We start from the raw sequence: 447,595 nt of genomic DNA, 5'->3' as shown, positions 1-447,595 counted from the left end.
GTCGCGGGATCAGCCACATCGATGCGAAGGAGGCAAAGGTGGTGAGCGCGACACTTTTGCGGCCCGCGCTCTGGCGGATCTGCCGCACCGCGCCGTCTATGCGCTCCAGCGAAGGTGTGACGGCACGCAGCAACAGACCGCCCGCGCCTGTGAGTTCGACCGAGCGGGTGTGGCGGTGAAACAGGCTCAGGCCCACCTCTTCCTCCAGGGTCTGGATTTGCCGGCTCACGGCCGACTGGGTCAGGGCCAGCTCTTCGGAGGCGGCGCGAAAGTTCAGGTGTCGGGCGACCGCCTCGAAGGCACGCAACTGGCCGGCTGAAATCGGACGGGAGCGCAAATGGGTTTGGGAGTGCTGCATCGCCGGGGTTTCCGATTCATGCGTTTATGGAATGAATAGCGTAGCGCGATTTCATTGGACTGCCAAGCCCGGGACAACGATCATGCATAGCCTCCCAACGGATTTTTGATGGAGAAAAGCCATGAACCCCCTGAACAAGCACAGCTCGCAATCGTTGACCGGCACAGACGCGGTGGCGGGCTGCTGGAAGCTGGGCGATGGCCGGGCGCTGACCCTGCGGCCGACCGAGTCCGGTGTGTTGCGTATTGCGCATGGCCGGGTGTGGATCACCTATAACCACGCGCAGCAGGACGACGGCGTGCGCGGCGGTGACCACTTCCTGGGCGCGGGCGACGATCTCAAGCTCCTGCCTGGTCAGGTGCTGGTGATGGAGTCCTGGGGCGCGGCCAAAAACTCGGCCGCTTATTTCAGCTGGGACCCCTTGCCCGCCAGCGCAGGCATGGCCATCAGCCCCGCAACGCGCCGCGTCCTGGCCGTCAGCGGCGTGGCTCAGCCGCTGCGTGACTTGCGTGAGGCCCTGGGTTTGGCGACCACGGCGTCGGGCCGCCTGGTCTTGGGGCTGGCCGGTTTGGCCGGGGCCGCCTTGTCGGTGCTGGTCCCCCGGTTTGCTATTGATTTTGTAGCTGGTCGTGGCCGTACTACCTTGGCTACACGTGTTTTCAAGGCACAAGCCAGCGACAGCCGGGCCCACTGCGCCATCAACTGAGGCGACTCCATCGCGTCTTCGGGCGCGCTGTAGTAGTTGAGCCGCATTGGTTTGTTTTTGGCCATATACACAAAAGGCGCGCAGCCCGCCGCTTCAAACAAATGGCGGGTGTCCTCGCTGGCCTTGAGCCAGAGCAGCTGGCCCTGGCCCAGGTCGGCGATCAGCGCAATCGTCAAGCCCTCCGTGCTGATGCCGGCGCCGCCAAACATGCGGCGCGCCGTGCACGGCCCCACGCTGGCAAGCAGTTCGCAGCAGTAGCTGGTAAAAGAAGGATCCGCAGGCATGGCGCTACTTTAGCGTGCGGCGGCCGTGCTTCACAATAGCGCATGGCCAGACCCAAATCCGCGACCCACGAACTGCAACGTGAAGCCATTCTTGATGTGGCCGCCCAATGTTTTGCGCAGCGCAGTTATATGGCTGCCAGCATGAACGACATCGCCGCGGCCTGCGGTACCTCCAAGGCCAGGCTCTACCACTACTACGGCAGCAAGGAAGCCATTTTGTTTGACCTGCTGGACCGCTACACCCAGCGCCTGCTGGCCACCATAGGCCAGACCGAAGCCAGCGCCCAACGCAAAAACCTGGACGACCGCGCCACCTTGCATGAGTTGATCCGCAACTTCCTGGATGAATACGAAACGTCGGCCACACGCCACAGCGCGTTGCTGGGCGACACCAAGTTTCTCGGCGATGTGCAGCGCGAGCTGATCCTGGACCGCCAGCGCGACGTGGTGTCGGCCATGACCCGCTTTCTGCAACGTGCCTATCCGCAACGCATCACCGCGGCCAACCAGACGGCGGTGACCATGATGTTGTTCGGCATGATCAACTGGACCTTCACCTGGATGCGGCCCGATGGGCCCATGAGTTACCGCGCCTTCTCCGAAGAGGTGATTGCCATGCTCGAGCGCGGGCTCGCCAGCTGAGTGGTACTGATTTAACTATTCGTAATAAGTTACGTATAGTAGAATTATTCGACCTAACCACGATTCAAGGCCGACGCTTGTTCGGTCAACTACGGAGACCCCATGTCCAAAGCTTTCGCCTCGCAGTCCGACCTGACGGACAAAATAATCACGTTTGAGCAACTCAGCGCCCACTGCTGGGCCTACACCGCCGAGGGTGACCCGAACTCCGGCGTGATCATTGGTGACAAGTTCATCATGGTCAGCGATGCCACGGCCACACCGGCGATGGCGCAGGATTTGATTGCCCGCATCCGCACGGTCAGCGACAAACCCATCAAATACGTGTTGCTGACCCACTACCACGCGGTGCGTGTGTTGGGCGCCAGCGCCTACATCGCCGAAGGCGCGACCGAAGTGATCGCCAGCCAGGGCACCCACGAACTGATCATTGAACGCGGCGCCGAAGATATGCAAAGCGAAATGGAGCGTTTCCCGCGCCTGTTCCGCAATGCCGAAAGTGTGCCCGGCCTGACCTGGCCCACGATGGTGATTGCCGGCGGCGACCCGGTCCAAGGCGAAGTGCCCGGCAAGCTGGTGGTGGATTTGGGCGGCGTCCGGGTGCAGATCTGGCATCCCGGCCCGGGCCACACCCGCGGCGACACCATTGCCTGGGTCGAAGAAGAAAAAGTGCTGTTCTCCGGCGACCTGGTCGAATACAACGCCGGTGTATACACCGGTGATGCCCAGCTCGAAGAGTGGCCGGCCACGCTGGAAGCGCTGCGTGCACTCAAGGCCGAGGCCATCGTGCCCGGCCGCGGCGAAGCCATGAAAGGCGCGGCCGAAGTGAACAAGGCGATTGATTACACCAAACAGTGGGTGGAGACCTTGTACCGCTGCGGCCAGGAAGCCGCTGCCGCCAAGATGGACCTGAAAACCGCCATGGCGCATACCCGCAAAAGCATGGACCCGATTTTTGGCCAGGTTTTTATTTACGAACACTGCCTGCCGTTTGACGTGAGCCGTGCTTACGACGAAGCCAGCGGCATCAAAAATCCGCGCATCTGGACGGCCGCGCGTGACCAGGAAATGTGGGCGGCGCTGCAGGCCTGAGTGAACTGATGGGGCCTTACAAACGCTGGCCGGCCAGCGTTTTGACGTCCTGCTCATAACCCTTCAGGGTTTGAACCGCCTGGGCACGTTGCATGGCGCTGGTGCTGTTGTGTAGGGCTGCAAACATCTTGCAGGTGTCGCGTGTCAGTCGGTCCTGGTAGCTGCGGAAGGCCGGATCGGGCGAGTTCAGTGATCTTTCAAAATAGGCCCGGATCGCCGGCTGGGCTTGTTGGGTCGTGGACGGGCTGGCGACCAACGGCGCCAGTGTCTGCAAGGCGTCCTGCTGGCGGCGCTGGTGTTCGGCCAGCGACAGCTTGGCATCAAACACCGATTGCGCAATGTAGCTGCGGATCACCGCCAGCTGTTTGACTTCCAGCGGGCCGTACAAGGTCTCCGCGCGGCTGACGGTCTTTTTCACACGTTTGTCGAGCAGGGCTTGCGGAGAACCCTCCAGAAAGTCGCGCCTGTAGGCGGTGTTGAGCTTGGAGAATTTGCGTTTCAGGTGGTCCAGCTGTTCCGGCGCCAGGGTGGGGGCCAGCTCGCTCACCACCGCTTCGCTGCGCTCCGAAATCGCCAGCAGTTTGCCGCGCACGTCCTCGACCAGGCTGCAGACCTGGGTTTCATCCAAGTCACCCGGCAGCAAGGCCTGCCATTTTTTCAAGGCCTCGATGTAGGTCGGCAACTGGGTGTTGCGGTGCCACTGGTGCACCTGGACCAGTTCTTCCCGGACCCGGGTGGTTTGTGTTTCGCTGAAATCAAAATAGCCGTCGAGTTGCCAATACGCCAACTCATGGGCCTGGTTGTAGGCGATTTTTACCGCGCTGCAGGCTTGCAGCAGAAACAGCAGCGCCAGCAGGCCGATAATTCGCCAGGGTTTTCCAAATCGCGCAGCGCGCGCTCCCCCGAAAAAATGCACAGGAAATTTCATGGCAATTTCAGTTCCAGTTGATGTCGTCATCATGGCCGCCGGCAAAGGCACGCGGATGAAAAGCAAACTGCCCAAAGTGTTACACCGTTTGGGCGGCCGTGCGCTGCTCCAGCATGTTCTGGATTGTGTGGTGCAACTGTCGCCGCGCCAAGCGGTGGTGGTGACCGGCCATGGCGCGCCGCAGGTGGAGGCCGGGGTGTCTCCAGGTGCGGGTGCGCTGGCCCTGTCGTTTGTGCGCCAGGAGCCGCAACTGGGCACCGGCCACGCCGCGCAGCAGGCCGTGCCCTGCCTGCCTGACGACGGCATTACCTTGATTCTGAACGGCGATGTGCCCTTGATCGAAGCGACCACCTTGCGCGGCCTGCTGGCCGACTGCGGCGGCACACGCCTGGCGCTGTTGACCGTGGATATGCCAGACCCGAGCGGTTACGGCCGCATTATTCGCCAGGGCGAGGCGGTGCAAAGCATTGTGGAGCACAAGGACGCGTCGGCGCAGCAACACGAGATCCGCGAGATTTACACCGGCGTCATGGCCGTGCCGAATTCACGTCTGAAAAGCTGGCTGTCCCGTCTGGGCAATGACAACAGCCAGGGCGAGTATTACCTGACCGACATCGTCAAGCTGGCCGTGTTGGACGGCGCCGAGGTGGTGGCCACACGTATCGGCGACAAGGTGCAGGTCGACGGCGTCAACAGCCCGCTGCAACTGGCCGAGCTGGAGCGTGCGTTCCAACTGCGGTTGGCGACCCGGCTGATGGAGCAGGGCGTGCGTATCAGCGACCCGGCTCGTTTCGACGTGCGCGGCACATTGGTCTGCGGCCAGGACGTGGAGATTGATGTCAATTGCGTGTTTGAAGGCCAGGTCACATTGGGCGACGACGTGCGGATTGGCGCCAACTGCTGCATCGCCAACGCCACCATCGCCGCCGGCGCGGTGATTCATCCCTTCACCCATATCGACGGCGAAAAGCTCGGTGTGTCTGTCGGCGAAGGCGCGCTGATTGGCCCGTTCGCCAGGTTGCGCCCGGGCGCGCAACTGGGTGCCGAGGTACACATCGGCAACTTTGTCGAAGTCAAAAACGCCACTCTGGCCAAAGGCGCCAAGGCCAACCACCTGGCCTATCTGGGCGACGCCACCGTGGGTGAGCGTGTCAACTACGGGGCCGGCAGCATCACCGCCAACTACGACGGCGCCAACAAACACCGCACGGTGATCGAGGCCGACGTGCACATAGGCAGCAACTGCGTGCTGGTGGCGCCGGTGACCATAGGCGCGGGCGGCACCGTGGGCGGCGGCTCCACCATCACCAAAGACACGCCGCCGGGCGCCCTGAGCGTGGCACGCGGCAAGCAGGTGAGCCTGGCCAATTGGACACGGCCGGTCAAGAAAAAAAAGTAGCCGTGCTCGGCAGCGCCTGCGGGTGTTGCTTGGGTTGCTATTAAATATATAGCTGTTTATGCCCGTTCCTATTGGGCTAGAGGCAGATTTGGCTCAAATTTTGAGCGTTTGACGCTGAAAAACGCCTTCACGTTGCGCACGTTGGCGTCACTGGTGAACAGGCGCTGCGCCAGCGCCAGGTAAGCCGGCATGTCGCGCACATGCACCACCAGCACAAAGTCCGGCCCGGGCGAGACGCGGTAACACTGCTGCACCGCCGCGTCTTGCACGGCGCGGGTTTCAAAGGCTTCGAGCTGCTCGGCGCCCTGGCGGTCCAGCGTGATCTCGGTGATGGCCGTCAGCCCGTGGCCCAGGGTGGCGGCCATTTTTTCCAGCGACAACACGGCGATTTGCCGCTCAATCAAGCCCGCCTCCTGCAGGCGTTTGATACGCCGCAAACAAGTGGGCGGCGAGACATGCACCAGCGCGGCCAGCGCCTGGTTGGACAGCGAGGCGTCACGCTGCAACTGGTCCAGGATGCGCAGGTCGGCGATATCCAGCACCAGGCCGGGTGGGGCAGTTTGTGAATTCATTCGCGATTTGTTGGATGAATATGAAATATATCTATATTGATGATAATTTATGAAATTAAATTACAAAAATAAAACAATTTAGATTATTTATTTTTCATAAGCCTCATTACCATCGGCATTCGTTTTCAATAAAGGCTCATCATGTGTGGCATCGTCGCTTCAGTTTCCACCCGCAATATTGTTCCCATCCTGGTGCAAGGCCTGCAAAGGCTGGAGTACCGCGGTTATGACTCCTGCGGCGTCGCGGTGTATGCCGACGGCCTGAAACGTGCGCGCAGCACCTCGCGTGTGGCGGAGTTGATGGCGCAGGTGAGCGCAGACAAACTTGAAAGCGGCACCGGCATTGCCCACACCCGCTGGGCCACCCACGGCGCGCCGGCGGTGCACAATGCCCATCCTCACTTCAGCCACGGTGCCGGCGACGCCGCCCTCAAGCCCGGCAAGGTGGCGCTGGTGCACAACGGCATCATTGAAAACCACGACGAATTGCGCGCCGCCTTGCAGGCCAAAGGGTATGTGTTCGTCAGCCAGACCGACACCGAAGTGATCGTGCACCTGATGGACAGCCTGTACGACGGCGATTTGTTCGAAGCGCTCAAGGCCACCACGCGCCAGTTGCATGGCGCTTACGCGATTGCCGCGTTTTGCAAAGACGAGCCGCACCGCGTGGTGGGCGCGCGTGCAGGTTCCCCGCTGATCCTGGGTGTGGGCAAGGAGGGCGGTGAAAACTTTCTGGCCAGCGACGCGATGGCGTTGGCCGGCGTGACCGACCAGATCCTGTATCTGGAAGAGGGCGACCTGGTGGACATGCAGCTCGGCAAATACTGGGTCATAGACCGCGAGCACAAGGCGGTGCAGCGCGAGGTCAAAACCGTGCAGGCGCACAGTGGCGCCGCCGAACTCGGCCCCTACCGCCACTACATGCAGAAAGAAATTTTCGAGCAACCGCGCGCCATCGGCGACACGCTCGAAGGCATCAAAGGCATTGTTCCGGAGCTGTTTGGCGACGACGCTTACCGCGTCTTCAAGGACATCGACTCGGTGCTCATCCTGGCTTGCGGCACCAGTTATTACAGCGGTTGCGCGGCCAAGTACTGGCTCGAATCGATTGCCGGTATCCCGACCCAGGTGGAAGTCGCCAGCGAATACCGTTACCGCACCTCGGTGCCTAATCCGAAATCGCTGGTGGTCACCATCACACAGAGTGGTGAAACGGCCGACACACTCGCTGCGCTGCGCCACGCCCAGTCGCTGGGCATGAAACACACGCTGACGATTTGCAACGTGGCGACCTCCGCCATGGTGCGTGAGTGCAAGCTGGCCTACATCACGCGTGCTGGCGTCGAGATTGGTGTGGCATCCACCAAGGCCTTCACGACACAACTGGCGGGCCTGTTTTTACTGACGCTGGCGCTGGCGCAAAGCAAGGGCCGGCTCAGCGAGGACGAAGAAGCCGCTCACCTCAAAGCCATGCGCCACCTGCCGGCGGCCCTGCAAGCCGTGCTGGCCCTGGAGCCGCAAGTCATCAGTTGGGCCGAAGACTTTGCCAGGATGGAAAACGCGCTTTTCCTGGGCCGTGGCCTGCATTACCCCATCGCCCTCGAAGGTGCGCTCAAGCTCAAGGAAATCAGCTACATCCACGCCGAGGCCTACCCGGCCGGCGAACTCAAACACGGCCCGCTGGCGCTGGTCACCAGCGCCATGCCGGTGGTCACGGTGGCGCCCAATGATGCGCTGTTGGAAAAGCTCAAGAGCAACATGCAGGAAGTCCGCGCCCGCGGCGGTGTGTTGTACGTGCTGGCCGACGCCGACACCAAAATTGAAAGCAGTGAAGGCATCCACGTGATTCGCATGCCTGAACACTACGGTGCACTGAGCCCGCTGTTGCACGTGGTGCCGCTGCAATTGCTGGCTTATCACACAGCAGTTGCGCGGGGCACCGATGTTGATAAGCCGCGAAATTTGGCGAAATCGGTGACAGTGGAGTGAGTGGTTTTTCGCGGTCTATTTCTTGTTCTGCGCAATTAAAGTCGTAAACAGGTTATTAAAGTCGTAAACACGGCTCTAGCATCCATGCGGGTTTGCGGGGCGTTGGATTTTGGAGACGATTTCCTAAAATCGTAAACACACGGGGCAAGAGAGCAATGCGAACGGCTTCTGTGCAGCGATAGAACCAATTCGCTCTGTCGTGCTCGAGCCGTGTGCGTCACCACTCCACATGGTCAACATCAGAATTTTTGGGGTTGCTGGTCAACGATTACCGGCACGGATGGTCAACTAGGCCGGAATACGCAGGAGTGATCGGTAAAGCCTTCGTGCTTCTTCCACTTGTAGCCCGTCTGCCAGTGATTCCGTGAGCACAAGGTCAGCACCGATGCAGGCCCTTCAACTGCGCATCAGGATGGCGGCGAGAACAAAGCCTGCCATCCACAACGTTTCGACCAGCAGCAGCACAAAGGGCCGCCAGCCGGCGCGGGCCAGTTGCCTGAAGGACGTCTTCACGCCCAGCGCCGCAATGGCAACGACCAAACAGGCGCGCGAGACGTCGTTGAGGCCAGTTTGCACCGCCGCGGGGACACCGCCCACGGAGTTGATGATGACCAGGGCCACGAACACCCACAGAAACCACGGCACCAGGGCCTGCTTGGCGTCGGCGGACGAACTCTCGCTCGCCTCGCGCTGCCGCTTGAACAGGCTGGACACCACGACCACCACCACAGCCAGCATGGAGACGCGGAACAGCTTGACGATGGTGGCGTAGTCGCCGGTCTCCGGGCTCAGCATGTACCCGGCGCCGACGACCTGGGCTACGTCATGAATGGTGCCACCCAGAAACAAGCCAGCCAGCTCGGGCGGCAGATGCAGCAGCTTGGCAATCAGGGGGTAAATCACCATGGCCAGGGTAGACAGCACGGTCACGGTCACCACCACCATCAGGGTGAAGCGCTCACTCTCCTTGTTGCGCGGCAACACCGCCGAGATCGCCAGCGCGGCCGACGCGCCGCAGATGGCAACCGCACCGCCGGACAACACCGCTTGCGCACGGTTCAGGCCCAGACGACGTCCCAGCAGCACCCCGCACAGCAATGTGGTCACGACGGCGGCGATGACGATGGCCGCCGTGCTCCAGCCCAGGCCTGCAATTTGACTTGCCGTGATACGCGCACCGAGCAGGCCGACGCCCAGTCGCAACACGGTGCGCGAACAAAATTCGATACCTGGCCTGGTGTGGGCGTCATGGCTGAGGTAATGAAAAGCCACACCAAAGAACAGCGCATACAGGAACTGGGGGCCGCCGTGTAGCGTGGACACCAGGGTGGCGGCCATGGCAATCACCCCGGACAAGGCGGTGCCCGGGAGAAGTTGCAGCAGGTGCGGCGGCATCCAAGCGGGGTGGGCGGTATCGGCGGCCGACGTTGACGACTGGAAATTAAACACAGGCAAATCTCTTTCGAACTGCGCATGTGGCGTGCGCGTGGGAGGATGAAGGCCCTCAATGAATTAGATAATAGGTAAAAGTCATGAAGATAAAAAGCGGATAATATTGTTCAGAATGATCGATAAATCAGATCAGTATTCATTCCAGCGTCTGCGCCTTAACCTGCGTCAGCTCGAAGTTTTTCTGGCCACGGCGCGCGGCGGCAGCACACGTGCGGCGGCCGACCGGATCGCACGTTCACAATCTGCGGCCAGCACCTCGTTGGCCGAACTCGAGGCCGCGCTCGGTGTCGAACTGTTCGACCGCATCGGCCGACGCCTGCTGCTCAACGAGAACGGTCGCGCGCTGTTGCCCAAGGCCCAGGCGCTGCTCGAACAGGCGGCCGAAGTGCAAGCCCTGTTCACGGACGAACACGCCGCACCTTTGCGCGTGGCGGCCAGCTTCACGATCGGCGAATACCTGTTGCCAAGCCTGGTGGCGCAATGGACGCAGTTGCACCCCAAGAGCCAGATCCATCTGCGCATAGGCAATACCCGCGAAGTGATCGCTGCGGTGGTGGGTCTAGACGTCGACATCGGCTTCGTCGAAGGGTCGCAGACACATTCCGACTTGGTCGTGCGCCCCTGGCTGGATGACGAAATGGTGATCCTCGCTGCTCCTGGCCATCCGCTGGCGGATCGCTGCGCGACGGCCCGCCAGTTGGCCGAGGCCACCTGGGTACTGCGGGAACATGGTTCCGGCACGCGTCAGATCGCGGATGAATGGCTGCTGAAAAACCTGGGGCAGGTCCGCGTCGGCTTCGAACTTGGCAGCACGGAGGCGATCAAGCGCGTGGTGGCGGCGAGCGACGGACTGGGCTGCCTTTCGCGCTACGCGGTGGCGCAAAGCGTGGCAGACGGGCACTTGATCGAACTGCAGACCCGCCTGCCCAAGGCAAATCGCAAACTCGCCATTGTGCTGCACCGCGAAAAGCGGCTGGGCCGCGCGACCACAGACTTCCTGGCGCACTGCCGCGCCGCCGAGCAAGAGGGCACCGGCTGAGGTACAAGCTGGAACCGAAGCCGCTTGCTGGGTTGCGGTGGTGGCCTCGCGCGTGGCCACCGTCAAGTAGTCGTGCTGATGGCCGACCGCAGCCACATGCCTGGATCTTCCAGGATTCCCGGACTGCTGTGCGACGAAGACCTGCTCGACGGTCAAACCGATGTTGGCCAATGAGCCTGCTAGCCATCGCCAGTCCTTATGGCAACAGAACCCCTAGAGCCCTTGGGTTCTGCTGCAACGTATCTGTATTGGAGCAGGCCAGTTGTCGCGCTCGTTCTCCTATTGAGCACAGCAATTCGAGCGCTCTATCCGCAGCTTTCGCACCTCCGTCCATGTCTCCACGGACGAACAGCGGACGAAGCTCCTCAATTTCTTCCAGTTGCGCGATCAACTCAGGCTCCGCAAGCTTGTACTTGCGAAGGATGCTGACCATGCACATGGATGCATGCACCATGTCTTCTGACACCTGATTTACGCCGAGTTTATGCAGGACAAAGTTGACCCAGTGTGTACCTGCCAGCATGGCTGCCTCAATCCGAATTTCCCAGTCCGAGTCAGTGAGCTTGGCAAGCGATTGTTCAATTCGTTCGGCTTTGTCGCGGTGATTTTCTGGGCTCATGGATGTCTCTCTTGGCGGACCAATGCTTCGTAGACGGTGATTGCTTGCAATAGCGCCAGATTGCAGTCATCGACAATCGTTGGAGTGGGCGTGCGGTCGCCGCGCAAGCAAGGATCACGGTGCTCTTCCAGTGCATGTAATGCTGCTTCCAGGCGCTGGATGGGCTCTGGCATGTCGCCAGGAATGGCGGGCCAGCCGACATGACTGACATCACCCGGACCGCGCAGTTCCCTGCGGTAGCTTCCGTCACTCTGCGGTACGACGTGGACACCGGGGATCGTGGAAAAAACGCGATCTTCACTGGTCAATCCTGTCGCATGCAGCGAAGCGTTCCAGATGTTGGTTCCCGTTGTCAGACAGGTCCAGTACCAGAGTTCAAAGTCTTGCAGAGGGTCGAGTCGATCGCGGAGTTGCAGAAGGCGACCGATCTTGTCAACGTGAGAGGTAATCTTCATGGGCGCTCACTCTGGCTTGATATTTCCGTCTACGACGACCTTCCGCCAGGCAGCCAGGTCATTCGTTATCAATTGCGTGAATGCTTGACGGCTCACAGGCGTTGCAGGCGGGATATTCAGCTCGCGAAGTGATTCCGCGAACTCTGGCTGTACCAACTCATGGTTGATGGCTGCATGCAGACGCTCAAGCAACTCCGTTGGCGTATTCTTTGGTGCAAAAACACCTTGCCAACCCGTGGCGGTAAATGGATAGCCCTGCTCGGAAAGTGTTTTGACCTCAGGCAATTTAGGGCTGCGAGCTGTTCCCGACAATGCGATGCCGCGCAGCTTCCCTTGCGCAATAAAGCCCAACGGCGAAACGACGTCAATCCAGCCGATAGGAATCACGCCGGCGATGATATCCGTCAGCAACGCTGGCGATGATTTATAGGGGACATGATTGATGGTCAGACCGGTTCGTTGCTTGAGCCACTCCATCGTCAGGTGTCCATTCGAACCGATTCCCCAACTTCCATACGATTGATATTTTTTCGGGATCGCTTCGCAGCAGGGCAACCAGTTCAGGGAGCGTCTTCGCAGGCACAGAAGAGTGCACTGCAAGCAGCACGCCACCAACTGCAGAGAGTGCCACGGGCTCCAGGTCGCGCAAGGTTTTAACCGAAAGGTCTGGACTCAGTGCCTCAGACATCACCATTGACGATGCCGTGCTATGCAAAATCGTATAGCCATCCGGTGCTGCAGTTTTAACCGCGAGGCTACCAATCAATCCATTCGCGCCCGTGCGATTGTCTATGACAAATGGCTGGCCCAGTGTTTTTCCAAGGTTGGTGTAGAGCTTGCGCGCCATCGCGTCCAGCAGCCCGCCGGCGCCACCTGGCACGATGACTTTAATGGGACGTGACGGCCAGCTGTTGCCAGCCTGAGCACCAGCCCAATTGCTCACCAGGGATGCGGCCGCTCCGAGGACGAGCGCTCTACGGTTCAGTGATGTCATCATCTATTCCTTCCTTGATCAATGCACATGGGTACGCATCTCCCCGGATGCACCTATTTGACTTTGATGCCCCTGGTACCAGGGCTGCTTGCGTGGAAGTCGAATTCCCGCGCTTGCTGGGTGTAGCTGCATCCGGCTTGTGTCCGCCCAGCAAATGCTGGGCGATCCATACAGCATGTGATGCCAATGCCCCCAGGGGCTTCAGTCCGGCTTGCGCAGGAAGCCCTGGTTGCCTCCCTTGCGATTGGGCGCAAAGCCATTTTCCTGAAGCGTCTGGTCCGCCGTTTCGTAGAAGACACCGATCTTCAGAATCTCGCGAGCCTGCTGTCCTGTCGCAATCGGACGACCAAATTCGCCGGCGATACGCACCAATTGCTTGATCTGATCGACGGAGCTGGCCTTGCCCGTGCGGGTCTGGTTCCAAAGCACGTCCTCAATGCCGCAACGCACGTGCAGGCCCAGGGCCATGCCGATCATGTTGATGGGCAGCACATTAAGCACCGAGCTTTCCACCGTGATCACGGCGTTATCGGGCGCAGCGCGCAGGAAGTTGGCCAGGTTGTAGATATTGGCCTGATCCATGCCGCCGCTGATGGCCACCCAGTTCATCACCAGTGGGCCCTTGTAGACGCCGCGGCGAATCATCCGCTCAATCGTTTCGAAGCTGTTGATGTTGTAGCACTGGAAGGCGCTCTGGATGCCTGCTTTACTCAGACGCCGGATGTGCTCTTCGGCCCAGCTGGGGTTCGAGGGCACGATCATGTCCTTGTAGGTGGCATAGAGGTTCGGGAATCCGCGCGAAACGCCACGGAAATCATCTTCGCCCGCATGCTCGGTCACATTCATCTGTGTGGTGTTGACGGTGACCGTCACCTGGTCGGGCGTAGGCGTGAGTTCGGCCAGCATGTGGCGTGTGTCGTCGCTCAGCCACTTGGCGGCCGAGCCATCATCTTCGGGTGCGAAGCTGATGGAGCCACCCACCTGGATCACCATGTCGGGCACCGCCTTGCGCACCCCGGCGATCAGCTCATTGAACATGGACAGACGCTTGCTGCCCTTGCCATCGGCTTCACGCACGTGCAAGTGCAGCACGGTGGCACCGGCTTCGTAGCAATCCACCGCCTTCTGGATCTGCTCTTCCATGGTGATGGGGATGTCTTCCGGAAAGTCCGAGGGAATCCAGCCCGGCGCATAGGGCGCGGCGGTGATGATCAGGGGCTGCTGGTTCTCAGGATACAGGTGGCCGTCAAGGAAGTTCATGGTGCTGGGTCTCCAAGTGGAAAGGTGAAGGTCGAGAATCTCGAACTGGATGAAAGCTTTGGGATTAATTTGTAGCGAGGAAATTAATCATCTGACTTTGCACCGTGCTTCACTTAACTTTTCATGTCTTTGACTTTGCATTTCATGACAGAAAAGTCTGAAAAAAAAAGCACGCCATCAACAGCTGGCAGGCCTGAATGAAGCCTGAAGCTGTCTGGCTTGGCCGAGCGCTATTGCGCGCCAGTCATGCGGTTTGGACCACTGGGGTAATCTTTTGTGAGGCGGGGGATGCCAGCACGCGGGTCAAGCTCAAGCCGGTGGCGATGCGCTTGCCGGTGATTCCGTTGGCGGCCTGACTGGCACACCGCTAAAAGTTGGCCCAGGGTGAGGCCGACAAGGGCTAACGCACGCCGCAGCTGCGGTAGTTTGCGAAGGCCTTTGCACTGCAAGCTTAGAAATTAGCGTGTGAGAGTTCGTGAATGAAGTCTTCTGCCTGTGGCCACGCGCCATAACCTGAAGCTGGATTCAAATGTCCGACGGCACCGAGTTCGACGAAGCGACTTCCCCATGCTTGTGCAAAGTCGCGGGCCCGTTCGAGACGAGTGAGATGATCGTTGCTGCTCGCTGCAACGATACTGGGGAACGGCAATGCGGCGCGAGGTATCGGTAGCCAGCCATGGCTCTTCAGTTCGTCGTTCGTTGGATAACCCGCCGGCATGGGCGTCTCGAGATCTGCAGGCGCTGCCAGCAGCGCGCCACGGACCCTGCGTGTGGCGCGCTGGCTTGCCCAATGGGCAACCATCATTGCGCCTGCGCTGTGTGCCACGATGATCACTGGCCCATCAATGGCGGCCAAAGTGCTGTCTATGGCATCGACGCGAGCAGCGCAGCTAAGTTTTTCATGCTCGAGTGGCGCGACACTGCGCACCTTAGGCAGCTTTGCTGCAAGCAGCGTCTGCCAGTGGTTAGCTACATATTCACGCAGTCCAGGGACAATCAGAATCGTTGGTGTGATTGAGTTCATGTTGGTTAGGTGTGCAAGAGATCATCCATGATGGACGTCTGTTTTTTTGGACTACGGCGATGTGGCTCACGGAAGGCCCCGGTCTTTGAAAGAAACGACGTGACACCTCAGCGTCAAGATGCGGATTTCCATTGCCTGCGACGAGTTCCTGGAAACCGCGCCTGAGGTGACGTCACTGAGTTTTTTCTTGAGTGCGCAAGTGACTAGTTTTTCCTGGATGGTGTTGCTCCATCGAAATTTAGAGAACCACCGCGGGCGTTGCGTGGAAGTCCTGGATCATGGTTGCGAATCCCTCATCGCAGCGTGGCTCGACGGGCCAAGTGTCATGACAATGAACTGTGTATGCTTGACAATACATGACAAGCAATTTGCATTTCGCGTCAATTTCTCTATGCCAATGTCTTCCCTTGTTCGTGCTGCGTGCCTGACCAACTACAGCGCGGTCGCTCGTGCCTCGGGCTTAACGCCGGCCCGCATGCTCCTGGATGCGGGGCTCAGCCCGAGCGTGCTTGAGCAACCGGATCTCATGATCCCCGTGGACCGTTTCGGGCAACTGTTACAAGCTTCTGCCACCCAGTCCGGGAACGAAAGTTTCGGACTCTGCATGGCCGAGTCACGCTTGTTGTCCAATCTTGGTGCGGTAGGACTCCTGATCCGCGACCAGGCAACCTTGCGCGACTCGCTTGATGTGCTGATGCGTTACCAGGTGATGCTGAATGGCGCCCTTGCGCTGACCATCGAAGAGCGTGACGGCGTGGTCATTATTCGCGAGGAGCTCATGGCTGGCCGCATGCATCAGCCCACACGCCAAAGGGTTGAACTGGCATTGGGGGTCATGGTGCAGTTGATACGCCAGTTTCTGGGCGCCAACTGGCAGCCGCGGCGCGTGTGCTTCATGCACTCTGCGCCGCGCGACCTGGGTGCGCATACACGCTTGTTTGGCCGTTGCGTCGAATTCGACTACGAATTCAACTGCATCGTCTGCGCGAAGGCCGATCTTGATTCTCGCAACCCGTCTGCCGATCCTGCGATGGCGCGTTACGCGCAGCAGTTGATAGATTCTTCAGGGCCCTCGCAGGCGGCGTCTATGCTGGACGATGTTAGACGCACCATCGTGCTGTTATTGCCGAGCGGCCGTTGCAGCATTGAAAATGTGACGGAGCACTTGGGTGTTTTGTGCCGTACTGTCCAGCGACGCCTCGCGGAACAGGAGCAGAGCTTTTCTTCAATCGTTAACGACATCCGCAAGGAACTTGCCGTACGTTATGTCCTTGAGAGCGAACGGCCATTAACAGAAGTGGCCGCGCTGCTGGGGTTCTCTGCGCCGAGCACCTTCTCGCGCTGGTACAAAACACAGTTCGGCAGTAGTGCGAAAGAGAGCCGGGCGGCCCTCGCTGTCGCTCGTCGGCGAGCGGAGCCGCCACGGTCCCGTACGTGACAATTTTCGAGGTTGCACCTGTCGTCTTGAAGGGTTAGCTGATTTAGGCATCTACGCTTTGGAAGCGGTTCGGAATTTTTGCAGACTCATCGAACTTGGCTGGGGATAAAAAAATCCACCCCTGACATTGGCCAAGAGACGTTTGCCGATATGGCGCCGCGGTTGCGCGGCCTGCGTATTCCGCCTGTGCGATGCCGGCCGCGGTGAAGTACTGCCGGCGCATTGAATAAAGATTTTTCTTGTTGAGTGACGCATCGTGCTTCGCGGTGGGCACGGTCTGATGACCGCGCTGTCAGCGCATGGCCATGACAAGAAGGCCTTGATCAACGGTTTCTAAGCTGCTCCCCGTCCTCGGTTCCAGCAAGCCTGTCGATTCCCAGCCAGAGGAACCCACCAAGCTCGGACATTCCCAGTTAAATCCAACCTCAGCACAAACCCTAGTTCACTGCTTACCCAAGTCTTTCTGTCATGAAATGCAAAGTTGAAGACGTGGAAAGCTAAGTCAAATGTGTAGGACGACCAGATGATGCATTTGACGCTTTCAGGCATCAATTGCTTAAAGGAGATAGGTATGCATTTTATGAACGGCGCTCTGCTCTCTGAAAACCAGGCGCCTCTGGTCATTCAATCCGTGGCCTACGGACCGCCATGGCTGTCAGGTGATTCCGACCATATTCCCGTGACGACGACAGTGATTTATCTGGCCATGAGGGCAGGCCGATAAATAGTGAGATCAATCAGCGTTATGCGCTGGATAGAGCGACTCAGGGGTATCGTGATCTTGAAGACCGTGAAAAGAACTGAGTCATTGAAATTTTGAGCGGTAAATTCCATTTTTAAGGTGAATCATCATGATCTTTCATTCATTGAAGCTAAGGATATTTGCGATAGCTATGTTGTCCTTTGTTGCGGCGCTATCACCAGCACAGGCGCAAAAGTGGCCTGACAAGCCCATTCGATTGATTGTCCCTGCGCCGGCTGGCGGCATTGCCGATGCAGTCGCGCGTCTGCTTGCTGAACAATTGCGTGTCAATTCCGGGCAAATTGTTTTGGTGGACAACAAGCCCGGTGGCTCGGCTGTCGTGGCTGAGCGTGCACTCATGAGTGCACCTGCTGACGGCCACACCCTGATGGTCGGGCCATCAAGCATGATGACTGATATACCACTTGCCGTTAAAAAACCATACGATCCAACCAAGAGTTTTACTTACGTCGCGGAAGCTGCTGGCATGGTCCATGTCTTGGTGAAAAACACCAGTTTTCCACCCAACAATATCCCGGAATTGTTGGAATATGCCAAGCTCAAACCCCAGTCAGTCAGCATCGCGAGCCTTAGCCCCGGGAACCGGTCCGATTTTTTGAGCGAAATTCTTCGGGAGAAAAGCAACAACTCTATGGTCGTCGCACCATATAAGGGGTCGGCTCCGGCGTTGACCGACTTGATGGGCAATCACGTCCAGCTGACTTTTGATGTTGTGACGAACGTTGTGCCATTTATCCAAAGTGGAAAACTGAGTGCGCTGGCCGTTGCGTCAGCCACACGCTCCCCCCATCTGCCCAATGTGCCCAGCTTTGGCGAGTTAGGACTGCCTGATCTGGTCATGCCTGATGCTGGCGTTGGCGTGTTTATGCTGAGCAGCACACCCAAGCCGCTTGGCGATCAAATACAGAATGAATTGCAAAAGGTCATAAATTCATCGAAATTTCGTGAAGCTCTGACGGCTCAAGGTTTGGACTATCCTAAAAATGCCTCGATAGAGCAGCTTCGGCAGAGACTGGAAGCGACCACGAACCACAATAAAAAAATCATCGAAAAACTCAAACTGAAGATCAGTCCCAATTGATTCTTCTGTAGGGGTTCTGTGGCGGTTCAGAGATTTGGAATATTTACTGGGAAGCCCTGTCAGAGACAGGAGCCCGGTGGCAGAAAAAGCCGGGTGAATGAATTTGCTCCAGTCATGCAGAAAGCCTCACGCATCTGAGTGAAACGCTGTTCAGTTCAGGACAGAAGGATTCCGTTGAGCCTCCTAGTCTTGAAGTCGCGTGGGGCGGTGCAGTTTTTCATCTGCACGGGCTGTCGTGGCCTTGTCCAGAACAAAGTCAATAAATGCACGCGCCGCACGGGTCTGGTGACGATCAGGCATATACAACATGAACATCTGGGTCCCGAAAATGCTGAGCCGGTATTCGTCCAGCACCGTCAGGACTTCTCCGGACTGTACCGTGTCCAGCACCACGTAATCAGGCACCAGCCCAACCCCCAGCCCGGCCAGAATGGCTTGGCGCAGGAAGGGGAAATGTTCCGAGATCAGCGTGGGCTCCAGCGTGATTTCCTGGCGTTCGTTGCCGAGGTAGGCGGAGACGCGTAATTGCCGGCCAATCACACCGGCGGTGATCAGTGGTGCGGTGCGCAACTGCTCCAGCCGCGTGGGCAGGCCGTGTTCGGCCGCATAAGCACGCGATGCACAAGCCAGGTAACGCACGGCGCCCAGTTCACGCGCCACCAGGGTAGGTGGCGGCTCCGGCATCACCCGGATGGCGATGTCCACCTCGTCGCGCATCAGGTCATCGACGCGATTCTCGAACAACACATCCAGCACGATGCCGGGATAAAGACGCTTGAACTCAATCAGCCAGTCCGACATGACCATCTGGCCATAACCGCTGGGCACGCTCAGGCGCACGCGGCCCTGCAGGCCCTGCCCCAGGGTCGACACCGTTTCCTGGGCGGCAAGCAATTCATTCCGGATACTGAGGCCGTGTTGGTACAGGCGCAAACCGACCTCGGTCGGCTCCACCCGGCGTGTGGTGCGACGCACCAATTGCAGGCCAACCGATCGCTCCAGCTGTGTCAGGTGGTAGCTGACATTGGCCCGGGTCATTTTCAGTTTGCGTGCTGCCTGGCTCAGGTTGCCGGCATCAAGAATCTCGACCAGCAGGGTTAAAGCGGAGGGTTCCATGATTCATATATGTCAAAAGTTATTTGACAGATTGTCAATGATCTATGTAATTGTCAAGAATGATTGATCGAATAACAATCTCTGACTACTTACGTTCTCATCGTGGTTCAAGATCAGGAGACTCATCACATGGCTTTCGATGCCCTTTCTGAAGTTGTCAAAACCGAGCGCCAGGGCGGCGTTCTGGTGGTGACCATCAACAATCCGCCGGTCAACGCGCTGGGTGTGGCTGTGCGTCGCGGCTTGGCCGCGGCCATGGATGTGGCCGAAGCCGACAGTGCTGTGGCTGCGGTGTTGATCGTCGGCGCCGGCCGCAATTTCATCGCTGGCGCGGATATCCGCGAGTTCGGCAAGCCGCCGCAGCCGCCTTCGCTGCCCGAGGTCTGCAGCCGCATCGAAAACTGCGCCAAGCCGGTGGTCGCCGCGATCCATGGCGCGGCGCTGGGCGGCGGGCTGGAGGTTGCGCTGTCGGCCCACTACCGGCTGGCCGTGTCTTCCGCCAAGCTGGGCCTGCCCGAGGTGCTGCTCGGGCTACTCCCCGGCTCCGGTGGCACGCAGCGCGGGCCGCGCCTGATAGGCGCCAAGGCCGCGCTTGATCTCATCCTCAGCGGTCGCCACGCCAGTGCCAAGGAGGCGTTCGCACTGGGGCTGATAGACCGCCTGGGCGAAGGCCAGGACGCCTTGGCCGAGGGCCTGGCTTATGCCCAGGAACTGGTTGCCGGCCAGGCCCCCGTGCGACGCACGCGCGACGCAGCGGCACTGGCTGACACCGAAGCCAGCCGTGCCGCCGTCGACGCCGCACGCGCCGACACGGCGAAGAAGAGCCGCGGCCTGTTCTCGCCGATGAAGATCATCGAAGCCGTCGAGGCGGCACTCGCACTGCCTTTTGACGAAGGCATGGCGCTGGAGCGCAAGCTGTTTTTGCAATGTATCGACAGCCCGCAACGTGCGGGCTTGATCCATGCTTTCTTCGCCGAACGCGAGGTGCTGAAGGCGCCGGAGACCAAGGCGGCCAAACCGCGTCAACTTGACTCCGCAGGCATCGTCGGCGGCGGCACCATGGGTGCGGGCATCGCCGTGGCCATGCTGGACGCAGGCATGCCCGTGACCATGATTGAGCGCGACGAGCCCAGCCTCGCGCGCGGCCGTGCCCACGTCGAGAAGGTGTACGATGGCTTGATCAAGAAGGGCCGCATGACACCCGAGGCCAAGGCCGCCCTGATGGCGCGTTTCTCGGGTGCCATGTCTTACGACGCACTCGCGCAGGTCGACATTGTGGTTGAAGCCGTGTTCGAAGACTTGGCGGTCAAAAAGGCCGTCTTCGCTGAGCTTGACCGTGTGTGCAAGCCCGGTGCCGTGCTGGCGACCAACACCTCCTACCTAGACATCGACGAGATTGCTGCCAGCACCTCGCGCCCCGGCGACGTGGTAGGCCTGCACTTCTTCTCGCCAGCCAACATCATGAAGCTGCTGGAGATCGTGGTGCCGGCCAAGGTCAGCGCCGACGTGGTCGCGACCGGCTTCGAGCTGGCGAAAAAACTCAAGAAGGTTCCGGTGCGCGCCGGTGTGTGCGACGGTTTTATCGGCAACCGCATTCTCGCGGTGTACCGCCAGGCGGCTGACCACATGATGGAAGACGGCGCCTCACCCTACGACATCGACGCGGCCGTGCGCAACTTCGGTTACCCCATGGGTCCGTTCCAGGTGTCCGATCTGGCCGGCGGCGACATCGGCTGGGCCACGCGCAAGCGCAAGGCCACCACACGTGACCCGAAGGCGCGCTACGTGCAGATCACCGACCGCCTCTGCGAACGCGGCTGGTTCGGCCAGAAGACGCAGCGCGGCTATTACCTCTACCCCGAAGGTGCCCGCACCGGCCAGCCCGATCCCGAGGTGCTGGCGATCATAGAGACCGAGCGCGAACGCGCGGGCATCAAGCCGCGAGCCTTCACGGAAGATGAGATCATGCGCCGCTACATGGCCGCCATGGTGAACGAAGGCGCCAACGTCGTGCACCAGGGCATCGCGTTGCGCCCGCTCGACGTCGACGTGACCTTTCTCTACGGCTACGGTTTTCCGCGCCATCGCGGCGGCCCTATGAAATACGCCGACACCGTGGGCCTGCCCCAGGTGCTGGCCGATATCCGCGAATTCGCCAAACAAGACCCGCTGTTCTGGCAGCCTTCGCCGTTGCTGGTGGCGCTGGTCGAACGCGGCGCTGATTTCGCCAGCCTCAATCAATCCGAATAAGGAGATACCTCATGCGTGAAGCCGTCATCGTTTCCACCGCCCGCACCCCGCTCACCAAGGCGCACCGCGGCGAATTCAACATCACCTCCGGTGCCACGCTGGCGGCCTTCGCGGTGCGTGCCGCGGTGGAGCGTTCGGGCCTGGATCCCGCGCTGATCGAAGACGCGATCCTGGGGTGCGGCTACCCCGAAGGCACGACTGGCCGCAACATTGCGCGTCAGAGCATCATCCGCGCCGGCCTGCCTATCAGCATCGCCGGCACCACGGTGAACCGCTTTTGCGCCTCGGGCCTGCAGGCCATCGCGATGGCGGCGGGCCGCATTGTGGTCGAAGGCGCACCGGCCATGATTGCGGGCGGTGTCGAAAGCATCTCGCAGATCCGTGGCCGCAGCGCCACCGACAATGGTGACAACGGCATGGACCCGTGGATCGTCGAGCACAAACCCGCGTTGTACATGGCGATGATCGAGACCGCCGACATCGTGGCCAAGCGTTACAACATCAGCCGCGAGGCGCAGGACCGTTTCTCGGCCGAGAGCCAGCGCAAGACCGAGGAAGCGCAACTGGCTGGTTGCTACAAGGACGAGATCGTGGCCTGCACCACCACCATGGCGGTGACCGACAAGGACACCAAGGAAGTCAGCTACCGCGAAGTCACCGCCACGGAAGACAACTGCAACCGCCGCGGCACCACCTATGAGGCGCTGGCCAAGCTGAAGCCGGTGATGGGCGAGGACAAGTTCATCACCGCGGGTAACGCCTCGCAACTCTCCGACGGCGCCTCGGCCTGTGTGCTGATGGAAGCCAAGGACGCAGAACGCGCCAACCTGCAGCCCTTGGGCGTGTTCCGTGGCCTGGCGGTGGCCGGCTGCGAGCCCGACGAGATGGGCATAGGTCCGGTCTTCGCCGTGCCCAAGCTGCTCGCGCGCCACGGCCTCAAAGTCGAGGACATCGACCTGTGGGAACTCAACGAAGCTTTTGCCTCGCAGTCCATCTACTGTCAGGACAAACTGGGCATTCCGTCGGAGCGCCTCAACGTGAACGGCGGCGCGATCTCCATCGGCCACCCCTTTGGCATGACAGGTGCGCGGCTCACAGGCCATGTGTTGATCGAAGGCAAGCGCCGCGGCGCCAAGTACGCCGTGGTGACGATGTGTATCGCCGGTGGCATGGGCGCTGCCGGCCTGTTCGAGATTTATTATTAAGGAGTCCGCCATGGACCTGAACTTCACCCCCGAAGAAGAAGCCTTCCGCACCGAAGTGCGTGCCTTTCTGGCCGACAAGTTGCCTGCACGCCTCTCGGCCAAGGTCAGCGGCGGCCAGATACTCACCAAGGCCGACATGCAGGAATGGCACGCCATCCTGAACACGCGCGGCTGGCTCGCCAACCACTGGCCCGAGCAATACGGCGGACCGGGCTGGACGGCCATCGAGAAGTTCATTTTCGAGAACGAATGTGCGCTGGCGCATGCGCCGCGCATCGTGCCTTTTGGCGTGAACATGCTGGGGCCGGTGCTGATCAAATACGGCAACGAGGCGCAGAAGCGCCACTGGCTGCCGCGTATTCTTGATGGCGCTGACTGGTGGTGTCAGGGTTATTCGGAGCCCGGCGCGGGCTCCGACCTGGCAGCGGTCAAGACCTCAGCTGTGCGTGGCACCGATGCGCAAGGCGAGCACTACATCGTCAATGGTCAGAAGACCTGGACCACCTTGGGTCAACATGCCAACATGATCTTCTGCCTGGTGCGCACCAACCACGAAGCCAAGAAGCAGGAAGGCATCAGCTTTTTATTGATCGACATGACGGCGCCCGGTGTGGTGGTGCGTCCCATCATCACGCTGGATGGTGAACACGAAGTCAACGAGGTGTTCTTTTCCGATGTGCGTGTGCCGGTCGAGAACCTGGTCGGCGAAGAAGACAAGGGCTGGACCTGTGCCAAATACCTGCTGACCTACGAACGCACCAACATCGCAGGTGTGGGTTTCTCGGTCGCCGCGCTGGCGCAGCTCAAGGCCATTGCCACCAAGCAGACCAGGAACGGTCGCCCGCTGGCTGAAGATCCGGCTTTTGCCGCACGCCTGGCGCGTGTCGAGATCGACCTCGAAAACATGAAAACCACCAACTTGCGCGTGATTGCCGCGGTGGCCGGCGGCGGTGTGCCGGGTGCCGAAAGCTCCATGCTCAAGATACGCGGTACCGAAATCCGCCAGGAGATCTCGTCGCTCGCGCGCCGCGCGATGGGTGTCTACGGCCGCCCCTTCGTGGCCGAAGCGCTGCAGGACGGTTTTGACGGCGAGACCTTTGGCCCGGCCTACGCGAAGGCAGCCGCTGCGCGCTATTTCAACAACCGCAAGCTGTCGATTTTCGGCGGCTCCAACGAAATCCAGAAGAACATCATCTCCAAGATGATTCTTGGCCTGTAAGGAAAAAACGCCATGAACTTCGAACACAGCGAAGACCGGCGCATGCTCGCCGACAGCCTGAACCGTTTCATTGCCGAGCAATACGCTTTTGAGAAACGGGATCACATCGCCAAATCGGCCCATGGTTTCAGCCCCGAGATCTGGCAGCAGTTCGCCGAACTGGGCGTGATAGGCGCTTTGTTCAGCGAAACCGACGGTGGCTTCGGCGGCGCCGGTTTCGACATTGCCGTGGTTTTTGAGGCACTGGGCCGTGGCTTGGTGGTTGAACCGCTGCTGGGTGCGGTGATGGCCGGCGAGGCGATCAGCGCCGCCGGTAATGAAGCACAGAAGGCCCTGCTGGCCGCGATCATCGACGGCTCCGTCATCGCCGCCTTTGCGCACGATGAACCGGAATCACATTACGAACAGACGTCTGTGCAGACGCGCGCCGAGCGTATCGGCGACGGCTGGGTGCTGACCGGTGCCAAGGCGGTTGTGCCGCAGGGTGAACAGGCGGACCTGTTTGTGGTCTCGGCCCGCACCTCGGGTGCGGTGGACGACGAGGCGGGCATCTCGCTGTTCCTGGTGCCCGCCAAGACGCCGGGCCTGTCGGTGCGCAGCTGTCCCGCCATCGATGGTGGCCGCGTCGCCGAACTCACGTTCGACGGCGTGAAGTTGGGTGCCGAGGCCTTGCTCGGCACCGAAGGCCAGGGGCACGCGACGCTGGAGCGCGCCATAGGCCGTGGCGTGTTGGCGCTCTGCGCCGAAGCGCTGGGCGCGATGGAAGCCGCCAAGACCGCGACGCTGGACTATCTGCGCACGCGCAAGCAGTTCGGCATCTTGATTGGCAGCTTCCAGGCGCTGCAGCACCGCATGGCGGACCTGCTGCTGGAGATCGAACAGGCCCGCTCCGCGGTGATCAACGCCGCCGCCGCCATCGATGGCGCGGACCGCGTGACACGCGAGCGGGCCTTGTCGGCCGCCAAGTTCAGCATAGGCCGTATCGGCACGCTGGTGGCGGAAGAAAGCATACAGATGCACGGCGGCATAGGCATGACCTGGGAACTGCCCTTGGCCCACTATGCCAAACGCCTGGTCATGATTGATCACCAGTTGGGCGACGAAGACCATCATCTGCAGCGTTTCATCGCGCTCGGCCAGCAGCAGGTTGCCGCATGAGTGCGATCCGGGCCGGCGCGCCCTTCCGTCCTTCGCATCCGATCCGCAGCATTGAAGATGTGCGAAAGCTGGAGCAGACCCCTTTGGACGAGGCGCTCACCGTTCGCAGCACCTATGAAATCTTCCGCAATGCCGGGGCGGCCTTTGGCCACAAGACGGCATTGACCTTTTTGCGCACGGCCGACCCGGCTGACGCGCCCATACGCTGGTCCTATGCCGATCTGCTGGCCGGCATTCACCAGACGGCCAATGCCTTGTATACCCTGGGCGTGGGGCCCGGGGATGCGGTGGCCGTGTTGCTGCCGGGCTGCCTGGAGTACCACCTGGCGCTGTGGGGCGGCGAGGCCGCCGGCATCGTGCAGCCGCTTAACCCCCTGTTGAGCGACGAGAAGCTGGTGTCGCTGATGATCGCGGGTCGGGCCAAGGTCTTGATCGCTTACGGCTCGGACGATGAGTCCGGCATTTGGTCCAAGGCGATGCGTCTGCGTGGCCAGGTGCCTACCCTCACCACGGTGTTGCGTGTGGCACCACACGACGAAGCTGCGGGCAGCGCGGGTGGCCTGCCCGAGGGTGTGGCCGACTTCGCCGCCTTGCGCGCACGCGAACCGGCCGATCGTCTGGTCAGTGGCCGTGACATCGCCCCCTCCGACATCGCGGCTTACTTCCACACCGGCGGTACCACCGGTGCGCCCAAGCTGGCGCGCCACAGCCACGGGGCGCAAGTCTTCACGGCCTGGGCCAGCGTGAAGCTGCAAGGCATGAAAGACACGGACATTTCGATCAACGGGTATCCGCTGTTCCATGTGGCGGGTGTGTTGCCGGCCTCCTTGTCGTCCTTGTCGGCGGGCGTGGAAGTGATCATTCCGACCACGGCGCTATTGCGCAACAAGGCCGTACTGGCCAACTACTGGCGCCTGGTCGAGGCCTACCGGCCCACCTCCCTGTCGGCGGTGCCCACGGTGCTGGCTGCGTTGGCCAATGTGCCGCTGGCCGGCGCCGATATTTCCTCTATCCGTTATTGCCGTACGGGCGCGGCCGTGCTGGCGCCTGAACTGGCCGCACGTTTCAAACGCCTGTTTGGCCTGCATGTGCACGAGAGCCTGGGCATGACCGAAATGGCCGGCATCTCGACCATCACGCCGCCCGGCGTCGAAGGGCCGGCCGGCTGTGTCGGGTTTCCGCTGCCGTATTCGCAATTACGCATCGTCGCGCTTGACGACCATGGCAACGCGTCCGACCGTGACCTGCCCATCGGCGAGCAGGGCATGGTCTTGTTCAAATCCCCCAATCTGTTTTCGGGTTTTCTCGACCCGGCCGACACCGCCAAGGCCTTCACGGCCGACGGCTGGCTGGCCACCGGCGACCTGGGCTGGCTGGATGCGCAGGGCCGGCTCAACCTCAGCGGCCGCTCCAAAGATTTGATCATTCGCAGTGGCCACAACATCGATCCCAAGGTGATAGAGGACGCGCTGGGCGCCCATCCTGCGGTGCAGCTGTGCGCCGCCGTGGGGGCGCCTGATGCCTATGCCGGCGAGCTGCCTGTGATTTTTGCGACGCTGGTGCCCGGTGCCTCGGTGAGCGAGGCCGAACTGCTGGTTTTCACCGCCGAGCGGGTTGACGAGGCGCCGGCCAGGCCCAAGTCGGTGACGGTGATTGAACACATGCCTATGACCAATGTCGGCAAGATTTACAAGCCTGAACTTCGCAGCCTGGCCGCCTGCCGGGTGGCCGATAGCTTGGTGGACGAGGCCTGTGCCAGCCTGGGTCTGGCTGCCGCGGCACGACCGCAGGTACAGGCCGATGGCGACAACGCGCTCAAGGTGCTCATTGATGCCACCGCGGCGGGTGCGCTGGCCGCGCCACTGCAGGCGCAATTGCAGCAGGTGCTGGGGCGTTTGCCGCTCAAGACACAAGTGGTCTTGGTTTAAGCCTGTTGGTTATCTCATTTCTTTCACGCATTTCATTTCAAACCTGAACCCGGGGCATACCATGATTCTGAATTTTCTGAACCGCCGCGCCTGGCTCTGTGCCACGACCTCGGCCTTGTTGTGTGTGGGCATAACCGCCCAGGCCCAGACCTATCCCACCAAGCCTATCCGCATGGTCGTGCCTTTTGCCCCCGGCGGCGCGACCGATGTGTTGGCGCGTGTGCTGGGTGAAAAAATGGCAGCCGGCCTGGGTCAGCCCGTCATCATCGACAACAAGGCGGGTGCGGCCGGCATCATAGGCACCGATGCGGTGGCCAAGGCGCCGCCGGACGGCCACACCATTGTGCTGTCGCTGAGCAACTCGCTCATGACCAACGAGTTTCTCTACACCAAGCTGCCTTATGACACGCAGCGCGACCTGACGCTGGTCTACCAGATCGCCACGGCGCCGCTGGTGCTGGTGGTGCACCCCAGCGTGCCGGCCAGGACCGGTCCCGAACTCCTCAAATACGTGAGCGCCAACAAGGGCAAGCTGGCTTATGGCTCCTACGGCGTGGGCGCTTATCCCCACCTGGCGGGCGCCCACATGAGCTTGACGCAGAACGCCGACATGAACCACGTCGCCTACAAAGGCGAGGCGCCTATGATGCAAGACCTGATAGGCGGCCAGATCCAGATGGCCTTCGCCAGCGCGCTGGTGGCCAAGCCGCACATCGAGGCCGGCAAGGTCAAGGCCATCGGTGTGTCCGGCGAGCGCCGCATGGCCACCTTGCCCAACGTGCCCACCTTGTTCGAGCAGGGGCTGAAAGACGAGGCCTACCGCGTGACCGGCTGGCTGGCCGTGGCGGCGCCTGCGGGCACGCCCAAGGCCGTGGTGCAGCGTCTGGCCGACGAGGTGCGCAAGGCCACCCAGCAGCCGGACGTGCAGCAACGTGTGGCGACCATGGGTTTCGAGCTCAAGGACAGTTCCCCCGAGGCTTTTGCCGCCGCCTATAAGGCAGAACGCCCGGTCTGGGAGCGCCTGATCAAACAGTCGGGCGCCAAGCTCGAATGAGCCTGGGCTGACCGCAACGTTTTGGAGAAACCATGAAAACCCGTATCACCGAATTGCTGGGCATTCGTTACCCCATCATCCAGGGCGGCATGCAATGGGTGGGACTGGCGGAACTGGCCTCGGCGGTGTCCAACGCCGGCGGCCTGGGCCTGCTGACGGCGCTGACGCAACCTACGCCCGACGCCTTGCGGCGCGAGATAACACGCACACGCGCCTTGACCGACAAGCCTTTTGGCGTGAACCTGACCATCCTGCCGGCGGTCAAGCCGCCGCCTTACGCCGACTACGTGCAGGCCATCATCGACAGCGGCATCAAAATTGTCGAAACCGCGGGCAACAGCCCGCGCGATTTCATCGACCAGTTCAAGGCCCATGGTGTGAAGATCGTGCACAAATGCACCACGGTGCGCCACGCCTTGTCGGCCGAACGCAATGGGGTGGATGCGGTCTCCATTGACGGTTTTGAATGTGCCGGTCACCCCGGCGAAGACGATGTGCCGGGGCTGGTGTTGATTCCCATCGCGGCACGTGCGCTCACGATTCCCATCATTGCCTCGGGCGGCATCGCCGACGGGCGTGGCATGGCGGCCGCGCTGGCCCTGGGCGCCGAGGGGGTCAACATGGGTACGCGTTTTTGTGTCACCCAGGAAGCCCCTATCCACTACAACATCAAGCAGGCACTGGTTGCGGCCTCCGAGCGCGACACCAAGCTGATGTTTCGCACCATGAAAAACACCGCACGCGTTTTCAAGAACGCCATTTCGGAAGAAGTGGTGGCCATGGAGAACCGGCCGGGCGGTTGCCAGTTCGAGGACATACGCCCACTGGTGATGGGCGCGCGCGGACGGGCCGCGCTGGAGGCGGGCGAGATCAACAATGGCGTGATTTCCGCCGGCCTGTGTATCGGTCTGATCGACGACGTGCCGACCTGCGCCGATTTGCTGGAGCGCATGGTGCGCGAGTGCCGCGAACATCTGGACCGAGCCCGTGCCTGGTGTGACTGAAGAGGTGCCTGCGTCGCTTCGTTATCATTGAACAGCGGGCGCCTCGCGCTGGGGCGCCCCGTTTCGGAGTTCATCATGAAATTGGCCGCTAGCCCTTATCGTACGGGCGCAAGCAGCTATCATTTTTGATGGTTTTGGCTGACACCTTTCTTTACGTAATTTCAATGATCAGGCTGCTCCCATGAACCTCGTCCCGATATCGCCAGAGTCGCCTTTTATCACCATGGCTGCACTGATTCGGGCACATGCCCAGCACCAGCCGCAGCGGCCTGCCTTGTGTGACGATCAGCATGAACTGAGTTACGCACAACTTGATGCCCTCATGGACCGTGTTGCTGCGGCGCTGCAGCGCGAGGGTGTTTTGCCGGGTCAGGTGATCGCGATTTGCGCCTTGTCTTCGGTGTCTTATGCCGCGCTGTTTCTCGGGGCCTTGCGCGCCGGCGTGGTGGTGGCACCGCTGGCGCCATCGTCCACGCCTGACAGCCTGCGGGCCATGTTGCGGGACGCCGAGGCGCAATGGCTGTTTCTCGACAAGGCGGCGCAGGCGTTGGTGCCGACGGACATGGCGGGCTTGCGCTGCGTGTCGCTGGATGCTGAGGCGGCTGGCCTTGGCTTTGAAGACTGGCTCGCACCCGAAGGGACACCGCCGCAAGCGGTGGACATCACACCGGGCGCGCCATTCAACATCATTTATTCATCCGGCACCACAGGCACACCCAAGGGCATTGTGCAGTCGCACGGCATGCGCTGGGCCCATGTGCGACGGGGCGATGCCTACAACTACAGCCCGGACGGCCGGACCTTGCTGGCGACACCCTTGTATTCGAACACCACGCTGGTGGTGTTTTTCCCCACGCTGGCTTTTGGCGGTTGTGTGCAATTGATGGCCAAGTTTGATGCGGCGCGTTATCTGCAACTGGCCGAGAAACACGGTGTGACACACACCATGCTGGTGCCGGTGCAGTACCAGCGCATCATGGCCTTACCTCAGTTCGGTGATCACAAACTGTCGGCGTTCCGCTTCAAGTTCTGCACCAGCGCCCCGTTCAGCGCGGCGCTCAAGGCCGACGTGCTCGCGCGCTGGCCGGGCGGCTTGGTCGAGTTTTACGGCATGACCGAAGGCGGCGGCAGTTGTATCCTCGCCGCGCATGAACACCCCGACAAGTTACACACCGTCGGCCGGCCCGCGGAAGGCCACGACATCCGCCTGATTGACGAGGAGGGGCGGGAGGTGACCGATGACGAAGCCGGCGAGGTGGTGGGCCATTCGGCGGGCATGATGACCGCCTACCACGGCCAGCCCGAAAAAACCCGCGAGGCCGAATGGTTTGATACGCAGGGCAAACGTTTCATACGCACCGGTGATGTGGGCCGCTTCGATACCGATGGTTTCCTGACCTTGATCGACAGGCGCAAGGACATGGTGATCAGCGGTGGTTTCAACATTTATCCCAGCGATCTGGAGGCACAATTGCGTGGTCACCCGGCGGTGGAGGACGTCGCCGTGGTGGGTGTTCCTTCTCAGCAATGGGGTGAAACGCCGGTGGCTTTTGTGGTGCCGCGTGCGGGGGCGGCGGGCGAGGCGCAAGACATTCTGGTCTGGTACAACCAGCGCGCGGGGAAAACCCAGCGGCTGGCGGACCTCTATTTCATCGAGGAGCTGCCGCGCAGTGCGATTGGCAAAGTTCTCAAACGTGAACTGCGTGATCGTTACGAGGCCGACCATCGCTAACCCTCTCAGATAGCTCTCTATTTTTTCTTCCTGAGGCGCATGAAGATGCTGCGCCAGCTTGATTCAACATTCGAAAGTTCTTTATGAAAATTATGGTCCCGGTCAAACGCGTCGTCGATTACAACGTGAAGGTGCGCGTCAAGAGTGATGGCAGCGGCGTGGATATCGCCAACGTCAAGATGAGCATGAACCCCTTTGACGAGATTGCCGTCGAGGAAGCCACGCGCTTGAGAGAAAAAGGCCTGGCGACTGAAGTGATTGCCGTCAGCTGCGGCGTCGCCCAATGCCAGGAAACCCTGCGCACCGCCATGGCCATAGGCGCCGACCGCGCCATCCTGGTCGAGACGGCCGAAGAGCTGCAACCCCTGGCCGTGGCCAAACTGCTCAAGGCCCTGGTCGAGAAAGAACAACCCCAGCTGGTGATCCTGGGCAAACAGGCGATCGACGACGACTGCAACCAGACCGGCCAGATGCTCGCCGCCCTGCTGGGCTGGCCCCAGGCCACCTTTGCCTCCAAGGTCGACATCATTGACGGCCAGGCCGTGGTCATGCGCGAAGTCGACGGCGGCATGGAAACCCTGTCGCTCACGCTGCCCGCCATCATCACCACCGACCTGCGCCTGAACGAGCCGCGTTACGTCACCTTGCCCAACATCATGAAGGCCAAGAAAAAGCAGCTCGACAACTTCAAGCCCGAAGACCTGGGTGTCGATGTCAAACCCCGCCTGAAGACCCTCAAGGTCAGCGAGCCGCCCAAACGCAGCGCCGGCATCAAGGTCGCCGACGTCGCCACCCTGGTCGACAAACTCCGCAACGAAGCCAAAGTCATCTAAGGAACCGACGACATGACCGCACTTGTTATTGCAGAACACGACAACGCCAGCATCAAGCCGGCGACTCTGAACACCGTCACCGCCGCCGCCCAATGTGGTGGCGAGGTGCATGTGCTGGTGGCCGGCCTGAACGCCGCCGCCGCCGCCCAGGCCGCCAGCCAGATCACCGGCGTGGCCAAGGTGATCCACGCCGATGCCGCCCACTTCGAACACGGCCTGGCCGAAAACATGGCCGCCCAGGTGCTGGCCCTGGCCGGCAGCTACAGCCACATCCTGTTCCCGGCCACCGCCTCCGGCAAAAACATCGCCCCCCGCGTCGCCGCCTTGCTGGATGTGGGTCAGATCTCCGACATCACCAAGGTCGATGCGGTGGACACCTTCGAGCGCCCGATTTACGCCGGCAACGCCATTGCCATCGTGCAAAGCCTGGACGCCACCAAAGTCATCACCGTGCGCACCACCGGCTTTGACGCCGCCCCCGCCAGCGGCGGCGCGGCAGCCATTGAAACGGTGAGCGGCGTGGCCGACAGCGGCAAGTCCCGCTTTGTGGGCAGCGAAATTGCCAAAAACGACAGGCCAGAGCTGACCGCCGCCAAAATCATCGTCTCCGGTGGCCGCGCCCTGGGCAGCGCCGAGAAGTTCAACGAAGTCATGATGCCGCTGGCCGACAAGCTGGGTGCCGCCCTGGGCGCCTCCCGCGCTGCGGTGGACGCGGGTTACGCGCCCAACGACTGGCAGGTCGGCCAGACCGGCAAGATCGTCGCGCCGCAGCTGTATATCGCGGCCGGTATCAGCGGCGCGATCCAGCATCTGGCCGGCATGAAAGACAGCAAGGTGATTGTGGCGATCAACAAAGACCCGGAGGCTCCTATCTTCTCGGTGGCTGACTATGGCCTGGAAGCCGATCTGTTCACGGCCGTGCCTGAGCTGGTGGCGGCGCTGTAAAACGGCGTTCGACAGCGCTTTGTGCTTGCCCTCCCGTCAGACCGGCGGCGAGGGTTGATCGCTATTTATTTGATAGCTGATTGCGCAGGTAGGTAAAGGGCTAGAGGCCTATTTTTCTTAAACTTTTACCCAAAGCACAGCTCTGCCTGGCTGCGGCGGCCACGAGGTGGATCGCAAGATGGCCGCTGAAAGCCTGCTGCCTGAACAAAGTCTGAGTCGCATCCGGCCGAATCCTGTGCCGATCCAGCCGGGTGTTTTCGTTTCTTATTCCAGCTTGATGTTGGCTTCGCGGATCAGCTCGGCCCAGAGTTTGGTGTCGGCGGCCATCATGTCCGCCAGTTTTTTGGGCATGCTACCGAACACTTCATAACCCTGGCCGGCCAGTTTGGCGCTGATGGCGGGGTCTTTCAGGATGGTGACGATCAGCTTGCTGAGTTTCTGGACAATCTCGGGCGGCGTTTTGGCCGGTGCCAGGACACCGAACCAGGAGGTGACGTCGTAACCGGGCACACCGCTGCTGGCAATGGTGGGCACCTGGGGCGCCAGAGGGTTCTTGTCCAGGCCGGTGGTGCCCAGCAGTTTGATGTTGCCGGCGCGGGCGTGGGGCAGCGTGGTGGCCGGGAGGTCGAACATCATTGAAATGTTTCCGCCCATCACATCCGTCATCGCCGCCGCATTGCCTTTGTAGGGCACATGCATGAGGTCAATACCCGCCATCTTTTTCAGCAGCTCGCCCGCCAGATGGTTGGAGGTACCGTTGCCGGCCGAACCAAAGGAAAGTTTGCCGGGGTTGCGTTTGGCATAAGTAATCAACTCGCCAACGGAGTTGAACGGCAGCTTGGGATTGACGGCCAGAAACATGGTGTAGGAGCCGGCACTCGAGACCGGCGCAAAGTCCTTGGCCTGGTAAGGCAGCTTGGTATTCAGGGAGGGGTTGACGACCAGGGCCGCGCTGGCGGTAAACAGCAAGGTGTAGCCGTCGGCCGGCGACTTGGCGACATAGTCCACACCCAGAATGCTGCCGGCACCCGGCTTGTTTTCAATGATGACAGGCTGGCCCAGGCTTTCCTGCATACGCTGGCCCAGTGAGCGCGCCAGTTGGTCGGTCGGGCCACCGCTGGCATAAGGCACGACCAGCCGGATCACGCGGTTGGGGTAGGTGTCGGTCTGTGCGTGGGCGAAAGGCAGCGCGAGTGCGGCCAGGCTGCTCACGCACAAGAATCGGCGAATTTTGCGAAATGTCAGAGGTGTCATCAGTGTCTCCATGAAGGATTGTTGTCGTCATCTGCGCGCTTGCGCGGCGCTCAGCTAAGCAGGGACTGGGCCAGTGCCAGCGGCACGGGATCGGATTGCAGCAACAGCATCTCGATTTGATTGTCGCGTTGGACATTCTTTTCGCCACTTTGCAGGCGGTGGCGCAAGACTTGGCGGCTGATCAACAGGCGGCGTGCGTCGCCGCCTTGTTGGCCAACACGGGCGCCTTCGCCCGCCAGCAGGGCGGCGGTGACGGCGTGGTACATGCGCGAGGCGGCCTCGCGGCTGTCCACTTCCCCTTCCAGCGTCGCCGCGCTCTGGTCCATCAAGACCCGCGCCTCTTCGATGGCGGTGCTGAGGCGGTCCAGCAGCGGGGCCGGGATGCCGGGTGACAGCCGCAACCAGTCGGCCATGGACTCGGCGAGGGCATTGTGCGCACCTTCCTTGCCGGCGGCGCGTTGCACCGCGTCAAGGGCATTGATGTTGCTCGTGCCTTCCCACAACACGCCGATATGCGCGTCGCGAATCAGGCGTTCGTTGACAAAATCTTCGATGTAACCGTTGCCGCCGCGAACCTCCATCGCGCCGGTCGCCACCTTCACGTTGTCCCGGCAGGCGCGGAACTTGAACAGCGGCGTGAGCATGCGCAGTTCCAGTTGTGCGCGCAGGTCGCCGCTGTCGGCGCGTTGCATGACGTCGGCGGCGTGCACAAACATGGACAAGGCCTGCTCCGTGGGCAGCAGCAGTTTCATCAACTGGCGGCGATGCAGGGGGTGATCGATGAGGCGGCGGCGAAAGGCAATGCGGTAGTTGGACACCACCATGGCCTCGTTCCAGCAGCGGCGCATCATGGCCGCGGCACGCACACCATGTGACAAACGCGACAGGTTGACCTGGTCCAGCATTTGTTTGAGGCCCTGGTGGATGTCGCCGACCAGGTAGGCCACGGCGCCTTCAAACAACACTTCGCCGCTGGGCATGGAACGTGTGCCCATCTTGTCTTTCAGGCGTGCAATGCGGTAGGTGTTGCGGCTGCCATCGTCGAGACGGCGCGGCACGGCAAACAGCGCCAGTCCCTTGGTGCCGTCCGGACCATCCGCCGGCCTGGCCAATACCAGCGCCACGTCAGCATCGACCGCCGAGCAAAACCACTTGTCGCCCGTCAGGCGCCAGTGCTGGCCGTCATGCACTGCCTGCAGGCGGTTGGTGCCTATGTCCGAGCCGCCGGTGCGCTCCGTCATGAACTGCGTGCCCTTGAGGAGCTTGCTGGGGTCGGTGCTGGTCATGCCCGGCAGGAAACGCGCCTTGAGTTCCTCGTCGCCATAACGTTCGATCAGAAAGGTCGAACTGTCGGTCACGCTGATCGGGCACATCAGGCCAAATTCGGCCTGCACAAACAAATACTGGAAGGCGTATTTCGCCAGCGGCAGGTAACGTGTCGGCCAGCCCAGCACGCCTTTGGCGCGTGACATGGCATGGATGCCGAAATCGGTGTAGCCGATTTTTTCCATCTCGCGGTAAGACGGGTGGTAGTCAATCCAGTCCTCGTCGGCGCCAAAACGGGTACGGGTGCGGAGCACGGGTTTGTTCTTGTCGGCGGCCATGGCCAGTTCGTCCAGCCGGCTGCCAGCGACTTGCCCCAGTTGGTGCAGATGGGGCGTGATGAAGTCCAGCACCTCGGCAGGCAAACGCAGTGCCAGCAGATCGGAGAAGGCCGGATCTATCGTGTGGAAGTTCAAGCCGCGGCAGTCCGGGGCGACCAGTTTTTCCGCGGGCACCGTGCCGGCCTGATCGAGCGCTGGCGCGTTGGGGGTACTAAATGCAGAGGTCACTTCGTTGTCCTTTTCCAGGGTCAGTGTGGTGGAGTTGGCTTCAGGGCCAGCGGCCAAAAAACCTGTTGGGAGCCAGTCTAGGCAGGCTGCCTGAAAGCGCAAGCAGCGTTCCGCACAGCGGAATGGGGCGTTGATTTTCCAGGCGCTGCACGCGCACAATGAGCGGACTTATTCCCTCAACTTTTAACGAAGCCGACCATGCAAGGTGCTCTTTCTCATATTCGTGTCCTCGACCTGACCCGTATCCTGGCGGGGCCGTGGTGCACGCAAAATCTGGCGGATCTAGGCGCCGAGGTGATCAAGGTGGAGCGCCCCGGTGTGGGCGACGACACGCGGACCTGGGGGCCACCCTGGCTGGCGGACGGCCAAGGCGGCAATCTGCCGGACTCCACTTATTTTTCCTCGGCCAACCGCGGAAAAAAATCCATCACCGTCGACATCGCGACAGACGCCGGCCAGCAGCTGATTCGCACCTTGGCCGAGAGCTGCGACGTGGTGGTTGAAAACTACAAGGTCGGTGATTTGAAGCGTTACGGCCTGGATTACGAAAGCCTGAAAAAGATCAATCCCGCCCTGATTTATTGCTCCGTCACAGGTTTTGGCCAGGACGGACCGTATTCCCATCGCCCCGGCTACGATTTTGTGTTTCAGGGCATGGGCGGCCTGATGAGTATCACCGGCGAGAAAGATGAATTACCGGGTGGGGGGCCGCAGAAGGTCGGTATTGCTGTTGCTGACATCACCACCGGCATGTACGCCACAGTCGCCGTTCTGGGGGCGCTGGTGCACCGGGCTGAAACCGGTGTGGGCCAATACATCGATACCGCGCTGCTCGATTGCATCGTCGCCTTCGGGTCTAACCAGATCGCGGGATTTTTCGCCACGGGCAAGGTGCCGCAGCGTTATGGCAACGCCCATGCCAATGCCGTGCCTTACGGCGTGTTTGCCACCAGCGACGGGCAGATCATTCTGGCGATTGCCAACGACGGTCAGTGGCAAAAATTCTGCCGTGCAATGAACTTGCCGGAGTTGGGGCGTGATGAATCCTTCCTGACCACACCGCAGCGCCTGATCCATCGTGAACGGCTGATTCCCCAGGTTGCCCAGGCGTTGGCGGGCCGCAAGCGGGATGAGTTGCTGGTCTTGCTGGAGGAGCATGGCGTGTCCTGCGCACCGATCAATGACTACTCGCAAGTGTTTGCCGATCCGCAAGTCCAGGCCCGCCAACTGAAGACCGATATCGCCCATCCGGACGGTCATGTGGTGTCGACAGTCACCAGCCCGATCCGCCTGTCCGAGACACCGGTGCGCACAGACATGGCCCCGCCGCGATTGGGTCAACACACCGACGAAGTGTTGGGCGCGTTGCTCGGCTTGACGCCGGAATCTCTGGTAACCTTGCGCGAGAAAAAAATCATTTAGCGATCATCGTCGCTGAGATATGAATGACTCGGCACCCGTAAGCTCCCCTGATCGTCAACTTGTCAACGCGCTGTCACGCGGGCTCTTGATCCTCGCCTGCTTTCGGGTCAGCCGGCCGTTGCTGACCAATGGCCAGCTCGCGGAGTACAGCGAGCTGCCGCGCTCTTCGGTGTCGCGCCTGACCCATACACTGGTCAAGCTGGGTTATCTCGAATACGACAGCCGCCATGCGGCTTATCGCCTGGGCGCGAAAGTGTTGTCGCTGAGTTATGCCATGTTGGGTGGCATGGCGATGCGCCCGCTGATTCTCCCGCACATGACCGAACTGGCGGAACGCGCCAACAGCCTGGTGGCGCTGGCGGCCTGTGAGGACTACAGCATGTTGATTGTGGAGGCGGTGATGGGCCGTAACACCCTGGCCAAGCCGCTGGAGGTGGGTTCACATCTGGCCCTGGACACCACGGCCATGGGCCGGGCCTACCTGGCCTCCTGCAGCGCCTCGGAACAGAAAAAAATCATCCAGCACCTGAGCAAAAGCAAGAAGCGTGATGCACAAGAGCTGGGTGTGGCCGCGACCAAAGCGACGGAAGAATACCGCGAGCAGGGATATTGCACGTCCATCCATGAATGGCGTGAAGGTGTCACCGGTGTCGCGGTTCCGCTTTACTTGAAGGATTTTGGCCGCACCATGGTCCTGACCTGCGGCGGCTCGGCCAAACAGCTGACGCCCAAACACATCACCGAAACCATCGCGCCGCTGTTGATCAAGACGGCGGGCGAAATCGAACAGGCTTTCAAGGATTCCGGCACCATGAACCTGCTGGGGCGAAGCCGGAAACGCTGAGTGATTTTTTAAGGCGCCGCGGACTGTGTGCCGCATAGGCGCCTCTTGTCCAGTTTATTCCTGCTCGACTTTGGCCTTGATCGCAATGCGTTTCCACAGCGCGATTTCGGCAGCCTGGAATTTGCGCATTTCATCGGCACCGCCATTCATGACTTCGGCACCCAGGCGTTCATAAAACTCCTTGGTTTCCGGCAGGCGTTCGATCTGTGACAGCAGGGCCGCAAGTTTGTCGGTTTCGGCTTTCGGCGTTTTGGCGGAAACCATGGCGCCTACCCAGACATAGGCGGTGAAGCCTGGGACACCGGCTTCGCCAAAATAGGGCACGGACGGCAGTGTGGGGGAGCGGCGGTCCGAAGCAACGGCCAGGGCGCGTAATTTGCCACCCTTGACCAGCTCGTAAGCGGCGGTGATGTCGGAAAACGCCATGTCCACGCTACCCGAGGCGATGGCGATCAAGGCTTCGGACGCGCCTTTGAAGGGCACGTTGCGGATATCCAGGTGAGCGCTGTCGTTGAGCGCCTCAGACATCAGCTGGTAACCGGCGGAGCCCGCCGCGTAGTTGAACTTGCCGGGTTGCGCCTTGGCGGCGCTGATCAGCTCGGCCAGCGTTTTGTAGGGGGAGTTGGGTGGCACCACAAGTACCGTAGGCGCGCGCATCATCATGGTCAAGGGCGCCATGTCGGTTTGCGGGTCGTAGGGCAGCTTCTTGAACAAGGCCACGTTGACGGCCAGCGACGAGTTGCTGCCGACAAAAACGGTATAACCGTCGGCGGGCGCGCTGAGCAAGGCCTTGGCCGCGATAAAGCCGTTGGCCCCCGGGCGGTTCTCCACTACCACGGGCTGACCGGTCATCTCGCCGAGTTTTTTGCCGAAGTAACGGGCCGAGGTGTCGGTGCCGCTACCGGGCGGGAAAGGCACAATGAACTTGATGGGTTTGGAGGGAAACTCCTGCGCCCAGGCCTGGCCGGTGGGCAGCAGCAAGGCCGCGCTGCACAAAGAGACCAGTGCCAGAACCGGAGCCATCCGGGATTTGATGTTTTTGAAGTTCATGTTGTCTCTTTGTGATGAAAATTTAAATCGTGCGGACGAAGTCTGACAGAGACAGCTCGCTGGCGAGCACTTGTTGGCCGACCAGCGTGTTCCAGTAAGCCTCCGATCCGTGCGCCATGCGCCACTCATGCAGGCGACGGGTCAACAACTGCAGGTCGTATTCTTCCGTCACCCCGATGGCCCCATGCAAGGCGTGGGCGGTTGCGGCGACGAGCACGGCCGCTTCGCTGGTGCGTGACTTGGCGATGGCACTGGCCAGCAGCGACGGTGTTTTTTCCTCGCCCTGAAAGGCCGCTTCGGCCGCGATGGAGGCCGCCGCCGTGTGCTCCGCCATCACGCTCAACTGGTGTTGCACGGCCTGAAATTTACCGAGTGACTTTCCAAACTGGACGCGGTCGTTGCAGTACTGCAGCGTCATGTCGAAAACGCGGTTCATCGCACCGCTGAGCAAGGCGGCATGTAAGGCGGCCCCGAAAGCAGCCAGCATGTTGCCGCCACGTGGCGCGCGCATCGTACTGCTGGCATCGGACCAGGTCAATGTTGCCGTGAGGTTGTGTTTGACGCCCGTGCCTTGACGCTGTGCCGCTGCGCAAGGCAGCAGCAACAGGGCATCGCCGTCGCTGGCGAGCACGAAGTCGGCCAGCATGCCGTAGGGCGTCAATGCGCAAGTGATGGCGCCATCCACCTCGCGGCGAAAGGCGGCGGCCAGCGTGATCATGCCGGCGGGCACAGGTACCTGGGCATCCAGCAGTGCCCGCGCCACAATCGTTTGCGCCAGCGGCACCGGGACCGTGTAACGCCCCAAACAGCTCAGAATCGGAAACAGCTCGGCCAGGGACAGGGCCGCACCGCCGTCGGCTTCTGCCGCCAGCAGCTCCAGAAATCCGGCATCTGCGACGGCTTCCCACAAGGGCACGGGTGAACCGCCGCCTTCGATGGCGCGCACCACGGCCGGCGTGCACTGGTTTTTGAGAATGTCTTCTATGGCTTCTGCAAACATGGTTTTTCTTTCTTAGCGCAAGCCCAGACCACGCGCGATCATGCCGCGCAGGATCTCGCGCGTGCCGCCGCGCAGTGAATACGTCGGTGCAATCTGGCTTACATAGGCTACCGCGCGGTACAAGTCGGCGTCCACAGGCGCAGCCGGGTCCATGGCGATGGCAGCTTCCAGGATGGCCGGGATGCTTTGTTCAAACTCCGTGCCTATGTCCTTGATCAGCGCCGCTTCAACGATGGGGCTTTCGCCGTTGACCAGTTTGCTGGTGACGGCGATGGACATATTGCGCAAGGTGGTCAGGTGTGTGGCGAAACGCCCGATGGTGGCAGCGTGCACCGCGGCGCCTGGCATGCGGCGCAGGCAACTGATCCAGTGTTCCAGCAGCACGATGCTGGAGTAGATACGTTCCGGGCCGCTGCGCTCGAAGGCCAATTCGGCATTGACCTGGGTCCAGCCGCTGCCTTCCTGGCCGATCAAGGCACCGTCGGCCAGCAACACGTCGTCAAAAAAGACTTCGGAGAAATGGGCATCACCCGCCAGGTCATGGATGGGGCGCACCGTCACACCTGGCAAGCTCAGGTCGACAATAAATTGGGACAAACCTTGTTGCCTGTCCTGCGCTTCGCCGGAGGAACGCACCAGCGCAATCATGTAGTGGCAATGCTGCGCATTGGTCGTCCAGATCTTGCGGCCGTTCAAACGCCAGCCGCCTTCGCAGCGGGTGGCGCGGGTGCCGACGCTGGCGAGGTCCGAGCCGGCGTTGGGTTCACTCATGCCTATGCAAAAGAAAGCTTCCGCGGCGCAGATTTTGGGCAGATAAAACTGGCGCTGTGCTTCCGTGCCGAACTTGAGGATCAGGGGCCCGCTCTGGCGGTCGGCGATCCAGTGGGCGGACACCGGTGCGCCGGCGGCCAGCAGTTCTTCCACCAGCACAAAGCGCGAGTAGGCATCCAGGCTGGCGCCGCCGTAGGCGGCGGGCAGGGTCACGCCTACCCAGCCGCGTGCCGCCAGCTTCTTGCTGAAGGCGGCATCAAACCCCAGCCAGGAACGCGCCCGGATGTCCGGTGGCGTGGCCGCAAAACTGGACGCAAGAAACGCTTTCACCTCGGCGCGAAACGCCTCAGCAGCGGCAGGGAGAGTGGCGAGTCGGAACGCCGATAACAGGTTGCTCAAGGAATTCTCCTGCAGGGATCAGACGCCGATGGTGTAACCACCATTGGCCGACAGATGTTGGCCGGTGATGTAAGACGCTGCATCCGACAGCAGGAAACAGACCGGACGGGCCACTTCCACCGCTTCGGCCCAGCGGCCCAGCGGGATTTGTGCGAGGTAGGTATCGGCGAACTTTTCGCTGCGTATGGTTTCGGTCATGGGGGTTTCCACCACACCAAAACCCACGGTGTTCACACGCACGTTGTATTTGGCCCACTCGCGGGCGGCACACATGGTCAGGCCCAGCAGGCCGGCCTTGGCCGCGCCGTAATTGATCTGGCCTATGGTGCCGCGCCGGCCGGCGTCGGAGGAGATGTTGATGATGGAGCCTGCAGCCTTGTCACCAGCGCGCGAGCGCGCCAGCATGTGGCGGCCCGCGGCCTGCAAAAAGTAGAAGGAGCCCGACAGATGGACGTCGACGACCTGTTGCCAGTCTTCGGCCTTCATTTTTTCGATCATGGCGGGCCGGGTGATGCCGGCGTTGTTGACCAGACCATGGACGGCGCCGAACTTGGCGACGGCTTCGTCCACGGTGCGTTGTGCAAATTCAATATCGGCGACACTGCCGACCATGGGCAACATGCGGTCCTTGCCGGCTTCGTCGCGGAAGGCTTCCAGCGCACCAGCGTTCAGGTCCACAGCGGTCACCGTGGCGCCCAGCTTCAAGGCCAGGTCGGCAATGGCACGCCCAATACCCTGGGCGGCACCGGTCACCACAATGCTTTTGTTTTTCAGCGAGAGGGATTCGTCATTCATGGCTGTTCTTTCTTAAAGTGTTTCTTCGGTGCCCAGGACCAGCGTGGCCTGGCTTGAGAGTTCGCCGCCGTTGCCGTGGGCCACGGCCAGTTGTGCGTCTTTCACCTGGCGCTCGCCAGCTTGCCCCATCAGTTGCTGCGTGGCCTCGACCATGGTGAACAGTCCGTACATGCCTGGATGGACGCAGGACAGGCCGCCGCCATTGGTGTTCACGGGCAGGGCGCCGCCCGGGGCGATGCGACCGTTTTCCACAAAGGCGCCGCCTTCGCCCTTCTTGCAAAAGCCCAGGTCTTCCAGGAACAGGATGGTGTTGATGGTGAAGGCGTCGTAGACCTCAACCACATCAATATCGGCCGGTTTGACCCCCGCCTGGGCAAAAGCCCGCGCACCGGAGGAGACCGCCGCCGTGGTGGTCAGGTCGGGCATGGACGTGATGTCGCGGTGGTCGGTGGCGGCGGCGGCGCCCAGCAGGTAGACCGGCCGCCTGGCCAGGTGTCTGGCGCGTTCCGCACTCACCATGACCACGGCCGCCGCGCCGTCGGTGACCAGGCAGCAGTCGCGCACGCTGATGGGGTCCGACACCAGACGTGCCTTGAGGTAGTCTTCCATCGTGAGCGGGTCACGCATGAAGGCATCGGGATTGAGCTGGGCCCAGCGGCGTGCGGCCAGGGCGACCTCGCCGAGTTGCTCGCGTTTCAGGCCATATTCGTGCATGTAGCGCGAGGTCGCCAGCGCATAGGCGCCGACCGGGCGTCCCAGTTTGTAGGGCGCTTCATAGGCCGACGGCCGCATGGCGCTGACCAGTCCGCCCGCAGCCGTGCGCTGGTTGCTGCCGTAGGCAATCAGGGCCACGTCGCATTGTCCGGCCTCGATGGCCAGCGCCGCCCACATGGCATGTGTCAGAAAGGCCGAGCCGCCGGTGCGGTTGTTTTCAGTCAGCCGGGGCTGGATGCCCAGGTATTCGGCAAAGGTCAGGCCCGACAGGAAATCGTCGGGCAGACCGATGAACAGACCGTCGACATCGGAAGGTTTGAGGCCAACCTGATCGAGCGCGCCCAAACTGGCCGACACCGCGAGGTCCATGGAACTGCGGCCCGGGGACTCGCCCATGCCATAGGTGGCGGCAGCCACGATGGCCGATTTGCCGCGCGGGAATTTGTCTTGTGTCATCACTTGTTTCCTGTGTCTGTGGCCGCGTCGAACAGCAGGAGAGGGCGTTCATCCTGCGACCCGATGCGGGCTTGCACCTTCATGCCGATGTACACCGCGTCGGGCGCCAGACCTTCGACACGGCTCATCACGCGTGGGCCTTCCTCCAGGTCTACCAGCACCACGTTGTAAGGCTGCTGCGGTGGTTTGACACGCACCACGGTGGTGGCATGAACGGTGCCCCGGCCCGAGGCCTCCACCCATTCGAGGTCGCGTGCGCCCGTGACGGGTTCTGCCACACGGGGGTAAAAAAAGCACTTGCCGCTGCTGCGTGAACGCTGGAGCATGAATTTTCCTTGCGCCAGGTGGGCGAAAAATTCCTGCTCGGGTCGGATCTCAGTCATGAATAGTCTCCTCCATCAAATCAGGGTTTGGCATCAGGCCATTGGTACAAAGGGGCTTCCTTGGCCAGGAAGCGACGCACGGCTTCTTCGTGGAAATCGCTTTCGCGGCACATGGCTTGTGCCATGGATTCCTGTGCATAAACCGTTTTCCGGTCGGATTCGAAAGCGTGGTTCATCACGCTTTTGGCGATACCCAGCGCCCCGGTCGGCGCGCTGTGGAAACGTTCTGCAAAGTCCAGCGCCGATTGCAGCAAGTCTTGTTCGCAAATGGTCTGCACCAGGCCCATCTCTTTGGCCTCCTGGACACCGACCACACGGCCGGTAAAAACCATGTCCTTGGCGCGTGACAGGCCGATGGCGCGCGGCAGCAGGTACATCGCGCCCGTGTCCGGGATATAACCCAGCCGCGCAAACACGCTGCAAAACTTGGCGCGTGGCGAGGCCAGCACGAAGTCGGCACACAGGGCCAGCGACAGACCGGCACCAAAGGCCACACCATCCACAGCGGCAATCACGGGTTTTTCCAGATCCACCAGTTCGTCAAACCAGCGGTGGATTTTGCGGATACGTTCACGACCTTCGAAAATGTCGCGTTTTCCTTGCTGCTCGCCCATGGTCTTGATGTCGCCGCCGGCGCAAAAGTGGCCGCCGGCGCCTGTGAGCACAATCGCGCGCACCGACTCGTCGTCGCGCACCTCCGCCACCGCGGCGGCGAAGTCTTCCCGCATGGCGAAGTCCAGCGCATTGCGCTGATCAGGCCGGTTCATGGTCAGAACCGCGGTTGCATCCACCCGTTTAATCTCTATGGCAGCCATGGTGTGGGTTCTCCAGTCGTTCAGTAGCGAATTTGCATGAGCCAGGTGGCGACCATCACGGGCCGTTCGGCGCCTTCAATGTGGATTTCCACATGCCAGAAACAGCGCACTTCATCCGGCTTGATGTCATCCACCCGCTCCAGCTGGAAGCGGCCTACCAGTTTCGAGCCGCTGGGCACGGGGCCGGTGAAGCGCACCTTGTCGAAGCCGTAGTTCAGCGCCATCTTGCGATTCGGAAAGGCAAAGCAGCGGTGGTACCAGCCCGTGACCAGCGACAGCGTCAGCAGGCCGTGAGCAATGGTGCTCTTGAAGGGGGACTCGGTCGCGGCGCGCTCGGGATCGGTGTGTATCCATTGCTTGTCCTGCGTCACACCGGCGAACACGTTGATCATGTCCTGGTCCACCGTGATCGCGCCGCCGCTCACGGCGGGTTGACCGACAAAGGCCTTGATGGCCTCAATAGAGTCGAAACTTTTTTGCATGGTGTCAGTCCGCTTTCACGCCCAGCGACTTGGCCAGTGGAATCCAGCGTGCACGTTCGTCGGCAATGAATTTGCCAAATACTTCTGGTGAGCCGGGCATGGGCTGGGCGCCGATGGCGCGCAGTTTTTCGAGCAACTCGGGTTTCTTGAGTGCTTCGTTGATAGCCTTGTTCATCTCGTTGATGATGGCTGGCGAGGTGCGTGCCGGTGCAACCACGCCAAACCAGGCGCTGGCCTCGGCGTTCGGGTAGCCGGCTTCTTTCAGGGTGGGGATGTTCGGCAGTTGCGGAAAACGCGTGTTGTCGAGAATCGCCAGGGCGTGGATCTTGCCGGCCTTGACCTGTTGCATGGAGGATGGCAAGGCATCAAACATGATGTCGACGTTGTTGCCCATCATGCTCATGATGGCGGGGGCGCTGCCGGCGAAAGGCACATGGGTGACCTTGAAGCCCATCAGCGTGCTGGCGTATTCACCCGCGAGGTGGGTGATGTTGCCGCTGCTGGCCGAGCCCATGGTCAGCTTGCCCGGGTCTTTTTTGCCCAGCGCGATCAAGTCGTTGACGGTGTTGACCTTCAACTCCTTGCGGGTGACCAGCAGCAGGGGCGACTTGCCCATGCCGGCCACGGGAAGAAAGGCTTTTTCCGGGTCATACGGCATCTTGGCGTACAGCGCGGAATTGATGACCAGCGGTGCGTTGGAGCCGACGAAAAATGTCTTGCCGTCGGGCTCGGCACGTGCCACGGCCTCACCGGCGATCATGCCGGCTGCACCGGCTTTGTTGTCGATGATGATGGGCCGACCCAGAATGAGGGAGGCGTCCTGGGCGACCAGGCGTGAGATCTGGTCGGCAGCGCCGCCGGCGGGGTAGGGCACGACAAAACGGATAGGTCCGTCTTGCTGTGCCTGGGCGCTGAAGCCGCCAAAGGCCAGGAAAAGGGAGGCAGCGGCAACGGCGCGGCGAGTGAATCGAATGCTCATGGTTTAGTCTCCGGTGGGTTGTTGTCGGGTGGGGATGAGGGCGTTCAGACGACGCCGCGGGCTTGCAGCTCGGCCAGACGTTCGTCGGACAGACCGAGCCGATCGCGCAGGATGGCCTGGTTGTGCTCGCCCAAGGTGGGTGCCGAACGTTCATAACGGATAGGCGTGGCGGACAGGCGGATCGGGTTGGCGACGCTGGGCGCATGCACACCGGTGTTGTGCGGCAAGGACAGCTGCATGTCGCGATGGGTGACCTGCGGGTCTTCGAACACCTGTTTCATGTTGTTGATGGGGCCGCAGGGCACGTTGTTGGCCTCCAGCAGGGTGATCCACTCTTCCATGGTGCGTGCCAGCATGGCTTCGGCGATCAGGGGGATCAGGGTGGTGCGGTTGCGGTTGCGTTGCGCGCTGCTGGTGTACAGCGGATCGGTCGCCAGCAGCGGGCGCTCAATCACCTTGCAGAAGGCCGCGTACTGGCCGTCGTTGCCGACGGCAATGATGATGTCGCCTTCTTTGCAGCGGAACACCTGGTAAGGCACCATGTTGGAGTGGGCATTGCCCATGCGTTGCGGGATCTTGCCCGACAGAAAGTAGTTGATCGCCTGGTAGGAGTTGATCGAGACGATGCAGTCCAGCAGGGACATATCTATGTACTGGCCTTCACCGCTTTCGCGCCGGTGTTCAATGGCGGCCAGGATGGCGGTGGTGGCGTACATGCCGGTCAGCAGGTCGCTGATGGCGATGCCGCTTTTCATAGGGGCCGCGCCGGGTTCACCGTCGGGGATGCCGGTGATGCTCATCAGGCCGCCCATGCCCTGAAACACATAGTCGTAACCCGGCAGCGCCGCATAAGGGCCGCTCTGGCCGAAGCCGGTGACCGAACAGTAGACCAGGCGAGGGTTGATCTTGCGCAGGTCCTCGTAGGCCAGGCCGTAACGCGCCAAAGTGCCGACCTTGTAGTTTTCGACCAGGATGTCGGCGTCGCGCACCAACTGGCGAATGATTTCCTGGCCGTCCGGGCTGGCCAGATCGACGGTCACCGATTGTTTGCCGCGGTTGGCGCTCAGGAAATAAGAGGAGTCGCGGGTTTCCCGGCCATCGGCGTCTTTCAGGAAAGGAGGGCCCCAGTAGCGGGTGTCATCGCCCACGCCGGGTCGCTCGATCTTGATGACTTCCGCCCCCATGTCTGCCAGGTTTTGCGTGGCCCACGGGCCGGCAAGGATGCGGGTCAAATCGAGCACCTTGAGGTGCCCTAACGCCGTTTTCATGGGGAACTCCTGTCTATTTCGATGAGGCAAGAATAGAAGGAGTGGCTGATACCGTCCAATATTTAATAATTGGTTATTGATATTGTTTGAGTATCAATTTTTGAGAGATCGCTTTGATATTCAAAAAATCAGATTCATTGACCCATACGTGTTTGGTATCAATATTTTGACTAACGATATTGGACTGTGCGCGGTAAATCCTCTACGCTGGAGGTCTATGACACAGCCTGAGGAGGCCCATCCCATGCCCGACTTTCTTTTGTACGAACAGCAAGGCCACGTGGTCACGCTGACCATGAACGAGCCCGAGCGCCGCAATCCGCTGACCGGCAATTCGGCCGTGCCGGACTTTCTGGCCGCGATAGACCGCATTCACAACGACCGCAGCGTGCGCGCCGTCATCCTGACCGGCGCCGGCACGGCGTTCTCCTCCGGCGGCGACATCCGCGACATGGAACGGCAGGCTTCTGGTGAGGTCAGCGGCATGCAGATTCGCCAGGAATACCGCACTGGCATCCAGCGCCTGCCGCTGGCCTTGTTCAACCTCGAAGTTCCGGTCATCGCTGCGGTTAATGGTGCCGCCATTGGCGCGGGCCTGGACCTCGCCTGCATGTGCGATATCCGCATTGCCTCGGAACATGCCAAATTTGCCGAAAGTTTTGTCAAGCTGGGGATCATTCCGGGCGACGGCGGCGCCTGGCTGCTGCCCCGCATCATCGGCATGTCGCGTGCGTCCGAGATCTCCTTCACGGGGGAGGTCATCGGGCCGGACCTGGCGGCGAGTTGGGGCCTGGTGTCGCGCGTGGTGCCTGCCGATCAGTTGCTGGCCACGGCGAACGAGCTGGCTTCGCGTATCGCGGCGAATCCGCCCATGCCGTGCGCCTGACCAAACGGCTGTTGCGGGAAGCCATGCACACACGTCTGGACACCTTGCTGGAAATGGCCTCGGCCTTTCAGGCGATGTCGCACCAGACGGATGACCACAAGGAAGCGGTCGCTGCCTTTCTGGCCAAGCGCCCCCCTGTTTTCAAGGGTTGAGGTGCGCGCAGGCCGGGTGCTGGCGGCGGCGGGACGCTCAGTTATGCTTGGCGGCAACGATACCGCCAAACCCATGGACCTGCGACGCATACGCCACTTCGTCATCCTTGCCGAGACGCTTAATTTCCGTCGTGCGGCAGAACGCCTGCACATGGCGCAGCCGCCGCTGACGGTTTCGATCCAGAAGCTGGAAGCGGAGCTGGGCGTCAAATTGTTCGCCCGCGAATCCACCGGTGTTACGCTGACGGCCAGCGGGCGGGCGGTGCTGGTGGAAGCCAAGCGGCTGCTGTTCCACGGCAACCAGCTTCGCGAAACGGCAAAAAGCACGATAGAGGGAACCGGCGGCACCTTGCAGATCGGTTTTGTCGGCTCGACCACCTATGGCATGCTGCAAAAACTGCTGCCGCTGTTTCGCGCCGAATACCCCGGCGTGGAGTTGATCCTGCGTGAAGCCACCTCGGTGGACATCATGCAGCAGCTGGAAGACAACGCCCTGGATATTGGCCTGGTGCGTGTGCCGCTGCTGCAGGCCTCCAGGGCCACGCTGGTCCAGCTGGAGCACGATGAATACATTGCAGCGCTGCCCCGCGGCAACGCCCTGGCTGACAAGGGGCTGCTCAAGCTGTTGGACATGGCGGGCGAGTCCTTCATCATGTACGCCCCCACCTATGCCTCCGGCCTGCACAGCACAGCCATGCTGGCTTGTCAGCAGGCCGGCTTCATCCCCCGCGTGACACAACAAGCCATTCAGATTCAGACTGTGCTGGCGCTGGTGGAAAGCGGCTTGGGCGTGGCCCTCGTGCCCTCGGTGATGCAGCGTTTTGTCAGTGACAAGATTGTTTACCGGCCCGTGGTGGACGTGCCGCCGGCGGCCGCCATCGGGCTGGCGCTGGCCTACCTGGCCGAGACCGAGAGCCCGGCCGCCGCCCGCTTTCGCGCGCTGGCCACGCGCGAGTTTGTGCCGGACAAGCGGCGCTAGCGCACCCTTGCCCGCGAGGTCTTAGTGGTGGTGGCCGTGTTCGCCATGCACGTGGCGGTGTGCAATTTCTTCTTCGCTGGCGGCACGCACCTCGGTCACGGACAGGGTAAAACGCAAGGCCTTGCCCGCCATCGGGTGGTTGCCATCCAGCAGCACGGTGTCGCCCTTGATTTTCATCACGGTGAAAGCCTGGGGCTGGCCGTCGTCGCGCCGGCCTTCGAGTTGACCGCCGACCTTCACGCCCGGTGGGAACTGGCTTTTTGGGATGGATTGCACCAGGTTTTCATCGCGCAGGCCGAAGGCGTCTTGCGGCTCCAGCGCCAAGGTGGTCTGGTAGCCCGGCATTTTGCCTTCCAGCGCTTCTTCAATTTTGGGCAAGGTGTTGCCATAACCCCCATGCAGATAAACCATGGGTTCGCGGCTTTCTTCCAGGAGTTTGCCCTGGGCATCCGCCACTTTGTAACGCAAGGTGACGGCGGTGTCTTTTTCGATTTTCATAAATGGGATGGTTTGGGCGTGTGAGAAACAGGCCGCCATTTTCGCGCCAAAACGCCAACATCCGCGGGGCGGGCTGTTAAGGACCGTTTTTTTGCCTGATCCGTGCTTGTGAGGAGCCTGGGGCGGCCGCGTGGCATTTCGGCTGATTTTTCAAAGAAGGCTGTTCATTTGCGGCCGGCTCCTCCAGACTAACGGGCATGAAAATCATCGTTTTGGGCGCCGGAATTATTGGCGTGAGCACGGCCTGGCACCTGGCCAACCGTGGGCATGCGGTCACGGTGGTCGAGCGTCAGCCCGGCGCAGCCCTCGAAACCAGCTTTGCCAACGCCGCGCAAATCTCCGTCAGTTATTGCGAGCCTTGGGCCAACCGGGATGCGCCGGCCAAGTTGCTGAAGTGGATGTTTCGCCGTGACGCGCCTTTGCTGTTCCGGCCCCAGCTGGACTGGCGTCAGTGGCGCTGGGGCCTGCAGTTTCTGGGCCAGTGCAACGACGCTGCGTTTGAGCGCAATGTGGCGCAGATTGTGGCGCTGGGCGCCTACAGTCATGAAGCCTTGAAAGACGTCGTGGCGGTCACCGGCATCGATTACCACCGGCTGGAGCGCGGCATTGCGCACTATTTCACCGACCAGCCATCGCTGGACGCAGCGGCCGATGCGGCGGCCTTGATGCAGAAATTTGGGGTGCAGCGCCAGGTCATCAGCCGTGAGGAGCTGCTGGCCATAGAGCCGGCCTACAGCGCCTTCGCTTCCCATATCGTCGGCGCCACTTATACCGCCAGCGACGAAAGCGGCGACGCGCGGGTGTTCACGCAGGCGCTGGCGCGCCAGTGCGAAACCCTGGGTGTGCAGTTTTTGTATGACCACGACATCCTGCGGCTGGAGACGGCGGGTGGCGCCGTGAGTTCGGTCAAGGTCAAAAACCGCCATACCGGTGTTTCGTTGTCCAAGCAGGCCGATGCGTTTGTCGCTGCCTGCGGCTCCTACACCGCGCCTTTGTTGCGGACCGCCGGGGTGGACCTGCCGATTTACCCGGCAAGGGTTACAGCGCCACCTTTCGCCTGCTCAAGCCTGAACAGGCGCCCTGGGGTCAGCACCATCGATGATGAATTCAAGTGTGCGATCAGCCGTCTGGGTGACCACTTGCGTGTGGCCGGAACGATTGAATTGGCCGGTTATGACCTGTCACTCGAGAGCTCGTTGGCCCAGGCCCGCTGCCAGATGCTGGCCGACCGGGTCGAACAGGTGCTGCCCGGTGTCTGTGACACCCGCTCCGTGGCGCAGGGCGGGCAGCCGCATTTCTGGGCCGGCCTGCGGCCGGCGACACCGACCAACATTCCTTTTATCGGTAAAACCCGGGTGGACAAACTCTGGGTCAACGCCGGCCATGGCACCTTGGGCTGGACCCACGGGGCCGGCTCGGGCAAAGCCATGGCCGAGTTGCTGGACGGACAACGCCCCGCGTTACCGTTCAAGTTTTTCGGCGTTTCCTGACGATCGCCCTGCTGCCCACGCGGTATGGGCGCGGGGCACAATAGGCTTTTTCCCAACGTTTTCTTTCGCATGCACACCACCGCCCTTGTTCTGTTTTCGGGGGGCCAGGACTCCACCACCTGCCTGGCCCAGGCGCTCTCCAAATACGAACGTGTGGAAACCGTGGCCTTTGATTACGGCCAGCGGCACAGCGTGGAGTTGCAGGCGCGGCTGAACGTGCTGCGCGAGATCCGGGCGCAATTTCCGCAATGGGCGCCCAGGCTGGGCGATGACCATTTGCTGGACCTGTCGGTGTTGGGCCAGGTCAGCGAAACCTCGCTGACACGCGACATGGCCTTCAAGATGGAAAGTTCGGGCCTGCCCAACACCTTTGTGCCCGGGCGCAACCTGCTGTTTTTGACCCTGGCCGCCGCGCTGGCCTACCGGCGCGGCCTGCAGGTGCTGGTGACCGGCGTTTGCGAGACCGACTTTTCAGGCTACCCCGATTGCCGCGACGACACCATGAAAGCCATGCAACTGGCCTTGTCCTTAGGCATGGACAAACGGTTTCTGATCGAAACACCGCTGATGTGGATAGACAAGGCCGCCACCTGGGCGCTGGCCGAGGTACTGGGCGGCCAGCCGCTGGTGGACTTGATTGTTGAACACACCCACACCTGTTACTTGGGCGACCGCGAACACCGCCAAGCCTGGGGTTATGGCTGCGGCCAGTGCCCGGCCTGCGAGCTGCGTGCGCGCGGCCATACGTCCTATTCGGCGGCTTTGCCCAAGCCCTAAGTTCACGGCCTCTTGGGCAGTGCTCAGATACGGGTTTGCTTGAGCTGGTAAAGCGCTGGCGAGCCTTCGGGCAGTTTTTCCATTTCCCACTGCCGGCCGTGAAAAGCCGCAACCGCAGGCCGATGCGCGATCGACACCATCGCGCCGCCAGCCTTCTGGATCCGGGCCAGCAGCCGCTCGTACAGGGTTTTTTCGGCCGCCTCGTCGAGCGCGCTGGTGGCTTCGTCGGCAAACAGCCAGGTCGGATTTTTCAGGAACACGCGGGCAATCGCCAGACGCTGCTGCTCGCCGCCCGACAGCTTTTGGCTCCAGGCATCCTCCTCGTCGAGCAGGTCCGCCAGTTGCGGCAATAGAGCGTCGGTCAACGCCTGGCGCAAGGCCTCGTCGCTGTAGGTCGTGGCGGGCTGCGGGTAGGCCAGTGCGTCGCGCAAACGACCGTCCGGGAAGTAGGGGCGCTGCGGAATAAACATGGTATTGCCCGGCAAGCTGGTGCGGCCGCGGCTGAAAGGCCAGATGCCGGCAAAAGCGCGGAACAGCGTGGATTTGCCGCTGCCTGACGGGCCTTTCAAGAGCACGTTGTCGCCGGCGTCGGCGTGCAGGGACACATTCGCCAGCAAGACCGTGCCGGTCGGCAAGGCCAGGGTCAGGTCCTGCGTCGCCAGTGCAGATGTGGCGTCGCCAGTTGCTACTGTATTGATAGCTGATTGCGCCCGTTCGGACTGGGCTAGCGCCTTAAAACTCTCTTCAAAACTGGTCAAACGGTCGGTGGTGGCGCGCCAGGCAGCCAAGCTGGCGTAGTTGTCGACGAACCAGCTCAGCGAATCCTGCACCCGGCCGAAAGCCGAGGCAATCTGCATCAACTGGCCGAGCTGGATGGCGCCGCTGAAAAAGCGCGGCGCGGCCACAATGAAGGGAAACACCACGGCGGCCTGGCCGAAAAAGTTGGTGAACCAGCTCAGGTTTTTCTGCTTTTTGATCAGGCTCAGGTAGTTGCCCAGCACCGCTGAAAAACGCGTGTCCAGTTGCGTGCGTTCGACGGCTTCGCCTTTGTCCAGCGCAATCGATTCGCTGTATTCGCGCACCCGCACCAGATGGTGGCGAAAGTCGGCCTCGTAACGCTGTTGCATGAAATTGAGCTTGATCTGCGGCCGGCCTATGTAATGCGTGATGACGCTGCCGACCACGCAATACAACACCGCCATCCAGACCATGAAACCGGGAATGTTGAAGCTGCTGCCGCCCAGGCTGAAGGCAAACGGTCCCGACAAGCTCCAGAGGATGCCGACAAAACTCAGCAGCGTGACCACCGCATTGAGCAAGCCCATGCTCAGCGACAGGGTGTAACCAGTGAACAGGTTCAAGTCCTCCTGCAGACGCTGGTCGGGGTTGTCTGGCGTGGCCGGATGGCTGCCCGACTCGGCGTAACGCGCCAGCTCCATCTTGTAAAAAGCATGGTTGGCCAGCCAGCGCTGCAGGTAATGCGCGGTCATCCAGGCGCGCCAGCGGATTTGCAGCAGTTGCGTGAGGTAGGAGCGGTAGACCGCGATGATGATGAAGGCAAACGCCAGGTAGGTGAAACGCCCGAGCTGCACCCAGAACACCGGCTGGTTTTTTTCCTGCACGGCGTCGTAGAACACGCGGTTCCAATCGTTGAGCAGCACCAGCATGTAGACCGCGCCCAGGTTGAGCAGCACGATGGCCAGCAGCAGGCCGCGCGCCTTCCATTTGTCCTCGGACCGGAAGTAGGGCGCGGTCAGCGCCCAGGCTTTGCCGCAGAAGTCCTTGAAGGCGCTGAACTTGCCGGCTACGGCGGGTAACGAAGGCGTCGAAGGCATGGGTCTCGTCCTTGAAAGCGGAAATGAAAGCCAGTGTAGTGCCCAGCCTGTCGCCGGGGCGATGCGGCGCGGCCGGGGATGCCGCTAGGATGAGCGCATGAACACCTCCACCTCTCCTTCTCCCGAAGGCAGCATCGACTGCACGGTGCGCGGCCCCTTGCTGCTGATCGCCATCAACCGGCCGGCCAAACGCAACGGCTTCACGCCCAAGATGTTTCGCGAGCTGGGCCAGGCTTATACCCGGCTGGACGACGACCCGGCGCTGCGGGTCGGGGTGTTACATGCGCTGGGCGATCACTTCACGGCCGGCCTGGACCTGCCGACCATTGCACCGCTGATGCAACGCGGCGAAAAAGCCGTGCCGCTGGGGCTGGTGGATCCGCTGGATCTGGGCATGGAGGGTTACCGCCGTCGCAGCAAACCCATGGTGGTGGCGGTGCAGGGCATCACCTACACGCTGGGCATCGAGCTGATGCTGGCGGCCGACATCGTGGTGGCGGCGGAGGACTGCCGATTTTCCCAGCTGGAGGTCAAACGCGGCATCATGGCCACCGGCGGCGCCACCTTGCGTATGGCCGAGCGGGCTGGCCTGGGCAATGCCTTGCTGCATTTGCTGACGGGGGATGAGTTTGGCAGTGCCGAGGCCTTGAGGCTGAACTTTGTGCAGAAGGTGGTGCCGCGCGGGCAAGTATTGGACGAAGCACTGCGGATCGCCGGGCTGATTGCCGAGCAGGCGCCGCTGGCCGTGATCGCCACGCGGAAAAATGCGCTGAAAGCGGTGGAGCATGGCGCCACCCTGGCGATGCAGGACTTCATGGCGGTGCAGCAGGGCTTGTCGCGCAGCGACGATGCCGCCGAAGGCCTGCGTTCCTTCATCGAAAAACGCCAGGCCCGCTTTCAGGGCAAATAAGCGCTCAGGGGTTGGACACGCCGCTGGCCACATGGCCGGCGGGCACATGTTGGGCGGCGGCGTCGACGTGGCCGGTCTGGTCGTCAAAAAAGAAGTCGGGTTCGAACTCGCGCAAAAACTCCGATTTCGCCAAACCGCCCAGAAACATGGCTTCATCGACCTCGATGTTCCAGTCCATCAAGGTGCGTATCGCGCGGTCGGCGGTGGCCAGGCCGCGCGCTGTCACCAGGGCTGTGCGGATGCGGATATGCGGCGTGCCGGCCTGCTGCAGCCGGTGCAGCGCCTTCAGCAAGGGCATGAAGGGGCCGGGGGGCAGCGGTTTGCTGGCCAGCTTGCGTTCGTGTTTCTGGAAGGCGTCCAGCCCGTCTTTTTGAAACACGCGCTCGGCCTGGTCGGAAAACAACACGGCGTCGCCGTCAAAGGCAATACGCACTTCGTTGGGATAGGTGTTTTTGGCGTGCACCGCATGCGTGGCCACCGTGGCGGCCGCAAAACCGGCGTTGAGTGCGGCGCGTACGTCTTGCGGGTTGGCCGATAAAAACAAGTTGGCCTGCAGCGAACGCAGGTAGTCGTAAGGCGCACGGCCCTTGGTGAACACACCGCGCTCCAGCGGCAGTTTGTTGACCTCGGCCGAGCGGAAAATCCGCAGGCCGGAAACCGGGTCGTTGCGCGACAACATGACCACTTCCACACGTTTGACATCGGTGTTGAAGGCCAGCAGCTTTTTGACCAGCGAAAAAGCCACGCCGGGTTTGGCGGGATGCTCCAGCCGGTCCAGTTGCAGCTTCATGTAGGCGCGGTCGTCGGCCTGCTCGAAAACGCGGTTTTCTTCTTCAAGGTCAAACAGGGCGCGCGATGAAATCGCCACCACCAGTTGTCCGTCCAGATTGGCTGCCATGGGTTTACCTGTTCACGTTGGATGCGTTGACTGTAACGCCGGCGTCGTGGGCGCCAGGGTTAAGGTGCGCCATTGCCCGCAGGCGACACCTTCCTGCGGCCACTGGTCGGCGCGTGTCACCTGCCGTATGCCCTGGGCCAGCAGTTGGGTGGCGCGGATGATACCGGCGTGGGTGATCCAGACCACATCCGGGGTGCTTGCGGCCGGCAACTCGTCAAAAGCCTGGGCCACCCGCGCCATCACGGCGCTCACGCTTTCACCGTGGCCGCCGACCACGTGGTCTGCAAATCGGGCGGTCCAGGCGTCCAGCGCGGGCTGGCCGAGTTCGGCCCAAGGTTGACCTTCCCAGGCGCCGAAGTTCATTTCCTGCAGGCGGGCGTCATTTTTAAGGGTCAAATCGGGCCGCAGCCCAAGCAGAATCAGCGCAAGCTGCTCACATCTTTGTAGCGGCGAGGTGCTGACGGCCGCACCCTGCGGCAACACCGCGGCCAGGGCCACCGCGCATTGCCGGGTGGCGTCGGGGTCGGCGGCCACATCCAGTGCGCCGTAACAGGTGCCGGGCGCCAGCAGCACCTGCGCATGGCGCACCAGCCAGAGCGTCATGACAAACTGACCGCCAAGCCTAGGTAAAACGCAATCTCGCAAACCTGTTGCGCCGCGCCCAGGCAGTCACCGGTAAAACCCTGCAGCCGATGCCAGAACAGCCGGCCCATCCACAACAGGGCGAGCATGGCCAGGCTGCAGGCGACTATCAAACTTGTAGCGTCCAGCACATAGCTGGCCAGGGCCAGTGCCAGAAAACACCAGATAAAGGCGGCGCCCAGGGCGGGCAAGGTGATCTGGTCGGCCAGGGGTTTGGATTTGGAGCTGGCGGCATCACCCACATGCGGCAACAGGCGGATCAGCAGCAGCGGCAGGCCGCGCGAGACCACGTGGGCGGTAAACAGCCCGCCGGCCACCAGCCAGCCCTGAATCAGTTCTTCGGCCTCGTCGGCGCCGGACAGGTCGCTTTCGGCGGCGCCCAGCAGGGCCAGCAAAGCCAGTTTGCAGGCCAACACCAGCACCAGCGCCAGCGCACCGAAGGCGCCTACACGTGAGTCTTTCATGATCTCCAGGGCGCGCTGCGGGTCCTGGCTGCCGCCCAGACCGTCGGCCACGTCGGCCAGGCCGTCTTCATGAAAAGCACCGGTCAGCAAGACCGAGGTGACGGTGGACAAGGTGGCGGCCACCAGCGGCGTGAACACCGTGGACGGCAGCAGCGCCAGCAGCAAGAGATAAACTCCCGCCGCCGCTGCTCCAACCAGCCAGCCTATGCCGGGGAAATGTGCAGCGCTGGCGCGCAACATGGTCGGGCTGTAACCGACCCAGTTGGCGAGTCGGCCGGTGACTGGAATACGGGTGAAAAACTGGACCGCCAGCAGGTAGTGACGCAGGAACTGGCTCATGCGGGTGTTGCCCCGGTTTTGCCACTGACCCCGGCCGAATCAAAACTGGCCATCTCTGCCATGAACAGCGCCGCCGACTGCAGCAGCGGCCAGGCCAGCAGGGCGCCCGTGCCTTCGCCCAGGCGCATGTCCAGGTCCAACAGCGCCTTGGCCTGCAACTGGGCCAGCAGCAAATGGTGGCCGCGTTCGGCCGAGCGGTGGCAAAACACCATGTAGTCCTTGGCGGCCGGCACCAGGGCGTGGGCCACCAGAGCCGCTGCGCCGGCAATAAACCCGTCCACCAGCAGCACGCGGCGTTCGCTGGCGGCCTGCAGCATGGCGCCTGTCATCATGGCGATTTCAAAGCCGCCTAACGCAGCCAGCACGGGCAGGGGCTGGTGCACATCCGCATGGCGGACCAGGGCGCGGGCCAAGACGGCTTGTTTGTGTTTCAGTTGCGCATCGTCCAGGCCGGTGCCGCGCCCGACCACGTCGGCGATCGACAGGCCAGAGAGCCGGGCCAGCAGCAGGGCCGCTGGCGAGGTGTTGGCAATGCCCATTTCTCCGAAAGCCACGATGTTGCCGGGCAGGTTTTGCACGATGGCTATGCCGGCCTGCAGTGCCGCCTCGGCTTGCACCAGCGACATGGCCGGGCCTTCGCAGAGGTTGTGGGTGCCGAGTGCGATTTTTCGTTTCAGCAGTTGCGGGTGGTCGGCCAGGTCAGCGGCCACACCGGCGTCCACCACCTGCAGGGCAAAACCGTGCTGGCGGGCGAACACATTGATGGCGGCACCGCCGGCCAGCATATTGCCCACCATCTGTACCGTCACACCTTGCGGAAAAGCCGACACACCTTCGCTGGCAATGCCGTGGTCGGCGGCAAACACCACCATTTGCGGCGACTGGAAAGCCAGGGTCTCGCTGCGCTGGATCAAGCCAATTTGCAGCGCCAGGGTTTCGAGCTGGCCGAGGGCGCCCAGTGGTTTCGTCTTGTGGTCTATCTTGTGCTGCAGCCGGGCTTGCAAGGCGGCGTTGGCGGTGGGTTCAATCGTGGGCAGGAAGGCGGGATGTTGCATCGGCAATGAGTTTTTGTTGCAGGCAGACGGGGCAATAGCAGGAAGCTGGTGCGGCGTTGCGGCTGGAGGCAGGTCTGGCGGCGGGCACCGGCATCACGTGGGGCAGCTTGACACACCAGCACTTGGCATCACCGGCCACCATGCCGCAGCGGAAGGCGGTGCCGCATCCTGGACAAACGGAGGAGGCAAGTGGGGTGGTCATAGTCTTAAGCTTGCAGGAACAGCCGGTAAACCGGGTTGTCGGTTTCTTCGACGTGCGGGTAACCCAGCGTGTCGAGGAAGGTCTTGAAGGCCTTGTTGTCGGCCTTGGGCACCTGCAACCCGACCAGGATGCGGCCGTAGTCCGCGCCCTGGTTGCGGTAGTGGAACAGGGAGATGTTCCAGCCGGGCTTCATGGTCGACAAAAACTTCATCAGCGCGCCTGGCCGCTCGGGAAACACAAAACGCAGCAGACGTTCGTCTTTGGAGAGCGCCGTGTGCCCGCCCACCATGTGGCGGATATGTTCCTTGGCCAGGTCGTCATGGGTCAAATCCAGCGACTTGAAGCCATGCTTGCTGAAGTTGTTGGCGATCTTGCTACTTTCGCCCTTGCCGTGGGTGGTCAGGCCGACAAACACATGGGCTTGGGCTGCGTCGCTGATGCGGTAGTTGAACTCGGTCACGCTGCGCGGGCCGCCCGGCAACTCGCCAATCAGCTCGCAAAAACGCCTGAAGCTGCCGCGCTCCTCGGGAATCGTCACGGCAAACAGCGCTTCGCGCTCTTCGCCCACTTCAGCGCGTTCGGCGACAAAACGCAGGCGGTCAAAATTCATGTTCGCGCCGCACAAAATGGCGGCGTAGGTCTCGCCCTTGGTTTTGTGCGTGGCGACGTATTGCTTGATGGCGGCCACACTCATCGCGCCGGAGGGCTCGACAATGCTGCGCGTGTCGATAAACACGTCCTTGATGGCGGCGCAGACGGCGTCGGTGTCCACCGTGATGAATTCATCGACCAGCTCACGGGCGATGCGAAAGGTTTCTTCGCCGACCAGCTTGACGGCGGTGCCGTCGGCAAACAGGCCGACATCGGGCAGCGTCACGCGTTTGCCAGCGCCGACGGACTGCAACATCGCGTTCGAGTCGCTCATTTGCACACCGATGACCTTGACCTCGGGTCGCACCGCCTTGATGTAGTTGGCCACGCCGGAAATCAGGCCGCCGCCGCCTATGGCCACAAACACCGCGTCCAGCGAACCTTTGCCTATGGTCTGGATTTGCCGCAGGATTTCCATGGCAATCGTGCCCTGGCCGGCGATCACGTCCGGGTCGTCAAACGGGTGCACAAAAGTCAGGCCGTTTTTTTTCTCCAGCGCGACCGCATGTCCATGGGCATCCGAATAACTGTCGCCATGCAGGATCACCTCGCCACCCAGCGCCTTGACCGCGTCGACCTTGACCTGCGGTGTGGTCACCGGCATCACGATCACCGCGCGGGTGCCCAGCTTGTGTGCACCCAGCGCCACACCTTGCGCATGGTTGCCGGCCGAGGCACAAATCACGCCTTTTTTGAGCTGGGCGGGGCTCAGGTGCGCCATCTTGTTGTAGGCGCCGCGCAGCTTGAAACTGAACACCGGCTGCTGGTCTTCGCGCTTGAGCAAGACGGTGTTGTGCACACGCCGGCTCAGGTTTTTCGCGGGTTCCAGGCCGGACTCCACGGCAACGTCATAAACACGGGCCGTCAGAATTTTCTTGAGGTAGTCGGCCGGGCTGAGGTCGGCTGCCTTGGGCGAGGATTTTTTTTGGGGGGTGGATGTCATGGTTCGCTCTTTCACTGGATCATTGTAGGGTTTCGCCCTTTCCTCAGTCCGGGTGGCCGTTGGATGCGCATGCCGTCGTCTGCAAACCTGTGTTTGCTCGCATCACTTTTGAAAAGAGGTCTGCCCCGCTTTTTTTTTCAAGTGGGCCGACATAAAAAAAGCCACCCGTCCGGAGGAGAGGTGGCTGTAAAAACCTTGGAGACAAAACTAAAGCTGGCTTACGCCAGCCTGGGATCAGAAAGCGTGGCGAATGCCCACATACAGCTGACTGGCATCCTGACCAACGCCGTTGTTAGGTGTGCCATTGGCGGAACCTTGACCATACAGCGCGTAGCCGGCGTTGGCCTTGTTGTTCAGCTTGGCGTAAGACACACCCACCGAGGTGCGCTTGGACAGCGAATAATCGTAGCCCAGGGACCACAGCGAAGAGCTGGAGTCAGCAAGGGTCGTACCGTTAACCTTGAGATCGCTGGCTTTGGTGTAGGTGAACAGGAAAGTGCCTGCGCCCAGTGGCACGGTCACAGGGATAGACCAGACGTTGCGCTTGGTTTCCGATTCAGCAGCAGTCATCAGGCCAGCAATCAGCTTCGACTGGTCATAGGTCAGGCCAACCGTGGCCACGCCAAAGTCGTAGTCGCCAAACAGCGTGTAGGCTTTTTGGTCGCCACGAGTGGCGGTAGCACGACGGTCTTCCGACTTGGCATCCCACACGGAGAAGCCAGCCTTGATCGGGCCATTGCCGTAGAGCAGTTTGGCAGACACCGCTTTACCTTTGCCTGCATCGCCCAAAGCACCTTCGGAACCATTGAAGGCGGTGCTGTAGTTCAACTCGCCCTTGAAGCCGGAGAAGGTCGGTGTCGTGTAGCGAATCGTGTTGGTGGCGCGGCTGGCATTGGCGATGGATTGAGCGGAGGAGCCACCATTCACATAACCGAGCAAGGCGCAACTGCTGGCCTGGAAGGCGGTGGCACGTGAACCGTGCGAGTCCTGGCCCAGGCAGTAGTGCGTGTCCAGCTTGCCGAGCTGGATCATGCCAAGGCCACCGCTCAGGCCGACGAAGGTGTTACCCGTAGCGATGGGGCTGGAAGTGGGTGCGGCACCATTGTCGTCCACGCGGAAACGCGTGTCGATCTGGAACACAGCCTTCAGGCCGCCGCCGAGGTCTTCGGCGCCGCTGATGATGAAGCGCGAAGAACCGTCAGCAACGCTCAGGCCGCTGCCATTGGTGGTGCCGGCTGGGCCGTTCGAGTATTTGGTCTGTGCCACGCCGCCTTTGATGATGCCGGACAGGGTGACGGAGGATTGAGCGAAGGCGCTGACAGCGGCAAAGGCTGCCAGAGCAATAAGGGATTTTTTCATTGCAAGAGTTTCTCTAAAGTTAAACATGACATCCCAGAACTTGTGATCTTTGGGCTGACTTTCATTGCGAAAGACGTACTAATTAGAGCAAAGAGGTGCGAACTTTTTGATGACAAATGCGTGACAGTTGCCTTCCTGAGACAGCTGTAGTTGAGATTCTTTTTGGCGTTGACAGGGGTACTTTTTTGCACGCACCTCCAAGGCGGCTTATCGCCATATGAACGATTGGGTGAATTCTTTTGATGGCATTCATCCTCGTGACTTGCAAGCACGGTATATGGTTTTTTTGTGCTTCATGGTTTTGCCTTTCATTGCAAGTCGTCTTGAGGCCGCGACGTCATCGAATTGAAAGCTAGACTGACAACCGCAGGGTGGAGAGATTCTTTGCAGGAGCAACGCACCGAATCGAGGGCGTGGTTTTTGACAATGCTTCGAAAACAAAAAAAAGCCGCCAAGTCGTGAAACTTGGCGGCTTTGAGCTTTGAATCTCAAGCTGGCTTAAGCCAGCGAGGGATTAGAAAGCGTGGCGAATGCCCAGGTACAACTGGCTGGCGTCCTGGCCAACAGCGTTGTTAGGCGTGCCGTTCAGGGAAGCTTGGGTGTACAGCGCGTAACCGGCGTTGGCCTTGTTGTTCAGACGAGCGTAAGAGACACCCACCGAAGTGCGCTTGGACAAGGAGTAGTCGTAGCCGACGGAGATCAGCGAAGCGCCGGTATCCGCAGCGGTCGTGCCGTTGTTCTTGATGTCGCTGGCTTTCGTGTAGGTGAACAGGAAAGTACCTGCGCCCAGTGGCACGGTCACAGGGATGGACCAGGCGCTACGCTTGGCTTTGGCATCAGCGCCGGCAACCAAACCGCTGTTGATTTCCGAGTTGTCATAAGTCAGGCCAACGGTGGCAACGCCAAAGTTGTAGTCGCCAAACAAGGTGTAAGCCTTCTGGTCAGCACGGGCAACACCAGCAATGCGGCTTTCCGACTTGGCATCCCAGATGGACAGGCCGGCCTTGATCGGGCCATTGCCGTAGTTCAGGCCAGCATTGACCGCACGGCCTTTGCCTGCGTCGCCGGGGATGCCTTCAGGACCATTGAAGCTGGTGCTGTAGTTCAACTGGCCCTGGAAGCCGGAGAAGTTAGGTGTGGTGTAACGGATGGTGTTGGTCGAGCGGCTAGCGTTGGCGATGGCTGCGCCAGCATTGCCGACGTAACCGAGGATGCCGCAGCTGGATGCCTGCATGGCGGTAGCGCGCGAACCGTGCTGGTCAGAGCCCAGGCAGTAATGGGTGTCCATCTTGCCCAGTTGGATCGTGCCGAGGCCGCCGCTCAGACCGACGAAGGTGTTGCCGGAACCCAGGGGGCTGGAAGTGGGGGCGCCACCGTTGTCGTCAACGCGGAAACGGGTGTCGATCTGGAACACAGCCTTCAGGCCGCCGCCGAGGTCTTCGGTGCCGCCGATGATGAAACGCGAAGAACCGTCAGCAACGCTCAGGCCGCTGCCGTTGGTCGTGCCGGCTGGGCCGTTCGAATATTTGGTCTGGGCAACGCCGCCCTTGATGGTGCCGGACAAAGTCACGGAAGACTGGGCGAAAGCGCTAACAGCGGCGAATGCTGCCAAGGCAACGAGAGATTTTTTCATTACGAGAGTTTTTGAAGTTAATTGAAAAACTAGGGTTTGCACCCTTGTATTGACCTTGGCTTTCAAGGTCTTCCCGATTAAACCAGCAGTTTGGAGGTATTTTTGTGCCAAACCCGTTTAAATTGCTTTTATGGAGCTCTTGGCGGGTATTTTTTTTGTGGTAGGGCGTTTTGCTTGGATTTCATGAGTCACATGCAGGGCAAGTATTGGGTTGCGCTTGGCGCTCTTGCCTGGTTGTGCAAGCTCGTCTTGCGCAGGAGGGTTTGAAGCTCTTTCGCTCGTACCTGTGTAAAAGGCTAGAGTGGCAGCGCTGTCGGTGGCTTGGAAACAAAAAAGCCGCCAAGTCGTGAAACTTGGCGGCTTTGAGCTTTGAATCTCAAGCTGGCTTAAGCCAGCGAGGGATTAGAAAGCGTGGCGAATGCCCAGGTACAACTGGCTGGCGTCCTGGCCAACAGCGTTGTTAGGCGTGCCGTTCAGGGAAGCCTGGGTGTACAGCGCGTAACCGGCGTTGGCCTTGTTGTTCAGACGAGCGTAAGAGACACCCACCGAAGTGCGCTTGGACAGGGAGTAGTCGTAGCCGACGGAGAACAGCGAAGCGCCGGAGTCAGCAACGGTGGTGCCGTTGTTCTTGATGTTGCTGGCCTTGGTGTAGGTAGCGAGGAAAGTACCTGCACCCATGGGCACGGTCACAGGGATGGACCAGGCGCTACGCTTGTTTTTGGAGTCAGCAGCGCCGATCAGGCCGCTGTTGATTTCCGAATTGTCATAAGTCAGGCCGACGGTGGCAACGCCAAAGTTGTAGTCGCCAAACAAGGTGTAAGCCTTCTGGTCAGCACGGGCAACACCGGCAATGCGGCTTTCCGACTTGGCATCCCAGATGGAGACACCGGCCTTGATCGGGCCATTGCCGTAGTTCAGGCCAGCATTGGCTGCACGGCCTTTGCCTGCGTCGCCGGGGATGCCTTCAGGACCATTGAAGCTGGTGCTGTAGTTCAACTGGCCCTGGAAGCCGGAGAAGCTAGGCGTCGTGTAGCGGATCGTGTTGGTCGAGCGGCTGGCGTTGGCGATGGCTGCGCCAGCATTGCCGACAAAACCGAGGATGCCGCAGCTGGAGGCCTGCTGTGCGGTAGCGCGCGAGCCGTGCTGGTCAGAGCCCAGGCAGTAATGGGTGTCCATCTTGCCCAGTTGGATCGTGCCGAGGCCGCCGCTCAGGCCGACGAAGGTGTTGCCGCTGGCCAGGGGGCTGGAAGTGGGTGCGCCGCCGTTGTCGTCAACGCGGAAACGGGTGTCGATCTGGAACACGGCTTTCAGGCCGCCGCCGAGGTCTTCGGTGCCGCCGATGATGAAACGCGAAGAACCGTCAGCAACGCTCAGGCCGCTGCCATTGGTCGTGCCGGCTGGGCCGTTCGAATATTTGGTCTGGGCGACGCCGCCCTTGATGGTGCCGGACAAAGTCACGGAAGACTGGGCGAAAGCGCTAACAGCGGCGAATGCAGCCAGAGCAGCTACCGTCCACGTCAAAAAAATAGAACTTTCTGTTGGAGACAAACTCATATGAATGGTGATTTTCATGAAGACAACATGTTGTGCATCGTGCAAAAAATTCACGCCAACTACACTGTCAGCCTTTCCGAGCTTCGGAACCCCAGTGCCAGCCTGTCAGGGTTGGTGAAAAGTTCCGGGCCTGTGGCTGTCATGGAGCACGACAAGGCCCTGTTTTATGTGGTTTCTCGTGACTGGCTGCATCGCCTGCACGAAAGTGGCGGGGACGCTGGCCGCAATCTGTCCCCGGCCACGCCGATAGAAATTGCCCCGCCCACCAGCTCCTCCCTGACGTTTGCCGAGGTGGCGCAAAAAATGGTGTTGCTGGAGGCCAGCCGGGCGTTGCGCGGAGCCTACAGTTCTGAATCGGTGGCGATTATCAAAGGCCGGCTGAATGCCACCATCTTGCCGGTGCTGGGTCATGTGCTGATTGGGGAGGTGCAGGCCGAGCAGCTTCAGGCCCTGATCAACCGCATGGCCGCACTGGAGCGCTCGGCGACCACCATGAGCCAGCACCTGGTGATTGTGCGCAAGGTGCTCAAGCTGGCCTGGTCCCGCAAATGGATCTCTGAAATCCCGGAAATACCGAAAATCACCATTCAGAACCAGCCGCGCTCCACTTTCAGCGTGAGCCAGTACAAACAAATGCTGCGTACCGCCAAACAGCTGGTGCGCCAGGGGGCGCTCGCCCCCTGCGTCAAGGAAAGCGTCAGCGGCCGGGAGCGTTTCTGGGTGACTCCCAAGTTCCGGACCATGCCGCAGGACATGTACTGGCTGATCGGCTTCATGGTCAACAGCTTTGTGCGGCCCAGCGACATCAAGCTGATGCAGCACAAACATATTGAAGTCATCCGGGGTGAGCGGGTGTACCTCCGGCTGACCCTGCCGACCACCAAAAAACATGACAAACCGGTGGTGACGCTGCGGCCTGCGGTCCGGATTTATGAATCCTTGCTGGCCAAGGCGCGCAGCGATGGTTATGCCGGCCCGGATGACTACCTGTTTTTACCCAAGGAAAAAAATCGCGAACATGTGCTGGCGGTGATGAATTTCTGGCTCAAGTGGATTTTGCGGGAGGCCGGCATGGCCCTGTCCGACAACCGCGGGCAGGCCCGCACCTTGTATTGCCTGCGCCACACGGCCATTACCTTCAGGTTGCTGTATGGCCAGGGCATTGACATGTTGACCCTGGCCCGCAATGCGCGCACCTCAGTCGACATGATCGAGAATTTTTATGCCTCCACGCTGGAAGGCGAGATGAACGTGGGCATGCTGCAAAGCCGGCGTGTCATGCGGCAAAAATAAGCGGCATCACGGCGGGTTGCGTCTGGCGAGCGCAGCGCAAAGTAGTGCGGGCAAGAAAAAGGCCCAGACCTTGCGGTCTGGGCCTGTAAATCCACCCTTGGAGGGATGGAGGAGACAACCATTGCACGAAAACACTTGCGTGTTCGTGCGATGATTTCAGTATAACGGAGACGTGTTGCAGCGCAGCAATAATCTGTTGTGAAAAATAAACTTTTTTAGCTTTTATCCAAATATTTCTCGTTTTAAAGGGTGGTGATTCATGGAATGCACAGTGAGCTGGACCGGTGGGAGCACTTCTGGCGCAAACACAAAGACTTCAGGTTCGGCCATGGGGTTTTTGGCCGTGACCGGCAGCGGCCACACATTGGAGATGGACGGCGCTCCTGACGCTCTCAAGCCGGAAAACGGCGGCGCCAATCTGGCGCCCCGACCCATGGAAACCGTGCTCGCCGGCACCGGCGGCTGTACGGCGTATGACGTCGTCCTGATTCTCAAGCGGGGCCGCCATGATGTGCGCGGCTGCACGGTCAAACTCACGTCCGAACGGGCCGAAACCGATCCCAAGGTGTTCACCAAAATTCACATGCATTTTGTGGTGACGGGACACGGTATCGCGGCCAGTGTGGTGGAGCGCGCCATAGCGATGAGCCATGACAAATACTGCTCCGCCACCATCATGCTCGGCAAAACGGCCGACATCACCACCAGTTTTGAGCTGCAGGAAGCTTGAAATTTAGGAGAAATATGGCTCTAGACCTTGTCTGGAAAGCGTAAGTAGCTATTAAAAAAGTAGCGACTTAAATGTAGTGCGCGGTCGCGGTCATGACTTTGGCCGAAGCTCGCATCAGCGCCTTGACGGGCTGGGGCAATTCAAACGCCCCCGCACCTTGCGCATCTTGCGCATGGCGCGCTTCGTCGTCTTTCATCTGCGCCACGATGGCGCGTGACGCATGGTCGCCTTCCGGCAGACGATCCAGGTGGCTGGCCAGATGAGCTTCCACCTGGCGCTCGGTCTCCATCACAAAGCCCAGGCTGATCTTGTCGCCTAGTCGCCCGGCGAGCAAGCCTAAGCCAAACGCACCGGCGTACCACAAGGGATTGAGCAGCGAAGGTTGGGTGCCCAGTTCGTCCAGCCGCTCACGGGTCCAGGCCAGGTGGTCGCCTTCTTCCTTGCTGGCGGCTATGAAATGCTGGCGCAAGGCCGGGTTTCGGGTGCTCAGGGCCTGCGAGGCGTAAAGCGCCTGGGCGCAGACCTCGCCGACATGGTTGACCCGCATCAACGCCCCGGCCAGCGCCTTGTCGGGCATGCTCAACTCGGTCGCCTGGCCGGGCACGGTAGGGCAGCTTCGGGCCGCATGCGGCTTGGAAAACAGGGTGCGCAGGGCGCTATCGGCGGCATTGAGCAGGACATCCATGGCGTATTACTTTGTATCGGTGGTGGGGAGCGCAGAGGCCAGTTTATCCAGCCGCGTCTCAAGCTGCATCACACGTTCATCCAGAGATGCGCTCGTCGTGGCGCTTGCAGCTGGGGCCTTGTTCGCAAGGGCGGAGGCGGGCGAGGGTGTCAGGCGTGCCACTTCGTGGCCGCGCCGTGTGATGCAAAAAGCCTCACCGCGCTCCACTGCAGCGATGAGCCGGGAAAAGTTCTGATTGGCTTCCCGCAGGGAGATGTACTGATATTTCATTTGGTAAGGCGATTCTGACCAAAATCGCCAGTTTTCTTAATCAGATCAATGGAATGTAGTACAAATTGTAGTACAAGTCGGTTTGGTTAGACTGTCTCATCAAGGGCGAGTGGTGATCGCCTTGCCAAGTGGTCGACATGTGTTGCAGAGCTGCAACGAAATTGGATTTAACCGGCTAATTCCTTTGCGAAAGCCTTCGGCCTCTGGTGCAATACATACAACTTCCTAATTGGAGGTTGGCCCGGGGATCCGAAATCCTGGAGCCCTATGTTTAACCTTGGAGAAACTCGCAATGAAAAAATCCCTAGTTGCTCTGGCTACACTGTCCGTTATGGGCGCAGCCTTTGCTCAGTCTACCGTGACCTTGTCCGGTATTATCAAGGGCGGCGTTGCCCAGACCAAATATTCGAACGGCCCAGCCGGCGCCGTGACTGGCAGCGGCCTGAGCGTTTCTGACGGTTCTTCGCGCTTCATCATCGGCGGCACCGAAGACCTCGGCGGCGGCCTGAAAGCCGTGTTCCAGATCGACACCCGTTTCCGCGTTGACGACAACGGTGCCGCACCCACTTCCAGCCCCCTGGCTGGTGGTAACACCTTTGTCGGCCTGAGCGGCGGCTTGGGCATGATCCAAATCGGCAAGATGGATACCCATTACTGCCTGGGCTCTGACCAGCATGGCTCGCGTTCCACCGCTCTGCAGGCTTCCAGCTGCGCACTGCTCGGTTTTGTCAATGGTGGTGGTGCTGCTCAAGCCATTGCCAACGCCAGCCGTTCGCAAAACGTGATCCGTTACACGACGCCTAACTTCTCCGGTTTCCAGGGTCAGCTGAACTACAGCACCAATTTCCAAGGCTCTGAAGGCACCGTTGGCGACGCAGGCAAAGGCCGTGCGTACAATCTTGGCCTGAACTACGGCAATGGCCCGATCAAGGCTGGCCTGTCTATCTGGGACGCCAAGCAGGAAAACCAGCTCGCTGGCGCTGCTGGTACCGGCGGCACGCAAAAGGCTTACACGCTGTTTGGTGACTACAACTTTGGCGTCGCCACCGTTGGCCTGACCTATGACAACTCGGAACTCAACACCGGTACCATCGGTGGTGCTGATGCCAAAGCCAAGCGTAACGTCTGGTCCATCCCTGTGACCGTGCCACTGGGTGCAGGTACTTTCTTGGCCACCTACACCAAGGCCAGCAACATCAAGAACAACGGCACGACCCTTGCTGATAGCGGTGCTTCGCTGTTCTCCCTTGGCTACGACTACGCTTTGTCCAAGCGCACTTCGGTGGGCGTGTCTTACGCTCGTCTGAACAACAAGGCTGCTGCTAGTTACGCCCTGTACACCCAAGGTTCGCTGAACGGCACGCCTAACAACACTGTTGGCCAGACCGCCAGCCAGTTGTACCTGGGTATCCGCCACGCTTTCTAATCCCTCGCTGGCTTAAGCCAGCTTGAGATTCAAAGCTCAAAGCCGCCAAGTTTCACGACTTGGCGGCTTTTTTACTTTTATGGCAATTGGCGGAGTTCTTTGGCTGCTTTGATTCAGTTAGGGCGTGGGAACTTTGTTCAGCGGGTGTGGGCTGCGAGGTCGGCCGCTCTTACACTTCGAGCATCATTGAAATGGAACGCAAACCTATGCTTCGTATCGCAGGGCAAGTTATTGGACTTTGGATTTTGTTGCAACTGGCGGCCTGCTCGTCTTTGTCTGGCGGTTCCGCAGCAGTGGATGGGCGCTTGCCCCCAACGCCGTGGACATTGGCCTCTGGCGGTAACGGTGATGCGTTGGCGTGGCAACACTACAAGTTGCCGGGCAAGCAGCCCAGCAAGTTCAGCTACGTCCGCAAGGACGGCCGCGATGCGATGGCGGTTCATGCCCAATCTTCGGCCAGCATGGTGCGCCAGGCGGTTCGGATTGAGCCTGCCGAGCTGGACAGCCTCCGCTTCTCATGGAAAGTGCCTGACCTGATCGCTCAGGCTGACATGGCGCTGCGCGATGCGGACGATTCTCCGGTTCGTATTGTTCTGGCATTCGAGGGTGATCGCAGCAAGTTCTCCGGCAAAAATGCCATGCTCTCCGAGCTTGCGCGCGCCCTGACCGGTGAGGAAATGCCCTACGCCACCTTGATGTATGTGTGGTGCAACTCGCGCCCGCCAGGCAGTGTGATTGTCAACCCACGCACCGACAGGATACGCAAGCTGGTGGTCGAATCTGGCGAGGGCCGGTTGCGCCAGTGGGTGGATTACGAGCGCAATATACGCGCGGACTATGAAAAGGCCTTCGGTGAGGCGCCGGGTGCGCTGGTGGGCATAGGCATCATGACGGACAGCGACAACACGCGTTCGACGACCCAGGCCTGGTATGGGCCTGTCACGCTTGGGACCGCTGCGCGCGCGAATTAAACATCGTCCTGCACCTTGCCGCCAAGGGGGGAGGTGACATCGCGGCCCCGGGCCTGATCAACCTGGAGGTGGCGCGTCCATGGGGTGCAGAGCACCTCGCCCATGACCTTCATGGGTGTTTGATCACGCCTGATTTTTAGTAAGCGTCAGCGCTGAAAAGCGCTGGGATTTTCCCTGTTTTCGCTCCTTGAAGCCTAAGGAAATCCCGGTGTCGGCACGGCGCTTGCTCTGCTAGCATCGGCTCTCGATCCAACCTTCACCCGATGCTCGCATTCATACTCCGCCGTCTGTTTCAGTCCGTCATCGTGATGGTCACCGTCGCCTTTCTGGCGTTCATGCTTTTCCAGTATGTAGGTGATCCGGTGGTGTTTCTTCTCGGGCAGGATGCCAGGCCCGATCAAATCAATCAGCTGCGCGCCGATCTGGGGCTGGACAAGCCCTTTTTTGTGCAGTTTGCCCACTTTCTGACCAATGCCGTGCAGGGTGAGTTTGGCTTGAGCCTGCGCCAGGGCGCCAAGGTCTCACGCCTGATTGCCGAACGTCTTCCCGCCACCATGGAGCTCGCACTGGTCGCGGCTGTGCTGGCGCTGGTGGTCGGTATTCCCATGGGTGTGTATGCGGCCTTGCGACGCGGCAGCTTCATGAGCCAGGTGCTGATGACCATCTCGCTGCTGGGGGTGTCGCTGCCGACCTTTCTGATCGGCATTTTGCTGATCCTGTTTTTCTCGGTGGGCCTGGGCTGGTTTCCCAGCTTCGGACGCGGCGAGGTGGTGCAACTGGGTTGGTGGAGCAGCGGCCTGCTGACCGTTGATGGCTGGTACCACATCGTGTTGCCGGCGATCACGCTGGCGATTTTTCAGCTGACCTTGATCATGCGGCTGGTTCGGGCGGAAATGCTCGAAGTGCTGCGCACCGACTACATCAAGTTTGCGCGCGCACGCGGCCTCTCCAACCGCGCCATCCATTTTGGCCATGCGCTGAAAAATACCCTGGTGCCGGTGATGACCATCACTGGTTTGCAATTGGGCGGGTTGATCGCCTTTGCCATCATCACCGAAACCGTGTTCCAGTGGCCAGGCATGGGTTTGCTGTTTATCCAGGCCGTGACCTTTGCCGACATCCCCGTGATGGCTGCCTATCTGTGCCTGATTGCCCTGATCTTTGTGGTGATCAACCTGGTGGTCGATATGTTGTATTTCGCCGTCGATCCGCGCTTGCGCGTAAGCAACGCGGGAGGCCATTGATGCAAGCGTCTCGCCCTACCCCCACCCTGAAAGCCAATGGCCGGGCCTTTGCCCAGATCAGCGCCTTCCACCCGGAACTGACGGCTTTCAGGCGCGATCTGCATGCGCATCCCGAGCTCGGTTTTGAAGAGCTGTATACCGGTGCGCGGGTCAAGGAAGCCCTGCAGCGCTGCGGCGTGGACGAGATCCACACCGGCATTGGCAAGACCGGCCTGGTGGCCGTCATCAAGGGGCAACGCAGCAACAGCGGCAAGATGATCGGTCTGCGCGCCGACATGGACGCATTGCCCATGACGGAGCACAACGAGTTCGCCTGGAAGTCTTCCAAATCCGGCCTGATGCACGGTTGCGGCCATGACGGTCACGTCGCCATGCTGGTCGGTGCCGCACGTTATCTGGCCGCCACACGCAACTTTGACGGCACCGCCGTGCTGATTTTCCAGCCGGGTGAAGAAGGTTTTGCCGGTGCCCGCATCATGATCGAGGACGGCCTGTTTGACCGTTTTCCGGTGCAGGCGGTGTACGGCATGCACAACTGGCCGGCCATGCGGCCGGGCACGGTGGGCATACGGCCGGGACCGATGATGGCTGCGGCGGACCGCATCACCATCGACATCACCGGCCGCGGCGGCCATGGCGCCCATGCCTACATGACGGTGGACCCGGTGCTGGTGGCGGCGCACATCATCACCGCGGCACAAAGCATTGTGTCGCGCAATGCCAACCCGATCGATAGCGCCGTGCTCAGCATTTGTGCGATGCAGGCCGGCGACCTGGGCGCCATGAGTGTGGTGCCCGGCAAGGCCACGCTGGTTGGTACCGTGCGCACCTTCAGTTCAGAGGTGCAGGACATGGTCGAACGCCGGCTGAGCGAGTTGTGCAGCGCCGTGGCGCTGGGTTTTGGCGCCACGGCCAGCGTTCATTACGAACGTATTTATCCTGCCACCATCAACTCGCACGACGAGACCCGGTTCGCCACCCATGTGGTCGAAACCCTGGTGGGCACCGACCACGTGGTGCGGGACATGGCGCCCAGCATGGGAGCGGAAGACTTTTCTTTCATGTTGCAGGTCAAGCCCGGTGCCTACATGCGTATCGGCCAGGGCGCCGAGAACGGCGTCGGCAGCTGCTTTCTGCACAACACCCGTTACGACTTCAATGACGACATCTTGCCGCTGGGCGCTGCTTTGCATGCGGGCCTGGTGGAGCAGTCCATGCCTTTGTCCACTTAGCGCCAGCCTTATCCATTTCAACAGGAGAACCTCATGAATTTCAAGAAAAAAGCAGCTCTATCCCTGATGGGGACTGCGCTGACAGCTACAAGTTTGGTAGCGTCGGCGGTTACCTTGCGGGTTGGCAACCAGGGCGACGCCTTGTCGATGGACCCGCATTCGCTCAACGAGTCGCTGCAGATCAGCGTCAACGAAAACGTCTACGAACCGCTGGTCACACGGGGCCGTGACTACAAACTCGCCCCCTCGCTGGCGACCAGCTGGAAGCAGACCTCGCCCACGGTCTGGCGGTTTGAGCTGCGCAAGGGTGTGCAGTTTCACGATGGCACGCCGTTCACCGCCGATGACGTGATCTTCAGCTACGAGCGTGCCAAGAGCGATGGCTCCGACATGAAAACTTATGTCGGCCAGATCAAGGAGATCAAAAAGCTCAACGATCACTCCATCGACATCGTCACCATCGCGCCTTTTCCCATCCTGCCGGAGTTGTTCACACACTTCAACATCATGAGCAAGAAGTGGTGCGAAACCAACCAGGCGACCAAGCCGGTGGACCGCCGCAAAGGCATTGAAAACGCGGCCTCCTTCCGCGCCAACGGCACCGGCCCATTTCGCCTGCGTGAACGCCAGCCGAATGTGCGCACCACCTATGTGCGCAACGGCAACTACTGGGGCAAGATCGAAGGCAATGTCGATGAAGTCATCTTCAACGTGATTGGCAACGACGCCACCCGCGTCGCTGCGCTGATCTCCGGCGAGATCGACGCGATGGAGCCGATTCCGGTGCAAGACGTGGGTCGCGTCAAGGCCGCCTCCAACCTCAAGGTCTTGCAAGGCCCCGAGCTGCGCGTGATTTTCCTGGGCATGGACCAGAAGCGCGATGAACTGCTGTTCTCGAATGTCAAAGGCAAAAACCCCTTCAAGGACAAACGTGTGCGCCAGGCCTTTTACCAGGCCATCGATATCGAAGGTATCAAGCGCACAGTGATGCGGGGCGCGTCCATGCCGATTGCCCAGATGTTCCCGGCGCAGGTCAACGGTTATGCGCCTGACCTGGAAAAACGCCTGCCTTATGACCCGGAGGCTTCCAAGAAGCTGCTGGCCGAAGCCGGTTACCCGAACGGTTTTGAAGTCACCATGAACTGCCCGAATGACCGTTACGTCAATGACGGCGCCATCTGCCAGGCGGTGGCCGCCAACATGGCGCGTGTCGGTGTGAAGATCAAGCTTGAGGTCGAAACCAAGGGCACGTATTTCCCCAAGATTTTGCGCCGCGACACCAGCTTCTACATGCTGGGCTGGACTTCCAGCACCGTGGATGCCCACAACGTCTTGTACGCCATCATGTCCACGCCAGGTGACGGTGGCCGCGGCCAGTTCAACCTGGGTGCCTACAGCAATCCCAAGTTCGATGAACTGACCGACAAGATTGCCTCGGAAACCGATATCAAAAAACGCAACGACATGATTCATGAGGCCATCAAGATCCATCAGGACGACGTCGGCCATTTGCCACTGCATGCGCAAACCCTGAACTGGGGTGCCAAGAAAAACGTGGATCTGGTCCAGTGGCCGGATAACGGCATGATGTGGAGATACGTGACGGTCAAGTGATGACAAGCCTGACTGGAAACTGGGCCCACCGGGCCTGGCAAAGCGATATCGGCTACAGCTTTCGCACCTCCCCGATGGCGGTGGTGGCGGCGGTGATCGCTTTTGTCTGTGTCTTCTGTGCGGTGTTTGCCGGTTGGGTGGCGCCGCACAATCCGATGGACCTGGCCACGCTGGAGCTGTCGGATGCCTTTTGCCGCCGTCCTGGATGGACGGCGGTAATCCCAAATACTGGCTGGGCACCGACGACCAAGGCCGCGACATTCTGTCGGCCCTGATGTACGGTGCGCGCATTTCGCTGCTGGTGGGGTTTGCCTCGGTGGCCTTGTCGGTGGCGGCGGGAGTGTCGCTGGGCCTGCTGGCCGGCTTTCGGGGTGGCTGGATAGACGCCGCCCTGATGCGTATCTGCGATGTCATGTCGTCCTTCCCGCCCATTCTGGTGGCCTTGCTGATTGCCGGTGTGGGCAAGGCGGTGTTTCCGGATGCGGGCCATTGGGTGGCGCTGGGTGTGCTGGTGTTATCGATTTCCATGGGCCAGTCCGGCTGGGTGCAATATGCGCGCACGGTGCGCGGCGTGACCCTGGTCGAGCGCAACAAGGAATATGTGCAGGCCGCACGCGTCACCGGTGTGTCGCCCAGGCACATCATGCGCCGCCATGTGTTGCCCAATGTGATGGGGCCAGTCATGGTGCTGGCCACCATCCAGGTGGCCACGGCCATCATCACCGAAGCAACACTGTCTTTTCTGGGCGTGGGCGTGCCGCCGACTTCGCCTTCACTGGGCACCCTGATCCAGGTTGGCAACAAGTTTCTTTTTTCCGGCAACTGGTGGATCACTGTGTTTCCCGGTCTGGTCCTGGTGTTGATTGCCTTGTCGGTCAACCTGCTGGGCGACTGGCTGCGTGATGCGCTGAACCCCCGGCTGCGCTAAAGAGATATGACCCCCACGCTTGTCACTGCGTGTACTGCGCTGCCCCCCGAGGGGGCTGGCCTTGCTCGGGGCGGCCCTTCGCTGCGGCCGATGACCCCCACGCTTGTCGCTTCGCGTACTACGCTGCCCTCTGAAGGGGGGCATTTTTCCTTGGGGCGGCCCGGCGGAAAAACCTGGCTTCACGTTTCCGCTTCGGTGATTGAGATATTCCAATGAGTCTTTTGCAAGTCAAGAACCTGGTGGTTGAGTTTCCAGGCCGGCACGGCACGCTGCGTGCGCTGGACGACATTTCCTTCGAGATCGCGCCGGGTGAAATTCTCGGCGTGGTGGGTGAATCCGGGGCTGGCAAGTCGCTGACCGGCGCCGCCATCATCGGCTTGCTGGAACCACCCGGGCGTATAGGCAGTGGCCAGATATTGTTGGAAGGCCAGCGTATCGATAACTTGCCTTACGAGCAGATGCGCCACATCCGCGGGCGCAAGATAGGCGCGATTTTCCAGGACCCACTGACCTCGCTGAATCCGCTGTACACGGTGGGCCGGCAACTGATCGAGACGATACAAACCCATTTGCCGGTCGGTGCGGCGGAAGCCCGCCAGCGTGCCATTTCGCTGTTGCAGGACACCGGCATTCCGGCGGCCGAGCAACGCATCGAGCATTACCCGCACCAGTTTTCGGGCGGCATGCGCCAGCGTGTGGTGATCGCCCTGGCGCTGGCCGCCGAGCCCAAGCTGATTGTTGCCGACGAGCCGACCACCGCGTTGGATGTGTCCATCCAGGCGCAAATCATCACCCTGCTCAAAAGCATTTGTAAAAAACACGGCGCCGCCGTGATGCTGATCACCCACGACATGGGGGTGATTGCCGAAACCTGTGACCGCGTTGCGGTGATGTATGCCGGACGGATTGCCGAGATCGGCCCGGTGCATGAAGTGATCAACCGCCCGTCCCATCCCTACACCGAAGGCCTGATGGCGGCGATTCCCGACATCACGCTGGACCGCGAGCGACTCAACCAGATTGACGGTGCCATGCCCCGCCTGAATGCCATCCCCGCCGGTTGTGCCTACAACCCGCGTTGTCCCAAGGTGTTTGACCGCTGCAAGCAGGAGCGGCCAGACCTGCTGCCGGCCGGCGCGACACGTGCCGCCTGCTGGCTGCATGCCGGGAGTGCGCTATGAGCATGACCAAGGATATGGCCGGAAGCGGCGCGACAGGAGCCTTGGTTCAGGCCCGTGATCTGGCCAAGACTTTTGATGTGTCGCCACCCTGGCTGAACCGCGTGATCGAACGCAAGCCCAAACTCATGCTCAAGGCCGTGGACGGTGTCAGTTTTGAGATTGAAAAAGGCAAAACGCTGGCGCTGGTCGGCGAGTCGGGTTGCGGCAAAAGCACGGTCGCCAAATTGCTGGTGGGTTTGTACGAGCCCACCCACGGCGGGATGAACTTCGACGGCCAGGACGCGCATGCCGCGTTCAAGACGCCGGAAGGCCGGCAATTGCGGCGCCGCATTCAGATGATTTTCCAGGACCCGTATGCCAGCCTGAACCCGCGCTGGATTGTCGAGGACATTGTCGGTGAGCCGCTGAAGGAACACGGCCTGATCACCGACGAGGAAGAACTCAAAACCCGCGTGGGCGAACTGCTCAAGTCGGTGGGTCTGTCCCCGCTGGACATGTTGAAGTACCCGCACCAGTTCTCGGGCGGGCAGCGCCAGCGCATCTCGATTGCGCGCGCACTGGCCACCGAGCCGGAGTTTCTGGTGTGTGACGAGCCCACCTCGGCGCTGGACGTGAGTGTGCAGGCCCAGGTGCTCAACATCATGAAAGACCTGCAGCGCGAGCGCGGTCTGACTTATTTGTTCATCTCGCACAACCTGGCCGTGGTGCGCCACGTCAGCGACCAGGTCGGCGTGATGTACCTGGGGCGACTGGTGGAACTGGCCGACAAACAAACCCTGTTCGCCAGCCCGCGCCATCCCTACACTCGCATGTTGCTCGACGCGATTCCGAAGATGCACGACACCGGCAAGGCGCGCACGCCGGTGCAAGGCGAAGTGCCCAACCCGCTGAACCCGCCGTCCGGCTGCACCTTCCACCCGCGCTGCCCGCATGTCAACGATCGCTGCCGCAACGAGCGACCGCAGCTCCTGAGCATCCGGGGCGTGAAGATTGCTTGCCATGCGGTGGAAGAGGGGCGTATTTAGTTGTTATTGTTTTTATAGCTGCTTATGTTCGTCCTGTAAGGGCTGGAGGCCTATTTTTATTAAGAGATTTGGTTTTTTGGCATCACGCTGCTTTGCAGTTTGCTTGGGGCAGTAGGACGGACTCCCCACTCCCACCCCTAACCCCTCCCTCGCCCCGCTGGGCGATGGAGGGGGACTTCATTTGGCCTTGTGTGCTGCAAACGCGTGCATGAATGACGGTCTCTTGACCGACGAGGGCGCGCTAAGCGCCTTCGTCTCCCCGGATTTGTTCCCGCTCCCACCCCCCTTCTGTCTGCGCCGAGGAGCGCAGGGCGAGTCGGATCAGGGCGAGCGATTGTCTGAGCGTAGCGAGTTCGAGCTCGACCCCGGCTGGACCGAGCACCGCAGGTTGCCCCTGAGCGTCAGCGAAGGGGACGCAGACAGCGGGGTCGCCTTTTCTTTGCTTACTTTCTTTTGGCGAAGCAAAAGAAAGTGAGTAGCTGCCGGGCTACCCCCGGCTTGTAGGCACACCACAAACAACCCGTGTCAAAGACGGTTTTGAATGGCGAGGGCCTCAAGCGTACCGCTTGCTACGCAAATTGTTCTTCATTTCCTTGAGCATAGGCTGCAGCCTGTCACCACCAATCCGCAAGGCCACACAGGTCGCCAGAATGTCGATGATCATCAGATGCAGCAGGCGCGACACCATGGGGCTGTAGCGGTCATAACCTTCCGGGTGGTCGGCCGCCAGGTGGATGTGACCGGCGGCGGCCAGTGGCGAGCCGCTGGCGGTGATCACAATCGTGGTCGCGCCATTTTTCCGGGCGATGCCTTCGGCATCCATCAGGTCGCGCGTGCGGCCCGAGTTCGAGATGATCACCACACAGTCGCCCGGCCGCAGCAGCGAGGCGCTCATCACCTGCAGGTGGCCGTCGCTGTAGGCAATCGAATGCACGCCCAGACGGAAAAACTTGTGCTGCGCGTCCTGCGCCACGATGCCGGAATTGCCAACGCCGAAAAACTCGATACGCTGGCCGGTCTGGTAAGTGGCGGCCAGCACATGGGCGGCTTTTTCAATTGCCACCGAGCTGGCGTCGTTGCGGTATTTCAAAAAAGCCGCCACGGTGTTGTCGATGACCTTGACCAGCACATCGCTGGTCTTGTCGTCCACATCCACACTGCGGTGGATAAAAGGCACGCCTTCGCTGACACTGCCGGCCAGCTTGAGCTTGAAGTCGGACAGGCCGTCGTAACCCACACTGCGGCAAAAACGAATCACCGTCGGCTTGCTCACATGCGCGCGCGACGCCAGCTCCGTCACCGGCAGATTGGCAAACGCACGTGGGTCGCTCAGCACCAGGTGCGCAACCCGCTGTTCGGCCGGCGCCAGGGACGGCAAGGAGGCCTTGATCCGGTCAAGCACTGGAGAGGCCCCCAAAGTCGCGCACGGCGTGCAGGATTGGCTGTTGCCAGCCAGGGCCGCGGAACCGGCTTTGCCGGGCCGCAGGCGCAACGGCCCCCTCGGGGGGCAGGGAGTTACGCGAAGCGAACGACCGTGGGGGCCACATTCTTAACATTCCTCACTCCAGCAATAGTTGTCCCGGGCGATCATCGCGCTGGACGCACTCGGTCCCCAGGTGCCGGCAGCGTAGGGGCGCGGGCCGGCCGTGTCTTGTTGCCAGGCGTCCAGAATCGGTTCGACCCAGCGCCAGGCTTCTTCCTGCTCGTCGCTGCGCACAAACAGGTTCAGGCGGCCGTTGATCACGTCGAGCAGCAGGCGTTCATAAGCGCCCACGCGTTCGGTGCCAAACCGTTTGTCAAAGTCCAGGTCCAGTTGTACCGGCGCCAGGGTCTGGCTGGCAACACGGGCGCCCAGGCGGTTGTCCTGGCCTTGTGCCAGCAGGTGCAACTCCAGCCCGTCCTTGGGCTGCAGATTGATCACCAGCCGGTTGCCTGCACCTTGCGGCGATTTGAAAATCGCATGTGGCGTGGGCCGGAAGTTCACCTCAATATGGGCGTCACGCTCGGCCAGGCGTTTGCCGGTGCGTATATAAAACGGCACGCCGGCCCAACGCCAGTTGGCAATTTCGGTGCGCAGCGCCACAAAGGTTTCGGTCCGGCTGTCCGGGTTGACGCCGCTTTCCTGCCGGTAGCCGGACACGGCCGCGCCGTTGATGCTGCCGGCGACATATTGGCCGCGCACCACGTGTTGCTTCAGTGTCTCCGGCGTCCAGGGTTTGAGCGAACGCAAGACCTTCAGCTTTTCGTCTCGGATGGCGTCGGCATGGGCGTTGATGGGCGGCTCCATGCCAATCGCGCAAAGCAGTTGCAGCGCGTGGTTTTGCACCATGTCGCGCAGGGCGCCGGTGTTGTCGTAAAAGGCGCCGCGTTTTTCCACGCCCAGTTCTTCGGCAATCGTGATCTGGATGTTAGCAATGGTTTCGCGGCGCCACAGCGGCTCGAACAGCGAGTTGCCAAAACGCATTGCAAACAGGTTTTGGACCGAAGGTTTGCCCAGGTAGTGGTCGATGCGGAAGATTTGCTTTTCCGGCAACACACGCAACACGGCTTCGTTGATCGCGCGGTTGGATGCCAGGTCGTGGCCCAGCGGTTTTTCCAGCACCACCCGGGTCTGCGGCCCGTTGAGTCCGACGGCCGCCATGTTTTCACAAATCCCCGTGAACAGCGCCGGCGCGGTGGCCAAATACATCACCACGGTGTCGGCCTGGCGCGACTGCAAGGTGTCGGCCAGCAGCGCATAGTCGGCGGGCTGTGACAAATCCATGCGCACATAGTGCAGCAGGGCGGCAAACCGCTCGAACTCGTCGGCGCTGGGCCGTTTGGCCAGATCCACGCTGTCAAAACGCGACTGGATCAGCGCGCGGTATTGCGCATCGGTCAGGGCGTCGCGGCCCACACCCAAAATACGCCCGTCTTTGGGCAGCGAGCCATGCCGGAAAGCCTGAAACAGCGCGGGCATCAATTTGCGCCAGGTGAGGTCGCCCGTACCGCCAAACAGGACCAGATCAAAGCTCATTGTTGCCAACCTTCCAGTGCGTAATGTAATAAAGTTTCATATGATGTGGTCATAATCGTAACTCAATCGGGCAGTTTCCTGACGCGGTTTCTGCAGTTGCCCAACTACACTTTGACCATGAACCAACTCGAAGCCCTCAAACAGTTCACCACCGTGGTCGCCGACACCGGCGACTTCAAGCAGCTCGATGCCTTCAAGCCGCAGGACGCGACCACGAATCCGTCGCTGATCCTCAAGGCGGTGCAAAAGCCTGACTACCAGCCGCTGCTGCTTGAGACGATGGCGAAGTTCCGCGGCCGGGCGCTGGACGAAACCATGGACCGCCTCCTGGTGCGTTTTGGCTGCGAAATCTTGTCGCTGATTCCCGGCCGCGTGTCGACCGAAATTGATGCACGCCTGAGTTTTGATAGCAACGCCACCTTCACACGCGGCGAACGCATCATCGAGTTGTACGAGGCCGAGGGCATTCACATCGACCGCGTGCTGATCAAGGTGGCGGCCACCTGGGAAGGCATAGAGGCCGCGCGCCGGCTCGAAGACCGCGGCATCCATACCAACCTGACCCTGCTGTTTTCCTTCTGCCAGGCGGTGGCCTGCGGTCAGGCCAGGGTGCAGCTGATTTCCCCCTTTGTCGGGCGCATTTACGACTGGTACAAAAAGTCCGCCGGCGTCGCCTGGAACGAAGCCGAGAAGGCCGGTGCCAACGATCCCGGCGTGAGATCGGTGCGCGAGATCTACAACCACTACAAACATTTCGGCATAAGCACCGAAGTCATGGGTGCGAGTTTTCGCAACGTCGGGCAAATCACCGCGCTGGCCGGTTGCGACCTGCTGACCATCAGCCCCGATCTGCTGGCCCAGTTGGCCGCCAGCGAGGCGCCGCTGCAACGCGCCCTGGACGCCCAAGCCGCCCAGGCGCTGGACCTGCCGGCCGTCAATTTTGATGAAGTGACTTTCCGCTACGCCCTCAACGAAGACGCCATGGCCACCGAGAAGCTGGCCGAAGGCATACGTGCGTTTGCCGCCGATGCGCTCAAGCTGGAACAGTTGATGCTTGCCGCATGAGCATGCCCACCACCACCCGTTGCGACCAGACCCCGGCCTGGGCCTCGCTGCAAGCGCGTTTTGACGCGTCCGGAAAAAAGTTCGACCTGCGTGCTGCTTTTACCGCCAATCCCCAACGCTTTGCAGAGTTCAGCCAGGACGCGCCTTATGTGTTTGCCGACCTGTCCAAAAACCTGATCGATACGTCTACCCAGGCCTTGCTGCTGGACCTGGCGCGCCAGTGTGGCGTCGAGCAATACCGCGACGCCCTGTTTGCCGGCGAGAAGGTCAATTGCACCGAAAACCGTGCGGCCATGCATTTCTTGTTAAGAAATCCGGCTCCAGCCCAGGAAGGACGGGCGCAGGAAGCTATTGAAAACATAGCGAAAGAGCAGGCTCAGGCGCAGGAGACGCGCAATGCCATGCTGGCCTACGCGGAGCAGGTGCGCGGAGACGAGGCCATCACCGACATCGTCAACATCGGCATAGGCGGCTCCGACCTCGGCCCGCAAATGGCGGTGCTGGCGCTGGAGGCCTTCCGGTTGCCGGGCAAACGGTTTCACTTTGTCTCCAACGTCGATGGCGAGGAACTGGCTGGGGTGCTGGATCAGCTCAGACCGCAGAACACCTTGTTCCTGGTGGCGTCTAAGACGTTCACCACGCCTGAAACCATGACCAACGCCTTGTCGGCGAAACACTGGTTTGAAGCGCAGGGCGGCCAGGACATCACGCGCCATTTCGCCGCGCTGACGACCAACGTGGCAGCGGCCCAGGTTTTCGGCATCCACACCACCTTCGGCTTCTGGGACTGGGTGGGCGGGCGTTATTCGCTGTGGTCGGCTATCGGCCTGCCGCTGGCGATCGCCATAGGTGCGCAGGGTTTCAAGGATTTTCTGGCCGGCGCCCACGCGATGGACGAACATTTCCAGACCGCGCCGCTGGCGCAAAACCTGCCGGTGCGCCTGGGCCTGCTCGATGTCTGGTACCGCAATTTTTATGGCTTTACCAGCCGCAGCATCGCGCCCTACAGCAGCGCCTTGCGCCGCCTGCCGGCGTATTTGCAGCAGCTGGAAATGGAGAGCAACGGCAAACGTGTGGACAAGCATGGCCGGACCCTGCCTTTTGCCACCGCGCCTGTGCTTTGGGGCGAACCCGGGACCAACGGCCAGCACGCGTATTTCCAGATGTTGCACCAGGGGACCGATGTGGTGCCGGTCGAATTTGTGGCCGTGGCCCAGGCCCGCCATGGCCTGCCCGGCCACCATGACAAGCTGCTGGCCAATGTGCTGGCGCAAGCCCAAGCCTTGATGCAGGGTCAAGACGATGTGGGCGGTCACAAACATTTCCCCGGCAACCGGCCCAGCACCTTCTTGTTGCTTGATGAACTCACGCCTGCCAGCCTGGGTGCGTTGATCGCGCTGCAGGAACATCGCGTGTTCACCAGCGGCGCGATCTGGGGCATCAACAGTTTCGATCAGTGGGGGGTGGAGCTTGGCAAGGTGCTGGCTCGGGATATAGAAGCCAGGCTGGCGACGGGTGATGCCACGGGATTGGACGGATCGACCTCGGGGCTGTTGCGAAGAATCAATTCGGCCTGATTGCCTGGCGGCGGTGTGCAGTATTTCGTTGCGGGACCGTGGCGCTTCATGGTCAACTCTTGGCATTGATCTGACAACCTTCTTTCCGCACCATGCCTCAACCCGTTTCTGCCTTCCGCGGTCTCCGCTTTTTTAATTCAAGCCAAACCACGCTCCCGGCACGCTGTTTTAAAGGCCTTGCCGTGGTGTGGCTGACCATCAGTCTTGTGTCCGGGTGCGCTACACATCAGGGGCAGGAGGCCGACGCAGACACCGAGGAGCCGGTTTCGCAGGGCGGAACGCTGGGACCGGCGCTGGATGTGAGCGGTACCACCTGGGCCGAGCTGAGTGTCCCTGCGAAAACCGGTGGGCTGAACGCGGATGACCTGGTATGGGAGATTTTTCGGGTTCCGGGCAAACAGTCCACACGCTACAGCTATATGCGGCACGAAGGCCGCGATGCCGTGCGCGCCACGGCCGATGCGACGGGCAGCATTTTGCGGCGCCGCCAGCGCATTGAACCCGCTGACCTGGGTCGCATCAGTTTTTCGTGGAACGTGCCGCCGCCCGGCGCTGACGCCAACGCTTCACTCGCCGAACTGGAAGACGTGCCTGTGCGCGTGGTTCTGGCCTTCGACGGCGATCGGTCGCGCTTTTCGATCAAGAACTCCCTGCTGTCGGAGTTAAGCCTCATGCTGACCGGCGAAGAGCTGCCCTTTGCCACGCTGATTTATGCCTGGTCGCGCGTTAACAAGCCGGGTGATGTCGTGATGCATGACCGTACCGACCGCATTCGCAAGCTCGTTGTGGATTCGGGCGACCAGGGCTACAACCAATGGCTGAGTTATGAGCGGGACATCCGCGCGGACTACCGCAAGGCTTTTGGCGAAGATCCCGGTGCCTTGCTGAGTTTTGCGGTTTTTACCGAGGGGGAAAGAAACGAGGGCCAGCTCCAGGCTTTTTACGGCCCGCTGAAACTGTTGCCTGCTGTTGCCGCGGCCAAAAAATAGGACGACGGTTTTCGTGTCGCGCGTATGGTCCTGGTTTGCGCCATCGTCCGGCTGAGTCTGCGCCTTCGCTGCTGGCGTCGCTGGCGCTGCTGTTGCCCGCGCTCGCCGTGGGCACGCGGCGCCTGCATGACATCGGCAAAAACGGCTGTTGGCAATTACTCATGCTGACGGTGATCGGCTTTTTTGTGCTGATGTACTGGTGGGCTCAGCCCGAACGGGAAGGGGCGGTTGCCTACGAGGCTTGAGTTGTTCCCAGTCGCGGGTCATCCCCGTGAGTCCTTGCAAAAAAGCCGCCTACGCGGCTTTTTTCGTTGGAGCATGGCAGGTGATGCCGGACTCAGGCCCCCTTGCCGACCAGCACCGGTGCCGCACGGTAGCGATCGGGGAACAGTCGCTTGAGGTTGTCGATTTTCGGCAAGTCGTTGTAAACGATGTAGGAGGCCTTGGGGTGTAGCACCAGGTAGTCCTGGTGATAGGCCTCGGCCGGGAAGAAGGGTTTTTGCATTTCCGTGGTGGTGACAATCGGTGCGCCAAAGCTCCCGGCCTTGTTGAGTTGGGCGATATAGGCTTTGGCGATACGCGCTTGTGTGGCGTCTTGCGCGAAGATGGTGGATCGGTATTGCGGCCCACGGTCCGGCCCCTGGCGGTTCAGCTCGGTCGGGTTGTGCGCGACCGAAAAGTAAATCTGCAGGATGCGCCCATAACTGATTTGCCTGGGGTCATAGGTGATCTGCACGGCCTCCGCGTGGCCGGTGCGGCCTGAACCCACGGCCTCGTAACGTGCCGAGGACGCCTCGCCGCCGGCATAACCCGAGACAGCATTGCGCACGCCATTGACGTGCTGGAACACCCCTTGCACACCCCAGAAACAGCCGCCGGCGAGCACCGCGGTTTCGAGGGCGGCGGCAGGTGTTGCCACCAGATCATCAGCAGGCGCCGGGATGTTCACCGCGGCTTCGGCCGCCAGCGAAGGGTGGACCTGCCAGAGTACCGCCCCGGCAACACAGGCGATGAGCAAGGTGTTTAGCAGCGCGCGTCGTTTCAGGCGTGAATGCGGGGTGGTGGGCTGAGGGTGGGTGTTGGATGGTGTGTTCATGACGGTTTCACGGTAGTTCTGGCTTCTTCCAGAAGTTGCTGGATGACTTGTTCCGACTTGTCGTATTCACCTTCGCCGAAGTGATGAAAGCGGATGCGGCCCTGCGCATCGACGAAGTAGTGCGCCGGCCAATAGTTGTTGTTGAACGCGCGCCAGATGCTGAAGTTGTTGTCGATCACCACCGGAAACTCGATGCCCAGATCGCCCACGGCGCGTTTCGCATTGTTGATGTTTTTCTCGTAAGCGAACTCGGGCGCATGTACACCTATCACCACCAGTCCCTGGTCCTTGTACTTGCGGCTCCAGGCGCGCACATAAGGCAGCGCGTTGCGGCAGTTGATGCAGCCGAAGGTCCAGAAATCGACCAGCACGACTTTTCCGCGCAACTCGCTGGCGCTGAGCGGCGGCGAGTTCAGCCATTCGACGCCACCTGCCAGCGGCGGCATGTTGCCTTCAATGGGCAGTGTGGCCAGCCGGGGCAAGCTCGGGCGTGCCTGCACCTTGAGGAAATGGCCGGGATTCAACACGCTTGAACGAATCGCTGCGCGTTCCGCCGGTGGCGGGTTCAACCGCCGAAACAGGGTGTTTTCCAGGGAAGCCCCCTCGCCTGACGACAACTGTGTGAGCAATCCGATGTCCAGCCCGAGCGCGACGGCTGTGACACCAGCGAGTACCGCCACCCCCAGTCCCTTGCGGAACCACTCGCCCAGGCCGAGCCAGCGTTTGAGGATGGCAAACACCCGGCCGCCGGCCAGCAACACCAGGGCCAGCGAACTCACGGCGCCGGCCGCATAAGCGAGCAGCAGCAGGGAGGTGCGCACGCTGGGCCCTTCGAGGGCCGCCCCGGTGAGGATCAGGCCCAGGATGGGGCCCGCACAGGGTGCCCACAGCAGCCCGGTGGCCATGCCCAGAAAAAAGGAAGACCAGGCCGGGTGGCCTGTGCTGCCCGCCGGTCTGGCCGCGGCGCTGGAAAGACGCGAGCCCAAGGCCACCAGGGGGCGTGTCAGGCGTTCGGCCCAACGGGGCGCGACCAAGGTCATGCCCATGACGGCGAGCAAAACCATGGCGCCGATTCGGCCATAGTCGTTGGCCGCCACGGCCCAGTTGCCCGCAACGGCGCCCAGTGTCCCGACCGCCGCAAAGGTCAGCGCCATGCCCGCCAGCAAGGGCAGGCCGCTTTTGGCGAAGGGCTGGTCAATGCGTGCGAAGACAAAAGGCACCACCGGCAGGATGCAGGGCGCGAGTATGGTCAGCGCTCCGCCAAGATACGACAGGATGAAAAAAAACATGAGGACCTCCGGCTGAGCGTGCTGGCCGCCTGGTTTATTTCTTCATGGCGTCGTCTTTGCCCATCGCATCCTTGGACATGGCATCTTTGCCCATCGTGTCCTTCTTCATGCCGTCCTTGGCCATTGAGCCTTTGGCCATCGAGTCCTTTTTCTTCATGCTGTCTTTGCCCATGGCATCCTTGGACATCGAATCTTTGGCCATCGAGTCCTTGCTCATGGCATCGTTTTTCATCTCGTCCGCGGCAAAGGCCGAGACAGAAGCGATGGCCATGCTGGTGGCCAGGAGGGTTGCGGAGAGTTTGTTCATTTGGATGTCCTTGTCGAGTCAGTTTGAAATGGCACGGTTCGGGATGAGCACGTGCCGCAAGTTTCAACAACGTTGAGCCTTGAGGGCGCTCAACTGCCGCCGAACCAGTTGTAGCCCTGGTCTTCCCAATAGCCGCCAGGGTAGGTGTTGGTGACGAAGATCGCCTGAATGTGTTTCGGGTTTTTGTAGCCCAGCTTGGTGGGCATGCGCAGCTTCATGGGGAAGCCATATTTCGGCGGCAGGGGCTGGCCGTCGTAGCTCAGCGTCAGCAAGGTCTGCGGGTGTAACGCGGTCGCCATGTCGATGCTGGTGTAGTAGTCGTCCGCGCACTTGAAGCCGATGTATTTGGCGCTGGTGTCGGCACCCACGCGTTTCAGGAAGTCCGCGAAATACACACCACCCCATTTGCCAATGGCGCTCCAGCCCTCGACGCAGATGTGGCGGGTGACCTGATCCTGCTGCGGCAGGGCACGCAATTCGGCCAGGGTCCAGCGGTGTTTGTCGGCCACCAGACCGGTGACTTCGAGTTGGTAGCCGGCTTCGTCCACCTCGCGGATTTCGTCTTCACCATAGTAGGCGTTGAACGGAAAGGGCCGCGTGATCATGGATTCCGGGTAGGTCGGGGCGAGTCGTTTGGGGTCGAAAATCCAGCCCTGCACCGTGTCGTTGAAGCGCGAGATGTGGGTCAGCGCTGCTTCGACGCCACTGTTGTTGCTGATGCTGCAGCCGCTCAGCAGCGACAGGCCGCCCAGCGTCAGCGAACGCTGCAGGAAGGCGCGGCGTGCCGGCTGTTCGATGCGGCGACCAATAAGCTTGCGTGCCTCGGCGAGCACGGCATCGCCGTCGACACCAAGACCGGACAGGGGGGGGCGCTGGAGGATTTTCATACGGATTTTCCTGTGCGGTCACGCAACATGGTGAGCAGGGTGCGCGGCACCAGCGCGACCATCACCAGATGCACGGCCACGAAAAGCCACCAATGCGGCCATGGCAAAAAAGTGAATGCGACGCGCAAATTCGTAGCCGCCCAGCAGGTCGCGCAGCACACCGAACTGGACCGACTTCCACAACACGAGACCAGACAGCACCAACAGCACGATGTCCAGCATCACGAAGAGGTAGGCCAAACGTTGAACGTGGTTGTAGCGCCGTGGGTCGGCGTGGGAGAGTTGTCCGCGCAGCGCCGCCAACATGTCGTGCTTGATGCCGGAGAGTGACAGCGGAAAGAATTTCCGGAAAAACCGGCCACTTGCCAGGTTGAGGGACAGATAGATCAGCCCGTTGATGGCCAGCAGCCACATCGCGGCAAAGTGCCACTGCAACGCACCGCCCAGCCAGCCGCCCAGGGTGATGGCGGCCGGAAAGTGAAACGGAAACAGTGGCGAGGCGTCATAAATGCGCCAGCCGCTGGTGACCAGCACCAGCACGGCCAGGGCGTTGAGCCAGTGGGTGATGCGCATCCACCGCGGGTGGATGGGCGCACTGCCTTGGCGGGTGGTTTTGTGCTTCATGGGGCGGATTATTGGGCGCACCCCATGGCCGATTCATCACGGAAAGTTCAATTAATTGTGATAACTCCCCAAGAGGGATCGCGTGATAATCCTTGGTCATGGACCCCGTCAAACGCGTGCTGATCGTCGAAGATGATCCCCATATCGCAGAGTTGCTGCGCATGCACCTGCACGATGAGGGTTTTGCGGTGGTGCATGCGGCGGATGGCCATGCGGGCGTGCGTGAACTGGAGCGCGGTCACTGGGACGCGCTGGTGCTTGACCTGATGCTTCCCGGGGTGGATGGCCTCGAAATCTGTCGCCGTGCCCGCGCCATGGCGCGTTACACGCCCATCATCATCATCAGCGCCCGCTCCAGTGAAGTGCATCGCATCCTCGGGCTGGAACTCGGTGCCGACGACTACCTGGCCAAACCTTTCTCGGTGCTGGAACTGGTGGCGCGTGTGCGTGCGCTGCTGCGGCGCACCGAGGCCATGGCGCGTGATGCACGTGTGGACTCCGGCCGGCTGGAACTGGGCAACCTGTGCATAGACCCGCTGGAGCGCGAGGTACAGGTGGATGGAAAACGCATCGAATTGACGCCACGCGAATTTGACTTGCTGTATTTTTTCGCGCGCCATCCCGGGCGTGTTTTTTCGCGGCTCGACTTGCTCAACCAGGTCTGGGGTTACCAGCACGATGGGTATGAGCACACGGTCAACACCCACATCAACCGCCTGCGCATCAAGGTGGAAGCCAATGCGGCAGAACCCCGCCGCATCCTCACGGTGTGGGGACGCGGCTACAAACTGGTGGTGTCTGCGGAAGAGGCTGAGGTATGAGTTTTAGCCGGCTTTCCCTGTCACAACGTCTTTCGCTGGTGTTTGCGGTCTTGCTGCTGGCTTGTTGCGGCGCATCCGTTTGGCTGCAGACGAAAGCCAATGGAGTGCATGAGCAGGAGGTGGCGCAGCGCCTCTCCATGGGGCTGGCCGCTCACATCGCCGACAACTCGGCCTTGATGGAAGCTGGGGGATTCAATGAGGTGGCGGTACATGAGCTGTTCGACAAATTGATGGCCGTCAACCCCAGTGTGGAGGTTTATCTGCTCGGTCCGGATGGACGTATTCAGGCGCAGGCGGCCCCGCCTGGGCATCTGAAACGCAACAGGGTGGACCTGGCGCCTGTCCGGCAGTTGCTGGCAGGCGCACCCTTGCCCATCTTCGGCGACGATCCGCGCAGCATTGACTCGCGCAAAGTATTCAGCGCTGCCCCGCTGAAAGTGGACGGGCGTGATGCCGGCTACGTCTACGTGGTCCTGTTTGGTGAGGCCCGTGACACTCTGGCGGCGAATTTTTCGGCCGACAGTGTGTTGCGTTCCACGCTCTGGTCCATGGCGCTGGTGGCCTTGTTGGGCCTGATCGCGGGGCTGGCGGCTTTTCACCTGATCACGCGGCCGCTGCGCCAGCTCACCGTGGCGGTACGCCACTTCGAGGCGGATGGACTGGTGGCGCTGGACAAGGCCGCGCCCGAGTTGGAACTAGCTTCCAAGGGTGGTGGAGAGATCGCCGCGCTGGGTCAGGCCTTTTCGCGCATGACACAACGTCTCGCCGAACAGTGGCGTGAACTGACCTTGCGGGACCAACAGCGGCGCGAACTGTTCGCCAACATTTCACACGACTTGCGCACGCCGCTGACGTCTTTGCACGGTTATCTGGAAACCCTGCTGGTGAAGGCCGATAGCTTGAGTGCGGCCGAGCAACGCCGCTACCTTGAAATTGCACTTGGCCAGAGCCGCAAGGTCGGGCGTCTGGCCCAGGAGTTGTTCGAGTTGGCCCGTCTCGAATACGGCGTGGTCAAACCCGAGCTGGAAAGCTTCGCGCTGGCCGATCTGGTGCAGGATGTTTTCCAGAAGTTCGAGTTGGCTGCCGAGGCGCGCAGCCAGCGCCTGGTCCCGGACATCGTGCCGGGCCTGCCCGTCGTCACGGCGGATCTGGGCATGATCGAACGGGTCTTGACCAATTTGCTGGACAACGCGATCAGCCACACCCCCGAAGGCGGCGAAATCGTGGTGCAACTGCGGCCCGAAGCCGCGGGGGTGCGTGTCGAGATCAGCGACACCGGACCGGGTATCCCGGGGGCGTTGCGCAAAGGTCTTTTTGTGCGCCCGGTTTTTTCATCTGTGGGCGGGCGTGCCGGCGGGCTGGGGCTGGTCATCGTGAAACGCATTCTGCAACTGCACGGGAGCGACATCCGCCTGCTGCAGCGCGAGGACAAGGGCGCTGTGTTTTCTTTTTTGCTCACGTGAAAAAGGGCCGCAGTGCTTGACGCACTGCGGCCCTTTTGGCTGGGGGCAGCAAAAACGGGGGTCTGCGTCCGGGTCTCTGTTGAAAGACCCGGCATCCGTCCCCGCGATTTTTATTACATGCCCATGCCGCCCATGCCGCCCATGTCACCCATGCCGCCAGGCATGCCGCCGCCAGCGCCGGACTCGTCTTTCGGAGCCTCGGCAACCATGCATTCGGTTGTCAGCATCAGCGACGACACGGAAGCTGCGTTTTGCAGGGCCGTACGTGTCACTTTGGTGGGGTCCAGGATACCCATGTCGATCATGTCGCCATACTGGCCGTTTTGGGCGTTGTAGCCGTAGTTGCCTTTACCAGCCAACACCGCGTTCACGACAACGCTTGGCTCTTCGCCGGCGTTGGAGACGATGATGCGCAATGGCTCTTCGATGGCGCGCAGGATCAGCTTGATACCGGCGTCCTGGTCAGCGTTGTCACCCTTGATGGCGCCAGCGGATTGCTTGGCACGCAGCAGAGCCACGCCGCCACCAGCCACGATGCCTTCTTCCACAGCAGCGCGGGTAGCGTGCAGGGCGTCTTCCACGCGGGCTTTTTTCTCTTTCATTTCGACTTCGGTGGCTGCGCCAACCTTGATCACGGCAACACCGCCGGCCAGCTTGGCCACGCGCTCTTGCAGTTTTTCACGGTCGTAGTCGGACGTGGCTTCTTCGATCTGGACACGAACCTGCTTGACGCGGGCTTCGATGTCAGCAGCAGCGCCAGCACCGTCGATGATGATGGTGTTTTCCTTGCCGACTTCGATGCGTTTGGCTTGGCCGAGGTCAGCCAGCGTCACTTTTTCGAGGGTCAGGCCGACTTCTTCAGCGATGACCTTGCCGCCGGTCAGGGTGGCGATGTCTTCCAGCATGGCTTTGCGGCGATCGCCGAAACCAGGAGCCTTGACAGCCACAACCTTCAGGATGCCACGGATGGTGTTGACCACCAGCGTTGCCAGGGCTTCGCCTTCGACATCTTCGGAGATGATCAGCAAAGGACGGCTGGACTTGGCGACTTGTTCCAGGGTAGGCAGCAGATCACGGATGTTGCTGATTTTCTTGTCGTACAAGAGCACGAAAGGGTTGTCCAGGATGGCGGACTGCTTTTCGGGGTTGTTGATGAAGTACGGGCTCAGGTAGCCGCGGTCAAACTGCATGCCTTCAACCACGTCGAGTTCGCTGTTCAGCGACTTGCCGTCTTCAACCGTGATAACGCCTTCTTTACCGACTTTGTCCATCGCTTCAGCGATGATCTTGCCGACTTCTTCGTCGCTGTTGGCGGAGATGGTACCGACCTGGGCAATTTCCTTGCTGGTGGTGGTGGGCTTGGAAGCTTTTTTCAGCTCTTCGACCAGGGCTGTGACAGCCTTGTCGATGCCGCGCTTCAAATCCATCGGGTTCATGCCGGCGGCGACATATTTCATGCCTTCGCGAACAATGGCTTGAGCCAGAACGGTAGCGGTCGTGGTGCCGTCACCAGCGATGTCGGAGGTCTTGGAAGCAACTTCCTTGACCATCTGCGCGCCCATGTTCTGCAGCTTGTCTTTGAGTTCGATTTCTTTGGCGACGGACACACCGTCCTTGGTCACCGTAGGCGCGCCGAAAGAGCGCTCGAGCACCACGTTACGGCCTTTAGGGCCCAGGGTAACCTTGACCGCGTTGGCCAGGATGTTCACACCCTCGACCATGCGTGCGCGGGCTTCGCCGCCGAAAATGACGTCTTTTGCTGCCATGTTTAATTCTCCAGATTCAATTGATTAAGGGATGTGTGAAAGCCGAGAAATTACTTCTCAACGACTGCAAACAGATCGTCTTCTTTCATGACCAGCAATTCGTCGCCATCGACCTTGACGGTCTGGCCGCTGTACTTGCCGAACAACACACGGTCGCCGACCTTGACAGCCATGGCGCTGATTTCGCCCTTGTCGTTCTTCTTGCCAGGACCCACAGCCAGCACTTCGCCTTGATCAGGCTTTTCAGCAGCGCTGTCAGGGATGACGATGCCAGAGGCGGTTTTGGTTTCGTTTTCAACACGTTTGACGATCACGCGATCGTGCAGGGGACGAAGTTTCATAGGAGCTCCTGGGTTTGAAACAATGGTTTTGGAATCAAAAAACACCCGTGGGAAACGGGTGTTTGTGAACGGACTGGCTTGAAACGCTGGTTGTTAGCACTCCATACCATCGAGTGCTAATGATAAGGCCGTTTTGTGGCAGTTTCAAGTCCGTGGGGGTCGAACTGTCGGGTTTCAGCCAATTGTTGATGCTCAAATAATTGCGAATTATTCGCATCTAACCCTGAGCCTCAAATGCGTGAGGCGTTCTTGTAAGTCATTGATTTACATTGGATTTGATGAGAGAAACTGCATGGCGCTGGACTTTTGAGTACCGCCGGAAGTTCTTAAAGCCGCTGTCAGCTGTTCAATCCAATCAAACCCAATAGCGGCCCCGGCTGCCCAGGAAGATCGCTGTTCTTGGGTCGCTCCGACCTCTTCTGCCCAGCGTTCGGGGTTCGCCAGTAGCCAGGTTTACCCCGGAAATATCGGCTCCCCCAGATTCAGCATCAGACGATTGGCCCAGGCAAAAATCGCCACCGCGTGCACCAGGTCCAGCACTTCCAGATTCGATAAGCCGGCCGCGCGCACGGCTTGCAACTGGACCGCGCCAAACTGGGCCGGATGGGTGGTGAGGGCGATCGAGAGCTGCACGATGGCGCGTTCGCGGGCTGTGGTGCCGGCGCCCTGCGGCTCGGTGAACACCTGGTAAATCACGTCGTTGCGCTTGGTGAGCTGCTCGAAGCGCTGGGCGTGCACCGAGGCGCAGTAGACGCAGCCGTTGACGCGCGAGACCACGGCGCTGGCGAGTTCACGCTCGGCGCGCGAGAGGCCACCGGGGGCGTACATGATGGCATTGAAGACGATGGATCGCTCTTCCAGAATGCGCGGCTGGTGCGCCAGCACGCGGTAGTAGTCGCTGGTTTTGGCTTTGGGGTGGCTGCTCTCGAGCACGGCCAGTTGCGCCGGCGTGGCCTGGTCCAGGGCCAGCACCGGCAGCCAGGCCTTCCAGTCCAGGGTTTCGCTGGTGTAGCCGTTCACGCGCACCGGCTCGCCGGGTTTGGGCAGGTCAGCGGGATGCACGAACGGGGCCTCCGCCGCCGCTGCTGCGGCCGGCGTGCTGTGGATGTCATCGCCCAGTTCGACCAGCGCCTGCAGGCCGGCCACCACACGCAACTGGTAGGCGACGAAGGCGATCAGCTGCGCCAGGGCGACCACCTCGGGCGTGGTGAGGCCGGCGGCGGGCAACTGAAGCAACGCGGCCTGGTCGCCTTCCACCGGGCGTTCGGTCAGCGTACGCGTGAAGCCCAGAATGGCTTGCAGGCGCGGGTCGCCGTTGGGGGGCTGGCCGCCCTGCGCGGCCTGCTGCGCCGACGTGAGCGGCAGGGTCTGCAGGCGCTCGCGGTAGTGGGCCTGCAAGACCGCGCTGCCGGCCAGACGCGCGATGTCGTGGGCCGCCAGCAGGCGTTCGGCCAGGGATGGAGCGCCGCTCAGCGCGGGGTCAAAAATGCTGTCGTAGCTGCCTTGCGTGGCGGCCACCACCTTGTCGCGCTGGTGGCGCACGGCAAACACAGCGCTGCCGGCCGGCAAGGCGGCCAAGGTGTCGATCAGATCAGCGACGGGAAGGGATGAGGACATGGCGGACTCCTGAAATATTCAATTTTTAAGTGTTTTAGGCCTGTAGCCCAGGTGGGGTCTGCGTAGCGTGCTCTAAAAAGAGGAGCGTGCCAGCCCATGACGCTTCATCGGCATGGGCGTTGATGGCCGGCGAGCCACCGGTGGTGCTGAGCCGACCCGACACCGGGTGGGCATAGACCAACTGCGTGGTGGGCACGTAAGGAAAGACGATGGAGTGCCCGCCGCCCTCGAAATCGAGCTGCTCGACCGCGTAGGGGTGCTGGAACTGCGCCAGCCGCTCGGTGACCATTCGGCCGTACAGGCTGGACGGCCAGGAGCCGTCGTCGCTGGCCGACAGCAGCAGTACCGGGCCGCGTATGTTTTCCACCCGGATGCGGGCGCGCTCCACGGCCTCCGGGTCTTGCAGCGCGGTCAGCAGCGCGTTGGCATGGCGGCGCGGCTCGGGCCCCTTGTCCCAGGCGTCCCAGCTGGCGCTGCGGTTGTTTTGCCACAGGTGGGGCAGGGGCTGGCCGCGAAAGGTCCAGGCCGGCCCTTCGCGTCCCGTGGCCGGGTCGCAGGCGTTTTGCGCGCTGTGCACCACGGCGCCGGGCACATAGCCAATGACGGCGGACACCAGTTCCGGGAACAGCGAGCCCAGCAGCAGCACCAGCTCGCCGCCGCGCGACTGGCCGCTGAGCGCGACGAAGCCGTTCAAGGGGCGCAGCTCGCGGTGCAGCCAGTGCAGCGCGGTCTCGAAAATTTCGAGCGGCGTGTTGGAGATGTAGTCGGACAAGCCCGGCGCCTTGAAATAACCCAGTGCCAGCGCCGCGTAGCCATGTGAGGCGTACAAGGCGGCGCGCGGCTCGTTGATGCCGCCGCCCGAGCCGTTGAGCACCAGCACCGCGGGGTGTGGCCCGGGTCCGGCGGGCGTGAACAGGGTGCCGACCAAGCCTTCTTCGCGCAGCTCGCGCCGGCTCACGCCGGCGCCTTGCAAGCGCTGCACCAGGCGCGCCTGCAGGGCGGGCGCGCCGTGGCGCTGCAGCGTTACTTCGGTGGCCAGTGCGGATGCGGGCTCGGCCGCGAACACCTCGCGTGATGCACCTTCCTGCTCGGGCGCCTGCGACCACAGCAGCCCCATGGTCGACAAGCCGCTGTAGCTGCCGGCCAGCGGGGCGTCGCGCTGCAGGTCCACCACGCCGTGGGCATCGGCGCGGAAGCTGGCGTGGGCGCGCCACACCACGCCCGGCCCGCGCAACGTGTGGGTGCTCAGCGTGACTTCTTCACCGGGCGCCAGGCCGTTCACCGCGATGCGGCGCGGCACGTCGATCAAGGCGTCTTCGGGGCTGACGGTCAGGGTGGCGGACGACATGCGACCTTCCTTATTGGGCGACGGGGCTGACCTGCATCGATGTGGTGCGGTCGCTCAGCAGCGGCACCACTTTCAGGCCTTTTTTGGCGGCCCAGATGTTCTGGTAATGGAACAGTGGGATGTTGCCGACGTCGTCGCTGACCAGCTTGACCGAGTGGCGAAAGATGGCTTCGCGGCGCTTGGCGTCGAACTCCACGGTGGCGGCGTCCAGCGCCTTGTCCACGGCCTCGTTGCTGTAACGGCCCCAGTTGTTGGAGCCGCGCCCGCGCTTGGCGTCGTTGCTGGCCAGGGTCTGCAGCAGGCCATAGCCGGCTTCGCCCGTGCCATTGCCCCAGGCGATCACACTCACGGCGTATTCGTTCTTGCCGGCGCGGCCGGCGTACACGCTCCAGGGCACAACCTCGACCTTGGTCTTGACGCCCGCGCGGGTCCAGAACTGGGCCACGGCCTGCACGGTCTCGGGTGCCTGCGGGTAACGGTCGCCCGGCACGTGGATGGTGATCTGGAAGCCTTGCGGAAAACCGGCCTCGGCCAGCAGCTTTTTGGCCTGCTCGACGTTGTAGGCGATGTCCTTGACCTCGGGGTTGTAGCCAAAGGTGTTCTTGGGCATCCACTGGTTGGCTTCGGTCACCGTGCCCTGCAGGATGCGGTCGGCGATGGCCTTGCGGTTGATGGCGACGGACAGCGCCTGGCGCACCTTCACCTCCTGCAAGGGGTTCTTGTCGAGCGGCTTGCCGGCGTTGTCTGTGATGAACTCGTTGGGGCCGGGGCGGAAGCTCGGCTGCAGCAGCAGCACGCGCAAGCCGGGATAGGTGTAGACGCTGACGGACGGCGTCTTCTTCAGCTTGGCCACGTCGGTCACGGCCACCTTGTCGATCACGTCCACGTCGCCGGCCAGCAGCGCGGCGGTGCGTGCCGCGCCGTTGTTGATGTAGCGGTAGTTGACCTTGTCCCAGAGCGGCTTGGGCCCGTAATAGCCGGGGTTGCGTTCGAACACGGTGCGGTCGCCGGGGCTGTAGGAGATGAACTTGTAGGGTCCGGTGCCGATCACGGCGCGGCCTGCGTTGTAGTCCTCGGTCTTGGACTTTTCACCCACATGTTTGCTCACGATGTAGATCGACGCAATGTCCAGCGGCAGCATGGGGTTGGGCGTGTTGGTCTTGACGATGACGGTGTGCGGGTCTTTCGCGGTGGTCGACTCCACCGTGCGCAGTGCACCCGTGTACGAGGCCACGGTGCCGGGCACGTTGCGTGCGCGCTGGAACGAGTACACGATGTCGTCGGCGCTGAAGGGCTTGCCATCCTGCCATTTGATGTCGCTGCGCAGCTTGAACTCCCAGGTCTTGTCGTCCAGCGCTTTCCAGCTGGATGCGAGAGCGGGTTCGAGCTTGCCGCCGTCGCGCGAGTTGATGATGGAGTCCCAGAAATGCAGCGCCAGCGAGCGGTCGCCGGCGTGGTTGTTGAGCTGCGGGTCGACCGACGACACCGGGTCGGCAAAACCGATGGACAGGGTCTGGGCAGATACGGCGGCGCTGGCGGCCAGCACGGCCGCGGCGATGAGGGAAAGCTTGCGGGAGTTCATGGCGGGTCCTTTCAGGATTAACACTTGGATCAAACAGGGCGGTCGTTGAGATGGCAGGCGCTGGCGTGGTGGATGGCGATGCCGCGCAGCGTCGGCACTTCGACGCTGCAGCGCGGCATGGCCTGCGGACAGCGTGGGTGAAAGTGGCAACCACTGGGCGGTGTGATCGGGCTCGGGATTTCGCCACGAATGGCACTGAAGCGGGTGCGGCGCACGTCGATGCGCGGAATCTCGGCCAGTAAGGCCTGGGTGTAGGGGTGATTCGGTCGGGCGAACAGCTCTTCGACCGGCGCGCTTTCCACCACGCGGCCCAAATACATCACGGCCACGCGGTCGCAGACATGTTCGACCACGCCCAGGTCGTGGCTGATGAACAGATAGGCCAGGCCGAGCTGGTCGCGCAGGTCCATGAACAGGTTCAGGATTTGCGCCTGGATCGACACGTCGAGCGCGGCCACGGCTTCGTCGCAGACCAGCATGGCGGGCTGCACCGCCAGCGCCCGTGCAATGCCTATGCGCTGGCGCTGGCCGCCGCTGAACTGGTGCGGGTAGCGGTGGCGCAGGCTGGGGTCGAGACCGGCGCGTTGCAGCTGGGCGGCGACGTAGTCGTCTTCCCCTGCCGCATCGGTCAGGCCGTGCAGGCGCGCGGCTTCACCGACGATGCGCGAAACACGCAGGCGCGGGTTCAGGCTGGCGAACGGGTCCTGGAACACCATTTGCACACGCAGCCGGGCGGCCAGGCGTTGCCTGGCATCAAGACCTTCGAGCGCTGCGCCATTCACGTGCACCGCGCCTTCTGTGGGCGACAGCAGGCCGGCGGCGATGCGGCCCAGCGTGGACTTGCCGCAGCCGGATTCCCCGACCAGACCGACCACTTCGCCGGGGCGCACGGCCAGGTCCACGCCGTCGACGGCATGCGTCACTACCGGCGGCTTGGACCAGCCCATGCGCCACAGCGCCGTGCCGAATTTGCCGGGCGCAGGCTGCGCGCCAAAGCGTTTTGTCACGCCTTGCATGTCAACCAGCGGCATATCATTTTTGATGTTCATGCCATGGCCTCGGTGCTGACCGGCGCAGTGCCGGGATGGAAGCAGCGTACCGCGTGGTCCGGCGTGTCGGGGCGCGGTTGCGTCATCTCCGGCAGGGTCTCGCACACTACGCTGGCGCGGGCGCAACGCGGTGCAAACGCGCAGCCCGTGGGCATGTGCAGCAGATTGGGCGCCATGCCGGGAATCTGCTTGAGCCGCGCGCCGCGCCGGTTGGCGCTGGGCAGGCTGCCGATCAGGCCCTGGGTATAGGGGTGTTGCGGATGGTCGAGCACCTGGTCCACCGTGCCGTGTTCGACAATGCGCCCGGCGTACATCACCGCGATGTCATCGGCCAGGCCGGCCACCACCGACAGGTCGTGGCTGATCCAGATCAGCGCCGTGCCGGTCTCGCGTACCAGCTTTTGCATCTCGGACAGGATTTGCGCCTGGATGGTCACGTCGAGTGCGGTGGTGGGTTCGTCGGCAATGATCAGGTCGGGGCCGTGCAGCAGCGCGATGGCAATCGCCACGCGCTGGCGCATGCCACCCGAGAGCTGGTGCGGGTAGGCGCGCAACCTGTCCTCGGGACTCGGTATACCCATCAGCGCCAGCGCGTTTGCGGCCTGCTGGCGCGCCTCGGCATTCGATACCTTGCGGTGGGCGTGCACGGCTTCCATCATCTGCGTATCAACGCGCAGCACCGGGTTCAGCGTGGCCATGGGGTCCTGGAAGATCATGGCGATGCGGTTGCCGCGCAAGGCACGGCGTTCGGCTGGCTTGAGTTGCGTCAGATCCTTGCCCTGGAACAAGACCTGGCCGCCTTCGACCCGGCCCGGCGGATCGACCAGGCCCATGATGGAAAAGCCGGTGACCGATTTGCCCGAACCGGATTCACCGACCAGGCCGAGCACCTTGCCGCGCTGCAAGGTGAAGGACACGCCGTTGACCACCGGCAACACACCGCCCCGCGTGTGAAAGCGGGTTTGCAGATTCCGCACGTCCAGGGTTGGAACTTCTGAATTCATTTCTGCAGCCTCGGGTTCAGCACGTCGCGCAACTGGTCGCCGACCAGATTGATCGCCACGATGGTGGCGAGCAAGGCCACGCCGGGAAAGAAGCTGATCCAGTACTCGTTGGACAGCAGGTATTGGTAGCCGTTGGAAATCAAGAGCCCCAGCGAGGGTTCTGTGATGGGCACGCCCAGGCCCAGGAAGGACAAGGTGGCCTCCAGCGTGATGGCGCGGGCGATCTGCAGCGCACCGATCACCAGCAGCGGCGGCAGGCAATTGGGCAGGATGTGGCCGGTGAGGATACGCCAGCGCGGAATGCCTTGTCCGCGTGCGGCCTCGACGTATTCGCGCTGGGTTTCCACCAGCGCCTGGCCGCGCGCGGTGCGGGCGTAATAAGCCCACTCCAGCAGCACCAGCGTCAGGATCACGTTGCCTACGCCCTTGCCCACATAGGCCAGGATCATCAGCGCCATCAGTATGGTCGGGAAGGACAGCAGCAGGTCCACCAGGCGCATCAGTACCGCGTCGACCTTGCCGCCGGCGTAGGCCGCGAGCAGGCCGACCAGGGTGCCTATCACCGCCGCGATGGCCGCCGAGCCCACGCCCACCAGCAGGCTGATGCGCAGGCCGTAGATGATGGCCGAGTAGAGGTCGCGGCCCTGGCCGTCGGTGCCCAGCCAGTAGGTGTAGCCGGCGGCGCTGCTGGGCGTGCCGGGGTGCAGGCGTGCGTCCATCACGTCGAGCTGCATCAGGTCGTAGGGGTTTTGCGGCGTGATCCAGGGTGCGCAGAGCGCGGCCAGCACCACCAGAGCGAGGATGACGAGCCCGGCGACAGCGACGCGCGAGTGCAGAAAGTCGGCGCCTACGCGCCACCAGATCGAGTGTTCGTCAAAGCTGCGGGAGGTCTTCATTTCGCAGCCTCCAGGCGCACGCGCGGGTCCAGCAATTTATAGAGCAAATCCACCACCAGATTCAGCGTGACGAAGATCACCACCACCACCATCAAATAGGCGACCACCACCGGCCGGTCCAGCGCGTTGATGCTGTCCAGGATCAGCTTGCCGGCGCCTGGCCAGGCAAAGATGGTTTCGGTCACCACCGCGTAGGCGATGGTGGCGCCCAGCTCCAGCCCGAGCACCGTGACCAGGGGGATCAGCGTGTTGCGCAAGACATGCATGACCATCACCCGCGTGGGTGACAGGCCTTTGGCGCGCGCAAATTTTACGAAGTCTTGCGGCAGCACCTCGCGCACGCCGGCGCGCGTCAGGCGCAGCACCAGCGAAATCTTGAACAGCGCCAGGTTGAAGGCCGGCAGAATCAAATGCTGCAGCCCGTCTAGCGTGAGCCACGACCATTCCACGCCGAACAGGGCGCGGGTTTCGCCGCGCCCGCTGGCCGGCAGCCAGCCGAGTTGCACGCTGAACACCATGATCAGCATCAGCGCGACCCAGAAGGCCGGCAATGAAAAACCGACGATGCTGCCGGCCATCAGCGTGTGTGACACCGGGTGGTCCGGCTTCATGCCGGCAAACAGGCCTAGCGGCACGCCGATGACGATGGCCAGCAGCAGGGCGCTGATGGCCAGTTCCATGGTGGCGGGTAGGCGATGCAGGATCAGGCGGATCGCATCTTCCTGGTAGACGAAACTTTTGCCCAGGTTGCCCTGCAGCGCGCCTTCGACGAAGGCCAGGTACTGGCGCCACAGCGGCTGGTCCAGGCCCAGGCGGGCGATGGCTGCCAGCCGTTCGGCCTGGTTCATGTCGTCGCCGATCAGGATGTCCACCGGGTTGCCGATGGCGTGCAGGCCAATGAAGACAATCAGCGTCATCACCACCACCACCAGAGCCGCCTGGGCAACGCGGCGCAGCAGCCAGCCGGTCATGGGCGCTCCCCGTCGGGGTAGGCGGGGAAGGTCGCGGGCGTCCATTCATCGCCGTCCAGTTCGGGTTCGGCGTAACGCTCCATGGCCGCGAAGTGTTGCGCCACGTCTTCGGTGAACAGCTGGCCGGCCAGGCCCTGGCCCAGGCGTTTGGCGCCGTCGCTGATCTGCGGAATGTCGCCGGCCACGGCGCCATGCGACAGCGCCGATGGGTAACAAAAGCAGTGCACGCGCGCCAGCCCGGGGCAAGCGCCAGGTGTTTTTTCCTGGAATTCGAGTAACGGCCCGAGGTCGGGCGACTGCGCCAGCTCGTCGTCGTCCTGGCCGGGCTCGGGCTGGTAACGGTCCTGCCACAGCCGCACCTGGGGCGCGAAGGCGGCGAACTCGGGGCGCAGGCGCCAGTCGAGGCGAAAGCCGGTGCAGAAGATCACGAAATCCGCGGCCAGCGGCCCTTTGGCGGTGTCCAGGCGCAACGCGCCGTCGCCACGCAGCGTGGCGGTGTGTACCGGTGTGCCCAGGTGAAAGTGAGCGTTCGCATGGCGCGACACGCGCAGCGTGCTGCCATGCGGCGGCGGCACCTGCTGCACGTTGATGTAGTGGCGAAAGCGCCATTTCCAGTCGTCGGGTAAGGCCTTGAAGCCGTGTGCCACGCCCGGGCTGCCAGCGCCCTTGCCCTTGTTGACGCGCGGCAATTCGGCGCGGCGCACCAGCAGGTCGACGCGGGCCGCGCCGGCCTCCAGCGCGGTGGCGGCGCTGTCCATTGCCGAGGCGCCGCCGCCTATCACCACCACGCGTTTGCCGGCCAGCAGGGCGGGGTCCCAGTTGTCGGCCGAATGCGCCCAGCGATCGCGCGGCAGGGCCAGCGCCCAGTCAGGCACCCAGGGGCCGCCCAAGCCATCGCGGCCGGTGGCCAGCACCACGTGGCGGGCCAGCACCTGGTAAGGCCGGGCGTCCTGGCTGTCATCGGCCAGATCCAGCTGCACCAGGCCATCGGCGCGGGGCACCACGGCCAGCACACGCTGCTGGTTGCGCAGGTCCAGCGCCAGCACGCGGCGGTACCAGCGCAGGTAGTCCATCCATTGCAGGCGCGGGATTTTGTCCAGCGCCTCCCAGGCGGCCAGACCGAATTGCGCCTCGAACCAGGCGCGGAAGGTGAGGGCGCCAAAACCCAGCGCCGGACCGGTCAGCTCCTTGGGTGAACGCAGGGTTTCCATGCGCGCGGTGGTGGCCCAGGGGCCTTCGAAGCCCTCGGGCGCGCGGTCGAAGATGCGCGTCTGCACACCCAGGTGGGTGAGTGAGGCGGCCAGCGCCAGGCCGGCCATGCCGCCACCGACGATGGCGGTGTCCAGCACCTCGGCGCCGTCCGCCTGGCGCGGTGGCACCCAGCGTCGTGCGGGCAGGCACAGCCATTGCAAATCCTGGCGCAACCGTGCTTCCAGGGTTTCCAGGCCAAAGCCGGCGGGGGTGTTCATAACGCAAGGTTTCATGGGGGACTTCATCACGGACGTTTTCGCGGCATCGCGCCAGGACTGGTTGTTGCATCGTCGGCATGGGCCGATTGCAGCAGCGTGGCGTGGTCGGCCACGTCGTGCTGCACAAAACCCGGCAGCGCTGCGGCGGCTTCCAGCAGTGCGTCGGCCAAAGCGCGCACGGGGGCGGTCAGTGGCCGGGATTGGGGCGTGATCACGCCAAAGAAAAAAGGAATGTCGGTATCGATCGGACGCACGACCACGCCGGCCAGCGGCGCGCCGTGGGCCGTGAGCGGCTCCAGCACGGCCACGCCCAGTCCGGCGCGCACCAAGGCCTGGGCATTGATGGAAGAATTGGTTTCGATCAGCGCGCCATGCTGCCCCGGCGCGCGCCCGGCCCCGGCCAGCACGGCATCCAGCCGGTGCCGCAAGCGAAAGGGGTTGCTCATGGTGATGAGCCGGCGTTGTGCCAGGGCTGCGAGTGGCACTTTTTCGAAAGCGGCTAGCGGGTCGTGTTGCGGCAATACGGCGACGCAGGCCAATTGGGCAATCCAGTGCACCTGCAGGCCGCGGTGCTCCAGCGGCAGGCTGCTGGCGCCCAATTGCACGGCGCCAGTCAACACCGCATGCACCACTTGTTCGGGTGATGCGGTGCGCAACTGGACCGGTGTGGCGCCGGTTTGGGCCTCCACGCGTTTCAACGCCTGGGGCAGCAGGCCGACGGCCAGCGCCGACGTTGTCGCCAGCAACAGGGGTTGGGCCTCCCCGCGCGCGATTTCGACGGCCCGTTCGTGGATCCGGCGCAGGCCCGCCAAAACGCGCTCTGCCTCCTCGTACAGCAGGAAACCCTGCTCGGTCGGCGTCACCCGTGGGCCGTTGCGTGTAAACAGCGCATAACCGATTTCGGCTTCCAACTCTTGCACCAGGCGCGTGATGGCCGGCTGCGAGCGGCTCAACAACCTGGCCGCACCCGTGACGCTGCCGACCGACATGACGGCGGCAAACGCTTCGAGTTGACGGAGTTCCATGCGTTTAAGTATCCAAAATATGGATCATGACGCATTGAGTATATAAGTGGCAAATAATAAATCCACATGTGCTTATGCGACCACAGGAGCCCAAAAGCTGAATTTTCGGGAAGACCCAAGAGCGCGGATGTCGGCGTGCTGGCCGGTGGGTAGGCTGCCGTATGTCCATGGCTCCCAGGCGCATGGGCTCAAGTGTCGTGTTTGTCCGAGGTTTTTGTCGACTGAGGTGCGGTGTCAATAATGAGGTGAACTGCTGCTAAAAACTCTGGGTGCTACCATCCACGCAGCTAACAAGCATTTCATTTCTACCCATGCATTCCGTTTTCCCCTCCCTTTGCGCAGGCGCCATGAGCTGCCTGTCTGTGGGGAGGTGCGCCGCAGTGTGCGAGATCTGGCCATACAAGCCAGTCGCACATTCCTCAGCCCGGCGATAACTTTTCCTCTCTTCTGCGCAAACCTTCCATCGCTGGGCCCCTGTTCAGCGCGATTGCGGCCGTCTGTTGAGATCAGACCGGTCGCACCAAATGCGTCACATGACCCATGCACAAGGTGCATGGGCCCTGCGCATGGTGATTGGATTGAAGACGATGGAATTCACAAAGAAATTTCTCAGGGCCAAAAGTCCCTGTGCCGACGGCTTTCGTTGGTTTGTCCGCAACGTCGAAGACGGTAGCGGTTACCAGGAGGCATTGGACACGCTGGTCAGTGCCGGGCGTGTCGAGGACGCATGCTGGTTGTTGACACAGTTTGGCCCCACCAACGAGGTCCTGAGCGTCGATTCACTGGACGCCGAGGCCATTGTTTTTGCGGGCACCCTGGAGGTTCGCGGCGGTATTGATGTCGACACCGTCGTTCAGGCCGGGCGATCGATTCGGGCGGGTGGCGGCATACGTGCGGGTCAGGCCATTGTGGCCGGCGAGGACATCCGGGTGGCGGGCAATATCCACAGCCAGGGCAAGCTCCAGGCCGGCGGTGACGTGCGGGCCGATTGGGGTATGGATGTGCAGGAACTCATTCTTTGCGGTGGCGATATGCGCGCTGCCTGGGATTTGATCTGCCACGGAAAACTGTCACTGACAGGCAGCGCTTTCGTCGGGCAGGACCTGATCGTCCACGGGGGGCTCGAATGCGGCAAGAGTCTGAACGTTGGCGGCGCCATTGTCGGCGCGGACAGTATTCGGGTCGGACAGGGCATTCTGGCCGGCGGGGCCATCCGCAGCGGCATGCATCTGGAAGCGGGCTGGGGGATCAAATCCGGCGAATCGATTCACGCGGAGGGCTCGATCAAGGCCGGCGAGAGTTTGTCGGCGGGCGATGAAATCCGCGCAGGCGCTGGTTATGGCGTTTACGCCGGCCTGAGCGTCCAGGTCGACTCCTGGGATTCCAGTGCGGCTGTGAACGCGCAAAGAAAGCCGGAAGGCCTGATGAGTGGCTGCTGGGCAGGCGCACGCGTTCTGTGAGGGCTGTCTGGCGGGTGTCCTACGCCACTTTCGTCGACATCTGACAAGCGACCCCGTTTCGCCCGCCTACGCTCGAACCGAGTGTGCCGGTCAAGCTGGGACAAGCCCATCCTTCAGGAGAAAATCATGAGTCTGTTCAGCATAGAGTTGGGTTCCAGCCAAGCCAGACGTCGGCCCGTTGAATCGGTGACCGCGAATGGCAAGGACGTGGTCACGGGTAGACGGAGCAACCCGGCACGTCCGGCCTGGCCTTTTCTGGTGACGTCCCCGCCTGCGCCTGAAAGCCAAGCAGCGTCGCCAGAGCGTCGAGGTCCGTCGAGTTTTACCAGTTGACGTTCGTTTAGACGCCAAGAAAAAAGCCACCTGAGCAGGTGGCTTTTTTGCTGTCCGACTGACGCGGATGGCTTACAGGCCGGCTGAAGCGCGCAGCGCGGCTACCTTGTCCGTTTTTTCCCAGGTGAATTCTGGTTCGTCGCGGCCGAAGTGACCGTAAGCGGCGGTTTTTTCATAGATGGGGCGCAGCAGGTCCAGCATCTGGATGATGCCTTTGGGACGCAGGTCAAAGTGTTCGTTGACCAAGGCCGAGAGCTTTTCGTCCGACATCACGCCCGTGCCTTCGGTGTAGACCGTCACGTTCATCGGATGCGCCACGCCGATGGCGTAAGCCACCTGGATCTGGCACTGCCGGGCCAGGCCGGCAGCCACGATGTTTTTTGCCACATAACGCGCGGCGTAAGCAGCCGAGCGGTCGACCTTGGACGGGTCCTTGCCGCTGAAGGCGCCGCCGCCGTGCGGGCAGGCACCGCCGTAGGTATCCACGATAATCTTGCGGCCGGTCAGTCCGCAATCGCCCTGTGGGCCACCAATGACAAAACGGCCGGTCGGGTTGATCAGGTACTTGGTGTCTTTCAGCCACTCTTTGGGCAGCACCGGCTTGATGATTTCTTCAATGATGGCTTCGGTGAACGAGGCCTTCATTTTGTGCTGGGTTTCGCTCTGGTCGGGGCTGTGCTGGGTGGACAGCACCACGGTGTCAATGCTGTGCGGCTTGCCGTCCACGTAACGCATGGTGACCTGGCTCTTGGCATCGGGACGCAGGAAGGGCAGGCGGCCATCTTTGCGCAGTTGGGCTTGACGCTCGACCAGGCGGTGGGCGAAATAAATCGGCGCGGGCATCAGTTCGGGCGTTTCGTCGCAGGCGTAGCCGAACATCAGGCCCTGGTCGCCGGCACCAATGTTCAGGTGGTCGTCGGACGCGTGGTCCACACCCTGGGCGATGTCGTTGCTCTGCTTGTCATAGCAGACCATGACCGCACAGCCCTTGTAGTCGATGCCGTATTCGGTGTTGTCGTAACCGATGCGCTTGATGGTGTCACGTGCGACCTGGATGTAGTCCACATGCGCGTTGGTGGTGATTTCACCGGCCAGCACCACCAGACCGGTATTGGTCAGGGTTTCGGCGGCAACGCGCGAACGCGGGTCTTGTTTGAAAATGGCATCCAGGATGGCATCGGAAATCTGGTCGGCGACCTTGTCGGGATGACCTTCGGAGACGGATTCGGAAGTGAAGAGAAAATCGTTCGCCATTGCGTACACTCCATGAAGTTTGTCGGCGCGTTGCCGGCTGGGGTGCCTCGGCGAACGCTTTAGCAGTTTGGTTTAATGTCGCCCTGCAAGTTGTTCAGTAACTCGGCGACAGTTGCCATTATAGCTTTTTACCCCTATTTTCTTCTTGCTCAGACTGCCCGCCGCCCACTCCCTTTTCATGGTTTATCTGTTTCGATTTTTCTCTTTCTGGCCGCTGCGCGCCCTGCATGCCGCAGGTGCGGGCCTGGGCTGGCTGGTTTGGGCGCTGAGCCCGGCTTACCGCCGGCAGTTTCGGGCCAATGTGGCGCAGGCCGGGTTGGCTTTCGACGCGGTGCGGCCGGCGATTGCCGAGACCGGCCGTTTTGTTGCCGAGCTGCCCAAGCTGTGGATGCGTCCGCCCACGGCCTCTTGCCTGGGCAATGTGCGCATCGAGGGCCAGACCCATGTCAGTGAGGCTTTCACGCGTGGCAAAGGGATTATTTTTTTCGGCCCGCATTGCGGCAGTTTCGAGCTGGGCCCGCAGGCGCTGGCCGAGCTGTATGGGCCGATCACCGCGATTTACCGGCCGGCACGCAAGCCCTGGCTGGCCCGGCTGGAACATATCGCCCGCAGCCGGCCCGGGCTTTCCGTGGTGCCGGCCAGCCTCAGCGGCATCCGGCAAATGTTTCGCACGCTCAAAAACAACCAGGCCGTGGCCTTGCTGACCGACCAGGTTCCGCCCGAGGGTCAGGGGCTGTGGGCGCCGTTTTTTGGCAAATCCGCTTACACCATGACCCTGGCCGCACGGCTGGCCTTGCAGAGCGGCGCGGTGGTGTTGCCTGTCAGTTGTGAGCGCCTGCCGCGCGGCCAGGGTTATTTCCTGAAAATCTGGCCGCCACTCGCCGCGCTGGAGCATTTGCCCAAAACCGACATGTTGGCTGCGGTGACGATCATCAACCAGGCGATCGAAGCGATTGTGCTGAGCCAGCCGGGCCAGTACCTGTGGGGCTATGCACGTTACAAACATCCGCGTCAGCAGCCTGCCGACAAGGAGGCTTCTTGAAAACGCCGGGCCAACTGATGAGCGCGCTGTTCACCCGTGGCGGCATTGTGTTCATGCAAGTGCTGGCGACCCTGCCGCTGGCTGTTGTGCGTGGTCTGGGTGTGGCGCTGGGCGGGCTGTTGTATGTCGTTGCCGTGCCGAGGCGGCGCGTGGTGCAGACCAATTTGCGCCTGTGTTTTCCGGAGCGCACCGAGCAGGAGCGGGAAGCGCTGACGCGGCAGACCTTTGTATTTTTTGCCCAGGCCTGGCTGGATCGCAGCTGGCTCTGGCATGGCCACCCGGACAAACTCAAGCAGCGCCTGTGGCTGACAGGCGCGCTGGCCGAGCTGGATGGCGAGCAGCCGACGGTCTTGTTCGCACCGCATTTTGTCGGGCTGGATGCGGGCTGGGCCGCCTTGACGCAACAGGTGCAACGTTCCTTCACCACGATTTACACCGACCAGGCCAACAAGCTGCTGGACCGCTGGATATTGCGCGGCCGCCAGCGCTTTGGCCATACACGCCTGTTCGGTCGGGCCGAAGGGGTGCAACCCATCATCAGCGCGCTGCGTGCAGGCCGGCCGCTGTACTTGTTGCCCGACATGAACTTCGGGCCGGAAGAGTCGGTGTTTGTGCCGTTTTATGGCGTGACGGCTGCCACCGTGCCTTCGCTCTCGCGTTTTGCCAAACTCGGGCGCGCCAAGGTGGTGCCGGTGGTGACCCGCCTGACGGCCACGGGTTATGAGGTCGAGGTGATGCCAGCCTGGACCGACGTGCCCTCCGCCGACTTTGTTGCCGACACGGTCGTGATGAATACACGCCTTCAGGGCTACATCAACACCATGCCGGCGCAGTATTACTGGGTGCACAAACGTTTCAAAACCCGGCCCGAAGGTGAAGATTCGGTCTACTGAGCCGGTTTCTTAAGCTTTTTAGGCCTCCAGCCCATAGCGAGCGGGCGCAAGTAGCTATTAAAAACAGAGCGTTTCAGGTCTGGCCCAGAAAGCCTTGAATGGCGCTGGCTACAAGGTCGGGCTGCTCGTGCACGATCCAGTGCGAGGCACCCGCCACACGTTGCAACTGCATTTTCGGCACATAGGCCTCCAGGCCATCCAGCAAGGCCGGCGGCAGGGCGAAATCGTTCAGCGCCCACAACACCAGCGTCGGCAGCAAGACCGTCAGCATCTCGGGCGGCAAGGTGACGGCGGCAGCGGCCGGGTCGTTGTGCGGTGGCCCCGGGCGCGGCGGGCGCAGCGGCGAGGCACGGTAAAGGTTGCAGCCGCCAGTCAGCCCCATGCCCCAGACCGCCCGGTACTGGTTTTTGACGTCTTCAGTGAGCCAGGCCGGCGTTGTGCCCGCCGCCTGCTGCTCGCCGGTGTTGGTTAAAAACTGCCAGAGCCGGCGGAAGTCGTCTTCGGCAAGCAAGGCCTCGGCGTCGGGGCGGATCAGGAAGTTCATATAAGCACTGGCCGCCTGCTGGGCCGGCGAGTGTTGCAGCTCGCGCAAAAACGTGCCGGGGTGCGGCGAGTTGATGATGACCAGCTTGTTCATCAGCTGCGGCATCGTTGCGGCCAAACTCCAGGCCACGGCGCCGCCCCAGTCATGGGCGACCAAACTTGCGAGTTGGCCCTTGTGGGCCGTACAGGTTTGGGCGATCAGCGCGGAAATGTCCTGCACTAGGTGTTTGGCGCGATAGGCGGCGGCATCCGGCGGGGCGCTGGACTGCTCAAAGCCACGTAAATTGGGTGCGATGCAGTAGTAGCCGCCGTTTTCCGGCTTGGCGAAATGTGCCAGCAAGTCATCCCAGACAAAGGCCGCTTCCGGGAAGCCGTGCAAAAACATCAGCACCGGCCGGCCCGGCTCACCCGCCATGCGGCAGGACAGGGTGATGCCGTGCGGCAGGGGGATCAAACGGGTTTGAATCATGTCGCTATGCATTTGGTAGCTGCTTGCGCCCGTCTTGAAAGGGCGGAAGGCAGATTTAACTTAAAAATGCAAAAGCGGCGAGCTTCCCGCCCGGTTTTCAGGATTCGCCGGGTTCTTCTTCAGCCGGCGGGGTGGCCGCGGCTGTTTTGTCGGCCTTGACTGCTTTTTCGGTCGGGTGTGCCCATTGCCACAGATGTTGGGCCACTTCTTCCACGCCTTGCCGCTTGAGCGCCGAGAACAGTTTGACATCGCCGCCGCCGGCCTGCAGTCGCACAATGGACAGCGCCTTGGCCGCCTCGGTCTTGTTCAGCTTGTCGGACTTGGTCAGCAGCACCAGAAACTTCAGGCCTTCCTCGACCCGGGGCCGGATCACGTCGAGCAAAATTTCGTCAAGTTCGGTCAGGCCCAGGCGTGGGTCGCACAGCAGCACCACACCTTTCAGGGTCTCGCGGGTTTGCAGGTAGTTGCCCATGACCTGTTGCCAGCGGAATTTGGCCGCCTTGGGCACGGCGGCGTAGCCATAACCCGGCAAATCGGCCAGCACCGCGTCCATCAGGCCTTGTTTGCCCAGCGAAAACAGGTTGATGCTTTGTGTGCGTCCCGGCGTCTTGGAGGCAAAGGCCAGGCGGTTGACTTGGGTCAGGGTGTTGATGCAGGTGGATTTGCCGGCATTGGAGCGGCCGACAAAGGCGATCTCCGGCACGTCGAGCTCTGGCAGGTGCTTGAGCTCGGGGGCGGTGGTCAAAAACTTGGCCGTGTGCAGCCAGCCCATGGCGATCTTGGCCTCGGCAGACTGGGGCGGCTGGGCCGCCAGAGCCGCCGCCATTCTGGCCGCCGCCACTTGGGGCGTCGGCCGCTTGGCGCTAGGCTTCTGGGTTTTGACGGGGGTAGATCGGGGAGATATGGTCATATTTGGGATTGTCCCTCAAGCCATTGTAAAATCAGGGGGTTTTGCATTAAGTTGCTGTCCCAGCGGGGCTTTAGGCAGCTTGAAGCCTGCGCTGATTGTCCAGTCCACCTTAGAGTCAACTATTAAACCCCCGATATGAAGCTTGTTTCCACATCGTTGATTTCCTGTTTATTTGCCGCCCTGCTGGCTGTGCCTGCGATTTCGCAGGCGGCTGGTGAAGCAGCCCCGGCCAAGGTCGCCAAGCCCGACCTGGTCAAGGGTGAGGCAAGTTTTACCGCGGTTTGTGTGGCTTGCCACGCGGCGGACGGCAATTCGGCGATTGCAGCCAACCCGAAACTGGCCCAGCAACACCCGGAATACCTGATCAAGCAGTTGCAGGATTTCAAATCCGGCAAGCGCAAAAACCCCGTCATGCAGGGTTTTGCCGCGGCCTTGTCGGATGACGACATGAAAAACATCTCCTACTGGGTGACTTCCAAGAAGATCAAGCCCGGTTTTGCCAAGGACAAGGAACTGGTGGCCCTGGGCGAACGTATCTACCGCGGTGGTATTTCCGACCGCCAGGTGCCCGCCTGCGCCGGTTGCCACAACCCGACCGGCGCCGGCATTCCATCGCAGTACCCGCGTCTGGGCGGCCAGCACGCCGAATACACCGCCACGCAACTGACGGCTTTCCGCGACAACGGACGCACCAACAACCTGCTGATGAACCAGGTGGCTAACAAATTGAACGACCGCGAAATCCGCGCCGTCGCCGATTACATCGCCGGCTTGCGCTGAATCCCCCGAAAAAACACAGTGTATGGACGGGGCTGGGCAACAGGCCAGCACCCTTTTGGGGAAAATACCGCCAGTCCGCCCGGTTTGTATTGAACCCCGGTTGAAATAAGCACTCCATACCAAGGCGGGTCTTTTGATGAAGGCCCGCCTTTTTTTGTTCCAGCCCATTTAGCCTATTCAAACGCACGCATGACAGTTTCCACTCACGGCCTACGGCTCAAGTCCCGCTCGCACGCCTTGCGTTCCAGTGTGGAGCTGCTGTCGTCGATGCGGTTTTCCATCGCGCTATTGACTGTTATTTGTATCGCCTCGGTGATAGGGACGGTGCTCAAGCAGCACGAGCCGCTCGGCAACTACGTCAACCAGTTTGGGCCCTTCTGGGCCCAGGTGTTTGGCGCGGTCAACCTCTACACCGTCTACAGCGCCTGGTGGTTCATGTTGATCCTGGCCTTTCTGGTCATCAGCACCAGCCTGTGTATCAGCCGCAACACGCCCAAGATTCTGGCCGACCTGAACCAAGTCAAGGAAAACATCCGCGAGCAAAGCCTCAAGGCTTTTGGCCAGCGCGCCGAAGCCGCTCTGGGCGAAACGCCTGAAACCGCGGCGCGACGTATCGGGCAAACCCTGGTGCAGGGCGGCTGGAAGGTCAAACTGCAGCAACGCGACACGCCAGGCGGCAGCGGCTGGATGGTGGCCGCCAAGGCGGGCGCGGCCAACAAGCTGGGTTATATCGCGGCCCATAGCGCCATTGTGCTGGTCTGTGTCGGCGGCCTGCTCGACGGTGATTTGGTGGTGCGGGCGCAAATGTGGCTGAACAACAAGGCCATTTACACCGGCGGCGGGCTGATTGCCGATGTCCCGGCGCAACACCGCCTGGGCGAAGGCAACCCCACGTTCCGGGCCAATTTGCTGGTGGCCGAAGGCACACAGTCCAGCACCGCCATCCTGAACCAGCCCGGCGGCGTGTTGCTGCAGGACCTGCCTTTTGCGGTGGAACTGAAAAAATTCATCGTTGAGTATTACTCCACAGGCATGCCCAAGCTGTTTGCCAGCGATATCGTGATTCACGACAAGGAAACCGGCGAAAAAACGGCGGCCCGCGTTGAGGTCAACCATCCGGCCCACTACAAGGGCATAGAAATTTTCCAGTCCAGCTTTGACGATGGCGGCTCCAGCGTCACGCTCAAGGCGGTGCCTATCGCCACCGGTACCCAGGTCTCCAGCAAGCCGTTTGAAATCCAGGGCACGATTGGCGGCTCCAGCAGCCTGACCAATGGCAGCGAAAAAATGACGCTGGAGTACAGCGCCTTGCGTGTCATCAACGTCGAGAACTTCGGCGGCGCGGGCAACCTGGATGGCGGCTCGGGCGCCGATGTACGCAAGGTCGATTTGCGCCAGTCCATAGACGCACGCCTGGGCGCCGCCAACAAGACCAAAGAGCAAAAAGAACTGCGCAATGTCGGCCCCAGCGTGACCTATAAATTGCGCGATGCCTCTGGTCAGGCACGCGAGTTCCATAACTACATGCTGCCGGTCAAGATGGACACGGCAGAGGCTAGCCCGGCGGTGTTTTTGCTGGGTGTGCGCGACACCCTCAATGGCGCTTTCCAGTACCTGCGTATCCCGGCCGACGAGTTGGGCAGCATGGACAGCTTTTTGCGGCTGCGCCAGGCGCTGGCCGATCCGGTCCAGCGCGAGCGTGCGGTCCAGCGTTATGTGCGCCAGGCGATTGCCGCTGACCGGCCCGAGCTGGCCCAGCAACTGACGGCGTCCGCATCGCGGGCGCTGGCCCTGTTTGCCGGTCCGGACCAGCCGGCCGAGGCCACCCAGCCCAAAGCGCTGGCCGGCTTGCAGGCGATTTCCGCTTTCATGGAAGCCAATGTGCCGGAAGACGAACGCAACCGCGCCGGCGAGGTGCTGGTGCGTATCCTCAACGGCGTGTTGTTCGAATTGGCCCAACTCACTCGCGAGCAAAACGGCCTCAAGCCCATGCCGCTCGACGACAAGACCCAGGCTTACATGGCGCAGGCCGTGTTGTCGCTCAGCGACGCCCACCACTACCCCGCGCCCATGGCGTTTGAGCTCAAAGACTTCACACAGGTGCAGGCCAGCGTGTTCCAGGTCACACGGACGCCCGGTAAAAACATTGTTTACCTGGGCTGTGCCTTTCTGATCCTGGGTATTTTTGCCATGTTGTATGTACGTGAGCGCCGGCTCTGGGTCTGGCTGGCACCAGCGGACACCACCGCGGCGGAAAAAGGGCCAGAATCAGGCACAGGCAGTCTGGCGACCATGGCCATGTCGAGCAACCGCCAGACCCTGGACGGTGGCAAGGAATTCGAAATGCTGAAAACAAAACTTTTACAGGTGCCACGATGAACACCACCACCCTGAACTCGCGCGGCACAAACGCGACGACCATCAGCCTGCAGGAAGGCTATTTTGCGAAACGCAATCTGCTGGACTGGCTTTTTGCCGTCGTGGCACTGGTGGGCGGGTTATATGCCTTTGCCCGCTACAACGCCTACATGGACGTCTACGAAAAAGGCATTTTGCTGGGCACCATTCCCGCCGTGATTGCGATGGGCTGGTTCTGGCGGCCACTGCGTTTGTTGATGTTGTTGGTGGCGGGTTTTTCCTTGCTGGGCATCCTGTCTTACCAGAGTGATCTGGCGCGGGCCGAACAGGTTTTCTGGCTCAAGTATTTCCTCTCCAGCCAATCCGCCATCCTCTGGATGAGTGTGCTGTTTTTCATGAGCACGGTGTTTTACTGGCTGGGCATGTTCGCCAAGGGACAAAACGATACGCTGGAATCGCTGGGCAGCAAAATTGCCTGGGTGGCTGTGGGCATGGCACTGGTGGGCACCATGGTGCGCTGGTATGAAAGTTATCTGCTGGGCGCCGATATCGGCCACATCCCGGTGAGCAATCTGTACGAAGTGTTTGTGCTGTTTTGCTGGATGACTGCCGCGTTTTACCTGTATTTTGAAGCGCAATACAACACCCGTGCCATGGGCGCGTTTGTGATGCTGGTGGTCAGTGCCGCCGTGGGTTTTTTGCTGTGGTACACGGTGGTGCGCGAGGCGCATGAAATCCAGCCGCTGGTGCCCGCGCTGAAAAGTTGGTGGATGAAATTACATGTGCCGGCCAACTTCATTGGTTACGGCATGTTCTCGCTGGCAGCCATGGTGGCGCTGGCTTACCTGATCAAGCAACAGGCCAGCGAGACCCGCTGGTACAAACTCACGCCGCTGTGGTTGTTAGGCGTGGTTTTGTGTTTTGTGCCGATTGTGTTTCGCAAATCGCCGGCCGATGTGGGCGGCAGCAATTACTGGGTGGGTTACCTGCTGGTCTCCGGCCTGATCGCCGCCGGCATTTTGCTGGGGCGCCAGCGGATTGCCGCGCGTTTGCCGGCAGCCGAGGTGCTGGATGATGTGATGTACAAGGCGATTGCCGTGGGTTTTGCCTTTTTCACCATAGCCACCGTGCTGGGCGCCTTGTGGGCGGCCGAGGCTTGGGGTGGTTACTGGAGCTGGGATCCCAAAGAGACTTGGGCGCTGATTGTCTGGCTCAACTACGCGGCCTGGCTGCATATGCGGCTGGTCAAGGGCTTGCGCGGTACCGTGGCGTCCTGGTGGGCGCTGGTGGGGCTGGCCGTGACCACCTTTGCCTTCCTGGGCGTGAACATGTTCCTCTCCGGTCTGCACAGTTACGGAACCTTGTAAACGCAGCTTGAATCCTTGTTGGAAGTCGCTGCGTATACAGACTGAGGTTAACCCCGCCCTGAATCGACAAACTGCAAGGAAACAAGATGCTGATCAACACCGGTCACCGTGGCTTTATTCACCCCGCTTCCAGCGAGATCACGTCGCCAGCCATCTACCAGCAACGGCGTGAGCTGATCCGGTTGATGGCCACGGGCGCTGCGGGGGCGGCCCTGGCCGGCTGGGCCGGGCGGGAGGCGTTGGCACAAACCCTGGCCAAACCCGGCAAGCTGGCCGCCTTGCCCGGCGCCCGCTCTGGCGTGCCTGGTGCTGTGACCATGGAAAAAGTCACTGACTACAAAGACGCGACGACCTACAACAACTTCTACGAGTTCGGCACCGACAAGTCGGACCCGGCCAGGAACGCCCACACCCTGGTCACCAAACCCTGGACGGTGGCGATAGAAGGCCTGGTCAAACAGCCCAAAACCTGGGCCATCGAAGACCTGATCAAACTCAGCGCCCAGGAAGAGCGTATTTACCGCCTGCGCTGTGTGGAAGGCTGGTCCATGGTGATTCCCTGGGTCGGTTATTCCCTGGCCGACCTGATCAAGAAGGTGGAGCCGCTGGGCAATGCCAAATACGTCGAGTTCATCACCCAGGCCGACCCGAAAACCATGCCTTTTGTTGGTTCGCGTGTGCTCGACTGGCCTTATGTCGAAGCCTTGCGCATGGACGAAGCCATGAACCCGCTGACCTTGCTGGCTTTTGGCATGTATGGCGAGGTTTTGCCGAACCAGAGCGGCGCGCCGGTGCGCCTGGTGGTGCCCTGGAAATACGGTTTCAAAAGCGGCAAAAGTATTGTCAAAATCCGTTTCACCGACAAAGAGCCCAAGACCGCCTGGAACAAGGCGGCCGCCAACGAATACGGGTTTTATTCCAATGTGAACCCGAACGTGGATCACCCGCGCTGGAGCCAGGCGACGGAACGTCGTATCGGGGAAGACGGCCTGTTTGCCAAAAAACGCAAAACCTTGCTGTTCAACGGCTACGAGGCCCAGGTCGGCCAGCTTTACGCGGGCATGGACCTCAAAAAGAACTTCTGATGAAGGCCGCGAAAGCGCTGCTTTTGCACCCGGCCGCCAAGCCGCTGGTGTTTGTCGCCGCCTTGTTGCCTTTTGCCTGGCTGTTTTACGGCGCCTTGACCAACAATCTGGGCGCCAATCCGGCCGAATATTTGATCCGTGCGACCGGCGACTGGACCTTGCGCTTCTTGTGCATGGTGCTGGCCGTGACGCCGCTGCGGGTGATCACCGGCACGCCGGCGCTGGCGCGGTTCAGGCGCATGTTGGGCCTTTTCGTCTACTTTTATGTGGTGGTTCACCTGCTGAGTTACAGCTGGTTTGACATGGGTTTTGACGTGGCCGACATTGCCAAGGACATTGCCAAGCGGCCCTTTATCCTGGTCGGCTTTTCCGCCTTTTTATTGCTGACCCCGCTGGCGGCCACCTCGTTCAATGCGGCCATCAAGTACCTGGGGGCCAAACGCTGGCAGTTATTGCACAAGCTGGTGTACCTGATCACGGGACTGGGCTTGCTGCATTTTTTCTGGATGCGTGCCGGCAAAAACAACTTTGCCGAAGTGTTTGTGTATGCCGTGATCGTGGCGCTGCTGCTGGGCTGGCGTTTGCAGCAATATTCAAGGAAAAAGAGGCTGCAGCCCATGATTGGCGGGCGCAGGCAGCTATCGGAATAGTAGCGACTGAGCTACCCCCGGCAGAGGTCAACATTCAGCCGGGGATCAGTTGCTCATGGCGCATCTGGTCGGCGGTGTTTTCCCGGCGACGGATCACATGCACCTGGGCGCCATCGACCAGCAACTCGGCGGCACGGCCACGCGTGTTGTAGTTGCTGGCCATGCTCATGCAATAAGCCCCGGCGGAAAGAACCGCCAGGCAGTCGCCGCTATGCACCGCCAGCGCGCGGTCGCGGCCTATCCAGTCGCCGCTTTCGCAGACCGGGCCCACCACGTCGTAGGTCGTCGCCGGCAAGTCCTGGCGTGGCGTGAGCGGCACGATGGCATGAAAGGCCTGGTACATGGCTGGGCGCGGCAAGTCGTTCATCGCGGCATCAATCACGCAGAAGTTTTTCTGCTCGCCGGGCTTGAGGTAGATCACCTCGGTCAGGCAGACACCGGCATTGCCGACCAAGGAACGGCCGGGCTCAATCATCAGTTTTTTTCCGCCGTAGCCACGCGCATCAATCTTGGCCAGCAGTTCCCGCCACAAGGCATCGGCCGCGGGGGGCGCATCCTGGTTGTAGTTGATGCCCAGGCCGCCGCCAAAATCTATGTGGTCAAGGGTGATGCCCGCCGCTTCTATGCTGGCCACCAGGTCCAGTATCCGGTCCATGGCGTCCAGGTAAGGCGTGGTTTCGGTGATTTGCGAGCCAATGTGGCAGTCAATACCGACGATCTTCAAACCCGGGAGGGCGGCCGCATGCTGATAAATCCGCAAAGCGTCTTCGTGCGCTACGCCAAACTTGTTGCCCTTGAGGCCGGTCGAAATGTAGGGGTGGGTTTTCGGATCGACGTTGGGGTTGACGCGAATGCTGATCGGAGCGACCCGTTGCATGGCCAGCGCCACCTCGGACAACACGTCCAGCTCGGCTTCACTTTCGACGTTGAAGCAGCCGATGCCGGCGGCCAGTGCCCGCCGCATTTCGGCGCGGGTTTTGCCCACGCCCGAGAAAATGACTTGGCGCACATCGGCGCCCGCCGCCAGCACACGTTCGAGTTCGCCGCCGGACACGATGTCAAAGCCGCAGCCCGCCTGGGCAAACACCTGCAACACGCCTAGCGAGGAGTTGGCCTTCATGGCATAACAAATCTGCGCGTTGCGTCCGGCAAAGCCTTGCTGGTAAGCCGCCAGCGCGGCCAGCATGGACGCTTTGGAGTACACAAACAATGGCGTGCCGTGTTCACGGGCCAATTGGTCGAGACGAGCTGCTTCCAGATGCAGTTGGCCTTCCCGGTAGGCAAGGTGTGGCGCGCCTGGCAGGGCGGGCTGGGCAGAGGAAGTGATCAAGCTCATTGCGGTTTGGGGGTGTAGGTAGGCGGACTGGCTTCCGGGGCCTCTGGGAGGTCTGTCGTGGGCGCGGGTGTGGCAGGGGTGCTGGCCGGGGCGGTTGGTGTAACGCCCGCCGCAGGAATCGCCTTGGGTGGAAGCGGCATAAAGAGCCGGCCTTTTTGGCCGCAAGCACTCAGGCTGGCCGCAGCGGCGAGGGCAAGTATCAGGGGGCAAAGGCCATGACTCCAGGAGAGGACACGCCGGCAACCTAAAATTTGAGCTCGAATGTGAAATCTTGCAAACATGATGGGATTGTAATGACGGACCTTGATTATCTGGACCATGCCGAAGCTGCGCTCAAGGCGATTGAAATGGCGTGTGACCGCATCAACGATGAGACGGAGGCCGACATCGACAACCAGCGGACGGGCGGCATGATCACGCTCACGTTTGCCAATCGCAGCCAGATTGTGATCAATCTGCAAAAACCGCTGCAAGAAATCTGGATGGCGGCTCGTGCCGGCGGTTTCCACTACAAGCTCATCAACGGCCAATGGACGGACACCAAGGACGCCAGCGAATTGTTTGCCCGGCTGTCACGGCATGCGAGCGAACAGGCCGGCCAGGCGCTGGTGTTCAGTGCCGCGCCGTAGCGCAAAAGTGGTGGCAACGAACGCGGTGAAGGGCCACCCCCGAGCCAGTTAAGCCCCTCGGGGGCAGCTTGGCACACGCAGTGGCAACCGTGGGGGCAGCGAACGCAGCGAAGGGCCGCCCCGAGCAAGTTCAGCCCCCTTGGGGGGCAGCGCAGCACACGCAGTGGCAAGCGTGGGGGCAATATCTTTAGTTCTTGAACAAGTCCAGAATCCGTTTTCTTTCGTCTCCGGGCGGTGGCGACTGGATGGCCGTGCCCGGCGGCACAGGTTGACCGCTGACCGGGCTGTCGGTGCTGGCCCCTGGCGCGGCCTTGTCGGCCAGGCCGACACTGCTGATGCCTGAGCCTTTGGCGTATTCGTCATAAAACCATTCACCGCCCATGTTGAGCACGCCTTGGGGCGGCGAATACTCGGTGACGGGCACACCTTTGAGCGCGTATTCCATAAAGTTGATCCAGATCGGCAAACTCAGGCCGCCGCCGGTTTCCCGGTCACCCAGTTTTTTCGGTGTGTCGTAGCCCATCCAGACGGCCGCTGTCAGCGTCGGCTGGTAGCCGACAAACCATGTGTCGATCGAGTCATTGGTGGTGCCGGTTTTGCCAAACAGGTCAGGCCGTTTCAGGGTGGCTTGCGCCTTGGCGGCGGTGCCGCTACGGGCGACTTCCTGCAGCAGGTTGGACATGACGAAGGCATTGCGCGCATCGATGCCACGCACCGATTCATCCAGCACGGGCACCGGGCTTTCAACCAGCACCTTGCCTTTCTGATCTGTGATTTTGGTGATCAGGTAGGGGTTGACGCGGTAACCGCCGTTGGCAAACACCGAGTAACCAATGGCCATTTGCATTGGCGTGACGGAGCCGGCACCCAGTGCCATGGTCAGGTAAGCCGGGTGTTTGTCGGCATCAAAGCCAAAATGCGTCACCCATTCCTGCCCATATTTGGGACCAATCGCCTGCAAGATCCGGATGGAGATCATGTTTTTTGACCTCGCCAAGCCGCGTCGCAGGCTCATGGGGCCTTCAAACGTTCCGTCGTAGTTTTTGGGTTCCCAGGGCTGGCCACCGGTGACGCCGGCATCAAAAAACAGTGGTGCATCGTTGACGACGGTGGCCGGCGTGAAGCCTTTTTCGAGGGCGGCTGAATAGATAAAAGGCTTGAAGCTGGAGCCCGGCTGGCGCCAGGCCTGGGTCACATGGTTGAACTTGTTTTTGGCATAGTCAAAACCGCCAACCAGGGCCTTGATCGCCCCGTTGCGTGGGTCCAATGCGACAAAAGCGCCTTCGACTTCGGGCAGTTGTGTGATTTCCCAGGTGTTTTTCGGCGTTTTAGCGACGCGTATCAGGGCGCCGCGACGAATCTTGATATTGGGCGCGGCCTTGTCGGACAAGCCGGACTGGGCCGGCTTGAGGCCGTCGCCGGTGATTTCTATGGTTTCGCTGTTCTGGCGAACTGCCACGATTTTCTTCGGGCCAGCTTCCAGGACGATGGCTGACATCACATCGTCGTTGTCCGGACTGTCGACCAGGGCATCATCAATCGCCTCTTCGATGTCCTGGGGGTCTTTGGGCAGTTCGATGAACTTCTCCGGGCCGCGGTAAATCTGTCGCCGCTCATAGTCCATGATGCCTTTGCGCAAGGCTTTGTAGGCCACGGTCTGGTCGGCGGCGTTCAGGGTGGTGAACACATTGAGGCCGCGGGTGTAGGTCTCATCACCATACTGGTTGAACACCAGCTGGCGCACGGTTTCCGCGACAAATTCAGCGTGCACCCGGCCCGCATTGGGGCCGGATTTGATCGTGAGTTGCTCGTTTTTGGCCGCCTCCGCCTGTTCCGGCGTGATAAAGCCGTTTTCCAGCATGCGGTCAATGATGTAGAGCTGACGCGTTTTGGCCCGCTTCGGGTTGCTCACCGGGTTGTAGGCGGAGGGTGCTTTGGGCAGGCCCGCCAGCATGGCGGCTTCGGCAATGCTGATGTCTTTCAGCGGCTTGCCGAAATAGGTTTCCGAGGCGGCGGCAAAACCATAGGCGCGCTGGCCCAGGAAGATCTGGTTCATGTAGATCTCAAGAATCTGGTCCTTGCTAAGCGTGTGCTCCAGCTTGAAGGTCAGCAAAATCTCGTAAATCTTGCGGGTATAACTTTTTTCCGTGGACAGGTAGACATTGCGGGCCACCTGCATGGTGATGGTGGACGCCCCCTGGCTCTTGGCGCGGCCCACATTGGCCAGGCCGGCGCGTATCACGCCTATATAGTCCACACCGCCATGTGAGAAAAAACGTGCATCCTCAATGGCCAGCACCGCGTCTTTCATCACTTTGGGAATGTCGCCGATCGGGGTGAGGTTGCGGCGCTCCTCACCAAACTCGCCGATCAGCACGGCATCGGACGAATAAATGCGCAGCGGCAGCTTGGGCCGGTAATCCAGCAAGTCGGACACATCCGGCAGGTTGGGGTAGGCCACAGCCAGCGCGACAGCCACCACCATCAGCAGCGAAATAAAGCCAGCCAGCGCCAAGCCCAGGCCCCAGGCAGAAATTTTCAGCACCACCCGCATCCACTGCGGGCGGTTGGCGGGAGTTGAGCGGGATTCGGACGGCGAGGAGTTTGATGACATGAGGTTCCGCGTAAGTGCGCGTCAACATTATAAAAAAATGCCTGCGAGGGACGATTTGAGGGGTTGTTAATGGTCTCTCATTTCGCGTATGGATGTAGATCCTCGTTCTCGCATCAATTCAGCCAAAGCCGCGAAAAGCGTCTACTTTTGACAACGGTGATGGTAAGCCAAAACCGGAAAATCCTTTGTTGTACAAGGACCTTACTGATAGCATTCAAGTGATTTCTTAAGTTAGCAGGGCTACACATTAGCCATCATCTGGGGACCGTCTTGATCTCTTTGGGATCCTTATTTAGCCGTCAATCGTCAGCCTTGCTGGGTTTGGACATCAGTTCATCCAGCGTCAAGCTGGTGGAGTTGAGCCGCGACAAGGCTGGCAACCTGGTGCTGGATCGATGCGCGATTGAGCCCCTGGAAAGAGGCTGGATCACCGACGGCAACGTGGAAAAGTTCGACGAAGTGGCTGAGGCAGTACGCCGCCTGGTCAAAAAAAGCGGAACCCGCACCCGCAATGTGGCCATGGCCCTGCCGGCATCGGCTGTGATCACCAAAAAAATCATCCTGCCAGGCGGACTGTCCGAGCAGGAGCTCGAAATCCAGGTTGAGGCCGAGGCCAACCAGTACATCCCATTTTCGCTGGATGAAGTCAGTCTGGACTTTTGTGTGATCGGTCCCAGCGCCAGTTCGGCGGGCGATGTGGAGGTGTTGATCGCCGCCTCCCGCAAGGAAAAAGTCAATGACAGGCAAGGCCTGGCTGAAGCGGCCGGGCTCAAACCCGTGGTGGTGGATGTGGAGTCTTATGCATCGCGCCTGGCCACGGCCCGCCTGATAGAAAACCTGCCCAACAAGGGCCTGGACACCATGGTGGCCCTGTTTGAGGTGGGCGCCTTGACGACCAGCATGCAGGTGATCAAGAACGACGAGGTGTTGTACGAACGTGACCAGGCCTTTGGCGGAGCCCAACTGACCCAGCTGATCGTGCGCCAATACGGCTTTTCCCCGGAAGAGGCCGAAAGCAAAAAACGCAGCGGCGATCTCCCGGACGATTATGAATCCAGTGTGCTCAGGCCTTTTGTCGACAGCATGGCGCAGGAAATAGGCCGTGCGTTGCAGTTCTTTTTTACCAGCACGCCTCACAACAAGGTTGACTACGTGATGCTGGCGGGGGGCTCGTCGGCCTTGCCTGGCCTGACCGAGGCTGTCACACAGCAAACTTCCTTTTCCTGCATGGTGGCCAATCCCTTTGAGGGCATGACCCTGGGCAACAATATCCGGGAGAAAAAGATGAAGCGTGAAGCCTCGTCTTACCTCACCTCGTGCGGGCTGGCTTTGCGGAGGTTTTTCCAGTGATTCTGGTCAATTTACTTCCTCACCGCGAAGCTGCGCGCAAGCGCAGGCGCGAAGCTTTTTTTGTGGCCTTGGGTATTGCGGCGCTGGCCGGCGGCCTGATCTGCGGCGCAGTGTATTCCTGGTATCAGGCCCAGATTTCGGGGCAACAGGATCAAAACACCTATCTGAAGACCGAAATCACCCGTCTGGACAATCAGATCAAGGAAATTGCCGGTTTGCAGCAGGAAATTGCTGCGCTGCGCGCGCGGCAAAATGCCGTGGAAGATTTGCAGGGCAATCGCAACCTGCCGGTTTATCTGCTGGATGAACTGGTCAAACAATTGCCCGATGGCGTCTACCTGACCAGCATGAAGCAGGAAAATCAAGTGGTCTTGCTGGCTGGCGTGGCCCAGTCCAACGAACGGGTCTCCGAGTTGCTGCGCAATCTGGGCAACAACAGCCCGTGGCTGACCCGGCCCGAACTGATTGAAATCACGGGCAGGAGCCTTGCGCTCGGGGCGCGTGATCAGCGCCGTGTGGCCAATTTTTCGATGCGGGTGGCGCTCAAGCGAGCGACCGACGTACAGAAAGCGACACCGGCCACCCCGTCGGGTACCACTGGCCCCGCAACGATCAAACCCGCGCAGGCCAGCCCTGTCGCGGCCAGGATCTGACAAACCGGCTCGGAACAAGCACTGAATATGGCAAGTATTCCTAAAGTCAACATAGATTTTGCGGCACTCCAGGACGGCCTGAAGGCGCAATTTGCAGGCCTTAATCCTAACGACCCGTCCTCCTGGCCCGCCTTCCCCCGCTACCTTTTGTGCGTGTTTGTCACCGTGGTGGTGATGGTCGCCTTGTGGTTTGTGTGGCTCAGCGCCTCCGACGAGGAACTCCAGGCCGAACAGGCCAAAGAAGTCCAATTGCGGGAAGATTTCAAGAAGAAGCTGACACAAGCCGTGAATCTGGACGCCCTGAAAAAGCAGCGAGAGCAGGTCCAGCAGTATGTGACCCAACTTGAAAAGCAGTTGCCAAGCAAAGCGGAAATGGACGCGCTCTTGTCGGACATCAATCAAGCCGGGTTGGGCCGCAGTTTGCAGTTCGAGCTGTTCAGGCCGGGACAGGTCAGTGTCAAGGACTATTACGCAGAACTGCCGATCGCGATCAAGGTGACGGGGCGGTATCACGATGTTGGTGCTTTTGCGGCGGACATTGCCAACCTGTCGCGCATCGTGACACTGAACAACATCACGATTGCTCCGGTCAAGGACGGCCTGATGAGCATGGACAGCACGGCCAAGACCTTCCGTTACCTGGATCCCGATGAGGTCGCTTTGCAGCGTAAAACGGCGGCGGCCGCGAAAGGCCCGAAAAAATGAAAACAACGCGCATTAAAAAAGCGGTGTTGCTGGCATTCGCGTTGGGCTCAGGTGTGGGCCTGACGGCTTGCAGTTCGTCAGAGCAGGAAGAGTTGCAGCAATGGATGGCCGAACAGCGCAGCCAGACCCGGCCGAAAATCGAGCCCTTGCCGGAGCCGACAAAATTCTCGCCGCAGGCGTATACCCAGGAGGCGGCGATTGAGCCTTTCAGCAATCAGAAACTGATGCAAGCGCTCAAGCGCGACTCCAATCAGGCGACCGCCAACGCCGCGCTCATCGCGCCCGAGCTGAACCGGCGCAAGGAGCCGCTGGAAGCCATGCCCCTGGACAGCGTGGCGATGGTGGGCAGTCTCGTCAAGCTGGGGCAGCCTGTGGCCTTGGTGCGGGTGGACAACTTGCTGTATCAGGTTCGGATTGGCAACTATTTAGGTCAGAACTATGGCCGTATCACGAAAATTTCTGAAACCGAGCTGGCCCTGCGTGAAATTGTGCAGGACGCCGCAGGGGAGTGGATGGAGCGGATGGCCAATTTACAGCTTCAAGAGGGATCAAAATGAATAAGAAGGCGTGGACGATGCAGGCGAGTATTTTGCAGGGCACATGGTCACGGATCTCCGCTCGCTTTGTCATCGGTACAGCATTGTTGGCGGCTTCGTTGTCGACATCGCTTTGGGCGCAAGCCCAGAATGCCATTCAATCTGTGTCGGGTTCTGTCCAGGGCGGTTCTGAGGTGATTCGTATCGACCTTGCGGAAGCCTTGACGGCGGTGCCCACGGGTTTCACGATTCAAACACCGGCCCGGATTGCGCTGGATTTCCCCGGGGTCAGCAACTCGATGGGGCGTTCGGCGGTTGATTTGAATCTGGGGAATTTGCGTTCGGCCAATGTGGTGCAAGCAGGCGAGCGGACCCGTGTTGTTTTGAATCTGAAGGCGTCCACGGCCTATACCGCGCAAATTCAAGGCAAGTCACTGCTGATCACGCTCAAGCCAGTGACTGTCGCCGAGCCATCAGCGCTTGCGGCTCCCATTTTTGCGGAAAACCGCAATCGCGATACCTTGCCTTTGAAGGACATTGATTTCCGACGCGGTGCTGACGCTTCAGGGCGGATTGTGGTGGATCTGGCCAACAACCAGGTGGGTGTGGACATCCGCCAGCAGGGCCAAACCCTGGTTGTGGAATTCCTGAAAACCGCCTTGCCCGAGGGGCTGCGCCGTCGCCTGGATGTGTCGGACTTTGGCACACCGGTTCAGAGTGTGACGACTTCCCAGGTGGGGGACAAGGTGCGCATGGTGGTGGAGCCCAAAGGCTTGTGGGAGCACAGTGCTTACCAAAGCGACAACCAGTTTGTGGTGGAAGTGCATCCGCAGAAAGTGGATGCCTCCAAGCTCTCCCAAGGACCCGGTTACACCGGCGAAAAACTGTCGCTGAATTTTCAGAACATTGAAACCCGCTCCTTGCTGCAAGTCATTGCCGATTTCACCAACTTCAACATCGTGACCTCCGACAGTGTCACGGGCGCTGTGACCTTGCGCCTGAAAGATGTGCCCTGGGATCAGGCGCTGGACATCATTTTGCAGGCCAAAGGTCTGGGCATGCGAAAAACCGGCAATGTATTGCTGATTGCGCCCAAGGATGAGCTGGCGGCGAAAGACAAGCTCGATCTGGAGTCGCGCAACGCCATTCAAAACCTGGAGCAGGTGCGTACCCAGGACTTCAGGCTGAACTATGCCAAGGCGGCGGACATTGCCAGGGGACTGATAGGAACCGGGGTGGTGGGGGCCACCAGGATATTGTCCCCTCGAGGCAGTGTGATTTCAGAGGTGCGGACCAATCAGCTGTTTGTGACCGATATTCCTTCCAAGCTGGATCAGGTGCAAAGCCTGATTGCCAAGCTGGACATTCCTGTGCGCCAAGTCTTGATTGAGGCGCGTATTGTGGAAGCCTCAGATACCTTTGGTAAATCCATCGGTGTCCGGCTTGGCGGCCGGCCATTCACCCTGAATGGAAGCCAGAACACACAATTCGGTGCAACCTACATCACGCCAAATATTCCGCCTGGTACCGCCCCGGCGTTGGGAAGTAACTTCGGAACCACCGCCGGAGACTTTGTCAATTTGCCAGGCGTCGGTCAAAACGGGTTCCCTGCGGCAACCTTTGCGGTCTCCCTGTTTAATTCCTCACTGACAAGGCTTTTGAATCTAGAAATCTCGGCGATGGAAGCCGACGGCAAAGGCAAAATTGTGTCCAGCCCCAGGATTGTGACCGCCGACCAGGTCAAAGCCTTGATTGAGCAGGGAACCGAGTTGCCTTATCAGCAGGCGACCTCCAGCGGGGCCACCTCCATTGCCTTCCGCAAAGCCAACCTGAAGCTGGAAGTGACACCGCAAATCACCCCTGAAGGCAACATCATTCTGCAGGTGGATGTGAACAAGGACAGCGTGGGCCGCTCAACGACCAATGGTTTTGCGATTGACACCAAACATATCCAGACCCAGGTCTTGGTGGAAAACGGCGGCACCGTGGTGATTGGCGGCATTTTTGAACAGAACGAGCGTGAGGATGAAACCAAGGTTCCCTTGCTGGGCGATCTGCCAGGGGTGGGCAATTTGTTCAAAACGAGAACACGTACCGCCAACAAGTCCGAGTTGCTGGTCTTTATTTCGCCCAAAATGATATCTGGCGCTGCCTTGCGCTGAGACCGGGCTGTGTCTTGACGTCGGGCCTGAGCCCGGCGTGTGATTTATAGGCCTGCTGGACAGCAGGCCTTTCATTTTTCCGTATCGGTATGTGCTCAGCGTGTTTTACTCAATCCTTTGCCTTTTGACGATGACTTTTGAGAGGAGTGTCCGGTGACCTCTCTTTCCCATATCGCCCTTGTCGGCCTGCCGGGTTCCGGCAAATCCACGGTGGGTCGCCAACTGGCCAAACGTCTGGGCCTGCCGTTCCTGGACAGTGACCACGTCATTGAGGCGCGCCTCGGCTTGACGATCCGCGAGTTTTTCGAGCGCGATGGCGAAGCGCCATTTCGCGACCTGGAACAGACGGTCATTGATGAGTTGACGCTGGCTGGCGAAGCCTGCGTGCTGGCCACTGGTGGTGGCGCGGTCTTGCGGTCGGCCAATCGTGGCCATTTGATGCAGCGTACCCAGGTTGTGTATTTGCACTCGTCCCCGGAAGAAATTTTTCGCCGCCTGCGCCATGACCAGAATCGGCCGCTGCTGCAGGTGCCGGACCCGTTGGGGCGCTTGCGCGAGTTGTATACGCTGCGCGACCCCCTGTACCGTGAAAGCGCCCGTTTTGTGGTGGAGACCGGGCGGCCTTCGGTGGCGGCGCTGGTCAACACCATCGTGGCGCAGCTGGAGGCAGCGGGGTTTCTGCCGCCCCCGCCTGCCTGAGCGTGATTTTTCTGGGGCGCGTCCGCGGCTGAAACAAGGCTCTCCACAGAGCCTCTACACTTGAGTCATGCAAGCAAATTTCCCTCCGGCGACGCAGCAGGTACACATCGACTTGGGCGAGCGCAGTTACCCCATCCTCATTGGCGCCGGCCTGTTGGGCGAGCCCGCCACCTACCAGAACCTGCCAGCCGCCAGCACGGCCCTGATCGTGTCGAATAACACCGTCGCGCCGCTGTACGCCCCAGCCCTGCAGAAGGCGCTGCAGGCGCACTACAAAAGAGTGTTGTTGGTGACTCTGCCGGATGGCGAGGCGCACAAGGACTGGGCGACCTTGCAACTGATTTTTGATGCCTTGCTGGGCAATGGGTGTGATCGCAAAACCGTGTTGTTTGCGTTGGGCGGCGGTGTGGTTGGCGACATGACGGGTTTTGCCGCGGCCTGCTACATGCGCGGCGTGCCTTTTGTGCAGGTGCCCACCACCTTGCTGGCGCAGGTGGATTCCTCGGTCGGTGGCAAAACGGCCATCAACCACCCCTTGGGTAAAAACATGGTGGGTGCGTTTTACCAGCCCGAGCGCGTGATTTGTGACCTGGATGTGTTGCAGACCCTGCCGCCGCGCGAGTTGAGCGCCGGCCTGGCCGAGATCATCAAATACGGGCCGATTGCCGACATGGCATTTCTGGACTGGATCGAGACCAACATCGACGCGCTGCTGGCGCGCGAGCCGGCAGCGCTGGCTTATGCGATCCAGCGCAGCTGCGAGATCAAGGCCGCTGTGGTGGGCCAGGACGAACGCGAAGCCGGCCTGCGCGCCATTCTGAACTTTGGCCACACCTTTGGCCATGCGATCGAGTCGGGTCTGGGTTACGGCCAGTGGTTACATGGTGAAGGTGTGGGCTGCGGCATGGTGATGGCGGCCCGTTTGTCGCAGCGCCTGGGCCTGGTCGATGCCGCTTTTGTGGATCGCTTGCGCACCTTGATTCAGCGGGCTGGGCTACCGGTTGTGGGTCCCAGCCTGTCGCCTGACGACAGCGCTGGGCGCTACCTGGAACTCATGCGTGTCGACAAAAAAGCCGAAGCCGGCGAAATCCGCTTTGTGGTGATTGATGCGCCCGGCAGCGCCGCAGTACGCAGTGCGCCGGATGCGCTGGTGCGCGAAGTGATTGACGTCAGTTGCGTTTGATTTATTCAATCGCTACAAAAACAGTAGCTGCTTGCGTCCGTCTACAAAGGGCTGGAGCCCGATTTAATGCATAAAAAATGACAAGCTTGGCCTCTTACGCCTGCGACCCGGCGCATTCGCTGGGCCGCCGCCACCCCGAACCCGCTGCTCCTACACGTTCGGCCTTTCAGCGTGACCGTGACCGGATTGTGCATTCCACGGCGTTTCGCCGGCTGGTGTACAAGACCCAGGTGTTTTTGAACCACGAGGGTGACTTGTTTCGCACCCGCCTGACCCATTCGCTGGAAGTGGCGCAGCTTGGCCGCTCGATCGCCCGCACCTTGCGCCTGAACGAAGACCTGGTCGAAGCCATCGCCCTGGCCCACGACTTGGGCCACAGCACCGTTTGGCCACGCCGGGCAGGACGCGCTGAATGCCTGCCTGAAAAGCCACAACCCGGACAGCGCCGGCTTTGAGCACAACCTGCAAAGCCTGCGTGTGGTGGACACGCTGGAAGAGCGTTACCCCGACTATGACGGCTTGAACCTGTCGTTTGAAACCCGCGAAGGCATTCTCAAACATTGCTCGCGCCGCAACGCCAGACGTATCGAAGCGCGCGAACCTGGGGGCGTGGCGCAACGTTTTCTCGCATCAACGGATGCGCATGCGCAAGTCATGCAGCCCAGCCTGGAAGCCCAGCTCGCCAACCTGGCCGATGAAATCGCCTACAACGCCCATGACATTGACGACGGTGTGCGTTCCGGCCTGCTCAGCCTGGAGCAGCTCGGGGAAGTGGCGCTGTTCGATCAATACAGCCGCGAAACGCTGGTGCAACATCCCGGTTTGCAGGGGCGGCGTCTGCTGTTCGAAACCATACGCCGCATGCTCAGCGCGCAGGTTTACGACGTGATGGACGCCACCCGCGCGGCCCTGCGTGCCGCTGCAGTGGGCAACGTGCAGGCCGTGCGCCAAAACCCGCCACTGGTTTGTTTTAGCGAAGAAATGGCCTTGAAGTCCGCGTCCCTCAAGCGTTTTTTGCTACAAAATTTATATCGCCATCCGCAGGTGGTGGACACCACGCAAACCGCGCAGCAGGTGGTGCGTGAGTTGTTTGCCGCCTACATGGCCGATCCGGCACAAATGCCGCAAGCCCACACCGACCGTTTTGACCAGCTGGACAACAGCCTGCCGGTCAGTGCCAAATACCCCGCCAAGCCCGAACGGGTGGTGGCCGACTACATTGCCGGCATGACCGATCGTTTTGCCGCCAAGGAACACGAACGCCTGCACGGTCGCGTGGCGTTCTCGGTTTGAAAGCCCTGCACCCTGCCAGTTGCGTGATTGCCGCCGGGGTAGTGGCTGCGCTGCATGTGGCCAAGCTGCCGCCGGCGCTGCCGGTGTTGCAGCAAACCATAGGTGTGTCGCTGCTGCAGGCCGGTTTTTTGTTGTCGCTGGTTCAACTGGCCGGCATGACCTTGGGCTTGCCGGCGGGCCTGCTGATTCAGCGCTGGGGTCCGCGGCGCAGTCTGCTGGTCGGCTTGTTGCTTCTGAGTCTGGCGAGTGTGTGGGGTGGAGCTGCGCAGACGGCGACCGTGTTGCTGCTGACCCGCGCGCTCGAAGGTCTGGGTTTTTTGTGTGTGGTGCTGCCCGCGCCCGGCTTGCTGCGCGCGCTGGTGCCGCCTGAGCGCCTGAGCCGCATGTTGGGCACCTGGGGCGCTTACATGCCGCTGGGCGCCGCGCTGGCCTTGCTGCTGGGCCCATCGGTGATGGCGCTGGCCGATGCCGCCTGGGGCTGGCGGCTCTGGTGGTGGGGCTTGTCGGCCTTGTCCGTTTTGCTGGCGGGACTGGTGTTTTGGCGCGTGCCGGTTGATGCGGCGCCCTTGTCGCCACCAAAGTCGGTGGCGGCCCCGGATTGGCGCGCCTTGCTGCGGCTCACCTTGCGCTCGCGCGGCGCCTGGCTGGTGGCCTTGAGTTTTGCGATGTATTCGGGCCAATGGCTGGCCGTGGTGGGTTTTTTGCCCTCGATTTACGCGCAGGCCGGCCTGGCGCCTGGCACCACGGCTTGGCTCACTGCCTTGGCGGCGGGCGTCAACATCATTGGCAACCTGGCGGCCGGCCGGCTGCTGCACCGGGGTGTTGCCCCGGTTACCTTGCTGGCGGTGGGTTTTGTCGCCATGGGACTGGGCGCTGTGTTGGCTTTTGGCGTCACGGGCATGCCCTGGCTGCAATACATCGCCGTGCTGGTTTTTTCCATGTTGGGCGGGTTGATTCCCGGCACCTTGTTCAGCCTGGCCGTCCAGTTGGCGCCGGGCGCGCCGGCCGTGCCCACCACGGTGGGCTGGATGCAGCAGTGGTCGGCGCTGGGCCAGTTCTGCGGACCACCGCTGGTGGCCTGGGTTGCCGGTCAAGCCGGCCACTGGCAATTGACCTGGACCGTCACCGGTACCTGTTCGCTGGTGGGGCTCTTTCTGGCCTGGCAAATTCAGGCTTTGTTGAAGCCGGCACATCCCTGACAGCTTGGGGCGGGCGGGTGGCCCACGCATAGCCTTATGACGTGTTGGCATTCACCCGCTTGCCTTCTGGGGCCTGAAAGGGCTAACCTGCGGGGTGCTTGTTCAATTTGTTACGAATTGACGATGTGTGTCGGTCAGCCGCCCGGGCATCCATCTTTCGTGACCCTCCGGCATTTCAACAAAGGTGTGGCATGAGACTTAATCGACGTGTACTCATTGTGGGCGGGATGTCAGCGGGTGCCGCTGTCCTCAGCCCGGCGGTCTGGTCGCAGGCCGGCAAGGGTGGTCGTAAGCTGCTGGTGGGGCAATCGGTGCCTCTGACCGGCGCGGCAGACCAGATCGGCCTGGCCTATCTCAACGGGGCCAAGCTTTATTTCGATGCCATCAACGCCAAAAACGGGGCGGCCGGTTACAGGATCGAGGTCAAGGCGCTCGATGACGGCTACAACCCGCAAAAAGCCGCGGCCAACGCCAGGCAGTTGATGGACGAAGGCGTGGATGCCTTGTTTGGTTTTGTCGGCACGGCCAGCTGCGATGCGGCTTTTGCCGTCGCCCAGCCCGCCAACACCTTGTTTTTTGCGCCTTTTGCAGCATCGGATGCGCTGCGCGATGCTTCTCTGGCCAATGCCTTTCACATACGTCCGGCCTTGGCCGACGAGGCCTACAAAATGGTGCGCCATTGCGCCACGCTGAACCAGGACCGTATCGCCGTGTTTGGCGAAGACGACGCCATGGGCCGCGCCGGCCTGGCCGCGGTCAACCAGGCCCTCATCGACCTGAAACGCCCGGCGCTGGTCGCCAGCGCCTTTGCCCCCGTCAACAGCAACAAAGTAGAGGCGGCGGTGGCGCAGCTGGCCAAGGCGCAACCCCAGGCCATCATCCAGGTCAGTCTGTTCAACACCTCGGCCGCGTTTATCCGCGCCATGCGCAAGACCGGGTTCGCCGGCCAGTTTCTGAATTTTTCGGTGGTTGGGATAGATCCTTTGTTCACGGCCCTCGGCAAAGAGATAGGCGGCGTGGTGATTTCGCAGGTGGTGCCTTCACCGCGCAGTGCCGGGACACCCATCATCAAGGAGTACCTGGATGCGGTGAACCAGACCGACCAGAACCCCAGTTACGAAAGCGTGGAGGGTTACATCGCGGCACGGGCCTTTGCCGAAGGTGTGCGGCGCAGTGCCGCAGGCGCTGGCAAGGCCGACCGGGCCGGCCTGCAAAAAGCCTTTGAGGCCATGACCGACTACGACGTGGGCGGTTTTCGCATCAACCTGCGCGCCAAAAAATACGAATCGGTGCGCCTGGTGGATTTGGTGACCATCACGCCGGATGGCAAAGTGGTTCGTTAGCTGCCCAGTAATTGGGGTCAGGTTGGATTTATGATGGGGCAGAACCACCACGCAGTTTGTCATGGCCCGTCTTTCCCGTCTCAGTCTTCCCGGCTACCCGCACCACGTCATCCAGCGTGGCAACAACCGGCAAGCCATTTTTTCGTCGGCAGTCGACTACCAGACCTTGCTGGGCCTGATCGACGAAAACGCCAAAAAGTTTGGTGTAGCGGTTCATGCCTATGTGTTGATGGGCAACCACTTTCATCTCCTGGCCACCCCGGAGTCAAGCGATGCCCTGCCCAAAATGATGCAAGCCGTGGGCCGGCGTTACGTACGGTATTTCAATGACAGCCAGGGCCGCTCCGGAACTTTGTGGGAAGGCCGTTACCGTTCCACCGTGATCCAGACCGAGTCGTATTTGTTGGCCTGTATGGCCTACATGGACCTCAACCCGGTGCGCGCCGGTCTGGTGGCTGAGGCGCGCGACTACCCCTGGTCCAGCCATGCTCACTATATTGGCTTGCGCAGCGACAAGCTGGTGACACCTCCGCCCTTGTTCTGGACGCTGGGCAACACCCCTTTTGCCCGGGAGGCGGCTTACGCCGATTTGGTGCATGCGGGGGGTGTCGGACCAGCAGCAACTCGCGCTGACGCAGTCCGTGCTCAGCGGCTGGGCCTTGGGTGATGCCGACTTCGTCGCGGACTTACAAAAAAAAACGCCACGTCGAGTCAGTAAAACGCAGGCAGGTCGCCCCATCCGTAAATCGGTTGTCGCGCCGTAGACGCTTCTAGTTCTTTGATTTGCATGGGATTTTTAAATCAACTTTAATATGTCCCTAATTAAAAGTTGATGAAATTTATGGGTAATTAATTAGATTCTGACCCTAATTATTCTGCTTGGCATTGTTGTTGCACTGCACTATGCTCCTTATCCCTGCGACATATTACGAAACCTGGCTGGACAGCTCCGCGCGTACCTCACGCGCCGGCATGTCCCCCAACCGACTAGGAGTGCGCCATGACAACGGCTGCTGAAATCAAACATTTTGAACAAAACGGTCTTTACAGCCCGGCCAACGAACATGACGCCTGCGGTGTCGGTTTTGTGGCGCATATCAAGGGTCACAAAAGCCACGCCATCGTGCAGCAGGGCCTGAAGATTCTGGAAAACCTGGACCATCGGGGTGCGGTGGGTGCCGATAAATTGATGGGTGATGGTGCAGGTATCCTGATCCAGCTGCCTGACGCGCTTTACCGCGAAGAAATGGCCAAGCAGGGCGTGACTCTGCCGCCGCCTGGCGAATACGGTGTGGGCATGGTGTTTTTGCCCAAAGAACATGCTTCCCGTCTGGCCTGCGAGCAGGCGCTTGAACGCGCCGTGCGTCTGGAAGGCCAGGTTTTGCTGGGCTGGCGTGATGTGCCGGTGAACCGCGACATGCCGATGTCGCCGACGGTACGCAAAAAAGAACCCATCCTGCGCCAGATTTTTATTGGCCGTGGCAATGATGTGATCGTGCAGGACGCGCTGGAGCGCAAGCTGTATGTGATCCGTAAAACCGCCAGCGCCGCGATTCAGGACCTGCGCCTGACGCACAGCAAGGAATATTACGTGCCCAGCATGTCCAGCCGCACCGTGGTCTACAAAGGCCTGTTGCTGGCGGATCAGGTCGGCACCTATTTCATGGACCTGACCGACCCGCGCTGTGTGTCGGCCCTGGGGCTGGTGCACCAGCGTTTCTCCACCAACACTTTCCCCGAATGGCCGTTGGCCCACCCTTATCGCTACGTCGCCCACAACGGCGAGATCAACACGGTCAAGGGCAATTACAACTGGATGAAGGCGCGCGAAGGCGTGATGTCTTCGCCGGTGCTGGGCACCGACCTGCAAAAGCTGTATCCGATCAGCTTTGCCGACCAGTCTGATACCGCAACCTTTGACAACTGCCTGGAACTGCTGACCATGGCGGGCTACCCGATCAGCCAGGCCGTGATGATGATGATTCCCGAGCCCTGGGAACAGCACACCACCATGGACGAACGCCGCAAGGCTTTTTACGAATACCACGCCGCCATGCTGGAGCCGTGGGACGGCCCGGCTTCCATCGTGTTCACCGACGGCCGCCAGATCGGCGCCACGCTGGACCGCAACGGCTTGCGCCCCTCGCGTTACTGCGTGACCGATGACGACCTGGTCATCATGGCGTCCGAATCCGGCGTGTTGCCGATTCCCGAAAACAAGATCGTGCGCAAATGGCGTTTGCAGCCCGGCAAGATGTTCCTGATCGATCTGGAACAGGGCCGCATGGTCGACGACGAAGAGATCAAGGCCACGCTGGCCCACAGCAAACCTTACAAGCAGTGGATTGAGAACCTGCGTATCCGCCTCGACGACGTGCAGGCCACCAATGTGCCGGCACCAACCGATGGCACAAAGATGGGCTCCGACGAAGCCAGCGCGACGTCTTCTTCCAGCTCCGGCCTCAACGAATCCCCGTCGCTGCTGGACCGCCAGCAGGCCTTTGGTTACACCCAGGAAGACATCAAGTTCCTGATGTCGCCTATGGCCGTCAATGGCGAAGAGGGCACGGGCTCCATGGGTAACGACAGCCCCCTGGCCGTGTTGTCGAACAAGAACAAGCCGCTGTACAACTACTTCAAGCAGCTGTTTGCGCAGGTGACGAATCCGCCGATTGACCCGATTCGTGAAGCGATTGTGATGTCGCTGGTGTCCTTTGTCGGTCCCAAGCCTAACCTGCTGGACATCAACCAGGTGAACCCGCCCATGCGGCTGGAGGTCAGCCAGCCGGTGCTCAATGTCGCCGACATGAAAAAGCTGCGTGATATTGAAACGCATACCCAGGGCAAATTCAGAAGTTACACGCTGGACATCACCTACCCGCTGGTCTGGGGCCACGAAGGTGTGGAAGCCAAACTGGCGTCGCTGTGCGCGGAAGCGGTGGACGCGATCAAGAGTGGCAAGAACATCCTGATTGTCAGCGACCGGGCCATCAGCCCGACACAGGTCGCTATTCCGGCTGTGCTGGCGCTGTCGGCGATTCACCAGCACCTGGTCAAGGAAGGTTTGCGCACCACGGCCGGTCTGGTGGTGGAGACCGGCTCCGCCCGGGAGGTGCATCATTTTGCCGTGCTGGCGGGTTATGGCGCCGAAGCCGTGCACCCCTACCTGGCGATGGAAACACTCGCCGAACTGTCCAAAAACCTGCCGGGTGACCTGAGCACGGACAAAGCGGTTTACAACTACGTCAAGGCCATTGGCAAGGGTCTGTCCAAGATCATGTCCAAGATGGGTGTGTCGACTTACATGAGTTATTGCGGCGCGCAGTTGTTCGAGGCCATTGGCCTGAACCGCGCCACCATTGACAAGTTTTTCACCGGCACGGCCAGCCAGGTCGAAGGCATGGGTGTGTTCGAAATCGCCGAAGAAGCGCTGCGTATGCACAAGGCCGCGTTTGGCAACGACCCGGTGCTGGCCAACATGCTGGACGCCGGCGGTGAATACGCCTGGCGCGCGCGTGGCGAAGACCACATGTGGACGCCAGACGCGATTGCCAAGCTGCAGCATGCCTCGCGTGCGAACAACTGGAACACCTACAAGGAATACGCCCAGCTGATCAACGACCAGAACCGCCGTCACATGACCTTGCGCGGTCTGTTCGAGTTCCGGATCGATCCGTCCAAAGCCATTCCGATCGACGAGGTCGAGCCGGCCAAGGAAATTGTCAAACGTTTTGCCACCGGCGCGATGTCGCTGGGTTCCATTAGCACCGAAGCCCATGCCCACCTTGGCCGTGGCCATGAACCGCATTGGCGGCAAAAGCAACACGGGCGAGGGCGGTGAAGACCCGGCACGTTACCGCCAGGAACTCAAAGGCATCCCGATCAAGCAGGGTGAAACACTGAAAAGTGTGATTGGCGACAGCGTGGTCGAAGTCGACCTGCCGCTGCAGGACGGCGACTCGCTGCGTTCGAAAATCAAACAAGTGGCTTCCGGCCGTTTTGGCGTGACGGCCGAATACCTGGTGTCGGCCGACCAGATCCAGATCAAGATGGCCCAGGGCGCCAAGCCCGGCGAGGGCGGCCAGTTGCCGGGCGGCAAGGTCAGTGAATACATTGGCGCCTTGCGTTATTCGGTGCCTGGCGTCGGCCTGATTTCGCCACCACCGCACCACGACATTTATTCCATCGAAGATTTGGCGCAACTGATTCATGACCTGAAAAACGTGAATCCACGCGCCAGCATCAGCGTCAAGCTGGTCAGCGAAGTGGGTGTCGGCACAATTGCCGCCGGCGTGGCCAAGGCCAAGTCCGACCACGTGGTGATTGCCGGCCATGACGGCGGCACCGGTGCTTCGCCCTGGTCGTCGATCAAACATGCGGGCTCGCCCTGGGAAATCGGCCTGGCCGAAACCCAGCAGACGCTGGTGCTGAACCGCCTGCGCGGCCGCATCCGTGTGCAGGCCGACGGCCAGATGAAAACCGGCCGCGACGTGGTGATTGGTGCGTTGCTGGGCGCCGACGAGTTCGGTTTCGCCACCGCGCCGCTGGTGGTCGAAGGCTGCATCATGATGCGCAAATGCCACTTGAACACCTGCCCGGTCGGTGTCGCCACGCAAGACCCGGTGCTGCGCCAGAAATTCAGCGGCAAGCCCGAACATGTCGTTAACTATTTCTTCTTTGTCGCCGAGGAAGCGCGCCAGTTGATGGCGCAACTCGGTGTGCGCAAGTTTGACGAACTGATAGGCCGCGCCGACCTGCTCGACACCCAGAAGGGCATTGAACACTGGAAGGCCGATGGCCTCGATTTCTCGCGCCTGTTCTACCAGCCCAATGTGCCGGCCGATGTGCCGCGCCTGCATGTGATGGAACAAGACCATGCGCTGGAAAAAGCGCTGGATGTGCGCCTGATCGAAAAATCAAAAGCGGCGCTGGAAAAAGGCGAAAAAGTCCAGTTCATTGAAATTGCACGCAACGTCAATCGCACCGTGGGTGCGATGTTGTCGGGTGAATTGACGCGCCGTCATCCTGAAGGCTTGCCTGACGACACCCTGCGTATCCAGCTGGAAGGCACGGGCGGTCAGTCGTTTGGCGCCTTCCTGGCCAAAGGCATCACCATGTATTTGATTGGTGACGCCAACGACTACACCGGCAAGGGCCTTTCCGGCGGCCGCATTGTGGTGCGCCCCAGCATTGACTTCCGCGGTGAGTCGCATAAAAACACCATCGTTGGCAACACCGTGCTTTACGGTGCCACCACGGGCGAGGCTTTCTTCAGCGGCGTGGCCGGCGAACGTTTTGCCGTGCGCCTGTCGGGTGCCACGGCCGTCGTCGAAGGCACGGGCGACCATGGTTGCGAATACATGACGGGCGGCACCGTCGCGGTGCTGGGCAAGACCGGGCGCAACTTTGCGGCCGGCATGAGCGGCGGCGTGGCTTATGTCTACGACGAAGATGGCCAGTTTGCCAAACGTTGCAACACTGCTATGGTGTCGCTGGAAAAAGTCCAGCCGGCGGCCCAGCAGGAGGCCGGCAGCGAACATGGCCTCTGGCATGGCGGCCAGACCGATGAGGCCCAGTTGCGCAAATTGCTGGAAGACCACAACCGCTGGACCGGCAGCAAACGTGCCCGCGAGTTGCTGGACAACTGGGCGGAAGCGCGCGGCAAATTCGTCAAGGTGTTCCCGCTGGAATACAAACGTGCGTTGGGCGAAATGGCGGCCAAAAAATCAGCCGCTGTTGCAGTTCCCGCCAAAGCGGCAAGCAAGACGGTGGTTGCCAAAGCCACACAAGCCGCCGCCTAAACAAGAAGTATCTGGAGTAGCCACATGGGAAAAGTTACCGGTTTCATGGAATACGAGCGCATCGAGGAGGGCTACAAGCCCGTCCCCGAGCGTCTGAAAAACTACAAAGAGTTTGTGATCGGACTCGATGATGCGCAGGCCAACAAGCAGGCCGCACGTTGTATGGACTGCGGCACGCCGTTTTGCAACAGCGGCTGCCCGGTCAACAACATCATTCCTGATTTCAACGACATGGTGTTTCAGGCCGACTGGAAAAGTGCCATTGAAACACTGCACAGCACCAACAACTTCCCGGAATTCACCGGCCGCATCTGTCCCGCACCCTGCGAGGCTGCCTGCACGCTGAATGTGAATGACGATGCGGTGGGTATCAAGTCGATTGAACACGCCATCATCGATCGTGCCTGGGCCGAAGGCTGGGTCAAGCCGCAACTGCCCCAACACAAGACGGGCAAAAAAGTGGCGGTGGTGGGTTCGGGCCCGGCCGGCATGGCCGCGGCACAACAACTGGCGCGCGCCGGCCATGACGTGACCTTGTTCGAAAAGAACGACCGTATCGGCGGCCTGCTGCGTTACGGCATTCCCGACTTCAAGATGGAGAAAATCCATATCGATCGCCGCGTCGAACAAATGCAAGCCGAAGGGGTGACCTTCCGCACCGGTGTTTTGGTCGGCAAGGCCAAGGACCCACTGGGCAAGGACTCCAAGGTCACCAACTGGGCCAAGGAAACCATCACACCCGAACAACTGCAGAAAGACTTTGACGCAATCATTCTGACCGGCGGTGCCGAGCAGTCGCGCGATTTGCCGGTCCCCGGCCGTGATCTGGCCGGCGTGCATTTTGCGATGGAGTTTTTGCCGCAACAAAACAAGGTCAACGCCGGCGACAAGGTCAAAGACCAGTTACGTGCCGATGGCAAACACGTGATCGTGATCGGCGGCGGCGATACCGGCTCCGACTGCGTGGGCACCAGCAACCGCCATGGCGCGCTCAGCGTCACGCAGTTTGAACTGATGCCCCAGCCACCGGAAGAAGAAAACCGGCCCATGACCTGGCCTTACTGGCCGATCAAGCTGCGCACCTCTTCCTCCCATGAGGAAGGCTGCGAGCGCGAATTCGCCATTTCCACCAAGGAGCTTTTGGGTGAGAAGGGCAAAGTCACCGGCCTGAAAACCGTGCGTGTCGAATGGAAAAACGGCAAGATGGTGGAAGTGGCGGGCTCCGAGCAGCTGCTGAAGGCCGATCTGGTGTTGCTGGCCATGGGTTTTGTGGCCCCGGTCCCGGCGGTGCTGGAAGCCTTCGGCGTTGAAAAAGATGCACGCGGCAACGCGAAAGCGACGACAGACTTCACCGGCGGTTATGCGACCAATGTGCCCAAGGTGTTTGCGGCCGGCGACATACGTCGCGGGCAAAGCCTGGTGGTGTGGGCGATTCGCGAGGGCCGTCAGGCGGCGCGCTCCGTCGATGAATTCCTCATGGGTTACAGCGACCTGCCTCGCTGAAAGCGGCCGGCCCTCGCCAATCGCCGCTTGGAGTATTGACGAGGGGGTGGGCCGGCGCGTGGAGCGCCAGCCCACGAGAGTCTTGCTTTTGCGGCGAGTTGCCTGGATGCGATGCGCTATAAAAATGGTAGCTTCTCATGACCGTGTTTAAAGGGCTGGAGCCTGGTTTTTCATAAATTTCCGGCACTACAGGGCATTGCCCGGTTTTTTTGTGTTTCGTGGGCAACGGCCACCTTATGGGCCAGGTGTGGTTTTCTCGAGAACTGGCTTTTGTTCGCGCAACCGGATCAGGGCAAACCCTTTATCATTGGGGAATCGTAACCAAAGGTCGGCATGTCTGCCGGCTTTTCTTTTTGCTTCATGTCCGACAGCGCGCCGTCTTCTCTGGTTGAATTCAAACATGTGACCTTCGCCTACCCAGGCGCCAAAGGGGATCGCGTGATTTTGAACGACGTCACGCTGTCCGTGCCGCGCGGCAAGGTCACCGCCTTGATGGGCGCCTCCGGCGGCGGCAAAACCACGGTGCTGCGCCTGATAGGCGGGCAGCAAAAAGCCGGAAGCGGCGAGGTTTTGTTTGACGGTCGTCAAGTCGGCGGCCTGAGCCAGGCGGACTTGTACGCCGCGCGCCGCCGTATGGGTATGTTGTTCCAGTTTGGTGCCCTGTTCACCGACCTGAGCGTGTTTGACAACGTGGCGTTTCCTCTGCGCGAGCACACTTCCTTGAGCGAAGTGCTGATTCGCGACATTGTCTTGATGAAGCTCAACGCGGTCGGGCTGCGTGGGGCCCATGCGTTGATGCCCAGTGAAATTTCGGGCGGCATGGCCAGGCGGGTGGCGCTGGCCCGGGCCATCGTGCTGGACCCGGAACTCATCATGTACGACGAGCCCTTTGCCGGCCTGGACCCGATTTCGCTCGGCACCGCAGCGCAATTGATACGTCAGCTCAACGACACCTTGGGCATCACCAGCATTGTGGTGTCGCACGATCTGGAAGAAACCTTCCGGATTGCCGACAAGGTCATCATCCTGGCCAACGGCGGCATCGCCGCCCAGGGCACGCCTGATGAAGTGCGCCATTCCAGCGATCCGCTGGTTCATCAGTTTGTGAATGCTTTGGCCGAGGGGCCGGTGCAGTTTCATTACCCGGGCCCGAACGAGGCCGACGACTTTGGCCCGCAATCCGTGGCCGGCAAGGACAAGCGTCCATGAGCAAATCTGTGCTGGTCAATCTGGTGGCTGACCTGGGTTTTGCCACGCGTTGCAAACTCGCCGAAATGGGTTACGGCGCCCGCATGATGGCCAGGCTGCTGGCGTTGACGGGGCCGGTGTTTGCCCGTTTTGGCCTGATTCGAGACCAGATTTTCTTTCTGGGCAACTACTCGCTGGCCATCATCACGGTCTCGGGGCTGTTTGTGGGTTTTGTGCTGGGCTTGCAGAGTTATTACGCCTTGCAGCGTTACGGTTCGTCCGAGGCGCTGGGCCTGCTGGTGGCCCTGGCCCTGGTGCGCGAACTGGGGCCGGTGATCACGGCGCTGCTGTTCGCCGGCCGGGCCGGCACGGCGCTGACAGCGGAAATCGGCCTGATGAAAGCCGGCGAGCAGTTGTCGGCCATGGAAATGATGGCGGTGGACCCGGTGCGCCGCATTCTCGCCCCGCGTTTCTGGGGCGGCGTGATCGCCATGCCCCTGCTGGCGGCGGTTTTCAGCGCCGTCGGCATTGTGGGCGGCTGGGTGGTCGGTGTGCTCATGATTGGTGTCGATGCCGGCGCGTTCTGGAGCCAGATGCAGTCGGGCGTGGACGTCTGGCGCGACGTCGGCAACGGCATCGTCAAGAGTTTTGTGTTCGGTGTGACCGTGACGTTTATCGCGCTGTTCCAGGGTTTTGAGGCCCAACCGACCCCCGAAGGGGTGGCGCGGGCCACCACCCGTACCGTGGTGCTGGCCTCGCTGGCGGTGCTGGGGCTGGACTTTGTGTTGACGGCCCTGATGTTTAGCGTGTGATTTTTGTCACCTCAATAATTGCCCCGTCCAATGCGAAAATTCACCACTTATTTACCGGCCGGCACTTGCCGCGGCCCGTGCTTTTTTAGGAATCAAGATGCAACGCTCCAAAAATGACTTGTGGGTCGGCCTGTTTGTGCTGGCCGGCGCTGCAGCCGTCCTGTTTTTGGCACTGAAGTCGGCCAATTTGTTGACCTTGAGCTTCGATAAATCGTATGCGGTGGTCGCCAAGTTTGACAATATCGGTGGTTTGAAGCCACGCGCCGCCGTCAGAAGTGCGGGTGTGATTGTCGGCCGCGTTGAAAATATCACGTTTGATGACAAGTCCTATCAAGCCAGTGTTAATCTGGCATTGGAGAGCCGGTATGTTTTTCCCAAAGACAGCTCACTGAAAATTCTGACCAGTGGTTTGTTGGGTGAACAATACATCGGTGTTGAAGCGGGTGCTGATGAGAAAAATCTGGCGGCGGGTGACGTGATCAAACAGACACAGTCGGCCGTGGTGCTGGAAAATTTGATCAGCCAATTTTTGTACAGCAAGGCGGCGGACAGCGGTTCCAATTCGACGACTGCGCCACCGGCAGAGGCCCACGATAAAAAATGAAAACAACAAGCACGATGAAATCGGCCGCCCTCTGGGCTGGCTTGCTGGCGCTGGCCCTGCTGCAGGGCTGTGCCACCGGACCCAATCCGCGTGATCCTTTTGAGCCGTTTAACCGCGGTGTGACCCGTTTCAACGACGGCCTGGACGCGGCGGTGCTCAAGCCGGTGGCCGAGGTCTACCAGGCTGCCTTGCCTTCGCCGGTGCGCACGGGTGTCAGCAACTTCTTCGGCAACTTGTCGGACGTCTGGTCTTTCGTCAACAACCTTCTCCAGGCCAAGCCGCAGGCAGCCGGGGACAGCCTGATGCGGGTCAGCGTCAACACGGTGTTTGGCCTGGGCGGGGTGCTGGATTGGGCCACGGAAATGGGCATTGAAAGGCACCGCGAAGATTTCGGCAAAACCCTGGGCCATTGGGGCATGGGGACCGGTCCTTATCTGGTGCTGCCGGTGCTGGGCCCGTCGTCGGTTCGTGACGCGTCGGGGCTGGTGGTGGATATTTATGGCGAGCCGGTGTACCGGTCGGTGGACAGTGTCGCCACCCGCAATTCCCTGTATGTCCTTCGCGTCGTGGATCTTCGCGCCAGCCTGCTGCGTGCCGGTGAGGTGTTGGACCAGGCGGCGCTCGACAAATACAGCTTCACGCGTGATGCTTATTTGCAGCGCCGGGGTGCTGATCTTGGCACCAGCGGGGCGCCTGAAGAGCGTTTTGACCTGCCCGAAGCCACGCCGCCTGCCCCCGCGAAGTAAAAAAATCTTTACACAGCAGCGTCATAACTTCACCTGCCGACCCGAACCAACGCCAGAAAAACACAGTCCAATCAATCACTTGCCACTCAGTTGGGTTTTTTCGCCCGGCTCCGGCAGGCAGATGTTCCGACCTGAAAGGAAACCATGAACCGTCGAATTTTTAGCCATGTTGTTGGCGCTTCCCTTGCCCTGGCCTTGCTGGCTGTGGGCCCCGCAGCACGTGCCGCTGACGAGGCGCCGGATGTTCTGATCAAACGCACCTCCACCGAGGTTCTGGACACGATCCGGGCCGACAAGGCGATTCAGGGTGGTGATGTGAGCCGGGTCATCGCGCTGGTGGACAGCAAAATCATGCCGAATGTCAATTTCACGCGCATGACGGCCGCAGCCGTCGGCCGGAACTGGCGCCAGGCCACGCCCGAGCAGCAAAAACGGCTGCAGGAAGAGTTCAAGACCTTGCTGGTCCGTACCTACGCCGGCGCGTTGTCCCAGGTGAAGGACCAGACCATCAATGTCAAGCCGCTGCGTGCAGCACCGACAGATACCGAAGTGCTGGTGCGCACCGAAGTGATTGGCCGCAGCGACCCGATCCAGCTGGACTACCGCATGGAAAAAACCCCAAGCGGCTGGAAAATTTACGACCTCAACGTCTTGGGCATCTGGCTGGTGGATACCTACCGCACCCAGTTTGCGCAGGAAATCACCGCCAAAGGTGTGGATGGTCTGATCGCTACGCTGGTCCAGCGTAACAAGTCCAACAACGGCGACAAGAAGTCCTGAGTGATGCGGCTTCCTGCCCAGCTGACGCACGACCTGGCGGTGCCGGCGCTGTTGGCCCTGAAACAGGCGCTGGCGGCGCAAACGGGCGTTGCCGTGGTGGCGGATGCCAGTGCGCTGCGGATTTTTGATTCGTCGGCGCTGGCCGTCCTGCTGGACTGCCGCCGCGAAGTTTTGGCCGCCGGCAAGACCTTTTCCGTGCAGGGCCTGCCCGAACGCCTGCGCCAGTTGGCGGGTCTGTACGGCGTGGAAACGCTGCTGCCGGCGACCGCCTGACGCGGCTGCCCGGGGGGCTGAATGCCCTTATCTGCGCGACCTCGGGCAGACTCAGGGCTGACGCCCTTAAAATAGACGGCTCATGCCCGCCATCTCATTCCAGTCCGTCTCCAAAAATTACCACAGTACACGCAGCCGGTCCGGTCCCGGTGTCCGGGCGCTGGATGATGTCAGCTTTGACATCCAGCCGGGCGAGTTTTTTGGCCTGCTCGGCCCCAACGGTGCCGGTAAAACCAGTCTGATCAGCATTCTGGCGGGGCTCTCACGCGCCAGCAGCGGCACCGTGACGGTGCATGGCAGCGACGTGGTGAGCGACTATGCCAATGCCCGCCGCAAACTCGGCGTGGTGCCGCAAGAGCTGGTGTTTGACCCCTTTTTCACGGTGCGCGAGGCGCTGCGTATCCAGTCCGGCTATTTTGGCGTCAAGAACAACGACGACTGGATTGACGAGTTGCTGGCCAGCCTGGGCCTGGCCGACAAGGCCGATGCGAATATGCGGCAGCTGTCGGGCGGCATGAAACGCCGCGTGCTGGTGGCTCAGGCCCTGGTCCACAAACCCCAGGTCATTGTGCTGGACGAACCGACCGCCGGCGTCGACGTGGAGTTGCGCCAGACCTTGTGGCAATTTGTCGCCAAACTCAACAAGCAAGGCAGCACCGTGCTCCTGACCACGCATTACCTCGAAGAAGCCGAAGCCCTGTGCAGCCGCATTGCCATGCTCAAGCAGGGGCGTATGGTCGCGCTGGCGCAGACCTCCGAGCTGCTCAAGTCCGCATCCTCCAATGTGCTGCGTTTCAAGATCGACAGCGAGCTGCCCAAAGTGCTGGCCGACAAGGCCCGTATCACCGGCCGGATTGTGCAGTTGCCTGCGCACAATGCCCATGAAATCGAACAATACCTCAGCGCCATGCGCGAGGCCGGCCTGGTGGCCGAAGATGTCGAAATCCGCAAGGCCGACCTGGAAGATGTGTTCCTGGAAGTGATGGCTGAAAAAACAGGCACAAACCCATTTTTAGCGGAGCCTGCCTCAGGAAAAAGAGCCTCTCCTGATGGAATAAGGGGCAGCGCGACGCCGCCAGCCCGCGAAGCAAGCAGCGTGGGAGTCGCAGAATGACCGGCTGGCAAACACTTTTTTATAAAGAGGTGCTGCGTTTCTGGAAAGTCGGTTTCCAGACCGTGGGTGCGCCCGTGCTCACCGCCGTCATGTACATGCTGATTTTTGGCCATGTGTTGCAGGACCAGGTCAAGGTTTACGGCAGCGTCAGTTACACCGCCTTTCTGGTGCCTGGCCTGGTCATGATGAGTGTGTTGCAAAACGCCTTTGCCAACAGCTCGTCCTCGCTGATCCAGAGCAAGATCATGGGCAGCCTGGTGTTTGTGCTGCTGACGCCGCTGTCGCATTGGGCCTGGTTTTGTGCCTACGTCGGCTCCTCCGTGGTGCGCGGCCTGGCGGTCGGTCTGGGCGTGTTCGTGGTAACGGTTTATTTTGGGCGGCCGAGTTTTGTGGCACCGTTATGGATTCTGGTGTTTGCCGTGCTGGGTGCGGGTTTGCTGGGCGCCCTGGGGCTGATCGCCGGCCTCTGGTCGGAAAAGTTCGACCAGATGGCGGCCTTCCAGAACTTTGTCATCATGCCCATGACTTTTCTGAGTGGCGTTTTTTACTCCATCCATTCGCTGCCACCGTTCTGGCAAACCGTCAGCCACCTGAACCCGTTTTTCTACATGATTGACGGTTTCCGCTACGGCTTTTTCGGCATCAGCGACGTCTCGCCCTGGATCAGCTTCGCCATTGTGGGCACGGCTTTTCTGGTGGTCAGCGGCATAGCGGTGAACATGCTGCGTGTTGGCTACAAAATTCGCCATTGACCGATCATTTTTCTCTATAAGTATTCAAACACCATGACCAGCGAAGAACTACAGGCCATCATCCGTGCCGGCCTGGATTGCGACCACCTTGAGGTGACCGGCGACGGCCGGCACTGGTATGCCACCGTGGTGTCCAGCGCCTTTGAAGGCCAGCGCCTGATCCAGCGCCACCAGCGGGTGTATGCCACGCTGGGTGGCCGCATGCAGAGCGACGAGGTGCATGCCTTGTCGATGAAGACCTACACGCCCGTCGAGTGGGCCAACAATCCGGCCGCATAAAACATGGACAAACTACTTATCAAAGGCGGCAAAACGCTGGCCGGCACGGTGGATATTTCGGGCGCCAAAAACGCGGCCTTGCCGGAGTTGTGCGCCGCCTTGCTGACCGCCGAGCCGGTCACGCTGGACAACGTGCCGCGCCTGCAGGACGTGGCGACCATGCTCAAGCTGATCCGCAACATGGGTGTGACGGCCGAGCATGACGCCACCAAACCCGGTCGCATCACCATCAACGCCGGCGGCTTGAGTTCGCCGGAAGCCCCGTATGAGCTGGTGAAAACCATGCGCGCTTCGGTGCTGGCCCTGGGCCCGCTGCTGGCGCGTTTTGGCGAGGCCACGGTGTCTTTGCCAGGCGGCTGCGCGATTGGTTCGCGGCCTGTGGACCAGCACATCAAGGGCATGCAGGCCATGGGCGCCGAGATTGTGGTCGAACACGGCTACATGATTGCCAAACTGCCCGCCGGACAGACCAGGCTCAAGGGTTGCAGCATCACGACCGACATGGTGACCGTCACCGGCACCGAAAACTTCCTGATGGCCGCCAGCCTGGCCGAGGGTGAAACCATTTTGGAGAACGCCGCGCAGGAGCCCGAAATTGGCGATCTGGCCGAAATGCTGATCAAGATGGGCGCCAAGATCGAAGGCCACGGCACACGCCGCATCCGCATCCAGGGCGTGGAGCGCCTGCACGGCTGCACGCACCAGGTGGTGGCCGACCGCATCGAGACCGGAACTTTTCTCTGCGCCGTGGCCGCCACGGGCGGTGATGTGGTGCTGCGCCATGGCCGTGCCGACCACCTGGACGCGGTGATCGACAAGCTGCGTGAAGCCGGTGCCATTGTGACGGCGGGCGACGGTTTCATCCGTGTCCAGGCGCAGGGCCGCATGAAAGCGCAGTCTTTCCGCACCACCGAATACCCGGGTTTCCCGACCGACATGCAGGCCCAGTTCATGGCACTCAATGCGATTGCGCAGGGTTCCAGCACGGTGACCGAAACGATTTTTGAAAACCGTTTCATGCATGTCAACGAGATGCTGCGCCTGGGCGCAAAAATCCAGATCGAGGGCAAGGTGGCCGTCATGGAAGGGGTTGAAAAACTCTCGGGCGCCACGGTGATGGCGACCGATCTGCGGGCCTCGGCCAGCCTGGTGATTGCCGGCCTGGTGGCCCAGGGCGAGACCTTGGTTGACCGCATCTACCACCTGGACCGCGGTTACGACCAGATGGAAGCCAAGCTGCGTGGCATCGGCGCCGACATCGAGCGGGTAAAAGCATGATCACACTGGCATTGTCCAAAGGACGCATCTTCGACGAAACCCTGCCGCTGCTCAAAGCCGCCGGCATAGAGGTGCTGGAAGACCCGGAAAAATCGCGCAAGCTGATCCTGGCGACGAATCGGCCTGACGTGCGTGTGGTGCTGGTGCGCGCCACCGACGTGCCGACTTATGTGCAATACGGCGGCGCCGACCTCGGCGTGACCGGCAAGGACACCTTGATCGAACATGGTGGCCAGGGCTTGTACCAGCCGCTGGACCTGCAGATCGCCAAGTGCCGCATGAGTGTGGCGGTGCGCGCCGGTTTTGATTACGAAGCCGCCGTCAAGCAGGGTTCACGCCTGAAAGTGGCGACCAAGTTTGTCAGCATCGCGCGCGATTTTTTCGCCACCAAGGGCGTGCATGTGGACCTGATCAAGCTCTACGGCAGCATGGAGCTGGCGCCGCTGACCGGCCTGGCCGACGCAATTGTCGACCTGGTCAGCAGCGGCAACACGCTCAAGGCCAACCACCTGGTCGAGGTCGAACGCATCATGGACATCAGCTCACACCTGGTGGTCAACCAGGTCGCGCTCAAGCTCAAGCAGGCGCCCCTGCGCAACATCATTGATGCGTTTGCATCGGCCATTCCACCGTCCAGCCCCTGATAAAACGCTATGAATCTGGTAGCTACTCCCGCCCGTCTGTCCACGGCTGACAGCACTTTTGATGCTCAACTGAAGGCGCGGCTGCAGTGGTCCGCCGAAACCGACGCGGCGATCGAGCAAGTCGTGGCCGACATCCTGGCCGACGTGCAACAACGCGGCGATGCCGCCGTGCTGGACTACACGCGCCGGTTTGACCACCTCGATGTCAATTCCCTGCAGGCGCTGGAGCTGACGCAGGCTGAACTCAAGGCCGCTTTCGACACGATTCCCGTCGCCCAGCGCGAGGCGCTGCAGGCGGCCGCGCGCCGTGTGCGCAGCTACCACGAGGCCCAGAAGAAGGCCAGCGGCGAAAGCTGGCAGTACCGCGACGAAGACGGCACCTTGCTGGGCCAGAAGGTCACGCCGCTGGATCGCGCCGGTATTTATGTGCCCGGCGGCAAGGCGGCTTATCCTTCCTCGGTGCTGATGAATGCGATTCCCGCCCATGTGGCCGGTGTTGGCGAAATCATCATGGTGGTGCCCACACCCCGGGGCGAAAAAAACGCGCTGGTGCTGGCCGCCGCTTATGTGGCCGGTGTCACACGCGCCTTCACCATAGGCGGCGCGCAAGCGGTGGCGGCGCTGGCTTACGGCACGGCGACGATTCCCGCCGTCGACAAGATCACCGGCCCCGGCAACGCCTATGTGGCGGCCGCCAAACGCCGGGTTTTTGGCACCGTCGGCATAGACATGATTGCCGGCCCCAGCGAAATCTTGGTGCTGGCCGACGGCAGCACGCCGGCCGACTGGGTGGCCATGGACTTGTTCAGCCAGGCCGAACACGACGAGCTGGCGCAAAGCATTTTGCTCAGCCCCGACGCGGCTTACCTGGATGCGGTGCAGGAAGCCATCAACCGCTTGCTGCCGGCCATGCCGCGCGCCGAGATCATCGCCAAATCGCTGAACGGCCGCGGCGCCTTGATCCAGACGCGCAGCATGGAAGAGGCCTGCGCCATCAGCAACCGCATTGCGCCCGAACACCTGGAAGTCTCCAGCACCGACCCGCAACGCTGGGAGCCACTGCTCAAACACGCGGGGGCGATTTTCCTCGGTGCTTACACCAGCGAATCGCTGGGCGACTACTGCGCCGGCCCGAATCACGTGCTGCCAACCAGCGGCACGGCGCGTTTTTCCAGCCCGCTGGGTGTTTACGATTTCCAGAAACGCTCCAGCCTGATCGAGGTCAGCGAAGCCGGGGCGCAAACCCTGGGCAAAATCGCCGCCGAGCTGGCTTACGGCGAGGGGCTGCAGGCGCACGCCCGCGCCGCTGAAATGAGAATGAAAAAATGAACAACATCGCGCCCAAGCTGAAAAATTTGATTCGGCAAGATATCCAGTCCATGCACGCTTATGCGGTCCAGGATTCCGCCGGCCTGCTCAAGCTCGACGCGATGGAAAACCCGCACCGCCTGCCGGCCGACTTGCAGGCCAAGCTGGGCCAGCGCCTGGGCGCCCTGGCGCTGAACCGCTACCCGGACGGCCGCATCAACGACTTGCGTGCGGCACTGGCCGCGTATGCGCAGATGCCCGAAGGCTTTGACATCATGCTGGGCAATGGCTCGGACGAGTTGATCTCGCTGTTGGCCATGGCCTGCGACGTGCCCGGTGCCACCATCCTCGCGCCACTGCCCGGTTTTGTGATGTACGGCATCAGTGCGCAACTGCAGGGCCTGAAGTTTGTCGGTGTGCCCTTGACGCCGGACTTTGAACTCGACGAAGCCGCCATGCTGGCCGCGATGGCCGAACACCAGCCGGCCATTGTTTACATCGCCTACCCGAACAACCCGACGGCCAATTTGTGGGACGACGCGGTGATTGACAAAATCATCGCCGCCGCGCCCGGCCTGGTGGTCATCGACGAGGCTTACCAGCCGTTTGCCAGCAAAAGTTACATCAACCGCATCGCCCGGCACCCCCATGTGTTGCTGATGCGCACGCTCAGCAAGTTCGGCCTGGCCGGTGTGCGCCTGGGTTACCTGATGGGCCCGAAAGCGCTGATCGCCGAGATCGACAAGGTACGCCCGCCTTACAACATCAGCGTGCTGAACTACGAGTGCGCCTTGTTTGCGCTCGAACATGCCGAGGTGTTTGCGGCCCAGGCCCAGGACATACGGGCGCAGCGTGCTATTCTTTTGGAAGCGCTGCAGGCCTTGCCGGGTGTCAAGACCTGGAACAGCGACGCCAACATGATCCTGCTGCGGGTGCCGGATGCCCAGAAAACCTTTGAGGGCATGCGTGCCCGCAAGGTGCTGGTCAAAAACGTTTCTAAAATGCACCCATTGCTCGCCCAATGTTTGCGCCTGACGGTCGGCACCGCCGACGAGAACCGGCACATGCTGGCAGCCCTTAAAGAATCACTATGACCACCCCCACGACCCTGGCGCCCCGCACCGCCGAAGTCTCGCGCAACACCGCCGAGACCAACATCACCGTCAAGCTCAACCTGGACGGCACCGGCCAGGCGGCCCTGTCCACCGGCATCGGTTTTTTCGACCACATGCTGGACCAGATTGCGCGCCATGGCCTGATTGACCTGGACATCCAGGCCAAGGGCGACCTGCACATCGACGGCCACCACACGGTGGAAGACGTGGGCATCACCTTTGGCCAGGCCGTGGCCCAGGCCGTTGGCGACAAAAAAGGCTTGCGCCGTTACGGCCACGCTTATGTACCGCTGGACGAAGCTTTGTCACGTGTGGTGATCGACTTTTCGGGCCGGCCCGGCCTGGTGATGAACGTGCCTTTCAAAAGCGGCATGATTGGCAGCTTTGACAGCCAGCTCGCACATGAGTTTTTCCAGGGTTTTGTGAACCACGCGTTTGTGACCCTGCACATCGACAACCTGAAGGGCGAAAACGCCCACCACCAGGCTGAGACCGTGTTCAAGGCCTTTGCCCGCGCGCTGCGCATGGCGCTGGAGATCGATCCACGCGCCGCCGGCGTGATTCCTTCGACCAAAGGTTCGCTGTAAGGCCCATCTGCATGTGTTCAAGCATCAAATTGGCATCCAGCCCAGGATTTACGGGTATAAGCAGCTATAAATACAGTAGCGGGTCCGGCGTCTGATGGCATCCAACAAAACAGTCGCCGTGGTCGATTACGGCATGGGCAATCTGCGCTCCGTGTCGCAGGCGGTCCAGCATGTGGCGCAAGGCAGCGGCTTTGACGTGGTGGTGACGTCCCGCCCCGAAGACGTGATGAACGCCGAACGTGTGGTTTTGCCGGGGCAGGGCGCGATTGCCGACTGCATGCGCGAACTCGCCGAGTCCGGCCTCTTGCCCGCCGTTTTGCATGCGGCCGCGCATAAACCGCTGTTTGGTGTGTGTGTGGGCATGCAGATGCTCCTGACCCACAGCGCAGAAGGCCAGCCCGGTGACGGCGGCGCCGGCACGGCCGGCCTGAACCTGATTCCCGGCGAGGTCCTCAAATTCGACCTGGCCGGACGCATGCAGCCCGACGGCAGCCGTTACAAGGTGCCGCAAATGGGCTGGAACCAGGTTTACCAGTCCGCCTCTGGCCACCCGGTCTGGGCCGGTGTGCCCGACGGCGCCTATTTTTACTTCGTGCACAGTTTCTACGCCCGTCCGTCGGATGCGCGCCACACTGCCGGCGAAGCCGACTATGGTGGGCGCTTTACGGCGGCGGTTGCGCGCGATAATATTTTCGCGACGCAGTTTCACCCCGAAAAAAGCGCCGACCACGGACTGGCCCTGTACCGCAATTTCCTGCACTGGAAGCCTTAACCCCAAGCTTTTCAAAGCCCTTCACCGCCCGCCGGCCCCGGCCGCAGCGGTTTTCCTTCACTCCAACCTCACCGTTTTTCCTTTATTGCCCATGCTACTTATCCCCGCGATTGACTTAAAAGACGGCCATTGCGTGCGCCTCAAACAGGGCGATATGGACCAATCCACCATCTTCAGTGAAGACCCGGCCGCCATGGCGCGCAGTTGGGTCGACAAAGGCGCGCGCCGCCTGCACCTGGTGGATTTGAACGGGGCATTTGCCGGCAAACCGAAAAACGAAGCCGCGATCCGCAAGATCCTGGCCGAAGTCGGCAGCGAAATCGACGTGCAGCTGGGTGGCGGCATCCGCGACCTCGACACCATCGAGCGTTACCTGGATTCCGGCCTGCGTTACGTGATCATTGGCACGGCCGCGGTGAAAAACCCCGGCTTTCTGCAGGACGCCTGCACCGCTTTTGGCGGCCACATCATCGTCGGGCTGGACGCCAAGGACGGCAAGGTCGCCACCGACGGCTGGAGCAAGCTGACCGGCCACGAAGTGATTGACCTTGGCAAGAAATTCCAGGACTACGGCGTCGAATCCATCATCTATACCGACATCGGCCGCGACGGCATGCTCAGCGGCATCAATATCGACGCCACCGTCAAACTCGCCAAGGCCCTGACCATTCCCGTGATCGCCTCGGGTGGCCTGTCCAACATGGCCGACATCGAAGCACTTTGTGCGGTCGAAGACGAAGGCGTCGAAGGCGTGATCTGCGGCCGTTCAATTTACAGCGGCGACCTGGATTTTGCCGCCGCTCAGGCCAAAGCTGACGAACTTAACGGATAACGCTTGTTAGCCAAACGCATCATTCCCTGCCTCGACGTCACCGGCGGTCGCGTCGTTAAAGGCGTGAATTTCACCCAGCTGCGCGACGCCGGTGACCCGGTGGAAATCGCCGCGCGTTACAACGAGCAGGGCGCCGACGAACTGACTTTTCTGGACATCACCGCGACCAGCGACGGCCGCGACCTGATCCTGCACATCATCGAAGCCGTGGCCTCGCAGGTGTTTATCCCGCTGACGGTGGGCGGCGGTGTGCGCACGGTGGACGATGTGCGGCGCCTGCTGAATGCCGGTGCCGACAAGACCAGTTTCAACTCGGCCGCGCTGGCCAACCCGCAGGTGATTGAAGACGCCTCGGCCAAATACGGCGCGCAATGTATCGTGGTCGCCATCGATGCCAAACGCCGCAGCGACGAAGACGCGGCCACCCGCGGCGCCGGCTGGGACGTTTACAGTCATGGCGGCCGTAAAACACCGGCCTGGACGCTGTCGCCTGGGCCACCGAGATGGCGCGGCGCGGCGCCGGCGAAATTTTGCTGACCAGCATGGACCGCGACGGCACCAAGGCCGGCTTCGATCTGGCGCTGACCCGCGCCGTGAGTGACGCCATCAACGTGCCGGTGATTGCTTCCGGCGGCGTCGGCAACCTGGACCACCTGGCCGACGGCATCCAGCTGGGCGGCGCCGATGCGGTGCTGGCCGCCAGCATTTTCCATTACGGCGAATACACGGTGCAGCAGGCCAAGGCGCACATGGCCGGGCGCGGCATCCCGGTGCGAATCTAGGCAACCCCCGTCGGCTTGGCGCACTTCGTGTCGCTACGCCTTCCCCCTGTTGGGGCGATATCTGCGGTCCGGCGGAGCCGGTCCCGCGATATCCAGACCTGGGATATCCCCGAGGCCTCTCCAAATCCATGACAATTGGCGCATGACTCAAAATTGGCTAGACGACATCAAATGGGACGGCCAGGGTTTGATCCCGGTGATTGCCCAGGAAGCTTCCAGCGGCGACGTGCTCATGTTTGCCTGGATGAACCGCGAGGCGCTGCAAAAAACCGCCGAGCTGGGCCAGGCCGTGTATTACAGCCGCTCGCGCGGGCGGCTGTGGCACAAAGGCGAAGAGTCCGGCCACCTGCAGACCGTGCATGAAATCCGGCTGGACTGCGACAACGACGTGATTCTGCTCAAGGTCACGCAGCTTGGCCATGAACCCGGCATTGCCTGCCACACAGGTCGCCACAGCTGTTTTTTCAGCCTGTACAAGGACGGCCAGTGGGTCGTGACCGAGCCGGTCTTGAAAGACCCGCACAGCATCTACAAATAAAACAAGACCTATGAGCTCCAACGATTCCCTGCAGCGCCTGGCGCACATCATCGAAAGTCGCAAAGCGGCCAACGGCGGCGACCCGGGCACCAGCTACGTGGCGCGCCTGTTGCACAAGGGCCCGGACGCCTTTTTGAAAAAAATCGGCGAAGAAGCCACCGAAACCGTGATGGCGGCCAAGGACATCGACCACGGCGGCGCCACACCCGAGTTAAAAGCCAAACTGGTCGGCGAAGTCGCCGATTTATGGTTTCACAGCATGATTGCGCTGGCGCATTACGGCTTGAGCCCGGCCGACGTGATTGCCGAGCTGGAGCGCCGCGAAGGCACCAGTGGTATCGAGGAAAAGGCCTTGCGCAAGGTGCAGGCCCGTGACGCGACTGAAAAATAAGGCAAGTGCCCCAAAGAGGAAACCATGAGCGAGACAGATTTGGCTGAATTCGATTACAAAACCTCCAATGACCGCACCATCATGCATGTGCTGTACGGCCTGCACACGCTGGCCTGGTTCAGTGGCGGCATTTTTGCGGTGATCGCCCTCATCATCAATTACATCCGCCGTGCCGACGAGTCCGACGCCTTGTACATCGACCACCACAACTACATGATCCAGACCTTCTGGTGGACCGTGATGTGGCTGGTGCTGCTGTCGCCCCTGTGGCTGCTGTTTTTGTTGCCCGGCATGGTGGCCTACGGCATTGTGTACCTCTGGTACCTGTACCGCTGCATACGCGGCTGGCTACGTTTCAACAGCAACCGGCCGGCCCGCGTCACCCCTTTTATCTGAGCCGCAGACACCCATGAGCCATTCCGAAGACAACTGCATTTTTTGCAAAATTGCCGCCGGCAAAATCCCCAGCACCAAGGTCTACGAAGACGAGGACATCTTCGTTTTCGACGACATCCACCCCTGGGCGCCGGTGCATTTTTTGATGATTCCGAAAGCCCACATTGCCTCGATGGCCCAGGTCGGGCCGGCCCACGAAGCGCTGTTGGGCCGCATGATGACGCTGGCGCCCAAGCTGGCCCTGGAAAAAGGCTGCCGACCCTACCCCGAGGGTGGTTTTCGCATGGTGGTCAATACCGGCGCCGAAGGCGGGCAGGAAGTACAGCATTTGCACCTGCACGTGATGGGTGGTCCCCGGCCCTGGCTGCGCGGCTAAAAATAGAGCCCCCACGCTTGTCGCTTCGCGTGCTGCGCTGCCCCCCGAGGGGGCTGGCCTTGCTTGGGGCGGCCCTGCGCGGCGGCCGTTGCCCCCAAGCGGGTGCTTCGCGGACTTTGCTGACCCCTTGCAGGGCCGGCATTCCCCCGCAAATACCAGTTGAGCCGGCAGGGTGGTCAATGCAAGTCAAGACGGCGAAACGGCGTACAAGGCCCTTAGAATGGGCGCAACGTTGTGCAAGATTGCAATTAAAGATTAGGAGCAAAACATGGGTTCATTTTCCATTTGGCATTGGTTGATCGTTCTGTTGATCGTGGTGATGGTGTTCGGCACCAAAAAGCTCAAAAACATGGGCAGCGACCTGGGCGGCGCGGTCAAGGGTTTCAAGGACGGCATGAAAGAAGGCGGCCAGACCGCTGACGAAAAAGCCGACGCGGCCGCCGGTCAGGTGACCCACGCCCAAAGCGCCGACAAAACCACGATCGACGTCGAAGCCAAGCAGAAGTCTTGATTGGCAGCCGCTCTTTTCCTGACGACTCTCAGGGCTGAACTGCCGTGATCGACATCGGCCTGTCCAAAATCGCCCTGATAGGCGCGGTGGCGCTGATCGTGATCGGCCCCGAAAAACTGCCGCGGGTGGCCCGCATGGTGGGCATGATGCTGGGCAAGGCGCAGCGTTATGTCAATGACGTCAAGCAGGAGGTCAACCGCTCGATGGAGCTGGATGAACTCAAGAAGATGAAGGAATCCGTCGAGGGCGCTGCCCGCGATGTCGAAAACTCCATACAGACCAACGCCAGCGACTTTGAAAAATCCTGGGCGGAAACCACGGGCACGACGTCCAGCGACGAGTTGCCGGGCATGATCAGTTTCCCCGAGTACAAACACCCGAAGAAAAACTGGCGGCTGAAAGCCGGTGCCACACCGCAGTGGTACAAGTCCCGCGCCGGTGTGCGCACCAAGGCGCTGTCGGGCGCGGCGCGTGTGGCGCGTTTTCGCCCACGTCCGGCCCGCAATGCCTGATTTTTCGTTTTATCGGCCTTTTCCCGCGCACCCCACGGCGCCTTCCATCCAGCGCAAAGTTCTGCCATGAGCGATTCCAACACCGACAAGCCCGACGAACTCGCGGGCACCGAGCAGCCTTTTGTGCAGCACCTGATGGAGTTGCGCGACCGGATGATCAAGGTGGTGATCGCCATCGGTATCGCCGCCGGCGTGCTGGCCCTCTGGCCCGGTCCGGCCGTGCTGTTCGACCTGCTGGCCGCGCCGCTGGTCGCCACCTTGCCCAAGGGCGCCTCGCTGATCGCCACCTCGGTGATTTCGCCGTTCATGGTGCCCCTGAAAATCATGCTGATGGCCGCTTTCATGCTGGCCTTGCCGGTGGTGCTCTACCAGGTCTGGGCCTTTGTCGCGCCCGGCCTTTACACCCATGAAAAGAAACTGGTGATGCCGCTGGTGGTGTCCAGCACCGTGCTGTTTTTTGTCGGTGTGGCTTTTTGTTATTTCTTTGTCTTCGGCCAGGTGTTTCGTTTCATCCAGGGTTTTGCGCCCAAGTCGATTGTGGCGGCGCCGGATATCGAGGCCTACCTGGGTTTTGTGCTGAGCATGTTTCTGGCCTTCGGCATGGCGTTTGAGGTGCCGATCGCGGTGGTGGTGCTGGCACGTATGAACATCGTCAGCGTCGAGAAACTGAAAAGTTTCCGCGGCTACTTCATCGTGCTGGCTTTTGTGGTCGCCGCGGTGGTCACGCCGCCGGATGTGGTGTCACAGCTGGCCCTGGCCATTCCGATGTGCCTGCTTTACGAAATCGGCATCTGGGCGGCGCAGATATTTATCAAGAACACCCAGGCGCCGCCAGAAGACACCGAAGTCGCCAAGTCTTAAGCGAAAAAGGCCTGCAGCCCTTGATCCATGGGCGCAAGCAGCTATCAATCCAATAGCGAATCAAATCCCGATCTAGCGCCGCACCTTGGGCCGTTGGCGGGTGCCGGGCACCACCGGAATATCGGTCTTTTTGTCCTTGCGCCACACGCTCAGCGGCGCCGGCACGCCCGGCTTGAGGGCGGCCACGGCGCTCAACAACTCGGACACGGTTGCCACCGGTTTGCCTGCCACCTCGACAATCACGTCGCCGGGCACAATGCCGGCCTGCGCCGCCGGGCCGTTTTGCAGCACCCCGGTGATGATCACACCGCCGGCCTTGACCGTGTCGGGCTTGATGCCAAAGGTCTCGGCCAGCTCCGGGCTCAGGTCCTGCGGCTCCACACCAATCCAGCCACGTGTCACCTGGCCGTCCTTGACGATGCTTTCCAGCACCTGTTTGCCGGTGGACACCGGAATCGCAAAGCCAATGCCCATGGAGCCGCCCGAGCGTGAATAAATCGCGGTGTTGATGCCTAACAGCCGGCCCTGGGTATCGACCAGAGCACCGCCGGAGTTGCCGGGGTTGATGGCCGCATCGGTCTGGATGAAGTTCTCGAAGGTGTTGATGCCCAGCTGGTTGCGGCCCAGCGCGCTGACAATGCCGCTGGTGACGGTTTGCCCGACGCCAAAAGGGTTGCCTATGGCCAGTACCGGGTCGCCGACCTGCGCCGTGTCCGAACTGCCGAGCACGATGACCGGCAATTTATCCAATTCGATTTTCAGGATGGCCAGATCGGTTTCCGGATCGGTGCCTATGACCTTGGCCTTGGCCTTGCGTGTGTCGTTGAGAATGACCTCGATGTCGTCGGCGCCGTCGACCACATGGTTGTTGGTCAGGATGTAGCCGCTGGCGCTGACGATGACGCCACTGCCCAGGCCGACCTGCGGCTCGCTCTGGCCCTGGTCGCCGAAGAAGAAGCGGAACCAGGGGTCGTCCATGTTGGGGTTGCGTGCCGCCGTTTTGCTGGTGTTGATGCTGACCACGGCGGCCGACGCGGTTTTGGCGGCCGCGGCCAGGCTGCCGGGCGCGGGAGCAGGTGGCGTGGTGCCGGCCGGCGCCTGGATCACGGCAACCGCATTGCCCAATGTCGAGCGGCTCAGCCACTGCGGCTGCAGCGTGGCCACCACAAAATAGGCGGCCAGGAGCACCGTGACGGTTTGGGAAAACAAAAGCCAGGATTTGCGCATGGTGGTTCCAGGGTGAAACGGCGGAGAGGTCGGGAAAAGTCGGGCAAACGGGTCAGGGGCGTGACCTGAAATCGGCCGCCCCCTCATGCGCCAATTCTCGCCCAATTTGTGCGCCCGGTTCCGGCCTGACAGCGCGTCAGGCCGGCGCCAAGCCTCATAATTTGCCAAATCCCAGGCCAAGCCACCACAACGACCCTCAAGGACCTTGCCATGAAAGCTTCCAGCGTTCTCGCCACCATAGGCAACACGCCGCATATCCGCATGAACCGGCTGTTTGGCGCGGCCTGCCAGACCCACCAGATTTACATCAAGTCCGAACGCAGCAACCCGGCCGGCTCCATCAAGGACCGCATCGCGTTGTCCATGGTCGAGGCGGCGGAACAATCCGGCGCGCTCAAGCCGGGCGGCACCATCATCGAGCCGACCTCGGGCAACACCGGCGTCGGGTTGGCCATGGTGGCGGCGGTCAAGGGTTACAAGCTGGTGCTGGTGATGCCCGACAGCATGAGCCTCGAACGGCGCCGCCTGATGCTGGCCTACGGCGCGACCTTCGAGCTGACCCCGCGCGAAAAAGGCATGAACGGCGCGATTGCCCACGCGAAAGAACTGGTGGCCCAAACGGCTGGCGCCTGGATGCCGCAGCAGTTTGACAACCCGGCCAACATCGACGCCCATGTGCGCACCACCGCACAAGAAATCCTGGCCGACTTTCCGTTGGGCGTGGACTACCTGATCACCGGGGTGGGCACAGGTGGCCATTTGAGCGGCGTGGCCCAGGTGCTCAAGGCCAAGTTTCCGCACACCCAGGTGTATGCGGTCGAGCCGGCGGCCTCGCCGGTGATCAGCGGCGGCCTTCCTTCGCCGCATCCCATCCAGGGCATAGGCGCGGGTTTTATCCCGGTCAATCTGCAGACCAGTTTGCTCGACGGCGTGATCCAGGTCGAAGGTGATGCCGCCAAGGACTACGCGCGCCGCTGCGCCGCGCAGGAAGGCCTGCTGGTTGGTATTTCCTCGGGTGCCACCCTGGCGGCGATTGCGCAAAAGCTGCCGGAGATTCCGCCCGGCAGCACGGTACTGGGTTTTAACTACGACACCGGCGAACGTTATCTGTCGGTCGAAGGTTTCCTGCCCTGAAGGTCGGAACCAACCGTTAATTCCAAAGCATTAAGGGAAAACCCTTAAAATACAGGCAGGCTGTGCAAGCCGACCTGTTCCTCGCGGCAGCCACCATACCGGGCTGCCGCCCGCCTGACGCCAGACCCTGGCGCGCCCTGAACGGCCGCTGGCGGCAGGCAGTGACCCCGCCTGTCCCTTTTCGCGCAGCAGTTTTTCAACACTGATCACTGCCTCGGGAAGACCCATGACCAAGCCGACTCCATCCCGCGCGGGCGCCGCTGCCGCGCCTTCGCGCACGCTTTCCCGCCACGATTACCAGACCCTGGGGCTGTCCGCCCTGGGCGGCACGCTGGAGTTTTACGACTTCGTGATCTACGTCTTTTTTGCCACCGTGCTGGGCGGCCTGTTTTTTCCCGCCGACATGCCGGACTGGTTGCGCCAGTTGCAGACCTTTGGCATTTTTGCCGCCGGCTACCTGGCGCGTCCGCTGGGCGGCATTGTGATTGCGCATTTCGGCGACAAGCTGGGCCGCAAACGCATGTTCACGCTGAGTATTTTCATGATGGCGCTGCCTACGCTGGTGATCGGCCTGTTGCCCACCTATGCCAGCATTGGTGTGGCGGCGCCGCTGCTGCTGCTGGCCATGCGGGTCTTGCAGGGCGCGGCGATTGGCGGTGAAATGCCGGGCGCCTGGGTTTTTGTGGCTGAACATGTGCCGGCCAAACGTTATGGCCTGGGCATAGGCACGCTGACGGCGGGTATCACCGGCGGCATCCTGCTCGGTTCGCTGGTCGCGATTGCACTGAACCGCCACTACAGCCCGGCGCAGGTGAGCGACTTTGCCTGGCGTATTCCTTTTATCCTGGGCGGTGTTTTTGGCATGGTCTCGGTCTATCTGCGCCGTTTTCTGCAGGAAACCCCGGTGTTCCAGGAATTGGCCGCACGCCGTGACGTGGCCCGCGAGATGCCGGTCAAAACGATTTTGCGCGAGCACCGCGCCGCCAGCCTGCTGGTCGGCCTGCTGACCTGGGTCTTGTCCGCCGCCATCGTGGTGGTGGTGCTGTTCACGCCGACCTATTTGCAGACCGTGCACCACATTCCCGTGACCTTGGCGCTGGAGGCCAACTGCATCGCCACCCTGATGTTGACCTTGGGTTGTGTGTTGGTCGGCTGGGCGACGGACCGTTTTGGTACACGTCCGGTGATGCTGATCGGTTTTACCGGCCTGTTTATCTCGGCCTATCTGTTTTACAGCGGCCTGCCCGGCACACCCGCCTCGCTGATGCTCAGCTACGCGCTGGTGGGCCTGTTTGTAGGCATCATCGCCGTGGTGCCCATCGTCGGTGTGCGGGCGTTTCCGGCGGCGGTGCGTTTTTCCGGCCTGTCTTTTGCCTACAACATGTCTTACGCCATTTTTGGCGGCCTGACACCCATCATCATCAGCGCCTGGGTGCAACAGGACGCGATGGGTCCGGCGCATTACGTTGGCGGGCTGGCCATCCTGGGTTTTGCCCTGGGCCTGCTGCCCATGACCCACCGCGCTTATGTCGAGAAACAGCTGGGGAAGAAGGCGGCACGGCGCGGCCCGCGCAAGGCCTGACGTGACGCTGCGGGCCTGAGACAATCGGCACATGACTACTTCTCCTCAGGCTAGCCGACAGGATGTGTTGCAGGCGTTCGATGCGCTGCTGCAGCCCGAACGTTTCAAGGACTACGGCCCCAATGGCCTGCAGGTCGAAGGCAAGGCCGAGCTGCGCAAAATCGTGTCCGGCGTCACCGCCAGCCTGGCGCTGATCGAGGCGGCGGTGGCCGCGCAGGCCGATGCGATTTTTGTGCACCACGGCCTGTTCTGGCGCGGCCAGGACGGCCGTGTCACGGGCTGGATGAAACAACGCCTGGCGCTGCTGCTGGCGCATGACATCAACCTCTATGCCTACCATTTGCCGCTGGACGCCCACCCGGAACTGGGCAACAACGCCCAACTGGGGCGGCAACTGGGCTTGCGTGCCGAGCGTTATTTCGGCGAGAACAACCTGGGCTTTTTGGGCCACCGCAGCGACGCTGCCGAGGGTTTTGACAACGCCGAGCAACTGGCCGAACACATCCAGCATGCATTAAATCGGCCTGTGGTCCTTGTAGGACGGGCGCAATCAGCTATTAAAAACATAGCGTGGTGCAGCGGTGGCGCGCAAGGTTATTTCGAGGCGGCGATTGCCGCCGGCACCGATGCCTTCATCACCGGCGAAATCTCCGAGCCGCAAGCGCATTACGCCCGCGAGATGGGCGTGGCCTTCATCGCCTGCGGCCACCACGCCTCCGAGCGTTACGGCGCGCCCGCCGTGGCCGCGCATGTGGCGGCGCAGTTCGGGCTGGCCCATGAATTCATCGACATCGACAACCCGGCATGAGCGCCGCAGTGCGAAGCACCAAGGTATTCGAATGAACAAACCTTTTCTCATCACCATGGGCGATGCGGCCGGTATTGGCCCGGAAATCATCGCCAGGGCTTTTCGCGATGCGCCGGCTGACATGGCCGCTTGTGTGGTGGTCGGCGACGTGGCCACCCTGCGCCGTGCCTGCGCGCTGACGGCGGCGTCGGTGCCGCTGGCCGTGGCGCAGCTGGAGACCCTGGCGCAACTCAGCTCGGTGCCGCCGCGCTGCATCCCGGTGCTGCAAAAATGTGAGTTGCCTGCGCCCGTCCCTTATGGGCTGGTGAGTCCTTTGGCCGGGCAAGCGGCCGCCGATTGCATTGTCTGGGCCGCCCGCGCCGTGCTGGCCGGTGAGGCCGCCGCCCTGGTCACCGCGCCGATCCACAAGGAGGCCCTGGCCGCCGCCGGCGGCTGGGCCGCGCAGTTTCCGGGACATACCGAAATGCTGCAGGCCGAGGCCGCGGCGTTTCTCGGCAAGCCCGTGCAGGACGTGCCGGTGCGCATGATGCTGGCCAACAACGAGCTCAAGACCGTGCTGGTCAGCATTCACATGTCGCTGCGCCAGGCGATAGCGGCGGTGACTTTTGACCAGGTGCTGCAGACCCTGCGCATCACACACACCGCGGTGGGCGCCAGCCTGGGCCGGCCGCCGCGCATCGGGGTGGCGGGCCTGAACCCGCACGCGGGCGAGGGCGGTCTTTTTGGAAGCGAAGAGCAGACCATCATCGCGCCGGCCATCGCCGCCGCGCGGGCTGAAGGCCTGGACGTCAGCGGGCCTTTTGCGCCGGACACGGTGTTCATGCGCGCACGCAACACGCCGGACAAGCCCGGCGAGTTCGACGTGGTGGTGGCGATGTACCACGACCAGGGCCTGATCCCGGTCAAATACCTGGGGGTGGAGCAGGGCGTGAACGTCACCTTGGGCCTGCCGCTGGTGCGTACCAGCCCGGACCACGGAACGGCGTTTGACATCGCCGGCAGTGGCCAGGCCGACCCGGCCAGCCTGATCGCGGCGATTCGCATGGCACGCCAGTTGGCCGCCTGAATCGCGGATTCCTTGAAAATTCAAGGAAAAAGTGCCTCTAGCCCAGGAAGGGCGGGCGCAGGCAGCTATCAAGTTGGTAGCGGCTGCCGGCGCCGGCTGCTTCGGGCTTAGCGGTTTTTCAGGCTGTCGCGAATTTCGCGCAGCAGCACCACGTCTTCCGGCGTGGGTGCCGGCGCAGCGGGCGCGGCCGGGGTTTCCTTTTTCATGCGGTTGATTTGTTTGATCATCAGGAAAATGATGAAGGCCAGGATGGCGAAGTTGACCGCCACCGTGATGAAGTTGCCATAGGCAAACACCGGAACGCCGGCTTTTTTCAGGGCGTCCAGGGTGGTGGCGGTTCCCGCGGGCACGCTGCCCAGCACGATGAAGAGGTTGGAAAAGTCAATCTTGCCGATCACCGCGCCCACCACCGGCAGGATCAGGTCGCTGACCACGGAGTCGACAATCTTGCCGAAAGCCGCACCGATGATCACGCCGACCGCCAGATCAACGACGCTGCCCTTGATCGCAAACTCCTTGAATTCCTGCATCATGCCCATGGTGTACTCCTTGTTGTTGGCTGAATCAGTGCTTGCCGCTGGGATGCCGGCCCGCAGCCAGATTATGGTCGCAGCCCGTGGGTTTGCACCAGCCCGGATGGTGGTTGCCGCCACGGTGGCGGCCGCGCCATGCCGGCGTCGGGCGCTCGGGAGGGCGCCTGGCCGCTTGAAATAACCCTTCGCGCTCCGCTACAATCCCGGGTTGACCCCGATAAGCCCCTTTTCAAGTTTTTCAAGCCACGTTCTTGTAGGACATCCATGACCCAAGCAAGCCACAAGGTGCCGCTCAGTGCGCCGATCGATAAAGATAAAAGAAACTGGATCGTGACCACCTGCGCCGTTGGCGGCGCTGGTGTTGCCGCTGTTGCTGTGCCCTTTGTCAGCACGTTTCAGCCGTCCGAAAGAGCCAAGGCCGCGGGTGCCGCCGTCGAGGTGGATATCTCGGCCATGAAGCCTGGTGAAAAACTGACCGTGGAATGGCGCGGCAAGCCGGTCTGGATCGTCAAGCGCACACCCGCGCAACTGGCCGAACTGCCCAAGCTTGATTCGCAACTGGCGGATCCCAAGTCCGAGCGCAAGCCCGACGAACTCACACCCAAATACGCCCGCAACGACGTCCGTTCGATCAAGCCCGAGATTTTTGTGGCCGTCGGCATTTGCTCGCACCTGGGTTGCTCACCTATCGACAAGTTTCAGCCCGGCGCGCAGCCTTCGCTGCCGGACGACTGGGAAGGCGGCTTCCTGTGCCCCTGCCATGGCTCGACCTTCGATCTGGCCGGCCGTGTGTATAAAAACAAGCCGGCGCCGGACAACCTGGAAGTGCCACCCCACATGTACCTGTCAGACGCCAAGCTGCTGATCGGTGAGGATAAAAAAGCCTGAAGCTTTGCTGGACAAGCAGGCCGGCGCCGTGTGGCGTCCGCCCAAGTCCTCCACCGACTAGCGAATAGGATCCCTTATGGCTGAACTAAAAGAAATCTCCCCCGATGCACCGGCTGCGGCCAAGTTGATGAACTGGGTCGACAACCGCTTCCCCGCCAGCAAGCTCTACAAAGAGCACATGAGCGAATATTACGCACCGAAGAATTTCAACTTCTGGTACGTTTTTGGCTCGTTGGCCTTGCTGGTGCTGGTCATCCAGATCGTCACCGGTATTTTCCTGACCATGCATTACAAGCCCGACGCCGCACTGGCTTTCGGCTCGGTCGAATACATCATGCGCGATGTGCCCTGGGGCTGGCTGGTGCGTTACATGCACTCCACCGGCGCTTCGGCATTTTTTGTCGTGGTCTACCTGCACATGTTCCGCGGCCTGATCTACGGCAGCTACCGCAAGCCGCGCGAGCTGATCTGGATTTTCGGCTGCGCGATTTTCCTGTGCCTGATGGCCGAAGCCTTCATGGGTTACCTGCTGCCATGGGGCCAGATGTCCTATTGGGGCGCCCAGGTGATCGTGAACCTGTTTGCCGCGATTCCTTTCATCGGTCCCGACCTGGCGCTGCTGATCCGCGGCGACTACGTGGTCGGTGACGCCACGCTGAACCGTTTCTTCGCGTTCCACGTGATTGCCGTGCCGCTGGTGTTGCTGGGCCTGGTGGTGGCGCATTTGATCGCACTGCATGAAGTCGGCTCCAACAACCCCGACGGCGTGGAAATCAAGGCCCACAAAGACGCCAATGGCAAACCGCTGGATGGCATTCCTTTCCATCCTTATTACACGGTGCATGACATTTTTGGTGTCAGCGTGTTCCTGATGGTCTTCTCGGCGATTATTTTCTTCGCCCCCGAGGCCGGTGGTTATTTCCTGGAATACAACAACTTCATTCCGGCCGATTCGCTGAAGACCCCTGCGCACATTGCACCGGTCTGGTACTTCACGCCTTATTACTCCATGCTGCGGGCCACGACCGACGACCTGATCAATGTGATCTCGGTGATTCTGGGGCTGGCTGTGGTGTTTGCCTTCATCAAGGGCAAGTTCAACATCGGCCTCAAGGTGGCGATGGCGGTCGCCGTGGTGGTGGCAATCCTGCTGCTCAAATCGCTGGATGCCAAGTTCTGGGGTGTGGTCGTGATGGGCGGCGCCGTGGTGATCCTGTTCTTCCTGCCTTGGCTGGACCACAGCGAAGCCAAATCCTTGCGTTATCGCCCCGACTGGCATAAATACGTTTACGCCGTGTTCATCTTTTTGTTCCTGATCCTGGGTTACCTGGGTATCCAGCCACCGGGCGTGTGGGGCAGCTTCAGCCTGGGCCATTTCCTGACGCTGGACATTGCCCAGACCATTTCGCAGATTGGCACGCTGTTTTACTTCGGTTTCTTCTTGCTGATGCCGTGGTGGAGCCGCCAGGGTACCTTCAAGCCCGTGCCCGATCGCGTGACTTTTGCTGCCCACTGAGCCGGAGATCCAGAACATGATGAAGACATTGAAACAACTCGCTCTGGGTGTGGTGACCGTGCTGGCGCTGGCCGGCGGCAACGGCGTGTACGCAGCGAGCGAAGGTATTACTTGGGACAAGGCGCCGAATAAAATCAACGACCTGGGTGCCCTGCAAAACGGCGCCAAGCTGTTTGTCAACTACTGCCTGAATTGCCACTCGGCCGCGTTCATGCGTTACAACCGCCTGCGCGACATCGGTTTGACCGAGGCGCAGATCAAGGACAACCTGCTGTTCGCCACCGACAAGGTCGGCGAGACCATGAAGGCGTCCATCGATCCCAAGCAGGCCAAGGAATGGTTTGGCGCCAACCCGCCCGATCTGTCCGTGATCGCGCGTTCGCGTTCCGGCCACGGCGGCACCGGTGCGGATTACCTCTACACCTACCTGCGCACCTACTACCGCGACGAGACCAAGGCCACGGGCTGGAACAACCTGGCTTTCCCCAGCGTGGCCATGCCGCATGTGATGTGGGAGATGTCGGGCGAACGCAAGCCGCTGTTTGACGAAAAAGAAGAACACGGCCACAAGGTCTCGGTCTTCAAGGGCTGGCAACAGGTCACCCCTGGCACCCTGACCCCGTTGCAATATGACCAGGCAGTGGGCGATCTGGTGGCTTACCTGCAATGGATGGGTGAGCCGGCGCAGAACACCCGTGTCCGTGTGGGCGTCTGGGTATTGATGTTTCTGCTAATGTTCACCTTCATTGCCTGGCGCCTGAACGCTGCGTTCTGGAAAGACATCAAGTAATTTTTTCGCCGGGGCACGTGCCCGGCACCTTCTGGAGTGGATGCTTTCAACGTATCCACTCCTTTGCATTTAGGAGTCCCGTACCATGATGGTCCTTTATTCAGGCACGACCTGCCCCTTTTCGCACCGTTGCCGTTTTGTGCTGTTTGAAAAAGGCATGGATTTCGAAATCCGCGACGTGGACTTGTACAACAAGCCCGAAGACATCAATGTGATGAACCCGTACGGCCAGGTGCCGATTCTGGTCGAGCGCGACCTGATTCTGTACGAGTCGAACATCATCAACGAATACATTGACGAGCGTTTCCCGCACCCGCAACTGATGCCCGGTGACCCGGTCGACCGCGCGCGGGTTCGTTTGTTCCTGCTCAACTTCGAAAAAGAGTTGTTTGTTCACGTCAACACCCTGGAAGCCCGTGCCTCCAAAGGCAATGAAAAAGCGCTGGAAAAAGCCCGCTCGCACATCCGCGATCGCCTGACCCAGCTGGCCCCGGTGTTCCTGAAAAACAAGTTCATGCTGGGCGACAATTTCTCCATGCTCGACGTGGCGATTGCACCGCTGCTCTGGCGCCTGGACTACTACGGCATCGACCTGTCGAAAAATGCCGCGCCGCTGCTCAAGTACGCCGAACGCATCTTCTCGCGCCCGGCCTACATCGAGGCGCTGACGCCGTCCGAGAAAGTCATGCGCAAGTAATATGGCCTCCACGCTTGTCGCTTCGCGTACTGCGCTGCCCCCCGAGGGGGTGCTGCGCCTGCGGCCCGGCTTAGCCGGTTCCGCGGCCCTGGCTGGGGAAGAGGGCGCCGGTTCGCATGCCTCGCTGGTTCTGGTTTAAATGGCTGATTTGATGAACGCCCTGGACGCCACCTCCACACGCCCCTACCTGATACGGGCGCTTTACGAATGGTGCACCGACAACGGTTTGACGCCCTATGTGGCCGTGGCCGTCGATGAGACGGTGCAGGTGCCGCGCGAATACGTGAAGAACAATGAGATCGTGCTCAACATCAGTTTTGATGCCACGAGTTCGCTCAAGCTGGGCAACGATTTCATCGAGTTCAAGGCCAGGTTCGCCGGTAGTGCACGTGAAATCATGGTGCCCATCAGCCGTGTCATTGCCATTTATGCGCGTGAAAACGGCCAGGGCATGGCGTTTCCTTTGGTCACACCGGGGGTGCCGTATTCGCAGCCAGAGGCGGACGCGGATGGATCAGGCGAGTTGGATGAGCCGGCATCGGCTTTGTCTGCAGAAGATGAAAAACTTTCGGCGGGACCGGAAATAAAGATCGTACAATTGGTGCCGGCTAACAATGCTGCTTCGGACCGTGACGATGACACGGATCCCCCGGAGCCACCCAAACCGCAGCAGGGCAAACGTCCTTCGCTGAAACGGGTCAAGTAAAATTAAGTTTGTGCCGCTTTAGCTCAGTTGGTAGAGCAACCGCCTTGTAAGCGGTAGGTCGTCAGTTCGAATCCGACAAGCGGCACCATTGATGATATCCCTGCACCGGCACCTGGCTGCTGGTGCAGGCGACTATCACTTCAATAGCATCATCATCAAGCCCTGCAAGCCTTTGCAGCGTGTTTTACTTCGATTTTGACTACTTTCGGGTGATTAGTATCTTCAGCCGAATTGAGGTAACCTTCAAACCTTTGTCCGTCAGGCGGGACTGGATCAGGGGCAACAACTGGCGAACCTTGGCTGCAGCTGCATTGCTGCTGACCAGCAGGCACCAGACACCCTCGTCCATCGGCCCAGCCTGAATCGCGGAGCGCAAGCTGGCCGGAAGCAAGGACTCGATGGCTTTGAGCCTGTCGTTGGATTCCTTGACCAGCATGGCCAGCCGCGCCAGAGACGGCGCATTTTCTGCCGCCTGGCTGAGAGTGACGGCCTGATGCAGGCGGGGGCGGGAAATCACGGTGGGTGGGCTCAGGTTTTCAAGGAGTGGGACAGGTGCATTTGATTATCACGGATGCGTGGCTGGCAAAAAGCCGTGCCATTTATTTAAGTGGCACCAAGCTGGTGGTGGCGATTTTTGTCGGGGCGCTGGTCTTGATGCTGGTGGCCGCGGGCCTGTACCACTGGGTGTTTCTCAAGGGCGCGCGCGAAGGTTGGCCGGTGGTGGGTGCCCTCGTCAAGCTGGTGGTGAAAGACGAGTTCGAGCAGCGGGATCGTTTCCTGCGCGAAAACCTCGACGCCATGGCCAAAAGGCTGGGCGAAATGCAGGCCAAGATGATGCAGCTCGAAGCCCTGGGCGAGCGGGTTTCCGGCCTGGCGGGGGTCAATCCCAACGACATCAAGACCTTGCCCGGCCGCGGTGGGGTGTTGGTCACCGGCCGTTCGTTGACCATGGACGAATTGCAGGCCACGCTGGCCGATCTCGACAAACTCACCGATCAGCGTGTGGACCTGATGACGGTGATGGAGTCGCGTTTGTTTGACCAGAAAATCAAGAAAATGATGGTGCCTACTCAGCAGCCGGTGTCGGGGGGTGTGCTCGGCTCGTCGTTTGGTTGGCGGCTTGATCCGCTCAATGGTCGCTCCGCATTACACACTGGCCTGGACTTTCCATCCGAGCCTGGCACGCCGATTCTGGCGGCCGCCGGCGGGATTGTGGTGACGCAGGAATACCACCCGGCTTACGGCAACATGGTCGAGGTGGACCATGGCAATGACCTGGTGACCCGCTACGCCCATGCCTCCCGGGTCTGGGTCAAAAAGGGCGACCTGATCAAGCGTGGCCAGAAAATCGCCGAGGTGGGCACCACCGGACGCTCGACCGGCCCGCATCTGCATTTCGAGGTGTTGGTGCAGGGCGTGTTCCAGGACCCGCAAAAATTCCTCACCGCCGGCCAGAAACTGCCTCCGGCACCCATGGTGGCAGCGGTGGCGCAGCCGGCCGTGCAGCCTGCTCAGGCGCCCCGTCCGAAGTAGTAGCGCAGCAGAGGTAAAATCCGCTGTTGGCGCGCAGTTGAACAAACTGGAAGCGCCCCTAACTTAAGTCGATACTCAATAAGGGATTTCGGCCGCACTGCCAGCTCACCGGGGCTGCCAGCGCGGCCTCGCATTTATGGCTTCCAATATCCTGACTCAAATCTTCGGCAGCCGCAACGACAGGCTGCTCAAAACTTATCGCAAATCCATTGAGCGCATCAATGCGATGGAACCGCAGCTTGAAAAGCTCGACGACATGGAGTTGCGCGCCAAAACCCGGGAATTCATAGACCGCGTCGCCAAGGGTGAAACCCTGGATGCCATCCTGCCTGAGGCTTTTGCCGTTGTTCGCGAAGGCAGCAAACGGGTCATGAAGATGCGTCACTTCGACGTGCAGCTGCTGGGCGGCATGGCGCTGCACAACGGCAAGATCGCCGAGATGGGGACCGGCGAAGGTAAAACCCTGACCGCGACCCTGCCGGTCTACCTCAACGCACTGACCGGCAAGGGTGTGCATGTGGTGACGGTTAATGATTACCTGGCCAACCGCGATGCGCGCTGGATGGGCAAGCTCTACAACTTCCTGGGCCTGACGGTCGGCATCAATTTGCCGAATATGTCGCGTGAGGAAAAGCAGGAAGCCTACAACTCCGACATCACTTACGGCACCAACAACGAGTACGGTTTTGACTACCTGCGCGACAACATGGTCTACGAAGTGGCGGATCGCGTGCAGCGCGTCCTCAACTACGCCATCGTCGACGAGGTGGACTCCATCCTGATCGATGAAGCCCGCACGCCGCTGATCATCAGCGGCCAGGCCGAAGACCACACCGAGATGTACCTGGCCATGAACAAGGTGGTGCCCTTGTTGACACGCCAGGAAGGCGAAGCCGATCCGCGCACCGGTGAAGGCGTCACCAAACCCGGCGACTTCACGCTGGATGAAAAAACACACCAGGTTTTCCTGACCGAACAGGGCCATGAAAATGCCGAGCGCATTTTGTTCGGCCTGGGCATGATCCCCGAAGGCGCGACCCTGTACGACCCGGCGAATATTTCGCTGATGCATCATTTGTACGCCGCACTGCGGGCCAACAATCTGTATCACCGCGACCAGCATTACGTGGTGCAGGACGGCGAGATTGTCATCGTGGACGAGTTCACCGGCCGCCTGATGTCGGGCCGGCGCTGGAGCGAAGGTTTGCACCAGGCCGTGGAAGCCAAAGAGGGGGTGCAGATCCAGGCTGAAAACCAGACCATGGCGTCGATCACCTTCCAGAACTACTTCCGGCTTTACGGCAAGCTGTCCGGCATGACCGGTACGGCTGACACCGAAGCCTTCGAGTTCCAGTCGATCTACGGCCTGGAAACCACGGTGATTCCGCCCAACCGTCCGAGTCGGCGCGAAGACCAGCTCGACCGCGTGTACAAAACCACGCGTGAGAAATACGAAGCGGCGATCAAGGACATCCGCGAATGTTATGAGCGCGGCCAGCCGGTGCTGGTGGGTACCACCTCGATTGAAAATTCGGAAATCATCGACCAGTTGCTGGAAAAGGAAAAACTCCCGCACCAGGTGCTGAACGCCAAACAACATGCGCGTGAAGCCGAGATCGTGGCCCAGGCCGGACGCTCTGGCATGATCACGATTGCCACCAACATGGCCGGACGCGGCACCGACATCGTGCTGGGCGGCAACGTGGAAAAACTCGTGGAAGCCGTCGAGGCCGACGAGTCGCTGGACGCCGCCGCCAAACAGGCGGAAATCGCACGTTTGCGGGCCCAATGGACACTGGAGCATGAAAAGGTCAAGGCGCTGGGCGGCCTGCGCATCATTGCGACGGAACGCCATGAGTCGCGCCGTATCGACAACCAGTTGCGCGGCCGCTCGGGCCGCCAGGGTGACCCCGGCTCCTCGCGCTTTTACCTGAGCCTGGACGATCCGCTGATGCGCATTTTTGCCGGCGACCGTGTCCGCGCCATCATGGAGCGGCTGAAGATGCCCGACGGCGAAGCCATCGAAGCCGGCATCGTGACCCGCAGCATCGAATCCGCGCAGCGCAAGGTGGAAGCGCGCAACTTTGATATCCGCAAGCAGTTGCTGGAATACGACGACGTGTCCAATGACCAGCGCAAGGTGATTTATCAGCAGCGCAACGACATCATGGACGCGGCCAGCCTGCAGGAGCAGATCGCGTCCCTGCGCGAAGGTTGTTTCACCGACCTGACACACCAGTACATTCCGCCCGAAAGTGTCGAGGAGCAATGGGACCTGGCCGGTCTTGAAAAAGTGTTGCGTGACGAATGGCAGATTGAACTGGCGCTTCAGGCCGAAGTGCAGGCCGCCAGCGCCATCACCGACGAGGACGTGCTGGAGAAAGTGCTGGCTGCCGCCAACGCGGCTTTTGCCGCCAAGGTCGAAAAAATCGGCGAAGAAAATTTCACCCAGTTCGAGCGGATTGTGCTGCTGCAAACCATAGACACCCAGTGGCGCGATCACCTGAGCGCGCTGGACTACCTGCGCCAGGGCATTCATTTGCGTGGTTATGCCCAGAAGCAGCCCAAGCAGGAATACAAACGCGAAGCCTTTGAGTTGTTCGGCCAGTTGCTCGACAGTGTGAAAAACGCGGTCACCAAAATCCTGATGACGGTGCAAGTGCAGTCGGGTGAGCAGCTCGAACAAGCGGCCGTGGAAATGGAAAACCGCGCAGAAAACATTGCCAACGTGACCTACACGGCGCCCACCGAAACCGGCGAAGTCCAGACCACAGTCGACGAAGAGTCGTTGCGCCGTGGCCAGGCGTTGCCGGCCTCGGCGATGCCGCGTGTCGGCCGCAACGATCCCTGCCCTTGCGGCTCGGGAAAAAAATACAAGCTTTGCCACGGCAAGCTGAACTAAGCCCTTCCATCACCGCCACCCACCTCTTACCTGGAACAAAGAGAACATGCCTGTCAATCTGGTTGCCACACCCGTCGCCGAGCTGTATCCCGTCCCCGGCGTGCGCTGGGGCATCACCGAAGCGGGGATACGCAAGGTCGGCCGCAAAGACCTGTCGGTGTTGTTGCTGGAGGAGGGCGCCTCGGTCGGTGCGGTCTTCACGCAAAACCGTTTTTGCGCCGCACCGGTCCAGATCTGCCGCGAGCATCTGGCCAAAAATATGGGCATCCGTGCCATGTTGATCAACACCGGCAATGCCAATGCGGGCACCGGTGCCGACGGTTTGAACCGGGCCCAGGCCAGTTGTATCGCGTTGGCCCGTGAACTCAATCTGTCGCCGGAGCAAATACTGCCCTTTTCCACCGGTGTGATCATGGAGCCTTTGCCGCATGACCGTATTGCCGCTGGCTTGCCGGCAGCGCTGGCCGATGCCCGCGAAAACAACTGGGGCCAGGCCGCCGAAGCCATCATGACCACAGACACGGTTGCCAAGGCTTTCTCGACACGTATCAAGCTGGGCGGCACCGACGTCACCATCACCGGCATCAGCAAGGGCGCCGGCATGATCCGCCCCAACATGGCGACCATGCTGGGTTTTCTGGCGACCGACGCCTGTGTGTCGCCAGCGCTGATGAACCAGTTGGCCACCGAACTGGCCGAAGGTTCGTTCAACCGCGTCACGGTGGACGGTGACACCTCGACCAACGACTCCTTTGTGGTCGTGGCCAGCAACAAGGCGGCACATGCACCGATCACCTCGCTGGACAGCGCCGAGGGCCAGGCCTTGCGTGCGGCCATGCTGGCGATCGCACGGCAACTGGCGCAAGCCATCGTGCGTGACGGTGAAGGTGCGACCAAGTTCATCACCATCCAGGTGGAGGGCGGAAAAACCGGCGCCGAGTGCCGCCAGGTGGCTTATGCGATTGCGCATTCCCCGCTGGTCAAAACGGCTTTTTTCGCCAGCGACCCCAACCTCGGCCGCATCCTGGCGGCGGTCGGTTATGCCGGCATCAACGACCTGGACCAGACCCGGATCGACTTGTACCTGGACGACGTGCTGGTGGCCAAAAACGGCGGCCGGCATGTTGATTACGTTGAAGCCGATGGCCAGCGCGTGATGAAACAAAGCGAAATCACCGTCCGGGTGTTGCTGGGCCGCGGCACCGCCGCCGACACCGTCTGGACCTGTGATTTGTCCTACGACTACGTCAAGATCAACGCGGACTACCGCAGCTAAGAATCGCATCCAAGCATGAACGAGCAATTTGAACGCCTGATGGCGCGTGCAGAGTCCCTGCTTGCGCGTATTGAATCCGTGTTGCCTCAGCCGCTGTCGGCGCCGGACTGGAGCGCCTCGGTGGCTTACCGCTACCGCAAGCGTAGCTCCGGCCATGGTTCGCTGGAGCCGGTGCGTCACATCGGCAGCATGAGTCTGGGCGACCTCAAGGAAATCGAGGACCAGAAGGAAAAGATCAGGCGCAATACCGAGCAGTTTGTGCTCGGCAAACCCGCCAACAATGTGTTGCTCACTGGTGCCCGCGGCACCGGCAAGTCTTCGCTCATCAAGGCCTGCCTGAATGAATATTCGGCGCGCGGCCTGCGGCTGATCGAGGTCGACAAGGCCGACCTGACCGATCTGCCTGACATCGTCGATGTGGTTTCCGGCCTGCCCGAAAAATTCATTGTTTTTTGCGATGACCTGAGTTTTGAGGAAGGTGAGCCGGGCTACAAGGCGCTCAAGTCCATTCTTGATGGGTCTGTCGCGGCGGCCACGCCCAATGTGCTGATCTATGCGACCAGCAACCGGCGCCACCTCTTGCCCGAATACATGACGGAAAACCTCACCTACAGTCGCAGTGAAGATGGCGAGGTGCATCCCGGCGAGGTGGTCGAGGAAAAGATTTCGTTGTCCGAACGTTTTGGTCTGTGGGTCAGCTTTTACCCCTTCAGCCAGGACGAATACCTGACCATCGTCGCGCAGTGGTTGTCGTCTTTCGGCGTGACGCCTGAAGCCATTACCGCCGCCAAACCGGCATCGCTGGTCTGGGCGCTGGAGCGTGGCTCACGCAGTGGTCGCGTGGCTTACCAGTTCGCCCGTGACTACGCTGGCCGTGAAAGTGACCAGCGGCCCGTGGCTGCGCCAGCCATCGCGGCCTATGAGCGGCCAGGCGCCGCAGCCGTGGTGTCGCCCGATCAGGACGACCAGGCGCCCGATCATTCGACATGAGTGTGCTGGTCGCTGACGGCGAACGCCCGCGTGAGGGCGGCGCGGACCGCCAGGTGGTCGATGTGGCGGTCGGTGTGCTGGTGCGGCCTGACGGCGACTTTTTGCTGACCTCACGCCCGCCCGGCAAGGTTTATGAAGGCTATTGGGAATTCCCCGGCGGCAAGCTGGAGCCGGGCGAAACCGTCGAGCAAGCCTTGCGCCGTGAGTTGCATGAAGAAATCGGCATCACCATTGGCGCCGTGCAGCCCTGGAAAGTCGAGCTGGTGGACTACCCGCATGCACTGGTGCGGCTCAACTTCTGCAAGGTGTTTGACTGGACGGGCGAGTTGCACATGCGCGAAGGCCAGCTGTTTGCCTGGCAGCGTTTGCCGGTCGAAGTCACACCGGTCTTGCCCGGCACCATCCCGGTGCTGGCCTGGTTTGCTGGCGAGCGCGCGTTTGCCGGTGCGACCCACACTGTGGCTTGAGGCCAATCGGCGGGGTCTCCTTCCGCTCTGTTATTGATAGCTGCTTGCGCCCATGGATTAAGGGTTAGAGCCCTATTTTCCTTAAGAAATACGGCAATTCCCTGAATTCACCGGACGCAGACTTTGGGCCGACAAAGCTCGTCGCAAGCTTATTTTGGTACTGCAGCTTTCAGAAGCGGCTTGCCCGAGGACTCCTGGAAAAATTGATCCAGGAAAATGATGAAGGCCATGCTCAAGGCGCCTATCGTGACCCAGCCGCCCAGCTTGAAGGAACTGATGTAGCCCGCACCTTGCGGAATGGCCGTGAGGTTGGTTGTGGTGCAGATAAACTCCGCCGCCCCCATGCCGGTGTAGTGCATGGCACAAACCGCCACGGCCATGATGATGGCGGCCGCTGCCCGGATCGGAAGGGTTGGGGTTTTGAAGGCCAGCCACAAGGCCGCGGTGGCCGCCACGATGGCAATCAGCACTGAGAGCGCCACGCGGCCCCAGTCCCATTCAATGAAACCGTTGAACTTCAAGCCGTACATGCCCAGGTAATGCATGAACACCACGCCCAGGCCCAGCACCGTGCCGGCCCCCACGATGCGTGCGAGATGGTCGGGGGCTTGGGCGACAAAAGCCAGCGCCAGCGACGTCGCCGCAATCGCGGCCAGCAGCGAAATCACGATTTCAGTCAGCCCGTAGCTGACACCCACATTGAGCTTGAGCGCCACCATGCCGACAAAATGCATGGACCAGACACCGACGCCGCCCAGCGCCACACCCGCCGACAAGGTGTTGGAGAAACTGGCTTTTCCGTTGGGTAGTTTGATGCGGGTGGCTGCGGTGAGCGCCACGAATGAACCGAAAAAGGCCACCAGAAACGACAGCGCAACATAAGTTGGCTGATAACTTGTCACAACAACTGAATTCATTTTCAATCCCCCCGTTGAGTTACAAAGCAAAAAGATTACTCTTTTTTACGTTTTTGGCTATCCTGAATTTGGCGAGGGACAGAAAGACCACATTTAGTCGGCCTGATGGGCCTCCCGGTTGGGTCGAAAGTACTCAAAAGAGGGAGCGGCTGGCACAGCTTGTACCGGGCTGGCCGGACTAGCAGGCAAACGGGTTCGCCGCAAAGCGGGTTTAACGCCCGTTAAATTCCCAGAGTTTTCGTGCGCCCAGCACGGCGTCCGGGTAGACCGCCTTGCCGCGCGAGCCGTTGTAACGGCCCAGGCCCAGGAACAGGTCGCCTTTTTCACGGTCCAGGTAGTGGCGCAGGATCACGCAGCCAAAACGCAGATTGGTCTGCATGTGAAACAGCTTGCCGGCGTCGCCGTCGCCAATCACGCGTGTCCAGAAGGGCATGACCTGCATGTAGCCGCGTGCGCCCACCGGGCTGACCGCGAACTTGCGAAAGTTGCTTTCAACCTGGACCAGGCCCAGCACCAGCGCAACGTCCAGTCCCGCGCGTTTGCTTTCGTACCAGACGGTCTGCAAAAACTCCTTGCGGATTTGCCACTCGGGCTTTTTCTTCTTGAGCCGCTCGCTCATGGCGCCCAGCCAGCGCAAATAGGCCAGGCGGGTTTCGGTGTCGTTGAACTCGGGCACCGGCGGTGCGCGGCTGAGAACCGCTGAACTCAGCGCGCTGCGGACCGAGTCGATCAGCGGTTCTTCAATTTGTGCACCGGCCCTGCTTTGCTCTGAAAACAAGAGCAACAAACCGCCGGCAGACAAGGACTGCAGGCACTTTCGCCTTGTGGTGTGGGCTGGGTTCAGCGCCAGCACCTTCATGCGGCCAGTTTGCCCTTCAGGAGGGCCAGGACCTCGTTCACGCCCATCTTGCTGGCTTCGGTGTCGCGGCGATGCTGGTACTCGACATGCCCTTCCTTGAGCCCGCGGTCACCGATGGTGACGCGGTGTGGCACACCGATCAGTTCCCAGTCGGCAAACATGGCGCCGGGGCGCTCGCCGCGGTCGTCGAGGATCACGTCCACGCCAGCGCCCAGCAATTCGCTGTAGAGCTTGTCCGCTGCGACCTGGACATCAGGGAAGCGGTCTGGACTGATAGGACACAACACCACGGTGAAGGGGGCAATCGAATCTGGCCAGATGATGCCCTTGTCGTCGTGGTTTTGCTCGATGGCGGCGGCCGGCAGGCGGGTGATGCCAATGCCGTAACAACCCATTTCCAGGAACTGCGGCTTGCCGTTTTCGCCGAGAAAAGTCGCGTTCATGGCCTGGCTGTATTTGGTGCCCAGGTAAAACACATGGCCGACTTCGATGCCGCGCTCAATCGCCAACACACCTTTGCCGTCGGGCGAGGCGTCGCCCGCCACCACATTGCGCAGGTCGGCCACCAGTTCGGGCTCGGGCAGGTCACGGCCCCAGTTGACCCCGGTGGTGTGGAAATCGATTTCGTTGGCACCGCAGACCCAGTCGGCCAGCGCTGCCACTTCGCGATCCACCACCAGCTTGACCGGTTTTTGCAGGTTCAACGGGCCCAGGTAGCCCGGCTTGCAGCCAAAGTGGTCCTCGATCTCGGGCAGGGTGGCAAAGCGGAAATCCGCCAGGCCGGGCACCTTGCCGACCTTGACTTCGTTCATGTCGTGGTCGCCGCGCAGCAGCAGCAGCCAGACCTGGGTCTTGATAATCTTGCCGGTTTCATCCAGCGTGTCGGTCGCCAGCACCAGCGATTTGACCGTCGTCTCCAGCGGAATGGACAACAGTTCTGCCACCTCGGCGCAAGTGGCTTTGCCCGGAGTCGCCGTTTTGGTCATGGCTTGTGTGGCTGCCTTGCGCTCGCCCTGCGGCGGCAGTGCTTCGGCTTTTTCCATGTTGGCGGCGTAGTCGCTGCCGGGGCAATAAACGATGGCGTCCTCGCCGGTGGCGGCAATCACCTGGAACTCTTCGCTCAGGTCGCCACCAATGGCACCGCTGTCGGCGGCCACGGCGCGGTAGGTCAGGCCAAAACGGTCAAAAATCCGGCGGTAAGCGGTGGCCATGACCTGGTAGCTGGCCTTGGCCGAGGCTTGGTCGCGGTCAAAGCTGTAGGCGTCTTTCATGATGAACTCACGCCCACGCATCAGGCCAAAACGTGGACGGCGTTCGTCGCGGAACTTGGTCTGGATTTGGTACAGGTTTTTCGGCAGTTGTTTGTAGCTGCGGATGTCCTGGCGCATCACGTCGGTGATGACTTCTTCGCTGGTCGGCTGGACCACAAAGTCGCGGCCATGCCGGTCCTTGATACGCAGCAGCTCAGGGCCCATCTTGTCGAAGCGGCCGGTTTCCTGCCAGAGTTCGGCCGGCTGGATCACCGGCATGCTCATTTCGACGGCGCCGGCGCGGTTCATTTCCTCGCGCACGATGGCCTCGACCTTGCGGATCACACGCAAGCCCATGGGCATGTAGTTGTAGATGCCGGCGCCCAGTTTTTTGATCAGGCCGGCACGCATCATCAGCTGGTGGCTGACCACCTCGGCATCGGCTGGCGCTTCCTTTAGGGTGGAAATGAAGAACTGGGAGGCTTTCATGGGCGATTTATTTGGGTTGTAGCACTGGAGTCGCCGCTGCAGGCTTGGCGCGGTGGCCTTCGCTGTGCATAATGGACTCAGTTTAAAAAATTGAGGTTTGATTATGCTTGACCGGGACGGCTTTCGGCCCAACGTCGGCATCATCTTGCTCAACCAGAGAAGTCAGGTATTTTGGGGCAAACGTATCCGTACCCACTCGTGGCAGTTTCCGCAGGGTGGCATTGATCGGGGCGAAAATCCCGAGCAGGCCATGTTCCGCGAGCTGCATGAGGAAGTGGGGCTGATGCCGCAACATGTGCAGGTGCTTGCCCGTACCCGGGACTGGTTGCGCTATGAGGTGCCTGACCGGTTTATCCGCCGCGATGCGCGTGGACATTACAAAGGCCAGAAACAAATCTGGTTCCTGCTGCAACTGGTCGGTCACGACTGGGATTTGAACCTGCGCGCCACAGATCATCCGGAGTTCGACGCCTGGCGTTGGAACGACTACTGGGTGCCGCTGGATGTGGTGGTGGAGTTCAAACGCGGCGTCTATGAAATGGCTTTGACCGAGCTGTCGCGTTTTGTGCCGCGTGTCGATACACGTTTCGAGCCGCGCCCGGATCACCGCAACCGTTATTTACGCGGCGGCATGCGTCAGCGCGACCCGGGCGAGGCGGGGATGGAGCATCATGGGCTGCCCGGTGCGTCTTTTGAATTGCCACCTGGTGCGACTTTTGAACCCGACCCGCAAACTAGCATGGCGGCGTCCACCCATGAAAAACATGAGCATTAAACCGCTGGCTTTGGCCTGTTTGCTATGCCTGTCCGTATCAGCCTGGGCGCAACGCGATGTGGAGGCGATGGACTGGAAGGAAAGCGAGGTCCCGCCGCCACCGGCCTATGACCTCAAGAAATTGCTGACGTTTGAGGTCTCGCCGAATTCATCGCTGGTGTACGGCGTGGACCCGGCGGCCCTGCGCATCACGGGTGATGGCGTGGTTCGCTACGTGATGGTGGCCAGCAGTGCCAGCGGCGCGCGCAATGTGTTTTACGAGGGATTGCGCTGCGCCACCGGCGAGTTCAAGACCTATGCGCGCCAAAGCCCGGAGGGTGTGTGGCGCCAGGTGGAGAACGCCGAATGGCGCTCGGTGTTTGACAACATGCCGTCCAAATACGCGCTGCAGTTTGCCAGGGCCGGTGCTTGCGACAGTGCTGCGCCAGCGTCGTCGGTCAATGAGATTGTTCGCCAGCTCAAGGCCGGCCGCTTCAACCGCTAAAAATTAGCCGGTAAGAACCAGGTTGGTCCGGTGGATCATTTCCGCTTCACCGGTGTAACCCAGCAGCTTTTCAAACTCCGCTGAAGGCTTGCGGCAGATCAGCCTGGCTTCGGCGCTGGCGTAATTGGCCAGCCCGCGGGCGATTTCGCTGCCATCGGCAGTCTGCACTGCAATCACGTCGCCCCGGGAGAACTCACCCTGCACAGCGGTCATGCCGATGGGCAGCAGGCTTTTACCTTCATCGCGCACCTTGGCGGCGGCACCGGCGTCGACCGTGACTGCGCCGCGCAGCTGCAGGTGATCGGCCATCCATTGTTTGCGGGCCTGGTTTTTGGCCGTCTGGGCTACCAGCAGCGTGCCTATGGCTTCGCCTTGTGACAGGCGGATCAGGGCGTTGGGCTCGCGGCCCCAGGCAATCACGGTGGAGGCGCCGGAGCCGGCGGCGCGTTTGGCTGCCAGGATTTTGGTGATCATGCCGCCCTTGCCTATGCTGGAGCCGGCGCCGCCCGCCATGGCTTCCAGCGCGGGGTCGCCGGCGCTGGCTTCGTGGATAAAGCGGGCGGTCGGGTCTTTGCGCGGGTCGGCGCTGTACAGGCCTTTCTGGTCGGTCAGTATGACCAGCGCGTCGGCCTCCACCAGGTTGGCGACCAGCGCGCCCAGGGTGTCGTTGTCGCCGAACTTGATTTCGTCGTTGACCACGGTGTCGTTCTCGTTGATGACCGGCACCACGCCCAGCTGCAACAAAGTCAGCAGGGTGGAGCGGGCATTGAGGTAACGTTCGCGGTCGGCCAGGTCGGCATGGGTCAGCAGCACCTGGGCGCTGCCGACGCCGTTGTCGCGCAACTGGCTTTCGTAGACCTGAACCAGGCCCATTTGTCCGACGGCTGCGGCGGCCTGCAACTCGTGGATGGCTTTGGGGCGGGTGGCCCAGCCCAGGCGTTTCATGCCCTCGGCGATGGCGCCGCTGCTGACCATGATGACTTCACGCCCGCCTTTGACCAGCAGCGCCAGTTGCTGGCACCACTGGCCGATGGCGTCGGCATCCAGGCCCCGACCTTCGTCGGTCACCAGGCTGGAGCCGACTTTGACCACAATGCGCTTGGCGTTGAGAAGAACCTGGGAACCTGTTTTTTCGTGCATGTTCAGGTGTTTTAGTGCTCTAGCCCTTTACCTACGGGCGCAAGCAGCTATTGTTTATGTAGCAAAACCGGGAAAAGCCAGAACACTGTCAGTCGGCCGCCGGCTCGGGGGGCAGATCGGCAAAGCGCGGATCGATTTCTTCCGGCTCCTGTTCGCTTTTCTGCACACTTTTGACGTGCTGGTAAATCGTCTTGATCAGGTGTTCGCAGCCTTCGCGGGTCAAGGCCGATATTTCGAACACCGGGCCTTTGAACTTGAAGCGTTTGACAAAATCCTTGACGAGTGCGGCACGTTTGTCCGCGTCCACCATGTCGAGCTTGTTAAGCACCAGCCAGCGCGGCTTGTCGTAGAGCGCGGCGTCGTATTTTTTCAGCTCGCCCACAATAGCCTTGGCCTGGGCGACCGGGTCCACACCCTCGTCAAACGGGGCCATGTCCACAATGTGCAGCAACAAACGGGTGCGCTGCAGATGGCGCAAAAACAGATGGCCCAGACCGGCGCCTTCGGAGGCGCCTTCAATCAGGCCGGGCAAATCCGCGACCACAAAACTTTGTTCGGGGCCGACACGCACCACACCCAGGTTGGGGTGCAGGGTGGTGAAGGGGTAGTCGGCGATGCGCGGCCTGGCGTTGGAAACCGCCGAAATGAAGGTGGATTTGCCGGCGTTGGGCATGCCCAGCAGGCCGACGTCGGCCAGCACTTTGAGTTCGAGTTTGAGGCTTTTGCGCTCGCCGGGCCAGCCGGGCGTCTTGGTGCGCGGTGCGCGGTTGGTCGAGCTTTTGAAACGCAGGTTGCCAAAACCGCCGTCGCCACCCTTGGCGATCAGCACTTCCTCGCCCGGCACCAGCAGTTCATACAGAACCTCGCCGGTTTCGGCGTCGCTCAGGATGGTGCCCACCGGCATTTTGAGCATGATGTCGTCGCCCTTGGCGCCAAACATGTCCGAGCCCATGCCGTGTTCGCCCTTGCGGGCTTCGTGCCGGCGCGAGAAGCGGAAGTCCACCAGGGTGTTCAGGTTGATATCCGCAACCGCGTAAATATGCCCGCCGCGCCCACCGTCACCACCGTTCGGACCACCGAATTCTTTGTATTTTTCGTGGCGAAAGGAGACGCAGCCACTCCCGCCATCGCCTGCAGCGATGTCAATATAGGCTTCGTCAACAAATTTCATGATTTGAATAGGTGTCCGGCAGCGGGGCTGCCCGATATCCTGAGGATAGTTTAAATAAGCAAAGCCAAAACAACAAAGCCCCGACCAAGCGGGGCTTCGATGCCATCGAAGTGATCAGCTTACGCTGGGGTCACGTTGACAGTGTGCTTGTTCAGCGAGCCTTTGGTCGAGAAGGAAACCTCGCCCTCGACCAGTGCAAACAAGGTGTGATCCTTGCCGATGCCGACGTTGGTGCCCGGATGGAACTTGGTGCCACGCTGGCGCACAATGATGCTGCCTGCGCTGATCACTTCGCCGCCAAACTTCTTGACGCCCAACATCTTGGGCTTGGAATCGCGCCCGTTTCGCGTAGAGCCGCCGCCTTTTTTCTGTGCCATTTTTCGTTACTCCTGGTACTTCCCTGCTTAACCGACGATGGCGCCGATTTGCAGTTCAGTGAAGTTTTGCCGGTGACCCTGGCGTTTTTGGTAGTGCTTGCGACGGCGCATTTTGAAAATGCGCACTTTGTCGTGCCTGCCATGGGACAGTACTGTGACTGTGACAGTTGCGCCGGACACCAAGGGCGTACCAACCTTGATTGCACTGCCTTCGCCGACAGCCAATACCTGGTCAATAACGATCTCTTGGCCTACGTCCGCAGCAATCTGTTCTACTTTAATTTTTTCTCCAGCAGCAACTTTGTATTGTTTGCCGCCGGTTTTTATGACCGCGTACATGTGAGACCTCGTAAATTGAGTTCTGCGGACGGATTTCCACAGAGCCTTATATTCTAGCACGGCACAGATATTTCGTCCATGCGCCGCCATCGGCCCGAATTTCCGGGGAGCGCGAAGGGCGCTTGCTTCCTATAATTCCTGAAATTTCATGTCTGGACCGTTTTGTCTGTAAATTCTTCTAGCACCGCCGCAGCGCTGGCCCTGATTGCCGGCGACATGCGCGCCATGGATGTGGTGATCGAGCAACGTCTCAGCTCCGAGGTGTTGTTGGTCAGCCAAGTGTCTCAGTACATCGTTGCCGCCGGCGGCAAACGCCTGCGCCCCGCGCTTTTACTGCTGATGTGCGGCGCCCTGGGTTACCAGGGCGAACAGCGTTTCAACCTGGCGGCCGTGGTCGAGTTCATACACACCGCCACCTTGTTGCACGACGATGTGGTGGATGAGTCCACCTTGCGCCGTGGTCGGGCGACCGCCAATGCGGCTTTTGGCAACCCGGCCAGCGTTTTGGTGGGGGATTTTCTGTATTCCCGTGCCTTCCAGATGATGGTGGACGCGGGTGATATGCGCATCATGCAGACCCTGGCCGAGGCAACCAACATCATTGCCGAAGGCGAGGTCTTGCAGTTGATGAACATGCATGACGCCAGCTTGTCGGAAGAGGGCTATTTGCGCGTGATCCGCTCCAAGACCGCCAAGCTGTTTGAGGCCAGTGCGCGTCTGGCGGCCTTGCTGGCCAAGGCCCCGGCCGACATCGAGCGTGCTTGTGCCGATTACGGGCAGGCGCTGGGAACGGCTTTCCAGGTGATCGATGATGTGCTGGACTACGACGGGGATGCCGCTGAAATGGGCAAAAACCTCGGTGACGATTTGCGTGAAGGCAAGGCCACGCTGCCGTTAATCATCGCGATGCAGCGCGGCACGGCCGCTGAGCAGGGCATCATCCGCCACGCCATAGAAACTGGCGGAACCGAGCAACTGCCGCAGATTGTGGCCATCGTCAGGCAGACCGGCGCCCTGCAGGCGACCCGCGATGCCGCAGCGGCGGAAGCGCAGCGCGCCATCCAGGCCCTGGCTGTATTTGGACACAATCCCTACAGTGAGGCCTTGCTACAATTGGCTTCTCAACTGCTGCAGCGCCGCTCCTGAGCGCTGATTCAGCACTTGTCGGGGTGTAGCTTAGCCTGGTAGAGCGCTACGTTCGGGACGTAGAGGCCGGAGGTTCGAATCCTCTCACCCCGACCATCTCCCGCTCTTTTTTCTCCCCGTTTCTGCTGTCTTTTGTCTTCGTTCCAACACCGGACGGGACGCAAAGTGCTTTTCGATTTACACCACTTGCGCTATCGGCGATGATGCTTGTTTGAGGGAGATTCGCAGGACATGGCAGCTGTTGATACCGTGGTTAACGCGCCCGCTTCGCTGGCTTTGCCCGGCTTGGGCCGGGCATTGGTGGTTGCCGGCAAGCTTGGCCAGAAAGCTGCAGAAGACATTTTCCGCAAGGCCCAAAGCGGCCGCACAAGCTTTATCGCTGAACTCACGGGTTCCGGTGCGGTGTCCCCGTCGGATCTGGCGCACACCATGTCCACCGCGTTTGCGGCCCCCCTTCTCGATCTTGACGCGATAGACATCCAGCGGCTGCCCAAGGGCTTGCTGGACGCCAAGATCTGTCAGGCCTACCGCATTGTGGTTTTGAGCAAACGCAACAACCGCTTGATTGTTGCCACGGCAGATCCGTCCGATCAAGAGGCTGCGGAAAAAATCAAGTTTTCCACGCAAATGGGCGTGGACTGGATCATTGCCGAATACGACAAGTTGTCCAAAATGGTGGAGGCGTCCGCCGCCACAGCGGCCGAAGCCATGGACAGCATCATTGGTGACGACTTCGAATTTGACGAGGCCAGCGCGGAAGCGGCCAGTGTCGATAACAGCGACACCAGCGTGTCCGAGGTCGAAGATGCGCCTGTCGTCAAGTTCCTGCACAAGATGCTGCTGGATGCCTTCAGCATGCGGGCTTCGGATTTGCATTTCGAGCCCTACGAGCACACCTACCGGGTGCGTTTTCGCATTGATGGCGAATTGCGTGAAATTGCGTCACCGCCGGTGGCCATCAAGGAAAAACTGGCATCACGCATCAAAGTTATTTCCAAGATGGATATCTCGGAAAAGAGGGTCCCGCAAGACGGCAAGATGAAGCTGAAGATCGGACCCGACCGCGTGATCGATTTCCGGGTCAGTACCTTGCCCACGATGTTTGGCGAAAAAATCGTGATCCGTATTCTGGACCCCAGCAGTGCCAAACTTGGCATTGACGCGTTGGGCTACGAGCCGATTGAAAAGGAGCGCCTGCTCAACGCCGTTCAGCGCCCCTATGGCATGGTGCTGGTGACGGGACCCACAGGCTCCGGAAAAACCGTGTCGCTGTACACCTGCCTGAACATTCTGAACAAGCCCGGTGTCAACATCGCGACCGCAGAAGACCCGGCGGAAATCAACTTGCCGGGCGTGAACCAGGTCAGCATGAACGACAAGGCCGGGTTGACTTTTTCCGTGGCCTTGAAGGCATTCTTGCGCCAGGATCCCGACATCATCATGGTTGGCGAAATTCGTGATCTGGAAACAGCGGAAATTTCCATCAAGGCCGCGCAAACCGGTCACCTGGTTTTGTCCACGCTGCATACCAATGATGCGCCGGCGACCCTGACACGGCTGCGCAACATGGGGATTGCCCCCTTCAACATTGCGTCCAGTGTGATCCTGATCACGGCCCAGCGCCTGGCGCGGCGCCTGTGTCCCAATTGCAAGGCGCCCGCGGATATTCCGCGCGAAACCTTGCTGGACGCTGGCTTCAAGGAAGACGACGTCGACGGTTCCTGGACGCCGTATCGGCCAGTGGGGTGCTCCATGTGCAACAACGGCTACAAAGGCCGGGTCGGCATCTACCAGGTGATGCCCATCACAGATGAAATCCAGAGGATCATTTTGCGTGACGGCAGTGCCCTGGAAATTGCCGAGCAGGCGGAACGCGAAGGTGTCAAAAGCCTGCGCGGCGCGGGTTTGCAAAAAGTTAAGATCGGCATGACTTCGCTGGAAGAAGTGTTGGGTTGCACCAATGTTTGAGCCGATATCGCTCGCAAGCCTAGCCCATCGTGCCGCAGACCGTTTCAAGGTCCCACCATTCCGTTCGTATTAGCAAGAAGAAGGCAACATGGCAACTGCATCATCCCGAGACATCAAGGAGTTTGTCTTCGAATGGGAAGGCAAGGATCGCAATGGCAAACAGGTGCGGGGCGAAACCCGTGCAGTGGGCGAAAACCAGGTCAAGGCATCCTTGCGTCGGCAAGGTGTGTTCCTGACCAAAATCAAGAAACGCCGCATGCGCTCCGGCAAGTCCATCAAACCCAAGGATATTGCCATCTTTACCCGTCAGCTGGCCACCATGATGAAAGCCGGCGTACCGCTTTTGCAGGCCTTTGACATTGTTGGTCGCGGCAATGCCAATGCCAGCGTGACCAAGCTGCTCAACGACGTCCGCACCGATGTGGAAACCGGCACGTCCCTGAGTGCGGCCTTTCGCAAATACCCCTTGTACTTCAATGCGCTGTATTGCAACCTGGTGGAGGCAGGCGAGGCCGCCGGTATCCTGGAGCAGTTGCTGGACCGTCTCGCGGTGTACATGGAAAAAACCGAGGCGATCAAATCCAAGATCAAGTCGGCCTTGATGTACCCGACCTCGGTGGTGGTGGTCGCGTTTGTCGTGGTCGCCGTGATCATGATTTTTGTGATCCCGGCGTTCAAAGAAGTGTTTACCTCTTTCGGCGCCGACCTGCCGGCGCCCACGCTGTTTGTGATGGCCATCAGCGAATTTTTTGTGGCGTATTGGTGGCTGATTTTTGGGGGCATTGGTGGAGGCCTTTATTTTTTCATGCAGGCCTGGCGGCGCAATGAAAAAATGCAGCGTTTCATGGACCGGCTTCTGCTGAAAGTGCCGGTATTTGGCGCCTTGATAGAAAAGTCCTGTATTGCGCGCTGGACGCGGACCTTGTCCACCATGTTTGCAGCCGGTGTGCCGCTGGTGGAGGCCTTGGACTCCGTGGGCGGCGCCTCTGGCAATTCGCTATACGCTGACGCTACTTTGAAAATCCAGCAGGAAGTTTCGACCGGCACCAGCCTGACGGCGGCCATGGGCAATGCCAACCTGTTTCCGACCATGGTGTTGCAGATGTGTGCAATTGGAGAAGAGTCGGGCTCGGTGGACCACATGCTGGGCAAGGCCGCGGATTTTTATGAAGCCGAGGTGGATGAAATGGTGGCCGGTTTGTCCAGCCTGATGGAGCCCATCATCATCGTTTTTCTGGGCACACTGATTGGCGGTATCGTGGTCTCCATGTACCTGCCAATCTTCAAGCTGGGTCAAGTGGTTTGATGTCGGGTCTGGTAACTGGGTGGCCTTCGGGCCTGGATGCCGTTTTGGCCGGCATCCTGGGGTTGCTGATTGGCAGCTTTTTAAACGTCGTCATCTATCGACTGCCGAAAATGATGGAGCAGCAGTGGGCGCAGGAATATGCCGAGATGGCCGGCAAGGTCCCCGAGAACACTCAAAAATTCAATTTGCTGCTGCCCCGGTCGCGCTGTTCGAGTTGTGGGCACGTGATCCGCTGGTATGAAAACATTCCCATCCTGAGTTATGTTTTTCTCAAGGGGAAATGTGCTGTCTGCGGCACCCCCTTCGGCTTGCGTTACCCGCTGGTGGAGGCCGCAACTGGCGCCGTGTTTTTCTTCTGCGCTTGGCGCTGGGGCCTGACGTTCACCGGGCTGGCCTGGTGTGGTTTTGCGGCGGCTTTGATGGCATTGGCGCTGATTGACTGGGACACCACCTTGCTGCCGGACGACATCACCTTGCCCTTGTTGTGGGCGGGGTTGATTGTGGCGGCCCTGGGCTGGAATCCTGGCGTGAGCCTGAGCCAGGCCGTGTGGGGTGCCGTGGCCGGTTATTTGTCGCTGTGGCTGGTGTATTGGGCCTTCAAACTGGTGACTGGCAAAGAGGGTATGGGGTATGGCGATTTCAAGCTGTTTGCGGCTCTGGGCGTCTGGTTCGGCTGGTCGGCCCTGGTCCCCATGATTTTGATGGCGTCGGTGATAGGCGCGGTGGTGGGCATCGCCATGAAGTTTTCAAACGGTTTGCGTGAAGGGGGTTATGTGCCTTTTGGCCCCTTTTTGGCCGGTGCGGGGCTGACGGCCATGGTGTTTGGCCCCGAGTCCATTCTGCGTTTTATCGGGTTGTAAGACGATGGCGGCGCTGCGTGTGGGATTGACAGGCGGGATTGGCAGCGGCAAAAGCACAGTCGCCAGGATGCTGGCAGATAGCGGCGCCGTGGTGATTGATTCCGATGCCATTGCGCGCCAGACCACGGCGTCGGGCGGGGCCGCCATAGCCCTGATCGCACAACAGTTTGGCGCCGGCTTCATCACGCCGGAGGGCGCCATGGACCGCGACAAAATGCGCCAGCTGGTTTTCAGTGATGCCGGTGCCAAGACCAGGCTGGAGGCCATTGTGCATCCGCTGGTCGGCGCGGAAACCGCTCGCCAGGCGGCACAGGCGGACAGTGCCTGCATCGTTTTTGATGTTCCTTTGCTGGTCGAGTCTGGCCGCTGGCGGCCACGACTGGACCGGGTGCTGGTGGTGGATTGCAGCGAGGAAACACAAATCAGCCGTGTGATGGCGCGTAACGGCTGGGCGCGCGAGGCGGTGGCGCAGGTCATGGCCGGTCAGGCCAGCCGCCAGCAGCGGTTGGCGGCCGCCGATGTCTGCATTTACAACGACGCGTCCATGTCCTTGCCGGCCTTGGCGCTGCTGGTGCGGCAATTGGCTCAGCGCTTCGGGCTATGATGGGCGAACAAACAACCCGCTGAAAAAGATATATCGCAGTGATTCTTTACGAGTATCCCTTCAACGAACGCATTCGCACCTATTTGCGCCTCGAGCATTTGTTTCACCGCCTGGGTGAACTGGCTGCGCGGGAGCATCCCACCGACCACCATTACGCCATCACCACGATTTTTGAGGTGATGGATGTGGCGGCCCGCGCGGATCTGAAGACCGATGTGCTCAAGGACCTCGACAAACAAAAACACGTGCTCAATGGTTATCGCGGCAACCCGGCGATTTCCGAAGCGGTGCTCGACGACGTCACTGCCCAGCTGGATGGTTGTTTTTCAGCCCTGAACACCCTGCCCGGAAAAGCCGGCCAATCCCTGACGGAAAACGACTGGCTGATGAGCATTCGCAGCCGCATCGGGATTCCCGGTGGCACTTGCGAATTTGATTTGCCAGCGTATTTCGCCTGGCAACACTTTGACGTGTCCACGCGCCAAAAGGATTTGCAGCGCTGGATCGCCACCCTGGTGCCGCTGGCCGAGTCGATCCGTATGTTGCTCAAATTGCTGCGTGATTCCGGCTCGCCGCAAAAAGTGGTGGCCACTGGCGGGCAGTACCAACAAACCCTGCCGCAAGGACGTACTTTCCAGTTGCTGCGCTTGCGCATCAACCCGGCCTTGGGGCTGATTCCCGAAATCAGCGGCAACCGCCTGATGGTTTCCGTCCGCATGATGCGCCACGAGAGCGACGACCGCTTGCATTCGGCAACGGACGACGCGGCCTTCGAGCTGACACTCTGTTCCTGAACCAAGCCCGCAGGCTTGTTGTAAGCTTGAGTTTCGATGATGAATTCAGAACCGCCAGAACCTCCAACGCCCAAAATCGTGGTGTGCCCCACCTGCAAGGGCCCCAGTGTGTACGCTCCCAGCAATCGTTTCCGTCCGTTTTGCTGTGAACGCTGCAAAAATATCGACCTGGGCGCCTGGGCCAGCGAAGACTTTCGCATGCCAGCCGATGCGCCACCGGATGACGAGGTGTTTGGGGATGCCAGACTGCAGTAGCTTGGCGTGCCGCATGCGGTGTTCAACCGCCTTAATAAAGGGAGGGGAAAACAATGAAAAACTGGATGATCCAGCCGCTCATGGCGATGAGCGCATCGGCCCTGTTGCTGGTAGGCGGCGCTGAAGCGCGCGCCCAGGCCTTAGAAGTGTTGAACCCGCCCACTCAAGTCAAAGCCGGTAAAAAACCAGCCAAAACCAAGGTGGCCGGACAAGGCAAAACCGCCAAGTTCATCCCCGGCTCGCAGGAAACCAAAAAGGAACGGTCGACGCGGCTCAAGCGTGAATGCAAGGGCCGCGTGAATGCCGGGGCCTGCGAAGGTTATACGGACTGAACCAGCGCGTAAGCGCTAAGAGCGAGCGGCCGCGCTGACGCGGCCGTGGTCAGGCAGATTCAGGCGGCGCTGGTGCCCAGCACCTGCTGCAGTTCGCCGTTCTGGTACATCTCCATCATGATGTCCGAGCCGCCTACAAATTCGCCTTTCACATACAGCTGGGGAATTGTGGGCCAGTTGCTGTATTCCTTGATGCCGTGGCGGATTTCTTCGTCTTCCAGCACGTTCACGGTGGCGGGTTTGGTCACGCCGCAAGCCTTGAGCACCTGAATCGCGCGGCCCGAAAAGCCGCACTGTGGGAACTGCGCTGTGCCTTTCATGAAGAGCACCACGTCATTGGCTTTGACGATCTGGTCTATGCGTTGCTGGGTAGCGTTCATTTCAGTTCCTTTGGAGGGGGCACGCGGTCACCGGTTCCACACCGGCCTGCGCCTGCCAACAGTCAATCAATAAATGGAAGTCAAAAGCAGGAAATCAATGCTTGATTATCCCGCTGTTTGTGGCGGGCTGCCGGCGTGGCCAGTCCAGCGACCGCCCGAACAACGGTTAATGCCGGCCAGGTCGGTCCGGTTTTGCACTTCAGTGAAGCCGTGTTGTGTCAGCAAAGCACACACGGCCTCGGCCTGGTCGTAACCATGTTCCAGCAGCAACCAGCCTTGCGGCAACAGGTGGGCGGTGGCTTGCGCAATGATGTGGCGGATATCGCTCAGGCCGTCGGGCCCGGCCGTCAGTGCCTGTAGCGGCTCATGGGCCAGGGCCGGCAAATGCGGGTCGGCGTCGGCCACATAAGGCGGGTTGCTGGCAATCAGGTGAAAGTGGCCGTCCACCTGGTCAAGCCAGCTGCCTTCGATGAAATGGATGGCCAACTGATGCTGGCTGGCGTTGGCGCGGGCCACGGCCAGGGCGTCCGTGCTGGTGTCCACCGCCGTGACGTCCAGGCTGGGCTGGCTGTTTTTCAGGGCCAGGGCAATCGCACCGCTGCCGGTGCCCAGGTCCAGCACGCGGGCCGCGGCCGGCAGGTCGGCCAGGCAATGCAGCGCCCACTCGACCAGGGTTTCGGTGTCGGGCCGCGGCACCAGCACGCGGGCATCCACCTGCAGCGTCATGCCGAAGAACTCCTTGCTGCCGACGATGTAGGCCAGCGGCTCGCCACTGGCGCGGCGCAGGCTGAGCTGTTGGAACTCTTGCGCGACTGCGTCCGGCAGCAGGTCTGTGTCATGTGCCAGCAGCCAGGCCCGGTCACTGTCCGGTTTGCCCAGTACGTGCAGCAGCAGCAACTGGGCGTCCAGGCGATCCAGTCCCAGGGTCTGGGCGGCGGTCAGCGCTTGTGTGCAGGTGAGGGTGGTCACAGGTGGGTGATTCGCTATAAAAATAGTAGCTGCTTGCGCCCGTTGAATAAGGGCTAGAGGCCAATTTAATGCATGAACAACCGGGATTCAACCGTTCAAGTCGGTTTCCAGCTCCGCCAGCAGTTCGGCGCCGCGCGCCACCTGCAGGGCGGTGACCACGTCGTCCAGGTCACCTTCCATGATGGCCAGCAGTTTGTACAGGGTCAGGTTGATGCGGTGGTCGGTCAGCCGGCCCTGGGGGAAGTTGTAGGTGCGTATGCGGTCGCTGCGGTCGCCGCTGCCGACCAGGCCCTTGCGCATGGCCGCGTCCTTGGCGGCGCGTTCGGAGCGGTCTTTTTCGTGGATGCGGGCGGTCAGCACTTTCAGCGCCTGGGCCTTGTTGCTGTGCTGGCTCCGGCCTTCCTGGCATTCGGCGACGATGCCGGTCGGGAGGTGGGTGATACGCACGGCCGAGTCGGTCTTGTTGATGTGCTGACCGCCGGCGCCGCTGGCGCGGTAAGTGTCTATGCGCAAGTCGGCCGGGTTGATCTTGATGGCCTCAAGTTCGTCGGGCTCGGGCAAGACCGCCACGGTGCAGGCGCTGGTGTGGATGCGGCCCTGGGTTTCGGTGGCCGGCACACGTTGTACGCGGTGCCCGCCCGACTCGAAACGCAGCTTGCCGTAAACGCCGGCACCCGTGTTGTCGGTGGCGCCGGCTATACGCAGCACCACCTCCTTGTAGCCGCCCAGCTCGCTCGACGATTCGCTGACAACCTCCACGGCCCAGCCTTTGCGTTCGGCGAAGCGGGTGTACATGCGAAACAAATCGCCCGCAAACAGCGCCGATTCGTCGCCGCCGGTGCCGGCGCGGATTTCGATAAAGGCCGGGCGGGCATCGTCCGGGTCCTTGGGGATCAGCATCAGCTGCAGGGCTTCGTCCAGGCTGGTGATGTCGGCCTCTGCCGCGGCGATTTCTTCCTCGGCCATGGCGGCCATCTCGGGGTCATCCTTGGCCTCGGCCAGCATGGCTTGTGCGCTGGCCAGGTCGGCCTCGCGCGCCGTCAGCCGCTGGTACTGGCCGACCACCACGCTGGCCTCGGCATGTTCACGCGTGAGGTTGCGAAAACGCTCCATGTTGCTGACCACGTCGCTGGCCGACAGCAAGGCATCCAGCTCATGCAGGCGGAAAATCTGGCGGTCCAGGGTTTGGCGGAGAAAGGGTTTCATCGGGAAAACGTCCGGGGGCAAAAACGGTGGGGACGGGCATCCGGCCAGGCCGGCGCCGCGGGAGCGGTCGACCTGACAAGCAGGTCCCGGCAGCGACGCTAACGCTCTTTGTTGGCTTTGGGCAGGCTGCCGCGCAAAAACAGGCGGGAGACGGTTTGTGCCGTGGCTTCGCGGCTGCCCGCATCACCGGCATGCAACTCGGCCAGGGTGCCGTGCAACATTTTTTGCGTCAGGCCGCGCGACAAGGCTTCGAGCACGGTGTCGACCGACTCGCCGCGCGCCAGCAGTTTTTTGGCGCGTGTGATTTCGGTCGCGCGCCACTCGTCGGTCTGCGCATTGAGCTGCTGGATCAGCGGCACGGTGCGCCTTTGGCCCATCCAGTGCATGAAGTTTTGCACGCCCGCATCGATGATGACCTCGGCCTGCGCCACGGCCGCCTGCCGGCTGTCCTTGCCGGTTTGCACCACGTGGGCCAGGTCGTCCACCGTGTACAGGTAGATATCGGGCAAGGCCTTGACCTCGGGCTCGATGTCGCGCGGCACGGCCAGGTCGACCATGAACATGGGCCGGTGTTTACGCAGCTTGACCGCGCGCTCCACCGCGCCCAGGCCGATGATGGGCAGGGTGCTGGCGGTGCAACTGATCACCGCGTCAAATTCGTGCAGGCGGCTGGGCAGGTCGGCCAGGCGCATGACTTCGGCGCCAAAACGGCTGGCGAGTTTTTCACCGCGCTCCAGGGTGCGGTTGGCCACCGTCATGGATTTGGGGTTTTTGGCGGCAAAGTGGGTGGCCGCAAGATCTATCATCTCGCCGGCACCGACAAACAAGATACGAATGTCGCTCAGGTTTTCAAACAGCTGGCCCGCCAGCCGCACCGAGGCGGCCGCCAGGCTGATGCTGTGTGCGCCTATCTCGGTGCTGGTGCGCACTTCCTTGGCTACGGCAAACGAGCGCTGGAACAACTGGTGCAAGGTAGAGCCCATGGCGCCCGCGTCTTCGGCGGCACGCACGGCATCTTTCATCTGGCCCAGAATCTGCGGCTCGCCCAGCACCATGGAGTCGAGTCCGCTGGCGACGCGAAACGCATGGCGCGCGGCCTGGTCGTTTTCCAGGGTGTAGGAATGGGAGCGCAGCAGGGCCGGCGAGACGCCGCCATGTTGCGCCAGCCATGCCAGCGTGTGCTCGAGGTCGGACCGCTCGCCGGCGCAATAAATCTCGGTGCGGTTGCAGGTCGACAGCAAGGTCGCCTCGGGCTGGCGCGCCAGGGAGGCGCGCAAGCCCGTCAAGGTCGGTGCGATCTGGTCGATGGCGAACGCAAAACGCCCGCGCAAATCGAGCGGTGCGGTGGTATGGTTGATGCCTAAGGCCCAGACTGACATCCTCCGATTATAAAATTGAAGAGAGGAGCCGGTGCTTACATTCTTTCAATCACCTTTGACGCCGGTCAAACCCTGGCGCGCCAGGCCTTTTCCCCCGCCGCTGCCATGACCGCACTCAACCTGACCAACCAATTGCTCAATTTCATGGCGCCGGCGGCGGTGGTCGCCTTGCTGGTGGTGCTGCTGAGTTGGGTGTTTTCTCAATTTTTTAGATCAAACAGGCCTCTGGCCCTTTCCCTGTGGGTGCAGGCAGCTATTGTTTTTGTAGTGTCTGTGGCGCTGTTGTTGGCCGGGCTGGTCTATTTTGGCCGCGACGGCAAGATGGCCAGTTATGCGCTGCTGGCGCTGGGCGCAGCGACTTGCCAGTGGGTGTTGCTGCGCGGCTGGAAGCGTTAACGCGCGGGCCGCGTCGCCGCCAGAGCCGGGTAAGAGGCGGGTAGGGTCGGCACAAGCGGCCAACATCAAGGTCGGCTAGCTGGGCCAGGCCGGACCGAGTCCGCGCTGGCTCAGGCCGCGGGCGAAAACAAGTCCACGCGGTCGGTGATGATGCCGTCGGTGCCGAGTTCGATCAGGTGCCGGGCCACCCATTCATCGTTGACGGTATAGCTCAAGGTGCGATAGCCAGCGCGCTGGGCCTGTGCCACCGTGGTGCGGTCCCACAGCGCGTAATTGCAGACGATAGCCACGCATTCGAGCCGGTGAGCGGTCTCCAGCCAACCTTTATGCAGGGTGTCGAGCAACAGGCCGCGCGGCATTTGCGGCTGGGTTTCCTGGGCGCCTTCCAGCGCTTCAACGCTAAAGGAGGTCAGCAACGGCGGCACCTCGGTGTTTTTCCAAAGCCTGGCCGCATGCGCGGCTACCACCTCCCCGGTGTGCCGTTCAACACCAGGCGTGGGCTTGATCTCGATATTGAGGAAATAGCCGTTGTGCAGGCAGTAGCGTGCAATGCTCTCGAAACTCGACAGCGGCTCGCCGGCATGCGCGCGCGAGTGCCAGCTACCGGCGTCGAGTTGCGACAGTTGGCTCCAGGGCAGCGCGCCGCCCGTGCCCCTGCCCGTCGTTGTGCGTTCCAGCGTGGCGTCATGCAACAGAAACGGCACGCCGTCGGCACTCGAGTTTTACATCGCACTCAAACATGCGGTAGCCGTGGCTGGCGCCCAGTTTGAAAGCGGTCAGGGTGTTTTCCGGCGCCAGCTTGCCGGCGCCGCGGTGGGCGATCCAGCGTGGATAGGGCCAGGGTTTTATGGGCGACGGCATCATGGCTTTCCTCTGAAATTACAGCCGTTTCCCGCTTTCGGCGTCAAACCAGTGCAGCCGGTCGGTACGCGGTGCCACAAGGATGGTTGCACCTATCTCCGGCACGGCCTGGTGTTCATCGGTGCGCACGATCAGGAACTCATCGCCGAAACGGCAATACACCAGGCGCTCGGCGCCCAGCATTTCCAGCGCATCCACCTGCACGGCCCAACCGGTGGCGCCGATCTGCAGGTGTTCCGGCCGAATGCCCAGGATGGTGCCGGGCTGGCCGCCGAAGTCGGCATTGGGCGCATGGAGGAGCAGGTTCATGGGCGGCGAACCCATGAAGCTGGCGACAAAGGTGGTCGCCGGCCGGTTGTAAACCTCTTCCGGCGTGCCGAACTGCTCCATGCGACCGGCGTTCATGACAATCATGCGCTGCGCCAGGGTCATGGCCTCGACCTGGTCGTGGGTCACGAACAGCGAGGTGATGCCGAGTTCGCGGTGCAGCTTCTGGATTTCCAGGCGGGTTTGCACGCGCAGCTTGGCGTCCAGGTTGGACAGCGGTTCATCGAACAGGAAGACCTGGGGCTGGCGCACGATGGCACGGCCCATGGCCACACGCTGGCGCTGGCCGCCCGAAAGCTGGCGCGGCTTGCGGTCTAGCAGGTGCGACAGCTCCAGGATCTTGGCGGCCTTGTCCACGCGGGCCTTGATCTCGTCCTTGGGCACCTTGGCGATCTTCAGGCCATAGGCCATGTTTTCGAAGTTCGTCATGTGCGGGTAGAGCGCGTAGTTCTGGAACACCATGGCGATGTCGCGCTCGGCCGGTTCGAGGTTGTTCACCACGCGGTCGCCGATGCAGATGTCGCCGCCGGAAATTTCTTCCAGGCCGGCGATCATGCGAAGCAGGGTGGACTTGCCGCAGCCCGAGGGGCCGACGATGACGATGAATTCACGGTCTGCGATTTCAGCATTCACGCCGTGGATCACGGGCACGGCGGTCTTGCCGGTACCGTAGCGCTTGACGACGTTTTTCAGGGAAATGGATGCCATAGGAGTATTCGTTCAATAGGTCAAAAGAGGGTGGATGCGGCTTATTTCTCGGTATCGACCAAGCCTTTGACAAACCACTTCTGCATCAGGATCACCACGGCCGTGGGCGGCAACATGGCCAGGATGGCGGTGGCCATGGCGATGTTCCAGTCGATGGCGGCTTCGCCGCCACCGGCAACCATGCGCTTGATGCCGATCACCACCGGGTACATGTCTTCGCTGGTGGTCATGAGCAGCGGCCACAGGTACTGGTTCCAGCCGTAGATGAACTGGATCACGAACAGCGCCGCGATCGAGGTCTTGGACAGCGGCACCAGGATGTCCTTGAAGAAGCGCATGGGGCCGGCGCCGTCCATGCGCGCAGCCTCCACCAGCTCGTCCGGCACCGTCAGGAAGAACTGGCGGAACAGGAAGGTGGCGGTGGCCGAAGCGATCAACGGCAGCGTCAGGCCGGCGTAGCTGTTGAGCATGCCGAGTTCGGCCACCACCTTGTAGGTGGGCAAAATCCGCACTTCCACGGGCAGCATCAGGGTCACAAAAATGGCCCAGAAGCAGAACATCTTGAAGGGAAAGCGGAAGTACACGATGGCGAACGCCGACAGCAGCGAGATCGCGATCTTGCCCACGGTGATCACCATGGCGGTCACAAAGCTGACCCACATCATGTGCGCCACCGTGGTGTTGGAGCCGAGCTTGCCCGAACCCAGCAGGGCCGCCTTGTAGCTCTCCCACAGGTTGGTACCGGGCAGCAGCGGCATGGGCGCCTGGACGATGGCATCGGGCGTGTGGGTCGAGGCAATGAAGGCCAGGTACAGCGGAAAGGCCACCACCAGCACGCCGAGAATCATGACGGCGTGGGACAGGATGGTGAGCCAGGGGCGGCGGTCAACCATGGACGGGCTCCAGATTCACAAAACAAAACGAGGCACAACGCATCAGTACTGCACCTTTTTCTCGACGTAGCGGAATTGCACGACGGTCAGTGCCACCACGATAATCATCAGGATCACCGACTGTGCGGCCGAGCCGCCCAGGTCCAGCGCCTTGAAGCCGTCCTGGTAGACCTTGTAGACCAGGATCGAGGTCGACTGGCCAGGGCCGCCAGCGGTGGTGGAGTCGATGATGCCGAAGGTGTCGAAGAAGGCGTAGACGATGTTGATCACCAGCAGGAAAAAGGTGGTCGGCGACAGCAGCGGCAGCTGGATGTTCCAGAAGCGCCGCCACGGGCCGGCACCGTCGATGGAGGCAGCCTCGATCAGCGACTTGGGGATGGATTGCAGGCCGGCCAGGAAGAACAGGAAGTTGTACGAAATCTGTTTCCAGACCGAGGCGACCACGATGAGCGTCATGGCCTGGCTTTCGTTCATCTGGTAGTTCCAGTCCACGCCGAGGGCGCGCAGGCCAAAGGTCGCCACCCCGATGGAGGGTGAAAAAATGAACACCCACAACACGCCGGCGATCACCGGCGCTACGGCGTAGGGCAGGATCAGCAAGGTCTTGTAGATCATGGCGCCGCGCACAATGCGGTCGGCAAAAATGGCCAGCACCAGCGAGATGCTGATGCCCAACACGGCAACCAGCACCGAGAACCAGGCGGTGGTCTTGAACGACGCCAGGTAAGTGGGGTCATTCCACAAGTGACGGAAGTTGTCGAGGCCGACCCATTCGGTGGACAGTCCAAAGGCATCCTGCACCTGCAGGGACTGCAGGATCGCCTGGCTGGCGGGCCAGAAAAAGAAGACGCCTATGATGACGAGCTGCGGCATGAGCAATGCCCAGGGCAGCCATTGGGAGCGGAAAAGTACGCGTTTTTCCATGGAGATTCACAATAAAACAACCGCCGGAGCCCTTGTGAGGCCCGGCGGATGAGGGGGGTGGGCCGGCGCACAAACGCGACTCCAAATGCAAAAAAGTGGCGCAATGCCACACGAAGTGGCGCTATTGTGCCTTAGCCCAGACCCCGGGTTTTTCAGCCCCAGGGTCTGCTGGCCGCTTATTTGCCCTTGTTGGCGCGTTCGAAGCGCACCAGCAGTTCGTCGCCGCGTTTCACGACGGCGTCCAGGGCGGTCTTGGCCGACTGCTTGCCCGACCACACCGATTCGAGTTCTTCGTCCTCGATGGTGCGGATCTGAACGTAATTGCCCAGGCGGATACCGCGCGAGTTGTCGGTCACCTTGCGAATCATCTGCGTGACGGCCGTGTCGGTGCCGGGGTTCTTTTGGTAGAAGCCCGATTTTTCGGTCAGGTCGTAGGCCGCCATGGTGACAGGCAGGTAGCCCGTGCGTTGGTGGCTGGCCGACTGCACCTTGGTTTGCGACAGGAATTCGAAGAACTTGGCCACGCCCTTGTACTCGGCGGGCTTCTTGCCGGCCATGACCCACAGCGATGCGCCACCGATCACGGTGTTTTGCGGCGCGCCCTTGACGTCGGGGTAGTAGGGCAGGGGTGCCAGGCCGTAGGCGAACTTGGCGTTCTTGGCGACATCGCCGTAATAACCCGAAGAGGTCTGGATCATCGCGCATTCGCCAGCGGTGAACGAGGCTTGTGGCAGTGCGCCGCGGCCTTTGTAGACGAATTCGCCAGCGGCGGCGGCTTTGGCCAGGTTGTCGATGTGGCGCACGTGCAGCGGCGAGTTGATCTTCAGGCGCGCGGCATAACCGTCCTTGCCCAGGCCGTTCTGGTGGGTGGCGAACTCGACGTTGTGCCAGGTCGAGAAGCTTTCCAGCTGGGTCCAGCCCTGCCAGGCCAGGGTCATGGGGCAGCTGTGGCCGCTGGCCTTGAGCTTTTTGGCAGCCTCGAACACTTCAGGCCAGGTGGCGGGGGCTTTGTCCGCGTTCAGGCCGGCCTTCTTGAAGGCGTCCTTGTTGTAGTAGAAGATGGTGGTCGAGCTGTTGAACGGAAAGCTCAGCATCTGGCCGTTGGGGGCGGTGTAATAACCGGCCACGGCGGGGATGTAGCCCTTGGGGTCGAACGCCACGCCGGCCTCGGTCATGATCTTGCCCACGGGCACGGTGGCGCCCTTGCTGGCCATCATGGTGGCCGTGCCCACTTCAAACACCTGCAGGATGTGCGGCGCATTGCCCGAGCGGAAGGCGGCAACCGCCGCCGTCATGTTCTCGTCGTACGTGCCCTTGTAGGTCGGTACAACCTTGAATTCCTTCTGGCTTTCGTTGAACTGCTTGGCCAGGTCGCTCACCCACTCGTTGTTCACGGCGGTCATGGAATGCCACCACTGGATTTCGGTTTGGGCCTGGCTGGCCAGCGGCAGGGCCAGAGCGCAAACGGCAAGCGCTGCTACTGAAAAACGGTTCTTCATGAAAACTCCTTATTTTTGATGACGGTCAGTCTAGACGCCGATTGTGACAAAGTAATTTACGCGAGCCGGCACGGGTTTAGCTAGCGGGATTTCCATGAGGCCGGTCGGGGCCGTCAGGATAATGCTGCGCTGCGGTAACATAGGCCCACAGCACGCATGGCAGCTGACCACGGCTGAATTTTCCCCACGATGAACGCCCCAGACACCCTCCAAGAATTGACTGTTTCCGCCTCCGACGTGAGTCCTGAGGCGGCGCACGGGCAAGCCCGTATCCGCGAAATCCCCTACAACTACACCTCGTTTTCCGACCGCGAGATCGTGATTCGCTTGCTGGGCACCCGTGCCTGGGACTTGCTGAACCTGCTGCGCGAGGAGCGCCGTACCGGCCGTTCGGCCCGCATGTTGTACGAGGTGCTGGGCGACGTCTGGGTGGTGCAACGTAACCCCTACCTGCAGGACGACCTGCTGGACAACCCCAAGCGCCGCAAGCTGCTGGTCGAGGCCTTGCAGCACCGGCTTGGTGAAGTCGAAAAACGCCGCACACCCGAAGCCGACCGCCAGCGCGACGCCATCGTCGGCGAGTTGCTGGATGCCGCCAGGGGCGCGGTGAGCCGCTTTTCCACCTCCTTCGAGGAGATGGCCGACCTGCGCCGCCAGACCGCACGCAAGCTGGGCAAGTTCACACTCAAGGACAACATCAAGTTTGACGGGCTGTCGCGCGTGTCGCATGTGACGGACGCCACCGACTGGCGCGTCGAATACCCGTTTGTGGTGTTGACGCCGGACACCGAGGTCGAAATGGCCGGCCTGGTCAAGGGTTGTATCGAGCTCGGGCTGACGATTATTCCGCGCGGCGGCGGCACCGGTTACACCGGCGGCGCGATTCCGCTGAGCTGGAAGTCGGCCGTCATCAACACCGAAAAACTGGAGGCCATGACCGAGGTCGAACAGGTGGCCTTGCCCGGTCTGGACCAGCCCGTCGCGACGGTCTGGACCGAAGCCGGTGTGGTGACCCAGCGTGTGGCCGATGCGGCCGAACGCGGCGGGTTTGTCTTTGCGGTGGACCCGACCTCGGCCGAGGCCTCCTGCATAGGCGGCAACATCGCCATGAACGCCGGCGGCAAAAAAGCGGTGCTCTGGGGCACGGCCCTGGACAACCTGGCCTCCTGGCGCATGGTGACGCCCGAGGCGCAGTGGCTGGAAGTCACACGTCTGAACCACAACCTGGGCAAGATTCACGACGCCGAGCTGGCCAGCTTTGAGCTGAAATATTTCGAAGCCGACGGCAAGACCCTGGTGCGCACCGAACGCCTGGACATTCCCGGAAAAACCTTCCGCAAGGAAGGCCTGGGCAAGGATGTGACCGACAAGTTTTTGAGCGGCCTGCCCGGCATCCAGAAGGAAGGCTGTGACGGCCTGATCACCAGCGCGCGCTGGATTGTGCACCGCATGCCGGCGCACACCCGCACGGTTTGCCTGGAATTTTTCGGCAATGCCAAGGACGCGGTCCCCAGCATCGTCGAGATCAAGGACTTCATGTTTGCCGAGCAAAAGCGCGGCGGCGCCATCCTCGCGGGCCTGGAGCATCTGGATGACCGCTACCTGAAGGCGGTCGGTTATGCGACCAAGTCCAAGACCCACGGCGGCCTGCCGAAAATGGTCTTGTTTGGCGACATTGCCGGCGACGATGCCGACGTGGTGGCGCGTGCGACCAGCGAGGTGGTGCGGATTGCCAATTCGCGCCGTGGTGAAGGTTTTATCGCCATCAGCCCGGACGCGCGCAAAAAGTTCTGGCTGGACCGCAAACGCACGGCCGCCATTTCGCGGCACACCAACGCCTTCAAGATCAATGAAGACGTGGTGATTCCGCTGCCGCGCATGGCCGAATACACCGACGGCATCGAACGTATCAACATCGAGCTGAGCCTGGCCAACAAGATCAAGCTCTGCGACGCGCTGGAGGCTTTTTTCCTCAAGGGAAATTTGCCCCTGGGCAAGTCGGACGACGCCGGCGACATCCCTTCGGCCGAGTTGCTGGAAGACCGGGTCGCCCAGGCGGTGGCGCTGCTTGGTGAGGTGCGGGCTTTGTGGTCGGGCTGGTTGCTGGACAGCAATGCCTTGTTCCCGCAACTGCAGGACCATACCCTGCGCGCCAGCTGGAAAACCCAGCTGCGTGCGCCGCTGCAAACGATTTTCTCGGGCGCCGCGTTTGTGCCGATTCTGGAGGCCTGCACCGCGATTCACAAACAGGTGCTCAAGGGCCGGGTCTGGGCCGCCCTGCACATGCACGCCGGTGACGGCAATGTGCACACCAACCTGCCGGTCAACAGCGACGACTACGACATGTTGCAAACCGCGCACCAGGCGGTGGCCCGCATCATGGTGCTGGCGCGTTCGCTGGACGGCGTGATTTCCGGTGAACACGGCATTGGCATCACCAAGCTGGAGTTTTTGACCGATGACGAACTCCAGCCTTTCGCCGACTACAAGCTCAGGGTGGACCCCGAGGGGCGTTTCAACAAAGGCAAGTTGCTACGAAATAAAGAGCTTCTCGCGCCCACCGGTATTGGGCTGGAGGCCAAAAAGGCTTATAAAAATGGCCCGGTCGAGGCACTGTTCGCCGATTTGACCAACGCCTACACGCCCAGCTTCGGCCTGATGGGCCATGAGTCGCTGATCATGCAGCAGTCCGACATAGGCGCCATCGCCGACAGCGTGAAAGACTGCCTGCGCTGCGGCAAATGCAAACCGGTGTGCGCCACCCATGTGCCGCGCGCCAACCTGCTGTACAGCCCGCGCAACAAAATTCTGGCGACCTCCTTGCTGGTCGAAGCCTTTTTGTACGAAGAGCAGACCCGGCGCGGCATCAGCATCAAACACTGGGAAGAGTTCGAGGACGTGGCCGACCATTGCACGGTTTGCCACAAGTGCCTGAGCCCGTGCCCGGTGGACATCGACTTTGGCGATGTCTCCATGAACATGCGCAACCTGCTGCGCAAGATGGGGAAAAAATCCTTCCGCCCCGGCAACGCGGCGGCCATGTTTTTCCTGAATGCCACTAGCCCGCAAACCATCAAGTTCATGCGCGGTGCGATGGTCGATGTCGGCTTCAAGGCCCAACGCGCCGCCAACGATGTGTTGCGTGCCTTGACCCGCAGGCAGACCGCCAAACCGCCGGCCAGCGTGGGCCGGGCGCCGGTCAAAGAGCAGGTGATTCACTTCATCAACAAAAAAATGCCAGGCGGCCTGCCCAAAAAAACCGCCCGTGCGCTGCTGGACATCGAGGACAAGGACTACGTTCCCATCATCCGCAATCCGGCCACCACCACCTCGGAAACCGAAGCGGTGTTTTATTTCCCCGGTTGCGGCTCCGAGCGCCTGTTTTCGCAAGTGGGTCTGGCGACCCAGGCCATGCTTTGGCATGCCGGCGTGCAGACCGTGTTGCCGCCGGGCTACCTGTGCTGCGGTTACCCGCAAAAGGGCAGCGGTCAGTTCGACAAGGCCGAAAAAATCATCACCGATAACCGGGTGTTGTTTCATCGCGTGGCCAACACGCTGAACTACCTGGACATCAAGACGGTGGTAGTGAGCTGCGGCACCTGTTATGACCAGTTGCAGGGTTATGAGTTCGAGAAGATATTCCCCGGTTGCCGCATCATCGACATCCACGAATACCTGCTCGAGAAAAGCATCACGCTGAAAACCGATCAGCCGGGCCAGGGCTATCTGTACCACGACCCCTGCCACAGCCCCATGAAGCTGCAGGAGCCGATGAAAACCGTCAAGGCCTTGCTCGGCGACCAGGTGCTCAAGTCGGAGCGTTGCTGCGGCGAATCGGGCACCCTGGGCGTCACGAGGCCGGACATCTCGACGCAAATCCGCTTTCGCAAGGAAGAAGAGCTGCAAAAAGACGAAGCCAGGCTGCGTGCCAGCGGTGCTGTCGGCGAGAGCGGCAACGTCAAGATCCTGACCAGCTGCCCGAGCTGCCTGCAAGGCTTGTCACGCTTCGGCAATGACTTGCAAAACGGTTTGCTGGAGGCCGACTACATCGTGGTCGAGATGGCCAACCAGATCCTGGGCAAGGAATGGCTGCCGACCTATGTAGCAGCGGCCAACCACGGCGGCATCGAGCGGGTGCTGGTTTAACCCGGCCTTCACCGGGCCCGTCCGCCGCCTATGGGCGGCGGACGGGCACCCACGGCCAACATGGGTTTTGCAAATCAGCCGAATCAGGGCAAACTGGCCCTGGCCGCGTTTTATTCATTTTCAAAGAATCGATTCACCACCATGGCAGGTCTTCAGCCCGGGACACCCACTCCCACCGCATTGACGGTGCACACCCAGTCGCGGGTGCTGGAAATTGCTTTTTCCGATGGCGCCGAGTTCAAGATTCCGTTTGAGCTGATGCGGGTGTATTCCCCCTCGGCCGAAGTCCAGGGCCATGGCCCCGGCCAGGAAGTGCTGCAGACCGGCAAACGCGAGGTCAACGTGGTTGAGCTGGAGCCGATCGGCAACTATGCGGTCAAGCCGGTTTTTTCCGATGGCCACGAAAGCGGCATTTTTTCCTGGGACTACCTGTATTTCCTGGGCGCCGAGCAGCCGCGTTTGTGGGCCGAGTACCTGCAGCGCCTGGAGGCGGCCGGCATGTTGCGTGATGCACCCATGGTGGCGGCCGCCGGCCACGCCTGCAGCAGCCACTGACATTCGTTTGCACCGTCCCCGGGCGCGCTATCAAATTTATAGCTTGCCACACCGTATCAGCGGGCGGCGGTGTTGTTTTTCAACATAAATCAGGGGCAATGTCCTAGGTGAGGACAGGGTTGTCTCTTGAATTGGCGGTTTTCGCCTCTAGCATTGGCTTATGACAAGTACCCATTTTGGCTTTGAGTCTGTTGACGAAAAGGAAAAGGCGGGCCGCGTGCGCGGCGTGTTTGATTCGGTTGCGTCCAAATACGACGTGATGAACGACCTGATGTCCATGGGGCTGCATCGCGTCTGGAAGGCCTACACGGTGATGGTGGCCGACGTCAAGGAAGGCCAGCGCGTGCTGGACATCGCCGGCGGCACCGGCGACTTGGCGCTGGCGTTTTCGTCCAAGGTGGGCGCCAGTGGTTGTGTGGTGCACACCGACATCAACGAAGCCATGTTGCGCGAAGGCCGAGACCGGTTGCTGGATGCCGGCAAGGTCTTGCCGACCACGGTCTGTGATGCCGAACACCTGCCTTTTCCCGATGCCAGTTTTGACCTGGTGACCGTGGCCTTTGGTTTGCGCAACATGACACACAAGGACCAGGCCCTGCAGGAAATGAACCGTGTGCTCAAGCCCGGTGGCAAGTTGCTGGTGCTGGAGTTTTCCAAAATTGCCAAGCCGCTGGAAAAAGCCTACGACTGGTATTCGTTCAAGGTCCTGCCCACCTTGGGCAAACTGGTGGCCAACGACGACTCCAGTTATCGCTACCTGGCGGAGTCGATTCGCATGCATCCGGGACAGGAAGAATTAAAAGCCCTTATGCACAAAGGTGGTTTTGGGCATGTGGACTATCACAACCTCACCGGCGGGGTGGTGGCATTGCATGTTGGAATCAAGTGTTGAGTTTTGTTTAATCAGAGGAGACGTTATGAAACTTTGGTCTGCGATTTTGGCGGCTGTATTGACCGCTACCATGCTCTTGGCCTATGCGCCTGCGGAAGCCAAACGCATGGGCGGCGGCGGCTCGGTGGGCCGGCAATCGTCCAATGTCACGCAGCGCCAGGCAACGCCGCCAGCGCAGGCACCGGCCAACGCCGGCGCTGCCGCCGCGGCGCCTAAAAAGCCTTGGGGCGCGATGCTGGGTGGTTTGGCCGCAGGTCTGGGTCTGGCCTGGCTGGCTTCGTCACTGGGTCTGGGCGGCGCTTTTGGTCAGATCATCATGTTTGCCTTGCTGGCCCTGGTGGTGATGGTGGTGGTTGGTTTTGTGATGCGCAGGCTCAAGGCCGGCAACGGCCAGGGCCAAGGTTCGGCGCCTTATGCCTTCCAGGGGGCGGGCAATGCGAGCACGCCGCGCAACTACAACCCTGAAAACGTCGGCAACGACGCCTCGGCCCGGCCCTGGGAGCGCAACACCACGGCCTTTGAATCCAACACGCCAGCCGCTGGCGCTTCGGTGATCGGCTCCTCGCTGATTGGTTCGCAGTCCTGGGGTGTGCCCGCAGGTTTTGATGCAGAAGGCTTCCTGAAGGCTTGCAAGACCAACTTTGTGACCTTGCAAGACGCCTGGGACCGTTCCGACGTCACCAGCCTGCGCGCCATGATGACCGACGAAATGCTGACCCAGATCAAGGCCCAGCTGGCTGACCGCGAATCACACACCGGTGGCACGGCCAACAAGACCGATGTGGTCATGCTGGACGCCAAGCTCTTGGGTATTGAAGAGCTCAGCGATGTCTACATGGCCAGCGTGGAGTTCTCCGGCATGATCCGCGAAGACGCGTCGGCTGGCGCCAGCCCCTTCCGCGAAGTCTGGAACATGACCAAACCTCGCAGCGGCGGCGGCTGGCTTGTCGCTGGCGTTCAGGCCCTTCAATAAGCCCCCACGTTCGCGCACTGCGCCTGCGGACCGGCGAAGCCGGATCCGCGGCGCCTGCTGAACTAAAGCCCCTTCAATCGTTTGACCGATGGAGGGGCTTTCTTCAATCTGCTGCAAAATCGGGGACGTATGAATAACACGTCCCCTTTTTCTTTTCTGCAATCCCTGGCCACCCGTTTTCAACCGCCCGCCTGGGTGGTGGATGAGGGCCAGCAAAAACTTGTCCTGTTCCTGAACCATGTGTTGATGCAGGAAAAAGAGGCGCAAAACCGCCTCTTGCGCAAAAAAGGCAGCGTGATCCATGTGCGTTGGGGCGTGTTTGCGCTGGACCTGCTGATCACACCGGCGGGCCTGGTGGACCGCGCACCAGCGGCGTCCAAACCCGACCTGCTGTTGGCCGTGGTGGCCGAGTCCCCCGCCGTGGTGGTGCAGTCGGTGCTGGCCGGCAAGGCGCCGCCCGTCAAGATCGAAGGGGATGTGCAACTGGCCGCCGAAGTCGCCTGGCTGGCCGACAACTTGCGTTGGGATGTGGAAGAAGACCTGTCGCGCCTGATCGGCGACGTGCCGGCCCACACCCTTTCCAACCTGGCACGCCAGGCACTGGCCGGTCTGCGGCAGTTTCTGGCCCAGGCGCCGTCGTCGTCCACATCGGTGTCGGCCTCGACCCCCCCGGAGCCGCCAAAGGCCGCTTCATGAGCCGCCTCTTCAGGGGCGTTTTTATCGTCTGGACGGTGCTGCGTTTTGGTTTGGACGAGCTGGTGCTGTCCAGTTTCGAAAAGCCCTGGATACGGCGGCTGACGCGTGTGGTGTCCATGGGCCGCAACCTCAAGGCGCCGCGTGGCGAGCGTTTGCGCGAAGCACTGGAAAGCCTGGGGCCGATTTTTGTCAAGTTCGGCCAGGTCATGTCGACCCGTCGCGACTTGCTGCCGCCCGATATTTCCAACGAACTGGCCAAGCTGCAGGACCGGGTGCCGCCGTTTGACTCGGCCGTGGCGATGGCCATCATTGAAAAAGCCTTTGGAAGGCCGGTCGATCAGATTTTTGCCACCTTTGAACGCGAACCCGTGGCCAGTGCCTCGATTGCGCAGGTGCACTTTGCGACCTTGCCCAATGGCCGCGAGGTGGCGGTCAAGGTCTTGCGTCCCAACATGTTGCCGGCGATTGAAAAAGACCTGGCCTTGATGCGCATGATGGCCGGCTGGATCGAAGGCATGTCGGCCGATGGCAAACGCCTCAAGCCGCGCGAAGTGGTGGCCGAGTTTGACAAATACCTGCATGACGAACTGGACTTGTTGCGCGAGGCCGCCAACGCGGCCCAACTGCGCCGCAACATGCAGAATCTCAACCTGGTGCTGATCCCGGAGATGATCTGGGACTTCTGTATGCCCGACGTGATGGTGATGGAACGTATGTACGGCGTACCCATAGGCCAGGCCGAGCGCCTGCGCGATGCCGGTGTGGACATGAAAAAGCTGGCGCGTGACGGCGTCACCATCTTCTTCACGCAAGTCTTTCGCGATGGTTTTTTCCATGCCGACATGCACCCCGGCAATATCCAGGTCAGCCTGGATGCCGCCACCTTCGGGCGTTATATCTCGCTGGACTTTGGCATTGTGGGCACGCTCACCGAGGTGGACAAAGAGTACCTGGCGCAGAACTTCAGCGCGTTTTTCCAGCGCGACTACAAACGTGTGGCCGAGCTGCACCTGGAGTCCGGCTGGGTGCCGCCCAGCACACGGGTCGACGAACTCGAGGCCGCGATACGTGCCTGTTGCGAGCCTTATTTCGACCGACCGCTCAAGGAGATATCACTGGGCATGGTGTTGATGCGTCTGTTCCAGACCTCGCGGCGTTTCCAGGTGGAGATCCAGCCGCAACTGGTGTTGCTGCAAAAAACCCTGCTCAACATCGAAGGCCTGGGCCGCGAGTTGGATCCCGAACTCGACCTGTGGAGCACGGCCAAGCCGTTTCTGGAGACCTGGATGCTGGAGCAGGTCGGCCCCGATAAATTGCTGGAGCAACTCAAGGCCGAGGCCCCGACCTACGCCAAGCTGCTGCCCATGTTGCCGCGCCTGTTGCAGCAATACCTGAAAGGCCAGACAGGCAGCAACCACCGGGATCTCCAGGACCTGCTGCAGGAACAGCGCCGCACCAACAAGTTGCTGCAAAGCCTGATCTACGGCGGCCTGGGTTTTGCCTTGGGCCTGCTGGCCATGCAACTGGTGCTGCGTATCCGGCTTTTTTGAGGCTGGGAAAGTGGGGATGAAAATGTGGGGATAATCACGCAGTCTTGAGGAGGCCGCTTTGCTTTTAACCCTGGTTTTCGTCTATTTACTGATCACCATCATCATTGGCTTGTACGCCGCCAGGCGCGTTAAAAACACGTCGGACTATGCCGTGGCCGGGCGCAACCTGCCGCTGGTCATGATTGTGACCACGACGTTCGCCACCTGGTTTGGCTCCGAAACCGTGCTGGGCATCCCGGCCAAGTTTGTCAGCCATGGCCTGAACGGCGTGGTGGAAGACCCCTTTGGCGCCGGCACCTGTTTGATTCTGGTAGGCCTGTTTTTTGCCGGCAAGCTCTACAAGATGTCCTTGCTGACCATCAGCGACTATTACCGCGAGCGTTACGGCCGCCTCATCGAGGTGGCGTGTTCCGTCATCATCATGGTCAGCTACCTCGGCTGGGTGGCGGCCCAGGTCGCCGCGCTGGGGCTGGTGTTCAACCTCCTGTCGGGCGGCGCCATCAGCCCCACGACCGGCATGCTCATAGGCACGGCCTCGGTGCTGGCCTACACCTTGTTTGGCGGCATGTGGTCGGTGGCGGTGACCGACTTCATCCAGATGATTGTGCTGGTGGTGGGCCTGGCCGTGCTGGCCGTGTTTGCCGGCAACCAGGCCGGCGGCGCCGACAAGGTCATCGCCCTGGCCACCAGCCAGGACCTGTTCCGCTTCTGGCCCGAACCCCAGCTCAAGGACATGGTGTTTTTCTTTGCCGCGGCCATCACCATGATGTTCGGCTCGATTCCGCAGCAGGACGTTTTTCAGCGTGTGATGTCCGCCAACAGCCACAGCGCCGCCACCAAGGGGCCGGTCATAGGCGGTGTGTGCTACATCCTGTTTGCCTTTGTGCCCATGTTCCTGGTGGCCAGCGCCCTGATCATCATGCCGGAGCAGACGGCCCTCCTGCTCAAGGACGATCCGCAAAAAATCCTGCCGACCCTGGTGCTGGAAAAAATGCCTTTTGTGATGCAGGTGCTGTTTTTCGGCGCCTTGTTGTCGGCCATCAAGTCCACCGCGTCGGCGACCTTGCTGGCGCCCAGCGTGACGTTTGTCGAGAACATCTGGCGCCAGTTCAAGCCGCGCATGAGCGACAAACGTGAGCTCAAACTGATGCGGGCCACGGTGCTGGTGTTCAGTTGCCTGGTGGTCACCTATGCCATCGCCATGCGGGGCACCTCGATTTACGAGATGGTGTCGGGTGCCTACCAGGTGCCCCTGGTCGGCGCGTTTGTGCCGCTGGTGGCCGGCTTGTACTGGAAAAAAGCCAGCACCCAGGGCGCGATTTTCTCGGTGGTGTGCGGCATAGGCGTCTGGCTGTTGTTCACTTTTTCCACGCTGGGTCAGGAGTTTCCGGCCCAGCTGGCCGGTGTGCTGGCCGCCACCCTGGGCATGCTGGTGGGCTCCTTGACCCCGCAAACCATTGAAAACAACCGTGGTCTGCACCGCCGGCTGTCTACCGAAGGCTGATCACCGCGCTGCCAGGGTGGGAGTGGCCTAACGCCTATAATTGAAGGTTTTGCATCCTGCGGGTTCCGTGGGGTAAAACAGCAGCGACCAAACCTCTACCACCATGCCAATCTACGCTTACAAATGCGAGTCCTGCGGGCATTCCAAGGACGTTTTGCAAAAAATGTCCGATGCGCCCCTGACGGACTGCCCCCAGTGCGGTGCACCCGCTTTCAAAAAGCAGCTGACTGCCGCCGGTTTCCAGCTCAAGGGTTCGGGCTGGTATGTGACCGATTTCCGCGGTGGCGGTGGTGCCACGGCGGTTCCGCCCGTGAGTGGTTCGGACACGTCGGCTGCCAGCAGCACGGCAGACAGCAAGCCGGCGGCGTCCACAGCCCCAACGACAGCGGCTCCGGCCCCGGCGGCTGCGAGCACCTCACCGGCGAGCGGCTCCGCCGCCCCTAGCAAGGCGAGCTGATGGCCGCCATACGTCGATGGCTGCTGGCCGGGCTGCTGGTTCTGGTGCCGCTGGCCGTCACCGTATGGCTGCTGAACTGGGTCATAGGCACGCTGGACCAGACGCTGCAAATCCTGCCGGTCGGCTGGCACCCGGACAAATTGCTGGGTGTGCATATTCCGGGTTTCGGCGTGTTGCTGGCCCTGGCCATCGTGTTGTCGATTGGTGCCATTGCCAGCAATTTCCTGGGCAAAAAACTCGTGCGCTGGTGGGATGCGCTGCTCAGCCGCATTCCCATCGTCCGGTCGATTTATTCCAGCGTCAAGCAGGTGTCCGACACCTTGTTTTCCGAAAACGGCAATGCGTTTCGCAAGGCGCTGCTGGTGCAGTGGCCGCGTGAAGGGGTCTGGACCATTGCCTTCCAGACCGGTATGCCGGGCGGTGATGTGGCCAACCACCTGCCGAATGATTACCTGAGCATTTATGTCCCGACCACGCCCAACCCGACCGGCGGCTATTTCGTTATGCTTCGAAAAGCCGACTGCATCGAGCTCCAGATGAGCGTGGACGAAGCCCTGACCTACGTGATCTCCATGGGTGTGGTGGTGCCAGGCAGCGCCGCCAACTACAAACCGAAATAATTTCTCCTCCGCAGCGCGCGAGCGCTCACAAGTACAAGCGACCTATTTATGACTTCCCAAATGCGTTCCCACTATTGCGGCCTGGTGACCGAGAGCCTGATGGGCCAAACCGTCAGCCTGTGCGGCTGGGTCAATCGCCGGCGTGACCACGGTGGTGTGATTTTTATCGACCTGCGCGACCGCGAAGGTTATGTGCAGGTGGTGTGTGACCCGGACCGCGCCGACATGTTCAAGACCGCCGAAGGTGTGCGCAACGAGTTTTGTGTGCAGATCAAGGGCCTGGTGCGTGCACGTCCCGAGGGCACGGTCAACGACGGCCTGAAAAGCGGCAAGATCGAGGTCTTGTGCCATGAGCTGATTGTGCTCAACCCCAGCGTGACACCGCCGTTCCAGCTCGACGACGACAACCTGTCGGAGACCACACGCCTGACACATCGCGTGCTGGACCTGCGCCGTCCTTACATGCAGAACAACCTGATGCTGCGTTACCGCGTGGCCATGGAAACCCGCAAGTTCCTGGACGCCAACGGTTTCATCGACATCGAAACCCCCATGCTGACCAAAAGCACGCCCGAAGGCGCGCGTGATTACCTGGTGCCCAGCCGCGTCAACGAAGGCATGTTTTTCGCGCTGCCGCAAAGCCCGCAGCTGTTCAAGCAGTTGTTGATGGTGGCGGGCTTTGACCGTTATTACCAGATCACCAAGTGTTTCCGCGACGAAGACTTGCGCGCCGACCGCCAGCCCGAATTCACGCAGATTGATATCGAGACGTCCTTCATGGGCGAGCAGGATATCCGCGACATGTTCCAGGGCATGATCAGCAACATCTTCAAGACCGTGCTGGCCACCGACCTGGGCGAGTTCCCGGTCATGACCTATGCCGACGCCATGTTCCGTTTCGGCTCCGACAAGCCGGATCTGCGTATCAATCTCGAATTCACCGAGCTGACGGATGTGATGGCCGACGTGGACTTCAAGGTCTTCAGCACACCGGCGACCACGCCGGGCGGCCGTGTGGTGGCCTTGCGTGTGCCCGGTGGCTCCGAGATGAGCCGCGGCGAGATCGACGGCTACACCGAGTTTGTGAAAATTTACGGCGCCAAGGGCCTGGCCTGGATCAAGGTCAACGACGTGAGCAAAGGCCGCGAAGGCCTGCAAAGCCCCATCGTCAAAAACCTGCACGACGCCGCGATTGCCGAGATCCTGCAGCGCACGGGCGCGGCCAACGGCGACATCCTTTTCTTCGGCGCCGACAAGTCCAAGGTGGTCAACGACAGCATAGGCGCCTTGCGCCTGAAAATCGGCCTCAGCGCCTTCGGCAAAAAATCCGGCCTGTTCACGGCCGGCTGGAAGCCGCTGTGGGTGGTGGACTTCCCGATGTTCGAACACGACGAGGAAAACAACCGCTGGAGCGCGGTGCACCACCCGTTCACGGCGCCCAAGGACGGCCATGAAGACTGGATGGACACCGATCCCGGTCGCTGCATTTCCAAGGCCTACGACATGGTGCTCAATGGCTGGGAGCTGGGCGGTGGCTCGGTGCGTATCCATCAGGCCGATGTACAGAGCAAGGTGTTCAGCGCCCTGAAAATTGGTCCCGAGGAAGCGCAAGAGAAATTCGGCTTCCTGCTCGACGCCCTGCAATACGGCGCGCCGCCGCACGGTGGTCTGGCCTTTGGCCTGGACCGCATCGTCACCATGATGACCGGTGCCGAGTCCATCCGCGACGTGATTGCTTTCCCCAAGACCCAGCGCGCCCAGGACTTGCTGACGCACGCTCCCAGCCCGGTCGACGAGAAACAGCTGCGCGAGCTGCACATTCGCCTGCGTAACCCGCAGCCGACCTGACGTCGCGGCCGCCTCGCGGTGGCCCTGCGGCTTGGGTGGCATTGTCCTTATGCAGACCTTCATTGCCCTGTTGCGAGCCGTGAATGTAGGCGGCACGGGCAAGCTTTTGATGAGCGAACTCCAGGCCTTGTGTGAACAGGCCGGGTTTGCGCAGGTCCGCACCTACATCGCCAGTGGCAATGTAGTTTTTCGCAGTGAACGTTCGGCGGCGCAGGTGAAGGCGCGGCTGGAAGCCAGTCTTCTGACCCATGGCGGCAAGCCGGTCGGTGTGCTGGTGCGAACCGGCGCAGAAATGGCCACCGTCCTGGCGGAAAACCCGTTTCCCAAAGCCCAGGCCAAGCGCACCGTGGCCATCTTTCTGGATGCGCCGCCGCCCGCCGATGTGTTGGCGACCCTGTCCGGTCAGAACGGCGAAGAAGTCGCGCTGGGGCGCCGGGAGGTCTATGTCCATTACGGCGCGGGCATGGCCTCGTCCAGGCTGACGATTCCTGCCGCCCAGGCGGGAACAGCCCGCAACATGAACACCGTGGCCAGGCTGGTTGAGATGGCGGCCGGCCGCTGAACGGCGAGGAGACACCTTGTCAAACTTCAAAATCCCCGAGTCGGTGCTGGTGGTGATTCACACCCCGGCGCTGGAGGTCTTGCTGATCGAACGCGCCGACCACCCGGGTTTCTGGCAAAGCGTGACCGGCTCCAAAGATGCGCTGGACGAACCCTTGTTGCACACGGCCGTGCGCGAGGTCTGGGAAGAAACCGGCATCCGCGTCCAGCCGCAAGACCTGTTGGACTGGGCGCTGTCCAATGTGTACGAGATTTACCCGGCCTGGCGGCACCGCTACGCCTCCGGCGTGACACGCAACACCGAACATGTGTTCAGCCTGTGTGTGCCGGCCGCGACGGTGGTCACCCTCAGTGCGCGCGAACATACGGCTTACCAGTGGCTGCCTTACCTGGCCGCTGCCGACCAGTGTTATTCCCCCTCGAATGCCGAAGCCGTGTTGCTGCTGCCAAAGTTCATCAGCAGCTCAGGCGCGGGCTAAATCCCGCCGCTCGCTCGCATCCTCTAAATTGCTCCTGAATTTATAGCTACCTGTGTCCGTCCTTCAAGGGCTGGAGGCCTAAAACCCTTGTAAACGTCGGGCATGACTGTTTCCGGTCGGGCTGGTAACATCTGAGCATGCTTATGAAATCCAACTCGCCCGAATCCGAGCTGGCGGCCACGCTGGTCGCTGTCCCTTCCTCGTCGCCCGCCGCAGGCACAGGGTTGGTGTCGTGTCTGGATGCCAGCGACGAAGGCACGCCGGTCTCCGTCAAGATTCGTGAACGCCTGGCCGCCGCCAAAAAACGCTTCAACGCCAACGACAACATTGCCGAGTTCATCGAACCCGGCGAGCTGGAACAACTGCTCGACGAGGTCGAGGTCAAGATGCAGGGCGTGCTGGACAGCCTGGTGATAGACACCGAGCTGGACCACAACACCCAGAACACCGCGCGCCGCGTCGCCAAGATGTACCTCAACGAGGTCTTCAAGGGCCGTTATGTGGCCGGCCCCACCATCACCGAGTTCCCCAACGCCGAACACCTGAACGAGCTGATCATCGTCGGCCCCATCACCGTGCGCAGTGCCTGCTCGCACCATTTCTGCCCGGTCATCGGCCAGCTCTGGATCGGTGTGATGCCCAACGAACACACCAATGTCATCGGCCTGTCCAAATACGCTCGCCTGGCCGAGTGGATCATGGGCCGGCCGCAAATCCAGGAAGAGGCCGTGGTGCAACTGGCCGACCTGATCCAGGACAAAACCCGGCCCGACGGCCTGGCGATTGTCATGGAGGCCAGCCACTACTGCATGGGCTGGCGCGGCGTGAAAGACCTGGACAGCAAAATGATCAACTCCGTCATGCGTGGTGTCTTCCTCAAGGACCCCAACTTGCGTCGCGAGTTTTTGTCGCTGATCCCGAAAAAGAACAACAACTGAGGACTTCACGATGTTGGTACGCCTTCTCTACGCCAGCCGCTCGGCCCAACCGGGCTCCAGCGATGTCACCGACGCCATCCTGGCGCAGTCGCGCAGCCACAACCCGGCCTGCGGCATCACCGGCATCCTGTGTTACGGCGGCGGTATCTTCCTGCAGGCCCTGGAAGGCGGGCGCGAGCAGGTCAGCGAGCTGTTTGGCCATATCCAGAAAGACCCGCGCCACACCGACGTGGTCTTGCTGCATTACGAAGAAATCAGCGAGCGCCATTTTGGCGGCTGGTCCATGGGCCAGGTCAACGCGGCCAAGGTCAACACGGCCATCCTGCTGAAATACTCCGAAAAACCCGAGCTGGACCCTTATGCCGTTTCGGGCCAGATGTCGCTGGCCCTGCTGGAAGACCTGATGGCCAACGCCGCCATCTGCGGCCGCACCTGACCCTGTCTGGTCGGGTGTTTGCACGGGCGCGCTGCGTTCCTGCGCGCCGTCCGCCGCTTGCGCCATGCCCCTGTCCGCCCTTGCACTGGTTATTCTTGCCGGCCTGATTCACGCCAGCTGGAACATCGCCGCCAAAAAAGCCGGCGGTGATGCACGTTTTGCTTTTTTCACCAGCGTGGTCCTGATGCTGGTCTGGGCGCCGGTTGGCCTCTGGGCCGCCTGGGGCGTGGTGCCCGGCTGGGGCTGGCGCGAGTGGGCATTTATCGCCGTCAGCGGCGTCTTGCATGTGCTTTATTACGTGGTCTTGCTGCGCGGTTATCGCAAGGCCGACCTGACCGTGGTGTATCCGCTGGCCCGCGGCTCCGGCCCCTTGTTGTCCTCCATGGTGGCCATCGTCTTGCTGGGCGAGCAGATTTCCGCGATGGGTCTGGCGGGTATTGCCGGTGTGGTCGGTGGTGTGTTCCTGATCGCCGGCGGTCCTGGTTTGATGCGCGCCGCACACGACCCGGAACAGCGCCGGCGTGTGCACAAAGGCATGATTTACGGCCTGCTTACGGGGGCGTTTATTGCGAGCTACACCGTGGTTGATGGTTACGCCGTGAAGTTTTTGCTGATGTCGCCCATCCTGCTCGACTACCTGGGCAATTTTGTGCGCCTGGGCTTGCTGGCGCCTGTGGTTTTGCACGACATGCCGGCAGCGCTGCGGTTGTGGCGCCAGCAGTGGAAATACGCGCTGCTGGTCGGCGCTATCAGCCCAGTGTCGTATGTGCTGGTCTTGTACGCGATGCAGACGGCGCCGCTCTCGCATGTGGCGCCGGCGCGCGAGGTGTCCATGTTGTTTGCGGCGCTGATAGGCGGGCATTTGCTGGGCGAGGGCGACCGCTTGCAGCGTCTGCTGGGTGCGGCCCTGATCGCGGTGGGTGTGATGGCGCTGGCGCTGGGCTGAGGGAAAGACGCCCATGTCACATGCCACACCCTTGCTGATAGGTTGTGATTTTTCCAGCGCGCCCACACGCAGAAAACCCATTGTTCTGGCTTGCGGGTCCAGCAAACACGGGCGGGTTCAGCTTGCCCAACTGGAACGCATCGAGTCGCTGGATGATTTCGAAGTTTGGCTGCGCCAGCCGCTGGCCTGGCTGGGCGCTTTTGATTTTCCCTTTGGCCTGCCGCGTGAACTGGTGGCACAACTCGGCTGGCCGACCGCCTGGCCGGACTGCATGCGCCACTACGCAGCGCTGAGCCGCGCCGAGATCCGTGACACCTTTGCCGCATTTTGCGCCGCGCGCCCGGTGGGCGGCAAGTTTGCCCACCGTGCCACCGACCTGCCGGCCGGTTCCAGCCCGTCCATGAAATGGGTGAATCCGCCGGTGGCTTATATGCTGCATGCCGGTGTGCCGCGCCTGCTGGCTGCCGGCGTACATCTGCCGGCTTTGCTGGATGGCGACCGCGCGCGGGTGGCGCTGGAAGCTTATCCCGGCCTGCTGGCGCGGGAAGTGTTGGGCCAGCGTTCCTACAAAAGTGACGACAAGTCCAAACAGACGCCGGAGCGCTTGATCGCCCGCAAGGACTTGATCACCGCACTGGAAATGGGCCAGACCCGGCTGGCTCTGCGTCTGAAACTGACGCATGCCCAGCGCGACACCCTGGTCGACGATGCCAGCGGCGACAGCCTGGACGCGGTTTTGTGCCTGATGCAGGCGGCCTGGGCGCAAACCCAGCATGAGCAGGGCGCCGCCTGTTACGGCTTGCCAGCGGCTGTTGATCCGCTGGAAGGCTGGATTGTCAGCGCCTGAGGGGCTGGTGACGTCCATTCGTTGAAGAAATAGGGATCCAGCCCTTATTCCACTTGCGCAAGCAGCTATCAATACGGTAGCGACTGAGCCGGCACCGGCGGGTTAACGCTGCGGCATGTCCTTGACCGAATAACCCAGACTCACTGTGGCGTCCTCAGGAATCGGTGGCACGCTGGCCTCCCAGGCCTGCCAGGCGGCACGCATGGCTTGCAGGCGTTCGGGTTCGCGCTGGGCCAGGTTGGCGCGTTCACGTTCATCGGCCGGAAGGTTGAACAGGTACTCGTGGCCATCAACCTGCAGGTATTTCCAGTCGCCGTCGCGCAAAGCGCGTTGGCCGCGGTGGTTCATGCGCCAGTGCAGCGGCCGGGGAAAACTGTGGCCGGCTTCGCGCAACACCGGCAGCAGCGAGATACCGTCCAGCGGGTAGTGGGGGGCAGCTCGCACGCCGGCCGCGTCCAGCATGGTGGCCGACCAGTCCATGGTCATGCAATGTTGTTCGCTGATGCCGCCCGCAGCGATTCTCGCCGGCCAGTGCGCGATCCAGGGCACACGGATGCCGCCTTCGGTCAGGTCCATCTTGCCGCCTACCAGCGGCCAGTTGTCGGAGAAACGTTCGCCGCCGTTGTCGCTGGTGAAGACCACCAGCGTGTTCTCGACCAGGCCGTTTTTTTCCAGCGCCTGAATCAACTGGCCTATGCCTTCGTCCATGTGGTGGATCATGCGGCGGTAGGTGTGGATGTTGCCGCCGCTCAGGTGGAAGAGGTTGTCCTTGACCTGGGGCGCCAGCGCCGCGTCGTCGCGGGTTTCCCAGGGCCAGTGCGGCGCGGTGTAGTGCAGGCTCAGGAAGAAAGGTGTGCCGTCCTGGGCGCCGGGCGCCATGCGGTCCACATAATCGACCGCGCGTTTCGAGAGCAGATCGGTCAGGTAACCGTCTTCCTGTTTTTCTTCCTCGCCGAACCAGAGGTCGTGCCGGCCGGACGAGTCGCAGTGGCTGAAGTAGTCCACCCCGCCCGACATGGGTCCAAAAAATTCCTCGTAGCCCGAACGCAGCGGACCGAAGGAGGGCGGGTAACCCAGATGCCATTTGCCGATCAGCGCGGTGCGGTAGCCGCTGTCCTTGAGCAGCGAGGGCAGGGTGGGGTGTTCGGGCGGCAGGCCCAACACCGCGCTGCCGCGGCTTTTGCTGTTGATGGGTTCGTCGGCGCCACCGCGCAGCCGGTACTGGTAACGGCCCGTCATCAGCGCAAAACGGGTGGGTGAACAAACCGGTGAGTTGGCGTAACCCTGGGTGAATTTCAGGCCGTTTGCGGCCAGGCCGTCGAGCACCGGCGAGACCGGGGCGCGGCCGCCGTAACAGCCGAGGTCGGCATAACCGAGGTCATCGGCGACGATAAAAATGATGTTGGGGCGTTTCATTATTCAACCTTCATGCCGGTGGCGCGAATGGTGCGGCTGTAACGCTCCGACAAATCGGCCAGGCGTTTGCTTGCGGCGCTGCCGGTCAGGCCCTCATAGTGCAAGTCCAGGTTCGCCATGCGGGCCTGCACGTCGGGCCGGGCCAGGGCCTCGGCAAAAGCGCGCTGCAGCGTCTGGACCACGGCGTCCGGCGTGGCGGCCGGCAGCATGGCGATGTACAAGACCTCCTGCTCCAGTTCCTTCAAGCCGGCCTCGGCCACGGTGGGCAGCTCGGGCGCGAGTTTGGAGCGCTGGCGGCTGGTGACCGCCAGGGCGTTGATCTTGCCGGCCTTCACATAGGGCAACATGCCGGGCGTGGCCAACACGCCGCCGTCCACCTCGGCGGCCAGGATGGCCGTCACGGCCGGGGTATTGCCTTTGTAGGGAATGTGGTTGAGCTTGACCTTGGTGGCGTCGGTGAACACCTCGACCGCCAGATGACCCGGGCTGCCGCTGCCGGCCGAGCTGAAGTTCAGCAGCCGGGTCTTGCCGGCGGCGACCAGTTCGTTCATGGTCTTGATGCCGGTGGCCGGCTGCATGCCCACCAGCAGGCCGGACGAGGCCATGACCATCAGCGGCTTGAAGTCGCTGACCTTGAAAGGCATGGTTTTGTAGATGTGCGGGTTGACCGTGAAGGTGGTGTCTATGCCTATCAGCACGGTGTAGCCGTCGGCCGGGCTTTTGGCCACCAGGTCGGTCCCGATGTTGCCGCTGGCGCCGGGTTTGTTGTCGACCACAAAAGGCTGCTTCAGGGTGGTTTGCAAGACCTCGGCGATCGAACGCGCCAGGATGTCGGACGGCCCGCCGGGCGGGAAGCTGTTGAGCAGCTTCACCGGTTTGTTGGGGTACAGCGCTTGTGCCTGGACCGGCGCAGCCAGCACGGCCAGCAGGCACAGGCTAGCCAGCGCGGCGAAGGGGTGGCAGCGCGAAGACAAAGTCAAGGAAGGGAGGTTCATGGCAATTCCGAAAGTCTGGGATCAGGGCTGGTAGCCGGAGGTCTTCACCACCGGCGCCCACTGCGCGCGGAAGGCCTTGAGCATGGCCTGGGTCTGGGCCTGTGTGCTGACCACCGCGGTCATCTTGCTGTCGTTGAATTTGCGCACGGTGTCGGGGTCTTGCATGACTTCGCGGATGGCTTTGGACAACATCTCGACCTTGGCCTTGGGCATGCTGCTGGGCGCGAAGAAGGTGTTCCAGCCCGTGGCCACCAGGTCCATGCCGGCCTCCTTGAAGGTCGGGATGTTGGGCGCATGTGGCGAACGTTCGGCGCTGGAAACCGCCAGGATACGGATCTTGCCGCCTTCGTGTTGCGGCAACACGGTGTCAAAGGTGTCGAAAGCCACGGCCACCTGGCCGCCCATCAGATCGTTCAGCAGCGGCGCCGAGCCGCGGTAACCCACCACCTGGGCATCAACCCCGGCTTTCTGGCCCACCATCAGGCCGAAGAAATGCGGCAGGCTGCCGGTGGCCGGCACGCCGAAGTTGGCCTTGCCCGGGTTGACACGCAGCCAGGCGATCAGGTGCGACAACTCGCGCACGGGGATGGCCGTGCCGACCGCCACGGCGAATTCGTAATTGTTGACATGTGAGACCGGCACAAAGTCGCGCTCGGCGTCGTAACCGTTGTCCTTGAAGACCAGCGGCGCCACCACCATCACGGCGGGGTTGGCCAGCATCAACACGTTCTGGTTTGCGGGCGTGTTTTTGAGCTGCTGCGCCGCGAGCCGGCCGCCGGCGCCAGCCTTGTTGTCCACAATCACCGGCACGCCGAGTTTGGCCTGTAACTTGTCGGCCACGATGCGGGCGACCCGGTCGCTGGAGCCGCCCGGTGCGTAACCCACCACGATACGCAGCGGGCCGTCCAGCGGCTGGGCGTGGACCGAGAGCGCGGCGGCGGCCACGGCCACTGTCAGGCAGTGCTTGATTGTTTTCAGCATGAACATCTCCTTGGGACCATGGATGGGTGAGCCCGGCTCGCGCCAGCTTGCACGGCCATGCTAATCCCCGGACAATTGATTGTTCTAATCAATCATTCTCGGTATTTACCCCTGATGCCCCTGCCTTGCCGCCTAGTCCAACCCGCCGCGCTGGACGATGTGTTGCTGTATCGCATCAGCCGTTTGCTGGGTGTGGCCGGCAGCCTGGTGATACGCCTGTGTGAAGGGCGCTTCGGCATCACGCGGCGCGAATGGCGCATCCTGGCCCTGCTGGCCCAGGACGAAGGCCTGCTGTCCTCGCAACTGGCCGAACGTGCGCAACTGGACCGGGCGCGCACCTCCAAGGCCATCACCTCGCTGGTTGGCAAAAAACTGCTGCAACGTGACACCCGTCCCGGTGACCGGCGCCAGGCCATGCTGGCCCTGACGGCGGAAGGTCGTGCCTTGTATGCAGCGTTGTTTCCGCTGGTGGCGGAGATCAACCGCGACCTGCTGGCGGCGTTGTCCACGTCCGGGGTCGAGCAGCTGGACCAGGCGCTGGACGCCTTGCAGCAACGTGCCGACCACATGGTGCTGGCCCACACCGAGCTGCCCAAGGCCGACCGGCGCCGCGGTGCCCGCCTGCGCCAGGTGATGGGCTGAGGCCGTGGCCCGGACCTGGTTCAGTGTCGCTATTGTTCTGATAGCTGTTTGCGCCCGTCCGGTCTGGGCTTGGGCCGGAAAAGTCTCACATGTCACGGATGGCGACACGGTGTGGGTGGCACCCGCGCAAGGCGGCCCGCCGGTCAAGATCCGGATTCACGGCATGGACGCCCCCGAAATTTGTCAGGCCGGTGGTGTCGCGGCACGTGCGGCCCTGGCGCAACGGGTGTCGGGCCGCATGGTAACGGTGTCGCCGCGCCGCCGTGACAGTTATGGCCGGACCGTGGCCAGCCTTCACCTGGGCGGTGAAGACATCGCCGGCTGGATGGTGGGCCGGGGCCAGGCCTGGTCGGGCGGCGGCCCTTATCAGGCGTTGCAGGTACAGGCGCAAGCCGCGCGGCGCGGCCTGTTTGCCGATCCCGCGGCCGTGCCGCCACGGGTGTTTCGCCAGCGCCATGGGCCTTGCCACACCTGATGTCGCGGGCAGGCCGCCAGTGGCCTGCCGTCCTACAGGAAATTCCGCACAGGCTGACGGCCTGCCGCCACCCGTCTGCCTATATTGAGAAGGTGCCGGCCATGTCGGCCAGCCGCTGTCATCTCCAAAGTCAAAGGAAAAACGCCATGAACAAAGATCAAGTCAAGGGCCGTGTGGACCAGGCGATAGGCAAGGCCAAAGAAGTGGCCGGGCGTGTCGCCGGTAGCGACAAGCTGGCCGTGGAAGGCCTGGGCGAGCAGATCAAGGGCAAAACCCAGGCGACTTTCGGCGATAGCAAAGAGCAGCTCAAGGATGCCGCCAAAAAAATGATCGACAAGATCTAGTCGCGGCACGTTGTTTCATCCTTCTTCAGGAGATTTTTATGAATTCCCATCTGACCCCCAGCAGCCGAACGGCCCTGACGGTGGCCTGTTCCATGGCCCTGTTGTTGGCGCTGTCTGCCTGCAACAAGCAGGACAGCGGTAAAAGCGTTGGTGAAAGTATCGATTTAGGCATGGCCAAAACCGAGCAGGCGGCCAAGGCCGCCAAAGACAAAGCCGCAGCGTCCATGGACAGTGCCGGCAATGCCATGAAAAACGCCACCAAGGAGGCCGAAGCGGCAGGGAGCAAGGCCGCTGGCGCGATGGCTGAAAAAATCGACGACATTGCCATTACCACCTCGGTCTCCACCGGTCTGGCGAAAGACCCGGACCTGAGCCTCACCAAGATCAATGTGGACACCAAGGACGGCGTGGTAACCCTGAATGGCCCGGCGCCCACGGCGGCCGCTAAAGACAGGGCGACCGACATCGCCAAACAGGTCAAGGGTGTGACCTCGGTCAACAACCAACTGGTCATCAAAGCCAGCTGATCACCCGCACGCGACCGCCCCTGCCGGGTACCAGGCAGGGGCTTTTTTTATGCGTGTCGCGTGGTGCATCCAAGCCCTCGCTCAACAAATCCGGCGCATAAAAAAGCAGGGCCAGTCGTGTTTGACGACGGACCCTGCGCGCAGGCTGGCAAACCTGCCAGCCCGGGTTGGTTGCGTGATGGCTAGATCAAGGACGAACCACGATGTCGTTGCGCACCGCACGCACGTTCTTGGTGTCGCGTGCCAGGGTTTCCGCCTGGGATTTCTCGGTGGCCGATTTGGCAAAGCCGGACAACTGCACCGTGCCGTTCAAGGTTTCCACGCTGATGGCGGTGGCGGAGACCGACTTGTCGGACGCAAATTTGGCTTTCACGGCGGTGGTGATGGCGGCGTCATCGATGTAGGCGCCTGCCGTCTCCTGGCCGCGCCCCACGGCGCAGCCGGTGCTGATGATGGTGATGCCGGCAAGGGCGGCGAATGCAATGGCGCGAGCGTATTTCATGAATTCTCCTGAAGGGTTCTGGATTTAGGGTGGTGCGCTGAGTTGGAAAGCTGGCCGACTGACGGCACCACGCCGGTCGGTTTGCGTAAGGGATGGATCACAAGCCGCTGTGTGGCCGGCCTGGGGTATCAAAGCCCGCCTGGTCTCGACCGGTCAACGGGAATCGCGATGGCGCACAGCCGATACCAGCCACGCGAGCGCCGCACCCACGGTCGCGGCAATCAGCACGGACTTGACCGGTTCGTTGGCCACGTAACGTGTGGTGGCGTCGGCATAACGGTGCACAGACTGTTGTGCCCGTTCGCGGGCTTCGGCTGCCATGTCCAGGCTTTGGCGCGCCAGCTTTTGGGCCTGGCTCGCGAGTTTGTCGACCATGGGGTCCACACTGCCACGCAACTGGCCGAATTTGCTTTCCGCCTGGTCCACGGCATGTTCGACGCCGTTGAGCACCTGGTCGGACAGTTGGCGCGTGGTGGACAGGGTTTGCTGGGTCGATGGAAGGTCAGGGTTTGGCGTTTTCATGGGGAAAATCCTTTATGGCAAAACAGGGGGGATGTCAGTTTCTTTTCATCAGGCCGATCACGAAGCTGACGACAGCCATGACCGCAAAGATGACAAACAGAATCTTGGCAATTTCGACGGCGCCGGCCGCGATACCGCCAAAACCAAACACGGCGGCAATCAACGCGATCACCAGGAACACAACGGCATAGTGCAGCATGTCAATCTCCTTGCGGGATGAGGCCCGGGTTACGGCGCTCGCAATTCAAACACCTGCCGCAAGGTTACGCGGCAGTCATCCATCGGCTCATCGGTGAGGGCCGGTTGGCCCTGTCGGCCGGTGTGATGGCGTGGTGTAGGACGCTACCGATCAGTCTTCGGTGGCGGAGCGCGATGTATGCACGCGTGTTGCGGCACGTGTGAGCGCTGCTTTTTTGAGCGCCGGCTCAGGGCGTCAAAGCGCTTTTGGGCAAGACCGCAAAAATGCGCGCGCCCTGCCCGGGACTGGAGGTGACCGTCAGCCGGCCGCCCGCAGCTTCCACCCGATGCCTCATGCCGGTCAGGCCGTGGCTGGTGGGCCGGGCCTGAGTGCTGTCAAAACCCTTGCCGTCATCCTTGACCTCGACCGTGATGTAGCCGTCAAAGTTGTGCAGGCTGACGTCTGCGTGCTGGGCCTCGGCGTATTTGCCCATGTTGGTCAGCGACTCCTGCACCAGCCGGTACACCGTGAGCTGGGCCGAACCGCCCAGCTCCACCATTTCAAGATCGGTGGTGATGCTGAGCCCCGAGCGGTCCTCGAATTCGCGCGTCAAAATCTCCAGCGAGGCCACCAGGCCCAGGTGCGACAAGGAGGAAGGCCGCAAGTCTTCCACAATGCGGCGCTTCAGCGCGATGCCGCTGTTGAGTGTTTCGACCAGATGCTGCAGGCGTTCGGTGGCTTCGGGCGAAATCACGCCCAGCCGCGACTTGATGCGGGCCACGTCGAGTTTGGCCGCCGTCAGCAGGGCGCCGAGTTCATCGTGCAGTTCACGGGCCAGGTGGCCGCGTTCGTCTTCCCGCACCTGTTGCAGGTGGGTGGCCAGCTCGGCCAGTGTGGCGGTACGGTCCCGCACTTCCTTGTCCAACTGATCGCGCTCGCGCTGCAGAGAGGCCTGCTCGCGCCGACCGGCGTCCAGCAAGGCCCGGGTTTGCCGCAGGTACATGTAAAACGCCAGCAAGCCTGCCAGCGCCATCAGGGCGATGCCCAGGCGCGAGAGTTGCAGCGAACGTGTTATCTGGGCCTGGGCCGTGCGCATTTTGAGGTCGCTGGACTGGATCAATTTGGTGATCTGGCTGCGGATGGCATTCATCTGCTCCATGCCTACATCGGTGGTCAGCACAAACTTCCAGGCTTCCTCGTTGCCTTGTTTGCGCATGCGCACGCTCAAGTCCATTTCCGCCAGCTTGCGTGACACATTGCGCGACAGCTCGCCAAATTCCGCCAGTTCTTCCTGGTAAGGGGTGTAAAGACGGCGCAGGGTGTTCAGGGTCTGGTTGAGGTCGGAGGTGGCATCGTCGTAAGGCACCAGGTACTTGGGGTCGCCCGTCAGCAGATAACCCCGCTGGCCGGTTTCGGCGTCCAGCATATGTTGCAACAACTTGTTGACGGCGCCCCGCGTTTCCTGCGCTGCTTCAATGCTGGTGGCGGCCTGGGTGGAGAGGCGAAAACCGGCTTCGTTGATGAAAATCAAAATGGCGGCCGCCAGGACTGCCAGGGGCAGGCTGATCGCCATCTTGGGTATAACAAACCATCGCATCATGATCTCCGCTCGGTTTTATGATCGATTAATCGTGAATAATCGCTATTGATAACAAAAGCCCGGGACAACACCGGACTGCGTTGAAGCTGCGTGCCATTTGGCAGCGCCGGCCTGACAACCAAGGAAATGAAATGATCAAAATCGGCATTGTCGATGACCACGCCATTGTGCGTTCGGGACTCAAGCAGTTCTTTTCCGACCAGGTCGATTTGCGCGTGGTGGGTGAAGCCGCCAGTGGCCGCGAAGCCATTGACCTGGTGCGCAACGTGGAGTTGGACATTCTGGTCATGGACCTGTCCATGCCCGGCCAGAGCGGCATTGATGCCCTGGCCATGATTCGCGCCAAGGCGCCGGACGTCGGCATTCTGATTCTCAGCGGCTACCCGGAAGAACATTACGCGGTGAACCTGATTCGCCAGGGCGCCAGCGGCTACCTGAACAAAGAGTGCGAACCGATGGAGATAGTCAACGCGATTCGTGTGATCTCGCTGGGCAAGCGCTACATCACGCCGGCCGTGGCCGAGTTGCTGGCGCAGCAACTGAATCGTAAAAATGATGTAACTCCCCATGAGCAACTTTCCGAGCGTGAGTTTCAGGTGTTCCTGAAACTGGCCAAAGGTGAAACCGCAGGTGACATCGCCAAAGCCTTGTCCCTGAGCGTGAAAACGGTCAGCACCTACAGAACCCGTGTGATGGAAAAAATGAGTCTCTCGTCCAACAGCGACCTGACCTATTACGCGCTGAAGAACAAGTTGATCGACTGATCAATTGGCGGCGCCGCGTAACTCGTATTGCGCCACGCAATAGTCCACCAGCGCGTCGATTTCATTGGACTTGTCAAAAACAGCGTCCACGCCGAGCTGGATACAGCGCTTGCGGATATCCACCGTGGCGTAGTTGCTGAGCACAATCACTTTTTGATGGGCCAGGCGGTTGCGGCAGGCTTCCAGCACGCCCAACCCGCTGCCTTGTTTCAGGAACAGGTCCACGATGGCCAGATCCCAGGACTGGTCTTTATCCTTGAGCCATGCTTTGGCCTCGTTTTCCGTTTCCGCCGTGCCCATTGCATCAATGTTTGCAAGTTCTTCAAGCGTGGCGATGAGGTTGTCACGGATCGTGGCGTTGTCTTCGACGATATAAGTTTTGAGTCCCACTGATCTTCAATCGAAAGGCTGAATACTGACTTCAGCAGCTGTAGGCGCGGTTGTGACGGTTGTTGCCTGATGAAATACGCTTGTTAACTAATGTATCCAAGGCGGCGAACAGATTTTGACAGGGCGAGGGTGGCTTGGACGTAGGACGTCTCCTACAAGCCTGTCTGTAGGTACACGCTGACAGCAGGCCATGGCTGTAACCGATGGTTTATCTGCCGTTGACGGCAGAAACTGCATCAATCACGGATTTTTCCGCCATCGCCTTAAAACCCGATTCTTCGCTGCCGACCTCCTTGTCGGCGCCTGTTTGTTTTCCCCCACAAGAATCGCATGCACCACCTATGAACCCTTCCCAACAAGCCGCTCCCCGGACACGTCGTGTGTGGTGGCGCTGGATGGCCGCAGGTGTTGCGGCACTTTTGCTGGTACTGGTCTTGGTCGTGGTATTTTTTCCGTGGGACTGGTTGCGTGGTCCGGTCAACCGTTATGTCAGCGAGCGGACCGGACGGCACTTTGAGATCACACGCCGCCTTGATGTGAAATTGGGGCTGACGTCCCGCGTGATGGCCGACGGCATCGAGTTTGCCAACCCGGCCTGGGCACGCGATCCTTATCTGGTCAAAGCCGAGGCTGCGGAGTTGGATATCAAGCTCTGGCCCCTGCTGCGTGGCCAGGTGGAGTTGCCGCGGGTCAGTCTGCGCCAGCCGGTGTTTGGCCTGCAAATGCAGGCCGACGGGCGACGCACCTGGGCGCTGGGTAAGGATACGGCGGACACCGGCACTGTGCCCGTGGTTGATTTGCTGCTGGTGGACCAGGGCACACTCAACTACTTGGCACAAGCACAGGGGGCCGACATCAAAGCCGAATTTGTCATCACCGATACGGCCGGCGCCGTGCCAGGGGCCACCACGCCGGCGCAGGCCATGCCGCTGAGCTACAAGGCACGCGGCACCTGGAAAAAAGAGGCCTTTTTGGCCCAAGGGCGGACCGGCAGCGTGCTTCAGCTGAGCGACACCAAGGCCCATCCTTTTCCGGTCGACATCAAAGCCAGTGCCGGGCGTACGAGTTTGCAGGCCAGTGGCAGCATAGGCAATCTGGCGGCGCTGGACGGCCTGGACCTCAACTTTGACCTGAAGGGCCAGACCTGGGCCGACCTCTACAACCTGCTGGGGGTGGTGTTGCCGGACACACCGCCTTATGCCCTGCGTGGGCACTTGGCCAAGCAGGGGGCAGTGTGGAAGGTGGCGGGCCTTCAGGGGCGTCTGGGGCAGTCGGATATCTCCGGCAACCTGGTTTACGACCGCTCGGACCGGCTCGCCTTGTTGTCCGGCAAACTCCAGTCCAGGGCGCTGGATTTCGAGGACCTGGGGCCGCTGGTGGGGGTGCCGTCCGACCGGTCGGGCAAGACCACCAAAACCATTGCCAAGAGCCAGCCCTCGTCGGCGGCCAAACAGGTGCAGGCCGCCGGCAAAGTGCTGCCCTCAGCGACGCTGGACCTGGCGCGTCTGAGCAGTATGAATGCCGACATCCTCTACAAAGTAGACGAGGTCAAAAATGCCAAGGGGCTGCCGCTGGAGCGCCTCGATGCCCATATCCGCCTGACAGACGGTGTGTTGCAACTGGACCCGCTGGACATGGGTGTGGCGGGCGGCAAACTGGTCGGCCAGATTCGCCTTGACGCGAATGCCAAGCCCGTCATGGTGCAGGCCAGGCTGGATGCCCGTACCTTGCAGCTGAACCGACTTTTTCCCCACATCGAGCGAACCGAAGGTAGTCTGGGCAAACTCAATGGCCGGATTGACCTGACGGGGCACGGCAACTCCGTCGCGCAAGTGCTGGGCTCTTCGTCAGGCACGGTGGCCTTGCTAATGGGCAAGGGCGAACTCAGCAATATTCTTCTTGAATTCATGGGCCTGGACGGTGGCGAGATCATCAAATTCCTGGTGGAAGGCGACAGAAACGTCAATTTGCGCTGCGCGGCTGCGGCCTTTGACGTGAAGCAGGGTCTGATGAGCAGCCGGGCGATTTTGCTGGACACCTCCGACACGGTGATCAACGGCAAAGGCCAGATCAGTCTGGCCCATGAAACGCTGGATTTGGTGCTGTACCCGCAACCCAAGGATCACAGCATCCTGAGTCTGCGCTCCCCCTTGAAAATCACAGGCACGTTTGCCGCGCCGTCGGCCTTTCCGGACAAGGCCGCGTTGGCGGGCCGGGCGGGGTATCGCTGTGCTGCTGGGTGTCATCAATCCGTTGCTGGCCCTAGCGGCGACGGTGGAAACCGGCCCAGGCAAAGACGCTGATTGCGAACGTGTGCTGGCCATGGCCAGTCCGGTGAAACCGCCGGAGAAACCTGCCCCGGCCACTGCCGCGGTCAAATAAGCGGCCGTCGGGAACAGGCTCTTAATGGGCCTCGCGGCTGCCGCAAACCGGACAAGCGGGATTGCGGGCGATGCGCACTTCGTTCCACTCCATGTTGCGGCCGTCCAGCATCAACAAGCGGCCGGTCAGTGGCCGGCCAATGCCGCAAAGCAGCTTGAGCGCTTCGGCCGCCTGCACGGTGCCCACAATGCCCACCAGCGGCGCAAACACACCCATGGTGGCGCAGTTGGCTTCTTCCACGGCTTCAGAGGGGGGAACACGCAGGCATAACAGGCCGCGTTGTCCTGGCGCGGGTCATACACCGCCACCTGGCCATCAAACCGAATGGCCGCACCTGAGACCAGCGGCTTGTGGTGTTTCACGCAGGCCCGGTTGATCGCCTGGCGCGTCGCAAAGTTGTCGCTGCAGTCCAGCACCAGATCGGCTTGCGGCACCAGTTCGTCCAGCACGGCCGCATCGGCGCGTTGGGTGACGGGTACAACCTGGACATCGGGATTGATGGCGGCAATCGCCGTCTGCACCGACTGCGCTTTGAACTGCCCGACGCGCGCGAGCGTGTGGGCAATCTGCCGCTGCAGGTTGGTGGTGTCCACCTGGTCGTCGTCCACCACGGTGATTCGTCCGACACCGGCGCTGCCCAGATACAGCGCGACCGGAGAACCCAGGCCGCCGGCACCCACCATCAGGACGTGTGAGGCCAGCAATTGGTTCTGGCCTTCCACCCCGACTTCATCGAGCAGGATGTGGCGGGAATAACGCAGCAACTGGGTATCGTTCATGGACGGGCGTACCCGGACGTGCGGGCGATGGTTCAGGAAAGAACCAGGGCTGCAGACCTTGCGGCCTGCGCCCCGGCGGGTGGCTGATCGAGGATCAGTTTTCTTTCTTCTCTTCCTTGCGCTCAACCATGGTTTTGCTGACCAGCACGGGGCGGCCCTTGAGCTGGTTGAGGGCTTGTGCGAGCTGGAAGTCCTTGTCGCTGCCGAATTCGGGCGGACGGCGTTGCTCGGGGCTCTTTCTGGACTCTTCTTCCAGGCGCTTGAGGGCTTCTTCGCGGGCTTTTTCACGGCCCGGGTCTTTCACCTCGGCGCCCTGGCCGCTGGCCAGGTGTTTTTCCAGATCGGCTTCACGCGTGCGCAAGGCGGCAAATGGGCTGCCTTCCAGGGTGTCGTCCACCATCACATCAGGCACGATGCCTTTGGCCTGGATCGACTTGCCGCTGGGTGTGTAATAGCGGGCTGTGGTGAGTTTCAGGCCGGTATCGGGGCCCAGCGGCCGCACGGTTTGCACCGAGCCTTTGCCGAAGGTCTGGTTGCCCATGATGGTGGCGCGTTTGTAGTCCTGCAGGGCGCCGGCCACAATTTCGCTGGCCGAGGCAGAACCTTCGTTGACCAGCACCACCAGCGGCACGGTCTTGAGGGCGGCGGGCAGGCGCTTGAGCGGATCGGCGGCATTGCGGCGCTGGTAAAACTCGGGCGCGGCCTTGTAGGTGAACTTGCTTTCCGCCAATTGGCCATTGGTGGACACCACGGTGACGTTTTCGGGCAAAAAGGCGGCTGACACGGCAACGGCGGCATCCAACAGGCCGCCCGGGTCGTTGCGCAGATCCAGCACCAGCCCTTTGAGGTGGGGTTCCTGCTTGTAAATCTGCTCCAGCTTGGAAACAAAGTCCTCGACCGTGCGTTCCTGGAACTGGCTCAGGCGAATCCAGGCGTAACCCGGTTCGACCACCTTGCTGCGCACCGACTGGGTGCGGATTTCTTCACGCGTGATGGTCACAGGGAAGGTGCGGTTTTCATCCTTGCGGAAGATCATCAGCACGACTTTGGTCTTGGGCTCGCCGCGCATTTTCTTGACGGCTTCGTTGAGCGACAGGCCTTTGACCGCGGTGTCGTCGATTTTGGTGATCAGGTCGTTGGGCTTGAGGCCGGCGCGATCGGCCGGTGAGCCTTCAATGGGGGATACCACCTTGACCAGGCCGTCTTCCTGCGAAATCTCGATGCCGACGCCGACAAAACGACCGGTCGTGCCTTCGCGGAATTCCTTGAAGGATTTTTTGTCGAAATACACCGAATGCGGGTCCAGGCTGGCGACCATGCCGGAGATGGCGTCGGAGATGAGTTTTTTTCTCGTCCACCGGCTCGACATAGTCTGTCTTGACCATGCCGAAAACCGCGGCCAGTTGCTGCAGTTCTTCCAGGGGCAGGGGGCTGATCCCGCCGCGTGCGACAGCCTGCAATTGCACGGTGGTCAGGGCGCCAGCCACCGCGCCGACGGAGATCCAGCCTGCTATCTTGAGTTTCTGACCCATAAAAAAACCTTCATTCGCCTTGAAAGACAGTTGTCACAGAATTTAAACCAATATACACCCAGGACAAAGGCCTTGGCCGGCGGTTCCCGTCTCCGGCGTGGGCTGCGGCCGGAAATGTTTCAAATCCTGCCGGCTTTTACCGTGGGTTGACATGAAACAGGCGCCGGCCGCGGCGAAAAGCCCTCACGGGGCAGGGTTTTTTCAGGCCTTGCCCTGGGCGGCGACGGCGGCCGCGGCTTTGGCAATCGCCTCGCTGTCGCCAAGGTAATAGTGGCGCAGGGGTTTCAGGTCGGCATCCAGTTCGTAGACCAGCGGAATGCCGTTGGGAATGTTCAGGCCCACGATGTCTTCGTCGGCAATGTTGTCCAGGTATTTGACCAGGGCGCGTATCGAGTTGCCGTGGGCGGCCACCACAATCCGTTTGCCGGCGCGTATGGCCGGGGCCATGGCTTCGTTCCAGAAAGGCAGGACGCGGGCCACGGTGTCTTTCAGGCACTCGGTCAGCGGCACCTCGCCGGGTTTGAGCTTGGCGTAACGCGGGTCGTCGCGTTCGCAGCGCGGGTCGTTGGCTTCGAGGGGCGGCGGCGGTGTGTCGTAACTGCGGCGCCAGACCAGCACCTGCTCGTCGCCGTATTTCTTGGCGGTTTCGGCCTTGTTCAGTCCTTGCAGGTTGCCGTAATGGCGCTCGTTGAGACGCCAGCTATGCACCACCGGCAACCAGGTGCGGTCCATCTCGTCGAGGGTGTGCCAGAGTGTGCGGGTCGCGCGTTTGAGCACGCTGGTGTAGGCCACGTCGAAATCGTAACCTTCTTTTTTGAGCAATTGCCCGGCGGCGATGGCTTGTTTCACGCCGGTAGGTGTCAGGTCCACATCGACCCAGCCGGTGAAACGGTTTTCCAGGTTCCAGGTTGATTCGCCGTGGCGGATGAGCACAAGTTTGTACATGGTTGAAGCAGTCGAGTGGGCGTTAAAAAAAGCAGGGCCAAAGGAAAAATAGGGGGAAACAAGGTTTTCAAGGGCCTGGGCCCGGCCTTGTTCACCCCCTGCATTCTAAAATCAGTGCTTAACTGCAAAACCCTGAAGGACTTAACGTGAAATTTCTCATCGACAACTGGATGCTGATCGGCATTGCGCTGGCATCCGGCGGCATGCTGCTGTGGCCCCTGATTTCCAGCGGCATGGCGGCCGGCTCACTCAGTGCCAGCGGGGCTGTGCAACTGATCAACCGCGACAAAGCCGTGGTCATCGACGTCAGCGAAGCCGAGGAATTCGCCGCTGGCCATGTGACGGGTGCGAAAAACATTCCGCTGGGCCAGCTCGAAGAAAAACTGCCAGGCGCCGTGAAAAACAAGGGCTTGCCACTGATCCTGGTGTGCCCCACGGGTGCGCGGGCCAACCGGGCGCTGGCGGTGGCCAAGAAACTTGGCTACGAGCAGGCCCAATGCCTGGGCGGCGGGCTGAAATCCTGGAAAGCCGCTAACCTTCCGCTTGAGAAGGCCTGAACCCCTTAGTGCCTGTTGACCCGACCCGGAGAGATTGATTGATGCAAACCGTCAAGATGTACCTGACTGCCAGCTGCCCCTACTGCGTGCACGCCAAACAACTGCTCAAGCAGCGCGGTGTGACCGCCATTGAAGAAATCCGTGTCGACATGCAGCCGGACGAACGTCTGAAAATGATGGAAATCACCGGACGCCGGACGGTGCCGCAGATTTTTATTGGCGACACCCACGTGGGCGGCTGTGACGACCTGGTGGCGCTGGACGGCCGGGGCGGCTTGTTGCCCCTGTTGAGCGCCTGATTTTTCCGGGCCGTTCTGGCGCCAGCGCGTCGGGGACTGCTGAGATAATGCGCCCAGCCTGCTGTCCCAACAGCGGGTTTTATTTTTAAAGCAATTCGAAAGATTCACCATGGCCGAAGCCAACCTCGATCCCGTGTTCCAGATCCAGCGCGTCTACCTGAAAGACGTTTCGCTCGAGCAGCCCAATTCGCCTGAAATCCTGCTCAACCAGGAGCAGCCCGCGGTCGACATTCAGCTCGGCGTGGACGCCCAACCGATCACCGACGGCCTGTACGAAGTCAGCGTGACCGCCACCGTGCACACCAAGATCGGCGACAAGACCGTGTTCATGGTCGAAGCCAAACAAGCCGGCATTTTTGAAGTCCGCAACATGCCCGCCGAACAACTGAACGCGATCCTGGGCATTGCCTGCCCGCAAATCGTCTATCCGTATTTGCGCGGCAATGTGGCCGACGTGATCCAGCGTGGTGGTTTCCCCCCGGTCAACCTGGCCGAAATCAACTTCCAGGCCATGTTTGATCAGCAGCAAGCCGCTGCCGCATCGGCCGCACAGGAAGCCCCGCAAATCATCGTTTAAGGGCGGCTGAACCCGTCCCCGCATCGCCATGAAAATTGCCGTCATAGGCGCCGGGGCCTGGGGCACGGCGCTGGCCATCAGTGCTGCCGCTTCTGCCGGCGCATCGGCGCCGCGCCACAAGGTCACCTTGTGGGCGCGGGATGCCGCGCAACTGGCGGCGCTGCAGTCGCAGCGGGTCAATACACGTTATTTGCCGGGCATCGCTCTGCCCGACACCCTGGTCTTGGCCGGTGGCTCCGAGGCTTCGCTGGACGCTGCGCTGCACGGTCAGGATCTGATCGTGATCGCCACGCCGATTGCCGCCTTGCGCGGCATGTTGCTGCGCCTGCAGCAGGTGCGTGTGCCGGTGGCCTGGCTTTGCAAGGGGTTTGAAGCCCCGGTCGCCGATGTGGCCTCATCTTCCAAGCCTTTTGGGCTCCTAGCCCATGAAATACGGGCGCAAGTAGCTATCAATTTAAGAGCGGGCGCGCTCAGCGGCCCGAGTTTTGCGCAAGAGGTGGCGCGCGGCCAGCCGACCGCGCTGGTGGCTGCCAGCGAACATGCCGAGGTGCGCGACGCGCTGGTGGCCGCATTTCACGGCCCGACACTGCGTATTTATGCCAACGACGACATCATTGGTGTGGAGGTCGGCGGTGCGGTTAAAAACGTCTTGGCGATTGCCACCGGCCTGTGCGACGGCCTGAACCTGGGGCTCAACGCCCGGGCTGCCTTGATCACGCGCGGCCTGGCCGAAATCACCCGTTTGGGGCTGGCCTTGGGCGCCCGTTTTGACACCTTCACCGGCCTGTCGGGCCTGGGTGATCTGGTGTTGACCGCCACCGGTGACCTGAGCCGCAACCGCAAGGTGGGTTTGCTGCTGGCGCAAGGCCAGTCCCTGCAGCAGGCGGTGCAATCGCTGGGCCATGTGGCCGAAGGCGTGTATTGCGCCCGCACGGTGGTGCAACGCGCCGCCGGCCTGGGTGTGGACATGCCGATCTCCCGCGGCGTGGTCGCCTTGCTGGACGGCCAGATGGAGCCGGCCGCGGCGGTGGCGGCGCTGATGGGGCGTGACCCGACGGCTGAGCTGAGTTGATGCAGGAAAGCCGCGGCCAAGCGGTTTTTTTTGCCTTTGTCACCTGGTTTGAGTATCAAATTGGTCTCTGGCCCAGTAGATGTGGGTGCAAGAAGCTATTAAAAAGAGAGCAACTATGGGCTTTCAACTCAGCCGCGCTGCTGCAGTTTTTCAATCCGCTCCTCGGTGCGCGACAGCAAATACCACCACTCACTGTCGTCACTCCGGTAGGTGCGCACGGCGCCGGCCCGAACCAGGATCTTGCGCAGCTCATCGTCCTCAAAACCACCCAGGTGTTTTTTCAAAACATCAAACGAACGGTCGGTGAAACTTTTGTGGCTCAGGAAATGGCGAGCGGTTTCTTCGGCCATGAATTCCGTTTTGTATTGCTGCTGCAAAGCCTGGATCTGGTGCTTGAACTGCTGCCGGTTCACGGCAAACGTGACCAGTGCGCCGACCAGCGTGCCGAGCAGGGTGAACAGTGGTGTCAAGAGGTTAGGGTCCATGGCGGGCTGGGTGGTGGGTTGAGGTGGCTTGATTGTGCCGAATCGGGTTGCGAGCGGAGCGCCGCTTGGGCCTTGTACGGCGCAGAATGTTTTGACCCCGCGGCCAATTCTGGTTAACCTGAGTCATCTCGTCAGGCCGACGGTTGGGACTGCGCCTGACCCTTACTCAAACCACCTGGGAACACTCCATGGAAAACACTGGCAAAGACAAATTGATCACCGATATGAAAGTGGTTCTCTCCGACGTGGATGACTTGCTGAAGTCGGCGGCTGCCGCCACCGGCGACACCGCTGCCGCCCTGCGTGAAAAAGCCGCTGGCAAGCTGAAAGTGGCCACGGAAAAACTGTCCGGGCTGCAGGAGGCCGCGCGTGTCAAGGGCAAAGAGGCGGCCAGGTATACCGACGACTATGTCCACGCCCACCCCTGGCAGGCCGTGGGCATTGCTGCGGCCGCCGGCTTCCTGATTGGCCTGCTGGTCAACCGCAAATAATGGTGGAGATCACACGGCGAACCGGTTTGCCGCGCTTTAGGGTAAGCGCCCCATGACGGCACACCGGACCGACTCCGGCCATCCCGCCGGCACGCATCCGCCGGCGCGTCTGTTTGCGTCCTTGCGTCAGTTGGCCGTTACGGCGCTGGGCATGGCGCACACCCGTCTGGCCCTGGCCGGTGTGGAGCTGGAGGAAGAGCTGCAGCGGCTGACCGGCCTGTTGCTGAGCATGCTGGGTCTGCTGGTATTCGGCCTGGTGGGTGTGCTGATGATCACGCTGCTGGTGGTGCTGGCGGTGGATGCCACGCAGCGCGTGACGGCGCTGGCAATCATTGCGGTGAGTTACCTCGGCCTGGCGGCCTGGTTCTGGTGGCGCATCCAGCGTGTGCTCAACACTCGCCCGCCTTTCCTGCAGGCCACGCTGGCTGAAATGGCGAAAGACCGCGAGGCCTTGCAAGCTGCCTTGGTCCCTGAGGCGCAGCGCGAAACGGGTGGGCACCATGAGTGACGCAAGCATCCAGCGCGCCTTGCGCAAGCAGTTGCTGCTGATGCGCGCGGCGACGGAGCGTGCCGAAATGAGCGGCGCTTTTGGCACGGCGCGGCAGTCGCTGAGCTTTCTGAAAAGTGGTGTGCCCAACCTGGCCTTGAGCAAGGGTTTGCCGCTGGCCATGGGCCTGTTCAAACGTGCCCAGTTGTTCAGTCCGGTGCTGTCGCTGGCCTTTTCCAGTGTGCGGGGCCGGCCCTTGCTGCGCAACCTGATGCTGGGGGCGGGTTCGGCCCTGCTGGCCTGGAAGGGTTACCAGTGGCTCACCGGCCAGCAGGCGGAACCACCGGCCGACGCTGATTAAGCGCTGGCGCCGTAGATTCAGATTTCCAGGTTGTCGATCAGGCGTGTGGTGCCCAGCCTGGCGGCGCCTAACACCACCAGTGCTTCCGAGGCGCTGGCGCTGCTTGGTGCCAGCAGGTCGGCGCGGCGGCGCACGCTCAGGTAGTCGGGCTGCCAGCCGCGTGCCGTCAGGGCCTGCATGGCCAAAGCTTCCAGGTCGGCCGCGTTGGCCACACCGGTGGACCGGACCGCGTCGCCCAGGCCCTTGAGGGCTCTGGACAACTGCACGGCTTCGGTACGTTCTTCAGGCGTGAGGTAACCGTTGCGCGAGGACAGCGCCAGACCGTCGGCCGCCCTCAGGGTTTCGCCGGCAATAATCTCGATGGGCAAGGCAAACTGCTGCACCATGCGCCGGATGATCATCACCTGCTGGTAGTCTTTTTTCCCGAACACCGCGACGCCGCCAGCCTTGCCGGCGTAGACGCAGGAAAACAGCTTCATCACCACGGTGCTGACACCGACAAAAAAGCCGGGGCGGAAATGCCCTTCCAGGATGTCGGCCAGCTCGGCCGGTGGATGCACCTTGTAGGTTTGCGGCTCGGGGTAGAGGTCGGCTTCCCTGGGGGCAAACAACACATCGCAGCCGGCGGCCTCCAGCTTGTCGCAGTCGGCGTCCCAGGTGCGCGGGTAGGTGTCGAAATCTTCGTGCGGTGCAAACTGCAGGCGGTTCACAAAAATGCTGGCCACGGTCACGTCGCCCAGCGGTTTGGCCTGCTTGACCAGCGCGATGTGGCCATCGTGCAGATTGCCCATGGTGGCCACAAAGGCCGGGCGCTGAAAAGGGGCCAGTTGGGCGCGCAGGTCGGCGATGGTGTGAACGATTTTCATGGCGTATGTGGAAGGGATGGATTCAAGCCGAAGGGGCGACTATAAATGACAAGCGCAGGGGCCAAGGAACGCAGCGACGGGCCGCTCCGAGCAAGTTCAGCCCCCTTGGGGGCAGCGAACCACACGCAGTGGGGAGCGTGGGGGGCCTGATTTCACCAGGCGTGTTGCGTATCAACCGGAAACCGGCCCTCTTTGACCGCGTTCACATAGGCTTGCATCGCACCCCGCACACTGCCGGCATCGTTCATGAAATTGTGCACAAATTTTGGCATCTTGCCCAGGTTCATGCCCAGCATGTCGTGCAAGACCAGCACCTGGCCAGCGGTTCCCACGCCGGCGCCTATACCTATGGTGGCGCAGTGTTTCAGCTCGGTGGTCAACGCGGCCGACAAGGCGGCCGGCACCATCTCCAGCACCAGCATGGCCGCGCCGGCGTCCTGCAGTTCGTGGGCCTGGCGTTTGAGGGTGGCGGCGGCTTCGTCGCCCTTGCCCTGCACGCGGTAACCGCCCAGGGCGTGTACGGTTTGCGGCGTCAGGCCCAGGTGGGCGCAGACCGGAATGCCGCGTTCCACCAGAAAATGCACGGTGTCCGTCGTCCAGCCGCCACCTTCGAGCTTGACCATGTGGGCGCCGGCCTGCATCAGCACCACGGCGCTGCGCAAGGCTTGTTCCTTGGACTCGTGGTAGCTGCCAAAAGGCAGGTCGCCGATCAGCCAGGCCGTGGCCTGGGCGCGGCGCAGGCCACGGGCCACACATTCGGTGTGATGCCGCATGGTCTCCAGCGTCACCCCCACGGTGCTGGTCAGGCCCTGGCAGACCATGCCCAACGAGTCACCGACCAGGAGACATTCCACGCCGGCCGCATCGGCCACCGCCGCAAAGGTGGCGTCGTAGGCGGTGAGCATGGTGATTTTTTCGCCTTGCGCATGCATCTCGCGCAGGCGCGGCAGGCTGATGGGTTTGCGCGCAGCTGCTGGCGGCGCGGCGGGCAGGGTGCCGTAAGGACTGGCGGCTGGCGGCTGGGCGGGTTTCGGGTTCATGCTTGAGCCTCCGGTGCTGAGCGTGTCATGCCCAGTCGCGCAAGCAGCGCCACATCGGCATCGGTGTCGGGGTTGCCGGTGACCAGCAGTTTGTCACCGTAAAAAATCGAGTTGGCGCCAGCCAGGAAACACAGGGCTTGCACCGCATCTCCCATTTGCTGCCGACCAGCCGACAGGCGCACACGCGCCTTGGGCATGGTGATGCGCGCGACCGCAATCGTGCGTACAAATTCAAACGGATCCAGGTCGGCCTGGTTGGCCAGCGGCGTGCCTTCGACCTTCACCAGGTTGTTGATGGGCACGGACTCGGGGTAGGGCGTGAGGTTGGCCAGCTCGGCAATCAGGCCAGCGCGCTGGCGCCGCGTTTCACCCAGGCCGACGATGCCGCCGCAACAGACCTTGACGCCGACCTTGCGCACGCGCGCCAGGGTGTCGAGCCGGTCCTGGTAGTCACGCGTGGTGATGATGTCGCCGTAAAAATCCGGTGCACTGTCCAGGTTGTGGTTGTAGTAGTCCAGGCCGGCTTCTTGCAGCGTCTGCGCATGGCCGTCTTCCAGCATGCCCAGGGTCGCGCAGGTTTCCAGGCCCAGCGCCTTCACGGTGCGCACCAGCTCGGCGACTTTTTCAATGTCACGGTCTTTGGGCGAGCGCCAGGCCGCACCCATGCAAAAACGTGTGGCGCCGGCCGATTGCGCCAGCTTGGCGGCGGCCAGCACTTCAGCGGGCTCCATCAGCTTGCTGGCCTCGACACCGGTGTCGTAGCGGGCGGCCTGCGGACAGTAGCCGCAGTCTTCCGAGCAGCCGCCGGTCTTGACCGACAGCAGGGTGGCAAATTCAACGCGGGTGGGGTCGAAGTTGTCGCGGTGCACGGTTTGCGCCTGGTGCATCAGGTCGGGGAACGGCAGGTTGAGCAAGGCCTCGATGGCGTCCACACTCCAGCCGGTGGCAGCTTGAGGGTTGGCGGGCGCGGCCTGACGTGGGCGGTGCAGGGTGACGGGTTGTTCAAAAACGCTGGACATGGCTTTCATTCTTGAGGTGGGACAGATGCGACATCTGTGGTCTGCCGGAATGGCGCAGCCGGCTCACAGGCCTTGGACTGCAATCGTGGAGCGTTCTTCCTTGATGCGGTTGGCTTCATCCACAAACACCAGTTTGGGCTGAAAACCCGCCACCTGCTCGGCCGGCAACTGGCCAAAGGCCGCAATGATGACGAGGTCACCAACCGAGGCCTGACGGGCCGCCGAGCCGTTGATCGAAATGGTGCCGCTGCCACGCTGGGCACGGATCGCATAAGTGACAAAACGTGCACCGTTGTTGATATTCCAGATGTGGATTTGTTCGAACTCGGCAATGCCGGACGCTTCCAGCAGGTCGTCGTCGATGGCGCAGGAGCCTTCGTAGTGCAGTTCACATTGGGTCACGGTGGCGCGATGGATTTTTCCGGCGAGAAGGGTGCGTTGCATGGTGTCCTGAAGAGTCAAGAGGTCAGAGAAAGGGTCGATTTTGGCAGCAGTGGCGCCAGGCTTGGCGGCAGCTTTCTGCCGCGCTGGATGGCTTGCTGCAATTGTGCGATCGCTGTTTCGGGCGAGGCTGCTGCCGTGATGGCGCTGATCACCGCCACACCGGCCACGCCGCATTGCGCGGCTTCTTCGGTGCGTGCCACGTCCATGCCGGCGATGCCGACCACGGGTGTTGGCAGCAGTGTCCGCCAGTAAGCCAGGTTGCCGTTGCCTTGGGGAATCCAGGGCATGTCCTTGGCAAAGGTCGGATGGATCGGGCCGCAGGCGATATAACTGGGCCGCAGCGCCCAGGCGCGGCAGACTTCCCAATAGGCGTGGGTGCTGATGCCCAGCCGCAGCCCGGCGGCATGGATGGCGGCCAGATCGGCGATGTGCAGGTCTTCCTGTCCCAGGTGGACGCCGTAAGCGCCCTCTTCGATGGCGAGTTGCCAATGGTCGTTGATGAACAACTGCGCGCCGGCGGCTGTGGCGGCGCGAATGCTCTGGCGAATCTGCGTGCGCACAAAGTCGCGGTGTTCCGGGGCCTCGGCGTCCTTGATGCGCAATTGCACGGTGCGCACGCCGGCGGCGACCACACGTTTTATCCAGTCGGCGCTGTCGACCACGGCGTACAGGCCCAGGTCCGCGTCGCTGAGCGCTGCAAAGCCGCGGACCGTGGTGGGCACCGGCAGGCTGAAGTCCGGCAGGTTGCGGCTGTGTTGGGCAAAGTCGGGGCGGGGCAAAGCCGCGCCTTGGCTCAAGGCATCACTTCTGGCCATGCAGGCCAGGATGATGGCTTCCATGGCAACAAAACCGCGCGCCAGCGCTTGTGCTGCGGTGTCGGCGAACACGTTACCCGCGTCAGGATGGGCGAGTACTTCGGCAGACGTGGCGGACCGGCTCAGCCAGCCGCTGGCCTGCGGCGTGTCGGCATAGTCGGTCTCGTGGCCTGTGATCACGACGGCCTCGCACGCTGCGGTACGCAAGCTGGCTGCGGCTTGTACAACGGCTTCGGGCTTGTCCAGTGCCGGCAGGCCCAACAGCGTGGCCGCTTCGCTGCGACTCAGGCAAAGCAGGGCGGGCCGCTGCGGCTGTTCATGGCCGGACTGCAGCAATAATTGTTTCAGTTCCTTGGCCTTGCCGGCCAAGGTCCAGACCTGGGGTGTGTGGACGGCGCTCACAGGATGAAGGGCCGGCCCGTCACCGGTGTGGAGGCAACTGCCATGTCCTGCTGCGCCATGATGCCGGCCTCGTAAGCTAGTCGCCCGGATTCGATGCCGAGTTTGAACGCCCGTGCCATCTGCACCGGGTCGCGCGCATGGGCGACGGCCGAGTTGAGCAGCACCGCGTCATAACCGAGTTCCATGGCCTGCACCGCGTCGGCCGGGGAGCCTATGCCGGCGTCCACAATCAGCGGCACGTCGGGCAGGCGCGCACGCAGGGTGCGCAAGGCATACGGGTTGACCAGCCCCTGGCCGGAACCTATGGGCGCGCCCCAGGGCATGAGGATGCGGCAGCCGACGTCCAGCAGGCGCTGGCAACTGACCAGGTCGTCGGTGCAATAAGGAAACACTTCGAAGCCGTCGCGCACCAGCTCGGCCGCGGCGGTGACCAGCTCAAAAGGGTCGGGCTGCAAGGTGTGTTCGTCGCCGACCACCTCGAGCTTGATCCAGTGGGTGCCGAACAATTCGCGCGCCATCTGCGAGAGGGTGATGGCTTCCCGTGCGCTGCGGCAGCCGGCGGTGTTGGGCAGCAGGCGGGCGCCGCTGTCGCGGATCAGTTTGTAAAAGTCGTTCTGGGTGCCGCCGCCCGCTGCCAATTGGCGCTTGAGTCCCACGGTGACCACCTCGGCGCCCGAGGCCGCAATCGCCTGCTGCAAGGCTAAGGGCGAGGGGTAGCTGGCGGTGCCGAGAAAAAAGCGGCTGCCCAGTTCGATACCTGCGATGTGAAAAGTCATGTTGCTACTAGCCTCCCGTGATGGCCTGGAACGTGAAAACGGCATCACCTTCCGTCAGTGGTGTGGATGCACGCGCATCGCGCGCAACGAATTCGCCGTTAACGGCGCTGGCGAAGGATTGCGCGGGCTGGCCGCTGGCCGCCAGTACGTCGGCCAGCGTGCTGCCCGCCGGGACTTGCCGGGCTTCGCCGTTGAGTGTGATGTGGATAGGGTTCATGCCAGATTTTTGAGCGTTTCTTCGACCAGGGCGGGCGCAATCAGCCAGCCGTGCCGGAACAGGCCGTTGATGCGGACCAGCCCCCGACTTTGTTCGACGCGCGGCAGATTATCGGGCAGAGCGGGACGCAGGTTGGTTTCCGTATGAACAACCCTTGCCTCGGCCAGCTCGGGAACAATGCTGTGCGCGGCCGCCAGCAATTCCACCATGCTGCGCAGCGAGATCGGCGAGCGGTCTTCGCTTTCGATTTCGCTGGCGCCGACCACGATGTGCCCGCCCTCGCGTGGCACCAGGTAAACCCGGTGCCGCGGGTGTAACAGGCGCACCGGCCGCTGCAGCACCACCTCGGGCGCATGCAGCCAGATGATTTCGCCGCGCACACCCCGCACCTCATGCGTGAAACCGGGGTCCTGTTCGCTGTGGCTTGGTTCAGGTCGCGCTCCGGTGCCACGTACGTCAAAGACACAGTCGAAGCGATGTAGGCCTTGCGGCGTGTGGATTTCGCCGGCCTGCAGCCGGTTCACCGTCACGCCCCAATGCCAGCGTGCGCCTGCGGTTGTGGCCGCGTGGGCCAGGGCGGCCATCGCCTGCACGGTGTGGATTTGTCCTTCGTGCGGCAACAACCAGGCGTGGGCCGCGCCGTGTAACGCGGGTTCGAGTTCGCGCAGCGCCGCGGCGTCCAGCGCCTGCGGCGTATGACCAGCCGGCGCCTTGTGCTGCAGCAAGTCCACCACGCGGCGGGCCGCGCCTTCATCGCCGCGGTGGGCGACCAGCAGGCTGCCACGCTGATGCAACTCGACCGGCTGGCCCAGGGCCGCCACGATACCCGGCCACAAGGCCAGCGAGCGCAAGCCCAGTGCAAACACATGGGCGTCGGCCGACTCGAGCTCGGCCGTGGGGCTGAGCATGCCGGCGGCGGTCCAGCCGGCGGCGCGCGGTGCCGCACCCGGGCCAGCCGGGGGCGCCTGCGGTCCGGACGCGGGGTCGAAAACCTCGACCGAATGGCCGACCCTGGCCAGCTCGAAAGCCAGCAGCCGTCCGAGCAGGCCTGCGCCTGCGATGCCGATGTGCATGGTGATGTTTGCCCTTTTCATCGCGGGTTCAAAGTTTCTGGATGGGGATGTACATTTCGCTGCCGCCTTCGCGGAACTCGGCCGATTTTGCCTGCATTCCCTGCGCCAGTGCCGCGGCCTCTTCAATGCCCTGCTGCGCCGCAAATTCGCGCACTTCCTGGCTGATTTTCATCGAGCAGAATTTGGGCCCGCACATGGAGCAAAAATGCGCGACCTTGCTGACTTCCTTGGGCAAGGTTTCATCGTGAAACTCGCGCGCGGTGTCCGGGTCCAGCGACAGGTTGAACTGGTCGTGCCAGCGAAACTCGAAACGCGCCTTGGACAAGGCTTCGTCACGCGCCCGCGAGGCCGGGTGCCCCTTGGCCACGTCGGCCGCGTGCGCCGCGATCTTGTAGGCAATGATGCCTTGCTTGACATCGTTGCGGTCCGGCAGGCCCAGGTGTTCCTTGGGTGTGACGTAACACAACATGGCGGTGCCGAACCAGCCTATCATCGCCGCGCCAATCGCGCTGGAGATGTGGTCATAGCCCGGCGCAATGTCGATGGTCAGCGGGCCCAGCGTGTAAAAAGGCGCTTCGTGGCAATGTTTGAGCTGCTCATCCATGTTGGCCTGGATCATGTGCATGGGCACATGGCCTGGGCCTTCGATCATGGTCTGCACGTCGTGTTTCCAGGCGATTTGGGTCAACTCGCCCAGGGTGCGCAACTCGGCAAACTGGGCTTCGTCGTTGGCGTCAGCGCCCGAACCGGGGCGCAGACCGTCACCCAGCGAAAAGCTCACGTCGTAGGCTTTCATGATCTCGCAAATCTCTTCGAAGTGCGTGTACAGAAAGTTTTCCTTGTGGTGGGAAATACACCACTTGGCCAGGATGGAGCCGCCACGCGAAACAATGCCGGTGCGGCGTTTGGCCGTCATGGGGATAAAGGGCAAACGTACGCCGGCGTGGATGGTGAAATAGTCCACACCTTGTTCGGCCTGTTCGATCAAGGTGTCGCGGTAAATCTCCCACGTGAGGTCTTCGGCGATGCCACCGACCTTTTCCAGCGCCTGGTAAATCGGCACCGTGCCTATGGGCACCGGCGAGTTACGGATGATCCAGTCGCGTGTGGTGTGAATGTTTTTGCCGGTCGACAAATCCATCACGTTGTCAGCGCCCCAGCGAATCGCCCAGACCAGCTTTTCCACTTCCTCTTCTATGCTGGAGGTCACCGCCGAGTTACCGATGTTGGCATTGATCTTCACCAGGAAGTTGCGGCCAATGATCATGGGCTCGACTTCGGGGTGGTTGATATTGGCCGGGATGATGGCGCGGCCGCGCGCGACTTCATCACGCACAAACTCGGGCGTCACAAACGCGGGCAGCTGCGCGCCCATGGGATTGCCGCGTACGCGGCTAGCCCGTTCGGCGTCATCCAGGTACTCGGCCATCCACTCGCGTTGGGTGTTTTCACGCAGCGCGATGTATTCCATCTCGGGGGTGATGATGCCGCGGCGCGCGTAATGCATCTGGCTGACGTTGGCGCCGGCCTTGGCACGGCGTGGTGTGCGTTGCAAACCGGCCGCCTGGGCACGCAGGGCGGCGATGCGCTGAGCTTCCGGATCCGCGGGATCGGTGCGGTCTTCCCGACGCGTGCCATCGTCAACGGCCTGGGCTGTGCGGCCGGTGTAAATTTCCGTGTCGCCGCGTGCGGCAATCCAGGGTGCGCGCAAGGCCTGGAGCCCGCGGCGCACGTCGATGTCGGCGGCTGGATCGGTGTAGGGCCCGGAGGTGTCGTAAAGCGTGGCGGATTCGCCGTTGCTCAGGCTGACTTCGCGCATGGGCACCCGCAGGTCGGGGTGGCGCTGGCCGGGCACGTAAATCTTGCGTGACGCGGGAAAAGGCTCACGTGTCAGGGACAGCAACTGGGCGAATTGATCAGGCGTGTTCATCGGGGCATCCTTGTGGTGTGTTGAAACACAAAATGCTCCGAAGGTGTGGCCAAAACCAGCCGGGTGGTTTTGATCGTTGACGGGCAAGCGGAGGTCCGCTTGCTGTCAGCTCTTCTTACGTCGGTACGAACCGATTCAAGTTCACGGGTTTGGCCTGGCCATCTCAGCGGCTCGACCACAATGGTCGGGCAGCACCCCGGAGCCATTGCATTCTAGTACAGGCGTTGTCGCTGCTTAAACCCCTTTTGTGACGTGCGGATAAGGTGCCAACCAGAATAGGGGCTGCGAAGCCGCTATGCTTGCCGCCAAGATTTCCTTCCCACCATGAACCCATGAATGCCTTGTTTGATTTTTCCACCGCCAGTGTGGCTGTCCTTGCACTGGCCGATGTTGAGCGTGCGCTGACCGAAGACATCGGGGCCGGCGACCTGACCGCCGGTCTGATTGATCCCGCGCGGCGCAGCCACGCCCGTGTGCTGGCGCGCGAAGCCGCGGTGATTTGCGGCCTGCCCTGGGTGGAGGCGACGCTGCAGCGGCTGGACCCGCAGGCCGAACTGGTCTGGCATGTGCGCGATGGCCAGCGCTGCGAGGCCAACCAGGTCATCCTGGAGATCAAAGGTTTGTCCCGCGCACTGCTGAGTGCCGAGCGGACCCTGCTCAATTTTTTACAATTGCTGAGCGCGGTGGCGACACAAACCGCGGTGTACGTCCAGGCCGCGCACGCTGTGCCGGGTAACCGCGCCAGCATTGTGGACACCCGCAAAACCCTGCCGGGCCTGCGGCTGGCGCAGAAATACGCCGTGCGTTGCGGCGGTGGGGTTAATCACCGCATCGGCCTGTACGACGCCGTGCTGATCAAGGAAAATCACATTGCAGCGGCCGGCGGCATCCATGCCGTGTTGCAGCGCACCGCCGAGGTGGCGGGCCGCGCGACCTTTGTCGAGATCGAGGTGGAGACCCTGGCTCAGTTGCGGGAAGCCCTGGAGGCCGGCGCCCGCATGATTCTGCTGGACAACATGGACCTGGCCCAGTTGCGTGAGGCGGTGCAGATCACGGCCGGGCGGGCGATTCTGGAAGTTTCGGGCGGTGTGAGCCTGGACACCGTGGCCGGCATTGCCGCCACCGGGGTGGACCGCATCTCGATCGGGGCTTTGACCAAAGATATCAAGGCGATTGATTTTTCCATGCGTTTTGCGCAACTGTGAGCACCATGACACCCGTGATGAATGACGTATCCACCCCGGTTCAACCGCTGGTCCGCATCGACTACGAACAGCCGGCGTGCCCGACACGTCACGCCTGGGCGCGGGTGCCGGTGGAGCCGGCGCCCGATGAACGTGCGGCCCTGAAAGACCAGATCCGCCGCCTGCTGAAAGAACGCAACGCGGTCATGGTGTCGCACTATTACGTGCACCCGGACCTGCAGGACCTGGCCGAAGAAACCGGCGGCCTGGTCAGTGACTCGCTGGAAATGGCGCGTTTTGGCCGGGACCACGCGGCGCGCACGCTGGTGGTGTCGGGTGTGCGTTTCATGGGCGAAACCGCGAAAATTCTTTCGCCCGAAAAAACCGTGCTGATGCCCGACCTGGAGGCGACCTGCTCGCTGGACCTGGGCTGCCCGGTGGACGCGTTCAGCGCATTTTGTGATGCGCATCCGGACCGCACCGTGGTGGTGTATGCCAACACCAGCGCCGCCGTGAAGGCGCGCGCCGACTGGCTGGTGACGTCGAGCTGCGCGCTGGACATTGTGCGGGCGCTGAAAGAGCAGGGCCAGAAAATTCTCTGGGCGCCCGACAAACACCTGGGCAGCTACATCCAGCGCGAAACCGGCGCCGACATGTTGATGTGGAACGGCAGCTGCATCGTGCACGACGAGTTCAAGGCCTTTGAACTGGAGGTGCTCAAAAAAGAACACCCGAAGGCCAGGGTGCTGGTCCACCCCGAATCACCGGCCGATGTGATTGCGCTGGCCGATGCCGTGGGGTCGACCTCGGCCATCCTGAAGGCGGCCCACGACATGGACGCGCAGGAATTCATCGTCGCGACCGACAGCGGCATGATGCACAAACTGCGCAAACTGAACCCCGGAAAAACTTTCATCGAAGCCCCGACGGCCGGCGAAAGTGCCACCTGCAAAAGCTGCGCACATTGCCCCTGGATGGCGATGAACGGGCTGGCTGGCGTGGCGCAGGCCCTGCAAACCCAAAGCCCGGCGGTGCAGGTTGACCCGGCCTTGGGCTTGCGGGCACGTTTGCCGATAGACCGCATGCTGGCGTTTACCGCCGCCTTGAAAGCGGGGCGGCCCACGGGTGGGCTGGTTCCTAAGATGGGGGCGGCTTAGCCGCTTCATACTGCGCTGGGGAACGCAGGGAAAAACGGACTCAGCTCAAGGACGCAATCAGGTCAATGTATTGCTGCATTGCGACTTCCGACGAGGTGCCCTTCAGTCCGTTCCAGGCGTCCCACTTGGCACGGGCCACCATGTCGCCGAAACCCGGTTTCTTGTCGGTGTTGTCGCCGGCGCTGCCCTGCTTGTAGAGTGCATAAATTTTCAGCAAGGTGGCGTTGTCGGGCCGCTCGCTGAGGTTTTTGGAATCGGCCATGGCTTTGTCGAAGGCGGCTTTGAGGTCTGACATGTGAATGCTCCGTTGTTGTTAGTGGGTCACCCAAGCGGTGCTTGGGGTAACTGCCCGGTATCTTAGCCATCTCCTTCCCTGCAGAATAGAGAGATCACCCCCACGCTTGTCACTGGGTGTACTGCGCTGCCCCCCGAGGGGGCATATTTTCTTGGGACGGCCCTGCGAAAAATGGCCACCTTGCACCTTTAAATGACGCTGGAGTTTTTATGGTCACACGTGTATCGGCCCAGGCCGCAGGAAAAAAAGTCGCGCAGAACGTGCAAAAAAACGTGACACGTGCCGTCTCCGGCACCCTGGGTTTATCCGGCGAACGCATGAGCAAGGTGGACACCGCCTGGCTGCGCATGGACACCGCGTCCAACCTGATGATGATTGTCGGTGTCTGGTCGTTACAGCCCGGCGTCAGCCACGCGGCCGTGTGTGAACGCATAGAAAACAGCTTGCTCAAATACGCGCGTTTCAAGCAACGTGTGATCGAAGACGCCGCCGGCGCCACCTGGGTGGACGACCGTTACTTTGACCTGAAAAACCACGTCATTGCGGAAAAACTGCCCAAGGTGGCCAAAGGCCGGGAGCAGGAAGCGTTGCAGGACCACGTCGCCGAGCTGGCGATGCAGCCGCTGGACCGCAAACGCCCGCTCTGGCAAATCCACCTGATCGAGGATTACACCGGACCGGATGGCATCAAGGGCAGCGCCATGATTGTGCGCATCCACCATTGCATCGCCGACGGCATTGCGCTGATTTCGGTGACCATGTCGCTGGTGGACGGCGGCCTGCCGCCGCCGGAGCGCCAGAAAAAGGAGGCGAGCAGCGGCGGCGCCGAAGACTGGATCGCCGACACCTTGCTCAAACCCTTTACCGACCTGACGGTCAAGGCTCTGGGCGCCGCCGGCGAAGGTGCGGTCAAGTCCCTGCACCTGCTGAGCGACCCGCAAAAAGGCATGGCCGGTTCACTGGACATGGCCAAGGTGATGTTGCAGGTGCTGAAAGACGGCGCCGCGCTGGCGCTGATGCCGGACGACTCGAAAACCCGGCTCAAAGGCAAACCGGGCAAGACCAAAAAAGTCGCCTGGTGCCAGCCGATCCCGCTGGACGAGGTCAAGGCCGTGGGCAAGGCGCTGAACTGCTCGATCAACGACGTGTTGCTCAGTTGTGTGGCCGGCGCGATTGGCGAGTACCTCAAATCTCACGGTGATGAGGTCAAGGGCCAGGAGATCCGTGCCATGGTGCCGGTCAACCTGCGACCCCTGGAGCAGGCCTACAAGCTGGGCAACCGGTTTGGCCTGGTGCCGCTGGTGTTGCCGATCGGTGTCGACAACCCGATTGAGCGGGTGTATGAAGTGCGCCGCCGCATGGCCGCGCTCAAGGGCAGCTACCAGCCGCTGCTGGCTTTCAGCCTGCTGGCGATTGCCGGGCTGCTGATCAAGCCGGCGCAGGACGCCATGCTCAACCTGTTCTCCAAAAAAACCACGGCCGTGATGACCAACGTGCCGGGGCCGCGCGAAAAACTCAAGTTCTGCGGCGCCACTTTGGAGCAAAGCATGTTCTGGGTGCCGCAGTCCGGTGATGTCGGGCTGGGGGTGTCGATTCTGAGTTACGGCGGTGGCGTGCAGTTTGGCGTGATCACCGACAGCACTTTGTGTCCCGATCCGCAACGCATCATTGACGAGTTTGTGCCAGAGTTTGCCAAGCTGTCTATCGTGACCTTGATGTTGCCTTGGGGGGAGTAGAGGCGGGTTCTTAAGCTTTTTAGTGCTCTGGCCCTTGTGGCGTGGGCGCAATTAGCTATTGAATTTATAGCGACTGTGCTGTTGCTTGTTTGCCTGCTGGCCGGGGTAGCCCGGCGGCTACTCACTTTCTTTTGCTTCGCCAAAAGAAAGTAAGCAAAGAAAAGGCGACCCCGCTGTCTGCGTCCCCCTCGCTGGCGCTCGGGGGCAACCTGCGGTGCTCGGGAAAAGCGGGGTCTCGCTCGAACTCGGCTATCGCCTCAGACAATCGCGAGCCCTGATCCACTTTTCCCTGCGCTCCTAGTCGCAGACAGAAGGGGTGGGGAGAAAGACCAAAACGGGGAGACAGGACGCGCGAAGCGCGCCCTGTCGAACCCTACGAGACCGTCATTCATGCACGCGTTTGCGACACACATAGCCAAATGAAGTCCCCCTCCATCGCCCAGCGGGGCGAGGGAGGGGTTAGGGTGGGAGTGGGGAGTCCGACCTACTGTCTCCGGCCAACCACCAACGCAGCGTGACGCAAGAATCAGGAAATCCTCAATCCGCCTTGATCCCCGACACCTTGATGATGCGCCCCCACATGCCGCGTTCATCGCTGGCCAGTTTGGCCAGTTCCGTGCCGTTCAGAAACACGGCCTTGGCGCCCTGTTCTTCGGCGCGTTTGCGGAACTGTTCGGACTCCACCACCTGCTTGATCGCTGCGGAAACCCGCGCCAAGGTTTCGTTGGGGATGCCGTTCGGGCCATACACCGCAAACCAGGACGACGCGACCAGGGGCACGCCTTGTTCGGTGGCGGTCGGGACGTCGGGCTGGGCCGCCAGTCGGGTGCGACCCGTCACCATCAACGCCCGGAGTTTGCCCGAGCGGATATGCGGCAGCAGGGGGGGCGGTGTGGTGATGGTGAAGTCCACCGTGCCACTGAGCAAGTCGGTCAGAGCCTGACCGGTGCCGCGGTACGGGATGTGGGTCATGTAGGTTTTGGTCAGGTCTTTCAGCAATTCCGTGGTCACATGCTGCAACGAGCCGTTGCCGCTGGACGCGTAGTTGACCTTGCCGGGGTTGGCCTTGGCGTATTTGATGAACTCGGCAAAGGTGTTGGCCGGGAAGTTGTTACGCACCACCATCAGCTGCGGCGCGTCAATCAGGTGGGCGATGGCTTTCAGGTCTTGGCCGGGATCAAAACCCGCCACCGGCTGCAGCAGCGGCGTGATGCTCTGGTAGCCCGAATATTGCACCAGGAAGGTGTTGCCGTCCGCAGGTGCGCGGGCGACCATCTGGCCGGCGATGTTGCCGTTGGCGCCACCGCGGTTGTCCACCACTACCGGGACGCCCAGGATTTTGCCCAGGGGTTCGGCCAGCAAGCGCGCAGAAATATCGGTGGTGCCACCGGCCGGGGTGGGTACCACCAGCGTGATGGGCCGGCCTGCGGACTGCGCAAAAGCGCTGCCCATGAAGCTGGCAGCACCGGTGGTGGCTGCAGCGGCTGCGCCTGTGATCAGTGTTCTTCTTGAAATTTGGGTCATGGTTGTCTCCGGGATAGTTCTGGATAAAAAGAAAAGAGGAAATACAAAGAAGTGCTGCGGCCGGCCCTCAGGCCAGCTCGGAAATTTCGATCAGGTTCAGGTCCGGGTCGCGGACATACACCGAGCGGATTTTTTGCGTGGCACCGGTGCGCAGGACCGGGCCTTCGAGCAGGGGCCAGTTCTCGCGTTGCAGGCGTGCCATCACCTGTTCCAGCGGCAGGCTGGCGATGAAACACAGGTCCAGCGAACCCGGCACTGGCAGATGCGCCTTGGGTTCAAACTCCGCGCCCTGGACATGCAGGTTGATTTTTTGCTTGCCAAAAGTGAAGGCTTGGCGTGTGACCGGCGGCGTGCCGCCGACAAAACTTTCCAGCGTCATGCCCAACACCCGCGTGTAAAAGTCCACGCAGGCCGCTTCGTGGGCCGTGGTCAGCACCAAGTGGTCAAGATGGCTGATCACGCGAACTGCTCCCGCAACTCCGCCACAAAGGCCGGCGCCGGATGCAGATCTTGAATCCGTCCGGCCTTGGCGACCTGGCCGGGGACTTCATGGCCGACGATGTCAGGCATCTGGCGCGCAATCGCCAACAGCTTGGGCAAATCCATGCCGGTGTTGTAACCCATGGCGTCCAGCATGTGGATGGCGTCTTCGCTGCTGATGTTGCCGCTGGCGCCGGGCGCGTAAGGACAGCCACCCAGGCCGCCCAGCGAGCCGTCAAACCGCGTGATACCGTCCTGCACCGCGGCCAGCACATTGGCCAGGCCCATGCCACGTGTGTTGTGAAAATGCAGGGTCAGTTGCAGCTGGGAGAAACGCTGCTGCAGCGCCTCCACCATGCGGCCGACCTGGGCCGGATGCGCCATGCCGGTGGTGTCGCAAATCGTCACGCCGCGTACACCCTGGTCGGCAAAACGTTCAACCCATGCCAACACGCCTTCCAGCGGCACATCACCTTCCATGGGACAGCCAAAGCAGCAGGACAGCGAGACATTGATGGGGGTTCGCCCGTCCACCAGCTGGATGACTTCCGACAGCGCCGCAAAGCTGCGCACCATGGGCATGCGCAGATTCGCCAGGTTGTGTGTTTCGGAGGTGGACATAACGAGGTTGAGTTCGTCGGCTTGGGCTTCCAGCGCGCGTTCTGCGCCACGTAAGTTGGGCACCAGCACCGTGTATTCGACACCCGGGACGCGGCGGATGCGGCCCATAACTTCGTCGGCGTCGCGCAACATCGGTATCGCCTTGGGCGAGGTGAAGGAGGTGACCTCGATTTTGGCGTAGCCGCATTCGCTCAGGGCGTCGACCAGCGCCACCTTGGTGTCGGTCGCGATAAAAGCCGGCTCGATCTGGAAACCGTCGCGCGTGGCGACTTCATTAAAGTAAATGCGTTGTTTCATGACACGATGCCTTTGTCTTTCAGACCCTGGATTTGTTGCGGGGTGAGGCCGAGTTCCTGCAACACGGCATCGCTGTCCTGTCCCAGTGCGGGCGCATTGCGCCTGTGGCCGCCCGGGGTGGCCGACAGCTTGGGCACAATGCCGGGCACCATCAGGCTGCTGCCGTCGTCCATCAACACCTGGCCCAACATGCCGCGCGCCTGGTAATGCGGATCGGCCGCAATATCGGCCACGCTGTAGATGCGGCCTGCCGGCACCGAAGCCTTGTCCAGCAGCGCCAGCACCTCGTCCACGGTGCGCTGCGCGGCCCACTCGCCGATGGAGGCGTCGATTTCCGCCACACGCGCCACGCGGCCGGCGTTGTCGGCCAACGCCGGATCGGCGGCGAGGTCGTCGCGGCCTATCACGGCCATCAAACGTTTGAAAATGCTGTCGCCGTTGCCGGCAATCAAGGCATAGCCATTGTCATTGCAGCGGTAGGCATTGCTGGGCGCGATGCCGGGCAGGGCGCTGCCGGCCGGGCCACGCACGGCGCCAAACGCGCTGTATTCGGGCAACAGGCTTTCCATGCAGTTGAACACCGCTTCGTACAGTGCCACATCGATCACCTGACCCTGGCCGGAGGCATGGCGGTGCTGCAGCGCCAGCAGGATGCCGATCACGCCGTGCAAGGCAGCCAAAGTGTCGCCTATGCTGACACCGACGCGCACCGGCACGCGTCCGGGCTCGCCGGTCAGATGGCGCAGGCCGCTCATGGCTTCGGCCACCACGCCGAAACCCGGCCGGTCGCGGTAAGGCCCGGTTTGGCCGTAGCCGCTGATACGTAACATGATCAAACGCGGGTTGAGCTTGAGCAACTCGTCAGGCCCCAGGCCCCAGCCTTCCATGGCGCCGGGGCGGAAGTTCTCGATCAACACGTCGGATTCGAGCGCCAGCTTGCGCACGATGTCCTGCGCTTGCGGCATCTTGAGGTCCAGCGCCAGTGACCGTTTGTTGCGCGACTGCACCTGCCACCAGACCGAGGTGCCGTCTTTGAGCAGCCGCCATTTGCGCAACGGGTCGCCCGCGCCCGGTGGTTCGATCTTGACCACGTCGGCGCCGAAGTCGGCCAGTGTCTTGGCGGCAAACGGCCCGGCGATCAGTTGTCCGAGTTCGAGAACCTTGAGGCCCGTCAAAGGACCAGTGGAGGGGCCGGCGGAGGAAGAAGTGATGTCCATGGCCGCGGAGTGTGCCGCCGCGGCCCGTGCGCGTCTATTACTGCTTGCGGCGCCCGGGCTTCGCATTTTGCGAAGCCTCGGCCAGAAAATCCACCAGCGCGAGGATGCCTGCATCATTCTGGCCAAGCGCCGTGGCCACCAGCAGGCGGCGCTGCGCCCAGCTGTCGGATAGCGGCCGCCAGGCGAGTTTCATGCCTTTCACAATCGGCAGGCTGGCGCCTTTGGGCAAGACCGCAATGCCCAGGCCCGAGGCCACCATGTGGCAGACCGCGTCAAAGCTGCGCACCTGCATGCGCAGCTTGAGTGGCCGGTTCGCGGCCAGGGCGGTTTGTTGCTGTTTTTGCAGCATGGCGGCGCCGGCGGTCAGGCTGACCCATTCCTCGTCCAACGTGTCGACAAAAGCCAGCGGGGTTTTGCTGCCGGCGAGACGATGCTTGGCGGGCAACACCAGCACCAGTTCGTCCTCGCGAAAAAGCCGGGTCGCCAGGCCGGTGGTGTCCGGCCCTTCGACAAACACCGCGACATCGGCCCGGCCTTCGCGCAGCGTGGTCACCACGGCTTCCGAGACCTGTTCCTCCAGGTCCACACGCACCTGCGGATGCAGCTGGCCGTATTGCGCCAGCAAGGTCGGCAGGAACTGGCTGATGGCCGCGCTGCTGGCGCACAGACTGATGTGGCGCGCAATGCCCTGGCGCAAATCGGCGAGTTCGCCGCCCAGGTGCTCCATGGTTTGCAGCAGGGTCAAGCCGTGTTTGACAAACACGCGGCCGGCCGCCGTGGGCAGCAGGCCGCGTGCATGGCGCTCGAACAAGGTGTCGCCCAGCGCGCTTTCAAGCTCGCGGATACGCCGGCTGGCCGCCGCCAGCGCCAGGTGTGAATCGCGCGCGGCGGCGGTCAGGCTGCCGGTCTGGGCGCAGGCCACCGCCAGGCGGATGGACACCAGGTCGAATCTCGCCAGGTTGTAGGCGGCAGTGGCCACGCTGGCTCAGGCTTTCTTTTTCACAGCGGCTTTTTTGGCGGCAGGCGCTTTTTGGGCCAGCAGTGCATCCAGGTTTTTCACGATTTCGCCTTCGATCTTGTCCTTGAAGGCACCGAGCAGAAAACCCAGTTGAGCGTCGAGCTCCAACATGTCCGGCGTGACCTTGAGTTCGCCACTGACGCCGGAACGGGTGAAGCTCACGAGGTCGGCGCTGTCGCCTTCTTCGTAGGTGCAGGCCATGTCGAACTTTTCTTCAGCCATCTCGGCCCATTTGAAAGCGACTTTGCGTGCTTCGAGCAGGCCCAGGCTGTGTTTGCGTTCGATATGGATGTTGGCCATGGGGGTCTCCGTGTGTATGTGGCGTCTAAGGCGTGGCGAGGATTTTCTGGCGTTCGTCCTTGGGCAAACGGGCCAGTCGCTTGGCCTCATCATAAAACGCCCGCCAGTGGCCGCCCTGGCGCGCAAACAGCGCTTCAAAGCCGGGCACCAGTTCGTCGTAGGCGGCTTGCGCGCCAAAGGAGGCGTTGTTGGCCTGGGCGACCCAGCGGTCGTAGCCGGCGGTGCTGCCGGCCGGGCCGCGCCAGCCGGTCTTGAGTTCGGCATAACGCGCACGGAAATTTTCAAGCGCTATATTTTTCATAGCTATTTGCGCTGATCGGGTAAGGGCTGGGTCCTGATTTTCTTCATAAATGGCGGCCAATTCGCGGCGTGTGGCCTGGGTCAAGGCGCGAAACTGCTGGCGCCTGGTTTCCAGCGCCGCATAGTCGCGTTGCGCATTGGCGGAGCCGGATACGGCCAGCCAGCGGGCGACACCCAGGCGTTCAACCGCTGTCGCAAACGACTCGTTGAACACCGTGTCGTCTTTGGCATACAAGACCTGGTGCGCCAGCTCGTGAAAAATCAGGCGCGCCAGATCGCCCTCGGGGTAGGCCACAAAGGTGTTGAGCAAGGGGTCGCCGCCGGCCCAGTTCATCCAGCCCAAGGTGGAGTAGGCCGGGATGCCTGCCACCGCAACGTCCAGGCCCTGAGCTTGCAGGCGCGCAGCTTCGGCCCGGGCTTGTCTCTCGTCAAAATAACCGCGGTAACCGACACAGCCGGCCACCGGGAAACACCAGGTCTGCAGTTTCAGCGACAGGGCGGGCGCGGCCGTCACGTTCCAGACCACGGCGGGGCGGTGCAGGTCGGCATAACGCTGGTAACTCGCGTTGTCGGGCAGTTGCAACTCGCTGACGGCAAAGCGGCGTATGCGCTGGGCCAGTTCCAGCCTGGCCTTGAGCGGGGCGGGTGTCTGGCTTTCGTCCAGCCAGTCCTGCACCGGTCGCGCCGCGTTCATCACCTGCAGATGGCCGCTGACCGACTGCCAGTAATACGCCGTGCTGCTGCAGCCGCCCAGGCCCAGCAGCGCCGCGAGGGCCAAAGAAGATCGGAGTGAGGCAGACACCCGTTTTAGAGGCTGGCGGCGCTGTCGAGTTGCACCTCCACCAGGCAGTCGTAAAACACCGGGCCGCGCCCGAGGTCGGTCAGATGCTGGCTGGTCAGCTGGTTGACGTTGCTGCCGTCCAGGCCCAGTTTGCGCCACCAGACACCCAGGCCGTGGACCACGCCGGGTCGGGCGCGTGCGGATACCTTGGCCTTGCAGCGGTATTCGCCGCGCTGGTTGAAGACCCTGACGACGGCACCGCTGACAATGCCGCGCGCCGCGGCGTCATCGGCATGGATTTCCAGCAGCGGTTCCCCTTCGATGTCGCGCAGGCTTTTGACGTTGACAAAGCTGGAGTTCAAAAAATTGCGTGCCGGCGGCGAAATCATGGCCAGCGGAAAGTCACTGGAGCTGCCGGCGGTTTCGTAGTTGGGGATATGGTCGGGCAAGCCGTCCAGGCCCTGGGCCGCCAAGCGCGCGCTGAAAAACTCGCATTTGCCCGAAGGGGTGGGGAAGTGGCCGTTGGCAAACGGCGCGTCGGGCACGGGCAGGGTGGCAAAACCCTGGTCCAGCAGTTCCTGGAAATTGATCTTGTCGCCATCCGGGTGGCTGAAGGCCGTGCGGCACAGGGTTTCATCGTCGTCGGCAAAACAGGGATCGGTGAAACCCATGCGTGCGGCCAGCGCCCGGAAAATCGCGGTGTTGGGCCAGGCCTGCCCCAACGCTGCAATCGCCGGGCGATTCAGCAAGACATCGGTGTGACCATAAGCGGTGTGGATGTCCCAGTGTTCGAGCTGGGTGGTGGCCGGCAGGATGAAGTCGGCGTAGTCGGCGGTGTCGGTCTGGAAATGCTCCAGCACCACGGTGAACAAGTCTTCACGTTCAAAACCGCGCACCACCTGGCCGGACTCGGGCGCAACCGCGACCGGGTTGCTGTTGTAAACGATCAGCGCTTCTATTTTTGGGCCAAAGGCTGGCGAGCTGTCTTTCAGCAGGTCGTTGCCGATGGTGCTCATGTTGATGGTGCGCGGCCAGCGGCCGGCCAGCAAATCGGGCCGCTGCAACGCCGCCTTGTTGACCGGAAACATGCCCGAGCTGGACAGCAACAGGCCGCCGGCGCGTTGCCGCCAGGCGCCGGTCAGCGCCGGCAGGCAGGCAATCGCACGTGCCGCATTGCCGCCGCCGCGTACCCGTTGCATGCCGTAGTTCAGGCGTATCGCGGCCGGTTGGGTGTTGCCGTAGTCGCGCGCCAGTGCTTTGATCTGTTCCATCGGCACGCCGCAGACCTGCGCGGCGCGTTCGGGCGGCCAGCCTAATGCGCGTTCTTTCAAGGCGGCCCAGCCGACGGTGTGTTGGTCGATGTAATCGTGGTCCAGCCAGTCGTTGACGATCAGCTCGTGCATCAGGCCCAAGGCCAGCGCGGCGTCGGTGCCGGGCCGCAGCGCGATGTGTTCATGGCATTTTTCGGCGGTTTCGGTTTTGCGCGGGTCGATGCAGACCACGCGGGCGCCCTGGCGTTTGGCTTCCTGCACATACCGCCAGAAATGCAGGTTGCTGGCAATCGAGTTGCTGCCCCAGATGATGATCAACTGGCTTTCGGCAAAAAACTCGACCTTCATGCCGACCTTGCCGCCCAGGGTTTGCGTCACGGCTTCGCCGCCGGCGGCCGAACAAATCGTGCGGTCCAGCAGGGAGGCGCCCAAGTGGTTGAAAAAACGTGCCGCCATGCTTTCGCTTTGCACCAGGCCCATGGTGCCGGCGTAGCTGTAGGGGACGATGGCCTCGGGGTTGCGGCTGGCAATCGTCTGCAGGCGGTCGGCGATTTCGTCCAGCGCGGCCTCCCAGCTCACAGGCTCAAAACGCCCAGCACCCTTGGGACCCACACGTTTGAGCGGCTGCAGGATACGTTCGGGATGGTAGCTGCGTTCGGTGTAACGCGAGACCTTGGTGCACAACACGCCGCCAGTCTGCGCATGATCCGGGTTGCCCTGGACCTTGAGGGCGATGCCGTTTTCGACCGTGGTCAGCAGGGAGCAGGTGTCCGGGCAGTCATGCGGGCAGGCGCCACGCACTTTGAGCGTTTCTTGCGCTGCGCCGGGGCCGGGGGAGAGGCTGAGGGTGGGGTTCATGAATCAAACAATGGTTTTTTGCGTGGCCAGCCCTCATCGTAGCGGCCTTGTTGCTGGCCGGCACAGCGGTGGCACGGGCGTCATCGTGGTGGCCTGCTGGGGGCGTTTCCTGCCGGTCTACAGCTTGGGTCGCGTTTTGCTATTGTTTGTATAGCGTCTTACGCAGGTGTTGTAAGGGCTGGAGGCCAATTTATTGCATAAAATAGGCTGTGGCGAGCGGGCGGCGCCTGGCGTGCCGGCCTGCGTCGCCAGTCTGGCGGCCATGTCAGTTATGCTTGACGCCGACCGGCCCTGTCCCATGCGCCGGCATCCCATCACCCCTGCTTATTTTCCATGCGTTTATTGCTCAGCCTTGCCACCCTGATGCGGCCCCACCAATGGCTGAAGAATGCCTTTGTGTTCGCCGGTCTGGTGTTCAGCCAGAACTGGCAGGATGGGCCGCTGTTTCTGAAGGTGCTCACCGCTTTTGCCGCGTTTTGCTGTTTTTCCAGCCTGGTTTACATCGTCAACGACTGGCATGACCGCGACGCGGATGCCCGCCATCCGGTGAAGCGGCACCGGCCGCTGGCCAGCGGCGCGGTGTCGCCGACGGCCGCCCTGGTGCTGGCGGCGCTGCTGCTGGCGGCGGGTGTGTGGCTGGCAGCGGGCAACCCGACCTTGCTGTTGCTGCTGGCCATCTATGTGGCGCTGAACCTGGCGTATTCCTGGCGGCTCAAGCAGATTCCGGTGGTGGATGTGAGCATCATTGCCTCGGGTTTCATGCTCAGGCTGCTGGCCGGCACCCTGGCCGTGGGTATCTTGCCATCGCGCTGGTTGTTGCTGACGGGTTTGTTCATCGCCCTGTTTCTGGGATTTTCCAAACGCAAGGCCGAGAGTTTTCACGACGAGGCCAATCAGCGGGCCGTGCTGGAGCATTACCCACCGGCCCTGCTGGACATGTTCATGTCCGTGACCATGACCGCCACCTTGATCACCTACAGTCTGTTCGCCACCAGCACCGAAGCGCTGCAGCAACATGGCCAGCGCCTGGTTTACACCGTGCCCATCGTGATTTTTGCGCTCTTGCGTTATGCCTACCAGGTGCACCGCGGCCGGGGCGAGGATGTGTCGCGCGACCTGCTGCGTGACCCCTGGATTCTGCTGGCGATGGCGGCCTGGCTGCTGGTGTTTCTGGGACGCCGATTTTGAACGCGGCGGACCGGCCGGCCAGCCGCCTGCCGCTCAAACAGCTGTTGCTGGTCCTGGGGGCGGCTGCCACGGCCTACGCGGTGGCGCTGGTGCTGTCCGGAGACAGCCCCGCGGCGCCGTTGCAGCGGCTCTGGTCGCTCGCCGGCCTGCAGGCCGCGGCGCTGTGTGTCCTGAACTACCTGCTGCGCGGCTTGCGCTGGCGGCTCTGGATGGCCCATTACGGCCGGCCCCTGGGCCTGTTGCAAGGGCTGCGGCTTTACCTCGCGGGTTACACCTTCACGCCGACCCCGGGCAATATCGGCGAGGCCGCGCGTGGCCTGCTGCTGGCGCGCAACCCCTTGAGCACCCCGCAAAGCCTGGCGATTTTTGGCGCCGAGCGGCTGGCCGATTTGTTGGGCCTGCTGCTGATGGGCCTGCCGGTGCTGGGCTGGTTGCTCCAACTGGGCGGGGCGCGTGTGGCCTGGAGCCTGGTGTTGCTGGCCGGGCTGGCCGGCGGGGTGGTGCTGGCGCTGATGTTCAAGTTTCGCGGGCTGTTGCTGCCGCGTGTGGCCTGGCTGCACGATGCCTGGCGCTGCCTGGCGACCCGGCCGCTGCGGTGGCTGGGCCTGACATTGGTGGCCTGGGCCGCGCAGGGGCTGGCCGTCTGGCTCTTGTGCCGCGAAGCCGGTTTGTCCATTGGCGTGCTGCAGGCGGCCGGTTTTTATGCGGTGGCCATGGTGGGCGGCGCCTTGTCGCTGTTGCCGGCCGGTCTGGGCGGCACGGAGGCCTTGTTGACCGGTTTGCTGGTGAGCCAGGGCGCCAGCGCCGCGCTGGCGCTGGGCATCACGGTGCAGGTCCGGGTGGTGACCTTGTGGCTGGCCGTGGCCCTAGGCGCGCTGGCACTGGTCTATAGTGCCGCCATTCGCCACGAAATCAGTTTCAGGTAGTTTTCACACATGACCCAACGTCCCGGCGCCTTTGCCGCTTTTTCCGCCGCCGCTTCTTCCCTCTCCGTCACCCGCTGGCTGATCATCGTCGGTGCCTTGTCGCTGGCGCTGCGGCTCTGGATCTCGGCAACCTTCCCGATCACCGGCGACGAGGCTTTTTTCTACTGGTGGGGGGTCTACCCGGACTGGGGTTATTACGACCATCCGCCCATGGTCGGCTGGCTGATCGCCCTGATGCGCGCGACCTTGGGCGACACCTTGTGGTCGATTCGCCTGCCCGTGGTCCTGCTGCCGCTGGCGCTGGGCGCCCTGGTCGGCTGGGCCTTGTCGCCGCTGGACAAAACCCGTGCCGCCTGGGCCGTGGTGTTGTTCTGGCTCGCACCCATCAACTGGCTCAACACCCTGATCACCACCGACACGCCGCTGATTTTCTGGTCGGTTTTGTCGGTTGCCCTGTTGTTGCGCGCCGAAAAGCGTGAGCGCCTGGACCGCACGGCCTGGGCGCAATATGCGCTGGCCGGCCTGTTCCTGGGCTGCGCCTTTTTGTCCAAATATTTCTCGGTGGTGCTGGGCCTGACCTACCTGGTTTATTTTGTGTTGTACCGGCGCGAGCGCTGGGCCGCGTTTGTTGTGCTGGTGCTGTGTGCCTTGCCGGGCCCGGCCATCAACATTGCCTACAACATGTCGCACGGCTGGTCGAACATCATGTTCAACCTCTACAACCGCAACGAAGGTGAGGCCTTTGCCTGGTACAAGCCGCTGCTCTACGTGCTCATGCTGGTTTACCTGGCGACGCCGGCCGCCGCCTGGCTGGTCTGGAAGCAGCGCAGCGCGCTGGCCGCCGTGTCGCGCCAGCAACGTCTGCTGGCCTGTGTGGTGCTGGTGCCGCTGCTGTTTTTTGCCTTGCTGGCGTTCAAAAAAGTGGTGGGCCTGCACTGGGTCTTGTCGTTTTACCCGTTTGGGTTTGCGCTGCTGGCCTTTGCGCTGCCACTGGACAAGCTCAAGTCCTGTGCGCTGGGCATGGCGGCTTTTGCCGCACTCCATGTGCTGATCGTGGCCGGTCTGTATGCCACGTCGCTGGCGGACTGGAAAAAAGTCCCGCTTTACCCGCAAATCATCCGCAGCTACAAAACCACGGACATGTTGCAGCAGGTAAAAGCGCCCGGCGTGGTGTTGATGTCCAACGCCTACACCCCCGCGTCGATTTACGGCTACACCTTGCGCGACTACGTGCCGGTGTTTGGTCCGGGTAACTTCCATGCGCGCCAGGACGACATGCTGGTTGATTTTTCGATCTACCAGGGCAAGACGGTGCGCATCATCCACATGGGAATCCCCCCGCGGCTGGAGGACTACGCGCCTTATTTCGACAGCGTGCAGGTGCTCAATTTCTCGCAGGACGGCGTGCCTTTTTACGCGGTGGAAGGCATCAATTTCAATTATCCGGCTTACAAAAGCGGGGTCTTGTCCACCATCTACAAGCGTTACTACAACATCCCATCCTGGCTGCCCATGACTGGCTGCCCATTTTGTGAACGCCTGTGTGGCCAGGTGCGATGCGAGAAACCCCTGCCTTGACAGATGCTGCTGCGCAGCCGGCCGTGGAGCTTGCCGCCTTCGATTTCGACGGAACGCTGACGCGGCGCGACACCTTGTTGCCCTACCTGGTCCGTTACCTGGGCTGGCCGCGATTTTTCGGGCGTCTTGCTGCTCTGCAGCCCCTGGTTGGCGGCTTATGCTTGCCGCCTGATGAGCAACGAACGGGCCAAGGCCAGGTTGTTGAAGCTCAGTCTGGGTGGCCGCACCGAGCCAGAACTCGCGTCGTGGACGGCCGATTTTGTGGCGAACTATCTGCCGGGGCAATGGCAAGCCGACATGCTGGCACGGCTGCGGCAACACCAGCAACAAGGCCATCGCTGCGTGATGGTCAGTGCCTCGCCGGGCATTTATTTACACCGCGTCGGTGAGATGCTGGGCCTGGAGGCCGTGATCTGCACCGAGCTGGAGGTCCAGGACGGTGCGCTCACCGGCCGCCTGGCCACGCCCAATTGTTATGGCGAGGAAAAAGTGCGGCGCCTGCAGGCCTGGCTGCTAAGCCAGGGCCTGAACACACCTCTGGTGCTACATGCCTATGGGGATTCCCGCGGTGACGTGCCCCTGCTAAATCTGGCAGACTACGCTTGGTACAAAGGCCAACCCCGGGCTCGCCCAGCTTCTGCGAACTAGCAGGGCGGCAGGCCCGACTTTTCAGAGGTTTTCATGAAAGTCATTGATTCCATCGTCACCCAGGCCGCGGGCATTGCCGCCGTGCGCCGGGATATTCACGCGCATCCCGAGCTGTGTTTTCAAGAAGTGCGAACCGCCGATGTCGTGGCGCAAAAACTCACCGAATGGGGCATTCCCATGCACCGGGGCATGGGCACCACGGGGGTGGTGGGCATCATCAAAAATGGTACCTCGAACCGCGCCATCGGCCTGCGCGCCGACATGGACGCCTTGCCCATGCAGGAGTTCAACACCTTCGACCATGCCAGCAAACACCCCGGCAAGATGCACGCCTGCGGCCACGACGGCCACACGGCGATGTTGCTGGCGGCCGCGCAACACCTGGCCAAAAACCGCAATTTCGACGGCACGGTGTATCTGATTTTCCAGCCGGCGGAAGAGGGCGGCGGCGGTGCGCGCGAGATGATCAAGGATGGCCTGTTCGACAAATTCCCCATGGATGCCGTGTTCGGCATGCACAACTGGCCGGGCATGCCGGTCGGCACCTTTGCCGCCAGCCCGGGCCCGGTGATGGCCTCGACCAGCGAGTTCAAGATCACGATTCGCGGCAAGGGCGGCCACGCGGCCCTGCCGCACAACGGCATTGACCCGGTACCGGTGGCTTGCCAAATGGTGCAGGCCTTCCAGACCATCATCAGCCGAAATAAAAAGCCGGTCGATGCCGGCGTGATTTCGGTCACCATGATCCATGCTGGCGAGGCCACCAATGTGATCCCCGACAGCTGCGAGCTGCAGGGCACGGTGCGCACCTTCACGATGGAGGTGCTGGACATGATCGAGCAACGCATGAAACAGGTGGCCGAACATGTGTGCGCCGCACATGACGCCGAATGTGAATTTGCGTTCAAACGCAACTACCCGCCCACCGTCAACCACCCCCAGGAAACCGCGTTTGCGCGCGAGGTGATGGCCGGCATCGTCGGCGCCGCACAGGTGGTGGACCAGGAGCCGACCATGGGTGCGGAAGATTTCTCCTATATGTTGCAGGTCAAGCCGGGTGCCTATGTGTTTATTGCCAACGGCGACGGCACGCACCGCGAGATGGGCCATGGCGGCGGGCCGTGCATGTTGCACAACCCGAGTTATGACTTCAACGACGACCTGATCCCGCTGGGCGCCACCTTCTGGGTGCAACTGGCCGAAGGCTGGTTTGCCAAGGACGCCGCATGATAGGCGTGACCCAGGCGTTTTCCAAAAGTTATGCCGAAGCCCGTGTCAAGTTCCTGGAGGCCGCAGCCACCGCTGGCCTGGCCGTGGAATCGCAGTTACATCCCGAAGCCGGACGGGATGGCGAAGTCCTGGCCATGGACGTGGTGCGCGACGGCCCGGCCGATGCCCGTTCGCTGCTGATTGTCAGCAGCGCCTGCCACGGCGTCGAAGGTTATTGCGGTTCCGGCGTGCAGGTGTTTGCGCTGCATGACGCCGAGTGGCGTGCCAAGGCCCAGGCGCAGGGCGTGGCGGTGTTGTATGTGCATGCGCTGAATCCCTACGGTTTTTCGCATGTCCGGCGTACCACGCATGAAAACGTGGACCTGAACCGCAACTTCCAGGACTTCTCGCAGCCGCTGCCGGTCAACGAGGCTTACCGCGAGTTGCAGCCGCTGCTGCTGCCCGACGAGTGGCCACCGACCGAAGCCAATGCGGCGGCCACTGGCCGCTACATCAGCGAAAAAGGCATGGACGCCTACCAGGCCGCGATCACGCGGGGCCAGCATGAATTTCCCGAAGGCCTGTTTTTCGGCGGCACCGCGCCGACCTGGAGCAACCGGACCTTGCGCAAGGTCTTGCAGACCTACGGCCAAAGTGCGCGTCGCGTGGCCTGGATAGACATCCACACCGGCCTGGGCCCCAGCGGCATCGGTGAACGGATTTGCGCCTGCCGCGACGACAAGGCGGCCCTGGCGCGAGCCCGTGCCTGGTGGGACAACGGCGGGACCACACCGGTCACCTCGATTTACGATGGTTCGTCCAGCTCGGCCTTTTTGACCGGCCTGATGTGGAACTCCATCTACGAGGAATGCCCGCAGGCCGAATACACCGGCATCGCGATGGAATACGGCACCTTGCCGCCTTTCGAGATGATGCAGGCGCTGCGCGGTGAACACTGGCTCAACATCCACCGCGATGCGCCACCGGAGTTGGCCAAGCAGATCAAGACGCAGATGATGGACGCGTTTTACGTCGATACCGACGCCTGGAAAGGCCAGATCATCAGCCAGGCGCGGCAATCGCTGTTTCAGGCGGTGGATGGCCTGAGTTCATGAGATTTTAGGGTGCTAGCCCTTTAAGAACGGGCGCAGATAGCTATCAAAGATATAGCGCCTGCGCTTGGCCCTGCCGGCTCAGTCCTCCAGCTCGGCCTGGGCCATCTCCACGTCCAGCCGCTCCATCGCATCCAGCGGCTGGCAGGCGGCGGCCTGTTCATACAGCTTGGTGGCTTCCTTCATTTTTTTGTCGCCTTCCAGCATGACCATGCCATTGGCGTATTCGATCATGGCAATCGCCGAATGCGGGTTGAGCTTGATGGCCTCCCGGAACAGGGACAGGCCGGTGTCTTTTTTCGCGCCGTAAGTCATGCCGCCTATCAGTGAGCCGACCTTGTCGATCACCTCGGCGTGAAAGGCGGCCAGCGCGATGTGGGCATCGGCATGTTTGGGCGACAGGCGGATGGTTTGCTCCAGCGCATTTTTGACCTTGGTGCCCAGCCCTTGGGCCAGCGCCTTGGCCACACTGATGCCCTGGCCGTAACGGCCCAGCGCGTAGGCCTGCCAGTAGTAGGCATTGGCATCCTTGGGGTTGTCCGCCTGCTGGGCCTCGGCCCGTTCGGCGACTTCCATGAACAGATCCAGCTTGGTTTTTTCCTTGGTTTCCAGGTAATTGGCGTAAATGCTGGTGGCCTTGTTGGCGACCGTGAGGCCGGTGCCGCCCGCCTTGAGGCCGGCCTCCAGGGCTTTCTGGAACTCGCCATTGTGAAAAAACACCCAGGCTTGCAACACGGCGGCTTCCTTGGGCAGGGCTTCGCAGTCGCCCTGGTGCAGGCGGGCCCAGTTTTTCTTCAGGCTGGCAGCATCGAAGGCGTAGTCGCCGGTGTGTGGAAAAGCGGTCCATTTGGCCATCGGTCTCTCCTTGAAGCAGTTATTTTGAATGGATCAGGCAGCTTGACTGTACGCGCCCACCAGCGCCTGCAAATGCATGCGCTGGCCGGGCTCCAGGTAGGGGATCAACAAGTTCAGCACATGGTGCGCGCCGCGCAGCAGCGCGGCCTGGGCGTTGGCGGGCTCCAGCGCATTACGCGGATCACGCACGTATTCGAAACTGAGCCAATAGGTCAGCACCACCACCATGCTGGTGGCGGTGGCTTCGATTTCGCGTGAATCGATGCTCACGGCATTGGCCCGGCTCATGCTGTCCAGCATGGCCTTGACGGAGCGGGTCTTGTTTTTCAGCACCCACTGGAAGTGGGTTTCCAGGCGCCTGTTTTTGCTGAGCAAGTCGTTCAGGTCGCGGTACAAAAAACGGTATTGCCAGATCAGCTCGAACAGCGAATGCATGAAAAACCAGGCGTCTTCGACGTCACGCACGCTGTCGCTGGCGTTGAGCAGCTCGCTCAGCCCCCGCTCGTAGCGGTCAAACAGCGAGTTGATCAACTCGTCTTTGGCGGGGTAGTGGTAATACAGGTTGCCGGGGCTGATGCTGAGTTCGGCGGAAATCAGTGTGGTCGACACATTGGGCTCGCCGAAGCGATTGAACAGATCAAGCGTCACCTCCAGGATGCGTTCAGCAGTTCGGCGCGGCGCTTTTTTCGCCATGGTGTCTACCTCGTATTTTTTTCTACTCTAACCGACCGACCGGGGTGTTGGAAGTAGGGAATCACCGTGGGTGGGTGTTGGCTGAGTTTGCCGGGATGCCGCATGCGACTGCAAAAGCAGGCGTAAAAAAAGGACGCTGGAACGTCCTTTTTATTCGATGTGTTGAGCCTCAGGCCGACTTGCGAGCGACAGGTGCGCGTTTGGCGGCGGGCTTGCGCGCTGCGGACTTGGCTGCAGCGCGAGGCGCCGCTTTGGGCGTGGCGGCCGGCTTGGCGCTCATTTTCTGGACGTTCCTGTTGAGTTCGTCGATACGGGCGATGAGGGCGTCCACGTCTTTGGCCGAAGGCACGCCCAGCTTGTTCAGGGCTTTGGCCACACGTTCTTCAAAAATGTTTTCCAGCTTGTCCCACTGGTGGCCGGCCTTGGACGTGATGTCGGTGGCCATGGTGGCCATCTTGTTGGTGGCGGTGGAGATTTTTTCTTCCGCGACTGCCTGGGTCTTGCGCTGAATGGACAGGCCTTCCTTGACCAGGGTCTCAAACACTTTGCCGCCTTCTTCCTGTGCCTTCGAAAAAGCCCCCAGTCCAGCCAGCCAGATTTGTTGCGCGGACTCCTTGACGGCACCCGTGAGCTGCGGGGCGGATTTTTTGTCGGCGCTCATTTTTTGAAGTTTCTTGACCATGGGGAACTCCTGGCGGTAGGTGGTTGGTGGGTGGGCGTCGCATCCATGCGGAGCACAACTGGAAATGTAAGCCCTGCGGGCGCGCAGATTTAGGTGTGTGCTTCTAGAACGCTGGGGACCGGCCTCTATGGGAAACCAGGCGGGGCGCGGGTTTCTGCTGACCAGCGGGCCAGGGGGTTTGGACCAGAATCCAGACTGGTCCAGAGTTGTCTAGCGGAGAACACAATGCAGTATTTCGTCACGGGAGCCACGGGCTTCATCGGTAAACGCCTGGTCAAGAAACTCCTGGAGCGCAAGGGTAGCACCGTGCATTTCCTGATCCGCCAGGAAAGTGTCGGCAAGGTCGAGGCCTTGCGTGCGTATTGGGGCGTCAGCGCCGCCAGGGCGGTTCCAGTCCATGGCGACCTGACGGTCAAAAAGCTCGGGGTTGCCGCTGACGACGTCAAAAAGCTCAAGGGCCAGATTGATCATTTTTATCACCTGGCCGCCGTCTACGACCTGGGCGCCGACGAAGACAGCCAGATTGCCGTCAACATCGAAGGCACTCGCCATACCGTGGAGTTCGCCAAGGCGATTGACGCCGGGCATTTTCACCATGTAAGTTCCATCGCGGCGGCCGGCCTGTACGAAGGGGTGTTCCGCGAAGACATGTTCGAGGAGGCCGAGAACTACGAACACCCGTATTTCATGACCAAACATGAAAGCGAAAAAATTGTTCGCAAGGAATGCAAGGTGCCGTGGACGGTGTTCAGGCCCGCCATGGTGGTCGGCGACAGCACGACCGGCGAAATGGACAAGATCGACGGGCCGTATTACTTCTTCAAGTTGATCCAGCGCATGCGCCAGCTGTTGCCGCCGTGGATGCCGGCGGTCGGCCTGGAAGGCGGGCGCATCAACATCGTGCCGGTTGACTTCGTGGTCGATGCCCTGGATGTCATCAGCCACAAGACCAGCATTGCCAAGAAGTGTTTCCACTTGGTGGATCCGGTGGGCTACCGCGTTGGCGACGTGCTCGACATTTTCAGCCGGGCGGCGCATGCGCCCAAGATGAATCTTTTTGTCAATGCGGCCTTGCTGGGCTTTATTCCGCGCGGCGTCAAGAAAAGCCTGATGGCGCTGGCCCCGGTGCGGCGTGCGCGCAATGCCATCATGGCCGACCTCGGCCTGCCCGAGGACATGCTGACGTTTGTGAATTACCCGACACGTTTCGACTGCCGCGAAACACTGGCTGCCCTCAAGGGTTCGGGCGTGGAGTGCCCCAACTTGAAAGACTACGCCTGGCGTGTCTGGGACTACTGGGAGCGCCACCTCGACCCCGACCTGCATATTGATCGTTCGCTCAAGGGCACGGTCAATGGCAAGGTGGTGCTGATCACCGGCGGCTCATCAGGCATAGGCCTGGCGGCGGCGCACAAGTTTGCCGAAGCCGGCGCCATCACCATCATCTGCGGCCGAGATCAAGACAAGCTGGACGAGGCCTGCAAGGAAGCCAAGGCCAAGGGTTACCACTTCATCGCCTACGCGGCCGACATCGCCGACATGGCCGATTGCGACCGGTTTGTGCAAACCCTGATAGCCAACCACGGCGGTGTTGATTTCCTCATCAACAACGCAGGCCGCTCGATTCGCCGCGCGATCGAGGCCAGTTACGACCGGTTTCACGATTTTGAGCGCACGATGCAACTCAATTATTTCGGCTGTTTGCGTGTCACCATGGGTTTTCTGCCAGGCATGGTGGCCAAACACAAAGGCCATGTCGTCAATATCAGCTCGATCGGTGTGTTGACCAATGCGCCGCGCTTTTCGGCTTACGTGGCCTCAAAGTCAGCACTGGACGCCTGGACACGCTGCGCATCGAGCGAATTCGCCGACCAAGGCATCACCTTCACCACCATCAACATGCCGCTGGTGCGCACGCCGATGATCGCACCGACCAATCTGTACAACAACGTGCCAACCCTGAGCCCCGAAGAGGCCGCCGACCTGGTTGCGCAAGCCTGTATCTTCAAACAGGTGCGTATTGCCACGCGCCTGGGCATTGCCGGCCAGGTGTTACATGCGTTGCTGCCACGTGTGGCCCAAATTGCCATGAACACCAGTTTTCGCATGTTCCCGGATTCATCGGCAGCCAAAGGGGCCAAGCCCGGCGACAAACCGGTCAAGCAGACCTTGTCGCCGGAGGCGGTGGCGCTACAGCAGATGATGCGGGGGATTCATTTCTGATCGCTTGCAGCGCTGGTAATGAAAAATCGCCCGGCGGGGCGATTATAAATTTTCAGCAATTGAACTATTTAATCAGATAGTCTTGCTTGCCATTGCCAGCTGATAGATAGGTCGCCATCCAAGTCGGGGTTTTGCCACGGCCAGTCCAGGTTTTTCCGCTGCGAGGATCCTGATACTTTGGTGCAACGACTATGCGTTTATCGCCAGTAGCAGTTTCTTTTCGATTCATGGATTTTTTCGTTGCAAGACCCAGATCAGTTGCAGAAAGTTGGTGTAGTTTGATAATCTCTTTCGCAGAGATAATGGCTTGCGCACGCTCATTATTTCTCTGTTGAGCCAACTTTTCTCGCAATTCTTTGACTTTGGCTTCGGCTTGGCTAATTTGCTGCTGCAGTTCATTCAGGGTGGTCATAATAATTTAACCTTTTGATATGGTGATACTTATATTTTATATGGGAATAATTTTATTTGAATGAAGATTTGAGATGAATTTTAATGGTATTTTTTTTGACAATAAGATTGAAACTTCATTATAAAATTTGGCGTACGAATGAATGTTTGGCGAAGTGGATAGGTGGGGTTGGGTGAAAATTTCGGCCATAATGCCAAATGGCTTTTGGTATATTCATTTAAGGACAATCAATGATTTTGGTCACCGGTGGTGCCGGCTTCATAGGCGCTAATTTCGTGATCAACTGGTTAGCGCAATCCGACGAGCCCGTCGTCAATCTTGACAAGTTGACATACGCTGGAAACCTTGAAACCTTATCCAGCTTGAGGCACGATGCGCGGCATATTTTTGTACAGGGTGATATTGGTGACCAGGAGTTGGTGTTCAGCCTGTTGACCAAGTATCAGCCCCGAGCCATTGTGAACTGCGCTGCCGAATCCCACGTGGACCGTTCGATTCACAGCCCTGAAGACTTCATCCAAACCAACGTCGTTGGTACCTATCGTCTGCTAGAGGCTGCGCGAGCCTATTGGGCCCAACTGGAAGAGGCCGCCAAGCTGGCTTTTCGTTTTCTCCACGTCTCCACCGATGAGGTCTATGGCTCACTCAGCACCGTCGCCCCGGCTTTCAGCGAAAACCACCGTTACGAGCCCAGCAGTCCTTACAGCGCCAGCAAGGCCGCCAGTGACCACTTGGTGCGAGCCTATCATCACACTTACGGCTTGCCGGTGCTCATCATCAATTGCAGCAATAACTATGGCCCCTACCAGTTCCCTGAAAAATTCATTCCTCTGATGATTGTTAACGCCCTAGCGGGTAAATCCCTGCCGGTGTACGGTGACGGCCGGCAGGTGCGCGACTGGCTTTATGTGAACGACCATTGCAGCGCCATCTGCTGCGTGTTGAAAGCTGGCCGATCTGGTGAGGTCTATAACGTCGGTGGCCGGAGCGAAAAGCTCAATATCGAAACTGCCTATATCGTCTGCGCCGTGCTCGACGAATTGCGGCCCAGGGCGGACGGCAAGAGTTATAAGGAGCAAATTGCCCTTGTCAAAGATCGCCCCGGCCACGACCGGCGCTACGCCATCGATGCCCGCAAGATCGAACGTGAGCTGGGATGGAAGCCGGTAGAGACGTTTGAATCCGGCATCCAAAAAACCATACAGTGGTACTTGTCTAACCCTGAGTGGGTGAGCCGTGTGCAAAGCGGTGTTTACCGCGAGTGGGGCGGCACGTCGTTCACAGCTATTTCTCAGTAGGCTGTCATGCCTGCCCATTGTTTATGAAAATCCTCCTCTTTGGGAAAAACGGTCAGCTCGGATGGGAGTTGCAGCGCAGCTTGGGTCTTTTGGGGGAGTTGGTTGCGCTTGATCGCCGCAGCTGCGACCTTTGTGGTGACTTGACTAATTTGCAAGGTCTTGCTAACACGGTGCAACAGGTCCTCCCTGATGTCATTGTGAACGCCGCCGCCTATACGGCGGTGGACAACGCTGAAAGCGAGTCCGAACTGGCGCGGCTCATCAACGCCACCGCACCTGGTTTGCTGGCGCAGGAGGCGTGCAAGCTTGGCGCCTGGCTGGTGCACTACTCTACCGACTACGTGTTTGACGGCAGCGGCACGCAGCCCTGGCTGGAAGCCGACGTCCCAGCCCCACTCAACGTGTATGGTCAGACCAAGCTGGATGGCGAGCAGCTCATCGCCAAACATTGCAAGCATTACCTTATCTTCAGAACAAGTTGGATTTATTCCGCCCGCGGCGGCAACTTCGTCAGAACCATGCTACGTCTGGCCCGGGAGCGCGAACATTTGACCGTGATTGAGGACCAGTTTGGCGCCCCTACCGGAGCCGAGTTGCTGGCCGACGTAACTGCTCACGCCATACATCAAGTCATTGGCAAGGAGGGGGCGCGCCCCCAAGATGCGGGTCTGTACCATCTGACTGCTAGCGGAGAAACCACTTGGCACGAATATGCGAGCCGCGTGATTGACCACGCGAGGCAAAAAAATGCAGTGGCAGCAAGGGAAATGATCCCAGTGCCCACCAGCGCGTTTCCCACGCCCGCGCGGCGGCCACACAACTCGCGTCTGGACAGCGCCAAGCTGCAAGCTACCTTCGGTTTGAGTCTGCCGCCCTGGCAGCATGGGGTGGACCGTACCTTGGCTGAGATTTTGGGGTGGGAGAATGAAAAGTATGATGCAGTGCCAATGCTCACCCTTGATGGTGACTCCAGCACCGAGCGCAGCGCGTAAAAAAGCTGTTTGTGACGAGTCGTGCGAATGCTTATCGAATCAGGGGTGCTCAATTGCAACAGTCTTCACTAGTGTATGCGTGCGCATTGCTGAGTGTTGTATGACTTTTGCCGCCATACCCTCAAAGGACTCGCCCTAAATGAAACTTACCCCCACTGCTCTCCCAGATGTTTTCATCCTTGAGCCTCGGGTGTTTGGCGACGCGCGCGGCTTTTTTTTTGAGGGATTCAATCAACGAACTTTCAGTGAGCTCACCGGACTGGATGTATCTTTTTTGCAAGACAATCACAGTCGCAGCGCTAAAGGAGTTGTGCGCGGTCTGCACTACCAGATTCAACAGCCTCAGGGCAAGCTGGTGCGAGTGGTGCGTGGGGCCGTGTTTGATGTGGCTGTGGACATTCGTAAATTTTCCCCCACGTTTGGACAGTGGGTGGGCGTTGAGCTGAGCGAGGCCAACCACAAGCAGCACTGGGTGCCGCCCGGTTTTGCTCACGGCTTCCAGGCACTCAGCGAGGGGGCTGAAGTGCTGTACAAAACCACGAACTACTACGCCCCTGACCATGAGCGCTGCATCGCGTGGAATGACCCTGATTTAGCCATCGGTTGGCCATCTAGCGTGAGCCCGCTGCTTTCCCCAAGAGACAATCATGCCCCATTCCTGTCTTTTTGCGAGTTGCCAGACTGGCCGTTGTCGGCAGCTTGCTAGCGCTGCAGAGTTCTACCCGTGTGCTCTAAACGAACCCGCTTATCTCGTTCAAGCTAAGTTGCTTTGTTCAGCCTAGGTCGGTAGCTTCACTTTTCGCGGCCCTGTTTGTCCTGAATGTCGAGGCATACCGATCGGACCATGTGAGCGGAAATTCCAGTACATCCACAGCTCTCAACTAATGAAAAGCTCACCGCATACAATAAATGGCACATATATAACGTCTTCGCCACATCGCATCGAAATAGGCGGAGTCAATGGAATCCATGGAAAAAACTCAAACCCCCACTAGCCCAAGTAATGACTTCGACCAAGCTGACATAAGCTTGGTCGACATACTGGTGATCCTGGCCGAGAATGCCAAATTGCTCATCATCGGTCCCTTGCTGGTGGGGCTGTGTGCGTTGGGTTTTGCTTATCTCTTGCCGCAAAGTTTTGAAAGCGTGGCTGTGCTTCACGCAGAACAAGCCACCGCTAGCCTGATGGCCACATCCGCTGTATTGGACCCAGTAGCCATCACGCTGGGGTTAGGTAAAGGCGAATCAGCCGAGGAAGCCCGTAGGGAGCTTCGACAAAGTATCAAAACCTCCGTTGGCCGAAACGACAAGCTGCTCACGCTGACCGTTTCTGCGCCCACGCCACAACAGGCACAAGCCAAAGCAAATGTTGTGCTTGATCAAACCTATCGGCAAAGCCGCCCCAAAGGCATGGCCCGAACGCGGATCGAAGTCCAGTTGGCAGAGGCGCAAGGGCGTTTTAAAAATGCGGAAAAGGCTGCAACCAGTTTGCTCAAACGCTTGGAGTCGTCCGATGTGTCTGTGGCCGGTGGCAGCGATCTTGCGCGCGGCTATGCAGATCTGCTGACCGCCTCCGCCGCCGCCCAAAAGCAGATCAGTGAGTTTGAGGTCCTGCTGGAGGGGGTGAGTGAGGCTATGCTGATGGAGGCGCCCACTCTTCCGGAAAAGGCCAGTCAACCAAGAAAAGCTCTATGGGCCATTAGCGCCACTCTGGTGACGGGCATCGTGTTGCTGCTGTTTGTATTCATGCGGCAAGCATTGCGTAGCGTGGGAGTAGATGCGGGGGGCGCGGATAAGTTGGCACGTATTCGCCGGGCGTTGGGTGTGAAGTAAGTTTGCGGCGGGGAGGGCGACCCTATGCGGGTGGCGTGGTAGTATGCTTGTTCATTGATTGAACAGGTCAATATTAGCGATGTTTCAGAAGCCGCCAAAGGCAGCAACTTCATCTGGCAGTAACTACATCCGCATCTCAAGAGATGCTTTAATCATAGATGCGACGATGATCGGCTCAAGCCTCCAGGAAGAGAATCACCTCAAGGTTTTACGCCTTTTGGCTGTCAATCCGCATATGAATCAGCGCAGCCTGGCGAATGCGCTGGGTGTGAGCTTGGGTAAAGCCAACTACTGTCTGAATGCATTGCTGGATAAGGGGTTTATCAAGATGGAGAGCTTTAGGAAAAGCTCGAACAAATTGGCCTATGCCTACTTGCTAACACCTGTCGGCATCGCCGAAAAAGCCGGCCTCACCGTTCGTTTTTTGGAGCGCAAGGTGACTGAGTACGAACGCCTGACGCGGGAGATAGAAGTATTGAAGTCGGAAATGAGTCAAATCCAAGGCGACGCTAATTTATGAGATTAGTGTCGTTACACCTGTTGCGAGGCTCTCCGTAAGCGCATGACTGTTGTTCCCGTGTATTTCATTGATGCGGCAATAGTTAGCCTCACACGGACCTGGTTCGTCCAGGTCGAGGAGTTCGTTGCTCGCCTTGGCTGGAGCGCCTTGGCGTGCGGTCGTGAGGCCTCGCATAGTCTGCCAAGCGGTGCGAGTCATATCAGCGGCATTTTCTTATGCTCCTCGCACGCTGATGTAGATGGTCGCTTCCGCAAGTCAAAAGACTTCATTCAAGTTGCCTCTCTGACATCCTCGACTTTTTGGAGGTGTTGTGCGTCTACGGGAGTAGCCCTGAAGCTAATGCGAGAGATGTGTTCTGCGTACGGCTTGCGTGATACGCATGGTTGGTCTTGCTTGTGCTTGAGGGACTTAGTTTGACAAAAAAAATTCTTCTTGTTTTCGGCACCCGCCCCGAAGCTATCAAGATGGCCCCACTGGTCAAGATGTTGCGAGCGATTGCCGCACTGGATGTCAAGGTTTGCGTGACCGCTCAGCATCGGCACATGCTAGACCAAGTGCTTCAACTTTTCGATATCCAGCCTGACTTCGATCTCGACCTCATGAGGCCTGGGCAGGATTTGTCGGATATCACCAGCGGCGTGTTGCGCGACCTGAAAGTTGTGCTTGTGCAATGGCGCCCCGATGTTGTATTGGTGCATGGCGACACCTCCACGACCTTTGCTGCGTCGTTGGCGGCGTTCTACCAGCGCATTCCGGTTGGTCACGTGGAGGCAGGTTTGCGCACTGGCGACATTTATTCGCCCTGGCCTGAGGAGGCGAATCGCAAACTCACTAGCGTGCTTGCTCGTTGGCACTTCGCACCCACTGCCACTTCGCGCAGCAATTTGCTGAAGGAAGGCGTATCTTCCGATGCGGTTTATGTGACCGGCAACACGGTGATCGACGCATTGCTGCAGGTGCGCGAAAAAATTGTCAACAGCCCCAAGCTTCTGCAGCAGTTTGCTCAGGACTTCCGCTTTCTTGACCCACGCAAGCGCCTACTCCTGGTGACGGGCCACAGGCGTGAAAATTTCGGAGGCGGTTTTGAGCGCATTTGCCAAGCGTTGATTCGTATTGCAAAGAGCCATGCCGACGTGCAGGTGGTTTATCCGGTGCATCTCAATCCCCAGGTGCAAGAACCTGTCAAGCGGTTGCTGGGTGGCATTGACAATATTCATCTCATCGAGCCGTTAGACTACCTGCCCTTTGTTTACCTGATGGATAAAAGCACGCTTATTCTCACCGACTCTGGCGGCATCCAAGAAGAGGCGCCGTCGTTGGGAAAGCCGGTTTTGGTCATGCGCGATACTACCGAGCGTCCCGAGGCGGTGGAGGCAGGTACCGTCAAGCTGGTTGGCACCGATGTGGAGAAAATTGCGACGGAGGCCGGCACCCTGCTTACGGATGCTCAGGCCTATCAAGCCATGGCCTTCGCCCACAATCCTTATGGCGACGGCCAAGCCTGTCAGCGTATTGCACAGACCCTGCTTGTCGACTAACTAACCTCTATTGGCACGTCAGTACATGAACTTCAAAACTATTTCTATCATTGGCCTTGGCTATATTGGGTTGCCCACTGCTGCTGTGTTTGCGTCCAGAAGCATGAAGGTTATTGGCGTGGATGTGAATCAGAAAACCGTAGACACGATTAACTGCGGCCAGATTCACATTGTCGAGCCCGATTTGGACATGGTCGTGCATGCTGCCGTAGCCGAAGGCTATCTGCGCGCCACTACCCAGCCAGAACCGGCGGACGTATTCTTGATTGCGGTGCCTACGCCCTTCAAAGGCGATCACGACCCTGACCTCGCTTATATTGAAGCGGCTAGCAAGGCAATTTCTCCTGTGCTCAAGAAGGGCGACTTGGTCATCCTAGAATCCACTTCACCTGTGGGTGCTACGGAGCAAATGGCCGCTTGGATGGCTGAAAGTCGTCCAGACCTCAGCTTTCCTCAAACCCGTGGTGAAAACTCTGACATCCGCGTGGCCTACTGTCCCGAGCGTGTGCTACCAGGGCAAGTGTTACGCGAGTTGGTTCAAAATGATCGTGTCATTGGCGGCATGACTTCCAAATGCTCCGCTGCGGCCGCCGCGCTCTATAAAATTTTTGTGCAGGGTGAGTGTGTTATCACTGACGCCCGCACGGCCGAAATGTGCAAGCTGACCGAAAACAGTTTTCGTGACGTGAATATTGCCTTTGCTAATGAGCTGTCCATCATTTGTGACAAACTGGGCATCAATGTGTGGGAGCTTATCAAGCTGGCCAACCGACACCCGCGCGTCAATATTTTGCAGCCGGGCCCTGGCGTGGGTGGGCATTGCATTGCGGTTGATCCATGGTTCATCGTCAGCCAAGCCCCGGCAGAAGCGCGTCTGATCCGTATGGCCCGAGAGGTTAATGACGCAAAACCAGAATGGATAATCGAAAAAGTAAAAATCGCCGTAGCGGACTATTTGTCCGCTAATCCAGACAAGACCGCTAGAGATGTAACCATCGCTTGCTTTGGTCTTGCCTTCAAGCCGGATATAGATGACCTGCGTGAAAGTCCTGCACTGGCAATCAGCACACAGTTGGCGCGATTGCACCCTGGCGAGTTGTTGGTTGTGGAGCCTCATATTGAAACCCTCCCTGCCGCACTCTTTGAACACGCACAACTAGTGACAGTGGAGCAAGCGCAGGGACGTGCGCAGATCGCGCTGCTTCTGGTTGGCCACAGGGCGTTCAAGGATCAGCCCGCCGAAGTATGGAAAAAAATGTCTATTGTTGACGCGTGTGGCATTAGCGCGAGGTGACGCCACTTATGACTGTTGGCTTTATCTAAAGTAATGTCCTGAATTATTTTTTCATCGCAGAAAAAATTTAACTCTATCTATGTCGCCCAATTTCATTTGCCACCGCTGGCAATATGCCGTCATCTCGTGAACTTGTTCTCGACTTCAATGCATGCCATCGAAGGTAGATCAAGGTGAATACTTTCGCATTAATACCGGCACGGGGTGGCTCAAAAGGCATTCCGCGCAAGAACATCAAGCTGATCGCGGGAAAGCCGCTGATTGTGTGGACGATTGAGGCTGCTCTCCGATCCTCGCTACTCAGTGCCGTGGTGGTCAGCACCGACGACCCGGAAATCGCCGATGTTGCGCGCCGAGCGGGGGCTCAGGTTCCTTTTATGCGTCCGTCTGAGCTGGCGCTAGACCAAACACCTGGACTAGACCCTGTGCTGCATGCGCTCGACCAGTTGCCTCAGTACGATTCGGTGCTGTTGTTGCAACCGACCTCGCCGCTGCGGACAACTGAAGATATCGATGCCTGCCTTCGGCTCGCCATGCAGCAACATGCGCGATCTGCTGTGTCGGTCAGCGAGGCGGACACACACCCCTATTGGACTTATCGTTTGACCAAGGATCAAGCCCTTAGTCGGTTTGTTGATGCCGAACCCATTGCACGACGTCAAGACCTGCCGCAAGCTTTTGCACTCAACGGCGCGCTGTACTTCGCCGACGCCAATTGGTTGCGCAGCAGTGGCACCTTGGTCGGCCCTGAAACCCTAGCCTACGTGATGGCTAAAGAGCGGTCGGTCGATGTGGACACGCCGCTCGATTGGAAAATGGCAGAGTTGCTTTTGAAAGACTCATTGTGAAAAAGAAGAAAATTTTAGTTACCGGTGCCGACGGGTTTATTGGCTCTCACCTTACTGAAGCGCTGGTACGCACGGGTTACGATGTTCGTGCGTTCGTGCTCTATAACTCGTTCAACTCCTGGGGCTGGCTAGACCGCTGCGCATCAGACGTGAAGGGAGAATTCGAGGTGTTTGCAGGCGACGTGCGGGACCCCAACGGCGTGCGTACCGCCATGAAAGATTGCGATGCGGTGTTGCACCTCGCGGCCCTGATCGCGATTCCTTATTCGTACCACTCGCCCGACACCTATGTCGACACCAACATCAAAGGTACGCTGAACATCGTCCAGGCAGCGCGCGATCTTGGTGTAAGCAAGGTAGTACAAACATCGACGAGCGAGGTGTACGGCACAGCGCGCTTCGTTCCAATAACCGAAGATCATCCGCTGCAAGGCCAATCGCCTTATTCGGCTAGCAAGATTGGCGCGGATCAAATTGCCATGTCGTTTTATTCATCGTTTGGCACACCAGTTACGTTACTGCGGCCCTTTAACACCTACGGCCCGCGCCAGTCCGCTCGCGCCGTTATCCCAACCATCATCACCCAGATTGCCCATGGGCAGCGCCAGATCAAACTCGGCGCGGTGTCACCCACACGCGACTTCAACTACGTGGCCGATACGGTGGCTGGCTTTATTGCCGCCCTGGAGTCAGACCGTGGCATTGGTGAGGTCATCAACCTTGGGAGTAATTTCGAGATTTCCATCGGCGACACGGCGCACGCGATCGCGGAGTCTATGGGAACCACGATCGAAATCATGACTGACGAACAGCGCCTGCGACCCGAAAAGAGCGAGGTCGAGCGACTATGGGCGTCCAACACCAAAGCTCGCCAACTGCTCGGCTGGCAACCCCAATACGGTAGCCGCGAAGGCTTCTTGCGCGGCCTGACCGAGACCATCTCTTGGTTCCGCGAACCTGCCAACCTGTCCGCCTACAAAGCAGACATCTACAACCTATGAACCGCATGGATACGCCACGTAATCTTGCTCAAGAAATCGTTCGAGCGATCTCGTCTGTGGTGGGCGCGGGGCCGCTCGCTCTGCACGAACCGCGTTTTCGCGGCAACGAATGGATCTATTTAAAGGAGTGCCTCGATTCGACGTTTGTATCTTCAGTTGGCAAGTTTGTTGACCGTTTCGAGGATGACTTGGCAGCCTTCACTGGTGCCAAGCGTGCAATAGCCGTGGTCAACGGCACGGCAGCGTTGCATGTATCTCTGCTCTTGGCGGGCGTCACGGCTGGCGACGAAGTGTTGTTGCCAGCGCTCACCTTCATCGCCACCGCCAATGCCGTGGCCTATTGCCAAGCAACACCGCATTTTGTTGACAGCGAGGAGCGTTCGCTCGGCATGGACGCTCACGCTTTGCGCGACCATCTCTCAAGCACGACCGAATTGCGCGGCGGCCATTGCATCAACCTCAGCACCGGCCGGGTCATCCGCGCTATGGTGCCGATGCACACCTTTGGTCATCCCCTTGATATCGAAGCACTATTGGCCGTTGCGCACGACTTTCACATTCAACTTATCGAAGACGCGGCCGAATCACTGGGCAGCACGGTGGGCGGCCGTCATACAGGCACCTTTGGTCTGATGGGCACCTTGAGCTTCAATGGCAACAAGACCATCACCACCGGTGGCGGTGGTGCCATCCTCACCAACGACCTCGAACTAGGCAAGCGCGCCAAGCACATAACCACCACGGCCAAGCTGCCACATCGCTGGAATTTTGTGCATGACGAGGTGGGCTACAACTACCGATTGCCCAACCTGAATGCTGCGCTAGGCTGCGCGCAGCTTGAGCAACTCCCTGGCTTTCTAGCCGACAAGCGCCGCCTGTTTGAGCGCTATCAATCAGCCTTTGCCGACATTGAGGGTGTTCGCCTAGTCGTCGAACCGGTGGGGCGCCACAGCAATTACTGGTTGCAGACGCTGTTGCTAGACGAGTCGTTCGCTGATCAGCGCGACGCGGTACTGACCGCCACCAACGACGCTGGCTTGATGACCCGCCCGGTCTGGGCGCTGATGAATCGCCTGTCGATGTTCAGTAGCGCGCCGAAAGCACCTTTGCCGATGGTCGAGTCGCTGGAGCGGCGCTTGATCAATATCCCGAGTAGTTCGGGTTTGGTCTAGTCGTTCCATGAGCAAGCCAAGAATTATCTTGATTGGTGCCGGCGGCCATGCCCACGCCTGTATTGATGTAATCGAGCAGCATGGGCAGTACCAGATTGCCGGGCTGGTCGGCATGCCAGACGAATTGCATGCTTCACACCTCGGTTATGCCGTCATTGGCACGGACATCGACTTACCGGAGCTCGCCAAAACGTGTCAATACGCCTTGATCACCGTGGGTCAGATTCAGACACCCGAGCACCGCATTCGCCTATATCAGCAGGCTATCGAACTTGGGTTTCAATTGCCAGCCATCATCGCGCCTAGTGCACATCTCTCTCGCCACGCCACCATTGGCGCAGGCACTATCGTGATGCACGGGGCCATCCTCAACGCCGGGGTCAGCGTTGGCAATAACTGCATCATCAATACGCGTGCACTGCTTGAACATGACGTAACGGTGGCAGACCACTGTCATGTCTCTACTGGCGCCATCCTCAACGGCAATGCAAAAATCGGCGCGGGGAGCTTTGTTGGCAGTGGTAGCCTCATTAAAGAGGGACTTGCGCTAGGGAAAGGCTGCGTGGTGGGTATGGGCGTCGCTGTGCGATACAGCCAGCCAGATCACGCCCGATTTACAGGGCACAATGAATTATGAACAACCGTACGCTCATCATCGCCGAAGCTGGCGTTAACCATAATGGCGACCTCGGGTTGGCCAAGCAGTTAATCGATGTGGCTGCCGTGGCTGGTGTGGATCTCGTTAAGTTCCAAACTTTTAACGCCAACCGGCAAGTTACACGTAGCGCCCAAAAGGCGGACTATCAAACCCAGACCACGGGCAACAAAGAATCCCAGCATGAAATGCTGCGCCGCCTTGAGCTCACCGATGACATGCACCGGGAACTCATCGCGCACTGTGCCGTGCGAAACATCGGTTTTTTCTCTACCGGTTTTGATGTTGAAAGCATCGATTTGCTGCTGAGCCTCGGCCAGGATCACTTCAAGATCCCTTCGGGCGAGATCACCAACCTGCCTTACTTACGCCATATCGGCCACCTTGGTAAAAGCGTCATCATTTCCACCGGCATGGCAACGCTGGGTGAAATTGAAGCAGCAATTGATGTACTCGAATTGGCTGGTACGCATCGTGCCAGAATAACGGTACTGCATTGCACCACCGAGTACCCCACGCCCATGAATGAGGTCAATCTGCGCGCCATGCAGAGCATTCATAGCGCCTTTGGTGTAGCGGTGGGCTATTCCGACCACACACCCGGCATCGAAGTGGCGATTGCCGCCGTGGCCATGGGTGCGACGGTGATTGAAAAACATTTCACGCTAAATCGCAATTTACCCGGCCCCGACCACCAAGCCAGCCTTGAACCAGCAGAACTCAAAGCCATGGTGGCCGCTATTCGCAACATCGAAGTCGCACTAGGCGATGGCATCAAACGCCTCACCCCGAGCGAAGCCAGAAACAAACCTATTGCACGAAAATCACTTGTGGCCAGCCAAGCGATAAAGGCGGGTGAGGTCTTTAGTGCACAAAACATCACCACCAAGCGCCCCGGCACGGGCATCACGCCCATGCGCTGGGAGGAAGTGATGGGCCGCATCGCGACGCACGATTTCGCGGCGGACGAGTTGATCGAACTATGACTCGTAAAATCTGTGTCATCACCGGCACCCGAGCCGAATATGGTTTGCTGCGCTGGGTCATGCAAGGTATCAAGGATGATCCTGAGCTCACGCTACAGGTCATTGCCACCGGCATGCACTTGTCACCTGAGTTTGGTCTGACCTACCGCGAGATTGAAAAAGACGGTTTCCAGATTGACCGTAAGGTCGAAATGTTGACCAGCTCAGACACGCCCGTGGGCATCGCAAAATCCATGGGATTGGGGACAATTGGTTTTGCCGATGCATTGAACGAATTAAAATCTGATCTGATTGTTGTGCTGGGTGATCGGTTCGAGATTTTTGCAGCGGTGGCGGCAGCTCTGGTGGCACGCATACCCGTAGCGCACTTGCATGGCGGGGAGACGACCGAAGGCGCCTTTGATGAGGCACTGCGCCATTCCATCACTAAGATGTCGCACTTGCATTTCGTTGCTGCTGAAGCGTACCGGCGACGCGTGATCCAGCTTGGTGAACAGCCTGAACGAGTGTTCCTCGTTGGCGGCTTGGGCATTGACAACATTAAACGCTTGCAGCTTCTCGGCCGTGCAGCGTTAGAAGCATCGCTGGGCTGCCAACTCGGCCCCAAAAATCTGCTGATTACCTTTCATCCGGTCACGCTTGAGACGTCAACGGCTGAAGATCAGATGGCAGAATTGTTAGCAGCCTTGACAGAACTGAAAGACACGAAGCTTATTTTCACCCTGCCCAACGCCGATACCGACGGCCGAGCCTTGATCAAGATGGTGCAGCAGTTTGTCGCTCAACACCCCAACGCGCACGCTTACACTTCCCTCGGCCAACTGCGCTATTTGTCGTGCATTGCCCAGGTTGATGGTGTGGTCGGCAATTCTTCCAGCGGATTGGCCGAAGTACCCAGCTTCAAGAAGGGCACCATTAACATCGGCGACCGTCAGCGGGGCCGCTTGCAAGCTGCAAGTGTGATTAATTGCGAACCCACCCGTGAGGGTATTGTTGCCGCTTTGGAACGGCTTTACACCGCAGCCTTTCAGGCGAGTTTGAGCCAGGTACAAAACCCTTATGGCGAAGCTGGTGCAAGTGAAAAAGTGGTTAAAACCATCAAGCACTGTGCGCTTGATGGTATCGCCAAAAAGTCTTTTTATGATCTACCTGCACATTGACATTGAGCGTAATAAGTGAATTCGACAGAACAAATCTGGCGCAAAGCCATTCTCCCCGCTCACGCCACCATTCGGCAAGCCATCAGCAACTTGGATGAGGCCGGAATCAAGATCGTCCTGGTGATTAATGAGGCAGACGAGCTGGAAGGCACGATATCTGACGGAGACATACGGCGCGGTTTACTCAAAGGGCTGGACCTTAACAGCCCGATCACCAACGTCATCCATCGCAATGCATTGGTCGTTCCGCCTGAAATGGGGCGCGAGATGGTCATGCAGTTGATGGTGGCTAACAAGATCCAGCAGATTCCCGCCGTCGACGGGCATCGCCATATTGTCGGCGTGCATCTCTGGGATGAGATCGCCACATCCCCCGTGCGTCCTAATCTGATGGTGATTATGGCTGGCGGCATGGGAACACGGTTGCGTCCGCACACAGAAAACTGTCCTAAACCATTGTTGCCCGTTGCAGGCAAGCCGATGCTGGAGCACATCATTGAGCATGCCAAATTGGAAGGATTTAGTCGCTTTGTGTTGGCAGTCCATTATCTGGGCCACATGATTGAAGAACACTTTGGCAATGGCGACCGGCTGGGTGTGCAGATTGACTACCTGCGCGAACAGTCCCCATTAGGCACCGCCGGCGCGCTAGGTTTACTCAATCCGCGCCCCGACGCTGCATTTGTGGTGACCAATGGCGATGTGATTACGGACATTCACTACGGTGAGTTGCTGGATTTTCACTTGCGTCACAACGCTGCGGCCACCATGGCGGTGCGTGTGCATGAATGGCAGCACCCCTTTGGCGTGGTGCAGACCCAAGGCGTTGAAATTGTCGGTTTTGAAGAAAAACCTGTGGCCCGAACGCACATTAATGCAGGTGTTTATGCGCTTGAACCAGAGGCGTTGAACACCTTGGCGGCTGATACACGCTGCGACATGCCTGCCTTATTTGAACGCCTGCAAGAACAATCCAAACGCACGGTGGCGTATCCGATGCATGAGCCCTGGCTCGACGTCGGACGCCCCGATGATTTGGAACGAGCGCGCAGCAATCTCGCGTCCATCTAATTCGAACCACCTCATCCCCCGAAGGAAACACAATGGAAATAGGCCCAAGCCCAGATACTGATCTGTCCCGATTTACGAAACCTGAGCAAGAACTCGACGTGCTTTATGGGATGCCCCGGTACGTAAAGTTTTGCAGGATTTGCAATATGTCGAATCAGCAGCCGATGTCGAGCAACGAGTACACGCATAGCAAGGATTCAACGAAGACCACCTTGAGCTTCGACGACGAGGGCGTCTGCCACGCATGCCGTTTCAACATGCTAAAGGAAACCGGTGAGATCGACTGGGACGAACGCGAGCGCGAATTGCTCGAGCTGTGCAAGCAGTTTCGCCGCGATGATGGCAGTTACGACTGCATCGTTGGAGGTAGTGGTGGCAAAGACAGCGCCATGCAGTCGCACCTGCTGAAATACAAGTACGGCATGCACCCACTGACGGTGACATGGTCACCGCACCTCTATACTGACATTGGCTGGAAAAATTTCCAAAATTGGCTGCACGTTGGCGGATTTGATAACTTCCTTTACACCCCCAACGGCAAGATCCATCGCCTGCTAACGCGCAACGCGACGATCAACCTGCTGCACCCCTTCCAACCGTTCATCCTGGGCCAAAAGACCTTCGTCGCGAAGATGGCGGCACAGCTGAATATTCCTTTGATCTTCTACGGCGAAATGCCTGGAGAATACGGCGAAAAAATTTCCCACGAGACCTCCAGCTATGCGGCCGGTGCCGAGGGCGGAGACGGCGAAGGTTTTTCGTTGGACTATATTGGCGGCCGGGACGTACGCGATATTTTTCTCGGAGGGAAACCGATCGGGGAGTACATGGACGAAGGCGTGGAGATGGCCGACCTGAAAAGCTATCTGCCAATGGACCCGGAAGTGCTGCAGCGCAAGGGTATTGACTTCAAATACCTCGGCTACTACAAGAAGTGGGTACCACAAGAGGCTTACTACTACGCAGTGGAAAACACTGGCTTCGAAGCCAATCCTGTTCGTACTGAAGGGACCTACTCAAAGTACAATAGCTTGGACGACAAGGTTGACGGTTTCTTCTACTTCACACGCTGGATCAAGTTTGGCGTCGGTCGGGCAATGATGGATTCAGCCCAGGAAATTCGCAACCATCACATCAACAAGGACGAAGCCATGGCGTTGATGCGTCGATACGAAGGTGAGTATCCGGCGCGTTACGAAAAAGAATTTCTTGAGTACATCAATATGTCTCGGGATGAATTTCTCGCACTTTGCGACCGCTTCCGCTCACCGCACCTTTGGAAAGTTGAAGGGGGACAATGGAAACTGCGCCACAATCCGTGGGATCAAGCAGTTCACGCGGGATGAGCAACACGCGTCTCATCGCGAGACTCGACATCAAGGGCCCTAACCTCATCAAGGGCATTCACCTTGAAGGCTTGCGCGTGATCGGTCAACCCAACGAGTACGCAAAGCTCTACTACGAGCAGGGCGCAGACGAGCTCATCTACATCGACTGCGTAGCCAGTCTGTATGGCCGCAACAGCTTGGGCGAAATAGTGCAAAGCGCAGCACAGGACGTGTTCATCCCAATAACGGTCGGCGGCGGTGTCCGCTCGATCGACGACGCGACACATCTGCTGCGTTGCGGTGCTGATAAGGTCGCAATCAATACCGCTGCCGTAGCCAACCCGAGCCTGATTACCGACATCGCCCGCCGCTTCGGGAGCCAATGCATGGTGCTGTCGATCGAAGCCAAACGACTCGGACCGGATCGCTGGGAAGTTTTCACCGACAACGGCAGAGAGGACACCGGCCTGGATGTCATCGAGTGGGTCAAGCGCGGTGTCGCGCTCGGCGCCGGTGAGGTGCTGCTTACGTCGGTTGACCAAGAAGGGACGCGCAAGGGGTTTGATATCTCCTTGGTTCACGCGGTGACAAGTGAGGTGTCAGTACCCGTTATTGCCAGCGGAGGGATGGGTGTGCCGGAGCACTTGATTGACGTGGTCCAGACGGGTGGAGCAGATGCCGTTGCGATGGCTGACATACTTCACTATCGCAGAGCCACAATGAAAGACATCCGCAGCACAGCACGCAGTGCGGGCATCCACGTCAGGAAGTTTGGAAATGATTAGTGTGGCGGTGATTGATTATGGGGTTGGCAACTTGTTGAGTGTCAGTCGGGCACTCGCGCACTGTGGTGCACGTGTATCCGTCACATCTGATCCAACAGAGATACATGCAGCCGACCGGGTCGTGTTACCTGGCGTAGGGTCTTTTGCAGATGGAATGGCAGCGCTAAAGGCCCATGGTTTAGACCTTGTTGTTAAAAAGGTGGCATCTAGCGGTACACCGTTGCTTGGCATCTGCTTGGGCATGCAGATGTTGTTTGATGAAAGCGAAGAGTTTGGAACTACTGCCGGGTTAGGCTTAATCCCCGGGCGTGTAGTCACGATGCCAACATTGACCCAGGCGGGAGCGACCCAGAAAATACCACACATTGGCTGGAATGAATTGATGTTGCCAGGACAGGAAGAATCTTGGCAAGGCACGCTGCTTGCCGATATTTCTCTCGGTGAAGCGGTCTACTTCGTGCATTCCTACATGGCCGTTCCAGCGTCGCTCACGTATCGTCTGGCCGATTGCAACTACGGTGGCATGCCGATCGCGGCGGTGGTATGTCGTGACAATGTGGTGGGTTGCCAGTTTCATCCAGAAAAAAGCGGCGAAGTCGGTCTAGCAGTCCTGAGGAGCTTCATTGCGCCGCTACGCCGATCATGACCAGCCCTGTTCGTCGGTCGATTCTTATCTATGCATGCGCTTTCGCGGTAGTGGGCCTGACACCCTTCTTGCTGCTCCCCATCCTGACGACAAGGTTGACACCGCTGCAGTTTGGCGAGGTAACTTCTTTTCTCATACTCACTGCGCTGCTCGCCAATTTGACTGGTTTGAGTGCGCATGGCTTCGTGTCCGTGCGCTTCTTCAAAACGACCACCGCGCAGTTCAGAGTATTGGTTTCAAGTTCGATCACAGCGATCGTGGCAACAAATGCCGCGGCTGCAGTGATCGTTGTGTTGCTCTACCCAGTGCTGTCACATGTATTGGGACTTTCACTGGGCTACACGATGCTGGCTGTCCTCGCAGCATTCTTCCTGAACCTGAATTTCATCTTCCTGGCTATCTTCCAGTCATCGGGACAGCCAATGCTGTACCTCAAGGCGAGAGTTGTACAAGGGATGTTCGAGTTTGTGCTGTGTGTGGGCCTGATTTTTCTGGTAGCCGCGGACTCAGGATCTCGCATCTATTCGTACGTTGCGGCTATCACCGCCAGCGTACTGGTGGGACTCTACTACTGCATGCGCCGAGGTCATGTGGGCGGAAACGTGGACCGCGCGCGCCTGAGGGACCTCGTGGCCTTCGGCGTGCCGATGTTGCCGCACATTGTGGCCGGTACGGCCATTACTTACATGGATCGGCTGGTCGTCTCCTCTCTGCTGGGGGCCGAGAGCCTAGGTATCTATATGGTGGCGATGCAGGTCGGCATGGGGATGATCGCACTTATCGAACCACTGAACAAGGCGCTGGCCCCCTGGCTCTTCGAGCAACTCTCAAAAGGGTCGCCGGAAGTGCGACGCATGATCGTGAAGCGAACTTATCAGCTTTACATGGTGCTGGCCGGGATAGGTGTACTCGTGGCTGGTGCGGCTCACCTCTTCTTCGACGCGTTGATCGGTGCGCAATTCGCAGCCGCACGTGCGCTCATCCCTTGGATGGTTGCCGGCTTCGTGCTTCAAGGCATGTACTACTCGGTGGTGAACTACATGTTCTATGCCGAGCGGACCGGACGCCTGTCGCTGGTGACGGGCACCACGGCGGTGGCGGGCAGTGTGATCTCCTACACACTAACCTCGGCCTTCGGGCTGCAAGGCGCGGGGGCTTCGTTCCTGGTGAACAATGCTTTGATGTTTTTGCTGGTCTGGACCGTGGCTGCGAAAGCTGTGCCCATGCCCTGGAGGCTCGGACGCTGATATGCGCCATATCGAGATTCCCTTACTACGCGAGTCGGCCGCTTTCGCGGCGCGCTTGATCGAGGCCGCGAGCCGGTTTGGTGATGCGAAATACCAATTCCATCGACGTGTCAACTGGTCGCACCGCTACGACGAGACGTTCTATGAGCGGGAGTCTGACTTCTTCCGCTCAGCTCCTGATGCTTATCTGGCGGGGAACCAACACACCGCGCCGCAGCTTGTCGATGTTTTTGTGCAGAAGCTGCGCCCGAAGCAGGTGGTGACGGTGCTGATGAAAGTCGCCGCACACTGGATTTTTCATGTGCTTGGAAGTTTTTCAGGCAGGCCCAGTCGCATGAGCGGCGTGCACATCTATCGCAAGTGCTACGTGGATGACATTGAGCTCGTGTTTGATCCCGAGGAGATTGGCGTCGTCCGGGCCGTTTATCCGTTTCCTATCAGCGTTCGCAGGCAATTCCGGTACTTGCGTTTCCTGCGCGAGAAAGGCTACCGGTTCAAGTTGGCCGGCTATCACTATAGCCCGAGGGATCTTGTCAGTTTTCTTGCGCGGCGTGATGTCCGCTCACTGCAGCAATTGGAGTCGCGGGCACAAGTGCGGCATGCATATCAAGTGGTAGCGTTGGGCATCAAGACTATCCAGCTTTCGGACGAGTTTGATATTGGCAGTCTCGACTTTGCGCGCACGCTTGCGCGCTTTCCTGTGCGTGTGATTAACAGCGCGCATGGCGTGGGGAAATACTTTCCGGTGCATGCGTATCAGGAATTTCATGTCGTCACTGAACGGCAGGCCCAGTATTACCATGCGGTTCGCCCATGTTGCTATACCTTGCGTACGCTCAACGACAAAGCCGCCAAGGCTGGTGCAGAGCTTCGTCAGGGCAATATGTCAGGTAGCCATGGCCAAACCATTAATTTTGTTTTTCTGAGCCAGGTTTTCGACGGTGTCGGTGAAGTTATTGCTAGTAATGAGGCTGGCGCAGTTGCTCGTCTGAATGCCGAGTTTGCAGGGTTGCCCGAAGTGCGTCTGCTCTACAGGCCACACCCGAACAAGCACCAATCCCTCGCCCCGGAGGGCTTCGAATTGCTGTTGCACCTCGAAGAGGTAAACGGACACTCGGGGACGGTGTTCGCCTCATTTTTCTCGACTTGTCAGATTGATCCGTCCTTTAAGGGATGTAAGGTTTTACTGCGCGGGGAACTAATTTATCCCGCTATCGCATTCGACAACAGCGAAACAATTGTCGACTTGGACGGATTGGTGGATATGATCACCCGATTTCTGAAACCTCAGCAGACGAATATGCCATTGGGGTTGGACGGCCTATGAGGGTACTCTTCTACATTCTTCTCATCGCCGGTATTGGCAACGTGGTGTTGCGCCCTGAGATGGAGAACCCTTTGACGCTATACCGGATACTCGCTCCGGTTTGCTTGATCGTCTTGTTCGCTCTGAGGCCAATGAAGGTGATACGCTGGCTCGGGCTGTTTGCCATCTTCCTCGTCTACAACATTGTTTTGGCCACGGCATACAGTTTGGACTACTCGCAGTTCTTCCCGTCTATCGTTCACTACCTGTACCTGTTCATTCTGCTGGTTCTGATGGTGGACATGAAATCGCAAAACGTCGACTTCGACGCGCAGTACCTGCGCTTCGTGGAATGGTTCTACGTTTTTTTGCTCCTTAACCTGCTGGTCGAATTTTTCGTCGGGACAACCATTTATCCAAACCTGTACATCGATGAAACAGACGAAGCGTCACTAAGGGCATTCTTCTGGAACCAGAACGATGTGGCGATAGTGCTCTGCATAGTCGCTTGGCTTGCGCTCACGCTGGACCGCTACAAGGGAATGGTCCGATGGACGGTCGTTCTGATCACTATTCTCGTCCTCTATTACAACGACTCGAAGGCCGCATTGCTTTCGCTGATGCTTGTCTCGTTGCCTATTTATTCGATTTTCAGGGTCTGCCGCACGGTCAGTATCACACCCAAAGTGTGGTTTGCGTTTTTTGGCACGCTGTTTGCACTTGTCGTGGTAAGCATCGTGTCATTGAGCGGGGTGCCGATCAATTTTTTGAACGATACCTACACCCTCGGCGATCTGCTGGTAGACCCGATTACGAGAATTTTTTCGTTGCAAGCCTCTGACGAGCAATGGGGTTCCCTGAATAACCGAACCGACGCGGCGATCTTCGTCATCATCGAGTACCTCAAATCGTTCGGATTTGGACTGGGTGCCGGCGGCTCTTGGCTTGTACTGACGATGCCTCAATACGAGCTAGGTGGTGCCAAGAGTGCACATAACGCACTGCTACAGTTTATTGTTGACTTTGGGTACCCGGTTCTATTTGGCTACCTTGCCATGGTCTTTTGGGCTCTGAGCAAACTGTTCAAGCGCAGCATCAGAGAGATCGATCGCCTGAAGGTGATGGCGATTTTATCTTTTCCCCTACTTGGGTTGTCGCAGTCGGGCGCGATTGTCACGAACTATTTTTTCTTCGCGTCGGTCTATTTCATTTGGATGTTGGGCCACGAGTTAGGCCAGACTAAGCAGTCGCGTGAGACCTGCGAAATTGGACAAATAAATTCACAGTCCGTACTCCACGACGGAGGTGCAAGGTGAGAGACAATGTGCAAGAAGGCGTGCGCAGCTCTGCGACTGACGTAATATCATGGTTCTTTTTCAAGCTGTTCAAGAAGCTTCGATTGCGTGCTGTTAAGGGCTCGCAGGTGCATCCCACGTCGAAGCTTGAATCGGGCACCGCCTTCTATAGTTCAACGATGGATCGCCATAGCTTCTGCGGCTACGACTGCGACATTTCTTGCGCCGACATCGGCAGCTTCACGTCCATCGCCAATGGTGTTGTCATCGGCGGCGGAAGGCACCCCATGGAATGGGTTGGCATGTCGCCAGTGTTCTATGAGGGCCGTGACAGCGTCAAGACTAAATTCTCCACTCACCGGCGCGACCCCGTGAAGCGCGTGGTGGTCGGCCACGACGTATGGATAGGCCGCTCGGTCGTCGTGCTGCCGGGCGTGGTAATTGGCAACGGTGCGGTGGTTGGCGCTGGCGCGGTGGTAACTAAATCGGTACCACCATACGCGATCGTGGCGGGTAATCCGGCACGGTTGATCCGTTACCGGTTCGACGCGGCCGTGGTGGAACGCCTGATCGCGAGCCGGTGGTGGACGCTAAACGATGAGTATCTGCATCAGCTAGGTCCGCACTTTAATGATGTGAAAAAATTTCTGGAAATTATTGAGAGGACACGCTGAGCATGGCAGCAAAAATAATCTGTTCGAGATGCGTGATGGATCAATCCGATTCCCGCATCACATTTGACGCCAATGGCGTATGCGACCACTGCACTGGTTTCGAAACTGACGTTTTACCCAATTGGTATCCCAATGACACAGGTAAGGCGCTGTTCCGGGAGATGATTAAAAAAATTAAGGAGGCTGGCAAGGGAAAGCCTTTTGACTGCATTATGGGCATGAGTGGCGGGCTTGACAGTTCGTACCTGCTGCATATCGCTGTAAAGGAGTTTGATCTTCGCCCATTAGTGTTCCACGTTGATGGCGGGTGGAATACTGATCTCGCAGTTAATAATATTCAAGTGTTAGTGGATAAACTTGGACTTGATTTGTACACAGAGGTAATTAATTGGCAGGAGATGCGGGATTTTCAGCTATCTTTTTTCAAATCCGGTGTGCCGCACCTAGATATACCTCAGGATCACGCCTTCATCGCTACGCTGTATCATTTTGCGGACAAACACAATATTAAATATATTGTTAATGGTGGAAACTTCGCAACCGAATGTGTTCGCAATCCTAAAGAATGGCTGTATTACGGCACAGACATGGCTCAGTTGCGAGATATTCAAGGCCGTTTTGGCACACGCCCACTTAATACTTATCCATTCAGTAGTATTCTTTTTCATAAAGTTTATCTTCGGTACGTGAAGGGTGTTCAGGTAGTTAAACCTCTCAACTATTTGCCTTACACCAAAGAACATGCTTCGCAAGTTCTATCTGAGTTGTATGGTTGGCGCCCCTACCCGCAAAAACACTTTGAGTCACGCTTCACGCGTTTCTATGAGGGCTATTGGTTGCCTACCCGCTTTGGCTATGATACCCGTCGTGTTCAGTATTCAAGCCTGATTCTCACAGGCCAAATGACGCGTGAAGAGGCCCTGTCAAAACTGGAGAAGCCTGCCTATGACTCAGAGACAATTGATGAGGACTTTGAATACATCGCCACCAAACTGGGCATTACGGTCGAAGAGTTACGTGGCTATCACCAAATGCCTTTGAAAACCTATCGTGATTACAAAAATCAGGAATGGTTGTTTGATTTTGGTGCAAAGATGCTTAAGTTATTGGGCATCGAAAGGGCCGTAAAAAGATGATTGCCATCATCAATTATGGTTCAGGCAATATAGCTGCGATTGCGAATATTTATAAGCAACTTAAGATTCCATATATTGTTACAAAGGACTTAAACGAGTTGGCTGCAGCTGAGCGATATATTTTGCCTGGCGTGGGGGCATTTGAGGCCACCATGCGTTATTTGAACGACTCTGGCATGGTGGCTACGCTGAATGAACAGGTGTTGATTAATAATAAAAAAGTGATGGGTATCTGTGTTGGGATGCAGGTATTGGCTGAATCCAGTGATGAAGGTTCCCTTGCTGGTTTGGGTTGGATTCCCGGGCGGGTTCGTAAAATCGACGCAAGTTTGCTTCCAGCCAGCCCAAAGTTACCTCATATGGGCTGGAACTCTATTAAACCTAGGTCTGATGCGCCTTTGTTTGCGGGGGTTGATGTTGAGCGTGGATTTTATTTTCTGCATAGCTATTACTTCGATGCAACATATGCTGCGGATGTGTCTGCCTCGGTAGAGTATGGCAAGGAAATACCTTGTGCAGTGGCACGGGCAAACGTGTTTGGCATGCAGTTCCATCCTGAAAAAAGTCATGCCAATGGCGTGGCCATCTTTCGTAACTTCGCGGAACTGTGAACATGTTGCGATCCCGAATTATCCCGTGCCTGCTCATACACGATGGAGGGTTGGTCAAAACTAGGCAGTTTAAGAACCCAAAATACGTGGGTGATCCGTTGAATGCGGTAAAAATCTTCAATGAAAAAGAAGCCGATGAACTCATTGTTCTTGATATCGACGCGTCTACACAGGGGCGCACGCCGAACTTTGCATTGCTGAAAGGGCTGGCCGTGGAGTCCCGCATGCCGCTGTGTTACGGGGGGGGGGTCACGAGTGCAGTGCAGGCCGCGCAGATTATTGCGTTGGGTTTTGAAAAAGTCTCTATAAGCGCGGCCGCGTTGACGCGCCCGGCATTGATTCGGGAAATGGCCGAGGCCGTGGGTGCGCAAAGTGTTGTTGTGACGTTGGATGTGCGGAAGAACAAATTGTTTGCCGGTTACACGGTCTATACCCGTAACGGCCAAGATAAGCAAAAGGTGAACCTACTAGAGTTTTGCCAGCAGGCTGTCGAGCTGGGGGCGGGCGAAATCGTCATCAACTCAATAGACAGAGATGGTGAGATGGCGGGGTACGACCTTGAGCTTGCCAAAAGTATCCGTGGAGCCATCACGTCACCCATTTCTATGATGGGAGGTTCCGGCAATGTTGAGCACATGCAAGAGTTGATTGATTCAGTTGGCGTGGTCGGTGCTGCTGCGGGCAGCATGTTTGTCTTTAAGGGACCTTATCGTGCAGTTCTTATTAATTATGGGCGTCCCGACCGCCTGACTTGAGTCCCCGGATAAAAAATGAAACAAATTTTGCAGGATATGAGTAAGGGAGCCACATACATTAAGGAAGCTCCTGCACCAGTTGCCTCACGAGAATCTGTTCTGATCGCCAGTTCAGTCAGCTTGATCTCCGCCGGCACGGAGCGCATGCTGGTCGGCTTTGGTAGGGCTTCCTTGTTGGATAAAGCGCGCCAGCAGCCAGAAAAGGTAAAGATGGTGCTGGAGAAGATCCAGACTGATGGGTTGATGACCACCATTGAGGCGGTGCAGTCCAAGCTCGCGCAACCCTTGCCTCTGGGCTATTGCAATGTAGGCGTGGTGTTTGAAGTCGGTGCGGGGGTAGAGGGTCTCAAGGTAGGCGATCGTGTGGTGTCCAACGGGTCCCATGCCGATGTTGTTAAGGTGTCAAAAAACCTGTGCGCGCGCATTCCGGATGCAGTGGATGACGAGTCTGCTGCATTTGTTGTGGTGGCAAGCATCGGGTTGCAGGGGGTTCGTCTCGCGCAGCCAACGCTCGGCGAGACATTCGTGGTCACTGGGGTGGGCCTGATTGGTTTGCTAACCTTGCAGTTGCTGCGTGCTCATGGTTGCCGAGTGCTGGCGATTGACTTTGATGAAGCCAAGCTGGCACTGGCCCGTCAGTATGGTGCCGCCACCTGCAACCCCGGCTTGGGAGAGGACCCGGTAGCTGCCGGCATGGCACTAAGTCGAGGCAATGGAGTGGATGGGGTGATCATTACCGCGTCCACCAAGTCCAACGATCCTGTCACGCAAGCTGCACGCATGTGTCGCAAGCGCGGTCGTATTGTTCTGGTGGGCGTGACCGGGCTGGAGTTGAATCGGGCTGATTTTTATGAGAAAGAATTGTCCTTTCAGGTCTCTTGTTCCTATGGCCCAGGCCGGTATGACCCGAACTATGAAGACAAAGGGCAGGATTACCCGCTGGGCTTCGTGCGTTGGACGGAACAGCGAAACTTTGAGGCCGTGCTTGACATGCTGGCCAGTGGCCAGCTGGATGTGAAGTCGCTGGTCACACACCGCTTTGCGTTTGAAAATGCGCCTCAGGCCTACCAGATGCTCACCGAAGACAAGAGTGGCCTGGGCTTCTTGCTCCAATACTCATCGCCGGTGATTGATCGGGCCATTCGCCGTGTGGCATTGGTGCCCGGTGCGAAGTTTGATGCTCAGCGTCCAGTCCTGGGTTTTATTGGTGCGGGCAACTATGCGTCACGCATGTTGATTCCCGCATTCAAGACGGCGGGGGCGCAGTTTCACACCATTGTTACGGCAGGCGGCATTAATGGTGTGATCCATGGCGAGAAAGCGGGCTTTGCTGAGGCCTCTACCGACATGGCCGCCGTGTTGGCTGATGCTGTTGTCAACACGGTGGCTATCGTGACCCGCCACGATACCCACGCCAGCTTTGTTGTGCAGGCGTTGCAGGCGGGAAAAAACGTATTTGTAGAAAAGCCGCTGGCGATTCACCACGCCGAATTGGCCGAGGTGCAGGCGGCTTATGCGCTGGCACATCTTTCGGGCAAAGGGCCGCAGTTAATGGTGGGTTTTAACCGCCGGTTTTCGCCGCAGGTGCAAAAGATGAGGGCCTTGCTGCAGGCGGTCAGAGAACCTAAGTCATTCATTATGACCATGAACGCCGGGGCAATTCCCGCCAACCACTGGGTGCAGGACAACGCTGTCGGCGGCGGCCGTATCATCGGCGAGGCCTGCCACTTCATTGACCTGATGCGGTTTTTGGCGGGCAGCCCTATCGTGTCCATCCAGGCGCGCCGTATGGGTGACGCGCCAGGCATGGTGATTACTGAAGATAAGGCGTCCATCACCCTTGGTTTTGAGGATGGCTCATTCGGAACCATTCTTTATCTGGCCAACGGCGCGGCCAGCTTCCCCAAAGAGCGGGTCGAGGTGTTTGCCGCTGGTCGCGTGCTGCAGTTGGATAATTTTCGCAAGCTCAAGGGTTATGGTTGGCCTGGCTTCAGCAAGCTCAATTTGTGGAAGCAGGACAAGGGGCAAAACGCCTGTACGGCGGCATTCCTGCAGGCGGTAGAAAAAGGTGTGCCGGCTATTCCGTTGGACGAGGTTTTTGAGGTGGCGCGGGTCAGCATCGACGTGGCAGAGCAGCTCCGCAGGCAATAACGGGTCTCATGTCAAAAGACGGCACGGCGTTGCACGCCAGGGCGAGCCTCCCAGCGAGAGCGCTACTTTACATTCATACCATTCGTCATTTGCGTTTCGCCCAAATCTTTGGGCGTCTTCGCTTTAGACTTCAGCGACCCCGCCCCAATCTTCAGGCCGCACCCCCGTGCGGAAGGGTTGTGGGGGATGGGTGGCGCCATGTGAACGAATGCAAAGCATGGTTGCGGAGGATACGTTTGTCTTCCTGAGCGAGTCCAGGACGGTCGTCAACAAGGTTGCCTGGAACGATTCAGCCGTAGAGAAACTGTGGCTTTATAACTTGCATTATTTCGATGATTTAAATGCCGCAGGGGCGGCGAATCGCCGGGAATGGCACATGCGCCTGGTCGAAAGGTGGATAGAGGAAAATCCGCCAGGATATGGAAATGGATGGGAGCCGTACCCCATCTCTCTCCGAATCGTCAATTGGATCAAATGGGCCATGGGCGGAGGGGCGCTGTCCTCCCGGGCTATCGCCAGTCTGGCAATACAAGTCCGTTTTCTCAGTGAGCGCTTGGAGTTCCATTTGTTGGGAAATCATCTCTTGGCGAATGCCAAGGCCCTCATATTTGCTGGCGCGTTCTTTGAACAAGAGGAGGCGGGAGAGTGGTTGACCAAGGGATTGGCTATCCTGCGTCGCGAGATGCCTGAGCAGATATTGGCTGATGGCGGGCATTTCGAGCGCAGTCCGATGTATCACGCAGTCATCCTGGAGGACATGCTGGACATCGAGAATATTGCCAATGCATACGGCTTGGGGGTAATCATCGAGGCGGGGGTCGTTGACAAAATGCGCGACTGGCTTGCGACGATGTGTCATCCCGATGGTGAGATCGCCTTCTTCAACGACGCTGCATTCGGTATCGCCCCTAGGCTAATGGCGTTGAGTGAATATGCGCAACGACTAAAGCATCCTGTCCATCAAGCGCCATCCCATGGCGTCCTGCAATTGGTGGAAAGCGGGTATGTCCGGCTCGAAAAAAAGACGCCGTTCTCCTAGTAGATGTGGCTCCTGTAGGGCCGAGCTATCTTCCTGGACATGCACATGCGGACACCTTGTCGTTTGAGCTTTCTGTGTACGGCCAGCGTGTCATGGTCAACTCCGGGACTTCTTGCTACGGCAGCGGGTTGGAGCGTCAGCGCCAACGCGGCACTGCCGCGCATAACACTTTAGCCATAGACGGACAGGATTCGTCGGAAGTATGGGGCGGGTTTCGTGTGGCGAGGCGAGCGCAAGTGCAAACATTGGGGATCAAAGAAACAGCAGGTGGAGTTCACGTTCTAGCGAGCCATGATGGTTATCACCGCCTGTCCGGGAGGAACTTGCATAGGCGCAACTGGCTGATCAGTGATGAATCGCTGGTGATTGAAGATGAAGTCACAGGCAAGTTCGATCGTGCCGAGATACGGTTTCATCTTCATCCGGCAATTACTGTATTGGATACGAGCACCGACAAGGTGTCATTGAGATTGTCTGAGGGGCGGGTGGTTGAGGTGCTTGTTGAGGATGGCCGTCTTTCTGTCGAGCGGACCACATGGCATCCGTACTTTGGGGTTTCCATGCCAAACACTTGTCTGGTGGTCGCGGTGACTGCCTCCAAAGTCAGAACAAGCATCAAATGGGGGGAGGGCGGTTGAAAATACTTGTATTGAGTTTTTACTTCAGGCCGGATCTGAGCGCGGGATCATTTCGAACTACTGCGTTTGTCGATGCGTTAAAGCAAAAGATGTCCGTTGATGGGCAAATTGATGTGCTGACAACCCTGCCCAATCGCTACAGCAGCTTTTCAGTAGACGCTTCTGCTGAGGAGCGCACCCCCGGGTTGTCGATAGTTCGTATTGCGTTGCCGCCGCACCAGAGCGGGATGTTCGACCAGGCCCGAGCGTTTATTGTGTTTGCTCGGGAGGTGCTACGTCACACTCGGGCGCAAGAATATGACCTCGTTTTTGCGACATCATCGCGCTTGATGACCGCTGTGTTGGGCGCATGGGTTGCGTACAAAAAGCGGATACCGTTGTATTTGGATATACGTGACATCTTTGTTGACACGATAAAAGATGTATTGCCCAGGCATTTTGCGATACTGGCCAAGCCTGTATTCGTGCTCCTTGAGCATCTGACGATAAACAGTGCAAGCAAGGTCAACCTGGTGTCGCGCGGCTTTGCTCAGTACTTTTCGGCACGTTACCCCAAGCAACGATTCTCCTATTTCACCAATGGGATTGACGATGAGTTTTTATCGCTAAAGGCTCCAGAGTCGGGTACACGAACGAGCGAATCACTGGAGGTGCTCTATGCCGGTAATCTGGGTGAAGGCCAAGGGCTGCACGCGATTATTCCTGATCTGGCCAAGAGAATGCGCGGACGAATCCGCTTCAAAATAATCGGTGACGGAGGGCGGAAAGATGTACTGCGTGCTGCACTGGCTAGTGCGGGGGTAGACAACGTCGAGTTATTGCCGCCGATGAAGCGAGCGCAATTGATAGCGGCCTATCAAGCAGCGGACGTGCTGTTTCTTCATCTGAATGATTACGATGCGTTCAGAAAAGTCTTGCCATCGAAATTATTCGAGTATGGTGCAATAGGGAAACCAATTTGGGCTGGAGTCTCTGGATACGCGGCCGAGTTCGTACGTGCGGAGCTGGACAACTCGGCGGTTTTTTATCCTTGCAATGTAGACGAGGCTGAACAGGTTTTCAGGCAGCTTCGGCTGCAGAATGAACCTCGACTTGGATTTGTCGCTAAATTTGCTCGGACAAACATCGCGAACGAATTGGTAAATGACGTCGTGAACACAATAAGTTGAATTTCAGAGCGGCATGAACGATTTATGACCTTGCATCTTTTAGTAACCGGAGCTACGGGCTTTGTTGGAAGAGCCGTGTGCGAGCAGGCAGCACGCCACGGTTTTTCTGTCAAAGGTGCGTTACGCGTCAGCAGGGCTGTGCCAAGTTACGTTGAGCCAGTCGTGGTTGGTGAAATAAATGGCGCAACAGATTGGGGCGGGTCTTTGCGCGATGTAAATGCGGTGGTCCACCTCGCAGCCCGGGTACACGTCATGCGTGACACCGAAGCTGATCCGATCAGCCTGTTTCGTGCCGTCAATGTGGAAGGTACCCTGAATTTGGCCCGACAGGCAGTCGAAAATGGGGTCAAACGTTTTGTGTTCATTAGCTCAGTCAAGGTCAACGGCGAGTGTACGCAGTCCGGGCGCCCTTTTACTGAAGTAGATGTGTTCGACCCAACGGATGCCTATGGCAAGAGCAAACACGAGGCTGAAGAGGGTTTACGCCAAATCGGTTTGGATTCTGGCATGGAGGTGGTCATCATCCGCCCACCGTTGGTGTATGGCCCTGGGGCAAAAGCCAACTTTGCTGCCCTTATGCACTCTGTACAGCGTGGCATGCCTTTGCCGCTGGGCGCAGTACACAACCAGCGAAGCCTAGTGGCGCTGGATAATTTGGTGGATTTCATCATCACTTGCGTAACCCATACGCAGGCGGCTAATCAAACATTTTTCGTGAGTGATGATTGTGACCTGTCTACCACCGAACTGGTACGTGGCCTTGCGCGTGCCGCAGGGGTTTCTGCGCACTTGCTGCCAGTTCCTGTCTGGGCATTGCAAGCGGGGGCGACTCTGCTAGGTAAGGGGGATGCAGTGCAGCGCCTGTGCGGCAATTTGCAGGTAAATATTTCCAAAGCGCGTAGTCTTTTGGGTTGGAAACCACCAATTTCGGTGGACGAAGGTTTACGCCGTGCAGTAGCCGGGACAGTAGAAAAATGAAAAGAATATTTGATCTGGTGTTGGCGCTTCTTACGACCTGTTTTTTGCTTGTGCCTGTGTTGTTGGTCGCAATATTGGTGCGCTTGACCTCCAGCGGCCCTGCTCTGTATTGGTCTGATCGCGTTGGGCGACACAATAAGATTTTCAAAATGCCCAAGTTTCGCAGTATGCGTGTGGGCACGCCCGCAGTGGCCACGCATTTACTGACCGACCCCAAGGCGCACCTCACTCCGATTGGTGGCTTTCTGCGCAAGAGCAGTCTGGATGAATTGCCGCAGTTATGGAGTATTTTGGTGGGTGACATGAGTTTTGTAGGGCCTCGTCCGGCGCTTTTTAATCAACATGATTTGATTAAGTTACGTACTCGGTATGGCGTGCACGAATTGGTACCCGGCCTGACGGGTTGGGCGCAGGTCAACGGGCGTGATGAATTGCCAATTCCTGACAAGGTGAAGCTGGATGTGGAATACCTGCAGCGGCAATCGCTGGGGTTTGATATTCGCATTCTCTGGATGACCTTTGTGAAGGTGTTGCGTCGGGATGGCGTTTCCCATTGATGGATGGTGTGCCATGAAGCGCTTGTTGATTGTGGGTGCCGGGGGGCATGGCCATTCAGTCGCTGAGGCCGTTTTGGCCGGTGGCGTCTTCCAGCTAGCTGGATTTTTGGATGATGCAGCTTCCGATTTGCGCCAAGTGTGGGCGTGGCCAGTCTTCGGCCCCACTGCTGATCTTGTCAATTACCGCCAGCAGGCCGATGTAGCCATCGTTGCCATTGGCAACAACCGCTTGCGTGAGGAAATGCATAACAGGCTTGGCGCTGCAGGCTTTGAGTCGGCGACGGTTATCCATCCCACAGCGATCGTGTCGCCCCGGGCTGTGATTGGCGTCGGGAGCGTTATCATGGCCGGGGCCATTGTTGGTACCGAGGCCCAACTGGGCGCAGGCGTCATCGTTAATTGCGGTGCGGTGGTTGACCACCATTGCCGTGTTGAAAATTTCGGCCATTTAGGTGTGAACGCGAGCATGGCGGGTGGCGCGATGCTGGGACACGGTGCCTGGATGCAGGCGGGAGCTGTTCTGGGTTATGGCGTCAGGATGGATGCCGGGTCTGTACTCGAGCCCGGCCAGGCGGTCAGTGAAACAAGAAGTCGAAATGCTATTCAATAAATCAATTGTGGAACCACTGCTGGCACTGCCTCGTCCCGTCAAGCGTCTGGTGGTGGTGGCGCTTGATTTGGTGCTGGCGCTGGTGTCTGTTTGGTTCTCCTTCTATTTGAGGATTGACCAGACAGGATGGCCGCAATACCAGCAGAAGTACGTCTATCTGCTGGCCCCCCTACTGGCATTCCCCCTGTTTGTGCGCTTTGGCCTGTACCGTGCCATTTTTCGTTATACAGGTCTGGCGGCGCTGGTCAGCACGGCGAAGGCGGTGGGGGTCTACACAGTGCTGTTTTTTGTGGCGTTGCTATTGTTCCAATGGGCGGGTGTGCCGCGCAGTATCGGGTTGATTCAACCCATCCTGTTTTTATTGCTGGTGGGTACCAGTCGTGCGCTGGCCCGGTTCTGGCTGGCGGGTGGGGCCAGCAAGTCTCGCCACGCGCAGGGCCGTCTACTTATTTACGGTGCAGGGGAGGCAGGGGTGCAAACGGCGTCCGCTCTGGGCATGGCGCGCCAGTTTGTGTTGCAGGGCTTTATCGATGACGACAAAACCAAGGCTGGGCGAAGTATCAATGGGGTTGACATCATCAGTCCGAAGGATGTACCTGCCGCGGTAGAACGCATGGGTGTGACTGACATTTTGCTGGCCATGCCCTCCTTGGACCGGGCACGTCGCAATGAAATCATTGCCAGCTTGCGGGAGTTACCTGTTCATGTGCGCACCCTGCCAGGCATGGGTGATCTGGCGTCTGGTCGGGTCACGGCTCAGGACTTTCAGGAGCTGGACGTTGAAGACCTGTTAGGCCGTGCGCCGGTTCCTCCTGATTCAAGCTTGCTGGCTCGCAACTTGGCCGGAAAGACGGTATTGGTAACCGGTGCGGGTGGCAGTATCGGCGGTGAGTTGTGCCGCCAGATCATTCTGGAGAGGCCGCAGCAACTGGTGCTGGTCGAGCACAATGAGTTCGGTCTTTACACCATCCATCGCGAGTTGGAGGGGCTGTGTGCCGAGCATGAGTTGCGGGTGGAGGTGGTCCCGCTGCTGGCCAGTGTGGGGAATTTTGGGCGCTTGAAGGAAATTTGTCTGCTTTACCGGCCCGCCACCGTCTACCATGCGGCTGCTTACAAGCATGTGCCGCTGGTGGAGAGTAATCCCGCAGAAGGCGTGTTGAACAATGTTTTTGGCACCCTCAACATGGCCCGTGCGGCCATGGAAAGCGAAGCCACACATTTCGTACTGGTGTCCACTGACAAGGCGGTTCGTCCCACCAACGTGATGGGGGCTACCAAGCGCATGGCGGAACTTGTGCTGCAAGCCCTGGCGGCCAGCACGGCGGTGCGCTTTCATATGCCGGATGGCACGCAAAGCGCGGAATGCCGTAACGGCACTGTATTTGCCATGGTGCGTTTCGGTAATGTGTTGGGCAGCAGTGGCAGCGTGGTTCCGCTGTTTCGCAAGCAATTGCGCGCAGGTGGTCCACTGACGGTCACGCATGAGAAAGTCACCCGCTATTTCATGACTATTCCCGAGGCGGCCCAATTGGTTCTACAGGCTGGAGCCATGGCTAACGGCGGGGATGTGTTCGTCCTGGATATGGGCCAGCCTGTGAAAATCATCGACCTGGCACGGCGCATGGCCCAGCTCTCGGGCTTCACCTTGCGTGACGATAACAACCCCGATGGTGAGATCGAAATCCAGATCACCGGCTTGCGCCCTGGGGAAAAACTTTACGAGGAATTGCTGATAGGCGATAACCCCGAGGGCACCGCGCATGAACGCATCATGAAAGCCCGGGAAGATTTTCTGGCTTGGTCCGAACTCGCCCCCATCTTGGTGGACATGCGTCAAGCGGCCATCCAGGACAACGAAGCAGTCATCAAACGTATCCTGACAGAACTGGTGCATGGTTACCACCCGCAGCCTGTTGAGTTGGCAGTGCCCCGTGTTCTGGTTGAGGCGTAGTGGGCTTTTGACTGTTGTGTTTCGGCGCCCTGTTGCATGTGCCCCTGGAGCGCGCAATGGGGCACAATTTGCAGATTCTCATTTTTCCATTCCGCTGACACCATGACCCACTCACCTTCCCCCGACCCCGACCTCTCCCACGTAGGCCCCCGCGACAAAGCCGAAATCCTGGCGCAGGCGTTGCCTTATATCCGCAAGTTTCACGGCAAGACCCTGGTCATCAAATATGGCGGCAACGCCATGACGGACCCGGCCTTGCAGGCGGATTTTGCCGAGGATGTGGTTTTGCTCAAGCTGGTCGGCATGAACCCGGTGGTGGTGCATGGCGGTGGACCGCAGATCGAGATGGCGCTGAACCGCCTGGGCAAAAAGGGCGAATTTGTCCAGGGCATGCGTGTCACCGACGAAGAAACCATGGAAGTGGTGGAGTGGGTGCTGGCCGGCCAGGTGCAGCAGGACATCGTGGGCCTGATCAACCAGGCTGGCGGCAAGGCCGTGGGTCTGACGGGGCGTGATGGCGGCCTGATCCGTGCGCAAAAGCTCAACATGGTGGACAAGGACGATCCGGCGAAGCAGCACGACATCGGTTATGTCGGCGATATCGTCAGCATCGACCCCAGCGTGGTCAAGGCCTTGCAGGACGACGCGTTTATTCCCGTTATCAGCCCGATCGGTTTTGGCGAGCAGAACGAGAGTTACAACATCAATGCCGACGTGGTCGCCGGCAAGCTGGCCACGGTGCTCAAGGCCGAAAAACTGGTGTTGCTGACCAACACGCCTGGCGTGCTCGACAAGGCCGGTAATTTGCTGACCGATCTGACGGCGCGCGAAATCGACGAGTTGTTTGCCGACGGCACCATTTCTGGCGGCATGTTGCCCAAAATTGCCGGGGCGCTGGATGCGGCCAAAAGCGGCGTCAACGCGGTTCACATCATTGACGGCCGGGTGCCGCACGCGATGTTGCTGGAAATCCTGACCGACCAGGCTTACGGGACCATGATCCGCTCTCATTAGCCCTACTGATGGCGCGCCCGGACACCTTTCAAGCGGCCACCGTGGAACCGGCTTTGCCGGGCCACAGGTGGCGCCCCCTTGAGGGGGAGGCGTCGAAGGCGCTTCGGGGGGAAACCTAGATGCGACTCCTTCTGGTTGAAGACGACGTGATGTTGGCCAGCGGCATCAAGCTGGGGCTGAGCGATGCCGGTTATGCGGTGGACTGGGTCGGCAATGCCGAACGTGCCGAAGAGGTCTTGCAAAATGAGAGTTTTGATGCCGCCATCATCGACATCGGTCTGCCCAACATCGACGGCCTGGAGCTGACACGGCGCCTGCGCAGCCGCGGGTTGGCCATGCCGGTGCTGATTCTCACCGCGCGTGATGCCTTGCAGGACCGCGTGCAGGGCCTGGACATAGGCGCCGACGATTACATGGTCAAACCTTTTGAGTTGCCCGAGTTGCTGGCGCGCCTGCGCGCTTTGCTGCGGCGGTCCCAGGCGGCCACCAGCGCGATCCTGAGTTTTGGCGCGCTGGCGCTGGATTCCGCCAACCGCCGGGTCAGCGCCCATGGCCAGCTGATCGAGCTGGGACCGCGCGAATGGACGGTGATGGAGTATTTGCTGATCCATGCGCCCAAGCCCGCCAGCAAGGACAAACTGCTGGCCGCGCTGACCGGCTGGGACAAGGAAATCACGCCGAACGCGATCGAGGTTTATATCTCGCGCCTGCGCGGCAAGCTGGAGCCGCACGGCATCGCGCTGCGTTCCATCCGTGGTTTTGGCTACCGGCTGGAACTGGTCTGCGCGGACCCGGCTAAGGACTAGATCCGCGGCCATGTGTTCGCAGCCCCGCGCCGCGCCCGTGCCGGCCACCCCTGACCCCAACGCAAACATCCGCATGCCGGTGGCCATGACCTCGGGCTTGCAGCGCCGCCTGCTGTTGCTGCTTTTTTTGCCGCTGACCTTGGTTGCGCTGATCAGCATCTATGTCGACTACCGGGCCGCCGGCAACGCCGCCTTGCAGCAGGACCAGCGCTTGCTGCACCTGATTCCGCTGCTGGCCGACTCGGTGGTGGCGCCTGGCCACACGCCAGGCGGTAGCCCGGTGCTGCTGCTGGCGCCGCCGCTCGAAGAGTTCATCAAGGCCGGGCATGCCGGTTTTCGCATTTCGGATGTTGCGGGCGGTTTCCTGGCGGGGGAAGCCTGGATCACCGCGGTGGTGCCGCCCACGCGTGAGCCGGAGTTCCACAGCGTGGAGGAAAAAGGCGTGACCTACCGCATCGCCGCGCAGCGCGTCAAAACCGCCGCCGGCGAGCTGATCCTGCAACTGGCCGATGGCTCCGATGCGCGCCAGCAATGGGTGCGTTCGGTGGTGTTCAAGGTCTTGTTGCCCAACCTGCTGCTGATGCTGGCGGCCGGTCTGGCCATCAACTGGGCGGTCAGCCGGGCTTTCAAACCGCTGTTGCTGCTCAAGGACGCGGTCGAACACCGCTCCCCGCGCGACCTGAGTGCGATCGACCCGCAGAGCACACCGAGCGAGGTGCAGCCGCTGGTGGCCTCGCTGAACCGGCTGTTTGCGCTGGTCAATGACCAGGCCGAGAGCCAGCGCCGTTTTGTGGCCGATGCGGCGCACCAGCTGCGCACCCCGCTGGCCGGGCTGCAGGCCCAGGTCGAGGCCTGGGCGCAGGCGGCCGGCGCGCCCGCGGCGGGCGGGCAACTGACGCTTTCAGCGGACAAAATTTTGGCCCTGCGCAGCGCCACGCGGCGCACCTCGCAGCTGGCCAACCAGTTGTTAGCCTTGTCGCGGGTCGATGCCTCCAACCGGGCCGGCCAGCCGCTGCAGCGGGTGGACATCAAAGACCTGTGTGAAGCTGTGTTGGCCCTGCACCTGGATGCGGCGGCGGCCAAGGGCATAGACTTAGGGCTGGACGCCGCGTTTGCCCAGGTGTCCGGTTACGCCTGGCTGCTGCGCGAACTGCTGGGCAACCTGGTCGACAACGCCGTGAAATACACGCCCCCCGGCGGCACCGTCACGATACGTTGCGGACGCCTGGGGGATCAGGTGTTGCTGGAGGTCGAGGACAACGGCCCGGGCATCCCGGCGGATGCACTGCCGCGGGTGCTGGAACGGTTTTACCGGGTGCCAGGCACGGCCGGTGAAGGTAATGGCCTGGGCCTGGCGATTGCCGACGAAATTGCCCGCCTGCACCGTTCGCAACTGGTGCTGGCGCCGGCTGATCTGAATCCGGCGGAGGGCGCGAGGAGCGGCCTGCGGGTGCGGCTGGTGATGGATGCCTGCCGCTGAAACGCGGCGCAAAAAGTGGTGCCGGCCTCCGGGTCAACCCGCCCCCCGGCCCGGTCTCAGCGCCTGGCGGCTGTGAGAGAATCCAACGCAACCCTCCCAGCCTTTTTGAAACATCTCTTACAACGCCACTTATGCCTGAGTTCGAGTCTGAAGTGAGCCCTGAGCTCCCCACAGCAGCCGCAGCGCGCAAGCGCCCCAAACCGGGCGAGCGCCGCGTACAGATTCTGCAGGCGCTGGCCACCATGCTGGAGCAGCCCGGGGCCGAGCGCATCACCACCTCGGCGCTGGCGTCCCGGCTCGAGGTCAGCGAAGCCGCCTTGTACCGCCACTTCGCCAGCAAGGCGCAGATGTTTGAAGGGCTGATCGAGTTCATCGAACAAACCGTGTTCAGCCTGGTCAACCAGATTGCCGAACGCGAGACCGACCCGAGCGTGCGCACACGCAAGCTGGTGGTCATGCTGCTGCAGTTTGCCGAGAAAAATCCCGGCATGACCCGGGTCATGGCCGGCGACGCACTGGTGTTTGAAAACGAACGCCTGCAAGAACGCATGAACCAGTTTTTTGACAAGCTGGAGGCCAGCCTCAAGCAAAACCTGCGCGAAGGCGCCAGCGCCGACGGCGCCGCCACACCCACGGTGCAGGCGCAGGTCCAGGCCTCGGTGATCGTGGCTTTCATGGTCGGCCGGCTGCAGCGGTTTTCGCGCTCCGGTTTCAAACGCCTGCCGTCCGAACACCTGGACGCCAGCCTGGCCATGTTGCTGGGTTGAATCTGTCGCTATCAAATAGTGAGCTGATTGCGCCCGCCCTGACTGGGCTAGAGGCCGATTTTATTCATGCGTCAGGCGTTCTCCAGCTCCGCCTGTAATTGCGCCAAGGCGCCCAACATCCCGAACTGATCGATCTGCGCCAGCCGCCGGCTAACCCGCGCCAGCCAGCCGCTGTCCTGCGGCAAGACCTCGCCCCAGATAGTTTTCAGCGTGCCCAGCGCCTGCACGGTTGCGGCGGCATCACCCGCATGCGCCAGCGCCAAGGCCTGTAATTCATTGGCCATGGGGTCGTTCATCACATAGGCGACGCCGTCTTCATTGCTGCCACGCAGATAACGCATCCAGGCTGCCGCGGCAAACGCCAGCCGTTCCACCGGTTGCCCCCGATGTTGGGCGGCGATCACCGAAGGCGGCCAGCGCTGCGGGATTTTTTGCGAGCTGTCGCTGGCGATCTGGTGCACGCTGTGTTGCAGTTCAGGGTTGCCAAAACGCGCCAGCAGCGCGTCGCGGTAGCCGGGCCAGTCCGGGCGGCGCAGCGCCGGGCCGACTTCCTCTGTCATCAGGCCGTGGATGAAGTGGCGCACGGCCGGCTGGGCGATACAGTCGCTGATCACCGGCCAGCCCGCGACCGCGCCCATACAGGCCATGGCCGTGTGGCTGCCGTTCAGCAGGCGCAGCTTGGCTTCTTCAAACGGCGCCACCTCGTCGACCACGGTCACACCCAACGCGGCCAGTGCGGCGCCGTCGGACGGGTCGGCAAAACGCCGCTCGATCACCCATTCCCAAAAGGCCTCGGTGCCCAGCGCCGCCTGGTCGGCCACGCCCAAGGCTTGTGCGGCGGCGGCCAGGCGTTGAGGCGTGGCGGCGGGCACGATGCGGTCCACCATGCTGTTGGGGAAGGCGCAGTGTTGGGTGATCCAGTCGGCCAGCGCCGGGTTCTCGGCACGCGCGGCGTCCACACACAGTGCCTGCAAGCGGCGGCCGTTGTTCACCAGGTTGTCGCAAGAGGCCAGGGTCAGGCCCGGCAAACCGGCTGCATGGCGTGCGGCCAGGCCTGGCACCAGCAGGGCGGCCAGCGCCGGCCCGTAGCCTTTTTCGGTGACGGTCAGCGTGACCCAGCGAGTGGCCGGTGCGGCCAGGGCGCGCACAACTGGCGCGGGCTCACGCGCGGCCACACAGCTTTGCCACAAGGCACCGCTGACCTGCCAAAACACACCGGCGCTGCTGGCGACCTGCACCGCGTATAGGCCGTCCTGCGCGGCCAGGCTGTCGGCCAGTTCGGTGTTGCGCATGGCCACCCCCAACACGCCCCAGCGACCATCACCGCTTTGCAGCAAGGCATCAAACACCAGGGCCTGGTGGGCGCGGTGAAAAGCGCCCAGGCCCAGGTGCACCACCCCCACGGCAGCGGCCGCGCTGCCGCGCGGGTAGCTCGGCACGGCGATGCCGCGGGCGGCCAGGGCCGGCAAGGATGTTTCGTTCAGTTTCATGCTCGTTTTGGCCGCTGGCCCAGCGTATGCGGGCGCAAGCAGCTATTGATTTGGTAGCGGGTGGCGACTCTGCCAGGCTTATTCCGGCAAATCCACGCCGACCTGACGGCCGGCGGCCCGCATGTCCTGCCAGGTCTGGCCATCCACCACGATGCCGGTTTCCTGGCGCTGCAGGCGGGTCGCACGTTCGGGCTCGCCGGCGATCAATACGGCGTCCACGCCGGGTGCGGCGGGCGCCGCCTTGAGCCAGTCGACAAACGCCAGCGCCTCCTGTTCGAAACTCGCCTGGGTGCCAAGTTGGGACGGGTCGATCAGGATGGTCAACATGCCGTTGACCACAGCACGAACCGCCGGATCGGCCGGCTGGTGCGCCGTGCCGCTGCCGGTCAACGCACCGCCCAGCAACTCACAAGCCACGGCCATGCCGTAACCCTTGTGGCCGCCAAACGCCAGCAGGGCGCCGAACAGGCCACCGCTTTGCGGCACCACCACGACGCCGGGCTTGGTGGTGGGCAGGCCGTGTTCATCTATCAGCAGGCCGGGTTCCACCTGCCGGCCTTCGTTGTGGGCGACCCGCATCTTGCCTTGCGCCACCTGGCTGGTGGCGAAGTCCAGCACAAAGGGCTCACGCCCCGCGAGCGGAATGCCTATGCAACAGGGGTTGGTGCCATAACGCCCGTCGGCGCCGCCAAAAGGCGCAACCACCGGGCGCGACAAGACATTCACAAAATGCAGGGACACCAAGCCCTGGGCCACGGCCATCTCGGCAAAATGCCCGATGCGGCCCAGGTGGTGGGCGTTGGCCAGGCTCATGATGCAACTGCCGTGGGTCTTGGCGCGTGCCATGCCTAAGGCCATGGCTTGTTCGCCCACGACCTGGCCATAACCACGCTGGCCGTCCAAGGTGAGCAAGGAGCCGGTGTCCAGCACCACCCGCACGCTGCTGTTGGGTTTCAGGCCACCTTCCAGCACCGCCTCCACATAACGCGGCAACATGCCCACGCCGTGGGAGTCGTGGCCGCTCAGGTTGGCCAGCACCAGGTTGGTGGCGACACATTGGGCTTCATCGGGGCTGCTGCCAGCCGCTATTAAAACGGTAGCTACTTGCGCACGCAGTTCGGGGGCTTGAAGTGTTTTTTGCATAATTTCTTTGAATCAGGATCTACATCACGGCGCCAACTTGCCAGGGCACAAACTCGTTTTGCCCGTAGCCGTGGGTTTCGCTTTTGCTTTGTTCGCCCGAGGCGGTGGCCAGCACCAGCTCGAAAATGCGCTGCCCCATCTCGGCCACCGTGCTGCTGCCGTCGATGATCTCGCCGCAGTTGATGTCCATGTCGTCTTCCTGCTTGCGCCACAACGCCGAGTTGGTCGACAGCTTGAGCGAAGGTGAAGGTGCGCAGCCATAGGCCGAGCCGCGGCCGGTGGTGAAACAGATCAGGTTGGCGCCGCCCGCCACCTGGCCGGTTGCGCTGACCGGGTCGTAACCCGGTGTGTCCATGTAGACAAAGCCGTGCGCCGTCACCGGCTCGGCGTATTCATACACCGCTTGCAGGTTGCTGGTGCCGCCCTTGGCGACGGCGCCCAGGGATTTTTCCAGGATGGTGGTGAGTCCGCCGGCCTTGTTGCCCGGCGAGGGGTTGTTGTTCATCTCGCCCTGGTTGATCTGGGTGTAATGCTCCCACCACTTGATACGCTGGATGAGTTTTTCACCGACCTCGCGTTTCACCGCGCGGCGTGTCAGCAGATGTTCGGCGCCATAAATTTCCGGCGTTTCACTGAGGATGGCCGAGCCGCCGTGGGCCACCAGCAAGTCCACCGCCGCACCCAGCGCCGGGTTGGCACTGATGCCGGAATAACCGTCCGAGCCGCCGCATTGCAGGCCGATGGTGATGTGGGCCGCGCTGCAGGGTTCGCGTTTCACGGCATTGGCCTGGGGCAACATCTCATTGATCAGCGCAATGCCTTTGGCCACGGTTTTGGCCGTGCCGCCTGTGTCCTGGATGCTGAAGACACGCAGGGTTTCGCCTTCACGCAGGCTGCTGTTGGCCAGCCAGGCATTGATCTGGTTCGACTCGCAACCCAGGCCCACCACCAGCACGGCGGCAAAGTTGGCGTGGGTGGCGTAACCGGCCAGGGTGCGCTGCAAAATCTGCATGCCCATGCCCTCGGTGTCCATGCCGCAACCGGTGCCGTGGGTCAACGCAATTACGCCGTCCACGTTGGGAAATTTTTCCAGCGCGGCAGGGTGGTTTTGCCGCGAAAAATGATCGGCCATCGCGCGTGCCGCCGTGGCCGAACAATTGACGCTGGACAAAATGCCGATGTAGTTGCGTGTCGCCACGCGCCCGTCGGCGCGTTTGATGCCCATGAAGCTGGCCTCCAGCCGCGCCGGCTCGGGTTTCACATCGGCGCCAAAAGCGTAGTCGCGCGCGAAGTCGCCCTTGTCGGGCCCCATGTCCAGGTTGTGGGTGTGTACATGTTCACCGGCGGCGATGGCCTTGCTGGCAAAACCGATGATCTGGTTGTAGCGCCGCACCGGTTCACCGGCGGCGATGGCATGGGTGGCGATTTTGTGGCCGGCCGGGATCAGGCCTTTGACCGTGATGCTTTCCACCGTGGCGCCGCCCAGCAGTTGCTGGCGGGCGATCAGGACGTCGTCCTGGGGATGCAGGCGAATGAAGGGGGTCATGACTAATTCTCTTCAATAAAACATTTTCGGCAGCCACAACACCAGCTTGGGGCAGTAGGTGATGATGACCAGGCTGAGCAGCAGGGGCACCAGCCAGGGCAGGATGGCCATGGTGGTGCGCTCCACCGAGAGTTTGGCCACACGGGCCAGCACAAACAGCACCATGCCCATGGGCGGATGCAGCAGGCCAATCATCAGATTCAGCACCATCACCAGGCCGAAATGCACAGGGTCTATGCCCAACTGCTGCGTGATCGGCAACAGAATCGGCACCAGGATGGTGATGGCCGCCGTGGGCTCCAGGAAACAACCGACAAACAACATCAAGAGGTTGGCCAGCAGCAAAAACACCCAGGCCTCCTGCGTGAAACCAAGCACCCATTTGGCGATGTCGGCCGTCACACCGGTGGCGGTCAACATCCAGCCGAAGATGGAGGCAGCGGCCACAATGAACAACACGGTCGAGGTGGTCTCCACGGTGTCCAGGCAGACCTTGACAAACATCTTGAACTTCAGCGTGCGGTACCAGGCAAAACCCAGCACCATGGCCCAGACGCAGGCCGCAATCGCACCTTCGGTCGGTGTGAACAGGCCGGTGGTCATGCCGCCTATCAGCAGCACCGGTGTCATGATGGGCAGGACGGCTTCGAACTTGAAAAGTTTGTCGAGCACAAACAGCCCGACCAGGCCCGAGATAACTGTCAGTTGCGGCGGCGCACCCATGTTGATCAGGCCCCACAAGACCAGCGGCCAGGCGGCCACCACGCCTAATTCGGCCAGCGCCTTGGCCAGCCGGCTGCCCGAGAACTTGATGTCGCCGCCCCATTTGTTTTTGTAGGCGAAATAAGTCACGGTCAACATCATCAGCACCGCCATCAGCAGGCCAGGCAGTAGCCCGGCCAGAAACAGCGCACCGATGGAGACGTTGGCCATCATGCCGTAGATCACAAAAGGCAGGCTGGGCGGAATGATGGGGCCCAGGGTCGCGGAAGCGGCCGTGACACCGACCGCAAATTCAGGCGAATAACCATGTTCTTCCATGGCCTTGATCTCTATCGTGCCCAGGCCGGCGGCATCGGCAATGGCGGTGCCGCTCATGCCGGCAAAAATCACCGAGCCCAGCACATTCACGTGCCCGAGGCCACCCTTGAGCCAACCCACCAGGGCCAGTGCAAAGTTGTAGATGCGGGTGGTGATGCCGGCGTTGTTCATCAGGTTGCCGGCCAGGATAAAAAACGGCACGGCCAGCAGCGGAAAACTGTCTATGCCGGAGACCATGCGGTGGATCACCACAAACGGCGGCAGGTTGCCGCTGAACAGGATGTAGACCAGCGAGGCGCCGGCCATGGCCACGGCGACCGGAATGCCGGCGCCCATAAAAATCAGGAAAAATATTTTCAGCATGTTGTGTTCCGCTTCAGCGCTCGTCCATGGAGGAATCCGGGCGTTCCAGCACGCTGTAGCCCCGGCGGTAGTGAATGATGCTCACCTGCACCGAGCGAAATAGCATGGCGGCAAAGCCGAGCAGGCACAAGGCGTAGACGATGTTCATGGGCAGATCGACAATTGTCATGCGGGTCTGGTTGCCGATCTTGAGCATCATCTGGATGGTCATGACCACCGCCGCGGCAAAAAAGCCGGTGCGCAATACGTCCACCAGTCCGGACAACAGGCGGCACAAGGGTTTGGGCAGGTGGCGGTAGAAAAAGTCGACCTGGATGTGGTTGTTCTTGACGATGCCGACGGCCGCGCCTATGAAGACCACGGCAATCAGTTCATAACGCGCAATTTCTTCGGTCCAGGCGGCGGAATCGTTGGCCACGTAACGTGTCAGAAACTGGTAAAAAACCGTCAGGCCCAGGAGCCAGAACAGGCCCAGCGCGAGCCAGGCTTCGAAGGTGGTTTGCGACAGGTCGACGGCCTCGTCTTCAACATGGAACTCGCCGTCGTCGCTGATTATTTTGTCACTCATGAAACGCTCCGCAGGGTGGCTTCTTCAAAAAGTTGCCCGCGCCGCCAGGGGCCGCACGGGCAAGGGTCATCGCTGGTGGGTTTATTTGATCGCGATGATGCGGTCGTAGTCCTGCTGGCGGTAGCCGTGTTCGGTCGGCTTGGTGTTTTTCAGCACCGCTTCACGGAAGGCGGCTTTGTCCACCGTGATCACGTTGTTGCCTTTTTTCTTGAACTCTTCGGTCAGGCGTGCTTCGGACGCGATGATCTCGCGGCCGGTGCGTTCGGCGGCTTCCTGCATCACCTCGGAGAAAATTTTCTTTTCATCCGCCGAGAGTTTGGCCCAGAGCTGGCCCGAAGTCACGGTCAGCAGCGAGTCGATGATGTGGCCGGTCAGGGAGATGTTCTTCTGCACCTCGAAGAATTTTTTGGCCTCGATGGTGGGCAGCGGGTTTTCCTGCGCATCGACGGTGCCGTTTTGCAGCGCCAGGTAGACCTCGGCAAAAGCGATCGGTGTGGCGTTGGCACCCAGCGACTTGGGGAAGGCGAGGTAAGCCGGTGCATCGGGCACGCGGATTTTCAGGCCCTTCATGTCTTCCGGCTTGGCCACCGGCTTGCTTGCGCTGGAGGTCACGTGGCGTGCGCCATAGTAGTTGAGGGCGGTGATGTGGTTGCCGCTTTTGTCGTCATAACCCTTGGCCAGTTCCTTGAAGACATCACTCTTGGCGTATTTCAGCAAGTGGTCGGCATCGCGGAAGATGAAGGGGAAATACGTCACGGCCAGCGGCTTGTAGGTGTTGCCCGCGAAGCTGGCGCCGGACAGGATGATGTCGACGGTGCCCAGGGTCAGGCCCTGGTTGATGTCCGCTTCCTTGCCCAGTGTCGAGGCCGGGAAGACCTGGATCTCGTATTTGCCGTTGGTGCGTTTTTTTATTTCCTCACCGGCCCACACCGAGTATTTGTGGAAAGGTTCGGAGGTTTCGTACACATGCGCCCATTTCAGCTTGGTCTGTGCATGTGCAATGCCGGACAGGCCTACCGTGCTCGCCATCAGGGCGCAGGCAGCTATTGTTTTGAGAGCGTATCGCTTCTGGGTCTGGGTTGTCATGATGTCTCCTCGTTGGGTGGTTGCTGGCGGTCAGAAAAAGAGCGTTGTACGTGCCAGTCGTACACCGCGGTTCGGGGTGAGCGGGTGTTGGCCGGCTTAACGCGGCTCCTTGAGTTTTTGCGCCTGGCGCCAGCTGACGCTGAAACGCGTGTGCGAGTTGTCCATGTGTTCGTGCATGGCCAGGCGTGCGGCGGCGGCGTCGCGTTGGCGCACGGCATCCAGAATGGCTTCGTGTTCGGTGATGGCGGCGCGCCAGGACTGCACGGTTTCAAAATAACCGCCCAGGCGTTCGAACAGCGGGCCGCGACGCGAGTCCCAGAAACGCTGCACGGTTTCAATCAGCACCACGTTGTCCGTGGCTTCGACGATGGCGGTGTGGAAGGCGCGGTCGCCTTCCAGCGGCAACACGGCGCGGTCGGCATCGCTGCGCATGGCGTCCACGGCCCTGGCCATGGCGTCGATATGTTGGCGTTTGGCCTGGGTGGCGGCGATGGCGGCCGTTTCGCCTTCGATCACCCGGCGCGCGCGTATCAGCTCCAGCGGCCCCCATTCATCGGGTGACAACTCGGGGCGTGTGCCCTGGTGCTTGCGGCTGGCCTGGCTGCTGCGGTCCAGCACGTACACGCCGGAGCCGGTGCGTATTTCCACCCAGCCTTCGACCTCCATCGCAATCAGGGCTTCGCGCACGGAAGGCCGGCTCACGCCCAGCTGTTTGGCCAGGTCGCGTTCGGCCGGCAGCCGCGAGTCCACGGCCCACTCGCCGGCGGTGATGAGGGCACGCAACTGCCCCGCGATCTGGCGGTACAGGCGTTGGGGTTCGACGGTTTGCAGCGGCACGGAAGAAAGAAGGATTAAGGGTTAGCCAGAATTGGACAAGTGGTAAGGCCAATTAATAATCCCACGAAACGTTGGTCACCCACATCCGGCAAAACCCTGTGCCGGTGCGGCGCCGGCGTAAGAGCCTGTTTGCGATCTTGATGAGGTCGCGTTGGGGCGCAATCGGGATGAGTTGCTCGCCAACACCTCGCCGCATGGGCTGATGCCCATGCAAAAGGTTTGGTGGGCAAATCGCCCGATTTCGCCCCAACCCGAAGGGCAGGTGCCTTTTCGGGCGGTCTGCGGCGTTGCGGCGCTTGCCAATAGCTGGCTATTGGCGGCGCACCACGCCTTGCAGCCCGTCCCGAAAAGACACCTGCGCGGCCCCATCAAGATCGTAAACAGGCGCTAAGACCGGGCAGCCGGAAAACGCAGTGCAAACACAGAAGGAAAACACATGAGACTTCAAGGCAAAACCGCATTGATCACGGCGGCGGGGCAGGGCATAGGCAAGGCCAGCGCGTTGGCCATGGCCGCAGAAGGCGCCCAGGTCTGGGCCACCGATGTCAACGAGAAACTGCTGGCCGACTACGCCGGTGTGCCCAACATCCATGCGGTGCCGCTGGACGTGTTGGACAAGGCGGCCATCCAGAAACTGATCGCCGGCATGCCGGCCCTGCACGTGCTGTTTAACTGCGCGGGGTTTGTTCATGCCGGCACGGCCTTGCAGGCCACCGACGAAGAATGGGAGTTTGCTTTCAACCTCAACGTGCGTTCGCAGTTCTGGACCATCCAGGCCGCGCTGCCGCGTATGTTGGCGAACAAGGGTGGCCAGGGTGAAGGCAGCATCATCAACATGGCCAGCGTGGTCAGCATCAAGGGCCTGCCGAATCGTTTTGTGTATGGCGCGTCCAAGGCCGCGGTCATCGGCCTGACCAAAAGTGTGGCGGCCGACTATGTGTTGCAAGGGGTGCGCTGCAACTGCATTTGCCCCGGCACCGTGGACACACCATCGCTGCAGGACCGCATCAATGTGTTTGAAGACCCGGTCGAGGCGCGCAAAAACTTTGTGGCGCGCCAGCCCATGGGTCGGCTTGCGCAACCCCACGAAATCGCACCGGTCGTGACCTTTCTGGCCAGCGATGAAGCCGCTTTTGTCACTGGCCAGCACTACAACATCGACGGCGGCATGACCATATGAACCAGCTCGATTTCAAGGGCCGCCATGCCGTGGTGACCGGGGGCGCGACCGGTCTTGGCTACGCGATTGCGCAGCGCTTGATTGAATCGGGCGGCGGCGTGACCTTGTGGGACAGTGATGAAAGCGCCGCAAAGAAGGCGGCCACGGCATTGGGCCCCCAGGCGTCGGCGGTGGCCGTGGATGTGTCGCAACATGAATCCGTCCGTGCCGCCGTGCAGGCGACGCTGGGCATCGCTCCCAGAGTTGATGCACTGGTCAACAGCGCCGGTGTGACCGGCCCCAACGTCAAACTCTGGGATTACCCGGTGGATGCGTGGCGCCAGGTGATGGATGTCAACCTCAACGGCCTGTTTTTGTGCTGCCGGGAATGGGCGCCACATCTGCGCGCCAACAACTACGGCCGCATCGTCAACATCGCCTCGGTCGCGGGCAAAGACGGCAACCCCAACGCCAGCGCCTACAGCGCCAGCAAGGCGGCGGTGATCGCGTTGACCAAATCGCTGGGCAAGGAACTCGCCGATACTGGCGTGCGGGTCAATTGTGTGACGCCGGCCGCGGTGAAAACCGCGATTTTTGAGCAGATGACGCCCGAACACATTGCCTTCATGTTGTCGAAAATCCCCATGGGGCGTTTCGGCACCCCCGAAGAAGTGGCGGCCATGGTGGCTTGGCTGTGTACCGAAGAATGTTCGTTTTCGACCGGCGCCGTGTTTGACCTGTCAGGCGGGCGCTCCACCTATTGATTGCTTGCGACATTTGATTTTGATTTAACCAAAGGAAAAAAATGAAACTCGTTCGTTATGGCAACCCGGGCAAAGAAAAGCCAGGCCTGATTGATGCCGATGGCAAGCTGCGCGACCTGAGCGGCGTGATCGCGGACATTGGTCCGGATCAGCTCGGTGATGCCGCGCTGGCCAAGCTGCGCAAACTCAAAACCGACAAGCTGCCGCTGGTCAGGGGCAAACCACGTCTGGGCAGCCCGGTCGGCGGTGTTGGCAAGTTCATCGCCATCGGCCTGAACTACGCCGACCACGCGGCCGAAGCCGGCCTGCCGATTCCCGCCGAACCGGTGGTGTTCATGAAAGCCACCAGCTGTATCCAGGGCCCGAACGACCCGGTGATGTTGCCCAAAGGCTCGGTCAAGAGCGACTGGGAAGTCGAGCTGGGTGTTGTGATCGGGACACGCGCACGTCATGTCTCGCAAAAAGATGCGCTGAATTTTGTCGCCGGGTATTGCACCATCAACGACGTCAGCGAACGCGAATTCCAGATCGAGCGCGGCGGCACCTGGGACAAGGGCAAGGGTTGCGACACCTTCGGCCCGTTAGGCCCCTGGCTGGTGACCCGTGAGGACGTGCCGAATCCGCAAAAGCTGGCCATGTGGCTGGACCTGAACGGTGAACGTGTGCAGACCGGCAGCACCAAAACCATGATTTTCAGCGTGGCCAAAATTGTCAGCTACGTCAGCCAGTTCATGACCCTGCTGCCCGGCGATGTGATCACCACCGGCACACCCCCCGGCGTGGGTCTGGGCATGAAACCGCCGTTGTTCCTGAAAAAAGGCGATGTCATGACCCTGGGCATCGAAGGCCTGGGCGAGCAGCGCCAGGTGGTCGTGCCCTTCAAGCTGTAAACCGCTATTTCGGGGTTTACCCCCGAAATAGCTAGAAGAAGTCCTCTAGAAGTCCTCGGGTTTTGGTGGGGCGCATGGAAATGCTGCAAAATAGAACGATCGTTCGTTTTTATTTGGCGCCTTTCCATGTCTGTTTCCGAGTCCCCTCTCAAGCCCCTTCGCCCCGCCGGCCCGCGTGACAGCAGCCGTGCGGGCTCCATGGGCCATGTGGGCCTGCAAAAAGGCCAGCAAACCAAGGCTGCCATTGTGGATGCGGCCCTGGGGCTGGCGACGCAGATCGGCCTGGAAGGCCTGAGCATAGGTGCGCTGGCCGAAGTCATGCGCATGAGCAAGTCCGGCGTGTTTGCCCACTTCGGCTCGCGTGAAGAACTGCAGATTTCCGTGATCCGCGAATATTTCGCGCGTTTTGAGGAGGAAGTTTTTTACCCCGCGCTGAACGAACCCAAAGGCCTGCCGCGTGTGCAGGCGCTGTTCGGCAACTGGATGAAACGGGTTGCGGTCGAACTCCAGTCGGGTTGCATTTTTATCAGCGGCGCCGTCGAGTTTGACGACCGACCAGGCCCGGTGCGTGATGCCTTGGCCACCTCGGTGCAGACCTGGCTGGCCGCCATGAACCGCGCAGTGGTGCAGGCCAAGGAGGTCGGCCATTTGCGCGCCGATGCCGACGAGCGCCAGATCACCTTTGAAATCCACGGCCTGATCCTGGCCCTGCATTACGAAGCTCGTTTTCTCAAAACGCCAGGCTCCATGGAACGCACCTTGCGTGCCTTCCAGAGCATTCTGGCGCGTTACGGCAGCGATGCCACCCTGGCGCCAGCCACCCCTTCCGCAGTGCTGAAAAAAAGCGCTGCCCGGCCGCCACGGGCCGCGTCCTCTTCTCATTCGTCTTCCGTTTAATTTCCCTGTTCAAAGGACTTTTCCATGCCTCAATACACCCCACCACTGCGCGACATGCAATTTGTGATGCACGAAGTGCTCAAGGTCACCGACGAGTTCAAGGCGCTGCCCAAACACGCTGATGTCGATGCTGAGACCATCAATGCCGTGCTCGAAGAAGCCGGCAAGTTTGCGTCCGAAGTGACTTTTCCGCTGAACATCAGCGGCGATACCGAAGGCTGCAAGCTGGACACCGCCACCCACGCGGTCACCACACCCAAGGGTTTCAAGGAGGCGTATGCCCAATACATCGAAGGCGGCTGGGCTGCGCTGAGCGGCGATCCGGCCTACGGCGGCCAGGGGCTGCCGCTGGTGGTGAACCAGTGTTTTTACGAAATGCTCAACAGCGCCAACCAGGCCTGGACCATGTACCCGGGCCTCACCCACGGCGCGCATGCGGCATTACACACCCATGGCACCGACGAGCAAAAACAGACCTATCTGCGCAAGATGACCAGCGGCGAATGGACCGGCACCATGTGCCTGACCGAGTCGCATTGCGGCACCGACCTGGGCCTGATGCGGACCAAGGCCGAACCCCAGGCCGACGGCAGCTACAAAATCACCGGCAACAAGATTTTCATCAGCGCCGGTGAACATGACATGGCCGACAACATCATCCACCTGGTGCTGGCCCGCCTGCCCGATGCGCCTCCCGGCATCAAGGGTGTGAGCCTGTTCATCGTGCCCAAGTTCCATGTCAACAAGGACGGCAGCCTGGGCGAGCGCAACGGCATTTATTGCGGCGGCCTGGAGCACAAGATGGGCATTCACGGCAACGCCACCGCACAGATGGTGCTGGAAAACGCCGTCGGCACCATGGTCGGCCAGCCCAACAAGGGCATGCAGGGCATGTTTGTGATGATGAACGCCGCACGCCTGGGCGTGGGCAACCAGTCCTTGGGTCTGACCGAGGTGGCTTTCCAGAATGCCCTGGCTTATGCCAAGGACCGCATCCAGATGCGCTCCCTGTCGGGCGTGAAGGCCAAGGACAAACCAGCCGATCCCATCATCGTGCACCCCGACGTGCGCAAGATGTTGCTGACGGCCAAAGCCTACGCCGAGGGCGGCCGCGCGCTGTCGATTTATTGCGCCATGTTGCTCGACAAGGAACACAGCCATCCCGACGAGAAAGTGCGCAAGGACAGCGGCGAGATGTTGTCGCTGCTGACACCCATCATGAAAGCCTTTTTGACCGACAACGGCCACATCGCCACCAACGCCTGCATGCAGGTGTTTGGCGGCCATGGCTTCATCAAGGAATGGGGCATGGAGCAGTTTGTGCGCGACAACCGCATCAACATGATTTACGAAGGCACCAACACCATCCAGTCGCTGGACCTGCTGGGTCGCAAAGTGCTGGGTAACAACGGCGCCACGTTGAAGAAACTGGGAAAAATGGTGGGCGCACTGGTGGCGGAAGAAGGCGTGAACGAGAAGATGGCCGAGTTCATCAACCCGCTGGCCTACCTGGGCGAGCAGATGACCAAGTTCACCACCGAGCTGGGTTTCAAGGGTTTCCAGAACCCCGACGAAGTGGGCGCGGCGGCTGTTGACTACCTGCGTGTGGCTGGTCACCTGGTGTTTGGTTATTTCTGGGCGCGTATGGCGCAAGTGGCACTGCGTGAAATTGCCGCCGGCAACACCGACCCCTTCTACCTCGCCAAGCTGCAGACGGCGCGTTTTTATTTCGCCAAGCTTTTCCCCGAGACCGCGACGCTGATGCGCACCGCGCGCAGCGGCAGCAAGGCCTTGATGGACACCGACGCCGCTCTGGCCTGAGATTTGTGAGCCTTTTAGCCCGGGAGCCCTTATGAAACATGCACGATTAGCTATTATTTCAGGAGCTATCTTATTTTTGGCGCTCCCGGTGCTGGCCCAGATGACGCCGGTCGGCCTGTGGCGCAACATCGACGACAAGACCGGCCAGGCCAAGGCAGAAATCCGCATCAAGACGGACAGCCAGGGTGTGCTCAGCGGAGTGATTGAAAAAGCCTTGGTGACCAGTTCCGAACCCTTGTGTGTCGCCTGTACGGATGACCGCCAGGGCAAACCCAAGCTGGGGCTGGAAGTCATACGCGGCGCCAAAAAAGCAGAAGGCAAGGACGTGTGGGAAGACGGGAAAATCCTGGACCCCGACAACGGCAGAAATTACAGCCTGCGTTTAACACCTGTCGACGGTGGCGCGAAGCTTGAGGTCCGCGGCTCCTTCGGCCCCTTCGGGCGAACCCAGACCTGGGTACGCATTCAGTAAACCTTTCATTCAAACAGCGTCGGGGCCTGGCCCCGGCGGTGAACAGAAAAGAGAAACCCATGTCACGTTTCCAAGTCAAAAAAGTCGCCGTGCTCGGCGCCGGTGTGATGGGGGCGCAAATCGCCGCCCATCTGGTCAACCTCAAGGTGCCTGTGGTGCTGTTCGACCTGCCCGCCAAGGAAGGTCCGAAAAACGGCATCGTCATCAAGGCCGTGGAAGGCCTGAAAAAACTCAAGCCCGCGCCGCTGGGTGTGCCGGAAGATGCGGCGCTGATCCAGCAGGCCAATTACGAAGAACACATGGAGGTCTTGAGAGAGTGCGACCTGATCATCGAGGCGATTGCCGAACGCATGGACTGGAAGACCGATCTGTACCACAAGATCGCGCCTTTTGTCTCTGAAAACGCCATCGTGGCCAGCAACACCTCGGGCCTGTCCATCACGACCTTGAGCGAGGCTTTGCCCGAATCCATCAAGCCGCGTTTTTGCGGCATCCACTTTTTCAACCCACCGCGTTACATGACGCTGGTCGAGCTGATCAACACACCGACCACCGAGCCTAAGGTGCTGGACGACCTCGAAGCCTTTGTCACCAGTGGCCTGGGCAAAGGCGTGATACGCGCGCATGACACGCCCAACTTCATCGCCAACCGCGTCGGTATTGCCGGCATGCTGGCGACCATCAAGGAAGCCGAAACCTTTGGCCTGAGCTACGACGTGGTCGATGATCTGACCGGCAAAAAGCTGGGTCGCGCCAGCTCGGGCACCTTCCGCACCGCCGACGTGGTGGGCCTGGACACCATGGCCCACGTGATCAAGACCTTGCAGGACAACCTTGGCCCCGTGGGCAGCGGCAAGGTCGAAGACCCGTTTTCGGACATCTACGGCACGCCGCCGGTGCTGGCCAAATTGCTTGAGTCCAAAAGCCTGGGTCAAAAAACCGGCGCGGGTTTTTACAAAAAAGTCGGCCGCGACATCCTGCGCCTGGACCCCGACAGCATGGAGTACGTGACCGCCGGCGCCAAGGCCAACGAAGTGGTCGGCCGCATGCTGAAAAAGCCAGCCGGCGAACGCCTGAAACTGCTGCGTGAAGCCGAAGGCGCGGAGCCGCGTTTTCTCTGGGCGATTTTGCGCGACCAGTTCCACTATGCCGCCGTGCACCTGGCGAGCATTGCCGAAACCGCGCGCGACATCGACTTCGCCATGCGTTGGGGCTTTGGCGCCAAACAAGGCCCGTTCGAGTTGTGGCAAGAGGCGGGCTGGCTGCAGGTGGCCAACTGGATCAAGGAAGACATTGATGCCGGCAAGGCACTCAGCAAGGCGCCGCTGCCGGACTGGGTCTTCAAGGGTGCTGTGGTCGCCGCCGGCGGTGTGCACACGGCAGAAGGCTCCTGGAGTGCGTCGGCCAACAAGTTCATCCCGCGCCGCCAGTTGCCGGTCTACGAGCGCCAGTTTTTCCCCGAAAACGTGCTGGGCGCCAATGCGCCGGCCTTCGAAACGGCCGGCACCACGCTGCACGAAGACGACGCGATTCGCCTCTGGACGCTGGACGGTGAACAGGCCGACGTCGTGATCGCCAGCATCAAGACCAAGATGCACGCCATCAGCCCCGATGTGGCCGAAGGCCTGGCGCTGGCGGTGGAGCTGGCCGAGAAAAGTTACAAGGGTCTGGTGATCTGGTCCAACGACGAGATGTTCTCGGCCGGCGCCGACCTGCAGGCCATGTTGCCCGCCTTCATGATGGGCGGCGCCAAGATGATTGAAGGCGTGGAGGCCGAGCTGCAAAACGTCATGCTCAAGCTGCGTTACGCGGCCGTGCCCGTGGTGTCGGCGATCCGTGGCCTGGCCCTGGGCGGCGGCTGCGAGATGGCGGTGTATTCGGCCAAACGCGTGGCGGCCATGGAAAGTTACATCGGCCTGGTGGAAGTTGGTGTGGGCCTGGTGCCAGGCGCCGGCGGCTTGGCCTATATCGCGCGCCGTGCGGCGGAAAACGCGGCCACGTCCACCAACAAGGACATCCTGCCTTTCCTGACCGAAGGGTTCACCGCGGCCGCCATGGCCAAGGTCGGCACCAGCGCGATTGAAAGCCGCAAGATCGGTTACCTGCTGGACAGCGACGTGATTGTGCCGAACAAGGACGAGTTGTTGTATGTGGCGCTCAACGAAGCGCGTGCCCTGTTCAATTCCGGCTACCGCGCACCCCACAAGCGGCCATTTGCGGTGGTCGGCCGCAGCGGCCTGGCCACCATCAAGGGCCAACTGGTGAATATGCGCGACGGCGGTTTTATCAGCGCCCACGACTTCCACATTGCCAGTCTGATCGCCAATGTGGTTTGCGGCGGTGACGTGGATGCCGGCTCGCTGGTGACAGAAGAATATCTGATGACCTTGGAGCGCAAGGCTTTCTGTTCGCTGCTGGAGCACCCAAAAACGCAGGAACGCATCATGGGCATGATGAGCACCGGCAAACCGGTGCGTAACTGATGGCTGATCAATCCGCCATGAGCGACCACAAGCCGAATCGCCTGGAACGGCAACTGGAGCGTCTCCATGAAGTGCCGGCTTTTGCGCGGCCCTGGTTTCGCGGCGTGATCCTGCGCCGCGCCGTGCCTTTCACCGGCACGGCCGGGCTGGATTTTTTGCAGATGAGCAACAACCTGGTCGAAATCGGCATCAAGAACGAAAAAAAGGTGCAGAACCACATCGGTGGTGTGCACGCCTCGGCCATGAACCTGCTGGCCGAAACCGCCACCGGCATGGTGGTCGGCATGAATGTGCGCGACGACTGCATCCCGCTGGCCAAGGAACTGAAGATGGCGTTCAAAAAACGCGCCACCGGTGGTTTGCGGGCCGTGGCCACCTTGAGCGACGAACAGCGCGCCGCCATGTTGGCCAGCGACAAGGGTGAAGTCAATGTGGCTGTTGTGGTGACCGACGAGGCCGGCATCCACCCGGTCGAATGTGAATTTGTGTGGGCCTGGATTCCAGCCGCCCCCCGGAAAAATTGAAGCATCAAAGGAAAAACACCATGGCCAAACAAGTCCAGGAAGCCTACATCGTTGCCGCCACGCGCACGCCCATAGGGCGCTCGCACCGCGGCTTTTTCCGCAACACCCGTCCCGACGACCTGCTGGTGCGCGCCTTGCAGGCGGCGCTGGCCCAGGTGCCCACGCTGGACCCCAAAGTCATCGAAGACATCATCTGCGGCTGCGCGATTCCCGAAGGCCCGCAGGGCCTGAACATCGCGCGTATAGGCGCGGTGCTGGCCGGCCTGCCGACCAGTGTGGGCGGCATCACCGTCAACCGTTTTTGCGCCTCGGGTTTGTCGGCGATCCAGATGGCGGCCGACCGCATCCGTGTCGGTGAAGCCGACGTGATGATCGCCGCCGGTACCGAAAGCATGAGCATGGTGCCCATGTCGGGCAATTCACCTTCGCTGTCGCCGGCCATGTTTGCCAATGACGACAACATAGGCATTGCCTACGGCATGGGCCTGACGGCCGAAAAAGTCGCGCAGCAGTGGAAAGTCTCGCGCGAGGCACAAGACCAGTTTGCACTCGAGTCGCACCAGAAAGCCATCAAGGCGCAGCAGGCCGGTGAGTTCACGGCCGAGATCACGCCGGTGGAAGTCACCGACCGTTCGCCCGATCTGGACAGCGGCGACGTGATCGCCAAGACCCGTACCGTGAGCCTGGACGAAGGCCCGCGCCTGGACACCTCGCTCGAAGGTTTGGCCAAACTCAAGACGGTGTTTGCGGCGCGTGGTTCGGTCACGGCCGGCAACAGCTCACAAACCTCGGACGGTGCCGGCGCCTTGATCCTGGCCAGCGAAAAAGCGGTCAAGGAACACGGCTTGAAACCACTCGCGCGTTTTGTGAGTTACGCCGCCAAAGGCGTGCCGCCACACATCATGGGCATAGGCCCGATCGAAGCGATTCCTGCCGCCTTGCGTTATGCCGGTTTGCAGCAGGACGACATCGACTGGTACGAACTGAACGAAGCTTTTGCCGCCCAGTCGCTGGCCGTGATCAACACCCTGGGTTTGAACGCTGCGAAAGTGAACCCGATGGGCGGTGCGATTGCCTTAGGCCATCCGCTGGGTGCCACCGGTGCGATCCGTGCCGCGACCGTGATCCATGCCTTGCAGCGCCATCAGCTGAAGTACGGCATGGTCACCATGTGTGTAGGCATGGGGCAGGGCGCCGCCGGCATCTTCGAGCGGGTGTAGGGCTACTGCGCGAACCTCATGCGGCGTTGGTCCGGGGCTCTCAATCCTCACGTACCTGAAGTACGTTCCGGTTGCTCCGCTCCGTCCGCCTTGCCTGAGGTCCGCTCGCTACGCCCTACGGGCGGGACTGCTGCGCGGGCGATCTGCGGCGTTGGTCCGGTGCTCCCCATCCTCACGTACCTGAAGTACGTTCCGGTTGCTCCGCTCCGTCCGCCTTGCATCTCATCCTGCTCGCTACGCCTTGGGGGAGGGTGGCTGCGCGGGGGCATGGCGGCGTTGGTGTGGTGCTCCCGGTAAGCAGCGTCCCCGGCACGACTGTCTGAAACATTCAAGAACGGCATACTTGAGCCATGACGCCTCATCCCTTTGACACTGCTGTTTCACTCACCCCGCTGGACGCCGCCGTGCCCGGCCGTTTTGCCGGCGCCAGCAGCCCGGACTACTGGAACATGGTCGGCCCTTTTGGCGGCACCACTGCCGCCACCGCCATGCAGGCCGTGATGCAACACCCGGACCGGCTCGGCGAGCCGATTGCGCTGACCGTCAATTACGCGGCGGCCTTGGGCCCCGGCGCTTTCACCGTGCTGGCCACGCCGGTGCGCACCAACCGTTCGACCCAGCACTGGACCGTGTCCCTGACCCAACCTGATGCCGCTGGCGCGGACAGCGTTGTCATGACGGCGACGGCCGTGACCGCGGCGCGGCGCCAGACCTGGGGTGTCAATGACACGCCCATGCCGGCCGTGACACCGCCGGTGGCGGCCGAAAAAATGGCCTTTCCGGGCGGCGGCGTCGAGTGGATCAAGCGTTACGAGATGCGGCCTCTGTCAGGCATGATCCCGCGCGTCTGGGACGGCAGCGGCACCGACAGCCTGAGCCAACTTTGGGTGCGCGACAACCCGCCACGCCCCCTCGATTTTTCCTCGTTGGCGGCCTTGTCCGATGTGTTTTTCCCCCGTGTGTGGTTGCGCCGCGCCAAACATGTGCCGGTGGGCACGGTGTCCATGACGGTGCATTTCCATGCCGACAGCGGGCAACTGGCCGAATGTGGCGAGGGTTTCCTGCTGGGGCAGGCCAGGGCCCAGGCTTTTCGCCATGGATTTTTTGACCAGACTGCGCAGTTGTGGACTGAAAGCGGTACCCTGCTGGTAACGACCAACCAGATCGTTTATTACAAAGAGTAATGATATGGCCTCCATGCTTGTCACTTCGTGTATGAATATGGCCCCCCACGCTTGTTGCTACGCTTACTGCGCTGCCCCCCGAGGGGGCTGGCCTTGCTTGGGGCGGCCTTGCGCGGCGGTCGCTGGCCTCCATGTTTCGCCGTGATGTGTCGTTGCGGACCGAAAGGGCGATGTCATGAAAGGCGTAGCCCTGGTCATAGGTGCGGGTGACGCCACCGGTGGTGCGATTGCCCGGCGTTTTGCGCGTGAAGGTTATACCGCCTGTGTCACGCGCCGCAGCCTCGAAAAACTGCAGCCCTTGCTGGAACAGATACGCGCCGAAGGCGGCACGGCCCACGGCTTCGCGTCGGATGCGCGCCAGGAAGACGAAGTGATCGCGCTGATCGAGAACATCGAAAGCAAGATCGCGCCCATCGAGGTGCTGGTTTTCAACATAGGCGCCAACGCACCCAGCAGCATCCTCGAAGAAACCGCGCGCAAATATTTCAAGATATGGGAGATGGCTTGCATGAGCGGTTTTCTCAACGGCCGTGAAGTCGCCAAACGCATGGTGCAGCGCGGGCGCGGCACGATTGTGTTCACCGGGGCGACCGCGTCCATGCGCGGCGGCGCCAACTTCGCCGCCTTTTCGGGGGCCAAAATGGCCTTGCGTGCGCTGGCCCAGAGCATGGCACGCGAGCTGGGGCCACGTGGCCTGCATGTGGCGCATGTGGTGGTGGATGGCGCGATTGACACGGCCTTTATCCGCGACAATTTTCCCGAGCGTTATGCTTTGAAGGCGCAGGACGGCATCCTGAATCCCGAACACATCGCCGACACCTACTGGATGTTGCACCAGCAGCCACGCGACGCCTGGACCCATGAGATGGACCTGCGGCCGTGGTCGGAAAAGTTTTAGCAAGTTATTTTTCTGAAAGAACGCCATGGTCAAAACCGTTGATTTCTATTTTGACTTCGGCAGCCCGGCTGCCTACCTGGCCTGGACGCAACTGCCGCAACTCTGCGCCGACACCGGCGCCCGGCTGATCTACAAACCGGTGTTGCTGGGTGGTATTTTTCAGGCCACCGGCAACCGCGCGCCGATTTCTGTGCCGCTCAAGGGCAGCTACCTGCTGGAAGACCTGGGCCGCTTTGCGCAGCGTTACCAAGTGGCTTTCAAACACAACCCGTTTTTCCCAATCAACACCATCACGCTGATGCGTATTGCCACCGGCCTGCAGATGTGTGGCGATCCGCGTTTCGAAACCTACGTGAAAGCGATGTTCGAAGCGATGTGGATCCATGCCGCCAACATGGGTGATCCAGCCACCCTGGCTGGCGTGCTCGCGGCAGCCGGCATCCATGCGTCCGACCTGGTGGCGCTGGCCACGGATCCGGCCGTGAAAGAACAATTGCGCGCAGACACGGAAGCGGCGGTGGCGCGCGGCATTTTTGGCGCACCGACGCTGTTTGTCGGTGAGAAAATGTACTGGGGCCAGGACAGGCTGGACTTTGTGCGCGAAGCACTCATCGCCTGATCTCTACGCGCCGCGACCCACCCCACACCTCTCCACTTCAGCACTTCAGGAATTTCCATGAGCGAGCCTTTTAAAGACGTTTTGACCCACACCGAAACCGGCGTGATGACCATCACCCTGAACCGGGTCGAGAAAAAAAACTCCATCACCGCGGCCATGTACGCCGCCATGGCCGATGCGCTGCAAGCCGCCAGCGCCGACGCCAGCGTGCGCGCCGTGGTGATCCAGGGCCATGAAAGCATTTTTTCCGCCGGCAACGACATTGGCGATTTTTTGAACGGCCCCGCGTCCACCAGCGAGTCGCCGGTGTTCCGCTTTTTGCGCGGCATCAGCACTTTCCCCAAACCGCTGGTGGCCGCGGTGTGTGGCCCGGCCGTCGGCATTGGTACCACCTTGTTGCTGCATTGCGACCTGGTCTATGCCGGTGACAACGCCGCGTTTTCCATGCCTTTTGTGAATCTGGGCCTGTGCCCCGAAGCCGCGTCCAGCTTCCTGGCGCCGCAACTGATGGGGTATGCGCGCGCGGCCGAAGCCTTGTTGCTGGGCGAGCCTTTCATGGCCGAGGTGGCGCTGGAGATGGGGCTGATCAACCGCATTGTGCCGCCTTCGGAGGCCAATGCGCTGGCCCACAGGCAGGCGCAAAAACTCGCGGCCAAACCGCTGAGCGCCTTGATGGAAACCAAACGCCTGATGAAAAAAGGCCAGGCCGCCATCGTCGCCGAACGCATGGTGGAAGAGGGCGCGAGTTTTGGCCGCATGCTCAAGGAGCCGGCGGCACGTGAGGCTTTTGGTGCCTTCATGGCCAAGCGCAAGCCCGATTTTTCCAAGCTTTAAGAACAAAAAAGGCACCTGGCCCATAGCGGACGGGCGCAAGCAGCTATTTATTTGGTAGCAACTCGGAGGCCTCATGAATCCAGCCAACAGTCTCAAGGGCAAAACCCTGTTCATCACCGGGGCCTCGCGCGGCATTGGCCTGGCCATCGCCACCCGTGCGGCGGCGGACGGCGCCAACATCGTCATCCTTGCCAAAACCACAGACCCCAACCCCAAGCTGCCGGGCACGATTTACAGCGCGGCCGAGGCGGTGAAAGCCGCCGGCGGCCAGGCCTTGCCGCTGGCCGTGGATATTCGCGACGAAGACGCGGTGCTGGCCGCGGTGGCGAAAGCGGTGGAAACGTTTGGCGGCATAGATATCCTGGTCAACAACGCCAGCGCCATCAGCCTGACCGACACCGAACACACGCCGATGAAGCGTTATGACCTGATGAACGGCATCAATGCACGCGGCACCTATTTGTGCACCCAGGCCTGCCTGCCCGAGCTGAAAAAATCCGCGCAGGCCGGGCGCCAGCCGCAGGTGCTGACGATGTCGCCGCCCTTGTCCATGAAGACACACTGGTTTGCGCCGCACACGGCTTACACCATGGCCAAATACGGCATGAGCATGTGTACCCTGGGTCATGCCGGCGAGTTCCAGGGCTACGGTATTGCCGTCAACAGCCTGTGGCCACGCACCGCGATTGCCACGGCGGCGCTGCAGATGATTCCCGGCGTGGACCTGAAGTTGTGCCGCAAGCCGGAGATATTGTCCGACGCGGCGTATCTGATTTTGAGCAGCCCGGACTTCAACACCGGCAACTTTTACATCGACGACGAATTGCTGGCCGCGCACGGCGTGACCGAGCTCGACAAATATTCGGTGACACCGGGCACGACAAAATTCATCCCCGACTTTTTTGTGGATTGAGGCTGCAAACATGGCTTATATGTTGTTGATTCATGAGCCCACCGGGCAAAGGCGTACTCGCGGCGAAACCGAAGGTCAGGCGGTGTACGCCCGCATGGTGCGTTTTGGCGATGAGCTGAAAACGCGCGGCTTGTACCTGGCCTCGGAGTCCCTGGGTTCCCAGGCCGCTGCGGCGCGCATCCAGGTGCGTGGCGGGCAAGCCCAAGTGCTGGACGGTCCGTTTGCCGAAGCCAAGGAAATGGTGGGCGGCTTTTTTCTGATCAACTGCACCACCCGCGAGGAAGCCGTGGCCATCGCCAGGGAATGCCCGGCGGCGGAGTGGGCCACCATTGAGGTGCGTTCGCTGGGCCCGTGTTACGAGGAAGCGGTGGGCGCGGGTTAATTTTGGATGACTAGGGTTTTCCCTGGCTAAATAGAGTCGATTTCGCGGGCCTTGGTTCGTCGTGGAGGTAGAAGCCGAGATTTCTCGGTACTTCCAACCCACGAAGGAGTCTTGCCATGCGATTCATGATCATCGTCAAGTCCACGCCCGAGTTCGAGGCCGAGACCACCCCGCAAACACCCGACGAAAAACTGATGGCCGCCATGGCCGACTACCACGAGCAGTTGTCCCAAGCCGGTGTGTTGCTGGACGCCAGCGGGCTGCAGCCCAGCCGCAAAGGCTGGCGCATCCATTACGACGGGCAAAAACGCACCGTCATCGACGGCCCTTTTGCCGAAAGCAAGGAGCTGATCGCCGGCTTCACCACCATCCAGGTGCGTTCACGTGACGAGGCGCTGGAGTGGTCACGCCGTTTTCCCAACCCCGTGGGGGAAGACGCGCCGGCGGTGATCGAGGTGCGGCAACTCTACGAGCTGGACGACTTCACCCCCAGCGCCTCGGTGGATCGCTTCCGCGAGATGAATACCCCCAGCCAGAAGTGAAGTCGCGAGCCGAAAAGCCCCGCGTCGCCAACGTTTTTATCACCACCCCAACCCATTCCAAGGACACACCATGAGCCGTCAAGTTTTCATCAACCTGCCCATCAAACACATGGCCCGCAGCCAGGCCTTTTTCAAAAGCCTGGGGTTTGCCTTCAACCCGCAGTTCACCAACGAGCAGGGCGCCTGCATGGTGATCAGCGAGAACCACAATTACGTGATGTTGCTGGTCGAGCCCTTTTTCCAGGGTTTTACCAAGAAAAAAATCGCCGATGCCACCCAAACCACCGAGGTGTTGATTGCCATCTCGTGTGACAGCCGCGCCGAGGTCGACGAGATGGTGAAGAAGGCGCTGGCGGCCGGCGGCACCGCGCCCAATGCCACGCAAGACCACGGCTTCATGTACAGCCACGGCTTCACCGATCTGGACGGCCATGTCTGGGAGGTGTTGTGGATGGACCCCAACGCCGCGCCGCCGCAGGCTTGATGTTGCCGGCCTGATTCTGGGACACTCGCCGGATGCATTCCTCCACCCATCAGGCGATTGCCGCGGTCTGGCGCATCGAGTCCGCAAAAATTGTGGCCGCTGTTGCACGTATGGTGCGCGACATCGGGCTGGCCGAAGAACTGGCGCAGGACGCCCTGGTGGCAGCCCTGGAACATTGGCCCACGGCCGGTGTGCCGGACAATCCCGGCGCCTGGTTGATGGCCACCGCCAAAAACCGCGCGCTGGACCGCTTGCGCCGCAACAAGGTGCTGGACGCCAAGCTGGCGCAAATCGGCCATGACCTGGAGGCGCAGGAGGCCTTGGTCGTGCCGGACTTTGTCGATGGCCTGGACGCCGCACGGGCCGACGACATCGGCGATGACTTGCTGCGGCTGATTTTCACCGCCTGCCACCCGGTCTTGTCCACGGAGGCGCGGGTGGCGCTGACCCTGAAGCTGTTGGGCGGCTTGAGCACGCATGAAATTGCCCGGGCCTTTCTGGTGGCCGAGCCGACTGTTGCGCAACGCATCGTACGCGCCAAACGCAGCTTGACGGAGGCCAAGGTGCCGTTTGAGGTGCCGCGTGGCGATGCCCTGGCCGAACGCCTGGCCTCGGTGCTCGAAGTGGTTTACCTGGTGTTCAACGAAGGTTACACCGCCACCGCCGGTGAAGACTGGATGCGTCCGGCGCTGACCGAGGAGGCTTTGCGCCTGGGCCGCATGTTGGCGGAATTGGCGTCCCAGGAGGCCGAAGTGCACGGCCTGGTGGCGCTGATGGAGTTGCAGGCTTCGCGCACGGCCGCACGTACCGATGCGGCGGGCCGGCCTGTGCTGTTGCTCGAGCAGGACCGCACACGCTGGGACCCTTTTCTGATCCGGCGTGGCCTGGCGGCGCTGGGGCGTGCTGAAACCTTGGAAGCTGCACAGGGCAAGGCGTTGGGCCCTTACGCGCTACAAGCCGCCATCGCGGCCTGCCATGCGCGTGCACGCGTGGCCGCCGACACCGACTGGCCAGGCATTGCCGCCTTGTACGACGCGCTGGCGCAGATGTCGCCTTCACCGGTGGTGGAGCTCAACCGTGCGGTGGCCATCAGCATGGCCTTTGGGCCGGCCGCCGGCCTGGAGATCATTGACACGCTGCGTGAGGACAAGGCGCTGCAAAACTACCAGTGGTTGCCCAGTGTGCGCGGCGATTTGCTCGCCAAGCTGGGGCGCCAGGACGAGGCGCGCGCGGAGTTTGAACGTGCCGCATCGCTGGCCAACAATGTGCGCGAGCGGGATTTTCTGCTGGCGCGAGCGCAGGCAATGATCGGCTAAACAGGCGCTTGATCTGGCTGGCGAAAGCCGTGACGCTGCAACACCGCCTGACCGGCAGGCGAGAGCAGGTAGTCGGCAAAAGCCTGCGCCGCTTCCGAAGCGTCCAGGCGCACGGTCAGCCCATAGTCGGCGCTGACGTTGATGGCGGCCGGCACGTCCACGGCCTGCAAGCCGGGCTGCTCGGCCAGCGCAATCACGGCGTTGGTGCAATAGGTGATAAACACATCGGCCTGGCCGCTGGCGACCAGCATGCCGTAGACATTGCGATCGGCCGGCGGCGCGGGCGAATCCGGCCCGCCTGTGAGTTGCAGGGCCTTGCTTTCCAGGCGGGCCTGGGCGCCGGGCGGGGCCTAGGCACTGCGGCCTACACGCGCAAACATCTCAAACGCATAGTCGACCGATGAGTCTGCCTTGGGGGTGGAGGTGCCGAGCTTGATGTTCGGATCAAGCATGGTCTTGACCAGGCTGTCCGGCGTGAGGCCCAGGCGCGTGGGCGCCAGCGCGCACAGCGCGTTGCGCGCGAAAGCCCGCACCTCGCGCCAGGCGCCGGTGTTGGCCAGGGCGCGCGGGTGGTCCATGTTGGCCGAGGCAAACACCTCGGAGGCCTCGCCGCCGGCAATCCGGTCGCGCAACAGGCCGGAGGCCTCAAACACCAGAACAATTTTTGTACCCGGCCGCGTGGCTTCAAAAACCCGCGCCACTTCCGTCAGCGGTGCGCGCAGGCTGCCCGCGGCGTGGACCGGCACGCTGGTCTGCGCCATGGCGGTGCTCATGCCCAGGCCCACAAGGGTGGCCATCAAGAGGCGCGACATGCTTGAACAACCGCTTGAAAAAACATGCCCAGGCTCCTTGGATAGGTTTGCAATCGTTTCATCCTCCAACCGGCATCGTAGGCGGCAGTTCGAGGTCGTCGCAATCCGTATTGGCGAGCTATGTGCGGCCTTGCATAGTCGTCAGGGATGTTGACTGTTGCCGTGTTACGCGAGGAAGGTAGGGGTCTGGCCTCCCGCTGGCGGGTTTTCCGTCGCCCAAAGGCATCCTGATGAATTTTTAAGGAAAAACAGGCGCTAGCCCTTATGTCATGGGCGTGAACAGCTATTAAAAGAAGAGCGACCGGAGGGTGGATCCCTCCGGCCCTCCAGCATCACGCCGGACTTAGCGGCCCAGCACCAGTTGCGTAATCACGCCGGTGGCGATGGCGATCAGCGCGTAGTCCGTCCCCACCTGCACCCACTGCTGGCCGCGTGCCGGCGCATTCAGCTGTTGTGCGTGCCAGTTGTTCATGGCGTGCTGGCGGTTGCGGTACTCCGTCGGGATGCGGTCGCCACGGTGGAACTGTGAGCCGCGTGTGTCGAAGCGCCTGTCATTGCGCATATCGCGCTGGTCGACATGGCGCGGGCCGGCATCACGGCCATAACGCTGTTGCATGGGACCTTGCTGTTCGGCGCGTGAGGGCTGGGCGCCCGGGCCGCGTTGGTCAAAGCCCTGCGCGAAGGACAACGAGCCGAATCCCAGGGATGCCACGGTGATGGCGCAAACAATGGTTTTCGATTTCATGGAGTGACTCCGGTGGTAGGTAGGCCTTCATGGTCGGCCTGCCAGGTGTCTCTTGTACGAAGACCAGAGGGCTTTATGTAAAGAGTTGGTGCCATCTGTGTGACGCCGCTGCCGCGCCGGCCCTGGCCGCGAAAAAAACCGGCGCCCCCGTGCAGGTGACGGTTGGGGATTTGAGGCCTATAGTGGCGACGATGAACGCGCTTGCGCGGCGGGTATGGCCGTGGACCGTGTTCTTGAGCGCTTGGCGGGATAAATCAATTCAGCTTATCTACAAGGAATCGACCATGACACCAGAAGTGCCGCTGCTTGCCAGCCAGCTTGTCGTCCGGATTTGCCTGTTCCTGGTTGCCGCCATCGCCATGTTTGGTGGCGCGCTGCAGATGTATCTCGGTCAACCCGACACCTCCCCCCGGCTGGACAACGTGCATCGCTTCATGGCCGGTGTGTATTTCTCCACGGGGTTGATCAGCCTGTGGGCTGCCGTCACGATCCGGCAGCAGGGAATACTGGTTTATCTGCTGGCGCTGGGTGTTTTTCTGGCCGGTGTCGGCCGGCTGGTGTCCATCAGCAAAGTTGGTTTGCCAGAGCCCGCGGCCGTCTGGCTGGGCTACCTGATTCCGGAGCTGTTGCTGCCCATCGTCATCGTGGTCGCGCATCGTGGCGGCCATTAAGTGCGGCTTGATGGATTCATTTTTACAAAGCACCTGCTTGCTAAAAATAAGAGGTTTTGTTATGGTCTGTTTCCATGGACAAACCCACTGTGCGCAAGCGCTCTACCGTACGCGCTGTAGCCGCCCCTGAAACCGAGCCCACGACTGCCGTTGTCGTCGAAAAGCGGCCACGCGGCCGTCCGCGTAAAACCCTGGATGAACGTGACGACGGCAACCGCCGGGTCGAACTGCTCAATGCCGCGGCCCGGCTGTTTCACCGCAAAGGTTTTGACGCAACCAGCACACGCGACATTGCGGCCGCGGTCGGCATGCACAGCGGCTCGCCGTTTTACCACTTCAAAAGCAAGGGCGCGCTGCTGTATGCCGTGATGGACGAGGGCATGCGTTCGGCCATCGTGCGGCAGACGGCGGCGCTGGAGGCCGCGGCGCCAGCTGCGCCCGATGCGGCGGCTTTGCTGCGTGTCTTGATCCGCAACCATTTTGATGTGTTGCTGGGGCCGGGCAGCGATTTTATTCCCGTGATGTTGTACGAGTCGCGTTCCATCACGGCCAAGCAGCGGGCTGCGCTGGCCAAGCTGCAAAGCGACTACGAATCGGTCTGGGAGCCCGTGTTCCAGGCCTTGAGTGACCAGGGGCGTTTGCAGGCCCCGGTGAAGCTGGCGCGCCTGCTGATGTTTGGTGCGCTGAACTGGTCGGTGCAATGGTTTGACGCCAAAAAAGGCGCATCGCTGGACGAACTGGCCGATGCGGCCATGGCGCTGTTTATCGGCGATATGCCGGTCAAGGCAAGAAGAAAGGCCCCAGTATGAGTTACCGCTCGGTGTTTATTCCCGGCCTCCTGGCCGGCAAGGTGATGGTGGTGACCGGCGGCGGCTCCGGCATTGGCCGTTGTACCGCGCATGAGTTGGCCGCGCTGGGCGCACATGTGGTGCTGATCGGACGCAAGCTGGCCAAGCTGCACGATGTGGCCGGTGAAATTGTGGCCGCCGGCGGCCGGGTCAGCTTTCATCCTTGCGATATCCGTCAGGAAGAGGCGGTGCAAACCACGGTGGCAGCCATTGTGCTGGCGCATGGCCGCATCGACGGCCTGGTTAACAACGCCGGCGGCCAATACATCACGCCGCTGGAAAGTATCAGCGCCAAAGGTTGGGAAGCCGTGATCAACACCAACCTGACCGGCGGCTTTTTGATGGCGCGTGAATGTTATCTGCAGTCCATGGCGCAGCAGGGCGGAAGCATCGTCAACATCGTGGCCGATATCTGGGGCTCCATGCCCAGCATGGGCCACAGCGGTGCGGCGCGGGCCGGCATGGTGAGTCTGACTGAAACCGCGGCCGCCGAGTGGGCGCACAGCGGCGTGCGGGTCAACGCGGTGGCGCCGGGTTATATCGCATCCAGCGGCATGGACCATTACCCGCCCGAGGCCGGCGAGATGTTGCGCGAGATGCGCAAGACGGTGCCGCTGGGCCGTTTCGGCACCGAGGCCGAGACCTCGGCGGCGATTGTGTTTTTGCTGAGCCCGGCGGCCAGCTTCATCAGCGGCACCACCTTGCGGGTGGACGGGGCAAGGCCGCAGGTACGTATGGGCTGGCCCATGCGCCTGCCCGATGCCCAGGCCGCGCAGCGTGATGCGGTGAGACCGTTTGACGGGTTTCATCTGGCCAGCACGCCGAAAGTGTTTCAGTCATGACCATCTTTCAGTCGGCCTGGAATGCGCAAGGTACGGTGGCGACGCAGCGACGCGAGGCCATGTTGCTACGCATTGAGGCCTTGCGGGCGCTGGAAGAACGCGCGGCGCAGGCCTCGGCCAAGTCCAAACCGGTGTTCGACAGACGCGGCCAGTTGTTGCCGCGTGAACGTGTTGCCTTGCTGCTTGATCCGGGGACACCGTATTTGCCGATCTGTGCACTCGCCGGTTTTATGCAGGACCACAAAGACCCGGCCCATTCCGTGCCCGGCGGCGGCGTTGTCGCGGGCATTGGTTTTGTCGAAGGGGTGCGCTGCATGGTGGTGGCCAGCGATTCGGGCATAGACGCCGGCGCCATCCAGCCCATGGGCCTGGACAAAATCCTGCGCGTGCAGGAGATTGCGCTGCAGAACAAGTTGCCCTTTATCCACCTGGTCGAAAGCGCCGGCGCCAACCTGATGCGTTACCGGGTCGAAGGTTTTGTGCATGGCGGCGCCTTGTTCCGCAACCTGGCGCGGCTCTCAAGCGCGGGTATTCCGGTGCTGACCGTGCAACACGGCTCGGGCACGGCCGGCGGCGCCTACATGCCGGGGCTTAGCGACGTGGTGATTCTGGTGCGTGGCCGTTCGCGCGCCTTTCTGGCCGGCCCGCCCCTGCTGATGGCCGCCACCGGCGAGGTCGCCACCGAAGAAGAGCTGGGTGGCGCCGAGATGCATGCCACGCTCTCCGGCCTGGGGGAACACCTGGCGGAAGACGATCGCCATGCCATTTCTATGGCAAAAGAGGTCGTAGCCCGTATGGGGTGGTTGCAATCAGCTATGAATTCGGGAGCGAAAGCAGTGCGGCCCCCGCGCTTCAACGCCGACGAGTTGCTGGGCCTGATGGACAAGGACTTGCGCCAGCCGGTGGAGATGCGCGAAGTGATCGCCCGCCTGGTGGACGATTCGGACCTGCTGGAGTTCAAACCCTTGTACGGCGCGGCCACGCTGTGTGTGCAGGCCGAGATCAACGGCCAGGCGATTGGCATCATCAGCAACAACGGGCCGATTGATGTGGCTGGCGCCAACAAGGCCACGCATTTCATCCAGCGCTGCTGCCAGCTCGGCCAGCCCATCGTCTACCTGCAAAACACCACGGGTTATATGGTGGGCAAGGACAGCGAGCAAGGCGGCATGATCAAACACGGTTCCAAGATGATCCAGGCCGTGACCAACGCCACCGTGCCGCAAATCACCATTCAGTGCGGTGCCTCGTTTGGCGCCGGCAATTACGGCATGTGTGGGCGCGGTTATGCGCCGCATTTTTTGTTCAGTTGGCCCAGCGCCAAAACCGCGGTGATGGGCGGCGAGCAGGCGGCCCGCACCATGCAAATCGTCACCGAGGCGGCGATGCTGCGTAAAGGCATGGCGGTGGATGCGGCGCAGTCGCAGGCGCAGTTCGACAAGATCGTCAACGTGTTCGAGGCGCAGGCCGACGCCTTTTACACCTCGGGCCTGTTGCTCGACGACGGCGTCATCGACCCGCGCGATACCCGGGCCGTGCTCGCGCAATGCCTGGCGATGTGTGCGGAGGCGGCGGCGCGGCAGCTCAGGCCCATGCAGTTTGGCGTGGCACGTATGTGAGACGACGCTGAGGCCGGATCGGATAAACCCAAGGAGACAAGAATGCAATACACCCATGAACATCTCGAAATCCAGAAAACCCTCAAACGTTTCATAGACGCCGAGATCAACCCGCATGTGGACGAATGGGAAGCGGCCGAGATTTTTCCGGCACACGAGGTTTTCAAGAAGCTGGGCAAGCTGGGTCTGCTGGGCCTGACCAAACCCGAAGAATACGGCGGCGCGGGCCTGGATTATTCCTACGGCGTGGCCATGGCCGAGGCGCTGGGTCACATCGACTGCGGCGGCATTCCGATGGCGATTGGGGTGCAGACCGACATGTGTACACCGGCGCTGGCGCGTTTTGGCAGCGACGAACTCAAACGCGAGTTTCTGGCCCCGGCGATTGCCGGCGATGTCGTGGGCTGTATCGGCGTGAGCGAACCCGGTGCCGGCAGCGATGTGGCGGCCATCAAGAGCCATGCGCGCAAGGATGGTGACGACTATGTGATCACCGGCCAGAAGATGTGGATCACCAACAGCCTGCAGGCCGACTGGATGTGTATGCTGGTCAACACCGGCGACGGCCCGCAGCACAAAAACAAAAGCCTGGTGATGGTGCCCATGGACAGCAAGGGCATTGAAAAAGCCAAAAAGATCAAAAAAATCGGCATGAACGCCAGCGACACCGGCCTGATTTATTTTGACGAGGTGCGGGTGCCGCAGCGTTACCGCATCGGTGCCGAAGGCTCAGGTTTTGTCTACCAGATGATGCAGTTCCAGGAAGAACGTCTCTGGTGTGCGGCCAGTTGCATCCAGTCGCTGAGCAACTGCATCGAGTGGACGGTGGCCTGGGCGCAGGAGCGCAAAATTTTCGGCGCCACCTTGGCCGACCAGCAGTGGGTGCAGTTTAAGCTGGCCGAGATGAAAACCGAGGTCGAAAGCCTGCGTGCCATGACCTACCGCGCCTGCGAGCTGTATCTGCAAGGCCAGGACGTGATGGAGCTGGCCTCCATGGCCAAACTCAAGGCCGGCCGCCTGAACCGCCTGGTGCCAGATACCTGTCTGCAGTTCTGGGGCGGCATGGGGTACACCTGGGAAAACAAGGTCGCCCGCATGTTCCGCGACGGCCGGCTCGCCTCCATAGGCGGGGGTGCTGACGAAGTGATGATGGGCATCATCGCCAAAACCATGGGCCTTGCCAAAAGTGGCAAGAAGCCTGCAGCTTGAGGGCTGACAGCCATGAGTCACAAGCTGCAGATCAGCCGCGCCGGCGAGACCGAACACTGGACGCTCCAGGACCCGGCCACGCGCAACGCATTGTCGGAAGACCTCGTGGACGCCTTGATGCAAGCCTGCGAACGGGCGGCCGCCGACACGAGCTTGCGTTTTGTGGTGTTGCAGGGCAGCGGCGGCTCTTTCTGCGCTGGCGGCAGCCTGGGCGGTTTTGCCAAGTCGATTGGCCAGCCCTTGCCGGCGGGCCAGACCGATCCCCTGATTGCCATGAACGCCGGTTTCGGCACCTTGCTCCATGCGCTGTGCGCGTTGCCGCAAATCCTGCTGGTGGCTGTGCAGGGCTCAGCCATGGGTGGTGGCTTGGGGCTGGTGTGTTGCGGTGACTTTGTGCTGGCCGCACCTTCGGCCGTGTTTGCCACGCCGGAGGTGACCCTGGGCGTGGTGCCGGCGCAGATCGCCCCTTTTGTACATCGCCGCCTGGGCGACAGGGCGGCGCGGCAGATGATGTTGTCGGGACAAAAACTTTCCGCGACCCAGGCCCTGGCCTTGGGGCTGGTGGACGAGGTGGTTGATGATGTGGACGCGGCAGTGGCGCAACGTCTGCGTGTGCTGCGACTGGCCGCGCCTGGTGCCGTGGCCCACACCAAACACCTGCTATCCATGCTAAATCAGGCTGAATCCCACGAATTCACTGCGCAAGCAGCTATCAAATTTGCAGCGAATCTGCGCAGTGCCGAGGCCGCGGAAGGCCTGGCGGCGTTTGCCGGCAAACGTGCGCCGGGGTGGGCGGCATGACGAATAAACCCATACGCCGATTGCTGATCGCCAACCGTGGCGAGATCAGCCGCCGCATCCTACGCACCGCGCATCGCCTGGGGATGGAGACGGTGGCGGTGTATTCCGACGCCGATGCGCAGAGCTTGCATGTGCGGGAAGCCAGCATGGCGGTGGCGCTGGGCGGCACCTTGTCGGCGGACTCGTATTTGCGCATAGACAAACTGTTGGTCGCAGCCCAGGCCAGCGGTGCGGATGCGGTGCACCCGGGTTATGGTTTTTTGAGCGAAAACGCCGAGTTTGCGCAAGCCGTGCTCGACGCCGGGCTGGTCTGGGTCGGGCCGCCACCGGCCGCGATTCGTGCACTGGGCAACAAGGCCAGCGCCAAACAGCTGGCCTTGCAGCAACACGTGCCTTGCCTGCCGGGTTACCAGGGGCCGGACCAATCCGATGAAGGCTTGATGGCAGAGGCCCACAAGCTGGGTTACCCGCTGATGGTCAAGGCCACGGCAGGCGGCGGCGGGCGCGGCATGCGTCTGGTCCTGGACGCGAGCCAGTTGCAGGCCGCTTTGCACAGCGCGCGTTCCGAAGCCTTGTCGTCCTTTGGCAATGGTGAGTTGTTGCTGGAGCGCGCCTTGCTGGCGCCGCGCCATGTCGAGGTGCAGGTGTTTGCCGATGCCCATGGCCATTGCATTCACCTGGGTGAACGTGATTGTTCTGTGCAACGCCGCCACCAGAAACTGATTGAAGAGTCGCCCAGCCCGGCCGTGAGCCCTGAACTGCGCGAACGCATGGGCGCCTGCGCGGTGGCGCTGGCGCAGGCTGCGGGCTATGTGGGGGCGGGCACGGTGGAGTTTTTAGTGGAAGCGCCCTGTCCACCAGCCGGGGCCGCGGAACCGGCTTTGCCGGGCAGCAGGCGCAGCGCCCCCGAGGGGCTGGAGCCTGCGGCTCCAAACCTGCTTGAGCAGGTTTGGACAGGCGACAGAAGCGAAGCCTCTGGCGAGCGGCGGCCTGCAGGGCCTCGCGCAGCACACGAAGTGGCAAGCGTGGGGGCTTTTTACCTCATGGAAATGAACACACGCTTGCAGGTCGAGCATCCCGTCACCGAAGCCCTCACCGGGCTGGACCTGGTGGAGTGGCAGTTGCTGGTGGCGCAGGGGCAGGCCTTGCCGCTGCGCCAGGACGAAGTGCTCTTACGCGGCCACGCCATCGAGGTGCGACTGTGTGCCGAGGACGAAAATTTCTCCCCACACAGCGGGCGGGTTCTGCATTTTCGGGCACCTTCAGAGGCTCGTTTTGACCATGCCTTGCAGAACGGTTTGGAGGTCACGCCGTTTTACGACTCGATGCTGGGAAAGCTGATTGTTCACGGTGCGAGTCGGGCGCAGGCGATAGAGTCCTTGATCGCCGCGCTGGCCAGCACGCAGATCCTGGGCCTGCCGACCAATCGCGCCTTTCTGGCCGCTTGCCTGGCGCATCCGGTGTTTCGTGCCGGCCAGGCGCTGATCCCGTTTCTGACCGAACACGGCGAAGCCATTCGGCAGACCCTGAAAGAGCAGCAGGCACAGGTATTGTTGCCGGCCGCCATCGCCCAACACTTTGGCACCAGCAGCGGTGCCGCGGATAGCTTGCCGCCGCCGTTTGCAAAACCACTGCGGGTGCTGCACCACGCAGAAGTTTTGGCCTTGAGCCTCACGGAAACCGGGCAGGGCTTGCTGGCCGTGACCCTGGGAGAACAGACCCATCAGGCGGGCTGCCAGCGTGTCGCCGAGCATGAGCTATGGGTCACCGTGGATGGATGCAGCCGGGCGGTGCAGGCGGTTCAGGTGGCCGATGGGCGCTGGCATGTGCAGGCCGGTATGGCGGACTTGTGGCTGGGTGATGCCAGCCTGGCGCCAGCCGCCGGCACGGCAGCGGCCAGCCAGGCGAAGGAGTTGAGGGCGCCGTTTAACGGCAAGGTGATAGGCATCCAGGCCGTGGCGGGTGCGCCGGTCAAACGCGGCGACACCTTGCTGGTGATTGAATCGATGAAACTCGAACATGCGATTTGTGCGACACGTGATGCGGTCATTGCCAGCATCGCGGTGGAACTCGGGCAGCAAACAGCGCCCGGGCAAATTTTGCTGAACCTGGAGGCATGAGCATGCACCTGCCCACCACCGATCTGGACGCCCTGGCCGACATCACCGAAACCGTCAAACGTTTTGCACAGCACGAGATTGCGCCCCATGTCGGCCAGTGGGATGATGCCGGCGAATTTCCCCGCGCGTTGTATCACCAGGCGGCCGGTTTGGGCTTGCTGGCGCTGGGTTATCCCGAGGCCGTGGGCGGCACCCCGGCTTCCTGGCGCATGCGCAATGCCATGACCCTGGCGCTGTGTCGCTACGGCGGCAGCGGCGGTGTGCTGGCCAGTCTGTTTTCGCACAACATCGGCCTGCCGCCGGTGCTGGCCTATGGTTCGGCCGCCTTGCAGCAGGCCGTGATTCCGCCGGTGCTGCGCGGTGAAAAAATTGCAGCACTGGCGATCACCGAGCCTGGTGGCGGCTCGGATGTGGCGGCCTTGCGCACGACGGCACGGCGCGAGGGCGGCGACTACGTGATCAACGGCGAGAAGGTGTTTATCACTTCGGGCATGCGTGCCGACTTCATCACGGTGGCCGTGCGGACTGGTGAGGCCGGTAGCAAAGGTGCTGGCGGCATCTCCATGATTCTGGTGCCCGGCGATAGCCCGGGCCTCTCCCGCAGCCCGCTGCAAAAAATGGGCTGGTGGTGCTCGGACACGGCGCAGCTGCGTTTTGACGGGGTGCGGGTGCCGGCCAGCCATTTGTTGGGCGAAGAGGGCGGTGGTTTCAAAATCATCATGGGCAATTTCAATGGCGAGCGCCTGGCCATGTCGGCCGCCGCCCTGGGTTTTGCCCAGGCCTGTTACGACGAAGCCCTGGACTGGGCACGCCAGCGCAAGACCTTTGGGCAGGCCCTGGTCGAGCGCCAGGTGATTCGCCACAAACTGGTGGACATGCAGATGCGTATGGCGTCCACCCAAGCCTGGGTCGACGCGGTGGCCGACCGGGCCGATGCCGGTGACCAGGGCGCCGACTGGGTGGCCCATGTCTGCATGCTGAAAAACCATGCCACCCAAACCATGCAGTTCTGCGCCGACCAGGCGGTGCAAATCCTGGGCGGCATGGGTTTTATGCGGGGCACCACCAGCGAGCGTATTTACCGCGAGGTCAAGGTCATGATGATTGGCGGTGGCGCCGAAGAAATCATGAAAGAGCTGGCGGCACGACAATTAAATTTATGAGCAAAACACTTCCCGCCAGCGCCAGCGCGGCCAAAGAATTCGAGCCGGCGTTTGTGGCCGGACTCAAAACCATGTTCGAAGAGAAAATTCTTTTCAACCAGGTCTTGGGCCTGAAAATCACCAGCCTCAGGCCTGAGCGTGTGGTCGGCCGCATCGATATGAAACCGACGCTGGTGGGTCACTATGCGCACAACCGCATCCATGGCGGCGTGATCAGCGCCGGGCTGGATGCCATGGGTGGCCTGGCCGTGATGGCGGCGATTGGCGCACGCCACATGGACGAATCGCCCGAGCAGCGCCTGCAACGGTTCGGCAAACTCGGCACCATCGATTTACGCATTGATTACCTGCGTCCGGGCATCAGCGAGTATTTTGAATTACGCGCCGAGGTCATGCGCCTGGGTTCACGTGTGGCGTCTACCCGCATGGAGTTTCTGGGTGCCGACGGCAAGCTCTTGTCCACCGGGGCGGGGGCTTACATCGTTTCATGAAAAAAGCCACCCTAGGGTGGCTTTTCTTTGATGATTTTTCGGTGGCTTATTCGATGTAGACGGACACCACTTTCCATTTGCCATCGGTGATTTGCGACAGGCGCGAAGCATCGCTGCCCAGCCGCTTGGTGGGCGAGAAACTGGCGGGCGCGCTGCCAAACATGTCGGGTGGGATGGTCATGGTGTCCATGACCTTGATGAAACTGTCCGTCGTCAGGTTGGGGCCGGCTTTTTGTGCCGCTTTGGCAAAGGTGTCGATGATGAGGTAGCCGTAAACCGAGAAAACCGTCGGGTCATCGTTGAACTTGGTTTTGTACTTGTTGGCCCAGAAACGGATCGGTTGGGAGGCTTCGTCGAGGTAGGGGTTTTGCACCGTCATGGTGGCATACAGCCCGTCCATGGCCTTGCCGCCCAGCTTGTGGATCAGGTCGGTATACGCTGCGCTGGAGCCGATGAAAATGGGGTTGAAACCGGTTTTGCGTGATTCACCGATGGCGCCTATGGTTTCACGAATGATGGTGCCCAGCACAACCATGTCGCAACCCGCGGCTTTCATCTTTGCCACCTGGGACGAAAAATCGGTGGCGCCGCGTTTGTACGAGGTTTTTTCGGTGAAATCCATGCCTATGGTTTTGAGGCCGGCCTCGGCGCCGCGCAACACTTCCAGCCCGAACTCATCGTCCTGGTAGATGGTGCAGATTTTCTTGGCGCCTTTGTCTTTGACCAGTTTTGGCACCGCAAGCCGCATCTGGTCAAAGTAGGTGGCAGCGAAGGAGTACTTAAGCTTGTTAAAGGGTTCATACATCTCGCGCGCCGCGGTGATGGGGAAAAAGTTGATGACGTTTTTCTCAAACTGCACCGGCATGGCCGCCAGGTTTTGCGCCGTCCCGATGTGGCCAACCATCATGAAAATTTTGTCCTGGTTGACCAGCTTTTGCGCCGCCAGCACGGCTTTCTTCGGGTCGTAACCGGAGTCTTCCACAATGAGTTTGAGCTTGCGGCCATTGATGCCACCCTGCTCGTTGATTTCGTCGACCCGCAACATCATGCCCAGTCGGGCCTGCTTGCCAAAACCCGCGAGAGGTCCGGACAAGTCCTGGATGGAACCCAGGGTGATTTCCGTTTTGCTCACGCCTTGTTGAGCCATGGAATAACCGGCACTGAGGGCCAGCACGGCCAGTACCAGGGTGGATTTGAATTTCATTGAAGTCTCCTGTGATGAAGGGGCCACGACACGTCTGACACAAGCGGAAAAACACAAACCATTCTTGACTTCAGACGCCGAAAGTCAAGCTGGCATAACTACCCAAGGGAAAGTACTTAAGCCGTTTTCACCGGTACATCGCTTCGATCTGGCCGGCGTATTTTTTCTCGACCAGTTTGCGTTTGAGCTTCATCGTGGGGGTGAGCTCCTCGTCTTCCGCGCTCAGCTGTGTTTCAAGCAGGAAAAACTTCTTGAGCTGCTCGACCCGCGCAAATTTCTTGTTGACCCGGTCCAGCTCCGTCTGGATCAGCTCCTGCACCTCCATCGCGCGTGTGAGGCTGAGGTAGTTGCTGAACGGCACGTCATGGTCTTGCGCGTATTTTTCGACGTTTTCCTGGTCGATCATGACGATGGCCGTGAGGTAAGGGCGTTTGTCGCCGATGACCACCGCGTCGGTGATGTAGGGTGAGAACTTCAGTTCATTCTCCAGCTCGCTGGGAGTCACATTTTTGCCGCCGGCCGTGATGATGATGTCTTTCATGCGGTCGGTGATGCGGTAAAAACCTTCCGCGTCCACCGTGCCCACGTCGCCGGTATGCAGCCAGCCATCGGGGTCTATGGTTTCTGCGGTTTTCTCGGGCTGGTTCAGGTAACCCATGAATACATTGATGCCGCGTACCTGGATTTCACCGGTGGCCGGGTCCAACCTGATCTCGTTGTAGCCGGCGGCCGGGCCGATGGAGCCGGGTTTGATGCGGCTGGCCGGGACACCGGTGGCTGCGCCGCAGGTTTCCGTCATGCCCCAGACTTCCAGCATGGGCACACCCAGCGCCATGTACCACTTGACCAGTTCGGGCGAGATCGGCGCGGCGCCCGTGACACAGAAACGCGCACGGTGTATGCCTATCAGTTTGCGGGCGTTGTCCAGCGCGATCCAGCGCGCCAGCGTGAACTTCAGCTTGAGCCAGCCACTGACCGGCTCGCCGGCCATGACCTGGTTGGCGATCTGGGTGCCCACACCTATGCCCCAGGCGTAGGCGGCTTGTTGTAGCCGGCTGGCTTCCTTGAGTGAAATCATCACCCCCCGAATAAAACTTTTCCCAGACCCGGGGCACGGCCGTGAACACCGTGGGGGCGATTTCGCGCACGTTTTCAGGGATGGTTTCCGGGTTCTCCACAAAGTTGAGCTTGGCGCCGGTGTACATCGCAAAATATTCACCGCCCATGCGCTCCGCCACGTGGCACAGGGGCAGGAAACACATGCGTTCATCGTTCTCGTCCTGCGCCACCAGGGTGTTGTAGCCGCGCGCCGTGAAGACCAGGCCCTGGTGGCTGTGCATGGCGCCTTTGGGTTTACCGGTGGTGCCCGAGGTGTAGATCAGGATGGCCAGGTCCTGGGGCTGGCAGGCATTTACACGGGCCTCGACTGCGCCGGGGTGTTGCGCGAGATAGTCGCGGCCCAGGGCGCGCAAGTCGTCCAGACTGATGACATCGGGCTCGTCCAGCTTGTGCAGGCCTTCCATGTCGAACACGACCACTTTGCGCAGCTTGGGCAATTGGCTGCGCACTTCCAGAATCTTGTCCAGTTGTTCATCGTCTTCGACAAACAGAATGGTGGTGCCTGAGTCTTCACAGAGGTAATGCACCTGGGACGCCGCATCGGTCGGGTAAATGCCGTTGGCGACACCGCCGCAACTGAGCACGGCCAGGTCGGCCAGCACCCATTCGATGACGGTGTTCGACAGGATGGACGCACATTCGCCTGGGGCAAAACCCAGGCTCAGCAGGCCGCCGGCGATTTCGCGCACGGCTTCGCCGGTCTGGTTCCAGCTCCAGCTGTGCCAGAGGCCTAATTTTTTCTGCCGCATCCAGACCTTGTCCTGGCGCTGCGCCACGGCATTCCAGAACATGGCGGGGATGGTGTCGCCGGGCATCACAAGGTCGTGATTCGGCTGGATGTGTGAGAGGTTCCAGAGATTGGACATGGACTTATCTCCAGTTTTTCTTTTTCTTCCAGCGACGCTCACTGCGCACACCGTCTTCCTTCATGCCCAGGTAGAACTCCTTGATGTCCTCCTTCTCGCGCAGCCGGGCACAGGTGTCTTCCATCACGATGCGGCCGTTCTCCAGCACATAACCGTAGTCGGACGCGTTCAGCGCCATGTTGGCGTTTTGCTCGACCAGCAAGATGGTGGTGCCGCGGTCCCGGTTGATACGCACCACGATCTCGAAGATCTCCTTGGTCAGCTTGGGGGACAGGCCCAGGCTGGGCTCGTCCAGCAGGATCAGGTCGGGCGAGGCCATCAAGGCCCGCGAGATCGACAACATCTGCTGCTGGCCACCCGACAGCAGGCCGGCATCCTGCAAGGCGCGTTCACGCAGGATGGGGAAGTAACCAAACACCGCCTCCATGTCCTGGGCCACACCGTCGCGGTCCTTGCGCGTGTAGGCGCCCATCAGCAGGTTGTCGCGCACGCTCAGCAGCGGAAAGACTTCCCGGCCTTCGGGCACATGGCTCAGGCCTTGCTGGACGATGTAGGCCGGGTCCTGCGCCGTGATGTCGCCGCCCTTGAACTGGATGGAGCCCTTGCGCGGGTCGATGATGCCGGAGATGGTTTTGAGGATGGTGGTTTTGCCGGCGCCATTGGAGCCCAGCACCGTGGCGATTTCACCGCGGCGTACCTGCAGGCTGACCCCGCGTATGGCCTTGATCGGGCCATAAGCACTTTCGACATTGAGCAGCTTGAGCACAGGCTGGTCGCTCACCGGTGGCGGCGTGTTGCTCATGACCGGGCCTCCCGCTGCAGCTCGACAGGCTGGTGCTGGCGGCGCAAGGACGACACATCGTCGATGGAGCCCAGATAGGCCTCGATCACGCCCGGGTCGTTCTGGACTTCGCGCGGCGTGCCCATGGCCAGGACCTCGCCCTGGTTCATGGCCAGCACCCGGTCCGAGACCTTGGAGACCAGGCTCATGTCATGCTCGACCATCAGCACGGTGATGCCCAGTTCATTCTTGATGTCCTGAATCCAGAAAGCCATGTCATCGGTTTCCTCGACGTTGAGCCCGGACGAGGGTTCGTCCAACAGCAGCAGCTTGGGTTCGGTGCACAGCGCCCGCGCCAGCTCCACCACCTTGCGCACGCCATAGGGCAGGCCGGCCACCAGCGAGTCGCGGTGGTGCTGCAGGTCCAGGAAGTCGATGATTTGTTCGGCTTTCTCTCTGGCCTGCAGCTCGGCTTCGCGGGTTTTGCGGGTGAAGAAGATTTCGCTCCACAGCCCGGTTTGTTTGTGGGTATGCCGGCCTATCAGCAGGTTGTGCAGCACCGTGGCGTGTTCGAACAGCTCGATGTTCTGGAAGGTGCGGGCAATGCCCAGGGCCGCAATCTTGTGTGGCGGCTGCTCGGAGAGTTTGGCGCCCCGGTACTCGATCTCACCGGTGGTGGGGGTGTAGATGCGGCTGATCAGGTTGAAGACCGTGGTTTTACCGGCACCGTTGGGGCCTATCAGGGTGAAGACCTCGCCCTGCTTGACGTCGAATGACACACAGTTGACGGCCAGCACACCGCCAAAGCGCACGCTGAGGTTTTTTGCGGAAAGAAGAATTTCAGTCATTTCAGGCGATCTGACTTTTGGAAGGATTTTTGACGCTTGAACATGCCTTTTCGGTAAAACGGAAAGGTCTGCAAATAGGTGCGTATCTTCAGCCAGCGGCCATACAGGCCCAGCGGTTCAAACAACACAAAGGCAATCAGCACCATGCCGTAGACCACGCCTTGCAGGCCGGGGGCCTGGCCTATGGTGGCGGGCAGGTAGTCCTTGATCAGCGCAATCGCCTGCGGCATGGAGATCAGGAAGATGGCACCCAGGAAGGCACCGTGCACCGAACCCACGCCGCCGACCACAATCATCAGCAGCAAATCAATCGATTGCAGGATGTTGAACTGGTCGGGCGAGATGAACTGCAGCTTGTGGGCGTACAAGGCGCCGGCAATGCCGGCCAGTGCGGCCGACAGGGCGAAGGACAATGTTTTGTAACGCGCCAGGTGGATGCCCATGCTTTGTGCGGAGATTTCCGAATCGCGGATGGCGACAAAGGCGCGGCCGGTCGGGGAACGCAGCAGGTTCAGGATCGCCAGGGTTGAACCAATGGCAATCAGCAGGCAGAGAAAATAAAAGGGCTCGCCGCTGTCGACCTTCCAGCCAAACATGTCGGGGGCCTTGACGTGGATGCCGGCATTGCCGCCTGTGACTTTTTCCCAGCGGGCAAACACTTCTTCGACAATGAAACCGAAGGACAAGGTGGCTATCCCTAGGTAAATGCCTTTGACACGCAGGGCCGGCAGCCCGACCACCAGGCCGACGGCGGCGGACAGACCGGCGGCGCAGGCCAGGGCAATGGGGAAAGGCACACCGGCGTTGGTCATCACGGCCTGGGTGTAGGCGCCAACCCCGAGAAAGGCGGCGTGGCCCAGGGAGAACAGGCCGGTGAAGCCGGCCAGCAGCATCAGCCCCAGGCCGGCGATGGCATAAATCAGGATAAAGGTCAGTTGGGCCAGCCAGTACTCGGCAAACAGCCAGGGGGCGGCGAGCAGCAGCAGCAACAGGGCGCCGTACCAGAACACATGGCCGCCGTGTTTGGCCAGCTGGATGTCCTGGTTGTAGTCGGTCTTGAAAATAAATCGCATGAGGGCTTAGACTTTCTTACGGAGTTTTTCGCCGAACAGACCGTTGGGTTTGACCATCAACATGAACAGAACCACCACATACGCCGCAACGTCCTTGATGCCGTCTGGGGCATAAAAACCGGCCAGTGATTCAACAATGCCTATGATCAGGCCGCCGACAATGGCGCCGGGCAAACTGCCGAAGCCGCCCACCACCGCCGCCGGGAAAGCCTTCAGCCCGATCAGCCCCATGTTGGCGTGCACAAAGGTGATGGGTGCCAGCAGCAGGCCGGCAATCGCCGCGACCGCGGCCGCCAGGCCCCAGACCAGGCCGTTCAGGCGTTTGACCGGAATGCCCATGTAATACGCGGCCAGCTGGTTTTGCGATGACGCCTGCATCGCGATACCCAGCTTGCTGTACTTGAACAGCGCAAACAGCAACACACACAAGACGGCGGTGCTGCCGATGATGGCCATCTGTTCGACATTGAGGACCAAAGCGCCTGCGTTCCAGATCTGGTCTTTGTAGGGCACGGGCAAGGTGTGGGTTTCCGTGCCTATGCCGGGGATCATGGTGATCAGGCCGCGTGCCGTGTAGCCGACGCCTATGGTCAACATCACGATGGAAAAAGCCGGCTGGCCGAGAATGGGGCGTATCACCAAGCGCTCTAGCACCACGCCGAACAGCGCCATGCCGACGATGGAACTGAGGATGGCCAGCCAGTACGGAAAGCCAAGAAAGGTCATGCAGGACAAACCGGCAAATGCCCCCAGCATCATCAGTTCGCCCTGCGCGAAACTCACGGTCTCGGTGGCCTTGTAGATGAGGACAAATCCGAGGGCGATCAGCCCGTAGATGCAGCCCTGGGCAATGCCACTGATGATTAATTGCAATAACTGCACATTTGCTCCACAATTAATTTTTACAAAGCAGTTGCTTGGTGAAAATAATCTACCATCTGGAAGGCAGGAAAGGTCGGGTTTTTGATCCGGTCTAACCCTGACGAACTGATCATGAGCTGCATTCAATGAAAAAATCAATTCGGGTTGGTGCCGGGTTGGGTTTCTACGGAGACGCCTGGGAGCCGGTGCTGGCGAGCATCGAACGCGGCGGTGTGCAATACATCGCCAGCGACCATCTGGCGGAGCTGACGCTGGCCATTTTGCAAAAGGATGTGCAGCGTGATGCGTCACTGGGTTACGCCCGCGACGTCGTGCCGATGTTGCTGCGTTTGTGGTCCGCCATGCAGCAGCGCCAGGTCCGTTTTATCTGTAATGCCGGCGGCCTCAATCCAGCCGGCGCGGCGGCCGCTGTGCGTGCGGCTTTTGCGGCCAAAGGCTGGCAGGCCCGTATCGCGGTAGTGACAGGTGATGAGGTCTTGCAAACCGTCGCCGACCTGGCGCCGGCACACATGTTCACGGGCGCAAGCTTCGACACCGTGCGTGAACGTCTGGTGTTTGCCAACGCCTACCTCGGGGCCAGACCGATTGTGTCTGCCCTGCAGCAAGGTGCGGACATCGTGATCACCGGCCGTGTCGCCGATGCTGCCTTGTTTTTGGCGCCGCTGGTGTTTGAGTTCAACTGGAACCTCGGCGACGGCGCAGACCCCGCCACACCGGCCGATCTGAATCGCCTGGCGCAAGGCCTGGCAGTTGGGCATTTGCTCGAATGTTCGGGCCAGGGCAGTGGCGGCAACTTCGGCAGTCAAGAAGCCTGGAAAGCCATCCCCGATCTGGCCCACATCGGTTACCCGATTGCCGAGGTCAGCGAAGATGGCACCGCCGTGATCACCAAGGCGACTGGCACTGGTGGGCGTATCAACTTCGACACCGTGCGCCAGCAACTGCTGTACGAGGTGCACAACCCGAACGCTTATGTTTCGCCCGACGTGGTGCTGGATCTGTCCACCGTGCAACTCGACGACCTGGGCCAGGACCGGGTGCGGCTCAGCGGTGCTACCGGCCACCCGCGCACCAAGCAGCTCAAGGTGGTGGGCGGTTACCGCGATGGGTTCAAGGCCGAGGTGACCTGGGGTTTTAGCTGGCCCGATGCGTATGACAAAGCGCTGGCGGCAGTCGAGATGGTCAAGAGCCAACTGGCCGACAAACAGGTGCCGCATGAAGCCTTGTTCATAGAATTTCCAGGCCTGAACTCGGCACACGGTGCGCTCGCACCGCTGCCGGAACCGCAGGCATTGGCCGATCTGAATGAGGTCTGGGTGCGTGTGGTGTTGCGTACCCAAGTCAAGGCGGCGGCCGATGGGTTTGGTCGCTTGTTCCCCTGGATGGGCTTGAGCGGTCCGGCCTATACCTGCGGCTTTCACGGCCTGCACAACACCAGCGAGTTGCTGGGTATCTGGCCGGCGCTGATGGACCGCGCGCTGGTCGAGCCGCACACACGTGTGGAGATCTTGCAAACATGAACCAAGCAGTCCTGCAAAAAATCCAGCTCGTGAAGCTGGCCCATGCCCGCAGCGGCGACAAGGCCGACTGGGTGGACTTTGGCCTGTTTGCCTGGAACGCCGTGGGTTATGCCGTGCTGGCGCGCGAGGTCACGGCGCAGCGGGTGCAGGCCCACTTTGCGCCCTGGTTGCCGGGCCAGGTCGAATGCTGGACCTTGCCCAACATCCTGGCGATCAAGCTGGTGTTGCACGACGCCTTGCAGGGCGGCGGCGCGCGCAACCTGCGCCTGGACAACCTGGGCAAGTCCATGGCCGCGGCCTTGCTGCGCATGGAAATCAATATCAGTGCTGACGAGCTGGCCGCCTGCTTGGCGACGCCGCGAGTCGGCTGGTGGGGAGACGCGTCATGAGTGTGTTGATTGAAAAAGACGGCGAGATCACCGTGGTGACCCTGGACCGCCCCGACGTGCGCAACGCGGTGGACAGCGCCCATGCCCGCGCCTTGTACGAGGCTTTTCTGGCGTTTGATACGGACGACAGCGCCAAGGTCGCGGTGTTCCATGGCGCGCATGGGCATTTCTGCGCCGGCTGGGATTTGCAGTTCGGCGCAAAAATGCTGCGTGCGCCGCCGCCGGACGGCCAGGGGGTTTTGTCCGGCCTGGACTTTCAGGCTGAGGATGACCAGCCGCTGGGCCCCATGGGGCCTTCGCGTTTGTTGCTGTCCAAACCGGTGATCGCCGCCGTCAGCGGCGCCGCAGTCGCCGGCGGCATGGAGCTGGCGCTGTGGTGTGACCTGCGGGTGATGGAGGACGACGCTTATTTCGGCGTTTATTGCCGGCGTTTTGGCGTGCCGCTGATCGACGGCGGCACGGTGCGCCTGCCGCGCCTGATCGGCATGGGCCATGCGATGGATTTGATCCTGACCGGCCGCAAGGTCGAGGCGGCCGAGGCCTTGCAGATGGGTTTGTGCAACCGGGTGGTGCCCCCGGGCCAGGCGCGTGAGGCGGCGCTGTTGCTGGCCCGGCAACTCGCGGCCTTTCCGCAAAAAACCATGCTGGCCGACCGCCAAAGTGCTTACACGCAATGGGATTTGCCCTTGCCGCAGGCTTTGGCGCAGGAGTGGGTGCGCGGCAAGGACTGTATTGCCGATGGCTTGCAGGGCGCAGCACGTTTTGCCGACGGCCAAGGCCGGCACGGCAAGTTTTAAGCGTGAAATCGGCCTCTAGCCCGCGTGATACGGTCGCAATATGCTATTAAATTTATAGCGATTGGGGTGCACGCTAGCAGGGGCGCGGCAGCGACGACACCGGCACCGGCCGCGGCTGGCCGTTGTCGTCTATCGCCACATAGGTCAGGTTGGCCTCGGTGACCTTGATGTAACGCCCCTGCGAGCGAAAACGTTCGGCATACACCTCGACCTTGACGGTCATGGAGGTGTGGCCGATCCGTGTCAGCTCCGAATAAAAAGACAGGATGTCGCCGACCCGCACCGGCTGCTTGAAGATGAACTCGTTGACGGCCACCGTGGCCATGCGGCCTTCGGCATAACGCGCCGGGATCACCGAGCCGGCCAGGTCAACCTGGGCCATGACCCAGCCGCCAAAAATATCGCCGTTGGCGTTGCAGTCCGCCGGCATGGGGATCACTTTGAGCACCAGTTCCTTGTCAAGCGGGAGCTTGACACTCAAAGAGTCATGGGGAAGGCTGGATTCGGTAGACATAGGCACAATCGGGTGAAGAAAATTTATAACAGACTGGACAATTGTCTCCGATGCGCTCTTACGCCCCTGCCACCGAAGCCCCGCCCGCCGCGGGCGCCCCCGCCAAACCCGTCCTGAACCGCTCCGACTGGGCCACCTTGCAGCGCCTGTTTCCCTATTTGTGGGACTATAAATGGCGGGTGCTGGCCGCGCTGACCTTCATGATAGGCGCCAAGGTCGCCAACGTCGGTGTGCCGCTGCTGCTGAAAAACCTGGTCGACGCCATGAGTTTCAAGCCCGGCGATGTGCAGGCCGTGCTGGTGGTGCCGGCCGCCTTGCTGTTTGGGTATGGCTTGTTGCGGCTGTCCACCGCGCTGTTCACCGAGCTGCGTGAATTGGTGTTTGCCAAGGCCACCGAAGGCGCGGCGCGGCGCATCTCGCTGGAAGTGTTTAGGCACCTGCATGCACTGAGCCTGCGGTTTCACCTGGAACGCCAGACCGGCGGCATGACGCGTGACATCGAACGCGGCACACGTGGTGTGCATTCGCTGATCTCGTATTCGCTTTACAGCATCATCCCGACCCTGATTGAGGTGAGCTTGGTGCTGACCCTGCTGGCGGTCAAGTTCGACGTCTGGTTTGCCGGCATCACCATCATTGCGCTGGTGGTTTACATCACCTTCACGGTGACGGTGACCGAGTGGCGCACCAAGTTCCGCAAGGAAATGAACGAGCTGGACTCCTCGGCGCACAGCCGGGCGATCGACTCCCTGCTCAATTACGAAACCGTCAAATATTTCAACAACGAAGACTTTGAGGCGCGTCGCTACGACGAGAACCTGTTGCGTTACCGCCGCGCCGCCGTCAAGAGCCAGACAACCTTGAGCCTGCTCAACACCGGCCAGCAACTGATCATTGCCGCCGGCCTGGTGGCCATGTTGTGGCGCGCGACGCAGGGTGTGGTCGATGGCCGCATGACCTTGGGTGATCTGGTCATGGTCAATGCCTTCATGATCCAGCTCTACATTCCGCTGGGTTTTCTGGGCGTTTTGTACCGCGAGATCAAACAAAGCCTGACCGACCTGGCCAAGATGTTCAACCTGATGGAAAAAGAGCGCGAGGTCGCCGACCAGCCGGGGGCGCCGCCGCTCACGATCAACGCCTCGCCCGAGGTGCGCTACGAACATGTGAGTTTTGCCTACGAAGCGGCGCGGCCGATTCTGCACGACATCAGTTTTGTGATTCCGGCCGGCAAAACCGTGGCCGTGGTCGGATCGTCCGGCTCCGGCAAATCCACTCTGGCGCGTTTGCTGTTTCGCTTTTACGACGTGCAGCAGGGCTGTATCTCGGTGGCCGGCCAGGACATCAAACAGGTGACCCAGGCCAGCGTGCGCCAGGCCATAGGCATCGTGCCGCAGGACACGGTCTTGTTCAACGACACGGTGGAATACAACATCGCCTATGGCAAACCCGGCGCCAGCCGCGCCGAAGTGGAAGAGGCCGCCCGCGCCGCCCGCATCCATGACTTCATCAGTTCGACGCCGGCCGGCTACAACACCATGGTCGGCGAACGTGGCCTGAAACTGTCGGGCGGCGAAAAGCAACGCGTGGCGATTGCCCGCACCCTGCTGAAGAACCCGCCCATCATGATTTTTGACGAAGCCACCTCGGCGCTGGACTCGGCCAATGAACGCGCGATCCAGGCGGAGTTGCGCAGCATCGCCGAAAACAAGACCACCCTGGTGATCGCGCACCGCCTGTCCACCGTGGTCGATGCCCATGAAATCCTGGTGATGGAAGCCGGGCGCATCATAGAACGCGGTACGCATGCTGAGCTGCTGGCTTTGGGCCAGCGTTATGCGGCCATGTGGTCGCTGCAACAGAGTTCGGACTGATTTTTAAGCTTTTTAGGCCTCTGGCCCTCTACCCATGGGCGTAATCAGCTATATATTTGATAGCTTTCCCCGGTAAGCGCCTGCCGGTACACCCTGCGGGATTCCCGTAGACCCAGGCGCATTTTCAACTCGCATAATTCAAATCATGGAAACCAAATGGCTGGAAGATTTTGTCAGTCTGGCTGAAACCCGCAGTTTCAGCCGGTCGGCGACCCTGCGTCATGTGACGCAACCGGCGTTTTCGCGCCGCATCCAGGCGCTGGAAGCCTGGGCCGGGACCGACCTGGTGGACCGCAGTTCTTACCCCACACGGCTGACACCCGCCGGCGAAACTTTGTATACCCAGTCACTCGAAATGCTGCAAGGTCTTCAGTCGACCCGCGCCATGTTACGTGGCCACAACTCGGCCGGGCATGATGTGATCGAGTTTGCCGTGCCGCACACCCTGGCCTTCACGTTTTTCCCGGCCTGGGTCAGCAGCCTGCGCGAGAAGTTCGGTCCCATCAAAAGCCGGCTGATTGCGCTCAACGTGCATGACGCGGTCTTGCGTCTGGTCGAAGGCAGCTGCGATTTGCTGATCGCCTACCACCACGACTCGCAGCCTTTCCAGCTGGATGCCGACCGTTATGAAATGGTCAGCCTGGGGCAGGAGGTGCTGGCGCCTTTTGTCAAGGCCGATGGCAATGGCGAGCCGATGTTCCGGCTGCCGGGCCGTGCCGGCCAGCCCTTGCCTTACCTGGGTTATGCCCCGGGTGCTTACCTGGGACGGGTGGTGGATCTGATCCTCAAGCAGTCCAGCACCGCCATCCACCTGGACCGGGTGTATGAAACTGACATGGCCGAGGGGCTCAAGGCCATGGCGCTGGAAGGCCATGGCATCGCGTTTTTGCCCTTGAGCGCCGTCAAGAAAGAGATCAAGGCGAAAAAGCTGGTCAGCGCCGGCCCCGGGCTGGAAATGACCATGGACGTGCGGGTCTACCGTGAGCGGCCGACCGGCAAGGAGGCGGCCAAAAGCCCGGCGCAGGCGCTGTGGCACTTCCTGGAAAGCCAGAACCAGCCCAAACCGCCGGCCAAACGCGTCTAGGGGACAACCCTGAGTCGTTATGAATCAAACGCATAATATGGCGCGTGATCAGCATTGGCTTTTGCGTGACTGTAAATTTACAGTCCGGGACATTCCGCGTGGCGGCTTGGCACAAAGACTGCTTAGCTTGAGACAGTTGCCTGTCGGGAAAATCGACATGCACATCATGAGGGACTGTTTTTTTGTTTGATTCGCTGATGGCCAGATGCTGTCAACGGGTCGGCCGCCCTTGTTCTGTTTGAGAGGCTGGGGTAAACCTTGGGGTTAGCCCGGGTAGCCGCTCTTTAGAATGTCGTTCATTCACTATTTCATTTCAACAAAGGAAATCCTATGAAAATCAAACTCGCCGCATTGGCCATTGCTGTTTTGGCCTCCGCCGGTGCATTTGCCCAGGCCCAGGACACCCTTGCCAAGGTCAAGGCCTCCGGCGTCGTGACCATGGGTGTTCGTGATTCTTCGGGAGCCCTGTCTTACACCCTGGGTGACGGCAAATACGCCGGTTACCACGTTGAAATCTGCCAGCGCGTGATTGCCAACCTTGAAAAAGCCGCAGGCCGCAAGCTGGAAATCAAATACCTGCCCGTGACCTCGCAAAATCGCATCCCCCTGGTGCAAAACGGCACCGTGGACATCGAGTGCGGCTCGACCACCAACAACGTGACCCGTCAGAAAGACGTGGCTTTCCTGGTCACCACCTTTGTTGAAGAAGTGCGCATCGCCGTGAAAGCCAACTCCGGCATCACCTCGATTGCCCAGCTCAACGGCAAAAACGTGGCCACCACAACTGGCACCACTTCGGTGCAAACCCTACGTAAAAACGAACGTGCCACCGGCATCGACTTCAAGGAAGTTTTCGGCAAGGACCACTCGGACAGCTTCCTGCTGCTGGAGTCTGGCCGCGCTGATGCGTTTGTGATGGACGGCTCCATCTTGGCCGGCAATATCGCCACCGCCAAAAACCCGGCCGATTACAAAATCGTCGGTGAAGTGTTGAGCGTCGAGCCCATCGCCATCATGATCCACAAGAACGACGCGGCCTTCAAAAAGCTGGGTGACGACACCATCAAGGACATGATCAAGGCCGGCGACATGGCCAAGTTGTGGGACAAGTGGTTCCTGCAGCCTATCCCTCCGAAAAACACCAAGGTGGGTCTGGCACTCAGCGACAGCACCAAGGCTGCCTGGGCCACGCCTAACGACAAGCCGATGGAAGACTACGCCAAGAAATAATCCTGGCAACTGAAGTCAAACAAACCCCGCCCGCGACTGTTCTGGCGGGGTTTGTTGTTTGTTGAGTGGTGGTGTGAAAGAAATTCCTGGCGGGAGTGAGCATGAATTGGGATTGGCAAGTATTTTTAAATGACGATGGCAGCGGCCGGACCTATCTGCAATGGATGTTCGACGCCTGGGGCTGGACCCTGGCGGTTGCCGGCAGTTCGTGGGTGGTGGCCATGCTGGCCGGCGGCCTGATGGGCACCTTGCGGACCTTGCCCAACAGCCCGTGGCTGGTGCGCTTGGCCAATGTCTGGGTCGAGCTTTTTCGCAACGTGCCTTTGCTCGTGCAGATTTTCATCTGGTATTTTGTTGTGCCCAAAATTTTCCCGTCCATGCAGCAGGTGCCGGGGTTTGTGCTGGTTGTGTTTGCCTTGGGTTTTTTCACCTCGGCACGTATCGCCGAGCAGATCCGGGCCGGCATCCAGGCCTTGCCGCGTGGCCAGCGTTATGCCGGCATGGCCATGGGTTTCACCACGGCGCAAACTTACCGTTACGTGATTTTGCCGATGGCGTTTCGCATCATCATCCCGCCGCTGACCAGCGAGTCGATGAACCTGCTTAAAAATTCATCGGTGGCTTTTGCGGTGTCGATCGCCGAGCTGACCATGTTTGCCATGCAGGCCCAGGAAGAAACCTCGCGCGGTATCGAGGTCTACCTGGCCGTGACGGTGTTGTACGCGATATCGGCTTTTGCCGTGAACCGGGTCATGGCTTTTGTCGAGAAGAAGCTCCAGATTCCGGGTTATGTTGTGGCCGGTGCAACCGGTGGGGGGGCACTGATATGTTTGGTCTCGACATGAGTTTCCTGAACTGGGACATCATTTCCAAGTTCGTGATGAAAGGTTTCATCTTCAGCATAGAGCTGACGGTGATCGCCACCATAGGTGGCATTATTCTGGGCACCGTGCTGGCCCTGATGCGTTTGTCCGGTGTCAAGCTGTTGACGATTCCCGCGACGTTTTACGTCAACGGCATGCGTTCTGTGCCGCTGGTCATGGTGATCCTCTGGTTCTACCTGCTGATGCCCAGTGCATTTTTTGCAATGATTCCCGGGGGCGCCAACAACCGCTCGGAGATTTCGGCCATCATCACCTTTATTGCGTTTGAAGCCGCCTATTTCAGCGAGATCATGCGGGCCGGTATCCAGTCCATCTCGCGTGGCCAGGTCAACGCGGGCCGGGCGCTGGGCATGACTTATGCGCAGAACATGCGCCTGATCGTGTTGCCCCAGGCCTTTCGCAACATGGTGCCGATTCTCCTGACACAGACCATCATTCTGTTTCAGGACACCTCGCTGGTGTACGCCATCGGTGCTTATGACCTGCTCAAGGGCCTGACCACCGCCGGCAAAATTTATGGCCGGCCCGAAGAGGCCTACCTGCTGGCCGCCGTGGTTTATTTCGTGATCTGTTTTGGCTTGTCGTACATCGTCAAGCGCCTGCAAAACAAGATTGCCATCATTCGCTAACAAATGCCCAAGCTCTCCGGAGAATAAGATGATTGAACTCAAAGAAGTTTCCAAATGGTACGGTGCTGTGCAGGTGCTCAACAACTGCACAACCAGCATCAAAAAAGGCGAAGTGGTGGTGGTTTGCGGCCCGTCCGGTTCCGGCAAATCGACGCTGATCAAAACCATCAATGCGCTGGAGCCCTTTCAGAAGGGTGAAATTTATGTGGACGGCCAGGCCGTACACGACCCCAAGACCGACCTGCCCAAGCTACGTTCCCGGGTCGGCATGGTGTTCCAGAATTTCGAGCTGTTCCCGCACCTGAACGTGACCGAAAACCTGACATTGGCCCAGGTCAAGGTCCTGGGCCGCAAGCCCGATGAAGCCAAGACACACGGCCTGAAGTACCTGGACCGTGTGGGCCTGATGGCGCACAAGGACAAGTTTCCCGGCCAGCTATCGGGCGGCCAGCAGCAGCGTGTGGCGATTGCCCGAGCCCTCAGCATGGACCCGATCGCCATGTTGTTCGACGAGCCGACTTCGGCGCTGGACCCGGAAATGGTCGGCGAGGTGCTGGACTGCATGATGGGCCTGGCCGTGGAAGGCATGACCATGATGGTGGTCACGCACGAAATGGGTTTTGCCCGCAAGGTCGGCAGCCGCGTGATTTTTATGGATGTGGGCGGCAAGATCCTGGAAGACTGCTCCAAGGACGAGTTTTTCAACCACCCGGAAAACCGCCAGGCCCGTACCAAGGACTTTCTCAACAAAATCCTGCAACATTAAGCGCCAAGGCCTCTCCTTGAGGCCAAATCGTATAATGCTCACTCATGCCTGCCACTTCCTTGATCACCTTGCGCATCACCAAGCGCCTTCTCACAGCCCAGATGGCCGTGCGTGGGCTGGCGGCTGAGCGCGCGGGTTTTCTGGTCCAGTGGCCGCATCAGCCGGTTGCACATTCCTGAGCCCGGCGATTCCCTTTCCCCTCTTGTTTAGCGCTACTTTTGGATCGTCGGGCCCCACCTCAGCGTGGCTTGCCCGGTAAGCCTGTTCCGGGCTATCTTGATCCAGGAGTTTTTCATGTCAGTTTCCACACCCCAGTCGCGCACCGTGACTGAATTGGACCATGTGCGTATTTCCAACCTTTTGCGCCATCCTTCCGGACGGGCATCGGCCGCGGATGCCGCGATCGACGATGTGATCGACGGCGCCGAGCTGGTGTCCTCTTACGACGTACCGCCCCATGTCGTGACCATGTATTCGCAGGTGCTGATTGCTGACACACACACCGGGGAACAGCGCAAGCTGACCTTGTGTTACCCGCATGATGCCGAGCCGGCCACGGGTTTTGTGTCGGTGTTGTCGCCGGTGGGCGCCGCCTTGCTGGGGCTGTCGGTGGGGCAGACGGCGCGCTGGGCCAGCCCGCAGGGCGAGCCGGCGTCGGCTGAAATCATGAGCCTGCTGTTTCAGCCCGAAGAAAGCGGCGACTACCTGCTGTAAATCGCGGCAAGCACTTGAGAGGCGCCCAGAAAAAAGCCCCGAACCCGGGGCTTTTTCATGGGGTTGAGCAACGCTTATTTCTTGCGTGCGGCAATCGACTTCTCAGCCGTGTTGACCAGGTTGGCGCCAATCTGGTTTTTCCATTTGTCGTAAACCGGGCGTGTCATTTTCACAAAGGCTTCGCGCTCTTGTGGGTTCAGCTGGGTGATGGTGACGCCCAGTGCCGAGATTTCCTTGAGCAGGGGGCGGTCGGCTTCCGCCAGGCCTTTGCGGGCAATGGCGATTTCCTGTTTGCCGGCATCGATGGCGGCCTGTTTCACGATGGCACGGTCGGCTTCGGTCCAGGAGGCCCAGATGTCCTTGTTCACAACAAAAATCAGCGGATCGGCGACATAGCCCCACATCGTGATGTGTTTCTGCGCGACCGTGTGCAGCTTGGCGGCGGTGTACAGCGCCATCGGGTTTTCCTGGCCGTCCACCGCGCCAGTGGCCAGCGCGGGTTGTGCGTCGGCCCAGCTCATTTGTGTCGGGTTGGCGCCGAGTGCCGTGAAGGTGTCCAGGAACAGCGGTGAGCCGACAACGCGGATTTTCAAGCCCTTGAGGTCTTCCGGCTTTTTGATGGCCAGCTTGGAGTTGCTGATTTCGCGGTAACCGTTTTCGCCCCAAGCGAGTGGCATGACACCGGCCTTGTCGATGACCTTGAAAATTTCCTTGCCCACGTCACCCTGGGTCAAAGCGTCCATGGCCGCGTAGTCGGGCATCAGGAAAGGCAGCGAAAAAAGATTGAGTTCCTTGACCTGTGGTGACCAGTTGATGGTCGAACCCACGGCCATGTCGATCACGCCCTGGCGGATTGCGCTGAATTCGCGCGTCTGGTCGCCCTGGATCAGCGAGACGCCGGGATAGAGCTTGATGTTGATGCGGCCCTGGGTGCGCTCGCGCACCATGTTGGCCCAGATTTCGCCGCCCTTACCCCAGGGGAAAGCCGGGCCAAGGACCAGCGACATCTTGTATTCGGGCTTGTAGGTCTGCGCGGAGGCGCCAGCCGTGAAGGCCAGCGCCGTGGCGGCCAGTGCAAGGCCGAGGATGGATTTGAATTTCATGGCAACAGTCTCCTTTTTAAAAACTTCAGGGTTCAACTTCAAAGTATTAATGCATCGAGCTCAGTAGCCCAGCTTGCGTGGCAGCCACAAGGCCAGTTCCGGGAAGGCAATCACGGCCACCAGCACCAGGAACATGGCGCCCAGCATCCAGACCACCCAGCGCACGGTTTCTTCCATGCGGACATTGGCAATGCGGCAGGAGACCATGAGGTTGACGGCGAGCGGCGGCGTGAACTGGCCTAACGCCACCTTGAGCGTGAGGATGACGCCAAACCAGACCAGGTCCCAGTGGTAAAACTGGGCAATCGGCAGCAGCAGGGGCACAAAAATCAGGAAGATGGAGATGCCGTCGAGGAACATGCCGACCGTGATCAGCATCAGGATCAGCAGCGACAAAATGCCGTATTCGCCGAGGCCGGAAGAGACGATGGCCCGGGTGATCGGGTCGATCACGCCCAGCGTGTTGAGCGAATAGGCAAAAATGCCCGCCAGCGAAACCACCAGCAGGATCACGGCGGACAACTCGCCCGACTCCCGCAGAATGGGGAAGAGGTCGCGCACTTGAATCGTGCGGTGGATCACCATGCCGACAAACAAACCGTAAAACACGGCCACCACAGCGGCCTCGGTCGGCGTGAACCAGCCGGCCCGCATGCCGCCCAGGATCAGCACCGGCGCGGCCAGACCCCAGATGGCGTCCTTGAAACTGGCCCAGAAGGGCGGGCGCGGCATGCTGGCTTCCAGGGCGCCCATCTTGTGTTTGCGCGAGAGCCAGACGGCCGGCACGATCAGCGCCAGGCCGGCCAGGATGCCGGGAATCATGCCGGCGGCAAACAGGGCGGGTACCGAAGCGCCCGGGACCAGCACCGAATAAATAATAAAGGCCACCGAAGGCGGAATCAGAATGTCGGTCGCCGCCGCCGCACCCACCACGCTGGCGGAAAAAGACGCCGGGTAACCGGCACGGTTCATGGCCGCAATCATCACGCCACCCACGGCCGCGGCGCAGGCCGGGCCTGAGCCCGAGATGCCGCCCAGAAACATGGCCACGGCAATCGCCACCAGCGGCAACATGCCGGGACCACGCCCGACAATCGCCACCGCAAAATTGACCAGCCTGAGCGCGACACCGGAGCGGTCAAAAATCGAGCCGACCAGCACAAACATGGGAATGGCGAGCAAGGGGTACTTGCCCAGGCCGGCGTAGAAATTTTGCGGCACGGCGAGCAAGCCCATCCACTGGGCATCGGCATTGGCCAGTGCAATCGCCACCGCGCCGGCCAGCCCCAGGGCCGCGCCAATCGGCACGCCCACCAGCATCATGGCGATAAACCCCAGGAAAAGCAGCGTGGCGATCATGCGGACCGTCCGCGGCGGATAAAGAGACCCACCGCACGCAAGGCGATGCCGAAGGACAGAATCGGCAGCCAGATCGAATACCACCACTGCGGAACCCCAATGCCCGGCGAGGTTTCGTCAAAGCGGTAGTCGTCCCACACCAGGCGAATGCTCAACACGCCGATCAGCGTAAACAGCAGGGCCACCAGGACGGCGCCAAAACGCGCCAGCGTCTTGCGCCTGGCCATGGAGCCGCTGTCTGAAAAATACTCGATGCGGATATGCCGGTCGCGCGCGACGGCGGCCGAGCTGCCCACCAGGGCCAGCACAATCATCAAAAACACCGAAAATTCTTCGGTCCAGGCAAAGGACTGGCTGGTGAAATAACGGGCAATCACGTTGGCGAAGGTGATCAGCGCCAGCGCTCCCATCACCAGCACGGTCAGCCAGTCTTCAATCTTGAGCGGTACCTTGACGGGTTCATCGGCCTCGGGGGGCACAGGCGTGGCTTCTGGCGCGTGACCAGCATCGGACAGGGAAGGCATGGGGAATGAAGCTTCTAGTAGTTGGAGTAGCCGCGATTATCGATAGCCGCCCGGATGTTTCTCCGGAGTTGCGCGGAAACTGCGGTAGCCGCCTGCGGGGCCGACGGTGATTCTATAGGCGGGTGAGCGCTGGCGGCATCCGGACTTTCCTTATGTGTACTTACGAAATCTCCCGGCCGCCGGTGCCTGCCGCTGGCGCGCCCAGCCGCCACCAGTGCGACAATTGAGCCCATGACTTCAGCCTCCACCCTCACCATTACCCGCCCTGACGACTGGCATTTGCACGTGCGTGATGGCGAAGCGCTCAACACCGTGGTGCCGCATACGGCCGCGCAGTTTGGCCGCGCCATCATCATGCCCAACCTCAGGCCGCCTGTGACCACCGCCGCCCAGGCCGTCGCCTACCGTGAACGCATCCAGGCCGCCGTGCCACCGGGGGTGGCCTTCGAGCCGCTGATGACCTTGTACCTGACCGACAACCTGCCGCCCGACGAGATTCAGCGGGCCAAGGACGCCGGGGTGGTCGCGCTCAAGCTTTACCCGGCGGGCGCCACCACCAACAGCGATGCCGGCGTGACCGACTTGCGCAAAACCTACAAAACACTGGAAGCCATGCAACGCGCAGGGCTGCTGCTGCTGGTGCACGGCGAGGTGACCTCGCCCGAGATCGACCTGTTTGACCGTGAGGCGGTGTTTATAGACACCCAGCTGATTCCGCTGCGCCGCGATTTCCCCGAGCTCAAAATCGTGTTTGAACACATCACGACCCAGGACGCCGCCCATTACGTGCGGGATGCCGACCAGTTCACGGGGGCCACCATCACGGCCCACCATCTGCTGTACAACCGCAACGCCATTTTTACCGGCGGCATCCGCCCGCATTATTACTGTCTGCCGGTGCTCAAGCGCGAAACCCATCGTGTTGCCCTGGTCGAGGCGGCCACCGGTGGCAATCCCCGTTTCTTCCTGGGCACCGACAGCGCGCCACACCCGGCACATCTGAAAGAACATGCCACCGGTTGCGCCGGTTGTTACACCGCCCATGCGGCCATGGAGTTGTACGCCGAGGCCTTTGATGCGGCCGGCGCGCTGGACCAGCTCGAAGCTTTTGCCAGTTTTAACGGCGCTGATTTCTACAACTTGCCGCGCAATCAGGGCACGATCACGCTGACCAAGGAAAGCTGGATGCCGCCCGAGAGTTTTGCGTTTGGTGAAGCCGAACTCAAACCGCTGCGTTCGGGTGAGTCGCTGGCCTGGAGGCTGAGCGCCACCGGCAAGGCTTGATGCCCTTGTGCGATGGGGGCGTCATGCAGGCCATAAACTGGCAGCGGCCCTGGCTGCAGGGCTGGCAAGAAACGGGCGAGCGAGTCGCCCGGCGCGCAGCGGCCGGCATGCCGCTGGCGCAGGCGCTGAATGCCGAAGCGGGCGCGCCAGTCCGGTTTGTGCCGCAGGACGAATTGCCTGCCGAGTTGGCTTATGAAGACTATATTTTTCGCAGCCGGCAATGTCCGACACGCGACAACCTGCATGATTTTTTCAACGGTTTGTGCTGGCTGCGTTTTCCGCAGACCAAACAAAGGTTGAACCAGTTGCAGGCCGCGCAAATCGAGGCGCAGGGGATTTTGCCCACACGGGGCCCGGTGCGCGATGCTCTGACTTTGTTTGACGAAAACGCCGCTTTGTTGAGCGCGCCGCAGCCGCTGTGGGACGCGCTGCTGGCCAAGGACTGGCCCACGCTGTTCATTAAACTGCGGCCGCTCTGGGCCCAGGCCCGCCTGTATCTGTTTGGCCATGCGCTGCTGGAAAAGCTGGTCGAACCACGAAAACCGATCACAGCCCATGTGTATCGGGCGCCAGCGGCTATTAATTCAGTAGCGGATCTTGACGCCTGGGTGGCGCAGGACCTGAGCGCGGAAAAACTCGCGAGCAAGCCGTTTGCGCCTTTGCCGGTGCTGGGTGTGCCGGGCTGGTGGCCGGATAACGAGAACTTTTCCTTTTATGATGACTCCTTTGTATTCCGGCCGCAGAGGCCGCTGTCGTAATAACCCAGAACAACAGAAAACATCGGCTGCCTGTCTGCGCAACTTGATATGGGCCTGGCTGCCCTCATGTTTTGCGCAAGGCTGACTTTAATCACCGATCCCACGGAGAACCCATGAAACGTATATGTTTATTTGTGATGACCAACCTCGCGGTGGTGGTGGTGCTAGGCATCGTCGCCAACCTGCTGGGCGTCAACCGCTTCCTCACGGCCAACGGGCTGAACCTGAGCGCCTTGCTCGGTTTTGCGCTGGTCATGGGTTTTGGCGGCGCCATCATTTCGCTTTTGATCAGCAAGCCAGTGGCCAAGTGGAGCGCCGGCGTGCGCATCATCAACAATCCGCAAAACGCTGACGAAGCCTGGATTGTCGAGACCGTTCGCAAACTGGCTGACAAAGCGCAAATCGGCATGCCCGAGGTCGGCATCTTCGAAGGCGCACCGAATGCCTTCGCCACCGGTGCGTTCAAGAATTCGTCGCTGGTCGCTGTTTCCACCGGTTTGCTGCAAGGCATGACGCGGGAAGAAATCGAGGCGGTGATTGGCCATGAGATCGCCCACGTGGCCAATGGCGACATGGTGACCATGGCCTTGATCCAGGGCGTGATGAACACCTTTGTGGTCTTCCTCAGCCGCGTGATCGGTTATGCGGTGGACAGCTTTTTGCGCAAGGGCGACAACAACAACTCCGGCCCGGGCATTGGGTATTACGTCAGCACCATCGTGCTGGACATCGTGCTCGGTTTTGCTGCGGCGATTGTGGTCGCCTGGTTCTCACGGCACCGCGAGTTCCGTGCCGATGCCGGTGCGGCGCAACTGCTGGGTCGCAAACAGCCCATGATCAACGCGCTGGCCCGTCTGGGCGGCATGGTGCCCGGCGAGTTGCCCAAGGCGGTAGCAGCCATGGGTATCACCGGCAACATCGGCAAGTGGTTTGCCACCCACCCGCCGATTGAAGAACGTATTGCCGCGTTGCAAAACGCGCAACCCGGCCAGGTTTAAAAGCTGACCGTGATTGAAAAAGCCGCTGCAGACCGCAGCGGCTTTTTTATGCCGCGCTGGTAGTGTTGGCGGCTTGTTCCTGGCGCACGCGCGCCAGGGTGGCGCTGACTTCGGCCGGGTCCATGCCGTACATGTCGGCAAATTCGGCTTCCGTGCGGCCGCTGGCGTCGAAGGCGCGCAGCAGGGCTTCACGTTTGGCCGCCTGCACGCCCAGTTCGGCCAGGGCGTCGTCAAGCAAGGCATTGGTGGCTTCGTCCTGCACCCGCACCAGCAGGACGTAATCCTCGCGCGATAGGCCTGAGGCTTCCACGGCCTGCATCAGGCGCTCGCGCAAGCGGGGACGCAGGTCCTCGCGCGAGCGGGCCTGGCGGCGCCGAAACAGCTCCAGGATCGCATGGTGCACATGCTCAGGCGCCACCGGCTCCACCGGGTTGCCATCAAGGTCGTGGCGCGCATGGCCGGCGGCCACACTTTCCAGGTAGGGCGTGGAGCGCGCATGTTGGCCCATGGCCAGCTTGAGCTCGTCCTTTTTGAACTCCTCGGGATGGCGGGCCAGCAAGTCCTGGAACACGCCGAGTTTGAGCGGCAGGAATTGTGCGCCAAACAGCTTGGGGTAAAACTCGAACAGGCGCTCCAGCACCGGGTTGACCGGGCGTGCCTTCTGCTGTGTCGGGGCGGGCCGGCGCCGGCGGTCGGGACGGCGCGTGTTGTTGGGCGTGGCGGAAGGGGTGTCGGTCATGTCGTCGCTTCAGATCATGGGTGGTTGGGCTGCGGCCGGAGGGGTCCGGGTCGCAAGGGGCAAATGCCTGGCAGCACGCCAAACTGGAAAAAAAGCCTGGCCGGATGTTAGCGCGGCCCGAAAGGTGTGAAGAGATTGTCGGTCATGCGGGCCCCCTGACGATTCAGGCTGCGCCCGTGATGCTGCGCGCGACAGCCTCGGCCACCTCGATGCCGTCCACGCCAGCCGACAAAATGCCGCCCGCGTAGCTGGCGCCTTCGCCGGCCGGGTACAAGCCCTTGACGTTGAGGCTCTGGAAGTTGTCGCCGCGTGTCATTTTGAGCGGGGACGAGGTGCGTGTTTCCACACCGGTCAGGACCGCGTCGTGCATGTCGAAACCACGTATTTTTTTGCCAAAGGCCGGAATTGCTTCGCGCATTGCCGTGATCGCATACTCCGGCAGGGCGCTGGCCAGGTCGGTCAGGCGCACGCCGGGTTTGTAGGAGGGTTCCACACTGCCGAGTTGCGTCGAGGCTTGGCCCGCCACAAAGTCGCCGACCAGTTGCCCGGGGGCTTCGTAGTTGCTGCCGCCCAGGGTGAAGGCGTGGGATTCGAGCTGGCGCTGAAATTCAATCCCTGCGAGCGGCCCGCCAGGGTAATCGGCCGGTGAAATGCCGACAACAATGCCGGCGTTGGCATTGCGTTCGTTGCGCGAGTACTGGCTCATGCCGTTGGTCACGACGCGGTTGACTTCCGACGTGGCAGCCACCACCGTGCCGCCCGGGCACATGCAAAAACTGTAGACCGAGCGGCCATTGCTCGCGTGGTGCACCAGCTTGTAATCGGCCGCGCCCAGCAGCTGGTGGCCGGCGTGTTGGCCCAGCCGCGCGCGGTCAATCAGGCCTTGCGGGTGTTCAATGCGGAAACCCACCGAGAAGGGTTTGGCTTCCATGTAGACGCCGCGTTCGTGCAACATGCTGACGGTGTCGCGCGAACTGTGGCCCAGCGCCAGCACCACGTGGTCGGCGCGCAACTCGTAATTGGTTCCATCGTTCAGGTTTTGCACGGTGAGGCCGCGCATCTGCCCATCTTCGATCAACACGTCACTCACGCGTTGCTCAAACCGCACCTCGCCGCCCAGCGCGATGATTTGTTCGCGCATGTGTTCCACCACCTTGACCAGTTTGAAGGTGCCGATATGCGGTTTGCTGACCAGCAAAATTTCGGGTGGTGCGCCAGCCTTGACGAACTCGGTCATGACCTTGCGGCCCAGATGGCGCGGGTCCTTGATCTGGCTGTAAAGCTTGCCGTCGGAAAAGGTGCCGGCGCCGCCTTCACCAAACTGCACATTGGATTCGGGGTTCAAAATCTTTTTGCGCCACAAGCCCCAGGTGTCCTTGGTGCGTTCGCGGACCTTTTTGCCGCGCTCCAGGACGATGGGTTTAAACCCCATTTGTGCCAGCAACAGGGCCGCAAAAATTCCGCAGGGGCCAAAACCAACCACCACGGGCCGCACGGCAGGCGTGGCATCGGCATGGGTCACCGGGTAGTAGTTCTGGTCCGGCGAGGGCCGGATGTGCGGGTTGGCTTCGAACTGCTGGAGCAGACGCGCTTCCAGTTCGGGGGAGGACAACTGCACGTCAACGATGTAGACCAGCAGCAGTTTCTGCTTGCGTGCGTCGTAGCTGCGTTTGTAAATGCTGTGGCCGAGGAGGTCGCCGGGGGCAATGCCCAGTGTTTTGGCGATCAGCAGGGGGAGGGCGTCATCCGCGTGGTCGAGCGGGAGCTTGAGTTCATTCAGGCGAATCATGGGGTCGGGGTCTTTCGTGGATCTGTTTTTCGGATCTGGGCCTATTTTAAGCGGTCGGCGCTTATCCTTTGGTCGTGATTTGCTATTGAATTGATAGCTGATAAAAGGCCTTGCGAAAAAACGCGGATAATCGGACCCGTGAAGCCTGCCAGACCGCCGCTGGTGCAATTCCCGAAAGGGAGCACTGGAGGAACGTCCGGACTGCACAGGACAGCGTAGGAGGTAACACCTCTCCACCGTGAGGTGAGGATCAGAGCAACAGAGACGAGCCGGTTAAGTCCGGGTGAAACGGGCAATCTCTACGCGCAGCAATACCAAGTAGGCCAGCGTTGATGTGGTTCCGCAGAGCTGGCGGGTAGGTAGCACCGAGCCGGGTGGGCGACCCCCGGCCCAGATTAATGGCGGTCACACCGGGTCATCGCAAGATGGCCAGGCGCACAAAATCCGGCTTATCGGCGGGCTTCACACTTTATTCAAACGGCGTCAAAGCAGGCACGGTGATCGTCAGGTGCGGTCCGCCAGCCCCCTCGGGGGCCGTGCATTACACGGCGTGCAAAGCGTGGGGGCCTTTCTTCATTCGTTGCCAGAGCTGAAACGCTAAAAAACCCACCACCACGATATTCGCCAGCAACACGCCGGCGTTGATCAAGGTGGGTTTGTGCAGCAGGTGCGCAATTTCGAGCGGGATATACAAGGCCCCGGACAAGGCGCCCAGCCATTCGGCCCAGACTTTTTCCCGCCACAGCCCATAGCCCTCCAGCAGGCGCACGCTGATATAGGCCAAGGCCACCGGGGCGAGGGTGCGCAAATTGATCGCGCCCAGCAGGTCGGCGTAATGCAGCAACAGGGCCGGGTAGCGAGTGTTCGGGTCGAGGTGAAAGTGCCACAACAGTGCCGTCGCGAGCTGGTGCACGTCGCGGTGCAACAAACCCAGCAGGCCAATGCCAGCCGCCAGCGCCGCCAGGCCTTTGAAGGCTTCAAACAGCGCAATGACCCGCAGCGCGCGTCGCCGCGCGGTCGGGTGCGGCAAATGAAGCGTCTGGGCTTGGGCGGATGGAGGCATCAGAGCTTCGCCGTTTAGTTGGAGAGACCTTGAAGCGCCTGCACCCGTTCCACATGCGCCAGCAGCGAACGTTTGGCGACCGGCCAGATGCGGGGGTCGACGTCGTCATAGGCCAGCGCGACCCAGTCGTCCATCGAGCCCTGCGGCTGAGCCTGCATCACGCCGATGATCTTGGCCTCACGTTTGAGGCGGTGAGCCTTGAGCTGGGCAATCGCGGTTTTTGCCTCGCCGATCACATAACCGTGGGCCGGCGCGATGAACGCGATACCGTGTTCGTCGCAGGCCTGGCTCAACCGGTCCAGCGAGTCCAGGTAGTCATTCATGTTGCCATCGGGCGGGTCGATCACCGTGGTGCTGCCGTTGAGGATGTGGTCGCCGCTGAACAGCAGGCCATCTTCCACCAGCACCAGGCACAGGTGGTTGGCGGCGTGGCCGGGCGTGTGTATTACCTTCAGGGTATGCATCATTTCGCCCTCTAGCCCTTGACCCGTCAGCGCAAGCAGCTCCTGATTTTGTAGCGAGCGGTCCGGCGTGAAAGCACTGGCGGCGCGCGCCGTGGGTGCGGACGGCAGGCCCAGGATGGGCGGTCGGCCGGCACACATGGCTTGCAGCGGTTTGGCGCCGGGGGAGTGGTCGGGGTGTGAGTGGGTGCACACAATCTGGCGGATGTCGCCGCCCGCGGCGCGCCACAGGCGGGCCAGGTGATCGGCATCGGCCGGACCCGGATCGATGGCGATGTAACCCGTCGTCGGGTCGCCCACCAGGTAGCTGTTGGTGCCCGGCCCGGTCATCACGCCGGGGTTGGGCGCGGTCAGGCGCATGACGTTTTTCAGCAGGGACACAGGCTGTGTGGTCTGCCAGTCCAGCGTGTGCACCATCTGGCCGTCGGGGCTGGTCAGGGCCAGTTCGCCAAAGGGTGATTCGTGTTCCATGTAACGCGCCTCGGCGCCGGCCAGAAAACCGGCACGCGGGCACGAAGTCCAGAGCGGCTGTTCGCTCGCGCAGGCCTGCAGCACCGTATCCACGGTCTTGAAGTGTTGCAGGCGCTGCAGGGTGCGTATGGTCGGGAAGATGATAAAAAAGCTGCCCGCCTCATGCCGCGCCAGCGCATCGGCCGGCCGCACCCAGACCGGCTCGAACTGCTCGGCTTCGTCGGCCACCGGCTCCTGGCCCTCGGGCATACGTGCAACCAGGAAGGGCACGTCGAAGCGGCGCGGCAGGTCGCGGTCGGTGATCCAGTGCGCGAGCACAAACACCTGGTCGCCGGCCAGTGTGAGGCCGCGTGTCTGGCATTGCGCGGCAAACGGGGCTTTGCGGTCCAAAGCGGCAATGTCGGCGGTGCTGGCATAACTGCCGTCGGCATGGCGGGCCAGCAACACGCCCAGCTCTTCAAAACTTTCGCGGATGGCGGCGATGGCCTGTGTCAAATGCAAATCGCTTTGGCTGGGCCGGCGCGTGGACTTGGTATGCGCGGCGGCATCGGCCGCATCGATGCCGCCGCCCGGGAACACATAGGCGCCGGGCGCAAAACTCGCCGTCATGGAGCGCCGTGTCATCAGCACTTCAATGCCTTGCGCGCTGTCGCGCAACAGCAGCACGGTGGCGGCGGGGCGGGTGGGCGCGGGTTCGCGCTGCGGATAAAGGAGTTGGGAGGGTCTGACCATGGCCTGATTTTGCGCGAAACCGATACAAGCCGCTGTCGCGCAAAGCGATGGGTAGCATGCTAAGTGTTAACCGCAATGGTGTGCCGGCGGCGGGATGCCGATACTGGCGGCCACTTTGTTCGCAGGACTTGAGCCATGAAACACTGGATTTTTAGAGCCACCTTGCATGTGGCCGCAGCCGCCTTGTGCGCCACCTCCCTGAGCGCTATGGCACAAGCCTGGCCGGCCAAACAGCCGATCAAATTTGTCGCGGTGTTTCCGCCCGGCGGCTCGGTCGATCAGGTCGCACGCATTTTGGCGCAGCCGTTGTCGCAGCAACTGGGCCAGAACATCATTGTCGAGAACAAGGGCGGCGCGTCGGGCGCCATAGGCACGGCGGCGGTGGCGGCAGCACCGGCCGACGGCTACACCTTTGCGGTGGTCTTCGACACCCACGGCGTCAACCCCAGCCTGATCCCCGGCCTGCCGTTTGACACGCGCAAGGACCTGGCGCCGGTGGCGTTGATAGGCACCTCGGCCATGGTGCTGGCGACTTTTTCAGGCTCGGAGTACAAAACGTTTGCCGATGTGGTGGCCGCCGCCAAAGCCAAAAAGAATGTGAGCTACGGCAGCATAGGCTCCGGCAGCCTGGGCCACCTGGCGATGGCGCTGCTGAGCAAAAGCGGCAATGTCGACTGGCAACATGTGCCCTACAAAGGTGGCGGCCCGCTGATGACAGACGCCGTAGCCGGCCATGTGCCGCTGTCCATCGCCTCGGTGTTTGTGACCAAACCCCACATCGACAGTGGTCGCATGCGACCGCTGGCCGTGACAACCAGCCAGCGCTCGCCGGATTTGCCCAACGTGCCGACCATGGCCGAAAGCGGATTTGCCGGTTTTGACGCCCCGGCCTGGTGGGCCATCCTGGCGCCGGCCAAAACGCCGCCCGAGGTGCTCAAACGCATGAACGAGGAAGTCAACAAGGCGCTGAAAAATCCCGAGATCGCCAAAAAACTCAGCGCCCAGGGCATAGGCATCGTAGGCGGCTCGCCGGAGTCGGCCCGTGTCTTTATCGACAAACAAATCGACACCTGGGCCAAGGTGGTGAAGGACAACGGGATCAAGGCGGATTGATCGCGTGTTGCAAGTGAAAAAGGAGAAGGGGCCTGCGAGCTCCTTTCTGTGTCATTGCGAGCTTTGCGTGGTGCGCCAAGGCAATGGTTTTCTTTCTGAGAAAAACGATCGCGATGCACCTTCGATGGGCTGCATTCGGCCACAACCGGCCATTCACGAATTCCCCACAAAGCTGCCGCTCACCCCAGTTTTCGGGTTGACGCCCCGTGGCGCGAAAGCTACGATGCTGCGGGGTTTCTCGCTATTTTTAATAGAGCAAATTATTTAAGTGGGATAGGCGTCAATGCCAGTTTTTGTGCCTAAAGTTGTCACGTTATACCGCAGTACTTTGCGGCCTATATTACGTTGGGCGTCATGAAGTTCAGAGTCGCGCTACTTGCTCTCGAATCGCTTGCCCTTGGCGGTGCCAGCACTGCCGCGGTGGTCTACGGCTTCCCCGTTATGTTCGGCCTCGGAATCGCCACGCTCATGCAGGCTCCCGCAACTGGAAGTCTCGGACTACTGCAACTTGCAGGGTGCGCTTGGGCCGTCGTCGAGTTCTGGCACCTCGCCGTCAAGACCACGCTATCGCTTCCCTATTCGTTCGGCCTACGGTTTTGGCTCGGTGTTTTTGGTGCAACGGTTGGTCTAGTGGGCTTCTACGGTACCATGCCGCTGGCCGCCGTGAGCCTATTCATCGGACTGCCGGCTCTTGGCGCTGCGCACTTTTCGTTCTTGCAATTGCGTATGCGCAGCCGTCAAACACCGTCGCGCGTGGCCACGTGACGCCCAACCCTTCCATCGAGCGGACTGTTTCCGGGCTGCGCCCTCCAGCAGCCGCTCATGTCAAACGTTAAAAGTCATGTTCGCCATTCGAGCCATCGCATTCTCGTGGGGACTTATCGCTTGCATCGTCATTGCCTATTACGGAGTCCAGTGGTGGAGCAGCGTACCGTCGGACCCGCGGCGCGCCGAGTTATTGGTTGGCACGTCTATGGGGTTGGTTTACGGATCTCCAGCTTGGTTTTTCCTGCCTTTGCTCGCTTGGCTTGGCCGCAAGGAACTCTCCGCACGTATTCAGCGCATGTTGCTTTTGCCGCTGGGTGTCGCAGTCTTGCTTACTGCCATCCTCGCAGTAAAGGGCGGCGCATGATTTTTAACTGGTCGTTCGTGTGGGACGGCTTCGCCGCCCCACAACTTCGACGTTAAAACTAATCAAAGCGCTGTTCGATGCATCCGACTGAGTTTGTCCTAGTGTTCGCATGGCTCGTTTTTTTGCCCGTCGTGATCGGCTTAGCATTGTTGCGGCTATGGCACTCAAGTGGGCCAAAGCCACGAACGCGACGTTTCTGGGTCACGGCTGTCATGTTCATTTTCATCACGGCAGCTATCGCTTTTGCGTTTGTGGTGGCTGGGTCGTCATGGCTTGGGCACTACATTGGCGTCCAAGACGTTGTTATTTTTGGCTTCAGTACCATGTGGGCTCCGTTCGCTTATGTTGCCGCTGCACTCGCGCTGCCACTGGCAGGATGGCTGAACCACAGAGGAACCTCGCCATGAGTCTTAACCTTTCGGCCCAGACGGACACACAGCGGCAGGTTGCCGCTGCGCGGCAGTTGCTGCGTGCCGCTGGCCTCCAACGTTAAACCGCATGTACCCAGTTCCTGCATTGGCTCAACAACTTGAAATCGAATGGGCCTCAGAACTCGCCGCCTTTTTTGGAAGAAGCGTAGAAGATATTGGGCAGCGAATTCGCCCATGGTTCGCATTCCCTGGTGGGACGCTTCGTATAGAGTTGATGGATGGGTCAGCAGTGCAGTTCAATCACGCGATATACATTGCAAGTGAAGCGAAGAAGGCCATCGGCGTCTTTACCGAGCATTGCGGTAATCATATTTACCCCTACCACGAAGCAAAGGTATATCGCGATGGAGCATTGGTCTATGAGCAGGTTTAACAGGTTGCTCGGCGCGGACACACAGCAAAGAGAGGCCGCTTCGCGGCCATTGCTGTGTTCCGGGCAGCGCCAACGTTATCCGTCGTGAGGCTGACGACCGGGTCGCAGCGCGCCTGGCTGGTTGCTGGTGCATTTGGAGCCTTCATTGGATTTAGTCTGCTCGCCTCGTGGTTGCTCCCTTCCTTCGAGCAAAAATGTTCGACCCAATGCAAGCCGCGCGGACTGGAGGGCCATATGGTCTATATCTATCCGGCAACAATGACTGCAGGCTCACGACCCGGCCCAAGAGAGTGCAAGTGCTTCACTCCAGGGACCTATCCCCCATACCCACGGTAAACATGAGAGTTAGGCCGTGCAACAACCAGAACTCATATGCCCTGCACCTATTGCAAGACAGTCAACACACTTTGCTTTTGGGGTCCCATGCCGGAGAGATCATGGAAGCGCCTGGTACTCCTTGGACTTGCCATTTTGGGGATCTGTGGGTTCAGCGCTCTCCTGTGGCGCGCATGGACCGACGCCAACATTGCATTGGCCGTAATGTCGGTTCTGCTGGTGATGATGTCCATCTTGGGTGTTGCCGTTGCACTGAAAGGCTGCAACGCGTGTGTTGCTCGTCTATTCGGTAGCGCCTGATCCACTGGAACGGGCTGCCCAGCATCGCTATGCTTAGTCATCTGCAAGCAAGATCAAAGCCGCGCAGTGCGGTGGCCCGGCCTAACCGGTCGTCCGAGCTGACAGCCCTCGGCGAGCCTCGGTCTGCAGCTCAACTTCAACGTTGGGTGACTGCTTTTCTAGAGCATAGATGACCGCTTTGGGCCCAAAGCAGTCCTTGAGTCAACTCCTATGCAGACTCTCGGTTTATCCAATTTGGGCAAGTATCGGCATCTTGTGATAGGCCGTGTCGCCTGTAAAAACCACAGCTCAATGTGGCGCCTAGGTCAGCAAGAATGTCTAATGTCTCTCTAGTGAAGTGCCCACCCTCTTGCTCCTCTGAGTCAAGAATCCACATTGCGATGTCGATTTGAAAAAACTCGGGAGCAACCACACGTTTTACGGATGCCAAATGTTCAGCGCCCCCCACGCTCTGTAACAAGGCAGGAATCATCTCGTCCAAACGAGCAGAATCCTCAAAGTTTATCGACCAACAAGCTGCAGACTTAGTGAAGGGCGTCTGCCCTGGACGCCGAGAGGAACCTCTGGCCACTAACAACGAGGCGGGTGAGCCAATTAATGACTCCACCTCTTCAGGGAGACATGCAAAATCTCGAAAAGATAACGTCGCTATGAATTTTGGTTGCATTAAAAGTCTGCTCAGGTAGACAGGTACCGGCTGGTGGTCGATTGGCGCCGTGCTACCTATCCACCGGCTTTCGCAGGACCATGTTGCGCTGAACGACGCAAAAGCCGCAGCTTTCGTAAAGTCGAGCGGCATCGTGTGCATTGTCGGCATCCACGCCCAGCACGGATTCGTTCATGCCAGCGTCGCGTTGTGCATGTAGGGCCCTCGCGATGAGCGCGCGCGCCAAGCCACGCCGGCGCCATGGCGCGCCGACGCTGATGAATTCTGTCTCGCCGCGCCGGCGGTTCTGCGTCGTGTTCTGCTCTTCGTTGATGAAGGGCTTCACCTGCCCGGCCACGCGACCGCTCTCGATATGCCATGCGACCTGCCACAAATGCGGCTGGAAGGTCGGCAGCGTCGTCCAGCGCTCGAAGTCGCCTGGCTTGGGCGGTGCGACGCCCCAGTGCCCCTGCAACGCTTCCATGTGGGCGTCGAAGATTCGGCGCAAATGATCTGAATGCACCGGACGCACCTCAAAGCCTTCGGGCAGGGGGACGTCGGGTATGTCGTCGAGCGCGGGCCGCTCCATGAGCATGAAATGGCGAGCGGGAACGTAACCGGCACGGCGCAGCATTGCTACGCGCCCGACTTCGCCCTCGGTCACAAAGACGTGATGCACGGACACACCGCCTTGGTCCCTCGCAAACTCGCGCTGTCGTGTTTCCACCCAGCGCAGCAGTTCGGTGCCAATGCCGCGACGCCGGAAGGCCGGATGGACGAAGCCGACCTGGGCCTGAGCCAGCCAGCCGTTTTCGTCGGTCCAGTGCGAGGTGCGCACGTATCCCACCAACTGGCTGTCGAGCTCGGCCATCACGATGTCGCCTAGCGGGTCGAAGTCAGTGAACCGGGCGTAATCTCGACGTATGTGTTCCGGCGTGCGAATCCAGCCCATCTTGTCAGCCAAGAACACTGCGTTGGCCACGTCCGCCATCGCCGGTAAAGCATCGCAATCGAAGGCCTGGTGGAACTTCTTTATTCATCGCCGCAAATGTCCGCTCCTGGCCGGTTCAAGCCGGTGGGTGTGCACCTTGCTGCAACGTGCTCCCTTCAAGCATTGGCTCGAAAGACTACATTGAAGCGCTCGCACGCAACAGGCATGGTCATGCTCGGTTCTCGGCCCAGACGCGCGCACTCGCGGCCGAAGTACGCCCAGTGCACCCGGCGCCAGTACTCCAAGGACCCATCTCCTTCACCCTCGACTGCCGCGAACTCCGCTGTGACTTGCTCGAACGGCAACACCTTGACCTCCAGCGTTTCGATGACACAGGCGGGCCTTCCATCCCAGTAAGTTACAACACTGAGGGCGCCGGGTTTTGGCGGTGAACCGCGAGCGCTCTCAAAAGACCAGAGGAGCCCCGCGGTGGCCCGCTTGACGCCTGCAAGCACGAGGCCGGCAAGCTCGTCGGCGGTGGCCTCGTTGTCATCGAAGTGGAATGCCTCGAAGAACCGGTCGGAGCAATCATGTCCAACGTCGGCTGAGAAAGCGTCCCAGAACACTGCGATGTTTGAAGGAATGCTCATGTTCGCCTTGGGCAGCTATGGCAGTTGTTTGGAAGCTCGGTGCCGAAGTCCGGTCTTGGCCGACAGTCGCCGACTGGATAACAAGCATTCTGCCAGGGCTTTGGGCCCGAAGCAGCCGCTCGCTGCTACATGGAGTGCTACGGCTTTCCCATTGAATAGTAGGCATCTCGCGCCGTCGTAAGAGGGGCCAAGACAGCTATTAGCTCATTCGCGAGGCGCCGCGGTAGTTCCCAAGACGGGTGGCGCATATCTGCAAGCGACTCAGCAGCAGTCGGACCACCGCTCCGGGCCTCCGGCGGAACTAACCTTACGCTGTCCCGAAGTCTCTTGACTGCGCCCTTCTGCTCTGTGGTTAATTGCTCCAGCGGGTCATTAACTAGCCCAGTCGGCTGCAGCAAGAAGTAGAAGAGTTCCCCCGCAACTAGGTAATTTCCTTGGTCCGTGCAGCAGTCCTCGGGACTCATCGCAAGAGAACGAGCGTGCCCCGCGTACCAGTCGAAATCCATATAGAACGACTCTAATGCGGTTGGTTCTTCTGGCGACGAGGTTGTCATGGGCATCTCAATGAATGGCCGCTCCTGGCCGTTTTCGTCATGGTAACTCCTGCTGGACTGGGCCCGTTGCTGTCCTTGGATTCTGCGGAAAGCAGTCATCGAAAACCCTGCCGCTCTGGACAACAAGCCTGACCCCGCATTCTCGGTGCTAGGCGGTGCCAGGCGGTTACAGAGGGATTGGAAGCGCACCCTAGAATGGTGGTTTCAAATGATGAGCCTTAGATGACCACTCCCAAGAAGCAAACCGCATTCAACCGTGCCCTCACTCCCAGCGCCGAGCTGGCCGCTGTGATTGGTGCAACGCCTCAACCCCGCACCGAAGTTGTGAAGCTCATGTGGGAGTACATCAAGGCCAATAACCTGCAAAACCCGAAGAACAAGCGAAACATCTTGGCGGATGCCAAGCTCAAGGCCGTCTTCGGAAAGGATGAAGTCACCATGTTCGAGATGACCGGGCTGGTGGGCAAGCACCTGAGCTAACCGGACACCACGGGGCCCTCGACAAACATCGATACCAGGAGCGCTTCGAGCGTTCCGGGCACGGCGAGCTTAAGGGCAGCTCGTACTTCCATCGCCAGGGTCAGACTCGAATTACAAACGGGCATCTACCGCCTCCCGGCGAGTGCCATGTCTTGCAGGCAACGTCCGCTAGTGGCCGGGAGGCGCCGGTCCGCCCCGAATGCGTACATTCGGCACTAAGACGGCCGGGGCTCATACAAGTCAGAGGCGTGGGTCCGCCGCCCGAGGTCGTCAAGGACCACGTCCGTTCGTAAGGAGGGTCGCAAAGCCGATTACGACTTTCGGAAGAGGTGACTCGGCGCCGTTCGAGTCGACCGGAGAGCCGTCGGCGCGGAGCTAGTTGCGTGGCACCTGCTGAACGCAACGGGCCAATCGAGCGTCACCACCCCATGCTTCATACGCGGCCTTTGCCTTCGCCGTAGTAGCGTCCTCGTTGTGGCTATCAAATCTCTCCGCTGTATCCTTGAAAAAGACCCAAAGTACATCTGGCGCGTCAACTTGGCCTACAAAACGCTCAGTGCGTGTCACGTCGTCCTTCAGCGGGAAGCCTGCTGCAAGCCGAGCCAGCGCGACGCTACCCTCGCCGATACGCGGACCAGCGTCACCAACAACGAAAGGCACGGCAATGCGCTTCTTGATGTTGTACGCGACGCCGAACGTCCCCATAGTCACTCCTTGCGCGATAAGACTGCGTGGCGCGACTGCAGCTGCAATCCGAAGCGGGTTGACGTAGCGTGACTGCTCCGATTCGTCAGCCACCGAACGGTCGGCCAGCGTGGTAGGCGACACGTAGAAACCGGAGCCGTCCTTCTGGAGTATGGGCACGACGGCATCAATCTTCCGGCCTTTTACCTTGACTGAACCTTGCCCGAGGATGCCGTACCAGTTCACGACTCCGACCGACGGATTGTTCCAACCGGCTGCACCGATACGGCCCACGTCTTGCATGAAGCGCCCGGTACACGTCGCGTTGCTCTCAGACCCGTCGTAGGAGTTGCCGTCCGGCAGATACACCCGCCCAGCATTGCACAGGTGGATTAGGGCGCCTGCCTCGGCGTTGCGTGGGTGATAGGCGGCGCATAGCCATCAATGTTGATGTTTAGCTTAGCGAACGCGGCGATTCCCCCATCGGTGAGCTGCCAAGTTCGACGGACGCCGCCAAGGCCCAGGGCCAATGTGCCATCGCAGTCGGCAGCCAACGCCGGGACCAGCAACGTCGCCAGTAACATTCCGACGGCAGCGCCCGGGCGAAGTAAATTCCGACCGTGAACTCTCATAGCGCCACCTCTTGCCAAGTTGCTGGAGCCGCGATGCTACGCCAATGTGAGCGAATCGGCAATTGCTCGAGGCAGGCTCAACTCTGGTCGCCGCGCTTGAGCAGCGCCCTCGGAGCCATAGCGAACATCTCTGAGTGTCGCACCGGAGGTTCAACTCAGGGCTTATCAGTCTGGCCGGATGAAGTCGAGAATGTCCGCTTCTGGCCGACTGTAGCCTAAGCCGCTCTGGCGCAGCGGGCCCCGAGGGGGACCGCGTAGTATCCAACCAAGCCGACTCCCCTCTTAAAACAGGTCTTGCTGGGAAGTGGTCAACGCCATAAAGCTCTCGCCGAAGGGGAAAAGAATGGCATCCGCAATCGGCTGAAGTTGCTTGGACAGATAGTGCTCATAGTCGATGCCGGACTGGCGTACCTCCAACGGCTCCGGCCCGCCCCTGGTCATGACGTATTGAATCCACCCGCCGTTCTGGTACTGCTTGGGCCGACCGACTGCCGCGTTGTGCTCGTCGGCAATCCGCGCAGCGCGGACTTGCGGCGGGACGTTGACCTCGTAGGCATCGAGGCGATGGCGCAACCGCTTGCGGTAGATGAGCAGGTCATCCTTGTCACCAGCCAGCGTCGACTGCGCATAGTCAGTGACGAAGGCGCGGTGCGGCTCATCATGGAAGATGCGCGTCAGCAAGCCTTCTTGAAACTGGCGAGCTAACGGGGTCCAGTCACTGCGGGCCATCTCTAGGCCGCGATAAACCATCTCCTCTTGTCCATTTGCAGCCACGCTCAGGCCCGCATAACGCTTTTTGCTGCCCACTTCCGACCCCCGGATGGTTGGCATGAAGAATTTCTTGTAGTGGGTGTCAAGCTCGATTTCCAGGAAGTTCTCCAGACCCTGCTCCTCGCGCAGCGTACGGGTCCACCAGGCGTTGATGTTTCGCACCAGCTTCGCGGCAACGGCATGCGCTTCGCCATCCGTATGGGCTCGCTTGAGCCAGATGAAGATGGAGTCGGTATCGCCATAAATGGTTTCATACCCTCTGTCCTCCACGAACGCCCGGGTAAGCTTCATCATTTCGTGCCCACGCAAGGTCACAGCGGAAACCAGTTTGGGGTTGAAAAACCGGCTTTCAGTGGCGCCCAGCACCCCGGCAAAGGAGTTCATGAGCAGCTTCAGGGCCTGCGACAAAGGCTCGTTCTTGACCCGCTTGGCTTCATCGCGGGCCTTTGAAAGAGCCGTCACGATTTCCGGCAGGCAGTGCCTCTCACGTGAGAACACGGTCTCCTGGGGCCCGGAAACGCCCATCGCTGCGTCGGCCAGATTCATGCCTTCCGCAAGACCCACAGGGTCAACGAGGAAGGTCCGGATAATCGATGGGTACAGGCTCTTGTAGTCCAGCACCACGACTGAGTCGTAGAACCCGGGCTTCGAGTCCATGACATAGCCACCAGGGAACGCTTTGGTCTCTATCTCGCCCACGTTGGGCGCGACGTAGCCTTGGCGGTGCATCCGCGGCAGGTAGTGGTGGCTGAATGCAGCGATGGAGCCGCCGAAGTGGTCGGCCTGCAGGCCTGTGGTTTGGGCCCGCTCCATGACGAACTGCAACAGCTTGGCTTTCTCGAAGATGCGCAGAACCAACTCGCAATCGCGGATGTTGTAGACGGCCAGGGCTGGTTTGTCCTCCTGATACCGACGCTCAATCTCGGCCATCTTGTCGTAAGCGTCCCCGATGGCCTTGCCCTCGCCCAACAGCGTCTGCGAGACATTCTCCAAACTGAAGGAAGGAAAACTCCACACCGCTGCCTTCAGTGCATCGATGCCGTCGATGACCAGTCGGCCAGGTGTGGGCGCGAAAAGGTAGCCTTGCTTGCCCGGATGGGTACGCCACTGGATGGGTTGGCGGCCTCGGCCCAGCAGGAGCCTCACACCGCAATCGTCAGCCGTCTTTTGAAGCACCCGTAGGTCGAACTGAATCACGTTCCAGCCGAGGATGACGTCAGGGTCGTTCCGTTCGAACCAGGCGTTGAGGTTCTCGACCATTGCCTTACGTGTCGGGCAGTAGATGAGCGCGAAATCCAAAGGTTCACCCACCTCAGTCGGCGGCTCACCGAGGATGAACACGACGCGTTCTGCCATCCCGTCCAACGCAACCGAATACAACGCCTCGTGCTGGCTGGTCTCGATGTCCAGCGACACGACCTTCAGCACCGGCCGATAGTCGGATGCGGGCTTGAGTCTGCAGTCAACGATTGTCGAGCCTTCAGCGCGGCCTCCTTCGATGAGGACACCAGCGGTGATGAACCGCTCCATCAAGTAGCGGTCGTGGGGGCGCACATCGGCTTCTAACAGCGGAATCTTCAGCGACTGAAGGGTGCGGGCTAGTTTCCCAAGTTGCCGAAAATGCGTCGCGTAGACACCGATGACCGGTTCCTGATGGAAGGTCCGCAACTCAAGCGGGCGGAGCTGCATACGAGGAAAGGCACCGAGCTGCGCCTCGACCGCTTCCCGATGCCGTGCCGGGACGAAGGCTACCGAGGTCTGAGCGGCGATAACCACCTTCTTCGGCCCGGCTTCTGTCGCCAGCCAGAACTCGATTTCTGTGCCAGCCGGAGCATCCCGCCAATGGCGGGTGAGGATGAAGCCCTTGAATTCGGTCACGGAAACTTTGAGTCGGGTCCTTGGGCGCGGCGCCCGGTGCAGGCTATAGGGTGATTGGGTTCTCTTTCGCAAGAGTTGCCGCCTTAGCTCAGTGTACTGTACAAAACAACAGCATTAACTAGCGCGTATGCCGACATCCCGTCTAGGTGCGGCCATGAGGAACCATTGGCGCAAACCGCCCAATGTTCAGCTTCTACGGGCCGCGCGGTGGCGCAATGCCAGTTGAACCAACATAACTCGTTCCTCTTTTCGATGCATCGTCGGTGGCCCTCAACTTGATGGGAGTCCATCATGGAATCCGTTGCCAACACAGTTCATCGCGAGCCATGGAACAAGAGCAAGATCGTCGGCCAGAAGGCTCCGTTCAAACTCAAAGACATCTGGGCGATTCGAGTTCGCCTGCAAATGCAAAGCCGCGCGCGCGAACTTGCTCTCTTCAACCTGGGAGTCGACAGCAAGCTGCGCGGTTGTGACCTCGTCAGCCTCAAGGTCCGGGACATCTGCCACGGCGACCAGGTGGCAACGCGCGCCGTGGTGATGCAGCGCAAGACCCAACGCCCAGTGCAGTTCGAAATCACGTTGGCGACCCGTGAAGCCGTACAGAAGTGGATCAAACAAGCGGGGTTGAAGTCCGAGGATTTCCTGTTCCGCAGCCGTATTCACGACTCGCCACACCTGGGAACGCGGCAGTACGCCCGAATCCTCAAGGGCTGGGTCGAGGAACTTGGACTTGATACCGCAGACTATGGCACGCACTCGATGCGGCGCACTAAGGTGACGTTGATCTATCGGCGCACAAAGAATCTGCGCGCCGTGCAGCTTCTACTTGGGCATTCCAAGCTGGAGTCGACGGTACGGTATCTCGGCATCGAGGTCGACGACGCTTTGGAGATCTCCGAACAGACTGAAATCTGATCGAAGAGTAGTACAGGCCGCCCGATAGTCGACGCTGAAAAGCCAATCGGGCGGCCCAATCCGTTTCGCCTTCGCCTGAACGCGGCGAGAACGCCAAGGTCGTTCAGCGTATTGGAAAAATTAAGGTGGCGTGTCCCTTTTTTTGGAAACGCTCATCCGGGTGATGGTGACGTCAGTCTGCCCGCAGCTTCGCACTCTGTATCAGCGCCCGTGACGACAAGAACTCTTCATCCAGGCTTTTTTGGAAGGACGTCGTGGTGCCGCCTACCGGGTTGGTGCCCATGGCCTCGAGCTTGAGCTTGAACTCGGGGTCTTTGAGTACCTTGTTGATTTCTGAGTTGAGGCGGCTGACGATGCCGGGGGGCGTGGCTTTGGGCGCGAGGATGCCGAGCCAGGTCAGGTGGCTGTAGGGCGTGGCGGACGGGCCCAAGATTTCTGCGGCTGTCGGCACGTCAGGCAGGCTGGGCCAGCGCTCGGCCGATGTCACGGCCAGGGCTTTCAGCTTGCCGGATTTGATGTTTGGCATGGCGGCCGCCAGGGTTGACGACACCAGCGGGATCTGGCCACCCAGTGCGTCGGCAAGGGACGGGCCTGAGCCCTTGTAGGGCACATGAATCAGGTTGATCTGGGTTTCGCGCTGGAACAGCTCAAAAGCGATGTGGCTGGGCAGGCCAATGCCGGGGCCGCCGTAGGCGATGGTGCCGGGCGCAGCCTTGGCTTTGGTGATAAGTTCGCGCAGGGTGGTGAAAGGTGCGTTGGTGGCGGCCACAAAGACGGACGGGCCGCGTGTGAGTTCAATGACGGGCGCGAAGTCTTCAAGCTTGTAGGGCGGCTTGGCAAAGAGCGAGACGTTGATAGTGTGGTTGTTGCCCGTCAGCAGCAGGGTGTAGCCGTCAGGCGCTGCGCGGGATACAACTTCAGCGGCGATGTTGCCGCCGCCGCCGCCCTTGTTCTCGATGACAAAAGGCTGGCCCATCACCTTGCCCAAGCGTTCACCGACCATGCGTGCCACCGCGTCTGCACTTCCGCCAGCGCCTGAAGGAACAACGATGCGTATAGGCTGCTCAGGCCAGGCGGCGTGCGCTGGCGCTGCCAGGCCCAAGGCTGCGGTCGCGAGCACAGTGGCGAACCAGCGGCGAGCTGGCCATGCAATAGACGTGCTTGTGATACGTGTCGTGAAAAGTGTTGTCATCATGCTTGTCTCCGTTTTAATTATTTGTTTTTTGTCAGGGTAGCGGTGAACAGATCAAGTAGTAAGTCGATCAGGCGTCGATCACCTCTGTGGCTTCACGATGCACATGAACCGCATTGGCCTGCACCATGTCCTCGATGTCGCTGTCCTTGTAGCCCAGTTCGCGCATGACTTCGGCCGTGTGTTCGCCGTACTGGGGCGCGCCGCGCCGTGTCACGCCGTTGCCGTGCGAGAACTTGATCGGCAGGCCCAGCGCATCAATCTCGCCGGCGATGGGGTGATCGACCTGGATCACCATGTCGCGGGCCAGTGTCTGCGGGTCTTGAAGCACCTGCTTCATGTTTTTCACCGGGCCTGCGGGCACGCCGGCCTTTTCAAAGGAATTGACCCAATGGTCGGTGTCATTCGTTTTGGTGACGGCCGACATGGTATCGACCAGCGCTTCGCGATTGGCCATGCGCGCGCCGTTGGTGATAAAGCGTTCGTCGGTCAGCAACGAGGGCAGTCCCAGCACCTGGGCCACGCCGCTCCACGTGGCTTGGCTCATGGCGCCGATGTTGAGCCAGCCGTCACGGGTCTGAAAGGCCTGGTAGGGCGCTGCCAGTGGATGAGCCGAGCCCATGGGGCCGGGCGACTGGCCGGTGGCAAACACCAGCGCGGCCTGCCAATAGGTGTGAATCAGTGAAGCCTCCAGCAGCGAGGTGTCGACGTACTGGCCTTCACCGGAACGCAGGCGCTCGATATAGGCGGCCAGCACGCCGGTGGCGGCCAGGATGCCGGCGGTGACGTCGCCCACCGGCACGCCCACCTTGACAGGCGGGCGGCCCGGGCCTTCGCCGGTCAGGCCCATCAGGCCCGACATGCCTTGCGAGATCAAATCGTAGCCTGCGCGTTGCGCATAGGGGCCGGTCAGGCCAAAGCCGGTGATCTTGCAATAGACCAGGCCTGGGTTGGTGACACGCAGCACGTCGTAACCCAGGCCCAGCTTTTCCATGGTGCCGGGACGGTAGTTTTCGACCACGATGTCAGCCTTGTCGATCAGGCGTTTGATGAGGGCCAGGCCACCAGCGCTTTTGAGGTTGACCGCGATGCCGCGCTTGTTGCGGTTCAGGATCATGAAGGACGAGGACTCGCCCTTGATTTGCGGCGGCGTGGTGCGGCGAGTGTCGTCGCCGCCGGGCAGCTTTTCCACCTTGATGACCTCGGCGCCCATGTCGGCCAGCATCAGCCCGCCGACGGGGCCGGCCATCACGTGGGCCAGCTCGACCACTCGCAGGCCCGCCAACGGGCCCTTCATTTTTGTTGCATTGAAATCAGCCATGTCGTGGGTTACTTTCCGGAGAAAACAGGGGTGCGTTTGGTGATGAAGGCCTGATAGCCTTCGACAAAATCAGAGGTGTCAAAGCAGGCATAGCCTTCATCGAGCTCAGCTTCAGTCAGTGGCTCGGGCCGGCGTAGGCGGGCGGTAAATTTCTTGTGCCAGCGTGCCGACAGGGGCGCACCGGCGACGATGCGGTTGACCGTTTTTTTGAGCTCTTCATCAAATCCGGCAACGGTGACAACACGGCTGACGATGCCCTTGACATAGGCTTCGGCCGCATCGATCACGCGGCCTTCGAGCACCAGCTCCAGCGCGGTAACCGGACCGGCCACGCGGATCAGGTTGGCCAACTCAGGGTAAGCCAGCACCGCGCCAAGTTTGCCGATGGGCACGCCGAAACGGCCATCGTCGCTGGTCAAGCGCACGTCACAGCCGGCGGCCAGCTCCAGCCCGCCGCCCACGCACACACCGCGTATGGCAGCGACGGTCGGAATGGGGCAGTCGCGCACGGCGTGCATGGCGCGGTGGCCGTGCTTGCCGAAGGCGATGCCCTGCGCCTTGGTGGCGCGGATGGTTTCGAATTCATCAATGTCGGCGCCGCTGCCGAAGGCCGTGGTGCCGGCGCCCCGCAACACGATGCAGCGCAGGTCGGTTTCGGTGGAAAGCTGCTCAAGCGCGTCGCCCATGGCGATCCACATGGCCTGGCTCATGGCGTTGCGTTTAGCTTCACTGTTGATCGTGATGGTGGCCACGCCGGCTTCGCGTGACACAATAATATTTCCGCTCATGGCACTCATCCTTGTGTTGTGGGCCCAGTCTAGGCAGAGTCGGCTGCTGTGAAAAATACTGATTTCGGCTACCGCCATACGCCGCCGATATGCCGGGATAACCCTTAAAGGCAAACTCTTGGAACTACGTCAGCTCAAGTACTTCGCGCGCATTGTTGACCTGGGCAGCATCACGCGAGCCTCGCAGTCGCTGCATGTGGCGCAGCCCGCGCTGAGCCTGCAGGTTTCCAAGCTGGAAGAAGAACTGGGCGTGCAGCTGCTGACACGCAGCGTGCGCGGCGTGATCGCCACCGAAGCCGGCGCGGCGGTATACCGCCATGCGCAGGCCATCCTGCGGCAGATCGACGCGACGCAGTTGATCGCCGCGCAGGCCGATGGCGGCCCCGCCGGCCCGGTGACCATTGGCCTGCCCTGGACCGTAACTGCCGTCATCGGCCTGGCCCTGCTGAAGGAAGTCACCACGACGCTGCCGTCCGTGCGACTGGAAGTGGTGGAAGGGCCGAGTTCTGTGCTGGCGCAAATGCTGGCGGAGGGCAAACTGGACCTGGCCGTGGTGTTTGACAACATGATCGACGGCGGGCTGCTGATGAAACCCGTGGTGTACGAGCCGCTGCTGTTTGTGGGCGCTTACCAGTCGCTGGCTGGGCTGCGTGACTGCACGCTGGCCGACGCAGTGCAAAAGCCATGGCTGATGCTGAGTCGGCCTAACGGCATTCGGGAGGCGATTGAACGCGTGCTGGCCGAGCAGGACCTCAAGTCCCGCGTGGTGGCCGAAATCAACGCGCCCCGCCTGTTGATTGAAGCGGTGGTCGCGGGCATCGGCTTCTCCATCCTGCCCTCATGCGCGATGGATGAGCATTTGCGCACCGGCAAGCTCGATGCCATACCGCTGGAAGGTGGAAGCCTGGGCCGCACGGTCTATCTGAGCAACTCGCGTGTATTCGCGCAGACCCGCGCATCGGAATACGTTTACGTCATCGTGGAGCGGCTGATGCGTGAAGCGGTGCGCGAGGGACGATGGAACGCGAAGTGGATCGGGATGGACGGCACGTCGTGAAGGTCTGGAACGATCACTGAGGCAAAGTCGCCTCGTGTGATATTTCGGGGCTTGTGGCATGCCTTGAAAGATTTCCACAAAGCCTGCCGGATACAGTGACTGACAGACACCGGTGCCTTGCCTGCTTGCTGATCATGTCGAACGCCATTCGAGGGCCGCTTTCCTGGTGACTATGGACGGAGCCTGATGGACCGCTTTGGGTTGTCAAGAGCCGGTTATGAACGACTGCGGTCCGGTCCGCGAGTGGGTTGCAGGTAAGCCGGCACCGACAATCGGTAGCAAACAGGCTAGGTGCAGCCATTCCCATGGTGCAGACCAACGTCCGGTTTAGACTGACTCCTGACTTCCAATTATTCAAATTGGTTGCCCGATATCGGACATTGACGACCACATGTCGTCGGTTGGCAAGGATCTGAAAAGCAACTCTGTCACGGTCAGCATGGATGAAGTTAGGAAACTTGCTCAACTAGTGGAAGAAACGGTGAAATTTATAGACAAACAAGTCAAAGATGGATTGCTTGAGGATGATGAGCATGTGGGTACGGGCTGAGATTGCAAGGCTGTAGCTTGCGAGGAGAAACAGCTTAACCTTGTGTTGCGAATTTTCGGTTCACCAGGTCTATTCCGGCTGTCTACGGTGTGAATTTCTTGACGCAGGCCTCCAGGTTCGTAGCCAGCGGAATAAACTTGGCCCCAGCCGCGTTGGCCTGTGCTTGCTTCAAAGCAGCGTTGGCCTGCGCAAGAGCATCGAGTTCAGTTTTCAGCTCTGCATCTGTCTTCTTCACCACCGCTCCTCCCGTTTGCGTCTTTTCGGTTTTGACCTTGGTAAGGGCAAGCTCATGTGCATTGGTCGCTTGGGCAAGAAGGTTGGCTGAATTTGTGGCTGCATGCTCGGCCTGGACTGCATCTTTTGCGTATTGCTTTGCAAATCTTGAAAAATCGTCGTTGGTCGGCATTGACGGACCTTGAGCGAGGACGGCGAGCCGATACCTAGTGATTGCGCTGTCGACCTGTTCTATGCTGTCGCGAATGGCCGTGGCCGCCTTGTCAGCCCCGCCCTCAGTAGCGCCGATCGCAATTAGTCGATCTGCTTCACTGACAAAGAAGAACTCCTTTTGAAGGCACTGAAACATGTCCTCCGCTTTGAGGTGCGTTGCCTTGGTGGTCGCTGGTTTGTAAAACGAGTCCATCGACAAGCCCACCATGGCAACGGCCAATCCGGTGTTCAGAAGACCAGCTTTTGAAGCGAGCTGGCCGAGTGCTGCTGCCCCGCCCCCAGTCGCAGTTGTTTCCTTGTAACTCCAATCCTGTTTGTCCTTGTTGTCGGACTCAGATCTGACGCCAGCATACAGGGTATCAAAGGATGCTTTAACAGTATCGAGCGTCACCGGATCTCGGCCGGCTGTAGTCTTCACTGTGGACACAAATGAAGTCCGCGCGGCGGGGGGCACATTGGGCTTGAGATTGTCACTGGCGGGGAATGAGCTGCACCCACTCAATGCCATGGCCGCGAGGACGGCCATGGCCGCGGGGATGTGGTTGGGCAGTAATTTTTGCATTTTTAGTCTCGCTGGGTTCTATGAAATATTCAGATGCATCAGAACAACCACACTACCAAAGCTGAGGCTGTCCGCGTGCGCGGATTGGCGTCTCTGTTGGCCATCGAACGCAAAAACCGGGGTGCATACACCGCATTGGGTGTTGGACTGAAGCAGCCGGGATGGTCGCATCCATCCCCTGATGCGAGTTGAACGTGAAGACGCTGCAACCTGCCAGGCCGATTGTGTGTGGTTTTCCAGCGAATCAACCAGGACGTGATATTTCACTTCTGATCCGTACGAGCTGGGGTTGCGATACCAGCTGGCGTCACGATGCGCTGCGCGTAGATCACTCATGTGGTCCTCCCGTTTTTTTATCAGCCTGCGGCCAGCGTTCGGTGGCCAGAAATTTGAAACCACCCGAGCATATGAGAGATGAAGTTAATACGCGGCGGAATTTACTACGTGTTTTCCCGCGCCAGCCGTTGAGCACCTTCTACTTAATTGCGAAATACTCGGCCAGAGCAGCTCGCCGGCATTCTGCAGTGACACGTATCTCGTGACGCGAAAACCCGTAAGGGGCATCCATATCATTAACATAGGGGCGGGTTGCAGGGGTTGGTGCCGGCATGTTCAAGGCCCCACACACGAGCGCCCGAGCAACGGATAACCGTGCAAACCTGCCGTGACTCTCTGCGGCGTCAAGCAAATATGCCTCGGGATCTCTGGCGCATCCAAAACCTTCGAACTCCATCTTTGAAAGGTGCGGGGGTCTCGCTACGCGACGACTCGGTTATCCATCAAGACAATCGCTTCGCCGACGAGTTCATGGGCCTGGTTAATTCTCGGATTCTTCAACAGGACGCCATCAGCGCTGAGCTGATAGCCATTAGCGTAGACGGAGGTCTTCACGTTGCTGCCAATCGCCCAGGCGAATTTCGGGCCGATTGCAACGACGACATCCGAATGGCTCGGTACCTCGGTGTTCTTCGATGCTTTGAGATAAGCGTCGTAGGTCGCTGGTGTCTCTCGCCAGCTGCCGATGATGTCGCCAACTTGAGGCTTACCCGAGGCGAACGGGCGCCACGGACCGCGCGCGCTGCGCGATCCATAAGCTACGGTGAGTTTCTCTGGAAGAAGTTAATAACGATTGCCCGTGTACCGAGCATCCCAGGCCTCGGGAATCGTCCGTCCATTACCCACGGTGAATGCCGCGCCTCCGTCCGAAAGCCCTAACGTGTTTTGGGCCCACAGGCCTACGGTCTGCCAGATCAGCGAGCCCGGATCAGACTGTCGGTCCTTGCTGGACTGGCGGTGTGGATGAATGTGGGTCACCCTTCCTCCATTGGCTGCTACTGCGTTCACGATCCACTGCACGATTGTCATGGCAGCTTCAGCCTGCGCAGTGGGAAAATTCATGGGTTGCCTCGGAGTGGACAGGTTTTTGGGTTGCCACAGCGTTTCGGGTCGCCCTTCGATGCCTGCATACCATCCATCTATCTCGATACCAACACTGGGCCGGTTGAGGCCGTTGGCGTGGTTGCAAACCTCGGTCAGGTCATAAAGTTGAATGATCTTGCCGGCGCGGGTGATGCCGAAGTGAATGGGCACGCCATGCCACGAAGCGGGCTTTTCGCCAATTTTGGTCGCCGTCTGATGCAGGACCACCGCCGTGATCTTCGGCCAGGGCCGGTACGGCATGGATACCGAGCGTCCTGAATGCGGGTGATTGTGGCGCTCGTCGATGATGTTCGCGGTAGATCCACCCTGGGCTAAAGCCGCGAAGGCCTTGTCTAAGGCTGCGGTGCCGGCGGGTGTGATGGATTTGGGGCGCTCATCCGTAGGTGCACGCAGGCCCTGTGATACAAGGAAGGTCCCGTAGGCGAACAGGGTCTCATCGCCCAACTCACCGTCGGCACCGAAGCGCGGTAGGCCATACCCCAATGCAATTAGCTGCTGCTGCGCAATGGTGACGTATGGATCTCTGGAGCCTTTTTTCAGAGGGTTCTGAATTGGCATGATGTGCTCCTTGCGGTTGATGGATAACAGATGCCCAGCCGTCAGTAGAGAACCGCCTAATGCCTGAATTCACGGACTTCCGAGGGCTATCCCGTGGAGTGATGTCAGGCGTCACACGAGCTAAATGAGGGCGAATATGGTCATACTCTCAGCGCAGTTTTTCAGATATTTTTCTCTATAAAGGCCGCGAATGGTGTAGCCACCTTTTTGTACCCTGAGGACGTCATGTGAATTTCATTTTGGAAGTCATTGCTGACACGCTTAGATCCAGGTGGCGCAGGAACGACTCCGATGGCGGGGTCTTGCGAGTCAAACACAAAGATGCGTTCTGCTGAATTGGCCAAACTGAGTAATAGGGTTTTCAGGCGCATGAACAGGGCATCCGCCACGGATTGCCGAACTTTGGGCGGCACCTGGTATTTGCTTAGAGCAGTAAATAACCATGGTCCGACCGGAAACAAAGCATTACCAGCGGGCGAATTGCGCACGGTGATGCGGGAATAGGTATGCAGAAACAGCGCGGCCTTTGAATTGACGCCGTTGTTTCTGCGTTTCACGAGGTCAGCAAAGTTGGCGCGCAGGTAAACCTCGAACGCCTGCCAGCCGCCACCCGAAATGTAGTTGTCAGCTGTCGCGTTCCTCGGTACTTCATTCGGGCGCAGCAAGACACGTTTGCTTTGATCCGTTTCAGCTGGGTCTACCAAGCAAGCGTCAATCAGGTCATTGCCCCCTGCCGACAACAACAATGCGTCCCAGTAATAGCCCAAATATGGCGCATCCAGTAAGCGAGTAAAGTTGTTGTCGTGCCACATTTGATGCATACGCGACAGCGTATCGCCTTGACGCGCGCAGTTAATGACAAGGTTGTTTTTTTTGAACTCGTGACTCATTGCAGAAAGCAGATTGCTGGTTGCCCAAGGCGGGTTTTCTCCAATGGAAAACCAGGAATCACCCTCGGCAAGGAACTTGTACTTGAACCCATTCAGGTCGAGATCAGGTATGTCCCATGGTTGTTTTATTGAAAGCGTCATCGAGTTCACCCTTGAGAAAGTTGAAAGGATTAAGGCGCGGGAAAAATGGTTAGCCTCCGACTGGGGGCTTTTCGTCGACCCCGGAAACTGTCGGAGGTATTACTGGACCGACCTTACTCAGCACCACTTGCCAGAAGAAGCCATTCTGGAAGGCCACAAGATTGAGTGCGAAGGAGATCTCTTGATGCTGGTCCTTCCAAATAGACCATATGCCAAAAAAAACGATTGGAGAGACTAAGACGGGGAGAAGCAAGTTTGGTAAACGAATATCCGCCAAGCTCTTGCCGGACTTAAAAAGATCCCAAAGATAGTTCGAAACCATCCCCAGAATCATCCATCCAGCCATGTGGCTGCCGAAGATGATGGTCTTGTAGCTCTCCCGCAGTAATTTCGGCTGATCATCTATGACAACGACCAACGCGCCGGTAACAACAAAGATCAAAACGAACAGCGTCGCTAGAAATTTTGGCATTCCACTCTCCTGCGGGAGTTGCTACGGAGTATTCACTTGGAAGGGCTGCGCATCGCACCGACCATGCGAACAATGAGGCTCATGGTTGACCTGGCGTCGATCGGGTGATAACGATGGGCGACTCGATGAGGTCCGGGTACGGCTCATCTGCCGCGGGGACGAAGCGCGGGCCACTGCCAGGGAAGGCACGCAAGCGCCAGCTCCGGCCACTCTGCGTCTGGGTCTTGATGCCCGGACCGACCTTCCAGCGTGTGCACACCTTGTCGATCTTTAGCGGGTAGATCGTCAAGCGATCCGCCTCGAAGCGCATGCGTAGAAAGCATTTGAAGTCCGCGATGCGCTGCGACGAAAACACCTCCTCGCCGTGCAAGCCCCAGGCGGCGTTGGTGGCGACCATCCAGACGCCGAACAGCAGCCCACCAAGCACACTGAATATTGGCGTCAATTCCGACAAACATTCGCATGGCAAACCCGGCATGCAGTGGCATTTCAAATCCGACACGCAGTGGCATTACCCGCCAGTAGGCCGAAGCATCAACCCCGTCTCCAGGGGTACGCACCAGTGGTGGAGCGAAAATCTGGGTGCATGCCATCAGCGCTAAGATCCTTGAAAAGGAGACTCTATGCCGCTAACAGCGTACTCGACATCAGCAGAAAAAGAGAGTGACGTCGGTCAGGTGCTCCGACGCCTCTCCGCACAGTTCGGAGAAACCATCACAGACGTCGAGGACGTGCCAGAACCCTGGCGTGACTTCATTCGGCAGGACCTGCAATGCCCTTGCTGCTTTGTGATCGGGGCTGAGCTGGTCAAAGAGGCCGTGTCAAAGGCAACCAAAAGGCCTGTTCGCCAGGCCTGCTTTCGCTTCGGAAACCCAAAGCACAGGGAGCATTGCGATTTCGACAGCTCGGAAACGGCCAATTCCGTGCCAGAAAACCTGGTGTCGTTCAATGATTTGAAGTCGAATCTCACGAGGGTGATCCGCGAACTCGTGGGGACCGGGATCGAGTTGGGGTTGTTCAGCCAGCGGTCGATCCGCGACATGCGCGAGTGGTTCTTCAACAAGAAGATACAGTCGATGTTCGTCGTCACCATGGACCCTCACTTCCCAGGCTTGATAAACGATCTCCATCAAGAGGAGTACCGGGCGAGACGAGGCCTCCCGGAAGGCGTAACGCTCACTGCAGAGATCGCGGCATTGCCCGATTTCTCTTTGCGTGCCGAAGTGGCGCGTCAGCAGCTTTTACGCCATCCGGTGTATCGCGAATTCATGGATGCGTTCGACAGGCGGCCATTTTATTTCTTTGGCGTGATCGATCGGATGACGTCCATGGCTCGGCGGCACCAAGGTCGTCCGGTGTTCGATCCTTCGATACTAGAGGCTGAATACAAGAAGACCTGCGACCTGTCCGACTTCATCGCCAACAACTATGCACCACTGAAGGACTCAAAGCCAAAGGATGTCTTCTCGGAGAGCGTTCTTGCCTTCGCGGCCCTGCTGCTGTTCGTTCGTGGTTGGGACATGGACTTGGCCATTGCGGACTTCGTGAAGATCGCGGCCTCGGCAGGGCACTCTGACCAGGACCTTGGTAACGTGATGGGTCTCAACCCATTTCATGACTACCGGGCTTGGAAAACGCTCAAGCAGGCGCAAGACTTCAACATCGTGGTCCATGAATACACTGATCTCAAGGCTGAACGGCAGGCCGTTGATGCTGAAATCCGGTTGAAGTTTGGGCTTCCACCTGTCCAGACTCCTGCCTGACACCGGAACCCTGAGAATTCCTCCCCTCGTCACCCCTCTTCATTGATGGGGTGTCCGACCCAGCCTTCAGCGCCCGGGTCGACCAGACGGCCCTAGGCAGGTCAGCCGCGCAACCTCGCGCCCTGACCCTGCCGCCAGCACGACGTCAATCGCTCAAAATAGGTCCCGACAAGCGTTATTACGTTGTAAGTTCAGTCGATTGAATTGAAAGGTCGCCATGAGTATCCGAACCAATAAGCGCCGGATTTACCGGCTGCTTCATAGTCGCTTCCACGGCAAATCCTTCTGGAGATCCGTGGAGGAACAAGCCTGGCTGGACATGGTTCCTATGGGGCGAGAATTTGGTAGTCCGGACTATGAGCGCCTGCAGATACTGGATCTATATGCTGCGGGCCGTATGACCAGCGACGATGCCATGCGGCAACTAGGCGTAGACAGCCTGGATATCTTGCACCAGCAGATGCTGGCCGCAGGCCTAGCTAGCTGAATACTCATGTTTTCCGAGGTGGGGTAGCCAGGAAATTCCAGCGTGGACATGACATGGAAATCAAATTTTAGAGGGAACTATCACCGATAGTGAATGACTGATGTGGGCCCACTCCGGCGGCGGTCACCATGACGACAATCCGCAGCGATTTTCGGTCGTTCGGCCATGAGGCAGAATACGGCCAGTTCCGGTCATCCGAGCGTGTGCATCAAGTGGCAGGTCAAGACTGAAGGCTGCTGTAGAGCGTTCCGAATTGATCGCTGCAAACCTGACGTTGGCATCGGCGGGTTAGGTGCCGGCAATGTGGCACCGATTTCGAGGATTGCTGCACACGTAGCCTGAGTGGCCGGCCCCGGTCTTGCGGCCCAGCCGCCCCTGCTCGCACAACTGGTCGAGGATGGCGACGTAGCTCTCGCGCGGATCGCGTGTAGCGGCATGCGCCAGGCGACGTCCACGCGACGTCCTGGCCGAACAGGTCGGCCACGGCGAACGGGCCCATGGCGAAGCCAAAGTCAGTCAGAGCACCGTCCACGTCCTCCGGCCAGGCGTGAGCAAAACTCAGTGTGTTAGATGCGGGATCGCACCGCACGCCTCAGTCTGGGCAAACCAGCTGAGCATGAGACGGTTGACCTCGCTGGCGCGCTCGTACTGCACCCAATGCCCCGCACCGGGAAGCAGGCACCATTCGCGTTCGGTATGGTTGCCCCGCAACTGCCGTGCAAGTGATTCGGGGAAGGCCGTCACATCGTGTTCGCCCCAGAGCATCAATAGGGGCTGCTTGTACCTATCCAGTAAATTCTGCAGGCCACCTGCGCGCGAGATCGCCTTGCTCCGGAATCGGGTTCGGGTGCACGAAAGTTCATGGATGGCCAGTGCAAGCGCATCGATGTTTTGAGCCCCATGCAGCATCATCACCCGTAAGTTGTGGTGCAGTGCCGTACGTACAGTCTGTGGATCGGTATGGGTTTTCCAGTCCACCATCTCTTCCCCTTGCCGTCTTGCTGTTCCGTGGCCAGCCACACCCAACAGTGCCAGCCGGCGCACCGCGCCGCGCTCGGTCGCAAGACGCGCGGCGACCAGTCCGCCGAACGAAAACCCTGCCAGGTCGACAGGCGTTCCCTCCCCGATGAGGATGCCGAGGGTGGCCCTGAGTGCATCGATCAGTGGCGCCATTCGATCCTGCCCGTGCGGAACCGGATCAAGCGCATCCGAATCGTTAAAGCCCGGCATGTCGGGAACCCAGACTGTGTGCCGCTGTGCCAGGGCTTCGACGTTGTGCAACCAGTGCATCCAGCTACCGTGCCCACCATGCAGCAGCACCAGCGGGCTTCCCTCACCAAACCGACGCCAGCGGATGCTCTTCCCGAGGTGGCAAACATCATTCCGGACGGCCTGGGCTTCCACGCGCGCAATAGTGTCGCGCGCAGCGGCGTCCGAAAGCGTCACCAGGGCTTGCACGCTGCTCATGCCCGAAGCATCAATGCATCGACGGCCAGAACACCCTGTCCTTCCCGCATGACCATCAATGGATTCACCTCGGCCTCGCAGATCCGCAGCTCCGGCCGAATCGCCAGTTGGGACAGCGCCGAAACGGCATTCGCCAGCGCGTCGAGGTCGCCGCGTTCCTTGCCTCGCAGGCCCGTCACGGTCTTCAGCGCTCGTACCTCCAGAATCATTTCATGGGCAGATTGCACCGTAACCGGCGCCAGCCGGATGCTGCGATCGCGCGCCACTTCCGCCCAGATGCCACCAGCGGCCAACATGATGATGGGACCTGCATCCACGTCCACGCGATAGCCGATCAGCACTTCAGTCAGGCCCTTGCGCATCGGCTGAATCAGAACCTCATCGCACGACACGCCAGGCGCACGTTCGGCCAGGTTGTTTCGAAGTGTGCCCAAGGCAGCTTCAAGCTCGGCGGTGCCGTTGATGCCCAGCACCACGCCGCCCACTTCGGTCTTGTGCTGAATGAGTTCGGAGCAGATCTTCGCCACTACCGGAAAATCAAAGGGCAGCGCCGGTGCGCTTCCCGTCAGCGATGCCGTGACAGCCGGTGCGTGCGGTACACCCAATGCATCAAGCACTTCATAAGCCTGCGCCTCACTGAGTGCGCGCGCACCCTGGCTGTGGACCGGCACCGGAACCACGGCAGCATCCGGGACCCTGCGCGCAAACACCGCGGCGATCGCATCGGCGCAGGCTTCCGGCCCCCGAAAGCAGGGCACGCCTGCTGCCGTCAGGGCCGCCAATGCTTCCGGCGCATCCGGCACCATCATGGCGGCCAAGGGCGTCGTATGACCAGCACTGTCGATGATGGGCTTGACGGCAAGTTGCGACTGAAAACGCGCAGATGACCCGATGGTGGCCAGTACCAGATCGAACTCGGGCGCTTCGAGCAGCACGTCCAGCGCGGCCTTCATCACCTCATACTTGACGCCCGCCAGCGTGAGGTCAACCACGCGACCGGGCGAGACCGTAATACCCTTATCGCGCAAGCGCTGCAAGGTTTCCTCCGAAGGAGCCTGCACCGTCACGTCGCGGATACCGAGTTGATCCACGGCCATGGCGGCGCCGCCGCCTGTGGTCGTGACAACGCCCACGCGACGCGGCCTGTTCGGCGCCAGTAGCGAGACTCGCCGAGCCAACGGAACAGTTTCGAGCAAAGCCTCGAGCACGCCCACGCGTGCAATGCCGCAGTCCTTGAGAAAGGCGTCGGCAATGTCGTCTTCTCCGGCGAGTGCACCGGTATGCGTGGCCGCCATCTCCGCCGCAGCCTCCGATCGGCCGAGTTTGTACGCCACAACCGGCTTGCCGCGCCGCGCGGCCTCGATGGCAAAGCGACGCAGCGCATCGCCGTGATGCAGGCTTTCGAGGAACAGCAGGTAACCGTCAATGCCGGCATCGTCCAGCGTCGCCGAACAGATCTCGCCCAAACTGAGGTCAACCTCGCCGCCGACAGACACCAAGCCTGCAAAACCGACCCCGCGGGCCACGCCGCGCGAGACCAAGGCGCCTATCATGCTGCCGCTGTGCGAGGCCACGAACACGCGTCCCTTGGGAAGATCGGGCTCGGCAAACGCCGCGTTGGCGGTCAGCACCAGCCCGTTGCGCGGGTTGACCACGCCAATGCTGCTGGGCCCCAGTATCCGCACCCCGGTGCGTCGCGCGACCTGCCGCAGTTGCTCTTCACGCGCGGCACCCTCGGGGCCGGACTCTGAGAAACCGCTGGCGAGAATGGTCACGACCCGGACCCCGAGGCGCGCACATTCCTCGATCGTTGGTAAAACGCTTTCTGTTGACGTGAGCACAAAGACGTGCTCCGGCACCTCCGGCAACGCAGACAAGGTCGGCCATGCGGGAGCGCCCTGTACCGTCGAGCGCTTCGGGTTGATGGGGTAAACCTTGCCTGCGAAGCCTGCACGGCGCAAAAACTGTTGCGGCCGTCCCGCGGTTTTGGAGGCATCATCCCGAGGCGCCCACAAGGGCGACGCTGCGGGGATTCAGCAGGGCGGTGGCAAGAGCTTGCCCCTGGAGTGGTGTATGAGACATCGCTTGCATCAATCCATTGAAACTTTGAGGGTTTTCAGAAGCTTTCCCCAGCGCACGACCTCTTGGTCGATGTATTTTCCGAAGTCGGCGGAAGACCCACCAACGACGACGGCTCCCTGGGACACCAGCGTCTCGCGAAGGTCAGGCGCGGTCAGCGCTTTGTTCACTTCCGCGTTCAGGCGAGCGATGATCTCGGGCGGCGTCTTGACTGGTGCGAACAGACCGTTCCACGATTCAGCCTCAAAGCCGGGAAAGCCGGACTCAGCGACCGTGGGCACGTCGGGCAACTGGGGAAGGCGCTTGACCGAGGCCACGGCAATGGGACGCGGATTGCCGCTCTTGAGATGCGGCAGCGCGGACATCGATGTCATGAACACCAGGTCCACGTGACCTGCCAACAGATCGTTGAGCGCGGCCGATGCACCTCTGTAAGGAACGTGCACGATGTCAATACCCGCCCGCTGCTTTAGCAACTCCCCTGCCAGATGCTGAGAGCCACCGTTGCCTGTGGACCCGAACGTCAGTTTGCCAGGCTGTTGTTTCGCCAGTGCCACCAACTCGGACACGGTTCGCACGGGGAGCTTCGTGGTGACGGCTAGCACCGAGGGCGCCGTCATCACGTTGACGATGGGCTCAAAACTCTTTTGCACGTCGTATTTCAGGTTCTTGTACAAGAATCCGTTCATCGTGATGGGCGCTGCAGCCAGCAGCAGCGTGTAGCCGTCCGGTGGCGCAGTCGCTACGAACTCGGATGCAATGTTGGATCCAGCGCCTACCTTGTTCTCGACGATCACAGGTTGACCGAGCGCCGTCTGCAATTTGGTGGCGATGAGGCGCGCTGTCATGTCGGTGGGGCCTCCCGCCTGATAACCGACGATGATTCGGATCGGCTTTGAAGGATAAGACTGTGCGAAGGCCGTACCCATAGCGAGAGCACCGGCAAGGCCCAGTGTGACCGTGGCGAAATTGCGTCGAGAAAGATGTGGCATGAATGTCTCCGTAGTTTGGCTGGCTTGTGAGCTCAGTCGATGTTGAAATTGGTGGATTAGACGGTTGCGGCTTTCGGCGGGCGTTGTGAGAAAGATTTTTCGAACACCCCCTCGGCGATTCGGTTCTTGAGCATCTCGATCGAGCCACCGGCGATCATCCAACCGCGGATGCGGCGCAAGCAATACTCCACCAGCGCTTCCTGGCTGAAACCCATGCCGCCCATCACCTGCAGTGCTTCATTGGCAACGAACCAGCCGGCCTCGTTACAGGCGAGTTTGGCCATCGCGGTGCTCTGCGCGGAGGGCAAGCCGTGCTCGCCTTCCAGCGCGGCGCGGTACAGCATCAGCTGCGCCTGCTCAAGCTTCATGGTCATGTCGGCGAACTTCCACTGAAGGCCCTGGAACTCGCATAGTTCGCGACCGAACTGTTTGCGAATCAGTGCATGCTCGCGCGCGAGGTTGAAGCAGTAGCGGCCCAGTGCGAGCGAACGCGAGGCGTTGCCCAGGCGCTCCACGTTAAAACCGGAAATCTGTTTCTTGAATCCACCCGGCCCCAGCAACAGGTTGGCGGCCGGAATGCGGCAATCCTCGAAATACAGCTGCGCCCACTGCTCGCCGTTCATGAAATTCGAGGGTTCACCGACCTGAAAACCGGGCGTGCCGCGCTCGATCAGCACTGAACCAATGCCATCCACGCCGGGGCCGAAACGTACATAAATCAGAAACAGCTCGGCCTCTGGGCTGTGCGTGGAAAATACCTTGCTGCCATTGATCACATAGTGATCGCCGTCGAGGCGGGCACTGGTCTTGAGTTCGGTCACGGCCGAGCCGGCATCGGGCTCGCTCATGCCCAGCGCGATGAGTTTGCGGCCGGCCAGCAGGTCAGGCAGAAAACGCGCCTTCTGCTCGGCCGTAGCGTATTCGACGAAGGTGCGGATCGGACCAAAATTGCCGGCCTGCACGATGTCGGCGCTTTTGGGGCAGACGAGGGCCACCTGCTGGATGGCGAGCACGGCGTGCATCAGCGTGCCGCCCTGACCGCCGTCGGCCTCGGGAAAGGCAATGCCCAGCAAACCCTGTTTCGCCAGCAGGGCTGCTGTATCCCACGGGTAGTGCTGCGAATGGGCGCGTGCCAGCGCGCCAGCACTGAGCTTGTCTTGGGCGAAGCGGGCGACGGAATCGGCGAAAGCCTGATGCTCTTCACTGAGTTCAAAATTCATGACGGGGTCCTTGGCGTGTTTTGGGGATAGGGGGGATCTTGTCGCAGTAACCGTTTCGGCAGAACTTCGGCTTTAGTGTCCAGCCATCACATAAAGTCATACCATCAACACAAATCAGCAGAGGTAGTTGAGGCTCTTTGGAGCGAACATAGAGTCCACGGGAACCACAGAAGCAATGCCATGGTCCCCATCCTTCAACCTCGTTCACTACACCCTGAAAGTTTTCATGACTGTTGCTGAAAAATTCGCTGAATTTGGCGCTGCCCTGCATTCCCGCCCTCTGTCGCCGGAGGTGATTCACCATGCAAAGCGCGCGGTAGTGGACTGGTATGCAGCCCTCGTCCCCGGCTCTGTAACGTCGCCAGCCACGCTGCTGGAAACGGCGTTGCACGAAGACCTGGACCGCGGCACAGCACATTTGGCACTGGGTCGCCCTGCAACGACCCGCTCAGCAGCCCTGATCAACGGCGCGGCCGCACACACGGTGGAGGTTGACGATATCTACCGGGAGGCCATTTACCATCCGGGCGCGCCAACTATCGCCGCCGCGCTGGCTCAAGGCCAGAGCAACAGGAGTTCCGGTGCACAATTTCTGAACGCGGTAGTCGCCGGGTACGAAATTTCCACCCGCATCGGTGCCGCCATGGGTCGGACCCACTACCGCTACTGGCACAACACCGGAACTGTGGGCACATTTGGCGCCACCGCTGCTGCCGCCTCGCTGCTGGGTCTGGATGCTGGCCGTTATGCCCATGCCCTGTGCACGGGCGCCACTTTCGCGGCAGGGCTGCAGCAGGCATTTCGCATGGATTCGATGTCCAAACCCTTGCACGCGGGCCGTGCTGCCGAAGCGGGAATTCTCGCCGCGCAAGCAGCCCAGGCGGGCGTGACCGGGTCACTTGATGTGATCGACGGCGAATCCGGCATCGGCCGTGCCATGAGCAATGGTCCCGACTGGAGCCAGGCCGTTGCAACACTGGGTCACGAATTCCACATTACCCGCATGACGTTCAAGAACCATGCTTGCTGTGGCCACACCTTCGCACCGATTGATGGCGCACTGGCCCTGCATGCCCAACTGGCGGTGGCGGCAACCGACATTGAGCGTATCCGCATCGCAACCTACGCGCCCGCGCTAGAGGTGGCAGGCAATGCGCATCCTTCCACGGCAGCCGAAGCGCGCTTCAGCATCCCTTACGTCGTGGCGACGGCATTGATTCATGGCAGCGTCCGCCTGGCTGCATTTGATTCTCAGCGTCTTGAGGATCCACGGATTCGGGAGCTCATGGCCCGCATCGAACTGACGGTGGACTCCGCATTGGACGCAGGCTTTCCGGGTCAACGCGCGGCGCGGGTGACGATCGAGACGCGTGATGGCAGGCAAGGTGAGTATCTGCAGCCCACACGCAAGGGCGATCCGGAGCAGCCGCTCACGGACACCGATCTCAACGAAAAATTTCTGGAACTCGTTCAGCCCGTGCTTGGCGATACAAATGCGAAGGCATTGTTGGCGCGGGTGTGGATGCTGGAGTCAGCGCTCGATCTGCGTCTGCTCTGAGGCCGGTATCGGCGCAAGCACCTATTTCGAAAAGTGCCCTACGCGCCCTTCATCGGGGCCATGCCGGCGCAGGTGGCCAGCAGCCAGTCCCGGAACACGCTGACCTTGCGTGATTCCCGCTGCAGCTTGGGGCGAACGAGGTAATAGGCTTTGTCACTGTGTATCGGCCGGTCAAAGGGCCGTACCAGTTGGCCCGCACTAAACTCGTGCGCCAGCAGGGCGTTCTGTCCGATGGCCATCCCCAAGCCTTCAATGGCAGCCTGCCAGGTTAGAACCGAACTGCTGAAGATCATCTGCTCCGTGTCCCGGGCCAGCTCGGTCATCTGTGTGGCGCTCAGCCAGTCCTCCCAGTCGGAGCTTCGGTAGTGCGAGATCAGCAGACGCTGGCGTAGCAGCGATTCCGGGTATTTGCGATTGGGCGCATGCTGTGCCAGGTACTGCGGTGAGCACACGGGCTCAATCTGGTCGAAAAACAACAGGTCGGTCTGGACGCGAGGCCAGTTTCCGTCACCAAACTGGATTGCCACATCCACCGGGTCGCGATCGAAATCCACGTCAGGTACGGCATTGCTGATACGTACCTCGATATGGGGGTGCAGTTGGCGAAACTCGCCCAGCCGCGGAATCAGCCACTTCGCAGCAAAGGTGGTGTAAGTCCGCACCTTCAAGGCGCCCTGGCTGGTTCCCTTGATAAGGTTCTCGGTCGCATCGGCAATGCTTTTGAACGCTGGAACGACTTGCTCGGCATACGAATGACCTGCTCGGGTTAGAGCAACACCATGGCGCTCACGTCGAAACAGCTCTACGCCCAAGTAAGTTTCGAGTACGCCAATCTGGCGGCTCACTGCGGATTGGGTTACATGCAACTCGTGCGCGGCCATCGTAAGATTTTCCGTACGTGCCACGACCTCGAATACACGCAAGGGATTCAATGGTGGGATTCGTCGTGCCATTCAGGGAGTTTAGCGACAGCAGATTTAGGAATGACTTTTTATTCTATCTGGATGCCCAATTCGCAACGCCTTGACCGGCTTCGATACAGATAGATTCTGCAAAGCTTGCTGGATATCCAGGAAGCCGACATTGGCCAATACCGGCTTCCGCTGCATTGCAGACGATCAAGGAGTGGCCGCGACCATCTGAAAGAGACGGGAGCGGGTCTACAGAAATTCAAATTGCCTCCCCAATACCCGACATTAGAAACAGCGAACCGACGGTCTGCAATGATGCATTGCTTTCGACCAAAGGGGCACTGGCAATCAGTTGCTATTCGTCCCCAATTCAGTAGCCCTTTTAACCAAATTAGGCAATAAAAGGTCTAGTAACGTCGGGGCGATTCACAGGGTTGAACATGTGGCGTGCGTTATCTGCGATGACTCCGGCCACAAACCCAAACAGCGAGGGTGGAAAATCGTGGCCCATTCCCTCGACGATGAGTAGTTTGGCTCCTTTAATATTGGCCGCCGTGTCCTTCCCCGCTTCCGGGGAACTAGTGGGTCGTCTGACCCATGCAACACAAGCGTCGGAGCACTTATGTTGGCTAGTCGTGATCTTAAGTCACCGGTTGCTGCGATGGCGGCGATGTGTCGCCAAAACCCGCTTGGGTTGTATGCTCGTTTGACTTCGGCCAAGGCTTGATCTCGTTGAGCGGATTCGTCGAATGAATAGCCTCGCCCGGCAATCACTTGAGAAAAGGCAACGCAATGTGTGAGATAGCCCTGTTCGTCTTTCAAAGGATGTGGCGCGGGCGAAGTCATCGCCGCCATCACTGCAGGGCTGGCCTGCGGCAGATCACGGTTGCCAGTGCTCGACATAATGGAAACCAGAGATAGAACGCGTTCAGCATGCTCGCTGGCCAACAGTTGTGCAATCATGCCGCCCATTGATCTCCCAACCACGTGCGCTCGTTTGATCATCAACGAATCGAGAAGTCCTACAGCGTCGTTCGCCATATCGAACAGCGTATAAGGCACATTGGGCGTTTCGCCGCGAGAGACTGCATCGGCAATTGCCGCAAGATCTGGCATCGACGCGCTATCGAAGTGAGTTGAAAGGCCAGCGTCGCGATTGTCAAAGCGAATCACGCGGTAGCCTTGTTCTGCCAATATCCGGCAAAACGTTTCGCTCCAGCGAGTCATCTGCGTACCCAGACCGGAAATCAGCAGAACAGCTTCTGCCTCGTTATTGCCAAAACAATCGTATTCAATTTCAATTCCGTTCGCTTTAGCCTTGGGCATGGCGTGTGGTCCTTAAATGTTCTTGTGTCGCGCGTCTTTTGGGAGCGCTCCGAAATTTCGTTTGGCCGGCTTCACTACAGCACCACGGATGCACCGCCAGGCTGTGCAAGTCGCCGAGTACCCAGCAAATCGTCGCGATAGCGTTGCTCATGAGATTGCCAAGCTTGGCGTGCGTGCAAGCGTTACCAATGCTGCGGACACCATCTCAACCGCTGCGGGGGCAATTGATTCGACGGCTTCCGTGCAAATGCTATCGGCAGTCTCGCGTGCGGCGTTCACCAGCACACGCCCAGCTGGGCGAAGCACGGCCTGACGAAATCCATTCGCACCCTCGCGCACCACGAGGCCTATCTTCTCGAGCAAGATCAACTGACGCAGCACAGCCGATTGAGGCTGACCAAGCGGACGCACGAGTTCCGGAATGCTGACCCGACCACCGTCCGCTTGCGCGAGCAAATTTAGTAGCGCAAAGTCATTGAAACTGATGCCATGATGTAGGCCCAACTCGTCGTCAAGCTTGAGTTGCAGGCTGGCGTGGGCACGGTGTAGCGCCAAACAGAAGCCGAGATTCGTGTTCATCGAGGTTGGCTCCTCGGATCGCCGTAGCCGAGTTCGCCGAGGCAAGGGATTTCCTGGCGCCACAGGCTAACCAGCATTTCCAATTCTCGTGTGACATTGAACGCTGGATCTTCGCTGGGTTTGACCATGTCGAGTACGTCGAAGAGAAAGTTGGTCTCGCCGTGCTCGACCCAGTCCTGCGCAAGCCTCGCATTGCGATGCAGTCCATGCTGCAGTTCAAAACGATGCCGGTTGAGTGTGCCCTGAACGTTCGTACTTCCTGCAACCAACGCCCTGCCCGTGATCTGGTTACGGATCGCATAGACACCGGCTCGGGTTTTCGTCTCCAGATACTGGCGTTTCAGCGTTTTTTTGTCTGTCATCATCAATCCTCTTTGTCTCAAATGAGTCACGGCGCAAGCGATGGCACTTCTGTCAGCAGCAGCGAGTAAGCTAGGTACCTGACGTAATCGCGAACGTCGGACGGCCAAGTTTCGGTCTGTTGACGGAACTTTGCCGCGTCGTTCGCGAACAGCGCACGCGAGGCCTCTTCAAAGCCAGCCATATCACCAGCCATGGCTGACATGAAGTGGTAAGCACATTCGCTCGCCCGGCGTTGCCGGTCTCGGTCCACGTTGGCCCGGCGTGCCTCATCAACCAGTTTCCGCAAGGTCACCGATGCACCGCCTGGCTGTGCAGCCAACCAGTCCCAGTGGCGCGGCAGTAGCGTGACTTCTCGCGCGACAACCCCAAGCTTTGGCCGGCCACGGCCACGTGGCTCACCAGATTCCTCGGAATTGATCAGTGCAGATTCGTTTCCTTGAAGCTGGTACCCCTCTGGAGGCAGACGTGCCAACATCTCGGCATCGCTTCCTCGAATGTCAATTTCGACAACTTGGCCAGTCTGGTCGCAGAAGGTCAGCAGCGGACTGGGTACGCCGGACGCCAGAACATGTTTCACCGCCAATGCATTGACCGGCAAGCTGCCAGAGGCGATGCGCTTGTGGCCGTTGAAGCTGGTATAGGAAGGAGTAGCGGTATCAATCACAGTGAGATCGGTCTTGAATTGGATGAGCGAATAATACCCGGGTTAAATTTATGCGTCAATAATACCCGGGTGAAAATTGGCCATCGTGCTTCTGTGACTGGCGCATCGGTACTGCCAAGACCCCTGTCTTGCTCGACAACACCGAAGTGGATCAACTTCATGCGCCAATTCGGTTAGCGCCCACCGGAGGATTCCGCTTCACCCGTTAGCCAGTGCGCTACGGCAGTCTTGCCGACTCCGTTGTGTCTGACCAAACCAATGTGTCGTAGATAGAGAACCTCGTTGAGATAGGAGAACTGCGCTTTACCGCCGCACCTAATGTCACGAACGACTTCAGTCCTGAAAGAAAATTGGCAACCCGAAAGCTGTCACCGATGAAAGGCCGCAAGCGCTTGCTTTGCGGAAGTTTTCGGCAACAACTTGAAAGACGGCTTCGGGCCCGGTACTGCCGTTCGACTTAACGGCGCCGACGAACGCTTCGCAGCGGTAGCAGTCGATTGAGACTGAGGCTTGAGTGGCTGCGATGGGGCCAGGAGCAGACATTGCACGAGACACTTCGTGTTCACCCCGTCGAAACTCGTCTCCCCCAAAAGCCACAGCCCCGTAGCTGAAAGCACGACAATGGCCACACCCAGCGCCGTCAGCACCATCTTGACGCCGAGCCCGCCGGTTGCGGTCATGTGCAAGCGCGTCAGCTAGGTTCACTGAGTGTCGGTCGCAGCCGTTCCGGTGGATAGCCAATGCCCCCTCGGTTCGCCGCTGTCCCCATCGAACTAAACAAGGGTGCGCGAATACCGGTCTCCGGCATCGCGGTACCGGCCACGACTGGCGTCGTAAAACATCCAGTCTTCACGCAAAACCTGTACCGGCAAGGCTCGCATGAGCTGCCGCTGCCGCGCGAGCGCCAGCGGCCAGTCGAGTGCCGGACGCATGCGTGGCACGTCCAGCACAGTGCGGAGAACCTGTCGGCTTGGTGCGCAAAGACCGTGTGGATGTCGCACTTTGGGCCCCGCTAGCAGCTTGTGGGCACCCCTTGGCTTTCGAGGGCTTTAACAATTCCGTCTTTAATTCGAGAGTAATTGTTCCCTTTGCGCGCCGCCCCAATCGCCATCAGCTGCTTGCTACTAAATTTAATATCGCGATTTTTGTGTGACAGCCTTCGTAAGAGGAGCGCAAATAACGATTTTCCGCGAAGAATCACATGGTATTGAGTTGATATCTCATCCAAGAACACTGCCGGATACTCCTCCCCCTCTTGCAATACGAGCTGCTGATTCAAATGATCAGGGTCGTCCAACACCTTCCCAGGATGAGTCCTGAACGAATGTTCAGTCTCGCCTTTTAAATGTCGGCTAACTGCCAAGGCATACCATCTCAAAAACTGCGACAATTCACTTTTGAAGATAGCTCGCTCACCATGCGTAAGAAACTCTTCGAGCTCGCCATCACTATACAGATCATTCTCTACAGAATATCCACCTGAGCATACCAGCCCTTCATCGTGGACATCTGACGATGGAGGAACATGCACCCACAAATCGTTGTCGACAACAAACACGACGGCAGTCGATACAGGGCTCTCTTTTTAATCGCCGCCGCATTTCCAGAACAGAATATTTATTTCCGGCAGGCAGCATATCGACACCATACTCTGCCAACTCCTGCTCTATGGCTCGGTAGAAGATAATATCGTCTTTACCTTCAACAAGCACAGTTGGTAGAGAGGATCGTTTCAGCAGCTCAAATAATTCATCAATAGTCGGATGAGCTTTATCATTGGACATTATTAATCCCCCCGATCCTCACCGACAATCAATTCTTTGTCAGGATATTTCCCATATATAAAGGGGGAATGCGTTGCAAAAACAAACTGATTTCCAGAATTTTGTGACTCTAAAATGGAAACAAGACGCCGCTGCCAATCCACATGCAGACTGAGTTCGGGCTCATCAATGAAAACGACAGTGTTTTTATGGAACGCGTTGTAGCAAATAAAGCTGAGCATTTGCTTCTCCCCTGCCGAGAGCGCATCGCTATTAATTGCTGCCGCTGCGTCACCGAAACTTAGCCTACGGCCAAAAGAGATACCGGCGTGTTTAAAGAGCTTTTCAACCAAGCCGCGAACCGCAGTAAATGGCTGCAATACATCGGCTCGGTATGCCTCAATCTTCTCAATCTCACTTCTTGTTTCCGAAAGCAACGCGTCGGCATTATGACCGACACTTTGAGTATTTTCATATTGCCGAATTTTGTTTATAACTCGGCTCGTCACATTTTCCTGGAATGCATTAACATCATCAGACAAACTAGCATATTGTTTCAAAAGCAAACCGACAATGTCTTGACTTGATATTGCCGAAACGAACGTGTGCTCTTTGTTCGACAATTTGCGCGATATGGAAGCCAACGATGTGTCAATATCCGCTTCAACTCTACCGCCAGGCCGTACCCTACTAGGAGGACCGACACTCATAGAGAACCCGCCTTCTATCCGCCGAAACGTCGGAAAAAAAAGAGAAGAACCACGCGAAATCAAATATGGTGCAGCCTTATCCTCTGCAGCCTCAGCAAAACTTACGTCATCCGGGTCTTCATCTTCAAAAATATAAATCTCACCATTAACATCAAGCTCAACTTTGCATGTCGCAGCACCCGTACGGGTTACAGTGCAAATGTATTCGGATGTTGTGATTGAGCATGCCTTAAAGTTCACTTCATTTAAGGCTAGAAGGATATTTCCACTCATGATTGACCAAATCAATTTTATGAGTGTTGTTTTGCCAGACCCGTTTCTCCCCGTAACAAGGTTCAGGTCAGCGTTGAAATGATAGGTCTCGGTGGAGTTTTTCCCAAACAAACCGGAGACGGTTACCTGCTTGATGAGCATCATGTGCCTCTTGAGTGCGTCTACCAAATGCAACGACTTGTTGCAAGGCGCGATGATAACCTCAGTTGTACGCGCCCACTGATAACTCGCGTGCGAGCCTCTGCCGGAAGCCGGTAAAACAATGAGGTGGCCGCCCTTCGCTAACTCCGCTAGCACGCGTGCAACTGCCTTGCGGAGGGCTGCGTTACTACGACTATCAGCATTGCTTCCGCTCACATACCTTACGTGTTGCTTCATCCGAACTGAACGTCTCGGAAAAGCAGCCATCGGGTCAATCACTTCAGTAGCAGAGCGTACTAAGGGCCTCCTGGACGCGGTTGGCCGCTCGGACGCCGTCCCGATGACAACCCAGGACTTTCCGACCTTAACCTGTAAGAGCGCGTCCATTTACGTGCGCATCGCAAAGCGTGAATGGGCAGGCTATGCGACGTTGTATTCACAACGAACCAGTTTCAGTCACTCGGACTAAGCACCAGCTGCTGCTTATTAAATGGAAGTTATGAGGTTCAAAGTCAAGTGCTGCCGAACGGCCGCTTTGGGCCAGAGCTGCCGTCTGATTGTCTCCGCTGAACGTCGGCAACCAGCCTGAAGCGTTCGGCCGACCCGCCGCATCGAAAGTCAGCTCCTGGCCGCATTCTGCCGCACGCGCCGGCTCCAGCGGGCCCGAAGCGATAGTTGCCTCTGCTCCGAAGCGGACTTTCGGTGCTCAACACCAGCGAGGTGGTCAGCGGTTACCGGAATGGTAGTCAATGATTACCAGCATCTGCAGTTGCGGGCCTTCCTGCCGGCCATGCTTGGATGGCCAGAAGCGCAATGGCAAACCGCTGGGAACTACATGGACGAGGCGACGGCGAAAATGCGAGCAGACGCTCTCGCAAAAAGTAGCTGGTTCTCCCGGCATGCGACATCCTGGATCATCGATGGCGAGTCGTATACACAGCGCACACTGGACATCGTTGAGCCCAACCCGCTGAGCGTGATAGGCCCCGCCCGGACTGTGTCGGACAGCGAATTGACTAGGCGTTTGAAGGTCGGCTTCGGGGTCAAGCTAACAGCCAGTATGGGCTGAGGGGAAGTTGGTTCTTCTCTGAAGCCGACATTCAGTGCTCAACATTAGCGAAGTGGTCAGCTTTTGCCGGAATGATGGTCAATGATTACCAGCATCTGCACCTATGAGGAGAAGGGCGGTCGGCCATTGGATGCGATAAAGAAAACCAAGGGTGCGACGAGGTGATCCTTCACTACTGCGCGCCGGGCTCCTGAAAGCGGCATCGCATATTCGGTACAGCAGCGGTACAGTCATCATGTTTGGGCGACTTCGTTTAACTACGCTAAGTTGTTGTCCCGTAAGTACTTTTAGCTTTTCTTGGTTACGGTCGTGAATGCTCGACTTCACTAGGCACTGTTCTTGAAGGGCAAACTCATAATCCTTTGGTCGAGTGTTCAAGTCACTCACGCCCTACCACCCACCTTAACTACAGTTTGCTATAAAAGTTATAGCAAAACGTCCGCAAGTAACCGCACCTGTTCCGCAATTCAACGGATCGGGCGCACTTTCCGGCCCACTTTGTGCCGGAATAACCCGCCGTCATTGCCTCCGTGGCATGCCCCAGAATCGCCTGCGCGGCCTTGCTTCCTGCTTATTCGTCTGTTGCCGTGGCCACTTTGGCGCGGTGTGCATGCATCCGGCCCATGGCTGAGGGCCCGGGCAGGGCTGGCTCGGGCGCCCACGCGCTTCACGTCGGTTCAAGCGCCGCGCATGTCTAGATCAAGAACTGCTCGGCCAGGCGACTCCAGAAAGCCGCGCCCACCGTGAGGTTCGCGTCATCAAAGTCGTAGCTCGGGTTGTGCAGCCCTCGGCCACCTTCGGACGGCCCATTGCCGATGCGAATTAGCGCGCCGGGGCAAGCCTGCAGCATGTATGCGAAGTCCTCACTACCCATCATGCGCGGAAACTCGATTGTCACGTGGTCCTTGCCAACCAGCTCGGTCGCCACGCTTCCAGCCAGCGCCACGGCATCGGCGGCATTTTCGACAACCGGATAACCCTCGACATAGCTGATCTCGGCCTTGGCGCCGAATGACTCCGCGGTCGAATTCACGAGCGTGCAAATGCGTTCCTTCAGCAGAGCGCGGACTGCCGCGCTGAAAGAACGCACGCTGATGCCGATCTCCGCCTCTGTCGGGATCACGTTCAGCGCGTCGCCCGAGCGCAGCCGTCCGACGGTGACCACCGCCGATTCGTTGGGGTCCACATTGCGTGACACAACGGTCTGCAGCGCCATCACGATGGCCGCCGAAGCCACGAGCGGGTCGACTGCCAAGTGCGGCCGCGCCGCGTGACCGCCCACGCCGATGATCTTGATGAAGACCCGGTCGCCCGCCGCCAGGAAGGGGCCGGTGCGCATCAGGAAGTCGCCCTGCGGCGCGCCCGGGTGGTTGTGCATGGCGAACACCCTGTCGCAAGGAAAGCGCTCGAAGAGCCCGTCGGCCACCATGGCCTTGGCACCGCTGTCGAAGCCGCGTTCCTCGGCCGGCTGAAAGATCAGGTTCAGCGTGCCGGAAAACCTGCGCGTGGCCGCGAGATGTTTGGCGGCGCCGAGCAGCATCGCCGTATGGCCATCATGTCCGCAGGCATGCATCACGCCGGGAATTATGCTGGCATAAGACAGGCCCGTTTTCTCGTGAATAGGCAGGGCATCCATGTCGGCGCGCAGGCCGAGACGCTTGCCGCCTTCGCCGCTGCGCAGTTGTCCCACCAGGCCGGTTCCGCCTATGCCACGTGTGACCTCATAACCCCATTCGCTCAGCTTGCCTGCGACCAGTTCGGCGGTCTCGTGTTCGGCGAAAGCCAGCTCGGGGTGTTGGTGGATGTGTTGCCGCAAGCCGGCCAATTCCTTGTGCAAGGGCGCAAGGTCATCGACCTGGGTGAGCGCGCCGGGCGGCATCAGTTGGACTCCAGGGAGATCTTGTTTTCCTTGGCAATGCGCTGATAGAACTTGATACGTTCGCCGATTTCCTTGCGATAGGCTGCGGGCGTCAGGTCCTCGGGAACCATCATGCCCTTGTCGGCCCGAAACCGCCCGGGTCGCTGGGTCAGTGAGGATCTTGCGTACTTCGATGTAGAGCTTTTGCACGATGGCATCGGGCGTCTTGGCAGGCGCGGCCAGGCCGGTCCAGGAGGTAAGGTTCAGATCGGGCAGTTTGAGTTCTGCAAAGGTTGGGACCTCCGGCAGTTGCGGCATGCGGGCGGGTGCGGCCACCGCCAGTGCGCGCAGCTTCCCGTTGCGGATATAGCCCAGGTTTGACGACAGGTTGTTCCATGTGAGCTGCACCTGTCCGCTCAACAGGTCCGTCAAGGCCACGCCTGAGCCGCGATAGGGCACATGGTTCATCGGAAGGCCGGCCTGGTTCTTCAGTAGTTCCATGCTCAGGTGAGACACGGAACCGATGCCCGCGCTGGCGTAGTTGAGCGCGCGCGGGTTGGCGCGGCCGTACTTCACCAGTTCCTCAAAGCTGCGCACAGGCAGGTCGGCGTTGACCAGCAGCACGTTGGCCAGTCGATCGAACAGTGTGATGGGCGCGAAGTCGTTGATGGCGTCGTAGGGCAGCTTGGGGTTCATCGCCGGATTGACCACGTGGGTGCTCTGCGAGGTCACGATGAGGGTGTAGCCATCCGGCGCAGCCTTGGCGACGTAGGTCGAACCGATGGCACCGCCCGCGCCTCCGCGGTTGTCGACGATCACCGGCTGGCCCAGCGCGCGGCTGAGCCGCTCGGCCATCAGGCGGCCGGAGTTGTCGACAGATCCTCCCGGTGTGAATGGCACGACCAGGGTGACCGGGCGGGTGGGATACGGTTTGTCGACGGACCACGCGGGCAGGCCTAGACCGGCCAAAGTTGCTGCTGCAGTGGATTGGAGAAAATGGCGGCGGTCGAGTGTCATGGTTCAGAGAAAGGAAGTGACGGGGTGGCCGAAGGTTATCGCCGCCCATCACGCGTAGCAAACGACAAAATCGTCGATCGTAATGACATAATGTAATTACCCCATGAAGCTGCAATCCCCTTCGCTGATCGAACTGCATGCCTTCCTCGCCGTCTGTCGGCTTGGCAGTTTCCGTCAGGCGGCTGAGGTTCTGTGCGTCACGCCGGCAGCGGTCAGCCGAGCGGTAGAGCGCCTCGAGCAGCATCTTGAAAATTGCCGCTTGTTCGAGCGATCGCCGCAGGGCGTGACATTGACCGAACAGGGACGTCAGTTGCGTGATCTGACTGAACGTCATGTCACGGCGCTGGAAGCAGCGGCCGTGACGTTTCGACGGCCCCGGACGCCCGGCAAGTTGCGTGTGAGCGTCGCACCTACCTTGGGCTCCAAATGGCTGGTTCCGCGCCTGCCTCGTTTTCAGGCCCTGTACCCGGGCCTGGAAATCGAGATGCGCCAGTTTCACCACGACGAGGATTTCAACCGCGACGACGTGGACGTCTGGATCGACTTGAAGCGACCGCGACACCGCTGGCCGGCGCGCCTGCAGGTCGTCTATCTGTTGGGGCGGGAGATCGTGCCAGTCTGCGCACCGGGCGTGTTGCCGCGCCTGAAACATCCGAGCGACCTGGCGCGCGAAGTACTGCTCTACCATACGAATTTTCCGGACAATTGGGCGCGCTGCTTCAACGCCGCCGGACTCGGTAGCGAACCTAAACTGGGCCTGGGTTACGAACTCGCATTGAATTTGATCTTCGCGGCGAAAGAGGGGATGGGTATTGCGGTCATCCAGCCGTGCATGATCGAGCGTGAGCTGGAAAACGGCGAATTGGTCATTCCGTTTGCCCTGTCGGTTTCGACAGGCCGTGGCTATTTCCTGTGTTACGACCGGCAGCAACTGATCGGCGCGGAACAACGGGCTTTTGTGCAGTGGATACAGGATGAGGCGCGGCAGTCGATCAATGCCGATCCGGTGTCAAAGGCTGTTGTTTGATTTTTCGCAGCGGAGGCTCCGTCCGGGGCGATACGGCCCCCTACTGTTGTAGTGACTGACCTAAGTGGGGTTCCACCATCGGCCGCCACACGCATAGGGTTGCCTGCTCTGTATATCTTCATGCGCTTATGTCGCCTAGAGCTGTCTCGCAACAATTGAGGAACACCCACCTTGTTTCCGCCATTCCCCAAAACTGCGCTAAGTTACCGTCAACAAAATACTTTTTGCTTTTATTGGCTGCGGTGCCCTTTATCGGCCCGTACCGAGCACCCACTCTTAACGGGGAACTTATAGTCCTTTGATCGAGTGTTTAAGCTACTCACGTACTACCACCCATAAAAGTAGGCTATAATTCGAGGCTTAGCGGCTGTAGCTCAGTTGGATAGAGTACTTGGCTACGAACCAAGGGGTCGTGGGTTCAATTCCTGCCAGCCGCACCAAACGATAGCCCTAGAACTGAAAGGTTCTAGGGCTTTTTCGTTAGGATGTCCTGATTTATTCTTGCAGGCTCATCATGAGCAAAGCTTTCACCAAAGAAACCGACACGGACGAAGACGACGATCTGGCTTTGCCAGCGCTTCCGGCCGGCGGCAAAAACTACATCACGCCCCTGGGTTACGCCCGGCTCAAGGCGGAACTCCTTGACCTGATCGACAACGAACGTCCCAAGATGGTGGAAATCGTCCACTGGGCGGCCAGCAACGGCGATCGCTCGGAGAACGGGGACTACCACTATGGGAAAAAACGCCTGCGTGAGATCGACAGGCGCATCCGGTTTTTGACCAAGCGGCTTGAGATTGCGGAAATTTCAGACCCCGCTGTGCATCATGGCCTTGATCAGGTGTTTTTCGGCGCCACGGTGACTTATGTCGATGAGGGCGGCGTCGAGCAGACCGTGACCATTCTTGGCATCGACGAAGCGGACAGCGCCTTGAACCAGGTCAGCTGGATCTCTCCCATTGCGCGCGCGCTGCTCAAGGCGCGGGTCGGTGACGAGGTGAAACTGGCCACGCCTGCGGGTGTGAAAGAGATCGAGGTGTTGCAGGTGATTTACCCCGCGCCACCGGGGCTGGCCTGAGGTTTCTAGACGCCAGGTTTGGCGCGCTGGACCCGCAAAACCGACGGTGTCCGTTTAACCACTCGCATGACTGAGGCCAGATGAATGCGGTCACGCACCGCCACGCCGAAACGCAGGTCGGTGGCATCCTGTGCAGCTTCCTGAGCCATGTCCACCTGGGTGATGTCGGCTTCTGCGCTGGCCAGCGCGGAGGCAACCCGTGCCAGTACCCCTTTACCGTTGGAGACGGTCACCAGCAAGCCGGTTTCAAAGGTTCGCGTCGGTTCGTCCGACCAGTCGACGGCGATAAAACGTTCGCTGTCGCGGTGTTGCAGTTTTTTGGCGACCGTGCAGTCGTCGGTGTGAACCACCAGGCCTTCGCCGCGGCCCAGGTAGCCAACAATCCCGTCGCCCGGAATCGGTCGACAGCAGGTGGCGAATTTCACCGACGCGCCTTCGCTGCCGTCAAGCACCAGCGCGCCCTGTGAGATGGATTCGTGAGCGGTGTATCGCTCGCGGCTCATCAGCAGGGGGTCGGGTTTTTCGCCGGTTTCGGCCAGCAGGCTGACGATGCGTTTGGCCACCATGCTGGCGATGCGTTTGCCCAGTCCGATATCGGTGAGCAGGTCCGCGCGCGAACGGTTGCCGGAAAAACGCAGTATTTTTTCCCAGAGAACGTGGTTCGCTTCGTCGTCATTGGGCAGGCGTTCTATGCCTTCGGCACGCAAGGCCTGCGCCAGCATTTTTTCGCCCAGATCCTGCGACTCGGTCAGCGCCATGGTTTTGAGGTGATGGCGAATTTTCGAGCGCGCCTTGCCGGTGCGTACAAAACCCAGCCAGGCCGGGTTGGGGCTGGAGACCGAGGCGGTGATGATCTCGATCACGTCGCCGTTGCGTAACTCGGAACGCAGCGGCACCTGCTCGCCGTTGACCTTGGCGGCGACGGCGCGGTGTCCCACGTCGCTGTGAATGGCATAGGCAAAATCGACAATCGTTGCACCGCGCGGCATGGCCATGATCTGGCTTTTCGGCGTGAACACATACACGGCATCGGGAAACAGGTCGATCTTGACATGGTCCCAGAACTCGGCGGCGTCGCGTGTCTCGTGCTGGATGTCCAGCAGGGATTGCAGCCATTGCGTGCCCAAGCGCTGCGACGCATCGCTCTCCGGATCGGTGGCCTTGTACAACCAGTGTGCGGCGACACCGGATTCCGCCACGATATGCATGGCCTCGGTGCGTATCTGAAACTCGATGCTGGTACCGAACGGGCCTACCAGCGTCGTGTGCAGCGACTGGTAGCCGTTGATCTTGGGAATCGCAATGTAGTCCTTGAATTTTCCGGGCAGAGGCTTGTACAGCTGGTGCAAGACCCCCAGCGCGGTGTAACACCCGGTGACGCCGCCGACGATGATGCGAAAGCCGTAAATATCGGTCACCTGGGCAAAAGACAGGTGTTTTTCGTCCATCTTGCGGTAGATCGAATACAGGGCCTTTTCGCGGCCGTAGATGTGCACCTGAATGTCTGCGCCCGCAAAGGCCGCTTCCACCTCGGACTGGACGCGTTTGATGACATCGCGCCGGCGCCCGCGGGCCCGCGTCAGGGCCTTGGTCAGCGTGGCATAACGCCAGGGGTACAAATGCTGGAAGGCCAGGTCCTGGAGTTCGCGGTAGGTGGAGTTCAGGCCCAGGCGGTGGGCAATCGGCGCGTAGATGTCCAGTGTCTCGCGCGAAATGCGCGTCCACTTGCTGCGCGGCACATCGCTGAGCGTGCGCATGTTGTGGCTGCGGTCCGCCAGCTTGATGAGAATGACACGCACATCGCGCGCCATCGCCAGTAGCATCTTGCGGAAAGATTCCGCCTGATTTTCTTCGCGGGTATTGAACTCCAGCTTTTCCAGCTTGGTCAGGCCATCCACCAACTCGGCGACCGGGGCGCCAAACCGCTCGATCAGTTCCGGCTTGGTGACGCCGCAGTCCTCGATCGCGTCATGCAGCAGCGCGGCCATCAGGGCTTGCGCATCCAGCTTCCACTCGGCGCATTGCTGGGCCACGGCGATCGGGTGGGTGATATAGGCAGGCCGCCGTTGCGCATCTGGCCCAGATGTGCTTCGTCGGCAAAACGGTAGGCGCGCCGGACGTTGTCGACGTCCTCGGCGCTCATGTAGTCGAGTTTGGCTGTCAGTACAGCAAAACTTGCCGCAGCCGCGTTGACGGCCGCCGGGGTCGATTTGGTGTTTGCAGCAGGGGAAACCAGGGCGCTCATGCCTTAAATGTATCGTGGCGCCGAGAAAACATACAAAACACGGGTTTTAGGCTTGTTGGCAGAAACAAAAAAGCACCGTCTAGCGGTGCTTTTCAGGGCGTCGGGAATGATCAGTTCGGGACTTTTTTCAGCATTTCCAGGCCGATTTTGCCTTCGGCGATTTCGCGCAAAGCGGTCACGCCAGGCTTGTTTTTGCTTTCGATTTTGGGGGCGTGACCTTGGCTGAGCATGCGGGCGCGGTAGGTGGCAGCCAGAACCAGCTGGAAGCGGTTGGGGATTTTTTCCAGGCAGTCTTCAACAGTAATGCGGGCCATGAGAATCTCCGGTTTAAATGGGAATAGCGGGATAGCGGAAAGAGGGCGGCAAGCTAGGCGATGTGCAGGGCTTTGAAGGTCTCGGCACGGGCACGTCGTTGTGCCGCAAACTTGAGCCGCTGGGCATGAACAATGGTTTTCATGTCAAAAACCGCTCGCTCAAATAACTCGTTGATTATAACGAAGTCGAATTCATGCGTTTGTGCCATCTCGATGGCCGCATTTTTCAGGCGCAATTCAATCACTTCGGGCGCGTCTTCACCGCGCCGCTCCAGCCGCGCGCGCAACTCTTCCCAGCTGGGCGGCAGGATAAAGATCAGGACCGCGTTGCTGAAGATACGCTTGATGTTGATGGCGCCCTGGAAGTCGATTTCCAGGATCACATCGGCGCCGGTCGCCACACGCTCCTCGATGGTTTGCCGCGAGGTACCGTAACGCTGGCCGTGCACATGGGCCCATTCGAGGAAAGAATCGCGCAGCACCATGCCGTCGAATTCTTCCGGCGAGATAAAAAAGTACTCGCGGCCGTGTTTTTCCTGTCCGCGGGGAGCACGCGTGGTGTGCGAGACCGCTGGCTGCACTTGCGAGTCCAGCTCCATCAGGGCCTTGACTAGGCTGGATTTTCCAGCGCCACTGGGTGCGGCGACAACAAACAGATTTCCGGGGTAGTCCATAGCGACGGGTTGTGAGGGTTGTAAATTCAATGCCGGGGGCAAACGTTATTCGATGTTCTGGACCTGCTCGCGGATCTGCTCGATCAGCACTTTCATGTCCACAGAGACATGGGTGAGTTCCAGCGAGCCCGACTTGGAGCCCAGGGTATTGGCTTCGCGGTGCAGTTCCTGGATCAGAAAATCCAGGCGTTTGCCCATTTCACCGCCGCCGGCCAGCAGGCGGTCGATTTCGTCCAGGTGGGACGACAGCCGCGTGATTTCTTCCGCGACGTCGATGCGTATCGCAAACGAGGTGGCTTCTGTCAGGGCTCTGTCCTGTGCCGCTTCCGGCAGGGTGCTGCCATCGCTGAGTGCCATGGCCTCTTTCCAGCGCTCCATGAAGCGGGCTTTTTGTTGTTCGACCAGTTTGGGGACCATGGGCACCGCCGAGGCCGCCAGCACCCGCAACTGGGCGGTGTGGCCCAACAGCATCTGCGCCAGCCGGCCGCCTTCGCGTTCCCGGGCTGCCAGCAGCTCCTTGAGGGCTTTTTTTGCCAGCTTGAGCAGTTCTTCGCTGTAATCGTGTGTGGTTTTGTCCTCACCGCCTGCAAGCCGCAAAATATCGGCGACGCTCAGGGCCCGGGCGTTGGGCAGCCAGGATTTCACCGTGTCTTCCAGGGAGCCCAGGCGCTGCAGCGTGGCCGCCGCCGGGGCGCGCAGGTTGCTGCCGGAACTGCTCTCCAGCGATACGCGCATTTCAACTTTGCCGCGCTTGAGCTTGCCGGTCAGTAGCTCGCGCAGTGCCGGCTCGGTCTGCCGCAGTTCGTCGGGCAGGCGAAAGGCCAGGTCCAGAAAACGGCTGTTGACCGAGCGTATTTCGACCCCGAGGCGCGCGTTGCTGTCTGTGCTGGCGTCTGTCTCCGCGGCCGTTCGTGCTGGACTGGATTGGACGGCTGCATAGCCTGTCATGCTGTAAACTGACATTTAGTAATACGCTTTTCGTAGAGTAAACAGGACTTGGTGATCCCGTCACCTTGCTTCAATCCCGAATTATGTCAAAGGTCAAGCCCGCGCCACTCCCACCCGATACCGTCATTGGCGGCTATCGCGTGGTGCGCAAGCTGTCGGCCGGCGGGTTTGGTGTAGTTTACTTGGCCGTGGACAATGAAGGCCAGCAGGTGGCTATCAAGGAGTACCTGCCATCCTCCCTGGCCAGCCGCCAGCCCGGCGAATTGCTGCCCCAGGTGCAGCCGGAAAAACTGTCCTTGTACCGTCTGGGCCTGAAAAGCTTCTTTGAAGAAGGCCGCTCACTGGCGCAAATCTCACATGCGTCGGTGGTGAGTGTGCTCAATTTCTTCCGTGAAAACGAAACCGTTTACATGGTGATGAACTATCTGGAGGGGGGCACCCTGCAGGATTTCATCATCACGGCGCGCGAACTCAAAAAACAGAAAGTGTTTCGCGAATCGACCATTCGCTCGCTGTTTGATGAGATTCTGCGCGGTTTGCGCATCGTGCACCAGCACAAAATGCTGCACCTGGACATCAAACCAGCCAATATCTTCATTACCGACGACAACAAGGCCGTGATGATCGATTTCGGCGCCGCGCGCGAGGTTTTGAGCAAGGAAGGCAACTTCATCCGGCCCATGTACACGCCTGGTTTTGCCGCACCCGAGATGTACCGCCGCGACTCGTCCATGGGACCGTGGACGGATATTTACGCGATTGGCGCCTGCATTTACGCCACCATGCAGGGGTATCCGCCCAATGACGCGCCGCAGCGCCTGGAAAAGGACCGGTTGTCGCTGGCGCTGTCGCGGCTGCGCGGCGTGTATTCCGACAACCTGATCGAGGTCGTGGAATGGTGTATGTCGCTGGACCCGCTGTCCCGGCCGCAATCGGTGTTTGCCTTGCAAAAAGAACTCAGCCGCGAGGGTGAGCGGCGTTACACCAAACTCACGGTCGGCGAAAAAATGCGCCTGCAGTTTGACAACATGGTGTCAGACACCAAGAAAAGCGCGCGCAAGGCCACCGGCTTTGCGACGAAGTTCAAATGAAATTCTCCGTCTTCCAGGTCAGCCGCAAAGGCGGCCGCGAAAAAAACGAAGACCGCATGGGTTATTGCTACACCCGTGAATCCGGCTTGTTTGTGCTGGCCGACGGCATGGGCGGCCATCCCGAAGGCGAAGTGGCCGCGCAACTGGCGCTGCAAACCATTTCCGCGCTGTACCAGAAGGAAGCCCGGCCGCTGGTCAAGGACGTGACCGGCTTTTTGTCCTCGGCCCTGATGGCCGCGCACCACCAGATCATTCGTTATGCCAGTGAAAAAGGCATGCTGGACACGCCGCGCACGACCATCGTGGCGGCGATTTTGCAGGGCAGCGGTGCCACCTGGGTGCATTGCGGCGATTCGCGCCTGTACGTGGTTCGCGACGGCGAGTTGCTGACCCGCACGCGCGACCACTCCTACCTAGAGCAGCAAAACGCCGGCGTGATCAAACTTGAGCGTATCAACCGCAACATCCTGTTCACCTGCCTGGGCTCACCGTCCAAGCCGGTGTTCGATATTGCCGGCCCGGTGGTCTTGCAACAGGGCGACAAGCTGATGCTCTGCTCCGATGGACTCTGGGGCAGCTTGAGCGACAGCGAAATCGTGCGTCACATGGCGGCCAAAAGCGTGTCCGAGGCGGTGCCCGACATGGTCGAACATGCGCTGCGCAACGGCGGCGAACATGGCGACAATGTCACCGTGCTGGCCATGGAGTGGGAAACGCCGGACGCCTTTGAGTCGACGCGTGGAGTTTCGACCGACAGCATCATGGATGGCGTGTTTGCCTCCACCATCCAGGCCGGCGTGCTCGACAATAGCGTGGAAGACCTGGACGATGCGGCGATTGAACGCTCCATCGCCGAAATCAACGAGGCCATACGCCGCTCTGCGGCCAAAAAAGTCTGATTCGCCTCCCGCTGCTTGTGCGGCTTGCCGGCGCCTGATTTTTTTTGTTTTTGCCATCATTTCTACCTTCGGCGTGTTGTCGCCAGAAAGTCATTCCTCATGAGTTCATTTGAAAGAAGCAGCGCCCGTGCTGCCGACCAGTTGCGTCCCGTGCGTATCACCCGCGCCTACACCGCGTATGCCGAAGGTTCGGTCCTGATCGAGTTCGGCAACACCAAGGTGTTGTGCACGGCCTCGGTGGAAGAAAAAGTCCCGGGCCACAAAAAAGGCAGCGGCGAAGGCTGGGTGACGGCCGAATACGGCATGTTGCCGCGCGCCACCCACACCCGCAGCGACCGCGAAGCGGCGCGCGGCAAACAAAGCGGGCGCACGCAGGAAATCCAGCGCCTGATAGGCCGCTCGATGCGCGCCGTGTTTGACCTGAAAAAACTCGGTGAACGAACTATTCACCTCGATTGCGACGTGATCCAGGCTGACGGCGGCACACGCACGGCCAGTATCACCGGCGCATTTGTTGCGGCACAGGACGCGGTGAACAAGCTGCTGGCCGAGGGCAAACTCAAGGAAACACCCATCCTCGGCCACGTGGCCGCGATTTCCGTGGGCATCGTTCAAGGCACGCCATTGCTGGACCTGGAGTACACCGAAGACGCCGGTTGTGACACCGACATGAACGTGGTCATGACGGGTGCCGGACACTATGTTGAAGTACAGGGCACGGCCGAAGGCGCTGCGTTCTCGCGCAAGGAAATGGACGCCTTGCTGCAACTGGCTGAAAAAGGCATCAGCGAGCTGGTGGTCCTGCAACAGCAATCGCTCCTGAATTAATAGCTGCTTGCGCCCGTAGCTATTGGGCTAGAGCCATATTTTTCTTATGAGAATCGTACTCGCATCAAACAACGCCGGCAAACTGGCCGAACTGCAGGCCATGCTGGCGCCCCTGAACATGACGCTGGTCCGGCAGTCCGAGCTGGGTATTTCCGAGGCCGAAGAGCCTTTTCGCACCTTTGTCGAAAACGCCCTGGCCAAGGCGCGCCATGCGTCGCAGGCCAGCGGCCTGCCGGCGCTGGCCGACGATGCCGGTTTGTGTGTCGATGCCTTTGGCGGCCTGCCGGGGGTGGACACGGCTTATTACGCCACGCAGTTCGGCTATGACAAAGGCGATAACAACAACGTGCGCGCCCTGCTCGAGCAGATGGACAGGATCAGCCACCGCCGCGCCGCGCTGGTCAGCACCCTGGTCGCCGTGCGCTCCGCGGATGATCCGGAGCCGCTGATTGCCGTGGGCCGCGTCACCGGCGAGATCGCCCGCGAGCCGGTTGGCCGCAACGGTTTTGGCTTTGACCCGGTGATGTTTATCCCGGCATTTGGCAAAACTTTTGCCGAATTGCCGGTCGAGGTCAAAAACGCCCACAGCCACCGCGGCATGGCGGCACGCCAGATGATGGAACTGATGCGCGAACGCTGGTTGTGAGCACCCCATGATTTTCCCGATACCTGTCGTCAGCGCATCCTCTGCGGAGGAGGCTGGGGCCGTCCCCAAGGACATCCAGCACTACATGCGCGACGGCACCTTGCAGCTGGCGGCTTTGCCACCGCTGTCGCTCTACGTACATTTGCCCTGGTGTCTGAAAAAATGCCCTTATTGCGACTTCAATTCGCACGAGGTTAAAGGCGAGTTGCCCGAGCAGCGTTACCTGGACGCCGTGATGGCCGATCTGGAGGCTTCGTTGCCCTTGATCTGGGGCCGCACGGTGCACAGCATTTTTATAGGTGGCGGTACACCCAGCCTGTTTTCGCCGCAGTCCATAGACCGCCTGCTGGGCGACATTCGCGCGCGGCTGCGGCTGGAGCCGGACTGCGAAATCACGCTCGAAGCCAACCCTGGCACCTTTGAGAAAGACCGTTTCAAGGCCTTTCGCAGCGCCGGTGTCACGCGGCTGTCCATCGGTGTGCAAAGTTTTGACGATCAACACCTGAAAGCACTGGGCCGCGTGCATGACCGCGCCCAGGCGATTGCCGCGGTGGAAGAAGCCGCACAGGCCTTTGACACCTTCAACCTCGACATCATGTATGCGCTGCCCGGGCAGACCCTGGACAACCTTGAACAGGACATGCGCCAGGCGCTGGCACTGCAGCCGCCGCATATTTCGATTTACCACCTGACGGTCGAGCCCAATACCTATTTCGCCAAGTACCCACCGGCACTTCCCGAAGACGACGATGCCTACGCCATGCTGGACCGCATCACCGAAATGACAGGAGCGACGGGCATGGATCGTTATGAGATCTCGGCCTACGCCAAGCCCGGCCACCGTTGTTGGCACAACCTGAACTACTGGAAGTTTGGCGACTACTTGGGGCTGGGTGCCGGTGCGCACAGCAAGCTCAGTTTTGCGCACCGTGTGGTGCGCCAGGTACGATTTCGCGAGCCCAAGCTCTACATGGACAAAGCCCTGGCCGGCAGCGCCGTGGCGCAGGACAACGAGGTCAGCCGTGCCGAGCTGCCGTTTGAATTCATGCTCAACGCCTTGCGTCTGCGCGAAGGGTTCAAGCTGCAGGACTTCACGGAAAAAACCGGCCTGCCGCTGACGGCGATTCAGGCCGGGCTGGAAGAAGCCGAGCGCAAGGGCTTGATTGAGCGCGACTTTATTCGTGTCAAACCAACCGAGCGCGGCTTTGACTTCCTGAACGATTTGCAGGCCTTGTTCCTGGCCGACTGAGGCGCGAGGGCGCCGGTCAGGGTTTGTGGCTGGCTTCGTAGGAGGCCACGGCTTTTTTCAGGTCGCTGTATTCCTCACACGGAAGAAAACACAGCTTGTTGAGCGCATCCAGATGCTGCTTGGCCTTGGGCAGGTCGTTCACCATCAGGTAGGCCTCACCGACATATTCGTGCGCTGCGCGGTGTTTGGGGTTGATCCTCAGGGCATCCTCGTAATGCGAGAACACCAGATCCATGTTGGGATTGGGGCCCATGCGGATCGAATAAGCATACAGGTTGTGGTAATCGGCATTTTGCGGATTGCTGGCCAGTGCTTGTTGCAAACCGTTTTGCGCGCCGGCCCAGTCCTTCTGGGCGATGGCCATCTGAGCCGCTGCCACCACAGGGTCGGCAGGCGCACGGGTGTTTGCCGAGACATCACCGCCGCCTCCACCAGCCGCAAAGGCCGCAACCGAGCCACACAACAGGGCTATCGCCGAAATTTTTGCGCAGTATGTCATCGCTGAAACTCCTTTGAAGTTTGCACACCGAAAGGTGTGGCGGTAACGGGCTCACATATTACTGCGCCGGCACATTTTGGCAAATCAAGCGGCCAGGCCGGGGCCACTGGCCTTATGGTTTTGGGTGTTCGCTGTCGAAGCGTTTTTCAGCGTCCAGCAGGTGATGAATCAGGATGTGCGACACCACATTGATGCCTATGCCTGCCAACACCGCGGGCAGCAAATAAAGGGCGATAGACAGCTCAGACGCGAACAGCTTGTCGTCAAAACCGGGGGGCGTGAGCTTGACCAGCGTTGAGAGCATTTGCAGAAGGGCAATGTCGATGCCTGCAAGAGCAATCAGTGCGACGCCGAACCATAAAACGGTTTTTCGGGAGATGGCCTTTTTGAGGGAAAGAATGGCCAGCAAAATGCCGGGTGCCACGATGGAGAAAGCCACGAGAAGAAAAAACTCCATCTCGAAAAATACGCTGGTGTGATGCATCGGTTTCAGACTGGGCGGGGCCTTAAAAGTTTCTGCGCTTTACAAACGGGAAAAGGAGAGACGAGGCAACATCAACCTTATCAGGTGTGGCTGGACGCGGGGGCAAGTCCACCATCGGCATCTCTTTGGCCCTTGGCAAATCGTCCTGAGCAAGCGGCGTTCAAGTCATCGCCCGGTTACCGGTTAAACTACGGCTCCTGGAAGCGTGGCAGAGTGGTCGATTGCACCGGTCTTGAAAACCGGCAAACCGAAAGGTTTCGTGAGTTCGAATCTCACCGCTTCCGCCAAAGGGCCAAGGATGATTCCGAAGCCATTCAAACACCCCATGAAATTTTCCACTCGTTCATGGCAAACCCTTGCCGGATTGTTACTGGCATGGGGTTCCTGTGTCGCATCGGCTCAGGGTCTGATGCCGCCTGGTGTCCATCTGGGCATGAGTGCCGCCGAGTTGCGTGAGGTCGTGCCGGGACTCCATGCTGTGCGGCGACCGCAAAACGTGTCCGGTACCGTTGGCCATTGGCGTGTCTCGGGCGTGCAGCAGGGCGGCTACGTTATCGAGGAAACCTTTTTCTTCGCGCAGCAGGCCTTGCAACGCGTGGAATTATTGTTGCAACCCGATACCAGCCCCCATCCGGAAGAAGCTTTCGCGAATCTGGTGACTTTGCTGCGAGCTGAGTACGGACCTGAATTGCCTTTGTACGGCGGCCTGTCGGGTGCTACGGCAGGAAGCGCCTCCTGGGTGCATGAAGGCATGGACATTCTGGCCATGCCATCGGGGCCACCGGGTCAAAACAAAACACGTTTGATCTACAAGGTGCGCATCCTCAAGGACGCCAGCGAACTTTAAGGCTGGGTGCTGCTTGCGTCCAGCATGCCCTGGGTTTCGATAAATGCAAGCACCTCGGCCAGGCCGGTGTTGGTTTTCAGGCGGCTCATGAAAAAAGGCTTGAGTCCCTTGGGTGTGGTGCGCATGCGTATGGTGTCGGCTTCCATCACTGCCAAGTCGAGTTTTTTGAAAACAAACAGATCGCGTTGGGTGGATACCGGGTCACAATGCCCGCGTCACCAATCCGGTTTCGGGAATCTGGTGGTGCACCGCCGGATCAGATGCGGTTAGCTCGGCCTGCGAAATGAGTGGGGGACCAAGCATAGACTGCTTGTTCGCGCAGGCAAGCTGACACGCCAGCCCACATTGGATCCGCAGGCTCAGGTTGGGTGCAGCGTGCAGCAGAGGCGGGCAGCACCGGGGATTTAGCGGACTTCGCAATCCACGGTGTTGGACTTGGTCGGCCCTGTATTGTTGCCTGGTGCAGTGGATTGGGTGAACACCGGCGGTGGCGTGAACGGTATGCCGGGGTTGACGGGTAAGAGGACCGGGGGCTGTCTGAAGTTTGGGGTGTAACCAAATTGGCCAGCCGCGAAATTGCTGGTGCCAGCGGGGTTGGTGACATGGATCAGGCCGTCCAGCACAACCACATAGAGTCCCGGGGGCGCGCCCCCCGCGGGTCCGGGTAGCGTGAGCTGCGCCATGGCTCCGGTAGAAACCAATGCGGCCAGCAAGGCCAGTGTGCTCAGGATGTATTTTTTCATGGGGTTTCCTGTGATGTGGGGTTGTAGGGGAAGTTGCTCAGGTGCGTTTAAACACGTTTTAAGGCTGCCTGAGGGAAACCTCCATGCTGGCGCTGCCCTGCAGCATGCCTGCAGGCGTGGTGATGGTGGTGGCATCCTTGCTGCGTTTGCCCAGCTCGCCGGTGGTACTGCTGAAGCCGCCCTGCGCCAGTTCAAGCTCAACCTTGTCCAGCTGGGGTTGTGCGGCGTCGTAGCTGTAGCGCGTCAACACCAGCCGCGACTCGGGCTGCAGGACGATGGCGGCGCCGTCCACAAATTCCAGACGACCAAAGGTGTTGCGTTCGGTGGTGAGGGTGTCGCCCTGGCGCAGCGGTGAGTTCAAGGCCAGCACACGGGTGCGGCCATCGGCACTTTTGGCCACCATCAGGCCGGAGACCCGCGCAACCGTGCCCACCACCTGCGCTTGCGCAAGTGGGGTCAGCATCAACAGCGTCAGTGTGGCGAGCAGTTGGGTGAGAAATGTTGGCAACTTCATGTCATGCGCCTCAGTTGCAATACATTTTTTTGACAGGCGCGTTTTTGGCGACGCTCATGCCGTTCCCAGTGGCTAGAGGCTCCTTCTTGTCATCCTTTTTGGCCTCTGCCTTGTCGTCGGGACTGCCTTGCTGCGAACCTCCGCTGTTCGCAGCCGGTATGGAGACCGGCATTCCTGCGACCTGCTCAGGTGTCAGTTCACTCTGCAGCGTAGGCACGCGTGTGGCGGATGGCGTGACGGTATTGATTATGTTTACGGTTGAATTCAGTGCCTGCGCGACGGGCGCGAGGGCGGCAGCGTTTGCTGCTGCGAGGGCTGCAGCAAACGCTGCCCTCGTCGCAGCGTCTGCTGCTGCCATTGCTGCTGCTGCTCCTGCTGCCGCTGCAGCCGAATTGCCCGCGATGAGGCGGACAAAGTTGTTGCCCGCGTTTGGGTAGGTGACGGCGATGCCCGCCGTGTTGCCACCAAAGGACAGGTCGGGCGCATTGACCGTGCTGAAGCTGCCGCTACTGCCTGGGCCTGCTGTCAGAACGTTGAACGTCGTCCCGGCAGCCGGCACAAAATTGTTGATCCCCCGCACATTGAGCCTGCCGTTCAGGCTGGCCGTACCGTCAACGGCGAGCACGTCGAAGCCGTCGGTGGCTCCCAGCTTGATGTTGAGCACCCCGGTGCTGCCCTGGACGTACTTGCCCTGCACGGTCAGCTTGCCGTATCCGTTGGCCGTGCCCAGCGATAGCGTGCCGTTGTTGGTCAGCGTTCCGATGCTGCCCAGCAAAAGGTCGCCCGCACCGGCGAGCGTGCCGCCGGCCTGTACATTGACTGCGGTGGCGTTGATGAACGAGCCGCCCGTCAGCGACGTCGTGCCGCCTGCAATATTGAGCGTGCCGTTGCCGATGTTAATGATGTTGCCTTGCGACACCGTGAGCCCGCCGCCATTCAGGTTGAGATTGGCATTGAGCTGCACGGCATGGTCGGCGGCTGGGGTGCCGTTCTGGAAGTTGCTGTTCAGGTTCAGGTTGAGCTTGTTTGAGGTGCTGGTGATGTCCGCATTGATGATGATGTTGTTGTGGGCATTGAGTGTCAGCACTGCATTGCCGCCAAGGGTTTTGTTGATGGCGGACGACACGGTGATATCGCCCGGGGCAAGCGTTGCTGCGCCCGTGGTGATGCTCACACTGGTGCCGAGATTGAGCTGGTCCGCGATGGTGGACGCCTTGATACGTGCGCCCGTCTCACTGGACACAACGGCGTTGGTACCCATGACACCAGAGTCCGGTCCACTGGCCACGATCTCGATGTCGAGCGGGTCGATATGCCATTCGCCACCCTGGCCAACCACGGGCACCTTGACCACGTCGAGCGAGGTTTTGCCTGATGTATCGACGTAACCGCCGCGGCCCGCGCTGCCGGTGGCGGAGATGTCGCCGTCCAGCGAAGCTGCGTTTTCTGCAATCAGTACGACGTTGCCGCCGGTCGTGCCATTGGCACTGATGTTTGAGCTCGCCGATGTCTTGATGTCGCCGGAAGCTCGCAGGAAGATTCGCCCGCCTTCGCGTACGGCGCTTGAGGCGTTGATGGTGCCGCTGTTGCTGATCAGGCCGGCAGCCAGGCCTATGCGCCCGGCTTCGGCGGTGATCTGCCCCAGGTTTTTGACCTCCCCGGGCGTGCCGGTGATGGCTACCGAAACGCCGGGCGTCGCGGTGTCCACCAACTGCACGGTTTGCCCGGCGGCCAGCAGCACCTCGCCACCCGGCGCATTCAGGCTGCCGCTGTTGCTGACATTGGCGCCAACCAGGTAAATGCTGCCGCCGCTGGCCGCATTGATGGTGCCGGCATTGCGCACGTCGCCGGGCGTGCCGGCGCCCTTGAAGTTCAGGCGGTTCGCCAGAAAGTCGCTGTCGCTGACATTGAGCGAGCTGGCGATAAAGCGGGCGACGTCAATGCGCGCGCCCGGCCCCACCATGATGCCGGCCTGGTTGATCAGCCACAAGGCGCCATCGGCCCTGATCTGACCCAGGATTTGCGAAGGGTCGCCACCTGTGACGCGGACAAGCAGTGCTGCAGAACTGTTCAACTGGTGGACGTCAACTAACGCATTTGCGCCGACGCTGAAGCTTGTAGCGGTGGCGATGGCCTGCTGCGTCGTCTGGTTGATGTTCAGCACGTTGCCGTTCTGCGTGAAGGTCGCATTGCCGGAAGTGACGTTCAAGCCGGTGGGCAGGGTGTTTGCGGGTAGCGCCAGGGAAGGCGCATTGACCGCCATCATTGCGGCGGCAGCCAGCAGGGAAAGGCGTTGGCGACGGAAATGCATGGTCATGGTCTTTTCCTTTTAGAACGCCAGGCTGGCGCTCAGGTGGGCCTTCCAGCTGCCCCGTACTTCGGTGGTGGATGTGCCCGCGTTCTGGACGCGTGCAATATCCAGGCTGACGTTGAAATCGCGGCTGGCCACATAACGAAGCCCTGCGCCCGTGCTGGCCACCGTGACGCTGGCCGGCACGCCGCTGGAGCCCACGCGTTTGTTGGCGCCATAACCGGCATCGACAAAAAACAGGGCCCGCAGCTGGCCGGGCATGCCCATCTTTGCGGCAAGCTCCGGCGTATAAATTTCTGCGTTGGCGACCACGCCACTGTCGGCTGCGACAGCGCGCTCCTGGAAACCGCGCACAAGCGTCGAGCCCGTCAGGCCAAACTGCTCGCCGGAGACCAGGGGCGTATTGGTGTACTGCGCACTGCCGGCCAGCCGGCCCTGCCAGCCGCTGGCAAAGCCCTTGAAGAAGGACGCGGTGCCACGCACTATCGTGAAGTCGTCACGCGTGCTGCGGTTGCCGGGAGTCAGGTAGGAGTACCGGTCGCTGCGTCCATCCACATTGGTGTAACGCTGCCCGCTCGGCAGGTTGCGCGACAGGCCCACGCTGAAGCTGGAGACCTGGTTGGCGCTGTTGCGCAGGCTGCTGTAGGTGAGGTTGACCGGTGTTGTGGTGTACGGCACGCAGGACGAAATAGGTGGCGTTGGCGGCGCGATGCTGACCGGCACCCCGCCGACCTCACAACGTGAATCGACCAGTTTGTGGTCCAGGCCCAGTACCAGCTTGGCTGTGCTTTCACCGGTGCGGCCCAGAAAATGATTCCAGCGCAGGCCGTAGACGTCGCCTTTGCCGGTAAAGCCCAATATGCCGCCTAGCACGGGCGAGGTTGAGGGCGAGTTGACGCTTGACTTGCCGTAGATGAAATCGATGCTGTCACCGTAGCCATAGAGCGGAATGCGGTAACCGAGGGAATACACCCTCAGGCTGACGCCGGAAGGGCTGTCTGGGGAGGTGGTGTACGCCAGGGTGCCGACCTGGTCACGGTTAAACAGGTTGGAATGTTGCAGCGCAACCCCGGTGCGCCACTTGCCGCTGGACGGTGCGCCCGTGTTGTCCAGCGTGGTGATGAGGCGCAGGGGATGGTTGTCGGTCACCAGCACGGTTGCATCGATGTTGCCAGGCTTGTCGCCTTCGGCCAGTGAAACGCCGATCTGCTTGGCTGGGCTTTCGTTGGCCAGTTGAATCGATTCGGAAATGGCGCCCAGTCTGGGCGCGCGGCCGATTTCCAGCCGCGTCAGGCTGGCGCGGATGTTCGCCTCGTCGAAATGCTGGTTGCCCTTGACGGTGATCGACGAAACCACAGTCTCCGTTACCTGCAGCCGGACGGTGCCGCCGGTCAACTCCTGCTCGGGTACAGACACCTGCACCGTGCTGTAGCCGGCTTTGACATAGGCCTTCTGCAAGGCCTCGACGGCCAACTGGATGTCGGCAAAGGCCCGTTTCGAACCGGCCAATGGGGCGACAACACGTTCGACGTCCGCGGGGGGAAGCAAGGTATTGCCATCGACCTGGAAGCGGGAGATGTCAAAGCGCTCGTCAGCTGCAAGCGTCGTGGTGGCCGATGTGGCAAGCATCAAGGCCAGGGCTGCCCCGGCAAGGGATTTTTTCAAGCGTTGTTGACTCATTTGTTCCCAAGCACGGAAGCTGACAGACTGAACACATTGCTTTCAATGTCGGCCTTTTCGGCTCTTCTGTTCAGGGTATCGGGCGATGGTAACAGGAGGTAACCTAAAGACGGTGAGACAAATTACCGTCTTTACAGGGGCTGATGTGGTTTTTTTATAACCCTGGCTTCAGGCAAAGCATGCGTCTAAGGTCTTTGTGAAAGGGCTGCGGCTTCAGGCGTTGGTGAAGCGGAGACAAGACGCGTGGAGCGAAAGGCTCAAGGCCATGGAGAAGGCATGCAGTCTGGGATGGCAAAGTCGCCAGTAGTCGGAAACGGGGAGATTCGAACTTACGGAGGACTCGCATCCTCGGCAGTTTTCAAGACCGCGGCATTCAACCCCTCTGCCACGCTTCCGGAACCGAGGGTTCAACCGCTGCATGCGCCTGCCCGGAGTTCGACCCGAAAAAAGGCATTCAGCTTGCCTGCAGCATGCCTTTGCTTTCGATAAACGCAACCACCTCGGCCAGGCCGATGTTGGTTTTCAGGTTGGTCATGACAAAAGGTTTCAGGCCTTTGGCCGTGGTGCGCATGCGTATGGTGTCCGCTTCCATCACCGCCAGGTCGGCGCCCACATAAGGGGCCAGGTCGGTCTTGTTGATGACGAAGAGATCACTTTTGGTGATGCCGGGGCCGCCCTTGCGCGGGATTTTTTTCGCCAGCTGCCACGTCGATCACGTAAATGGTCAGGTCGCTGAGTTCGGGGCTGAAGGTGGCGGCCAGGTTGTCGCCGCCGGACTCGACAAACACCACGTCGGCGTCCGGAAAATCCACCAGCATGCGGTCGATGGCTTCGAGGTTGATGGAGGCGTCTTCGCGGATGGCAGTGTGCGGGCAGCCGCCGGTTTCCACACCCATGATGCGTTCGGCAGCCAGCGCGCCGCTGACGGTGAGGATGCGCTGGTCTTCCTTGGTGTAGATGTCGTTGGTGATCGCCACCAGATCGTACTTGTCACGCATGGCCTTGCACAACATCTCCAGCAGGGTGGTTTTGCCGGAGCCGACGGGCCCGCCTATGCCGACGCGCAGTGGCGGAAGTTTCTTCGTGCGGTTGGCGATGTGATGCATGCTCATAAAGCCTCCACGTTGGCCGCTGTGGCGGCTGCACTGCCCCCCGAGGGGGCCTGATCTTGTTTGAAGCGGTTCTGCACTGCGATCATGATCTAAACAATCTGGAATATTGGGTTTCGTGTTGCGAAGAAAGAATGGCCAGCATCGGTGAAAAAGCCTGGCGCTCATCATCGGCCAGTTCCGTCGCGTGGGCGATGGTTGCCGGAATTTCTGCGGCCAGCCGTGCCAGTATGCGCTGGCCGGCGCTTTGCCCCAAGGGGACTGACTTGAGTGCCGCCTGCACCATGTTTTCGGCCCAGCCAAAGGCATAAGCCAGCAGGCAGTCGGACACATCCGCCGCCAAGGGTGAGGCAGCCAGCGCAAAGGTGACAGGGTAGGTCGGCGGCAACTGTGCGCAGGTGTCGATCTGGACCGCACTGACGCTGTGGTGGTTGCGCAGCCATTCCAGTAACGAGCGCCCCATTTGTTCGGCCTGCAGGCGCAACTCGCTGGTTTCTCGGGTTTGTAACACCCAGTCATTGAGGGCTTTCACGGCATCAAGATCATCCTTGCGCCAGGCTGGAATGGCCTTGGCCAACACGGCTAAATCCCCACGCGCCAGGCTGAGATGCAACTGGTCGCTGAGCCAGTCGGCTGCTATGCTTTCAGTAGCTACGACCGACCTGTCCACGGCGGCTTCCAGCCCTTCGGAGTAAGAAAAGCCGCCGACGGGCAAGGCCGGGGAGGCCAGCCAGATCAGTTGCAGCAGGCTGGCGGCCGGCAAGGACGTGGGTGTTGGGCTCAATGGCTGTGTGGCTTGTGTTTGTGAATCTGGATCGCCACCGGCTTCGCTTCAGGGTGGGCATGGCCGTGACCGTGTTCATGCCCATGGTTGCAGTCCGGGCCGTGGACATGGGGCGTAGCAACTGTTGTTACTGGCGCATGGGTGTGGGCATGTCCGCCGGCACTATAGGCCCCGCCTTCCGGCTCAAACGTTTCGCTGACCTCGTTGACGATCAAGTGCATGGACCGCAGCAGGTCGGCCAGCACATGGTCGGGTTCTATCTTCAGGTGGTCGGGTTTGAGCTCGATGGGTACATGCCGATTGCCCAGGTGGTAGGCCGCACGTGTCAGGTCAAACGGGCTGCCGTGGTTGGGACAAGCGGTGATACGCAGTACGGTTTGCGCCGCCGCCATCACTTTCACCATCGAACCATCCTCGGCAATCAGCACATCGCCACCGCGTACCAGCGTGCCGCGCGGCAAAAAGATGCCGAGCTGGCGGCCCAGCGAGTCGGTCGTTTCGAAGCGGCTTTTCTGGCGCACATCCCAGTCGAGTTCGATAGTGGAGGCGCGTTTGAGCAGCACGGGGGCGAGGCCTCGGCCTTGGGGGATGAGTTTGGATACGGTCAGCATTCTGGTGTCTCTTCTTGCAAGGTGGCTATTGTCGTGCCCGGATGGGGGAGCCCAGTCATGGTGAGCCTAAAGCTGCAAGGTGAAAAAAGTGCTGTAGGGGTCATCCCAGTAGTCTGCAAACGGCGGACAAGGCTGAAACCCATGGCGCTGGTAGAGGCTCCGTGCTGGAGCGAAAAAATCTTGCGGCCCGGTTTCCAAACTGAGTTGTTGCAGTCCCCGGGTGCGGGCAACCTGGATGAGGTGATGCAACATGAGCCCGGCCAGCCCTTGGCCTCGGCGCTGTGCGTGGGTGCGCATGGATTTGATTTCTCCATGCCCTTCATCCAGCAGCTTGAGCGCGCCGGTTCCCAGCAGCTTGGCTTGCGGGCTGGGGCTGGTTTGATCCCAGGCACTGAAGAAAAGAATCGAAGGCTGGCGCAATTGCGCCAAGTCCAGGGCATGTACGCTTTCCGGCGGGGACACGCGGCGCATATCGGCCAGATGTTCTTCCAGAAAGACAGCGACTCGCGGGTCGCTGAGATCGTCAGGTCGAATGTGAAAAGCAGTCATCGTCTCGGTGCTCAGAACAAGAAGTACCGCTGCGTCATGGGCAGGCTGCGTGCCGGCTCGCAGGTGAGCAACTGGCCGTCGGCCCGCACGGCGTAGGTTTGCGCATCGACTTCCATCCTGGGCGCGTAGTTGTTGTGGACCATGTGGCGCTTTTGCACGCCGCGTACATTCTTGACGGCGGCGACGGTTTTGGCCAGGCCGAAACGTTCTTTCACACCCGCGGCCAGGCCGGCCTGCGAGACAAAGGTCAACGAGCCTTTGGCCATCGCACCGCCAAAGCTGCCGAACATGGGCCGGTAGTGCACCGGTTGTGGCGTCGGGATGGAGGCATTCGGGTCGCCCATCGCAGCCATGGCGATGAAGCCGCCTTTGAGGATCAGCGCCGGTTTGATGCCGAAGAAGGCCGGTTTCCAGACCACCAGGTCGGCCCATTTTCCAACTTCGATGGAGCCGACTTCATGCGCGATGCCATGGGCGATCGCCGGGTTGATGGTGTATTTGCTGATGTAACGTTTGGCGCGGAAGTTGTCGTGGCGCTCCGTGTCGCCGGGCAGTTTGCCAAGCTGGCCTTTCATTTTGTGCGCCGTTTGCCAGCAACGAATGATCACCTCACCGACGCGGCCCATGGCCTGGCTGTCCGAACTGAACATGCTGATCGCGCCCAGGTCGTGCAACACGTCTTCGGCCGCAATGGTTTCCTTGCGGATGCGGCTTTCGGCAAAAGCCAGGTCCTCGGCAATCGCCGGATTCAGGTGGTGGCAGACCATCAACATGTCCACATGTTCGTCCAGCGTGTTGACGGTGTACGGCATGGTCGGGTTGGTGGACGAAGGCAGAAAGTTCTGCTCACCGACCACCCGCAAAATGTCGGGCGCGTGGCCGCCGCCCGCCCCTTCGGTATGAAAGGCGCACAGGCTGCGGCCCTTGGTGGCGGCAATGGTGTTTTCGACAAAACCGCTTTCGTTGAGCGTGTCGCTGTGGATGGCCACCTGCGTGTCGGTTTCTTCGGCCACGTCCAGGCAGTTGCTGATGGCGGCCGGGGTTGTGCCCCAGTCTTCGTGCAGCTTGAGCCCGATCACCCCTGCGTTGATTTGTTCGTGCAGCGCGGCTGGCAGGCTGGCATTGCCTTTGCCGAGAAAACCCAGATTCATGGGGAAGGCGTCTGCCGCTTGCAACATGCGTTCGATGTTCCAGGGGCCAGGCGTGCAGGTGGTGGCAAAGGTGCCGGTGGCCGGCCCAGTGCCGCCGCCCAGCATGGTGGTGATGCCCGCGGCCAGGGCCTCTTCAATCTGCTGTGGGCAGATGAAATGGATGTGTGAATCAATGCCACCGGCCGTGACAATTTTTCCTTCACAACTGATGATCTCGGTGCCCGGGCCGATGATCATGTCCACACCTGGCTGGGTGTCGGGGTTGCCGGCCTTGCCGATGGCCGCGATGCGTCCGCCCTTGAGGCCGATGTCGGCCTTGACGATGCCCCAGTGGTCAATGATCAGCGCATTGGTCATCACGCAGTCCATGGCCCCTTCGACACGTGTGTGCTGTGATTGCGCCATGCCGTCGCGTATGGTCTTGCCGCCGCCGAACTTGACTTCTTCGCCGTAGCTGCCGGCACGCAAGGTGTAGTCGGCCTCGACCTCAATGAGGATATCGGTGTCGGCCAAGCGCACGCGGTCACCGACCGTGGGGCCAAATATCTCGGCATAAGCCTGTCTGCCAATGGTTGCCACTAAATTTTCCCCTGAATCAGTCCGCGAAATCCAAATACCTTGCGGTCGCCCGCATAGTCCACCAGCTCCACCGTGCGCTGCTGGCCTGGCTCAAAACGTACGGCCGTGCCCGAGGCAATGTTCAGTCGCATGCCACGCGCCGCCGCGCGGTCAAAGGCCAGCGCGCCATTGGTTTCGGCAAAGTGGTAATGCGAGCCGACCTGGATGGGCCGGTCCGCGGTGTTTTGCACGACCACGGTCAGGGTGCGGCGCCCGGTGTTGAGTGCATGGTCGGGGCCGTCGGTCAGTAATTCGCCTGGGATCATGTTTTTTCAGGCCAAGCGGCCGAGTAGCGTGAGGCCAAAAATCGCCACGCCGGCACCGGCCAGGCGCGGCACCCAGACGCTGGCATGCCGAAGTGCCCAGCCTGCCGCCAAACCCGTGCCGTGCAGCAACAAGGTGGCGGCCAGCATGCCGGCCATGGTCGGCAAGGCATGGGCATCACCGGCCAGTTCATAGCCATGGGCCAGGCCATGAAAAACGGCGAACACGCCGACCAGGGCTGCGGCCACCACGCCCGGCACCTGCCAGCGTGTCAGCACCAGCAGGCCGATCACCAGCAGCGAAGCGGCAATCATGGGTTCCACGGCCGGCAACTGAACACCTTGCAAACCCAGCAGGGCGCCGACCAGCAACATGGCGGCAAACCCCAGCGGTGCCCACAACAGGTCGGGCCAGGCGCGGCGTGCGGCCAGCGCGCTCCACAGGCCGACGGCGACCATGGCCGCCAGGTGGTCCAGGCCGGTCAGCGGGTGCATGAAACCCGTCAGCAAGCCACTGCCATGGCTGTGGCCGGAATCAGAGCCAATATGGGCCATAGCCCCCGTGGAAAGAGTGCAAGCAGCTATCAAAAGAAGAGCGAATTTGAGGTGTTTGTTCATGGAATGTCTCCGGGTGGGGCTTAAACAATCGGCTGGTGCACGGTGACCAGCTTGGTGCCGTCGGGGAAGGTGGCCTCGACCTGGATGTCGGGGATCAATTCGGCGATGCCGTCCATCACGTCGGCACGGCTCAAAATGGTCCGGCCTTCACTCATCAGTTGCGCCACGGTTTTGCCGTCGCGTGCGCCTTCCATCACGGCGGCGCTGATCAGCGCGACGGCTTCAGGGTAGTTGAGTTTCAGGCCCCGCGCCTGACGCCGTTCGGCCAACAAGGCGGCCGTAAAAATAAGCAGCTTGTCTTTTTCTCTGGGGGTCAATTCCATGGTCTCTCCGGGGCGGCGGCTGCGGTCATGAATGTGTCAGGGTGCAAGAATGGTGCCACAGGCAGGGCGATCGCGGCGCTGGTTTTCCCCCTGTGGCATGGAACCTGCACTTGTGCTGGCCTGCTCCTTGGGACGTATTGACAAACCAGTCATGGATAGCCCGGCCACATCACCACTGCCATTGCCGACCCCGGCGGTGCCCCGCTGGGCGCCGGCACCGCCCATGGCGACAGGAGCCGAGGCGCCGGTGCAGCGCATCATCAAGGTCAGGCGCGACTACAACAGCTGGGTCGCCAGCCAGACCATGGAAGACTATGCGTTGCGTTTTACGCCGCAGCGTTTTCGCCGCTGGTCCGAGTGGCGGGTTGCCAACACGGCGTTTGGCGCGGCGTCCTTCCTGATCCTGGAAGCCGTGGGCGCCACCTTGCTGGTGAAGTACGGTTTTACCAATGCCTTCTGGGCGATTGTGGCGACGGGCCTGATCATTTTCATGGCCGGCCTGCCCATCAGCATTTACGCCGCGCGTTACGGCGTGGACATGGACTTGCTGACGCGCGGCGCCGGTTTTGGCTACATCGGCTCGACCTTGACCTCGTTGATCTACGCCTCCTTCACCTTCATCTTTTTTGCGCTGGAAGCCGCGGTCATGGCTTACGCGCTGGATCTGGCGCTGGGCATTCCGCCGAGCTGGGGTTACCTGATCTGCGCGCTGGTGGTGATTCCGCTGGTCACACACGGCGTGTCGGTCATCAGTCGCCTGCAGATCTGGACACAACCGCTGTGGCTGGTGATGCTGGTGGTGCCGTTTATCTACGTTTTGGTGCGTGACCCCACCGCCTTTGCCGGCATCACGCACTACAAAGGTGAAAAAGGGACAGTTTCCGGCTTTGATTTGCACTTGTTTGGTGCCGCCTTGACCGTGGGTATTGCACTCATCACACAAATGGGCGAACAGGTGGACTACCTGCGTTTTATGCCCGCGCAGACGGCCGCCAACCGTCGGCGCTGGTGGGCCGGTGTGTTGGCCGGCGGCCCGGGCTGGGTTGTCTTGGGTGTGTTCAAGATGTTGGGCGGCGCTTTCCTCGCTTACCTGGCGATACAGCACATGGTGCCACTGGAGCGCGCGGTGGACCCGAACCAGATGTACCTGGCGGCGTATGAATACGTGTTTCCGCACTACGGCTGGGCCGTGGCCGCGACAGCGCTGTTTGTCGTGATCTCCCAGCTCAAGATCAATGTGACCAATGCGTATGCCGGTTCGCTGGCCTGGTCCAACTTTTTCTCGCGCCTGACCCATAGCCACCCCGGGCGCGTGGTGTGGGTGGTGTTCAACACCTTGATCGCCTTCATGCTGATGGAAATGAATGTGTTCCAGGCGCTGGGGGATGTGCTGGGCCTGTATTCCAACATCGCCATCGCCTGGATGATGACGGTGGTGGCCGATCTGGTGATCAACAAACCGCTGGGCTTGTCGCCCAAAGGCATTGAGTTCAAACGCGCCCACCTCTACGACATCAACCCGGTTGGCGTGGGTGCAATGGCGCTGGCGTCGGTGCTGTCGGTGGCCGCCCACCTGGGCCTGTTTGGTCCGCTGGCGCAGGCTTTTTCGGCGCTGATCGCGCTGGGCACGGCCTTTGTCGCGGCGCCGTTGATTGCCTGGGCCACCAAAGGGCGCTATTACATCGCGCGCAGCGCCGAGGGCGCGGGCGGCGATCCCTTGGGCCGCTACCAACCCTATGCCTTGCAGCGCTGTGTGATCTGCGAGCGCGACTACGAAGGCCCGGACATGGCGCATTGCCCGGCCTACCAGGGCGCGATCTGTTCGCTGTGTTGCACGTTGGATGCGCGTTGCGGCGATTTGTGCAAACCGCAAGCCAGCCTGTCGGCCCAATGGTCGGCCACCTTGCGCTGGCTGTTGCCGCGCCGCGCCTGGCCTTATCTGGACACCGGGCTGGGCCATTTTCTGCTCCTGATGCTGGTGGTCGTGCCTTTGCTGGCCTCCGTATTTGGCCTGCTGTATCAGCAGGAAATGCGTGCCTTGCTTGATCTGCAAACCGTCTCAGGTGCGGCGCTGCGTTCCGGCTTTTTGAAGGCCTACATGGCGCTGCTGGTGATGGCCGGGCTGGTCGCCTGGTGGCTGGTGCTGGCCCACAAAAGCCGGCAGGTGGCGCAGGAAGAATCGAACCGGCAAACCCATTTGCTGATGCAAGAAATCGAGTCGCACCGCCAGACCGACGAGGCGCTGCAGCAGGCCAAACGCGTGGCGGACCTGGCCAACCAGGCCAAGAGCCGTTACATCAGTGCCATCAGCCACGAGTTGCGCACGCCGCTCAACAGCATCCTGGGTTATGCCCAATTGATGGGTGAAGACCCCTCCATCCCGGCGCACCGCCAGCAGGCGGTGGGTGTGATCAAACGTGGCGGCGAACATTTGTTGTCGCTGATCGAAGGCACCCTGGACATTGCCCGCATCGAAAGCGGCAAACTCACGCTCAATATCAAACCCATGCATTTCACCGACTTTGTGCAGGAGCTCACCGGTATGTTCGAACTCGAGGCGCAGGCCAAAGGCCTGGCTTTTCACTTCGAGTCGGAAGGTGTGTTGCCGCTGGTGGTCCGGGCCGACGAAAAACGTGTGCGCCAGATCCTGATCAACCTGCTGGGCAATGCCGTCAAGTTCACAGCTGCCGGCCATGTCCGTCTGCGCCTGAAATACGCGCGCGAGATGGCTTGCATAGAGATTGAAGACACCGGGCCCGGCCTGTCGGCGCAGGAGATTGATCGAATTTTTGAGCCCTTCACCCGCGTCGCCACGCCCGGGCCGGCCGCACCTGGCGCCGGGCTGGGCCTGACGATGGCCAAGATGTTGACCGATCTGATGGGCGGCGAGTTGACGGTGGCCAGCACCCCCGAGGTCGGCTCGGTGTTTCGCGTCAAGCTGTTTTTGCCCGAGGTGAACCTGGCGCCCGGTGCGGCGCTGCCGGGGGCATCCGCCCGTGCCCACAAGGGCAAGTTTGGTTACGCCGGGCCGCGCCGACGTGTGCTGGTGGTGGACAACGAAGAGGCGGATCGTGAACTGCTGGTGCAGGTGCTGCAGCCCTTGGGCTTTGAGCTGCGCACAGCGGCCAGCGGCCACGACGGCCTGGACTTGCTGGCCGCGGGTTACCAGCCCGACGTGATTCTGATGGATCTGGCCATGCCGGGCATTGACGGCTGGGAGACCCTGCGCCGGCTGCGGGCCCTGGGTCACACGGATGCCCATGTGGCCATCGTTTCGGCGAATGCCTTTGACAAAGGCTTGGACAACGATGTTGGTATCCGCCCCGAAGATTTCATCCTCAAGCCGGTGCGTCACAGCGAACTGCTGGACTGGCTGGAACGCCGCCTGGCGCTGGTCTGGCTGGACGCGCCGGCCCCGGTGCCGGCCGCGCCCGCCGGGCCGGTGTTGCCGCGTGTCTACCCGGCTGAGGCGCAACTGGATGCGCTGCGCGAGGTGGTCAACCTCGGTTATTTCCGCGGCATCATGAACACGCTGGACGAGATTGACCTGGCGCAACCGCAAAGCGCGGTTTTTACCGCCGAGATGCGTACGCTGGCGCGCCAGTTTCAGTTTGAAACCATGAGCCAGCAGCTCGGCAAGGCGCCGCCATGAGCAAGCGCACCCTGGACCAGACGCTGGACCGCGCCAACAGCGACGTGGTGCTGATTGTTGACGACGTGCCCGACAACCTGTCGGTGCTGCACGACGCGCTGGACGAATCCGGCTACTCCGTGCTGATCGCCACCCACGGCGAAGCCGCGCTGCAGCGCGCCGCGCAAGCCCTGCCCGACATCGTGCTGCTCGACGCCATGATGCCCGGCATGGACGGTTTTGAGGTCGCCAAACGCCTGAAAGCCGAGGCCCAGACCGCGCACATTCCCATCATTTTCATGACCGGGCTGACCGAGACCGAATACCTGGTCGCGGCGCTGGCTTCGGGCGGGGTGGACTATGTGACCAAACCGATCAAGCCCAAGGAAGTGCTCGCGCGTATCGCCGTGCATCTGCAGGGCGCGCGCGAAAAACGCCAGGCGCGCAACGCGCTGGACGCGTTTGGCTACGCCACCATCACAGTGCGGGTCAGCGACGGCAAGCTGATGTGGCAGACCCCGCTGGCGCGTGAGTTGTTGCAGCAGTATTACGGCACCAGCGCGCCGCAGACGCCGGAGCCGGTGCTGGTCTGGTTGCGCCGCCACCTGTTTGACGCCGAGCGCCAGATCGAGCCGCCGCGCCTGACCTGCGCCAGCCCGGCGCCGGGCGCCAGGCGGCTGACTTTCCGTTTGCACCAGCAGACCGGCGATAGCGAAGGAGGCGGCGACTGGCTGATCATCATGCGCGAGGAGTCCGACGAAACCGTGATTCAGGCCATGAGCCTGAGTTTTCGGCTCACGGCGCGGGAAGCGGAAGTTTTGTACTGGGTGGTCAAGGGCAAGATCAACCGCGACATCGGCGACATCCTGGGCACCAGCCCCATGACCGTGAAAAAACACCTGGAACATGTGTTTGCCAAGCTGGGCGTGGAAACCCGCACCGCGGCGGCCGGGATGGCCATGAGCCGCATCAAGCAACTCCATCCGCAGTTTGAGGGCTGAATTCGGGTTTTTCCGGAAATTTAAGCGTTTCAGGCCTCCAGCCCATACAGGATGGGCGCAAGCAGCTATGTATTTGGTAGCGTCTGGCTGGCGTCCAGCACCACGTCGCGGCGTATCGAGTCGCGGTCGCGGTGGTCTTTTTGCCGGCCCAGGGTGCTGTCCAGCAGGCGTTTGAGCTTGTCTTCGGCGCCGCGGAAGGCTTCGTCCATGCCGCCCGCATGGTGGGTCACGGCCACCGGCGGGTGGTTGGCCAGCCGGGCTTCCATCAGGCAGCGTTTGTCGCTGTTGCCATTTTTGCCGCTGACTTCATCGCTCAAATGCACTTCCACGCGGGTGACTTCGTGGTTGAAACGGTTCAAGGCTTGGCTCAACTCGGTCTGCGCCCAGCGCTCCAGCGCTTCGCGGCCTTCGATGGTGTGGTTGGTATTGACTTGAACTTGCATGTCACTTCCTCTTCGATAGCGGCCGGCGGGATGCAGTGCCGGCCCCTCAGGTGAAACCGTCTGCGAACGGCGGTGAGCTTTCAGTGTGAACGCCGGCGCGGCGCCTGGCTGTAGGCGCAGGTCTATAGACGGGTAGGGGCGATGGTCTTTGGCGGCGGGGGCGGTGTGTTATGCGTGTTAAGGGCATAGCGGTTACAATAAGAGCTTCGGTAACGCATCAGCTTTTTACATCGAAGCCGCTGACCCACTGGCTTCCTTCTCAAATGCGGCGCTTCTCAGAGCCCGGATTCACAGTGTTATCAGTGCCCCACACGCCCTGAACCCCATCCACACTGTTCTATTTCCTAGCGAGCACTTCTCCCAACGGTGCCCACTCAAGGCTCACCCGCCCAGCCCTTCCCGGGGTTTGGCAGGCAGAACCGAACACCCGTTGGCTTGCTCGCAAGCCTTTTACGTTTCCATTGAACAAGCCGGGATACATACCCGGCAAAGGCTTTTTATGAAGATAGATCACACCAGGATAGAGGTGGGCAAATACCTTGTCTCCCCATCGGCCAAGCCCCAGGGCGAAGGCCGTTTCGCCGCATCGGTTTCCATCCGCTCCGGCCAGGGCAGCGGCACGCATGACCGCGTGTTGCGTTTTAATGGATTTTTTGACAGCGCGGCCTCCGCCGTGCATTACGCTACTGAACATGCGATGCGCTGGATTCACGAGCGCTCCTTGCCGGCTTGCGCCTGAGGCGCTAAGCGGCCTGTACAGACATTTTTTTCGAATTCCCAAGGAGTTACATCATGGCCAAAGAAGAACTGATTGAGATGCACGGGCTGGTCAACGAAGTGTTGCCAGATTCACGCTTCCGCGTGACGCTGGACAACGGCCACAAGCTGGTGGCTTACACCTCCGGCAAGATGCGCAAAAACCACATTCGTATTCTGGCCGGCGACCAGGTGTCGCTGGAACTCTCGCCTTACGACCTGAGCAAGGGCCGCATCACTTTCCGGCACATTGCCGGCCGTGGCCCAGGCCCATCGCGCCAGGCGCATTGAGCTAACAACAGCCGTTTATAAGGCCATCGCGGCCGGGCGCGCGAGCAGCCGGTCCACATAGGCTTCCAGCCTGGGCCGGCCGGTGTGTACGCCCCACAGGCGTTGCCAGATGAACATCGAGCCGACCATGATGTCGGCTGCGGTGAACTGCTCGCCGAGCAGGTAGGGGCCATGGCCCAGTTCCTGCTCGATCACGTTCTTCACCGTTTCAAAATCATCCCAGCCGCGCTCGCGCGGGGTCGGCAGCTTCATCAGGCTGTCTCCCATCGCAGGCTCCAACTGCGCGGTTGAATACATCATCAGTGACAGAAAACGTCCGCGCCCCGGCGCACCCGGCGGTGGGGCCAGATTGGCCTGCGGAAACTTTTCGGCCAGGTACAAGCAAATGGCCGGGGTTTCAAACAGCCGCTGCTTGCCATCAAGCAGCGCCGGCAGCTTGCCCGCCGGGTTGATGGCCAGAAACGCGGGCGTCTTTTGCTCGCGCTTTTCCAGGTCAATCAGCACGGTCTCGTAAGTCGCGCCGCATTCGTCCAGCATCCACTTGGCTATCGTGGCCCGGCTTTTCGGGTTGAAATAAAGCTTCATCTGAATACCTCCGTTTAAACCGACTCATCAAGGGGCGTGCGCGTCGTCGTGTCCCGCGCCGGCCGCCGGCCGCGCCATCCAGGCGATCAGCGAGGAACGCATGGCTTCCTCGACCGACATCGCGATGGGTTGTACCCAGTCCGCCGGCACAAACACCGTGTAGCCGCCAATCATGTAACCCATGGGCAAATACACGGCCACCCGTTCGCCCGGCAAAAAGCCGGCTGGTAAATCCGCAAAGCTGCGGCGTGTGATCAGCCCGACAATTTCCATGGCGTGACCCGGCATGCGCAGGATCACCACGCTTTGTTCGCCCTGTTTGCCGGCCGGTGAAAAGTAGTCGGCAAAACTCTTGAGCGAGTTGTATATGCTTTTGACCACGGGCAGGTTGGTGAACGGCAGCTCGGCAAAAGACAGCAGTTTGCGCACGCCGGGCTTGGACACCAGGTAACCGATCAGCAGGATGATCAACACGCCAAACACCAGGCCCAGGCCAGGCACATAAAAACTGCCTATCAGCGGGCGCAAGACCCACAAGGTCAGGGTTTCCGACCAGGCCAGAAAGATATACAGCAGGTACAGGGTCAGGGCCACCGGCAAGACGGTGATCAGTCCGCGGAAGAAATAGCGATAGAGGTTTTTCATGCTGTCCTGGGTGGATAGCGGTGCGGCCCGCTCACCGGGCTGCTTGCCGCTTCAGACCCCAATATACCCAAGCTTTGTGGCGGGCCGGGATTTCAAGCGCAGCCTGTGGGCCGGGTGTAGGTCGGGCCCTACCTGTGCTGGGGCTGCCCTCCCGCAAGCAGCGGCAGATGACGCGTTTAGCCTAGAGTTTTTTCAGCAAGGAAAAGGCCTATGCCCTTCATCGCCTGGTTACTCGGTGTTCCGATCAGCATTGTCATCATCCTGATGTTGTTCGGTGTTTTTTAAGGAGGCTGCCATGTTACGCAAACTGATTGTCCTGGCCATCACCTCGGGGCTCGCGGCCGGCTTGTATCGCAAATATCTCAACAAGCGCGAGCAGGACACGGCTGCGACGTCCAACGCGCCTGTGGTTGTCACGCGGCGTCGGCGCGCAAGCACGCAGGGCAACCAGGCCTAGGGCCGCGCCCCAGCCGGCTCAGGCGCCCGGCGGCGTGCGTCCGGCGCGGCGGCTGAAGTAAAGCACCACAATGCCCGCTGCGCAGCACAGGCCGCCATACACGGCCCATTGGGTTTGCCCGGTCATGAAGCTGCCCGGCAAAATATTGATGCCCTGCAAAAACCAGACCGTGCCCATCAGCACCATCAATAAACCAATGATTTTTCCGACCATTTTCATGTGACGTCCTCCAGCCCAATAAAACCCGTTCAGGGAACCCGTTTCAAAGGCCCAAAACAGGCCTTGAGCGTTGCGGCCTCGCAGACCAGCAACTGGTCCTGCTTGGGGCTGAACTGGATGAAGCGAGTGGTTTTTTCACCCGGCTCGTCCAAGGTGGCGCCCGAGCAATCTTTTTTGTCGTTCTGCCGGACCACGGTTTCCACGAGTTTGTAAAAACCCTGGGCATCCGGCGTGGCGGCAATGTCGTAACGGCTTTCAAATACTTCCTGCCCGCTGGTGCCCAGCACGGTTTTGTCCGCGCGGTATTGCAAGGTTTCGGTGCAGCTGCCGCCAAACAAGGCCCAGGTCCAGGTGCCCACGATGGGGTGGCTGGGTGCGGCGGCGGCTTTTTCGCCGGCGGCATGCAGCAGTGGCACACCGGCGAGCAGGCCGGCAACAAGAGTCAGGGTAGGCAGGCGCTTCATGTCGAATTTGAAAGTGAGAGGGAGGGTGTCCTGCGTGAATGCTACTCTCCCTGCGCGTCTCTCTGTGCGGGCTGGCGCGTATGGCCAAAGGTTTGGCATGTTTTAGGCCTCTGGCCCATGAGGGACGGGCGAAGCCAGCTATGTATTCAATAGCATCTGAAGAGCCAACGTTTTTCTGCCGAACATCTCATTACCAGCTTCACGCTTGATGACGGTTAACAACACCTGGCAGACATCCAAAGGCGTTGCAATGGGCTTGGCAGTCCGCAGAGGCTGCACCACTACCCAGGAGAGCGTCATGAGAAAAATTGCCCTTTTGCTTGTTGTTGCCGCGGCCAGTCTGGCGGGCTGCGTGGCCGTGCCTTATGACAATGGCCGTCATGACCGACCGCATGGCGGCCCCGGCTACGGCAACCACGACCGTGACCGCGACCGCGACGGTGTTCCCAACCGGGCTGACCGTGACCGGGATGGGGACGGTGTGCCCAACCGCAACGACAGGCGGCCCGACGATCCGCGCCGGTATTGAGGGCGCAGGCGGGCCAGCCCGCCCTGCGTCGTTATAGTGGGGGCGTCCCAACTCGCAAAGAAGCCCCATGAAAAAGCCCGCCCTCCTGTTATTGCTGCTGTGCGGCGTGTTTGCCCAGGTACAGGCGCAAACCATTGGCGAGGTGGACACGGTGTTCAAGTTCATAGGCCCCGATCACAAGATCGTGGTCGATGCACACGACGACCCCAAGGTCAAGGGCGTCACCTGTTATGTCTCGCGCGCCAAAACCGGCGGCATCAAGGGCGCGGTGGGGCTGGCCGAAGACAAGTCGGAGGCCTCGATTGATTGCCGCCAGGTCGGGCCGATTTCATTCAGCAAACCGTTGCCGGTGCAGGAGGAAGTGTTCAGCGAGCGGATTTCGCTGGTCTTCAAAAAAATACGCATCGTGCGCATGGTCGATGCCACGCGCAACACCCTGGTCTACCTGACCTATTCGGACCGGGTGATTGAAGGTTCGCCGCAAAACAGCGTGGCCGCCGTGCCGATTGACCGCGCGATCAAAATCCCGCTGAAATAAAGCCGTTGCGCTTGACACCGGTCGTGCTTCGGCTTGATACTAATCTATATGGTTAAGTATAAAAACGACGATGTGTTGAGTGCGGTGTTCGGCGCGCTGGCCGACCCGACGCGGCGCCAGGTCTTGCAGGCGCTGGAGCAAGGCAGCCAGTCGGTGACCGAGCTGGCCCAGCCGCATGGCATGTCGTTGCCCGGCTTCATGAAACACCTGCGTGTGCTGGAAGACGCCGGCCTGGTGGCGCGCGCCAAGGACGGGCGTGTGGTCAGCTGTGAACTCTCGGCGCAACCCATGCAGGAAGCCGCGGTGTGGTTGTCGCGGTATGAAAAGTTCTGGTCTGCGCGGCTGGATGCGCTGGCCCGTTTTCTTTACCAGCAAGAGGAGGTCCACCCGCCCTGGAAAGAAGTTTCCAAAGCCGCGGCGTCCAAAAAGAGCGCCCCTCGTTCAGCCACAGCAGCCCCGAAAAAACGCGCCGCAAAAAAACCGACTGCATCGGGGACCGCCCGCAAGCGCTGAGCCGGTCAGCCTAAGCCCAGTCTGTGCCACGGTGATTGCCTATTTTTTTGCCTCTCGCCAGCCTCGCGATTCCGCTGGCA

The 447,595-nt window shown here is 60.6% G+C and carries 431 protein-coding genes, 5 tRNA genes, 1 other RNA gene, 17 pseudogenes and 1 riboswitch (1 of these 455 only partly in view); of the genes and pseudogenes, 264 read left to right on the top strand and 190 right to left on the bottom strand.

The features are described 5' to 3' along the window. Positions 1-358 carry the beginning of a LysR substrate-binding domain-containing protein gene (locus ACHMXK_RS19945; protein ID WP_397442259.1) on the bottom strand. 629 nt of this gene lie to the left of the window's left edge, so 358 of the gene's 987 nt are visible here — the first part of the coding sequence; it begins with the start codon at positions 356-358; its stop codon lies beyond the left edge, outside the window. Between the two features lie 121 nt (positions 359-479). Between ACHMXK_RS19945 and ACHMXK_RS19940 the strand changes: the two genes are divergently transcribed. Further along, positions 480-1,064 carry a DUF2917 domain-containing protein gene (locus tag ACHMXK_RS19940; RefSeq protein ID WP_397442258.1) on the top strand — a complete coding sequence of 195 codons (585 nt, stop codon included), beginning with the start codon at positions 480-482 and terminating at the stop codon, positions 1,062-1,064. A 17-nt stretch (positions 1,065-1,081) separates the two neighbouring features. On the opposite strand, the pseudogene ACHMXK_RS19935 reads toward ACHMXK_RS19940, so the two are convergent. Next, a pseudogene (locus tag ACHMXK_RS19935) lies at positions 1,082-1,273 on the bottom strand (TfoX/Sxy family protein); the annotation flags it as partial. A 117-nt stretch (positions 1,274-1,390) separates the two neighbouring features. Between ACHMXK_RS19935 and ACHMXK_RS19930 the strand changes: the two are divergent. Then, complete coding sequence (locus ACHMXK_RS19930; protein WP_397442257.1) at positions 1,391-1,990, top strand: TetR/AcrR family transcriptional regulator; 600 nt, start codon at positions 1,391-1,393, stop codon at positions 1,988-1,990. 102 nt (positions 1,991-2,092) lie between these two features. Continuing rightward, positions 2,093-3,082, top strand: coding sequence for an MBL fold metallo-hydrolase (locus ACHMXK_RS19925; protein ID WP_397442256.1), 990 nt, complete (start codon positions 2,093-2,095; stop codon positions 3,080-3,082). Between the two features lie 16 nt (positions 3,083-3,098). On the opposite strand, the gene ACHMXK_RS19920 is transcribed toward ACHMXK_RS19925, so the two are convergent. Next, complete coding sequence (locus tag ACHMXK_RS19920) at positions 3,099-4,010, bottom strand: DUF6279 family lipoprotein (RefSeq protein ID WP_397442254.1); 912 nt, start codon at positions 4,008-4,010, stop codon at positions 3,099-3,101. Here ACHMXK_RS19920 and glmU point away from each other — a divergent pair. Next, the gene (gene glmU, locus ACHMXK_RS19915; RefSeq protein ID WP_397442253.1) at positions 4,009-5,409 is read left to right on the top strand and encodes a bifunctional UDP-N-acetylglucosamine diphosphorylase/glucosamine-1-phosphate N-acetyltransferase GlmU; all 1,401 of its coding nucleotides are present in this window, start codon (positions 4,009-4,011) and stop codon (positions 5,407-5,409) included. The genes ACHMXK_RS19920 and glmU overlap by 2 nt on opposite strands. 68 nt (positions 5,410-5,477) lie before the next feature. On the opposite strand, the gene ACHMXK_RS19910 is transcribed toward glmU, so the two are convergent. Continuing rightward, complete coding sequence (locus ACHMXK_RS19910) at positions 5,478-5,981, bottom strand: Lrp/AsnC family transcriptional regulator (RefSeq protein WP_397442252.1); 504 nt, start codon at positions 5,979-5,981, stop codon at positions 5,478-5,480. Positions 5,982-6,122: 141 nt separating this feature from the next. Between ACHMXK_RS19910 and glmS the strand changes: the two genes are divergently transcribed. Continuing rightward, on the top strand, positions 6,123-7,970 hold the full coding sequence (glmS, locus tag ACHMXK_RS19905) for a glutamine--fructose-6-phosphate transaminase (isomerizing) (RefSeq protein ID WP_397442251.1): 1,848 nt from the start codon (positions 6,123-6,125) through the stop codon (positions 7,968-7,970). Between the two features lie 396 nt (positions 7,971-8,366). Here the strand turns inward: glmS and ACHMXK_RS19900 are convergent, their stop codons facing one another. Beyond that, on the bottom strand, positions 8,367-9,365 hold the full coding sequence (locus ACHMXK_RS19900) for a YeiH family protein (RefSeq protein ID WP_397442571.1): 999 nt from the start codon (positions 9,363-9,365) through the stop codon (positions 8,367-8,369). Between the two features lie 169 nt (positions 9,366-9,534). Between ACHMXK_RS19900 and ACHMXK_RS19895 the strand changes: the two genes are divergently transcribed. Next, on the top strand, positions 9,535-10,461 hold the full coding sequence (locus ACHMXK_RS19895; RefSeq protein WP_397442250.1) for a LysR family transcriptional regulator: 927 nt from the start codon (positions 9,535-9,537) through the stop codon (positions 10,459-10,461). A 196-nt stretch (positions 10,462-10,657) separates the two neighbouring features. Here the strand turns inward: ACHMXK_RS19895 and ACHMXK_RS19890 are convergent, their stop codons facing one another. From ACHMXK_RS19890 to ACHMXK_RS19865, 6 genes are all read right to left on the bottom strand, one after another. After that, positions 10,658-11,080 (bottom strand): hypothetical protein, encoded by a 423-nt coding sequence (locus ACHMXK_RS19890; RefSeq protein ID WP_397442249.1) that lies wholly within the window; start codon positions 11,078-11,080, stop codon positions 10,658-10,660. Further along, positions 11,077-11,535, bottom strand: coding sequence for a hypothetical protein (locus ACHMXK_RS19885; RefSeq protein ID WP_397442248.1), 459 nt, complete (start codon positions 11,533-11,535; stop codon positions 11,077-11,079). Before ACHMXK_RS19885 ends, ACHMXK_RS19890 begins: the two co-directional genes overlap by 4 nt. A gap of 6 nt (positions 11,536-11,541) precedes the next feature. Continuing rightward, positions 11,542-12,012, bottom strand: coding sequence for a Bug family tripartite tricarboxylate transporter substrate binding protein (locus tag ACHMXK_RS19880; protein WP_397442247.1), 471 nt, complete (start codon positions 12,010-12,012; stop codon positions 11,542-11,544). Continuing rightward, a complete protein-coding gene (locus ACHMXK_RS19875; RefSeq protein WP_397442246.1) occupies positions 11,960-12,529 on the bottom strand; it encodes a Bug family tripartite tricarboxylate transporter substrate binding protein in 570 nt (189 codons plus the stop codon). The genes ACHMXK_RS19880 and ACHMXK_RS19875 overlap by 53 nt, the downstream gene beginning before the upstream one ends. Positions 12,530-12,730: 201 nt before the next feature. Continuing rightward, a complete protein-coding gene (locus tag ACHMXK_RS19870; RefSeq protein WP_397442245.1) occupies positions 12,731-13,789 on the bottom strand; it encodes a 3-keto-5-aminohexanoate cleavage protein in 1,059 nt (352 codons plus the stop codon). 451 nt (positions 13,790-14,240) lie between these two features. After that, on the bottom strand, positions 14,241-14,813 hold the full coding sequence (locus ACHMXK_RS19865; protein ID WP_397442244.1) for an RBBP9/YdeN family alpha/beta hydrolase: 573 nt from the start codon (positions 14,811-14,813) through the stop codon (positions 14,241-14,243). A 397-nt stretch (positions 14,814-15,210) separates the two neighbouring features. Between ACHMXK_RS19865 and ACHMXK_RS19860 the strand changes: the two genes are divergently transcribed. After that, positions 15,211-16,251 carry an AraC family transcriptional regulator gene (locus ACHMXK_RS19860; RefSeq protein WP_397442570.1) on the top strand — a complete coding sequence of 347 codons (1,041 nt, stop codon included), beginning with the start codon at positions 15,211-15,213 and terminating at the stop codon, positions 16,249-16,251. 43 nt (positions 16,252-16,294) lie between these two features. Here the strand turns inward: ACHMXK_RS19860 and ACHMXK_RS19855 are convergent, their stop codons facing one another. Then, on the bottom strand, positions 16,295-16,525 hold the full coding sequence (locus tag ACHMXK_RS19855; protein WP_397442243.1) for a hypothetical protein: 231 nt from the start codon (positions 16,523-16,525) through the stop codon (positions 16,295-16,297). 297 nt (positions 16,526-16,822) lie between these two features. On the opposite strand from ACHMXK_RS19855, the gene ACHMXK_RS19850 reads away from it, so the two are divergent. Next, positions 16,823-16,975 carry a hypothetical protein gene (locus ACHMXK_RS19850; RefSeq protein ID WP_397442242.1) on the top strand — a complete coding sequence of 51 codons (153 nt, stop codon included), beginning with the start codon at positions 16,823-16,825 and terminating at the stop codon, positions 16,973-16,975. Positions 16,976-17,102: 127 nt separating this feature from the next. Then, the gene (locus ACHMXK_RS19845) at positions 17,103-18,095 is read left to right on the top strand and encodes a Bug family tripartite tricarboxylate transporter substrate binding protein (protein ID WP_397442241.1); all 993 of its coding nucleotides are present in this window, start codon (positions 17,103-17,105) and stop codon (positions 18,093-18,095) included. A gap of 183 nt (positions 18,096-18,278) precedes the next feature. On the opposite strand, the gene ACHMXK_RS19840 is transcribed toward ACHMXK_RS19845, so the two are convergent. Then, positions 18,279-19,211 carry a LysR family transcriptional regulator gene (locus ACHMXK_RS19840; RefSeq protein ID WP_397442240.1) on the bottom strand — a complete coding sequence of 311 codons (933 nt, stop codon included), beginning with the start codon at positions 19,209-19,211 and terminating at the stop codon, positions 18,279-18,281. 129 nt (positions 19,212-19,340) lie between these two features. On the opposite strand from ACHMXK_RS19840, the gene ACHMXK_RS19835 reads away from it, so the two are divergent. The 10 genes from ACHMXK_RS19835 (at position 19,341) to ACHMXK_RS19790 (ending at position 32,539) form a co-directional block, all read left to right on the top strand. Then, positions 19,341-21,461, top strand: coding sequence for a 3-hydroxyacyl-CoA dehydrogenase NAD-binding domain-containing protein (locus tag ACHMXK_RS19835; protein ID WP_397442239.1), 2,121 nt, complete (start codon positions 19,341-19,343; stop codon positions 21,459-21,461). A gap of 11 nt (positions 21,462-21,472) precedes the next feature. Beyond that, positions 21,473-22,666: an acetyl-CoA C-acyltransferase gene (locus ACHMXK_RS19830; protein WP_397442238.1), complete on the top strand. Its 1,194-nt coding sequence runs from the start codon at positions 21,473-21,475 to the stop codon at positions 22,664-22,666. A 10-nt stretch (positions 22,667-22,676) separates the two neighbouring features. Next, a complete protein-coding gene (locus tag ACHMXK_RS19825; RefSeq protein ID WP_397442237.1) occupies positions 22,677-23,885 on the top strand; it encodes an acyl-CoA dehydrogenase family protein in 1,209 nt (402 codons plus the stop codon). A gap of 12 nt (positions 23,886-23,897) precedes the next feature. After that, positions 23,898-25,043, top strand: coding sequence for an acyl-CoA dehydrogenase family protein (locus ACHMXK_RS19820; protein WP_397442236.1), 1,146 nt, complete (start codon positions 23,898-23,900; stop codon positions 25,041-25,043). Further along, a complete protein-coding gene (locus ACHMXK_RS19815; protein ID WP_397442235.1) occupies positions 25,040-26,971 on the top strand; it encodes an acyl-CoA synthetase in 1,932 nt (643 codons plus the stop codon). Before ACHMXK_RS19820 ends, ACHMXK_RS19815 begins: the two co-directional genes overlap by 4 nt. Before the next feature lie 61 nt (positions 26,972-27,032). Next, a complete protein-coding gene (locus ACHMXK_RS19810) occupies positions 27,033-28,025 on the top strand; it encodes a Bug family tripartite tricarboxylate transporter substrate binding protein (RefSeq protein ID WP_397442233.1) in 993 nt (330 codons plus the stop codon). Positions 28,026-28,057: 32 nt separating this feature from the next. After that, positions 28,058-29,029: an NAD(P)H-dependent flavin oxidoreductase gene (locus tag ACHMXK_RS19805; protein WP_397442231.1), complete on the top strand. Its 972-nt coding sequence runs from the start codon at positions 28,058-28,060 to the stop codon at positions 29,027-29,029. Between the two features lie 181 nt (positions 29,030-29,210). Next, the gene (locus ACHMXK_RS19800) at positions 29,211-30,761 is read left to right on the top strand and encodes a class I adenylate-forming enzyme family protein (RefSeq protein ID WP_397442230.1); all 1,551 of its coding nucleotides are present in this window, start codon (positions 29,211-29,213) and stop codon (positions 30,759-30,761) included. Between the two features lie 83 nt (positions 30,762-30,844). Next, positions 30,845-31,594: an electron transfer flavoprotein subunit beta/FixA family protein gene (locus ACHMXK_RS19795; protein ID WP_397442229.1), complete on the top strand. Its 750-nt coding sequence runs from the start codon at positions 30,845-30,847 to the stop codon at positions 31,592-31,594. Positions 31,595-31,606: 12 nt separating this feature from the next. Further along, on the top strand, positions 31,607-32,539 hold the full coding sequence (locus ACHMXK_RS19790; protein ID WP_397439469.1) for an electron transfer flavoprotein subunit alpha/FixB family protein: 933 nt from the start codon (positions 31,607-31,609) through the stop codon (positions 32,537-32,539). Between the two features lie 264 nt (positions 32,540-32,803). Here ACHMXK_RS19790 and ACHMXK_RS19785 read toward each other — a convergent pair whose 3' ends face one another. Next, a complete protein-coding gene (locus tag ACHMXK_RS19785; RefSeq protein WP_397442228.1) occupies positions 32,804-33,793 on the bottom strand; it encodes a Bug family tripartite tricarboxylate transporter substrate binding protein in 990 nt (329 codons plus the stop codon). A gap of 50 nt (positions 33,794-33,843) precedes the next feature. After that, positions 33,844-35,625 carry an acyl-CoA dehydrogenase family protein gene (locus ACHMXK_RS19780; RefSeq protein ID WP_397442227.1) on the bottom strand — a complete coding sequence of 594 codons (1,782 nt, stop codon included), beginning with the start codon at positions 35,623-35,625 and terminating at the stop codon, positions 33,844-33,846. 198 nt (positions 35,626-35,823) lie between these two features. On the opposite strand from ACHMXK_RS19780, the gene ACHMXK_RS19775 reads away from it, so the two are divergent. Both ACHMXK_RS19775 and ACHMXK_RS19770 read left to right on the top strand, forming a co-directional pair. Then, positions 35,824-37,047 carry a CaiB/BaiF CoA transferase family protein gene (locus ACHMXK_RS19775; protein WP_397442226.1) on the top strand — a complete coding sequence of 408 codons (1,224 nt, stop codon included), beginning with the start codon at positions 35,824-35,826 and terminating at the stop codon, positions 37,045-37,047. Between the two features lie 19 nt (positions 37,048-37,066). Then, on the top strand, positions 37,067-37,891 hold the full coding sequence (locus ACHMXK_RS19770; RefSeq protein ID WP_397442225.1) for an IclR family transcriptional regulator: 825 nt from the start codon (positions 37,067-37,069) through the stop codon (positions 37,889-37,891). Positions 37,892-37,945: 54 nt separating this feature from the next. Here the strand turns inward: ACHMXK_RS19770 and ACHMXK_RS19765 are convergent, their stop codons facing one another. From ACHMXK_RS19765 to ACHMXK_RS19720, 10 genes are read right to left on the bottom strand one after another with little or no spacing between them, the layout of a single operon-like run. Further along, complete coding sequence (locus ACHMXK_RS19765) at positions 37,946-38,941, bottom strand: Bug family tripartite tricarboxylate transporter substrate binding protein (RefSeq protein WP_397442224.1); 996 nt, start codon at positions 38,939-38,941, stop codon at positions 37,946-37,948. A 22-nt stretch (positions 38,942-38,963) separates the two neighbouring features. Continuing rightward, positions 38,964-39,941: an acyl-CoA dehydrogenase family protein gene (locus ACHMXK_RS19760; protein ID WP_397442223.1), complete on the bottom strand. Its 978-nt coding sequence runs from the start codon at positions 39,939-39,941 to the stop codon at positions 38,964-38,966. A 12-nt stretch (positions 39,942-39,953) separates the two neighbouring features. Beyond that, entirely contained in the window at positions 39,954-41,111 is a 1,158-nt protein-coding gene (locus tag ACHMXK_RS19755) for an acyl-CoA dehydrogenase family protein (RefSeq protein WP_397442222.1), read from the bottom strand. Between the two features lie 18 nt (positions 41,112-41,129). Next, on the bottom strand, positions 41,130-41,906 hold the full coding sequence (locus tag ACHMXK_RS19750; RefSeq protein ID WP_397442221.1) for an SDR family NAD(P)-dependent oxidoreductase: 777 nt from the start codon (positions 41,904-41,906) through the stop codon (positions 41,130-41,132). Positions 41,907-41,918: 12 nt separating this feature from the next. Next, the gene (locus tag ACHMXK_RS19745) at positions 41,919-43,076 is read right to left on the bottom strand and encodes a thiolase (RefSeq protein ID WP_397442220.1); all 1,158 of its coding nucleotides are present in this window, start codon (positions 43,074-43,076) and stop codon (positions 41,919-41,921) included. Further along, the gene (locus ACHMXK_RS19740) at positions 43,076-43,459 is read right to left on the bottom strand and encodes a Zn-ribbon domain-containing OB-fold protein (protein ID WP_397442219.1); all 384 of its coding nucleotides are present in this window, start codon (positions 43,457-43,459) and stop codon (positions 43,076-43,078) included. The genes ACHMXK_RS19745 and ACHMXK_RS19740 overlap by 1 nt, the downstream gene beginning before the upstream one ends. Positions 43,460-43,479: 20 nt before the next feature. Further along, positions 43,480-44,274: an enoyl-CoA hydratase/isomerase family protein gene (locus tag ACHMXK_RS19735; protein ID WP_397442218.1), complete on the bottom strand. Its 795-nt coding sequence runs from the start codon at positions 44,272-44,274 to the stop codon at positions 43,480-43,482. Positions 44,275-44,294: 20 nt separating this feature from the next. After that, on the bottom strand, positions 44,295-44,756 hold the full coding sequence (locus tag ACHMXK_RS19730; RefSeq protein ID WP_397442217.1) for a MaoC family dehydratase: 462 nt from the start codon (positions 44,754-44,756) through the stop codon (positions 44,295-44,297). Positions 44,757-44,760: 4 nt separating this feature from the next. Next, complete coding sequence (locus ACHMXK_RS19725; RefSeq protein ID WP_397442216.1) at positions 44,761-45,735, bottom strand: Bug family tripartite tricarboxylate transporter substrate binding protein; 975 nt, start codon at positions 45,733-45,735, stop codon at positions 44,761-44,763. Between the two features lie 44 nt (positions 45,736-45,779). Further along, entirely contained in the window at positions 45,780-47,003 is a 1,224-nt protein-coding gene (locus tag ACHMXK_RS19720) for a CaiB/BaiF CoA transferase family protein (RefSeq protein WP_397442215.1), read from the bottom strand. Between the two features lie 244 nt (positions 47,004-47,247). Between ACHMXK_RS19720 and ACHMXK_RS19715 the strand changes: the two are divergent. Beyond that, positions 47,248-48,041, top strand: a pseudogene (locus tag ACHMXK_RS19715) (crotonase/enoyl-CoA hydratase family protein). A 73-nt stretch (positions 48,042-48,114) separates the two neighbouring features. Continuing rightward, complete coding sequence (locus ACHMXK_RS19710; RefSeq protein WP_397442214.1) at positions 48,115-49,020, top strand: LysR substrate-binding domain-containing protein; 906 nt, start codon at positions 48,115-48,117, stop codon at positions 49,018-49,020. A 21-nt stretch (positions 49,021-49,041) separates the two neighbouring features. Here ACHMXK_RS19710 and ACHMXK_RS19705 read toward each other — a convergent pair whose 3' ends face one another. Continuing rightward, a complete protein-coding gene (locus tag ACHMXK_RS19705) occupies positions 49,042-49,518 on the bottom strand; it encodes a peptidylprolyl isomerase (protein ID WP_397442213.1) in 477 nt (158 codons plus the stop codon). 197 nt (positions 49,519-49,715) lie between these two features. Between ACHMXK_RS19705 and ACHMXK_RS19700 the strand changes: the two genes are divergently transcribed. Both ACHMXK_RS19700 and queC read left to right on the top strand, forming a co-directional pair. Continuing rightward, the gene (locus ACHMXK_RS19700) at positions 49,716-51,008 is read left to right on the top strand and encodes a D-amino acid dehydrogenase (RefSeq protein WP_397442212.1); all 1,293 of its coding nucleotides are present in this window, start codon (positions 49,716-49,718) and stop codon (positions 51,006-51,008) included. 69 nt (positions 51,009-51,077) lie between these two features. Then, a complete protein-coding gene (gene queC, locus ACHMXK_RS19695; protein WP_397442211.1) occupies positions 51,078-51,785 on the top strand; it encodes a 7-cyano-7-deazaguanine synthase QueC in 708 nt (235 codons plus the stop codon). A 23-nt stretch (positions 51,786-51,808) separates the two neighbouring features. Here the strand turns inward: queC and ACHMXK_RS19690 are convergent, their stop codons facing one another. Beyond that, positions 51,809-53,620 carry an ABC transporter ATP-binding protein/permease gene (locus ACHMXK_RS19690; protein ID WP_397442210.1) on the bottom strand — a complete coding sequence of 604 codons (1,812 nt, stop codon included), beginning with the start codon at positions 53,618-53,620 and terminating at the stop codon, positions 51,809-51,811. A 97-nt stretch (positions 53,621-53,717) separates the two neighbouring features. Between ACHMXK_RS19690 and ACHMXK_RS19685 the strand changes: the two genes are divergently transcribed. After that, entirely contained in the window at positions 53,718-54,530 is an 813-nt protein-coding gene (locus tag ACHMXK_RS19685; protein ID WP_397442209.1) for a crotonase/enoyl-CoA hydratase family protein, read from the top strand. Between the two features lie 4 nt (positions 54,531-54,534). Here the strand turns inward: ACHMXK_RS19685 and ACHMXK_RS19680 are convergent, their stop codons facing one another. The 9 genes from ACHMXK_RS19680 to ACHMXK_RS19640 all read right to left on the bottom strand — a co-directional run bounded on the left by ACHMXK_RS19680 (position 54,535) and on the right by ACHMXK_RS19640 (position 64,270). Continuing rightward, on the bottom strand, positions 54,535-55,428 hold the full coding sequence (locus ACHMXK_RS19680; protein WP_397442208.1) for a 5'-nucleotidase: 894 nt from the start codon (positions 55,426-55,428) through the stop codon (positions 54,535-54,537). 12 nt (positions 55,429-55,440) lie between these two features. Further along, positions 55,441-56,031, bottom strand: a complete 591-nt coding sequence (locus ACHMXK_RS19675; protein WP_397442207.1) for a histidine phosphatase family protein — start codon at positions 56,029-56,031, stop codon at positions 55,441-55,443. After that, positions 56,028-56,873: an adenosylcobinamide-GDP ribazoletransferase gene (locus ACHMXK_RS19670; protein ID WP_397442206.1), complete on the bottom strand. Its 846-nt coding sequence runs from the start codon at positions 56,871-56,873 to the stop codon at positions 56,028-56,030. Before ACHMXK_RS19670 ends, ACHMXK_RS19675 begins: the two co-directional genes overlap by 4 nt. Beyond that, on the bottom strand, positions 56,870-57,928 hold the full coding sequence (gene cobT, locus ACHMXK_RS19665) for a nicotinate-nucleotide--dimethylbenzimidazole phosphoribosyltransferase (RefSeq protein ID WP_397442205.1): 1,059 nt from the start codon (positions 57,926-57,928) through the stop codon (positions 56,870-56,872). The genes ACHMXK_RS19670 and cobT overlap by 4 nt, the downstream gene beginning before the upstream one ends. After that, positions 57,897-58,130 (bottom strand): cysteine-rich CWC family protein, encoded by a 234-nt coding sequence (locus tag ACHMXK_RS19660; RefSeq protein WP_397442204.1) that lies wholly within the window; start codon positions 58,128-58,130, stop codon positions 57,897-57,899. The genes cobT and ACHMXK_RS19660 overlap by 32 nt, the downstream gene beginning before the upstream one ends. Positions 58,131-58,134: 4 nt before the next feature. Next, positions 58,135-59,724 (bottom strand): threonine ammonia-lyase, biosynthetic, encoded by a 1,590-nt coding sequence (gene ilvA, locus ACHMXK_RS19655; protein ID WP_397442203.1) that lies wholly within the window; start codon positions 59,722-59,724, stop codon positions 58,135-58,137. Positions 59,725-59,958: 234 nt separating this feature from the next. Further along, positions 59,959-61,083, bottom strand: coding sequence for a porin (locus ACHMXK_RS19650; protein ID WP_397442202.1), 1,125 nt, complete (start codon positions 61,081-61,083; stop codon positions 59,959-59,961). Between the two features lie 514 nt (positions 61,084-61,597). Then, positions 61,598-62,716: a porin gene (locus ACHMXK_RS19645; RefSeq protein WP_397442201.1), complete on the bottom strand. Its 1,119-nt coding sequence runs from the start codon at positions 62,714-62,716 to the stop codon at positions 61,598-61,600. A gap of 402 nt (positions 62,717-63,118) precedes the next feature. After that, positions 63,119-64,270: a porin gene (locus tag ACHMXK_RS19640; protein ID WP_397442568.1), complete on the bottom strand. Its 1,152-nt coding sequence runs from the start codon at positions 64,268-64,270 to the stop codon at positions 63,119-63,121. Here ACHMXK_RS19640 and ACHMXK_RS19635 point away from each other — a divergent pair, their 5' ends adjacent. Next, a complete protein-coding gene (locus ACHMXK_RS19635; RefSeq protein WP_397442200.1) occupies positions 64,271-65,563 on the top strand; it encodes a hypothetical protein in 1,293 nt (430 codons plus the stop codon). A gap of 259 nt (positions 65,564-65,822) precedes the next feature. After that, entirely contained in the window at positions 65,823-66,293 is a 471-nt protein-coding gene (locus ACHMXK_RS19630) for an OsmC family protein (RefSeq protein ID WP_397442199.1), read from the top strand. A gap of 67 nt (positions 66,294-66,360) precedes the next feature. On the opposite strand, the gene coq7 is transcribed toward ACHMXK_RS19630, so the two are convergent. After that, entirely contained in the window at positions 66,361-66,978 is a 618-nt protein-coding gene (gene coq7 / locus ACHMXK_RS19625) for a 2-polyprenyl-3-methyl-6-methoxy-1,4-benzoquinone monooxygenase (protein ID WP_397442198.1), read from the bottom strand. A gap of 6 nt (positions 66,979-66,984) precedes the next feature. Continuing rightward, a complete protein-coding gene (locus tag ACHMXK_RS19620) occupies positions 66,985-67,248 on the bottom strand; it encodes a type II toxin-antitoxin system Phd/YefM family antitoxin (RefSeq protein WP_397442197.1) in 264 nt (87 codons plus the stop codon). 292 nt (positions 67,249-67,540) lie between these two features. Here ACHMXK_RS19620 and ACHMXK_RS19615 point away from each other — a divergent pair, with 292 nt between their 5' ends. The 8 genes and pseudogenes from ACHMXK_RS19615 to ACHMXK_RS19580 all read left to right on the top strand — a co-directional run bounded on the left by ACHMXK_RS19615 (position 67,541) and on the right by ACHMXK_RS19580 (position 76,869). Further along, a complete protein-coding gene (locus ACHMXK_RS19615) occupies positions 67,541-68,674 on the top strand; it encodes a porin (protein WP_397442196.1) in 1,134 nt (377 codons plus the stop codon). Between the two features lie 305 nt (positions 68,675-68,979). Then, positions 68,980-69,645 (top strand): DUF3047 domain-containing protein, encoded by a 666-nt coding sequence (locus tag ACHMXK_RS19610; protein WP_397442195.1) that lies wholly within the window; start codon positions 68,980-68,982, stop codon positions 69,643-69,645. Between the two features lie 263 nt (positions 69,646-69,908). Beyond that, positions 69,909-70,889 carry an ABC transporter permease gene (locus ACHMXK_RS19605; RefSeq protein WP_397442194.1) on the top strand — a complete coding sequence of 327 codons (981 nt, stop codon included), beginning with the start codon at positions 69,909-69,911 and terminating at the stop codon, positions 70,887-70,889. Beyond that, positions 70,889-72,121 carry a M20 aminoacylase family protein gene (locus tag ACHMXK_RS19600; protein WP_397442193.1) on the top strand — a complete coding sequence of 411 codons (1,233 nt, stop codon included), beginning with the start codon at positions 70,889-70,891 and terminating at the stop codon, positions 72,119-72,121. The genes ACHMXK_RS19605 and ACHMXK_RS19600 overlap by 1 nt, the downstream gene beginning before the upstream one ends. A 33-nt stretch (positions 72,122-72,154) precedes the next feature. Then, positions 72,155-73,735 carry an ABC transporter substrate-binding protein gene (locus tag ACHMXK_RS19595; protein ID WP_397442192.1) on the top strand — a complete coding sequence of 527 codons (1,581 nt, stop codon included), beginning with the start codon at positions 72,155-72,157 and terminating at the stop codon, positions 73,733-73,735. After that, positions 73,735-74,663: pseudogene (locus ACHMXK_RS19590) on the top strand (ABC transporter permease). The gene ACHMXK_RS19595 and the pseudogene ACHMXK_RS19590 overlap by 1 nt, the downstream one beginning before the upstream one ends. A gap of 212 nt (positions 74,664-74,875) precedes the next feature. Continuing rightward, positions 74,876-75,844: an ABC transporter ATP-binding protein gene (locus tag ACHMXK_RS19585; RefSeq protein WP_397442191.1), complete on the top strand. Its 969-nt coding sequence runs from the start codon at positions 74,876-74,878 to the stop codon at positions 75,842-75,844. Further along, entirely contained in the window at positions 75,841-76,869 is a 1,029-nt protein-coding gene (locus ACHMXK_RS19580; protein ID WP_397442190.1) for an ABC transporter ATP-binding protein, read from the top strand. Before ACHMXK_RS19585 ends, ACHMXK_RS19580 begins: the two co-directional genes overlap by 4 nt. Before the next feature lie 553 nt (positions 76,870-77,422). Here ACHMXK_RS19580 and ACHMXK_RS19575 read toward each other — a convergent pair. Both ACHMXK_RS19575 and zwf read right to left on the bottom strand, forming a co-directional pair. Further along, on the bottom strand, positions 77,423-78,271 hold the full coding sequence (locus tag ACHMXK_RS19575; RefSeq protein WP_318408392.1) for an SIS domain-containing protein: 849 nt from the start codon (positions 78,269-78,271) through the stop codon (positions 77,423-77,425). A 147-nt stretch (positions 78,272-78,418) separates the two neighbouring features. After that, the gene (gene zwf, locus ACHMXK_RS19570) at positions 78,419-79,885 is read right to left on the bottom strand and encodes a glucose-6-phosphate dehydrogenase (protein ID WP_397442189.1); all 1,467 of its coding nucleotides are present in this window, start codon (positions 79,883-79,885) and stop codon (positions 78,419-78,421) included. Between the two features lie 117 nt (positions 79,886-80,002). On the opposite strand from zwf, the gene tal reads away from it, so the two are divergent. From tal to ACHMXK_RS19550, 4 genes are all read left to right on the top strand, one after another. Beyond that, entirely contained in the window at positions 80,003-80,950 is a 948-nt protein-coding gene (gene tal, locus ACHMXK_RS19565) for a transaldolase (RefSeq protein WP_397442188.1), read from the top strand. Continuing rightward, positions 80,947-82,527, top strand: coding sequence for a glucose-6-phosphate isomerase (gene pgi, locus ACHMXK_RS19560; RefSeq protein ID WP_397442187.1), 1,581 nt, complete (start codon positions 80,947-80,949; stop codon positions 82,525-82,527). The genes tal and pgi overlap by 4 nt, the downstream gene beginning before the upstream one ends. 182 nt (positions 82,528-82,709) lie before the next feature. After that, positions 82,710-83,516: a DUF3047 domain-containing protein gene (locus ACHMXK_RS19555; RefSeq protein ID WP_397442186.1), complete on the top strand. Its 807-nt coding sequence runs from the start codon at positions 82,710-82,712 to the stop codon at positions 83,514-83,516. 35 nt (positions 83,517-83,551) lie between these two features. Beyond that, positions 83,552-83,761, top strand: a complete 210-nt coding sequence (locus ACHMXK_RS19550; RefSeq protein WP_397442185.1) for a DUF805 domain-containing protein — start codon at positions 83,552-83,554, stop codon at positions 83,759-83,761. A gap of 92 nt (positions 83,762-83,853) precedes the next feature. On the opposite strand, the gene msrA is transcribed toward ACHMXK_RS19550, so the two are convergent. The 5 genes and pseudogenes from msrA to ACHMXK_RS19525 form a co-directional block, all read right to left on the bottom strand. Further along, positions 83,854-84,612 carry a peptide-methionine (S)-S-oxide reductase MsrA gene (gene msrA / locus ACHMXK_RS19545; protein WP_397442184.1) on the bottom strand — a complete coding sequence of 253 codons (759 nt, stop codon included), beginning with the start codon at positions 84,610-84,612 and terminating at the stop codon, positions 83,854-83,856. Further along, positions 84,609-85,901: a cytochrome c biogenesis protein DipZ gene (locus ACHMXK_RS19540; protein WP_397442183.1), complete on the bottom strand. Its 1,293-nt coding sequence runs from the start codon at positions 85,899-85,901 to the stop codon at positions 84,609-84,611. The genes msrA and ACHMXK_RS19540 overlap by 4 nt, the downstream gene beginning before the upstream one ends. A gap of 34 nt (positions 85,902-85,935) precedes the next feature. Then, a complete protein-coding gene (locus ACHMXK_RS19535) occupies positions 85,936-86,208 on the bottom strand; it encodes a pentapeptide MXKDX repeat protein (RefSeq protein ID WP_397442182.1) in 273 nt (90 codons plus the stop codon). Between the two features lie 89 nt (positions 86,209-86,297). Then, on the bottom strand, positions 86,298-87,095 hold the full coding sequence (locus tag ACHMXK_RS19530) for a molybdopterin-binding protein (protein ID WP_397442181.1): 798 nt from the start codon (positions 87,093-87,095) through the stop codon (positions 86,298-86,300). Further along, a pseudogene (locus ACHMXK_RS19525) lies at positions 87,092-87,719 on the bottom strand (cytochrome b/b6 domain-containing protein). Before ACHMXK_RS19525 ends, ACHMXK_RS19530 begins: the two are co-directional and overlap by 4 nt. A 98-nt stretch (positions 87,720-87,817) precedes the next feature. On the opposite strand from ACHMXK_RS19525, the gene ACHMXK_RS19520 reads away from it, so the two are divergent. Both ACHMXK_RS19520 and ACHMXK_RS19515 read left to right on the top strand, forming a co-directional pair. Continuing rightward, positions 87,818-88,540, top strand: coding sequence for a response regulator transcription factor (locus ACHMXK_RS19520; RefSeq protein ID WP_397442180.1), 723 nt, complete (start codon positions 87,818-87,820; stop codon positions 88,538-88,540). Next, a complete protein-coding gene (locus ACHMXK_RS19515) occupies positions 88,537-90,003 on the top strand; it encodes an ATP-binding protein (protein ID WP_397442179.1) in 1,467 nt (488 codons plus the stop codon). The genes ACHMXK_RS19520 and ACHMXK_RS19515 overlap by 4 nt, the downstream gene beginning before the upstream one ends. 113 nt (positions 90,004-90,116) lie before the next feature. Here the strand turns inward: ACHMXK_RS19515 and groL are convergent, their stop codons facing one another. The 11 genes from groL to ACHMXK_RS19460 all read right to left on the bottom strand — a co-directional run bounded on the left by groL (position 90,117) and on the right by ACHMXK_RS19460 (position 103,071). Beyond that, on the bottom strand, positions 90,117-91,769 hold the full coding sequence (gene groL, locus ACHMXK_RS19510; protein WP_397442178.1) for a chaperonin GroEL: 1,653 nt from the start codon (positions 91,767-91,769) through the stop codon (positions 90,117-90,119). Positions 91,770-91,819: 50 nt separating this feature from the next. Next, a complete protein-coding gene (gene groES / locus ACHMXK_RS19505; protein ID WP_096667046.1) occupies positions 91,820-92,110 on the bottom strand; it encodes a co-chaperone GroES in 291 nt (96 codons plus the stop codon). Between the two features lie 453 nt (positions 92,111-92,563). Beyond that, a complete protein-coding gene (locus ACHMXK_RS19500) occupies positions 92,564-93,727 on the bottom strand; it encodes a CMD domain protein (RefSeq protein ID WP_397442177.1) in 1,164 nt (387 codons plus the stop codon). A 34-nt stretch (positions 93,728-93,761) separates the two neighbouring features. Then, on the bottom strand, positions 93,762-95,075 hold the full coding sequence (locus ACHMXK_RS19495) for an acyl-CoA thioesterase/BAAT N-terminal domain-containing protein (RefSeq protein WP_397442176.1): 1,314 nt from the start codon (positions 95,073-95,075) through the stop codon (positions 93,762-93,764). 10 nt (positions 95,076-95,085) lie between these two features. After that, positions 95,086-96,657, bottom strand: a complete 1,572-nt coding sequence (locus tag ACHMXK_RS19490; RefSeq protein ID WP_397442175.1) for an ABC transporter substrate-binding protein — start codon at positions 96,655-96,657, stop codon at positions 95,086-95,088. Between the two features lie 29 nt (positions 96,658-96,686). Then, positions 96,687-97,706, bottom strand: a complete 1,020-nt coding sequence (locus tag ACHMXK_RS19485; protein WP_397442174.1) for an ABC transporter ATP-binding protein — start codon at positions 97,704-97,706, stop codon at positions 96,687-96,689. Then, a complete protein-coding gene (locus ACHMXK_RS19480; protein WP_397442173.1) occupies positions 97,703-98,710 on the bottom strand; it encodes an ABC transporter ATP-binding protein in 1,008 nt (335 codons plus the stop codon). Before ACHMXK_RS19480 ends, ACHMXK_RS19485 begins: the two co-directional genes overlap by 4 nt. Next, positions 98,707-99,606 (bottom strand): ABC transporter permease, encoded by a 900-nt coding sequence (locus ACHMXK_RS19475; RefSeq protein ID WP_397442172.1) that lies wholly within the window; start codon positions 99,604-99,606, stop codon positions 98,707-98,709. The genes ACHMXK_RS19480 and ACHMXK_RS19475 overlap by 4 nt, the downstream gene beginning before the upstream one ends. Then, the gene (locus ACHMXK_RS19470; protein ID WP_397442171.1) at positions 99,603-100,577 is read right to left on the bottom strand and encodes an ABC transporter permease; all 975 of its coding nucleotides are present in this window, start codon (positions 100,575-100,577) and stop codon (positions 99,603-99,605) included. The genes ACHMXK_RS19475 and ACHMXK_RS19470 overlap by 4 nt, the downstream gene beginning before the upstream one ends. Continuing rightward, complete coding sequence (locus tag ACHMXK_RS19465; RefSeq protein ID WP_397442170.1) at positions 100,574-102,061, bottom strand: SidA/IucD/PvdA family monooxygenase; 1,488 nt, start codon at positions 102,059-102,061, stop codon at positions 100,574-100,576. Before ACHMXK_RS19465 ends, ACHMXK_RS19470 begins: the two co-directional genes overlap by 4 nt. Before the next feature lie 11 nt (positions 102,062-102,072). Further along, entirely contained in the window at positions 102,073-103,071 is a 999-nt protein-coding gene (locus ACHMXK_RS19460) for a LysR family transcriptional regulator (protein WP_397442169.1), read from the bottom strand. A gap of 587 nt (positions 103,072-103,658) precedes the next feature. Here ACHMXK_RS19460 and ACHMXK_RS19455 point away from each other — a divergent pair. After that, positions 103,659-104,531 carry a hypothetical protein gene (locus ACHMXK_RS19455; protein ID WP_397442567.1) on the top strand — a complete coding sequence of 291 codons (873 nt, stop codon included), beginning with the start codon at positions 103,659-103,661 and terminating at the stop codon, positions 104,529-104,531. Between the two features lie 405 nt (positions 104,532-104,936). On the opposite strand, the gene metK is transcribed toward ACHMXK_RS19455, so the two are convergent. Beyond that, positions 104,937-106,118: a methionine adenosyltransferase gene (gene metK, locus ACHMXK_RS19450; RefSeq protein ID WP_397442168.1), complete on the bottom strand. Its 1,182-nt coding sequence runs from the start codon at positions 106,116-106,118 to the stop codon at positions 104,937-104,939. Between the two features lie 178 nt (positions 106,119-106,296). Here metK and ACHMXK_RS19445 point away from each other — a divergent pair, with 178 nt between their 5' ends. Continuing rightward, positions 106,297-107,160 carry a lysophospholipid acyltransferase family protein gene (locus ACHMXK_RS19445; protein WP_397442167.1) on the top strand — a complete coding sequence of 288 codons (864 nt, stop codon included), beginning with the start codon at positions 106,297-106,299 and terminating at the stop codon, positions 107,158-107,160. Further along, positions 107,157-108,053 (top strand): lipid A biosynthesis acyltransferase, encoded by an 897-nt coding sequence (locus ACHMXK_RS19440; protein WP_397442166.1) that lies wholly within the window; start codon positions 107,157-107,159, stop codon positions 108,051-108,053. Before ACHMXK_RS19445 ends, ACHMXK_RS19440 begins: the two co-directional genes overlap by 4 nt. Before the next feature lie 73 nt (positions 108,054-108,126). Here the strand turns inward: ACHMXK_RS19440 and ACHMXK_RS19435 are convergent, their stop codons facing one another. Both ACHMXK_RS19435 and yihA read right to left on the bottom strand, forming a co-directional pair. Then, positions 108,127-109,065, bottom strand: a complete 939-nt coding sequence (locus tag ACHMXK_RS19435; RefSeq protein WP_397442165.1) for an alpha/beta fold hydrolase — start codon at positions 109,063-109,065, stop codon at positions 108,127-108,129. 97 nt (positions 109,066-109,162) lie between these two features. Next, positions 109,163-109,891: a ribosome biogenesis GTP-binding protein YihA/YsxC gene (gene yihA / locus ACHMXK_RS19430; protein ID WP_397442566.1), complete on the bottom strand. Its 729-nt coding sequence runs from the start codon at positions 109,889-109,891 to the stop codon at positions 109,163-109,165. A 219-nt stretch (positions 109,892-110,110) separates the two neighbouring features. Between yihA and ACHMXK_RS19425 the strand changes: the two genes are divergently transcribed. From ACHMXK_RS19425 to ACHMXK_RS19405, 5 genes are all read left to right on the top strand, one after another. After that, complete coding sequence (locus ACHMXK_RS19425) at positions 110,111-110,755, top strand: c-type cytochrome (protein WP_397442164.1); 645 nt, start codon at positions 110,111-110,113, stop codon at positions 110,753-110,755. Between the two features lie 189 nt (positions 110,756-110,944). After that, positions 110,945-113,134, top strand: coding sequence for a cytochrome c biogenesis protein ResB (locus ACHMXK_RS19420; RefSeq protein WP_397442163.1), 2,190 nt, complete (start codon positions 110,945-110,947; stop codon positions 113,132-113,134). After that, positions 113,131-114,480: a c-type cytochrome biogenesis protein CcsB gene (gene ccsB, locus ACHMXK_RS19415; protein WP_397442161.1), complete on the top strand. Its 1,350-nt coding sequence runs from the start codon at positions 113,131-113,133 to the stop codon at positions 114,478-114,480. Before ACHMXK_RS19420 ends, ccsB begins: the two co-directional genes overlap by 4 nt. 86 nt (positions 114,481-114,566) lie before the next feature. After that, on the top strand, positions 114,567-115,565 hold the full coding sequence (msrP, locus tag ACHMXK_RS19410; RefSeq protein WP_397442160.1) for a protein-methionine-sulfoxide reductase catalytic subunit MsrP: 999 nt from the start codon (positions 114,567-114,569) through the stop codon (positions 115,563-115,565). Then, on the top strand, positions 115,565-116,215 hold the full coding sequence (locus tag ACHMXK_RS19405) for a sulfite oxidase heme-binding subunit YedZ (RefSeq protein WP_397442159.1): 651 nt from the start codon (positions 115,565-115,567) through the stop codon (positions 116,213-116,215). The genes msrP and ACHMXK_RS19405 overlap by 1 nt, the downstream gene beginning before the upstream one ends. A gap of 34 nt (positions 116,216-116,249) precedes the next feature. On the opposite strand, the gene lysA is transcribed toward ACHMXK_RS19405, so the two are convergent. Further along, positions 116,250-117,551: a diaminopimelate decarboxylase gene (gene lysA / locus ACHMXK_RS19400; protein WP_397442158.1), complete on the bottom strand. Its 1,302-nt coding sequence runs from the start codon at positions 117,549-117,551 to the stop codon at positions 116,250-116,252. Beyond that, a complete protein-coding gene (locus ACHMXK_RS19395) occupies positions 117,548-117,832 on the bottom strand; it encodes a lipoprotein (protein ID WP_397442156.1) in 285 nt (94 codons plus the stop codon). Before ACHMXK_RS19395 ends, lysA begins: the two co-directional genes overlap by 4 nt. 12 nt (positions 117,833-117,844) lie before the next feature. On the opposite strand from ACHMXK_RS19395, the gene cyaY reads away from it, so the two are divergent. Then, positions 117,845-118,180, top strand: a complete 336-nt coding sequence (gene cyaY, locus ACHMXK_RS19390) for an iron donor protein CyaY (RefSeq protein WP_397442155.1) — start codon at positions 117,845-117,847, stop codon at positions 118,178-118,180. A 187-nt stretch (positions 118,181-118,367) separates the two neighbouring features. On the opposite strand, the gene ACHMXK_RS19385 is transcribed toward cyaY, so the two are convergent. Next, on the bottom strand, positions 118,368-120,794 hold the full coding sequence (locus ACHMXK_RS19385; protein ID WP_397442154.1) for a penicillin-binding protein 1A: 2,427 nt from the start codon (positions 120,792-120,794) through the stop codon (positions 118,368-118,370). Positions 120,795-121,064: 270 nt separating this feature from the next. Between ACHMXK_RS19385 and ACHMXK_RS19380 the strand changes: the two genes are divergently transcribed. The 38 genes and pseudogenes from ACHMXK_RS19380 (at position 121,065) to tatC (ending at position 156,672) form a co-directional block, all read left to right on the top strand. Beyond that, positions 121,065-122,144: a pilus assembly protein PilM gene (locus ACHMXK_RS19380; RefSeq protein WP_397442152.1), complete on the top strand. Its 1,080-nt coding sequence runs from the start codon at positions 121,065-121,067 to the stop codon at positions 122,142-122,144. Continuing rightward, positions 122,141-122,797 (top strand): PilN domain-containing protein, encoded by a 657-nt coding sequence (locus ACHMXK_RS19375; RefSeq protein WP_397442151.1) that lies wholly within the window; start codon positions 122,141-122,143, stop codon positions 122,795-122,797. The genes ACHMXK_RS19380 and ACHMXK_RS19375 overlap by 4 nt, the downstream gene beginning before the upstream one ends. 27 nt (positions 122,798-122,824) lie before the next feature. Further along, a complete protein-coding gene (locus ACHMXK_RS19370; protein WP_397442150.1) occupies positions 122,825-123,502 on the top strand; it encodes a type 4a pilus biogenesis protein PilO in 678 nt (225 codons plus the stop codon). After that, positions 123,499-124,059 carry a pilus assembly protein PilP gene (locus ACHMXK_RS19365; RefSeq protein WP_397442149.1) on the top strand — a complete coding sequence of 187 codons (561 nt, stop codon included), beginning with the start codon at positions 123,499-123,501 and terminating at the stop codon, positions 124,057-124,059. Before ACHMXK_RS19370 ends, ACHMXK_RS19365 begins: the two co-directional genes overlap by 4 nt. Further along, positions 124,056-126,200, top strand: coding sequence for a type IV pilus secretin PilQ (gene pilQ / locus ACHMXK_RS19360; RefSeq protein WP_397442148.1), 2,145 nt, complete (start codon positions 124,056-124,058; stop codon positions 126,198-126,200). Before ACHMXK_RS19365 ends, pilQ begins: the two co-directional genes overlap by 4 nt. Positions 126,201-126,353: 153 nt before the next feature. Next, positions 126,354-126,899, top strand: coding sequence for a shikimate kinase (locus ACHMXK_RS19355; RefSeq protein WP_397442147.1), 546 nt, complete (start codon positions 126,354-126,356; stop codon positions 126,897-126,899). A gap of 67 nt (positions 126,900-126,966) precedes the next feature. Beyond that, a complete protein-coding gene (gene aroB, locus ACHMXK_RS19350) occupies positions 126,967-128,082 on the top strand; it encodes a 3-dehydroquinate synthase (RefSeq protein WP_397442146.1) in 1,116 nt (371 codons plus the stop codon). Positions 128,083-128,159: 77 nt separating this feature from the next. Then, positions 128,160-129,375 (top strand): annotated as a pseudogene (locus ACHMXK_RS19345) (deoxyguanosinetriphosphate triphosphohydrolase). Next, on the top strand, positions 129,372-130,574 hold the full coding sequence (locus ACHMXK_RS19340) for a CynX/NimT family MFS transporter (protein ID WP_397442144.1): 1,203 nt from the start codon (positions 129,372-129,374) through the stop codon (positions 130,572-130,574). The pseudogene ACHMXK_RS19345 and the gene ACHMXK_RS19340 overlap by 4 nt, the downstream one beginning before the upstream one ends. 191 nt (positions 130,575-130,765) lie before the next feature. Further along, positions 130,766-131,917: an ABC transporter substrate-binding protein gene (locus tag ACHMXK_RS19335; RefSeq protein WP_397442143.1), complete on the top strand. Its 1,152-nt coding sequence runs from the start codon at positions 130,766-130,768 to the stop codon at positions 131,915-131,917. A 61-nt stretch (positions 131,918-131,978) separates the two neighbouring features. Further along, a pseudogene (locus tag ACHMXK_RS19330) lies at positions 131,979-132,681 on the top strand (transposase). A gap of 236 nt (positions 132,682-132,917) precedes the next feature. Next, positions 132,918-135,758 carry a glutamate synthase central domain-containing protein gene (locus ACHMXK_RS19325; RefSeq protein ID WP_397442141.1) on the top strand — a complete coding sequence of 947 codons (2,841 nt, stop codon included), beginning with the start codon at positions 132,918-132,920 and terminating at the stop codon, positions 135,756-135,758. After that, entirely contained in the window at positions 135,694-137,718 is a 2,025-nt protein-coding gene (locus ACHMXK_RS19320) for a glutamate synthase-related protein (RefSeq protein ID WP_397442140.1), read from the top strand. The genes ACHMXK_RS19325 and ACHMXK_RS19320 overlap by 65 nt, the downstream gene beginning before the upstream one ends. 24 nt (positions 137,719-137,742) lie before the next feature. After that, the gene (locus ACHMXK_RS19315; protein ID WP_397442139.1) at positions 137,743-139,221 is read left to right on the top strand and encodes a glutamate synthase subunit beta; all 1,479 of its coding nucleotides are present in this window, start codon (positions 137,743-137,745) and stop codon (positions 139,219-139,221) included. Between the two features lie 360 nt (positions 139,222-139,581). Next, complete coding sequence (locus ACHMXK_RS19310) at positions 139,582-140,430, top strand: ABC transporter ATP-binding protein (RefSeq protein ID WP_397442138.1); 849 nt, start codon at positions 139,582-139,584, stop codon at positions 140,428-140,430. Beyond that, complete coding sequence (gene mlaE / locus ACHMXK_RS19305) at positions 140,427-141,221, top strand: lipid asymmetry maintenance ABC transporter permease subunit MlaE (RefSeq protein WP_397442136.1); 795 nt, start codon at positions 140,427-140,429, stop codon at positions 141,219-141,221. Before ACHMXK_RS19310 ends, mlaE begins: the two co-directional genes overlap by 4 nt. A 97-nt stretch (positions 141,222-141,318) precedes the next feature. After that, positions 141,319-141,825: an outer membrane lipid asymmetry maintenance protein MlaD gene (gene mlaD / locus ACHMXK_RS19300; RefSeq protein ID WP_397442135.1), complete on the top strand. Its 507-nt coding sequence runs from the start codon at positions 141,319-141,321 to the stop codon at positions 141,823-141,825. Then, positions 141,822-142,571, top strand: coding sequence for a VacJ family lipoprotein (locus tag ACHMXK_RS19295; RefSeq protein ID WP_397442134.1), 750 nt, complete (start codon positions 141,822-141,824; stop codon positions 142,569-142,571). The genes mlaD and ACHMXK_RS19295 overlap by 4 nt, the downstream gene beginning before the upstream one ends. Before the next feature lie 144 nt (positions 142,572-142,715). Continuing rightward, positions 142,716-143,351, top strand: coding sequence for a phospholipid-binding protein MlaC (locus ACHMXK_RS19290; RefSeq protein WP_397442133.1), 636 nt, complete (start codon positions 142,716-142,718; stop codon positions 143,349-143,351). Positions 143,352-143,354: 3 nt separating this feature from the next. Continuing rightward, positions 143,355-143,624, top strand: a complete 270-nt coding sequence (locus tag ACHMXK_RS19285) for a lipid asymmetry maintenance protein MlaB (RefSeq protein WP_397442132.1) — start codon at positions 143,355-143,357, stop codon at positions 143,622-143,624. A gap of 82 nt (positions 143,625-143,706) precedes the next feature. After that, positions 143,707-144,738 carry an ABC transporter ATP-binding protein gene (locus ACHMXK_RS19280; protein ID WP_397442131.1) on the top strand — a complete coding sequence of 344 codons (1,032 nt, stop codon included), beginning with the start codon at positions 143,707-143,709 and terminating at the stop codon, positions 144,736-144,738. Beyond that, complete coding sequence (locus ACHMXK_RS19275) at positions 144,735-145,490, top strand: ABC transporter permease (RefSeq protein ID WP_397442130.1); 756 nt, start codon at positions 144,735-144,737, stop codon at positions 145,488-145,490. The genes ACHMXK_RS19280 and ACHMXK_RS19275 overlap by 4 nt, the downstream gene beginning before the upstream one ends. Before the next feature lie 33 nt (positions 145,491-145,523). Next, positions 145,524-145,769, top strand: coding sequence for a BolA family protein (locus tag ACHMXK_RS19270; RefSeq protein WP_397442129.1), 246 nt, complete (start codon positions 145,524-145,526; stop codon positions 145,767-145,769). A 3-nt stretch (positions 145,770-145,772) separates the two neighbouring features. Then, the gene (gene murA, locus ACHMXK_RS19265; RefSeq protein WP_397442128.1) at positions 145,773-147,047 is read left to right on the top strand and encodes a UDP-N-acetylglucosamine 1-carboxyvinyltransferase; all 1,275 of its coding nucleotides are present in this window, start codon (positions 145,773-145,775) and stop codon (positions 147,045-147,047) included. Further along, complete coding sequence (hisG, locus tag ACHMXK_RS19260; protein ID WP_397442126.1) at positions 147,044-147,691, top strand: ATP phosphoribosyltransferase; 648 nt, start codon at positions 147,044-147,046, stop codon at positions 147,689-147,691. The genes murA and hisG overlap by 4 nt, the downstream gene beginning before the upstream one ends. Before the next feature lie 9 nt (positions 147,692-147,700). Next, positions 147,701-149,020 carry a histidinol dehydrogenase gene (gene hisD / locus ACHMXK_RS19255; protein WP_397442125.1) on the top strand — a complete coding sequence of 440 codons (1,320 nt, stop codon included), beginning with the start codon at positions 147,701-147,703 and terminating at the stop codon, positions 149,018-149,020. Further along, the gene (hisC, locus tag ACHMXK_RS19250; RefSeq protein WP_397442124.1) at positions 149,017-150,093 is read left to right on the top strand and encodes a histidinol-phosphate transaminase; all 1,077 of its coding nucleotides are present in this window, start codon (positions 149,017-149,019) and stop codon (positions 150,091-150,093) included. The genes hisD and hisC overlap by 4 nt, the downstream gene beginning before the upstream one ends. Beyond that, a complete protein-coding gene (gene hisB, locus ACHMXK_RS19245) occupies positions 150,090-150,701 on the top strand; it encodes an imidazoleglycerol-phosphate dehydratase HisB (protein WP_397442123.1) in 612 nt (203 codons plus the stop codon). Before hisC ends, hisB begins: the two co-directional genes overlap by 4 nt. A 94-nt stretch (positions 150,702-150,795) precedes the next feature. Then, positions 150,796-151,473, top strand: a complete 678-nt coding sequence (gene hisH / locus ACHMXK_RS19240; RefSeq protein ID WP_397442122.1) for an imidazole glycerol phosphate synthase subunit HisH — start codon at positions 150,796-150,798, stop codon at positions 151,471-151,473. A gap of 91 nt (positions 151,474-151,564) precedes the next feature. Continuing rightward, positions 151,565-152,305, top strand: coding sequence for a 1-(5-phosphoribosyl)-5-[(5-phosphoribosylamino)methylideneamino]imidazole-4-carboxamide isomerase (gene hisA / locus ACHMXK_RS19235; RefSeq protein WP_397442121.1), 741 nt, complete (start codon positions 151,565-151,567; stop codon positions 152,303-152,305). Between the two features lie 3 nt (positions 152,306-152,308). Continuing rightward, positions 152,309-153,087: pseudogene (gene hisF, locus ACHMXK_RS19230) on the top strand (imidazole glycerol phosphate synthase subunit HisF). Positions 153,088-153,229: 142 nt separating this feature from the next. Beyond that, complete coding sequence (hisI, locus tag ACHMXK_RS19225; RefSeq protein WP_397442120.1) at positions 153,230-153,625, top strand: phosphoribosyl-AMP cyclohydrolase; 396 nt, start codon at positions 153,230-153,232, stop codon at positions 153,623-153,625. A gap of 10 nt (positions 153,626-153,635) precedes the next feature. After that, a complete protein-coding gene (locus ACHMXK_RS19220; RefSeq protein ID WP_397442119.1) occupies positions 153,636-154,016 on the top strand; it encodes a phosphoribosyl-ATP diphosphatase in 381 nt (126 codons plus the stop codon). A gap of 24 nt (positions 154,017-154,040) precedes the next feature. Further along, positions 154,041-154,412 carry a DUF4870 family protein gene (locus ACHMXK_RS19215; RefSeq protein WP_397442118.1) on the top strand — a complete coding sequence of 124 codons (372 nt, stop codon included), beginning with the start codon at positions 154,041-154,043 and terminating at the stop codon, positions 154,410-154,412. Between the two features lie 13 nt (positions 154,413-154,425). After that, entirely contained in the window at positions 154,426-154,788 is a 363-nt protein-coding gene (locus ACHMXK_RS19210; RefSeq protein ID WP_397442117.1) for a histidine triad nucleotide-binding protein, read from the top strand. A gap of 268 nt (positions 154,789-155,056) precedes the next feature. After that, positions 155,057-155,299 (top strand): Sec-independent protein translocase subunit TatA, encoded by a 243-nt coding sequence (gene tatA / locus ACHMXK_RS19205; protein ID WP_318408288.1) that lies wholly within the window; start codon positions 155,057-155,059, stop codon positions 155,297-155,299. 44 nt (positions 155,300-155,343) lie between these two features. After that, positions 155,344-155,811 (top strand): Sec-independent protein translocase protein TatB, encoded by a 468-nt coding sequence (tatB, locus tag ACHMXK_RS19200; RefSeq protein ID WP_397442116.1) that lies wholly within the window; start codon positions 155,344-155,346, stop codon positions 155,809-155,811. Between the two features lie 66 nt (positions 155,812-155,877). Next, positions 155,878-156,672, top strand: a complete 795-nt coding sequence (gene tatC, locus ACHMXK_RS19195) for a twin-arginine translocase subunit TatC (RefSeq protein WP_397442115.1) — start codon at positions 155,878-155,880, stop codon at positions 156,670-156,672. 72 nt (positions 156,673-156,744) lie between these two features. Here the strand turns inward: tatC and ACHMXK_RS19190 are convergent, their stop codons facing one another. Then, on the bottom strand, positions 156,745-157,899 hold the full coding sequence (locus ACHMXK_RS19190) for a trypsin-like peptidase domain-containing protein (protein ID WP_397442114.1): 1,155 nt from the start codon (positions 157,897-157,899) through the stop codon (positions 156,745-156,747). A 210-nt stretch (positions 157,900-158,109) separates the two neighbouring features. Between ACHMXK_RS19190 and cysK the strand changes: the two genes are divergently transcribed. From cysK to pdxA, 4 genes are all read left to right on the top strand, one after another. Continuing rightward, positions 158,110-159,033, top strand: a complete 924-nt coding sequence (gene cysK / locus ACHMXK_RS19185) for a cysteine synthase A (RefSeq protein WP_397442113.1) — start codon at positions 158,110-158,112, stop codon at positions 159,031-159,033. 226 nt (positions 159,034-159,259) lie between these two features. Next, entirely contained in the window at positions 159,260-160,615 is a 1,356-nt protein-coding gene (locus tag ACHMXK_RS19180) for an MFS transporter (RefSeq protein ID WP_397442112.1), read from the top strand. Positions 160,616-160,646: 31 nt separating this feature from the next. Further along, positions 160,647-161,423 carry a Nif3-like dinuclear metal center hexameric protein gene (locus ACHMXK_RS19175; RefSeq protein ID WP_397442111.1) on the top strand — a complete coding sequence of 259 codons (777 nt, stop codon included), beginning with the start codon at positions 160,647-160,649 and terminating at the stop codon, positions 161,421-161,423. Positions 161,424-161,454: 31 nt separating this feature from the next. After that, positions 161,455-162,489, top strand: a complete 1,035-nt coding sequence (gene pdxA, locus ACHMXK_RS19170; protein WP_397442110.1) for a 4-hydroxythreonine-4-phosphate dehydrogenase PdxA — start codon at positions 161,455-161,457, stop codon at positions 162,487-162,489. 107 nt (positions 162,490-162,596) lie between these two features. Here the strand turns inward: pdxA and mscL are convergent, their stop codons facing one another. Next, entirely contained in the window at positions 162,597-163,028 is a 432-nt protein-coding gene (mscL, locus tag ACHMXK_RS19165; RefSeq protein ID WP_397442109.1) for a large conductance mechanosensitive channel protein MscL, read from the bottom strand. 258 nt (positions 163,029-163,286) lie between these two features. On the opposite strand from mscL, the gene petA reads away from it, so the two are divergent. From petA to ACHMXK_RS19135, 6 genes are all read left to right on the top strand, one after another. After that, positions 163,287-163,910 carry a ubiquinol-cytochrome c reductase iron-sulfur subunit gene (gene petA, locus ACHMXK_RS19160; RefSeq protein ID WP_397442108.1) on the top strand — a complete coding sequence of 208 codons (624 nt, stop codon included), beginning with the start codon at positions 163,287-163,289 and terminating at the stop codon, positions 163,908-163,910. A gap of 76 nt (positions 163,911-163,986) precedes the next feature. Beyond that, positions 163,987-165,426 (top strand): cytochrome bc complex cytochrome b subunit, encoded by a 1,440-nt coding sequence (locus ACHMXK_RS19155; protein ID WP_397442107.1) that lies wholly within the window; start codon positions 163,987-163,989, stop codon positions 165,424-165,426. 19 nt (positions 165,427-165,445) lie between these two features. Continuing rightward, positions 165,446-166,216 carry a cytochrome c1 gene (locus ACHMXK_RS19150; protein ID WP_397442106.1) on the top strand — a complete coding sequence of 257 codons (771 nt, stop codon included), beginning with the start codon at positions 165,446-165,448 and terminating at the stop codon, positions 166,214-166,216. An 85-nt stretch (positions 166,217-166,301) separates the two neighbouring features. Next, positions 166,302-166,913, top strand: a complete 612-nt coding sequence (locus tag ACHMXK_RS19145; protein ID WP_397442105.1) for a glutathione S-transferase N-terminal domain-containing protein — start codon at positions 166,302-166,304, stop codon at positions 166,911-166,913. A gap of 151 nt (positions 166,914-167,064) precedes the next feature. Then, complete coding sequence (locus tag ACHMXK_RS19140; RefSeq protein WP_397442564.1) at positions 167,065-167,619, top strand: ClpXP protease specificity-enhancing factor; 555 nt, start codon at positions 167,065-167,067, stop codon at positions 167,617-167,619. A 12-nt stretch (positions 167,620-167,631) separates the two neighbouring features. Beyond that, positions 167,632-167,707: transfer RNA gene (locus ACHMXK_RS19135), tRNA-Thr, on the top strand. A gap of 111 nt (positions 167,708-167,818) precedes the next feature. Here the strand turns inward: ACHMXK_RS19135 and ACHMXK_RS19130 are convergent. Further along, complete coding sequence (locus ACHMXK_RS19130) at positions 167,819-168,136, bottom strand: hypothetical protein (RefSeq protein ID WP_397442104.1); 318 nt, start codon at positions 168,134-168,136, stop codon at positions 167,819-167,821. Between the two features lie 35 nt (positions 168,137-168,171). Here ACHMXK_RS19130 and ACHMXK_RS19125 point away from each other — a divergent pair, with 35 nt between their 5' ends. From ACHMXK_RS19125 to ACHMXK_RS19105, 5 genes are all read left to right on the top strand, one after another. Then, entirely contained in the window at positions 168,172-169,152 is a 981-nt protein-coding gene (locus ACHMXK_RS19125) for a M23 family metallopeptidase (protein ID WP_397442103.1), read from the top strand. Positions 169,153-169,288: 136 nt separating this feature from the next. After that, complete coding sequence (gene secA / locus ACHMXK_RS19120; protein ID WP_397442102.1) at positions 169,289-172,054, top strand: preprotein translocase subunit SecA; 2,766 nt, start codon at positions 169,289-169,291, stop codon at positions 172,052-172,054. Between the two features lie 46 nt (positions 172,055-172,100). Then, positions 172,101-173,330, top strand: coding sequence for a bifunctional glutamate N-acetyltransferase/amino-acid acetyltransferase ArgJ (gene argJ, locus ACHMXK_RS19115; protein WP_397442101.1), 1,230 nt, complete (start codon positions 172,101-172,103; stop codon positions 173,328-173,330). 15 nt (positions 173,331-173,345) lie between these two features. Then, positions 173,346-174,320 (top strand): ATP-binding protein, encoded by a 975-nt coding sequence (locus ACHMXK_RS19110; RefSeq protein WP_397442100.1) that lies wholly within the window; start codon positions 173,346-173,348, stop codon positions 174,318-174,320. Continuing rightward, positions 174,317-174,787, top strand: a complete 471-nt coding sequence (locus ACHMXK_RS19105) for an NUDIX domain-containing protein (protein WP_397442099.1) — start codon at positions 174,317-174,319, stop codon at positions 174,785-174,787. Before ACHMXK_RS19110 ends, ACHMXK_RS19105 begins: the two co-directional genes overlap by 4 nt. Positions 174,788-174,936: 149 nt before the next feature. Here ACHMXK_RS19105 and ACHMXK_RS19100 read toward each other — a convergent pair whose 3' ends face one another. From ACHMXK_RS19100 to ACHMXK_RS19090, 3 genes are all read right to left on the bottom strand, one after another. Further along, on the bottom strand, positions 174,937-175,704 hold the full coding sequence (locus tag ACHMXK_RS19100) for an MHYT domain-containing protein (RefSeq protein ID WP_397442098.1): 768 nt from the start codon (positions 175,702-175,704) through the stop codon (positions 174,937-174,939). Positions 175,705-175,915: 211 nt separating this feature from the next. After that, positions 175,916-176,563, bottom strand: a complete 648-nt coding sequence (locus ACHMXK_RS19095) for a lytic transglycosylase domain-containing protein (protein ID WP_397442097.1) — start codon at positions 176,561-176,563, stop codon at positions 175,916-175,918. Beyond that, positions 176,560-178,302, bottom strand: a complete 1,743-nt coding sequence (locus ACHMXK_RS19090; RefSeq protein ID WP_397442096.1) for a proline--tRNA ligase — start codon at positions 178,300-178,302, stop codon at positions 176,560-176,562. The genes ACHMXK_RS19095 and ACHMXK_RS19090 overlap by 4 nt, the downstream gene beginning before the upstream one ends. 103 nt (positions 178,303-178,405) lie before the next feature. Between ACHMXK_RS19090 and ACHMXK_RS19085 the strand changes: the two genes are divergently transcribed. Both ACHMXK_RS19085 and ACHMXK_RS19080 read left to right on the top strand, forming a co-directional pair. Further along, positions 178,406-179,077 (top strand): RNA pyrophosphohydrolase, encoded by a 672-nt coding sequence (locus ACHMXK_RS19085; protein ID WP_397442094.1) that lies wholly within the window; start codon positions 178,406-178,408, stop codon positions 179,075-179,077. Further along, positions 179,067-179,561, top strand: a complete 495-nt coding sequence (locus ACHMXK_RS19080) for a CNP1-like family protein (RefSeq protein WP_397442093.1) — start codon at positions 179,067-179,069, stop codon at positions 179,559-179,561. The genes ACHMXK_RS19085 and ACHMXK_RS19080 overlap by 11 nt, the downstream gene beginning before the upstream one ends. Before the next feature lie 3 nt (positions 179,562-179,564). On the opposite strand, the gene proB is transcribed toward ACHMXK_RS19080, so the two are convergent. The 4 genes from proB to rplU form a co-directional block, all read right to left on the bottom strand. Next, positions 179,565-180,701: a glutamate 5-kinase gene (proB, locus tag ACHMXK_RS19075; protein WP_397442092.1), complete on the bottom strand. Its 1,137-nt coding sequence runs from the start codon at positions 180,699-180,701 to the stop codon at positions 179,565-179,567. Positions 180,702-180,789: 88 nt separating this feature from the next. Next, positions 180,790-181,872: an Obg family GTPase CgtA gene (cgtA, locus tag ACHMXK_RS19070; RefSeq protein ID WP_397442091.1), complete on the bottom strand. Its 1,083-nt coding sequence runs from the start codon at positions 181,870-181,872 to the stop codon at positions 180,790-180,792. A 119-nt stretch (positions 181,873-181,991) separates the two neighbouring features. Beyond that, positions 181,992-182,249 carry a 50S ribosomal protein L27 gene (gene rpmA, locus ACHMXK_RS19065; protein ID WP_397442090.1) on the bottom strand — a complete coding sequence of 86 codons (258 nt, stop codon included), beginning with the start codon at positions 182,247-182,249 and terminating at the stop codon, positions 181,992-181,994. A 27-nt stretch (positions 182,250-182,276) separates the two neighbouring features. Next, positions 182,277-182,588: a 50S ribosomal protein L21 gene (rplU, locus tag ACHMXK_RS19060; protein WP_011481797.1), complete on the bottom strand. Its 312-nt coding sequence runs from the start codon at positions 182,586-182,588 to the stop codon at positions 182,277-182,279. Positions 182,589-182,804: 216 nt separating this feature from the next. On the opposite strand from rplU, the gene ACHMXK_RS19055 reads away from it, so the two are divergent. The 9 genes from ACHMXK_RS19055 (at position 182,805) to ACHMXK_RS19015 (ending at position 189,853) form a co-directional block, all read left to right on the top strand. Continuing rightward, entirely contained in the window at positions 182,805-183,734 is a 930-nt protein-coding gene (locus ACHMXK_RS19055) for a polyprenyl synthetase family protein (protein ID WP_397442563.1), read from the top strand. A gap of 19 nt (positions 183,735-183,753) precedes the next feature. After that, positions 183,754-183,830, top strand: a tRNA-Pro gene (locus ACHMXK_RS19050). Positions 183,831-183,965: 135 nt separating this feature from the next. Next, positions 183,966-185,702 carry a type IV-A pilus assembly ATPase PilB gene (gene pilB, locus ACHMXK_RS19045; protein WP_397442089.1) on the top strand — a complete coding sequence of 579 codons (1,737 nt, stop codon included), beginning with the start codon at positions 183,966-183,968 and terminating at the stop codon, positions 185,700-185,702. An 88-nt stretch (positions 185,703-185,790) separates the two neighbouring features. Continuing rightward, the gene (locus tag ACHMXK_RS19040; RefSeq protein ID WP_397442088.1) at positions 185,791-187,008 is read left to right on the top strand and encodes a type II secretion system F family protein; all 1,218 of its coding nucleotides are present in this window, start codon (positions 185,791-185,793) and stop codon (positions 187,006-187,008) included. Beyond that, the gene (locus ACHMXK_RS19035; RefSeq protein ID WP_397442087.1) at positions 187,008-187,868 is read left to right on the top strand and encodes a prepilin peptidase; all 861 of its coding nucleotides are present in this window, start codon (positions 187,008-187,010) and stop codon (positions 187,866-187,868) included. Before ACHMXK_RS19040 ends, ACHMXK_RS19035 begins: the two co-directional genes overlap by 1 nt. A gap of 4 nt (positions 187,869-187,872) precedes the next feature. Then, on the top strand, positions 187,873-188,472 hold the full coding sequence (gene coaE / locus ACHMXK_RS19030; RefSeq protein ID WP_397442086.1) for a dephospho-CoA kinase: 600 nt from the start codon (positions 187,873-187,875) through the stop codon (positions 188,470-188,472). Between the two features lie 38 nt (positions 188,473-188,510). Continuing rightward, positions 188,511-189,266 (top strand): cell division protein ZapD, encoded by a 756-nt coding sequence (gene zapD / locus ACHMXK_RS19025; protein WP_397442085.1) that lies wholly within the window; start codon positions 188,511-188,513, stop codon positions 189,264-189,266. A 39-nt stretch (positions 189,267-189,305) separates the two neighbouring features. Next, positions 189,306-189,521 carry a DNA gyrase inhibitor YacG gene (locus ACHMXK_RS19020; RefSeq protein ID WP_397442084.1) on the top strand — a complete coding sequence of 72 codons (216 nt, stop codon included), beginning with the start codon at positions 189,306-189,308 and terminating at the stop codon, positions 189,519-189,521. A 53-nt stretch (positions 189,522-189,574) separates the two neighbouring features. Beyond that, positions 189,575-189,853: a hypothetical protein gene (locus ACHMXK_RS19015; protein WP_397442083.1), complete on the top strand. Its 279-nt coding sequence runs from the start codon at positions 189,575-189,577 to the stop codon at positions 189,851-189,853. A gap of 59 nt (positions 189,854-189,912) precedes the next feature. Here the strand turns inward: ACHMXK_RS19015 and grxD are convergent, their stop codons facing one another. The 4 genes from grxD to hemA all read right to left on the bottom strand — a co-directional run bounded on the left by grxD (position 189,913) and on the right by hemA (position 193,787). After that, positions 189,913-190,233 (bottom strand): Grx4 family monothiol glutaredoxin, encoded by a 321-nt coding sequence (gene grxD / locus ACHMXK_RS19010; protein ID WP_397442082.1) that lies wholly within the window; start codon positions 190,231-190,233, stop codon positions 189,913-189,915. 105 nt (positions 190,234-190,338) lie between these two features. Beyond that, positions 190,339-191,202, bottom strand: a complete 864-nt coding sequence (prmC, locus tag ACHMXK_RS19005; protein WP_397442081.1) for a peptide chain release factor N(5)-glutamine methyltransferase — start codon at positions 191,200-191,202, stop codon at positions 190,339-190,341. Between the two features lie 87 nt (positions 191,203-191,289). Next, the gene (gene prfA / locus ACHMXK_RS19000) at positions 191,290-192,408 is read right to left on the bottom strand and encodes a peptide chain release factor 1 (RefSeq protein ID WP_397442080.1); all 1,119 of its coding nucleotides are present in this window, start codon (positions 192,406-192,408) and stop codon (positions 191,290-191,292) included. A 98-nt stretch (positions 192,409-192,506) separates the two neighbouring features. Next, positions 192,507-193,787 carry a glutamyl-tRNA reductase gene (gene hemA / locus ACHMXK_RS18995; protein WP_397442079.1) on the bottom strand — a complete coding sequence of 427 codons (1,281 nt, stop codon included), beginning with the start codon at positions 193,785-193,787 and terminating at the stop codon, positions 192,507-192,509. Between the two features lie 105 nt (positions 193,788-193,892). Between hemA and ACHMXK_RS18990 the strand changes: the two genes are divergently transcribed. Continuing rightward, on the top strand, positions 193,893-194,183 hold the full coding sequence (locus ACHMXK_RS18990; RefSeq protein ID WP_397442078.1) for a hypothetical protein: 291 nt from the start codon (positions 193,893-193,895) through the stop codon (positions 194,181-194,183). Positions 194,184-194,293: 110 nt separating this feature from the next. Here the strand turns inward: ACHMXK_RS18990 and ugpQ are convergent. The 5 genes and pseudogenes from ugpQ to ugpB form a co-directional block, all read right to left on the bottom strand. Next, positions 194,294-195,044 (bottom strand): annotated as a pseudogene (gene ugpQ, locus ACHMXK_RS18985) (glycerophosphodiester phosphodiesterase). An 18-nt stretch (positions 195,045-195,062) separates the two neighbouring features. Beyond that, a complete protein-coding gene (locus ACHMXK_RS18980; RefSeq protein ID WP_397442077.1) occupies positions 195,063-196,079 on the bottom strand; it encodes a sn-glycerol-3-phosphate import ATP-binding protein UgpC in 1,017 nt (338 codons plus the stop codon). Positions 196,080-196,120: 41 nt separating this feature from the next. Continuing rightward, positions 196,121-196,972, bottom strand: a complete 852-nt coding sequence (ugpE, locus tag ACHMXK_RS18975) for a sn-glycerol-3-phosphate ABC transporter permease UgpE (protein WP_397442076.1) — start codon at positions 196,970-196,972, stop codon at positions 196,121-196,123. Between the two features lie 42 nt (positions 196,973-197,014). After that, entirely contained in the window at positions 197,015-197,896 is an 882-nt protein-coding gene (gene ugpA, locus ACHMXK_RS18970) for a sn-glycerol-3-phosphate ABC transporter permease UgpA (protein ID WP_397442075.1), read from the bottom strand. Between the two features lie 176 nt (positions 197,897-198,072). Then, complete coding sequence (gene ugpB, locus ACHMXK_RS18965) at positions 198,073-199,395, bottom strand: sn-glycerol-3-phosphate ABC transporter substrate-binding protein UgpB (protein WP_397442074.1); 1,323 nt, start codon at positions 199,393-199,395, stop codon at positions 198,073-198,075. Between the two features lie 189 nt (positions 199,396-199,584). Here ugpB and ACHMXK_RS18960 point away from each other — a divergent pair, with 189 nt between their 5' ends. From ACHMXK_RS18960 to ACHMXK_RS18885, 16 genes are all read left to right on the top strand, one after another. Continuing rightward, positions 199,585-203,541: a DUF3683 domain-containing protein gene (locus ACHMXK_RS18960; RefSeq protein ID WP_397442073.1), complete on the top strand. Its 3,957-nt coding sequence runs from the start codon at positions 199,585-199,587 to the stop codon at positions 203,539-203,541. A gap of 141 nt (positions 203,542-203,682) precedes the next feature. Beyond that, positions 203,683-204,096 carry a gamma-butyrobetaine hydroxylase-like domain-containing protein gene (locus ACHMXK_RS18955; protein WP_397442072.1) on the top strand — a complete coding sequence of 138 codons (414 nt, stop codon included), beginning with the start codon at positions 203,683-203,685 and terminating at the stop codon, positions 204,094-204,096. A 160-nt stretch (positions 204,097-204,256) separates the two neighbouring features. Then, on the top strand, positions 204,257-204,988 hold the full coding sequence (gene ubiE / locus ACHMXK_RS18950; RefSeq protein ID WP_397442071.1) for a bifunctional demethylmenaquinone methyltransferase/2-methoxy-6-polyprenyl-1,4-benzoquinol methylase UbiE: 732 nt from the start codon (positions 204,257-204,259) through the stop codon (positions 204,986-204,988). Between the two features lie 25 nt (positions 204,989-205,013). After that, the gene (locus tag ACHMXK_RS18945; protein ID WP_397442070.1) at positions 205,014-205,961 is read left to right on the top strand and encodes a Tim44 domain-containing protein; all 948 of its coding nucleotides are present in this window, start codon (positions 205,014-205,016) and stop codon (positions 205,959-205,961) included. A gap of 129 nt (positions 205,962-206,090) precedes the next feature. Then, positions 206,091-206,657, top strand: coding sequence for a hypothetical protein (locus ACHMXK_RS18940; RefSeq protein ID WP_397442069.1), 567 nt, complete (start codon positions 206,091-206,093; stop codon positions 206,655-206,657). Further along, positions 206,654-208,207, top strand: coding sequence for a ubiquinone biosynthesis regulatory protein kinase UbiB (gene ubiB, locus ACHMXK_RS18935; protein ID WP_397442068.1), 1,554 nt, complete (start codon positions 206,654-206,656; stop codon positions 208,205-208,207). Before ACHMXK_RS18940 ends, ubiB begins: the two co-directional genes overlap by 4 nt. A 58-nt stretch (positions 208,208-208,265) precedes the next feature. Beyond that, positions 208,266-209,711 (top strand): sodium:solute symporter family protein, encoded by a 1,446-nt coding sequence (locus ACHMXK_RS18930; protein WP_397442067.1) that lies wholly within the window; start codon positions 208,266-208,268, stop codon positions 209,709-209,711. Positions 209,712-209,814: 103 nt separating this feature from the next. Next, positions 209,815-210,168 carry an FmdB family zinc ribbon protein gene (locus tag ACHMXK_RS18925; protein ID WP_397442066.1) on the top strand — a complete coding sequence of 118 codons (354 nt, stop codon included), beginning with the start codon at positions 209,815-209,817 and terminating at the stop codon, positions 210,166-210,168. Beyond that, positions 210,168-210,788 carry a DUF502 domain-containing protein gene (locus ACHMXK_RS18920; RefSeq protein ID WP_397442065.1) on the top strand — a complete coding sequence of 207 codons (621 nt, stop codon included), beginning with the start codon at positions 210,168-210,170 and terminating at the stop codon, positions 210,786-210,788. Before ACHMXK_RS18925 ends, ACHMXK_RS18920 begins: the two co-directional genes overlap by 1 nt. 48 nt (positions 210,789-210,836) lie before the next feature. Beyond that, complete coding sequence (aspS, locus tag ACHMXK_RS18915) at positions 210,837-212,636, top strand: aspartate--tRNA ligase (protein WP_397442064.1); 1,800 nt, start codon at positions 210,837-210,839, stop codon at positions 212,634-212,636. 49 nt (positions 212,637-212,685) lie between these two features. Further along, positions 212,686-213,198, top strand: a complete 513-nt coding sequence (locus ACHMXK_RS18910) for a DUF1697 domain-containing protein (protein ID WP_397442063.1) — start codon at positions 212,686-212,688, stop codon at positions 213,196-213,198. Positions 213,199-213,214: 16 nt separating this feature from the next. Beyond that, positions 213,215-213,676, top strand: coding sequence for a dihydroneopterin triphosphate diphosphatase (nudB, locus tag ACHMXK_RS18905; RefSeq protein ID WP_397442062.1), 462 nt, complete (start codon positions 213,215-213,217; stop codon positions 213,674-213,676). A gap of 143 nt (positions 213,677-213,819) precedes the next feature. Beyond that, the gene (folE, locus tag ACHMXK_RS18900) at positions 213,820-214,614 is read left to right on the top strand and encodes a GTP cyclohydrolase I (RefSeq protein ID WP_397442061.1); all 795 of its coding nucleotides are present in this window, start codon (positions 213,820-213,822) and stop codon (positions 214,612-214,614) included. Positions 214,615-214,624: 10 nt separating this feature from the next. Beyond that, complete coding sequence (locus ACHMXK_RS18895) at positions 214,625-215,050, top strand: BLUF domain-containing protein (protein WP_397442060.1); 426 nt, start codon at positions 214,625-214,627, stop codon at positions 215,048-215,050. Between the two features lie 64 nt (positions 215,051-215,114). Then, positions 215,115-215,996, top strand: coding sequence for an EamA family transporter (locus tag ACHMXK_RS18890; RefSeq protein ID WP_397442059.1), 882 nt, complete (start codon positions 215,115-215,117; stop codon positions 215,994-215,996). Between the two features lie 13 nt (positions 215,997-216,009). Beyond that, positions 216,010-216,843 (top strand): DUF429 domain-containing protein, encoded by an 834-nt coding sequence (locus tag ACHMXK_RS18885; protein WP_397442058.1) that lies wholly within the window; start codon positions 216,010-216,012, stop codon positions 216,841-216,843. A gap of 102 nt (positions 216,844-216,945) precedes the next feature. Here ACHMXK_RS18885 and ACHMXK_RS18880 read toward each other — a convergent pair whose 3' ends face one another. Genes ACHMXK_RS18880 through ACHMXK_RS18870 form a run of 3 tightly spaced genes read right to left on the bottom strand, consistent with a single transcriptional unit; the run spans position 216,946 to position 220,235 of the window. After that, positions 216,946-218,259, bottom strand: coding sequence for a sulfatase (locus ACHMXK_RS18880; RefSeq protein WP_397442057.1), 1,314 nt, complete (start codon positions 218,257-218,259; stop codon positions 216,946-216,948). Continuing rightward, entirely contained in the window at positions 218,259-219,254 is a 996-nt protein-coding gene (locus ACHMXK_RS18875; RefSeq protein WP_397442056.1) for a Bug family tripartite tricarboxylate transporter substrate binding protein, read from the bottom strand. The genes ACHMXK_RS18880 and ACHMXK_RS18875 overlap by 1 nt, the downstream gene beginning before the upstream one ends. A 21-nt stretch (positions 219,255-219,275) precedes the next feature. Beyond that, positions 219,276-220,235 (bottom strand): Bug family tripartite tricarboxylate transporter substrate binding protein, encoded by a 960-nt coding sequence (locus ACHMXK_RS18870; RefSeq protein ID WP_397442055.1) that lies wholly within the window; start codon positions 220,233-220,235, stop codon positions 219,276-219,278. Between the two features lie 114 nt (positions 220,236-220,349). On the opposite strand from ACHMXK_RS18870, the gene ACHMXK_RS18865 reads away from it, so the two are divergent. From ACHMXK_RS18865 to ACHMXK_RS18850, 4 genes are all read left to right on the top strand, one after another. Continuing rightward, positions 220,350-220,877: a MarR family winged helix-turn-helix transcriptional regulator gene (locus ACHMXK_RS18865; RefSeq protein ID WP_397442054.1), complete on the top strand. Its 528-nt coding sequence runs from the start codon at positions 220,350-220,352 to the stop codon at positions 220,875-220,877. A 109-nt stretch (positions 220,878-220,986) separates the two neighbouring features. Beyond that, on the top strand, positions 220,987-221,352 hold the full coding sequence (locus ACHMXK_RS18860) for a thermonuclease family protein (protein WP_397442053.1): 366 nt from the start codon (positions 220,987-220,989) through the stop codon (positions 221,350-221,352). A 146-nt stretch (positions 221,353-221,498) separates the two neighbouring features. Continuing rightward, the gene (locus ACHMXK_RS18855; RefSeq protein ID WP_397442052.1) at positions 221,499-221,696 is read left to right on the top strand and encodes a CsbD family protein; all 198 of its coding nucleotides are present in this window, start codon (positions 221,499-221,501) and stop codon (positions 221,694-221,696) included. 38 nt (positions 221,697-221,734) lie between these two features. Beyond that, on the top strand, positions 221,735-222,223 hold the full coding sequence (locus tag ACHMXK_RS18850) for a BON domain-containing protein (protein WP_397442051.1): 489 nt from the start codon (positions 221,735-221,737) through the stop codon (positions 222,221-222,223). A gap of 187 nt (positions 222,224-222,410) precedes the next feature. Here ACHMXK_RS18850 and ACHMXK_RS18845 read toward each other — a convergent pair whose 3' ends face one another. The 4 genes from ACHMXK_RS18845 to ACHMXK_RS18830 form a co-directional block, all read right to left on the bottom strand. Further along, positions 222,411-222,725: a BON domain-containing protein gene (locus tag ACHMXK_RS18845; protein WP_397442050.1), complete on the bottom strand. Its 315-nt coding sequence runs from the start codon at positions 222,723-222,725 to the stop codon at positions 222,411-222,413. Positions 222,726-222,878: 153 nt separating this feature from the next. Next, on the bottom strand, positions 222,879-223,247 hold the full coding sequence (locus ACHMXK_RS18840; RefSeq protein WP_397442049.1) for a YqjD family protein: 369 nt from the start codon (positions 223,245-223,247) through the stop codon (positions 222,879-222,881). A 34-nt stretch (positions 223,248-223,281) separates the two neighbouring features. Then, on the bottom strand, positions 223,282-223,446 hold the full coding sequence (locus ACHMXK_RS18835; RefSeq protein WP_397442048.1) for a DUF1328 domain-containing protein: 165 nt from the start codon (positions 223,444-223,446) through the stop codon (positions 223,282-223,284). 226 nt (positions 223,447-223,672) lie between these two features. Further along, positions 223,673-225,022 carry a CHASE3 domain-containing protein gene (locus ACHMXK_RS18830; protein ID WP_397442047.1) on the bottom strand — a complete coding sequence of 450 codons (1,350 nt, stop codon included), beginning with the start codon at positions 225,020-225,022 and terminating at the stop codon, positions 223,673-223,675. Between the two features lie 134 nt (positions 225,023-225,156). Here ACHMXK_RS18830 and ACHMXK_RS18825 point away from each other — a divergent pair, with 134 nt between their 5' ends. Then, positions 225,157-225,789 carry a response regulator gene (locus ACHMXK_RS18825; protein ID WP_397442046.1) on the top strand — a complete coding sequence of 211 codons (633 nt, stop codon included), beginning with the start codon at positions 225,157-225,159 and terminating at the stop codon, positions 225,787-225,789. On the opposite strand, the gene ACHMXK_RS18820 is transcribed toward ACHMXK_RS18825, so the two are convergent. Then, complete coding sequence (locus tag ACHMXK_RS18820) at positions 225,790-226,179, bottom strand: response regulator (protein WP_397442045.1); 390 nt, start codon at positions 226,177-226,179, stop codon at positions 225,790-225,792. Between the two features lie 341 nt (positions 226,180-226,520). On the opposite strand from ACHMXK_RS18820, the gene ACHMXK_RS18815 reads away from it, so the two are divergent. Next, positions 226,521-228,482, top strand: a complete 1,962-nt coding sequence (locus ACHMXK_RS18815; protein WP_397442044.1) for an AsmA family protein — start codon at positions 226,521-226,523, stop codon at positions 228,480-228,482. Positions 228,483-228,582: 100 nt separating this feature from the next. On the opposite strand, the pseudogene ACHMXK_RS18810 reads toward ACHMXK_RS18815, so the two are convergent. The 3 genes and pseudogenes from ACHMXK_RS18810 to gpmA form a co-directional block, all read right to left on the bottom strand. Further along, positions 228,583-229,340: pseudogene (locus ACHMXK_RS18810) on the bottom strand (HesA/MoeB/ThiF family protein). A 94-nt stretch (positions 229,341-229,434) separates the two neighbouring features. Further along, a pseudogene (locus tag ACHMXK_RS18805) lies at positions 229,435-230,872 on the bottom strand (S41 family peptidase). 201 nt (positions 230,873-231,073) lie between these two features. Beyond that, complete coding sequence (gene gpmA, locus ACHMXK_RS18800) at positions 231,074-231,817, bottom strand: 2,3-diphosphoglycerate-dependent phosphoglycerate mutase (RefSeq protein WP_397442043.1); 744 nt, start codon at positions 231,815-231,817, stop codon at positions 231,074-231,076. Positions 231,818-231,963: 146 nt separating this feature from the next. Between gpmA and ACHMXK_RS18795 the strand changes: the two genes are divergently transcribed. The 4 genes from ACHMXK_RS18795 (at position 231,964) to ACHMXK_RS18780 (ending at position 234,322) form a co-directional block, all read left to right on the top strand. Continuing rightward, positions 231,964-232,374, top strand: a complete 411-nt coding sequence (locus tag ACHMXK_RS18795) for a rhodanese-like domain-containing protein (protein ID WP_397442042.1) — start codon at positions 231,964-231,966, stop codon at positions 232,372-232,374. Positions 232,375-232,415: 41 nt separating this feature from the next. Then, positions 232,416-232,673, top strand: coding sequence for a glutaredoxin 3 (grxC, locus tag ACHMXK_RS18790; RefSeq protein ID WP_397442041.1), 258 nt, complete (start codon positions 232,416-232,418; stop codon positions 232,671-232,673). Between the two features lie 109 nt (positions 232,674-232,782). Continuing rightward, on the top strand, positions 232,783-233,250 hold the full coding sequence (gene secB / locus ACHMXK_RS18785) for a protein-export chaperone SecB (RefSeq protein WP_397442040.1): 468 nt from the start codon (positions 232,783-232,785) through the stop codon (positions 233,248-233,250). Between the two features lie 28 nt (positions 233,251-233,278). After that, a complete protein-coding gene (locus ACHMXK_RS18780; protein WP_397442039.1) occupies positions 233,279-234,322 on the top strand; it encodes an NAD(P)H-dependent glycerol-3-phosphate dehydrogenase in 1,044 nt (347 codons plus the stop codon). Positions 234,323-234,450: 128 nt separating this feature from the next. Here the strand turns inward: ACHMXK_RS18780 and ACHMXK_RS18775 are convergent, their stop codons facing one another. Further along, positions 234,451-234,807, bottom strand: a complete 357-nt coding sequence (locus ACHMXK_RS18775) for a hypothetical protein (RefSeq protein ID WP_397442038.1) — start codon at positions 234,805-234,807, stop codon at positions 234,451-234,453. A gap of 188 nt (positions 234,808-234,995) precedes the next feature. Between ACHMXK_RS18775 and ACHMXK_RS18770 the strand changes: the two genes are divergently transcribed. From ACHMXK_RS18770 to ACHMXK_RS18760, 3 genes are read left to right on the top strand one after another with little or no spacing between them, the layout of a single operon-like run. Further along, complete coding sequence (locus ACHMXK_RS18770; RefSeq protein ID WP_397442037.1) at positions 234,996-235,298, top strand: YqjD family protein; 303 nt, start codon at positions 234,996-234,998, stop codon at positions 235,296-235,298. Between the two features lie 52 nt (positions 235,299-235,350). Beyond that, complete coding sequence (locus tag ACHMXK_RS18765) at positions 235,351-235,806, top strand: phage holin family protein (protein WP_397442036.1); 456 nt, start codon at positions 235,351-235,353, stop codon at positions 235,804-235,806. After that, the gene (locus tag ACHMXK_RS18760) at positions 235,799-236,146 is read left to right on the top strand and encodes a hypothetical protein (RefSeq protein ID WP_397442035.1); all 348 of its coding nucleotides are present in this window, start codon (positions 235,799-235,801) and stop codon (positions 236,144-236,146) included. The genes ACHMXK_RS18765 and ACHMXK_RS18760 overlap by 8 nt, the downstream gene beginning before the upstream one ends. Before the next feature lie 17 nt (positions 236,147-236,163). Here ACHMXK_RS18760 and panC read toward each other — a convergent pair whose 3' ends face one another. From panC to thiC, 9 genes are all read right to left on the bottom strand, one after another. Continuing rightward, positions 236,164-237,012 carry a pantoate--beta-alanine ligase gene (gene panC / locus ACHMXK_RS18755; RefSeq protein WP_397442034.1) on the bottom strand — a complete coding sequence of 283 codons (849 nt, stop codon included), beginning with the start codon at positions 237,010-237,012 and terminating at the stop codon, positions 236,164-236,166. 152 nt (positions 237,013-237,164) lie between these two features. Continuing rightward, entirely contained in the window at positions 237,165-238,052 is an 888-nt protein-coding gene (panB, locus tag ACHMXK_RS18750) for a 3-methyl-2-oxobutanoate hydroxymethyltransferase (protein WP_397442033.1), read from the bottom strand. Continuing rightward, a complete protein-coding gene (bioB, locus tag ACHMXK_RS18745) occupies positions 238,049-239,071 on the bottom strand; it encodes a biotin synthase BioB (RefSeq protein ID WP_397442031.1) in 1,023 nt (340 codons plus the stop codon). Before bioB ends, panB begins: the two co-directional genes overlap by 4 nt. A 63-nt stretch (positions 239,072-239,134) precedes the next feature. Continuing rightward, positions 239,135-239,515: an aspartate 1-decarboxylase gene (gene panD, locus ACHMXK_RS18740; RefSeq protein ID WP_397442030.1), complete on the bottom strand. Its 381-nt coding sequence runs from the start codon at positions 239,513-239,515 to the stop codon at positions 239,135-239,137. Positions 239,516-239,529: 14 nt separating this feature from the next. Continuing rightward, positions 239,530-240,732 (bottom strand): thiamine phosphate synthase, encoded by a 1,203-nt coding sequence (locus ACHMXK_RS18735; RefSeq protein ID WP_397442029.1) that lies wholly within the window; start codon positions 240,730-240,732, stop codon positions 239,530-239,532. Further along, on the bottom strand, positions 240,729-241,508 hold the full coding sequence (locus ACHMXK_RS18730; RefSeq protein WP_397442028.1) for a thiazole synthase: 780 nt from the start codon (positions 241,506-241,508) through the stop codon (positions 240,729-240,731). The genes ACHMXK_RS18735 and ACHMXK_RS18730 overlap by 4 nt, the downstream gene beginning before the upstream one ends. 7 nt (positions 241,509-241,515) lie before the next feature. Further along, the gene (thiS, locus tag ACHMXK_RS18725) at positions 241,516-241,725 is read right to left on the bottom strand and encodes a sulfur carrier protein ThiS (RefSeq protein ID WP_397442027.1); all 210 of its coding nucleotides are present in this window, start codon (positions 241,723-241,725) and stop codon (positions 241,516-241,518) included. After that, positions 241,722-242,798: a glycine oxidase ThiO gene (thiO, locus tag ACHMXK_RS18720; protein ID WP_397442562.1), complete on the bottom strand. Its 1,077-nt coding sequence runs from the start codon at positions 242,796-242,798 to the stop codon at positions 241,722-241,724. The genes thiS and thiO overlap by 4 nt, the downstream gene beginning before the upstream one ends. 28 nt (positions 242,799-242,826) lie before the next feature. Continuing rightward, positions 242,827-244,728: a phosphomethylpyrimidine synthase ThiC gene (gene thiC / locus ACHMXK_RS18715; RefSeq protein ID WP_397442026.1), complete on the bottom strand. Its 1,902-nt coding sequence runs from the start codon at positions 244,726-244,728 to the stop codon at positions 242,827-242,829. A 95-nt stretch (positions 244,729-244,823) separates the two neighbouring features. Then, positions 244,824-244,937, bottom strand: a riboswitch (TPP riboswitch). 123 nt (positions 244,938-245,060) lie between these two features. On the opposite strand from thiC, the gene nadC reads away from it, so the two are divergent. Next, the gene (gene nadC / locus ACHMXK_RS18710; RefSeq protein ID WP_397442025.1) at positions 245,061-245,933 is read left to right on the top strand and encodes a carboxylating nicotinate-nucleotide diphosphorylase; all 873 of its coding nucleotides are present in this window, start codon (positions 245,061-245,063) and stop codon (positions 245,931-245,933) included. 17 nt (positions 245,934-245,950) lie between these two features. Continuing rightward, the gene (nadA, locus tag ACHMXK_RS18705) at positions 245,951-247,069 is read left to right on the top strand and encodes a quinolinate synthase NadA (RefSeq protein WP_397442024.1); all 1,119 of its coding nucleotides are present in this window, start codon (positions 245,951-245,953) and stop codon (positions 247,067-247,069) included. 40 nt (positions 247,070-247,109) lie between these two features. Here the strand turns inward: nadA and ACHMXK_RS18700 are convergent, their stop codons facing one another. After that, on the bottom strand, positions 247,110-247,364 hold the full coding sequence (locus ACHMXK_RS18700) for an acyl-CoA-binding protein (protein ID WP_397442023.1): 255 nt from the start codon (positions 247,362-247,364) through the stop codon (positions 247,110-247,112). A gap of 209 nt (positions 247,365-247,573) precedes the next feature. On the opposite strand from ACHMXK_RS18700, the gene ACHMXK_RS18695 reads away from it, so the two are divergent. Then, positions 247,574-249,100, top strand: coding sequence for a wax ester/triacylglycerol synthase family O-acyltransferase (locus tag ACHMXK_RS18695; RefSeq protein WP_397442022.1), 1,527 nt, complete (start codon positions 247,574-247,576; stop codon positions 249,098-249,100). A gap of 537 nt (positions 249,101-249,637) precedes the next feature. On the opposite strand, the gene ACHMXK_RS18690 is transcribed toward ACHMXK_RS18695, so the two are convergent. From ACHMXK_RS18690 to ACHMXK_RS18655, 8 genes are all read right to left on the bottom strand, one after another. Then, a complete protein-coding gene (locus ACHMXK_RS18690) occupies positions 249,638-250,624 on the bottom strand; it encodes a Bug family tripartite tricarboxylate transporter substrate binding protein (protein WP_397442021.1) in 987 nt (328 codons plus the stop codon). A 67-nt stretch (positions 250,625-250,691) separates the two neighbouring features. Then, on the bottom strand, positions 250,692-251,084 hold the full coding sequence (locus tag ACHMXK_RS18685; protein ID WP_397442020.1) for a VOC family protein: 393 nt from the start codon (positions 251,082-251,084) through the stop codon (positions 250,692-250,694). After that, positions 251,081-252,022: a hydroxymethylglutaryl-CoA lyase gene (locus ACHMXK_RS18680; RefSeq protein WP_397442018.1), complete on the bottom strand. Its 942-nt coding sequence runs from the start codon at positions 252,020-252,022 to the stop codon at positions 251,081-251,083. The genes ACHMXK_RS18685 and ACHMXK_RS18680 overlap by 4 nt, the downstream gene beginning before the upstream one ends. Next, entirely contained in the window at positions 252,019-253,239 is a 1,221-nt protein-coding gene (locus ACHMXK_RS18675; protein ID WP_397442017.1) for a CaiB/BaiF CoA transferase family protein, read from the bottom strand. The genes ACHMXK_RS18680 and ACHMXK_RS18675 overlap by 4 nt, the downstream gene beginning before the upstream one ends. A 37-nt stretch (positions 253,240-253,276) precedes the next feature. Further along, positions 253,277-254,218 carry a LysR family transcriptional regulator gene (locus tag ACHMXK_RS18670; RefSeq protein WP_397442016.1) on the bottom strand — a complete coding sequence of 314 codons (942 nt, stop codon included), beginning with the start codon at positions 254,216-254,218 and terminating at the stop codon, positions 253,277-253,279. A 6-nt stretch (positions 254,219-254,224) separates the two neighbouring features. Further along, a complete protein-coding gene (locus tag ACHMXK_RS18665) occupies positions 254,225-254,557 on the bottom strand; it encodes a polyhydroxyalkanoic acid system family protein (protein ID WP_397442015.1) in 333 nt (110 codons plus the stop codon). Between the two features lie 25 nt (positions 254,558-254,582). Then, positions 254,583-255,659 (bottom strand): aminopeptidase, encoded by a 1,077-nt coding sequence (locus tag ACHMXK_RS18660; RefSeq protein ID WP_397442014.1) that lies wholly within the window; start codon positions 255,657-255,659, stop codon positions 254,583-254,585. A gap of 5 nt (positions 255,660-255,664) precedes the next feature. Continuing rightward, a complete protein-coding gene (locus ACHMXK_RS18655) occupies positions 255,665-257,767 on the bottom strand; it encodes a molybdopterin-dependent oxidoreductase (protein WP_397442013.1) in 2,103 nt (700 codons plus the stop codon). Positions 257,768-258,100: 333 nt separating this feature from the next. Between ACHMXK_RS18655 and ACHMXK_RS18650 the strand changes: the two genes are divergently transcribed. From ACHMXK_RS18650 to ACHMXK_RS18625, 6 genes are all read left to right on the top strand, one after another. Beyond that, complete coding sequence (locus tag ACHMXK_RS18650; protein ID WP_397442012.1) at positions 258,101-258,955, top strand: decaprenyl-phosphate phosphoribosyltransferase; 855 nt, start codon at positions 258,101-258,103, stop codon at positions 258,953-258,955. After that, positions 258,952-259,881: a YbhN family protein gene (locus tag ACHMXK_RS18645; protein ID WP_397442011.1), complete on the top strand. Its 930-nt coding sequence runs from the start codon at positions 258,952-258,954 to the stop codon at positions 259,879-259,881. Before ACHMXK_RS18650 ends, ACHMXK_RS18645 begins: the two co-directional genes overlap by 4 nt. 9 nt (positions 259,882-259,890) lie before the next feature. Further along, entirely contained in the window at positions 259,891-261,459 is a 1,569-nt protein-coding gene (locus ACHMXK_RS18640) for an ArnT family glycosyltransferase (protein ID WP_397442010.1), read from the top strand. A 171-nt stretch (positions 261,460-261,630) separates the two neighbouring features. Beyond that, entirely contained in the window at positions 261,631-262,107 is a 477-nt protein-coding gene (locus ACHMXK_RS18635; RefSeq protein WP_397442009.1) for an HAD-IB family hydrolase, read from the top strand. Positions 262,108-262,140: 33 nt separating this feature from the next. Beyond that, the gene (locus ACHMXK_RS18630; protein ID WP_397442008.1) at positions 262,141-263,337 is read left to right on the top strand and encodes a M20 aminoacylase family protein; all 1,197 of its coding nucleotides are present in this window, start codon (positions 262,141-262,143) and stop codon (positions 263,335-263,337) included. After that, positions 263,334-264,431: a M14 family metallopeptidase gene (locus tag ACHMXK_RS18625; protein ID WP_397442007.1), complete on the top strand. Its 1,098-nt coding sequence runs from the start codon at positions 263,334-263,336 to the stop codon at positions 264,429-264,431. Before ACHMXK_RS18630 ends, ACHMXK_RS18625 begins: the two co-directional genes overlap by 4 nt. A gap of 78 nt (positions 264,432-264,509) precedes the next feature. On the opposite strand, the gene ACHMXK_RS18620 is transcribed toward ACHMXK_RS18625, so the two are convergent. From ACHMXK_RS18620 to ACHMXK_RS18610, 3 genes are all read right to left on the bottom strand, one after another. After that, the gene (locus ACHMXK_RS18620) at positions 264,510-265,283 is read right to left on the bottom strand and encodes a hypothetical protein (protein WP_397442005.1); all 774 of its coding nucleotides are present in this window, start codon (positions 265,281-265,283) and stop codon (positions 264,510-264,512) included. Positions 265,284-265,316: 33 nt separating this feature from the next. After that, a complete protein-coding gene (locus tag ACHMXK_RS18615) occupies positions 265,317-265,976 on the bottom strand; it encodes a TetR/AcrR family transcriptional regulator (protein ID WP_397442004.1) in 660 nt (219 codons plus the stop codon). A gap of 169 nt (positions 265,977-266,145) precedes the next feature. After that, the gene (locus ACHMXK_RS18610) at positions 266,146-266,658 is read right to left on the bottom strand and encodes a phasin family protein (RefSeq protein ID WP_397442003.1); all 513 of its coding nucleotides are present in this window, start codon (positions 266,656-266,658) and stop codon (positions 266,146-266,148) included. A 225-nt stretch (positions 266,659-266,883) separates the two neighbouring features. Here ACHMXK_RS18610 and ACHMXK_RS18605 point away from each other — a divergent pair, with 225 nt between their 5' ends. Further along, complete coding sequence (locus tag ACHMXK_RS18605) at positions 266,884-268,881, top strand: SDR family oxidoreductase (RefSeq protein WP_397442002.1); 1,998 nt, start codon at positions 266,884-266,886, stop codon at positions 268,879-268,881. Positions 268,882-268,945: 64 nt separating this feature from the next. Here ACHMXK_RS18605 and ACHMXK_RS18600 read toward each other — a convergent pair whose 3' ends face one another. After that, a complete protein-coding gene (locus tag ACHMXK_RS18600; RefSeq protein WP_397442001.1) occupies positions 268,946-269,293 on the bottom strand; it encodes an H-NS family nucleoid-associated regulatory protein in 348 nt (115 codons plus the stop codon). A 230-nt stretch (positions 269,294-269,523) separates the two neighbouring features. Here ACHMXK_RS18600 and rfbB point away from each other — a divergent pair, with 230 nt between their 5' ends. The 36 genes from rfbB (at position 269,524) to slmA (ending at position 306,604) form a co-directional block, all read left to right on the top strand. Continuing rightward, entirely contained in the window at positions 269,524-270,591 is a 1,068-nt protein-coding gene (gene rfbB, locus ACHMXK_RS18595; protein WP_397442000.1) for a dTDP-glucose 4,6-dehydratase, read from the top strand. Between the two features lie 23 nt (positions 270,592-270,614). Further along, positions 270,615-271,583, top strand: a complete 969-nt coding sequence (gene rfbD / locus ACHMXK_RS18590) for a dTDP-4-dehydrorhamnose reductase (protein WP_397441999.1) — start codon at positions 270,615-270,617, stop codon at positions 271,581-271,583. Positions 271,584-271,722: 139 nt separating this feature from the next. Further along, positions 271,723-272,289, top strand: a complete 567-nt coding sequence (gene rfbC, locus ACHMXK_RS18585) for a dTDP-4-dehydrorhamnose 3,5-epimerase (protein ID WP_397441998.1) — start codon at positions 271,723-271,725, stop codon at positions 272,287-272,289. A gap of 254 nt (positions 272,290-272,543) precedes the next feature. After that, positions 272,544-273,416, top strand: a complete 873-nt coding sequence (locus ACHMXK_RS18580) for a Wzz/FepE/Etk N-terminal domain-containing protein (RefSeq protein ID WP_397441997.1) — start codon at positions 272,544-272,546, stop codon at positions 273,414-273,416. A gap of 79 nt (positions 273,417-273,495) precedes the next feature. Further along, positions 273,496-273,936: a MarR family EPS-associated transcriptional regulator gene (locus tag ACHMXK_RS18575; RefSeq protein ID WP_397441996.1), complete on the top strand. Its 441-nt coding sequence runs from the start codon at positions 273,496-273,498 to the stop codon at positions 273,934-273,936. 413 nt (positions 273,937-274,349) lie between these two features. Beyond that, positions 274,350-275,474: a non-hydrolyzing UDP-N-acetylglucosamine 2-epimerase gene (gene wecB, locus ACHMXK_RS18570; RefSeq protein WP_397441995.1), complete on the top strand. Its 1,125-nt coding sequence runs from the start codon at positions 274,350-274,352 to the stop codon at positions 275,472-275,474. 25 nt (positions 275,475-275,499) lie between these two features. After that, positions 275,500-276,768 carry a UDP-N-acetyl-D-mannosamine dehydrogenase gene (gene wecC / locus ACHMXK_RS18565; protein WP_397441994.1) on the top strand — a complete coding sequence of 423 codons (1,269 nt, stop codon included), beginning with the start codon at positions 275,500-275,502 and terminating at the stop codon, positions 276,766-276,768. Between the two features lie 173 nt (positions 276,769-276,941). Further along, positions 276,942-277,616, top strand: coding sequence for a cytidylyltransferase domain-containing protein (locus tag ACHMXK_RS18560; RefSeq protein ID WP_397441993.1), 675 nt, complete (start codon positions 276,942-276,944; stop codon positions 277,614-277,616). After that, positions 277,613-278,617 (top strand): NAD-dependent 4,6-dehydratase LegB, encoded by a 1,005-nt coding sequence (locus ACHMXK_RS18555; protein WP_397441991.1) that lies wholly within the window; start codon positions 277,613-277,615, stop codon positions 278,615-278,617. Before ACHMXK_RS18560 ends, ACHMXK_RS18555 begins: the two co-directional genes overlap by 4 nt. Continuing rightward, positions 278,614-279,789, top strand: a complete 1,176-nt coding sequence (locus ACHMXK_RS18550; RefSeq protein ID WP_397441989.1) for a LegC family aminotransferase — start codon at positions 278,614-278,616, stop codon at positions 279,787-279,789. Before ACHMXK_RS18555 ends, ACHMXK_RS18550 begins: the two co-directional genes overlap by 4 nt. A 7-nt stretch (positions 279,790-279,796) precedes the next feature. Then, positions 279,797-280,426: an acetyltransferase gene (locus ACHMXK_RS18545; protein ID WP_397441988.1), complete on the top strand. Its 630-nt coding sequence runs from the start codon at positions 279,797-279,799 to the stop codon at positions 280,424-280,426. Beyond that, positions 280,423-281,430: an N-acetylneuraminate synthase gene (neuB, locus tag ACHMXK_RS18540; protein ID WP_397441987.1), complete on the top strand. Its 1,008-nt coding sequence runs from the start codon at positions 280,423-280,425 to the stop codon at positions 281,428-281,430. The genes ACHMXK_RS18545 and neuB overlap by 4 nt, the downstream gene beginning before the upstream one ends. Further along, entirely contained in the window at positions 281,427-282,590 is a 1,164-nt protein-coding gene (gene neuC / locus ACHMXK_RS18535; protein ID WP_397441986.1) for a UDP-N-acetylglucosamine 2-epimerase, read from the top strand. Before neuB ends, neuC begins: the two co-directional genes overlap by 4 nt. A gap of 15 nt (positions 282,591-282,605) precedes the next feature. Further along, entirely contained in the window at positions 282,606-283,661 is a 1,056-nt protein-coding gene (locus ACHMXK_RS18530) for a nucleotidyltransferase family protein (RefSeq protein ID WP_397441985.1), read from the top strand. 32 nt (positions 283,662-283,693) lie between these two features. Further along, positions 283,694-285,007 carry an N-acetyl sugar amidotransferase gene (locus tag ACHMXK_RS18525; protein ID WP_397441984.1) on the top strand — a complete coding sequence of 438 codons (1,314 nt, stop codon included), beginning with the start codon at positions 283,694-283,696 and terminating at the stop codon, positions 285,005-285,007. Next, the gene (hisF, locus tag ACHMXK_RS18520; protein WP_397441983.1) at positions 285,004-285,774 is read left to right on the top strand and encodes an imidazole glycerol phosphate synthase subunit HisF; all 771 of its coding nucleotides are present in this window, start codon (positions 285,004-285,006) and stop codon (positions 285,772-285,774) included. Before ACHMXK_RS18525 ends, hisF (ACHMXK_RS18520) begins: the two co-directional genes overlap by 4 nt. Beyond that, positions 285,767-286,420, top strand: a complete 654-nt coding sequence (gene hisH, locus ACHMXK_RS18515; RefSeq protein WP_397441982.1) for an imidazole glycerol phosphate synthase subunit HisH — start codon at positions 285,767-285,769, stop codon at positions 286,418-286,420. The genes hisF (ACHMXK_RS18520) and hisH (ACHMXK_RS18515) overlap by 8 nt, the downstream gene beginning before the upstream one ends. Next, positions 286,417-287,667 (top strand): lipopolysaccharide biosynthesis protein, encoded by a 1,251-nt coding sequence (locus tag ACHMXK_RS18510; RefSeq protein ID WP_397441981.1) that lies wholly within the window; start codon positions 286,417-286,419, stop codon positions 287,665-287,667. Before hisH (ACHMXK_RS18515) ends, ACHMXK_RS18510 begins: the two co-directional genes overlap by 4 nt. A gap of 1 nt (position 287,668) precedes the next feature. Further along, positions 287,669-288,994 carry a hypothetical protein gene (locus ACHMXK_RS18505; protein WP_397441980.1) on the top strand — a complete coding sequence of 442 codons (1,326 nt, stop codon included), beginning with the start codon at positions 287,669-287,671 and terminating at the stop codon, positions 288,992-288,994. Beyond that, positions 288,991-290,289, top strand: coding sequence for an O-antigen ligase family protein (locus tag ACHMXK_RS18500; protein ID WP_397441979.1), 1,299 nt, complete (start codon positions 288,991-288,993; stop codon positions 290,287-290,289). The genes ACHMXK_RS18505 and ACHMXK_RS18500 overlap by 4 nt, the downstream gene beginning before the upstream one ends. Positions 290,290-290,297: 8 nt before the next feature. Next, on the top strand, positions 290,298-290,942 hold the full coding sequence (locus tag ACHMXK_RS18495; protein WP_397441978.1) for a CatB-related O-acetyltransferase: 645 nt from the start codon (positions 290,298-290,300) through the stop codon (positions 290,940-290,942). A 2-nt stretch (positions 290,943-290,944) separates the two neighbouring features. Further along, complete coding sequence (locus tag ACHMXK_RS18490; RefSeq protein WP_397441977.1) at positions 290,945-292,078, top strand: N-acetyl sugar amidotransferase; 1,134 nt, start codon at positions 290,945-290,947, stop codon at positions 292,076-292,078. Beyond that, positions 292,075-292,689: an imidazole glycerol phosphate synthase subunit HisH gene (gene hisH, locus ACHMXK_RS18485; RefSeq protein WP_397441976.1), complete on the top strand. Its 615-nt coding sequence runs from the start codon at positions 292,075-292,077 to the stop codon at positions 292,687-292,689. Before ACHMXK_RS18490 ends, hisH (ACHMXK_RS18485) begins: the two co-directional genes overlap by 4 nt. A gap of 2 nt (positions 292,690-292,691) precedes the next feature. Beyond that, positions 292,692-293,444 carry an AglZ/HisF2 family acetamidino modification protein gene (locus ACHMXK_RS18480; RefSeq protein ID WP_397441975.1) on the top strand — a complete coding sequence of 251 codons (753 nt, stop codon included), beginning with the start codon at positions 292,692-292,694 and terminating at the stop codon, positions 293,442-293,444. Between the two features lie 15 nt (positions 293,445-293,459). Then, complete coding sequence (locus tag ACHMXK_RS18475) at positions 293,460-295,595, top strand: bi-domain-containing oxidoreductase (protein WP_397441974.1); 2,136 nt, start codon at positions 293,460-293,462, stop codon at positions 295,593-295,595. 208 nt (positions 295,596-295,803) lie between these two features. After that, positions 295,804-296,634, top strand: coding sequence for a heparinase II/III family protein (locus ACHMXK_RS18470; RefSeq protein WP_397441973.1), 831 nt, complete (start codon positions 295,804-295,806; stop codon positions 296,632-296,634). Between the two features lie 5 nt (positions 296,635-296,639). Beyond that, on the top strand, positions 296,640-297,272 hold the full coding sequence (locus ACHMXK_RS18465; protein WP_397441972.1) for a heparinase II/III family protein: 633 nt from the start codon (positions 296,640-296,642) through the stop codon (positions 297,270-297,272). Continuing rightward, entirely contained in the window at positions 297,170-298,441 is a 1,272-nt protein-coding gene (locus tag ACHMXK_RS18460) for a glycosyltransferase family 4 protein (RefSeq protein ID WP_397441971.1), read from the top strand. The genes ACHMXK_RS18465 and ACHMXK_RS18460 overlap by 103 nt, the downstream gene beginning before the upstream one ends. Before the next feature lie 24 nt (positions 298,442-298,465). Then, entirely contained in the window at positions 298,466-299,419 is a 954-nt protein-coding gene (locus ACHMXK_RS18455; protein ID WP_397441970.1) for a UDP-glucose 4-epimerase family protein, read from the top strand. Beyond that, entirely contained in the window at positions 299,416-299,976 is a 561-nt protein-coding gene (locus ACHMXK_RS18450; RefSeq protein ID WP_397441969.1) for a sugar transferase, read from the top strand. The genes ACHMXK_RS18455 and ACHMXK_RS18450 overlap by 4 nt, the downstream gene beginning before the upstream one ends. A 13-nt stretch (positions 299,977-299,989) precedes the next feature. Beyond that, positions 299,990-300,586, top strand: a complete 597-nt coding sequence (locus tag ACHMXK_RS18445) for a NeuD/PglB/VioB family sugar acetyltransferase (RefSeq protein WP_397441968.1) — start codon at positions 299,990-299,992, stop codon at positions 300,584-300,586. Next, positions 300,573-302,537: a polysaccharide biosynthesis protein gene (locus tag ACHMXK_RS18440; RefSeq protein WP_397442561.1), complete on the top strand. Its 1,965-nt coding sequence runs from the start codon at positions 300,573-300,575 to the stop codon at positions 302,535-302,537. The genes ACHMXK_RS18445 and ACHMXK_RS18440 overlap by 14 nt, the downstream gene beginning before the upstream one ends. A gap of 102 nt (positions 302,538-302,639) precedes the next feature. Further along, entirely contained in the window at positions 302,640-303,551 is a 912-nt protein-coding gene (argB, locus tag ACHMXK_RS18435) for an acetylglutamate kinase (protein ID WP_397441967.1), read from the top strand. A 119-nt stretch (positions 303,552-303,670) separates the two neighbouring features. Beyond that, on the top strand, positions 303,671-304,357 hold the full coding sequence (locus ACHMXK_RS18430) for a response regulator (RefSeq protein ID WP_397441966.1): 687 nt from the start codon (positions 303,671-303,673) through the stop codon (positions 304,355-304,357). A gap of 85 nt (positions 304,358-304,442) precedes the next feature. Next, on the top strand, positions 304,443-305,837 hold the full coding sequence (locus ACHMXK_RS18425) for an ATP-binding protein (RefSeq protein WP_397442560.1): 1,395 nt from the start codon (positions 304,443-304,445) through the stop codon (positions 305,835-305,837). A gap of 131 nt (positions 305,838-305,968) precedes the next feature. Next, on the top strand, positions 305,969-306,604 hold the full coding sequence (slmA, locus tag ACHMXK_RS18420; RefSeq protein ID WP_397441965.1) for a nucleoid occlusion factor SlmA: 636 nt from the start codon (positions 305,969-305,971) through the stop codon (positions 306,602-306,604). A gap of 71 nt (positions 306,605-306,675) precedes the next feature. On the opposite strand, the gene ACHMXK_RS18415 is transcribed toward slmA, so the two are convergent. The 7 genes from ACHMXK_RS18415 to ACHMXK_RS18385 form a co-directional block, all read right to left on the bottom strand. Beyond that, complete coding sequence (locus ACHMXK_RS18415) at positions 306,676-308,094, bottom strand: mannitol dehydrogenase family protein (protein ID WP_397441964.1); 1,419 nt, start codon at positions 308,092-308,094, stop codon at positions 306,676-306,678. A 78-nt stretch (positions 308,095-308,172) separates the two neighbouring features. Continuing rightward, positions 308,173-309,237 carry a malate/lactate/ureidoglycolate dehydrogenase gene (locus ACHMXK_RS18410; protein ID WP_397441963.1) on the bottom strand — a complete coding sequence of 355 codons (1,065 nt, stop codon included), beginning with the start codon at positions 309,235-309,237 and terminating at the stop codon, positions 308,173-308,175. Positions 309,238-309,256: 19 nt separating this feature from the next. Continuing rightward, positions 309,257-310,783 carry a UxaA family hydrolase gene (locus ACHMXK_RS18405; protein WP_397441962.1) on the bottom strand — a complete coding sequence of 509 codons (1,527 nt, stop codon included), beginning with the start codon at positions 310,781-310,783 and terminating at the stop codon, positions 309,257-309,259. 12 nt (positions 310,784-310,795) lie between these two features. Beyond that, on the bottom strand, positions 310,796-312,187 hold the full coding sequence (locus tag ACHMXK_RS18400; protein ID WP_397441961.1) for a TRAP transporter large permease: 1,392 nt from the start codon (positions 312,185-312,187) through the stop codon (positions 310,796-310,798). A gap of 13 nt (positions 312,188-312,200) precedes the next feature. Further along, on the bottom strand, positions 312,201-312,755 hold the full coding sequence (locus tag ACHMXK_RS18395) for a TRAP transporter small permease (RefSeq protein WP_397441960.1): 555 nt from the start codon (positions 312,753-312,755) through the stop codon (positions 312,201-312,203). Positions 312,756-312,836: 81 nt separating this feature from the next. Continuing rightward, positions 312,837-313,841 (bottom strand): sialic acid TRAP transporter substrate-binding protein SiaP, encoded by a 1,005-nt coding sequence (locus tag ACHMXK_RS18390; protein ID WP_397441959.1) that lies wholly within the window; start codon positions 313,839-313,841, stop codon positions 312,837-312,839. A 96-nt stretch (positions 313,842-313,937) separates the two neighbouring features. After that, the gene (locus ACHMXK_RS18385; protein WP_397441958.1) at positions 313,938-314,678 is read right to left on the bottom strand and encodes a FadR/GntR family transcriptional regulator; all 741 of its coding nucleotides are present in this window, start codon (positions 314,676-314,678) and stop codon (positions 313,938-313,940) included. Between the two features lie 436 nt (positions 314,679-315,114). On the opposite strand from ACHMXK_RS18385, the gene ACHMXK_RS18380 reads away from it, so the two are divergent. The 18 genes from ACHMXK_RS18380 (at position 315,115) to ACHMXK_RS18295 (ending at position 332,080) form a co-directional block, all read left to right on the top strand. Beyond that, on the top strand, positions 315,115-315,858 hold the full coding sequence (locus ACHMXK_RS18380) for an SDR family oxidoreductase (protein ID WP_397441957.1): 744 nt from the start codon (positions 315,115-315,117) through the stop codon (positions 315,856-315,858). Next, positions 315,855-316,601 carry an SDR family NAD(P)-dependent oxidoreductase gene (locus ACHMXK_RS18375; RefSeq protein WP_397441956.1) on the top strand — a complete coding sequence of 249 codons (747 nt, stop codon included), beginning with the start codon at positions 315,855-315,857 and terminating at the stop codon, positions 316,599-316,601. Before ACHMXK_RS18380 ends, ACHMXK_RS18375 begins: the two co-directional genes overlap by 4 nt. Before the next feature lie 41 nt (positions 316,602-316,642). Next, on the top strand, positions 316,643-317,491 hold the full coding sequence (locus ACHMXK_RS18370; protein WP_397441955.1) for a fumarylacetoacetate hydrolase family protein: 849 nt from the start codon (positions 316,643-316,645) through the stop codon (positions 317,489-317,491). Between the two features lie 126 nt (positions 317,492-317,617). Next, entirely contained in the window at positions 317,618-318,388 is a 771-nt protein-coding gene (locus tag ACHMXK_RS18365) for a TetR/AcrR family transcriptional regulator (RefSeq protein WP_397441953.1), read from the top strand. Positions 318,389-318,412: 24 nt separating this feature from the next. After that, positions 318,413-320,209 (top strand): acyl-CoA dehydrogenase C-terminal domain-containing protein, encoded by a 1,797-nt coding sequence (locus ACHMXK_RS18360; RefSeq protein ID WP_397441952.1) that lies wholly within the window; start codon positions 318,413-318,415, stop codon positions 320,207-320,209. A gap of 31 nt (positions 320,210-320,240) precedes the next feature. Next, on the top strand, positions 320,241-320,681 hold the full coding sequence (locus ACHMXK_RS18355; RefSeq protein WP_397441951.1) for a DUF2147 domain-containing protein: 441 nt from the start codon (positions 320,241-320,243) through the stop codon (positions 320,679-320,681). Positions 320,682-320,740: 59 nt separating this feature from the next. Then, on the top strand, positions 320,741-323,164 hold the full coding sequence (locus tag ACHMXK_RS18350) for a 3-hydroxyacyl-CoA dehydrogenase/enoyl-CoA hydratase family protein (protein ID WP_397441950.1): 2,424 nt from the start codon (positions 320,741-320,743) through the stop codon (positions 323,162-323,164). Between the two features lie 17 nt (positions 323,165-323,181). Further along, complete coding sequence (locus ACHMXK_RS18345) at positions 323,182-323,688, top strand: DUF4442 domain-containing protein (RefSeq protein ID WP_397442559.1); 507 nt, start codon at positions 323,182-323,184, stop codon at positions 323,686-323,688. A 20-nt stretch (positions 323,689-323,708) separates the two neighbouring features. Next, positions 323,709-324,908, top strand: a complete 1,200-nt coding sequence (locus ACHMXK_RS18340) for an acetyl-CoA C-acyltransferase (protein ID WP_397441949.1) — start codon at positions 323,709-323,711, stop codon at positions 324,906-324,908. Positions 324,909-325,258: 350 nt separating this feature from the next. Beyond that, complete coding sequence (locus ACHMXK_RS18335; RefSeq protein ID WP_397441948.1) at positions 325,259-326,092, top strand: acyl-CoA thioesterase; 834 nt, start codon at positions 325,259-325,261, stop codon at positions 326,090-326,092. A gap of 175 nt (positions 326,093-326,267) precedes the next feature. Further along, positions 326,268-326,990: an SDR family oxidoreductase gene (locus ACHMXK_RS18330; protein ID WP_397441947.1), complete on the top strand. Its 723-nt coding sequence runs from the start codon at positions 326,268-326,270 to the stop codon at positions 326,988-326,990. A gap of 25 nt (positions 326,991-327,015) precedes the next feature. Beyond that, complete coding sequence (locus ACHMXK_RS18325) at positions 327,016-327,609, top strand: 2-hydroxychromene-2-carboxylate isomerase (RefSeq protein ID WP_397441946.1); 594 nt, start codon at positions 327,016-327,018, stop codon at positions 327,607-327,609. Positions 327,610-327,666: 57 nt separating this feature from the next. After that, positions 327,667-328,443 carry an enoyl-CoA hydratase gene (locus tag ACHMXK_RS18320; protein WP_397441945.1) on the top strand — a complete coding sequence of 259 codons (777 nt, stop codon included), beginning with the start codon at positions 327,667-327,669 and terminating at the stop codon, positions 328,441-328,443. A 73-nt stretch (positions 328,444-328,516) separates the two neighbouring features. Then, entirely contained in the window at positions 328,517-329,356 is an 840-nt protein-coding gene (locus tag ACHMXK_RS18315; RefSeq protein WP_397441944.1) for an SDR family oxidoreductase, read from the top strand. A gap of 10 nt (positions 329,357-329,366) precedes the next feature. Further along, the gene (locus ACHMXK_RS18310) at positions 329,367-329,738 is read left to right on the top strand and encodes a YciI family protein (protein WP_397441943.1); all 372 of its coding nucleotides are present in this window, start codon (positions 329,367-329,369) and stop codon (positions 329,736-329,738) included. Between the two features lie 116 nt (positions 329,739-329,854). Continuing rightward, entirely contained in the window at positions 329,855-330,280 is a 426-nt protein-coding gene (locus tag ACHMXK_RS18305) for a YciI family protein (RefSeq protein WP_397441941.1), read from the top strand. Positions 330,281-330,350: 70 nt separating this feature from the next. Beyond that, on the top strand, positions 330,351-330,764 hold the full coding sequence (locus ACHMXK_RS18300; RefSeq protein ID WP_397441940.1) for a VOC family protein: 414 nt from the start codon (positions 330,351-330,353) through the stop codon (positions 330,762-330,764). A 32-nt stretch (positions 330,765-330,796) separates the two neighbouring features. Beyond that, positions 330,797-332,080, top strand: a complete 1,284-nt coding sequence (locus tag ACHMXK_RS18295; RefSeq protein WP_397441939.1) for an RNA polymerase sigma factor — start codon at positions 330,797-330,799, stop codon at positions 332,078-332,080. Here the strand turns inward: ACHMXK_RS18295 and ACHMXK_RS18290 are convergent. Then, positions 332,077-332,841: pseudogene (locus tag ACHMXK_RS18290) on the bottom strand (molybdate ABC transporter substrate-binding protein). The gene ACHMXK_RS18295 and the pseudogene ACHMXK_RS18290 overlap by 4 nt on opposite strands. A gap of 394 nt (positions 332,842-333,235) precedes the next feature. Continuing rightward, positions 333,236-333,637, bottom strand: coding sequence for an RcnB family protein (locus ACHMXK_RS18285; protein ID WP_397441938.1), 402 nt, complete (start codon positions 333,635-333,637; stop codon positions 333,236-333,238). A gap of 29 nt (positions 333,638-333,666) precedes the next feature. Here ACHMXK_RS18285 and ACHMXK_RS18280 point away from each other — a divergent pair, with 29 nt between their 5' ends. The 9 genes from ACHMXK_RS18280 (at position 333,667) to ACHMXK_RS18240 (ending at position 343,401) form a co-directional block, all read left to right on the top strand. Continuing rightward, positions 333,667-334,308, top strand: a complete 642-nt coding sequence (locus ACHMXK_RS18280; protein ID WP_397441937.1) for a DUF4345 domain-containing protein — start codon at positions 333,667-333,669, stop codon at positions 334,306-334,308. Between the two features lie 74 nt (positions 334,309-334,382). Then, positions 334,383-335,117, top strand: a complete 735-nt coding sequence (locus ACHMXK_RS18275) for a TetR family transcriptional regulator (RefSeq protein WP_397441936.1) — start codon at positions 334,383-334,385, stop codon at positions 335,115-335,117. Then, positions 335,114-335,998, top strand: coding sequence for an SDR family oxidoreductase (locus ACHMXK_RS18270; protein WP_397441935.1), 885 nt, complete (start codon positions 335,114-335,116; stop codon positions 335,996-335,998). Before ACHMXK_RS18275 ends, ACHMXK_RS18270 begins: the two co-directional genes overlap by 4 nt. Continuing rightward, positions 335,995-337,617: an acyl-CoA carboxylase subunit beta gene (locus ACHMXK_RS18265; RefSeq protein WP_397441934.1), complete on the top strand. Its 1,623-nt coding sequence runs from the start codon at positions 335,995-335,997 to the stop codon at positions 337,615-337,617. The genes ACHMXK_RS18270 and ACHMXK_RS18265 overlap by 4 nt, the downstream gene beginning before the upstream one ends. 42 nt (positions 337,618-337,659) lie before the next feature. Further along, entirely contained in the window at positions 337,660-338,826 is a 1,167-nt protein-coding gene (locus ACHMXK_RS18260; protein ID WP_397441933.1) for an acyl-CoA dehydrogenase family protein, read from the top strand. 12 nt (positions 338,827-338,838) lie between these two features. Then, positions 338,839-339,627 carry an enoyl-CoA hydratase/isomerase family protein gene (locus tag ACHMXK_RS18255; protein WP_397441932.1) on the top strand — a complete coding sequence of 263 codons (789 nt, stop codon included), beginning with the start codon at positions 338,839-338,841 and terminating at the stop codon, positions 339,625-339,627. 11 nt (positions 339,628-339,638) lie between these two features. After that, positions 339,639-341,747 carry an acetyl/propionyl/methylcrotonyl-CoA carboxylase subunit alpha gene (locus tag ACHMXK_RS18250; protein WP_397442558.1) on the top strand — a complete coding sequence of 703 codons (2,109 nt, stop codon included), beginning with the start codon at positions 339,639-339,641 and terminating at the stop codon, positions 341,745-341,747. A 2-nt stretch (positions 341,748-341,749) separates the two neighbouring features. Then, the gene (locus tag ACHMXK_RS18245; protein WP_397441931.1) at positions 341,750-342,910 is read left to right on the top strand and encodes an acyl-CoA dehydrogenase family protein; all 1,161 of its coding nucleotides are present in this window, start codon (positions 341,750-341,752) and stop codon (positions 342,908-342,910) included. Then, positions 342,907-343,401, top strand: coding sequence for a thioesterase family protein (locus tag ACHMXK_RS18240; protein WP_397441930.1), 495 nt, complete (start codon positions 342,907-342,909; stop codon positions 343,399-343,401). The genes ACHMXK_RS18245 and ACHMXK_RS18240 overlap by 4 nt, the downstream gene beginning before the upstream one ends. A 46-nt stretch (positions 343,402-343,447) precedes the next feature. Here the strand turns inward: ACHMXK_RS18240 and ACHMXK_RS18235 are convergent, their stop codons facing one another. The 6 genes and pseudogenes from ACHMXK_RS18235 to ACHMXK_RS18210 form a co-directional block, all read right to left on the bottom strand. Continuing rightward, positions 343,448-344,605, bottom strand: coding sequence for an ABC transporter substrate-binding protein (locus ACHMXK_RS18235; protein ID WP_397441929.1), 1,158 nt, complete (start codon positions 344,603-344,605; stop codon positions 343,448-343,450). 127 nt (positions 344,606-344,732) lie between these two features. Beyond that, a pseudogene (locus tag ACHMXK_RS18230) lies at positions 344,733-346,590 on the bottom strand (AMP-dependent synthetase/ligase). A gap of 4 nt (positions 346,591-346,594) precedes the next feature. After that, positions 346,595-347,392: an ABC transporter ATP-binding protein gene (locus tag ACHMXK_RS18225; protein WP_318408207.1), complete on the bottom strand. Its 798-nt coding sequence runs from the start codon at positions 347,390-347,392 to the stop codon at positions 346,595-346,597. Continuing rightward, positions 347,389-348,219: an ABC transporter ATP-binding protein gene (locus ACHMXK_RS18220; protein ID WP_397441928.1), complete on the bottom strand. Its 831-nt coding sequence runs from the start codon at positions 348,217-348,219 to the stop codon at positions 347,389-347,391. Before ACHMXK_RS18220 ends, ACHMXK_RS18225 begins: the two co-directional genes overlap by 4 nt. Further along, complete coding sequence (locus ACHMXK_RS18215) at positions 348,216-349,292, bottom strand: branched-chain amino acid ABC transporter permease (protein ID WP_397441927.1); 1,077 nt, start codon at positions 349,290-349,292, stop codon at positions 348,216-348,218. The genes ACHMXK_RS18220 and ACHMXK_RS18215 overlap by 4 nt, the downstream gene beginning before the upstream one ends. 6 nt (positions 349,293-349,298) lie before the next feature. Further along, entirely contained in the window at positions 349,299-350,174 is an 876-nt protein-coding gene (locus ACHMXK_RS18210; RefSeq protein ID WP_397441926.1) for a branched-chain amino acid ABC transporter permease, read from the bottom strand. A gap of 125 nt (positions 350,175-350,299) precedes the next feature. On the opposite strand from ACHMXK_RS18210, the gene ACHMXK_RS18205 reads away from it, so the two are divergent. Genes ACHMXK_RS18205 through ACHMXK_RS18195 form a run of 3 tightly spaced genes read left to right on the top strand, consistent with a single transcriptional unit; the run spans position 350,300 to position 352,880 of the window. Further along, entirely contained in the window at positions 350,300-351,694 is a 1,395-nt protein-coding gene (locus ACHMXK_RS18205; RefSeq protein WP_397441925.1) for an acyclic terpene utilization AtuA family protein, read from the top strand. After that, positions 351,691-352,083 carry a hypothetical protein gene (locus ACHMXK_RS18200; RefSeq protein WP_397441924.1) on the top strand — a complete coding sequence of 131 codons (393 nt, stop codon included), beginning with the start codon at positions 351,691-351,693 and terminating at the stop codon, positions 352,081-352,083. The genes ACHMXK_RS18205 and ACHMXK_RS18200 overlap by 4 nt, the downstream gene beginning before the upstream one ends. Further along, positions 352,080-352,880, top strand: a complete 801-nt coding sequence (locus ACHMXK_RS18195) for a crotonase/enoyl-CoA hydratase family protein (RefSeq protein ID WP_397441923.1) — start codon at positions 352,080-352,082, stop codon at positions 352,878-352,880. Before ACHMXK_RS18200 ends, ACHMXK_RS18195 begins: the two co-directional genes overlap by 4 nt. A 73-nt stretch (positions 352,881-352,953) precedes the next feature. On the opposite strand, the gene ACHMXK_RS18190 is transcribed toward ACHMXK_RS18195, so the two are convergent. Next, positions 352,954-353,394, bottom strand: a complete 441-nt coding sequence (locus tag ACHMXK_RS18190) for an acyl-CoA thioesterase (protein WP_397441922.1) — start codon at positions 353,392-353,394, stop codon at positions 352,954-352,956. Positions 353,395-353,444: 50 nt separating this feature from the next. Between ACHMXK_RS18190 and ACHMXK_RS18185 the strand changes: the two genes are divergently transcribed. The 8 genes from ACHMXK_RS18185 to rnk all read left to right on the top strand — a co-directional run bounded on the left by ACHMXK_RS18185 (position 353,445) and on the right by rnk (position 360,575). Beyond that, complete coding sequence (locus tag ACHMXK_RS18185) at positions 353,445-355,268, top strand: ABCB family ABC transporter ATP-binding protein/permease (RefSeq protein WP_397441921.1); 1,824 nt, start codon at positions 353,445-353,447, stop codon at positions 355,266-355,268. Positions 355,269-355,413: 145 nt separating this feature from the next. Beyond that, on the top strand, positions 355,414-356,352 hold the full coding sequence (locus ACHMXK_RS18180; RefSeq protein ID WP_397441920.1) for a LysR substrate-binding domain-containing protein: 939 nt from the start codon (positions 355,414-355,416) through the stop codon (positions 356,350-356,352). Positions 356,353-356,682: 330 nt separating this feature from the next. Further along, positions 356,683-357,582: a transporter substrate-binding domain-containing protein gene (locus tag ACHMXK_RS18175; RefSeq protein WP_397441919.1), complete on the top strand. Its 900-nt coding sequence runs from the start codon at positions 356,683-356,685 to the stop codon at positions 357,580-357,582. Positions 357,583-357,683: 101 nt separating this feature from the next. Beyond that, positions 357,684-358,427: an amino acid ABC transporter permease gene (locus ACHMXK_RS18170; RefSeq protein WP_397441918.1), complete on the top strand. Its 744-nt coding sequence runs from the start codon at positions 357,684-357,686 to the stop codon at positions 358,425-358,427. Then, on the top strand, positions 358,409-359,095 hold the full coding sequence (locus tag ACHMXK_RS18165; protein WP_397441917.1) for an amino acid ABC transporter permease: 687 nt from the start codon (positions 358,409-358,411) through the stop codon (positions 359,093-359,095). The genes ACHMXK_RS18170 and ACHMXK_RS18165 overlap by 19 nt, the downstream gene beginning before the upstream one ends. A 28-nt stretch (positions 359,096-359,123) precedes the next feature. Then, positions 359,124-359,861, top strand: coding sequence for an amino acid ABC transporter ATP-binding protein (locus tag ACHMXK_RS18160; RefSeq protein WP_318408225.1), 738 nt, complete (start codon positions 359,124-359,126; stop codon positions 359,859-359,861). Positions 359,862-359,905: 44 nt separating this feature from the next. After that, entirely contained in the window at positions 359,906-360,040 is a 135-nt protein-coding gene (locus ACHMXK_RS18155; protein WP_397441916.1) for a hypothetical protein, read from the top strand. Positions 360,041-360,155: 115 nt separating this feature from the next. Then, positions 360,156-360,575: a nucleoside diphosphate kinase regulator gene (gene rnk, locus ACHMXK_RS18150; RefSeq protein ID WP_397441915.1), complete on the top strand. Its 420-nt coding sequence runs from the start codon at positions 360,156-360,158 to the stop codon at positions 360,573-360,575. A 74-nt stretch (positions 360,576-360,649) separates the two neighbouring features. Here the strand turns inward: rnk and ACHMXK_RS18145 are convergent, their stop codons facing one another. Genes ACHMXK_RS18145 through ACHMXK_RS18135 form a run of 3 tightly spaced genes read right to left on the bottom strand, consistent with a single transcriptional unit; the run spans position 360,650 to position 363,561 of the window. After that, entirely contained in the window at positions 360,650-361,678 is a 1,029-nt protein-coding gene (locus ACHMXK_RS18145) for a DctP family TRAP transporter solute-binding subunit (protein WP_397441914.1), read from the bottom strand. 60 nt (positions 361,679-361,738) lie between these two features. Continuing rightward, positions 361,739-363,037, bottom strand: a complete 1,299-nt coding sequence (locus ACHMXK_RS18140) for a TRAP transporter large permease (RefSeq protein WP_397441913.1) — start codon at positions 363,035-363,037, stop codon at positions 361,739-361,741. Then, on the bottom strand, positions 363,034-363,561 hold the full coding sequence (locus tag ACHMXK_RS18135) for a TRAP transporter small permease (RefSeq protein WP_397441912.1): 528 nt from the start codon (positions 363,559-363,561) through the stop codon (positions 363,034-363,036). The genes ACHMXK_RS18140 and ACHMXK_RS18135 overlap by 4 nt, the downstream gene beginning before the upstream one ends. Positions 363,562-363,792: 231 nt before the next feature. Here ACHMXK_RS18135 and pyrC point away from each other — a divergent pair, with 231 nt between their 5' ends. From pyrC to htpX, 3 genes are all read left to right on the top strand, one after another. Next, complete coding sequence (gene pyrC / locus ACHMXK_RS18130) at positions 363,793-364,845, top strand: dihydroorotase (protein ID WP_397441911.1); 1,053 nt, start codon at positions 363,793-363,795, stop codon at positions 364,843-364,845. A gap of 23 nt (positions 364,846-364,868) precedes the next feature. After that, the gene (locus ACHMXK_RS18125; protein ID WP_397441910.1) at positions 364,869-365,603 is read left to right on the top strand and encodes a DUF3025 domain-containing protein; all 735 of its coding nucleotides are present in this window, start codon (positions 364,869-364,871) and stop codon (positions 365,601-365,603) included. 113 nt (positions 365,604-365,716) lie between these two features. Continuing rightward, a complete protein-coding gene (htpX, locus tag ACHMXK_RS18120) occupies positions 365,717-366,601 on the top strand; it encodes a protease HtpX (RefSeq protein WP_397441909.1) in 885 nt (294 codons plus the stop codon). Between the two features lie 46 nt (positions 366,602-366,647). On the opposite strand, the gene ACHMXK_RS18115 is transcribed toward htpX, so the two are convergent. Both ACHMXK_RS18115 and ACHMXK_RS18110 read right to left on the bottom strand, forming a co-directional pair. Continuing rightward, complete coding sequence (locus ACHMXK_RS18115; protein WP_397441908.1) at positions 366,648-367,340, bottom strand: ProQ/FINO family protein; 693 nt, start codon at positions 367,338-367,340, stop codon at positions 366,648-366,650. A gap of 163 nt (positions 367,341-367,503) precedes the next feature. Further along, positions 367,504-369,129 carry an NAD(P)/FAD-dependent oxidoreductase gene (locus ACHMXK_RS18110; protein ID WP_397441907.1) on the bottom strand — a complete coding sequence of 542 codons (1,626 nt, stop codon included), beginning with the start codon at positions 369,127-369,129 and terminating at the stop codon, positions 367,504-367,506. 140 nt (positions 369,130-369,269) lie between these two features. Here ACHMXK_RS18110 and rnpB point away from each other — a divergent pair. Next, positions 369,270-369,597: RNase P RNA component class A (rnpB, locus tag ACHMXK_RS18105), an RNA gene on the top strand. 73 nt (positions 369,598-369,670) lie between these two features. On the opposite strand, the gene ACHMXK_RS18100 is transcribed toward rnpB, so the two are convergent. Then, positions 369,671-370,192 carry a DUF2127 domain-containing protein gene (locus ACHMXK_RS18100; RefSeq protein ID WP_397441906.1) on the bottom strand — a complete coding sequence of 174 codons (522 nt, stop codon included), beginning with the start codon at positions 370,190-370,192 and terminating at the stop codon, positions 369,671-369,673. Between the two features lie 14 nt (positions 370,193-370,206). Continuing rightward, positions 370,207-371,856 carry an MBL fold metallo-hydrolase gene (locus tag ACHMXK_RS18095; protein WP_397441905.1) on the bottom strand — a complete coding sequence of 550 codons (1,650 nt, stop codon included), beginning with the start codon at positions 371,854-371,856 and terminating at the stop codon, positions 370,207-370,209. Positions 371,857-371,991: 135 nt separating this feature from the next. On the opposite strand from ACHMXK_RS18095, the gene ACHMXK_RS18090 reads away from it, so the two are divergent. From ACHMXK_RS18090 to ACHMXK_RS18070, 5 genes are all read left to right on the top strand, one after another. Beyond that, entirely contained in the window at positions 371,992-372,969 is a 978-nt protein-coding gene (locus tag ACHMXK_RS18090) for a tripartite tricarboxylate transporter substrate binding protein (RefSeq protein WP_397441904.1), read from the top strand. A 4-nt stretch (positions 372,970-372,973) separates the two neighbouring features. Beyond that, positions 372,974-373,237: a hypothetical protein gene (locus ACHMXK_RS18085; RefSeq protein WP_397441903.1), complete on the top strand. Its 264-nt coding sequence runs from the start codon at positions 372,974-372,976 to the stop codon at positions 373,235-373,237. Between the two features lie 86 nt (positions 373,238-373,323). After that, complete coding sequence (locus tag ACHMXK_RS18080) at positions 373,324-373,734, top strand: hypothetical protein (RefSeq protein WP_397441902.1); 411 nt, start codon at positions 373,324-373,326, stop codon at positions 373,732-373,734. 76 nt (positions 373,735-373,810) lie between these two features. Continuing rightward, entirely contained in the window at positions 373,811-374,101 is a 291-nt protein-coding gene (locus ACHMXK_RS18075; RefSeq protein WP_397441901.1) for a hypothetical protein, read from the top strand. Positions 374,102-374,599: 498 nt separating this feature from the next. After that, positions 374,600-374,905 (top strand): hypothetical protein, encoded by a 306-nt coding sequence (locus tag ACHMXK_RS18070; protein ID WP_397441900.1) that lies wholly within the window; start codon positions 374,600-374,602, stop codon positions 374,903-374,905. 1,355 nt (positions 374,906-376,260) lie between these two features. Here the strand turns inward: ACHMXK_RS18070 and ACHMXK_RS18065 are convergent. Beyond that, positions 376,261-377,178 (bottom strand): GNAT family N-acetyltransferase, encoded by a 918-nt coding sequence (locus ACHMXK_RS18065; protein WP_397441899.1) that lies wholly within the window; start codon positions 377,176-377,178, stop codon positions 376,261-376,263. 116 nt (positions 377,179-377,294) lie between these two features. Next, positions 377,295-377,768: an ASCH domain-containing protein gene (locus ACHMXK_RS18060; RefSeq protein WP_397441898.1), complete on the bottom strand. Its 474-nt coding sequence runs from the start codon at positions 377,766-377,768 to the stop codon at positions 377,295-377,297. A 776-nt stretch (positions 377,769-378,544) separates the two neighbouring features. Between ACHMXK_RS18060 and ACHMXK_RS18055 the strand changes: the two genes are divergently transcribed. After that, a complete protein-coding gene (locus tag ACHMXK_RS18055) occupies positions 378,545-378,802 on the top strand; it encodes an SWIB/MDM2 domain-containing protein (RefSeq protein ID WP_397441897.1) in 258 nt (85 codons plus the stop codon). A gap of 375 nt (positions 378,803-379,177) precedes the next feature. On the opposite strand, the gene ACHMXK_RS18050 is transcribed toward ACHMXK_RS18055, so the two are convergent. Both ACHMXK_RS18050 and ACHMXK_RS18045 read right to left on the bottom strand, forming a co-directional pair. Beyond that, positions 379,178-379,789 carry a hypothetical protein gene (locus tag ACHMXK_RS18050; protein WP_397441896.1) on the bottom strand — a complete coding sequence of 204 codons (612 nt, stop codon included), beginning with the start codon at positions 379,787-379,789 and terminating at the stop codon, positions 379,178-379,180. 611 nt (positions 379,790-380,400) lie between these two features. Continuing rightward, positions 380,401-382,767 (bottom strand): DNA polymerase II, encoded by a 2,367-nt coding sequence (locus tag ACHMXK_RS18045; protein ID WP_397441895.1) that lies wholly within the window; start codon positions 382,765-382,767, stop codon positions 380,401-380,403. Between the two features lie 291 nt (positions 382,768-383,058). Between ACHMXK_RS18045 and ACHMXK_RS18040 the strand changes: the two genes are divergently transcribed. After that, the gene (locus ACHMXK_RS18040) at positions 383,059-383,682 is read left to right on the top strand and encodes a tyrosine-type recombinase/integrase (protein WP_397441893.1); all 624 of its coding nucleotides are present in this window, start codon (positions 383,059-383,061) and stop codon (positions 383,680-383,682) included. A 172-nt stretch (positions 383,683-383,854) separates the two neighbouring features. Here ACHMXK_RS18040 and ACHMXK_RS18035 read toward each other — a convergent pair whose 3' ends face one another. From ACHMXK_RS18035 to ACHMXK_RS18025, 3 genes are all read right to left on the bottom strand, one after another. Next, the gene (locus ACHMXK_RS18035) at positions 383,855-384,877 is read right to left on the bottom strand and encodes a tripartite tricarboxylate transporter substrate binding protein (RefSeq protein WP_397441892.1); all 1,023 of its coding nucleotides are present in this window, start codon (positions 384,875-384,877) and stop codon (positions 383,855-383,857) included. A 67-nt stretch (positions 384,878-384,944) separates the two neighbouring features. Further along, positions 384,945-386,195 carry a CaiB/BaiF CoA transferase family protein gene (locus tag ACHMXK_RS18030; RefSeq protein WP_397441891.1) on the bottom strand — a complete coding sequence of 417 codons (1,251 nt, stop codon included), beginning with the start codon at positions 386,193-386,195 and terminating at the stop codon, positions 384,945-384,947. An 8-nt stretch (positions 386,196-386,203) separates the two neighbouring features. Next, the gene (locus ACHMXK_RS18025) at positions 386,204-386,983 is read right to left on the bottom strand and encodes an enoyl-CoA hydratase-related protein (protein ID WP_397441890.1); all 780 of its coding nucleotides are present in this window, start codon (positions 386,981-386,983) and stop codon (positions 386,204-386,206) included. Positions 386,984-387,101: 118 nt separating this feature from the next. Here ACHMXK_RS18025 and ACHMXK_RS18020 point away from each other — a divergent pair, with 118 nt between their 5' ends. Together ACHMXK_RS18020 and ACHMXK_RS18015 are read left to right on the top strand one after the other, a co-directional pair. Beyond that, a complete protein-coding gene (locus tag ACHMXK_RS18020) occupies positions 387,102-388,040 on the top strand; it encodes a LysR substrate-binding domain-containing protein (protein ID WP_397441889.1) in 939 nt (312 codons plus the stop codon). 391 nt (positions 388,041-388,431) lie between these two features. After that, positions 388,432-388,590: a hypothetical protein gene (locus tag ACHMXK_RS18015; RefSeq protein WP_397441888.1), complete on the top strand. Its 159-nt coding sequence runs from the start codon at positions 388,432-388,434 to the stop codon at positions 388,588-388,590. Between the two features lie 82 nt (positions 388,591-388,672). On the opposite strand, the gene ACHMXK_RS18010 is transcribed toward ACHMXK_RS18015, so the two are convergent. From ACHMXK_RS18010 to ACHMXK_RS17990, 5 genes are all read right to left on the bottom strand, one after another. Next, entirely contained in the window at positions 388,673-389,599 is a 927-nt protein-coding gene (locus ACHMXK_RS18010; RefSeq protein WP_397441887.1) for a hypothetical protein, read from the bottom strand. Positions 389,600-390,718: 1,119 nt separating this feature from the next. After that, the gene (locus ACHMXK_RS18005; protein WP_397441886.1) at positions 390,719-391,597 is read right to left on the bottom strand and encodes an N-acetylmuramoyl-L-alanine amidase; all 879 of its coding nucleotides are present in this window, start codon (positions 391,595-391,597) and stop codon (positions 390,719-390,721) included. 161 nt (positions 391,598-391,758) lie between these two features. Next, complete coding sequence (locus ACHMXK_RS18000; protein ID WP_397441885.1) at positions 391,759-392,628, bottom strand: hypothetical protein; 870 nt, start codon at positions 392,626-392,628, stop codon at positions 391,759-391,761. A gap of 49 nt (positions 392,629-392,677) precedes the next feature. Next, a complete protein-coding gene (locus ACHMXK_RS17995) occupies positions 392,678-393,100 on the bottom strand; it encodes a hypothetical protein (protein ID WP_397441884.1) in 423 nt (140 codons plus the stop codon). A gap of 79 nt (positions 393,101-393,179) precedes the next feature. Next, positions 393,180-393,554 carry a hypothetical protein gene (locus ACHMXK_RS17990; RefSeq protein ID WP_397441883.1) on the bottom strand — a complete coding sequence of 125 codons (375 nt, stop codon included), beginning with the start codon at positions 393,552-393,554 and terminating at the stop codon, positions 393,180-393,182. A gap of 169 nt (positions 393,555-393,723) precedes the next feature. Here ACHMXK_RS17990 and ACHMXK_RS17985 point away from each other — a divergent pair, with 169 nt between their 5' ends. Together ACHMXK_RS17985 and ACHMXK_RS17980 are read left to right on the top strand one after the other, a co-directional pair. Then, positions 393,724-394,863, top strand: a complete 1,140-nt coding sequence (locus ACHMXK_RS17985) for a hypothetical protein (protein WP_397441881.1) — start codon at positions 393,724-393,726, stop codon at positions 394,861-394,863. 217 nt (positions 394,864-395,080) lie between these two features. Next, complete coding sequence (locus ACHMXK_RS17980) at positions 395,081-395,350, top strand: hypothetical protein (protein WP_397441880.1); 270 nt, start codon at positions 395,081-395,083, stop codon at positions 395,348-395,350. A gap of 220 nt (positions 395,351-395,570) precedes the next feature. Here the strand turns inward: ACHMXK_RS17980 and ACHMXK_RS17975 are convergent, their stop codons facing one another. The 5 genes and pseudogenes from ACHMXK_RS17975 to ACHMXK_RS17955 form a co-directional block, all read right to left on the bottom strand. After that, positions 395,571-395,849: a hypothetical protein gene (locus tag ACHMXK_RS17975; protein WP_397442557.1), complete on the bottom strand. Its 279-nt coding sequence runs from the start codon at positions 395,847-395,849 to the stop codon at positions 395,571-395,573. 59 nt (positions 395,850-395,908) lie between these two features. Next, positions 395,909-396,817 (bottom strand): alpha/beta fold hydrolase, encoded by a 909-nt coding sequence (locus tag ACHMXK_RS17970; RefSeq protein WP_397441879.1) that lies wholly within the window; start codon positions 396,815-396,817, stop codon positions 395,909-395,911. Continuing rightward, positions 396,814-398,899 (bottom strand): annotated as a pseudogene (locus ACHMXK_RS17965) (acetate--CoA ligase family protein). The gene ACHMXK_RS17970 and the pseudogene ACHMXK_RS17965 overlap by 4 nt, the downstream one beginning before the upstream one ends. Positions 398,900-398,907: 8 nt before the next feature. After that, complete coding sequence (locus ACHMXK_RS17960) at positions 398,908-399,888, bottom strand: Bug family tripartite tricarboxylate transporter substrate binding protein (protein WP_397441878.1); 981 nt, start codon at positions 399,886-399,888, stop codon at positions 398,908-398,910. Positions 399,889-399,944: 56 nt separating this feature from the next. After that, on the bottom strand, positions 399,945-401,108 hold the full coding sequence (locus tag ACHMXK_RS17955) for an acyl-CoA dehydrogenase family protein (protein ID WP_397441877.1): 1,164 nt from the start codon (positions 401,106-401,108) through the stop codon (positions 399,945-399,947). Positions 401,109-401,334: 226 nt separating this feature from the next. Here ACHMXK_RS17955 and ACHMXK_RS17950 point away from each other — a divergent pair, with 226 nt between their 5' ends. Then, positions 401,335-402,666 carry an MmgE/PrpD family protein gene (locus ACHMXK_RS17950; RefSeq protein WP_397441876.1) on the top strand — a complete coding sequence of 444 codons (1,332 nt, stop codon included), beginning with the start codon at positions 401,335-401,337 and terminating at the stop codon, positions 402,664-402,666. A gap of 38 nt (positions 402,667-402,704) precedes the next feature. Here the strand turns inward: ACHMXK_RS17950 and gcvA are convergent, their stop codons facing one another. From gcvA to ACHMXK_RS17915, 7 genes are all read right to left on the bottom strand, one after another. After that, the gene (gcvA, locus tag ACHMXK_RS17945) at positions 402,705-403,619 is read right to left on the bottom strand and encodes a transcriptional regulator GcvA (RefSeq protein WP_397441875.1); all 915 of its coding nucleotides are present in this window, start codon (positions 403,617-403,619) and stop codon (positions 402,705-402,707) included. A gap of 384 nt (positions 403,620-404,003) precedes the next feature. Next, entirely contained in the window at positions 404,004-404,903 is a 900-nt protein-coding gene (locus tag ACHMXK_RS17940) for an alpha/beta fold hydrolase (protein WP_397441874.1), read from the bottom strand. Between the two features lie 147 nt (positions 404,904-405,050). Next, the gene (locus ACHMXK_RS17935; RefSeq protein WP_397441873.1) at positions 405,051-405,482 is read right to left on the bottom strand and encodes a MarR family winged helix-turn-helix transcriptional regulator; all 432 of its coding nucleotides are present in this window, start codon (positions 405,480-405,482) and stop codon (positions 405,051-405,053) included. Continuing rightward, positions 405,479-405,844, bottom strand: a complete 366-nt coding sequence (locus tag ACHMXK_RS17930) for a GIY-YIG nuclease family protein (protein WP_397441872.1) — start codon at positions 405,842-405,844, stop codon at positions 405,479-405,481. The genes ACHMXK_RS17935 and ACHMXK_RS17930 overlap by 4 nt, the downstream gene beginning before the upstream one ends. Before the next feature lie 26 nt (positions 405,845-405,870). Continuing rightward, positions 405,871-406,509: a DUF2239 family protein gene (locus ACHMXK_RS17925; RefSeq protein ID WP_397441871.1), complete on the bottom strand. Its 639-nt coding sequence runs from the start codon at positions 406,507-406,509 to the stop codon at positions 405,871-405,873. 1,012 nt (positions 406,510-407,521) lie between these two features. Further along, on the bottom strand, positions 407,522-408,067 hold the full coding sequence (locus tag ACHMXK_RS17920; RefSeq protein ID WP_397441870.1) for a hypothetical protein: 546 nt from the start codon (positions 408,065-408,067) through the stop codon (positions 407,522-407,524). A gap of 228 nt (positions 408,068-408,295) precedes the next feature. Then, positions 408,296-409,396, bottom strand: a complete 1,101-nt coding sequence (locus ACHMXK_RS17915; RefSeq protein ID WP_397441869.1) for an AAA family ATPase — start codon at positions 409,394-409,396, stop codon at positions 408,296-408,298. Between the two features lie 739 nt (positions 409,397-410,135). Here ACHMXK_RS17915 and ACHMXK_RS17910 point away from each other — a divergent pair. Next, positions 410,136-410,465, top strand: coding sequence for a hypothetical protein (locus tag ACHMXK_RS17910; protein ID WP_397441868.1), 330 nt, complete (start codon positions 410,136-410,138; stop codon positions 410,463-410,465). A gap of 694 nt (positions 410,466-411,159) precedes the next feature. Here the strand turns inward: ACHMXK_RS17910 and ACHMXK_RS17905 are convergent. Together ACHMXK_RS17905 and ACHMXK_RS17900 are read right to left on the bottom strand one after the other, a co-directional pair. Beyond that, positions 411,160-412,344, bottom strand: a complete 1,185-nt coding sequence (locus tag ACHMXK_RS17905; RefSeq protein WP_397441867.1) for a M20 aminoacylase family protein — start codon at positions 412,342-412,344, stop codon at positions 411,160-411,162. After that, positions 412,344-413,340: pseudogene (locus ACHMXK_RS17900) on the bottom strand (Bug family tripartite tricarboxylate transporter substrate binding protein). Before ACHMXK_RS17900 ends, ACHMXK_RS17905 begins: the two are co-directional and overlap by 1 nt. Positions 413,341-413,443: 103 nt before the next feature. On the opposite strand from ACHMXK_RS17900, the gene ACHMXK_RS17895 reads away from it, so the two are divergent. The 3 genes from ACHMXK_RS17895 to greB all read left to right on the top strand — a co-directional run bounded on the left by ACHMXK_RS17895 (position 413,444) and on the right by greB (position 415,445). Beyond that, a complete protein-coding gene (locus tag ACHMXK_RS17895) occupies positions 413,444-414,367 on the top strand; it encodes a LysR substrate-binding domain-containing protein (protein ID WP_397441866.1) in 924 nt (307 codons plus the stop codon). 363 nt (positions 414,368-414,730) lie between these two features. Next, positions 414,731-414,807, top strand: a tRNA-Arg gene (locus tag ACHMXK_RS17890). 74 nt (positions 414,808-414,881) lie between these two features. Then, the gene (greB, locus tag ACHMXK_RS17885; RefSeq protein ID WP_397441865.1) at positions 414,882-415,445 is read left to right on the top strand and encodes a transcription elongation factor GreB; all 564 of its coding nucleotides are present in this window, start codon (positions 414,882-414,884) and stop codon (positions 415,443-415,445) included. Positions 415,446-415,450: 5 nt separating this feature from the next. Here greB and ACHMXK_RS17880 read toward each other — a convergent pair. The 4 genes and pseudogenes from ACHMXK_RS17880 to ACHMXK_RS17865 all read right to left on the bottom strand — a co-directional run bounded on the left by ACHMXK_RS17880 (position 415,451) and on the right by ACHMXK_RS17865 (position 419,641). After that, a pseudogene (locus ACHMXK_RS17880) lies at positions 415,451-417,690 on the bottom strand (RelA/SpoT family protein). 110 nt (positions 417,691-417,800) lie between these two features. After that, positions 417,801-418,004, bottom strand: coding sequence for a DNA-directed RNA polymerase subunit omega (rpoZ, locus tag ACHMXK_RS17875; protein ID WP_318406128.1), 204 nt, complete (start codon positions 418,002-418,004; stop codon positions 417,801-417,803). Positions 418,005-418,057: 53 nt separating this feature from the next. After that, positions 418,058-418,678, bottom strand: a complete 621-nt coding sequence (gmk, locus tag ACHMXK_RS17870) for a guanylate kinase (RefSeq protein ID WP_397441864.1) — start codon at positions 418,676-418,678, stop codon at positions 418,058-418,060. A gap of 45 nt (positions 418,679-418,723) precedes the next feature. Further along, positions 418,724-419,641, bottom strand: coding sequence for a YicC/YloC family endoribonuclease (locus ACHMXK_RS17865; RefSeq protein WP_397441863.1), 918 nt, complete (start codon positions 419,639-419,641; stop codon positions 418,724-418,726). A gap of 68 nt (positions 419,642-419,709) precedes the next feature. Between ACHMXK_RS17865 and ACHMXK_RS17860 the strand changes: the two genes are divergently transcribed. From ACHMXK_RS17860 to hemW, 5 genes are all read left to right on the top strand, one after another. Then, positions 419,710-420,717, top strand: coding sequence for a serine/threonine-protein kinase (locus ACHMXK_RS17860; protein ID WP_318406134.1), 1,008 nt, complete (start codon positions 419,710-419,712; stop codon positions 420,715-420,717). Further along, a complete protein-coding gene (locus ACHMXK_RS17855) occupies positions 420,714-421,616 on the top strand; it encodes a PP2C family protein-serine/threonine phosphatase (protein WP_397441862.1) in 903 nt (300 codons plus the stop codon). The genes ACHMXK_RS17860 and ACHMXK_RS17855 overlap by 4 nt, the downstream gene beginning before the upstream one ends. Positions 421,617-421,715: 99 nt before the next feature. Next, positions 421,716-422,444, top strand: a complete 729-nt coding sequence (gene rph, locus ACHMXK_RS17850; RefSeq protein ID WP_397441861.1) for a ribonuclease PH — start codon at positions 421,716-421,718, stop codon at positions 422,442-422,444. A gap of 46 nt (positions 422,445-422,490) precedes the next feature. After that, positions 422,491-423,090: an RdgB/HAM1 family non-canonical purine NTP pyrophosphatase gene (gene rdgB / locus ACHMXK_RS17845; RefSeq protein ID WP_397441860.1), complete on the top strand. Its 600-nt coding sequence runs from the start codon at positions 422,491-422,493 to the stop codon at positions 423,088-423,090. Positions 423,091-423,097: 7 nt separating this feature from the next. Then, positions 423,098-424,339, top strand: a complete 1,242-nt coding sequence (hemW, locus tag ACHMXK_RS17840) for a radical SAM family heme chaperone HemW (RefSeq protein WP_397441859.1) — start codon at positions 423,098-423,100, stop codon at positions 424,337-424,339. 16 nt (positions 424,340-424,355) lie between these two features. Here the strand turns inward: hemW and ACHMXK_RS17835 are convergent, their stop codons facing one another. Together ACHMXK_RS17835 and ACHMXK_RS17830 are read right to left on the bottom strand one after the other, a co-directional pair. After that, positions 424,356-424,838 carry a tetratricopeptide repeat protein gene (locus ACHMXK_RS17835; protein ID WP_397441858.1) on the bottom strand — a complete coding sequence of 161 codons (483 nt, stop codon included), beginning with the start codon at positions 424,836-424,838 and terminating at the stop codon, positions 424,356-424,358. Positions 424,839-424,950: 112 nt separating this feature from the next. After that, the gene (locus ACHMXK_RS17830; RefSeq protein ID WP_397441857.1) at positions 424,951-425,322 is read right to left on the bottom strand and encodes a hypothetical protein; all 372 of its coding nucleotides are present in this window, start codon (positions 425,320-425,322) and stop codon (positions 424,951-424,953) included. Positions 425,323-425,521: 199 nt separating this feature from the next. On the opposite strand from ACHMXK_RS17830, the gene ACHMXK_RS17825 reads away from it, so the two are divergent. Then, positions 425,522-425,609 (top strand) — tRNA-Ser (locus tag ACHMXK_RS17825). A gap of 38 nt (positions 425,610-425,647) precedes the next feature. Beyond that, complete coding sequence (locus ACHMXK_RS17820; protein ID WP_397441856.1) at positions 425,648-426,169, top strand: hypothetical protein; 522 nt, start codon at positions 425,648-425,650, stop codon at positions 426,167-426,169. Here ACHMXK_RS17820 and ACHMXK_RS17815 read toward each other — a convergent pair. The 14 genes and pseudogenes from ACHMXK_RS17815 to ACHMXK_RS17750 form a co-directional block, all read right to left on the bottom strand. Beyond that, positions 426,166-426,369, bottom strand: a pseudogene (locus tag ACHMXK_RS17815) (urease accessory protein UreG); the annotation flags it as partial. The gene ACHMXK_RS17820 and the pseudogene ACHMXK_RS17815 sit on opposite strands and share 4 nt — an antisense overlap. A 204-nt stretch (positions 426,370-426,573) precedes the next feature. Beyond that, positions 426,574-426,912 (bottom strand): hypothetical protein, encoded by a 339-nt coding sequence (locus tag ACHMXK_RS17810; RefSeq protein ID WP_397441855.1) that lies wholly within the window; start codon positions 426,910-426,912, stop codon positions 426,574-426,576. Positions 426,913-426,970: 58 nt separating this feature from the next. After that, complete coding sequence (locus ACHMXK_RS17805) at positions 426,971-427,426, bottom strand: hypothetical protein (RefSeq protein ID WP_397441854.1); 456 nt, start codon at positions 427,424-427,426, stop codon at positions 426,971-426,973. Between the two features lie 10 nt (positions 427,427-427,436). After that, positions 427,437-429,743, bottom strand: coding sequence for a beta strand repeat-containing protein (locus ACHMXK_RS17800; RefSeq protein WP_397441853.1), 2,307 nt, complete (start codon positions 429,741-429,743; stop codon positions 427,437-427,439). 12 nt (positions 429,744-429,755) lie between these two features. Further along, positions 429,756-431,402, bottom strand: coding sequence for a ShlB/FhaC/HecB family hemolysin secretion/activation protein (locus ACHMXK_RS17795; RefSeq protein WP_397441852.1), 1,647 nt, complete (start codon positions 431,400-431,402; stop codon positions 429,756-429,758). A gap of 323 nt (positions 431,403-431,725) precedes the next feature. After that, positions 431,726-431,812, bottom strand: a tRNA-Ser gene (locus tag ACHMXK_RS17790). A 59-nt stretch (positions 431,813-431,871) separates the two neighbouring features. After that, positions 431,872-432,529, bottom strand: a pseudogene (gene ureG, locus ACHMXK_RS17785) (urease accessory protein UreG). 82 nt (positions 432,530-432,611) lie between these two features. Continuing rightward, positions 432,612-433,310, bottom strand: a complete 699-nt coding sequence (locus ACHMXK_RS17780; protein ID WP_397441851.1) for an urease accessory protein UreF — start codon at positions 433,308-433,310, stop codon at positions 432,612-432,614. Next, entirely contained in the window at positions 433,307-433,921 is a 615-nt protein-coding gene (gene ureE, locus ACHMXK_RS17775; RefSeq protein ID WP_397441850.1) for an urease accessory protein UreE, read from the bottom strand. Before ureE ends, ACHMXK_RS17780 begins: the two co-directional genes overlap by 4 nt. Positions 433,922-433,987: 66 nt before the next feature. Beyond that, a complete protein-coding gene (locus ACHMXK_RS17770; RefSeq protein WP_397442556.1) occupies positions 433,988-434,392 on the bottom strand; it encodes a GNAT family N-acetyltransferase in 405 nt (134 codons plus the stop codon). Between the two features lie 89 nt (positions 434,393-434,481). Continuing rightward, on the bottom strand, positions 434,482-436,200 hold the full coding sequence (gene ureC, locus ACHMXK_RS17765; RefSeq protein ID WP_397441849.1) for an urease subunit alpha: 1,719 nt from the start codon (positions 436,198-436,200) through the stop codon (positions 434,482-434,484). Next, the gene (locus ACHMXK_RS17760) at positions 436,200-436,505 is read right to left on the bottom strand and encodes an urease subunit beta (RefSeq protein WP_397441848.1); all 306 of its coding nucleotides are present in this window, start codon (positions 436,503-436,505) and stop codon (positions 436,200-436,202) included. Before ACHMXK_RS17760 ends, ureC begins: the two co-directional genes overlap by 1 nt. 6 nt (positions 436,506-436,511) lie before the next feature. Next, complete coding sequence (locus ACHMXK_RS17755) at positions 436,512-437,120, bottom strand: HupE/UreJ family protein (protein ID WP_397441847.1); 609 nt, start codon at positions 437,118-437,120, stop codon at positions 436,512-436,514. 20 nt (positions 437,121-437,140) lie between these two features. Then, the gene (locus tag ACHMXK_RS17750; protein WP_305562254.1) at positions 437,141-437,443 is read right to left on the bottom strand and encodes an urease subunit gamma; all 303 of its coding nucleotides are present in this window, start codon (positions 437,441-437,443) and stop codon (positions 437,141-437,143) included. Between the two features lie 151 nt (positions 437,444-437,594). On the opposite strand from ACHMXK_RS17750, the gene ACHMXK_RS17745 reads away from it, so the two are divergent. Then, complete coding sequence (locus ACHMXK_RS17745) at positions 437,595-441,095, top strand: ATP-binding protein (RefSeq protein ID WP_397442555.1); 3,501 nt, start codon at positions 437,595-437,597, stop codon at positions 441,093-441,095. After that, a complete protein-coding gene (locus ACHMXK_RS17740) occupies positions 441,092-442,075 on the top strand; it encodes a response regulator (RefSeq protein ID WP_397441846.1) in 984 nt (327 codons plus the stop codon). The genes ACHMXK_RS17745 and ACHMXK_RS17740 overlap by 4 nt, the downstream gene beginning before the upstream one ends. Before the next feature lie 65 nt (positions 442,076-442,140). On the opposite strand, the gene ACHMXK_RS17735 is transcribed toward ACHMXK_RS17740, so the two are convergent. Further along, on the bottom strand, positions 442,141-442,518 hold the full coding sequence (locus ACHMXK_RS17735) for an HPF/RaiA family ribosome-associated protein (RefSeq protein WP_397441845.1): 378 nt from the start codon (positions 442,516-442,518) through the stop codon (positions 442,141-442,143). Positions 442,519-443,017: 499 nt separating this feature from the next. Between ACHMXK_RS17735 and ACHMXK_RS17730 the strand changes: the two genes are divergently transcribed. Beyond that, positions 443,018-443,257 (top strand): hypothetical protein, encoded by a 240-nt coding sequence (locus ACHMXK_RS17730; protein ID WP_397441844.1) that lies wholly within the window; start codon positions 443,018-443,020, stop codon positions 443,255-443,257. Between the two features lie 53 nt (positions 443,258-443,310). Then, complete coding sequence (gene infA / locus ACHMXK_RS17725; protein WP_296923772.1) at positions 443,311-443,565, top strand: translation initiation factor IF-1; 255 nt, start codon at positions 443,311-443,313, stop codon at positions 443,563-443,565. Positions 443,566-443,580: 15 nt separating this feature from the next. Here infA and ACHMXK_RS17720 read toward each other — a convergent pair whose 3' ends face one another. Together ACHMXK_RS17720 and ACHMXK_RS17715 are read right to left on the bottom strand one after the other, a co-directional pair. After that, positions 443,581-444,150 carry a glutathione S-transferase family protein gene (locus ACHMXK_RS17720; protein WP_397441843.1) on the bottom strand — a complete coding sequence of 190 codons (570 nt, stop codon included), beginning with the start codon at positions 444,148-444,150 and terminating at the stop codon, positions 443,581-443,583. 27 nt (positions 444,151-444,177) lie between these two features. Continuing rightward, on the bottom strand, positions 444,178-444,795 hold the full coding sequence (locus tag ACHMXK_RS17715; protein WP_397441842.1) for a DUF502 domain-containing protein: 618 nt from the start codon (positions 444,793-444,795) through the stop codon (positions 444,178-444,180). A gap of 295 nt (positions 444,796-445,090) precedes the next feature. Here ACHMXK_RS17715 and ACHMXK_RS17710 point away from each other — a divergent pair, with 295 nt between their 5' ends. Further along, positions 445,091-445,252 (top strand): hypothetical protein, encoded by a 162-nt coding sequence (locus tag ACHMXK_RS17710; RefSeq protein WP_397441841.1) that lies wholly within the window; start codon positions 445,091-445,093, stop codon positions 445,250-445,252. Between the two features lie 18 nt (positions 445,253-445,270). On the opposite strand, the gene ACHMXK_RS17705 is transcribed toward ACHMXK_RS17710, so the two are convergent. The 3 genes from ACHMXK_RS17705 to ACHMXK_RS17695 all read right to left on the bottom strand — a co-directional run bounded on the left by ACHMXK_RS17705 (position 445,271) and on the right by ACHMXK_RS17695 (position 446,235). After that, the gene (locus tag ACHMXK_RS17705) at positions 445,271-445,471 is read right to left on the bottom strand and encodes a hypothetical protein (RefSeq protein WP_397441840.1); all 201 of its coding nucleotides are present in this window, start codon (positions 445,469-445,471) and stop codon (positions 445,271-445,273) included. A 29-nt stretch (positions 445,472-445,500) separates the two neighbouring features. Continuing rightward, entirely contained in the window at positions 445,501-445,935 is a 435-nt protein-coding gene (locus ACHMXK_RS17700; RefSeq protein ID WP_397441839.1) for a hypothetical protein, read from the bottom strand. A 138-nt stretch (positions 445,936-446,073) separates the two neighbouring features. Beyond that, on the bottom strand, positions 446,074-446,235 hold the full coding sequence (locus ACHMXK_RS17695) for a hypothetical protein (protein WP_397441838.1): 162 nt from the start codon (positions 446,233-446,235) through the stop codon (positions 446,074-446,076). Between ACHMXK_RS17695 and ACHMXK_RS17690 the strand changes: the two genes are divergently transcribed. From ACHMXK_RS17690 to ACHMXK_RS17680, 3 genes are all read left to right on the top strand, one after another. Then, positions 446,234-446,464: a hypothetical protein gene (locus ACHMXK_RS17690; RefSeq protein WP_397441837.1), complete on the top strand. Its 231-nt coding sequence runs from the start codon at positions 446,234-446,236 to the stop codon at positions 446,462-446,464. The genes ACHMXK_RS17695 and ACHMXK_RS17690 overlap by 2 nt on opposite strands. A gap of 67 nt (positions 446,465-446,531) precedes the next feature. Beyond that, positions 446,532-447,002 (top strand): CreA family protein, encoded by a 471-nt coding sequence (locus ACHMXK_RS17685; protein ID WP_397441836.1) that lies wholly within the window; start codon positions 446,532-446,534, stop codon positions 447,000-447,002. A gap of 48 nt (positions 447,003-447,050) precedes the next feature. Then, a complete protein-coding gene (locus tag ACHMXK_RS17680) occupies positions 447,051-447,515 on the top strand; it encodes an ArsR/SmtB family transcription factor (RefSeq protein ID WP_397441835.1) in 465 nt (154 codons plus the stop codon). Positions 447,516-447,595 lie beyond the last annotated feature (80 nt).

The sequence above is a fragment of the Polaromonas sp. UC242_47 genome (genome assembly GCF_044452385.1).
Classification (GTDB): Bacteria; Pseudomonadota; Gammaproteobacteria; order Burkholderiales; family Burkholderiaceae_C; genus Polaromonas.
Note: the sequence above shows the minus strand (reverse complement) of the source record. Positions and strands in the feature narration are given on the sequence as shown.

Bases quoted from the DNA above. Each gene is read 5' to 3' on its own strand.
- ACHMXK_RS18450 (WP_397441969.1), top strand. From the start codon at position 299,416: ATGAAAAGAATATTTGATCTGGTGTTGGCGCTTCTTACGACCTGTTTT.
- ACHMXK_RS19880 (WP_397442247.1), bottom strand. From the start codon at position 12,012: ATGGAGTGGCTCAAGCAACGAACCGGTCTGACCATCAATCATGTCCCC.
- glmU (WP_397442253.1), top strand. From the start codon at position 4,009: ATGGCAATTTCAGTTCCAGTTGATGTCGTCATCATGGCCGCCGGCAAA.
- ACHMXK_RS18335 (WP_397441948.1), top strand. From the start codon at position 325,259: ATGACGCCTCATCCCTTTGACACTGCTGTTTCACTCACCCCGCTGGAC.
- ACHMXK_RS19650 (WP_397442202.1), bottom strand. From the start codon at position 61,083: ATGAAAAAATCCCTTATTGCTCTGGCAGCCTTTGCCGCTGTCAGCGCC.
- bioB (WP_397442031.1), bottom strand. From the start codon at position 239,071: ATGTCCAGCGTTTTTGAACAACCCGTCACCCTGCACCGCCCACGTCAG.
- ACHMXK_RS18470 (WP_397441973.1), top strand. From the start codon at position 295,804: ATGCAAAGCATGGTTGCGGAGGATACGTTTGTCTTCCTGAGCGAGTCC.
- ACHMXK_RS18340 (WP_397441949.1), top strand. From the start codon at position 323,709: ATGGCCAAACAAGTCCAGGAAGCCTACATCGTTGCCGCCACGCGCACG.
- wecC (WP_397441994.1), top strand. From the start codon at position 275,500: ATGAACTTCAAAACTATTTCTATCATTGGCCTTGGCTATATTGGGTTG.
- ACHMXK_RS19175 (WP_397442111.1), top strand. From the start codon at position 160,647: ATGACTACTTCTCCTCAGGCTAGCCGACAGGATGTGTTGCAGGCGTTC.
- hisH (WP_397441976.1), top strand. From the start codon at position 292,075: ATGATTGCCATCATCAATTATGGTTCAGGCAATATAGCTGCGATTGCG.
- ACHMXK_RS18655 (WP_397442013.1), bottom strand. From the start codon at position 257,767: ATGAACCCCACCCTCAGCCTCTCCCCCGGCCCCGGCGCAGCGCAAGAA.
- ACHMXK_RS18610 (WP_397442003.1), bottom strand. From the start codon at position 266,658: ATGGTCAAGAAACTTCAAAAAATGAGCGCCGACAAAAAATCCGCCCCG.
- ACHMXK_RS19465 (WP_397442170.1), bottom strand. From the start codon at position 102,061: ATGAAACCTTGCGTTATGAACACCCCCGCCGGCTTTGGCCTGGAAACC.
- ACHMXK_RS19385 (WP_397442154.1), bottom strand. From the start codon at position 120,794: ATGTCATCAAACTCCTCGCCGTCCGAATCCCGCTCAACTCCCGCCAAC.
- ACHMXK_RS19215 (WP_397442118.1), top strand. From the start codon at position 154,041: ATGAGCGAGACAGATTTGGCTGAATTCGATTACAAAACCTCCAATGAC.
- ACHMXK_RS18845 (WP_397442050.1), bottom strand. From the start codon at position 222,725: ATGAAATACGCTCGCGCCATTGCATTCGCCGCCCTTGCCGGCATCACC.
- ACHMXK_RS18000 (WP_397441885.1), bottom strand. From the start codon at position 392,628: ATGACGCTTTCAATAAAACAACCATGGGACATACCTGATCTCGACCTG.
- ACHMXK_RS18220 (WP_397441928.1), bottom strand. From the start codon at position 348,219: ATGACTGAAATTCTTCTTTCCGCAAAAAACCTCAGCGTGCGCTTTGGC.
- ACHMXK_RS19815 (WP_397442235.1), top strand. From the start codon at position 25,040: ATGAGTGCGATCCGGGCCGGCGCGCCCTTCCGTCCTTCGCATCCGATC.
- ACHMXK_RS17975 (WP_397442557.1), bottom strand. From the start codon at position 395,849: ATGGGCCCGTTCGCCGTGGCCGACCTGTTCGGCCAGGACGTCGCGTGG.
- ACHMXK_RS19685 (WP_397442209.1), top strand. From the start codon at position 53,718: ATGAACACCTCCACCTCTCCTTCTCCCGAAGGCAGCATCGACTGCACG.
- ugpA (WP_397442075.1), bottom strand. From the start codon at position 197,896: ATGGAAAAACGCGTACTTTTCCGCTCCCAATGGCTGCCCTGGGCATTG.
- ACHMXK_RS18815 (WP_397442044.1), top strand. From the start codon at position 226,521: ATGAACCCTTCCCAACAAGCCGCTCCCCGGACACGTCGTGTGTGGTGG.
- ACHMXK_RS18475 (WP_397441974.1), top strand. From the start codon at position 293,460: ATGAAACAAATTTTGCAGGATATGAGTAAGGGAGCCACATACATTAAG.
- ACHMXK_RS18620 (WP_397442005.1), bottom strand. From the start codon at position 265,283: ATGGCCAAATGGACCGCTTTTCCACACACCGGCGACTACGCCTTCGAT.
- ACHMXK_RS19580 (WP_397442190.1), top strand. From the start codon at position 75,841: ATGAGCATGACCAAGGATATGGCCGGAAGCGGCGCGACAGGAGCCTTG.
- ACHMXK_RS17970 (WP_397441879.1), bottom strand. From the start codon at position 396,817: ATGAGCAGCGTGCAAGCCCTGGTGACGCTTTCGGACGCCGCTGCGCGC.
- hisF (WP_397441983.1), top strand. From the start codon at position 285,004: ATGAGCAACACGCGTCTCATCGCGAGACTCGACATCAAGGGCCCTAAC.
- ACHMXK_RS19090 (WP_397442096.1), bottom strand. From the start codon at position 178,302: ATGAAAGCCTCCCAGTTCTTCATTTCCACCCTAAAGGAAGCGCCAGCC.
- ACHMXK_RS18460 (WP_397441971.1), top strand. From the start codon at position 297,170: ATGGCATCCGTACTTTGGGGTTTCCATGCCAAACACTTGTCTGGTGGT.
- msrP (WP_397442160.1), top strand. From the start codon at position 114,567: ATGCTGATCAACACCGGTCACCGTGGCTTTATTCACCCCGCTTCCAGC.
- ACHMXK_RS18030 (WP_397441891.1), bottom strand. From the start codon at position 386,195: ATGGCTGATTTCAATGCAACAAAAATGAAGGGCCCGTTGGCGGGCCTG.
- rpoZ (WP_318406128.1), bottom strand. From the start codon at position 418,004: ATGGCCCGCATTACTGTTGAAGACTGCCTGGAAAAAATCCCCAACCGC.
- ACHMXK_RS18055 (WP_397441897.1), top strand. From the start codon at position 378,545: ATGACCACTCCCAAGAAGCAAACCGCATTCAACCGTGCCCTCACTCCC.
- hisD (WP_397442125.1), top strand. From the start codon at position 147,701: ATGAATCTGGTAGCTACTCCCGCCCGTCTGTCCACGGCTGACAGCACT.
- ACHMXK_RS19710 (WP_397442214.1), top strand. From the start codon at position 48,115: ATGGACCTGCGACGCATACGCCACTTCGTCATCCTTGCCGAGACGCTT.
- ACHMXK_RS19630 (WP_397442199.1), top strand. From the start codon at position 65,823: ATGGAATGCACAGTGAGCTGGACCGGTGGGAGCACTTCTGGCGCAAAC.
- ACHMXK_RS18360 (WP_397441952.1), top strand. From the start codon at position 318,413: ATGCCTCAATACACCCCACCACTGCGCGACATGCAATTTGTGATGCAC.
- ACHMXK_RS18320 (WP_397441945.1), top strand. From the start codon at position 327,667: ATGAGCGAGCCTTTTAAAGACGTTTTGACCCACACCGAAACCGGCGTG.
- murA (WP_397442128.1), top strand. From the start codon at position 145,773: ATGGACAAACTACTTATCAAAGGCGGCAAAACGCTGGCCGGCACGGTG.
- ACHMXK_RS19750 (WP_397442221.1), bottom strand. From the start codon at position 41,906: ATGAATGACGAATCCCTCTCGCTGAAAAACAAAAGCATTGTGGTGACC.
- ubiE (WP_397442071.1), top strand. From the start codon at position 204,257: ATGACAAGTACCCATTTTGGCTTTGAGTCTGTTGACGAAAAGGAAAAG.
- ACHMXK_RS18940 (WP_397442069.1), top strand. From the start codon at position 206,091: ATGAATAACACGTCCCCTTTTTCTTTTCTGCAATCCCTGGCCACCCGT.
- pgi (WP_397442187.1), top strand. From the start codon at position 80,947: ATGAGCATGCCCACCACCACCCGTTGCGACCAGACCCCGGCCTGGGCC.
- ACHMXK_RS19100 (WP_397442098.1), bottom strand. From the start codon at position 175,704: ATGAATTCAGTTGTTGTGACAAGTTATCAGCCAACTTATGTTGCGCTG.
- ACHMXK_RS19730 (WP_397442217.1), bottom strand. From the start codon at position 44,756: ATGCAAAAAAGTTTCGACTCTATTGAGGCCATCAAGGCCTTTGTCGGT.
- ACHMXK_RS17865 (WP_397441863.1), bottom strand. From the start codon at position 419,641: ATGTCAGTTTACAGCATGACAGGCTATGCAGCCGTCCAATCCAGTCCA.
- ACHMXK_RS19875 (WP_397442246.1), bottom strand. From the start codon at position 12,529: ATGACATCACTGAACCGTAGAGCGCTCGTCCTCGGAGCGGCCGCATCC.
- ACHMXK_RS18550 (WP_397441989.1), top strand. From the start codon at position 278,614: ATGAACCGCATGGATACGCCACGTAATCTTGCTCAAGAAATCGTTCGA.
- ACHMXK_RS19595 (WP_397442192.1), top strand. From the start codon at position 72,155: ATGAATTTCAAGAAAAAAGCAGCTCTATCCCTGATGGGGACTGCGCTG.
- ACHMXK_RS18040 (WP_397441893.1), top strand. From the start codon at position 383,059: ATGGAATCCGTTGCCAACACAGTTCATCGCGAGCCATGGAACAAGAGC.
- ACHMXK_RS17770 (WP_397442556.1), bottom strand. From the start codon at position 434,392: ATGCGCCGCGTGTCCCCGCCGGAAAGCGTACATGCCCTGGACTTGGCG.
- ACHMXK_RS17960 (WP_397441878.1), bottom strand. From the start codon at position 399,888: ATGCCACATCTTTCTCGACGCAATTTCGCCACGGTCACACTGGGCCTT.
- secA (WP_397442102.1), top strand. From the start codon at position 169,289: ATGGCTTCCAATATCCTGACTCAAATCTTCGGCAGCCGCAACGACAGG.
- ACHMXK_RS18410 (WP_397441963.1), bottom strand. From the start codon at position 309,237: ATGCAAAAAACACTTCAAGCCCCCGAACTGCGTGCGCAAGTAGCTACC.
- ACHMXK_RS19700 (WP_397442212.1), top strand. From the start codon at position 49,716: ATGAAAATCATCGTTTTGGGCGCCGGAATTATTGGCGTGAGCACGGCC.
- greB (WP_397441865.1), top strand. From the start codon at position 414,882: ATGAGCAAAGCTTTCACCAAAGAAACCGACACGGACGAAGACGACGAT.
- ACHMXK_RS19600 (WP_397442193.1), top strand. From the start codon at position 70,889: ATGCAAGCGTCTCGCCCTACCCCCACCCTGAAAGCCAATGGCCGGGCC.
- ACHMXK_RS19335 (WP_397442143.1), top strand. From the start codon at position 130,766: ATGAGACTTAATCGACGTGTACTCATTGTGGGCGGGATGTCAGCGGGT.
- panB (WP_397442033.1), bottom strand. From the start codon at position 238,052: ATGAACCCGAAACCCGCCCAGCCGCCAGCCGCCAGTCCTTACGGCACC.
- ACHMXK_RS18780 (WP_397442039.1), top strand. From the start codon at position 233,279: ATGAAAATTGCCGTCATAGGCGCCGGGGCCTGGGGCACGGCGCTGGCC.
- ACHMXK_RS19745 (WP_397442220.1), bottom strand. From the start codon at position 43,076: ATGACACAAGACAAATTCCCGCGCGGCAAATCGGCCATCGTGGCTGCC.
- ugpB (WP_397442074.1), bottom strand. From the start codon at position 199,395: ATGAAGAACCGTTTTTCAGTAGCAGCGCTTGCCGTTTGCGCTCTGGCC.
- ACHMXK_RS18075 (WP_397441901.1), top strand. From the start codon at position 373,811: ATGTTCGCCATTCGAGCCATCGCATTCTCGTGGGGACTTATCGCTTGC.
- ACHMXK_RS19475 (WP_397442172.1), bottom strand. From the start codon at position 99,606: ATGAAGACCTCCCGCAGCTTTGACGAACACTCGATCTGGTGGCGCGTA.
- ACHMXK_RS18265 (WP_397441934.1), top strand. From the start codon at position 335,995: ATGACCATCTTTCAGTCGGCCTGGAATGCGCAAGGTACGGTGGCGACG.
- ACHMXK_RS18325 (WP_397441946.1), top strand. From the start codon at position 327,016: ATGGTCAAAACCGTTGATTTCTATTTTGACTTCGGCAGCCCGGCTGCC.
- ACHMXK_RS19890 (WP_397442249.1), bottom strand. From the start codon at position 11,080: ATGAGCCCAGAAAATCACCGCGACAAAGCCGAACGAATTGAACAATCG.
- ACHMXK_RS18135 (WP_397441912.1), bottom strand. From the start codon at position 363,561: ATGCCTTCCCTGTCCGATGCTGGTCACGCGCCAGAAGCCACGCCTGTG.
- ACHMXK_RS17700 (WP_397441839.1), bottom strand. From the start codon at position 445,935: ATGAAGCGCCTGCCTACCCTGACTCTTGTTGCCGGCCTGCTCGCCGGT.
- ACHMXK_RS18890 (WP_397442059.1), top strand. From the start codon at position 215,115: ATGCCCCTGTCCGCCCTTGCACTGGTTATTCTTGCCGGCCTGATTCAC.
- ACHMXK_RS17985 (WP_397441881.1), top strand. From the start codon at position 393,724: ATGCCGCTAACAGCGTACTCGACATCAGCAGAAAAAGAGAGTGACGTC.
- ACHMXK_RS19285 (WP_397442132.1), top strand. From the start codon at position 143,355: ATGCGGCTTCCTGCCCAGCTGACGCACGACCTGGCGGTGCCGGCGCTG.
- ccsB (WP_397442161.1), top strand. From the start codon at position 113,131: ATGAACACCACCACCCTGAACTCGCGCGGCACAAACGCGACGACCATC.
- ACHMXK_RS18850 (WP_397442051.1), top strand. From the start codon at position 221,735: ATGAATTCCCATCTGACCCCCAGCAGCCGAACGGCCCTGACGGTGGCC.
- ACHMXK_RS17935 (WP_397441873.1), bottom strand. From the start codon at position 405,482: ATGAACACGAATCTCGGCTTCTGTTTGGCGCTACACCGTGCCCACGCC.
- ACHMXK_RS18245 (WP_397441931.1), top strand. From the start codon at position 341,750: ATGCACCTGCCCACCACCGATCTGGACGCCCTGGCCGACATCACCGAA.
- ACHMXK_RS19040 (WP_397442088.1), top strand. From the start codon at position 185,791: ATGGCAACTGCATCATCCCGAGACATCAAGGAGTTTGTCTTCGAATGG.
- ACHMXK_RS19735 (WP_397442218.1), bottom strand. From the start codon at position 44,274: ATGGCTGCCATAGAGATTAAACGGGTGGATGCAACCGCGGTTCTGACC.
- ACHMXK_RS18955 (WP_397442072.1), top strand. From the start codon at position 203,683: ATGGCAGGTCTTCAGCCCGGGACACCCACTCCCACCGCATTGACGGTG.
- ACHMXK_RS19520 (WP_397442180.1), top strand. From the start codon at position 87,818: ATGGACCCCGTCAAACGCGTGCTGATCGTCGAAGATGATCCCCATATC.
- ACHMXK_RS18350 (WP_397441950.1), top strand. From the start codon at position 320,741: ATGTCACGTTTCCAAGTCAAAAAAGTCGCCGTGCTCGGCGCCGGTGTG.
- ACHMXK_RS17710 (WP_397441841.1), top strand. From the start codon at position 445,091: ATGTTACGCAAACTGATTGTCCTGGCCATCACCTCGGGGCTCGCGGCC.
- ACHMXK_RS18575 (WP_397441996.1), top strand. From the start codon at position 273,496: ATGTTTCAGAAGCCGCCAAAGGCAGCAACTTCATCTGGCAGTAACTAC.
- ACHMXK_RS19470 (WP_397442171.1), bottom strand. From the start codon at position 100,577: ATGACCGGCTGGCTGCTGCGCCGCGTTGCCCAGGCGGCTCTGGTGGTG.
- hisC (WP_397442124.1), top strand. From the start codon at position 149,017: ATGAACAACATCGCGCCCAAGCTGAAAAATTTGATTCGGCAAGATATC.
- prfA (WP_397442080.1), bottom strand. From the start codon at position 192,408: ATGAAACCCTTTCTCCGCCAAACCCTGGACCGCCAGATTTTCCGCCTG.
- ACHMXK_RS18680 (WP_397442018.1), bottom strand. From the start codon at position 252,022: ATGAAACAACGCATTTACTTTAATGAAGTCGCCACGCGCGACGGTTTC.
- ubiB (WP_397442068.1), top strand. From the start codon at position 206,654: ATGAGCCGCCTCTTCAGGGGCGTTTTTATCGTCTGGACGGTGCTGCGT.
- ACHMXK_RS18005 (WP_397441886.1), bottom strand. From the start codon at position 391,597: ATGCCAATTCAGAACCCTCTGAAAAAAGGCTCCAGAGATCCATACGTC.
- ACHMXK_RS19325 (WP_397442141.1), top strand. From the start codon at position 132,918: ATGACAACGGCTGCTGAAATCAAACATTTTGAACAAAACGGTCTTTAC.
- ACHMXK_RS18925 (WP_397442066.1), top strand. From the start codon at position 209,815: ATGCCAATCTACGCTTACAAATGCGAGTCCTGCGGGCATTCCAAGGAC.
- ACHMXK_RS18445 (WP_397441968.1), top strand. From the start codon at position 299,990: ATGAAGCGCTTGTTGATTGTGGGTGCCGGGGGGCATGGCCATTCAGTC.
- ACHMXK_RS19615 (WP_397442196.1), top strand. From the start codon at position 67,541: ATGAAAAAATCCCTAGTTGCTCTGGCTACACTGTCCGTTATGGGCGCA.
- coaE (WP_397442086.1), top strand. From the start codon at position 187,873: ATGGCGGCGCTGCGTGTGGGATTGACAGGCGGGATTGGCAGCGGCAAA.
- ACHMXK_RS19645 (WP_397442201.1), bottom strand. From the start codon at position 62,716: ATGAAAAAATCTCTCGTTGCCTTGGCAGCATTCGCCGCTGTTAGCGCT.
- grxC (WP_397442041.1), top strand. From the start codon at position 232,416: ATGCAAACCGTCAAGATGTACCTGACTGCCAGCTGCCCCTACTGCGTG.
- ACHMXK_RS17690 (WP_397441837.1), top strand. From the start codon at position 446,234: ATGAGAAAAATTGCCCTTTTGCTTGTTGTTGCCGCGGCCAGTCTGGCG.
- ACHMXK_RS17745 (WP_397442555.1), top strand. From the start codon at position 437,595: ATGGATAGCCCGGCCACATCACCACTGCCATTGCCGACCCCGGCGGTG.
- ACHMXK_RS18165 (WP_397441917.1), top strand. From the start codon at position 358,409: ATGTTTGGTCTCGACATGAGTTTCCTGAACTGGGACATCATTTCCAAG.
- ACHMXK_RS18240 (WP_397441930.1), top strand. From the start codon at position 342,907: ATGAGCAAAACACTTCCCGCCAGCGCCAGCGCGGCCAAAGAATTCGAG.
- ACHMXK_RS19925 (WP_397442256.1), top strand. From the start codon at position 2,093: ATGTCCAAAGCTTTCGCCTCGCAGTCCGACCTGACGGACAAAATAATC.
- ACHMXK_RS19275 (WP_397442130.1), top strand. From the start codon at position 144,735: ATGACCGGCTGGCAAACACTTTTTTATAAAGAGGTGCTGCGTTTCTGG.
- ACHMXK_RS19530 (WP_397442181.1), bottom strand. From the start codon at position 87,095: ATGAAAATCCTCCAGCGCCCCCCCCTGTCCGGTCTTGGTGTCGACGGC.
- ACHMXK_RS19015 (WP_397442083.1), top strand. From the start codon at position 189,575: ATGAAAAACTGGATGATCCAGCCGCTCATGGCGATGAGCGCATCGGCC.
- lysA (WP_397442158.1), bottom strand. From the start codon at position 117,551: ATGAGCTTGATCACTTCCTCTGCCCAGCCCGCCCTGCCAGGCGCGCCA.
- ACHMXK_RS19760 (WP_397442223.1), bottom strand. From the start codon at position 39,941: ATGTTTGCAGAAGCCATAGAAGACATTCTCAAAAACCAGTGCACGCCG.
- ACHMXK_RS19180 (WP_397442112.1), top strand. From the start codon at position 159,260: ATGACCAAGCCGACTCCATCCCGCGCGGGCGCCGCTGCCGCGCCTTCG.
- ACHMXK_RS17720 (WP_397441843.1), bottom strand. From the start codon at position 444,150: ATGAAGCTTTATTTCAACCCGAAAAGCCGGGCCACGATAGCCAAGTGG.
- ACHMXK_RS18370 (WP_397441955.1), top strand. From the start codon at position 316,643: ATGAAACTCGTTCGTTATGGCAACCCGGGCAAAGAAAAGCCAGGCCTG.
- ACHMXK_RS19885 (WP_397442248.1), bottom strand. From the start codon at position 11,535: ATGAAGATTACCTCTCACGTTGACAAGATCGGTCGCCTTCTGCAACTC.
- hemA (WP_397442079.1), bottom strand. From the start codon at position 193,787: ATGTCAGTCTGGGCCTTAGGCATCAACCATACCACCGCACCGCTCGAT.
- ACHMXK_RS18330 (WP_397441947.1), top strand. From the start codon at position 326,268: ATGAAAGGCGTAGCCCTGGTCATAGGTGCGGGTGACGCCACCGGTGGT.
- ACHMXK_RS17930 (WP_397441872.1), bottom strand. From the start codon at position 405,844: ATGACAGACAAAAAAACGCTGAAACGCCAGTATCTGGAGACGAAAACC.
- ACHMXK_RS18405 (WP_397441962.1), bottom strand. From the start codon at position 310,783: ATGACCCCCTTCATTCGCCTGCATCCCCAGGACGACGTCCTGATCGCC.
- ACHMXK_RS17715 (WP_397441842.1), bottom strand. From the start codon at position 444,795: ATGAAAAACCTCTATCGCTATTTCTTCCGCGGACTGATCACCGTCTTG.
- ACHMXK_RS17730 (WP_397441844.1), top strand. From the start codon at position 443,018: ATGAAGATAGATCACACCAGGATAGAGGTGGGCAAATACCTTGTCTCC.
- ACHMXK_RS18255 (WP_397441932.1), top strand. From the start codon at position 338,839: ATGAGTCACAAGCTGCAGATCAGCCGCGCCGGCGAGACCGAACACTGG.
- thiO (WP_397442562.1), bottom strand. From the start codon at position 242,798: ATGCACATCGGCATCGCAGGCGCAGGCCTGCTCGGACGGCTGCTGGCT.
- ACHMXK_RS18275 (WP_397441936.1), top strand. From the start codon at position 334,383: ATGGACAAACCCACTGTGCGCAAGCGCTCTACCGTACGCGCTGTAGCC.
- ACHMXK_RS19765 (WP_397442224.1), bottom strand. From the start codon at position 38,941: ATGAACTTCAAAAACATCAAATCCCGGATGGCTCCGGTTCTGGCACTG.
- ACHMXK_RS19670 (WP_397442206.1), bottom strand. From the start codon at position 56,873: ATGAGCCAGTTCCTGCGTCACTACCTGCTGGCGGTCCAGTTTTTCACC.
- ACHMXK_RS19795 (WP_397442229.1), top strand. From the start codon at position 30,845: ATGAAAATTATGGTCCCGGTCAAACGCGTCGTCGATTACAACGTGAAG.
- ACHMXK_RS17680 (WP_397441835.1), top strand. From the start codon at position 447,051: ATGGTTAAGTATAAAAACGACGATGTGTTGAGTGCGGTGTTCGGCGCG.
- ACHMXK_RS19055 (WP_397442563.1), top strand. From the start codon at position 182,805: ATGCGCGCCATGGATGTGGTGATCGAGCAACGTCTCAGCTCCGAGGTG.
- ACHMXK_RS19835 (WP_397442239.1), top strand. From the start codon at position 19,341: ATGGCTTTCGATGCCCTTTCTGAAGTTGTCAAAACCGAGCGCCAGGGC.
- ACHMXK_RS18160 (WP_318408225.1), top strand. From the start codon at position 359,124: ATGATTGAACTCAAAGAAGTTTCCAAATGGTACGGTGCTGTGCAGGTG.
- ACHMXK_RS18920 (WP_397442065.1), top strand. From the start codon at position 210,168: ATGGCCGCCATACGTCGATGGCTGCTGGCCGGGCTGCTGGTTCTGGTG.
- ACHMXK_RS18885 (WP_397442058.1), top strand. From the start codon at position 216,010: ATGTCACATGCCACACCCTTGCTGATAGGTTGTGATTTTTCCAGCGCG.
- ACHMXK_RS18235 (WP_397441929.1), bottom strand. From the start codon at position 344,605: ATGAAATTCAAATCCACCCTGGTACTGGCCGTGCTGGCCCTCAGTGCC.
- ACHMXK_RS18060 (WP_397441898.1), bottom strand. From the start codon at position 377,768: ATGAGCATTCCTTCAAACATCGCAGTGTTCTGGGACGCTTTCTCAGCC.
- ACHMXK_RS18600 (WP_397442001.1), bottom strand. From the start codon at position 269,293: ATGACCACCCTGAATGAACTGCAGCAGCAAATTAGCCAAGCCGAAGCC.
- ACHMXK_RS18675 (WP_397442017.1), bottom strand. From the start codon at position 253,239: ATGGACATCACTTCTTCCTCCGCCGGCCCCTCCACTGGTCCTTTGACG.
- ACHMXK_RS17755 (WP_397441847.1), bottom strand. From the start codon at position 437,120: ATGAACAAACACCTCAAATTCGCTCTTCTTTTGATAGCTGCTTGCACT.
- ACHMXK_RS17805 (WP_397441854.1), bottom strand. From the start codon at position 427,426: ATGAAGTTGCCAACATTTCTCACCCAACTGCTCGCCACACTGACGCTG.
- ACHMXK_RS18195 (WP_397441923.1), top strand. From the start codon at position 352,080: ATGAGTGTGTTGATTGAAAAAGACGGCGAGATCACCGTGGTGACCCTG.
- ACHMXK_RS19690 (WP_397442210.1), bottom strand. From the start codon at position 53,620: ATGCCTTCGACGCCTTCGTTACCCGCCGTAGCCGGCAAGTTCAGCGCC.
- ACHMXK_RS19140 (WP_397442564.1), top strand. From the start codon at position 167,065: ATGAACGCCCTGGACGCCACCTCCACACGCCCCTACCTGATACGGGCG.
- ACHMXK_RS18505 (WP_397441980.1), top strand. From the start codon at position 287,669: ATGCGCCATATCGAGATTCCCTTACTACGCGAGTCGGCCGCTTTCGCG.
- ACHMXK_RS19155 (WP_397442107.1), top strand. From the start codon at position 163,987: ATGGCTGAACTAAAAGAAATCTCCCCCGATGCACCGGCTGCGGCCAAG.
- yihA (WP_397442566.1), bottom strand. From the start codon at position 109,891: ATGGCGGCGGCTCTGGCGGCCCAGCCGCCCCAGTCTGCCGAGGCCAAG.
- ACHMXK_RS17835 (WP_397441858.1), bottom strand. From the start codon at position 424,838: ATGACATACTGCGCAAAAATTTCGGCGATAGCCCTGTTGTGTGGCTCG.
- ACHMXK_RS18185 (WP_397441921.1), top strand. From the start codon at position 353,445: ATGCGCTCTTACGCCCCTGCCACCGAAGCCCCGCCCGCCGCGGGCGCC.
- ACHMXK_RS19365 (WP_397442149.1), top strand. From the start codon at position 123,499: ATGAAAACAACGCGCATTAAAAAAGCGGTGTTGCTGGCATTCGCGTTG.
- ACHMXK_RS18170 (WP_397441918.1), top strand. From the start codon at position 357,684: ATGAATTGGGATTGGCAAGTATTTTTAAATGACGATGGCAGCGGCCGG.
- ACHMXK_RS19930 (WP_397442257.1), top strand. From the start codon at position 1,391: ATGGCCAGACCCAAATCCGCGACCCACGAACTGCAACGTGAAGCCATT.
- htpX (WP_397441909.1), top strand. From the start codon at position 365,717: ATGAAACGTATATGTTTATTTGTGATGACCAACCTCGCGGTGGTGGTG.
- ACHMXK_RS19790 (WP_397439469.1), top strand. From the start codon at position 31,607: ATGACCGCACTTGTTATTGCAGAACACGACAACGCCAGCATCAAGCCG.
- ACHMXK_RS19850 (WP_397442242.1), top strand. From the start codon at position 16,823: ATGCATTTTATGAACGGCGCTCTGCTCTCTGAAAACCAGGCGCCTCTG.
- gcvA (WP_397441875.1), bottom strand. From the start codon at position 403,619: ATGGCACGACGAATCCCACCATTGAATCCCTTGCGTGTATTCGAGGTC.
- ACHMXK_RS18730 (WP_397442028.1), bottom strand. From the start codon at position 241,508: ATGACTTTTCACATCGCAGGTATCGAACTGGGCAGCCGCTTTTTTCTC.
- ACHMXK_RS18650 (WP_397442012.1), top strand. From the start codon at position 258,101: ATGCGTTTATTGCTCAGCCTTGCCACCCTGATGCGGCCCCACCAATGG.
- ACHMXK_RS18960 (WP_397442073.1), top strand. From the start codon at position 199,585: ATGAACGCCCCAGACACCCTCCAAGAATTGACTGTTTCCGCCTCCGAC.
- tatA (WP_318408288.1), top strand. From the start codon at position 155,057: ATGGGTTCATTTTCCATTTGGCATTGGTTGATCGTTCTGTTGATCGTG.
- ACHMXK_RS18225 (WP_318408207.1), bottom strand. From the start codon at position 347,392: ATGAGCAACACGCCGCCACCGGTGAGCGACCAGCCTGTGCTCAAGCTG.
- ACHMXK_RS19895 (WP_397442250.1), top strand. From the start codon at position 9,535: ATGATCGATAAATCAGATCAGTATTCATTCCAGCGTCTGCGCCTTAAC.
- ACHMXK_RS18080 (WP_397441902.1), top strand. From the start codon at position 373,324: ATGAAGTTCAGAGTCGCGCTACTTGCTCTCGAATCGCTTGCCCTTGGC.
- ACHMXK_RS19145 (WP_397442105.1), top strand. From the start codon at position 166,302: ATGATGGTCCTTTATTCAGGCACGACCTGCCCCTTTTCGCACCGTTGC.
- rfbD (WP_397441999.1), top strand. From the start codon at position 270,615: ATGAAAATCCTCCTCTTTGGGAAAAACGGTCAGCTCGGATGGGAGTTG.
- ACHMXK_RS19640 (WP_397442568.1), bottom strand. From the start codon at position 64,270: ATGAGTTTGTCTCCAACAGAAAGTTCTATTTTTTTGACGTGGACGGTA.
- ACHMXK_RS19320 (WP_397442140.1), top strand. From the start codon at position 135,694: ATGCCCACCTTGGCCGTGGCCATGAACCGCATTGGCGGCAAAAGCAAC.
- ACHMXK_RS19825 (WP_397442237.1), top strand. From the start codon at position 22,677: ATGGACCTGAACTTCACCCCCGAAGAAGAAGCCTTCCGCACCGAAGTG.
- ACHMXK_RS19035 (WP_397442087.1), top strand. From the start codon at position 187,008: ATGTCGGGTCTGGTAACTGGGTGGCCTTCGGGCCTGGATGCCGTTTTG.
- ACHMXK_RS19315 (WP_397442139.1), top strand. From the start codon at position 137,743: ATGGGAAAAGTTACCGGTTTCATGGAATACGAGCGCATCGAGGAGGGC.
- mlaE (WP_397442136.1), top strand. From the start codon at position 140,427: ATGAGCAAATCTGTGCTGGTCAATCTGGTGGCTGACCTGGGTTTTGCC.
- ACHMXK_RS18190 (WP_397441922.1), bottom strand. From the start codon at position 353,394: ATGTCTACCGAATCCAGCCTTCCCCATGACTCTTTGAGTGTCAAGCTC.
- ACHMXK_RS19675 (WP_397442207.1), bottom strand. From the start codon at position 56,031: ATGACGCTCTGGCTGGTGCGCCATGCGCAGGTGCTGCTGGCGCCCGGC.
- ACHMXK_RS18215 (WP_397441927.1), bottom strand. From the start codon at position 349,292: ATGCGATTTATTTTCAAGACCGACTACAACCAGGACATCCAGCTGGCC.
- ACHMXK_RS17810 (WP_397441855.1), bottom strand. From the start codon at position 426,912: ATGAAAAAATACATCCTGAGCACACTGGCCTTGCTGGCCGCATTGGTT.
- panD (WP_397442030.1), bottom strand. From the start codon at position 239,515: ATGCAACGCACCCTTCTCGCCGGAAAAATCCATCGCGCCACCGTGACC.
- ACHMXK_RS18205 (WP_397441925.1), top strand. From the start codon at position 350,300: ATGAAAAAATCAATTCGGGTTGGTGCCGGGTTGGGTTTCTACGGAGAC.
- ACHMXK_RS19540 (WP_397442183.1), bottom strand. From the start codon at position 85,901: ATGTTTTTTTTCATCCTGTCGTATCTTGGCGGAGCGCTGACCATACTC.
- ACHMXK_RS19920 (WP_397442254.1), bottom strand. From the start codon at position 4,010: ATGAAATTTCCTGTGCATTTTTTCGGGGGAGCGCGCGCTGCGCGATTT.
- aspS (WP_397442064.1), top strand. From the start codon at position 210,837: ATGACTTCCCAAATGCGTTCCCACTATTGCGGCCTGGTGACCGAGAGC.
- nadA (WP_397442024.1), top strand. From the start codon at position 245,951: ATGAATGACGTATCCACCCCGGTTCAACCGCTGGTCCGCATCGACTAC.
- ACHMXK_RS18260 (WP_397441933.1), top strand. From the start codon at position 337,660: ATGCAATACACCCATGAACATCTCGAAATCCAGAAAACCCTCAAACGT.
- ACHMXK_RS18480 (WP_397441975.1), top strand. From the start codon at position 292,692: ATGTTGCGATCCCGAATTATCCCGTGCCTGCTCATACACGATGGAGGG.
- secB (WP_397442040.1), top strand. From the start codon at position 232,783: ATGGCCGAAGCCAACCTCGATCCCGTGTTCCAGATCCAGCGCGTCTAC.
- rfbC (WP_397441998.1), top strand. From the start codon at position 271,723: ATGAAACTTACCCCCACTGCTCTCCCAGATGTTTTCATCCTTGAGCCT.
- ACHMXK_RS18865 (WP_397442054.1), top strand. From the start codon at position 220,350: ATGCCCCTGCCTTGCCGCCTAGTCCAACCCGCCGCGCTGGACGATGTG.
- ACHMXK_RS19740 (WP_397442219.1), bottom strand. From the start codon at position 43,459: ATGACTGAGATCCGACCCGAGCAGGAATTTTTCGCCCACCTGGCGCAA.
- ACHMXK_RS18110 (WP_397441907.1), bottom strand. From the start codon at position 369,129: ATGATTCGCCTGAATGAACTCAAGCTCCCGCTCGACCACGCGGATGAC.
- ACHMXK_RS19810 (WP_397442233.1), top strand. From the start codon at position 27,033: ATGATTCTGAATTTTCTGAACCGCCGCGCCTGGCTCTGTGCCACGACC.
- argJ (WP_397442101.1), top strand. From the start codon at position 172,101: ATGCCTGTCAATCTGGTTGCCACACCCGTCGCCGAGCTGTATCCCGTC.
- ACHMXK_RS19845 (WP_397442241.1), top strand. From the start codon at position 17,103: ATGATCTTTCATTCATTGAAGCTAAGGATATTTGCGATAGCTATGTTG.
- ACHMXK_RS18525 (WP_397441984.1), top strand. From the start codon at position 283,694: ATGGAAATAGGCCCAAGCCCAGATACTGATCTGTCCCGATTTACGAAA.
- rplU (WP_011481797.1), bottom strand. From the start codon at position 182,588: ATGTACGCGGTCATAAAAACCGGCGGCAAACAATACAAAGTTGCTGCT.
- ACHMXK_RS18765 (WP_397442036.1), top strand. From the start codon at position 235,351: ATGACGGCACACCGGACCGACTCCGGCCATCCCGCCGGCACGCATCCG.
- ACHMXK_RS19800 (WP_397442230.1), top strand. From the start codon at position 29,211: ATGAACCTCGTCCCGATATCGCCAGAGTCGCCTTTTATCACCATGGCT.
- ACHMXK_RS18830 (WP_397442047.1), bottom strand. From the start codon at position 225,022: ATGCGATGGTTTGTTATACCCAAGATGGCGATCAGCCTGCCCCTGGCA.
- ACHMXK_RS18630 (WP_397442008.1), top strand. From the start codon at position 262,141: ATGAAAGTCATTGATTCCATCGTCACCCAGGCCGCGGGCATTGCCGCC.
- mlaD (WP_397442135.1), top strand. From the start codon at position 141,319: ATGCAACGCTCCAAAAATGACTTGTGGGTCGGCCTGTTTGTGCTGGCC.
- cobT (WP_397442205.1), bottom strand. From the start codon at position 57,928: ATGCAACATCCCGCCTTCCTGCCCACGATTGAACCCACCGCCAACGCC.
- ACHMXK_RS18615 (WP_397442004.1), bottom strand. From the start codon at position 265,976: ATGGCGAAAAAAGCGCCGCGCCGAACTGCTGAACGCATCCTGGAGGTG.
- ACHMXK_RS18545 (WP_397441988.1), top strand. From the start codon at position 279,797: ATGAGCAAGCCAAGAATTATCTTGATTGGTGCCGGCGGCCATGCCCAC.
- ACHMXK_RS18415 (WP_397441964.1), bottom strand. From the start codon at position 308,094: ATGAAACTGAACGAAACATCCTTGCCGGCCCTGGCCGCCCGCGGCATC.
- rfbB (WP_397442000.1), top strand. From the start codon at position 269,524: ATGATTTTGGTCACCGGTGGTGCCGGCTTCATAGGCGCTAATTTCGTG.
- ACHMXK_RS19770 (WP_397442225.1), top strand. From the start codon at position 37,067: ATGAATGACTCGGCACCCGTAAGCTCCCCTGATCGTCAACTTGTCAAC.
- tal (WP_397442188.1), top strand. From the start codon at position 80,003: ATGAACCAACTCGAAGCCCTCAAACAGTTCACCACCGTGGTCGCCGAC.
- folE (WP_397442061.1), top strand. From the start codon at position 213,820: ATGAAATCCAACTCGCCCGAATCCGAGCTGGCGGCCACGCTGGTCGCT.
- groES (WP_096667046.1), bottom strand. From the start codon at position 92,110: ATGAAACTTCGTCCCCTGCACGATCGCGTGATCGTCAAACGTGTTGAA.
- ACHMXK_RS19660 (WP_397442204.1), bottom strand. From the start codon at position 58,130: ATGACCACCCCACTTGCCTCCTCCGTTTGTCCAGGATGCGGCACCGCC.
- ACHMXK_RS19270 (WP_397442129.1), top strand. From the start codon at position 145,524: ATGACCAGCGAAGAACTACAGGCCATCATCCGTGCCGGCCTGGATTGC.
- ACHMXK_RS18400 (WP_397441961.1), bottom strand. From the start codon at position 312,187: ATGCTGAAAATATTTTTCCTGATTTTTATGGGCGCCGGCATTCCGGTC.
- ACHMXK_RS18490 (WP_397441977.1), top strand. From the start codon at position 290,945: ATGGCAGCAAAAATAATCTGTTCGAGATGCGTGATGGATCAATCCGAT.
- ACHMXK_RS19405 (WP_397442159.1), top strand. From the start codon at position 115,565: ATGAAGGCCGCGAAAGCGCTGCTTTTGCACCCGGCCGCCAAGCCGCTG.
- ACHMXK_RS19295 (WP_397442134.1), top strand. From the start codon at position 141,822: ATGAAAACAACAAGCACGATGAAATCGGCCGCCCTCTGGGCTGGCTTG.
- ilvA (WP_397442203.1), bottom strand. From the start codon at position 59,724: ATGACATCCACCCCCCAAAAAAAATCCTCGCCCAAGGCAGCCGACCTC.
- ACHMXK_RS19210 (WP_397442117.1), top strand. From the start codon at position 154,426: ATGAGCCATTCCGAAGACAACTGCATTTTTTGCAAAATTGCCGCCGGC.
- ACHMXK_RS17860 (WP_318406134.1), top strand. From the start codon at position 419,710: ATGTCAAAGGTCAAGCCCGCGCCACTCCCACCCGATACCGTCATTGGC.
- ACHMXK_RS18870 (WP_397442055.1), bottom strand. From the start codon at position 220,235: ATGCTGAAAACAATCAAGCACTGCCTGACAGTGGCCGTGGCCGCCGCC.
- ACHMXK_RS18375 (WP_397441956.1), top strand. From the start codon at position 315,855: ATGAACCAGCTCGATTTCAAGGGCCGCCATGCCGTGGTGACCGGGGGC.
- ACHMXK_RS18605 (WP_397442002.1), top strand. From the start codon at position 266,884: ATGCAGTATTTCGTCACGGGAGCCACGGGCTTCATCGGTAAACGCCTG.
- ACHMXK_RS18140 (WP_397441913.1), bottom strand. From the start codon at position 363,037: ATGATCGCCACGCTGCTTTTCCTGGGGTTTATCGCCATGATGCTGGTG.
- ACHMXK_RS17980 (WP_397441880.1), top strand. From the start codon at position 395,081: ATGAGTATCCGAACCAATAAGCGCCGGATTTACCGGCTGCTTCATAGT.
- aroB (WP_397442146.1), top strand. From the start codon at position 126,967: ATGCAAGCAAATTTCCCTCCGGCGACGCAGCAGGTACACATCGACTTG.
- ACHMXK_RS18775 (WP_397442038.1), bottom strand. From the start codon at position 234,807: ATGGACCCTAACCTCTTGACACCACTGTTCACCCTGCTCGGCACGCTG.
- ACHMXK_RS17760 (WP_397441848.1), bottom strand. From the start codon at position 436,505: ATGATCCCAGGCGAATTACTGACCGACGGCCCCGACCATGCACTCAAC.
- ACHMXK_RS19490 (WP_397442175.1), bottom strand. From the start codon at position 96,657: ATGAACTCCCGCAAGCTTTCCCTCATCGCCGCGGCCGTGCTGGCCGCC.
- ACHMXK_RS19680 (WP_397442208.1), bottom strand. From the start codon at position 55,428: ATGGCAGCCAATCTGGACGGACAACTGGTGGTGGCGATTTCATCGCGC.
- coq7 (WP_397442198.1), bottom strand. From the start codon at position 66,978: ATGGATGTCCTGCTCAATGCCGCCGATAGCGCCCTGCGCACCCTGTTT.
- tatC (WP_397442115.1), top strand. From the start codon at position 155,878: ATGAGCGATTCCAACACCGACAAGCCCGACGAACTCGCGGGCACCGAG.
- ACHMXK_RS18270 (WP_397441935.1), top strand. From the start codon at position 335,114: ATGAGTTACCGCTCGGTGTTTATTCCCGGCCTCCTGGCCGGCAAGGTG.
- ACHMXK_RS19785 (WP_397442228.1), bottom strand. From the start codon at position 33,793: ATGACACCTCTGACATTTCGCAAAATTCGCCGATTCTTGTGCGTGAGC.
- ACHMXK_RS18070 (WP_397441900.1), top strand. From the start codon at position 374,600: ATGTACCCAGTTCCTGCATTGGCTCAACAACTTGAAATCGAATGGGCC.
- ACHMXK_RS19110 (WP_397442100.1), top strand. From the start codon at position 173,346: ATGAACGAGCAATTTGAACGCCTGATGGCGCGTGCAGAGTCCCTGCTT.
- ACHMXK_RS17750 (WP_305562254.1), bottom strand. From the start codon at position 437,443: ATGGAATTGACCCCCAGAGAAAAAGACAAGCTGCTTATTTTTACGGCC.
- ACHMXK_RS17705 (WP_397441840.1), bottom strand. From the start codon at position 445,471: ATGAAAATGGTCGGAAAAATCATTGGTTTATTGATGGTGCTGATGGGC.
- neuB (WP_397441987.1), top strand. From the start codon at position 280,423: ATGAACAACCGTACGCTCATCATCGCCGAAGCTGGCGTTAACCATAAT.
- ACHMXK_RS19455 (WP_397442567.1), top strand. From the start codon at position 103,659: ATGGAATTCACAAAGAAATTTCTCAGGGCCAAAAGTCCCTGTGCCGAC.
- proB (WP_397442092.1), bottom strand. From the start codon at position 180,701: ATGCACGAAAAAACAGGTTCCCAGGTTCTTCTCAACGCCAAGCGCATT.
- ACHMXK_RS18025 (WP_397441890.1), bottom strand. From the start codon at position 386,983: ATGAGCGGAAATATTATTGTGTCACGCGAAGCCGGCGTGGCCACCATC.
- ACHMXK_RS19220 (WP_397442119.1), top strand. From the start codon at position 153,636: ATGAGCTCCAACGATTCCCTGCAGCGCCTGGCGCACATCATCGAAAGT.
- ACHMXK_RS17820 (WP_397441856.1), top strand. From the start codon at position 425,648: ATGAAATTTTCCACTCGTTCATGGCAAACCCTTGCCGGATTGTTACTG.
- ACHMXK_RS19435 (WP_397442165.1), bottom strand. From the start codon at position 109,065: ATGATTCAAACCCGTTTGATCCCCCTGCCGCACGGCATCACCCTGTCC.
- ACHMXK_RS17830 (WP_397441857.1), bottom strand. From the start codon at position 425,322: ATGCATCACACCAGCGTATTTTTCGAGATGGAGTTTTTTCTTCTCGTG.
- ACHMXK_RS17940 (WP_397441874.1), bottom strand. From the start codon at position 404,903: ATGCCCAAGGCTAAAGCGAACGGAATTGAAATTGAATACGATTGTTTT.
- ACHMXK_RS19720 (WP_397442215.1), bottom strand. From the start codon at position 47,003: ATGAAAACGGCGTTAGGGCACCTCAAGGTGCTCGATTTGACCCGCATC.
- ACHMXK_RS18345 (WP_397442559.1), top strand. From the start codon at position 323,182: ATGAGCGACCACAAGCCGAATCGCCTGGAACGGCAACTGGAGCGTCTC.
- ACHMXK_RS18285 (WP_397441938.1), bottom strand. From the start codon at position 333,637: ATGAAATCGAAAACCATTGTTTGCGCCATCACCGTGGCATCCCTGGGA.
- ACHMXK_RS18295 (WP_397441939.1), top strand. From the start codon at position 330,797: ATGCATTCCTCCACCCATCAGGCGATTGCCGCGGTCTGGCGCATCGAG.
- ACHMXK_RS18980 (WP_397442077.1), bottom strand. From the start codon at position 196,079: ATGGCATCCATTTCCCTGAAAAACGTCGTCAAGCGCTACGGTACCGGC.
- cysK (WP_397442113.1), top strand. From the start codon at position 158,110: ATGAAAGCTTCCAGCGTTCTCGCCACCATAGGCAACACGCCGCATATC.
- ACHMXK_RS18690 (WP_397442021.1), bottom strand. From the start codon at position 250,624: ATGACCCAAATTTCAAGAAGAACACTGATCACAGGCGCAGCCGCTGCA.
- rph (WP_397441861.1), top strand. From the start codon at position 421,716: ATGAGTTCATTTGAAAGAAGCAGCGCCCGTGCTGCCGACCAGTTGCGT.
- ACHMXK_RS19940 (WP_397442258.1), top strand. From the start codon at position 480: ATGAACCCCCTGAACAAGCACAGCTCGCAATCGTTGACCGGCACAGAC.
- ACHMXK_RS19395 (WP_397442156.1), bottom strand. From the start codon at position 117,832: ATGTTTGCAAGATTTCACATTCGAGCTCAAATTTTAGGTTGCCGGCGT.
- ACHMXK_RS18875 (WP_397442056.1), bottom strand. From the start codon at position 219,254: ATGAACCTCCCTTCCTTGACTTTGTCTTCGCGCTGCCACCCCTTCGCC.
- ACHMXK_RS19500 (WP_397442177.1), bottom strand. From the start codon at position 93,727: ATGTCCTCATCCCTTCCCGTCGCTGATCTGATCGACACCTTGGCCGCC.
- ACHMXK_RS17735 (WP_397441845.1), bottom strand. From the start codon at position 442,518: ATGCAAGTTCAAGTCAATACCAACCACACCATCGAAGGCCGCGAAGCG.
- ACHMXK_RS18825 (WP_397442046.1), top strand. From the start codon at position 225,157: ATGATCAAAATCGGCATTGTCGATGACCACGCCATTGTGCGTTCGGGA.
- ACHMXK_RS19840 (WP_397442240.1), bottom strand. From the start codon at position 19,211: ATGGAACCCTCCGCTTTAACCCTGCTGGTCGAGATTCTTGATGCCGGC.
- ACHMXK_RS19860 (WP_397442570.1), top strand. From the start codon at position 15,211: ATGTCTTCCCTTGTTCGTGCTGCGTGCCTGACCAACTACAGCGCGGTC.
- ACHMXK_RS17855 (WP_397441862.1), top strand. From the start codon at position 420,714: ATGAAATTCTCCGTCTTCCAGGTCAGCCGCAAAGGCGGCCGCGAAAAA.
- ACHMXK_RS19485 (WP_397442174.1), bottom strand. From the start codon at position 97,706: ATGAACATCAAAAATGATATGCCGCTGGTTGACATGCAAGGCGTGACA.
- ACHMXK_RS19725 (WP_397442216.1), bottom strand. From the start codon at position 45,735: ATGAGCATTCGATTCACTCGCCGCGCCGTTGCCGCTGCCTCCCTTTTC.
- ACHMXK_RS19290 (WP_397442133.1), top strand. From the start codon at position 142,716: ATGAACCGTCGAATTTTTAGCCATGTTGTTGGCGCTTCCCTTGCCCTG.
- ACHMXK_RS18945 (WP_397442070.1), top strand. From the start codon at position 205,014: ATGAAACTTTGGTCTGCGATTTTGGCGGCTGTATTGACCGCTACCATG.
- ACHMXK_RS19495 (WP_397442176.1), bottom strand. From the start codon at position 95,075: ATGTCGTCCGCCACCCTGACCGTCAGCCCCGAAGACGCCTTGATCGAC.
- ACHMXK_RS18010 (WP_397441887.1), bottom strand. From the start codon at position 389,599: ATGCAAAAATTACTGCCCAACCACATCCCCGCGGCCATGGCCGTCCTC.
- ACHMXK_RS18310 (WP_397441943.1), top strand. From the start codon at position 329,367: ATGGCTTATATGTTGTTGATTCATGAGCCCACCGGGCAAAGGCGTACT.
- ACHMXK_RS18390 (WP_397441959.1), bottom strand. From the start codon at position 313,841: ATGACAACCCAGACCCAGAAGCGATACGCTCTCAAAACAATAGCTGCC.
- ACHMXK_RS19830 (WP_397442238.1), top strand. From the start codon at position 21,473: ATGCGTGAAGCCGTCATCGTTTCCACCGCCCGCACCCCGCTCACCAAG.
- ACHMXK_RS18115 (WP_397441908.1), bottom strand. From the start codon at position 367,340: ATGACCGACACCCCTTCCGCCACGCCCAACAACACGCGCCGTCCCGAC.
- hemW (WP_397441859.1), top strand. From the start codon at position 423,098: ATGATTTTCCCGATACCTGTCGTCAGCGCATCCTCTGCGGAGGAGGCT.
- ACHMXK_RS18910 (WP_397442063.1), top strand. From the start codon at position 212,686: ATGCAGACCTTCATTGCCCTGTTGCGAGCCGTGAATGTAGGCGGCACG.
- ACHMXK_RS17800 (WP_397441853.1), bottom strand. From the start codon at position 429,743: ATGACCATGCATTTCCGTCGCCAACGCCTTTCCCTGCTGGCTGCCGCC.
- ACHMXK_RS19020 (WP_397442084.1), top strand. From the start codon at position 189,306: ATGAATTCAGAACCGCCAGAACCTCCAACGCCCAAAATCGTGGTGTGC.
- metK (WP_397442168.1), bottom strand. From the start codon at position 106,118: ATGGCGAACGATTTTCTCTTCACTTCCGAATCCGTCTCCGAAGGTCAT.
- pdxA (WP_397442110.1), top strand. From the start codon at position 161,455: ATGAACAAACCTTTTCTCATCACCATGGGCGATGCGGCCGGTATTGGC.
- rdgB (WP_397441860.1), top strand. From the start codon at position 422,491: ATGAGAATCGTACTCGCATCAAACAACGCCGGCAAACTGGCCGAACTG.
- ACHMXK_RS18315 (WP_397441944.1), top strand. From the start codon at position 328,517: ATGAATCCAGCCAACAGTCTCAAGGGCAAAACCCTGTTCATCACCGGG.
- ACHMXK_RS18015 (WP_397441888.1), top strand. From the start codon at position 388,432: ATGTCGTCGGTTGGCAAGGATCTGAAAAGCAACTCTGTCACGGTCAGC.
- ACHMXK_RS19635 (WP_397442200.1), top strand. From the start codon at position 64,271: ATGAATGGTGATTTTCATGAAGACAACATGTTGTGCATCGTGCAAAAA.
- hisG (WP_397442126.1), top strand. From the start codon at position 147,044: ATGATCACACTGGCATTGTCCAAAGGACGCATCTTCGACGAAACCCTG.
- rnk (WP_397441915.1), top strand. From the start codon at position 360,156: ATGTCAGTTTCCACACCCCAGTCGCGCACCGTGACTGAATTGGACCAT.
- ACHMXK_RS18840 (WP_397442049.1), bottom strand. From the start codon at position 223,247: ATGAAAACGCCAAACCCTGACCTTCCATCGACCCAGCAAACCCTGTCC.
- ACHMXK_RS19105 (WP_397442099.1), top strand. From the start codon at position 174,317: ATGAGTGTGCTGGTCGCTGACGGCGAACGCCCGCGTGAGGGCGGCGCG.
- ACHMXK_RS19310 (WP_397442138.1), top strand. From the start codon at position 139,582: ATGTCCGACAGCGCGCCGTCTTCTCTGGTTGAATTCAAACATGTGACC.
- panC (WP_397442034.1), bottom strand. From the start codon at position 237,012: ATGAAAATCGTTCACACCATCGCCGACCTGCGCGCCCAACTGGCCCCT.
- ACHMXK_RS18425 (WP_397442560.1), top strand. From the start codon at position 304,443: ATGACCTCGGGCTTGCAGCGCCGCCTGCTGTTGCTGCTTTTTTTGCCG.
- rpmA (WP_397442090.1), bottom strand. From the start codon at position 182,249: ATGGCACAGAAAAAAGGCGGCGGCTCTACGCGAAACGGGCGCGATTCC.
- grxD (WP_397442082.1), bottom strand. From the start codon at position 190,233: ATGAACGCTACCCAGCAACGCATAGACCAGATCGTCAAAGCCAATGAC.
- pilQ (WP_397442148.1), top strand. From the start codon at position 124,056: ATGAATAAGAAGGCGTGGACGATGCAGGCGAGTATTTTGCAGGGCACA.
- ACHMXK_RS19095 (WP_397442097.1), bottom strand. From the start codon at position 176,563: ATGAAGGTGCTGGCGCTGAACCCAGCCCACACCACAAGGCGAAAGTGC.
- ACHMXK_RS18580 (WP_397441997.1), top strand. From the start codon at position 272,544: ATGGAATCCATGGAAAAAACTCAAACCCCCACTAGCCCAAGTAATGAC.
- ACHMXK_RS17995 (WP_397441884.1), bottom strand. From the start codon at position 393,100: ATGCCAAAATTTCTAGCGACGCTGTTCGTTTTGATCTTTGTTGTTACC.
- ACHMXK_RS18430 (WP_397441966.1), top strand. From the start codon at position 303,671: ATGCGACTCCTTCTGGTTGAAGACGACGTGATGTTGGCCAGCGGCATC.
- ACHMXK_RS18200 (WP_397441924.1), top strand. From the start codon at position 351,691: ATGAACCAAGCAGTCCTGCAAAAAATCCAGCTCGTGAAGCTGGCCCAT.
- groL (WP_397442178.1), bottom strand. From the start codon at position 91,769: ATGGCAGCAAAAGACGTCATTTTCGGCGGCGAAGCCCGCGCACGCATG.
- hisB (WP_397442123.1), top strand. From the start codon at position 150,090: ATGACCACCCCCACGACCCTGGCGCCCCGCACCGCCGAAGTCTCGCGC.
- ACHMXK_RS19080 (WP_397442093.1), top strand. From the start codon at position 179,067: ATGAGCATTAAACCGCTGGCTTTGGCCTGTTTGCTATGCCTGTCCGTA.
- ACHMXK_RS19910 (WP_397442252.1), bottom strand. From the start codon at position 5,981: ATGAATTCACAAACTGCCCCACCCGGCCTGGTGCTGGATATCGCCGAC.
- ACHMXK_RS19775 (WP_397442226.1), top strand. From the start codon at position 35,824: ATGCAAGGTGCTCTTTCTCATATTCGTGTCCTCGACCTGACCCGTATC.
- cgtA (WP_397442091.1), bottom strand. From the start codon at position 181,872: ATGAAATTTGTTGACGAAGCCTATATTGACATCGCTGCAGGCGATGGC.
- ACHMXK_RS17950 (WP_397441876.1), top strand. From the start codon at position 401,335: ATGACTGTTGCTGAAAAATTCGCTGAATTTGGCGCTGCCCTGCATTCC.
- queC (WP_397442211.1), top strand. From the start codon at position 51,078: ATGCACACCACCGCCCTTGTTCTGTTTTCGGGGGGCCAGGACTCCACC.
- ACHMXK_RS18395 (WP_397441960.1), bottom strand. From the start codon at position 312,755: ATGAGTGACAAAATAATCAGCGACGACGGCGAGTTCCATGTTGAAGAC.
- ACHMXK_RS18700 (WP_397442023.1), bottom strand. From the start codon at position 247,364: ATGTCAGACCTCAAAGCCGCCTTCGACAAAGCCATGGCCGATTCCAAA.
- ACHMXK_RS18510 (WP_397441981.1), top strand. From the start codon at position 286,417: ATGACCAGCCCTGTTCGTCGGTCGATTCTTATCTATGCATGCGCTTTC.
- ACHMXK_RS18090 (WP_397441904.1), top strand. From the start codon at position 371,992: ATGAAACACTGGATTTTTAGAGCCACCTTGCATGTGGCCGCAGCCGCC.
- ACHMXK_RS18300 (WP_397441940.1), top strand. From the start codon at position 330,351: ATGAGCCGTCAAGTTTTCATCAACCTGCCCATCAAACACATGGCCCGC.
- ACHMXK_RS18440 (WP_397442561.1), top strand. From the start codon at position 300,573: ATGCTATTCAATAAATCAATTGTGGAACCACTGCTGGCACTGCCTCGT.
- pyrC (WP_397441911.1), top strand. From the start codon at position 363,793: ATGACTTCAGCCTCCACCCTCACCATTACCCGCCCTGACGACTGGCAT.
- ACHMXK_RS18635 (WP_397442009.1), top strand. From the start codon at position 261,631: ATGAGCAACGAACGGGCCAAGGCCAGGTTGTTGAAGCTCAGTCTGGGT.
- ACHMXK_RS18145 (WP_397441914.1), bottom strand. From the start codon at position 361,678: ATGAAATTCAAATCCATCCTCGGCCTTGCACTGGCCGCCACGGCGCTG.
- ACHMXK_RS18855 (WP_397442052.1), top strand. From the start codon at position 221,499: ATGAACAAAGATCAAGTCAAGGGCCGTGTGGACCAGGCGATAGGCAAG.
- glmS (WP_397442251.1), top strand. From the start codon at position 6,123: ATGTGTGGCATCGTCGCTTCAGTTTCCACCCGCAATATTGTTCCCATC.
- pilB (WP_397442089.1), top strand. From the start codon at position 183,966: ATGGCAGCTGTTGATACCGTGGTTAACGCGCCCGCTTCGCTGGCTTTG.
- cyaY (WP_397442155.1), top strand. From the start codon at position 117,845: ATGACGGACCTTGATTATCTGGACCATGCCGAAGCTGCGCTCAAGGCG.
- ACHMXK_RS19150 (WP_397442106.1), top strand. From the start codon at position 165,446: ATGAAGACATTGAAACAACTCGCTCTGGGTGTGGTGACCGTGCTGGCG.
- ACHMXK_RS18500 (WP_397441979.1), top strand. From the start codon at position 288,991: ATGAGGGTACTCTTCTACATTCTTCTCATCGCCGGTATTGGCAACGTG.
- ACHMXK_RS18050 (WP_397441896.1), bottom strand. From the start codon at position 379,789: ATGCAAGACGTGGGCCGTATCGGTGCAGCCGGTTGGAACAATCCGTCG.
- ACHMXK_RS19280 (WP_397442131.1), top strand. From the start codon at position 143,707: ATGCCCGCCATCTCATTCCAGTCCGTCTCCAAAAATTACCACAGTACA.
- ureE (WP_397441850.1), bottom strand. From the start codon at position 433,921: ATGCTGACCGTATCCAAACTCATCCCCCAAGGCCGAGGCCTCGCCCCC.
- hisA (WP_397442121.1), top strand. From the start codon at position 151,565: ATGCTACTTATCCCCGCGATTGACTTAAAAGACGGCCATTGCGTGCGC.
- argB (WP_397441967.1), top strand. From the start codon at position 302,640: ATGACCCACTCACCTTCCCCCGACCCCGACCTCTCCCACGTAGGCCCC.
- mscL (WP_397442109.1), bottom strand. From the start codon at position 163,028: ATGGGCATGATGCAGGAATTCAAGGAGTTTGCGATCAAGGGCAGCGTC.
- ACHMXK_RS18760 (WP_397442035.1), top strand. From the start codon at position 235,799: ATGAGTGACGCAAGCATCCAGCGCGCCTTGCGCAAGCAGTTGCTGCTG.
- ACHMXK_RS18695 (WP_397442022.1), top strand. From the start codon at position 247,574: ATGGTCACACGTGTATCGGCCCAGGCCGCAGGAAAAAAAGTCGCGCAG.
- ACHMXK_RS17695 (WP_397441838.1), bottom strand. From the start codon at position 446,235: ATGACGCTCTCCTGGGTAGTGGTGCAGCCTCTGCGGACTGCCAAGCCC.
- ACHMXK_RS18035 (WP_397441892.1), bottom strand. From the start codon at position 384,877: ATGATGACAACACTTTTCACGACACGTATCACAAGCACGTCTATTGCA.
- ACHMXK_RS18065 (WP_397441899.1), bottom strand. From the start codon at position 377,178: ATGGCGGACGTGGCCAACGCAGTGTTCTTGGCTGACAAGATGGGCTGG.
- ACHMXK_RS19480 (WP_397442173.1), bottom strand. From the start codon at position 98,710: ATGAATTCAGAAGTTCCAACCCTGGACGTGCGGAATCTGCAAACCCGC.
- ACHMXK_RS18155 (WP_397441916.1), top strand. From the start codon at position 359,906: ATGCCTGCCACTTCCTTGATCACCTTGCGCATCACCAAGCGCCTTCTC.
- ACHMXK_RS18280 (WP_397441937.1), top strand. From the start codon at position 333,667: ATGGTCGGCCTGCCAGGTGTCTCTTGTACGAAGACCAGAGGGCTTTAT.
- ACHMXK_RS19865 (WP_397442244.1), bottom strand. From the start codon at position 14,813: ATGAACTCAATCACACCAACGATTCTGATTGTCCCTGGACTGCGTGAA.
- gpmA (WP_397442043.1), bottom strand. From the start codon at position 231,817: ATGTACAAACTTGTGCTCATCCGCCACGGCGAATCAACCTGGAACCTG.
- ACHMXK_RS19370 (WP_397442150.1), top strand. From the start codon at position 122,825: ATGGCAAGTATTCCTAAAGTCAACATAGATTTTGCGGCACTCCAGGAC.
- ACHMXK_RS19515 (WP_397442179.1), top strand. From the start codon at position 88,537: ATGAGTTTTAGCCGGCTTTCCCTGTCACAACGTCTTTCGCTGGTGTTT.
- ACHMXK_RS18895 (WP_397442060.1), top strand. From the start codon at position 214,625: ATGTTGGTACGCCTTCTCTACGCCAGCCGCTCGGCCCAACCGGGCTCC.
- thiS (WP_397442027.1), bottom strand. From the start codon at position 241,725: ATGAACCCTATCCACATCACACTCAACGGCGAAGCCCGGCAAGTCCCG.
- ACHMXK_RS17740 (WP_397441846.1), top strand. From the start codon at position 441,092: ATGAGCAAGCGCACCCTGGACCAGACGCTGGACCGCGCCAACAGCGAC.
- neuC (WP_397441986.1), top strand. From the start codon at position 281,427: ATGACTCGTAAAATCTGTGTCATCACCGGCACCCGAGCCGAATATGGT.
- ACHMXK_RS18625 (WP_397442007.1), top strand. From the start codon at position 263,334: ATGATAGGCGTGACCCAGGCGTTTTCCAAAAGTTATGCCGAAGCCCGT.
- ACHMXK_RS17955 (WP_397441877.1), bottom strand. From the start codon at position 401,108: ATGAATTTTGAACTCAGTGAAGAGCATCAGGCTTTCGCCGATTCCGTC.
- infA (WP_296923772.1), top strand. From the start codon at position 443,311: ATGGCCAAAGAAGAACTGATTGAGATGCACGGGCTGGTCAACGAAGTG.
- ACHMXK_RS18835 (WP_397442048.1), bottom strand. From the start codon at position 223,446: ATGCTGCACTATGCCGTTGTGTTCCTGGTGATCGCGTTGATTGCCGCC.
- ACHMXK_RS17915 (WP_397441869.1), bottom strand. From the start codon at position 409,396: ATGCTCATCAAGCAGGTAACCGTCTCCGGTTTGTTTGGGAAAAACTCC.
- ACHMXK_RS19870 (WP_397442245.1), bottom strand. From the start codon at position 13,789: ATGAACTTCCTTGACGGCCACCTGTATCCTGAGAACCAGCAGCCCCTG.
- ACHMXK_RS18455 (WP_397441970.1), top strand. From the start codon at position 298,466: ATGACCTTGCATCTTTTAGTAACCGGAGCTACGGGCTTTGTTGGAAGA.
- ACHMXK_RS19445 (WP_397442167.1), top strand. From the start codon at position 106,297: ATGGTTTATCTGTTTCGATTTTTCTCTTTCTGGCCGCTGCGCGCCCTG.
- hisI (WP_397442120.1), top strand. From the start codon at position 153,230: ATGACTCAAAATTGGCTAGACGACATCAAATGGGACGGCCAGGGTTTG.
- ACHMXK_RS19620 (WP_397442197.1), bottom strand. From the start codon at position 67,248: ATGAAATATCAGTACATCTCCCTGCGGGAAGCCAATCAGAACTTTTCC.
- ACHMXK_RS18180 (WP_397441920.1), top strand. From the start codon at position 355,414: ATGGAAACCAAATGGCTGGAAGATTTTGTCAGTCTGGCTGAAACCCGC.
- slmA (WP_397441965.1), top strand. From the start codon at position 305,969: ATGCCTGAGTTCGAGTCTGAAGTGAGCCCTGAGCTCCCCACAGCAGCC.
- hisH (WP_397442122.1), top strand. From the start codon at position 150,796: ATGGCATCCAACAAAACAGTCGCCGTGGTCGATTACGGCATGGGCAAT.
- msrA (WP_397442184.1), bottom strand. From the start codon at position 84,612: ATGAACACACCATCCAACACCCACCCTCAGCCCACCACCCCGCATTCA.
- thiC (WP_397442026.1), bottom strand. From the start codon at position 244,728: ATGAACACGCCTGATCAATTCGCCCAGTTGCTGTCCCTGACACGTGAG.
- ACHMXK_RS19900 (WP_397442571.1), bottom strand. From the start codon at position 9,365: ATGCCGCCGCACCTGCTGCAACTTCTCCCGGGCACCGCCTTGTCCGGG.
- ACHMXK_RS19585 (WP_397442191.1), top strand. From the start codon at position 74,876: ATGAGTCTTTTGCAAGTCAAGAACCTGGTGGTTGAGTTTCCAGGCCGG.
- ACHMXK_RS18100 (WP_397441906.1), bottom strand. From the start codon at position 370,192: ATGCCTCCATCCGCCCAAGCCCAGACGCTTCATTTGCCGCACCCGACC.
- ugpE (WP_397442076.1), bottom strand. From the start codon at position 196,972: ATGGTTGACCGCCGCCCCTGGCTCACCATCCTGTCCCACGCCGTCATG.
- ACHMXK_RS18665 (WP_397442015.1), bottom strand. From the start codon at position 254,557: ATGGCCAACATCCATATCGAACGCAAACACAGCCTGGGCCTGCTCGAA.
- ACHMXK_RS19420 (WP_397442163.1), top strand. From the start codon at position 110,945: ATGACAGTTTCCACTCACGGCCTACGGCTCAAGTCCCGCTCGCACGCC.
- ACHMXK_RS17905 (WP_397441867.1), bottom strand. From the start codon at position 412,344: ATGCCGCCCGGCGCGCTCACCCAGGTCGATGACCTTGCGCCCTTGCAC.
- ACHMXK_RS18640 (WP_397442010.1), top strand. From the start codon at position 259,891: ATGACCCAACGTCCCGGCGCCTTTGCCGCTTTTTCCGCCGCCGCTTCT.
- nadC (WP_397442025.1), top strand. From the start codon at position 245,061: ATGAATGCCTTGTTTGATTTTTCCACCGCCAGTGTGGCTGTCCTTGCA.
- ACHMXK_RS18095 (WP_397441905.1), bottom strand. From the start codon at position 371,856: ATGGTCAGACCCTCCCAACTCCTTTATCCGCAGCGCGAACCCGCGCCC.
- hisH (WP_397441982.1), top strand. From the start codon at position 285,767: ATGATTAGTGTGGCGGTGATTGATTATGGGGTTGGCAACTTGTTGAGT.
- ACHMXK_RS17685 (WP_397441836.1), top strand. From the start codon at position 446,532: ATGAAAAAGCCCGCCCTCCTGTTATTGCTGCTGTGCGGCGTGTTTGCC.
- ACHMXK_RS18990 (WP_397442078.1), top strand. From the start codon at position 193,893: ATGACCGCACTCAACCTGACCAACCAATTGCTCAATTTCATGGCGCCG.
- ACHMXK_RS19190 (WP_397442114.1), bottom strand. From the start codon at position 157,899: ATGCGCAAATCCTGGCTTTTGTTTTCCCAAACCGTCACGGTGCTCCTG.
- ACHMXK_RS19085 (WP_397442094.1), top strand. From the start codon at position 178,406: ATGCTTGACCGGGACGGCTTTCGGCCCAACGTCGGCATCATCTTGCTC.
- ACHMXK_RS18305 (WP_397441941.1), top strand. From the start codon at position 329,855: ATGCGATTCATGATCATCGTCAAGTCCACGCCCGAGTTCGAGGCCGAG.
- gmk (WP_397441864.1), bottom strand. From the start codon at position 418,678: ATGGACTACCCCGGAAATCTGTTTGTTGTCGCCGCACCCAGTGGCGCT.
- ACHMXK_RS18380 (WP_397441957.1), top strand. From the start codon at position 315,115: ATGAGACTTCAAGGCAAAACCGCATTGATCACGGCGGCGGGGCAGGGC.
- ACHMXK_RS17895 (WP_397441866.1), top strand. From the start codon at position 413,444: ATGAAGCTGCAATCCCCTTCGCTGATCGAACTGCATGCCTTCCTCGCC.
- ACHMXK_RS19805 (WP_397442231.1), top strand. From the start codon at position 28,058: ATGAAAACCCGTATCACCGAATTGCTGGGCATTCGTTACCCCATCATC.
- ACHMXK_RS19425 (WP_397442164.1), top strand. From the start codon at position 110,111: ATGAAGCTTGTTTCCACATCGTTGATTTCCTGTTTATTTGCCGCCCTG.
- ACHMXK_RS19705 (WP_397442213.1), bottom strand. From the start codon at position 49,518: ATGAAAATCGAAAAAGACACCGCCGTCACCTTGCGTTACAAAGTGGCG.
- ACHMXK_RS19605 (WP_397442194.1), top strand. From the start codon at position 69,909: ATGCTCGCATTCATACTCCGCCGTCTGTTTCAGTCCGTCATCGTGATG.
- ACHMXK_RS19460 (WP_397442169.1), bottom strand. From the start codon at position 103,071: ATGGAACTCCGTCAACTCGAAGCGTTTGCCGCCGTCATGTCGGTCGGC.
- zwf (WP_397442189.1), bottom strand. From the start codon at position 79,885: ATGAGCTTTGATCTGGTCCTGTTTGGCGGTACGGGCGACCTCACCTGG.
- ACHMXK_RS18175 (WP_397441919.1), top strand. From the start codon at position 356,683: ATGAAAATCAAACTCGCCGCATTGGCCATTGCTGTTTTGGCCTCCGCC.
- ACHMXK_RS19535 (WP_397442182.1), bottom strand. From the start codon at position 86,208: ATGAACAAACTCTCCGCAACCCTCCTGGCCACCAGCATGGCCATCGCT.
- petA (WP_397442108.1), top strand. From the start codon at position 163,287: ATGACCCAAGCAAGCCACAAGGTGCCGCTCAGTGCGCCGATCGATAAA.
- ACHMXK_RS19820 (WP_397442236.1), top strand. From the start codon at position 23,898: ATGAACTTCGAACACAGCGAAGACCGGCGCATGCTCGCCGACAGCCTG.
- ACHMXK_RS18355 (WP_397441951.1), top strand. From the start codon at position 320,241: ATGAAACATGCACGATTAGCTATTATTTCAGGAGCTATCTTATTTTTG.
- ACHMXK_RS18125 (WP_397441910.1), top strand. From the start codon at position 364,869: ATGCAGGCCATAAACTGGCAGCGGCCCTGGCTGCAGGGCTGGCAAGAA.
- ACHMXK_RS17910 (WP_397441868.1), top strand. From the start codon at position 410,136: ATGGTAGTCAATGATTACCAGCATCTGCAGTTGCGGGCCTTCCTGCCG.
- ACHMXK_RS18880 (WP_397442057.1), bottom strand. From the start codon at position 218,259: ATGAAACGCCCCAACATCATTTTTATCGTCGCCGATGACCTCGGTTAT.
- ACHMXK_RS18365 (WP_397441953.1), top strand. From the start codon at position 317,618: ATGTCTGTTTCCGAGTCCCCTCTCAAGCCCCTTCGCCCCGCCGGCCCG.
- ACHMXK_RS18770 (WP_397442037.1), top strand. From the start codon at position 234,996: ATGGAAAACACTGGCAAAGACAAATTGATCACCGATATGAAAGTGGTT.